Annotated in this window: 257 protein-coding genes, 1 tRNA gene, 3 pseudogenes and 1 riboswitch; of the genes and pseudogenes, 153 read left to right on the top strand and 108 right to left on the bottom strand. The window is 55.5% G+C overall.

Going from position 1 to position 368,482, the window contains the following annotated elements; genetic code table 11:
• Nucleotides 1–168 precede the first annotated feature (168 nt).
• Nucleotides 169–1,473: a hypothetical protein gene (locus CA54_RS18165; protein WP_146372218.1), complete on the bottom strand. Its 1,305-nt coding sequence runs from the start codon at nt 1,471–1,473 to the stop codon at nt 169–171.
• 345 nt (nt 1,474–1,818) lie between these two features.
• Between CA54_RS18165 and CA54_RS18160 the strand changes: the two genes are divergently transcribed.
• The 6 genes from CA54_RS18160 (at nt 1,819) to CA54_RS18135 (ending at nt 9,514) form a co-directional block, all read left to right on the top strand.
• The gene (locus CA54_RS18160) at nt 1,819–2,904 is read left to right on the top strand and encodes a sialidase family protein (protein WP_146372217.1); all 1,086 of its coding nucleotides are present in this window, start codon (nt 1,819–1,821) and stop codon (nt 2,902–2,904) included.
• A 115-nt stretch (nt 2,905–3,019) separates the two neighbouring features.
• Nucleotides 3,020–4,267 (top strand): Tm-1-like ATP-binding domain-containing protein, encoded by a 1,248-nt coding sequence (locus CA54_RS18155; RefSeq protein ID WP_146372216.1) that lies wholly within the window; start codon nt 3,020–3,022, stop codon nt 4,265–4,267.
• Nucleotides 4,268–4,349: 82 nt separating this feature from the next.
• Entirely contained in the window at nt 4,350–5,183 is an 834-nt protein-coding gene (locus CA54_RS18150) for a phosphoenolpyruvate hydrolase family protein (protein WP_146372215.1), read from the top strand.
• A 167-nt stretch (nt 5,184–5,350) separates the two neighbouring features.
• The gene (locus CA54_RS18145) at nt 5,351–6,154 is read left to right on the top strand and encodes a type III pantothenate kinase (protein WP_146372214.1); all 804 of its coding nucleotides are present in this window, start codon (nt 5,351–5,353) and stop codon (nt 6,152–6,154) included.
• A 371-nt stretch (nt 6,155–6,525) separates the two neighbouring features.
• A complete protein-coding gene (locus CA54_RS18140; protein ID WP_146372213.1) occupies nt 6,526–7,920 on the top strand; it encodes an MFS transporter in 1,395 nt (464 codons plus the stop codon).
• Between the two features lie 67 nt (nt 7,921–7,987).
• Nucleotides 7,988–9,514: a hypothetical protein gene (locus tag CA54_RS18135; RefSeq protein WP_146372212.1), complete on the top strand. Its 1,527-nt coding sequence runs from the start codon at nt 7,988–7,990 to the stop codon at nt 9,512–9,514.
• A gap of 7 nt (nt 9,515–9,521) precedes the next feature.
• On the opposite strand, the gene CA54_RS18130 is transcribed toward CA54_RS18135, so the two are convergent.
• Nucleotides 9,522–10,307, bottom strand: coding sequence for an SDR family NAD(P)-dependent oxidoreductase (locus tag CA54_RS18130; protein WP_197532544.1), 786 nt, complete (start codon nt 10,305–10,307; stop codon nt 9,522–9,524).
• A gap of 229 nt (nt 10,308–10,536) precedes the next feature.
• Between CA54_RS18130 and CA54_RS18125 the strand changes: the two genes are divergently transcribed.
• From CA54_RS18125 to CA54_RS18100, 6 genes are all read left to right on the top strand, one after another.
• Nucleotides 10,537–11,940: a c-type cytochrome gene (locus CA54_RS18125; protein WP_146372210.1), complete on the top strand. Its 1,404-nt coding sequence runs from the start codon at nt 10,537–10,539 to the stop codon at nt 11,938–11,940.
• A gap of 13 nt (nt 11,941–11,953) precedes the next feature.
• On the top strand, nt 11,954–13,042 hold the full coding sequence (locus tag CA54_RS18120; protein WP_146372209.1) for a hypothetical protein: 1,089 nt from the start codon (nt 11,954–11,956) through the stop codon (nt 13,040–13,042).
• A 180-nt stretch (nt 13,043–13,222) separates the two neighbouring features.
• Nucleotides 13,223–14,521 (top strand): MFS transporter, encoded by a 1,299-nt coding sequence (locus CA54_RS18115; RefSeq protein WP_146372208.1) that lies wholly within the window; start codon nt 13,223–13,225, stop codon nt 14,519–14,521.
• Between the two features lie 30 nt (nt 14,522–14,551).
• Nucleotides 14,552–15,301, top strand: a complete 750-nt coding sequence (locus tag CA54_RS18110; RefSeq protein WP_315851723.1) for a phosphocholine cytidylyltransferase family protein — start codon at nt 14,552–14,554, stop codon at nt 15,299–15,301.
• Between the two features lie 48 nt (nt 15,302–15,349).
• Nucleotides 15,350–16,420 carry a cobalamin-independent methionine synthase II family protein gene (locus CA54_RS18105; protein WP_146372206.1) on the top strand — a complete coding sequence of 357 codons (1,071 nt, stop codon included), beginning with the start codon at nt 15,350–15,352 and terminating at the stop codon, nt 16,418–16,420.
• A 140-nt stretch (nt 16,421–16,560) separates the two neighbouring features.
• Complete coding sequence (locus CA54_RS18100; protein WP_146372205.1) at nt 16,561–16,977, top strand: PH domain-containing protein; 417 nt, start codon at nt 16,561–16,563, stop codon at nt 16,975–16,977.
• On the opposite strand, the gene CA54_RS18095 is transcribed toward CA54_RS18100, so the two are convergent.
• Nucleotides 16,978–18,540 carry an outer membrane protein assembly factor BamB family protein gene (locus CA54_RS18095; RefSeq protein ID WP_146372204.1) on the bottom strand — a complete coding sequence of 521 codons (1,563 nt, stop codon included), beginning with the start codon at nt 18,538–18,540 and terminating at the stop codon, nt 16,978–16,980.
• 750 nt (nt 18,541–19,290) lie between these two features.
• Between CA54_RS18095 and CA54_RS18090 the strand changes: the two genes are divergently transcribed.
• Nucleotides 19,291–20,700 (top strand): HD-GYP domain-containing protein, encoded by a 1,410-nt coding sequence (locus CA54_RS18090; RefSeq protein ID WP_146372203.1) that lies wholly within the window; start codon nt 19,291–19,293, stop codon nt 20,698–20,700.
• A 35-nt stretch (nt 20,701–20,735) separates the two neighbouring features.
• Nucleotides 20,736–21,710, top strand: a complete 975-nt coding sequence (locus tag CA54_RS18085; protein WP_146372202.1) for an HD domain-containing phosphohydrolase — start codon at nt 20,736–20,738, stop codon at nt 21,708–21,710.
• 31 nt (nt 21,711–21,741) lie between these two features.
• Here CA54_RS18085 and CA54_RS18080 read toward each other — a convergent pair whose 3' ends face one another.
• Nucleotides 21,742–22,500, bottom strand: coding sequence for an SDR family NAD(P)-dependent oxidoreductase (locus CA54_RS18080; RefSeq protein ID WP_146372201.1), 759 nt, complete (start codon nt 22,498–22,500; stop codon nt 21,742–21,744).
• A gap of 116 nt (nt 22,501–22,616) precedes the next feature.
• Entirely contained in the window at nt 22,617–23,786 is a 1,170-nt protein-coding gene (locus CA54_RS18075; protein ID WP_146372200.1) for a CmcI family methyltransferase, read from the bottom strand.
• Nucleotides 23,787–24,214: 428 nt separating this feature from the next.
• Here CA54_RS18075 and CA54_RS18070 point away from each other — a divergent pair, with 428 nt between their 5' ends.
• Nucleotides 24,215–25,738, top strand: a complete 1,524-nt coding sequence (locus tag CA54_RS18070; protein ID WP_146372199.1) for an APC family permease — start codon at nt 24,215–24,217, stop codon at nt 25,736–25,738.
• Nucleotides 25,739–25,880: 142 nt separating this feature from the next.
• On the opposite strand, the gene CA54_RS18065 is transcribed toward CA54_RS18070, so the two are convergent.
• Together CA54_RS18065 and CA54_RS18055 are read right to left on the bottom strand one after the other, a co-directional pair.
• Nucleotides 25,881–26,444, bottom strand: a complete 564-nt coding sequence (locus CA54_RS18065) for an RNA polymerase sigma factor (protein WP_231961923.1) — start codon at nt 26,442–26,444, stop codon at nt 25,881–25,883.
• A gap of 1,398 nt (nt 26,445–27,842) precedes the next feature.
• A complete protein-coding gene (locus CA54_RS18055; protein WP_146372198.1) occupies nt 27,843–28,778 on the bottom strand; it encodes a hypothetical protein in 936 nt (311 codons plus the stop codon).
• A 119-nt stretch (nt 28,779–28,897) separates the two neighbouring features.
• On the opposite strand from CA54_RS18055, the gene CA54_RS18050 reads away from it, so the two are divergent.
• Together CA54_RS18050 and CA54_RS18045 are read left to right on the top strand one after the other, a co-directional pair.
• Nucleotides 28,898–29,611 (top strand): hypothetical protein, encoded by a 714-nt coding sequence (locus CA54_RS18050; protein WP_146372197.1) that lies wholly within the window; start codon nt 28,898–28,900, stop codon nt 29,609–29,611.
• Nucleotides 29,608–30,450, top strand: a complete 843-nt coding sequence (locus CA54_RS18045; protein WP_146372196.1) for a sugar phosphate isomerase/epimerase family protein — start codon at nt 29,608–29,610, stop codon at nt 30,448–30,450. The genes CA54_RS18050 and CA54_RS18045 overlap by 4 nt, the downstream gene beginning before the upstream one ends.
• Before the next feature lie 83 nt (nt 30,451–30,533).
• Here the strand turns inward: CA54_RS18045 and CA54_RS18040 are convergent, their stop codons facing one another.
• Complete coding sequence (locus CA54_RS18040) at nt 30,534–31,535, bottom strand: site-2 protease family protein (RefSeq protein ID WP_146372195.1); 1,002 nt, start codon at nt 31,533–31,535, stop codon at nt 30,534–30,536.
• A gap of 310 nt (nt 31,536–31,845) precedes the next feature.
• Here CA54_RS18040 and CA54_RS18035 point away from each other — a divergent pair, with 310 nt between their 5' ends.
• Nucleotides 31,846–33,579 carry an IlvD/Edd family dehydratase gene (locus CA54_RS18035; RefSeq protein WP_146372194.1) on the top strand — a complete coding sequence of 578 codons (1,734 nt, stop codon included), beginning with the start codon at nt 31,846–31,848 and terminating at the stop codon, nt 33,577–33,579.
• A 95-nt stretch (nt 33,580–33,674) separates the two neighbouring features.
• Here the strand turns inward: CA54_RS18035 and CA54_RS18030 are convergent, their stop codons facing one another.
• From CA54_RS18030 to CA54_RS18020, 3 genes are all read right to left on the bottom strand, one after another.
• Nucleotides 33,675–35,114: a sigma-54 interaction domain-containing protein gene (locus tag CA54_RS18030; protein ID WP_231963101.1), complete on the bottom strand. Its 1,440-nt coding sequence runs from the start codon at nt 35,112–35,114 to the stop codon at nt 33,675–33,677.
• Nucleotides 35,115–35,412: 298 nt separating this feature from the next.
• Nucleotides 35,413–36,306 carry a hypothetical protein gene (locus CA54_RS18025; RefSeq protein WP_146372192.1) on the bottom strand — a complete coding sequence of 298 codons (894 nt, stop codon included), beginning with the start codon at nt 36,304–36,306 and terminating at the stop codon, nt 35,413–35,415.
• 127 nt (nt 36,307–36,433) lie between these two features.
• A complete protein-coding gene (locus CA54_RS18020) occupies nt 36,434–37,687 on the bottom strand; it encodes an ornithine cyclodeaminase (RefSeq protein WP_146372191.1) in 1,254 nt (417 codons plus the stop codon).
• Nucleotides 37,688–37,968: 281 nt separating this feature from the next.
• Here CA54_RS18020 and proS point away from each other — a divergent pair, with 281 nt between their 5' ends.
• The gene (gene proS, locus CA54_RS18015) at nt 37,969–39,486 is read left to right on the top strand and encodes a proline--tRNA ligase (protein WP_146372190.1); all 1,518 of its coding nucleotides are present in this window, start codon (nt 37,969–37,971) and stop codon (nt 39,484–39,486) included.
• A 75-nt stretch (nt 39,487–39,561) separates the two neighbouring features.
• Complete coding sequence (locus CA54_RS18010) at nt 39,562–40,446, top strand: hypothetical protein (RefSeq protein WP_146372189.1); 885 nt, start codon at nt 39,562–39,564, stop codon at nt 40,444–40,446.
• Nucleotides 40,447–40,619: 173 nt separating this feature from the next.
• Here the strand turns inward: CA54_RS18010 and CA54_RS18005 are convergent, their stop codons facing one another.
• On the bottom strand, nt 40,620–41,045 hold the full coding sequence (locus CA54_RS18005) for a secondary thiamine-phosphate synthase enzyme YjbQ (RefSeq protein WP_146372188.1): 426 nt from the start codon (nt 41,043–41,045) through the stop codon (nt 40,620–40,622).
• A gap of 336 nt (nt 41,046–41,381) precedes the next feature.
• Nucleotides 41,382–42,902 carry a hypothetical protein gene (locus tag CA54_RS18000; protein ID WP_146372187.1) on the bottom strand — a complete coding sequence of 507 codons (1,521 nt, stop codon included), beginning with the start codon at nt 42,900–42,902 and terminating at the stop codon, nt 41,382–41,384.
• 251 nt (nt 42,903–43,153) lie between these two features.
• On the opposite strand from CA54_RS18000, the gene CA54_RS17995 reads away from it, so the two are divergent.
• The 3 genes from CA54_RS17995 to CA54_RS17985 all read left to right on the top strand — a co-directional run bounded on the left by CA54_RS17995 (nt 43,154) and on the right by CA54_RS17985 (nt 46,630).
• Nucleotides 43,154–44,020: an NAD(P)H-hydrate dehydratase gene (locus CA54_RS17995; protein ID WP_146372186.1), complete on the top strand. Its 867-nt coding sequence runs from the start codon at nt 43,154–43,156 to the stop codon at nt 44,018–44,020.
• Between the two features lie 186 nt (nt 44,021–44,206).
• The gene (locus CA54_RS17990; RefSeq protein ID WP_146372185.1) at nt 44,207–44,554 is read left to right on the top strand and encodes a hypothetical protein; all 348 of its coding nucleotides are present in this window, start codon (nt 44,207–44,209) and stop codon (nt 44,552–44,554) included.
• A gap of 108 nt (nt 44,555–44,662) precedes the next feature.
• The gene (locus CA54_RS17985) at nt 44,663–46,630 is read left to right on the top strand and encodes a hypothetical protein (RefSeq protein WP_146372184.1); all 1,968 of its coding nucleotides are present in this window, start codon (nt 44,663–44,665) and stop codon (nt 46,628–46,630) included.
• 173 nt (nt 46,631–46,803) lie between these two features.
• Here CA54_RS17985 and CA54_RS17980 read toward each other — a convergent pair.
• From CA54_RS17980 to CA54_RS17960, 4 genes and pseudogenes are all read right to left on the bottom strand, one after another.
• A pseudogene (locus CA54_RS17980) lies at nt 46,804–47,244 on the bottom strand (calcium-binding protein); the annotation flags it as partial.
• A gap of 15 nt (nt 47,245–47,259) precedes the next feature.
• Nucleotides 47,260–47,529 (bottom strand): calcium-binding protein, encoded by a 270-nt coding sequence (locus CA54_RS17970; protein WP_197532543.1) that lies wholly within the window; start codon nt 47,527–47,529, stop codon nt 47,260–47,262.
• A gap of 60 nt (nt 47,530–47,589) precedes the next feature.
• The gene (locus CA54_RS17965) at nt 47,590–47,751 is read right to left on the bottom strand and encodes a hypothetical protein (RefSeq protein WP_231963100.1); all 162 of its coding nucleotides are present in this window, start codon (nt 47,749–47,751) and stop codon (nt 47,590–47,592) included.
• A gap of 75 nt (nt 47,752–47,826) precedes the next feature.
• A complete protein-coding gene (locus CA54_RS17960) occupies nt 47,827–48,771 on the bottom strand; it encodes a calcium-binding protein (RefSeq protein WP_197532542.1) in 945 nt (314 codons plus the stop codon).
• Nucleotides 48,772–49,254: 483 nt separating this feature from the next.
• Here CA54_RS17960 and recJ point away from each other — a divergent pair, with 483 nt between their 5' ends.
• Nucleotides 49,255–51,054: a single-stranded-DNA-specific exonuclease RecJ gene (gene recJ / locus CA54_RS17955; RefSeq protein ID WP_146372179.1), complete on the top strand. Its 1,800-nt coding sequence runs from the start codon at nt 49,255–49,257 to the stop codon at nt 51,052–51,054.
• Between the two features lie 109 nt (nt 51,055–51,163).
• On the top strand, nt 51,164–51,841 hold the full coding sequence (locus tag CA54_RS17950; RefSeq protein WP_146372178.1) for a protein-L-isoaspartate(D-aspartate) O-methyltransferase: 678 nt from the start codon (nt 51,164–51,166) through the stop codon (nt 51,839–51,841).
• A 29-nt stretch (nt 51,842–51,870) separates the two neighbouring features.
• Here the strand turns inward: CA54_RS17950 and CA54_RS17945 are convergent, their stop codons facing one another.
• The 5 genes from CA54_RS17945 to CA54_RS17925 all read right to left on the bottom strand — a co-directional run bounded on the left by CA54_RS17945 (nt 51,871) and on the right by CA54_RS17925 (nt 58,722).
• Complete coding sequence (locus CA54_RS17945; RefSeq protein ID WP_146372433.1) at nt 51,871–52,974, bottom strand: HD domain-containing protein; 1,104 nt, start codon at nt 52,972–52,974, stop codon at nt 51,871–51,873.
• Nucleotides 52,975–53,162: 188 nt separating this feature from the next.
• Nucleotides 53,163–53,660: a hypothetical protein gene (locus tag CA54_RS17940; protein ID WP_146372177.1), complete on the bottom strand. Its 498-nt coding sequence runs from the start codon at nt 53,658–53,660 to the stop codon at nt 53,163–53,165.
• 38 nt (nt 53,661–53,698) lie between these two features.
• Nucleotides 53,699–55,216 (bottom strand): SpoVR family protein, encoded by a 1,518-nt coding sequence (locus CA54_RS17935; protein WP_146372176.1) that lies wholly within the window; start codon nt 55,214–55,216, stop codon nt 53,699–53,701.
• A gap of 84 nt (nt 55,217–55,300) precedes the next feature.
• Nucleotides 55,301–56,410 (bottom strand): DUF444 family protein, encoded by a 1,110-nt coding sequence (locus CA54_RS17930; protein WP_146372175.1) that lies wholly within the window; start codon nt 56,408–56,410, stop codon nt 55,301–55,303.
• A gap of 260 nt (nt 56,411–56,670) precedes the next feature.
• The gene (locus CA54_RS17925) at nt 56,671–58,722 is read right to left on the bottom strand and encodes a PrkA family serine protein kinase (RefSeq protein ID WP_146372174.1); all 2,052 of its coding nucleotides are present in this window, start codon (nt 58,720–58,722) and stop codon (nt 56,671–56,673) included.
• A 738-nt stretch (nt 58,723–59,460) separates the two neighbouring features.
• Here CA54_RS17925 and CA54_RS30195 point away from each other — a divergent pair.
• The 3 genes from CA54_RS30195 to CA54_RS17910 all read left to right on the top strand — a co-directional run bounded on the left by CA54_RS30195 (nt 59,461) and on the right by CA54_RS17910 (nt 66,458).
• Complete coding sequence (locus tag CA54_RS30195; protein WP_146372173.1) at nt 59,461–59,727, top strand: carbon storage regulator; 267 nt, start codon at nt 59,461–59,463, stop codon at nt 59,725–59,727.
• Nucleotides 59,728–60,425: 698 nt separating this feature from the next.
• Entirely contained in the window at nt 60,426–64,988 is a 4,563-nt protein-coding gene (locus CA54_RS17915) for an outer membrane protein assembly factor BamB family protein (RefSeq protein WP_197532541.1), read from the top strand.
• A 240-nt stretch (nt 64,989–65,228) separates the two neighbouring features.
• The gene (locus tag CA54_RS17910; protein WP_146372171.1) at nt 65,229–66,458 is read left to right on the top strand and encodes a protein-L-isoaspartate(D-aspartate) O-methyltransferase; all 1,230 of its coding nucleotides are present in this window, start codon (nt 65,229–65,231) and stop codon (nt 66,456–66,458) included.
• A gap of 57 nt (nt 66,459–66,515) precedes the next feature.
• Here the strand turns inward: CA54_RS17910 and CA54_RS17905 are convergent, their stop codons facing one another.
• Nucleotides 66,516–69,845: a hypothetical protein gene (locus tag CA54_RS17905; protein ID WP_146372170.1), complete on the bottom strand. Its 3,330-nt coding sequence runs from the start codon at nt 69,843–69,845 to the stop codon at nt 66,516–66,518.
• A gap of 29 nt (nt 69,846–69,874) precedes the next feature.
• A complete protein-coding gene (locus CA54_RS17900) occupies nt 69,875–71,179 on the bottom strand; it encodes an ArnT family glycosyltransferase (RefSeq protein ID WP_146372169.1) in 1,305 nt (434 codons plus the stop codon).
• 402 nt (nt 71,180–71,581) lie between these two features.
• Between CA54_RS17900 and CA54_RS17895 the strand changes: the two genes are divergently transcribed.
• Nucleotides 71,582–73,204 carry an MFS transporter gene (locus CA54_RS17895; protein ID WP_146372168.1) on the top strand — a complete coding sequence of 541 codons (1,623 nt, stop codon included), beginning with the start codon at nt 71,582–71,584 and terminating at the stop codon, nt 73,202–73,204.
• 115 nt (nt 73,205–73,319) lie between these two features.
• Here CA54_RS17895 and cheB read toward each other — a convergent pair whose 3' ends face one another.
• The 3 genes from cheB to CA54_RS17880 form a co-directional block, all read right to left on the bottom strand.
• Nucleotides 73,320–74,378 (bottom strand): chemotaxis-specific protein-glutamate methyltransferase CheB, encoded by a 1,059-nt coding sequence (cheB, locus tag CA54_RS17890; RefSeq protein ID WP_146372167.1) that lies wholly within the window; start codon nt 74,376–74,378, stop codon nt 73,320–73,322.
• A gap of 68 nt (nt 74,379–74,446) precedes the next feature.
• The gene (locus CA54_RS17885; RefSeq protein WP_146372166.1) at nt 74,447–74,932 is read right to left on the bottom strand and encodes a chemotaxis protein CheW; all 486 of its coding nucleotides are present in this window, start codon (nt 74,930–74,932) and stop codon (nt 74,447–74,449) included.
• Nucleotides 74,929–77,514, bottom strand: coding sequence for a hybrid sensor histidine kinase/response regulator (locus CA54_RS17880; protein ID WP_146372165.1), 2,586 nt, complete (start codon nt 77,512–77,514; stop codon nt 74,929–74,931). The genes CA54_RS17885 and CA54_RS17880 overlap by 4 nt, the downstream gene beginning before the upstream one ends.
• Nucleotides 77,515–78,099: 585 nt before the next feature.
• Between CA54_RS17880 and CA54_RS17875 the strand changes: the two genes are divergently transcribed.
• Complete coding sequence (locus tag CA54_RS17875; protein WP_197532540.1) at nt 78,100–80,826, top strand: M16 family metallopeptidase; 2,727 nt, start codon at nt 78,100–78,102, stop codon at nt 80,824–80,826.
• Between the two features lie 313 nt (nt 80,827–81,139).
• On the opposite strand, the gene CA54_RS17870 is transcribed toward CA54_RS17875, so the two are convergent.
• Both CA54_RS17870 and CA54_RS17865 read right to left on the bottom strand, forming a co-directional pair.
• Nucleotides 81,140–82,615 carry a DUF1501 domain-containing protein gene (locus CA54_RS17870; RefSeq protein ID WP_146372163.1) on the bottom strand — a complete coding sequence of 492 codons (1,476 nt, stop codon included), beginning with the start codon at nt 82,613–82,615 and terminating at the stop codon, nt 81,140–81,142.
• 99 nt (nt 82,616–82,714) lie between these two features.
• On the bottom strand, nt 82,715–87,832 hold the full coding sequence (locus tag CA54_RS17865; RefSeq protein ID WP_146372162.1) for a DUF1549 domain-containing protein: 5,118 nt from the start codon (nt 87,830–87,832) through the stop codon (nt 82,715–82,717).
• 609 nt (nt 87,833–88,441) lie between these two features.
• Here CA54_RS17865 and CA54_RS17860 point away from each other — a divergent pair.
• Together CA54_RS17860 and CA54_RS17855 are read left to right on the top strand one after the other, a co-directional pair.
• Complete coding sequence (locus tag CA54_RS17860; RefSeq protein WP_146372161.1) at nt 88,442–89,899, top strand: DUF4339 domain-containing protein; 1,458 nt, start codon at nt 88,442–88,444, stop codon at nt 89,897–89,899.
• Between the two features lie 7 nt (nt 89,900–89,906).
• Nucleotides 89,907–91,010, top strand: coding sequence for a Gfo/Idh/MocA family protein (locus CA54_RS17855; protein ID WP_146372160.1), 1,104 nt, complete (start codon nt 89,907–89,909; stop codon nt 91,008–91,010).
• A gap of 413 nt (nt 91,011–91,423) precedes the next feature.
• Here CA54_RS17855 and CA54_RS17850 read toward each other — a convergent pair whose 3' ends face one another.
• Nucleotides 91,424–93,079: an NAD+ synthase gene (locus tag CA54_RS17850; RefSeq protein ID WP_146372159.1), complete on the bottom strand. Its 1,656-nt coding sequence runs from the start codon at nt 93,077–93,079 to the stop codon at nt 91,424–91,426.
• A gap of 486 nt (nt 93,080–93,565) precedes the next feature.
• On the opposite strand from CA54_RS17850, the gene CA54_RS17845 reads away from it, so the two are divergent.
• Nucleotides 93,566–93,820, top strand: a complete 255-nt coding sequence (locus CA54_RS17845; protein WP_146372158.1) for a hypothetical protein — start codon at nt 93,566–93,568, stop codon at nt 93,818–93,820.
• Between the two features lie 184 nt (nt 93,821–94,004).
• Here the strand turns inward: CA54_RS17845 and CA54_RS17840 are convergent, their stop codons facing one another.
• Nucleotides 94,005–94,409 carry a hypothetical protein gene (locus CA54_RS17840; protein ID WP_146372157.1) on the bottom strand — a complete coding sequence of 135 codons (405 nt, stop codon included), beginning with the start codon at nt 94,407–94,409 and terminating at the stop codon, nt 94,005–94,007.
• 276 nt (nt 94,410–94,685) lie between these two features.
• Here CA54_RS17840 and CA54_RS17835 point away from each other — a divergent pair, with 276 nt between their 5' ends.
• The gene (locus tag CA54_RS17835; protein ID WP_146372156.1) at nt 94,686–95,627 is read left to right on the top strand and encodes a DUF1559 domain-containing protein; all 942 of its coding nucleotides are present in this window, start codon (nt 94,686–94,688) and stop codon (nt 95,625–95,627) included.
• A gap of 162 nt (nt 95,628–95,789) precedes the next feature.
• Nucleotides 95,790–97,271 carry an outer membrane protein assembly factor BamB family protein gene (locus CA54_RS17830; RefSeq protein WP_146372155.1) on the top strand — a complete coding sequence of 494 codons (1,482 nt, stop codon included), beginning with the start codon at nt 95,790–95,792 and terminating at the stop codon, nt 97,269–97,271.
• 16 nt (nt 97,272–97,287) lie between these two features.
• Here the strand turns inward: CA54_RS17830 and CA54_RS17825 are convergent, their stop codons facing one another.
• Entirely contained in the window at nt 97,288–98,136 is an 849-nt protein-coding gene (locus CA54_RS17825; RefSeq protein WP_146372154.1) for a hypothetical protein, read from the bottom strand.
• A gap of 190 nt (nt 98,137–98,326) precedes the next feature.
• On the opposite strand from CA54_RS17825, the gene CA54_RS17820 reads away from it, so the two are divergent.
• Complete coding sequence (locus tag CA54_RS17820) at nt 98,327–99,334, top strand: OmpA/MotB family protein (protein WP_146372153.1); 1,008 nt, start codon at nt 98,327–98,329, stop codon at nt 99,332–99,334.
• 196 nt (nt 99,335–99,530) lie between these two features.
• Here CA54_RS17820 and CA54_RS17815 read toward each other — a convergent pair whose 3' ends face one another.
• Nucleotides 99,531–100,001 (bottom strand): hypothetical protein, encoded by a 471-nt coding sequence (locus CA54_RS17815; protein WP_197532539.1) that lies wholly within the window; start codon nt 99,999–100,001, stop codon nt 99,531–99,533.
• A gap of 312 nt (nt 100,002–100,313) precedes the next feature.
• Here CA54_RS17815 and CA54_RS17810 point away from each other — a divergent pair, with 312 nt between their 5' ends.
• The 5 genes from CA54_RS17810 to CA54_RS17790 all read left to right on the top strand — a co-directional run bounded on the left by CA54_RS17810 (nt 100,314) and on the right by CA54_RS17790 (nt 106,008).
• Nucleotides 100,314–101,117 (top strand): hypothetical protein, encoded by an 804-nt coding sequence (locus CA54_RS17810; protein WP_146372152.1) that lies wholly within the window; start codon nt 100,314–100,316, stop codon nt 101,115–101,117.
• 367 nt (nt 101,118–101,484) lie between these two features.
• Complete coding sequence (locus CA54_RS17805) at nt 101,485–102,150, top strand: FHA domain-containing protein (RefSeq protein WP_146372151.1); 666 nt, start codon at nt 101,485–101,487, stop codon at nt 102,148–102,150.
• A gap of 86 nt (nt 102,151–102,236) precedes the next feature.
• The gene (locus tag CA54_RS17800) at nt 102,237–102,512 is read left to right on the top strand and encodes a DUF2570 domain-containing protein (protein WP_146372150.1); all 276 of its coding nucleotides are present in this window, start codon (nt 102,237–102,239) and stop codon (nt 102,510–102,512) included.
• Nucleotides 102,513–102,632: 120 nt separating this feature from the next.
• Nucleotides 102,633–104,690 (top strand): serine/threonine protein kinase, encoded by a 2,058-nt coding sequence (locus CA54_RS17795; RefSeq protein ID WP_146372149.1) that lies wholly within the window; start codon nt 102,633–102,635, stop codon nt 104,688–104,690.
• A 1-nt stretch (nt 104,691) separates the two neighbouring features.
• Nucleotides 104,692–106,008: a hypothetical protein gene (locus CA54_RS17790; protein ID WP_146372148.1), complete on the top strand. Its 1,317-nt coding sequence runs from the start codon at nt 104,692–104,694 to the stop codon at nt 106,006–106,008.
• Between the two features lie 58 nt (nt 106,009–106,066).
• Here the strand turns inward: CA54_RS17790 and CA54_RS17785 are convergent, their stop codons facing one another.
• Both CA54_RS17785 and CA54_RS17780 read right to left on the bottom strand, forming a co-directional pair.
• Nucleotides 106,067–106,810, bottom strand: coding sequence for a hypothetical protein (locus CA54_RS17785; RefSeq protein ID WP_146372147.1), 744 nt, complete (start codon nt 106,808–106,810; stop codon nt 106,067–106,069).
• A gap of 188 nt (nt 106,811–106,998) precedes the next feature.
• Nucleotides 106,999–107,814, bottom strand: coding sequence for a TIGR04283 family arsenosugar biosynthesis glycosyltransferase (locus CA54_RS17780; RefSeq protein WP_197532538.1), 816 nt, complete (start codon nt 107,812–107,814; stop codon nt 106,999–107,001).
• A 202-nt stretch (nt 107,815–108,016) separates the two neighbouring features.
• Between CA54_RS17780 and larC the strand changes: the two genes are divergently transcribed.
• From larC to CA54_RS17760, 4 genes are all read left to right on the top strand, one after another.
• Nucleotides 108,017–109,294: a nickel pincer cofactor biosynthesis protein LarC gene (gene larC / locus CA54_RS17775; RefSeq protein WP_146372146.1), complete on the top strand. Its 1,278-nt coding sequence runs from the start codon at nt 108,017–108,019 to the stop codon at nt 109,292–109,294.
• A gap of 103 nt (nt 109,295–109,397) precedes the next feature.
• Nucleotides 109,398–109,766: a hypothetical protein gene (locus CA54_RS17770; RefSeq protein WP_146372145.1), complete on the top strand. Its 369-nt coding sequence runs from the start codon at nt 109,398–109,400 to the stop codon at nt 109,764–109,766.
• 177 nt (nt 109,767–109,943) lie between these two features.
• On the top strand, nt 109,944–112,115 hold the full coding sequence (locus CA54_RS17765) for a Tex family protein (RefSeq protein WP_146372144.1): 2,172 nt from the start codon (nt 109,944–109,946) through the stop codon (nt 112,113–112,115).
• A gap of 220 nt (nt 112,116–112,335) precedes the next feature.
• Entirely contained in the window at nt 112,336–112,851 is a 516-nt protein-coding gene (locus CA54_RS17760) for a hypothetical protein (protein WP_146372143.1), read from the top strand.
• A gap of 182 nt (nt 112,852–113,033) precedes the next feature.
• Here the strand turns inward: CA54_RS17760 and CA54_RS17755 are convergent, their stop codons facing one another.
• Together CA54_RS17755 and CA54_RS17750 are read right to left on the bottom strand one after the other, a co-directional pair.
• Nucleotides 113,034–113,618 (bottom strand): ANTAR domain-containing response regulator, encoded by a 585-nt coding sequence (locus CA54_RS17755; protein WP_146372142.1) that lies wholly within the window; start codon nt 113,616–113,618, stop codon nt 113,034–113,036.
• On the bottom strand, nt 113,615–115,066 hold the full coding sequence (locus CA54_RS17750) for a hybrid sensor histidine kinase/response regulator (protein ID WP_146372141.1): 1,452 nt from the start codon (nt 115,064–115,066) through the stop codon (nt 113,615–113,617). The genes CA54_RS17755 and CA54_RS17750 overlap by 4 nt, the downstream gene beginning before the upstream one ends.
• A 546-nt stretch (nt 115,067–115,612) precedes the next feature.
• Between CA54_RS17750 and CA54_RS17745 the strand changes: the two genes are divergently transcribed.
• The 5 genes from CA54_RS17745 to CA54_RS17725 all read left to right on the top strand — a co-directional run bounded on the left by CA54_RS17745 (nt 115,613) and on the right by CA54_RS17725 (nt 119,046).
• Nucleotides 115,613–115,915 carry a BON domain-containing protein gene (locus CA54_RS17745; RefSeq protein ID WP_146372140.1) on the top strand — a complete coding sequence of 101 codons (303 nt, stop codon included), beginning with the start codon at nt 115,613–115,615 and terminating at the stop codon, nt 115,913–115,915.
• 51 nt (nt 115,916–115,966) lie between these two features.
• On the top strand, nt 115,967–116,524 hold the full coding sequence (locus tag CA54_RS17740; RefSeq protein WP_146372139.1) for a hypothetical protein: 558 nt from the start codon (nt 115,967–115,969) through the stop codon (nt 116,522–116,524).
• A 33-nt stretch (nt 116,525–116,557) separates the two neighbouring features.
• Nucleotides 116,558–116,830, top strand: coding sequence for a hypothetical protein (locus tag CA54_RS17735; protein ID WP_146372138.1), 273 nt, complete (start codon nt 116,558–116,560; stop codon nt 116,828–116,830).
• Nucleotides 116,831–116,998: 168 nt separating this feature from the next.
• A complete protein-coding gene (locus CA54_RS17730) occupies nt 116,999–117,757 on the top strand; it encodes a hypothetical protein (RefSeq protein ID WP_197532537.1) in 759 nt (252 codons plus the stop codon).
• A 74-nt stretch (nt 117,758–117,831) separates the two neighbouring features.
• Nucleotides 117,832–119,046: a DUF6807 domain-containing protein gene (locus CA54_RS17725; RefSeq protein ID WP_146372136.1), complete on the top strand. Its 1,215-nt coding sequence runs from the start codon at nt 117,832–117,834 to the stop codon at nt 119,044–119,046.
• A gap of 6 nt (nt 119,047–119,052) precedes the next feature.
• Here CA54_RS17725 and CA54_RS17720 read toward each other — a convergent pair whose 3' ends face one another.
• From CA54_RS17720 to CA54_RS17700, 5 genes are all read right to left on the bottom strand, one after another.
• Entirely contained in the window at nt 119,053–120,249 is a 1,197-nt protein-coding gene (locus tag CA54_RS17720) for a hypothetical protein (protein WP_146372135.1), read from the bottom strand.
• Between the two features lie 55 nt (nt 120,250–120,304).
• On the bottom strand, nt 120,305–121,180 hold the full coding sequence (locus CA54_RS17715; protein ID WP_146372134.1) for a hypothetical protein: 876 nt from the start codon (nt 121,178–121,180) through the stop codon (nt 120,305–120,307).
• Nucleotides 121,181–121,241: 61 nt separating this feature from the next.
• The gene (locus CA54_RS17710) at nt 121,242–122,975 is read right to left on the bottom strand and encodes a serine/threonine-protein kinase (protein ID WP_197532536.1); all 1,734 of its coding nucleotides are present in this window, start codon (nt 122,973–122,975) and stop codon (nt 121,242–121,244) included.
• Between the two features lie 96 nt (nt 122,976–123,071).
• Nucleotides 123,072–123,761, bottom strand: coding sequence for a dual specificity protein phosphatase family protein (locus tag CA54_RS17705; protein ID WP_197532535.1), 690 nt, complete (start codon nt 123,759–123,761; stop codon nt 123,072–123,074).
• A 129-nt stretch (nt 123,762–123,890) separates the two neighbouring features.
• Nucleotides 123,891–125,222, bottom strand: coding sequence for a hypothetical protein (locus CA54_RS17700; protein ID WP_146372131.1), 1,332 nt, complete (start codon nt 125,220–125,222; stop codon nt 123,891–123,893).
• A gap of 283 nt (nt 125,223–125,505) precedes the next feature.
• On the opposite strand from CA54_RS17700, the gene CA54_RS17695 reads away from it, so the two are divergent.
• The 3 genes from CA54_RS17695 to CA54_RS17685 all read left to right on the top strand — a co-directional run bounded on the left by CA54_RS17695 (nt 125,506) and on the right by CA54_RS17685 (nt 130,148).
• On the top strand, nt 125,506–127,959 hold the full coding sequence (locus CA54_RS17695) for a PSD1 and planctomycete cytochrome C domain-containing protein (RefSeq protein WP_231963098.1): 2,454 nt from the start codon (nt 125,506–125,508) through the stop codon (nt 127,957–127,959).
• 250 nt (nt 127,960–128,209) lie between these two features.
• Nucleotides 128,210–129,658 (top strand): DUF1501 domain-containing protein, encoded by a 1,449-nt coding sequence (locus tag CA54_RS17690; RefSeq protein WP_146372130.1) that lies wholly within the window; start codon nt 128,210–128,212, stop codon nt 129,656–129,658.
• A gap of 70 nt (nt 129,659–129,728) precedes the next feature.
• Complete coding sequence (locus CA54_RS17685) at nt 129,729–130,148, top strand: hypothetical protein (RefSeq protein WP_146372129.1); 420 nt, start codon at nt 129,729–129,731, stop codon at nt 130,146–130,148.
• A 179-nt stretch (nt 130,149–130,327) separates the two neighbouring features.
• On the opposite strand, the gene CA54_RS17680 is transcribed toward CA54_RS17685, so the two are convergent.
• Complete coding sequence (locus tag CA54_RS17680; RefSeq protein WP_146372128.1) at nt 130,328–131,425, bottom strand: twin-arginine translocation signal domain-containing protein; 1,098 nt, start codon at nt 131,423–131,425, stop codon at nt 130,328–130,330.
• A gap of 346 nt (nt 131,426–131,771) precedes the next feature.
• Here CA54_RS17680 and CA54_RS17675 point away from each other — a divergent pair, with 346 nt between their 5' ends.
• Entirely contained in the window at nt 131,772–132,548 is a 777-nt protein-coding gene (locus CA54_RS17675; protein WP_146372127.1) for an HpcH/HpaI aldolase family protein, read from the top strand.
• Nucleotides 132,549–132,632: 84 nt separating this feature from the next.
• On the top strand, nt 132,633–133,784 hold the full coding sequence (locus tag CA54_RS17670) for a serine hydrolase domain-containing protein (protein ID WP_146372126.1): 1,152 nt from the start codon (nt 132,633–132,635) through the stop codon (nt 133,782–133,784).
• Between the two features lie 351 nt (nt 133,785–134,135).
• On the opposite strand, the gene CA54_RS17665 is transcribed toward CA54_RS17670, so the two are convergent.
• From CA54_RS17665 to CA54_RS17645, 5 genes are all read right to left on the bottom strand, one after another.
• The gene (locus CA54_RS17665) at nt 134,136–136,079 is read right to left on the bottom strand and encodes a hypothetical protein (RefSeq protein WP_146372125.1); all 1,944 of its coding nucleotides are present in this window, start codon (nt 136,077–136,079) and stop codon (nt 134,136–134,138) included.
• Nucleotides 136,080–136,225: 146 nt separating this feature from the next.
• Nucleotides 136,226–137,929 carry a PQQ-binding-like beta-propeller repeat protein gene (locus tag CA54_RS17660; protein ID WP_146372124.1) on the bottom strand — a complete coding sequence of 568 codons (1,704 nt, stop codon included), beginning with the start codon at nt 137,927–137,929 and terminating at the stop codon, nt 136,226–136,228.
• Nucleotides 137,930–138,286: 357 nt separating this feature from the next.
• A complete protein-coding gene (locus tag CA54_RS17655; RefSeq protein ID WP_197532534.1) occupies nt 138,287–139,075 on the bottom strand; it encodes a TlpA family protein disulfide reductase in 789 nt (262 codons plus the stop codon).
• Nucleotides 139,076–139,504: 429 nt separating this feature from the next.
• Nucleotides 139,505–140,302, bottom strand: coding sequence for an indole-3-glycerol phosphate synthase TrpC (gene trpC / locus CA54_RS17650; protein ID WP_197532582.1), 798 nt, complete (start codon nt 140,300–140,302; stop codon nt 139,505–139,507).
• A 55-nt stretch (nt 140,303–140,357) separates the two neighbouring features.
• The gene (locus CA54_RS17645) at nt 140,358–141,410 is read right to left on the bottom strand and encodes an esterase/lipase family protein (protein ID WP_146372122.1); all 1,053 of its coding nucleotides are present in this window, start codon (nt 141,408–141,410) and stop codon (nt 140,358–140,360) included.
• A 250-nt stretch (nt 141,411–141,660) separates the two neighbouring features.
• On the opposite strand from CA54_RS17645, the gene CA54_RS17640 reads away from it, so the two are divergent.
• The 22 genes from CA54_RS17640 to CA54_RS17535 all read left to right on the top strand — a co-directional run bounded on the left by CA54_RS17640 (nt 141,661) and on the right by CA54_RS17535 (nt 177,665).
• On the top strand, nt 141,661–142,689 hold the full coding sequence (locus CA54_RS17640; RefSeq protein ID WP_146372121.1) for a hypothetical protein: 1,029 nt from the start codon (nt 141,661–141,663) through the stop codon (nt 142,687–142,689).
• Nucleotides 142,690–143,120: 431 nt separating this feature from the next.
• On the top strand, nt 143,121–144,959 hold the full coding sequence (locus tag CA54_RS17635; RefSeq protein WP_146372120.1) for an HTTM domain-containing protein: 1,839 nt from the start codon (nt 143,121–143,123) through the stop codon (nt 144,957–144,959).
• Between the two features lie 372 nt (nt 144,960–145,331).
• A complete protein-coding gene (locus CA54_RS17630) occupies nt 145,332–146,867 on the top strand; it encodes a DUF1549 and DUF1553 domain-containing protein (protein ID WP_146372119.1) in 1,536 nt (511 codons plus the stop codon).
• 22 nt (nt 146,868–146,889) lie between these two features.
• The gene (locus CA54_RS17625; RefSeq protein WP_146372118.1) at nt 146,890–148,218 is read left to right on the top strand and encodes a DUF1501 domain-containing protein; all 1,329 of its coding nucleotides are present in this window, start codon (nt 146,890–146,892) and stop codon (nt 148,216–148,218) included.
• On the top strand, nt 148,215–149,858 hold the full coding sequence (locus CA54_RS17620; RefSeq protein ID WP_146372428.1) for a hypothetical protein: 1,644 nt from the start codon (nt 148,215–148,217) through the stop codon (nt 149,856–149,858). The genes CA54_RS17625 and CA54_RS17620 overlap by 4 nt, the downstream gene beginning before the upstream one ends.
• A gap of 78 nt (nt 149,859–149,936) precedes the next feature.
• Complete coding sequence (locus CA54_RS17615; protein WP_146372117.1) at nt 149,937–151,541, top strand: hypothetical protein; 1,605 nt, start codon at nt 149,937–149,939, stop codon at nt 151,539–151,541.
• A gap of 8 nt (nt 151,542–151,549) precedes the next feature.
• A complete protein-coding gene (locus CA54_RS17610) occupies nt 151,550–152,566 on the top strand; it encodes an extracellular solute-binding protein (protein ID WP_146372116.1) in 1,017 nt (338 codons plus the stop codon).
• Nucleotides 152,563–154,032: a hypothetical protein gene (locus CA54_RS17605; RefSeq protein WP_146372115.1), complete on the top strand. Its 1,470-nt coding sequence runs from the start codon at nt 152,563–152,565 to the stop codon at nt 154,030–154,032. Before CA54_RS17610 ends, CA54_RS17605 begins: the two co-directional genes overlap by 4 nt.
• Complete coding sequence (locus CA54_RS17600; protein ID WP_146372114.1) at nt 154,029–155,864, top strand: ATP-binding cassette domain-containing protein; 1,836 nt, start codon at nt 154,029–154,031, stop codon at nt 155,862–155,864. The genes CA54_RS17605 and CA54_RS17600 overlap by 4 nt, the downstream gene beginning before the upstream one ends.
• The gene (locus CA54_RS17595) at nt 155,861–158,869 is read left to right on the top strand and encodes a VWA domain-containing protein (RefSeq protein ID WP_146372113.1); all 3,009 of its coding nucleotides are present in this window, start codon (nt 155,861–155,863) and stop codon (nt 158,867–158,869) included. Before CA54_RS17600 ends, CA54_RS17595 begins: the two co-directional genes overlap by 4 nt.
• A 150-nt stretch (nt 158,870–159,019) precedes the next feature.
• Nucleotides 159,020–160,036 (top strand): AAA family ATPase, encoded by a 1,017-nt coding sequence (locus tag CA54_RS17590; RefSeq protein ID WP_146372112.1) that lies wholly within the window; start codon nt 159,020–159,022, stop codon nt 160,034–160,036.
• An 88-nt stretch (nt 160,037–160,124) separates the two neighbouring features.
• Entirely contained in the window at nt 160,125–161,036 is a 912-nt protein-coding gene (locus CA54_RS17585; protein ID WP_146372111.1) for a DUF58 domain-containing protein, read from the top strand.
• Complete coding sequence (locus tag CA54_RS17580) at nt 161,033–162,916, top strand: vWA domain-containing protein (protein ID WP_146372110.1); 1,884 nt, start codon at nt 161,033–161,035, stop codon at nt 162,914–162,916. Before CA54_RS17585 ends, CA54_RS17580 begins: the two co-directional genes overlap by 4 nt.
• Nucleotides 162,913–165,102 (top strand): hypothetical protein, encoded by a 2,190-nt coding sequence (locus CA54_RS17575; RefSeq protein ID WP_146372109.1) that lies wholly within the window; start codon nt 162,913–162,915, stop codon nt 165,100–165,102. The genes CA54_RS17580 and CA54_RS17575 overlap by 4 nt, the downstream gene beginning before the upstream one ends.
• A 39-nt stretch (nt 165,103–165,141) precedes the next feature.
• On the top strand, nt 165,142–166,074 hold the full coding sequence (locus tag CA54_RS17570) for an ABC transporter ATP-binding protein (protein ID WP_146372108.1): 933 nt from the start codon (nt 165,142–165,144) through the stop codon (nt 166,072–166,074).
• A gap of 60 nt (nt 166,075–166,134) precedes the next feature.
• Nucleotides 166,135–167,964, top strand: coding sequence for an ABC transporter permease (locus tag CA54_RS17565; protein WP_146372107.1), 1,830 nt, complete (start codon nt 166,135–166,137; stop codon nt 167,962–167,964).
• Nucleotides 167,965–168,010: 46 nt separating this feature from the next.
• Nucleotides 168,011–169,831: an ABC transporter permease subunit gene (locus CA54_RS17560; RefSeq protein ID WP_197532533.1), complete on the top strand. Its 1,821-nt coding sequence runs from the start codon at nt 168,011–168,013 to the stop codon at nt 169,829–169,831.
• Between the two features lie 141 nt (nt 169,832–169,972).
• Nucleotides 169,973–171,811, top strand: a complete 1,839-nt coding sequence (locus tag CA54_RS17555; protein WP_146372105.1) for a hypothetical protein — start codon at nt 169,973–169,975, stop codon at nt 171,809–171,811.
• Nucleotides 171,812–171,878: 67 nt separating this feature from the next.
• Entirely contained in the window at nt 171,879–172,838 is a 960-nt protein-coding gene (locus tag CA54_RS17550; RefSeq protein ID WP_146372104.1) for an ABC transporter ATP-binding protein, read from the top strand.
• Entirely contained in the window at nt 172,835–174,400 is a 1,566-nt protein-coding gene (locus CA54_RS17545; protein WP_146372103.1) for a hypothetical protein, read from the top strand. Before CA54_RS17550 ends, CA54_RS17545 begins: the two co-directional genes overlap by 4 nt.
• 104 nt (nt 174,401–174,504) lie before the next feature.
• Nucleotides 174,505–176,058, top strand: coding sequence for an ABC transporter permease (locus tag CA54_RS17540; protein WP_146372102.1), 1,554 nt, complete (start codon nt 174,505–174,507; stop codon nt 176,056–176,058).
• Between the two features lie 32 nt (nt 176,059–176,090).
• A complete protein-coding gene (locus CA54_RS17535) occupies nt 176,091–177,665 on the top strand; it encodes an ABC transporter permease (protein ID WP_146372101.1) in 1,575 nt (524 codons plus the stop codon).
• A gap of 39 nt (nt 177,666–177,704) precedes the next feature.
• On the opposite strand, the gene CA54_RS17530 is transcribed toward CA54_RS17535, so the two are convergent.
• Nucleotides 177,705–178,382: a hypothetical protein gene (locus CA54_RS17530; protein ID WP_146372100.1), complete on the bottom strand. Its 678-nt coding sequence runs from the start codon at nt 178,380–178,382 to the stop codon at nt 177,705–177,707.
• Between the two features lie 368 nt (nt 178,383–178,750).
• Between CA54_RS17530 and CA54_RS17525 the strand changes: the two genes are divergently transcribed.
• From CA54_RS17525 to CA54_RS17500, 6 genes are all read left to right on the top strand, one after another.
• Nucleotides 178,751–179,017 carry a FeoA family protein gene (locus tag CA54_RS17525; RefSeq protein ID WP_197532532.1) on the top strand — a complete coding sequence of 89 codons (267 nt, stop codon included), beginning with the start codon at nt 178,751–178,753 and terminating at the stop codon, nt 179,015–179,017.
• 7 nt (nt 179,018–179,024) lie between these two features.
• Complete coding sequence (locus CA54_RS17520) at nt 179,025–179,261, top strand: FeoA family protein (RefSeq protein WP_146372099.1); 237 nt, start codon at nt 179,025–179,027, stop codon at nt 179,259–179,261.
• A gap of 83 nt (nt 179,262–179,344) precedes the next feature.
• Nucleotides 179,345–181,612 carry a ferrous iron transport protein B gene (feoB, locus tag CA54_RS17515; RefSeq protein WP_146372098.1) on the top strand — a complete coding sequence of 756 codons (2,268 nt, stop codon included), beginning with the start codon at nt 179,345–179,347 and terminating at the stop codon, nt 181,610–181,612.
• A gap of 104 nt (nt 181,613–181,716) precedes the next feature.
• Nucleotides 181,717–183,345 carry an NADH-ubiquinone oxidoreductase-F iron-sulfur binding region domain-containing protein gene (locus tag CA54_RS17510; RefSeq protein ID WP_146372097.1) on the top strand — a complete coding sequence of 543 codons (1,629 nt, stop codon included), beginning with the start codon at nt 181,717–181,719 and terminating at the stop codon, nt 183,343–183,345.
• Nucleotides 183,342–186,167: a formate dehydrogenase subunit alpha gene (gene fdhF / locus CA54_RS17505; protein ID WP_146372096.1), complete on the top strand. Its 2,826-nt coding sequence runs from the start codon at nt 183,342–183,344 to the stop codon at nt 186,165–186,167. The genes CA54_RS17510 and fdhF overlap by 4 nt, the downstream gene beginning before the upstream one ends.
• Before the next feature lie 291 nt (nt 186,168–186,458).
• Complete coding sequence (locus tag CA54_RS17500) at nt 186,459–187,400, top strand: ATP-binding response regulator (RefSeq protein WP_146372095.1); 942 nt, start codon at nt 186,459–186,461, stop codon at nt 187,398–187,400.
• A gap of 43 nt (nt 187,401–187,443) precedes the next feature.
• On the opposite strand, the gene CA54_RS17495 is transcribed toward CA54_RS17500, so the two are convergent.
• From CA54_RS17495 to CA54_RS17485, 4 genes are all read right to left on the bottom strand, one after another.
• Nucleotides 187,444–188,787, bottom strand: coding sequence for a glycosyltransferase family 87 protein (locus CA54_RS17495; protein WP_146372094.1), 1,344 nt, complete (start codon nt 188,785–188,787; stop codon nt 187,444–187,446).
• 376 nt (nt 188,788–189,163) lie between these two features.
• The gene (locus CA54_RS17490) at nt 189,164–189,526 is read right to left on the bottom strand and encodes a hypothetical protein (RefSeq protein WP_146372093.1); all 363 of its coding nucleotides are present in this window, start codon (nt 189,524–189,526) and stop codon (nt 189,164–189,166) included.
• A gap of 49 nt (nt 189,527–189,575) precedes the next feature.
• On the bottom strand, nt 189,576–189,740 hold the full coding sequence (locus CA54_RS29440) for a DUF6800 family protein (RefSeq protein ID WP_197532531.1): 165 nt from the start codon (nt 189,738–189,740) through the stop codon (nt 189,576–189,578).
• A gap of 268 nt (nt 189,741–190,008) precedes the next feature.
• Nucleotides 190,009–190,080 (bottom strand) — tRNA-Gln (locus tag CA54_RS17485).
• 254 nt (nt 190,081–190,334) lie between these two features.
• Here CA54_RS17485 and mfd point away from each other — a divergent pair.
• A complete protein-coding gene (gene mfd, locus CA54_RS17480) occupies nt 190,335–193,613 on the top strand; it encodes a transcription-repair coupling factor (RefSeq protein WP_146372092.1) in 3,279 nt (1,092 codons plus the stop codon).
• Between the two features lie 189 nt (nt 193,614–193,802).
• Here mfd and CA54_RS17475 read toward each other — a convergent pair whose 3' ends face one another.
• Nucleotides 193,803–194,795 (bottom strand): zinc-dependent alcohol dehydrogenase family protein, encoded by a 993-nt coding sequence (locus CA54_RS17475; protein WP_146372091.1) that lies wholly within the window; start codon nt 194,793–194,795, stop codon nt 193,803–193,805.
• A 96-nt stretch (nt 194,796–194,891) separates the two neighbouring features.
• Nucleotides 194,892–195,752 carry a fumarylacetoacetate hydrolase family protein gene (locus tag CA54_RS17470; protein ID WP_146372090.1) on the bottom strand — a complete coding sequence of 287 codons (861 nt, stop codon included), beginning with the start codon at nt 195,750–195,752 and terminating at the stop codon, nt 194,892–194,894.
• Between the two features lie 387 nt (nt 195,753–196,139).
• Between CA54_RS17470 and CA54_RS17465 the strand changes: the two genes are divergently transcribed.
• Nucleotides 196,140–196,649, top strand: coding sequence for an FHA domain-containing protein (locus tag CA54_RS17465; RefSeq protein ID WP_197532530.1), 510 nt, complete (start codon nt 196,140–196,142; stop codon nt 196,647–196,649).
• 35 nt (nt 196,650–196,684) lie between these two features.
• On the opposite strand, the gene CA54_RS17460 is transcribed toward CA54_RS17465, so the two are convergent.
• Nucleotides 196,685–198,100, bottom strand: a complete 1,416-nt coding sequence (locus CA54_RS17460; RefSeq protein ID WP_146372088.1) for a DUF1501 domain-containing protein — start codon at nt 198,098–198,100, stop codon at nt 196,685–196,687.
• Nucleotides 198,101–198,536: 436 nt separating this feature from the next.
• On the opposite strand from CA54_RS17460, the gene CA54_RS17455 reads away from it, so the two are divergent.
• From CA54_RS17455 to CA54_RS17430, 6 genes are all read left to right on the top strand, one after another.
• Nucleotides 198,537–200,765, top strand: a complete 2,229-nt coding sequence (locus tag CA54_RS17455) for a serine/threonine protein kinase (protein ID WP_146372087.1) — start codon at nt 198,537–198,539, stop codon at nt 200,763–200,765.
• Entirely contained in the window at nt 200,758–202,536 is a 1,779-nt protein-coding gene (locus CA54_RS17450) for an adenylate/guanylate cyclase domain-containing protein (RefSeq protein WP_231963096.1), read from the top strand. The genes CA54_RS17455 and CA54_RS17450 overlap by 8 nt, the downstream gene beginning before the upstream one ends.
• A 254-nt stretch (nt 202,537–202,790) precedes the next feature.
• Nucleotides 202,791–203,021, top strand: a complete 231-nt coding sequence (locus CA54_RS17445; protein ID WP_146372086.1) for a hypothetical protein — start codon at nt 202,791–202,793, stop codon at nt 203,019–203,021.
• A gap of 71 nt (nt 203,022–203,092) precedes the next feature.
• On the top strand, nt 203,093–203,674 hold the full coding sequence (locus CA54_RS17440) for a response regulator (protein ID WP_146372085.1): 582 nt from the start codon (nt 203,093–203,095) through the stop codon (nt 203,672–203,674).
• A 184-nt stretch (nt 203,675–203,858) separates the two neighbouring features.
• Nucleotides 203,859–204,647 carry an alpha/beta fold hydrolase gene (locus tag CA54_RS17435; protein WP_146372084.1) on the top strand — a complete coding sequence of 263 codons (789 nt, stop codon included), beginning with the start codon at nt 203,859–203,861 and terminating at the stop codon, nt 204,645–204,647.
• Nucleotides 204,648–205,141: 494 nt separating this feature from the next.
• Nucleotides 205,142–205,450, top strand: coding sequence for a BON domain-containing protein (locus tag CA54_RS17430; RefSeq protein WP_146372083.1), 309 nt, complete (start codon nt 205,142–205,144; stop codon nt 205,448–205,450).
• 19 nt (nt 205,451–205,469) lie between these two features.
• Here CA54_RS17430 and CA54_RS17425 read toward each other — a convergent pair whose 3' ends face one another.
• Nucleotides 205,470–206,945: a hypothetical protein gene (locus CA54_RS17425; protein WP_146372082.1), complete on the bottom strand. Its 1,476-nt coding sequence runs from the start codon at nt 206,943–206,945 to the stop codon at nt 205,470–205,472.
• A 159-nt stretch (nt 206,946–207,104) separates the two neighbouring features.
• On the opposite strand from CA54_RS17425, the gene CA54_RS17420 reads away from it, so the two are divergent.
• The 3 genes from CA54_RS17420 (at nt 207,105) to CA54_RS17410 (ending at nt 212,339) form a co-directional block, all read left to right on the top strand.
• Nucleotides 207,105–207,917 carry a sugar phosphate isomerase/epimerase family protein gene (locus tag CA54_RS17420; RefSeq protein ID WP_146372081.1) on the top strand — a complete coding sequence of 271 codons (813 nt, stop codon included), beginning with the start codon at nt 207,105–207,107 and terminating at the stop codon, nt 207,915–207,917.
• Between the two features lie 279 nt (nt 207,918–208,196).
• Nucleotides 208,197–210,800, top strand: a complete 2,604-nt coding sequence (locus CA54_RS17415; protein ID WP_197532529.1) for a PSD1 and planctomycete cytochrome C domain-containing protein — start codon at nt 208,197–208,199, stop codon at nt 210,798–210,800.
• Between the two features lie 69 nt (nt 210,801–210,869).
• Entirely contained in the window at nt 210,870–212,339 is a 1,470-nt protein-coding gene (locus CA54_RS17410; protein ID WP_146372080.1) for a DUF1501 domain-containing protein, read from the top strand.
• Between the two features lie 31 nt (nt 212,340–212,370).
• On the opposite strand, the gene CA54_RS17405 is transcribed toward CA54_RS17410, so the two are convergent.
• Entirely contained in the window at nt 212,371–213,594 is a 1,224-nt protein-coding gene (locus tag CA54_RS17405; protein WP_146372079.1) for a hypothetical protein, read from the bottom strand.
• Between the two features lie 275 nt (nt 213,595–213,869).
• Between CA54_RS17405 and CA54_RS17400 the strand changes: the two genes are divergently transcribed.
• Nucleotides 213,870–215,054, top strand: coding sequence for an acetyl-CoA C-acetyltransferase (locus CA54_RS17400; RefSeq protein WP_146372078.1), 1,185 nt, complete (start codon nt 213,870–213,872; stop codon nt 215,052–215,054).
• Nucleotides 215,055–215,065: 11 nt separating this feature from the next.
• On the opposite strand, the gene CA54_RS17395 is transcribed toward CA54_RS17400, so the two are convergent.
• Nucleotides 215,066–216,586 (bottom strand): hypothetical protein, encoded by a 1,521-nt coding sequence (locus CA54_RS17395; RefSeq protein ID WP_146372077.1) that lies wholly within the window; start codon nt 216,584–216,586, stop codon nt 215,066–215,068.
• Between the two features lie 258 nt (nt 216,587–216,844).
• Here CA54_RS17395 and CA54_RS17390 point away from each other — a divergent pair, with 258 nt between their 5' ends.
• Nucleotides 216,845–218,299, top strand: a complete 1,455-nt coding sequence (locus CA54_RS17390; protein WP_146372076.1) for an enolase C-terminal domain-like protein — start codon at nt 216,845–216,847, stop codon at nt 218,297–218,299.
• Nucleotides 218,300–218,301: 2 nt separating this feature from the next.
• Here CA54_RS17390 and CA54_RS17385 read toward each other — a convergent pair whose 3' ends face one another.
• A complete protein-coding gene (locus CA54_RS17385) occupies nt 218,302–219,642 on the bottom strand; it encodes an amidase (protein ID WP_146372075.1) in 1,341 nt (446 codons plus the stop codon).
• A 303-nt stretch (nt 219,643–219,945) separates the two neighbouring features.
• Here CA54_RS17385 and CA54_RS17380 point away from each other — a divergent pair, with 303 nt between their 5' ends.
• Both CA54_RS17380 and glmM read left to right on the top strand, forming a co-directional pair.
• The gene (locus tag CA54_RS17380) at nt 219,946–220,671 is read left to right on the top strand and encodes a lysophospholipid acyltransferase family protein (RefSeq protein WP_146372074.1); all 726 of its coding nucleotides are present in this window, start codon (nt 219,946–219,948) and stop codon (nt 220,669–220,671) included.
• Between the two features lie 18 nt (nt 220,672–220,689).
• A complete protein-coding gene (gene glmM / locus CA54_RS17375; RefSeq protein ID WP_146372073.1) occupies nt 220,690–222,042 on the top strand; it encodes a phosphoglucosamine mutase in 1,353 nt (450 codons plus the stop codon).
• A 72-nt stretch (nt 222,043–222,114) separates the two neighbouring features.
• On the opposite strand, the gene CA54_RS17370 is transcribed toward glmM, so the two are convergent.
• On the bottom strand, nt 222,115–223,278 hold the full coding sequence (locus CA54_RS17370) for a phosphotriesterase family protein (protein WP_146372072.1): 1,164 nt from the start codon (nt 223,276–223,278) through the stop codon (nt 222,115–222,117).
• Nucleotides 223,279–223,479: 201 nt separating this feature from the next.
• Between CA54_RS17370 and CA54_RS29435 the strand changes: the two genes are divergently transcribed.
• The 13 genes from CA54_RS29435 to CA54_RS17305 all read left to right on the top strand — a co-directional run bounded on the left by CA54_RS29435 (nt 223,480) and on the right by CA54_RS17305 (nt 240,310).
• Entirely contained in the window at nt 223,480–223,698 is a 219-nt protein-coding gene (locus CA54_RS29435) for a hypothetical protein (protein ID WP_197532528.1), read from the top strand.
• 683 nt (nt 223,699–224,381) lie between these two features.
• On the top strand, nt 224,382–225,521 hold the full coding sequence (locus CA54_RS17360; protein WP_146372071.1) for a hypothetical protein: 1,140 nt from the start codon (nt 224,382–224,384) through the stop codon (nt 225,519–225,521).
• A gap of 124 nt (nt 225,522–225,645) precedes the next feature.
• Nucleotides 225,646–226,134: a thiamine pyrophosphate-binding protein gene (locus tag CA54_RS17355; protein WP_146372070.1), complete on the top strand. Its 489-nt coding sequence runs from the start codon at nt 225,646–225,648 to the stop codon at nt 226,132–226,134.
• Between the two features lie 849 nt (nt 226,135–226,983).
• Entirely contained in the window at nt 226,984–228,294 is a 1,311-nt protein-coding gene (nuoH, locus tag CA54_RS17350) for an NADH-quinone oxidoreductase subunit NuoH (RefSeq protein WP_146372069.1), read from the top strand.
• Nucleotides 228,294–228,914, top strand: a complete 621-nt coding sequence (locus tag CA54_RS17345) for an NADH-quinone oxidoreductase subunit J family protein (RefSeq protein ID WP_146372068.1) — start codon at nt 228,294–228,296, stop codon at nt 228,912–228,914. Before nuoH ends, CA54_RS17345 begins: the two co-directional genes overlap by 1 nt.
• Before the next feature lie 44 nt (nt 228,915–228,958).
• Complete coding sequence (gene nuoK, locus CA54_RS17340) at nt 228,959–229,267, top strand: NADH-quinone oxidoreductase subunit NuoK (protein WP_145427141.1); 309 nt, start codon at nt 228,959–228,961, stop codon at nt 229,265–229,267.
• An 83-nt stretch (nt 229,268–229,350) separates the two neighbouring features.
• Entirely contained in the window at nt 229,351–231,780 is a 2,430-nt protein-coding gene (nuoL, locus tag CA54_RS17335; protein ID WP_146372067.1) for an NADH-quinone oxidoreductase subunit L, read from the top strand.
• A gap of 73 nt (nt 231,781–231,853) precedes the next feature.
• On the top strand, nt 231,854–233,440 hold the full coding sequence (locus tag CA54_RS17330) for a complex I subunit 4 family protein (RefSeq protein WP_146372066.1): 1,587 nt from the start codon (nt 231,854–231,856) through the stop codon (nt 233,438–233,440).
• A gap of 56 nt (nt 233,441–233,496) precedes the next feature.
• Nucleotides 233,497–235,149 carry an NADH-quinone oxidoreductase subunit N gene (locus tag CA54_RS17325; protein ID WP_146372065.1) on the top strand — a complete coding sequence of 551 codons (1,653 nt, stop codon included), beginning with the start codon at nt 233,497–233,499 and terminating at the stop codon, nt 235,147–235,149.
• A 56-nt stretch (nt 235,150–235,205) separates the two neighbouring features.
• Nucleotides 235,206–235,646: a hypothetical protein gene (locus CA54_RS17320; protein ID WP_146372064.1), complete on the top strand. Its 441-nt coding sequence runs from the start codon at nt 235,206–235,208 to the stop codon at nt 235,644–235,646.
• Complete coding sequence (locus CA54_RS17315; RefSeq protein ID WP_231963095.1) at nt 235,646–236,431, top strand: TatD family hydrolase; 786 nt, start codon at nt 235,646–235,648, stop codon at nt 236,429–236,431. The genes CA54_RS17320 and CA54_RS17315 overlap by 1 nt, the downstream gene beginning before the upstream one ends.
• Nucleotides 236,432–236,626: 195 nt before the next feature.
• A complete protein-coding gene (leuS, locus tag CA54_RS17310; protein WP_146372063.1) occupies nt 236,627–239,488 on the top strand; it encodes a leucine--tRNA ligase in 2,862 nt (953 codons plus the stop codon).
• A gap of 402 nt (nt 239,489–239,890) precedes the next feature.
• Nucleotides 239,891–240,310 (top strand): hypothetical protein, encoded by a 420-nt coding sequence (locus tag CA54_RS17305; RefSeq protein ID WP_146372062.1) that lies wholly within the window; start codon nt 239,891–239,893, stop codon nt 240,308–240,310.
• Between the two features lie 114 nt (nt 240,311–240,424).
• Here CA54_RS17305 and CA54_RS17300 read toward each other — a convergent pair whose 3' ends face one another.
• A complete protein-coding gene (locus tag CA54_RS17300) occupies nt 240,425–241,108 on the bottom strand; it encodes a potassium channel family protein (protein WP_146372061.1) in 684 nt (227 codons plus the stop codon).
• 220 nt (nt 241,109–241,328) lie between these two features.
• Here CA54_RS17300 and CA54_RS17295 point away from each other — a divergent pair, with 220 nt between their 5' ends.
• From CA54_RS17295 to CA54_RS17275, 5 genes are all read left to right on the top strand, one after another.
• Entirely contained in the window at nt 241,329–242,504 is a 1,176-nt protein-coding gene (locus tag CA54_RS17295; RefSeq protein WP_231963094.1) for an iron-containing alcohol dehydrogenase, read from the top strand.
• Nucleotides 242,501–243,424: a 1-phosphofructokinase family hexose kinase gene (locus tag CA54_RS17290; protein WP_146372059.1), complete on the top strand. Its 924-nt coding sequence runs from the start codon at nt 242,501–242,503 to the stop codon at nt 243,422–243,424. Before CA54_RS17295 ends, CA54_RS17290 begins: the two co-directional genes overlap by 4 nt.
• A 96-nt stretch (nt 243,425–243,520) precedes the next feature.
• A complete protein-coding gene (locus tag CA54_RS17285; RefSeq protein WP_146372058.1) occupies nt 243,521–244,762 on the top strand; it encodes a lactate racemase domain-containing protein in 1,242 nt (413 codons plus the stop codon).
• 71 nt (nt 244,763–244,833) lie between these two features.
• Nucleotides 244,834–245,625 (top strand): histidinol-phosphatase, encoded by a 792-nt coding sequence (gene hisN / locus CA54_RS17280; RefSeq protein WP_146372057.1) that lies wholly within the window; start codon nt 244,834–244,836, stop codon nt 245,623–245,625.
• 109 nt (nt 245,626–245,734) lie between these two features.
• Nucleotides 245,735–247,432, top strand: a complete 1,698-nt coding sequence (locus CA54_RS17275; RefSeq protein ID WP_146372056.1) for a sodium:solute symporter family transporter — start codon at nt 245,735–245,737, stop codon at nt 247,430–247,432.
• A gap of 88 nt (nt 247,433–247,520) precedes the next feature.
• Here CA54_RS17275 and CA54_RS17270 read toward each other — a convergent pair whose 3' ends face one another.
• Entirely contained in the window at nt 247,521–251,180 is a 3,660-nt protein-coding gene (locus tag CA54_RS17270) for an outer membrane protein assembly factor BamB family protein (RefSeq protein WP_146372055.1), read from the bottom strand.
• Nucleotides 251,181–251,403: 223 nt separating this feature from the next.
• Complete coding sequence (locus CA54_RS17265; RefSeq protein WP_146372054.1) at nt 251,404–251,586, bottom strand: hypothetical protein; 183 nt, start codon at nt 251,584–251,586, stop codon at nt 251,404–251,406.
• A 209-nt stretch (nt 251,587–251,795) separates the two neighbouring features.
• Here CA54_RS17265 and CA54_RS17260 point away from each other — a divergent pair, with 209 nt between their 5' ends.
• Complete coding sequence (locus CA54_RS17260) at nt 251,796–254,837, top strand: serine/threonine-protein kinase (protein ID WP_146372053.1); 3,042 nt, start codon at nt 251,796–251,798, stop codon at nt 254,835–254,837.
• A 128-nt stretch (nt 254,838–254,965) separates the two neighbouring features.
• Entirely contained in the window at nt 254,966–255,901 is a 936-nt protein-coding gene (locus tag CA54_RS17255; RefSeq protein ID WP_146372052.1) for a GNAT family N-acetyltransferase, read from the top strand.
• 131 nt (nt 255,902–256,032) lie between these two features.
• Here CA54_RS17255 and CA54_RS17250 read toward each other — a convergent pair whose 3' ends face one another.
• On the bottom strand, nt 256,033–257,076 hold the full coding sequence (locus CA54_RS17250; protein WP_146372051.1) for a tRNA dihydrouridine synthase: 1,044 nt from the start codon (nt 257,074–257,076) through the stop codon (nt 256,033–256,035).
• Nucleotides 257,077–257,770: 694 nt separating this feature from the next.
• Here CA54_RS17250 and CA54_RS17245 point away from each other — a divergent pair.
• The 3 genes from CA54_RS17245 to CA54_RS17235 all read left to right on the top strand — a co-directional run bounded on the left by CA54_RS17245 (nt 257,771) and on the right by CA54_RS17235 (nt 262,689).
• Nucleotides 257,771–259,960, top strand: coding sequence for a redoxin domain-containing protein (locus CA54_RS17245; protein ID WP_146372050.1), 2,190 nt, complete (start codon nt 257,771–257,773; stop codon nt 259,958–259,960).
• A gap of 222 nt (nt 259,961–260,182) precedes the next feature.
• A complete protein-coding gene (locus CA54_RS17240; RefSeq protein WP_146372049.1) occupies nt 260,183–261,067 on the top strand; it encodes a UbiA-like polyprenyltransferase in 885 nt (294 codons plus the stop codon).
• 38 nt (nt 261,068–261,105) lie between these two features.
• Nucleotides 261,106–262,689: a hypothetical protein gene (locus tag CA54_RS17235; RefSeq protein ID WP_146372048.1), complete on the top strand. Its 1,584-nt coding sequence runs from the start codon at nt 261,106–261,108 to the stop codon at nt 262,687–262,689.
• An 855-nt stretch (nt 262,690–263,544) separates the two neighbouring features.
• On the opposite strand, the gene CA54_RS17230 is transcribed toward CA54_RS17235, so the two are convergent.
• Together CA54_RS17230 and CA54_RS17225 are read right to left on the bottom strand one after the other, a co-directional pair.
• Nucleotides 263,545–264,300, bottom strand: coding sequence for a hypothetical protein (locus CA54_RS17230; RefSeq protein ID WP_146372047.1), 756 nt, complete (start codon nt 264,298–264,300; stop codon nt 263,545–263,547).
• A gap of 16 nt (nt 264,301–264,316) precedes the next feature.
• Entirely contained in the window at nt 264,317–264,928 is a 612-nt protein-coding gene (locus tag CA54_RS17225) for a DUF6882 domain-containing protein (protein ID WP_146372046.1), read from the bottom strand.
• Nucleotides 264,929–265,218: 290 nt separating this feature from the next.
• Between CA54_RS17225 and CA54_RS17220 the strand changes: the two genes are divergently transcribed.
• From CA54_RS17220 to CA54_RS17205, 4 genes are all read left to right on the top strand, one after another.
• Complete coding sequence (locus CA54_RS17220; protein WP_146372045.1) at nt 265,219–266,763, top strand: sulfatase family protein; 1,545 nt, start codon at nt 265,219–265,221, stop codon at nt 266,761–266,763.
• Between the two features lie 247 nt (nt 266,764–267,010).
• Nucleotides 267,011–270,142 (top strand): PSD1 and planctomycete cytochrome C domain-containing protein, encoded by a 3,132-nt coding sequence (locus CA54_RS17215; protein WP_146372044.1) that lies wholly within the window; start codon nt 267,011–267,013, stop codon nt 270,140–270,142.
• Nucleotides 270,120–271,628 carry a DUF1501 domain-containing protein gene (locus tag CA54_RS17210; protein ID WP_231963093.1) on the top strand — a complete coding sequence of 503 codons (1,509 nt, stop codon included), beginning with the start codon at nt 270,120–270,122 and terminating at the stop codon, nt 271,626–271,628. The genes CA54_RS17215 and CA54_RS17210 overlap by 23 nt, the downstream gene beginning before the upstream one ends.
• Before the next feature lie 52 nt (nt 271,629–271,680).
• Nucleotides 271,681–272,238 (top strand): DinB family protein, encoded by a 558-nt coding sequence (locus tag CA54_RS17205; protein WP_197532527.1) that lies wholly within the window; start codon nt 271,681–271,683, stop codon nt 272,236–272,238.
• A gap of 5 nt (nt 272,239–272,243) precedes the next feature.
• Here CA54_RS17205 and CA54_RS17200 read toward each other — a convergent pair whose 3' ends face one another.
• The 3 genes from CA54_RS17200 to CA54_RS17190 all read right to left on the bottom strand — a co-directional run bounded on the left by CA54_RS17200 (nt 272,244) and on the right by CA54_RS17190 (nt 275,693).
• Nucleotides 272,244–273,071, bottom strand: a complete 828-nt coding sequence (locus tag CA54_RS17200; RefSeq protein ID WP_146372042.1) for an endonuclease/exonuclease/phosphatase family protein — start codon at nt 273,069–273,071, stop codon at nt 272,244–272,246.
• Nucleotides 273,072–273,147: 76 nt separating this feature from the next.
• Nucleotides 273,148–274,836: a thiamine pyrophosphate-binding protein gene (locus CA54_RS17195; protein WP_146372041.1), complete on the bottom strand. Its 1,689-nt coding sequence runs from the start codon at nt 274,834–274,836 to the stop codon at nt 273,148–273,150.
• A gap of 62 nt (nt 274,837–274,898) precedes the next feature.
• Nucleotides 274,899–275,693: an HpcH/HpaI aldolase family protein gene (locus CA54_RS17190; RefSeq protein WP_146372040.1), complete on the bottom strand. Its 795-nt coding sequence runs from the start codon at nt 275,691–275,693 to the stop codon at nt 274,899–274,901.
• A gap of 321 nt (nt 275,694–276,014) precedes the next feature.
• On the opposite strand from CA54_RS17190, the gene gntH reads away from it, so the two are divergent.
• Nucleotides 276,015–277,163, top strand: coding sequence for a guanitoxin biosynthesis MBL fold metallo-hydrolase GntH (gene gntH, locus CA54_RS17185; protein WP_146372039.1), 1,149 nt, complete (start codon nt 276,015–276,017; stop codon nt 277,161–277,163).
• 185 nt (nt 277,164–277,348) lie between these two features.
• Here gntH and CA54_RS17180 read toward each other — a convergent pair whose 3' ends face one another.
• The 9 genes from CA54_RS17180 to CA54_RS17140 all read right to left on the bottom strand — a co-directional run bounded on the left by CA54_RS17180 (nt 277,349) and on the right by CA54_RS17140 (nt 288,019).
• The gene (locus CA54_RS17180; protein WP_146372038.1) at nt 277,349–277,780 is read right to left on the bottom strand and encodes an arsenate reductase ArsC; all 432 of its coding nucleotides are present in this window, start codon (nt 277,778–277,780) and stop codon (nt 277,349–277,351) included.
• A 30-nt stretch (nt 277,781–277,810) separates the two neighbouring features.
• Entirely contained in the window at nt 277,811–281,035 is a 3,225-nt protein-coding gene (locus CA54_RS17175; protein WP_146372037.1) for an efflux RND transporter permease subunit, read from the bottom strand.
• A gap of 38 nt (nt 281,036–281,073) precedes the next feature.
• Entirely contained in the window at nt 281,074–282,396 is a 1,323-nt protein-coding gene (locus tag CA54_RS17170) for an efflux RND transporter periplasmic adaptor subunit (RefSeq protein WP_197532525.1), read from the bottom strand.
• 248 nt (nt 282,397–282,644) lie between these two features.
• Complete coding sequence (locus CA54_RS17165) at nt 282,645–283,196, bottom strand: gamma-glutamylcyclotransferase family protein (RefSeq protein ID WP_146372035.1); 552 nt, start codon at nt 283,194–283,196, stop codon at nt 282,645–282,647.
• A 27-nt stretch (nt 283,197–283,223) separates the two neighbouring features.
• Nucleotides 283,224–284,033 carry a TPM domain-containing protein gene (locus tag CA54_RS17160; RefSeq protein WP_146372034.1) on the bottom strand — a complete coding sequence of 270 codons (810 nt, stop codon included), beginning with the start codon at nt 284,031–284,033 and terminating at the stop codon, nt 283,224–283,226.
• Nucleotides 284,034–284,225: 192 nt separating this feature from the next.
• On the bottom strand, nt 284,226–285,224 hold the full coding sequence (locus tag CA54_RS17155; RefSeq protein WP_146372033.1) for a serine hydrolase: 999 nt from the start codon (nt 285,222–285,224) through the stop codon (nt 284,226–284,228).
• A 139-nt stretch (nt 285,225–285,363) separates the two neighbouring features.
• On the bottom strand, nt 285,364–285,852 hold the full coding sequence (locus CA54_RS17150; protein WP_146372032.1) for a hypothetical protein: 489 nt from the start codon (nt 285,850–285,852) through the stop codon (nt 285,364–285,366).
• A gap of 70 nt (nt 285,853–285,922) precedes the next feature.
• Nucleotides 285,923–286,591, bottom strand: a complete 669-nt coding sequence (locus CA54_RS17145) for a hypothetical protein (RefSeq protein WP_146372031.1) — start codon at nt 286,589–286,591, stop codon at nt 285,923–285,925.
• 30 nt (nt 286,592–286,621) lie between these two features.
• Nucleotides 286,622–288,019 carry a DUF1501 domain-containing protein gene (locus CA54_RS17140; protein WP_146372030.1) on the bottom strand — a complete coding sequence of 466 codons (1,398 nt, stop codon included), beginning with the start codon at nt 288,017–288,019 and terminating at the stop codon, nt 286,622–286,624.
• 254 nt (nt 288,020–288,273) lie between these two features.
• Here CA54_RS17140 and hslV point away from each other — a divergent pair, with 254 nt between their 5' ends.
• The 6 genes from hslV (at nt 288,274) to CA54_RS17110 (ending at nt 295,304) form a co-directional block, all read left to right on the top strand.
• On the top strand, nt 288,274–288,831 hold the full coding sequence (hslV, locus tag CA54_RS17135; protein WP_146372029.1) for an ATP-dependent protease subunit HslV: 558 nt from the start codon (nt 288,274–288,276) through the stop codon (nt 288,829–288,831).
• The gene (gene hslU, locus CA54_RS17130; protein WP_146372028.1) at nt 288,819–290,174 is read left to right on the top strand and encodes an ATP-dependent protease ATPase subunit HslU; all 1,356 of its coding nucleotides are present in this window, start codon (nt 288,819–288,821) and stop codon (nt 290,172–290,174) included. Before hslV ends, hslU begins: the two co-directional genes overlap by 13 nt.
• Before the next feature lie 73 nt (nt 290,175–290,247).
• Nucleotides 290,248–291,243, top strand: a complete 996-nt coding sequence (locus tag CA54_RS17125; protein ID WP_146372027.1) for a CNNM domain-containing protein — start codon at nt 290,248–290,250, stop codon at nt 291,241–291,243.
• 127 nt (nt 291,244–291,370) lie between these two features.
• On the top strand, nt 291,371–292,669 hold the full coding sequence (locus CA54_RS17120) for a DUF1559 family PulG-like putative transporter (protein ID WP_197532524.1): 1,299 nt from the start codon (nt 291,371–291,373) through the stop codon (nt 292,667–292,669).
• A gap of 355 nt (nt 292,670–293,024) precedes the next feature.
• Complete coding sequence (locus tag CA54_RS17115) at nt 293,025–293,966, top strand: sugar nucleotide-binding protein (protein ID WP_197532523.1); 942 nt, start codon at nt 293,025–293,027, stop codon at nt 293,964–293,966.
• A 174-nt stretch (nt 293,967–294,140) separates the two neighbouring features.
• Nucleotides 294,141–295,304 carry a prenyltransferase/squalene oxidase repeat-containing protein gene (locus CA54_RS17110; RefSeq protein WP_146372024.1) on the top strand — a complete coding sequence of 388 codons (1,164 nt, stop codon included), beginning with the start codon at nt 294,141–294,143 and terminating at the stop codon, nt 295,302–295,304.
• On the opposite strand, the gene nadD is transcribed toward CA54_RS17110, so the two are convergent.
• Complete coding sequence (nadD, locus tag CA54_RS17105) at nt 295,295–295,894, bottom strand: nicotinate-nucleotide adenylyltransferase (RefSeq protein ID WP_146372023.1); 600 nt, start codon at nt 295,892–295,894, stop codon at nt 295,295–295,297. The two genes, CA54_RS17110 and nadD, sit on opposite strands and share 10 nt — an antisense overlap.
• A 200-nt stretch (nt 295,895–296,094) precedes the next feature.
• Between nadD and priA the strand changes: the two genes are divergently transcribed.
• The gene (gene priA, locus CA54_RS17100) at nt 296,095–298,377 is read left to right on the top strand and encodes a replication restart helicase PriA (RefSeq protein ID WP_146372022.1); all 2,283 of its coding nucleotides are present in this window, start codon (nt 296,095–296,097) and stop codon (nt 298,375–298,377) included.
• A gap of 636 nt (nt 298,378–299,013) precedes the next feature.
• Here priA and CA54_RS17095 read toward each other — a convergent pair.
• Nucleotides 299,014–299,982, bottom strand: a pseudogene (locus tag CA54_RS17095) (IS630 family transposase); the annotation flags it as partial.
• Nucleotides 299,983–300,869: 887 nt separating this feature from the next.
• On the opposite strand from CA54_RS17095, the gene CA54_RS17090 reads away from it, so the two are divergent.
• The 4 genes from CA54_RS17090 to CA54_RS17075 all read left to right on the top strand — a co-directional run bounded on the left by CA54_RS17090 (nt 300,870) and on the right by CA54_RS17075 (nt 305,067).
• On the top strand, nt 300,870–301,418 hold the full coding sequence (locus CA54_RS17090; RefSeq protein ID WP_146372020.1) for a hypothetical protein: 549 nt from the start codon (nt 300,870–300,872) through the stop codon (nt 301,416–301,418).
• Entirely contained in the window at nt 301,415–303,265 is a 1,851-nt protein-coding gene (locus tag CA54_RS17085; RefSeq protein WP_197532522.1) for a phage major capsid protein, read from the top strand. The genes CA54_RS17090 and CA54_RS17085 overlap by 4 nt, the downstream gene beginning before the upstream one ends.
• Nucleotides 303,266–303,495: 230 nt before the next feature.
• Nucleotides 303,496–303,906, top strand: coding sequence for a hypothetical protein (locus tag CA54_RS17080; RefSeq protein WP_146372018.1), 411 nt, complete (start codon nt 303,496–303,498; stop codon nt 303,904–303,906).
• Between the two features lie 174 nt (nt 303,907–304,080).
• Nucleotides 304,081–305,067: an AAA family ATPase gene (locus CA54_RS17075; protein WP_197532521.1), complete on the top strand. Its 987-nt coding sequence runs from the start codon at nt 304,081–304,083 to the stop codon at nt 305,065–305,067.
• Between the two features lie 98 nt (nt 305,068–305,165).
• Here the strand turns inward: CA54_RS17075 and CA54_RS17070 are convergent, their stop codons facing one another.
• Nucleotides 305,166–306,269 carry a DUF4365 domain-containing protein gene (locus CA54_RS17070; RefSeq protein ID WP_197532520.1) on the bottom strand — a complete coding sequence of 368 codons (1,104 nt, stop codon included), beginning with the start codon at nt 306,267–306,269 and terminating at the stop codon, nt 305,166–305,168.
• A gap of 105 nt (nt 306,270–306,374) precedes the next feature.
• Between CA54_RS17070 and CA54_RS29430 the strand changes: the two genes are divergently transcribed.
• The 3 genes and pseudogenes from CA54_RS29430 to CA54_RS29865 form a co-directional block, all read left to right on the top strand.
• Nucleotides 306,375–306,638, top strand: coding sequence for a hypothetical protein (locus CA54_RS29430; protein ID WP_197532519.1), 264 nt, complete (start codon nt 306,375–306,377; stop codon nt 306,636–306,638).
• Between the two features lie 70 nt (nt 306,639–306,708).
• Nucleotides 306,709–306,984, top strand: coding sequence for a winged helix-turn-helix domain-containing protein (locus CA54_RS17065; protein ID WP_197532518.1), 276 nt, complete (start codon nt 306,709–306,711; stop codon nt 306,982–306,984).
• Nucleotides 306,985–307,138: 154 nt separating this feature from the next.
• Nucleotides 307,139–308,392: pseudogene (locus CA54_RS29865) on the top strand (recombinase family protein); the annotation flags it as partial.
• A 543-nt stretch (nt 308,393–308,935) separates the two neighbouring features.
• Here CA54_RS29865 and CA54_RS29860 read toward each other — a convergent pair.
• Entirely contained in the window at nt 308,936–310,054 is a 1,119-nt protein-coding gene (locus CA54_RS29860) for a mandelate racemase/muconate lactonizing enzyme family protein (protein ID WP_146372013.1), read from the bottom strand.
• A 412-nt stretch (nt 310,055–310,466) separates the two neighbouring features.
• On the opposite strand from CA54_RS29860, the gene ftsH reads away from it, so the two are divergent.
• The 3 genes from ftsH (at nt 310,467) to CA54_RS17040 (ending at nt 318,441) form a co-directional block, all read left to right on the top strand.
• On the top strand, nt 310,467–312,485 hold the full coding sequence (gene ftsH / locus CA54_RS17050) for an ATP-dependent zinc metalloprotease FtsH (protein WP_146372012.1): 2,019 nt from the start codon (nt 310,467–310,469) through the stop codon (nt 312,483–312,485).
• An 82-nt stretch (nt 312,486–312,567) separates the two neighbouring features.
• Complete coding sequence (locus tag CA54_RS17045) at nt 312,568–313,917, top strand: aspartate aminotransferase family protein (RefSeq protein ID WP_146372011.1); 1,350 nt, start codon at nt 312,568–312,570, stop codon at nt 313,915–313,917.
• 473 nt (nt 313,918–314,390) lie between these two features.
• A riboswitch (cyclic di-GMP riboswitch) is annotated at nt 314,391–314,468 on the top strand.
• Nucleotides 314,469–314,679: 211 nt separating this feature from the next.
• Nucleotides 314,680–318,441, top strand: a complete 3,762-nt coding sequence (locus CA54_RS17040; RefSeq protein ID WP_146372010.1) for an Ig-like domain-containing protein — start codon at nt 314,680–314,682, stop codon at nt 318,439–318,441.
• Nucleotides 318,442–318,569: 128 nt separating this feature from the next.
• Here CA54_RS17040 and CA54_RS17035 read toward each other — a convergent pair whose 3' ends face one another.
• From CA54_RS17035 to CA54_RS17025, 3 genes are all read right to left on the bottom strand, one after another.
• Nucleotides 318,570–319,364: a PEP-CTERM sorting domain-containing protein gene (locus CA54_RS17035; RefSeq protein WP_146372009.1), complete on the bottom strand. Its 795-nt coding sequence runs from the start codon at nt 319,362–319,364 to the stop codon at nt 318,570–318,572.
• 314 nt (nt 319,365–319,678) lie between these two features.
• Nucleotides 319,679–320,458: a PEP-CTERM sorting domain-containing protein gene (locus tag CA54_RS17030; protein WP_146372008.1), complete on the bottom strand. Its 780-nt coding sequence runs from the start codon at nt 320,456–320,458 to the stop codon at nt 319,679–319,681.
• A gap of 324 nt (nt 320,459–320,782) precedes the next feature.
• Complete coding sequence (locus CA54_RS17025) at nt 320,783–321,538, bottom strand: XDD4 family exosortase-dependent surface protein (protein WP_146372007.1); 756 nt, start codon at nt 321,536–321,538, stop codon at nt 320,783–320,785.
• A 407-nt stretch (nt 321,539–321,945) separates the two neighbouring features.
• Here CA54_RS17025 and CA54_RS17020 point away from each other — a divergent pair, with 407 nt between their 5' ends.
• Together CA54_RS17020 and CA54_RS17015 are read left to right on the top strand one after the other, a co-directional pair.
• Nucleotides 321,946–322,653 (top strand): metal-dependent hydrolase, encoded by a 708-nt coding sequence (locus CA54_RS17020; protein WP_146372006.1) that lies wholly within the window; start codon nt 321,946–321,948, stop codon nt 322,651–322,653.
• A gap of 183 nt (nt 322,654–322,836) precedes the next feature.
• Entirely contained in the window at nt 322,837–323,931 is a 1,095-nt protein-coding gene (locus CA54_RS17015) for a hypothetical protein (protein WP_146372005.1), read from the top strand.
• A gap of 47 nt (nt 323,932–323,978) precedes the next feature.
• Here the strand turns inward: CA54_RS17015 and CA54_RS17010 are convergent, their stop codons facing one another.
• From CA54_RS17010 to CA54_RS16995, 4 genes are all read right to left on the bottom strand, one after another.
• Complete coding sequence (locus tag CA54_RS17010; protein ID WP_146372004.1) at nt 323,979–324,620, bottom strand: RNA polymerase sigma factor; 642 nt, start codon at nt 324,618–324,620, stop codon at nt 323,979–323,981.
• Between the two features lie 216 nt (nt 324,621–324,836).
• Nucleotides 324,837–326,219, bottom strand: a complete 1,383-nt coding sequence (locus CA54_RS17005; protein ID WP_146372003.1) for a DUF1552 domain-containing protein — start codon at nt 326,217–326,219, stop codon at nt 324,837–324,839.
• Entirely contained in the window at nt 326,216–328,567 is a 2,352-nt protein-coding gene (locus CA54_RS17000; protein WP_146372002.1) for a DUF1592 domain-containing protein, read from the bottom strand. The genes CA54_RS17005 and CA54_RS17000 overlap by 4 nt, the downstream gene beginning before the upstream one ends.
• 232 nt (nt 328,568–328,799) lie before the next feature.
• Nucleotides 328,800–329,762, bottom strand: coding sequence for an MBL fold metallo-hydrolase (locus CA54_RS16995; protein WP_197532517.1), 963 nt, complete (start codon nt 329,760–329,762; stop codon nt 328,800–328,802).
• Between the two features lie 299 nt (nt 329,763–330,061).
• On the opposite strand from CA54_RS16995, the gene CA54_RS16990 reads away from it, so the two are divergent.
• On the top strand, nt 330,062–331,207 hold the full coding sequence (locus CA54_RS16990) for an ACP S-malonyltransferase (RefSeq protein WP_146372000.1): 1,146 nt from the start codon (nt 330,062–330,064) through the stop codon (nt 331,205–331,207).
• 39 nt (nt 331,208–331,246) lie between these two features.
• Here CA54_RS16990 and CA54_RS16985 read toward each other — a convergent pair whose 3' ends face one another.
• On the bottom strand, nt 331,247–332,875 hold the full coding sequence (locus tag CA54_RS16985) for a hypothetical protein (protein ID WP_146371999.1): 1,629 nt from the start codon (nt 332,873–332,875) through the stop codon (nt 331,247–331,249).
• A gap of 727 nt (nt 332,876–333,602) precedes the next feature.
• Between CA54_RS16985 and CA54_RS16980 the strand changes: the two genes are divergently transcribed.
• Both CA54_RS16980 and CA54_RS16975 read left to right on the top strand, forming a co-directional pair.
• Nucleotides 333,603–334,502: a CAP domain-containing protein gene (locus CA54_RS16980; protein WP_146371998.1), complete on the top strand. Its 900-nt coding sequence runs from the start codon at nt 333,603–333,605 to the stop codon at nt 334,500–334,502.
• A 40-nt stretch (nt 334,503–334,542) separates the two neighbouring features.
• A complete protein-coding gene (locus tag CA54_RS16975; RefSeq protein ID WP_146371997.1) occupies nt 334,543–334,953 on the top strand; it encodes an Imm7 family immunity protein in 411 nt (136 codons plus the stop codon).
• A 32-nt stretch (nt 334,954–334,985) separates the two neighbouring features.
• Here CA54_RS16975 and CA54_RS16970 read toward each other — a convergent pair whose 3' ends face one another.
• The 12 genes from CA54_RS16970 to CA54_RS16915 all read right to left on the bottom strand — a co-directional run bounded on the left by CA54_RS16970 (nt 334,986) and on the right by CA54_RS16915 (nt 352,760).
• Complete coding sequence (locus CA54_RS16970; protein ID WP_146371996.1) at nt 334,986–335,423, bottom strand: hypothetical protein; 438 nt, start codon at nt 335,421–335,423, stop codon at nt 334,986–334,988.
• A gap of 149 nt (nt 335,424–335,572) precedes the next feature.
• Nucleotides 335,573–336,283 (bottom strand): hypothetical protein, encoded by a 711-nt coding sequence (locus CA54_RS16965; RefSeq protein WP_146371995.1) that lies wholly within the window; start codon nt 336,281–336,283, stop codon nt 335,573–335,575.
• A 97-nt stretch (nt 336,284–336,380) separates the two neighbouring features.
• Nucleotides 336,381–337,778, bottom strand: coding sequence for a DUF1501 domain-containing protein (locus CA54_RS16960; RefSeq protein WP_146371994.1), 1,398 nt, complete (start codon nt 337,776–337,778; stop codon nt 336,381–336,383).
• Between the two features lie 229 nt (nt 337,779–338,007).
• Complete coding sequence (locus tag CA54_RS16955) at nt 338,008–338,214, bottom strand: 2-oxoisovalerate dehydrogenase (RefSeq protein WP_146371993.1); 207 nt, start codon at nt 338,212–338,214, stop codon at nt 338,008–338,010.
• A 635-nt stretch (nt 338,215–338,849) separates the two neighbouring features.
• Nucleotides 338,850–339,668 carry a GNAT family N-acetyltransferase gene (locus CA54_RS16950; protein WP_146371992.1) on the bottom strand — a complete coding sequence of 273 codons (819 nt, stop codon included), beginning with the start codon at nt 339,666–339,668 and terminating at the stop codon, nt 338,850–338,852.
• 243 nt (nt 339,669–339,911) lie between these two features.
• Nucleotides 339,912–341,177: an outer membrane protein assembly factor BamB family protein gene (locus tag CA54_RS16945; protein ID WP_146371991.1), complete on the bottom strand. Its 1,266-nt coding sequence runs from the start codon at nt 341,175–341,177 to the stop codon at nt 339,912–339,914.
• Entirely contained in the window at nt 341,177–342,505 is a 1,329-nt protein-coding gene (locus tag CA54_RS16940) for a Gfo/Idh/MocA family protein (RefSeq protein ID WP_146371990.1), read from the bottom strand. Before CA54_RS16940 ends, CA54_RS16945 begins: the two co-directional genes overlap by 1 nt.
• A 199-nt stretch (nt 342,506–342,704) precedes the next feature.
• Complete coding sequence (locus CA54_RS16935) at nt 342,705–345,440, bottom strand: c-type cytochrome domain-containing protein (protein WP_146371989.1); 2,736 nt, start codon at nt 345,438–345,440, stop codon at nt 342,705–342,707.
• 30 nt (nt 345,441–345,470) lie between these two features.
• Nucleotides 345,471–347,912 carry a DUF1549 and DUF1553 domain-containing protein gene (locus tag CA54_RS16930; RefSeq protein WP_146371988.1) on the bottom strand — a complete coding sequence of 814 codons (2,442 nt, stop codon included), beginning with the start codon at nt 347,910–347,912 and terminating at the stop codon, nt 345,471–345,473.
• Between the two features lie 117 nt (nt 347,913–348,029).
• Nucleotides 348,030–350,498: a PPC domain-containing protein gene (locus tag CA54_RS16925; protein ID WP_146371987.1), complete on the bottom strand. Its 2,469-nt coding sequence runs from the start codon at nt 350,496–350,498 to the stop codon at nt 348,030–348,032.
• A gap of 115 nt (nt 350,499–350,613) precedes the next feature.
• Nucleotides 350,614–351,912, bottom strand: a complete 1,299-nt coding sequence (locus CA54_RS16920) for a DUF1501 domain-containing protein (protein WP_146371986.1) — start codon at nt 351,910–351,912, stop codon at nt 350,614–350,616.
• A 464-nt stretch (nt 351,913–352,376) separates the two neighbouring features.
• A complete protein-coding gene (locus tag CA54_RS16915; protein WP_146371985.1) occupies nt 352,377–352,760 on the bottom strand; it encodes a LuxR C-terminal-related transcriptional regulator in 384 nt (127 codons plus the stop codon).
• Nucleotides 352,761–352,994: 234 nt separating this feature from the next.
• Here CA54_RS16915 and CA54_RS16910 point away from each other — a divergent pair, with 234 nt between their 5' ends.
• Complete coding sequence (locus CA54_RS16910; protein WP_146371984.1) at nt 352,995–355,643, top strand: family 20 glycosylhydrolase; 2,649 nt, start codon at nt 352,995–352,997, stop codon at nt 355,641–355,643.
• A 136-nt stretch (nt 355,644–355,779) separates the two neighbouring features.
• On the opposite strand, the gene CA54_RS16905 is transcribed toward CA54_RS16910, so the two are convergent.
• A complete protein-coding gene (locus CA54_RS16905) occupies nt 355,780–357,285 on the bottom strand; it encodes a hypothetical protein (RefSeq protein ID WP_146371983.1) in 1,506 nt (501 codons plus the stop codon).
• A gap of 476 nt (nt 357,286–357,761) precedes the next feature.
• Nucleotides 357,762–359,315, bottom strand: a complete 1,554-nt coding sequence (locus CA54_RS16900) for a UxaA family hydrolase (protein WP_146371982.1) — start codon at nt 359,313–359,315, stop codon at nt 357,762–357,764.
• A 230-nt stretch (nt 359,316–359,545) separates the two neighbouring features.
• Between CA54_RS16900 and CA54_RS16895 the strand changes: the two genes are divergently transcribed.
• From CA54_RS16895 to CA54_RS16880, 4 genes are all read left to right on the top strand, one after another.
• Complete coding sequence (locus CA54_RS16895; RefSeq protein WP_146371981.1) at nt 359,546–361,165, top strand: family 16 glycoside hydrolase; 1,620 nt, start codon at nt 359,546–359,548, stop codon at nt 361,163–361,165.
• A 163-nt stretch (nt 361,166–361,328) separates the two neighbouring features.
• Complete coding sequence (locus CA54_RS16890) at nt 361,329–361,580, top strand: hypothetical protein (protein WP_146371980.1); 252 nt, start codon at nt 361,329–361,331, stop codon at nt 361,578–361,580.
• A gap of 197 nt (nt 361,581–361,777) precedes the next feature.
• Nucleotides 361,778–362,695, top strand: a complete 918-nt coding sequence (locus CA54_RS16885) for a YndJ family transporter (protein ID WP_197532516.1) — start codon at nt 361,778–361,780, stop codon at nt 362,693–362,695.
• Between the two features lie 23 nt (nt 362,696–362,718).
• The gene (locus tag CA54_RS16880; protein WP_146371978.1) at nt 362,719–363,354 is read left to right on the top strand and encodes a DUF1990 family protein; all 636 of its coding nucleotides are present in this window, start codon (nt 362,719–362,721) and stop codon (nt 363,352–363,354) included.
• A gap of 94 nt (nt 363,355–363,448) precedes the next feature.
• On the opposite strand, the gene CA54_RS16875 is transcribed toward CA54_RS16880, so the two are convergent.
• From CA54_RS16875 to CA54_RS16865, 3 genes are all read right to left on the bottom strand, one after another.
• Nucleotides 363,449–365,161 (bottom strand): outer membrane protein assembly factor BamB family protein, encoded by a 1,713-nt coding sequence (locus CA54_RS16875; protein ID WP_146371977.1) that lies wholly within the window; start codon nt 365,159–365,161, stop codon nt 363,449–363,451.
• A 208-nt stretch (nt 365,162–365,369) separates the two neighbouring features.
• Complete coding sequence (locus CA54_RS16870; protein ID WP_146371976.1) at nt 365,370–367,910, bottom strand: outer membrane protein assembly factor BamB family protein; 2,541 nt, start codon at nt 367,908–367,910, stop codon at nt 365,370–365,372.
• A 258-nt stretch (nt 367,911–368,168) separates the two neighbouring features.
• Nucleotides 368,169–368,384 (bottom strand): hypothetical protein, encoded by a 216-nt coding sequence (locus CA54_RS16865; RefSeq protein ID WP_146371975.1) that lies wholly within the window; start codon nt 368,382–368,384, stop codon nt 368,169–368,171.
• Nucleotides 368,385–368,482 lie beyond the last annotated feature (98 nt).

Here is a 368,482-nt window from a genome sequence, read left to right as displayed (position 1 = left end):
GGTAAAAGCAACACCGAGAGCGACCCGCCCGCGTGGGCAGTGAGAGATATATTAGGCGCGACCCCGCAAAGAGTCAACGGACTGAACGAAGAAATTTTGGTCTTTTGTTGAATACATCCCGAGCCCGCCGGCAGAACCTAAAATCTGCCAGTTGACTGGCGGGAAAGATTACTTTTGCTGTGACTGACTCGGGCTCTTGTCTTCTCGATAAAAAACGAGGGCGGCAGCTAGGCAGATCAACGGTTCGATTGGCGCTCGGTAGCGTCCGTGGCCATGAACCGTGAGATAGTACGGCAGTGGAAACAGCAAGAACACAGCGAGTAACAATTCGATGTGCAGCTTGCGTCCACGATAAACCCCCGCTATCGCAAGCAGTGTAAAAATGCCCAGTCCGGCCGAGTAAACCCAGTGGATATGTGCGAAACCGTTCCACCATTCGCCGAACCAAAACCCCGTGGTCCGTTTCAACGAATCGACCAGGAACCGGCCGGGATGCGAACTGACCCGAGTGATCACCCGCTCGCGACAAAGTTGGGAATACCCCTTTTCACCGAGTGAGACGAACGTCTGGAATTCCTCTTGATTGTGCCAAGGGCTTTGACTGAGTCCGTGATAGGACTCGTCACGATTTTCCGGATGATTGCCCACCCATAGATTCGTACTCACGCTGCCCCGCAGCGGGTTGAAGGCTCCAAACGCTTCATAATTCCGCCAAGCCCAAGGTGTCATCAGTAGCGCGCCGGATAGCAACGCAGTTCCACCGACTAGAATCCGCTTGCCCCCTATTTTTTTACGGATCACGTAAAATACGGTAATTGGCACGAGCATGATCGCCGCTCCGTCGGTCAACAGCGCCAAAGCCAAGGTGATTCCCAGCAGACAGCCTTGCCAGACCGGCGAACGCGCGGGCCGCAGCAGTACATAAATATGACACAGCAAGAACAGGCTATAAAGCTGTGTATGCCACACCCAGCCTAAAAACTGCCACGCGTTGGGATCCACTAAAAACAAGCCGACTGCTGCAAATCCGACCCGTCTTTGCCCCAGATGAAATCCGAGCAAGTAGAGCAGCGAAACGATGATCCCCTGTGCAACACAATTGATGGCGATCACAACAGACGCGGCGGCGGGGGTGAAGATTCCGCAGTAGCGGAAAATCTCGGAAAGCAGCAGCGGATAAAGCGGAGAAACCCACGCGGTCGGCAGAAAATTCGCCGAAGAGGTTGTCGGAAGAGTGCTCCCCCACGCCGCTGGCAGATTCCCGGCAGCCGAGGTAATGCTAAACCCATGCCCGGCAATGACGTTTGCGGCGATATGCCCCTCCTCGTAGCCGAACCCCCAAGGGGCGACGCGGACCAAGTCCTCTGGATAAGAGCCCTGCACACACACAGCCCACTTGATTGCAACGGTCAGCAACCCCAGGACAACAGCGGTCGAAACGGGGCCTACGCGATGACGGTTGACTGCAGACATTTCTTCCCTTGTAACTCCGGCCAAGGTACTCGTCAGCTGAGATATGCTGAATCGATGTCAGTAGAGGCCCTTTGAAAAGATACTACACCATTGGCGATCCCCCCTTCAACGATGCCAGTGGACATGCGAGAATCTTTGCCGGTTGTGCGAATTGGCCAGCCCCCCAATTCCCTAACTGAACCTTGTACAAACACCGAGGCAAGGCCTTCGCCTAAGGAATTGGTCGTGGATATTGATGACGGGGTTGTCATTGAATCCTCGATTGGTGTTTCTGGCTTTGTTTTCGGTTATGCTCAACGGCTGAACTCACCATCCTCAACTGCTACCGAACTCGAGGTGACTCATATGAAAACCTTTATATCTGCCCTAGTGTTGCTCGCATTCACGCCCGCCCTCCACGCTGCGGATGACATCACGGTTCAACGCGTGCATGGGCCGGAGATTCCCGGCAAGTACAAACACCCCGCAACAATCACCGAGTTGGACAATGGCGACCTGTATATCGCCTACTATGGAGGCGCAGGCGAGTACGAAGGGGACACGGCTGTCTACGGCACGCGTCTGGTGAAGGGGGCGACGGAGTGGACCAAACCGGTGGTCATCGCCGACACGCCGGATCGCTCGGACGGAAACGGCGCCATCTGGCAGGCGCCGGACGGGACGGTCTGGTTATTCTACGTGACGAATTACGGCCCCACGTGGTCCTCCGCGCGGGTTAAATACAAAATTTCCAAAGATGGGGCAAAGACCTGGTCCGACTCGCATCTGCTGTCCTTCGAAGAAGGAACGATGGCACGCAGCGCCCCGATTGTGCTCAATGACGGCGACTACTTTTTGCCGCTGTATCACGAGACGGGCGAAGACCGTGAAGGAACGGCTGCGGATACCTGTAGTTATTTCTTGCGATACAACCCTAAGAAAAAAACGTGGACGCCGACGAATCGCATCTATTCCCAAATCGGCAATCTACAAGCCTCGCCAGTGCAGATCGATGATGACTATTTGATCACCTACATCCGTCGCGGCGGACGGTTTGGACCGCTCAAAGAGGGGGGCGTCGCCTATCGTAGCGAGTCGCACGATGGGGGGCGGACCTGGAGCAAAGGGGAACCGACGGAGTTTAAGAATCCCAACTCGGCGCTGGACTTCATCAAACTCAAAAACGGCCACCTGCTGATGGTGTGGAACGACAATAACGAGGGAGAACGGATGCCGCTCACCGTGGCGATCTCGACCGACAACGATAAGTCTTGGCCACACCGGCGAAACATCGTGAACATCCCGGGAGACACGACCGCCTATCCGGTGGCGATTCAAACTCGCGACGGCAAGATTCATATCGTGTACACGTCAGGGGTGCGGACGATCATTAACCATGCGGTTTTTGATGAAGCGGCGATTTTGGGACACAAGGATGGGGTTGCGGAGTGATTGGGGTTTGAAGAGGTGTCTGCTGTTGGTTGTTTGCCCCTCACCCCGGCCCTCTCCCAGGGGGAGAGGGAGATTTTTAGGTGTGCACTCACTGTGTCGCGGGGATAATTCTTCGATGGCGGTTTATCTGATTGGTACGTTGGATACCAAAGGGACGGAGACGGATTTCGTTCGGGAGCAGTTGCGCGCTTACGGCGTGGCGGAGATTGTGGTTGTCGATGCGGGCTGTCTCGGCGAACCGCAGATTGCCGCCGACATTTCGCGTGAAACGGTTTTTGAACTTGCCGGGACTTCGTTGGCTAAGGTACGTGCTGCGGGTGACCGGGGGGCGGCGATCACGTTGGCGGCGCAAGGGGTGGCGGAGTTGATCGCGCAGCGGCACGCCACCGGCGCGGTCGATGCGGTGCTGGGGCTGGGGGGATCGGCGGGGACCACGATTGCGACTTCCGCCATGCGGCGACTGCCGGTGGGAATCCCCAAATTGATGGTCAGTACGCTGGCCTCGGGGCAGGTCCGGCCGTATGTGGGGGACAAGGATATTTTGATGCTCAATGCGGTGGTTGACATCGCGGGGATCAATCGTATCAGTCGCGCCGTGTTGGGAAACGCCGCGCGGGCCATGGCGGGTATGGTGACGTTGAATACCGTTTCCGATCAGCGGACCGACGACAAACCGCTGATTGCCGCCACGATGTTCGGCGTCACGACGCCCTGTATTGAACAGGCCCGCAGCGTGTTGGAAGAGGCGGGCTATGAAGTGCTTGTGTTTCACGCCACCGGCAATGGCGGTGAGGCGATGGAGTCGCTCATTTCTGAGGGGCTGCTTGCCGGCGTGTTGGACATCACCACGACCGAGTTGGCCGATGAGTTGGTGGGGGGCGTCCTCTCCGCCGGTCCCGACCGCCTGACGGCTGCCGGACGTGCAGGCATCCCGCAAGTCATCTCGGTGGGAGCGACCGACATGGTCAATTTTGGCCCGGCCGAGAGCATTCCCGACGAATTCTCGGACCGCAAGTTGTATACACATAACCCCACCGTGACGCTGATGCGGACCACGCCGGAAGAAAATCGCCGACTGGGCGAGGAAATCGCCCGTAAGGCGGCTGCGGCGACTGGGCCGGTGAAGATTCTGCTGCCGCTGCAAGGGGTCTCGGCGATTGATGCGGAGGGACAACCGTTTGACGATCCGGCGGCGAGGGCGGCGTTGTTTGAGAGCATTCACGCGCATTGCGGCGCTGTTGATGTTTTGGAGATTGACAGGCATATTAACGATGCCGAATTCGCCACAGCTGCGGCGACGGTGTTGTTGGACATTTTGCGATCCCGCAAAACATCCGAACCCCCCGGCGGAGCCGGGGGCTGATGGAAATTGCGAATCATTCCCCACCCGTTATCAGCCCCCGACTTTGCCGGGGGGCATTCAATCACCACAACCCCCAAATCCCATGACCCAACACACACGTGAAAACATTCTGGAAACCCTCCGCGCAAAGGTCGCTGCCGGGAAACCGATCATTGGTGGTGGCGCCGGCACCGGGATCAGTGCTAAATTGGAGGCGGCCGGTGGGATTGATTTGATCATCATTTACAATTCCGGCCGGTTTCGCATGGCGGGCCGCGGGTCGTTAGCGGGGTTGATGCCGTATGGTGATGCCAATGGGATCGTGATGGAGATGGTTCGCGAGGTGTTGCCGGTCGTGCCTGACACACCGGTTTTGGCCGGGGTATGTGGGACGGATCCGTTTCGGGTGATGTCGTCCTTTCTGCAGGACGTGCAGCGGGCCGGTTTTGCGGGAGTGCAGAATTTCCCCACTGTGGGACTGATCGACGGCACATTCCGGGCGAATCTGGAAGAGACCGGGATGAGTTACGGGTTGGAAGTCGACATGATTCGACAGGCGCACGAATTGGGGCTACTGACCTCGCCGTATGCCTTCAATCCCGACGAAGCAACCGCGATGGCTGAGGCGGGGGCGGATATTCTGATTCCGCATATGGGGCTGACGACCAAAGGCAGCATCGGAGCCGAAACGGCGATCACTCTGGAGGAAGCGGCTCGCCGGGTGCAGGAGATGCACGATGCGGCAAAGCGAATCAATCCCGAGATTATGGTGCTGTGCCACGGCGGGCCGATCGCCGAACCGGCTGATGCGCAGTATATTTTGGACAACACCGAAGGGATTGTAGGCTTTTATGGGGCCAGCAGCATGGAACGCCTGCCGGTGGAAACGGCGATTACGGAGCGGATCCAAGAATTCACGAATATCGGCATCGATTGATGGGTTATTGCGGCAATTCTGAGCCGATCCGGCCCTTGCTGGGATTGTTATTCATGTGGTTTTTCGCCAATAATGAGGAACTCACTCATATCGCGAAACCGATTCTCAAATTGCGAAACGGGTTTCGCTTCATTTTTCATCTCCCTACCACGTAGCCGGCTGTTCCGTTGAATCATCCTTCCCGAGAATTGTTGGTCGCGATCGATGTTGGCAACAGCCGCATTAAGTTGGGACTCTTTGAGAAAAATGGCCGCGCGCGGAGCGAACGGCGCTTGCCGGAGTATTTGCGATCGATGGCAGTCGAGGTGGATGCTTCGGTCCCCTGGAATGAATTGGCACGCTGGACTCAGAAAATCCATGGCGAAGTGGTGGCGGTGATCCTAGGGGGCGTGAACCCCCGGGGGCGCGATAAGGTCCTCGATGGTTGGCCGGCGACCGGTTGGCCCAATCCGCAGGTGATCGATAATCCGTTCGTGTTGCCGATTGAACTCCATGTGGATTCACCGCGGACTGTCGGTGTCGATCGCCTGCTCAATGCAGTGGCTGCCAATGTGATTCGGCCGCCTGAATCACCAATGATCATCGTCGATTCCGGGACAGCGACAACGGTGGATGTCATATCCACAACCGGCGCCTTCGAGGGCGGGGCGATTTTGCCGGGATTTCAACTTTGTTCGCAGGCACTCCATCAATACACAGCTTTGTTGCCTCGTATCTCGAACGACGAAATCGTTGGCGAGCCTCCCGCAGCACTGGGCAAAAACACGCGTGATGCCCTGCGGAGCGGATTGTTTTGGGGGCAATTGGGCGCCATACGTGAATTGATCCAACATCTGCGCGAAACGCTCCCTGCAGAAGCCACGATTGTCGTCACCGGTGGTGCGGGACGGCTCATTGCACCGCAATTACCCGGAGCGCTGCATTACCCTTATTTAGCGCTGCAGGGTCTAGTGATCGTCGGCAATGACTGACGCCCTTTAGCCGGGCTCCGAAAAGCCACACCGCTGAAGCTTCACTTCTGCGGCTAATGGAGAATATGTTGGCAGGCATTGCAGTCTAGATTTCAACCTGTCAGCTAACTTTCGTTCGGTTAGCAAACACTGTGAATACGCTTGCCTTAGCGGTATTTGGACTTTTGTTTTGTTCATCAATGCGTTAATACCTGCTTAATAAGTCGCCGTTAGACTCACCCGCGCCCAAAGTCGGCAGCGACCTGTTCCATGCTGCAGTTATCGAATAAACTGAACCTGCGGCAGCAATCGGCTGTCCTGATCGGCAAGTCGATTGAATTTATCGCTCAGTGCACCTCCGCACCGCGCTTCCCTCCAATAGTCATTCCGCAATGTCCCGCCTGAGAACGAAACCGATTCGGTCACGATTGGCCAATCCGGTACAAATCCAACCGAGCCTGACTCCCGTTGCGCCGCAGCGGAAACCGTTCTTTTTGGGTTGGACGGTGCTGTTTATCGCCGCGCTGGGCATGTTTGCGTCGGCACCGGGTCAATCGTTTTCCGTGGCGACCTTTAAAGAGCCGATGGAAGCGTCGTTGAAGGTCACCGATACTGCGTTTTCGGCGGCCTATCTCGTTGCAACGTTGGTCTCGGGCGCCTGTTTGCCCTTTGTCGGACGATTGACGGACCGCTACGGCGCGCGACTGTTACTACCGATCATCGCGCTCGCCCTCGGGGGCGCTTGTCTGTGGATGTCGTCGGTCGAAAGCTTTATGGGGCTCTTCATCGGCTTTTGCTTGATCCGCCCGCTGGGGCAAGGCTCGCTGACTTTGGTGAGTTCCTGGTTAGTCGGGCATTGGTTCGAGAAACGCCGTGGGATGGCCATGGGGTTGTTGGGGCTGGGTGGAACGCTGTCGGTGATGTGCATTCCGCAGATCAATCAGTACGTCACGACCGAATTCGGTTGGCGATCGGGATGGGTTTGCTTGGCGGTCATTGTCTGGGCGATTCTGATATTGCCCGCAATTGTGTTCGTCCGGAATCGCCCTGAGGATGTCGGGTTATTGCCAGATGGCCAGTTGTCCAAAGACACGAAAACAACTCGCCCCCGTCAGGATCAAGAGGAGACCGACACAGCTGAAATGGCCGGTGTGGAATCCGCCGTTGGTCACGATCAGACTGTCGAAGAGGCGTGGAAGCATTTGACGTTTTGGAAGCTGTTAATGCCGTTGTGCACCGGCGCATTAGTAGGCACCGGTTTGGTGTTTCATCAGGTCTCGATCTTTGCTGAAGCGGGGTTGTCGGTCACGACGGCGGTCACCACGTTGAGCATTCAGGCAGCGGCAGCCAGCTTGGGCGCTTTGTTGTTTGGCTACCTCAGCGACCGTTTTCCGGAACGGAAATTGATGGCGATGTCGATGGTCTGTTTAGCGACGGCGCAGTTGTTGTTGACATCGCTGAACCATGTAGGACTGGCGGCAATCTACGGCATGCTGCTGGGCACGCACGGTGCGATTCTGCGAACAGCCGGTAGCGCCGTGTGGGTCAATCAATACGGACGATTGCACCAAGGAGCGATCCGTGGAATCGTACTTACCTTTCAAATCGTAGCCAGCGCCCTGGGCCCGTTGCCATTTGCTCTTGCCAAAGATTATTGGGGAGGTTATTCCATGGCGAACTGGATGATGCTGGTGCTGCCGATTGGCTCAGCGATCGCTGTCTGGACCGCCTATCCCCCCCAGCGGATCCCGCCAGCTATCCAAACTCCGGTCTCCACCGACGCCTAACCGCGTTGGTGAAGCCGTCGGAGTTCCAGATCCTCGCAAGCGGTCAAAACGGCAAGGAGGCTGTGAGATGGTTTTTTGTGGATTGCGTCAACTGAGCTGGGTTGCCCTCTGGGCGTTAGCTCTCGGCTTGTCCCCACTCTCCGCAGCGGCGGCCGATTTCTCGGCAATACCCCGCCCGGCCGAAAATGATCAAACAGCGGCATCCTTGCGGAGCTATCAAGCGGCTCTACTAGCGCCCTATGGCGGCGATTACCGCAAAATGCCGTTGGCAGACAAGGCTGCGCATTTCGAGTGGGAAATCCAGAATTACTTCACCTCCCCCTGGCAGCAGGTGCATTACAAGATCACGCTGCGGGACAAAGTCGGCCGCCCGCCCAAAATGGGTTTGGGAGCGGATACCTCGACGTGGAATGGCGCGTTGTTGGCGGCGTTGAGTTACAAGTACGCCGTCACTAAAGACCGTCAGACACTGCAACACATTTCGAGCCTCTTGCGCGGTCTGCACTTTTTTCAACAGGTGACCGAATATCCCGGACTTGTCGCTCGGTCAGTTCTGCAATCCGAGGAGCCGATTCACAAAAATGTACACAAATACACAGACGAGGACGGCACGGTTTATCATTTCCGTAGTGATCCCGCGAAGGGCACCTATAACCAACTCGTCGGCGGCTATGCCACGTTGATGCTGTTGGTCTATCACGATTTGCCGGCGGCCGATCAAAAACTGGCACTCGACGATCTAACGGCCGCCGTTGTGCATTTGTTGGAACACGATTATCGCCTCACCGACAAGGACGGCAAACCGACTCCCTATGGCGATATGACTCCCGTGATTGGCCCGCAAGGTGTGCCGTTCAATGCGCAGGTCGCTTACATGATCGTGGCGACTGGCATGCATTTTGTGCCGCAGGATCACCCGCGGCGTCAAAAGATCGAGCGCGCCTTCAAACGCCTCCGCAGCAAACATCACGTCTACTACTCGGCGCCGCTGAAGAGTTTTATCCTGCCGCAAAAAATCGGCGGCAGTGTGTTGGTCAAAGGGATGAACGACCGGAATCATGTCACCAACGCAGCCTATGTGAGTTTGATGCTTGATCTGCATCAATCAGCCCGCGATCAGACCGAAATGGACGGCACGTTTTTATTCCGCATGGGCCGAACGATGTTTCACAGTTTGCGACGGATCGAAAACGAGCACAATAGCCTGTGCAACTTTATGTGGTGCGGACTGCTGAGCCATCCGGTCGTTTTTCAGAAAATCATTCAGCCTGAGGAACAACAGCGAACTGGAGCGCAACTAAATTATTTGCTGTACACCGGTATCGAACAATTACGACGGTTCCGCCTCGACCGTTTCAGCACCCCAGGTGAGGTCGAGACGGTCGATTACCCGGTCTGGGTCGACGAGTCCAAGCCGAATAGCGGATATGCCTGGAAGAACAATCCTCACTCCGCATGGCGCAGCAATGGCCCTGCGATTAACCAAGCAACGTGTAGTATCGATTACCTGCATGCCTATTGGCTGATGCGGTACTACCGCTTAGATGAACTCGTCCAGGCCCGACAGTGGCATGGCGAGGTGCTGGGGAAATAACGGCCATTCAGAGTTCCATCGGCCACGAGATCCCAGCCGAGATACCGCCGTCGACGTAGAGTGTTTGGCCCGTCATAAAGGCTGAGGCTTGGGAGGCCAGGAAGATGGCGGTCCCGACCATATCCTCGACTTCGGCCATGCGCTCCAGCGGCGTGTTCTCCTTGCCCCACTTGAGCATTTTGGGGTCGGACCACAGTTTGCGGGTCAGGTCGGTGAGCGTGAAGCCCGGCGCGAGGGAATTGACGCGGATGCCGTAGCGGCCCCATTCCAGCGCCAAGCCCCGTGTCATCATTTTCATTCCCGCTTTACTCATCGCATAAGGCAGCACGCCTTTGAGCGGGGCATACGTGTTGAGCGAATCGATATTGATCTGCGTGCCGCTGCGCTGTTCGATCATCCGTTTGCCGACCTCCTGCGACATCAAAAATGCCCCTTTGAGGTTCACGTCGATAATCGTGTCGTATTCCTCAACGGTGAATTGTTCAGCCGCCTGTCGCTTGTTCACGCCGGCAACATTGATCAGCGTATCGATTCGGCCAAACTCAGCCAGGATTGTGTCGACACAACACCGAATTTCGTCGACCTTGACGACATCGCAAACGATCGGTGTCACCAAGTTGCCATCTTGGGAAAGTTCTTCGGCGGCCGTCGCCAAAGTTGCTTCATCGCGGCCGGTGATGATCACCTGAGCGCCACGCGTGGCGAATCCGCGGGCCAATTCAAATCCAATCCCCCGGCTGCCACCAGAGACGAGTGCGACTTGTCCCGCCACAGAAAATAGTTTGTCTGTCATGATGTCGTTGAACTCTGAGCAATTTATTGAATGGGAAACGATTGTTGAGCGTTTGGTCAGGATAGCACACATCGTCGTTGAGCGCTAGAGTCGTGCGACGCAAACACGGGAAAATCGTCCGCACGAATTCCTGATTTCGATAATCTGGCTGCGGAACGAAAACCGCTAGTGTATTCACGCGACCAGCTGGCCTAGAATGACCCGCAACGCCAACACTCGGAGCACTGCCATGGACTTCACTTACTATCCCATCAACGATTTTGGTCCCGCCATGAAGGGATTGGTGATAGGTTCGTTGGGGATTTTCCATGTCTTCCTCGCGCAGTTTGCTATCGGCGGTGGAATGTTGATGTGCTATTTCCAATGGCTGTCGCAAACCGGCCGCTGTGCTCCGGCGCGGCAATTTGTCGACGGTTTTTTTCGTTTTCTGGTCTTGGTCAGCTTCATCATGGGAGCTGTCACCGGGGTGGGGATGTGGTTTACCTCGATCCAAATCAGTCCTCGCACGATTGGCATGATGGTGGATGAATTCCACTGGATCTGGGCGGTGGAATGGACATTCTTCTGTCTCGAAATCGTCGCCGGTTATTGCTTTTATCGCTACGGAACCCGTTTGGATGATTCCGCAAGGATGACGTTGCTGGTGCTGTATGCCGTTGCCGCCTGGGGCAGTCTGTTTTGGATCAACGGGATATTGTCGTGGCAATTGACGCCCGGAATCTGGCTGGAAACGCATTCGATCCAGGACGGATTTTTTAATCCCAGTTTTTGGCCGTCGCTGCTGTACCGCACGCTGGTTGCCATGGCCATTGCCGCGCTCGTGGCTTGCGTTGTGATCAATGTGATGCCGGGATTGGACCGGCCGACGCGGAGCGTGTTGATCAATCGTGCGGCGCATTTTCTGCTACCGATGATCGTTATGCCCGTGCTGGGTGTGTGGTATTTGATGAGTTGGCCGGAGGACAGCCGCGCTTGGGTAACGGGAGGAAGTCCCGCGATGTCGATGTTTTTGGCGATCGGCGTCGGGTCGTCGCTGTTGGTCGGGGCCTATGCGACGATTGGAATTTGGTGGGGCAAACTGTATATCAACGGCGCGACGGCCACCTTGTTGTGCGCCTTAGCCATGGCGGCCACGGCGGGGGGAGAGTTTGTTCGCGAAGGAGCGCGCAAACCGTATACCGTGCGTGAGGTGTTGTATTCCAACTCGATTCTACCGGCGGAAGTCGCTCGATTACGGCAGAGCGGTTCGGTGACCGATGATCCCTTTCCGCTTCAGAATGCCGCCGACTATCCGACACAACAATTGCAATTGGGGGCGAAGGTGTTTCGGTTTCAATGCAGCATCTGCCATACGATGCGGGGCGTGAATGGGTTGGTGGAATTGACGGGGCATTGGTCCGATGATCAGCGACGGTTGATGATCGCACAACTGCAACACACCAAACCCTTCATGCCCCCCTTCTCCGGGTCCGCAGTGGAATTGGAATCGCTGGTGCAATTGATCGGTTGGGAAACAGCCGGACGACCGGAGGGAGTGAAGGAAGCGTCGCTGGATCCGGAGATTTTGGCGCGGATTCAAACGTGGCTGGATGAAGCGGGCACCGCGCAAGGTTCTAGGCATCCCCAGAAATAAAAAAGAGACCCCCATGCAGTCCGTGTTTCCGATCGGTTTACCGTGGCCCACGTTGATGTACCTGTTTTTGTACATCGTCACGCTGATGATCCATGTCGTATTCATGAACTACGTGCTGGCCGGGTCGTGGTATTTGGTTTCGATGAGTCTGTTTGAACGCCGGAAACCCGATCAAACCCCCTCGCTGGTGGCGGGCACATTGCGGGAATGGCTGCCGTTTATGTTGAGTGCGGCAATCACAGCCGGCATCGCACCGCTGTTGTTTGTGCAGATTCTGTATAAACGCAATTTCTATACTGCCAACCTGCTGCTGTTTCATCGTTGGATGGCGATTCTGCCGGTGCTGATTGCCGCGTTCTATCTGCTGTATATCTGGAAAGCCAAACGTGTGCAGGCGTGGCCGCGATATTTCACGTTTCCGCTCGGATTATTAACCTTCGCCGGATTTGCGTTTATCGCTTGGTCCTGGACGGAAAACCATTTGCTCAGTATCAATGCCGGTTCCTGGGCAGGGCATTATGCTGCTGGGAATTGGATGTACAAATCCCGTGAGGTCTTGCCGCGATTGGCCGTCTGGTTTGCCGGTAGTTTTCCCACGTTGGCGCTCGTGTTGGGTTGGCAGCTTTGGTATTTGCAGCGTGATGTTCCGGACCACGAAACGGTCGGCCGTCACCGGATGTCGATGTTGGCCTTGGCGGGGTTGGTGACCTCGGCAATCGCCGCCGCTCTCTATGCAGTGGCGATTCCTCCGGAGGTTCGCGAGGCAATCACCGGGTATATGGGGTGGCCTTATGTGTTTCTCGCCGGCAGCGGCTGGGGCGTGCAATTCGCTTCTTGGTTACAAGTCCGCCGTTCAGCGCGGTTGGAAAAAATCTGGCTGATGACCGCTTCGGTGGGACTGCTGATGACACTTTCGGGCGCCGCCATGATTCGCGAAATCATTCGCTGGTTCCGCATGGATGAGAAAGTCCTGCTTCCGCTGCACAAGCAGGCAGCCGAAGTGGGGGGACTCACGATCTTCCTGCTGTTCTTTGTGGTCAATGCTACCTTGTGTGCGTATTGTATTCTCCGCGTGCGACGGGGATTGGCAGCGGCAAATTAGAAGCGAATCGCTGAGGACTCAACCAAAAATCTCTTAGGAATCGACGGATGTAGTTGATTCCCAGGAGGACATTCGCCATGCTACGACTATTGATTCCGCAAATCTTGCTAGCCGTTTCGAGGAGGTCGTGTGTCGTCGCGCCAGGACAACAATCCACAACCAAGATCTGCAAGATCCGTCATGGCGAAACGGTCGGGTGAGGATTCCGTCGTCTGGCTGATCTGGTTGACGTACGGCGTCTTTTATTTTTGTCGCACGAATCTGTCCGTTGCCTTGCCGGGTATGCAAATGCCGGTGGAGGATGGAGGACTGGGGCTAAGCAAGGATCAGATCGGGTACATTCTCGGCGGGCTTAAACTGGCCTATGCGTTCGGACAATTGCTCAACGGCCAATTGTCGGAAAAGATTTCGCCGCGGGTCTTGTTGGCTTTGGGCATGTTCGGTTCCGCCGGTCTGAATGTTCTGTTCGGATTTGGCACTGGATTGTATTTTTTGATATTCGTGTGGGCCTGCAACGGATACTGCCAATCGCTGGGGTGGACCCCCTGTGTGCGGGTCCTCGGCAACTGGGTTCCCGTGCTCAGGCGCGGCAAAGCCATCGGTATTGTGGGGACCGGATATCAAATCACACTCGGACTGACGTATGTGATCGCCGGCGCGGCCGTCACCTGGTACGGCAATTGGCGAGGCGCCTTATTTCTGCCGGCAGCCATTCTTGCCGGGACAGCCGTCATCATGTTGCTGTTTTTGCGGGAGTCGCCCACTGATGACGATGACGACTTGTCTGTCGGTACACATGTGCGAACAGACCAGTCCTTCGTGGAAAATTTACAGCTGACAGTAAGCAATTTCGCCTTGTGGCGTTTGGGGTTGGCACTAGGGTTGTTGAACGCTTGTCGTTATGGGTTTCTTGACTGGGGCATCACGCATCTCCTGGAAATGCAGGAAGCGGCGGGCGGATCCGACGGGCTGTCGAAGGTGACATTGAAATACGGGGTAATCGCAATTGGAGCAGCGGCCGGTTCGTATCTGGCGGGTTGGGCCACAGATCGTTTCTTCGGTGGTCGACGTGCGCCAGTAATTTCCTTCTTGTTGCTAATGCTGGCCGGATTGACAGTCCTCTACGAATTTATCACTCGCGTGCAATCCGCATATACCGTGGAATGTACGATGGGCTTGCTGGTCGTGATTGGATTTTGCATTTATGGCCCGCAAGTGCTGCTGGTGGGTACGGCGCCAGCCGATCTGGCAAAACGGGGCACGGCGGCCGCAGCAGCTGGGTTTGTAAATTTCATGGGTTATCTGGGGGCGTTCGGTGGAGACACCGTGACCGGGTGGGTTGCAGAACATTTCAATTGGCAGGTGGCCCTGTATACCTGGGCTGGTTGGGCGTTGCTAGCGGCGGTCGTCTCGGCAACATTGTGGAATGCCGGCGGGAATTCGCACGCCAAGGCAAACGTCGTCGAAACGGAAAATTAACTTTTCAATAAAATAAGAGGTTAATGTAGCGTGCAGGTGATTATTATCGGTGCCGGACGCGGAGCGCGGCTGATGCCCACGACGGCTGAAACGCCCAAATGCTTCGCCGAAATCGGTGGCAAACGAATTCTGGATTGGTCGTTGGATGCATTCCGGCAGAACGGCATCGATGATTTTTGCTTCATCGGCGGATACAAAATTGAAAAAGTCCAGGCCGACTATCCGGAATTTGAATTCCGGCATAATGCCGATTGGCCGAACAACAATATCTTGCTGTCTTTGTTCCATGCCGAGGACCTGATGGACCAGCCGTTCATCTGTTGCTATTCCGATATTCTGTTCACACCGGATGTCGTCGCGCGGGTTGCTGCCAACGCTGAAGACATTTCGCTGGCCGTCGATACCGATTGGCTCAGCCGCTACGAGCATCGCACCGAACATCCGAGTGACGATGCCGAAAAAGTGACCGTTAAGAACGGGGCCGTGACGAGAATTCATCGCGAAATCCAAGAATCCGACGCCCACGGCGAATACATCGGTGTCGCCAAATTTTCAGCGGCGGGAGCCGGTCGGTTGCGGGACTATTATCACCAGGTTCGTGAAAAAAATGCCGGCCAGCCGTATCGGGAAGCGGCGGTCTTCGAAAAAGCATATTTGATTCACATGTTACAGGACATGCTCGAAACGGGCGAGCGGATGGTTCATGTTGACACGCCAGGCGGTTATATTGAAATCGATACGCAACAAGATTTTGAATACGCTCGCCAGCATTGGTCCTGAAATTCAACACAGCGACCGGGCACACTAAATTAAACTGGAAATGAACTCATGAGCGATGCACTTCTGTTCCCTACGTCGATCGTCGGTTCGATGCCGCGGCCGACGTATGTGAAAGAATTGATCAGCGACAACTGCCCCGTCCCGACGGCGGATTATAACCGCACCATGCGGGGTGCGATTCATGCATTGGCCGCCTTGCAGGAATGCGCCGGTTTGGATGTGATTAGCGACGGCGAATGGTGGCGAAAGTCCTATATTGGTGTGATCGCCGAATTGGCTCACGGGTTTGAATTGAGCCTCAATCCGGCGGACGGACGGCCTTGGACAGTCGTTGTCGATAAACTATCCCCCAAGCAACCGGGATTCATCGCGCGGGAAATCTCGTATCTCAAACAGATCACTAATCGCAAGGTCAAGGCTACCCTCCCTGCTCCGTCGCTGCTGGGAGAACGGATGTGGGATACCGTAAAATCGTCGACCGCCTATCCCACCCGCGAAGAATTCGTGCAGGATTGCGTACCCATTTTGCGACGTGAAGTGGAGTTGCTCAAAGAGGAAGGGGTCGACATTGTACAGATTGACGACCCGCATTTGTGCCTGTTCGTCGATCAGGACGTCCGCAGCCGCTACGCAGACCCCGATCAGTCGGCCGATTTCGCCGTGGATATGACGAATCAGATTGTCGAAGGGATCGAGGGGATCAAGTTAGCGGTTCACTTATGCCGACGTGCAGGAGCCCGCGTCCGAGGCGAGGCGCAGTTCAGTGGCGGATACGATCCGATCATCAAACAACTCAACCGGCTTAATGTGAACCACCTGACAATGGAATTCACGACGCCGGTCGCTGGCGACATGGCGGTTTTTTCCAAATTGCGCGACGATTTCGAAATCGGCCTAGGATGCGTCAATTGCGAGCCAGGAGAAGTGGATTCCGCCGCGTCCATCGTCGCCCGTGTCGAACAGGCGCTCAAATACCTTGCACCCGAGCGAATCACTCTCAATCCCGACTGCGGCTTTGCCCCCGGCTCAGCGGCGGTAGTCAGCTTGGATGAAGTGTACGAAAAACTAAAGAACGAAGCGGACGCTGCGCGACAGTTGCGTGAAAAATATATGGGATGAAGCTCCGGCACATCTTGCGTCACTCAATCATCGCCATTCCCATTATACCCTAATCTTTTGGCTATGACTCCCAAGCTCAGAAGTTTCCCGACTCCGTGACCTCCGATTCTCAGTGGTAAACTGAAAAAGCAACAACAACGATGACCACCAACGACAACGTGGAAGACATCCTATACGAAGAACACCCGGCGATGTTTCGGAATCGGCCGGTCTATTTTGTACTCTGCTGCCTACTGATCGCCGCATTCGGCATCGGATTGGTGATGCTGCTGATCTGGTATTTCCAGTCGATTGGCACGACTTTGATCATCACCGAGGAACGCACGACCCTGCGGCGGGGTGTCTTCTCGAAGTACACCAATGAAGTCACGCACGATAACGTCCGCAACGTGCAGATCGCGCAGACGTTTTTACAGCGAATTTTGGGTGTGGGAAACGTGGGCATTTCCAGTGCGGGGCAAGCGGGCGTAGAAATTTTCGTACGCGGCATCCCCGACCCGGAGCGCGTGCGGGAGATCATCCACAACGGCTCCCGCGGCGAGTACGAACCGGCCTGATTACGACCCCGCGCTGCCGGTCAGGTCCACGCACAACAAGTAATACTCACCACCATGCGCTTTGTCTTCACAGCGAATGTACAACCGTTTGCGGGAGAGCACCGGGCCGGTCCAACTGGGGTATTTCATTTCTGGGTACTTCACGCGGCTGATCTGCGAGAACTTCTCCGGATCGACCGGAACAAGTGCCAAAGCACCCCGTTCGCCCAGCACGATCAGATTCCCCTCTGCCATGATGGCCGAACCGCGGCCGTACCATTTCGGCTCGATGGAACTGGCTCCATCGCGGGGATTGACCAGTTCGGCCCCTTCCTCTTCGTCGGTCATCCACTTGACTTCGCCGGTGGCCCAGTCGATGCAGCGCATCGACGAGGGAACTTCATGCCGACCGCTGAAGCCGTATAAATAGCCATCGTGATAGACCGGTGTCGTCCAGTGTGCCCGCATGCTATCTTTGTTTTTCCACACTTCTTCGACCGATTGGCCATCAGCACCGACTTGTAAAAGGACCGAGCCAACGCCATAAGCGGCGGACAGAAAAATTTGATCGTCAACGACAATCGGCATGGCGGCGTTCACTGAGTCGTGGATTCGCGAACGGAAATAATAGGCGAAGTTGATCTTCCCGGTCTGCGGATCCAGCGAAACCAAGCCGGGCCGCATCAAGGCCAGCAGGTGGCGTTTACCCTGGATTTCGCGGACCACCAATGAGGAGTAGCTGGCGAGTTTGGGATCGTCCGCTCCCGGCTTGCCCTTCATATCCCAGGCATCGGTTCCCACGTTTTCCCAGACGATATCGCCGGTGATGGCATCGAAGGCGACAACTCCGGCATTGGGCTGTCCGCCGACCATAACGATCAGCAGATTATCTTCCAGAATGGGGGTACTCCCGACTCCGAAAAAGGCTTGGGGAATATCGAAGTCTTCATTCGTATCCCGCGTCCATAAGATTTCGCCATTTTCAAGTTTCAAGCAACTCAACCGACCGTTGGACCCGAACGTAAAGACCCTGTCCTGGGTGACCAAGGGCGTGCAGCGCGGGCCGTTGCTGTAGCCGTACGGATCGCGAAAATCGGTGGGAAAGGTTTCCCGCCATAACCATTCGCCCGTATCGGCGGTATAACATTCGATGACATCTTCGTTTCCCTGACGGTGGAAGAGGACGAGGTGGTTGCCCATGATCGAGGGGGCGGCATAGCCGCTGCCGACGCGCATCTTCCAGAGAACCGGCGGACCGTCGGCGGGCCATTCGTTGAGCAGTCCGGTCTCTTGGGAGATCGAATCGGAGTGCAAACCGAGAAATTGCGGCCAATCCTCTCCGCTTCGCTCCGTTTCGGGCGAACTCCCGGCGAAGTACGGCTCTCGCGGCCCCAAAACGATGGACTCGCGCTTTTGGGGTTTCTTAATATCAGTTTTTGCCTTGGCCGCCTTGTCAGCTGCGGTTTTCTCGATGGTCGCCACTTCCTCGTCTCCGTCATCGCCTCCACAACCGACGAGGGATGTGGCGAGAAACAAGCCCAGGAGGGCAACGGTCAAGGCATTCTGATACGTTTTTGCAGTCATGTTGTCTTCCTGTGGTTGCCGGCGATATTCGTCCTTGGCTATTACGAAATTATTGGCTGGCCTGCCTGAAATATTTTCCGGTCGACCATCCATCGGCCCCATTCGCCCCGCGATCCGTGCAAAAGCCCCCGGCGCACCTCGCAGCAGACCAATCGGCTTTCATTCTATGAATTTGAACCTGAACGCTCTGATTGAAGCCAGTCATAGCCCGATTTGCAAGGGGACGGCGCAACCTGTTTAGGGTGGCTGGGGATTGCGATATGCCATACGTCTCGGACAGTATTGGAGAACACTATACACAATGAACGTGTTGCGACTAAGAGCACGCAATTCCACTCGCGGACGGTTTCTCCCCATGGGTCCACTGTGTGACGAAACTCCCCGAATGACTAGGAGCCTCAGCATGGCATTCATGATAATCGTTCCAACCCACGTAGTCGTGCCTCCGGGATTCATACCAAGTCCGGTGGACCCGGAACACGGCTAGGGTCATCCGGTGTTCTGGAATCGCCACACAATCCGCGAATCCTGCATGAATGGGCTTAGGGGTTCTCCTTGACCAGGCTGGTCAACTACGAATCTGACACCAGCGCCCTATCGAATGTCGAAAACTACTAATGGATTCATTGGTGACAGTTTTCAAGGGACCAAGGAGTTCTTTTTGACAGCGTGGGAAATAACAGGTCAATAAACACCGTCATTGCCCCCTCGAATTATTCGGCTGTCATCATCATTTGCAGGTTTCTCACAATGGGCACTCAGCTTAAACGTCTTAGTTGGATATTCGCGATACAAGTCGCATGTGTCGGGCTAGGGTTCTGGGTCCAATACCAGTTTTTGCGATCATTCTCCCAGCGATCCGCCAGCCAAGTTGCCTGGAATGAGATTGCATCCGCCAGTTCTGAAATTGTCTCTGCAAGCCGCGCTTCTCAAGCCGAGGTCATTGACGTTTCGCACTTATTGAGCCAGATTCGTGCGGCGGCTCCGGAACAAACTTGGCAAGCCACGTTGGTGGACGCCGATTGGCAAATTGTTGATCGCGCATCAAAGCAGAATGACTCGCTCGGGCCGGGAACAACGATTACTTGGCAGCCTGCTGGGCTGCCCCAACCGGAAACGAATGTCGGTCCAGTTCCTGGAATCGCAGCTTTTCCGGACGGTCTGCACGCCGCATCGGTATTCAATTTTTCAGATTCCCCGGAGGCAGTCCTGATCCATGTCCCGTTGACGGCCGTCAACATGACAACCTCCGAGGCCTTCAAGGCCACTCCCATGGCAATGTCGCTGGCGCTGTTGTGGACGTGTACTTCGTTGGGAATTTGCACCTACATGATTGGCTCGCGCATCGGCGATGCATTTGAGAAGTCACAACTGAACGCCGAGACCGATACCTTGCAAAAAGCGCAGTCGTTATTGCGCACGCAGGATGCGGTGATCTTTGGATTAGCAAATTTGGCCGAATCACGAGATCCGGAAACAGGCGAACACCTACAGCGTATTGCGTTGTATGCAACGGCGTTGGCCCAATCCCTGCGCAACAAGCCAAAATTCCGCGATGTTGTCGACGAAGAATTTGTTCGCCTGATTGGAACAGGGTCGGCGTTGCATGACATTGGGAAGGTGGGCATTGAAGATGCGATCCTTCGCAAACCGGGGCGTCTGAGCAACGATGAACGAAAAGAGATCCAAAGGCATCCCCTCATTGGTTCGGAATGTTTGCTCAAAATCGAACGGCGGTTGGGTGCATCGAATTTTCTACAAATGGCCCGTGAAATCGCTCATTCGCATCACGAGTGGTGGAACGGCAGTGGATATCCCGACAATCTCATCGGAAACGAAATTCCAATTGCCGCCAGAATTGTCGCCATTGCCGATGTTTATGATGCATTGGCCACCCGCCGGGTCTATAAGCCCGACCTGCCGCACATCGCATGTGTGGGATTCATAGAGCGAGGACGCGGAACGCAATTCGATCCCGATTTAGTTGATGCATTCTTGGAAGTCGAACAACAATTCCGCCGCATCGCCGAACAGTATTCCGACTTCATCCGCCCCGGTGCGGAGAGCAATGCCTCCTCTACCACGTACAGAGAGCATGTCGATACCGACTTGGGTTCATCGCTCGAAGCCGCCATGGCTACGCTCAAGATCCGTAATTAGCAGAAACCCCTTTCGTTCAAAACTACAGGGTTGTCATGAATACTCCACACAAACCAACCGAACGCACGAAAGAGCAGTTGATACTAGAGATCTCGATCATCGTGGTAACGATGGGGCTGACTTGCCTGCTCTACCAGATGCAAGCCTATAAAATGGTGATTCTCAATCTGTTCTTTCTGCCGGTCGTATTGAGCGGATTTTTTCTCGGGCGATATCTGGCCGGCATTACGGCATTGTTTTGTTTCATGTCAGCTTCGATTGTGATTGCTTTGAACCTTTCCACCATCGAAATCTATGCCTCGGCCTCGATCACAGCATTAGCGATCACCGCCTGGGGAGCCGTTTTAGGGCTGACTTCCTTATTGATTGGCACGCTGAGTGACGAGCGGCGCACTCAAATGGGCGAACTGCATGACGCCTATGTCGGCGTGGTGGAAGTCCTCTCACGCTATCTGCAAAGTGCCCATCCGCGATTGAAGGACCGTTCGGTGCGGATTGCGGAATTGAGCCAGAAGGTTGCTGCTGAAATGCGGCTGACTGCTCGGGAGACGGATGATATTCGTGTGGCAGCACTGTTGTACGACGTGGGAAACATCGAAATCACCACCTCAGTTATCCGCAAAGCAGTCGGCGCGCTGGAGCATGACAACGACGACAACTTTAAGCAAACCATACAAGGGATGGATTTGGTGATGTCGCTGGGATCGATTCTCAACGGCGCTGTGCCGTTGCTACTCAACCAAGACCAACAAATCGAGGCAGCCCGCGAGGCATTGGGAACCGGGACGACGGGGCCGGTGCCGCTGGGCGCAAAAATTATTCGAGCAGTGCGGGCCTACGACAACTTACTGCTACACAAACGCGGCAATGCGGATCCATCGCCCGTGGATCCGTTCACGGAACTTCAGCAGGATAGCTCACTCGACAGAGGCGTACTGGAGGCGCTGAAATCAGTGACGGCAGAGCATAGCCCCGCAGGTGCGTCACCATGGGTCGAAGCGACAGTCTAACGCTTCTGACGTATGCATCTGGCAGCGCGACTTAAAGGTGATCGGTGCCCAAAAAACGGCCGCCGTCCACGCGGAAAACTTCGCCGGTGACAAAATCAGTACCTTCCAGCAGATACATCACCAGATTGTTGGCGTCGGAAGGGATGCCGATTCGTTTCAGCGGTGATGCTTGACGGATGGACTCAATTTGTTCAGGAGTCAGATGCGGCGGCGGATCAATCATGGCCGGGGCGACGGCGTTGACGGTAATCGTCGGCGACAATTCCAAAGCCAATGCGGTGGTCATCGTGACCACTCCCCCTTTGGCGATCAAGTAGGGCAGAAAGTCCTTGTAGGGGCGAAAGACGGCCCAATCCGCGAAATTGACGATTTTGCCCTGCAGTCCGTCGATAGTGGGATTTTGCTGCATGGCCCGCGCTACAGCGATAGAAGTCAAGTAAGGCGCTTTGAGATTTGAAGCAATATTGTCGTCAAAGTCCTCTGGAGCGAGTTGGTCCAGCGGTGATGCATTAAAGGTACTCGCCATGTTGATCAGACAATCGATCGAGCCAAGTTCGTCGACCGTTTGGGCAACCAACGCATCGACGTCCGCCGGTTTCCGCAAATCCGCTTGAACCGCAAGCCCCCGCACGCCGAGTTCCCGCACATCATCTACGACCGCCTCGATCGTCTCGCGACTCTGGAAGTAACTCAGCGCGATATTCGCCCCACGTCCCGCTAAGTCGACCGCCAATTTAGCGCCGACGCGGCGTCCCCCGGTGATCAGGATATTGCGTCCGTTGAGTTGCATGGGAGGATAGGCTTTAAGCTATAGACTTTGGGCTGTAGGGTTGGGCATCGTACGCTGGGGGATGCCTCAATTATTCTACAGTCTGTGGCCTAATGTCTAAAGCCTAGCGTCAGCAATCAGCATTGGATCACGCCGATGCCGCCCCATTGGGCATCGGATTGGATTTGCATCTTATCGCCGCTCAGTTCGCCCCACAGCCGGGCGACGTGGCAGTTTTGATCACGATGCAATTGCGTATCCTTGATGTCGTGAAAGGCGATGAGGCCTCCCTCGCGGACCAAATTTTTATACATGAAGAAGTCGAGCTTCACCCCTTCATACGTATGGTCGCCATCAATGAACAGGAAATCCAGCTGCTCTCCGTCGAGCGTTTCGCGGACTGTTTCATAGGTTGAGACCGCGTGTGAGTCGGCATTGATTGCCGAGAAGTTTTCGGACCAGCCCGACATCATGGCGTTGCGGCTTTCGATGTCTTCAACTGCTAGCCCGCCAAAATCGCCACCGGGCAGATCAACGGTGATCCGGTGGCCGCTGTTTTCAAGCAGCTTGCACCACAGATACATCGTGCCACCGCGATGCGAACCGATCTCGAGAATGTTCCGCGGGGCGGTAATCAGCACTGTGCGGACCAAGGCTTCGATTTCGCTGCGGATCTGCAACATGCCGATTTCAAAGGCGGCGTCAATCAGCTCTTTGAGGCGGGCTTCCTGGTAGCAAACCAGGGCCTGATCGATATTGCCCTGCTGTTCCAAGGTGCTGCCGAGTTGATGAAACGCGCCGCCGTGGTTTTGATCCAATCGCAGCGTTTGTTGAAAACTGGCGGTCGCCTCGCCAAGTTTATTTTGCTGCCGCAAGCTGACACCCAGATCAAAATGCGCTGCCGCCATTTGCGGATCCAACTCAAGGGCCCGACGTTGTGCGGCTTCGGCACTGGATGTATCCCCTTGCGCTGCGTACGCCTGCCCCAGACGATGTAAACACTCAGCATCAGCCATGGGGGTTCCCATGACCTGCGACAGCCGTTCGATGGCTTGTGGGAAGTCGCCTTCTTCGAAATCCATCTGCCCCAATTCTTTGAGCGACTCTAGATGGTCCGGCTGCGTAGAGAGAATATGTTCGTAGATCTCGCGTGCCAAATGCATATGTCCCGGTACTGCAGTCGCAGTTGGATTGATCTCGCAACCCGAATCAATCCGCGACCCATGGACCATTCCGCTCGTTTCCGACTTCGGAGTTCGGCTGCGTTGTAAGGCGGTTCGATCAGCCGTTATTTTTGGGGACACCATCGCATCAAGTCCTTAATCCCACTCGGCGAGGCCCGTTCATGAGCAACCGCCATAGTCTGTGTTTTGAGTCGGTCCAGGAGCGGCCAAATCGAGATACAACCTCGTCGGTCCCCGCCTACGGTTTATATCGGCAACTCGGCCAACCCTCTGGATCTTCAGCGGCAGTTTGCACAAGATTCGAGTTATCTTCCGGGTTGTATCGATTGGCGATTTGACCATCGGCTATCGCGGTCCTGGCGGTTTTAACGGCTTAAACCTCTCAATGCCTAATTCCAGATCCCTCTTGAATCGAGGGGCGAATGCCCTTTAATGGGGACTATGTCATCATGCACCGCGCGTCTCCCCCAACGCAGCCTGCGCCAGGGGAAATCGCAGATCCATGAGCTTGATCACGATTTGAGAATGCACCTAGACCTTGAGGGCTCCGCGTGAATCGGTTGCACAATCCACCTCCGAGTCCCCTGGATCCCCATTTCGAAAGCCGGGCGGGGCTGCTGCGTGTGCTGGGATTAGGTACCGCCGTGGCGGTTGTGGTCGGGAATGTGATTGGCTCGGGAATCTTCTACAAACCCGGCGCCATTGCTGCCGCAGCGGGGTCTTTTCCGCTGATCATTTCGACTTGGATCGTGGGAGGCGTGCTTTGTATTTTGGGAGCGCTCTGCTTTGCAGAATTGGCTGCCATGCTGCCACAGGCCGGAGGTCCCTATGTTTATCTCCGGGAAGCATACGGCCGACCCGCGGCGTTTTTGTTCGGTTTCAATGATTTCCTGTTCGCCCGCCCCGCCGCCATCGGTGCTTTGTCGGTCGCGTTTATCGAAGCCTTGGCAAGCGCATTTGACTGGCAGGCTCCCGTTGTTCTCAAAGTCGCCATGTCAATCAGCCTCATTGCGCTCGTGGCATGGGTGAATGTGGTGGGAGTCATCTGGGGTGGGCGGCTGCAAGGTTTGACCACGATCATCAAAGGTGGTTTTTTGTTGCTGGTGGGCTTGGCGCCGTTCCTGTTCGTGGCTGCTGGGTGGGGTGGTTTTGAGGTAGCGAACTACGCGACCTCGACTCCAGTGGAAGATCTGAGTTTGTCGACACGCTTCGGCATCGTGTTGCTGGCGGTGATGTGGGCCTATGACGGATGGCACGGAGTCGCCCCCGTCGCTGAGGAAATCCGTGCACCACAAAAGAACATTCCCCGCGCCCTCATCTGGGGAGTGGGGATACTCATTTTCCTATATGTATTGGCCAACATCGCCTACCACGGCGTGCTCTCCCTACAGGAAGTCGAAGCCGCCGGCACAAAGGCTGCTCAGGCAATGATCAAAAAACTGCTCGTTCCGTTGGGCGATACGACCGCCCAACTGGGAGTGGCCGCTATGGGGGCGGTGATCATGTGCAGTACTTTTGGCGGCATCAACAGTAACCTGCTCCTGGCGCCGCGGATTGTGTTTGCGATGGGGCGCGATGACGTTTTTTTTCGCGCGCTGGGGCGGGTACACGCCAATTACCGCACACCGGCAACAGCCATCATGATTCAAGCGGCGATGGCCATGCTTTTGATCGTGGCGACGGCCGTACTGATTGAGTCCGCCGATTCGCTGAAAACAATTGGCATCGTTCAACAATTGACCGGTGAACAAGACCTGAAACAATCGACGATCTTCGACATTTTGACCAACCTCGTCGTGTTTTCGGCCAGCATTTTTTACATGCTGTGCGTGTTTTCAGTGTTTGTCCTGCGAAAAATGCATCCCGACTGGGAACGCCCCTACCGTACTTGGGGCTACCCGTTTGTGCCGGCGGCGTTTGTGCTGTTTTATCTCTGGTTTCTCTCGCAGATTTACTTGGGACAACCGTGGGAATCCCGGCTGGGCCTACTCTTTATCGCCTTAGGCCTGCCGGTCTATTTCGCCTATCAATATTGGGCCAAACGGCATCCCGAAGATCCGCACGACGGGCAATAACTGTTCACCCAGGGCGGCGCGGCGTTGCCGTTTGCCCTGGGCTGACATGTATTACCCCTTCAGGGTAGAACTCTAAATAAAAAACGCGGCCGAATCGTGGGATTCGACCGCGCTGGGTTCTTATTGAGCGATTGCTCGCTCTTCAGACTGGTGCCGGGGCGGCGACCAGTTCTTCTTTCAAGCGGTTCCGTGCGGTGTGCAGTCGCCGCTTGATCGTTCCGATCGGGCTTTCGAAGTGGTCGCTCATCTCCTTGAGCGATTGGCCCTCGAAGTAGAACGCCATCAGCGTTTGCCGATCCAGCTCACGCAGACGCGACAAACCACCCCGGACCCGGCCGGCATCTTCTTTTTGCATCAGGCTTTCCAAAGGGTTGGCCCGATCCATTTTCAATGCCGACACCGTATCCGTACCGGTCACGACCTCGTGCGGCCGTCGGACCGCTCGGTTGATCGCCATCCGCACGGCGACTTGCTTCATCCAGCCTACGAACCGCTCTGGGTCACGCAACTGGTCCAGCTTCCGCATCATTTGCAAGAAGACGTCCTGCGTGACTTCCTTCGCTTCGGACCGGTTGCGCAGTCGTCGCAGCACAATAGCGAACACGATCGGCTCGAACCGCACCGCCAATCGACCGAACGCCTCACGGTTTCCCGCTTGAGCTGCCCGCACCAATTGCAAGACCTCGTTATCTGCCAATTGCATCATGACTTTATCTCTCCTTCCCAATCACAGTTTCTTCAGATTGGGTGTCGGCCGCAGCCAAGTCGTGGTTCCGCTCTCTTGAAACAGCCGGAAACCATCGAACTTGCGTCTGCCAACCTATCGTTGGGTTTTGTTCACGAAATCGCCGGAATCAATGCGTTCCGGACGTTTTGCTTTGGGGGAAATCGCTGGAAACCGTGGCGTGCTAATTCCAGCGGATCCAAATACGGCAACGGGCGACCGGGACGATACGGCGAAGCTTGGTGGGCTTCGCGGCACAGCCGGCTCGCTTGCTCGGATTCAGTGAGTGACAGTCGTGTTGGCTGAATTAGCCTCGTGATGTCGAACTGAAGACGAGTGGCGCCGCCTGGGACGCCGCAAGCCGCCGGAGTTTTACGCCCGGTAGCGACGGTACCTGTTTCACACTCGATACGTGTGATTGGGTTCCGTCGGAGCTGTCGCACATGGAACAACTCGCAAAGCGCGTATTGCTGCCATGGGTGCGGACTCTGCTCTCGACTACCGGGTACCCCGGTTCCGTCGGCCACGTTATTCCGCGTAAGGCGGACGTGGCGGGCCGTTTCCCAAAAGCGCGACCCTCGGAGGGCGTGCATCGATGGAGACAGCCATTTTCGACGTCCGAACCGGCATAAATACCAGCGTTGGCGATCATCGTCGAAATCGTGATTTGGCGGTTGCTCTTCATCGAAACTACCTCCTGCGAAAAGGGGTCGCAGTGAACAAAAAGAGAGTTAAATCTCCACCCCGTCGGGTCGATGCTGACCCAAAAGCGGCGAGCGCTCAATATCGGGGTATAGCCTCCGTGCGAAGACCGGCTACACCGATCTCCTGCGTATCTGACGCAGGAATCTTCGACAAGGTTCGCGCAATTCTTGGAAATATTGGAAAAGTTTTCCCAGGAAATCGCGAAAACAGTCGAAATCCCTGCAATACGGGCAGAAAACGAAGCGAATCTCCGTTTTCTACCAACAAAAATTTACCCGCGCCGCGAGGAAATGTCCAGAGGATTTTCGCCAATTGGGGTGGCGACCGATGCAGGTTGGGAGACAAGCCCCCCGGCAAAGCCGGGGGCTGATGGAAAAATTGCCCACTCCGCCTGCTGTCAGCCCCCGGCTCCGCCGCGGGTTACGCGGATAGCGGGTTAACGTTCCAGCGCCAGTGGGTTGACGTTCGAGACAATGCGGCAATAATACCCGTTCACCCCGCTATTTTGCGCGGGCGGCGAATGATTGCCTCCGAGTGCAGTGGAGACGTGCCAACCGGGTCAGGTCTTAACCGAAGCAGCCCTAAGTACTCACCTTCAGGTGTGTGAGGAGGCAATCATTGGCTGCCTGCGTTTTTTTGCGCGCTGGGTGCTACCAGTCCTGAGTGATCGCGTTATCAGTCTTGGTGGACAATGCGTTCAACCCGCGTCGATTCTGGCAAACTGTCTATCAAACGTGTGTACCCTTCATCTGTAATCGATGTACCGCTTATTGATAAAGACTTCAGCTGCGGCATTTTCTCCAAGTATTGAACGGCGTTATCATCAATCGCCGTTCCGTCAATAGATAAACCACGCAATCCCGACAATGCTGAAATCTCCTTGATTGCTGCGTTGCTGATCTTCGTATTGTTCAGCTGTAAAAATTGGATGTTGGGTAACAGTTTGGCGATATGTCGTATTCCCGCATCAGTGACAAGGGTGTTGTTCGCATACAAAACGAGGATGCCGGAATTTCCAGCCAAGCCCTTGATACCGTCATCTCCAATACTTGTGTAACTCACATAGACGCTATTCAAGCGTGGCAGATTGTTGAGGTTCGCAAATCCTTGGTCCGAGATTAATGTTTCGCTTAGATTCAATATTTCGAGACGACTCAGCGAGTTTAATGAACGAACCACATCATCATCGATTGCATTGGCCACGATCGATAAATCCTTTAAATGCGATAGTCTGCACAATTGCTCGACTCCGCGATTCCCAATATTTGTATTAGCGAGGTCCAACCACTCGACATACGGCATTTTGAGAATAAGTGGAACGTGCTCATCGCCAAACCTTGGGCCCGAACCAATCACCTTAAAAGCCCGATTGGTGAGCGACGCCTTGAAATATTCATTCTCCCAGTCCGTATCCGGATCGTAAGCTTTGAATACATTGCGTGTTTTGACTGTCACATTGATTCGTTCTAAAGCCGCAATCGCCTCCTGTTCACGCCAAACCGGCCGAAAGACACCAACCCCCACCGCCACAATAACCGCTGCGAACGCCAGCGCAAACAACCACCGGTTCCCCGGTAGTTTGCGGTTTGTTTGAGTGTCATTTCCCGACATACGAGCTCCTTCGCGAGCGCTGGGTTGGTCCCCTCTCCTTGCTCTTAAATACACTCAACGCGAATCCCCGTCAAATTTCACCTGCGGCTGTTCACCATTGCGCCCACCTGCGAAAATACATGCGTTCCTATTTCCCCACAGAGGCCTACAGCAGCGTGAATTATTTTGCCCACGGCATTCGATACACCGACCGGCCCTACTTTCTGGCTGGGACGGCGACGCCTGATTGGTTGTCGATGGCGGATCGCCGGGTGCGGTTGCGGCCGCAGCATGTGCAGCCGTTTGCGGATGGATCGGGGCAGCCTCAAGCGGAGTTTGCTGCTGGGGTGTTGCAGCACATGGAAGATGACGACCGTTTTCATCGCTCAGCTGCGTTTTTTGAAGTGAGCGGCGCGTTGTTGCCGCTGTTTCGCAAGTTGCTGGAGCCACACGACGGGTTTCGGCCCGGGTTTTTGGCGCACATTGTCACTGAGTTGCTGATGGATGCGGTGTTGATCGAACGGCATCCGGAAATGCTGCGGGCCTATTATGCGGCGATCGATGCTGTGGATGCGGATTCGATTCAGCGGTGTGTGAATGCAATGGCCAAAAAACCGACCGAGCGGCTTGCCGCTGTGTTGCCGTTATTCACGCGGGAAGGGTTTCTGTGGGATTATTTGGATTCGGAGCGGTTGTTGTATCGCTTGAATCAAGTGATGCGGCGTGTCAAACTACAGCCACTCCCGCCGGAGACCACGACGGTCCTGGACGAATCGCGGCTGCTTGTTCGCGCGCGAATTGACGATTTGATTTTGATACCGGTAAAGCCCCCCACAAAGGATGCTCCCCCATGAAGTATGGCATGAATATGCTGCTCTGGACGACCAACGTTGGCGAAGAACATTTTCCGATTTTGGAGCGTCTTAAGTCGATGGGCTACGACGGCGTCGAGATCCCGATTTTTGATTTGGAGTTGGAGCCGTATCGAAAACTGGCGGAAAAATGCGACGAATTGGGCCTGGAGCGAACGGCGGTGACGGTTTGTTCCAGCGAAGCCAACCCAGCATCCCCGGATGCCGCACTGCGCAAAGCGGGGCTTGAACATATCAATCAGGTGGTTGACGCGTGCGCGGTGTTGGGGGCGAGTCTATTGTGCGGGCCGTACCATTCGGCGATCGGCGAATTCAGCGGCGACGGTCCCACGGAGGACGAACGCAAATGGTCTCAAGAAACGCTCGGTCACGCCGCCGACCATGCCCAAGCAGCTGATGTGATGCTGGGGTTGGAATACCTCAATCGCTTTGAATGCTACCTGCTGAACAGCGCCGCCGACTGTGCAGAATTCGTGCGTGCCGTCGATCACCCGAACTTGCGCATGATTTACGACACATTCCATGCCAACATCGAGGAAAAGCATGTCGACGAAGCAATCCGAACCTGCGCCGACGTCACCTGTCACGTACACATCTCCGAAAACGACCGCTCCACGCCGGGCGCAGGGCATGTGGAATGGGACAAAACTTTCCACACATTAAAAGAAACCGAATACGACGGCTGGATGACCGTCGAAGCCTTCGGTTTGGCGCTGCCGGAGTTGGCAGCAGCGACGAAGATCTGGCGGAAAATGTACACGTCCGAGGATCAGTTGGCCGAAGCGGCGCTGAAGTTCATGAAGTCGAACTGGAACGCGTGAGGCAGTCCCGACACTGGTTCCCAAACCGGAGCTTGGGAACTAGAGAAATTTGGGAACGAGAAACGACCTGTTACAGAAGCCTCTTACCCCGGTTGCGTGGGATTCGCGCCGTGCTGTGGTGGCGTGATGAGTTCGATGGCCGCTGGTTTTCTCACTGGCCGTTGTTCGCCCGGGTCGTAATAGCGGATGGGGTCGGGGGTGATGCCGATGATCAAAAAGGCCAGCGTCAGCCAGCCGAGAATTTTACGGCCCCAGCCTAGCGGGACGTTGTCGTTGGCAGTCGGCGGATGCTTGGGGCCCATAAAGGTCACCAGCGCGACCATCAGCAACCACTGATACCGTCCGGTCCAGGCCATATAGCCGACGACCAGCAACAGAAAACCGATGGCGACGATGTGTGCTTTTTTGCGGAGCAAGGCATACATAATATGACCGCCATCGAGTTGGCTCACCGGGACCAAGTTTAGCGCGGTGATAAAAATCCCCACCCAGCCGGCATGGGCGAATGGATGCATGAACAGGTCATAACCTTGGGGGATCGGTCCGTGGACGTAGTTGATCAGCCATTGGAAAATCAACGGTTCTCCGAATTGGAAACCTGCACCGTTGGTTGGCACCAACTGAACAGTGCTCCACTGGATCCCCAAATAGGTCATTGGCAGAGCAATGAGAAGTCCGGCCAAAGGGCCAGAGATGGCGATGTCGAACAGTGCTTTGCGATCGCCCGCGCCGCGCCTCTGAATGATCACCGCCCCCATGGTACCAATCGGCGGAAGCGGCATCGGAATGAAATAGGGAAAACTGGCTGGAACGTGGTACCGAATTGATTGCAGGAAATGTCCCATTTCATGAAATAGCAATATCGCCATCAACGCCATGCTGTATTCAGGACCACCCACGTACCAAGTGCTCAAACAAGTCGCCGCAAACAACATCAGCGGCCGGAACCAACGTTTTGGGGGGGCTGCGGGTCTGCGTGAGCCTTCCGGGACGTTGCCTAGTTGAATCTCTCGTTCGTGTTGCGCGAGGAGTTCATCGAACTGCTCGGGCGTCAAATTGTCTATGTTCAGTCCTTGATTCGCCATGCTGATCCGGTCCGAGTGATTGGAAGTCCTGCCTGACGTATTCTACCATGCGAGTGGGATGACGAACACCGGTGGTTTTGGCCCGAAACGTAATCCCGCCTGCCGGTTACAGCAATTAGCGGGGTTTTTCGACGCGACATTTGGGATTCTTACCCCCAAGGCAGCAATCAGCCGCAGCGCAGGCTCCCGCCTGCCGTGATTGAACAGGCACGAACAACATGACTCGCGGCAGGCGGGAGCCTGCCCTACGATGAATTCATCGCCTTCGAGCCTCTCCCCACAAGCCACAAGCCTACCACGGAAAACGACGATGACAACTCGACCGCTACGCAGTTCCGAATGGTTCGCCGGACGTGATGAATTGGCGCTGCAAAACCGTTCCGCGTTGCGGTCCATGGGATTCGATGCCGATTTTTATGCCGGCAAACCGGTGATCGGAATCGCCAACAGTTGGAGCGAATTGAACAACTGCAATCTCAACCTGCGCGATTTGGCCGAAGCGGTCAAACGGGGCGTGATCGCCGCCGGGGGATTGCCATTGGAATTCCCCACGATTTCGCTCGGCGAGGAATTTATGAAACCCTCGGCGATGCTGTATCGCAATCTGATGGCGATGGACATTGAGGAAACGATCCGCTCGAACCCGATCGACGGCGTGGTGCTGTTATGCAATTGCGACAAGACTACGCCCGCGCAATTGATGGGCGCCGCCAGCGCCGATTTGCCGACGATTCAACTCAACGGCGGACCGCGGACAGTCGGCAATTGGCGGGGACAGCCGGTTGGGTCGGGGACCGACATGTGGAAACACTGGGACGACGTCCGCTCCGGCAAGATGTCACGCGAAGAATGGAACGAACTGGAACGCTGCATCTCTTGCGGCGTGGGTGCGTGCAACGTGATGGGCACGGCCTCGACAATGACCTCGCTGTCCGAAGCGTTGGGCGTGATGCTGCCGGGTGTCTCCAGCCTCGAAGCGAATGATGCGCGGCGGTTGGCAGCGGCTGAGGCAACGGGGCGGCGGATTGTGGAAATGGTTCACGAAGACCTCCGCCTTTCAAAAATCTTCACTCCCGCGGCTTTTGACAATGCGATTCGTACATTGTCGGCGTTGGGGGGATCCACGAACGCCGTTGTGCATTTGATTGCCATGGCGGGACGGCGGAACATTAAACTACCGCTGAACCGCTTTGACGAACTCGCGCAGGAGACGCCGTTTCTGGTCAATTGCAGCCCGTCGGGGAAATACCTGATGGATGCGTTCCATGCCGCCGGCGGTGTGCCGGCGGTGTTGTCGGAATTGAAGAGCTTGCTGAAATTGGATTGTCTGACCGTGACCGGGCGCACCTTAGGCGAAAACATCGCTGCCGCGCGCAGCCACGACTCGGATGTGATCAAGACCCTGGCCGATCCTATGGCGGCCGATGGCGCGTTGGCGGTCGTGACGGGAAACCTCGCGCCCAGCGGGGCGGTGATCAAAACATCGGCGGCTTCGTCGCACCTCATGCAACATCGCGGCCGCGCAGTTGTGTTCAACGACTACGACGATATGCTGGCTCGCGTGAACGATCCCGACTTGCCGGTCGATGCGGACAGTGTGCTGGTGTTGCGGAATGCCGGTCCCAAAGGCGTACCGGGGTTTCCGGAATGGGGGATGATTCCGGTGCCGCAAAAATTGCTTGAGCAGGGAGTCACCGACATCGTTCGCATCAGCGACTCACGGATGAGCGGTACGAGTTACGGGACGGTGGTGCTGCACATCGCCCCCGAAGCGGCCGCGTGTGGGTTGTTGGGCTGCGTGCGCGATGGTGATGAGATTGAGCTGGACGTGGAGGGGCGTCGATTGCATCTGCATCTCGACGATGCGGAAATCCAAAAACGCCGCGCCGAGTGGCAACCGCCGCCGACCCAACATTTGCGAGGATATCCGCGGCTATACATCGACCACGTATTGCAGGCCGATGAAGGCTGCGACTTTGATTTCCTCAGGCCCCAGTCGGACGCCGCCGTGGAGTTTGTGCCACCGACGGTGGGTCGGTCTTGAGGATGCGTCGGGGACGTTATAGGCATTGGGGCTGCATGCTGGTTGGCGGCCCTCACCCCCGGCCCCTTTCCAGGGGGGAGAGGGGGGAATGTTGTTTACATTGTGATGCCGTATTTTTTCATTTTGTTGTACAGCGTCACACGGCTGATGCCGAGGTCTTTGGCGGTTTGTGTGCGGCTGTGGCTGTTGCGTAACAGGGCGTGCTCGATGACTTCCTGTTCGGTAGATGCCACTTGACGTTCCAACGATTCGGCGGGCGGCAGGTTGAGCTGCGGCGACCGGGTTGCTCCGTTGGTTTTCGCCGGCTCATTACTGGGACCGGCGATTCCGGCTGTGATGTGCGACGGCAAATGCTCCGTGCGCAGGTGCCCGTCGCGACAGTAGATTACCGCTCGTTGGATCACATGCTCTAACTCGCGCACGTTCCCTGGCCAAGGATAGGCCAACAACGATTCGTATAACCGATCGTCCGTTGATTCAATTTTCACGCCATGTTTTTCCGTGAACCTTTTCACAAAGCGTTCGGCCAACGGTAGGACGTCGGACGTCCGTTGACGCAGCGGTAGAATATCGAACTTCAACATATTCAAACGGTAATACAGGTCAGGGCGAAATCGTCCCTGCTCGACGAGGGGTTGAAGCTCTAAATTGCTGGCAACAATAATACGGGCTTGTGACTGCAAAGTTTGATTGCTACCGACCGGTTCGAATTGCCCGGATTCGATCACCCGTAACAACTTGACTTGCTGTTCCAACCCCAACACGTCGATTTCGTCCAATAGAATCGTTCCGTTGCCGGCGGCGAGGAACTTGCCGTCTTTGTTCGCGTGCGCACTCGTAAAGGCGCCTTTGACGTGGCCGAACAATTCGCTCTCGATGAGATCATTCGGCAGCGCTCCACAAGCGACAGTCATTAACGGTTCATCACGACGGGGAGAGGCTTCGTGAATCAACTTGGACAAGTGCGTTTTGCCTGCGCCGGTCTCACCGATCAGCATCACGGTGACGTCGTATTCAGCGGCGATTTGGAGATCGACCAACATGCGACGCATGGCCGGGGTCTTTGTTTCGAATTGCCGCGACAAGCAGTCCGAAGCTTGGGGCGGCTTTGGAAGTTCTTCAGCCGCAGGTGATTCTTCAGCCGGCGACGGCGATGGCTCTGCATCGCCTTGATGGCCGAAATGCTCCGCCAATTGCGAGATTTTGTCGTACGCCACCAAACGCACCGAAGGTCCGCAGGCGACCAAGCGTTGAATTGGTTCTGGAACATTTTGGTCGGTGAGCAAAACAGTATTCAACTGTCCGTAATTCCCTAGCAACTCTTCCAGAAATGCGGCTTGGGCATGCCCGCCACCTTCGACCAAACGGAGATCGGCAATAAGTCCCTCTGGATCTGCTTCGGCCAAATAGGCCAACACTGCTGAGGAGCTATCGCACACTTCGACGTTAAAAATGTCGCCAAATTCTTGAACGACATCCGCTACGAAACTACTGTCAGGGGTCAATAATAGGATTTGGGGTCGACGTGTGATCATGAACTGGCCCGACGAAAAAGGAGGTGAATCTAGTCCCATTCTTCCATGATGGCCTTCCAACGAATGTGGGGGCAACCTCTTCTGTACAAATACAGTGCCAAAGTGTAAAGAAATTTAAACTGGCCTGCATAACTGTCATAGCAGAAATAGATTACGGCTTTTCCGCAGCCGAAAAACACGCGCGCGCTATGTTGCAGAATCACCCGAGGCAAGTGATAAAGTGTTGCCGAAACTCAACAGGCGTCGCAATCCGCAAACTTCGTTCCATCAAGTCAACTGAAGTGTGCAATCATGCGCGCTAAGCAGATGAATCGTTGCCTAGACGTAGCTGCCGATCGATCCATGCCTCATCCACAAATCGTCGCAGCAGCCATCGCAAAGATCGCTCCATAGCAGCCAACTCAGACGTCGTGGGCGGTGCATCGGAATTGTCGACTGACGTGACGCCGATGAGACTCATGCGCAGTGAGAGTTGATCGCCCTGAGCCATGAGGTTGAGTCGATCAAGCACGCGCTTGCTCCAGACGATGCCGAATTGATCGCGAAATTCAATCCACACACGGTCCAGCGGTACGCGGACGGCATAGGTCGGCCGCGCCACATACGTCGCCCACCAAATCGCCGCAATTAGGATCAGCGTTGCCAGGAGACGACATAGATCCGTCTCGGGTAACCAGGAAAACTCAGCGGACGCCGTCGGTGCGACCACCAACAGCAATGCCCCGGCTGTGAGTGCTGCCGCGATCGTGAATCTTGTTCCCAAATAATTTCCCAGCCCCATCACAACAACGAAGGCATACCCCACGACCATCGGTGTTTGCAGTAAGAATTCACCGTTGGCGAGAGTTTGAGAACCGGTGGCAGCCGCAGGCCAGCCGAACACGAGCAGGAAGGGCAACACGATAAACCAACTCCAAACGCGCGTGACCGGTCGCTGCGCGCCGAGTACGGCAATCGCCGGGCAGAGCATCAACAGTGCTGCGGCATACCAGACAAGTTGCACGATGCCGCGGTGCGTTTCAGCGGCTAATATTTGACCCGCTGCGGCAACCATCCAGACCGTTAAACCGACTCCCCCCCACCGCCAGGCGGAGATCAAAGTCGTGCGTTGCACAGCTGTGCGAGCCCGCCAATAGGGAATGCAAGTCGACGCGATCGCAATGAGGCTGAGGTATTCGATGAGGCGTTCCACGTGGTTGTGTCTCTAATAGCCTGCTCAATAAGCGAGTGCTTGGATACCACTTAACTTGGGGGTTGTGTGCCACTGGCAAAGCCAGTGGCACACCGAATTTGTGGCTGCCCTCAAAAATAGCCGCCGCTTACTTGTTGTGCAATTCATTCACCAGCACGCGTAAAAACGGCTCGACGTCGGTTACCAAGCCGACCGTTTGGAATGAGCCGCGATCCGAGAGTTTCGTAACCGTGGCTGGGTTAATATCGACGCAGACGACTTTCACCCGTGCGGGAAGTAGATTGCCGACAGCGATCGAGTGCAATGTCGTGGCGATCATCAAACAAAATGTCACATCATGTATCAGTTCCCGCATCCGTTGCTGAGCGACGAGTGTATCGGTGATCACCTCCGGCAATGGACCGTCATCACGAATACTGCCGGCTAAGACATAGGGGATGTCGTGTTGCACGCATTCGTACATGATGCCGCTTTTCAGACTGCCATTCTCAACAGCCGCCTTGATTCCCCCCGCACGACGAATGGCGTTGATCGAGCGGAGGTGATGTTCGTGTCCTTCGTCCATCACGTTGCCTTGCTCCATCGAAATTCCCAAACTGGTGCCGAAAAGCGACTGCTCGATATCGTGCGTTGCCAACGCATTGCCGGCGAACAGCAGGTCGACATAGCCTTCGCGAATGAGCGTGCTGAAATGGTCGCTGCTACCGGTATGCACAATCGCCGGTCCGCCCACGACGAGAATTTTTCCCTCACCGCGTTGGGCTTTACGCATTTCAGCAGCGACGTCGCGAACGAGAATCCCCTTTGGTTTTTCGCTGGAGACGGCGCTGTTCATGAAAGCAAAGGCCCCATTCGCCGACAATTCCCGCTTGAGTGGTTTCACACGGACCCCCAAACGGCCTACGACGATCCGGTCTCCCTTGGCCACTTGGCACATCGGCAGACAGTCGGCTGCGTCGCCAGCGGCGTTGATGCGGAGACCGCAGTCCATTTCTTGTGGGGAGACGTCAATCCAAGTGCCGTCGAGGCGCACTTGAGTGTCTTGATTGGTCGTGCAATAAAACCCGCTCGGGAACGCTCCGTCGATGTCGGCTTCGACGATCGTGCAGTCCTGTTGGTGCACCGGAACGGCACCGTGTTGACCGATGGAGGTGAGAATCGTTTCCAACAATTCGGCCGTTTCGGCACTGACCTTTAAGGTTGCCGAACTCGGATCGGCGCGCCGCTGTCCTATATCAATCTGCTTGATTTCAAACGTACCGCCCAACGTGGTGATTTCGTCAAGAATCTTCGGCAAGATCAGACTGTCCACGATGTGCCCTTCGAGCAACACGTCCTCGACAAACGTGGCTGCGGAGTCGCTCGCTGATTCGTCACTCATGATGTCGTCCGATTCGATTATTTTTACCAGTGTGGGAAAAACTACAGTGTGAGAAAACCGGTCCTCAACGCGACGCTTTCACGTCGTCGCCAATGCCGCTAACATACTGAACCATGTTCAGTAAAGTTCCGCCGTCTCGCGCGACCCGAATTGTACGTTTCGCACGGAATGGGATCAACGTGGATGATTCTCGGTCGCAAACTCGGTCTAAGAACCAGAGAGACTGTGCGAGCGAGTCGTGAACCGGTTTTTAGCGATCATTAACAAGACAGTGACGGACCATGGCCAAACAGAAAAAGACAGCGATTACTCCGACGCGGGAAGCGGATTATCCGGAGTGGTACCAGCAGGTGATCAAAGCGGCCGATTTGGCGGAACTCTCGCCGGTCCGCGGATGCATGGTGGTCAAACCATGGGGTTGGGGCATCTGGGAGAACATGCAACGTGTACTGGACGGCAAGTTCAAGGAGACGGGGCACGAGAACGCTTATTTCCCGCTGTTCATTCCGATGAGCTACCTCGAAAAAGAAGCTGAGCACGTTGAAGGCTTTGCCAAAGAATGTGCCGTCGTTACGCACCACCGCTTGGAACCGGATCCCGAGGGCGGTCTGCGTCCGGCGGGGAAGCTCGACGAACCGTTGATCGTACGTCCCACCAGCGAGACGATCATTGGCGAAATGTATGCCCGCTGGGTCCAGTCGTATCGCGACTTACCGATCTTGATCAATCAATGGGCCAATGTCGTCCGTTGGGAATTGCGGCCACGGATGTTTCTGCGAACGGCCGAATTTCTGTGGCAGGAAGGACACACAGCGCACGCCACCGAGGCTGAAGCTCGTGAGGAAACCGAGCAAATGCTGCATGTGTACGCCGACTTTGCTGAAAACTATATGGCGATGCCGGTTATCCGCGGTGAAAAAACCGCAGCGGAACGTTTCCCCGGAGCTGTCTCGACGCTCACCATCGAAGCCATGATGCAGGACCGCAAAGCGCTGCAATCGGGGACGTCGCACTTTTTGGGACAGAACTTCTCAAAAGCGCAAGGCATCAAATTCCAAAATCAAACCGGCGACGAGGAATTCGCTTGGACGACCTCCTGGGGAGTCTCGACGCGTTTGATCGGTGCTTTGATCATGACTCATAGCGACGACGACGGACTGGTACTGCCGCCGCGATTGGCACCGGCGCATGTCGTTGTGCTGCCGATTTATCGTAGCGACGAGGAACGCCAAAAGGTGCTCGCCTATTGCGAGAAACTCAAACAGGAGTTGGAAGCTCAGTCCTATGGCGGTGAGCCGGTTCGTGTGCGGATGGACGACCGGGATCTTCGTGGCGGCGAAAAGAACTGGCAGCACATCAAAAAAGGAGTTCCGCTGCGAGCCGAAGTCGGTCCACGTGATATCGAAAACAACTCGGTCTTTCTCGCCCGGCGCGATACAGGCGAGAAAGTCGGTATACCGCGGAACGAACTCCTGGGAACTGTCGGCGATATTCTGGGAGAAATCCAAGACGGCCTGTTTCAACGGGCGTTGGAATTGCGCGAACAGAATACACGGACGATCGACAATTTGGACGAATTCCGCGAATACTTCACGCCCAAGAAGGCCAACAAGCCGGAAATCCATGGTGGATTTGCGTTGTGCTACTTCGTCGATGAAGACCCTGCTGTGGAAGCGGAGTTGAAAAAGTTGAAAGTGACCGCCCGTTGTATTCCCTTGGATCAAGACGGCGAATCAGGGCAATGTCTGTTCACCGGAAAACCAACCACGACTCGCGCAGTGTTTGCTAAGGCATACTAAATTTCCCCGAGTCTTACGGCACCTTTCGGAAATTCGACCAACCCATCCTGTTGTTCTCGAGCGAAAAAACAGACAATGCTCGACGTGGCGATCATCGGCCTCGACTCGGCCTGGGAAACGACGTATCAACCGGCTTTGCAAGTGCTGCGCGACCGGATGCGAATCCGCGTCGTCTGGGATGCTGTCGCCACGCGCGCCGAACAAGCTGCTTCGGAATTCCAAGCAATCCCCTGCGCGGGAATTCACCGCGCCGTCGCCCTGCCCTCCGTCCGGGCGGTGTTGGTACTGGGGGATGCGTGGTGCCATGACGCGTTGCTGTCATTTCTGATGCAAAACGACAAACCCAGTTTTGTCGCAGATGGCACGCCCCTGCTGCGGGCAAGGGCGATCAACGATTTTACCAACAAAGACGTCCGCACGCCCATGATCGTGCCAGAACTTTCGTTGCGATATACACCGGCAACCAGTCGTTTGCGAGAATTGATGGCGACACGACTGGGCGCCGCCCGGGAGATCAACGTCCAAGTCGAATGCCCTGCCAACAGCGACCTGATGCAATCACGGTTACCGTTGATTGATTGGTGCCGGTATCTAGTAGGCAAGCAGGCCGTCACCCAAAGCGCCACGAACGAAACCTTACAGCTGGAATTCCCCCCGTCCCGTTCCCAGTCCGAGACGGCACTGGCCCGCATCACGCTGGTCGAGACTTCGACCGTTGCTCAGAACGTTTCCCAGTTCACAGCCACGATTCAATGTGAACGGGGGACCGCCAAGCTGCGCGGCACGCAGGAAATCACGTGGACGGACACCGAGGATCGACGCACCGAGATCCTGGAGGGTGAACGCGACGGCATGGTCGTGCTCCTCGACCTCTTCTGTCGCCGCGTAATGGGCGGACTAGTCCCCATCCCCACCATCGACGACCTCATCACGTCTGCTAATCTGGCGAAAGAAGCTTGATGGTGCGCAAGCTTATTTAGCCACAGATGAAACACAGATTGAACACAGATAAAAATAGAATGAAAACAGTTTACCGTTGATTGTTAGGGCGACGGTAATCAACGCTGTTTTCTAATTTCAATCTGTGTTTGATCTGTGTTCAATCCGTGGCTACGAAAACCTAACGCGTCGATTCAGTCCCATTCGCCTTGCAGCGTGAGCACCAGTCGACGTGAAGTGGCGTGGTCGCGGTGTTCACACAGGTAGATGCCTTGCCAAGTGCCCAGGCAAAGCTGGCCGCTGCTGACAGGGATTGTCAATGTGTTGCCCAGTAACGAGGCTTTGATGTGGGCCGGCATGTCGTCGGGGCCTTCGCAGGTGTGCACATACGGCCACGATTCGGGGGCGATTTTATTGAACGCCATTTCCAAATCGACCGGCACATCGGGATCGGCGTTTTCGTTGATCGATATCGAGGCGGACGTGTGCTGAATAAATACGTTCAGCAATCCGGCACGGACGTCCGCCAAATCAGGAATCGCCGCCACGACCTGCCGCGTCACCAAATGAAACCCCCGCGGCGCGGCCGGGAGCGTGAGCTGGTATTGTCGTATTTCCATAATGCACTCGTTGATAATTAAAAAACGCTAGCTTAATTTCAAATCTAACCAACCAGAACACATCGCTGCAACACGTTTAACCTGAAGGGGTTTGACATCATAGCCCAGGATAAGCGGCAACGCCGCGCCACCCTGGGAAACAGTCCGTTTTAAACGCCCGAACCCTGAAGGGGTTCGACATCTCGAACGCCGCCGTTTATTTGGCAATCCCACGGTTGAGCAACCCCTTCAGGGTTGTGTTTGGTTTCTCTCCGTGACCCAGGGTGCGCTCACTACGTTCGCGACCCTGGGCTATGATGTATCACGCCTTCGGCGTTTCTTTTGCGAGTCGCCCCACTACTCCCGAAATGCGAAGCTAAACAACTCCGCGTCCCGCAAATGAAATCGTAGGCAAATCGGTTCTCCCGTCAGTGAGGCGAGCGTTTCTTTGGAAAAACCGACGTCGGCTCGCAGTTCATCTCCTTGAAATGGTTTGGGGCGGGAATAGTCCGACAGCGGGCGGCCGTGCACGTCGCACAACTCGACGATCACCATCCCTTTGCCGCGTGTGCGGGCGTTGATCTCTAATTTCGATCCGGTGAATTGGATCGGCACCGTCGTCAGCACCCCACCAGCAGCGGGACCATCGGCCGAGACAAAGCGGTCCAGCTTCCAGGTGGCCAGTCCGATACTGCCGGTGAACTCACTCATCCTCCCGGTCCCCTCCGCACGATACAAACAGGGCGTCCCGTGCGTATAGTTCGCGCCGCCATAATACAGTCGGATTTCGTCGCCAACACGTATCGCTTCGGATGGCGTGGTGAAGAATCCGCTGTCCCACTCCCCCACCCTGCCCCGTGGAACGCATGGGGTGCGAAAGGGGCGTTCCCAATTCACCAAGTCCCGCGTGACCGCCAGTTGTAACTCGCCCGGTCCTTCGTGATTGCCATAACGCGCATTGTTGTTCACGGTGAAGACCCACGGAAAACCGAGCGTGCAACTCTCCGCTTGATACACGCCGACACCGTAGAATTCCGTCCGCATCAATTCAGGATCGTCTGGCTGGTCCAAGATGGGACGCACTTCTTCAATCCGAGCTAATGATCCCGCGTCGTCGCGCAGATCGGGTTTCAATATGTAATACGGCACGGTCCATTTCAAAAAATCGTCGCTGGTACTCAGGGCAAAACAGCGGCGGACCTGCGTGCCGACCTTGGTGCTATGTTTGGGAAGGGCGACATATTTTTTGCGGACATGATCGTAATAAGCGGTCAGCACGTCGCTCGACCGACAAATCGGCTCTTGGCTCTGGCGGGTCCAGTTCAAGCCGTCGGGCGAAGTGTAGGTGTGCGGGCCGCCGGCCGGTTTGGGTTCGTTGATCCAACAGACCATTTTGTAGCGTCGCGCGGGATCGGGATCGTTGTTGTCCTTCATCACGCTGGCCAACAGGGCGTTGGAGACGACGTTGGTCTTGCGGCCATCCTTGGCGGGGAGCGTGCCGACCAGCGGTTTTTCCCAGGTGATGCCATCTTTGCTGGTCGCGTAGCAAGTCACGTAATGGTCATAACTTTCCGTCGGCATCCCCAGATACCACATCTTGAAGAGCTGTTCCTCGTTGTCGAATAATACGTTTCCATAGATCTCAATCCGCCATCCTTCCCAAGGCTGATCGGCGCGAATCAGAGGATTCTGGGAATGTTTCTCCCCAGGATGCAGCGTGAACGCCACGTTTTTCGCATCGCGGACCAGGACTTGATCCACGAACAATTGTGCGCGATTTCCAACGTCAAACGGCGAGTCAGCTGCGCGGGCTACAAGTGCCGGCGCAGCGAGAGTATTGAGCAAAACGGCAGCGAACAACAGCGGGCGAATCGGCACGACGGCACTCCAGTGGAATCCAGGTGAATCAACAGCAACGGCCAATCGATTGTCAGGCCCCTTTGGCCGGTTGTCAACGCGACCGCACGTTCGCCGCTTTCCACAATTCCAGTGCGCATGTTAGGATGAACACCAAAGCCGTAGGGCAGGCTCCCGCCTGCCAGGATTCAAGCGGTGCGTACCTCTCCAAAAACGGCAGGCGGGAGCCTGCCCTACCAATTGACAGAACACCATCCAACCGGGACAGACCGATGGCTCTTGAGCGTGTAACTGAATTACCGGAACTTCCTGCACGCAAGACCGACTCACACAAAGGGTCCTTCGGCCGCGTGTTGTTGATCGCCGGCAGTCGGGGGATGAGTGGAGCGGCGTGTTTGAGTGGAATGGGTGCGCTGCGCGGCGGCGCGGGGCTGGTGTTTGTGGCAGTCCCCAGCGGGATTGTGTCGATTGTGGCCGGCAGGGAACCGTCGTATTTGAACATCCCGCTTCCCGAAGATGAAGCGGGGCGTTTGCATGCATCCGCGACCGAAACACTTCAGGACGAAGTGACCAAACCGGATGTGATCGCTATCGGCCCTGGCTGCGGTCAGTCCCAGGCAGTCACTGATATTGTGACGTGGCTGTATCGCGACATCGACAAACCGCTGGTCGTTGACGCCGACGGGTTAAATGCCCTATCGACGCTGGATACCTTGCCGCCCGCTGCAGGGCCACGAATCTTGACGCCGCACCCTGGGGAATTCGCCAGGCTGACAAGAACGGACATCAAAACCGTGCAACAGGCGCGGGAAGAAATGGCGACCGAATTCGCAGCAGCGCATGGCTGTGTGGTGCTATTAAAAGGAGCCGGAACGATCATCACCGATGGCCACCGCGTTGCCGTGAACAGCACAGGCAACAGCGGCATGGCCACCGGCGGTTCGGGAGACGTTTTGACCGGCCTGATCGCGGCGTTGTTAGCGCAAGGCCTGCCGGTCTTTGAAGCGGCACAACTCGCCGCGCATCTGCATGGACTGGCGGGTGATTTGGCTGCCGCTGAGTTGAGTGAGCCGGGGTTAATTGCTTCGGATTTACCGCGGTATTTGCCAGCGGCGTGGTTGCGGGTGTTGGCTAAGTGAATCGTTCATAACGACTGCCAGTCTGCTGTGGACATATTGGAGGCACCCATGAAGAGCGTCGTTGTGACGATAATGATTGCCCTACCTGCAATCATCGTAATCCTCCCCTTGGCGATTTATGTCTATTCTGTGTGGATCCAAAAGCAAACGGACGCCCGAATTCGACGCGCAGGAGGACCTCGCACGTTGAGCGAAATCAAAGCGGCGATTGGCCAGAGGCCGTATTCGCTGGTGAGTATCCCGAATGAGTCGGGCAAACCTGAAGTTTGGATCTGCCTGTGTGACGTTGGACCGTGTGACATACTAGAGGTCGCAGATCAGACGAGATCGCAAAGAGATGACGTCCGCAAAGCCGTTGAGGGTCTATTCAATGAGTTTCAGAAGAAACTTGAAACGGTGGAAAGCAAAATGAACTTAGACTTCAAGGGAGACAGGTTACACCCTGTGCCGTTTTCTGGCGGTACGCTGGACTACCTGGAGGATCACATTGGCTTTCCTGCCATTCGAAAAATCGACTTGTGCCTGATCAATTAAAGCGAGCGGTTCAAATTCCAGCCCGCCAATGGTAATGTCGAACTTAGTTTGGCAATTGCTACAGGGGCTTGCCTGTCCTCCGTTAGTAAACAATCCAGGACACTCGCAATGACGCTCGAAACAATTCGCTTCACTCTCCTCAGTTGGCCGTTGTCCGTGTTTTGCGTAGGCATGATTGGGTCCGCCATTCTAGCGGACGAGCCGCGTAACTCATCACACAAAATGCCGCCCATTCGCTTAAGCGCGCGGCACGTCGGGGAATATGCGGCTGTCCCCTGGTCAGAACCGGGAGCGCCGATCGCGCCGGGATCGCGCGAGGATCGTGTGCGCGATCTCAATCTCGGCGTTTCCTCAGTGAACCTCACCGATGATATGTCGGACGCCTTTCTCAGCTCGTGGGCGACGCGTGCGCGTTGGGCGAGGGAACAAGACAAAGCATTCCTGCCCCGCATCTATTTTTGGGACGGGACCGACCGCTTCAAGGGTCCGCTACGAGATATCGAGGTGTATTGGAAGCGGTTGGACACGTTTCTGGCCGCCATGAATTTGCAGGACTTTGCGGGGATCGTGCTGGCGGAGGAGAACATTCACTACGCGGGACGCCCGGAGGTCCTCAGAGAATTGTATCGACGCGTCAAAGAGAAATACGACGTCGCCGTTTGGCAATGGTGGTCGCCCATGAGCTCAGTTCCTTCGTCGGGCGGCTGGATTCCAGCCGATGGATGGGTCATCGATCTCTATTTCCTGTCGCAACCCACGTTTCGCCGGATGGTACGCAAGTACCTGATCGCCGGCGTCCCCTTGGTCGTCATGCCCTGGGCTGCGCAAATGGACCTCAACAAGGAAATGACCGAAGGCGAGTGGGCCGTCAATACGGCGCAGTTGGACACGGCGGTGGAGTTCAATTTGCCGGTGGCGTTTTTCTGGATATATGGCACGAGCGCCAATTTCGGCGGCAATCGCGGAGAACCGCAAACGGAGATGGATCGGATTAACCACTGGGTGTGGGATCACATTGAGCGCGTCCACAAACTGCCGTACGATTTCATGGGATTCGACTCGGCCGATTTGGGAACAGGTGATCTGCTGGAGATCGGACCGACGGTAGGAGATCGACTGGTGTTTGGTGATGGGTTTGCCAACGAGAAGTGCATTGATACCGCGTCGATGACCGGATTTCGAAACTTCGTCATGGATGGGGAGACATTGGCCGTTCGCGGATTCCGCGGCCGCGATATCAACAGTACGCTGGAGTACCGTTTCCAAGGCGATCTCCTGGCGCAGCAACCCACAGTAAGTCTCGACGTGATTGCCAAGCCTGAATTGAATGGGAAAGTCGAACTGGCATTATCCGCGGATGGGAACAATTGGATAACCGCCACTTCCGAATTCAAGGATGGGGTGCAACAACTCAAGCTGGCATCCTCCGCAGAGAGTGAATTCGCACACCTCCGCGATTTTCGCGTGCGGGTCCGCATCACGGGAAAGTCGTCGCCCGATGAATCGCCCTCGGTGCGGATCGATAATTTACGAATCGAAGCGGGCTTGACTGCACCGGAGGAAAAGCTGGTTCGCCTAAAGCCCACCGACAACGCCGGCAGCCACCTGGAATATGACGAACAGTTTCTCTCACAAAAATACCGCTGGCTCGCCAACTTGACCAACGAATCGCACATCGAATGGTCGAATGGACAAATCGGCGTCCGCATGCGTCCGGGCGGATCAGCAGGGATACTGGTCTGGAAAGTCACTAACGCCGATCCGTTGCGGAATATTAGAGTGCAAGTCGAGGGGCACGCCAATCCGATTCACCTGGGGACGAATCACTACGTCGATATATCGACCGATGGCGAGCATTGGAGCCACGAAGTGAATACGACCGGAAAACCGGGCGACGTGAACGGCTGGGTCAAGGAACACCTGACGATCGATGCCAGCGGTGATCCCGAGTTCCAAGGCGTGCGCGAATTCTACGTGCGCATCCGCATGAACGCCCAGAGCTACTCGAAGGAACACCCGAACCTATCCAGCGTCATCCGTCGTCTGCTCATCAGCGCCGAAACGACCGAGGAATAGTGGCTGCGATCGACCACAAGTGCTTTCGTCTCAAGGACTCGAAGAAGGTTGCGTGGACAATCGGGCTCTTTGATTCAACCAGTGAGCGAGCAAGCTGCGCAGGCCCCGTTTCGCGTTGGCAATTTTGGCCCTGGATCAGCAAATGCGACCGGCGGGACGCTGATCGACATTGTTTACGTATAACGGTCACCGGCGAGACCGTTGAAGTCGTAGATCGTTTCTTCTTGGTAGCCGATCATGAACGGGCGATAGCCGTAGGAGGCGCCGAAGTGCCAATACTGCTTAAACGTGTCAGCTCCGGTGCCGCCCCACATATGGTCGCGGGAGCCGTCGGCACCACCGTTGAGGTAATCATTGCCGTCTTGCCCCTTGATGTAGTCCGTGCCCTGTTCGCCGTATAGGTGATCGACACCCAAGTTGCCCAGTAAGGTGTCGTTGCCATATCCACCCTTCAAGAGGTCGTTGCCTTGGCCACCCGCCAACCAATCGTTACCCTCCAAGCCTATGATGAGGTCGTCACCGTTTTCCCCAAACAACTTGTCATTGCCCTCTTGGCCGGAAATCGCATCGTTGCCGGCGCGGCCCCAAATTCGATCGATGCCGGCACCGCCAAAGAAATAATCGTCGTCTTAGCCGCCATAAATGCGATCGTCACCCGTCCCCCCTTTCACAAGGTCTGCGCCACGATTGCCGCGGATCGAGTCATTGCCCGCGTCGCCGACGCGATAGTCGTCGCCGCGATTACCGTAGATCGTGTCGTCGCCATCCTTGCCGAAGATACTGTCGTTGCCGTCGCCGCCGAAGATTTCGGAGATCTTTTCGGTACTGTTGTAAATCACTTCGTCGCTGCCGGCACCGCGAATACGGATGAAGTGGATATCATCAGAATTGAACCTCACATGCCGCGACTCGACCCAGCCGGTCCCTTCGACGAATTCATACGCCTTGACGTGGATTGTCTACCTGCTGTCGTCATAATAAACACTCAGCTTGTCGCGATCGGCAGAGCCGATGACCTCCAAATTGGAACCGTCCTGATAAATGTCGACACTACCCGCCATCAGCCTGCGTTCTTCGACCTGCTCCAGTGACAATGTCCGCAGTTGCCACTTTGTCGCCAACGGTAGATTCGACGAAAATTGCTCATATCGTTCCATTGTTATTGATTGAATTCAAGTATGCAGATTGAAAAAATCTCACGCGTACCGGTCGCCGGCGAAGCCGTTGAAGTCGTAGATCGTCTCTTCCGAATAACCGATCACAAACGGGCGGTTGCTGTTGGCGGAACCAAAGTGCCAGTATTGTTCGAACGTATCGGCTCCCGTGCCACCCCACAGGTAGTCACGTTTGCCGTCGGCACCACCGTCTAGGTAGTCATTGCCGTCTTGACCTTTGAGGTAATCGGTGCCTGCTTCGCCCTTCAAGCGGTCGTCGCCCGAGTTCCCCAACAAAGTGTCATTGCCGTTGCCGCCTTTCAAAAGGTCGTCACCGTGGTCGCCCGCCAACCAGTCGTTGCCGCCCATACCGAACAGACTGTCGTTACCGGCTTCGCCGTAGAGCTTGTCGTTCCCATCGTGGCCGATCAGTGCGTCGTTGCCGTCGCGACCTTTGATCGTGTCATTCCCGGCGGCACCCATCAAAATGTCGTCACCCCGGCCACCGACCACATAGTCATTACCCGTACCGGCATCAACAACATCGTTACCCTTGTTACCTTTGATGTAGTCATTGCCGTCGTCACCGCGGAGATAGTCGTCACCGCTGTTGCCATAGATCGTGTCGTCGCCATCTTTACCGTAGATCGAGTCTTTGCCGCCGCCGCCGTAGATCCAATCATCGCCTGCACCGCCAAAAATCTCCGATTGTTTTTCCGTGCTGTTGTAAATCACATCGTCACTGCCGGCACCGCGGATGCGGATGAAAGAGATATCATCTGCGTCAAATTCCCGATGCTGCGACTCAACCCAATTGCCGCCGACATACTCATAGGCCCTGACGTGGATAGTCTGCCCGCTGTCGTCGTAGTGCACGCTCAATTTATCGCGGTCCGCGGTACCGATGACTTCCAGGTTCGCGCCGTCGAGATGAATGTCGACACTGCCCGCCATCAGTCGGCGGTCTTCCAAGTTTTCAAAATTCATGGAACGTATGTTGTTACGGTGCGTGCGGTGAGACATAGAACGTCCTTTGGTGGGAAGAATAGTTGGAGCGTCTACTGCGGAAAACCACCGGCAATTGCCAAGCGTTTGCGTATCGCGTGAGAACCGTGGGATTGAGAAAGCCACCGTGAGAGAGCATGTGGCCAAACTGCGTTCACCTGGAGGATCACAACTCCTCCAGAAAACCGGGCACGTTTTCTTCCGTTTTCCATAAAACAACCACAAGCTGTTACCTGCATGACACTTAAGACGTCTCAGAAATTGTATGATTCTCTCCCGCGAGCCTCGGAGGTCCCCGCGAATCAATTTCACCCCCCTTTGACTCTCAACCCCCGCTTTGTTGTAATAACCCCATAATCAACAACAAAGAGAAGGCACAGCGACCAACGAGAGCGGCAGAGGGTTCTCGAGCGGAAGCTCGCACAAAGCGGCTGTGCCGCCGCATGGATGAAATGAGGGCGTGGGATGGGACGGGTTTGGCGTTTTGCGCCCTATGATCAAGCAGCGGCGCGGCAATTGAGCGGCACCACACAACTTTCGCCGTTGGCCGCTCAGGTGCTATACGGGCGCGGCTACGAAACCGCTGAAGCGGCCCGCGGTTTCTTGGATGCGAAGTTGTCGGATCTGCATCCCCCCGAAGCGCTTCCGGGTGTTCCAGAAGCGACTGATCGAATTCTCAAAGCCATCAGCGAGAACCGTCGCATCACGATTTACGGTGATTACGACGTCGACGGCGTGACGGCGACCAGCTTGTTGTGGCATTGTCTAAAACTGGCCGGCGCGGATGTGCATTATTATGTGCCGCATCGCCTGGAAGAGGGATACGGCCTGAATTGCGAAGCGCTCAAATCGATTCATGACGATGCACCCCATTCGCTCGTCGTGACGGTCGATTGCGGCATTGCCAGCGTTGAAGAGGCGGCCTATGCCCGTGAGTTGGGACTGGAATTGATCGTCACCGACCACCATCAATTCGCCAATTCACTGCCCGAGGCCGCTTGCCTGGTCCATCCTCGTCTGCCGGAAACTGATTATCCGTTTGGTGATCTGTGCGGCGCGGGTGTTGCGTTCAAATTGGCTTGGGCGATTTGCAAACGGCTGGGGGATGGCAAAAATGCTTCGCCGCGAATGCGGGAATTCCTGCTGGATGCCGTGGGGTTGACCGCTATCGGGACCATCGCCGACGTTGTCCCACTGGTGGGCGAAAATCGTGTGATCGTAAGGTATGGATTAAACAGCCTACTGGATCGCGCCAATATCGGTCTCAAGGCGCTGATGCATATTAGCGAACTGAATAACAATCGTCTGCTCGATGCCGAGGATATCGGCTTTGGTCTCGCCCCCCGTATCAATGCCGCTGGAAGGCTGGGGCAAGCGCGGTTAGCGGTCGAATTGCTCACGACTGATAAGACAGATCGCGCGGTCGCTTTGGCGGATTACTTGAATCAACAAAACGAAATGCGAAAAACCGTCGAACGGCGGATGCTCAAGCAGGCCAAGGAACAGGTCACGGCAAATCCTGACTGGGATAATGCCCCCGCACTCGTTCTGGCCGATCCCGATTGGCATGCGGGTGTAATTGGCATTGTCGCCGGGCGGGTTGCCAGCCACTTTGCGCGGCCGGCAATTATGATTTCAATCAACAAACAGGACCAAACCGGCCAAGGCTCCGCCCGCACGTTTGCCGGATTCGATCTGCATGCAGGATTGAGTTCCGCATCGGAGCATCTGATCAAATTTGGAGGGCATCAGGCTGCCGCTGGATTACGGATTCATGCCGATAACCTCGACGATTTCCGCGCTGCCTTTTGCAATTACGTTTCCGGGAACCACGAAGTCACCGAGCGGGATTTGGAAATCGACATCGACGCCGAAGTCCGTTTAGCAGACCTCACGCACCGCGCGGTGACCGAACTTGATAAGCTCGGCCCGTTCGGACAAGGCAATCCGCGTCCCGTGCTGGCCTGCACCAAAGTTGAACTGACCGAACCGCCGCGAAAAATGGGAGGCGGAGATCGCCATCTCTCGCTGCGCGTCCGACAATATGGCCGCGTTATGCGGGGGGTCTCGTTCGGCAACGGAGAGTGGGCCGATGAAATGGCCAAAGTCAACGGGCCAATTTCGATCTGCTTCAAACCCACCATCAACCGTTTTCGCGGCCAAGAAAATGTCGAGTTCCATTTAGTCGACTGGCGCGCAGAAGCAGAAGAGGCCGCTGCAGCGCCGACCACAGAGGCGGTCGCACAGAAGTCCGCCAGTAGATGAAAATGCCCCCAGGGTGGCGAGGCTTTGCCGCTTCCCTTGGGCTATGATGTTCAACCCCTTCGGGGTATTTTTTTCGACACTCAGGCGTCTTTGATTGAGCTGTGAACTGATGAATCTGGAATCCAGTCGGCAAGCATTGATCACCACGCTCAAGCGAGATGGGATTTCTAGCCAAGCCGTTTTGGAGGCAATCGCCGAGACACCGCGTGAGCGGTTTATGCCTGAAACCGTTCGCAACAAAGCGTACGAGAATATCGCTCTGCCCATCGGCGACGGGCAAACCATCAGTCAGCCCTATATTGTGGCCTTGATGACACAGGCGTTAGAATTAACCGGCCGCGAAAAAGTGCTGGAGATCGGCACCGGTAGCGGATATCAGGCGGCGATCCTTGCTCAATTGTGCCGCGAGGTGGTCACTATCGAACGCATCGCCAACCTCTCCCGCCATGCGCAGGTCGTGCTCGATTCATTGGGCTACGACAACATCGAGTACCACGTCGCCGACGGCACATTGGGGTATCCCGACGCAGGCCCCTACGACGGCATCCTGGTCACTGCCACCGCCCCCAAACTCCCGCAAGCGTTGTGCGAACAACTCACCCTCGGCGGCCGCATGGTCATCCCGCTGGGTGAAGAGAAGGTGCAGGAACTGAAACTCATCACCCGCGGCACCGAAGGTTTGCGGGTGAAGAAACTGTGCAACGTGCGGTTTGTACCGTTGATCGGCGAACAGGGTTGGGACGACGGTGAATCCCCCGGTGAATCCCCCGGTGAATCCGAGGACTGATGAGACATGCATTGCACGCCGTTTGATGGCTACCCGCACATCGCCGACAGCTCGCGCAAATAATCCAGTGCTTCGTCGACATCCGGAGCATCGTAGGCCGGTTCGCGGCCGGCATCGTCGCACTCCTCCAATAGCATCAGTTCTTCGAAATCCTCCGAGGCTTCTAAGCGGCGACGGGCGCGGGCGCCGATGCTGCCGTCAGCGACCGCATGCGCTTCCATGTGATGCTCGATCAGCCAAGCGGTCCGCGGCGTGATGTAATCGGCCAGTGCTTCCAGCCCTGCGGACACATGGTCGTCAGGATCGATCCCCTTACCCACGTCATGCAACAGTGCCGCCAGCAGAAACTCTTCGTCGTAGGGACGTTCTTCGCGGGCGATATCGAAGACCTGCAAGCTGTGGTATAGCACGTCCCCCTCGGGATGGTATTTTTTGGACTGCTTCACCTGCTCCAACGGGACGAGCAGCATCTCGTAAATCTGAAAGCGATCGACCCGTTCCTCCACCTCGGCCACCGCTTCGTCGAGATCCAAACTGGGATACTCCACAGCAAGAAACAGTTCCAACTCCGCAATACTGGCCCGCTCGATGGCTTTGCCGGTCACGGAACTTTTGAAGACGTAATGCGCCTGCTTCGACGCATAGATCGTTAGTTCAAAGTGAAACTGGTCGTGGAAATGCAGGTGATTGAAGACCCGCTCCTCGCCATGCTTGCGGACCTGCTTGCGCTCCAGGTCGTGTGGAATACCTTCTTCGCGCAGCACCGCTACGACCGCCTCGACGCTGTCGGAAAAGATATGGATGTCGATATCCGACCCGCGCCGCACATGACCGGTCATTACGCTGCCGATGAGCCGAGGGCGGAACCGCTCCAACAGCCGCATGACTCTCAAGGCGGCGACGCGCATCTCGCGGAGGTTGGCGGTCCGCTGGTCCCCCTCATGCATACGGGCGAAGCTTTGAATGGCTTCGCGGATTTCGGCATTGCTGGGCAAGTCGCGGGGCTTAACCCAGCCGCGACACAACTTGCGACCCGCCTTCATTTTGGCGGTGTAATATTCGGATTCTTGCCGGGAATACATCAGACGGGCCGCTTCATAAGCGATTTCCCGTCGCAGCTTGTCGCTGGGCATTGGTGCAGGCGCGACCATGTTTTCGCGCCGGGGATCTGGGGATGAGTAGGCAGTAGACAGAGGGCAGTAAAAAAAGTGGCCGGTGGCCAGTGGTCAGTGGCCAGAGGTTGGCTCATTGTGGCCAAACGGCGTAGGTGCGCCAACCCTACAGCCTTTGGTCTATAGCCTAATCCCTCAAGCCTCACGTCTCACGCCTGTTGCCCGGGAACTGAATCGACTAGGTCTTGGACTAGTTTGACCAGTACCTCGTGCGTGCAGTGCATGTCGATTTGTTCGCGGCCGGATTGGCCGGCTTGGGAGCGGAAGCGTTGTAGGCTGACGCCGCTGGGGGCGTGGAGGACTGCTTCGTAAAAGACCGTGTCGCCATCCTGCTTGCCGGGCGGCGTGGAACGGACGAGGACTTTTTTCTGCTTTTCGTCCTTTTCGAGAGCGCCCATGTTTTCCAGCAGATAGGTGAGTCGATTGCAGATATCGTCAGCCCATTCTTGAACCTTATCGAAGGCGACGTTTTCCAGGCGATCGGCCTGCAGCCGCAATTCGCGAATCGAGCAACTCATGCGGTCCACGACCGTAAAGTCGACTTCCACGCGAACATCTTGGGAGGTCCAGATGGCGCAAGTCGGCTGTTCGGAGGAATATCCGTGCAAGCTTGTCAGCGATTTTAAGACTTTAGTGGAGAGGGTCATGATGACACCATTGGATAACGAATATGAACAGCAGGTTGTCAAGACTTGGGATTGCTCTCGTGTTCCGAACCGTCGAAGGAAAGGACGGTTGGTGTCTCGTCCACAACCGTTTCGATATGCACCGGTCGGGACCAAAGTTTTTCTAAGTTGACGAGCGTGTCTTCCGCATAGTCTTGTTTTAATTCCGTCCCTTGAAACCTGTGAAATAAGTAGAGTTCTCCTCGATTGCGATAGTTACCGTCGAGGACATGGATAAACGGACGACCGTGATTAGTCAGGTTGTTTAACAGTTGTTGTTTGATGGTATTGAATTCGCGGTCAGCAATTTCGTAGTAATTCGTATCTTCATTGTACCGATATTGAAAGAAATTCTGTTCGATACAAAATTCAGGTGTGAGAAAATTGTCGATAAACGTGACATCGTTGTGAACCCGGCGCACCTCGAAGATCTTTTCGCGGCCCTTGCCCAACTTCTGGTCCCACTTGGCCTTGTCGTGCATGTCGTCGCACGCTTCGTATTCCGGACCGAATTTTCCTTGGTCCCAGCGGCGTTCAATATCCTTGAACAGCTCGATGCCCAACTTATAAGGGTTGAGCCGATTGCGGCTGGTGGCCATGGTTCCGCTGTGGTGATCCGCGTACTCAATTACCTCGGCGTCGGTCAAACCGTGTGAGGTCATGATTTTGCTGTGCCAATAGCTGGCCCAGCCTTCGTTCATGATCTTGGTTTGTCCTTGCGGTAGAAAATAATACGCCTCGTTACGGATGATTGACAAGACGTCATGTTGCCAACTTTTTAGTGGGGCGTGTTCGAGCAAAAACAGCAGTACGTCGCGCTGGGGAGTATCGGGAAAAGAGCGGCTTTTCTCCTTGTTTTCCTGTGTTTTACGTTCTTCATCCGCTTCGGCTTGCAACACATCCGGCGGATTGATGTAGGGGTCCATGTACCCTTTTGAGGGGAATTTCCGGGTCGACTCTTGCGAATCCTCATCTTCGTTGTCCGGTTTCGGCGGAGCCTCTTCTTGTTGTTTTTTGACGTGCGGTAAATGCGAGTCGATCAAATCTTCTAACGACAAGCAGGCGTCGATAAATTGTTCGACCGTTTCACTTCCGTAGCGATCGACGTAGCGTTTCACGCGACTGGCGTGGTTGGCCATTTGGTCGAGCATCTTGCGATTCGTTGGCGAAAACCACGCATTGTTTTTGAAGAAATCGCAGTGGCCATACACGTGGGCGATGACCAGTTTTTGATCCGTGATTGAATTGCAAGAGAGCAGATAGGCGTAACAGGGATCGGTGTTGATCACCATTTCGTAAATTTTCTGCAGACCGTACGTATAGCCTTTCATCAATTCGTCGTATTGCGCGCCGAATCGCCAATGCGGATAGCGCGTGGGGAATCCGCCATAGGCGGCGATCATGCTCAGTTCTTCATAGCTCACGAACTCGAAGATCGTGTCATAAAAGTCCAAACCATAATTCGCCGCATGCGCCTCCATCTCGCACTGGATGGCGGCGATATTCGAGGGCAATGGTCGATGTGTGGAGACGGGCATGGATGATTTGGCTTTAGGCTGTTGTCCGTAGATTTATGAAAAACGTTCGTCGAGCAGGCTCCCGCCTGCCGGCACAACTCCTAGTCACTTCCCTTTTCCCAAAAACGACTTAATGGATTCGTAAATCGCTTCTTTATTTTCTATTTCCGAAAGAACCACGTTGTCGTGCTGTTCGCGCACGTCTTGAAGTTCACGAATGAACTCGCCCGAACCGTAGGGGCTTTCGACTTGGCCGTAACAGAACAAATTGCAGTGGGGGACGATGTTCTCGGTGAGGATCTCTAGGCAATCGCGGTTGTCTTCGCCCCAGTTGTCTCCATCGGAGAACTGAAAGACGTAAATATTCCAATCCGTGGGATTGAAGTCGCGTTGAATCAAACTCTGCACCACGTTGTAGGCTGAGGAAATTCTGGTCCCGCCGCTTTCACGCGTGTGATAAAACGTGTCTTCGTCGACTTCGCGAGCGACCGCATCATGGATTACATAACGCGTTTCGATGCCGTCGTATTGGTTTTGCAACCAAGTGTCGATCCAAAACGCTTCGATGCGGACGATTTCCTTTTGGTCGTCGGTCATCGATCCGGAGACGTCCATGACATAGATGACCGCTGCGTTGGTTTCTGGTTCATCGGTTGTCTTCCAACTGCGATACAACTGGTCGTCGCGCGTGGGGATGATGACTGGACGCTGCGGGTCGTAGTCATCCGACGCAATCAGCCGTCGCAGCGCTTTTTTATAGGTCCGTTTCAAATGCCGCAGGGAGTTGGGACCGGTCGTGCGAATGCTCGTGTAGCGGTCCTTCTTGGTGGTAATGTTGTTTTTGCCTTTGGGTTCGATACGGGGTAGTTCCAGTTCCTGCCCCAACATTTCCGCCAGCTCGTCCAAGGTGACTTCGACCTCGCGGATATGACCGCTGCCCGGTTGATCGCCGGCTTGGCCTTGTCCGTCCCCGTCGTCCTGCCCCCGTCCGATCGGTTGCCCGACGTCGCCGTCTCCTTGTCCCACTCCGCCGGCTCCTTTTTGGCCATGTTGAAAATGCGGGATTTCGATATTCGGGACGGGAATGCTGACATAGTCTCGACCTTTGCGGCCGATCATCTCTCCGTGTGTGATATATTTTCGCAACTGCCGACGGACTTTACCGCGCACAATATCCTTAAATCGCGATAAGTCTTGATCGATGTTGCGGGACATGAGTCGGCCTTGCGCGAAACTGCCTAGAACCAGTTTTAAAACCCGGTTGCGCTTGTTCTCGAAACGTTCAGATTAGTGTCAGTGAGACGCGACAGAGGGTTTTGAAACGACTTGTAGAGAAGATTGCCGCCGGTGAGGAGTCGTCTGACGACAATGGATTGGAGCGACCGGCGACGTGACCGAACGAGTCCGCCGCGAATACCGTAGGAGGACGGAACGGATATTCGCGGGAACTCATGAAAACTTATTGACTCGTACGGCTATTCGCTCTTGGCGTCGCCCCGAGCGAAAATACTCGCCACATACTGCAATACGTCGGTGGCCGATTCTTCGTTGTATCCAAAGTCACGGATCAGTCGGCCTTTGACGATGTCAATTTTGACCTGCGTGTCGGCATCGACCACATTGGACACCAAACTGGTGAGTTTGATCGTATCCTTCTGATCCTCGAATAGTTTCAGTTCCAACGCCTTTTGCAAACGTTCATTCGTTTTGTAATCAAACTGCTTGCCGTCCAACGACAGAGCGCCGATGTAGTTCATAATTTCCCGGCGGAAGTCGTCTTTGCGAGTGTCGGGAATATCGATCCGTTCTTCGATGGATCGCATCAGACGTTCGTCCGGTTCTTCGGACTGGCCGGTGAACTTGTTTTTGACGGTCTCTTTTTGGGTATAAGCTTTGACATTGTCGATATAGTTCGAGCACAGCCGCCCCAATGACTCTTCGTCAGCGGCGATGGCGCGTTGAACTTCATTTTTGACGATGTCGGTATATTCTTCCTTAACGACGGCTATCAAATGCCGATAATTTTCACGAATCTCCTCGTTGGGGATCAGCGAATGATGCTTCAACCCCGCTTCGAGTTCGTTGAGAATCATGAACGGATTCAGACTCGTGGCCGCGCCGTTGGCGACCAAGGCATTTGAGACCTTATCCTGAACATAACGCGGGGAGATCCCGTTTAGTCCTTCGGACTTGGCCTCGTTCCGCAGGTGTTCGATGTTGTCGAGCGTGAAGCCCGGTAGCGACTTGCCGTTGTACAACTTCAATTTCTGCATCAACGTCAGGCCGGCGTTTTTCGGTTCTTCTAAGCGGGACAACACCGCCCACATCGCTGCGATTTCTAATGTGTGCGGCGCAATGTGTTTGCCGCGAACACGTTTGGTATTGTAGTCCTTCTCGTAGATGCGGATTTCTTCGGAGAGTTTGGTCACGTACGGAATATCGATTTTCACCGTCCGGTCGCGCAGGGCTTCCATGAACTCGTTGGACTGCAATTTGCGATATTCCGGTTCGTTGGTATGCCCAATGATCACCGTGTCGATGTCGGTCTGAGCGAACTTCTTCGGCTTGATCTTGTGTTCTTGGGACGCACCTAACAGGTCGTATAAGAAGGCAACGTCCAGTTTCAGGACTTCGATAAACTCGATTAAGCCACGATTGGCGACGTTGAACTCGCCGTCGAAATTGAAGGCGCGGGGATCGCTTTCGCTGCCGTATTCGGCAATTTTGCGATAGTTGATGTCACCGGTCAGTTCCGTCGAGTCTTGATTCTTCTCATCCTTGGGCTGGAACGTTCCAATTCCGATACGGTCTTGTTCTGAAAGAATCACGCGGCGAATCGTTATGTCTTTAACAACCCGCGTCCAATCGCCGTCGTATTTCTCAAGACGTTGATTGAACATAAACCTGCACAACGGACAGAGATCGCCGTTGATCTCCACTGTGTGGCGATCCCCCTCGCCATCATTCTCGGCGTTGAGGAATTCCAGCAATTCGCCGCGGTCACTGTTGGGAATCAGGTGCAACGGTTCTTCCCGCATAGGACACCACGTAATGTCCTCGCCCTCTTCGCCTTTCCAACCAAACGAATAGAGCGCTCCCTCATCGGATTCGCTATAACGTTCGACGCCCCGTTTAAGCAAACGAGCGATGGTACTTTTGGAACTTCCCACAGGGCCGTGCAACAAGAGCACACGGCGTTCGCTGCCGTATTTCTTGGCGGCGCTTTGAAAGACGTTCACCAGTTCCATCAGCGGCTTGGTGAGCCCAAAGATGGCATCGCGGCCGTCGTTCTCGGGGTCGTCAAAGAACTTGTAGCGGATGCGGCCTTCTTTGCTGCCTTCAACCGGATAGGTTCCGTAGGAAAGCACCAAATCGTAGAGTCGCTGCCAACCGGTGCGTGTGACGTACGGTTTTTCGCGGACGATGTCGAGGTACTCTTGAAAAGAGCCTTGCCAGTGTTCCTGGCGGTAGACCTCGGGATTTTGTCGCTGTGATATGCGATCCAGGATCGAGTCGCTGTGTACCATAGTGGACCTCCTTCCGTAGCAGCAGTTCACTGAAATGTGAATCGCTTGTGGCCCCGTGGAGTCTTCCGTGTACGTGCGTGTCCAAAATATCTTAGCGCAGCAAGAACGACCTCACTCGCAAATGAAATGCGTGATTGCGGTGAAGAAGTTGCTGACCGTCCATGGTCGACTACCAAATTTTAAATACTGGGGATACGGGACCTAAGGTGAAACCGGTGACAGGCATAGCGTCGAGGATTTCCACCGCCAAGCGGCGGGTGTGTAAACAGTAATCTAATTATCAATCAACACTCGCATCCTTGCAATACCTGTTTTGAGCTAAGACAACGAATGTGGACCTGTCCGCCATCACACAAAAACGCGCAACAACCTTGCTGGGTGCAACTTAAGGAGCCTCCTCTTGTTGCAATTCATGCACTGGCTAAAAATGTAACTGTCGAAGTGGCCCGGATTGGACATTCACACCTGACGGCGGAAATGAGGCGTACGAAGACGAATTTGGCCATGTCGCACTTTAGTGCGACACAGTGGAGTGCGTCGCAGGAAGATGCATTGTTTGATTTGCATTTTTCGAGAAAATCCCCATCGTCGTAATTTTGACTAATACGTCGTTTAGAAAACGACACTGACCCAGCTATCACCGACCGGCCCAAACGGAATGCAATCGTCGACCTCCCGTAATCGGCGAAAACCTAGAGGGGCAACGGCTGGCTGTGATTATCCTCAGGAGGGAACGTTATGTTGGTTCTTGGACGCAAAGTAGGCGAAAAAATCTTCATTGGCGAAAACGTTTGTGTGACCGTCTTAGAAGTCAAAGGGGATCGCATTCGACTTGGGTTTGAAGCGGGCAAAGAGATCCCGATTCATCGCGCTGAGGTGGTTCAGCAACAACAGGAATTTGAGTTGGATCCCCCCTGTGCTGATGGCAAACATCGCGGTCGTGTCGATGCTCGCAACAGTGATTGCCGCAAAAATGTGCACGGAGCGACTTGCACGGCGTCATAATCGAGACGTCTTAAAACAGTCGTCGCGTTGTGAATAAATTTTTCTAAAACGAAAGGGATTGGAGTCCGCACCAGCTGCAGGGGCTTGTTTACTAAAGGAATTAATTTTGATTAACCCCCCGGTTCATTCGGGGGGTTTTTTGTTTGATGAGGAGATTTGTTGATCGGCAAACACCGTAAATTGGCGCAACTGACTTGTGAGATAAATAGAGGGGCGAAGTGAATTTCCTCGACAAAAGCCGTGAATAATGGGGGTTCGCAGAACTCCCCTTCGAGAAAATCGTGGTTTCGCGTATACTTCTGGCCTATACTTGTCATAGCCATTTCAAACACACACATCGTCCCGTTGTTGAAACGTTCGGCAATCCGGTCCTTACTGAATCCATCAAGTCACACCTACGAAACTGATTACGGAGCGATCGGCGATGACTGTTGCCGCAGGCTCCGTTCCGCCTTGCGCTTGCCCTTACATTTGGAACTATGCCGTTAAAAGGCACAGTTGTTGCTCATCAACAAAGCACACCAGCACATTGATTTCACTATGCGACAAAATTGTTATGCCGGCGTTTAATTTGCACCTAGGATTATAATGAAACTGACTCGCTGGATTTTTGGGTTTCTGCGCACGAAGCGTTGAAAACCTCTCTAGAGAGATGCGTCTCTTGTCTTCGCCTCCTGAAAGGGGAAGCCATGCATCGCATGCGTGTCAAATCTGTTCCGCTTGTGGCGACATGCTTCGCCGCCGGCGCGGTCTTATTTTTCTCGTCAGCCGAAATGGGCATGATGCTCTCGGCCGAGGACGGAGTCCAGGTTCAGCGGGTGGCGCGACTACCTGCGAATGCCGCCGACATACCGCGCGAGATCTCTCCAGCCGAAGCGCAACAACAGCGCGCGGCACTGCGGCAATTTGTGTTTCGCAACCGCGAATTGCGATTGTGGATCGATACCGCTCAGCAGCTAATGACCGCCGGACGAAACGACGAAGCGCTGGCGCAACTGCAACGCGTGTGGGAACACAACGAGGACAGTTTCCTCTACGACCCCAGCCAAGCAGATCCCCGCAGTGCACGCAGGGAGGCGGAACAGTCGTTTGAACGGCTCGCTGTCTCCATTTGGCGGCGCTACGAAATTCTGTTCGGTCCGGTCGCTCAACATCACTTGCAAAAAGCAGTTCAAGACGGCAACGTGCAGTCGGTCCAAAAAGTGAGTCGCGACTACTTCTATACCGATGCCGGATTTCAGGCAACGAATCGCTTAGCCACCTGGTGGGCGGATCACGGTAACTATGACGCAGCGGCGCGGTGTTGGGACCGCGTGTTCGAAAGTCGCGTGCACGCACGGCGGATTGGACAAGTCCATCGCGTCAAGGCGGCCATCGCGTTTCGCCGCAGCGGGCACCTCCAACGCGCTGAGGAAATCCTGGAAGGAGCTGGAATCGTCGCTGCCAGCGGGATGGATTCCCAGAGCCTTGTTGATAATATGCTGACGCACGCCGCATACGACGGCGAAACCACTCCGCAGGTCTCCCTGTGGCCGATGGTCATGGGCACTCCCAGTCGTATTGCCAACCACGACGGCAGTTCGCCCTACTTACGACCGCTGTGGCAACATGCATTTTTCAATCGCAAAACGGCAACGACGGTCGAAGTCGATGTCAACGAGAAGATCTCCAAGTGGTCCAAAAATCAACGCGAAAACGGACAGCCGATCGCGATTGCGCATTACCCAATCGCCGTCGGAAACCAAGTCGTGCTGCGGGATCGCCAAGGCATTCAGTCGCTCGATTCGCAAACGGGAGCCACGCGCTGGCATTTCGCCTGCGAATCGTCGCTCACGAAGATCAAACATGCCAAGAGTCGCGGAAAACGGTCGGACTGGAACTGGCTGTTGGCCGGCAATGCCAGTTGGGGCATGCTGTCCAGCGACGGGCAACACGTTTTTGCTATCGACGAATTAGAATTGAGCTGGAATCCACCACGAGTGATCGGTGGAAAAGTTGTCGAGGATCCAAGTGGGGATCGAAGAAAGTCGAACCGTTTGATTGCGCTGCCCGTGCAGTCGGACGGCTTGGTGAAGTCGCCGACATGGTCGGTTGGCGGAGTGGAATCGGAAGCAAAAACCACAACCACGGATCGCTTGGCAGGACATTTTTTCCTAGGCGCGCCGCTCCCTTTACACGGGCGGTTGTTCGTGGTTTCCGAATACCGGCATCAAGTCAAATTGACCGCCTTGGATCCAAGCAGCGGTGAGGTGGATTGGTCGCAGGGAATCGCCCTGGTGGATATGTCGATTGACCAGGATCGCCACCGTTACGCGCTCCCCTGCACACCCTCCTATGCGCAAGGCGTTCTCGTCTGTCCGACGCAGCTGGGCGTCGTCGTCGGCGTGGATGAAACGACCGGATCGCTACTCTGGGTTTATTACTACGGCGACCTGCTGCCGAAAAAACAATTCGGCAGCATGCCGTTTCGGCGGCATACTCCGCACGGGTACGTCGGATATCCCGATTTGCCGTTGATCGCCGATGGCAATGTGATCACCATGCCGCGGCAGTCGAATTTTATTCATTGCATCGATTTAGCAAACGGCGAACGGAACTGGCGTGTGCCTCGGGATGACAGTGAATACGTTGCCACCATTGATCGGGAAACGATCCTGGTCGTGGGACGCCACAAATGCCGCGGCCTGGATCTTGCAACCGGCGAAGTCCGCTGGGAAGTCAGGACCGGCATGTGCTCCGGACGCGGGGTGCAACTGGGCGACGAATACATTTTGCCGCTCGCGAACGGGACGGTCGCCAATCTGAACATTGCTACCGGCCAAAAAACGGGACTATCGACCATTTTGGCCAAGGATGCGATCGGCAATCTCGCCGTTCATGATGACATTATCTATTCCCTGGTGCATGATCGGTTGACGGCGTTTCCCCAGACGGAACCGCATCTTCGCGAATTGACCGCGCGCATCGGTCGGCAGGAAGCGTCCGCTACGGATTTGTTGCAAGCGGGTGAGTTGGAATTGATTCTCGGACGATTGGAATCTTCGAAGCGGCACCTACGGTCGGCGCTGCGTGAGGAAATGCCGGTCGATCGGGTTGAGGATGCGGAATCGTTGTTGTGGGAAGCATTGTACTTGCAGTTGCATTCGCCTTCGACCGAAGAACCGGTGCTGTTGGCGGAGTTGAGCGAAGTGACGCACTCTCCCATGCAGCGCGCCCGCTATTTGGTGCACAAAGGGGAATATGAACTTCGCGAACAGCATTTTGAAGAGGCAGTCGATGCGGCACTGCAATTTGCGGATTTGGGTTTGAACGAACCGGTTCCTTTGGGCACGGACAAAACCCATCTCGTCACACAAGCCTCGTGGGTTCCCTATTTCTTTAGCCGCATGTGGAGCCAAGCCGATCCTGAAACTGCGGGGTGGATCGGATCTCAGATCGCCCAACGTTTAGATACCGCGCTGTCACAGCGACGTATTAAACCGCTACGGCGATTCTTGGCGAATTTTGCGAACTTTGAAGAAGCCGATCGCGCACGTTTGTTATTGGCGGAATTGGAGTTGGCTGAAGGACGATTCCAGACCGCTGAGTTACTACTCAACAAATGCCGTCGTGACGGCGACTATTCCATTGCCGCGACTGCCACGTGGGCGCTGGCCCAACTGTATGCCGATCGTCACCTGTACACCAAGTCGGCGGAAATGGCGCGGGACTTGGGGGAACATTTTGCCCGTGAAGAGGTCGCACCGGGATTAACCGGTGCACAAGCCATTCGGCAACTTGGCGGCCGTGACCGCACATTCCAAGCTGCGCTTTCACCACGACGAGCGACTGCGGAAATTACGGGAGTCGGGATCAGCGAAGACCGTTCCCCACAATTTGAACTGGAAAACGTCTATTCCAATTTCTGGCGTCCGCTCAACGTACCGTATGATTGCGGTTTTGATTTACGCCCCACGGGCAAACGACGTCCAAGTACGGATTTGTGGCAGGTGCATCGCGAACTGGGAATGGCCGTGGGCGTTCTGCGGTTACCGAAGGGAGCGGTTGCTCCGTCTGCCGGTGCGGTGAATCAAGCCTTCTCCGGACATTTCTTCGCGGCGGGAAGCCACGAAGGGGGAGCGATGCATGGTGTGTCGCTGTTGAATCCAGCACAGCCGATCGGGAAAGATCCATTGCAACCTGCTGAGAAAACCGTTTCGTGGACAACAGTAGCGGCCGGCGCCTCGGAAAACGTGGGGACCATCCTGCCCGGTCCGGCTGGGTTTTCTTTCGTTGCCTTTCAATCGCCGCAAAAGTTGCTGGTCCTCGATCCGGCCACGGGCAAGGTCCGTTGGCAGCGGAATGATATTCAACCTAGCGGAGGTTTGATGGCCGATCGGGAGCATGGGCTCTTCGGCGACGAAGATGTGCTGGTGATGATGGGCCGCGACAAAAAATCATTCACCGTCTATGAGACGGCCACCGGACGAGAACTGCGCCAAGGGACGCTTGAGATCGAGCTAACCCAACAGCGAAAACTGTTTGGACGCAATTTTCTGCATGTCGCCCAAGAAGGAGAGATCCGTTACCTGCGGTTGTGGGATCCGTTGACCGACGAATTCCTTTGTAATGAACCGATTCTGTCTACGACAGCGACGCGATCAAATCGTAATCCGCTCATCGTCCCGGTCTCCTATTCAACCAGCTTTGCCTTTCTCTGCCAGCAGACGGGGGGACTGCGCATTATCGACGGCATGACCGGCCGCGTCGAATTGGATGTTCCGCTTACGGCGGAAGAAGCGAGCGGAATTCGGCATCTCTCGATTTTCCAGGACGAACACCGCATCTACGTGAATATGCAACGGCATGTTCGCGGGGCATGGCAGGCGAATTCCTTCGCAGGAGAGACCTACCTACCCCACACACGGATCAACGGCGAGTTACAAGTCTATCGGCGTAGGGATGGAGAGTTGTTGTGGACGCGAGGGATTCCGCAATGCGTGATTCCCCGCATCGACGACTTCCAGGAACCGGTGCTCGTGACGTTAAGCCGCGTCAACTGGCGGGGCCAGTTCTTCCTGCAAGTGGCCGCCTATCACGCCGATACGGGGAAACTGCTCGGCCGTCGCCGCGATATTCTTTCGCATCGCATCGTCCAGGCTACCTTTGATCCCCATAACCGGCGGTTGGAGCTGCGAAGCCTCAAAAACCGGATAACCCTGCAACTCCGCAACCAGCCGGCGCTGGATAGCGACGCGTTGCAGATCGCCGAGCGACCGTAATACACGTCTCGTTCGGGGGGAATACTGCGGATGAGGGACACAATACAAGCCCCTGGAATGCGTGCCACAAAAATAGGCAGAATTGCCGTCCGGAGGGAAACTCGCGGTTCCCGCCGCCCGCTTTGCGCCGTAAAATGAGGGTTGGGCCATCTTGATGCGCATCGAAGTCCTTGACGCGGGCGTTCCGCGGCTTAAGTCCTTCTCAACGATGAGAGTTACGATTCTCGGGGAACCCAAACCATGCTCGTCCTGACTGATTTTGGGAAACGATTTGGAATCACCTTGGCTGTCTGCTTAATCGCGACCCTGCCCTTGCGGGGCGTGGCGAAAGACACACCCGCATTTCGTCAACTCCGATTGAAGATGGTGAAAAACGTCGTTGCACGCGACGGGATCACCGACGAAGCAGTCTTGTCGGCGATTAAGGCCGTACCGCGGCACGAGTTTGTGCGAACGTCGCTACAGAAACTCGCCTACTACGATCAGGCATTGCCGATCGGATTTAAACAAACGATTTCGCCGCCGTTTGTCGTCTCTTACATGACGCAGACTATCGAGCCTAAACCGTCGGATCGCGTGTTAGAAATCGGCACCGGCAGCGGGTACCAAGCGGCGGTGTTAGCGGAAATTGTGGAGCATGTGTATACGATCGAAATCGTTGAGTCGCTGGGGAAATCTGCCGCGCGGCGATTGAAACGATTGGGTTACGACAATGTGACCGCCAAAGTGGGCGACGGATACCGAGGCTGGGAGGGGCATGCCCCGTTTGACAAGATCATCGTCACCTGTTCGCCGGAAGACGTTCCTCAAAAACTGATTGATCAACTGCGAGACGGCGGCAAGATGATCATTCCCCTGGGCGAGCGACATCAACAGGTGTTCTATCTCTTCGAAAAACAAGAGGGTAAGTTGGTCAAGCAACAGTTGATCCCCACGTTATTCGTTCCCATGACGGGCAAAGCGGAGGATGAGCGCCAGGTCCAACCTGATCCGTTGCGTCCTCGAATCGTCAACGGGGGTTTCGAGGCGGCTGGAAACGAAGAGGATCGCGCCGAGGGTTGGCATTATCAACGGCAAAACCAACGGATTTCGGTCCAAGCGCCTGAGGGGAAGGCGTATATGCAATTCCAGAACGATACGCCGGGACGCGGGTCGCAAATTCTACAAGGCTTCGCCATCGACGGCAGCGAGATCTCGCACCTGGACATCAGTTTGTTCGTACAACTCGACGCGGGACGCAAAGGGCCGTTGCAGTACGAATTGCCGGCGATTTATGTTTACTTCTACGATCAATCGCGCCAGGTGGTCGGCGACGCCGTTGTTGGACCTTGGACCGGCACGTTTCCGTGGAAGGAAGTCCGCGAAACCGTCAAAGTACCCCGGCATGCTACAGAAGCCATTCTTCGTGTTGGCCTGAATGGCGGGCTCGGCACACTGTGTGTGGATGATATCCGGATCGCCCCCCGATAAGCTTAGGCAGCGATACCGCACTGGGTTGCCGCTGTTGGCTCCGCTTTGAGGACCGACTTAACGGCGTGGTTGAATGCGGCTGCGGTTGGCGTTGGTCGGACGCTGCGTCGGTTGCTGCGGTCCGAGAATCCCCAGCAGGCTCCGTCCCAGACCGTCCAATCGGGGGATGACGGATTGATTAATCTTCGGGTCTGAGGTCGTGCCGGTTACCTTGACGTAGACCCAATTTTCAGTCAGGCCGGCGGCAAGATTCCCCACGATTGGCACGGGTAGCTTGTTCCGCGGCTGGGTGGAGTAGAAGTCGAGATCGAGCGCGCCATCAGACTGCCGCATCCGCCCACGTCCTCGCAAACTGATGGCGTCCCCGGCTAAATCGATCTGTTGGAAGAAGTATTCATGCTTCGTGGATTCGAATTTGACAAACGCACGATCGAATGCCGTCTTGTCCGGCGGCAGAAAACTTAAAGCCTTGGTCATCTGTAGAATCACTGGCAATTCATAGAGCGCCGCCGGATTGATACTGATGTTTCCCCGACCACGAAAGCTATTGGGATCAGACCCACGTCCCTCAAATACGACGTTGCCGTTGATCACGCCGCGCAACTGCTTTTGTTTGGGGGCGTACCGTTCGGTATACCGTTCCACGCGGCCTTCTTTGATATGGATTTTAATTTTATACGCATTGTTTTCGTCCAAGGTGGCGATGCCATCGAGGACTAATTTGCCGCCGATGAACTTAGCTGTAACGCGGTCCTGGTCGTCGGGCGCCGTCGGTCCCACGGCGGCCTTTTCGTCGCTGGCGACGGCCCGCGAACCGATGATAAATTGTTCGTTTTGGAAATACATCGGACCGGCGATATCTGTTAATTGATAACCATCGATCGTCACCGAATCTAAATCGAGCCAACCTGTCCCCATAATCGCTTCGCCGTTCCATTCCCCATTCAGATTGACGCGGCCGAACAGGTCATCCAGGCCGACCCCTGCGGTGATCGAAGTACCTGAATGGTAAATGTCGATGTCCCATTTGGCTGTGACCATCATTTCACGCGGCCCGGGGGTGCCTCGTAGAGCAAGACGCCCGTTGGCCGAGATATTATGTCCTCGCGGGTCGGTCGCCTCAAAGAATGCCCTCAAGGTGTTCGGCAAGGCTTTGCGGAATCGATTTCCCGTGTCGAGATCGTCAATCGTCAATTTGTCTAAGCTGACATGCCATTCGCCGTGCGGATAGTATTCGCCGCTCCCCCGCAATTCGATGGTTTTGTCGTCACCATGCTTGGCGGTGAGTCCGGTGATGATGATGTCCCGTTGATTCAAATTCGGATCTGGGTTGTTTATGACGGAGACACGGCCGGTTACGTCGTGGAACGGAAAGGGGAAAGAACGGAGTTTGATGGAATCATTTTTGAGATCCAACTGGTGGATGTCCACAACAGGAATCGTGCCGGGCGTCCAGCGGATATGGGAGTCGATGTCGAATCGGCCTTGCGGTTCGAATTCTCTTGTCAACTGTTGCATTGCCTCCGGCAGAGCGTAGTACAACTCTTCGGATTCAAACGACGCATTTTTAGCGACGAGTCGCATGTCCAACAGACCGCCGTCTCGCTTGATGAAACTGCCCCCTCCCCAAACTTGGGTGGTGCCGTGCGTGGCAGTCATGCGCTCGAATGTCCAATCCTCAGCATCCCATTCCATCAGTCCGTTGACGTCTCTCAGTTCATAGGGGAATTGGACGCAGGTCACCGCGCCGTCGAGCAACTTTCCTTTTAGATGCGGCTGGTGTTTGTGTCCCGGTCCCGGCGGACGGTATAACGTCACGTCGGCGTCGATGGTGCCGCGAAGGTTCAATTGGTGAATCGCCTTCTGGGCGGGCGGACTACAGGCGTTGATGAGTTTGCCATCAATGGGCAAACCCGTGACGTGAATATCGATCGTCGATTCCGCCAACGGGCCGGGGTGCCGTACGTCAGCGGCAATGGTGATCGGCCGGTCTCCTGCCATGCCATTCACATTGGCTGTCAGCAACGGCCCATCTTGAATCACCCAACCGTTCATGTCTGTCACGGGATAGGGGAATTTGACATGCTGCATCGTACCGTCTTTGATCGTCACCCGCGAACTGTGCTTCCAACTATTGACGCGGTCGTATTCCAATTGGGCAGCCACATCAATTCGGCCGCCGGGACGAGTGTCGTCGTAATACTTTTTCCATGAGGTGGGCAGCCGGCTCCGCAGGCGGGTGTCGACTGGCAGGTCATTGATGGCGATGTCGATTTTCACCGGGGCATCTGCTTCTTGAAACGCCCAGTTGCCATCGACGGTGAGGTTGGTACTCCCGTTGCGGGCGGTTAGTGCTTGGGCATTGATCCGCGTATTATTGACGAAGATGTTTCCTCCCAGGTCGAGCAATTCAAACGGCAAAAACACGCTTTGCAGCCGGCCTTCGGAAATGGCGATCTTTGCGCCGTATTGCACCGGTGCGCCCTGTTCCCATTGTTTGACCTGAAACGTGATTTCGGTTTTTGCGTTCAACCGCGCGGCGAGCAAGATCCGATCCGCCATCGCATCAAACCCGTCAGTCGCCTTGCGATCGTCGAGTTGCGCCACCTGGTCCGCATCCGGAGCGGCGAGCGAGTCGCGCTTGGAGGCCAACAATTGGCTTGTCTGTTCGTCTAGCTTGCGAACTTGTTTCGGAAAAAATCCCGCGAGTTCTTTGGCCAAATCGGCATCGAGTTGCAACTCTTGGATCGCGCCGTTCGCCTCCCAGGTTTTGGCGACCAGGTCGAACTCGCCGTTCAATTGCATTGCCCCGGCTTTATCCAATTGGAAATCGGATTTGATGCGATAACGTTTTTTGCCGGTCGGTGTCAGTTCCAGATTCACGTCGCGCAGCGTCATTGCTGGAGAGAGCTGTCCGTCTTCATGCGTGACGCGGAGGGTGATTGCCCCCTGCTCTACGAAGATCTCAGGTTGCGATTTTGACTCGGGCGGCGGTTGGATTCCCTCAAGGTTCCAACGTCCTGCACGATCGCGGACTAATTCCAACTCAGGTCGCAGCAAGCGGACCTGTTGAATCACGACTTCTTGGTCGGCCAGACGGCTCCGGTCCAAAACCACGATAGTTTCGGGGAGCAGCACGGCGGGCCGACGGTTTTCCGGGTTCTTGAGCGTCAGGTCGTAGACTCGTACCCGTCCCCACAGGTCGATGCGGGCTTCGGGGATTTCGGCCTGCCAATCGGGCGCTGCGGCGGCCAGTTTTTCTAGCAGCGTCGCGCGCACGAGCTCATCGCTTTGCGATAAAAACCAATAGGCGTACCCGCCCCCGCCCGCAACGACGAATACGAGCAGTACGAAAATCCACGTACAGGTTTTGCGAATGGCTGCCATCCTTGACTCGCTTTCGCTGAAAACAGACTTTATGAGTGTGACGATGATTCGCCGCCAAGTGGCTCGGCGGAATCTTGAGTGCCGTGGAGATTGGTTTTGTTGAAAGTCGGCAGGAACGAGCGGATGCCGATCGCGGTGAGCACCAGCATCGGATACTCCGCTGGGAGGCGATAACGAATGGAACCAATGAACAGGGCATGGATACAGGCGAAATAAACGATCGGTCCGGCGGTGAGCAAGCAAAGCCAAAACCGATCCCACGACAGCCAACCGCCACGAATCGCGGCCAGCATGATGACTGTGAAAAATAGGGTGAGCGGAATCATCAAGTACCAATTGCGGAATTGTGCGGCATTGGGCCAGGGACTCCAGTAGCGAGCCAGTTTGATACCGGCCAACTGCACAATGCGGCCGGGATGGGCAGCGGCGTATTTCCAGGCGGCGTCACGGTAGTATCGATCCGCATCGAATTCCGACATCCGCTGGTAGACACCGTCCCGTTCCACAAAGGCCATGTCGCTATCGCCGGTGGCCTGCGGGCTCATGCCGTCATAGAGGCTCGGCCCGACCCACAACGTGGTTGGTACGATATGACCGGTCAGGCGATAATTGCGAATCGTCCAAGGGGTCAGCGAAACCGCTAAACCGAAGCAGAGTATCGCCGCTAGACACAATCCGTGTCGATTACGCTGCGTGACAGCCCAATACAAAAATGCGCATCCAGGCCCCACAAGCAGCCAACTGGGGCGGACCAGCGTGGCGATGCCCACCAAGACGCCGGCCAAAAAAGCCCAAATGTACCGTTGCCGACTGGCCTGTTGATTCTGTTGATTGAGATTGAGAAGTTTCGCAACCGCGATCAGGCTCAACAGCATGGTGGCGGCGAATAACGTTTCACTGAGGACTAGCGGTGTGAATCCCACAAATGCGGGTGAAACGGCGGCGACTCCCGCAGCAATGACACCTGTCTCTGGGTCGACCAATTCTTTGCCCAACCAAAAAACCAATCCGCAGGCAGCTGTGCCGACGAGGGCTAACATCAGCCGGATGTAGATGATGTCGTCACCGAACATGCGCATGCCGAGCGACAGCACCCAAGGAAATCCGGGAGTGCGCATGATACGTCGCGGTGGGACATAGAGTTCAAATGGTTTGCCGTTGGCCAATTGTTCTCCCAACGTCCAATACCCGGTTGCATCCCCTGCGATGAGAAATTGACGGCCCGGTTGCTTGTCGAGTTGAAATTGCAGTACAGCGGCGGCGCCCACGCGCAAAAACAACGCGACCGTCATGACGATCAACAACCATCTCTTCCAACAGTTGAAATCTGGCATGGTGGCTCAATACCGGGTCCTAAGAAATCGGCGGATGGTATCGGCAGCGGGAAGTGAGGGTCAAGGGCAATGTCGCGCTGCACAATGCGTCCACAACGGCGTAACTAGTTTTGAGTTCCAAAGATGTGTCATGACGGCTGAATGTAGAGGCAGGTCTCGATTTGACGGTCGCCTGCTATCTCAAAAGTGTATGCGGGAATTGCGTTGATTTTGAGAGAGCACGTCGCAGGGCATTGGCCCTGCAGACAAAAATGGCTCGCTAGAGTTGCGTTCACCTGTGTGAGCGGTTCCAATGGTGACTCTCTTAAGATTCCCGATAACAGGTCCACACCTGGTTTTCATGTTATTGATGCCATTCGGTGCCGCGTTGAGCTTCGCGGCCACGATTAGACGGAGACACCCATGAGTGATGCTGCACCTGCAACCCAGTCCAGTCACGGCGAAAAGTATTTGTTTTGGGCCTGCTTTATCGCACTGATCGCCACCGCCTTTGGCTTCATGGTTCGCGGTGTGTTGATCGACGAATGGGGCACACAGTTTGGTCTGGACGATGTTGAAAAAGGACAAATTGCCGGCGTCGGCGTGTGGCCCATGGGGGTCAGCATTATTTTGTTCAGCTTGGTGATCGACAAAATCGGCTATGGACGAGCGATGGCATTCGCCTTTTTTGCTCACATTGCCTACGCGGTGGTCGTAATCTGTGCTCCGATGGTCTTAGCACCTGAGGGAGCATCTGCCGCTGAAATCGCGGCGGGCAAATCCGCCGGTTACTGGATGCTGTATATCGGAAACCTGATTTTTGCACTTGGGAACGGCACGGTCGAAGCGGTGATCAATCCGGTTGTGGCGACTTTGTTTAGCCGCGAAAAAACCAAATGGCTCAACATTTTGCATGCGGGTTGGCCGGGTGGACTTGTGTTAGCGGGACTGTTGACGATCGCGATGGGCGACATTGACTGGCGGTTGAAAGTCGGTTTGATTTTCTTGCCCGTATTGACCTACGGGATCATGATGCTGCAGTGCAAATTCCCTCTCTCAGAACGCGTAGCTGCGGGAAGTGGTTATCGCGAGATGCTCCAAGAATTCGGTATCTTGGGGGCATTGATCGTCACCATGTTGATTGTGCGTGAAGTTCTGGGAAGCGTGTTTGGCTTTTCTCCAACCATCCAATGGGCGGTTGTCGCAGCAGTGGTTGTGCCGTTTGGACTCTATGTCCGAGCACTGGGCCGGCCGATGTTTATCTTCTTGCTGTTGATCATGATTCCGTTGGCTACGACTGAGATCGGTACGGATAGCTGGATCACCAGTTTGATGGAACCGGAAATGGCGACGCTGGGGATGAATGCCGCTTGGGTGTTGGTCTATACGTCGTTCATCATGATGGTCTTGCGGTTTTTCGCCGGACCGATCGTGCACAAGATCTCTCCGCTGGGACTATTGGCGCTCAGTTGCGTGATTGCGGCTGTCGGTCTTTTGGCTCTCTCCAAGGCGGCGGGGATCATGATTCTGGCGGCGGCGACTCTCTATGGATTCGGGAAAACGTTCTTCTGGCCGACCATGTTGGGCGTGGTTTCGGAACGGTTCCCGAAAGGGGGCGCGTTGACGCTCAATGCGACGGGTGGTGTGGGTATGCTGGGCGTGGGCGTGCTGGGGGCACCGTTTTTCGGCCTGCTCCAGGAAGAAAACGTGACCGATCACCTCAAGCAAGAGCAACCTGCGATCTACGAACAGATCACCACCGAAAAGAATAGCGTCTTCGGTCCCTACACGGCGGTCGATCCCGAAAAGAAGGAAGAACTCCCCGCTGCGGAGAAGACGACTGTTGATGAATACGTCTTGCTCTCGAAGAAAGCGACGCTAGCAACCGTCGCGATCTTCCCCTGTATCATGCTGGTCTGCTACTTAGCGTTGATCGCCTACTTCAAGTCGAAGGGGGGCTATACGGCAGAGATTCTGGCCGGGCATCCCGATGCGGAGGAGGCGGCAAAATTCACCAGCGGCTCCGAGGGGCCAGGCGAGGCGTGATGCCCCGCTCCAGGAATTAAAAATCTACCGGTTGCCGGCGACGAGGTTGCCCGCAACCGGTTTTTTGTTGCGCAAGCGCCACAATGCCGGCACCGTTGACGAAAAACTGGCCCAGCTATTTCACAGCCATTGCTTGGCGGCAGATGCGTTGGATGGCGTTGGGGATGAGATCCAACGGGAGGGTCTGGTCGGCCAAACCGGCGTTGGCAATGGCGGCTGGCATGCCCCAGACGACGCTCGTGGCCTTGTCTTGCACGATGATGGGGGCTCTGACGGCGGACAGCTCGCGGGCGCCTTCGATCCCGTCTTCTCCCATGCCGGTTAACATCACCGCCAATGTGGATTGGCCGTACCATTGAGCGGCGGATCGGTACAAGAAATTGACCGAGGGCCGACAAAAATGTTCCGGTGGTTCTTCATTGAGCACGGTCACCATACGTTTTTCTTGGCGATCAATGGCCATATGAAATCCGCCCGGCGCCACGTAGGTGTGGCCTCGTTCGATGAGCATGCCGTTCGTCGCTTCGCAGCAGGGACGTCCACCATCCTTCTCCAGATGCTTGGCGAGCATGGGTGTAAACATGGGCGGCATGTGCTGGGTGATGAGGATCGGGAGATCAAAGTCGACCGGCAGTCCCGCCACCAACGATGAAAGTGCCTTAGGGCCGCCGGTACTGGCGCCTACGACCAAGACTTTTGGTATGGCTACGGTCGATGTGGAGGTGAAAAGAACTGGTTTTCCAGGAGTTGCCGCCTGTGTATTGCGTTGCCCGAGTGCCTTGACCAACGGCAGCAATTGTTGCGAGAGTTGGGCGATGCTGTCGGCGGCATTTTTGGCAACCGGTTTGGCGATACATTCAGCTGCGCCGATGGTGAGCGCTTGGATGGTCGTCTCGGCGCCCGCATAGGTCATGGAACTGGCCATGATCACCTGCGTATCGTGAAATTCCTTGAGAATGGCTCGTAGCGCGGTAACGCCGTCCATCACAGGCATTTCCACATCAAGGACGACAACATCTACGGGAGTTTTTCGCAGAAACTCTAATGCGGCCAACCCGTGCATGGCAGTGCCAGCAACCGTAATATAGGGATCGGTGTCCAATGCCCGGACCAATAGTCCGCGCACGACAGCCGAATCGTCCACAACCAATACTCTCACGGATGTTTGTGTCAAGACACACCTAATTCTAAGATTACGTTTGGGAATTGTCCGTCAAGGTGACAAACTCAATGACGATCAACCTAGAAGTCCAACAGATTCGTAACGTTGATGATCACGATCAATCGGTGCTGTAATCGATAGACTCCAGACGTGATTGGTTTCCAATGCGCGTCCAAGTTTCGGGGTGGCGGCTGCAGGGTTTCTCCCGAGACATTGATGACCTCCCCCACTTCATCAACCAACAGGCTATAGGACTCGTCGTTGAAGCGAACCACGACGTTCATGCTTTGCTGGTCGCCTTTTAACGCCGGTAATTTTAGCCGTTTTCGTAGGTCAATCGCTGTGACGATCTGCCCGCGCAGGTTCAACAGGCCCGCGATTTCCGGCTTCGCTTTGGGCGTGCGGGTGATCGACTGCGGGTTCAAGACTTCTTGTACGGAGTTGACCGGTACGCCCAGCAATTGGCCGTCGACCGAAAATGACACAAATTGGTTGAGGTAATCGAGTTGGTCGTTGATCGAGTCGGCGCGTCCCGAGGGCGCGGTGAGGGTTGCTGATTGGCTCATGCACTTGCTCCTTGTCGTCCTCGTTGGTGGCACAATTCCTGGACGCAACTGAGGAACTGCTGCGTGTTCAGCTTCGTGAGACATCGCGCGAAGCCTGCCTGCTGTGCGCGTGATTCCAAATCGGCACCGCTGAGTGACGTCAATGCAATCAGGGGCGCCCGCGTATCATCACAGCGCTGCTCATACCATTGAGCAAATTCGTACCCGTCCATCATGGGCATTTCGATGTCCGAGATAATGAGATCGAAATGTTCTCCGTTTTCGATCGCCTCGACGGCATCGACCGCTGAGTTACAGACGCGCACCTGGTAGCCCGCGGTTTCCAACGTCGTGGTCACCAACTGCCGGAAAAATACAGAGTCATCGATAACCAGCACGCGTTCGTCTGCGGACTGGGACTTTTTCTGGAACCAATCCGGGTCGGCCATTTCGACATAGTACTGAGCGTCGATCACATCGGTCGCCTTGTTGTTGATGATCGCCGTCCCCAGGACACCGGGCCGCGAACTTGGCATGCGGATGACCAACGGTTCTTCGCGAATGTCCAAGATTTCCTTGACGACAAGCCCCATTGACCGGTCTCCTTCGGAGAACACGACCACAGGTTGAATCTGATCATTCGCATCGGTGGATGATGTGGGATCGATTGGCAACAACGGCAACAGGTTGTCGCGGTATTGCACAACCATGCGTTCGCCTGTCCGCTCGATCGTCTCTGTGGGGAATTCTTCAAGGCGTGAAACGAGTGACAACGGAACGGCCATCGTCGACTCTCCGCCGGCGTCGAACACCAACATGGTTGTAGTATTCCCGGCGAGTTCATGGTCCGCGTCGCCGCGTTGACACTCCGTTTCGGTCGCAATCGCCCCGCCATCGAACTGAGCGGCAATGCCTGCCACGTCGAGAATCATGATCACACGCCCGTCCCCGAGGATGGTCGTGCCCTGATAGATGGCAATGTCCTTGAGCAGGTGTCCCACCGGCTTAACGACGATTTCTTCAGTATCGAACACTTCGGAAACGATTAAGCCGAATTGCTCGTCGCCGGCTTGGACGACAACAATATTCACATCCCGTTCTTCGCCTGCATGCTCATCATCCAGTTCCAATTCGCGATCCAGGTGGATCAATGGCAACAACCGATCGCGCAGCCGATAAACTTCGTTGCGATTGATGGTTTCAATTTTGTGGCGATCCTCAGCGGCCACACGAACCAGTTCGACGATCGTCAGTTGCGGAATGGCGAAGGAATACCCGCCGCTCTCGACGACCAACGCCGAAATGATTGCCAACGTCAGTGGGATTTTGATTCGCACTTCGGTGCCAATCCCGCGGCGCGACGTCAAGTCGACCGTTCCACCAATCCGCTCGATTTGAGTTTTGACCACGTCCATACCAACTCCGCGTCCCGATACGGAACTGATTTCTTTAGCTGTTGAGAAACCAGGAGCGAACACCAGGTTGACCAGATCTTTTTCAGACATTCCAGCCGCGGTTGCGTCGGTCAGGATGCCATTTTCCACAGCTTTTTGTCGCACACGCTCGGCATTAATCCCCGCTCCGTCATCATCGACGCAGATGATCACATGCCCTCCTTCATGGAACGCATTGAGCCGGACGAGGCCGGTTTCGGGCTTGCCCGCCGCGCGACGATCCGCCGTCGATTCGAGACCATGATCGGCTGAATTGCGCACCATGTGTGTGAGCGGATCTTTGATGGCGTCCAGCACGGTACGGTCCAACTCCGTTTCAGCGCCCCGCATGTCCAATTCAATGAGTTTCCCGGTTTGCTGAGCCAGATCACGCACGAGTCGCGGCAATTTGCCCCAGGCGTTTCCAATCGGCTGCATGCGGGTTTTCATAACCCCTTCCTGCAGGTCGGTCGTCACGCGATTGAGGTGCAGAATGGGAGCGGCAAAGATGGATTCGTCGTCGCCGCGAACCATTTGCACAAGTTGGTTTCGAGTCAGAACCAACTCGCCAACAAGATTCATCAAGCTGTCCAGGACATCCACGTTCACACGAATCGACAGGTCGCTGATGCTTTTTTTGGAAGGGTCCGCAGCCTCTTCCGGCATATTTGTCGGTGCGGCTACCGGTTTGCTGTCCTCAACGGCTGGTGATGTTATCAATTCGGCCACGGGCGTTGCTTCGACGGGAGCCTCGCTGATCTCAGCAGGCACATCACCCGCATCTCCATCGGCCGACTGCATCAATTCGTCGAGACGGGCGATCAATTGGGAGTTGTCGTGGACCGGTTCCTGACCCGTCGTTTCCAGGCCGTGCAGGAGTTCCTTGATTTCGTCGACTCCCTCAAGGATGAGTGAGATCGACGTGGGTGTGACGCGCAGCTCATGATCGCGCATCCGGCCCAGTACGTTTTCCGTCGCATGCGCCACGGACCCCAAGCCGGTCAATCCAATGAAACCACAGGTCCCTTTGATCGTATGAATCGTACGAAAAATACTGGCAATCAGATCGTCGTCGTCCGGTCGCTTTTCCAGGATGACGATTTCGTTATCGAGTTGCGACAAATTTTCCATGCTCTCGGCAAGGAATTCCTGGAGGATTTCTTCATCCATGCTGATGGCAGTCTTTGCTAATTGGATGCGGAAGGCCGGACGAACAGTTCAGAAACAATCGTTCCTGGTCCACAGCTTTGAATTGAGATAGGAGCGCGTTTTCTCGATGCTGAGGACGCAATTTCCGCAGGGATGCATGCCTTGGTACTTTTCCTTAGCGCCTATCGACTTGGATACAGGTTTGGCTTGAGACAGACATCTTGGTGAACAATTCAAATCGGCAGAACTGCGGAAAGTGTTAAGACGCGGTGAGTTTTCCGCCAGCATTTGCTCGGGGGCATCACCTTGGCTGTTGACTATCAAATTACGATGGGATAGGAATCACTACGAAGTCAATCGTGTGAAAATTCTCTGACCAGGACTTCAGGCCGTTCAACAAACCCAATTTGACGGGGAGGGGGACGGCTGTGGCATCCCTAATTTGAGCCGGGAGTACCGGGGAAGAGCGATACGCGGTTTACGGCTGCTCAGTTTCTGGCCTACAATGCGGCCCACAGTGATCGGGTTGGTATGTTTGGTGATTCGGTAATTGGGCGCGCTGCCGCGCCTGCGGACAACAGCAACGGAATGACAAAAGGAATGGCCATGATGTTTCGAATCGCGTGCGTCTTTGGATTGGTGGGAGTTGCGGTGGCGACATCTCACGCTCAGGATACTTCCCCGCAGAGAGGACTTGCCCCAGTGAATGGACCACAGCACCGAGCCAATATCGATATTCATTATGCCTCGCGACAGGCTTTGGGTAAGGGTGTGACGCTCGCCAAGTTGTCCAGCGGCTTAACCGTGATCGTGCAGGAGAATCATGCGGCACCAGTCGCCACCGTCCGCAGCTATGTTGTGAATACCGGCAGCGCCTATGAAGGCAAAGACATGGGAGCCGGTTTGAGTCACATGTTAGAGCACTTGGTCGCCGGCGGCACGACGACCATCCGGCCCGAAAAAGAAGTCCGGGCGCTCGTCGATTCGATGGGGGGACGCACCAATGCCTACACGTCGAATGACATCACCGCGTTTTATATCGATTGCCCGGCCGACAAGACGGCGCTGGCCCTGGAATTAATCGCACAGAACATGCAGTTCTCTACGATTCCCGAAGACGAATACATCCGAGAAATGGGGGTCGTGCAGCGGGAATTGGAGAAGGGGGAACAAGAACGCCGCCGGGTCCGCTACAACCGCATGAAGCAACTCATCTATCAAGTTCACCCCATGCGGCACCCCACCATTGGCTATCTGCCGGTCGTGCAACAGGTCAAACGCCAGGATGTGATTGATTTTTATCACAATCGCTATGTACCGCAAAACATGATCATTATCGTGGTGGGGGACGTGAACACCGACGACGTTCTGGACGAAGTGCTCAAGGACTTCAAGGACTTCCATCGCACAACCGAACGCGCGCCGATCTTACCGGTCGAACCCGATCAAGCCTCACCGCGGACGATTCGTGTGGAGATGGAAGGGCCCACGGCGCAGATCAGTCTCGCGTGGCCGACAGTGCCGCTGCAAGACCCGGACCTGTATCCGCTGGATGTCGCGGCATTTGTATTGACGCATGGAGACAGTTCACGGTTGGCAAAGCGATTGAAAATCGATCAGCCGTTGGCGACATCGGTCTCCAGTTCTTCGTTTACACCCGGTTTTGTCAAAGGCTGGTTCCAGATTTCAGCGGAGTGTGCTCCTGAAAATATTGATGAGGTCCGCCGGATTATTCTCGAAGAAGTCGACAAACTCAAAACCACGGAAGTCAGCGAAGCAGAGTTGGCTAAGGTGAAACGCCAAAAGGCGGCCGAGCACGTTTTTGGACAACAAACCGTACAAAACCAAGCCGAGATGCTCGCCAGCAGTTATCGCTCGACAGGGGATCCGCTGTTTGACGACCAATACGTTGCCGGCATACAGACAGTGACCGCTGAGCAAATTCGCAACGTTGCCCGGAAATATTTTCTTTCTCAACGCATGAACACGGTGATCATCGAACCGTTGGGCAGCGGCGCCAAACGGCAGGCGACCTCGGACAGCTCGCCGGCCGAATCTGAGATTATTCGCAAGCAGTTTCCCAACGGGTTGACCGTATTGCTCAAACGGCACAGCGTGGTGCCGTTGGTGTCGGTTCAAGCGTTCGTCAAAGGTGGTGCGACGAGTGATACGAACGCCGAAAGCGGCTTGGCGTCGCTCGCTTGCCAGTTGATGACCCGCGGAACGAAGAAATACACCGGGGAACAAATCGACGAATACTTCGATTCCATCGGCGGTTCGCTTTCCGTCAGTAGCCAGCGCAATTCGAGTTACCTGCAATCATCGGTGCTGGCGAGCGATTTTGATGCGAGCATGGATTACGTCCACCAAGTGCTGGTCGAACCGACGTTTCCTGAAGAAGAGTTCGAACGCATTAAAGGGCTGCATCTGCGGCGGATTGCCGCCCGGGCTGCCAATCCCCAAACCGAAATCTTAGATTTTTGGGCGTCCGAGATCCCCGCCTCTTCGCCTTACCACCGCACAGTGAGCGGGACGGTCGAGACGGTTTCGAAGTTGACAGTGGAGGATTGTCGTAAATTCCGAGCCGATTACTTTGTGCCCAACAATATGGTCATTGCCATTTTCGGCGACATCGAGGTCGACGCCACATTGGCCAAGTTGGAGACCATGTTTGGTTCGCTCCCGCGTTCAGAATCATTCCATTGGCCTGAGTTCCCTGAGAACCAAACGCTTGCCAAGTCGCGATCGGAACATCTGCAAAACCAAAAGCAGGACACGGGCATGATCATGCTCAGTTATCCGATCTGCAGCATTTACGACCAGAAATCGCGGGATTCACTGGAGGTGCTTTCCGGGATTTTGACCGGCGGCAGCGGCGCGGGCGGGCGGTTGCACGAGGAGTTGCGCGGCGCACGATTGGTCTACTATGTGTTCGGTTTTCAGATCAATGGATTCGCACCAGGCTATTACAATGTGCTCACGCAAACGCGGCCGGAATCGATCAATGATGTGATCGGGCGAATCGAAGCAGCGATCGAGAAAATTAAAAATGAAGGCGTACCCGCTGAGGAATTCGAGGGGGTCAAAGGAAAACTGATCGCAGCTCACGCGATGAAAAACACCACCCCCAGTGCACAGGCGTTCCAAGCAGCCATTGATGAGTTGTACGGCTTGGGCTACGACCACGACCGTGGGTATGACAAACGGATCGCGGACGTGACGGTCGACGATGTTGTCAAAGCTGTGCAAACGTATTTCCAGCACGGCTTGGTTGTCACGACATCGCCGAATGCCTCTCCGGACGAGGCAGCGATAACGGATGAGAAGAAGTAAGCCATAGCAATGAGCATTCCGGGGACGCGCGGTTCGGATTGAGCCGCGCGTTATCCTGGGCGTTGTCAGGCCCAGCTGTGCACACCTATGCCAATCGTGCGGTACGGCTCGGGAAGTCAGGTGGAAATCGAGGGGCCACTGGCGGCTTGTTCGGCAGTACAAAGTGCGAGGCTGAAAACACTGCTGGACAAGCCAGCAGTGGCACCCGTTTGGGTTACCCTGGGCGTTGTTATGCTCAGCTGTGAATAGCTACGCTAAACTTGGTGCCAGGCTCAGCGGGAGCTTCGCCCTCCCAGATGTGTTTGTGTGCCGGTTAGGCTTGGTAGAGGCCGGGGATGGTTTCTGCTTTGACCAATTCTCGCGGCTGGTTGAGGTGGTTGTAGACGATCGTATCGGGGGCGATCCCGAACGAATGGTAGATTGAGGCCAAGAGTTGTCCCGGGTGCACCGGGTCGTTCAATGGTCCCGATCCGGTTTTGTCCGAAGCCCCGTGGATCCGGCCTTGGTGGACGCCCGCCCCGGCGACACATGCGGTGTAGCAATAGGGCCAGTGGTCGCGGCCGTCGGACGTGTTGCTGTTGCCGGAAGTACTTACCCCCCGTTGCGGCGAGCGGCCGAATTCGCCGATGGCGACGACCATGGTTTCGTCCAACAGGCCCCGTTCGTCTAAGTCGGAGAACAGCGCCGAGAGGCCCGCGTCGAGCATCGGTGCGGATTGGGTTTTCATGCGTTTGGTCAAGCCGGAGTGCACGTCCCAAGAGTGGTTGTCCGAGTTGGCCACCTTGGGCCAGACAACCTCGACAACGCGGGTTCCGGCTTCGACCAGTCGTCGGGCGAGCAATAAGCTTTGGCCGAACGTGTTGCGGCCGTATCGATCGCGCATCGCCGTTGATTCTTGATCGAGGGTGAACGCCTCGCGGGCGCGGCCGGAGATGACCAAATCCAGCGCCCGGCTGTAGGACTGGTTCAAATTGTAATGCTTGACCGCTTTTTCAATTTGCGGCATGCCTTTGTTGATCGAATCCCGCAAACGGGCGCGACGCTGCAAGCGAGTGGCATAGACCTCGGGACGGAGTTTTAAGTCGTCGACCCGAATGTTGTCCATCTTGTTCATATTCATATCATCTCCTTCGGGATAGAGATAATACGGGTCGTACGCGCGGCCCAAAAAGCCCGCTGTGCCAGCCTTGCCGACGACGTTGCTTTCCTGCAGCGGTCGGGGCATCATCACCAGCGGCAACATCGGTTCGGTGGGTGGTTTGAGACGAATGATGTTGGAGCCGAAGTTCGGAAAGTCCTTCGGTGTCGGGGGTTCCAACTGACCGGAGGCGCTGACCTTGTCGGTGGTGTAGCCGGTCATCATTTGATAAATGGCAGCGGTGTGGTTGAACAACCCCTTGGGCGTATAGCTCATGGAGCGGATCATAGTGATTTTGTCGTTGACCTGCGCCAATTTGGGCAGCATTTCCGTGAACTGCACGCCCGGCAGCTTGGTGGAAATCGGTTGAAACGGGCTGCGGATATTGGCAGGGACGTTTTCCTTGGGATCCCACAAGTCGAGGTGGCTGGGGCCCCCTTGCAGGAAAATCATGATCACGCTTTTGGCTTGGCCCCACCCCGGTCCGCCGACGGCTTCCGGTCCTTTGGCCGCGGCGTTTTGGAGATTAAACATCGTGCCCAGTCCCATGCCCAGCATGGCCGAACCGCCGACCCGCAATAAATCGCGACGCGTAGGGCCGACGTTTTTATCGCATACGTCTTTTCCAAGTTGTCCGGGAATCACGAGCATGACAGGTTCTCCGTAATCTTGTGAACAGATGATTTCTGTGAATGGTTAGTAGCGTCGGCGATTGGTTCGTTCATGTTTGCCTGAGCGTCGCGCTGGACGTTATCGATTGAACATGAATGAAGGACTATTGATCAATGCCCACGCAATGTCTTGTGCCGCGGTGAGTCGATTTTGGACCAGTTGCTCGGTGCTCAGTTTGACATCCCCGCGCAGGCGACGCAATCCCGGTTCGATCGGTACCGGGCGACTGACGACTTCTAAGTTGGCCTGCATGGCTTTGAGTACGGGATCTTCGGGTCGGGGTTGGCGACTTTCAGCGAGTGCCTGTTCGTGTTTTCGCAACTCCTTGTCGAAGCCGCGGAGGTATTTGGCCACGGCCGTTTTTTGTTCGGCGGTACGTTTGTCAGCGGGGACTTCCAGGATTTTGGCAATTTCAGCATCCACCCCGTTGAGTAGGATTGGATCGGCGGAATTTGTGACTGAGAGCCGAAACTTGCCGATGGAGTGTGTCTTGGAATTGAATTCTTGTTTGAGTAGGAATGTCAAAATCGTTCCGCCCGGCAGTCCAACCGGTTCGGCTAGTGAGAAACTGGCATAGTGGTTCTCGCCGGTCTTACCGGAGATGGCCCAGCCGTTACCGGCAGCGGCCGAGACACCGTCGATCGCTGTGACCACTGGATATCCCTTTTGGTCGTAATCGGACCGTGCGTCGACCAACTTCAATTTTGTCTTTTGATCCGGGTTTCCCTTAGGAGCGGCCCAAACCTCGAATTCGGTCAGGACGAAGTTTCCATCGCCCGAACGTCCGGGGCCTTTCTTGGGGCTGCCCTCATGGGCCAAAACTTCCAATCGAATGCTACGTATTCCCCTGAGCGGCGTTTCGGCCACCACATTGTACGCACCGACGCCGTTGGTCCCGGTCGCTACCACCGACAGGTCCTCTTGCTTGGTCAACGTTGCGGTGTTGGTTGTGGAAAGTTGTGCGGGATCGAGGGCGACCCAGGGGGTGTTGCGATCTTCACGTGCTTCCCAAGCCGCAAACTTGGCCGGCAGCGTTGCTTCGTAGTCTTTGAGCGCCGCTGCGAGCATTTCGGTCCGCTGTTTCTGTTGTTTGTCTAACTCAGCGATTTTCGGTGCGACGGCTTTTTCATAGGCTGCGATTGCCGCCTGAGCGGCTGCAATGGAGGCTTTGCGTTGTGCTGCTTGGGCGGTCATCAGCGGTTTGAGGCTTTCTTCCTGCACGTGCAAACGATGGGAGAGCTTGTCATGTTCCCGCGGGATCTCCTTGAAGACTTCCAAGCTGGACGCGATTTCTTGTTCCGTTGCGGGGCGGTTGAGAATATGCATGAACAAATCGTTGATGAGTTGCGCATCATCCGAGGTGCGCTGAACCAAACGAGCGATGTCGTTCTTGGGGTCGGCAATGGCGTCGCCCACGGTTGGGCCGGTGACCATGGCCATCACAGGGCCGAATTGCACGCCGCTGGAACGTTCGCATTCACAGGCGCTCTCACGGGGAGGACGACCGAACTGGGCCAGAAATCCGCTGGGCTCCTTCACGCCGGCATCGGGCAATTGGGCGGCGCGCGTTCCCGGGGGGAGGTTGGGGAAATGCGACATCGAACCGGTCGCACGATGCAGAGCGTCGTATAAAACCTCAGCGGGAAGTCGCCGTGCCATAGCGTGCGAATAGTTAATGTTGTCGTCTTCGTTCCAACGATTAGAATTGATGGACAACTGATACGCACGCGATTTACAAATCAGCCGTACCAATTGTCGCGTGTTGAATCCGCTTTGCACGAAGTCATTCGTCAGCCGCTCCAGCAATTCGGGATTGGTGGCCGGGTTGCCCGCGCGGATGTCATCGATCGGCTCAATAAACCCAGTGCCGAGCAGATAAGCCCACAAGCGGTTCACATAGCTGCGGGCGAAGTACGGGTTCTCGGGCGAGGTGATCCAAGCCGCCAATTTCTCTCGTCGTGAGGCGGACTCGTTAGCTGCATGCTCTGCTGGGAACGGAAACGTCGGGGGCATGACGGTTCCGGTGGTGACGTGTTTGACCTCACCCTCGTTTTTATCGTACACGATTTCAAATAACGGTTTGGCCCCTTCGACAGCTGTGCCTTTGGTCTTTTTGTCGCCCGAGGCGGGATCCTTTTTCAGTCCCACTTGTGCGAAAAATGCGGCCGTCTCGTAATACTGGTCTTGCTTCCAACGCTCGAAGGGGTGGTCGTGGCATTTGTTGCAATTGAACCGGATGCCTAAAAACAGATGCGTCGTGTTCTCCATCGTCTCTTCGGGAGTCCGCAGGATTTTATAATACGACGCGGGCGGGTTCTCCATGTTGGAGCCGCTGGCTGTCAGAATACGGTGCACGAGGCGGTCGTAGGGCGTATTGTCCGCCACCTGCATGCGAATCCAATCGTGGAACGCTTTGGCCCCTTCGGCGCCTAAGTATTTGCGATTGACCTGCAACAGGTCCGCCCACTTGTTGGTCCAATGATCGATGTAATCATTGCTCCCCACCAATTGGTCAATCAATTCATCGCGTTTCAGACGGGCATCGCGGCTGTCGGCGAGGAAACTGCTGACTTGCTCGACTGTGGGAGGCAATCCGGTCAGGTCCAGATAGACGCGGCGAACGAATTCCGCGTCAGTGCATAGACCGGACTGCACGGTTTTGGTGCGCTGCAGTTTTTTAACGATCATTTCATCGATGTAATTATTTACCGGTTGGTCTTGCCAGACGAAACCTGAACGGTCTCCCATGACGGTCATGGTCGTGGCCGCATAGGCGCCTTGATAGCGGGTGAGGATCGGTGTTTCGCCGCGGCGGAGGACGGTGATCAAGCCAGTGCCGTCGGTCGAGCCGACTTCGATGTCGCCAACTTCGACAAAGGCTTCGGCGGTGGCATCACGTGTGGTGCCGTCGGAATACGTTGCCACCACGCGCATCTGCTGTTTGGAACCGGCCAACTGCACGATGGGGTTTTGAGGTGTGACGTCGATTTTAATAACATGGGGAACCGCTTGGTCCAACTTTGCGCCGTCGGAAATCCATTTGCGAATGATTTCATAATAAGGCGTTCCGGGTTTGGCCAATTGTCCGCCTCCGTGGGGGACCGCCGCAGCCGCTTTGAGCAACATTAGGCTATTGTCGGGCGAAGCACGATTGACGCGACGCGACGCCAAGTCATCGGTAAAGGCCCGCAGATCGAATTCGGGATCATTGCCGCGGAGCGACAACTTGAATCCGGCTTTGCCCTTGTTCGCCCCGTGGCAAGTGCCGGCATTACAACCGAGCTTCGTTAGCGTGGGAACCACGTCACGTTTCATGTCAACCGGAAAGTCGTCTTCGACAGCGGTGATATGCACGACGGCCTTTGCGGCCTTATCGGCTAAGGTAAACGTAATTTCGGTTGTGCCGTTGGCATTGGCTCGTAACAGACCGGTTGGTGAAATGCTCGCGATTGGCTCGGTGGCAACGAACTGCGCCATGCGAGTCACATCGACCCGTTCGCCCGATTGCAGGACGGCTGTCAAAAGAAACTGCACCGAATCGTAACGGTGATCGATGGTGATTTCCTGCGGCTGAACTTCGAGGGCAGCTACCTGTTGACCTTCCGGCATTGATTCCGGAGCCGATGCGTCGTTGGAGGCGGTCGTTATGGAGTCTTCGATTTCGCGTTGGACGATTTCGTCGCTGACTGGCACCGAGAGAAATTCTTTTACTAGTTTCGCGTTCTCTGTGGAGTAGAGGCGAATTTTGCCATCGCCACCGGCAACTGCGATCGTTTTTCCGTTGGGATGAAAGACGACGGCGTATAAGCCGGTGTTGTCCACAGTAGTTTGGGCCACAGCTTGGACGCCCTGTGTGCGGTATTCCTCCAACCGTTTTCGTTCCGCTGCGGAACGTTGGCTGGAGCGCTTGAGCGAAATTTTCTTGATGTCTTCTGGCATTTCAACGTCGAACTCATATTTGGCGATCAAGACTTCGCCAGATGTGTTGTCACTGCTGACGGCGGCGACGTGGCTGCCATCTTTGCTGATGGCGACACCAAACAAGCGGCCTTTGAGTGGGGGGAATTGGCGGATCAAATTGGCATCGTCGCCAATGACGCGTTTGGATTCACGAAAGATGCGATACAACTTGGGCACGCCGTCAGCACCGCCGACAAAAATTACGTCGGATGTGGGATGCCGCGTGACGGTGGCAATGCCGCCCTTTAGCGCGCCGGGAGTGATTGAGGTGATGTTGTCGATAAAGCGTTGCGTTTCGATCTCGGTCAGTTTGGCTGTCCGGTCGCGGCCCACGGAAACGAGGTTTGTGCCCTTAACCGAGAAGACCGTATCCAACACCCAGTCGCTGTGCGAGCCTTGATAAAGGACTTGTTCGCCCGTAGTGGAATCGATAGCCCGCACTGTATTGTCGGAGCATCCAAACGCGATCAGTTTCCCATCGGGCGACCAGCTTGCGCCGTAGATCGTGTCGTAAGTGACCGGAACGGAGAGCGTCAATTTGCGTTCTTGCACATCCCAGACTTGGACCTCTCCCATCCGCGCCGGCAATCCGCCGGTTACGGCCAAGCGTTTTCCGTCGGGGGAAAACCGCACCGATTCGATGCGCTCCGACATTCCGACCAAACGTCCAGCCAATCCCGATCCATCCGCCTTGTGCAACAAGACTTCATGAAATCCAGCGACGGCAAGCAGTGTTCCGTCGGGAGAATAATCTAACGAAGTGACAACCGGCGGCGCTGTGTAGATCGGCGGGTGCTCGTTGTCATAATGCCGTTTGGCCGATTCGGGCGTATCGTTCACGCCCCCTTGTGCAATCCATTGACGGATCAATTCTATTTCGAAATCCGTGAGCGGTTTTCGGCCGCGGGGCATTTGCGCTTCGCCATCGACCGGAACGATCAATTCTAACAGGTGGCTTTCGTCGGGCATGTTGGCCACAACAGCCGGGATTTCCGATTCGCCACCGCCGAGCAGTTTGTCGAACGACGTCATATCGTAGCCGCCGCCCGACTTGGCCGGTTGATGGCAGCCGTGACAATTCGCCTGAAAGATCGGGCGAATCTGCTTGTAAAAGCTGACTTGCGGGGCAGCCGGTTCTTTGGCAGCAGGCTGTTCGTCCGCCGCGCTGACCGGAGCAAGGCCGATAGCGAACAACATCAAAGATACGGCAAGTGGTCGGAACGTCATTGAGAGCATGACCCGCTACCTTTGTCGGATATAGGATGCGACCTAGGCGAAGAGAGACGACGACCGGTCGCTGATTTGAACACGTGTGTGCTTTTATGAACTGCGGCGCCGCATCACCGACCTGCTTGGCAACGTTTGTAACGCTGCACAAGGCGGACTCATTGACAAAACGGCATATGTTGATTGTACTTCCTGAATCAAGCCGATTGCAAGCATCAATTCGACAGAGCTAAGGACTGCGAAGTACTATTTTTATGCAACTTGCATGGCAATCAGCGGCCGCGAAGCGTATTGAATGACACAGCTCTCATTTTCAATCTATTGATCACCGCGGCATTGCGCTTGACCCCTCTACCCAGTCCACCGAAGATAGTTGATATTGCGTTGCTATCGACACATTTTAGCGATTTTAGTGGCAGTGATCAGCTTACTTCGGTAGATAATAGGATAGCTTTGCCCTCCGCTACCTACCGGCATTGAGAACCGAAGTTGTGTCATCGTTTTAAACTGCAAGTCGCCTCAGCGTATCCGGCGTCTTATTCAAACAGCAAACGCACACTAGCCTTCGAAATTGCCCGATGGTGAATCGTCGCCTTATGAACGGGCCTGGGATTCAATATGTCCGAGAAATGGTTTTTCAATCGTCAGGACGGTTGTGGGGTTCAAGGTCCGTTTCAATTGGACCACATCACGAACCTATTTCATCAAGGTGAATTGGAACCGAACCATCTTGTGCGGTGTGGTGCGATTGGACAATGGGCGTCCCTTGATGATTGGAAGTGGTTCTACAATCCCAAAGATGGCAGCGGTGTGCACGGACCGGTCACGCGCATTCAACTCGCAGAGTTTCTGGAAGCGGAAGAGATTACCGATAAGACCGAGGCACGAGACGGAGGGCTGGGCGAGTGGCAACCGTTGTCCGTAATTTTGGGAGATGCTGCGGCACTGTCTGGTGAGTTAGCGACAGGTGAGACAGCGACCTTGGCGACGTCGACCAACCTCGAAGATGATGACTTTGAATTGAGCATGAAAACCACCGCTCACGACAATCCCGAACCGTCGCCGGAATTGGAAGCGATCCCGGATGAAGGTGTCGGACCGGACGATGACCTTTGGTATTGTGATCTCTCCGGGCAGTTAGATGGTCCCCTGCCCTGGTCGCGCGTGCACAGTTTGGCCTCGATGGGACGGATCAAACGGTCGGACAAAATTCGCCATGCCTCGGACGTCTATTGGAAAATTGCCGAAGAGTTTGAGGGGCTGTTCCCAAAATCGGAACCATCCGTGACGCAAGTCCCCGCCGCTGATTCACCGCTCCTCGAGCCAGACCCATTGGCCGCCGAGGGCGACACAGAAACACCCGCGGATTCGCGTTTCGAGAATCCCAACCTCGATGAGGCTCCGAACGCGCCATTAGACGCTAAAATGACGGATTGGCTCGACCAGGAAACGGCCGAGCCCGAACCATCGACCGATCCCATTGTGGAGCCCGCCATAGAGGCTGCGATCGCGAGTGCAGCTGGTGAGAATCGTCGCAGAAACAAAGCCAAGGCTCGCCGCGCCGCATCGACCAAGCCACAAAAACCGTCCACACCCAAGCCTCGCCGCTCCTGGTCTCCGCGCTTTGACTTTGCTGCACTGTTCACTGCAGCACGCATGAAGACAATCGTTACTGTACTCGGCGTCGCGGCGTTGGTTGGTGGCGGTTACTTCTTGTTTGGCATGAGCCGGGCGCAAGACCTTAGTGCTTATGCCGCCTATCAGTCGTTTTGGAAAGACTATAAAGACCTGCGCGCTCAGAATGCATCTAGTTTGGAATGGGCCCAACTCAATGCGCGCGTGAGACAAGGGATTGGCCCGTTGGTGGAACAATTGGAGGGGACGGCATCGTCTAGTCGGACTGCGGAACAAGCGCTGCTGTATGTTGGACGCGACTGCATCCCCAAAATGATGGCCGAAGGCCGTAGCCAACCTTGTGAAGCCGAGAAGTATTTTATCCAGCATTTGGAAACCGTCCGTAAGAAGATGCCGGAGGCCGACCTCCAAGTGATCAGTCCCGACCCTAATTTTGAATAGGCCCCTGATGGAATTGCAGCCTGAGTTGGAATATGAAATTCCTCTCGATGACGGACTTGATCAATGGGGCATTGGTGTCGTGGGGTCGGGGTTTATCATCAGCGACTGTCATTTGCCCGCTTATCGGGATGCGGGTTTTCGCGTGCTGGGAATCAGTTCACTCCGCGAAGCCCGCGCGCGGGAGGTCGCGGCACAGCGCACTATCCCGCGAGTGTTCGCCAACTTGCGGGCTATGCTCGATGATAGTGATATCCGGGTGATCGACATCGGCGTCCCCCCGCAGCATCAACCGGACATCATCCGCGAGATCGTAGAGCACGGCCGACATGTACGGGGAATCTTGGCGCAAAAGCCGCTGGCGATGAGCTATGCCGCTGCCCGTGAGATGGTGCAAATGTGCGCCGACGCAGGAATCACCTTGGCGGTCAATCAAAACATGCGGCACGACCAATCGGTGCGGGCGTGTCAGGATTTGCTTGATCGAAAACTGCTGGGCGATCCCGTATTGGGCACGATCAACATGCGGGCGATTCCGCATTGGATGCCTTGGAGCGAACAGTTGGATTCGCTGTCGACGTACGTGATGTCGATACATCACCTCGACACGTTTCGCTATTGGTTCGGTGATCCGACGCGCGTCATGGCTAGCACGCGGACCGATCCCCGTACCCAGTTTTCGCACACGGACGGCATCAATCTGTATATTCTCGAATTCCCCTCAGGCTGCCGCGCGAGCAGTTGGGATGACGTTTGGACCGGCCCCGCCCGCGAAGGGAGCGCCGCTGACATTGGGATTTCCTGGCGCGTCGAAGGGACCAAGGGGCTGGCCCGCGGCACGATCGGCTGGCCCAGTTATCCCGAACGTACCCCCAGTACATTGGATTACACCACCACGGCGGCCGAGGAATGGATCTGCCCCCGTTGGGACAAAGTCTGGTTTCCCGATGCCTTCCGCGGCACGATGGGCGAATTGTTGATGGCCTTAACTCACGATATAGAGCCGAGCATCTCCGGCCAAGACAACTTGAAGACGATGGCACTCGTTGAAGCAACATTCGCAGCAGCTCGCGACCATCGCGTGGTTGAACTGGCGGAAATTCTGGAGACGTAATCCGGCAGTCTGTTGTGCTACGGGTGTTACTAGATCATTGAATAAGGGTGCCACTGGCGGCTAGTCCGCTAGTGCAAACCGGATGACTTGCAAAACACTGCTGGACAAGCCAGCAGTGGCACCCGGCGGGAGAAACGCCAACAGTTGTGGAAACACCATCTGACCTTCGAACATTACGCGGCTCCTTTTTGCCAGAGAGAACAAAAAGGATGGCGACATCACCCCCGTGAGTTGAAGTCGTGCGCGCCTGAAAATTGCCGAAAGTGTTGAATTTCATAGAGAGTTACGACAAGAACCAAAGAATTAAACCGGACAGTTGTGGGCTTGCCCGCCAGTGTAAACCGGATGACCTGCTAAACACTGCTGGACAAGCCAGCAGTGGCACCCGGGTTCGGAGTTGATGCAATGAGCTGCTAGGGGAACTTGGCGGCCATGGGCATGCGGCGGCCGCTGCCGAAGGCTCTTTGGGACAGTTTGATGCCCGGCGGCATTTGGCGGCGTTTGAATTCGTTGCGGTCCAAACGGCTCGCGACCCACTGCACAGTCTCGGGCGGAAACTCTCTGCTGAGGCTGGCGACCGAGCGTTCCTGCTCGATCAGGCCTTCCAAAATCGCATCCAGCACGGGGTATTCGGGGAGTACATCTTGATCGAATTGATCGGGGGCCAATTCGGCGCTGGGTGGCTTGGTGATGATGTTTTCCGGGATCACTTCGCGGCCTTCGACGACGTCGTTGATATACCGCGAAACTCCATACACATCGCGTTTGAACACGTCGCACAATACGGCGAACCCGCCGGCCATGTCGCCGTACAGCGTGCAATAGCCGACTGCCAATTCGCTCTTGTTTCCGGTCGCCAAGGGTAACCAGCCGTAACGATTGCTGCGGATCATCACCATCGCACCGCGAATCCGCGCCTGTAGGTTTTGATCGGGCAAGCCACCGGGATCAGAGGTCAAGTCGTCTCCCACAACCGGCGTCCCTTCATACGCGCGATGCACGTCATCAATCGGGATAATCTCGTAATTGATCCCCAGCAACTCGGCCATCTTCTTTGCATCATCCACACTATGATCACTGCTATGCCGGCTGGGCATCAGCAGCGCGTGAACATGTTGTGGCCCCACGGCTGCAGCGGCGATGTAGCAGGCCAGCGCGCTGTCGATGCCTCCCGATAGCCCTAACACGCATTCCCGGAATCCGCATTTTCGGGCATAGTCGCGCAGGCCCATGACCAGGGCGTCCAATAACCGTTTCTCGCGGGGCGGATTGATCAACTCCATTTTTGCGGGAAGCTGCTCCGAATCGAGCAGCAAGCGATCGGTTTCGAATCCGTCGAGGTGCGCCACCATCTCGCCGGCGGCGTTCATCACGAAACTGTTGCCATCGAAAACCAAATCGTCATTGCCGCCAACTTGATTGACAAACAGATACGGCCGCTCGTGCCGTTGAACGTGTTCGCGGACCAACTGCAGCCGGCGATTTGGTTTGTCAATTTCAAACGGACTGGCCGAGAGATTGATAAACAGATCCACCCCAGCAGCGGCCAGAGAGGCGACCGGATCATGTTGATGCGCCAACTCGTGTCGATACGTCGGTTCGGTCGCATGCCACCAAGCATCTTCGCAGATATGTACACCCAGTTTTAGCCCGGCAAACTCGATCGGCGCTGTCCCGGGGGCAGGAAAGAAATAACGTCGTTCATCAAAGACGTCATAATTCGGCAGCAAGATTTTTTGCGCCGTGCCTACAATCGTCCCGCCATGCAGCAGGCTCACGCAGTTAGCAACACGGCCTTCGGGGACCCCCTGGGGATCAGGATGCCCGACTAGTACGCCCAGGTTGAGATCGAGTTCCTGCGCCAGTTGTTCGACCGTACGGCGGCAAACGGCGGCGAAACCTTCGCGGAGCAGCAGGTCCTTGGGGGGATAGCCGGAGATGATCAATTCCGACGTGACCAACAAGTCAGCACCGTCAGCAACAGCGCGCTGGGCCGCCTCTTTAACCAGAGCCGCATTTCCGGCCAGATCGCCGACCGTGGGATTGAGTTGTGCAATCGCAATTTTCATCGCTGTATCTATCGCCGCAGGTGAGAAGAGTTGTCGCAATACCGGACGATGCGAGTATAATCATTGGCAGAAGTCGGCGACAGCGACTCAGGCCGCATCGAAACCAGAGGACGAATCATGACGGAACCGGAAAAACGTCGCAGCTTTGCTTGGGTCTGGTGGACGATCGGGCTGCTGCTATTTTACGTCCTGTCTATCGGACCCGTTGCTCGAATCGAAATGGAGCTATTTGTTGCAGGGCACGATACCGCTTGGATGGAATCGATCGGAAGAAATTTTTATTGGCCAATCGGATACTGCGCGATGCATAACGACACGGCGCTACGAATACTCCTTAGATATTACGATTTGTGGGGCGTTGAAATAGTTAGATGAGCGGAAGGATTGAAGGCACGCAATTGAACAGTTTTCACGAAATTACAGTTCAGTCGCTACCCTCCGTTCGACCGAACCAGCTTGACCGTGCTCAACAGGAAGGAACTGCTCATGAACGACGAAAAACAAAAACGCCGCAGTGGTTGGTATAGGTGGGCGCTTCTACTGCCGGTGATTTATGTGTTGTCGGTTGGGCCGGTCACTAAGATTTGCGTTGAAATGGAGCAGGCGCATCTAAATACCGAATGGATAATACCAATTTACAACTTATTCTATGCGCCGCTACTTTGGGGCAACAGAAATAGCAGTTGGGTGGATCAGTTTTTCGATTGGTATATCGACGATTTGTGGCAGGTCTATTCATAGTCGCGTTCGGCTTTGGAATTTACCAAGAATGGGAAACCCGCCGCGATCTGTTGGAAAACCCTTGCGACGCCCTCGGACAGCGGTAGACTGAATGGTGGACATAAAATCCACACAAACCTTACAGCCCCGCCTAAACCATGCTCTCTCGGCCTCGCAAACACCAACGACCACGCCTCTCGCCGCGCTACAATTTCGCGCGGTGCTTGGTTGTCGTCGTGACGCTGTCGGTGGTTTTGGCTAACTGGCTGGGTATTGATCGGATAGAATTGGCAACGGCGGCGGACGGGAATTCGCTGCTTGGTGTCGCCTCCTCCTGTTGTTGTGCGAAACGGGGCAACGTCTGTCGTTGTGGGACCGGGTGTTGTGGACGCGCGGCCAAACCATTGGCAAAGTCAACGACGACGAAATCACAACTGGCGATCCGCTTGTGGCTCAGTTGTCCCCGACAAGGAACCGATGGCCTGAGGTCACCCCAGTCCCCCGACTGGATCGTGGAGACAGGTTTGCCCGTGCCGGCAAACATCGAGTGGGCTGAGACGGCATTACCGTCAGTACACGGGCCATCGCTGCGAGCGATCGAGCCGCCCACGCCCCCGCCGCGCGACTGCTAACGCGCCCATTCCCATGGGGAACGCTCTCACTCAACGGGTGCCACTGTTGGCTTGTCCAACAGTGCTTCTCGCTGCACGATCTGTCGCACACTTCAAACGAAGTACGACAATCGAAGCACGACATTCCCCGTTTGACTTCGAGCCCACCGTTACTACGACCGTTCGTCGGTCCGCCGTGCGCACTGAACAGAAGCGCTACGCACCCCACAAAGACACGCGGACCTGCTCCGCACTGCATACAGAGGAAAGAATTCATGTCTACACACAAACGACTGCGCCACAAGCGCGGATTTACATTGATCGAACTTCTGGTGGTGATCGCCATCATTGCCATTCTTATCGCACTGCTCTTACCGGCCGTTCAACAAGCGCGCGAAGCGGCGCGGCGGACCTCGTGCCGGAACAACCTGAAGCAAATCGGGATCGCCCTGCACAACTACCACGATGTGTTCAGCACATTTCCCCCGGGATACATTGCTGAAGGGGTCACCGCTGACGACGGTGTGGGAGCCGAAACGGGATCGGGATTTGCCTGGTCGGCGCTGTTGTTGCCCTATCTAGAACAACCCGCTGTTTTTCAGGGATTGGATTTTAATGAGAACTCCACTGAACCTGACAACGTCCTCATGGGACTGACACCGTTGTCGGTTTTCATTTGTGCTTCGGACGATGTTCAACCACAGTTCGACGTCAACGATTCAACAGGCACCTTGATTGCTCGGGTTGCTTCTTCGAATTATGTCGGCGTCTTCGGCTATGGCAGCGTCACGATGAATCCCGGCAAGGGCACCGGCATTTTGTTTCGCAATAGCAGCGTTAAAATCCGGGACATCACGGATGGGACGTCCAATACGCTGGCTGTGGGAGAACGGACGCACGATCTGACTGAATCGACATGGTACGCCGCACTCCCCGGCGCAACGGTGAACGCCGGCATGGCGATGATGCCGATGATGACCGAAGGCTCCTCGCATTTGGTGTTGGGACACGTCGGGCAACCTTCAATGGGCATGATGCCGGCAATGGAACATACGCCGAATCAATCGGGCCACATCGTCAATTTCTGGAGCCGCCATACTGGGGGAACGCATTTTCTTTTCTGTGACGGTTCCGTTCGATTTTTGGGAGAGAACATGGACTATCCCACCTACAAGCATTCCGGCATCAAGAATGACGGCGAGGTCGTCTCGTTCTAACACCGGTCCCTAACCGTTGATAAAAACCTAAAAACGGCCTCGTGAATCGGTACTGCCCGGTTCACGAGGCCGTTCGCGTTTTATGCCTGGCGATGCTTCACCATTGTGTTGACGACGATGGCGGCTTAGGATCGATAGCGAACATCACACAAGGAGTCATCCATGCATCGAGTTTTTCGCTCTATTTGTCTCGCGGTTGCCGTACTTTCCACATGCGCACTTCATGCGGAGGACTGGCCGCAATTTCGCGGGCCGAATTGTAGTGGGATTTCGACAACCACCGCGACGTTGCCCGTCGAATTTTCAGAGACGGAGCATGTCCTTTGGTCAGACGAAATTGGCGAAGGGGTCGGGTCGCCGGTGATCGCCGCCGGACGATTGTTTGTGACAGCCATGGTCGACAAAGAAACCGTGGGCCTGCTCGCCTTTGATGCGAAAACCGGCAAACCGATTTGGAAGCAGACTTGGAAGACCGGTCCGCTGGCTGAAGTGCATGAAACCAACAGTCATGCCAGCACGACCCCCGCCGCCGATGCCGACCATGTGTATGTCTATTTTCCCACGATGGGCATGCTGGCATTCGACGCAGCCACCGGCGCGCAATTGTGGGAAAAGAAACTGCCGGTGCCGTTCTTTGTCTTCAAATGGGGACCGGCGATGTCGCCCGTGCTGTATAAGGATCTGGTCATTTTCTGTCAGGACGACGACCTGGCCCCGGCGATTTATGCTCTGAATAAAGAGACAGGCGAAATCGTTTGGATGGACGATCGCAGTGACATGGCGGTCAATTATTCACACCCTGTCATCTGCGAAACCGACCAGGGTGACGAATTGGTCGTTGCCGGGACCGGGAAGTTGATCGGCTACGATCCCAACAACGGCGAACGGTTGTGGTATGCCAAGGTGTTGTTGCGCAATATCAAAACCACACCGGTCTGCCAAAACGGCACGATTTATATCTCACTGCAAAGCGGCGGGATCGCCAATCAATGGTTGGCAACGGCCGATCAGGCAGAGACCGGTAACAGTGACGGCAAACTGACCCGCGAGGAGATGCAAGGGTTTGTCGGCGAGACAAAGATTCCCGAGTCGTTCTTCAAAAAGACTTTCGAACGCGGCGACAAGAACAAGGATGGTTTTCTTGAGGGGGAGGAACTCGACTATGCCTTCTTGCATCCCGACAACTTCGCCGGTGCCCGCTTTGATGCCGAAGAAGCCGGGGACCAATTTGTCCTGGCGGTTCGCGGCGGCGGACGGGGAGACGTGACCGATTCGCACGTGCTGTGGAAGCACAAAACCAAATACACCGACCACATCGTCTCGCCGTTCGTCCATGACGGCCGCATGTTTTTGATCAAAGGGGGCGGCATCACCACCGTATTCGATACGGAAGAGGGCAAGGTGCTCCGCCGCGCCAAACGGATCAGCAACACGAGCGAATACTTCGCATCGCCCATCTATGGCGACGGCAAAATCTATCTGGCAGGCGAAAACGGTTTTGTGGTGGTGCTAGCCGACGGTCCGGACTACGAGATCCTGGCCAAAAACGACATGGGCGACAGCATCGTCGGGACCCCCGCAATCGCCGAAGGACGACTGTATATCCGCACCCGCACGAAACTGATTTGCGTCGGCGACGAGTGAGCGAGTCTCGCCGTTGCTATTCCGTTCCCGGATTGCCGACTAATTTGTAGCCGCTCAACTTCGGCCGCCAATCGCCGATCTGCGCCGGGTCAGTTTTCATGTCTTTGATTACGCTAACCGTTTGGGCTCGTCCCCCTGTGTGTTCGATCCGGGTAGCGTAAGTCTGTAGTGACTCTTCGTCGATCAGGAGGTCGATTTGCTTGAACTCCTGTCGCAACCCCTCTTTTTTGGGGCGAGCAACTAGGCGGAACCCATTGGAATTCTTCTTACCCCGAAACCAATCATAATTTTTGAGCAGTTGCTCAGCTTTGATATGAGCGACCATATGAAACAGATAATGCGGTTTACTATTTATCTGCAAGTGATCTGTCCAGCTGGCAAAACCGGTCCTGAGTTCATCCGATGTCGCGGGATTTGTTTCCGGAATTGCAATGCGTTTATAGCTTTTCTCCTTCGTGTCAATTTGATTCAAATGCTTCCCATCCCAGTACCACAGCATTGGACTGGTCGGCCGCAGATCATACGGCAGTCCGTTGGGATCCTTCCCCGTGCTCGTTTCCTCGCTCTGGATGGGCATCGGTTTCAGTTCTAACAAGCCTTGATTCGGCTGCTGCACGACAAGCCTGCCGATGCCGCGTCGTTCGGTGAAAAACGTGTGATCGTAGACGTACCGCTCAAACTGAATCTCGACGACCTCCCCCTGGTGCGAAGCGGCTTCCCATTTTTGGAGCAGGTCAAGCAGTTCTGGCGATGTCGCGGCTGGTTTTTCTGCCGGCGGTTTTGCTGTTGGTTCTTCAGCGGCGGCGAGACTGGCGGCTGCCATAGAGAAGACGGCATAGTAGGAAACAATCCCTCGTAAGCGCATCGGGGCGTCCTCCGAATGATGACTTGTGCTAAATGCGGGGAAAGTCTATCTCCATGCGGTCAGACCACCAAGGCGAGATTACCAGCCTCTCAAAACCGACTGTCCGGGTGTGCACCTCGCCGCTCTGAGGTTGCAGCAAATTTGATCCGGCGATACACTCCCGCCCCGCACAGCGGCCCGGAAAAACGGATTGCCCTCTCATAATCTCGCCGATGCCGACAGCGGACTCTCATCTCAGATTCACCCCCTGCTCTCCATTCTATGGTTGTCGTGCCTGCTGCCGCGATTGGCAGTGGATTATGACGCGCGCGGCCTGGCTGTTTGCCGGCTGCGGAATTTTGTTTGTCCAAGACTTTTCATTGGTGCGGCGATGATCTCCCTCTCCAAAACTCAACTCAGCACGTTGTTCATGGCTTTAATCCCGCTGTATGTTGTGGGCTGTACTGTCGCCCCGCCACGCATCTCGGGATATCCCACAGGCGTTCCGCCGGCGACGCATCAAGCCCTGCAACAACAACAGGCCAACTTGATGGCCCGCTATGAAGAATTGAACGCGCGCACCGCTAGTTTGGACGCTGATAACCAGCGACTGCAAGCGCATCTTGCCCAGCAGCAACAACAGACGTCAAAGATGCAAGCCTCGTTGCAACAGAGTCGAGACACGGTCGCGGATCTACGGGATGAACTGACCATCGAACGTCGCAACCAAGGCTCGTATGCCGGCCAAGGTGCGCTGCCTTCGACCGAAGTCGGTTATACCCCCGCCGGGAATCTGCCGTTGGCCAACATTCCTGGTGCGGATGTCAATCAAGATGGCGGCGACGTACGGATTCGTCTCGACGGCGCCCAATTGTTTGCCTCAGGAAAGGCGTCGATCAAAAACACTTCGCAAAACTCGAAACTGATCGACGATGTCGTCTCGACGATTCAGTCCCAATACCCACAACAGCGCGTGACCGTCGAAGGACATACCGACTCCGACCCGATTCGCCGTAGCAGTTGGAAAAACAACGAAGAACTCTCTCTCGGTCGCGCACGGGCGGTCTATTATGCCCTACGAAAACGGGGGCTCTCGGAAGCGCAGTTGTCGGTCGCCGGATACGGTTCCTCGCGTCCATTGGCGGACAACAATAGCCCAGCGGGAAAAGCCCGCAACCGCCGTGTGGAAATCGTCATCCACGCCCAACAGCCTCGTTAAAAACGGTGCAGCGCAAATCTGATAATGCAGTTGCCAGACTGAAGTAGCGGGCTGTTACTGGATCTACCCGTGCTTTATTAGTCGTTCCCTGATTCTGATTTGCACTGGCAAAGCCAGTGGCACCCCATTTCAATCTGCAGTTGGCCCCAACGACGCGCTTCGCCATTGGGGCGACCAACACCTTTGGGCGCTGTTGCTATTTCGCTTCGGGCGATTTGACGACGCCCCACATGTTGCCGATCACTTCACCGTGACGCCAGGTCCCCGCGTATTGGCCTTCGTGGAAGAGAACGCGGCAGCTAAACGTTCCCAGTCCCGGAATGGCGACTTTGGTGAGCGAAATCATGGGCGTATCATCGGCCCATTTCACCGGTAGCGGCATGGGGATCGCCGGCTTATCGCCATACTGAAACGTGAACAGCCAAAATCCGTTGGGCATTTTCTTTAAGTCCACGATTTTATAGGTGTCCTTCTTCGGTTCGGACTCCTGGCCATCTTTGATCACGGAGAAATTCCCGATCAACTCCGCTCCCTTGAGCATCTTCTGAAATTGAGCCTCGTGTGGATTCAGTTCTTCCCCGGTCGGCGCCTCGTCGGCGGCTTGCAGCGCGAAACTGGCGAAAATGACGCCGGACAACACCGAGAGGCAGGCGATTTTAGGAATCATGATTTCTTTCTCCGTGAGATAAGTGGTCAGTATTCGTCGGGAATATTGGTAGGGGTCCCAGCAGGGCAGACACCGTAAGCTGTTTGGAGTCAATCAGTTGAGCGAATTTACCTGCAGTTAAAAGTGGTCGTGGCGGCGTCGAAACCTGTTGGGAACTTCAATTATTTTCCGGTCATCCCAAAATTATGGCCAATCGGGCTAAGAATCCAAACCAACCGGCGAATTACCTGTTGTCTGCTGGTCAATATCATAGCGGCTCAACGGAGCCGGGCCACTAGGACAAATGTTCCGCATATCAGAGGGAGAACAGAAATGATTAAGAAAGCAATTTTGAGTACAGCCGCTTTGGCGCTGGTCGGAACATTCGTCTTCGGCCGGGACGCTGCCAGTTACGTAAAGACCTCGGCCACGATGGTCAAAGATTCGATCCGATCGGAAGTTCCGCCGGAATTGGAAATCGAACGGGCACGGGATCTGGTGAACAATCTGCTTCCGGACATTCGTGACACGATGCGGCAAATCGCCGAAGCGGAAGTCGATGTCGAACATCGCACGGCTCAGATCATGCGAGATGAAGACCAATTGGCCAAGCAAAAGCAAGAAATGTTGGCACTGAAGAGTTATGTGCAAAACGGCGAAGAAGTACGCTACGTTGGCCGCACCTACTCGGAAGCGGAAATGAAGCAGGACTTGGCGCGACGTTTTGAGCGGTTCCAATTGGCCGAACAGACGTTGGAAAGTCATCGCAAGATTTTGAAGGCACGTGAGCAAGTCGTGATCTCGGCTCGCAGCAAATTGGAAAACATGATGGCTTCCAAACGCGATCTGCAAGTCAAGATCGAGAACTTGGATGCCCGCTTGCAAGCCCTGCAGGCTGCCGAAGCTGCTAGCGACTGCAACATCGACGACTCCCGCTTGTCGCGAGCCAAGCAATTGATTGCCGACTTGAACAAGCAACTGGATGTCAAAGGCAAGATGTTGGATGCCGAAGAACGGTTGACACCGATGATTCCGGTGCACACCGGTCCGATGGTTCCGGAAGACTTGAACGAACAGATCGATCAATACTTCCACCTGAATGAATCAGGCGACGCGACGGCTAAGACGGATGCCTAAATCTAAACTGGCTCTCGCCCCCCGGCAATTTGCTGGGGGGTTGGGGCCGTTCGGAGTTTGCTGAACGATTTTGCCACGCGCGGCGCTCGCCGGGTTTGCGGAAATGAGAAACATCCTCGGGTGGCCGGCTGCCCGGTTGCCCTTTTTTTGATGTGGCGGAAATTTTAGTCTGCTTGGAGCGTCAAGCCCCTGCTGAGCAGTGAGCCTCGCAAGAATACACGGCTCAGCAGGAGCTTCGCCCTCCCAGTGGCAGTTCTGGACGGGAACTTGCTGAACGGTTCTTGGGAATGTGGCGAATTTCCTTTGATGAAAATGATCCCCTGACCGGGGAAATGCGTTAAAATCAAGCGGAGTAGGACCGGTGGTCATGCAAGGAAACTTCGGTTTAGGAAACTCCGCGACGCCCGCAACAGCGGCGTTGGCTTTGGGTGGTGCCGATATGGATGGTGAGCGCTATATACTGTGGATTGACCGCGTCGGCGCGTTTATGTTGTGCCTGGGCGAGCGGGTTTCGTTGGGAGGACCGGTGTCTGGACCTCCCGCGGCCGATGTGGCCTTGTTGGCGAATTTGTCGCGGCGACATGCCGAAATCGTTCGCAGCGGCGAAGGGTATTACCTGCAGGCTGCCGCAGCAGTATCGGTTGCCGGGCGGACGGTGCACGAACAAACAAATTTAGCGGATGGGAATGAAATTCAATTGGGAGAGAGCGTCAAACTACGATTCCGATTGCCGACGATTATCAGTGGAACGGCGCGGCTCGATTTTGTCAGCGATCACCGCCCCTCGCGCGCTGTCGATGCGGTTGTGCTCATGGAGGACACGTGCATATTAGGCCCGGGAGCGGATAGCCATATACGTTGCTCGGGTTGGAATCAAACCATCCTGTTGCATCGCAGTAGCGGTCAACTGTGTTGTAAATCGCGATCAGACATTTATGTAGATAACCAACACGCCAAATCGAGCATGCCGCTTACAGACGGATCGATCGTCACCAGCATCGATGGACGGCTTCGGTTGGAAGCGGTGCAGTGAAGAGTTAGTGGACGACAACCGGATTGTGAGCAAGATCAAAGTTGATTAGCTGGATACATTGATAGTGGAGAACTGAGGAGAACAACATGGCGGATGACCGCCGTTCCGGGCCGGTGAGTCTGGGTTGCGGAACATTGATTGTGATTGGGCTGATTGTGCTCATCTTTAGCGGCGGCGGCAGAATTCAACAAATGAACGATGACCTTAGCAACATGCGAACGGACATCAATAACCTTCGGGCGGTCATCGAAAAGCAAAATCAAACCAGCGAAGACCAAACACGGGCCATCGAAAAACAAACACAGGAAATACGGGAATTCAAAAACGCAATGAGTCAGGAACAGAAAGTTCCGCAGCCGTGAATCATGCAACCAACCCGATGTGAATTCCGAACAACACCCCGATTTCTATAAAATAGGGACGACGACGTGCCCGGTACCCTAGCCAAAACATTACCCCACCAACCACAGGGCGGCAGAACCATGAAATTCACCTTTCAGCCGGAATCGAAGCCGCTGGACGGTTACACGATCAAACGCGCTATTGATCGTGGCGGCTTCGGCGAGGTCTACTACGCCCTGAGCGACTCCGGGAAGGAGGTCGCTTTGAAGCTGCTCCAGCGGAACATGGATGTTGAATTGCGGGGGATTCGCCAATGCATGAATCTCAAGCATACAAATCTGATGACGATCTTTGACATCAAAACCGACGCTGACGGCGACCATTGGGTCATCCTGGAATTCATGTCGGGGCAGACGTTGGAACAGGTGCTGGACAACCATCCGCAAGGCATGCCGATGCAGGAAGTCCTGCATTGGCTGGATGGGATTTCGGCCGGTGCGGCCTATTTGCACGACCGCGGCGTTGTGCATCGCGACCTCAAGCCGGCGAACCTGTTTATCGACGCGGGCGTGATTAAAATTGGCGACATCGGGCTCTCCAAATACATTACTCCCAGCCGGCGGAGCGGACATACCGAAAGCGTGGGAACGGTGCACTATATGGCGCCGGAAGTCGCCCACGGACGTTACGGCAATGAGTTGGATGTCTACAGCACAGCTGTGATGGTCTATGAGATGATCACCGGCACAGTCCCCTTCGACGGGGAGAGCACCGGCGAGATCATCATGAAGCATCTCACGGAAAAACCGGACCTCAGCAAATTGCCGGAAAAACTACGGCCGATTCTGGGGCGGGCTTTGGAGAAAGATCCCAAACAACGAACGCACAGCATCGCGCAATTCGCGCGGCTGGTTAAAGAAGCGGTCCTGGGGAACAACGGCGCCACGGTCAAACAGGCAACGGAAATTCCTGAGGATTCCTTCGTAGCCGCGGCGCCGGTGGAGCAAGCGGCTCCGCCCCAAAACGGTTCCCCAAATTCTGACCCCAAACGTCCCAGCCACGAACGGCATACGCAGGCATATCGCGGTGAAAAACAGCCGCATCGCAGTGATAAAGATGGTGGAGAATCGAACCACCGCATGTTTTGGATCCTGCTCGCCGTCGTCGCCGTGGTGGCCGCATTGGGTCCGGGCGTCATGTTTCGGTCATCGTTGGTGGTCGGGATCGTCGGCGGTATCGGTTATTTTCTGTATTGGTTGTTTTTCATTCCCTACAAGCCGGCGAAACTATCTCCTGAGAGCCAGGAGAAGTTACGAAAAGAAGCGGACAGCCTGTTCGACGACCTAGCTGAACAGCAACGGCCAGCTGTCGCGGACGTGCCGCCAGTCATCCAGCCAGCCGCACATCGGCAGCCGGCACCACAAGTGGTTCCGGTGAAAAAAGGCAAGACGTGGCTGCGTCACAAATCGTCGGCGCTCACACCGCTCACGATTCGTCCGGTGAATATGCGAGACCGCTTGGCCTCCGCAGCGCAATCGATGACCATGGCGGTGATTTTCTCGCTGCCGATCGTTGGTGTGATTACCTTTCTGTTGCCGGACCTGCAGGATCCGGCACGGGCAGGGCTATTTGGGTTCATGACCATTATCGCCTCGTGGTTGGTGTTGTTGCCGTCGAAGATGTGGGAAGGGACCGCCACCGAACCGACGATCCGCCGGTTGGTCTTGCTCAGTGCGGGGGTTGTCGTCGGGGTGTTGGCCTATGGTCTCGATCAGACCTTGATGGTTGATGTGCCCAATATCACGCATGAAGTTGACGCCGACGATGCCATGTTCACCAAAGTGGGCGATCAGCCGTTACTGACCAAGAATGAAGCGATTCTTCAGTCGCAACCGGGGATTGCTTACTCCAACCCACGCTGGGTCAAGTTCCAGCCGACGTTGGCGGGATATGTGGTCTTTTTCGCCGCCCTGTTCGGCATCCGTCGTTGGTGGTGGCATGCCGATGCATTTCGGCCGAAACGGTTTCGCGTTAGCTCGCTGTTGCTGACAGGATTGGTGGGATTTCTGATTACAACCATCTTCGCATTCCCGCACGGTTGGGCAGCTTTGTGGGCGGTGGCGATCTCAGCCGTCGTGCAGCTCGCCGCGACCTGGGCGCCACCGAATGTTCGTCCGGCAATGATGGAGGACAACTAAGATGAGCCCTAAAACAACAATATTATTTCCCGGTGCATTATTGGTGCTGTTGGTCATCGGCGGGATCTGCCTCTGGGGTCTTAGCGCATTGTTTCGCAGGTTTGGGATCGGCAAAACGCTGCTTGCGGCGGTGTTGTTACTTCCAGCGATTGCGGTGGGAACTATCCTCTTGTCGCTGGTCTCTTACCGAAGTCAGGGTGTGAATGTGCAGATGGCACACGAATCGCAGCAGCGCGCCATTTTGCAACAACACGAAGCAATCCAAGCACAGCACCGGGCGATCCAGGAACATGCTGAGCAATTGCGATACACAGCGGACGCGAGCATTGAGCATACCCATCGCATGGTCGAGAGACATGCCGAATCATTGGCTAGTCCTCCATCGGAACAGGTTCAGCCTCTGCTCGAACCACAACCGAACACTGCTGCACAAAATCACTCGGCATCAACATCGGTTCATGTAGGCACGAATCACATACAAAGGAATCACGACTGGATGTTTCTAGCAACCTTAGCTGTGGTAGCCATGCTGGTCTTGTCGGGGATGATTGGGACGTCTGTGTACCTAGCGGCACAGGGAGGGACGTTGCAATGGGGGGCAGTCGGTTCGAAGTTACTATCGATCGCGTGGGTAGTTCCCATCCTGGTGATAGCGGCGATTCCAATGTATATGATTGCGAATAAGCTTGTGGGCTGGACGTTTCCGGATTTCGCATCGCAAACCGTCACGGTGGGCATTTTGACTTTGGAGGACGTCGATCACCATGCGACAACCGGAGACTTGCCCGATTGGGTACAGGCTCCGCAGCAGAATGATGGCCAAACCCGCGTGGTGGTCGTGAGCAGCAATTTCAGTCCGGCGGTCGATGCTTCGGATACAGACCGTGCCATTAGCATTGCCCAAAACGAGGTCTACGAAGAAGCGGCTCAGCAGATACGCGCTTACTTTGGTGAGACTTACCCGGTGCAAAACAATTGGCCGATCCCCGATGAAATCGTTCGCCGCGCCATGGGCAAAGTCCATCTGCTAGAGAAAGACGTTGATGGTGGCGGCAAAGTCTATCGGCGGTTCGCTCAGGTGAATTTGACACCCGGCATTCGCCAACGACTGCTACCGCAATGGAAAACGGCGACCACGCAGAACCGTCTCTGGACGCTCTGCGCCGGCTTGGGACTCTTAACGTTATTGCTGGGAACAACCGCCGGCTATCTGCGATTAGATCGCATGACCGACGGGGCCTACCGCGGCCGTTTGAAACTGGCATCACTTTCAGTGATTACCGCTGTCGCATTGGTCACTGGCATGTTTGTCAGCTAAACATCAGCATGGCAACATCCGCATCAAAAGCTCCCATTCAGTGTGCCTCGTCCAACCGCTACGGCGTCTGCTCAGTGGGCGGTTGACGCAAGTGAAGTGCGTGCTTGTCGAGGTAATTGCAGACCGCATCCAATGCTCCTTTAGCCAAGCTGGCTTCGGCTTCGGTGCAGGAGTATTGTTTTTTTAGCTCCACATCGGAATGGATGATATTGCGGTATTCACGCAGCGTGACATCAATGGCATTGGCACGGTCCCTGGGCAGAATATCGACGTCCGCAGCAACATTGATCAGCTGATACATCGTCCATTGCCCTTTTTCGATCCGTTTGGTCTTGGGGGCTTTGGAGCTGGCTTTTGCCAATTCGATCACTTCATCCGATGCCGTCAATTGGTCCACCAGAATCGCTTCCAAAATACTACCGGCCAAAACGACGGTGCTTTTCCAAGCTCCAGCCGGAAATAAGATCAGCGAAAGTTCGCGATAGTCGCGTTTAATGATCCGTCGCAGTTCGCTGGATTCGATAAAGTCAAACGCCCGCACCTGAGCGCTACTGCCGATTCCGGCATAGTGATCCAGTACGTGCAAGAGGTCATCCATGTTTGGCAAACCGGACTGGTGCAGATGATTGTCATCGTAGCCACGGATATTCATCCGTAAGATGATAAAGTCATACTGCACATCGGGAAGAAAATCCCGCGGATCGAGGCGATCCAATTCCTCGGCAAGGACTTTGACCAGGGCTGTTCGATTGGCGCGTGCGGAACTCACTGCGACGGCTAGTTTCCGAATGTATCCGACCATGAGCGACTTTCTGAGGAGGGGAGTGCGGCGCAGATCCATCTCGCAAAGAGCGGATTGTCGAGCCAAACAATCTGGCCGTGTTTTTAGGGATCACCGGCCATCGACACAATAGCAATTGACACGAACAGTAGAAAAAAAAGTTCCTACGCTTTTGTCAATCTCGAAGTTAATGTCGATCGATCTGGAAATCAACGCTGGTTGTCGTAAAATGCCACAAGGCGTTCGGGGGCGACGCCGCATTGCGCCAAAGTGACCAGCATCCAATTTGTCAAAGTCTGCCGCACCACGCCACGTTGTTGCCAACGCCGCGCGGACACATGGACTTTTTCTTCAAGCAGCACAAACCGGCCTTCGAGTCGTAATTGTTTCATCAAAAACAAATCCTCCATCAGCTTCAATGGGGGAAACCCTCCCAACCGCCGAAACACGTCGGCCTTGACGAAAATTCCTTGGTCGCCGTAAGCCAACCGCAGGAAGCGAACCCGCAGCGCATTCCCCCACTCCAACGCACGATACTGCCCTCCGACGGCATCGACGTGCTGGCGGAAACATCCCCCCACGCAATCCGGCGCCGCACACGCGGCACGGGCCGCATCGAGGCATCCCGGTTCCAAGCGGCAATCGGCATGCAAAAATAACAAGATTTCCCCCGTTGCCACAGCAGCGCCGGCATTTTGCTGCCCCCCCCGCCCCGGATCGACACTGAGTACAATATCCGCGGCCGCCGACTTCGCTAACGTGTCGTCACTGCTGCCCCCATCGACAACGATCGTCTGCACCTCCCCGACATCCTGCGTCGATTGCAACGCCGCCTCAATATTGGCAGCTTCGTTGAGCGTGGGGATAATGACAGAAATTTGCACGGGATACGCGGGCTTTAAGCTTAGAGGGTTTTGCTGGCAATCATGCGCAACGTGCCGACCATTGTTGCCGCCCACGACATACGTCGTCAATTCAGCGCGCAGCTTAGCAACGGCGGTCTTACCTAAATAGAGGGAGCCCAAAATCCCCTCAAGCCTGTCCCTTCACGCCTCAAACCATCGGTCAAATTATGCATCTCAGAACGAACCGACCGGGCCGTTGCTAGCACAATGGTATGTGGTTGCGTTAGGATGCGTTGTTGCTACGGCGCCGGGGAGTTCCTGGTAGTATTTAGGTCCGCAGTTCCTAAGTAACGGATGCGGTGCATTAGAGAAAGATATCAACGTGCGTGTTGCGTATTTGGATTGCTCGACTGGGATTAGCGGCGATATGACGCTCGGTGCGTTGTTGGATGCTGGTGTGGATGAAGCGGCGATTCGCGCGGGAATCGCCTCGTTGGACTTGCCCGATGTGCGACTGGAAATCAACGAGGTGATGAAGGGCGACTTTCGCGCCAAGCATGTCCGCGTCGTGCATCCCGAACAACACGCGCATCGTCATCTGTCGGACATTGTGACGTTGATCGATAACGCATCGGCCCTCACCGAGCCGCAACGAGCGTTGGCGAAACGTATTTTTCACGATGTGGCGGCTGCGGAGGCCAAAGTGCATGGCGCAACGGTCGAACAAGTCCACTTTCACGAAGTGGGCGCGATTGATTCGATCGTCGACATCGTCGGCGCCGCGATTGGGTTCGATCTGCTCGGTGCGGATCGCGTGGTCAGCAGTCCGCTGCCGACCGGACGCGGACAAATTCGCATTGCCCACGGAATCTGTACGGTCCCCGCGCCGGGGACGGCGGAGTTGCTCAAAGGGATTCCGCTGGTGGATGTGCCGATCGAAGCGGAATTGACCACCCCCACCGGGGCGGCGATTGTCGCGAATGTCGTTGATCATTTCGGTGCGTTGCCGGAGATGCAAATCGAAAGCGTGGGCTACGGAGCCGGCACCAAGGATTTTCCCGAGCGGGCCAATCTGTTGCGGCTCTTTGTCGGCATGGCAACCGCTACGCCGGATGTGGATTACGTTTCGATTTTGGAAACGAACCTGGACGACGTCTCCGGTGAGGTGATTGGTTATACCAAGCAAAAATTATTCGATGCCGGCGCGTTGGATGTCTATTCTACGCCGGTGCAAATGAAAAAAGACCGCCCCGCAGTCGTGTTGAGCGTGATTTGCCGCCCGGCGGACCGCGACGCACTGGAATCGATCCTCTTCGCTGAAACCGGGACGTTTGGCATCCGGCATCATGTACTGGAACGTTCCAAGCGTGCCCGCGAGCTGCATGAAGTCACCACGATTTGGGGAACGGTCCGGGGAAAGATAGGCTGGCGGCATGGCGAACCGGCGATCTTTACGCCGGAATTTGATTCGTGTGCCAAAATCGCGGAACAGAATGGGGTGGCACTGCGGGATGTGTATCGCGCAGCTGAAAGCGCGTATCAACCACAGACGCCCGCTTCGCCGGCGACGGGCAAACAAGATCACGCGCATGACCATTCGCATAGTCACGACCACAGTCATGATCACGACCACGGACATGATCATGGGCACGACCACTAACGAGCATCCGGCCTGCGGCTAGTTCGCAGGCGGAAGACGAACCGATCATGTGTGGTTCACGGAAAACAATCGGCCGACATTGCTGCCAACAGGAGGTTTGGTGATGCTTAGTAGCGGAGAAATGATTTTGGGCGGACTGATGCTGCTCGTCATGGCGTTTCTGCTGCGGCGAAGTTTTACACAGTCCAAGGCCAGTCGGGACCGCGACCCTCAGAAAGAGGCCCATGCGGATATCCACGCCGCCGAGTCGAGCTATGCAGCGGCGATCAATAAAATGGAATTGCGGGTGAATGACTATGCCCGCGAGGTGGAAGGTCGTATCGGCACACGGATTGCCGTACTCGACCGGTTGCTCGCCGAAGCGGAGACATCGATCAAACGATTGGAAGAACTCTCGCAGCAACGACCGACGGGTGAAGGGACCACCGGGCCGGAAGCGGCGGGGGGCGGGAGTGGTGCAGAGGAATCGTAAGTAACTCACCACGCGCGGTGGTGAATAGACGATTGCGCCGACACGGAGTTGTCGGGGGGACGAATTTGCCGATCGGATCAACAAAGCCGCAACACACAGGCGGTTGATTCGCAAGATGCGTCACGATTTAAGAGAATTGCGACGCCGGATAAACCAGTCGGAGTGGATGAACAGCCCATGTTAGAACTCGAAACTTCGGTTTTGGACAGGATCGCCCAGGAAGTGGGCGTGAAATCATCACAGGTGGCCGGCACCATCGAGTTGTTGGATGACGGAAATACCGTGCCGTTTATCACGCGTTATCGCAAAGAAAAGACGGGAAACCTGGATGAAGTGCAGATTCGCGACATCCAACAGCGCGTGAAGTCCCACCGACAATTGCGGGAACGGGCTGCGACGATTCTCAAGTCGATCGAATCGCAAGACAAACTCACGCCGCAATTGCAACAACAAATCGAAGCAGCTCAAACACTGGCCGAGTTGGAAGATTTGTACTTGCCCTACCGCCCCAAGAAACGAACCCGTGCCCAGATTGCCCGCGAACGTGGGTTGGAGCCGTTTGCCGAGCAACTGTGGAATGCGGACCCGGCGGTTGATTCGCCGCGTGCGGCCGCGGCTCAGCATGTGAACCCCGAACAGGAACTGGCCACAGTCGACAACGTCCTGCAGGGTGCATCCGACATTCTCGCGGAACGGATTGCCGAAGACGGGAGCGTCCGCGAATCCGCGCGCCGCGTCGCCTTGAAGACTGGCCGGTTAAAAATCGCAGCGGCCGGCAAAGAAGCGGACGATTCGTTTCGCGACTATTTTGACTACTCCGAAGCGGTCAGTAAGATTCCTCCGCACCGCGTGTTGGCAATCAACCGCGGCGAATCCGAATCGGCACTGCGTGTGAAATTTGTCTGGGACGGCGACGCGGCCCAGGCGAAAACAGTCCGTCTGCTGAAATTGAACGAACATCGTTTCGCGCTGTTTATGATGGACGTGTCGGCCGATGCGCTATCGCGATTGATTCTGCCATCGTTGGAACGGGAGCTTCGTCGCGATTTGACGCAGCGCGCCGAGCAACATGCCATTGATGTCTTCGCCCGAAATCTGCGAAACCTGTTGCTGCAGCCGCCGGTTCGCGGCCAACGGGTCCTGGCGATTGATCCTGGATTTCGTACCGGCTGCAAAATCGCGGTCTTGGATGAAACCGGCAACTGTGTGGCGACAGACGTGGTGTACATCACCGGATCACAGTCAAAGAAGTCCGCCGCCCGCGAAAAGTTAGCACAGTTGGTCGCAGAGCACAGTTGTCATCTGATTGCCATCGGCAACGGCACTGCTTGCCGCGAAACCGAAGAGATCGCCGCGGAATTGATTGCCGAATCGCATGCGGATTTGCGGTATGTGATTGTGAATGAAGCGGGCGCTAGTATTTATTCGGCCAGCGACGCCGGTCGCGAAGAATTTCCCGACTACGACGCAACGACACGCGGCACCATCTCCATCGGACGCCGCTTGCAGGACCCGTTGAGCGAATTGGTAAAGATCGAACCACAGCATATCGGTGTGGGCATGTATCAACACGACGTCAGTCCCAAATCGCTCAAAGAATCGTTGGACGATGTCATCGAGTCCTGCGTGAATTATGTCGGCGTGGATCTCAACACATCTGGCACGGCGCTGTTGAGCCATGTTTCGGGACTCAATCGACGGACGGCGGCCAATATCGTCAGTTGGCGGAACGAACATGGGTCGTTTCGCACGCGGCAGCAACTGCTGGAGGTCGCCGGTTTGGGACAGGCGACCTATACGCAAGCGGCGGGCTTTTTGAAAATCACCAGTGGTGATGAACCGTTGGATGCGACTTGGATTCATCCGGAAAGTTATCCGACAACGCGGCGCTTATTGGAACGCTTTGAACTGCCCTCGGAAAAGGTGACGCGCGATGAAACCGTTCGAGAGACATTGCAGCAGCGGGTTGCCGAATTAGACCGCCCGTCATTAGCCCAGGAATTCGAAATCGGCTTGCCGACATTGACCGATATTCTAGACGCGCTGGTCCGCCCCGGACGGGATCCCCGGGCCGATTTGCCCGCGCCGGTTTTCAAAAGCGATATCCTCAAGCTCGAAGACCTGCAACCGGGAATGACGCTGCAAGGAACGGTGCTGAACGTGGTGGACTTTGGGGCGTTTGTCGACATTGGCCTGAAGGACAGCGGCCTGGTCCACATCAGCAAACTGGCCGATCAATACGTCAAAAACCCGCACGATATCGTCGCTGTGGGGGACGTGGTCACGGTCCGCGTTGAGGATATCGACCCAGTTCGTCGTCGTGTTTCGCTCACCATGCGCAGCGCGTGAATTCTCAGTCCTCTCCAAACTCGCCGCAAATGTTTGTGCCCATGGGGTGCGTTGCGCGACAGCGGTGACTAAAATGTCCCACCGAGCGACTGGAGAATTCCCCTGGTGCCCAAACAAGGCCGGGAATGACCGGCAGACGGCAGTTCGCATTGGAACGGTCAAACGACTGGGATCAAACAAAACTTTTTGAATCGTAAGCAGCAGGAAAAGAGGCACGACCATGAAATGGCCCGTATTTTTCGCATTGGCAACTGCGGTCTGTTGGGGGATGTATGGCCCCGCATTGGGGAAATCGCGAGCGGCACTGCACAGCCCGTTTACACCGTACGTGGCGATTGGCCTAGCCTATTTATTCTGGGGCGTCGGCGGGGGCGTGCTGGGAATGATGTATAACGGGGACACCTTTTCATTGTCCGGTCCCGGTGGCATGTGGGGCTTAATCGCCGGAACACTGGGAGCCTGGGGCGCCTTTACGTTGACGTTGGCGATGTATAGCGGTGGTATGGCAATGCCCAATATCGTGATGCCGGTCGTATTTGGCGGAGCAGTGACCGTCTCGGCCTTGGTATCGCTCTATAGTGTGGGGGACAAAATCCCTATTAATCCAATGCTGTACGTCGGGGTCGTGGGGATGTTCATCTGCATCGTAATCGTGGCCTACTTCACCCCCCATGCCGCTCCGCATGGCAAACCCCCAGTCTCAGATTCAGTCGAAGTGTCGGCGGAAAGCGAATAATCGCCCCGTCTCATCGGTTAAGAATAAAACAGCCACGGATGAAACACGGAAACTCATTGTGAGTCTCCGGCTGATCCGACATATAAGCGCTCTGAGTTCCCTCCGACGTTCAGCATGGCAACGGATCTCTTTTATCCGTGTCTGTTCCGTGTGAATCCGTGGCTAATTGTCTTTTGAAACCCTCAACTCATCGCTTCCTCAGCAGTGACGATCATTTGAGCGATGTCGATCAGTTTTTGGTTTTTATCGTTCGACAGTTTCTGCAACCGCCGAAACGCGTCCGGTTCGTCGAGGCCGGCGCGTTTCATCAATACGCCTTTGGCGCGTTCGATCACTTTGCGGTCCTCCAAGGCTTGTCGCAAGTCCGCCGCTTGTTGATGCAAGGCTTGGAATTCTTGAAATCGGCGCATGGCCAGCGCAATGGCCGTTTCTAGGTCCGCTTGTTTGATCGGTTTGACCAAATAGGCCAACACGTGATCCTGCAATGCCCGCTGAATCAATTCGGGTTCATGAAACGCTGAGACCAAAATCACCGGCACGGGAAAATGTTCGCGAATCCGCGTGGCCGCCTCAATCCCATCCATGTCCGGCATTTTGATGTCAGTGATCGCCAAGTCGGGGCTGGTGGATTTGCAGAGTTCCACCAGTTCTAAGCCGTTTTGGGCGGTCCCCACCACTTCGTGGCCCAGTGCGGAGAGCGTGTCTTGGAAATATTCTCGCATTTCCGGTTCATCATCGGCGACGGCTATTTTCAACATGCGTGTCATGATTGACTCCTAGGTAATATGATCGTGATACACGCCCCGTTCGGCGGTCGGTTTTCGGCTTCAATCAATCCGCCATGTGCGACAATGATGCGCTTGCAGATCGCCATCCCCAAACCGGTGCCGCGTGTTTTGGTTGTGTAAAATTCATGAAAAATCTGCTGTTGTGTATCGGCCGTCAGTCCCGGGCCGTTGTCGCAGATACAGATTCGCACCGCGGGTTGGCCGACAAAGTCGGTCTCCCCATATTCTACCTTGATCCGGGGTGCTTCGGTGGTAGCGGCGATGGCATTTTCGAGGATGTTGCGAAAAACCAGCCGTAGTCCGAATTTATCCCCCTGGCAATACGGATCATCGCCGGTTTCAGTCAATGAGGCATTGCGACCTTCGCGGGCCAATGCCAAATCGTGCCAGGCGTGTCGTACGATATCAGAAATCGCCGTATGTTCTGGATTCACGCGAATCGGAGCGGCGTATTCCCGTACATCCTCATACAACTGGTGCAGGTCGTCTTGTGCGCGTTGAATGCGTTTGATGAGCATGGTCGCTTCGGGTTGCTTTTTGATGCGCCGCGCCAACATTTCCAGTCCGGCTTGGCTGCGCTGCAGCGCGTTACGGCTTTCATGGGCCAGCGCAGCCATCGCCTGGCCGATCCCTGCCAACCGCTCGGATTGCAGCAACCTTTCTTCGGCCTGTTTGATCGCAGTGATGTCGCGGACCATGCCGGTGAATAGGCGCCGATCCTCTAGTTGAACTTCGCTGACCGACAGATGGATGGGAAATGTGGTGCCGTCTCGGCGTTGAGCGACCACCTCGCGTCCCGTACCGATGATCTTGCGAATTCCTGTACGCCGGAAGTTGCTGAGGTAGAGATGGTGCTCCGATGAATAAGGATCGGGCATCATTTCGCTGATATTCATGCCTGATGCTTCGTCGGCCGTATAGCCAAACATGTTTTCAGCGGCGGGATTAAACGACTCGATCACACCTGTCTCGTCGATCGTAATAATGCCTTCGATGGCCGAATTGACAACGGCCTGCATACGGACATATTGATCGCGAAGCTCCGACTTGGCGCGTTGGTGTTCAACGATACTCACAAGATCGGCGAGTAGAACGCCGGGGTTAATCGGCTTGAGGAGATAATTGGCCGCCCCTAAACGCATAGCGACGACGGCACCATCAACGGAGTCGGTTACGTAAATTATGGCAGCCTCTGGCGCCAATCGTTGAATGCCAGGGATCAGTTGTTCGACGGAACAGTCCGGGACTCCCTGGTCGAGAATCACGACCGAAATTTTTTCACGTCGTGTTTTCTCAAGTGCTTCAGTTGCCGTTGCGGCGGTGTCGATGAAATAGTGATCCTGCTCCAAAATCTCGCGCACATGTTCCCGTGCATTGGCATCGCCGTCGACGATCAAAATGCGGGATGGTTGCGGAGTATGCATCATCTCACTGTATCCCCAAAGGTAAACCTGCACAGGTCAAGTCCACCCTCGCGCCGATCCTGAGCGCAGTCCCCGGCTGCGACCAAGGACGTTTGTTTGAACCACGAAAAAAGCCCAAACGTCGCAAATATCTACGCGACGTCTAGGCTGTCATTGCCCGACCATCCGGTCAACCACGCCATGGGCCAACGGACGAAATAAAAAGTCGTGAAATGCTACGGCTGCGAAAGGTCGATTGCCCGCTCCGTTGGTCGCATCATTCCTCAGCGCATCATAACCTGACGGTACTTACGAGGAAAGTGGGGTGGCCGATTTCCCATGCACTTGCTGTGAGGGACAATAGAATAACGCTTGTGCAGTGATTGAAATCTTGACGAACTGCGCGGCATTGTATACATTAGCTCTGCCTCGACCTCCCATGACTGGGTGGCCGAGTTTGGTAGTGATTGCCTTTTCGCAGGGTCCAAGGACTGGCGGAAAGGTTTTTTTATGGACTGATCCGAATGTAAGCGGATCTTCAATATCGCTCAAAAAAGGGGAAATTGCGAGATGCCTGGTTTGGTACGGGAGGACAGGAACCAAAATCGATTGTCCCATCGGGATGCGGAAATTGAGGAGTCCGTGCTGGAGACTTTACGGACAACGTCTGTCTCATTTGGCGAATCCATCGCCTGCCGATGCCGAGATGGCAGGCTTGTCATGACAGGCACGCTCCCTTTGTATTATCTTAAGCAATTGGCCCAAGAGAGCGCGGGACAAGTCGAGGGAGTGCACGTCGTCATCAATCAAATCCAAGTCGATTTCGCCAAAAATTCCGGCCCTAGTAAACAATCAGAAGCTCGCCCCAAGTGAGGCGGATAATCAATTTTTAAACCACCATTCGCAAACAAGGAGTACAACACGATGACCGACTACTTCCGGAGACTGAATACCCCACGCCTCCTCACAGTCGCATTGACGCTGTCCGCAGTGTTCGGGACGGCTTGGGTGCTCAGTAGTCAACCGGATCAGGTCTCACACGCTGCCGAACCGGCTGTGCAGAAGGACGCAGGCAAAAAAGCCGCCAAGCCCAACATCCGGAAAATGACCCCGGTTCAGGTATTCATGCGGGCGAAGCTTGAGGACAACACAAAAATCCTCGAAGGGCTGATGACCAACCAATTTGACCAGATTGTCGAGGCAGCGGATCATCTGCTTTTGATGAGTACGGCGACTGAGTGGCACGTCATTCAAGGCCCAATTTATAAGCAACATAGCACAGAATTTCGCCGCGCCGTCGAGCGTCTCAAAATCGATGCGCAAAAGAAAAACTTGGATGCAGCAACTTTGGCCTATATGCACATGACTATGACCTGTGTGAGTTGTCATAAATTTGTCCGTGGCACACAACTTGCTGGTAAGGTTGAGATGCCGCCCCATTCACTTGTCTCAATGACCTCAAATCAAACCCAAAGTCCCTGACAATCCAATCAGCCGCTAGCACGAGGAAGGCCGATGATGCTGTTACTCCCTGCCGAAAAAATCGCCAAACGACTCCAAAGTCCACAGCCCAACCGGAGCCAGTCTTCCACCAAGGAAGAGATTGCTGAGTATCGCGACGAAGAGATCTCCAACTTGTCGGACAACAAATTGATCGCCGCCATTCGTGCCGCGCAGCTCCCGTACCTGAGTCAGCGATTCGAAGACCGCCTGGAGTACTGCGACCGGGACATCCTGGTGCGGCTCGTGCATTTGGCCCGCCACTGTTGTCGCAACCAAGGGCATTAGTCGCCAATTTGCCTCTGAGGCAACTTGTCCCTGTGGCATCTTGGCGGCCGGATGACTCGGTTGTCAGCGGCTGAGAATTGATGACGGCTCTGTGATAGAAGCGTTTGTTGTGTTAGCCTATGGGAACAACATCGCTTTATAATTTATAGTTCACAGGGCCGCCCAGTGATGCGATTACACATCATTTCTTGCGCATTCGCGATAATCACTGTCGCGACCTTTGGACGCACTTTGCATTGCGCCGAGTCGCAACGGAAAGCGCCACCGCAGTTCAAGACGCTGGTGAACGCGAGTGAAATCAATTTCGATTTCTACGATCCGTCGATTGAACCAGATCGGTTTCCCGGACGCGCTCTGTTTTCGATCGAAGTGCGGACTCGGTTTCTCTATGAGTACCAAGTTGTGAATCGCCGCACTCGACGCTACGTGATCATCCGGCCCAAAATTCAGCGAATCCACTGGAAGCTGAAGCACACGATCCGACTCCCCGAGTCCTACGATGCTCCGACGATGTGGGATTCGGTGTTGCTGTTGCACGAGTTGGATCACGTTGCCATTAGTAGCGACCCCCGCATGCGGATGTTGCTGGAACGGGCGTTCTTCTCGGTGAAACGGATCGAACACCCCATTACACAAGTGGGCGCTCTGGATGATGCGGCCATTCAGAAAATCATCAACGATGAGTTCATCAAACGCCGCGATGCCGTCATTGAATTAGCGACCAATAATTACAAACTGTTGGACAAAGTCTCAGCGCACGGTGCCCGGGATATTCCCGACCGCGATGCGTTTTTTCGTAAGCTCTATACCAAAGAGTCGCTGGATGAAGCGGGGTTTCCGTATTTGGGAGACGTCGTGGATTTGTTGAATGACGCGAAGTATGAAAAAGCCAAACTGCTGCATCATTCCAGCGCCGGAAAGCAGTGATTGCGTGTAAATGCGTGCGAATCGGCGTTTTATGGCGAGCAACGATAGGCTTCTGAAAACCGAAGGACCACTGCATGAACACCGTGCGAGTCTGTTTGCTTGCGGGCGTCTTGGTATGCGTTCCGCTGTTGGCCGTCGCTGAACCGGTTACGCTCAAGCTCCATGCGGGGAAACTGGACCGCGTGTCGACGCCGGTTTTTTGGGAATTGCCGGCAGCACTCCGCAAGGCGACTGGTTTCACGCTCTCTCGGGTAGAGGACGGGAAAAAAGTTCCAGTCCAAATCACACAGGATGATCCACCGCGAATCATGTGGATCCTCGGCGAAGAGTTGAAAGCCAGCCAGTCGCGACGCTATCGGCTGTCGCCTACGGCTGAGTCCCCCCCAGCACCTGCGGTGACGTGTCGGGACAACGGACGGCAATTGGTCGTGTCTGTCGGCGACAAACCGGTGCTGCACTACAACCATGCCGTCGTCCCCGCTCCCAATGCAAATGAAGCGTATTATGCCCGCAGCGGATACTTACACCCGCTGTATGCGCCGGACGGACAGATTCTCACTGATGACTTTGCCCCCGATCATCCGCATCAACATGGCGTGATGTTTGCCTGGACGAATACCACATTCGAGGGTCGCGACATCAACTTTTGGGACCAAAAATCCCAAGCGGCAAAAATCGAACACGCTGCAATCGGGGAGACCTTTGAAGGTCAGGTGGCCGGTGGATTTCGTGTGTTGCTCCTACATACCGATTTGACGGCTCCGGATGGCCAGAAACCGGTATTGGATGAGACGTGGGACGTTCGGATCTACAATGTGAGCGACGGTTTTCTCTTCGACGTCCATTCCACGCAACGCTGTGCCGGAGACAGCCCGCTGACGATCAATCAATATCACTACGGCGGAATGGCGATCCGCGGGCGTCGTGAATGGCTGAAGGCCGATGGCGCAGAATTTCTCACCAGCGCAGGCGAAACGCGGGCCAACGGCAATCATAGCCGGCCGGACTGGGTCACGATGTCCGGACAACTCGACGGGCGGTCGTATGACGTGACGATGTTCGCTAGCCCTAGCAATTTCCGCGCGCCGCAACCGGTGCGACTGCATCCTTCGAAACCTTATTTCGTCTTCGCCCCGTTGGTTTTGGGCGAGTTTCAAATTCGCCCCGGCAAGCCGTACGAATCGCGATTTCGTTTTCACATCGGTCAAGGAGCACTGAACGTGAAACGGACGCAACAACTTTGGCAGGATTATGCCGATCCGCCGCAAGTCACGCTCATAAATGACTAAGCTGTGTCAGCGCTGAAAAATCGGCAGTAGTTGATACGGCGGCGTGAGTGCCAGCACGGTCATTGCTGTGGTGTAAGCCTCACCGTAACGCCGATCCAGTCCACCGGCGGGCCGCCAAGCGCCGTCGCGCGATTGGTGAGCGGTCACCGTGTCGACGAATGTGGGGTAATAATTTTCCCAATACTCTCCCCCCAATTGGAACATAGCTTGGCTGCAATAAAACGCCGAATAGACATGCCAGTTTTCACCACGGATGGGACGGTCATATTGCGTAAACGGCCGCTGCAATAGCCAGGCGCCCGTTTTCTGAGCCATCTCCGTATGATGTTGTCCCGCCAGCGAGAGTGCCAAGATCCCCGCACCGGCCATCGCTCGTGGTCGGTTGAATTCTGGTTCTTCCTCGACGATTTCATAGACAAACGTTGTGTTCTTTGCGTCGTAACAACTTTTGATATATTTGACCGCTTGCTCAATATCCCGCGCTGGAATATCAAATCCGGCGTTGCGCGCCGAACGCAAAAACATGACCTGCCACGATGTGATCGACAGGTCGGCGTCATTCAAGCCGTACCGCCGCAAATACCGCCAGGAGCCTCGTTCATTGGGAAATCGTTTGGGCTGCGGGTGACACAACATGCTGAATTGGATGGCCCGTTCGATGGTCACGCGTAAATCGGTCGGACCTGCGGCAGCGGGAAACCGGCCTTGGAATGCGGGGGCCTGTTGGGGCTGGTCGTTCGGCAGCATGCCATAGACTTCCGTGAGCATCAATCCAGTGATGGCATGATTATAAGTCGCCGCGTGGGAAGCGAGGAGATAGCGGTGCCTGGACTCCGGCTTGTTTTGGCTGAATAGCCCGTCGGGGCGTTGTGCTGAACGACAAAACGTGATGGCGCGTTCTATGGTCTCGCCATAAGGGCCCTGCCCCGGCAAATGTCCCCGCGATAGGAAGGCCAACACACACAGACTGGTGACCCCTGGTTGACCGGCTGCCGGCGCACGGAACGACCCGTCACGCTGCTGTTGCGACGCCAAAAACTTCAAGCCTTTATCGACTGACGCCTCCACGCGGTTTCGTTGCCGCGGAGTGAGCACACTAAACCCACCAGATTCCGCCGCCAACGTTGAAGCTGGCGATCCACAGCTGAGAACAACCGTGATGCCACACATAGTAGACGTCAACAACAAGCGAGCACGATTCATCAGGGACGTCCTTTCTTACGAGGTTTCTTGATTATTCGAACGTCGGCCGAAAATCTTAGTCGCGTTGGCGATTGATCAGGTCGTGGGCACCACCAATCGCTCGGCTCAGCCACATCCCGTCAATCACCACTGCCAACCCGATAGCGGCGCTGGCTAGAATTGCCACGGAGTCGAAAATATGTGGCCCCACGGTGATCACCGCTTCAGTGGCATGATCCCGCAAGAAATAATCAATACCCAGCACGATCGCGCTGGCGAATAGATGATACACCAGAAACCGCAGCGTGTATTTCCCAGTGGCTGAATCATGAAACCGCCGTGCAATTTGTTGGAGCGAGAGGGCGTGGAACAAGATACCCAGGCATCCCAAACCGACAGCAAACATCTGTGGGAACTTGTACAACGGCGAATCCCGCAAAATTGCCGGCACAGGAATCTCACCGCCGATTTTTGTGATTTCCAACATCAACACGATCGCACCGAACAATGCCGCCAATGCCGCAGCGGAAAACAGCCAGCGGAGGATGTTTCCCACCGGCGTGATGCTCAAGATGCTTCCCACAAAAAATAGCCCGCAGCAGGCCAACAGCAACGGCGGTGTAATGCGTCCCAGAGCGGTGAGTATACGCTCTAACGTAGCGGGATGGGCATAGACCAACTGGCAGACGACGATGGATAGAATCACGAAAACCACCAACTGCATTTTTTCGTTGGCATCGATGATGAACGCAAAACGGATAATACCCAGATAGATGGCAGCGATCAGGATGCCCAATCCGAACCCGACCAGTCCATTCACTTCACGACCGACAATCCAGGGCGCCAACGCCAGGCTGATCGCCGTATGCAGCAAAAATACAATTGCGATGACTTGGGAACTGATGCGATTCAGCGTGAGTCCGAAACGGACGCCGTGCCAACCGATATTCATGAGAAGTGCCAATCTGCGTCAATGGTCGAAGGATCAACCTTCTGACCGGAGAATAACAATTTCAGGTTGCTGTATCCGATTCGACGTGTTCCATATAGACCGTCTCACTAAAGGGAGAATTTGCTGTGGAAGACACAGTCTGCGGGGAGACTTCGCTCCACCACTGCGCCGCTTGTTTCGCATTCCAATCTCCGGTCGCGTCACAGTCTTTCAAGGCTTGTTCCAACGCCGACATATCGTCGTAGCGGTCCGCCGGTTTCTTGGCAAGGCATTTGAGCACGACGGCTTGAAGGTCCGCGGGAATTTTGTCGCTGTGCGTTGAAGGCGGCTCGACCTCCTTGGTGGCGTGCGCCATCATGACTGCGACCGGTGTCGCCCCTTCAAACGGCGGCCGACCCGTTAGCATGTAATAGGCGACGGCACCAAGGGCGTACATATCGGTTCGCCCGTCCAGCGCAGGATCGCCAATCGCTTGTTCGGGCGACATATACAACGGCGTCCCGCTGATCACCTGATCGGATGTGATTTGTGGTGCCTCTGGTTCATTGGTGAGCTTCACGAGGCCAAAATCCAGCACCTTAATGAAGTCGCACATGCCGCCCCGTTCCGAGACGAACAAGTTGGCCGGTTTGAGGTCGCGGTGAATCAAGCCCGCTGCATGCGCATCGGACACTGCGCTGCACGCCTGCCGCAGCAAATAAATCACACGCCCGGCCGGCAACGGTCCATACTGTTCGACCATCTCGTCGAGACTCATGCCGGGCAGATATTCCATGATATAATAAAATGTGCCGTCGTCACAATGACCGTAGTCGTAGATGGCAATCGTGTTAGGATGCGTGAGCGCAGCTGTCGACTGCACTTCTCGTTCAAACCGGGCCAGTGCGGTGGGATTCCCGGCGGCTTCGGGGCGGATCAATTTCATGGCGCAGGGCCTCTTGAGAAGGTCATGTTCCACCAAGTGGACCTGCCCCATACCGCCACTGCCGATCAGCTTTACTAAATGATATTGTCCGAATTTTTTGGCCTGATGAACTTCCAGACGCATGGCACTGAGAACGGCAGCACCGTAGGTGGCGAGCAGTGCCGCTACGAACACAATCAGCAATTCGGTGCTGATATTTTCCAGGCTGGTCAATCCGTCCAATTCAGCCACCAAGTCGGCATGCCTGATGGCGAACAATCCCAGCGTCATCAACGGTGCCATCGCCATTGTGAACACCACGCGCGCCGTTCCGATCCACCGGTGCGGAATCAACAGCCCGTGAACAATGATCAACAGAAAGATTCCGAACATTTGCGTGCGTGCGGCGAGCACCATTTCGGCCGTATTTCCGGAGAGCGCTCCATTAAGGGCGATTTCGTATCGCACATAAATCCACATCAACGTCAATGCGCCGAACAACGTATATTCAATGCTGCGTAACACCGTTTGTGACAGTTGCAACTTGACGAACAGATACGCCACAATGCCGCTCACCAGCACCAGTCGCACCAAATCGACATGTTCAATCACCGCCATGTCGTTGAGAAAGTCACTTCCCCCGTTGCCGTTGCGATTGATCATCGCCCAGAGAAAGATCAAGCCGTAGACCACCAACAGCAACAACGCGACCGCGCGCAACCGCGTGTGCAACAGCGAGGTTGTTTCCGTACCGAGCGTCTGTCCGCGGCCCATGACCAATTCGATCGGCCGGACGCTGAACTTTTTTTTACCGTCGGCGGAATCGACAGTCTGTGCAAGTTCAGCGGCCACTTTATCAGGGGTCCGATCCGGCCGCTGCGGTGGTGCCATGCGTCTACCTTTAGCTAAGATTTTTATCGAGTTGACCCGACTGAGTGTTCCAAGATCTGCGGTCAACCGATCCATCGTACGGCGGGACAGTGCTGGTTACAACTGCGGTTTGTCGGCATCAATTTGTGCTTTCAGAACTGATAACATCGCCATTTGCCCGCCATTGCAAGCCAAGGCGGGGCGTACTGCTTGAAGTTGACGCAACGCATCGTGCGGTGATAGGTCGGGATCGCGGTGCATCAATAACGCGGCCGCCACCAAACCGGTCCGACCATGTCCCTGCGCACAATGAATATAGGTCGTACCGGCGCACTCGTTGATCTCGTCGATCAACCGCCGCAATTGGGGCCACGTCGGAATGGAACCATCCAAGATCGGGCACGAAACATAATTGACCGCTGAGCAAATGGCAGTTGGCTCTGCAAATTCACACGTCAGATCAATCACATTGTCGATGCCGTCTATCATTTCCTGGGCCAACAATCTGCGACCGATGTCCAATTGATCAGTTACAATGTCATACGGATGCTCGCGTCTCACAAAGTAGGTGAGACGCCAAATCGTCCACGCGTAAAGCAGATAGGGAAGAAACACAACAACCGGCACAAAGGAAAGACGGCCGTTAGGACGTTTGCCGAAAATCCACGGCCAATTCCCAAGGTAGGCTATCCCGAGCACCGTGAGATTCATAGCCGGCCACAGGCAAACAAGCCACCATCCGGACGAGACAATCGCCCGCACGCCCAGCAGCAGACCCATCGTTAACCACAACAAACCGTATTTCATGGCGATGGGACTTGGGGTGCTGAAAGGATGGAGGACAAGAGCATTGTTGACGAAATGATTGATTACGCCAAAGGCGTTACACAGCATAGCCTAGGGTCGCGAACACAGTGAACGCACCCTAGGTCCAATTTAATAATGAATCTCACAACCCGGCAATTCACGACGCAGTGTTTCAATCCCCGCCGCGGAGATCTGCGTCTCTCGCAGATGCAAAGCTGCCAACGACCGCATTCGCGAAAAATACGGCACGGCGGCATCGGTGATGGGAGAATCCTCAAGATATAAAACCTGCAACTTGGGTAGAGTTGCCAAATGTTCTACGCCATCATCAGTGACGAGCGATTTTTTCAAGTTAACCCACGTCAGTGTGGTTTCGGAGGCGAGCACCTTCATGCCGGCATCGGTTACGCTGGTGTTGTTTAATACGAGAAGTTTTAGGCTAGGCAATGAGTCGAGTGTCTCCAGTGCGGCATCGGTGAATTGCGGTCCATGCAAGTAGAGGCCATTGAGGCTGTTAATTTCCGCCAAATTCGTCAGCCCCTGCTCGGTGATTAGGTCGCCCCCCAATTCCACATGCGCTAATTTGGGAAACGCGGACAGATGTTGTAGCCCGGCATCGGTCACCCGAGAATGCTGGAGTTTTAGATGTACGAGGTTCGGCAGAGCGGTGAGTTTTTGCAAACCGTCGTCCGTCATGTTCCGGCCCAGTCCTAATGTATGCAAATCCTTGTGCTTCAAGATGTCAGCAATCGCCGCATCGCCAACCTCCGTTTCGTTGAGCATCAAGGCCATCATTTGTGGCAAATTCGCTAGATGTTTCATCCCCGCGTCGGTCACAGCGGTCCGCTGTAAATCGAGTATGCCCATATAGGGAATCGTCCCCAGGTGGACCAATCCCGCATCGGTCACACGCGTGTCATCCAACCACAGCCATTGCAAACGCGGGGCTCCGGACAGATGCGCCAGACCGGCATCAGTAACCCCAGTTTTGCTTAATGCGAGTCTGTTCAGTCGAGGCATGGTACGCAGATGGACGAGCCCCGCATCAGTGACTGCGGTCTCGACGAGCATGACGTCATCGACATTCTCCGCTCCCGCCAGCGCCGCCAGACCGACATCGGTCACGTTCGTCTTTTTCAGGTCAAAGGTCACATTCAGCAACTTGCGGAAACCCTGGTTTCGCCGCAACCAGTTGTCATCGACTTGACTGCCGCTCAAATCGATGGTCGTAAAGACTGAGTTCTCTCTGTTCACAAACGCGCGAGCCCACAGCGGGACCGTGGTGTTGAATTCTTGAAATTGAACCGTGCCACCGGCCTGTTCCACCGCTGCAATAAATCGACGCGGCCCCGTGATCCATATCCAACCCCAGGCGACGAGGACAAACAGCAACACAATCGTAGCGGTAATTAAATACGGATGCCGCCGAAGCCAGCTATGGCGTGGGGTCTTGTCTTGCATGAGCGCACCTCGTTTTTCAGCAATCGTCAAAGTACAGCGACAACAACGACGGTACCCGCAGCTGCGCACCCACGCAAACGGTTTTGACCGCTGTCAATCACGCCTGCAAGTCAACGGCAGCGTGCGGGTTGTTCTAAAAGTCCGGCGAAAATCGCTGCCCACAATCGCGAAAACTGTCTGTTTGTGTTGTGCTGGATTGGGGGGATCGCGACAATGGAAGCCGGCGCTACGATGTTACGCGCAATCACCTGAGCGCGCACGCAACAGTGGGAGATCAGTATCGATGGTTCGGGGTTTTTCGGAGAAGTTAAAGTCGTCCGCACTGCTCATCGGCGCATGCGTTGTGTCGTTGCTCATGGCCATGCCGCTCTTGGCGGCGGACGAAAAGGAAGTTGCCCCCACCCCCGTCGACTTCGGCCGCCAAATCCGTCCCATCCTGGCCAAACGCTGTTTCGCCTGCCACGGCCCCGACGTGGCGGAATCGGGACTGCGGTTGAATGATCCCGAATCGGTGTTTGCCGAATTGGACTCCGGTGAATTGGGCATCGTGCCCGGTAAACCGGAAGAAAGCGAATTGCTGCGACGGATCGCCACCGACGATGAAATCGAACGGATGCCCCCCGAAGAGAAGCCGCTGCCAGCAGAAGAGATCGCATTGATTCGCCGTTGGATTTCCGAAGGGGCCGCGTGGGACAAACATTGGGCGTTTCAACCCATCCAACATCCCCAGCCACCGGCTGTGAAAAACAGCGCGTGGGTCCGCAATCCAATCGATGCCTTTATCTTGGCGAGACTGGAAAAGAACGGCCTCAGCCCCGCGCCGCAAGCTGACAAACTCGCGTTGTTGCGTCGAGCCTACTACGACCTGACCGGACTGCCACCCACCCCCGATGAAGTCACAGCGTTTCTCGCGGATACCGCGCCCGATGCCTATGAAAAAGTGGTCGACCGGCTGTTGGCCTCACCTCGTTACGGCGAACGCTGGGCGCGACATTGGCTCGATCTGGTGCGCTATGCGGAAACCAACAGCTACGAACGCGACGGCGATAAGCCCAACGCTTGGCGGTACCGCGACTACGTCATCCGCAGCCTGAATGACGATAAACCATATGACCGGTTTTTGACTGAGCAACTTGCCGGCGACGAATTGCCCGACGCATCCGCTGAGACGATCATCGCCACCGGCTATTACCGTTTGGGCTTGTGGGATGATGAGCCGGTCGACCGCGAACAAGCGTACTACGACGAGTTGGATGACATCCTCACCACGACCAGCCAAGTCATGCTAGGCCTGACGATTAATTGCGCGCGGTGTCACGATCATAAAATCGACCCGATTCCACAAACCGATTATTACAGCCTGTTGTCGTTCTTCGAAGGCGTCCCCTCCTACGGCATCCGCAGCGATCAACTCTCGTACAATCAAACCGACATCTCCTCTCCCGAATTGGCGACGCAACATGCGGAGTTGGACCGGCAGAAAAAAGCGGTCCGCGAAAAGATGCAACCGATCGAGCAAGCCGGCATCGTCAAAATGTCCGCCCCCGATCAGCGCCAATCCGAAGGCCGCGGCCGCCAGAAATTACTCAACGAAAAACTCAAGGATTATCTCGACGAATCCGCCTGGGCCGAATATTCGTCGCTCAAAAGCGAACTCGAGAAACTCAATGCGATCAAGTTGCCTCCCCGTGAATCGGCCCTGTCGGTCACCCGTTGCAATCCGCGGCCCCCGCAATCCCACGTGTTGATGCGAGGCAACGTACATGCCAAAGGGGAAGAAGTTGCGCCGGGTTTTCCGACGATTCTCAATGCACCCGTTCCGGAGATCCCCGTCGCTCCCGAAGGGGCCAAGACCTCCGGCCGTCGCACTGTATTGGCTCAGTGGATCACTTCGCCGGACAACATCATGACCTCCCGCGTGATCGCCAATCGCATCTGGCAACATCATTTCGGCCGCGGCATCGTGCGCAGCACCAACAACTTTGGCCTGCTGGGCGATGCCCCCACGCATCCGTTGCTGCTGGACTGGTTGGCCACAGAGTTGGTTGCCGGGGAATGGCGACTGAAGCAGTTACACAAGACCATCATGATGTCGGCCGCCTATCAAATGTCGTCGCAAGGCAATCCACAAGGCTTGTCTCGCGACCCGCGTAACGATCTATTCTGGCGGTTTGATATGCGGCGGATGAGCGCCGAGGAATTACGTGATTCGATCCATGCTGTCAACGGCCGTTTGAATTTGCAAATGTATGGCCACGGTGTCTATCCAGAAATCTCCGCGGAGGTCCTCGCCGGGCAATCACAGCCTGGATTGGGCTGGGGCAAATCGACGCCGGAGGAACAGGCGCGGCGAAGCATTTACATCCATGTGAAACGCTCGTTGATCACGCCGATGTTGGCCAGTTTCGATTTCCCTGAAACCGATTCCAGTTGCGAAGCCCGTTTTGCCACCACGCAACCCACGCAGGCGCTGGGGATGATCAACGGCGACTTCATCCACAAGCAAGCCATCGAGTTCGCGAAACGGCTCCGCAAGGAGTGCGGTGACGACACACAAGCACAGATCCGCCGCGCCCTGGAATTGGCCCTCGCCCATCCCGCCGACCCACAAGAGATCGCCCGCGGCGCCGCCTTGATTGAGAAGCTGCAAAAACAACACAAGCTAACGGCCGACCAAGCCTTGGAATACTTCTGTTTATACATCTACAACCTCAACGAGTTCACCTACCTGGACTGATCTCATGTCGTGCAGGCTCCCGCCTGTCGCATTCCAACAAAGCCCCCAAACCGACGGCACCGTCGTCGCAATCGACATTCAACAACAATAACGGAAACAAACGGCCCCCCGTTTGACATCAGCCGAAAGTCAATCGAACAAACGAACGTCCTGAGTCGACGGCAAAGCCATCGGTTTGGGATATCAAATACAAGTCATCTGTCATTCATGGCAGGCAGGAGCCTGCCCTACGGACTTGGAGAATTCAGCGATGAGCACACAAAATAATTTCTGCGGCCGCACCCGCCGCGAATTTCTCTGGCAAGCCGGCGGCGGATTCGGCTCCGTGGCGCTGACGGGACTTTTGTCGGGCGATGGGTTCTTTTCCAAATCCGCACAAGCAGCGGACTCGACGAATCCGTTGGCCGTCATACCGCCGCACTTTGCTCCCAAAGCTAAGAGCATCATCTTTCTGTTCATGTACGGCGGGCCGAGTCATATCGATACGTTCGACCACAAGCCGGACATGATCGGCATGGACGGCAAAACGGTCGACGTGAAAACCTTCGGCCGTGGCGGACACAAAACCGGTGGTCGGATTGTCGAGCCGCGCTGGAAATTCAAACAATACGGCGAGTCAGGCCAATGGGTCTCGGAACTCTTTCCGCACCTCTCCGGCTGCGTCGATGACATTGCCTTCCTCAAATCGATGACCGCCGATTCGCCGATTCACGGTTCGGCGATGTTGATGATGAACTCCGGCAAGATTCTCAGCGGCAGCCCCGCTCTCGGCTCCTGGGTGAATTACGGTCTCGGCACTGAGAACGAAAACCTGCCCGGCTTCGTCGTCATGCTCGACCCCACCGGCGGTCCGATCAGTGGCGCCAAAAACTGGTCCAGCGGTTATATGCCGGCGACTTATCAAGCGACGCAAATGCGGTCCAAGGGCGCTCCGATCATCGATCTCGCGCCCCCCGAAGGGATGTCCCGCGCGGCGCAGCGGACCTTGTTGGATTCACTCAACGCCGCCAACACCGATCACCTCGCCCTCCGCAGCGACAACAGCGATCTGGCCGCGCGCATCGCCAGTTACGAACTCGCCTTCAAAATGCAAAAGCACGCCCCCGAAGCGGTCGATATTTCGCAGGAGACCGCTGAGACGCAAAAAATGTACGGCCTGGATAACAAGCGGACCGAAGATTTCGGCAAGCGCTGCCTCTACGCCCGGCGACTGGTCGAGCGCGGTGTGCGGTTCATTCAGCTTTACTCCGGCGGTAACCACAACGACAACAACTGGGACGCCCATGGCGACCTGGAAAAGAACCACAACTACCACGCCGGCAACACCGATCAGCCGATCGCCGCATTGCTGAAAGACCTCAAGCAGCGGGCCTTGTTGGATGAAACGCTGGTCGTCTGGGGCGGCGAATTCGGCCGGCAACCGACAGCCGAGTACGCCAAAGGCTCCGGCCGCGACCACAACGCCTTCGGCTTCACGATGTGGATGGCCGGCGGCGGAATCAAGGGAGGCCAAAGCGTCGGCACAACGGACGAACTCGGCTCCCGCGCCGTCGAAAACCCACTCCACGTCAAACGCCTACACGCCACCATCCTGAACCAACTCGGCCTAGACCCCAACCGGTTGAGTTACTTCTACGGTGGGCTGGATCAGAAGCTGGTCGGCGTGGAGCCGGTGGAGCCGATTGCGGAGGTGATTTGAGGGGTGAGTGGCGAGCGGCCGGTGGCGAGAAGCTAGCCGGTGCCTTTATATGTCATTCCGGAGCGGGGCGATGATTGCAACATTGCACGAGCTGATTCCGGCTTCAATAAAGGCGATTCCATCACTATTCTGGCTGAACCCAGACGCTCTTTTTGCTTGTCTAACAGCGCAAGGAATTGAATTTGAAGTTCACCAGATCGTCGATGGCGAGTGGGACCTCGTAAGTAGCAGCCTCAGCGATGATGAAATATTCGAGTTGGTGCATCTCGAAGATGCCCAGCACCGTGGGGAATGTTTCTTGGTTCCAGAAGCGTGCACTCGACACAACCTGAGCGAATTCAAATGCCATTCCTCAGATTTGAAACGCTTTATACACGATTTCGACATCAGCTGCTTTTTTGATGGTGACACCATCATCGTATGCTTCGAGAGTCGTACACTAACGATCGTGCATCACGAAGGCGTCTACGTCCACGTGAAGATTCCCTAAAACCCGGCAGGATGCCAAAATGTTCTTCCCCTCGTTCCCAAGCTCCGCTTGGGAACGCCCTTTCGCGAAGCTCTGCTTCGCTAGGGATTGCGTTTGATAATCTATGCCAAGTCACTCGAAGCGGAGCTTCGAGAAATTGCGTTCCGAAACGGAGTTTCGGAACGAGGGTTGATGCCGCCCTACCCCACATGCCGCAAAAACGAGACCCGCCCCGTCGGCACCCACTCCGCCACGTAGATGTTCCCGTCGTGATCAAACGCTGCATCATGCGGGTGGATGAACTTTCCGTCCTGCCACGTTTCCGGTTGCTTGCGGACATTGAAGCCGTCCAGGACTTTTTTGCGCCAAGCAGCATCGTCTCCCAGGTGGGTGATCAGCGTGTTGTTCTTGTCGAATAGCGAAATCCGTGCGTGCAGGTCGGGGACCATTAAGATCTCGCCGCGAATGTCGACATCGGCCGGGAACAGCACGTCGTACATGAATTCGATGTGCTCGCCATCGAGCGTGAAGTATTGCATGCGGCCGTTGGCACGGTCGGCGACGACCAGGCTTGGCTCGCGGCCGGCGCGGTTATCGAGCCATTGGCCGTGCGGCGTCGACATTTCACCCGCTTCGCGCCCCTTGCCTCCCCAGGTGCGAACGTAATTGTCGTTCTTGTCGTATTGATGCAAATACGAGGAACCGTAACCGTCGCCGATATAAAACCCGCCGTCGGGCCCGAAGCAGATGTTTGTCGGGCTATATTTTTCGCCGTTGTCATATTTGCCCGATTCCTGGGGCACTTCCTTGACCCACACCTGCTCGCCGGTCAGCGTCGTCTTGGCGGTCGTGCCGCGACCGGTATTCGAGAGATACAAAAACTCCTCGCCCCCCTCCTTGCGGACATCGATCCCATGCCCGCCGCCATGGTATTCCTTGCCAAATGAGCGGACGAATTTGCCGTCGGCGTCGAACACCACGATCGCATCCATCGGCTCATCGGTTTTTTGGCGATGCTTGACATAAATCAGCCCCGCTTCGTCCACGCACACGCCGTGCGTGTCCCCCCAACGAACATGGTCGGGCACCTCGCCGAAATGGTGATCGCACTCGTAAACAAATTCCCCCTGCCCCACCCGCGCCCGCTTACTGCCCGCCTTATCACTGGCATTGAGAATCAACGGCCCACTCCCGGTCGTCACGGCAGCCGCAGCGGCTCCGGCAATCGTGGCGGACTTCAAAAAGTCGCGACGGGACGAGTCGGTCGAGGACTGTAGCGGCGATTGCGATGAGGACATATCGGGCACCTGTGTCTGCTGGTTATTAGAAGGAGCGGAGGTGAATTTCACGTTGCCGCTATTGTAGCGGGTTGAGCGGCGGGGGTACAAATGGGGAAGGGTTTTACAGGGCCGGATTTACCGACCATTGTTTTGATGCCGTGCTACTAACACCCAACTTCTTCTCGTTTCGTTTTCGTGACTTTCGTTTTTTTCGTGGTTCGTACTTCTGTTGCCGACAAAGCCACCATCAAGCCTCACCCCTTCACCGAAAAATCTGCACACCCCATCGGTTGACGCGACGTCCTGGGAATCCGACACTGAGCACTGCGAAGATAACCCACCCTTGACCAGGATACTGAAGATTATGCGACCGAGCAAAACATTGGCCAAATTGCGGGCCGGCAAACCGGTGCGGATGTGTGCGTTGGGGCATTTTATCCCCGCTTACATCCGGCATGCGGCCCATTTCAAGTATGACTGCATCTGGCTGGACCTGGAACATCGGGAGATGAGCCAGCGCGAAGTGCAGTCGCTGTTGGCCTATTTTCATCTGTGCGACATCGATTGCATGCTCCGCGCTCCGACGTTGGAGAAGATTCGGCTGTACCGTTATTTTGAGGACGGGGCCGCCGGGTTGATGATTCCGCACGTCTCGACAGCGGAACGGGCACAAGAGTTGGTCCGCGCGGTCAAGTTTCCGCCGCTCGGCGACCGCGGCATCGACGGCGCAGGCCTGGACAGCGATTTTTACCTGCAAGGGGGGGAGGACTACACCGACGCGGCCAATCGCGAAACGTTCCTGGTGGTCCAAATCGAAACGCCCGAAGCAGTGGACAACGCCGATGAAATCGCTGCTGTGCCGGGCGTCGACGGCCTGTTCGTCGGGCCGGGAGATTTGTCGTTGCGATTGAGAAACGCCCCTGAGGGAAGCCGCACGCTGGAGGAATCGACCGAGCATGTCGCCGCCGCCGCCAAACGACACGGCAAGGCCTGGGGCCAACCCGGGTTTTCGGCCGACCATGTCAAACAGCTGCATCAACAAGGCGCCCAACTGGTCAATTACGGCGGCGATTTTGGCGCGTTTATGAAAATGCTGGAAGCCAATTCCCGCGATCTGGATGCGGCGTACGGCGAGGAATAAACACATTGCCCCAAACCGTGTCGTGAATTGCGGTAGGCGGGAGCCTGCCCTACACGGCTGTATCTTAGGGAAACTCGTTGATTTATGTTCTCGATCGATACGCCGCAGAATATCGGATTGGACTCCGCGCGTTGGCAACACGCGTTGGGGCTAGTGCGGTCGTGGACTGAGACCGATCATGTTCCCGCTGCCGGGGTGATGCTTCTCCGCAACGGCAAGACGACTGGTCCCCATCTGTTCGGCCGACAAACGTGCGCCGCTGATGCCCCATCGATTCGTGACGACGCGATCTTTTTAATCGCATCGATCACCAAACCGATCGTGGGCATGGCAGCGCTGTTGCTCGTGGAGCGGGGAGAGTTTGTGCTCGATGACCGCGTGAAAAACATCGTGCCGGAATTTGGGAACAACGGCAAGCACGGCGTGACGATCCGGCATCTGCTCACGCACACATCGGGCTTGCCGGACATGCTGCCCAACAACACCGAACTTCGCAGCGCGCAGGCACCGTTGTCGGCGTTTGTGGAAGAGACCTGTCGGCAACCACTCGCCTTTCGTCCCGGCCGCGGCGTGCAGTACCAAAGCATGGGGTTTTGCATGCTGGGAGAAATCATCCGCCGCGTGACCGGTCAGTCCTGTGCAGAATTTTTACAGAACGAACTCTTCGCGCCGTTGGGAATGCACGATACCGCACTGGGCGCGCCAGACAACTGGTACACGGGAGAGAATCCCACCGTCGACCGCATCGCGGAATTACGGATCCCCGAAGCGCAGGTTGGCAGCAATTGGCATTGGAACACGCGCTATTGGCGGCAACTTGGCGCCCCGTGGGGCGGATTGTTGACGACGCCGGCCGACCTGGCATGCTTGGCACAATTTCTGCTGAATCGTGGTCGTGGGGAGGACCAGCCGCTCCTCAGCCCCGCCACCCTTGCCGCTGCCACACGCAATCAATTTCTCGCCATGCGCGATGTCCCCGAATTGGAACGTCGCTCGCGGCCGTGGGGACTGGGCTGGCGACTGCATTGGCCGGGGGACAGCCGCAATTTTGGTGATTTCCTAGGGCCGCACAATTATGGCCATTGGGGGGCGACCGGCTCGCTGTTATGGATTGACCCCACTTGGCAAACGGCTGCCATCATGCTCACGACGCAGCCGCAGGAGCCGCGCGGCGAATATCTCGCCCGGTTTTCTAATGCCGCGGTCGCTTCGCTGACAGCACCACTTGGTGACTGAGACGCATTTCGATCCTCACACGGATCGAACCCCCGCGGCTTAGGCCCCCCAAAACACCTGGAAAAATGGGGATTTGCACGCGACGAGCGGTCCCTGAGAGGCATTTTCAAGTTTTTCTCAAAAAACTCTGAAACGGGTGTCCGGTTTTGTCAAAGAGATGTGATCCGTTTGGTAGCGAAGGGACAACGGTTTCTCCAACCACAATAAACAACCACACAAAAATCGAACATGAGCGATCTCTGTTTAGGGGCAGGGAGAAAGAGTGTTGGAATTGATGGACTTTTTTTAATGGACACCATTCCGACACGGGGCAGATCCCGTCCCCGCCTTCGGGCGGTGGACGGGATTCTTTTATGCGCCGGATGGTTGGGCGCGTTCCAGGATCAGAAAACCCTGATTCTGGAGCCGAGGGGGCCAAGCAATGTACAGGCGTTGTTTTTGAAACTGCAACGGGATTTCAGCCGCTTGTTCGTGACCGTTTGCCTTGCTAACCCATTGCAACCAGATGAATTGGTCCTTGAGAAACCAACGATGCTCGTCGATGGTCTCGCCAGTAGAAGTCACAGCGTTAACGTGACGGTTCGCATCGAAGATCAGGCGGCTCAGCGGTAAATTGTCGGTCTGGAGATCCGAGCTGTCGAGCGCCGCGGCGATGCCAACGACGTTCCATGTTCCCTGCAACCGTTCGGTTTGCCGCCAATACGCCTTCGGCCCAAATCGTAAACGACCTCGCTCGCCGGCGGACTTTTCTTGAAGAAAGACGCTGGTGCCGGCCACAGCGAGAATCACGCCCGGCATGAGGGCACAACAGACGATAAATGGCCAACCGACGCGCCATCGTGAATCGTTTGATGAGGTCATTGCCCCCATCGGTTCTGTAGCACATGGAGCGGTAGGTACGAAACTCACCAATAGACATGTCGCCAGCGCCGCAGGCAGCCACAACAACAAATGTCCCAGAATCGCTTGTCGCGTGGGATAACCGTCGAACAACTGCGCTGCTGCGGTCCCCCACAACAAAAACAGTACGACAGCCGCCCCTTTTCCAAAGGCCGTTGGTGGTGCCCAACTCCGATCCCCGCGACGGTACCGCCACAACAGATACACAGCGGGTACGGTCAGCAGAATGCCCAGCAAAACTATCCACCCACCTGTGGATAGTCCCAGCCATTGGTTGGCCTCTGTTGGGGGCGCGCTGCGGAGCAGCCGGGCAAAGTGCCGGCGAAAATTGATCCAGGGCAAGACAATCATCATCACTAAGACTGCACATGCATCCAACGGCGCGCGCGGACAATCTTCGACCGGCGGTTGGATGCCATCGCGCAGCAACCGCAGTACGCCTCCGGCCATAATTAGTCCCATGAAAAAACCAAACGTCACCTCAGCGGTCCGCCAAGCTGGAATCACCAACTGCATGTCGGCAACCGGGCCCCAACGCAACATCAAAGCGTTGTGAATATACACAGCCAACACAAACGCCAGTCCGCCGCCGACGCATCCATACAAAGACAACATTAAAGCAGCGCGGTTTTTTTTGCGGATGAGATAGATGAGAAAGACCACGAGAATCCCCACCACACCGCCCCAGCTTTCGCTGCGGTGCAAGGGCCCCAATCGCAGGCCGCCAAGTTGTGTCAGCACGCCGTACCCGACCCACCACGCCACTGCTCCCCAAAGGAACAAAGCTGAGGCATTGCGATCCTGAGGCCGCGCGATCCAATACAACGCACTCGCCACCAAGGTCAGCGTGGCGGACAACCAGTCCCCGTTGTGCATGTGTTTGACGGTGAATGTGATGTACGCATCACGGTGTGCGGGAACCAGAAGTAAGTCAAGAAACGCTGCGAAATAGAGCAAACAAACCACGATAAACACCCGCGTCAAGCTGGCCAGTTCCGATCGCGATTCGGTCAATCCCAACCCCAACAACGCACCGCCACAACCAGCCCATAAACCGCCGATAAAAAACAGCACGGCAAAGCCATACAGTACATCGGGATAGGAATCGGAGAGGACGTAGAACGTCTGCTCCATGTAGCTCATGGAGCCGCCCCAGGCCCAACCAACAGCCGCGAAAAGCCCCACGACAGCCGCGCGGCGCTGCCAGTCCAATCGCCCCGAACCGAGGCAGAGCATCATCCCCAATAGAGCGCCCGGTACCATGGCCCCGTATTCGTGCCCCACCGTCCCGCGATAACCCCAGCCATATGCCATGGCCAATGCCGCAAGCAATACATAGGCCGCAGACATCAGCGGCCCCATTGGGGCGGCGCGATGTTCAGTCTCGACGGGCATAGCGCACAATCCTTTGCTTAGACGGCAACCAGATGCCGACAACCGCTAACGGTAGCGGACCGGCCGGTTTGTCAAAATTGGAAATTCAATTTAGCAGGCCGGTTGCGGCCCCACAAACCTGGGATGCGATTCCTTGTATCCGTCGCTTACGGCTGGGATGAGGTTGTCGCCGCCACCTCGTTGGTCTGTCGTAGCGGCAACTCAAAGGCGGCCGCTTCGCGGTCGTTGCGGACGATCAGGATATTGCCCGACAGCGTGGGGTGATTCCAAGTCTTGTCGCCCAGCGCCGCCAGCGTGGCCAATTTGTGATGCTCCTCCGGCGTGGCTTCGACCAAGACCACTTTGCCCGATTCGGATTGAACAAGCAAAACGTTGCCCACCAGCAGAATCTGTCCGTGGCCGTAACGGCCTTTCTTCCATTTGCGGTCACCGGTCTTGAGATCCAGACAAGTCATGATTCCGTTGTCCATGCCGTACACGAACCCGTCCTGCACCACGAAATTGGACATCTTCGATTTCAAATTGCGGTTCCGCCAGACTTCGGTCACTTGCCACTGGTCGTTCTCGTGAGTGATCCGCAACAGCGCAGCTCCCGTGCCGTAACCGGACGAGACCAACACGTGGCCGACTTGCGCAGTCTCTTCACCGAGTCCTTCGACGACGACCGGTTGGGCAACGTTGACGCGCTGTGATTCCCCTTGTGTCAACCAAGGGTGCAGCCAAAGCGGTTCTCCTTGTTCATCAAATCCACGTAGTCCCGCGCCGTTAAAGCTAAGGAATTGCGTTTGTCCGGCGAGTTGTACGAGGGCCGGTGAGGCGTAGCCGGCCGGATCGTCGCCACCGTGAAAAAGTTCGTCTCCTTGGGCGGCGTCATAGGCGACGATCGCACGCCCTGCTCCCCCACCGGGTGTGACAATGACCCGATTTTCAACGACCAAGGGAGATCCGGACATTCCCCACAGAATGTTTTGCGATGCCGGGTCGGCGAGTGTATTTTGCGTCCAGATCGAAGCGCCATCAGTTCCGTTAATACAGGACAATTGTCCCAACGCACCCATCGTATAAACGCGGCCGTCGACAATTGTGGGATTCGCCCGCGGACCGTCGCCGTGTGTGTCGACAAAACGCTGCGGGTTGCGCGAAACCCATTCTTCGCGACCCGTTTTCAAATCGTAGCAAACGACCGTTTCCTCCTCGCCGCGTTGTTCTTGCGTGATGGCTGCGTCGCCGGATACAGAAAAACCACCCCAGCCTAATCCGACCGGATGCCGCCACAATTCGCGCGGCGGATAGGCCGACCAATCGGTTTCCAACGCGATGTTGTTGATCACGCCGTCCCGGGCTGTACCCAGAAAAGTTGTGTAATCGTTCGCACGAGCCACGACATCTATGCCGGAGTCAACTTCGGCGGTTTCAGCCGTTTCAGCTGCGTGTTGAGTTTGAAATTTGACGAATTGTTCCTCAGCAGTTGGCGTCCACCGCCAAGCAAAACGGGGGACCATGCCGCCGGAAAAACTTTCGATACGCAGCACAGACTTGAAGCCTAAAAACAAGACGAACATCACTGCAGCAGCGGTCAACACCGTTCGGGATTTGGGACGAATCCAAATCACCGAGGCAATGACGACGACTAGCGCTAGCGCGCCGGCAATCAACGGCGTCCGCATTTGATCGAGGCCCAGATAGAAGGCCTGGAATTCCGGATGTTGCGCCAAACGGGCCAAGGAGACGACGATGGCTATCACCACGCCGATGCCTACTGCTTGCAGCGCCAAAACAATTTTTGCTGCTGTGGTCGTGGGAGGCGTTTCAGCGGAGGGCGTTGTGCCTTGAGTTGTTTGCTCGGACATAGTTTACGTTCCGGTCGTACGGGGTTTGGCAGGTGTGCGGGGGGATTGAGTTGGCCTATGTCACCGCTGTTCGCTGGGCACAGGCATCTCCTGCAGCGCAGCGCGGTGTCCTTCGGAAAACTATAGGTCACGACGTAGCAGGAGCAAATTTTGCCTCTGTCGCAAAGAGCAGTGCCCGCAAAACCGGCGCAATCAGAACCGCTGGGCTGGTTCGCGGCAGGAATTACATGCCGCTGAGGGGGGAAGAGTTCTCAGCGCATGCAGACGCACATCGGTTGTGATGGACAGCTGCACAGCGGAGGGGCCCGCGCATACTAGAATCGCGGGAATGCGTTAGAACGACTCCGTGCCGCCGGGCTATTGATGCTTCACGAGTGAGCGTTGATTCAACATCGAGGGAGCGGGACTTCGCAAGGAGAGTTTTTGACGGCTGAGCCGCTCTTTGGATTTCTCGATAATGCTTTTGCCGGAAACGAGTGATTCCAAGTCTTTGCTGATATCGTCACCCAAGGAATCAATGTATCCCACATGGATGCCTTGCACGATCCCCTCATTGTCGATGATGGCCACAAATGGCAATTGACGCACCAAAAACGCATCGGCAACTTCTTGCTTCATGTCGATGCCGACTTTAAGTTCGAGATTGTTTCTCTCCAGGTATTTTTTAATCGTCACAATACCTTCGCCGTCATTGATAGCGAGGAGTTGCACTTGCTCCTCGGAATAGCGCTCGACTGCTGCTTTCAATGCGGGCAATTCGTCTTGGCAAAGGTGGTTGTAACTCGCCCAGAGCACAATGACGAGAACCTCGGATGATTGGTGGCTCACCAGATTGACTTGCCCGCCTCCCGCGATGGGGACATTGATATTGGGCGCGCTCTCGCCGATGAGCGCCACGATGGGATGTTCCGGTTTGGGCTTCACCCGAGGCAACGATTCGGGATTGGATGTCTTCGAGGACCGCGCTGTATTCCGCTCGCCCACCATACCGTATCCCCGGGTTGGGTTCGCCGGCATCGGTTCGGTATTGCGGCGGTTGGGATTCCTCTTTGTTCGGCGAGTGTCGGATTTTGCCCCTGCCTGCACCGTGACCACTTCGCTGGAATGCACCGTCACATCGTGGTTAGCGAACGGATCGTTATCCATTGATCTGCCAGCAGTCAACGGACTGGATGTCGAGCCGCCGCATCCGCTGGCCGAGATAAGGGCCAGCGACATTGCGACGCAAAAAGTTAGGCGAAACAGCATTGGTTTTGATTCCCGAGCGCCGAAGTTTTGAATGTGTGAGCGAGCCCGCCTTCGCACTTTCAGTAATAGTAATTACAACACGTCCGCAGAACTTTGTCTACAGGATTCGTCGTAGTCTTGATGTAATTCAAACAATCATTCCACAACAAATTTTCTTTTTCTCCATACGGACACTCTAATCCGTCGCTGCCATTGGACGTCATGACGTTGCGGTTAGTTCCCGCAAATAAACCGTTGCACCATCGAATTCGGCCATGGCCACCACTAGGCAGTCGACTCCAGCGACTGGCTGGCAAATGCAGGGACTCCGTACTATACCTCTGCGTTCTACCCCAACAAGTTCTCGAGAGCCTCGCCAATGTCTGTAGAACGCATTAGGGTTTCCCCCACAAGAATCGCGTCCACCCCCGCTTGTTCTAAACGGACCACGTCGTCACGACAGCGAATTCCGCTTTCGCTCACAAAAATAGTCTCGGCATCAACCTGTTGGTGCAGTGCCAACGAATGTCCGAGATCCGTTTGAAAAGTGCGGAGGTCGCGATTGTTGACTCCCACAATTTTGGGTTTGACGGAAAGGACACACTCCAGGTTTTCTGGTTCATAAAGTTCGACCAGGCAATTCATTCCCAATGAATCCGCATAGTGATACAGGTCAGCCAGCGTGGCAGGATCGAGGCATTCGGCAATCAACAAAATGCAATCTGCTCCAGCAACACGGGCTTCCAGCACTTGATAGCGATCTAAAATGAAGTCCTTACGGAGCACCGGAATACCAACCGCCTGCCTGACCGCACGCAAATAGTCCAGGTGTCCTTGGAAAAAATGCTCGTCTGTCAGCACGCTGATGCAGGCGGCACCATGCTGTTCATAAATCCGGGCAATGGCGGCCGCATCGAAATCCTCGCGGATCAAACCGGCCGAGGGGGACGCCTTTTTGACTTCGGCGATAACGTGCATGTTGGCAGCGGTATTCAGTGCCGCATGGAAATCACGGACCGGCGGTGCGTCGGCCAGTTGAGATTGCAATGTGTCCCACGGCGTACTTTGCTGCGCAGCTGCAATTTCGCCGCGTTTGTGGGCCACGATTTCGTCCAGGATGCTCAAGTCGATTCCTCTATGTATCATTCCCCCCATGCCGACAGTCAGATCGCCGTGCAGTGCAATGGTCGGGATATCATCACTATGATTTGGCCGCATCTGCTGCAGCTTGTTTTTGGGGAATGGGGTGCCGCTCCCCTTCAGCGCGCAGTCGGCCTTCGGTCAAAAATCGGAGTGTGTAGTCAAGAACCGCCGAGTCGTACATCAAGAACGAATGCAAACTCTGCACGGCAATGAAATCCGTAGCACCCGGGAGTCTCGTATTTTCTACAGCGACGGTGCCGTCATCATCGCCGGGAAGCAGCGGATTGTAACCATCCAGTGTACCGCGACTTCCCGCGATCACGGCAAACTCAAAATCGGGCGTGGGAAGTCCGGCAATGAACCCGTTGGGATCCTTGGCCAATTGCTGTCCCGCCGGTCCCCAAACCGTTTTGTACAGCCAATTGTGCTTGAGGTCCTTGGCAAGTTTCGCTCCCAGATTCGGCACACCTAACATGACAAGGCGTTTGATGCGTTTATCTCGATGCTTTGACAAATAGGAGCGAACGACCAATCCCCCCATACTGTGAACAACAAAATTGATTTCCTCGACCCCGTCCAACGATTCGACCACCTGTTGCAGGTAGTCGGCGGCGCTGCTGATGTCGATCCTCGTGCTGGCATAGTTAAAACCAATCACTTGAAAGCCGTCCGCCTCCAATCGTTTGCGGATGGCATTCATCGAGCGGGCTGAACGCACGATGCCGTGAACCAAAATGGCAGTCCGGCCCGGCTTGGGCGGGATTTTCTGTTTGTTTTTAATTATTTCCAGTGCGGCAAAGCATTCTTCACGCGATCCCCATGCATGACGCACGTCGTCGGCATCGAGCAATCGACAGTGGCCGGTCGAACTGTGTTGCTGGACGTGCCAGCCGTGGAAGAAGTGGACATCCGACCAGAACTGGACGCCTCCCATCGTTTTGAGTTTCAAATTCGGCCTCCAAGTTTGCTCTGTGGTCGCCGGATTTGTCCGCGGTTCTGCGGCGGCGGCCGATAGCGGTGTCGCGAGGCAGATCAGGGCCAAAAGAGTAGCGCGGCTGGTCTTCATACTAGAAATTGACGCATTCGTGCGGCGGATATCACGCTGAAACATGTGAATCCTCAGAATTTGTAAGACAGGGACGATTCATTCAGAGTTTCGCAGATTGTGCTTTTTGCTGCAATTCCGCGTTGTTGATCCTCCCCCTCCGATCAAATTCACTCCAATTTGGATTCGTCTCGATTGTCTGTTTGTGCCGATGGAATGGAAAGTAACGGGTTTCAGCCGAGCTTCGTGATGGAGCGCTGCCTATGGGGCGTTCGGCGAACCGTAAAACGTGGGGAACGGGGGAGGCGCAGACAACATGACATTGATCGCGAGAAAGCTCCGTCGGGGCCGGTGGACCTGTCCGTTGGCACTTCTACTGATAGGGATGCTGACCGGCGGACTGCAAGCGGAGCCGCCGTTAATGGATCCCTCGGAAGTTCTCTCCGAGGAGTTTCAAGATAACGACATCTTGCAAATTCAATTTCAACAGGCCCGGGAAAATCGCAATAATGCTCGCGCCTGGGCGGTGGGCACCTCATCCGACGAGGCCAAACGGGCTGCCATTCAGGCCTTGCCGCTGAACAAATTGACACCTGCCGACCGCAATCGTGTGGCGGAAGTGGTGAATTCGTCTTCCATGTTTCGTCGCATGCCCACGATCGTCTTCGAAAGCGATCCGGATGCCTACGAGTTCATGGTCTATCACCCCGATGTGACGGCCAGCATTTGGCGAGCGATGAAAATCTCCAAAATGCGCTTGTGGCAGACGGGGCGCTTCGAATTCGAAGGAGACGCCGAAGATGGGACGATCGGCACGATGGACGTCGTGTTCCAAAGTCCCAACCTGAACTTGGTGTTTTGTGAAGGCGAATTTAAGAGTCCACTGATCCCCAAGCCGATCCGAGCGCAGTCGGTAATCCTGTTGCGGACCGGCTACTCCAAGGAAGCCAACGATAAGATTTACGTTACGCATTCGGCCGATTTGTACGTTTCTTTTCCATCGCAAACGGTCGACAACATCGCCAAAATCTTGTCCCCCATCAGTGGCCGGATCGCCGATCGCACATTTAGTGAGATCAGCACGTTTCTAAAAATGATGTCGATGGCCATGACCACTCGCCCGGGCTGGGTGGAAAAACTGTCCGGGAAAATGGGCGGCATCCCTGACCTTCGTCGCACTCAACTGCTCAAACTCACAGCCAAGGTGTACGCTGCGGAATTGAAACGGCAGGACCAATCCGGCGCCACCACCGTTTCCGGCCAAGCCCCGGACAGAGACAGCAACGCAGTTCGCCGCACTACACGCCGCAGCAATCCATTACCCCTCCGCGCCACACGGCGTTAGGCTTCGCTTCTGAGTCCGCACCGGCGACTGCGCGGACCGCTTTGAAGAATTTATTGGGCCCTTTTTTAGCCCATTGTTGAATGGGTTGGCCGAGAACGGGCTAAGTCCCCCGCGGTGCATGGAACCTGAGCGATGCGCAATCGCCCTTTCCCCGGTTACCATCGCACCGTGGAGCCTGTGCGGCAGATTCAACTACGGTCCGGTTGCGACGATTTCGCGGGTTGAACGCTCATCAATCCGATTCCGTGAATCTGCGACGACACGCCTCCCAGTTGTCTGCTATGCTGAACGTACGGCGAATGTACGCTTGCCGGCTTAAAAAATGGATTGCAGCCGCGGTGATTTCGCAGGATGGCATCAAGCCCTTCGCATGAGGAATCTTCCCATGCGTCGACGTTCAACCCTCGAACTTGCAACCAAAGTCACGACCCATGTGGGCAAATTTCTCTGATCAACTCAGCCGTGAAGTCGATGGTGCATCGCTGGCCGTTGTGCGGATGGTGACCGCTGCGGCGTTGTTTGTGCTTGCCGTCGGCGTGCTCATCACCGGGCGCGTTCCCGAACTGTTTATGTCGCTGGGGTTACATTTTCAATACCCTCTGGCGACGTTCGTCAAACCGTTGCCGGGGAATCTTCCCTATGCGCACATGGCAATCATTGCTCTGACCGCCGCCGCAGTCTTCATTGGGTGGCGGACGCGACTTTGTAGCGTGCTGTTGTGTGCGGCAACACTGTATTGGTTTCTGCTCGATCCGTTGTATTACGCCGACGGTTATTACTTGCTGGCGTTGATGTCGATTCTCGTCGCTTGGCTGCCGGTCAATCGCTGGATGTCGGCCGACCGCCAACTCGGTCGCGAAACTCGCGCCACGGTCCTGGGATGGCAACCGTGGTTGGTGCAGATGCAGTTGTTGTTCGTCTATTTCTTCTCCGGTCTCTCAAAACTCAACGGCGATTGGCTGTCCGGGTCGCCGCTGGTCGAACGTTTTGCACTCGCCGACGCACCCGTCGGTGCGCAGGCGGCCATTGGCATGGCCTGGGGCGTGATGCTGCTGCAACTGAGCCTTGGTTTCCTACTGCTGTGGCGACGCAGCCGCAGCGTGGGATTGGTGTTGATGACCGTGTTGCATGTTGCCGACTGGTTGTGGCTGCGCATTGGAGTTGCTCCGGTCTTGTTGTGGGCGCTGAGCTTTGTCTTTTGCTCGCCGGACTGGCCGCGGCGGATTGTCGCGCGCCTTGCCCCAGCGATTGTGCAGTTGCCGTTTTTACAGTCGGGATGGAAGGCCACGCGGCGAATCGGGGGGACCATTGATGCGGCGTTTGCCTGGTTCGATGATAGTCCCGTTTTCAAAAAAAATGTTCCCGCACGCCGTGGTGGTTCTCAGGCCCTGCAACCGAAAACACGCAGTGAAATGGTGATGGGCGAAGCGACAAAATATTGCGTCGTCGCGTGGTTGTTGCTGCAATTTATTTTACCGCTGCGGCACTTCGCCTATCCCGGCAACCCCCGCTGGACCGACGAAGGACGACTCTTTGCATGGTGGGGCGAGACCTACGACAAGCAAGGGGATTTGTCGATGTCGCTCATCCTGCCGGACCGGCAATTGATGTGGACGATCAATCCCCGCAGCGAATTCCCCGTGCCGCTGGACATCATGTTTTCGCAAGCGGAATTGGAAAGTCGTGGTTTGGCCGGCGGCATGTTGCAGGATATCGTGCTAGCAAACGATGATGAGGTTATGCAAGATCTCGTGAAGGTCCGCATTGAATCGGCTGGCCTCAGTCCCGAGGATGTGCGGAGACTCGACGACGCCTCATTTGACATCGCCCGCTTGCAACTTTCCGATTTCGAACATGCTCAAATCATGCACCATCCTGAATTGTTACGGCAATATTGTGTAGTCGTCGCCGACACGGTCGCGAAAATCAGTCCGGAACATACCCGTCCCTTCGTCGAAGCTGAGTTGATGGCCTCATTGAATGGTCGCGAGCTATCAATTTGTATTCCCGACGAAAGCCAACTCTCCGAAGAAGCCTTTACCTTAGGCGCGTTTGATTGGATTGCCCCGCTCAACACGCCGTTACCCGCCGCTGAACAACGGATCGCCTTTGTGCGGACGCAAGGTAGCGACTTCGACCCCGATACCGTCGAATCGGCTCCCTCGAGCGAAAAGACCAAAACAGCCGAACCGGTGCTCGCCCCCGGGATTTCCGAAGCTGACGAGGAATGGTTCCAGGCGTCTTATCCGGCGCACTCCGATGAGGAGTGAGGGGGGAAAGAGTGGCCGGTGGTCAGTGGCCGGTGGCCAGAAAGTTGAGGAGGGCCGCGGTTCGTAGTATCGGAGCGGTGGGTGGTGTAGTTTCCTCGTGCCTGTCGCCTCACGCCTGTTTCCCTGCAGTTTTGTTGACTCCGCTTGTAATGTCGACGCTGCGGGAGGATAATAATGCATGGTTTCCGGCGAATACCGTGTTGTCTCAACTGTTTTGGGTATTCCTGCTGAGATTTTTGCACAAAATTGGCTGCTGCGGGCATCTTAAACGCGGCGGCATGCACGTTGGCATTCGCAGAAGAGCGTGCACCTGTGTATGACGCCCCGTGGAGGTCTGCAAATTAAAACAGTTCGCTATCGAGGGGGCGAACAATGAAGCGCTTGATGGTCTTGGTGCTTGTGCTGACCGGCGTGACAGCCGGAGCAGGGCAACTCCGCGCCGATGATGTGGCTGATTTGGCGGCCACCATCGATCAGAGAATCTCGGCTGGCTGGGAAGCGGGCCATGTCGTTCCCGCACCCGAGACGGATGATGCGGAGTTTTTGCGCCGCGTCTATTTGCATTTGACGGGCAAAATCCCCCGTGTGTCGGAAGTGCGTGCCTTTCTGGACAATCCGTCCTCCAATAAACGTCGCGAACTGGTTGACGAATTATTGGAAAGCCCTGCGTTCATCGTCAACTTCACCAGCGTCTGGCGGTCGTTGATGATTCCTGATGCCGAAGCGGATCCCCAATTCGCCGGTGGCATTCCCGCCTTCGAGGCTTGGTTGCGCAAACAACTCACCAACGACGTGCGGTACGATGTGATGGTCCGTGAATTGCTGACTGCCACCGATACTCAGCCGCGTCTGAATTTCACCCCCGGAATGCCGGTTGAGTCGAGTCCCGCCGCGTACTTTCAATCCAAACAAGACAAGCCGGAAGTCATCGCCGCCGGAGTGTCGCGGCTGTTTTTGGGCGTGCGATTGGAATGTGCCCAATGTCACGATCATCCATTTGCAAAGTGGCAGCAAAAGGACTTTTGGCAATTTGCCGCCTTCTTCGACGGGCCGGGCAGTGGAAAAACAATGATTCCCGAGACGAAACAGATCGTCGAAGCCACGTACCTCAGTGGGGAGAAGGCCGTTCCCATACCGGGTGCTTCCAATTATCGCGACGCCTTCGGCGACTGGCTGACGAGCCGCGAGAATCCTTATTTCGCACGTGCGGCAGTGAATCGAATGTGGTACCACTTATTCGGTACGGGGCTGGTCGACCCGGTCGATGATTTCGATGAGAACAATCCGCCTAGTCATCCCGAGTTGTTGGACGAATTAGCTGAAGAATTTGCCGCACACGACTTCGACATCAAATTTTTGCTGCGGAGCATGGTGGCCAGTCGGGCGTATCAACTGACCAGTCGGCAAACCGATGATAGCCAGTCCGATCCGCGGTTGTATGCGAAAATGGCGATTCAAGGTTTGACCACCGAGCAATTGTTTGACAGTTTGGCCGAAGCGACCGGATTTTTTGAATCCAACGCTGATCGCAACCCGTTGAATATCAACGACAGTTCGGAACGGGCGAAATTTCGGCAACTGTTCGGCAACGAAGCGGGTGGACCGGTCGATGCGGAGACGACCATCCTGCAAGCGCTGGCTTTGATGAACGGCGAATTCGTCGAGACTGCCACGGACGTTGAGCAAAGCACGACGTTGACGGCGGTCGCCGAGTCGCCGTTTTTGGACACACCAGAGCGAATTCGCACGTTGTTTTTGGCAGCGTTGTCCCGTTATCCCTCGGGACCGGAACTTGAGAAAATGGTCGCGTACGTCGATTCAGGCGGCTCGGCGGATGATCCCAAGACGGCATTGGGAGACGTGTTTTGGGCATTGCTCAACAGTAGCGAATTCATTTTGAACCATTAATCGCGATTGGGAGTTTCAGGCCATGTTGAAAGCCACACGACGCGATTGGATGAGCATGACGGCCGGCGGACTGATGGGGGCTTCGATGTCGCGGTGGATGCCGTTACTGGCAGCTGACACGGCTGCGGCCGTCGAACGGAAACGTTCCTGCATCCTGTTGTGGATGCCGGGCGGGCCGAGCCAGATGGATACCTTCGACCTCAAGCCGGAGCACAAAAACGGCGGCGAATTTAGCGAGATCGAAACGTCCGTGCCGGGTATCCGCATCAGCGAACACCTACCGCAATTAGCGAAACAAATGGACGAGTGCGCGATCGTGCGTTCCATGAGCACCAAAGAGGGAGATCATGGGCGAGCGACCTATTTGATGCGGACCGGTTATTTGCCGCAAGGGCCGCTTCGTCACCCGACGATGGGATCGTTGTTTTCTAAGGAACTCGCGCAAACGGAATCCGATTTGCCGAACTTTATCAGCGTGGCTCCGTATCGGTTTCTCAGTCCCGCCGCTTTTGGGCCGGGATATCTGGGCCCGCAATTCGCTCCGCTGGTCGTGGGCTCCGCGCAGCCGGGCCAGAATGATGATGACGAGAATTCCTTACAAGTCGAGAACTTGAAACTCTCCGATGCGGTGAACACGGCGCAAGCCGGTGCGCGATTGCAACTGTTGGAGGAAATCGAAAGCGGCTTTCGCGCTCAACGCCCCGGTGTGGCCGTCAACAGCCATAAAGCTGCCTACGATCAAGCAGTACGGATGATGCAAGCCGGTGGCGCCGCCGCCTTTGATCTGTCCGAAGAATCAGACGAAACACGCGACCAATACGGCCGCAACCACTTCGGCCAAGGCTGTCTGTTGGCGCGGCGATTGGTGCAGCGGGGTGTGCCGTTCGTCGAGGTGTCGCTCAGTAGTGCCGCGGGGAACGCCGCTCTCGGTTGGGATTCGCATCAAAACAATTTCGAAACCGTTAAGGACCTCAGCGAGGTGCTGGATGCCGCCTGGGCCACACTGATGACCGATTTGAAACAGCGGGGCCTATTGGATTCGACATTGATTGTCTGGATGGGCGAGTTCGGTCGCACACCGGTGATCAATCCCAATGCCGGTCGCGATCATTTCCCGGCAGCGTGGTCGACGGTGTTGGCCGGCGGTGGGATCAAAGGGGGACAGGTTTACGGCAAGACGGGCGAGGATGGGATGCAGGTCGCCGAAAAACCGGTCACGACTCCCGACCTTTTAGCAACAATTTGCGAGGCATTGGGAGTCGATCCGCAGAAACAAAATATGTCCAACGTCGGCCGCCCGGTGCGTATAGTCGATCCCGAAGCGAAGCCGATTCAGGAGGTGTTGGCATGAAGCGCGCCGCAACAGTCCTATTGACGGTTGCGTTGCTATGCTGCGCTAACGTTGTGCGCAGCAATGATGCACGCGGCGGCGAACCGCGCGGAGCGGAGTTGTCGGACGTGCGTGATTTCTTGTTTATGGCGCCCGAACGTCCGTTGTTCATCCGAATGCACATTCAAGTCGATGGACGTGGATTTCGAGAACAACCCGACGTTTTGGCCGAGCGATTGTTCGCCACGTTAGACGCCGACGAAAACGGTTCACTCAGCGAAGAGGAAGCGAAACAGATACCGCCCCGCAATCGTTTTCGCGACGCGTCACGTTCGACGCCGATTACGATTGCGGAGCTTGACCGCGACGGTAATAGCCAAATCTCTCCGGACGAGTTGCGGCATTTTGTCCGACAAAACGTGGGAGAACCACTAGAGATCAAACGTCCTCCCGGCAGCCGGAAACTGGATGCTGAACTGTTCAACCAATTGGATGCGGGCAGCGACGGTGTGGTGACGGCGGAGGAGATTCTCAATACACGGATCAACCTTGCCAAGTACGATATCGACGACGACGAAACGCTCAGCAAACTGGAATTCGCCGCATTGCTCCCTCCCGTCAACGCCGACACGGCCAGCGTAGGAACGACGTTGATCGCATTGGACAATAGTCGCTGGCAAAGTGACGTGGCTTTGAAAGTGCTGAAGGTCTACGGAAAGCCATCCGCCAGTCACGGTGACCGGCGACAATTGAGCCGCGAGGAATTGGGCGTCGATGCCGCCACGTTTGCGAAGTTGGATACTGACGGGGACGGGGGTTTGAAATTGGCGGAAATCACCGCGCTCGTGCAGGACCCAACGCCGCAAATTGAGTTGTTGGCCGAACTCGACTCTCGCCGGAAACGGACCACGGTCTCGCCTTTATCGAAGTCGGCCGGCGTGGAATTCCAACCGGGCCGCAATGGACGGCTGACGTTGTTTATTCCGGGCACGGAAATCCTGATCGATTCCGAACGCAGCGGCGTGACCGTGCGTGATGAATCCAAATTGTTCCGCCTGCGATTCTTGCAATCCGACAGGGACAAAAACGGGTATTTGGATGAAAGCGAGTTCACTGGACTGGAACTGACCGGAGCGAATTTTGCCGCCGTGGACCGTGATGGGGATGGGATGGTCATGGTCAAAGAAGTCACCCGCTATGTCGATCAGCGGATGTCATTGGCCCGTAACCAGATCAGCCTGTCGGTCGCTATGGACGGAAAGAGCCTGTTTGACATTTTGGACGTAAATACTGACCGCCGGTTGAGTCCCCGCGAATTTCGCGAAGCGATGTCGCACCTCGAAGAATGGGACATTAACCAGGATGGGCGATTGGTTTTGACAGAGATTCCCAGCAAGTACAAGCTCACATTTTCCCTCGGACAATCATTATTATTTCCCAGTGGAAGCATGGCCGCACAGCCCGAAAACATGGAGGCGCGTCGGCCCGACGCGAACAGGGATGCGCCGGTTTGGTTTCAAAAAATGGACCGCAATCGCGACGGTGATATTTCAATCCGCGAATTTCTGGGACCGCCGACGGCATTTCAGTCGATCGATAGCAACAGCGATGGTTTGATTGACGTCGAGGAAGCGAAAGCGATCGATAAAACGTCGCCATGACAAATCGGCGAGTATCATGCATAATGCGAAGCAGCGAATCAATCTCGCGTTTGTGAAGTGGTTAAAAGGAATCAAGACATGACTGAAACAGCAAAAATGCTCAAGCGGGTGGGATACCGACGGCGGGCTGCGTTGTTTGGACGCAGTTTCTATCGGTCGTTTCTTGTGCTGGCCGGTCTTTACGCGGCTGTCTTGTTGTTCAGTCGTCTGTCAGGCAAAATTCCCGATCGTTTCGAGCCGCTCACGCTATTGGTGATTCCCGCCGGAGCCATCTTGTGGGGCTGCTTATCGCTGCGACGTCCGACGGATCCGGAATTAGCACGGCTGGTCGATCAAACAACCGACACTAAAGATCTCTATTTAACGGCGTCGTTATTAGCACAGTCTCCGGGCGACTATGGGCCGCTCGTCACGCGCGACGCCGAACAGCGGGCAACGAAAATCAAACCCGACGTGGTCGTCCCCTTTCATTGGCATCGACGTCTGGCCCATGTGGTGTTGGCGCTGGTTGTGTTGTTCGTCGCGACACGTGCCTTCCCGCAGTTCGATCCGTTTGGCGACGTGCAAATGGCGCAGGCCGAGGAAAAACGCGAGCAAGATCTGGAAAAAGGGCGTAAAGCCACGAAACTGCGGACTGCGCAACTGAAGAAGAAAAGCGATGGGATGAGCGAGGAGTCCGACGAGGTCGCCAAGGCGGTTGAGAAATTAAAAAACGATTTCAAAAAAACCAAACGCGGTGAGCGGCAAAGCAACTCGAAAATGCTGGGCCAGCAGCAAAAATTTCTCGGCGAGAAATGGCGGAAACTCAACAACGAAAAGCTCAAGGAATTGTTCAGCAAGTCGTCGAATTCGAATCAACAATTCGGCGGCATGAGCAAGGCCAAAATGATGAAATGGAGCCGAGAACTACAAGAAGGCTCCACCGAAAGCTTGCAAAAAGAGATCGACGCGATCAAATCGGAATTGCAAAAACTGGCCAAGACGACCGACCCGGTGAAAAAAGCGGAGTTGCGGGAAAAAATTAAGCAACGGCTTCGTGACCTAGAAGAGTTGGCATCGAACAAACTCGACTCCAAGCCACTCGCTGCCGCCGTCAAGCGGGCGCTGAAAGAATTGGATGCATCGAAACGCGATGGCTTGTCAACCGAGGCTTTGGAGGCACTCACCGAGTCGATGGCACTGGTCAAAATGGAATTGAAGGAAGTCGCGCAGTCCGCCAAAGACCTGCAGGAATTGGAAAAAGCGCTGGCGGCGATTCAGGCGGCGAAAAAACTGAACGTCCAAGGAGAACTCGACGGCGAGGGGATGGAAGATCTCGAATCACTGGAGGACTATCAAGAGTATTACGAACAATTGATGGCCCAAATGGGCCAGGGAGAAGGAGAAGGGACCGGCGGCGAAGGATTTGGCAAGGGAGGCGAGGTCGATGAGAATGATGAGTTAAAGTCGAAATTCGTCAACGAAAAATCCAAAGCGGAAATCCGTCCCGGTAAAGTGTTGCTGACCCTCAAGGACAAAGGGCTGAGCGACCGTGGCGACGCCAAACAGGAATACCGCGAATCCATTCGCAAAGTCAAACAGGGAGTCAGCGAAGCGATCGTCAAGGAACAAGTTCCTCCCGGGTATTTAGAGGGCATCAAAAGCTACTTCGACACGTTAGATGGCAACGAGGACGAACAGTAAGGACCAGGATGCGATCTTTTTGTTTGCTGGCTGCAACCGTCGTTGTGGGCCTGAGCCTGTCGGGTTGTGCGGTGGATTCAGGACCACCGCCGCTGGTGGTATATTGCGCGCACGATTCGCTGTATGCGGATGGGGTCCTCAAAAAATTCACCGAACAAACCGGCATCGAGGTGATCCCCCGCTATGACACTGAAGCGACAAAGTCGTTGGGGTTGGTGCAGCAACTGATTCGCGAAAAAGACCAGCCCCGTTGCGATGTGTTTTGGAATAACCAAGTCCTGGGTACGCTTCAATTGAAGCAAGAGGGCGTGCTCGAGCCGTATCAAGGTCCGGGGTATGAACGGATTCCCACAGCTTTCAAAGATCCCGACGGGGAGTGGACCGGTTTTGCCGCAAGGCTGCGAGTTTATATTATCAACACCGAGGCCATGCCGGCGACACAAGAGGCGCTGCAACAGGCATTGGCGGCCGATGATCTCTCCCAAGCGGCAATTGCCAAGCCGCTGTTCGGCACGACGTTGTCGCACTACAGCGTCTTGTGGGATGTGTGGGGACCTGACAAATTGCAAGCCTGGCATGCCGACCTGCGCGAACGCGGCATTCGCGAGGCGACCGGCAATGCGACAGTCAAAAACCTAGTCGCCGAGGGAGTCTGCCAATGGGGACTGACCGACACCGACGATTTCTACGTGGCGGCTGACGAGGGCAAACCGGTCGAGATGTTGCCCGTGCGCGTTGATGAGCAAGCGACGATTTGCATCCCCAATTCTGTCGCCATCATTAAGGGAACCCAGCAAAAGGCTCGCGCTCAGCAATTGGTGGATTTTCTGCTCTCCGAAGAAACGGAACTAGCAATGGCTGCCTCGAAGTCGCGACAGATTCCTTTGGGACCGGTTGACGAATCGAAACTATCCGCTGAGGTCAAACTACTCAAGGAGTGGGCGGCGCCGGGATATCCCTTGGCCGGGCTGGCCGAAGCGCGGGCTCAATGTTTGGCTTGGCTCAAAGCGGAGTACGCGCCGTGAGTCTGGCTGAGGCCTGCGGCTGGACCTGCTTGCGGAGTCTGCTGATCGCGATCTGTGCGGTTCCAGTCTGTTTCGCGATTCGCCGTCAGTTGCGTGCAGCACGCGGGGGGCAACGGCTGGTTTTATGGACAGCCGTGCTCGCTCCGTTTTTTGCCCCCGATATGCTCGTTGGTTATGGCTACTACAATTTCTCGTTGTCGCTGATTCATCACCCTGTGTGGAATGAATTGTTCTACGCTGTTTTAGTCTTCTTCAAAGTGCTTCCGGCCGGGACGGTGATTGCCCTGTTCACTCCTCGCCCCCCAATCTCGCCGCAGGCGCTCTATTGCCGACGGCTGTCTCTCCCGCCGCTCACCCCGTTATCGACCCGCGTGCGGACACTCGCCGGTTATTATTTGCGGGGACCCTCCCGTGCCGCGCTACCGGCGCTGGTGTTGATGTTTTTGTTGGCGTTTCAGGAATTCGAACTGGTTTCGCTGGTGAATGCGACATCCTGGACGGTGTGGTTATTTGACCAGCAAGCACAAGGCCTGCCTCTGCCAGATGCACTGCGCTATGATCTGTTGCCGACCGGAATTCAAGCCGCGTTGATTGCAGCAATGATTCCGTTGGTGCTGATGAGCAGAAAAACGGCCGGGCAGCGCGATAGCGGTGGTGGGACATCAACGGCAATTGCTGGCATCACATGGGGCCTCGCGATTGTTGGCTGTGTGTTGTTGTGGCTGATTCCGATGGCAATTCTGTGTCGCGGTCTGGGAAGCGGCTTGGTGGTCTTGTGGCGGAATCCACGTCTGTTTTATGAGATTGCAATCGGGTTGGGGATGATGCTTGCCGCGGCGCTGCCAACCTATGCACTAGCTGCGGCCTTGTTACCGGCAACGACGAAACAGCGCGGGCAGCAGTGGCGATTGCCGTTGGCGGTCCTTGTGGGCTTGCCGGGATTATTCGGCGGATTGACGCTCGGCTTGGCGATGTTGGCGCTGTTTCAGACTCCGGCGCTTGGCGGATGGTATGACACGCCGTTGCCGTGGTGGAGCGCATTGGTACTGTGGCTAATGCCGCGGGCCATGTTGCTCCAGATTCTGTTAGCAGCAGTGCGGCGCGGTGAACCGGTGCATCTTACCGCGTTGCTGTTGCGTGATGGTTCGCCTCAACAGCGGCACCGCGCACGGCAATTGATATGGCGACTCCGCTACCAAGGGCATTATTGGGCGATTGTTCTTTTGTGTTGGTGGGCCTACTTGGATCCGACCTTGTCATCGTTGTTACGTCCCTCTGGATTGGACCCGGCGCCGATGCGGATATACAATTTTATGCACTATGGCCAAGCGGGCGGACTTTCAGCCATGTTGGCGGTGACGGTATTGGCGCCGTTGTTGCTGGTGGGGTGTCTGTGCTTGCTGCGTCGATTTTTATTTCCGCTGCTTGAGCGAGGATTCCGACGAATAGGGTACACCGGCCGATGAGTGCTCCACTTTGGCGATTGGACGAGATCACGTTAGCGGGCAATGACCGCCCGCGTTTGGCCGGCGTGTCGTGCGAGATTCCGCCGGGCGTGACGGCAGTGATTGGCTATTCGGGAGCCGGGAAAACGTCGCTGTTGAACCTGCTGGTCGGGTTTGAACGGCCTGAGCGAGGGCAGGTGACGCGGATCTATGACGATCCCGGTGACCGGCTGCCGCTGTTTTGGGTGCCGCAGGAAGATGGGTTGTGGCCGCATGAAAATGCCGCTGAACACCTGCAAATCATGGCTGCCGGAGCTGAGGATGCGGAGGAACGGGTCAAAAACCTGTTGTCGGCGTTCGATTTATTAGACAAATCCGCCGCGTATCCGGATCTGATGTCCCAGGGGGAGCGTGCGCGGCTGTCGGTCGCGCGGGCTTTGGCCAGCCGGGCCGCCGTCCTGGTGATGGACGAACCTCTCGTCCACGTCGATCCGGCACGCGAGGAGAAGTATTGGCGGGCCATTCGAAACCACCTCAGTGATACGAACACATCGTTGGTGATTGCCACGCATTCACCGGAAACCGTCCTGCGAGAAGCACAGCACGCGTTGTGCCTTAAGTCCGGGCGATTATTGCACCAAGGACCGGTCGACAACTTGTATTACGACCCTCAAACCCTGGAAATGGCTGAATTTCTCGGCGCGGCGAATTGGTTGCCGCAGCACGAGGCTCAGCAGTGGTGCATCGAGACTCAGCGGGAATCCCCTTGTTTTCGACCGGAACAAATCAAAATCCGCCCAGCCGAACAAAGTCCGCTGGTCGTGCAGTCGGCACATTTTTCGGGCAGCCTCGAAGAAGTTGAGTTGCTCAACGAAGACTCTCAACAGCGGCGGACTTTTTTTCATCGTCCGGCGGATAATGGGCTTCGCCACGGTATTCGGGTGGCGATTCATGTTTGCCTGTTGCTGTTGGCATGTGGAGTTTCGCTGGGATGCGATCAAGACGATGGGCCGCAGTTGAATGTCAGCGAAGTGAATCATTGGATATCGCCGCCGATGGGAGCGCGAATCCCGCGTCCGCGTGGTTTGGCGATCGGCGACAACGACGAAGTGCTCTGCCTCGACAACGGAGGACGTCTGTTGGTGTTTGATGAACATGGCAAATTGTTGCGACAATGGGAAATGCCCGATCATGCCATCGGCAAGCCAGAAGGGGTTTGCCTGTTGACCGACGGGCGGATTGCCGTTGCCGATACGCATTACCACCGTGTGGTTTTCTTCGATAAAATCGGCAATGTGCTCTCCTATCTCGGGGGCGAAGGTCAGGAGGATGGGCAGTTCTTGTTTCCCGTCGCCCTGTGCCAGGACAAGAGTGAACATATCTACGTCTGTGAATATGGCGGCGACCACCGCGTGCAGAAATTTACTGCCGACGGGAAACATCTGCTGACCTTCGGCACGTTCGGCACCGGTGAAGGCCAATTCCAACGCCCCAGTGGCATCGTCTGGGACGATGACCGCTTATATATCGCCGACGCGATCAATAACCGGGTGCAGGTATTTACCGACACGGGCAAGTTTGTCGAGGTCCTGGGGGAAAAAACGGGGGGATTGGTGCTGGAGTACCCGTATGACATCACTTTAGATCAGGCCACCAAAGACTTGTATATCATCGAATACGGTGCCGGGCGGGTTACGAAAACAAATCTGGCCGGCAAGCTGTTAGGGCGCTTCGGCAAGACGAGCCGCAATAATGACGGATTCCTCAAACCGTGGGGCGTGGCAATCGACACGCATCAGCGGTTACGGGTGGCGGACACGGAAAACCATCGCATCGTGGAGTTGAAACTGTGAAGTGGAAACAGATACTCCAGAGCGTTTTTCCCAAACCCCCTCAGCGGGTGACCTGGACCGCTGCGCTGCCGTTGATACTGTTTCTCGCCGTCTATGCGGTTGTCTGCTTTGTGTTGGAATGGCGGAATGTGTTGCTGTTTGCCAATCCGATCGCATTCTGTCTGATGGGGATTACTGTTTGGGTCTGGTGGATGCACCTCTGCGGTTTGAGCGGGCTGAGTCGCCGACGGCAGATGTTTGCATTCATGACGCGGCTCTGTCTGGTCGGTTTGCTGGTGATGGTGTTGGCCGAACCGCGCTCGGTGCGGCGTCAGGACGGGTTGGCGGTTGTCTATTTGGTCGACATCTCGGATTCGATCGGTGATCGCACAGTCGACGAAGCCTTTCAGTTCATCGCCGAAACCGCCAGCCAAAAGCCGAAGAATGACATGGTGGGGATCATCGTCTTTGGTCGGCACGCGGCTGTTGAATTGCCGACGCATACAACGTTGGCGCTCAACGAAGGCATCACCGTCAATTCGCTGATCGATCGGGATGCGACCAATCTCGAAGAGGCGATTTCGCTCGCCGCGGCCATGATTCCCGAAGACCATCAAGGACGGATTGTGTTGATGAGCGATGGGACGGAAACCGAGGGGAATCTGTCGGACGTCGTTGATCAATTGACCGCGCGGGAAATCGCCATCGATGTGATGCCGATCGAATACAACCACGAAAACGAAGTCTGGCTGGAGCGGTTGGAACTGCCCGAGAATGTCAAAATCGGCGAGAACTATCAGGCAGCCGTGATTCTTTCGTCGCTCAAAAAAGGATCCGGCAAGCTGACCTTGCTGGAAAACGGCAACGCTATCTTTGAGGAGCGTGTTGATTTCGAAGCCGGTAAAAACCGCTACGTGGTGCCGATTTATCTCCGTGAGGCAGGGTACTATGAATACACGGCCCGCATTGATACCGCGACCAATACGGATAATCTGAGCCAGAACAATGAGGCGCTGAATTATCTGTATTTAGCAGGCGAAGGGCGAATCCTGCTGGTGAATGACCCGGAAGGCGATCCCCGCGATTCCGAAACGTTGGCTCGCGCCATTCGCGAATCAAAACGCTCGCTCGATATCGTCACCGCCTACGATGTTCCCCGCGATGCGATGTCGTTGATGCCCTATGACTGTGTGATCTTCAACAACGTTGCCGCGGACATGTTCGACACGGTTCAGATGGAGGCGGTCAAGGATGCGGCTCGCAATTTTGGCATCGGCTTTGTGATGGTCGGCGGGCCGAATAGCTACGGTCCCGGTGGATATCACCGCACGGCGATCGAAGAAGCGCTGCCTGTGACGATGGACATCACCAAAAAGAAAGTGCTGCCGATGGGGGCGCTGGCCATCATTTTGCATACCTGTGAATTCGCCGACGGCAACACGTGGGGCAAGCGGATTACCAAACAGGCGATCAAAGTTCTCGGCGCGCAAGACGAAGCGGGGGTACTGGCCTATACACAAAACGGCGAGGAATGGGTCTTTGAACTGACCCCCGTTGCGGAAATCGACATGATGCTCCGCAAGATCAACGGCGCTCAGATCGGTGACATGCCTAGCTTTGCCAACACAATGCAATTGGGGCTCAAAGGTCTCAAGGCCAGCGACGCCTCGGCGAAGCATATGATCATCATCTCCGATGGCGATCCCGGTCCGCCATCAAAAGCCTTGATCGACGACTACCGCGCAGCCGGAGTGAGCGTCTCTATGGTGGCGATTTTTCCACACGGGGGACAGGACATCTCCAAAATGCGTCGAGTTGCCGCGGTGACGGGCGGCCGGTATTACTTCCCCGCCAGCCCGAATGAATTGCCGTCGATTTTTATTAAGGAATCCAAAACGCTCAAGCGGAGCATGATCCAAAACAAGACGATCACGCCCGAGTTAGAAAACGATCTCGACGGCGTGCTCAAAGGGATCGACACCATGCCGCAACTGCGCGGTTATGTGCTCACCACTGCCAAAAACGATCACAGCGTGCGGACAATTCTCAAAGCTCCCAACGAAGACGATGAACTGGAACCGATCCTTTCGATCTGGCGGTACGGTCTGGGCACCACAGCTGCTTTTACCTCCGACTTGTCTCCCAACTGGGCAGCGGATTGGATGGATTGGGACAAGTACCGCACGTTTGTCGAACAATTGCTGACCCGGGTTTCTCGCGTGGAAAAAACGGGCAACTTGCGGATGCGCAGCTTCGCTTCCGGAAGTCAGGGGGTCCTGCAGGTTGAGGACTTCCACGAAAATGAAACATTTCTGGAAGTGCAAGCGGTGGTTTCCGGTCCGAATGGAATCGAGGAATCATTGTCCCTCAAGCAGGTCGGCCCACGGCGTTATCAGGCCACCATGCCACTGCGAGCCAAGGGCCGTTATCAAGTCCGGGCGGTCGGTGTCGGCGAAGGTCGCAAGGACGAAACGCACGGCGGATTTCTGGTTCCCTATTCACCGGAATACTTACGGTTTCGCTCGAACCCGACTGTCCTGAACAGCCTCAGTCGCAAGACCGCGGGTGAAAGCCTTGCCGACCAAAAAGATCCGGTCAAAACGATCTACGAAACCCGCCGTAAACCACGGATGAGTTCGTTGCCGATTTTCTTCTGGTTTCTCATCGCCCTCGCCTGCTTGATTCCCTTGGATGTTGCCATTCGCCGTATCCAAATCGATAAGCAAGTGATCAAAGGCTTACTGGGATTGAACAAAAAGGCCGGAGCCTCGGGCCAGTTGATGGGCGCATTGTTGGAACGCAAACGGACCGTCGGCAGCGCTCTCGATTCTCAGCGGGCGACCACGTCCAGCAAGCCACGTTCGCAAACTCAAACGCGTCCCACGACCGCAGCGCGGCAAGCGGCCAAGAAACCAGGCTCCGCCGCGAAACCGCCGCAGCAAGAAACATCGCCAGAAAACATGAGCACGACCGAACGATTATTACGAATGAAACGTCAACGGTCGGACGACGAGGAAGAGACATAATGAGCAGTCCGGTATAAGCACTGCTGGGCAAGCCAGCAGTGGCACCCGATGAGTGAGTGCCTTCTGTTATTTCATTGGACTGCTAAATCGATTTTTTGATCTGACACAATACCGCCCCGAATTCTTTATCCCAGCAACGGGAAAACAACTATGAGCCAAGATGTTACTACCGAAACGTCCGACATGCTGCAACACGAAGCGGACCGCTTCAAGGACGACTATGCCGCCGCGCAAGCGGAAGTCGGAAAAATGATCGTCGGCCAGCAGCGCGTCGTCGAAGCGACTTTGACCGCTTTATTTTCCGGTGGCAACGTGCTGTTGGAAGGGGTTCCCGGTTTGGGAAAGACCGAATTGGTCAAGGCGATGTCCCGCGTGCTTGATTTGGAATTTCGCCGCATCCAATTCACCCCCGACCTGATGCCGGCCGACATCATCGGCACCAGCATGATGAGCAGCGACGAAACGGGGCAGTATCGGTTTGAATTTCGGCCCGGCCCGATCTTCACACAACTGTTACTGGCCGACGAAATCAACCGCGCCTCGCCCAAAACACAATCGGCCTTATTAGAAACCATGCAGGAGGCCTCCGTGACCACCGGCGGCACGGTGCATCACTTGGAGCAACCGTTCTTCGTGATGGCGACGCAAAACCCCATCGAGCAGGAAGGGACCTATCCGCTGCCCGAGGCACAATTGGACCGGTTCATGTTCAAGGTCGAAGTGCCGTTTCCCAATCGCAGCGAGATCAACGAAGTTGTCAGTCGTACGATTCTCAAGCGACCGGTCGAATTGCAAAAGCTGCTCGATTCGGCGCAGATCATGGAATTGCGTGGCGTGTTGGACAAAGTCGTCGTCGCTGATCCGATGCGGGACTATGCGGTGCGGCTGATTTTGTCGACACACCCCGATACGGAGTTCGCCTCGGAAGACATCAAACGCTTCATCCGTTGGGGAGCCAGTCCGCGGGCTGCGCAAGGTCTGATTCGCGCAGCACGTGTCCGCGCCCTCAGCCTAGGCCGAGTGCATGTGGCGTTTGAGGACATTCGCTACTTCGCCATCGAAGTGCTGCAACACCGCGTGCTGCTCAATTACGACGGACAAGCGGAGAACATTTTGATCTCAGAACTGATTGCCGATTCCCTACAGCAAGTTGCTGAAGAAATCTAACAGAATGGATCTTCCCGGAGATGGCCCTGTTTGATCCATTCCCCGTCGCCGCCTGGGCGTCGTGACCCGTGAACAAAACGAAAACGCGATGGAATCGACTGAGAAACAACAAAAAACGCAACTGACCAAATTGCTGGCCAACGATGTCCTGGCCCGCGTGGAACGTATGCGGCTGAATCCGACGCGTCGGATGACCAATCGCAGTCGCGGCGAGCATCTCTCCGGCAAAGGAGGGGCGAGCACCGAATTCGTCGACTACCGCGATTACTCACCCGGTGACGATGTGCGATACATCGATTGGAATATCTTTTCGCGCCTCAATCGTCCCTATATGAAACAATTTCGCCACGAGGAAGAATTGCACGTGGTGGTGATCATCGATGCTTCGTCGTCGATGGTTTACGACGGAAAGCTTGAGCGGGCCAAACAACTGGCAGCGGCACTGGCGGTGATGGGGTTGATGAACCTCGAACGGGTCAGTGTGTACGCTTGCCACCGCAAGGGGACCGCGCTGCAATTCGTCTCGGGCATTACCGGTCGCATCAGCATGCGACGGCTGTTCGAGTTTCTTGAAAATATCGAAACCGGCGGGGACTTCGCGATCGATGAAGCGGTCGAGAGCGTGCTGCGGCAGCATACGGGGCGGGGGATCGCCATTTTACTCTCCGACTTTTTCACTTTTGGCGGCATGGAACGGCCGTTGAATTTCCTGTTCAGCGCCGGGTTGGAAGTCTTTGGCATTCAGATTCTGGCGCCAGCGGAAATCTCACCGGAGGTCACTGGCGACTTGCGATTTGTCGATTGCGAAAACGGGATGACGCTCGATGTCTCCTCAGCGGGGGAATTGTTGGGTATCTATCAAGAGCATCGGCTGGCACTCGAAGAGCGGATTGAGTCGTTGTGTCGTAGCCGCAACGGCCGCTTTCTTTCGATCAGCTCGCACGACCCTCTTCCCTGGGTGCTGTTTGACCTGCTGCGCAGGCGGGGGTGGATTCGATGAACCTGCCCGGATTTTATGCGCTTAGCAGCGCGTGGCTGTTTCTGCTGCTGATTCCGCTGATCATCTTCTACTTCCTCAAACTCCGCCGCCCACAGGTGGATGTGACGTCGTTGGTGTTGTGGCAACAAGTCGTCAACGACCAGCGGGTCAATTCCCCTTTTCAAAAATTCAAACGCAACATGCTGTTGTTGTTGCAATTGCTGTTGTTAATCAGCTTGATACTGGCAGCGATGCAGCCCTTTTGGCCGACCGGTGCCGATCGGGCAAAGTACGTTCCCGTACTGATTGATTGCTCCGCGAGTATGGGCGCACGAGACAAACCGGGCGGTCCGACCCGACTGGAAGTCGCCAAAGCGCAGGTGGAGCAGATGATCGAAGACCTGTTGCCGGACCAAAAGCTATCCTTAATCGCATTTCACAAAACGGCTCGTCGCGTTACCGATTTCTCAAATAACAAACGGGTGCTCCGCGACGGTTTGAACGACATCACCGTCACCGACATCCCGAGTAAAATCGAAGAAGCGTTGCGAATGACGCAGGCGATGGCGCGTCGAGTAGATATCGATAATGTGCTGTTATTGAGCGACGGAAACTTTCCCACGGAAGCCAATTTCGAGCTGCCGTTTGAGCTGACCTATCAAAAAATCGATCCCGGTGGAAAGAACATGGGTATCACTGCCTTAAATGCCCGCCGCGCCGGGGCAACCAAATGGGAGATATTTGTCCGCCTGGAAGGGGCGAAAGATCAACAGACCGCTGGCCGCGTGGAGTGGGCACAAGACGGCAATCCCGTGGGTGCGGAAGAGGTGATTCTGGAACAGGGACAATCGGAACGGTTGGTGTTCAGCGTCGACGCCGAACGCGCCGCCATGATCCGTGTCCGGCTGAAACCGGAAGGTTTTGATGCACTCGATTCGGACAACATCGCCTATCTGGACCTCCCAGCGGGCCGCGATTTGACGGTCTATTGCCCCTTGGACATGAAGGCGTATCGACACGCGCTACGCGGCATGGAAAACGTCATCGTCGAACCGGACGCAGAAAGCGGCAACAGCGACTTGAGCGAATACGACTTACTCATCAGCGACCGCTCTGCAGAAGAATCTCCCCCGGCGCAGGTCTCGCTCTTCGTCGGCGTGATCCCCCCCAACCTGCAGGGCTTGATCACCATCGAATCGGGGGGAGCGGAGGTTGTCGATTGGGATAAGACTTCGCCGCTCTTGCAATATGTGCAATTGACCGAAGTTTATTCCAGCGACGAACCGCAATCGCGCGAAGAGGTTCAAGACCGACATTATGAAGAGGCGGGTTATGAAATCTTGGCACATGGCCGAACAGGTCCGTTGATCCTGGCCGATCGTTCCGGGGAACGTCCCAAGTTTTATCTACTGTTTCATACTAACAACTCTACGTTGCCGTATCGTGTGGGATTCCCCATTCTGGTTGCCAATGCCGTACAAATCGCCACACGGCAGTCGTCGCTATCCGACGTGCGGGGGACAATCACCGGCGTGCTCCCGTCGCGACAACTCTTGACCAGCCGCACTTATCAGGTCCAAGGCCCTGGCGGGCTTTCTCGCGAAACTGCCAGCAACGACGAGGGTATGGTTTCAGGGATTTCAGCGCCGTTAGCCGGGGAGTATACACTCAGTGAAGGGGGCAAACTGCAAGCGCGTATCGGCGCGAGTTTGCTCTCAGCTGAGGAAACCTCGTTGGTGGCGACCGAGGCGATTCAATTCAGCGAGTTGTCCATATCGGCGACCGATGAGAAAGTCAAAATGGACCGCCCATTGTGGCCACAATTGACGTTGGCCGCCCTGGTATTTTTATTAGCAGAGTGGTGGTATTTCCTACGCCGCGGTGGAGGATTGATGGCATGAACGAGCACTTAGTTTTCCATCGCAGGCGAAAGTTACGGCACAACTTGATTGCCTTGCTGTTCATCACCGTTGCGGTTTTGATGTCATTGTCGCCGACTGTTGCTAAGGCTGCGCCCCCTCAAGTGAGCACCCGCTTTGTCCCGCTCTCACCGCGGGCGCGCGTGGCGGCTCCGGTTTCCGGAATCTGGGAGATTATTTCCAGTGGTAGCCAATTGCTGGAAGGCGAATTGCGGTTGACCATCAAAGGACTCAACGGCGAGCAAGTGATCGTGTTAACCGATGTCGTCATCACGCCCGGCACGACGACCCGTTTCCGTGGGATGTTACCAGCAATCGACGTCCCGTATTTCGGAAACCGAGAACTCGTGCAGGTCGAAATGTCGGTGCAGTTTGTCGCCAGCGACGGAACAGAGTTTCTGCCGGAACCGGCGCAACTCATGTTTCGAAATCCGAGTATGCAATCGTTTAATATCTGCATCGCCGATCCGCACATGGCAGGCGGAACCGCTATTGAGCGTAACCTGGCCAAGGAATTGGCTTTTGAACGTTTTAATCCAAACCCGGTCGACAACAGTTTGGGGACGGCCCCCGCGCACGTGGCGCCGCGCGATTTGCCGAACGATCCGCTGAGTTACTGCGCGTTCGATATGTTGCTGCTGGCTGATGAAGGTTTTATGGAAACCGATACCGCGCAACGCGCAGCTATCGCCAAATGGGTTGCCGCCGGGGGCAGTTTGTGTGTTGTCCCGAGAACCTCACTCGATGCCCCGCAATTGGAGTTTCTCAATCAGCTCGCCAAATCAGCGGATTCTGAGATCATTTTTGTCACCGATGCCGACGGACGGCTTTCGGCCTCCGGTGCCGGCGGTCAGGCGGAGTTTGCATTGTTACGCGTCGGTCTAGGACGTGTGGCTGTCGGATTGTTGCCGGACAAATCAAATCGCAATCCAGGTTCCACCCAATACCGCGATATGGCAGCCTTCTTGTGGAAAATCAAAGCGGAACAACTGCAATCCATTCGAGAAACCGGAACATTTCAAAAGGGAAAGTTTCCGCAAATCCCCAACATCCCAGGACAGCCCCGCGTGTATGCAGAGGATTTTCAGCAGTCGCTCTCGCTGGCCGAATCACTGGCGACATCACGTGCGTCCGACTGGAGCGAGAGTCTCGTCGGGCAATTGATGCCCAAAACCTTTCGTTTTGTACCGCTGTGGCTGATGTGCGGTTTGTTGTTCGTCTTTCTCTTGGCGATCGGCCCCCTCGACTATTTTCTACTCGGCGCGTTTAAGATGCGCAAAATGACGTGGGTACTTTTTCCCCTCACATCCTTTCTGTTTGCCTACATCACCGTTGCAGCGGCGAATGCCTATATGGGGGTCACCAACGAAACACACGCTTACGAAATCCTCGACATTGGCGACGATAGTAACGTCCTGAGAGCCAACCGTTTGGAGCTGCACTACAACGGGGCAGCTCAACATTCCGAAACAGAACTCACCGACGCCTTGTTCACGCCGCTGGACACGTCCGCCACTGCTTTCTATCAACACCAGGCCATGCAAGAAGAAGAATTGCCGATGCTGATCGGACGCATACCGCAACAGGTGATGGTTGTGCAGGAGATCCCGCAATGGACGCCGCGACTCAGCCGTCGATTCTGGATAGCCCCCAGCGAAAAGGTGGCCCCGTTGCCGAAGTTTGATTTCGCAACCGTGACGGTCGCCGATTTAGAATCGCCGCAAAGCCGCGCACAACTCGCGGTAAATTTACAGGCGACCTTCGGCCATCAATGCTCGATCTTTTGCCTGAATGGCAAGCGTTTGCATACGTTGGTCAGTAACAGTGCGTTGTTCAGCAACCCACTCTCAGGCAGCATGTATGCAGACGACTCATTTCCGAGGAACAACTATGGTCGACAAAACATGCAACGCATGAATGTCGGAAGAGCAAGCGGCGACGAATTCATTCGATTGATCAGCGCTCCGCTTGGCATCAGCGCCTTCAACTACGTGTCACAGGTTTCGCCCGCAGGGGGGTGGAGTTTCGACGATCTGGCCATGCTGGACATCAACGACCCCGACGAATGGCTGCTGATCATTGCTCAGCCTCGCGGTGATGATGTCGTCATCTACCGCAAACTCTATCGGCGCGCGGATGCGTCGCCAAAGACACCAAACCGACCGTAAATTTCTCAAGCACTCAATTTCGCAAGGCGAGTTACCACTATGTCCGTCGTCAAGATTGAAAACCTGTGGGTGAGTTATGGGTCGCTGCATGCCGTGCGGGGAATCTCCATCGATATTCCCCGTGGCGAAGTGTTCGGCTTCATCGGCCCCAACGGCGCCGGCAAGTCGACAACGATCAAAGTCTTGGCGACGCTGCTCAAGCATGATCGCGGAATGGTGTGGGTCAATGGCGTCGACGTCTCCCGCTACCCCCGGGCGATTCGCGACTCCATCGGTTACATGCCCGACTTCTTCGGCGTGTATGACGACCTAACGGCGATGGAGTACCTGCACTTTTTCGCTGCCGCCTATCGGCTGCCGATTTCGAAACGCAAGGGCATCATTCACGACGTGCTAGAGCTGACCGACCTGACGCACAAGATCAACTCACCGGTCGATTCACTGTCACGGGGAATGAAACAACGGCTGGCGCTGGCGCGGGTTCTGCTCCATGATCCCGATCTGCTGCTGTTAGACGAACCGGCTAGCGGTCTGGATCCCAGAGCGCGCATCGAAGTTCGTGAATTGCTCAAGGAACTGAAAAACATGGGCAAAACGATTCTGATTTCTAGCCACATTTTGCACGAACTCGGCCAACTCTGCTCGCAAATCGGGATCATCGAACAAGGCCAGATGGTGGCCCAAGGCTCGCTGGAAGAAATCTATCAACAACTCAGCTTGATGCGCGTGGTGCATGTGCAATTGGCGGGCAAACCCAACGGAGTCCTGGAACAAATCCAAGAAATCCCCGGTGTCGAATCGGTCGAACAACAGGTCGATCGCATTTCGATTCGACTGCACGAAGATCTAACCTCCGTCGAGGACCTGCACGATGAGATTTGCAAACTGGGCGGACGGATTCACATGTTCCAACCCGAAGCCATGGATATGGAAACCGCCTTTATGAAACTGACGCATGGCAAAACCAATTGAAAGGGCGCCAGTGCCTGCCGCTGACCAATACCATAACTCAACAGCGATCATATTAGCTCCATGAAACGCCCCGCATTCGTAATGGGATTTCCGTTATTGGTCAAAGAATTGACCGAATTGGCCGCACGGCGGCGGACGTACATCGTTCGCGTGGCGTATGCGGTGCTGCTGTTTGTCGGCGCCATTCTAATGTTCTCTGACATCGTTTTCTCGCGCTACACCTCTCCGCTGGCTCTGCTCGGCCAGGGCGAGAACATGTTCTTGATGATCGTCGCCCTCCAATTCGGCGGGATCTATCTATTTCTGCCGGCCATGGCTTGCTCGGCGATCACCTCAGAAAAAGAGCGGGATTCGTTTGCGTTACTTTTGCTGACACGGTTGGGGCCATGGACGATCCTGTTCGAAAAACTGGCTGGCCGACTGGTGCCAATGTTCACCTTCATGTTATTGGCGCTGCCGCTGATGGCCTTTGCCTATACCTATGGCGGGGTGCAGTCGGAACAAATCTGGGGTGCGATCTGGCTGCTGGGGCTCACCACCGTGCAGGTGGCAGCCATTTGTCTGATGTTTTCAGCCTACTGCCGCACGACAGTTGGGGCCTATTTAGCGACCAATTTGTTCTATTTCTTTTTCCTGTTCGCAATTCCGGGTCTGGCGGCCGGTATGGCACGCCTTCCTGAACATAAGTTGATGTATCTTGTCGGTCCGGCCATCTACTTCGAAATTTTTGACTGGGGCGGCGGACTCAATCCTTGGGGCGAGTTGGCGCTGCGCAGCGTGCCGTTGGTCCTTTCGACGTTGGTGTTTCTGGGAATCGCCCGACTCTACCTCGTTCGACGTGCCTTCGCACAACCGCGGCATCTGGTGCGTAAAATCTTTAAAGGGCTGGACGGGATCTTTGAAACGATCAATGACAATCCAATAACCAAAGGGGTGGTGCTGGTCAATGAACAGACGCGTCTCCCCACCGACAATCCGGTTGCCTGGCGAGAGACGATGAAAAAGAATCTCAGCCAGTTCCGCTATGTGCTGCGAATTTGTCTGCTCTTTGAAATCCCGATCGTGGTGGTTGCCCTGCTGATGTTAGACGCGGGCATCCATCCCAATCGTGTCGACACGCCGTTATTATTTCTACTCATCATGTTGTGGATACTGACGGCGTTGATACTAACGGTCCAAGCCGCCAACTTGATTGCCAGTGAGCGTTCGCGGCAGACGCTGGACGTCTTGCTCACGACGCCCCTTTCCGGTCGGGAAATCGTCTTGCAAAAAATGCAAGGCATGCGGCGGCTGGTCATTGGCTTATCAGTTTGTTTTATCACGATCTTCGCCTGCGAGGCTTGGATGCGGCGGGGCTTGGACATGGCTTCATACGGCGGTGTTGGTAATTTGCTGGCATACTATTCCACCTGGCGATATCTCGTTGCATCGCTACTATCAATTGCCATCTACTTACCGTTGATTGGCTGGTTGGCAATGTGGATTGGTTTGATCGCAAAAACCCAAACACGGGCAATCCTGGGTTCGTTGGCCGTGTTAATTTTGTGGTGCGTGGTCCCATGGGGCATCGTCTTAACCCTCTCGGATTTGTTCACCGACAGAAAGGATGTTCTTACCGGCTTGTTCAGTCCTGTAACGATAATTCTGTGCAATGAACTCAATGAATTCGGGCCGGATGGCGGACTGTTCCCCGGGACCGTCCGCGGGCATCTGTTTCGTTGGGTGGTGGTACTGCTCAACTTTGCTTTCTATGGGTTGATTCTGTACCTCATCCGCAGTCGCTGTCTGCGATTAGCTGACCGTTACTTGGGACGTCGTGAAGAACAACCTGCAGGTATACTAACATCAGTTCCATCCCCGGCCGACCTGCAGGTGGCGACAACGAATTGAATCTGTGTGTTTGCAATCACCGATCCTCAACCCCATTCAGCCCGCTATGAAAACCAAAAAGCTCGCTCTCGGTTGTCCGCTGTTGGTGAAGGAACTCACCGAGTTGGCGGCGCGGAAACGGACCTATCAACTTCGTGTGCTCTATGCCGTGATCTTGTTCGCCACGGCACTGACCCTGTTTTGGGCGCAGCTGTTTGACGGTTTTGGCAGCAGTGGCAGTCCACTGGCCGTGTTGGGCCGCGGCGACGACATGTTTCAAATGCTGGTCCTGCTGCAATTTGCCGGCGTTTACTTGTTTTTGCCGGCCATGGCCTGTCCGGCCATCACCAGTGAAAAGGAACGCGACGCGCTGCCGTTGCTGTTACTCACGCGGTTGGGGCCATGGACAATCATCCTAGAAAAGCTCGCCAGTCGCCTGATCCCGATGTTCACGTTCTTGTTGTTGGCGCTGCCGTTGATGGCGTTCGCTTATACGTTTGGCGGCATCGAGCAACGACAGATTTGGGGCGCGATTTTGATGTTGGCAGTCGCCAGCATTCAAGTCGCAGCGCTGTGTATGATGTGCTCGGCTTATTTCCGCACCACGGTCGGCGCATTTATCGCCGTTTATTTCATTGGAGCGGCCCTGTTCCCAGGAATTCCAATTCTGATCGATGTATTCATCGTCCGCCTGGATGCTGACATCGCACTGATGCTCGTGGCGCCGTACGTCTACTACGAGACCTTTCAGTCCGGAGTCGGCGGAAACCTGTGGCGAGAGTTATCCCTGCGGTTGATTCCTTTTGTGATATCAACCGCAGTATTTCTCGGACTTGCCCGGTTCTTTTTAATCCGCCGAGCATTCGCCCAACCGCGGCACTTGCTCCGCAATTTTTTCAAATGGCTGGACCGCGTCTTTGTAGCGGCCAACGAGAACCGCATTACGAAGGGGATTGTCGTCGTCAGTGAGGGTTCATCCTTACCCTTGTTCAACCCGGTTGCTTGGCGAGAGGCTGAGAAAAAAAACCTAGGACGATTTCGCTATTTGCTGCGGGTTTTCCTGGGCTTAGAGATTCCGGTGTTCGTCGTCGGCACCACCACCATTATTATCCAAGGCGCAGATGCTCGAATGGAGTATTTATCCATGTTGCTGTTTGCAATCTGGATATTTGTCACGATGATCATTTCCGTCCAATCCGCCAGCTTAGTGAGTGGTGAGCGCTCACGGCAAACGCTCGATGTTCTATTGGTCACGCCGCTCTCGGGACGAGAAATCATCTTGGAAAAAGTCCAAGGGCTGCGACGGTTGATTTGGGTGATCTCAGCCTGTTTTGTGACGGCCTATCTCTTCCAGGTCTGGTGGAACGGATCGGTTGGCCGCAACTCTTGGTTTGGATATTCCGGGTCACGGTATCTGTTTGCGTCGGTATTGTCGCTCGTGATCTATCTTCCGCTTGTCATCTGGTTGTCGATGTGGATCGGTTTGAAAACCAAGTCACAGACGCGGGCAATCTTGCTCTCATTGGCCACCATCACCGCTTGGTGCCTGATCCCATTCGGAGTGTTTATCCTGTTCGCGGAGCTCACTGGTTCCGAATATACTCCTATTTTATTTCTTGCCCCATTTGCGATGATTGTGGTTAATGAATTGAACGATTTCCCCAAGTATTCGAATTCGATGAATTCACAGGCGATGCTTGAGTGGATAGTCGTCTTGGTCAATTATGCCTGGTACGGTGGCTGGGTGCTGGTGTTTCGAGGATTATCGTTACGACACGCGGATCGCTACTTGGGGCGGCGGGACGAACTGTGGGACAAACGATTCCCTGCACTACCGAAAGCATCTCCGAATTCCGAAAACATACTGACCGCTTCCTCCTATCAATAAAGTTTCGACCAACGAATCCGCGTATCAGGAGGGACAAGCTCCTGCAGAGTCGCAATTCTCTATTATCCTCTGCATGAGCGGCTTGACCAAGGTAACGCCCTTCCGATTCAACGGGATCTCCTGAACCACGAGGTATTTACCGTGAGCCGATTCACACTATTCACGCGGACCGCAGCAGTCTGTTTGGTGGCAGGCTTGTGTGTCGACTCGGCGCATGCCTTGGAAATCGAGGAGGTGCAATGGGGGTTCGATGGACAGGTCGTGCAGAATCGTTTCAATGTGTTGTCGGTCTTGGTTTCGAATCCCTCAGCCGAAGCCTTCGACGGCGGCATGTCCCTGGAGAAACCGCAATTCGGCGGCAGCGGTTCGGTCGGCGTCGTACTGCGGCAACCGGTGTTTCTCTCGCCATTTGCCAAAAAATGGGTCCAATTCCATCCCTTTGTCAACTATGGTTTCTCCGACTGGAGACTGAAGTGGGGCGAAGGCAGAAATTCGCGCCGCTGGGGACGCTCAAAAGAAGAACGTTACGATGTCAACAAACCGCGCCTCGGTCCGGCCGCTTATGTGATCCTCAATGCGCCGGGCGAATTGTTGCACCGCGGCAAAGGTTCGGGTCTGAAGGGGATGGCCGAAAACCTGTTTCCGCCCATCGTCACCGCCACGGATGGGCTGAAAGGGATCGTGCTCGATCATAGCCCCCGCTGGCAACGACCGCGCCGCACGGCATTTTTGGATTGGCTGCACCGTGGTGGTGAACTGCATCTGTTAAAAATGGACGACGACACGTATCCCCAGTTTCCCGCTCCGTTGGCCGACCTCAACGCGCCGCTGCCAGTTCAGAATCTTGGCCAAGGACACGTCTATCGTCACGATCGTACCCGTGCGGAAATGACGGCGGAATTCGTCAAGCAAAGCATCACTCATCGCGGCGAACAACCCCGCGATGAGGATCAGAAGATCGAAGTCCGATATGGCGTACAGAATAACAACCTCACGGATGAATTCGGTTCACAATTTGATGCAAGCATGCTGCAATCGCTCAAGGCGATGACACAACCCGATCACAATTGGACGGTGATTTATTTGATGTCGTTTGTGTATCTCCTGTTGATCTTTCCGGGTGGATATTTACTGGGTCGACGGCGAATCGATTACCGGATCATGATCGCTGCGTTGTTGGGCACGATCACGCTCTTCAGCGTGGGCTTCTCCATCGTGGGTGCGCGCGGATACAACGAAGCCACGGCGGTCAACACCGTAGCCATCGCTCACCCATTACCCGGCGGCTTTTACGACATCGCCGCATGGTCCAATGCGTTCGTGACCAGCGGAGACGATTACCTGATCGTGCATCCGGGCCAGGGCCGGTTGTATTCCACCTGCCAATCCCAAGAGGGCGTGGCGGGGTTTGTGAATGAAGATCCGGCCGAGCGATTTTTCGCCGTCGACATTCCTCCTTATTCGTCCCGGACGTTTGCCCATCGCGCCAAAGCCCCAGGCAAGCCGCTCGACTTTCAAGTCGACTCGTTCGTTGGGGGAAATTTGCTGGAGTCCTTCAAGGTCACGATTGGCCCCGAATTGCAAAAGTCCTTCAAGCAAGGCTATGTCGTGTACGGCAATATGATCTATCGACTGCGGGATGAAAAAGGCCAGCTGACCGCAGACCGTCGCGGGCAGAAAGTCAATGCATTCGTCAACTCGAATTATCAAATCGGCTACGGATTCAACGCTGCTCCGTTCAGTCCGCTAGACAGCAAAGATGAAATCGACCTTGAGGAAAAGTACGGGAATACGTTCCTGCCCTTGATCATTCGCAGCTTAAATTTTACGCACACAAAACAGGCACGCAAATTCCAACTGCCGACCGATCGTGCGCGACTCTTTCTGATAACCACGCTTCCGCCGGAATTTCAAATGTCCAGCGAAGTTCTCGGCCAGCAAGACGGTCGCGTGCTTTATAGCTTTGATGTGTTTAAATAACTCCCATTAATTTCCCTTTGAAACTTCTGGCGCGGCCAGAGGACTTCCCGATTGGAAAGTGAACGACATGGCTGACAACTTCGAAACCACACCGGTCCTGGATGTGCAACGGTTGAGTTATGCCTTCAAGAATCATCGCGCGCTGGTGAATGTCAATTTCCAAGTCCAGCCCCAGTCCTTGCATGGATTTGTCGGCCCCAACGGCGCGGGAAAAACAACGACTTTGAAAATCATTTGCACGTTATTGAAACCACAAGCAGGACGCGTGAAAGTCTTCGGCATGGACGTCGTTAACGACGTCAAAGAGGTCCGCCGTCGTATCGGTTTTATGCCGGATCACTTTAGCATGTACCGGCAAATGACGGTTTTTGAATACCTCGATTTCTTTGGCGCTGCTTACGGATTGGACCAAAAGGAACGGGACCGGATTATCGCCGATGTCCTGGCGCTGACCGACATGGATGGTCGCAAAGACAGCCTGATCAATGGACTGTCCCGCGGCATGCAACAACGGGTGAGTTTGGCCCGCGTCTTAGTCAATGATCCCGAACTGTTGTTACTCGACGAACCCGCCTCGGGACTCGATCCTCGCGCACGGATCGAATTGATGGAAATCTTGCAGGAACTGCGGCGGATGGGCAAAACGATTTTCATCAGCTCGCATATTTTGAGCGAGTTGGCCGAACTATGCGACAGCGTGACGATCATCGATCGCGGTTTGGTGAAATACTCCGGAGATATGGATGGGCTGCTGATCGACGCCGCTGCACATCCCACCTATGTGGTCACTTTGCGAGAACGCATGGACGCGGGTGAACAACTTCAGTCTTTACCCGGAGTGCTGTCCGCCACAGCCGTGGAAGGCAAACCGGCTTGGTCGGTCAGTTTTGACCGGGAACTGACCGACACCAACACGCTGTTGCGCGGCGTGTTGGATTTAGGGTTGCCGCTCGCGTCGTTCAGCGAAGACCGCAAACATCTGAATCAAGCCTTCATGGATCTCACCGAACAGGGAGTGCGGACATGATTCGCGGGACCATGGCCTTGATGGACCGCGCATTGCGCGTTGATTCGCGGTCACTCCGTGCGCATCTCGTCCGTTTTTTGTTCGTGGGCATGATCGTGTGGTGTCTGATTCTGTCCGCGATGCAGGCCTGGAGCACCTCCGCACCGGGGTTGGATTTCCTGATTCCAATGCTGATGATCACCTTGCTGTTGATCACTCTCGGTGGAGTCAGCTTGTTTGCGACGGCGATCACTGAAGAAAAAGAAGAAATGACGCTCGGCTTACTGCAGATGGCGGGTGTGGGACCGGCCTCGCTGTTATTGGGTAAAGGGGTCACTCGGATTGTAATTGCCTTGTTGATTCTGGCCGCCCAATTCCCCTTCATGCTGTTGGCCATCACGCTGGGGGGCGTGTTGATCCATCAGGTCTGGGCCGCCTATCTGGCGATCTGTGCTTATTTGTTAATGATCGGAAACGCCGGGCTGTTGATGTCCGTGATCTGCAAAACATCGCGCCTTGCTTGTTTTTCCATGACGGTCCTCCTGTTGATTATGTTCTTCGGACCATGGGTGCTGTCGTCAATTCTTGCAGCGGCGATCAATGTCGGCACCGTTGCCCCCGAGGGTGCGTTTGCCGTGAATGCTGACGTGTTGCTGCAAAAAATCAGTGCGGCCAACATCTTTCTGAGAATCACCGTGATCCTCCACAGCAGTTTCAACGAGCCGTTGATCAGTTTTCAGGTCGTCTTCCACACAATTGCGGCGCTGGTTTTGTTTGTGCTGGCGTGGCTGTTGTTCGATGTTTTTAACCGCGAGGAACGCGCAGCGGCAGCCGAACGCCCGCTGTTCGGGCGCCGCGTGGGGAAAACACGGTGGATCGCCGTTCCGCGAACGTGGCGAAACGCGCTATTGTGGAAAGATTTTTTCTATGCTGCCGGCGGCTGGCAAAGGATGGCCGTCAAGGTTGTTCTCTACGGTGCGATGATCGCCAGCATTGCGATTTTTATTGAAGTTACTGACACCACGCCCTCAATATTTCCGTCAGCAGAAATTCTAGGAAATACGGCGATATGGGTGTCGCTGGTGATGCTGTTTGCGGAATTGTGTTTTTATTGCTCGCGGATTTTTCGTGACGAAATCCGCAATCGCACTTTATCGAGTCTCGTCATGCTACCGATTTCAATTCCTGAAATCGTCTATTCCAAATGGGCCGGGTGCCTGCTAGCGACGGTGCCGGCATTGGGTTATTTCGTCGCTGGAGTCATCTTATACCCCGACGACTTTGCCGACTTTGTACAGGACGCTCTCGAAGAACCTTGGTTTTATTATACGGTCATGCAGTTCGTGGTCGGCTACCACTTGTGCACGCTGTTCTCGATGTTCATCAAATATGGAGCCGTGGCTCTTGCTATAGCTTTGGTATTTGTGGGCAATATCCTAATGATTTCCACAATAGAAGCATTAACGACCGGATTCAGTAACGGAGACGAATTCGCCATCCTGGGGTGTATGGGAAGTATGGTCTTAACAGCCTTTTTACATTTGGCTGTAATCTTCCGCATGCAGGTCATGGCCACGCGTTGACTCGCGGTGATACCGTGAACATTTCAATCGACAACAGTCTCAACAAAAGGTAAGCCGACTTGCAGGGAACACTCGCATTATTAACTCGTGCCTTGCGATACGACATGAGAAACGCACGCACGCACTTGCTCCGTGCTGCGTTTATCATTCCGGTGATCTTGTTCGTTTACTTCGCTGCAACAGTGGGAAATTCAATTGGGGCACCGGGCCTGTTTTTCTTTAGGCCGCTGACCTACCTGAATTTCGTGTTGATCTCTCTGGCCGGAATCAGTCTGTTTTCGTCGGCCATCACCGAAGAAAAAGAGGAGATGACGCTCGGTTTATTACGCATGGCCGGCATCAGTCCGCTGGCGCTACTTCTGGGAAAAGGGACTTCGCGGCTATTCACGGTCGTGCTGATTCTCTCGGTGCAGTTTCCGTTCACATTACTTGCCGAAACGCTCGGGGGAGTGACACGCAACCAAGTGTTCGCCACCTACGTCGCGCTGTTGGCGTATACGCTGCTGATCGCCAATCTCGGCCTGTTCTGTTCGGTCTTCTGCAGACGGTCGAGCCGCGCCGCTTTGCTAACGACCATTTGTCTCGCATTGATGTTCATTGGCCCCTCCCTATTGGATGCGCTGTGGAACGTTGTGCTCGCGCTCGATGTTCTTACTGACAATTCATCGCTCCCCGCTATTGTCGATAATATCTTTCTATGGCTGACTGAAATCTCCGTCTTGAATCGGCTGGGCACGATTTCCATGTCGGGATTCAAGGAGTCCCCCTTCAGCACACAGGTCATCGTTGATAGCGTGGCAGCGGCCTTGTTGTTTTTGGCCTCCTGGGTCTCTTTCGACTGGTTCAATCGAGAGGAAATCTCGGCCGCTCCTCCGCGCGGGCTACTCCCACGTTTATCGCGCAAACCGGGAGGAAAACGGTCCGGTATGCCCCGTCCCTGGAAACACCCGCTGGCCTGGAAGGACTATCACTTCATCGCCGGGGGACGACGGTTGGCGATCGCGAAATTCATCGCCTATATAGCGATTTGCGGGATGATCACCGTTTTTGCTGCCATTTTGGCTCCCAACCCCAGCTTTGAACGCGAGGAGATCGCGGGGTTATTGATGTCCGTCTCCTTATTGGGCATCTGCCTGGAAACCAGTCTGATGGCGTCGCGCGTGTTTCACGATGAGACGAAATGGTACACACTTTCGAATTTGGTCATGTTGCCCATCTCTATCCCCCGCATGGCCTATGAGAAAATTGCCGGCTGCCTGTGGGGTTTGCTTCCAGCGGCGACTTTGCTCTTTGCTGGAGCGGTCTGTGCACCTGGTAATTTCGGTACATTCCTCGCCGATATCATCACGGAACCTTGGTATTGGGTCTGGATTGCCCAATTGATCATGTTCTGGCATCTCATCGCCTGGGGTTCGTTGCAGATCAAATGGGGGGCGCTGCCGCTGGCAATTGCCATCGTGCTGTTCGGAGACTTCATCACCCAAGTCGTAATCATGACCGTGATTTTACTAATTAACTCTCCATCGCGTAACGCATTCGCCAATGGCGAATTTATCGAATACCTACTCCCAGTGGCATTGACCGTCGGACAACTGCTGATCACCGCCATGCTGCATGTGGGGATCGGCACGCAACTCAAAAAACAAGCCGCCGCTTAATTCGCCGTTCCCCAATTCCATCGTTATCGATCATGCTTCGACCCACCTTCGCATTAATGAATCGTTCACTCCGCCTGGATGTCCGGCGGCGGCGGTTTCATCTCTTGCGGTTGATCGTCGTTAGCGTGCTGTTTGTCCTGCTGTTGATGGTACAAGGTCGCAGTTGGTCGTTCGCCGCTCCGGGGCTTTCTTTTTTTCGCACGATTGCCTGGCTGAATATCTCCTTAATCGCAATCTCCGGCATCGGTTTTTTTGCCTCGTCCATCACCGAGGAAAAGGAGGAGATGACTCTAGAGCTATTCATCATCGCCGGCATCGGTCCGCTGGCGATCATGATTGGAAAGGGGGTCAACCGGCTTACCGCTGCGCTATCGGTGTTGGTCGTACAGATTCCATTTACGATGATTGCCGTCACATTGGGTGGCGTGAAGGCACGGCAAATTTTGGCCGCCTATGTCGCGTTGGCGGCCTTTTTGTTTCTCGTGGCCAACATCGGATTGTTCTATTCCGTCATCTGCCGCCGCACCGGGCAGGCCATGGCCTACACGGTCATTACGATCGGCTTGTTGCTCAACGGCTCGGCATTGATCGGCAAATTCATGACCGCACTGATCGCCCGCGGCTATTTGACCAGCAACGGAACGATCGCTCAATCCGCCGCCACGCTGTCGCAAATTTTGCACGATTCATCGATCACCACCCGCATTGATGACATCCTGCAGACCGCATTTAAAAGTCCCGCGATTGGCTTTCAAGTTCAGAGCAACTTGGCTGCCGGGGTTGGGTTGTTTATCGCCGCGTGGCTGCTGTTCGGTTGGTTTAATGCCGGTGTCTCCCACTCCGCGCCGTCGCGGGGTTGGGTGTCACGTCCAGACCGTTGGTTGCGGTTTCTCGTCCCAGGCCGCCCCTGGAAAAACGCTCTGGCTTGGAAGGACTTTCACTTCCTCACCGGCGGCATGACGCTGATTATCGTCCGCCTTCTATTGATCCCGCTACTAACGATGGGGATTTACCTCTCGCAGTTGGTAGCGAATACCTGGGGGAATTGGTGGGATCTCAATATGCAGAATCTCGTAGGCGTTTCCCTGGTCGTATTGGCAGCCGAACTTCTCGTGCAATCATCACGAATATTTCACGAAGAAGTCAAATGGAAAACCTTGGGAAATATCGCCCTGTTACCGCAACCCATCGGAGTATCGGCCCGTGATAAGCTACGCGGCTGTCTACTCGGCTGTATCCCGGCTATTCTCTGGTTGAGCATCGGTATCGCCGGCACTCATGACGAGATTCTGCGGAGTCTCAACGGTCTATCCGAAGGAATGTGGTTCCTCTGTGGTCTGGCGGAATTCGTGTTGTTTATGCACATCACGGCGTATCTGTCGTTGGTCGTGCGTTGGGGCGCATTGCCGTTGGCCTTGGTGGTATTCGCCAGCTATGTCGCCGTCAGCATGTCCTGCTTCGTCGCCATGCTCGCGGGCCTGCTGATCAGTGGCTCGGAAACCGGATCGGTGGCGATGGCGGCGTATAATACGATTGCGGCAACCATCGTGACAGGACTGCTGTACGCTGCCATCGGTCGCCGACTAGAAGCTGCCCAGGGGCTTTAGCACGCCCCTCCATACCACTACCTAAAAAAAGGAAGGGTCCTACAAGACCGGATTCGCGGCGTTTGCCGGAGGGGCCGTAAACGAATTTTTCGCGCCGTCGTTGGTAATCGTCAAACTAAACGTCTGCTCTGTCTGTTTGCCGAGCATTTTTCCGAATTGAGCCAACGCCTGTTGTGGATCGATGCCATAAGCCTGTTGGAATTTCTGTGCCATTTCGGACGCATGCAATTCGCTCGACTTCGTGGCAAGCTTGCGGAACACATCGCTCAGTTCCGGATTGTTCTTCAAAGCCGATTCAATAAACAGTTTGTCTGGATGGTCGTTGCTGACACGAATCTCGCCGTTCGCATCCGCCTGCAAGCTCACTCCCGAGCGTAGATCAAGCCCCTGTGCTGAGATCAACTGTTTAAAGCCCGCTTCGAATTGGGATTGCAACTGTTCCGTCTCAGATCGCAGGCCGGCCAAGTTTTGCAGTGCGGCCAACCCGCTTTGTGCACCGGCACCTCCCATTTGCAGAAGTTGATTTAACGCTTGCATCGGGTTGGTCTTGTCCGCCGGGTCGGCCTCTTTCTTATTCGTCGTCGACTGAGCGAGGAATTTTTCCAGAGTCGCTCCAAAGGCTGTCGGGTTCCCCGTAGCAGCCTGGCCAAGCGAATTCGCACCGAACGGTGAAATTCCAGGAAGCGATGGGCTTTGTAAGTTGACTGCAGCCGCCATCTTGTCCCTATCTCCAAACGTCACAATCCACGGTCCCTCGACGAAATGCCGAGCGCGCCCTATTTTCTTCGACGGGGTCAACGGATTGCCTTAACAGTATTCGTATGGGTTGTAGCTAATTTTCCGATATGCACGACTCCGCAAGCCTGGGCCACCGCCACCACTGTCCGTATGTATACGCATCAATGATGCGGTATCGATCCTACTACCGAACGCACCCTGCAGGTCGAATTTGTGCAGCTGCGAACGCATGGACAATCCCGACGCCGCAATTGACATCGAGTCTCAATCCTTCTAGGCTTATGTTTGATACCGATGCTGTCCCTCTTTCCCTTTGGCGTCTCTCTTCATTCCCAGGCCAATCGCGGATGATTCCACTTCAGTTACTAAACGCTGGGGAAACCGCAGAAATTGCGATGATCGGCGGGGAGACCGCGCTGGTCACCCGACTGAACGAAATGGGCTTTCGCGAAGGCGAAGTGGTCCACATGGTCCGTTCCGGCGAGCCGTGTATCGTGGCTGTTGGCAATCACCGATTGACCTTTCGTGGCAATGAGACAGCGCACATTTTCGTCAACCTGCTCAGCCATCCCCCTCACTCGTCGGCGACCGTGACCGGGGCAAGAGAAGATTGAGTCACGCATGACCACACTCGATGGACTGAAATTGGGCGAGCGGGCGCGGATTGTCGAGATTTCCGGCGATGACGGTATCGCAATTCGTCTCATGGAAATGGGACTGATCGATGGCGAAGAAATCGAGCTATTGGGCTTCGCGCCGCTCGGCGATCCCATCGAGTTTGAGTTGCGGGGTTACCGATTGTCACTCCGAAAAAATGAAGCCCGTCGAGTCTCGATCGAACCGTTGCCTCAAGCCTAAACCCCAGTCGACTCCAGCTGCCCCTCCCTCCCCCGGTCTTGCTGGGGGAACAATCGTGAAATCATCGAAGAATTTGATAGATCATGGCCGCTCCTGTTCCCGCCTCTTCTCCCCCACCCACTCCCGCTAAAGAGACGCGTTCGTTCAACGTCGCCCTGATAGGCAATCCCAATACCGGCAAAAGCACGCTGTTCAATTTGCTGTGCGGCATGCAATCCCGCGTCGGCAATTTTCCGGGTGTGACGGTTGAGAAAAAAATCGGCCACGTCAATTGGCAAGGCCAACAATTCCATATCATCGATTTGCCTGGAACCTACAGTCTCTCCCCGCGCACGTTGGACGAAATGGTTTCCGTCGACGTTCTACTGGGTCGGCAAAAGGACGTGGGCCATCCCGACGCGGTCGTCTGCATCGTGGATGCGTCGAATCTGGAACGGAACCTGTATTTGGTCAGCCAGGTTTTGGACATGCAGTTGCCGGTCGTTGTGGTATTGAACATGTGCGACGTCGCCCTGGCGCGGGGCACAACGATCGATGCGACGGAACTATCGCAACGCTTGGGGGTGCCGGTGGTCAAGGCTGAGGCGCATCGCGCGGTCGGGATCGACGATGTGAGAAATGCCATCGCCGCCGCTGCGAAGTCCTCGCCCGTGGAAGCGCGGAAAAAGGTTTTCCCTGAAGAGTTTTACAGCGAGTGCGATCAATTGGCGACGCACCTCACCGCCGGTGGCGCAGCGGACGTTCCGGAGTTTTTGATTCAGCGGATGATTCTCGATCCAGGTGGCTGCGTCGAAGCCGAATATACGAAGAAGTGCGGTAACAATCTGCCCCAGGCCCTGACCGAATGCCGCGAACGGCTCAAATCCGCCGGGCAAGCCGTGCCAGCCATCGAGGCGCGGCAACGGTATGCCTGGATTCGCGAGGTACTCGCAGGAATTCATACGCGGCCGACCACGCGGTCGGTGACTTTTAGTGACAAACTGGATCGCCTGTTGACGCACAAATTCATCGGCGTGGGAATCTTCATCGCCTTGATGTTCGTCGTCTTCCAAGCAATTTACGCCTGGGCCGGTCCGTTCATGGAGATCATCGAATCGGCGCAAGGTTGGCTTGCCGATCTCGTCGCCTTGACATTAGCTCCCGGGCCGCTGCGGAGTTTGATCAACGATGGCGTGATTGCCGGTGTGGGGGGCGTGATCGTGTTCCTGCCGCAAATCGTGTTTTTGTTCCTATTCATCGCCATCCTGGAAGACTGCGGCTACATGGCGCGCGCCGCGTTTTTGATGGATCGCTTGATGACCAAAGTCGGTCTGAGCGGCAAGTCGTTTGTGCCGTTGATGTCGTCGTTCGCCTGTGCGATTCCGGGTGTCATGGCAACGCGGGTGATTGAGAATCGCCGCGACCGAATGGTGACGATTCTTGTTGCCCCATTGATGAGTTGTTCGGCGCGCTTGCCGGTCTACATCCTATTGATCGCTGCCTTTATTCCCGCTGTCACACTGTTTCAGGTTGGGCCGGAACTTAGCATTGGTGGATTTGTTTTGTGGTCAGGCCAGGTGACGCTGCCCGGTGTGGTTCTGTTGGGAATGTCGTCACTGGGGGCGGTGATCGCCGTGCCGGTGGCGTGGATTTTGAAAAAGACCATGTTTCGTGGAGAAACTCCGCCGTTCATAATGGAGTTGCCGAGTTACAAATGGCCGTCGCCACGCATCGTGTTTTATCGTGTCTACGACCGGGCTAAAGCCTTTGTGATGCGAGCCGGTACGTTGATCTTTGCGACGACCATCATCGTCTGGGCGGCGGGATACTTTCCGGGCGACCATACAGCCCAACACAAACTCGAAACGCAAATTGAGGCACTCGACGACACTCCGGAAAACGAGGCACAACTCGAGCAACTCGTCGACCGCCACAACGCCGTCTCCGCCCAACTAATTGAAACTAGTTTTCTAGGCCGCGTAGGACACGCGATTGAACCAGCGGTCAAGCCGCTTGGCTGGGATTGGCGGATCGGCGTGGGAGCGGTCGCATCGTTTCCCGCACGGGAAGTGATCATCTCGACATTGGGAACAATCTACAGCATGGGCGGCGATGTCGACGAGGAAAGCGAGGGACTGAAGGAATCTCTGCAACAGGCCCGTTGGCCCGACGGAAGAAACGTCTATAACGTCCCGGTCGCTCTATCGATCATGGTCTTCTTCGCCCTGTGTGCTCAGTGCGGAGCGACGTTGATGGTGATTCGCCGTGAAACCAATAGCTGGTTTTGGCCGGTCTTTACCTTTGTCTACATGACGGCATTGGCCTATGTCGCCGCATTGCTGGTGTATCAGGTCGGGATGCGATACTTTTAACGGCGGTCGTTGTCAGTTAATCCATGCACCGCACTATGCTTCCCGCCGTGGGTCGGTAATGACACGGACGAATTCTGCTGTCGTGGGACACGGAGGCAAAGCAATTGAAACTTTTGCGTGAGTTAAGTCGGTTGCAAGCGGAGCGGGGCTATCTCGACGAAGACTGCCTGCGGGACCTCGCACGCCGCAAAAATATACCGCTTTATCGACTGCAAGGTTTGGTCTCGTTTTATCCACACTTTCGTCGAACACCCCCACCCCGCGCCGCTGTGCATGTCTGTCGCGATCTCTCCTGCCGGATCGCTGGAGGCGCTGAGCGATTCGCCCAACTCAAATCCGCCTGCGACGCGCAGAGCGACTTCGAAATCCACGAAGTCTCCTGCCTGGGCCGCTGCGAGCACGCGCCGGCGGCTTCGCTGAATGATGCCCCCATCAGCAATTCCGAACTCGACGCGTTTTTAGAAGACTTTGCCGGCAGTCCCCTGCCCGACCTCTCGCCCGTCACAACAGCAACGCGCGAATGGAAATGCGATCCCTACACCAATGCGGCCGCCCACTATGGCACGGTGCAACGTCTCTTAATCGACGCTGAAGATATTCCGCAGATCTGCATCGAACGCTTGAAACAATCTAAACTCAAAGGCATGGGGGGCGCGGGTTTTCCGACCGGACTTAAGTGGGAACTCGTCTCGCAAGAGACCGAACCGGTCAAATACATCATCTGCAATGCCGATGAAAGCGAACCGGGAACGTTCAAGGATCGCGTGATCTTAGAACATCTGCCGCACTTGATCATCGAAGGCATGTTGCTAGCGGCGCTGACGATTGGTGCGGAGCAAGGCATTGTCTATATCCGGCACGAATACGGCCCAGAGCGCGAAATACTGCAAACGGCCATTAACGATGCCTACAACTGTGGAATACTAGGCGCCAATGTCGCTGGTAGCAGTCGGAAGTTTGACATCGAGATTTTTGTTTCGCCGGGCGGTTATATTCTGGGTGAAGAAACCGCGCTGCTGGAAGCCCTTGAGGACAAACGGGGCGAACCGCGGATCCGCCCCCCCTACCCCGGCACGCACGGCCTATGGGGCAAGCCGACGTTGATCAACAATGTCGAGACCTTCGCACTCTCTACATCGATCATCGCCCAGGGCAACGACTGGTGGCAGGCACAAGGCGTAGGCGACTATCCGGGACTAAAGTTTTTTTCCATCTCCGGCGACGTTAACGAACCGGGGGTTTACGAAGTTCCCCATGGAATCACCATTGCCGAACTGATTGCCCGCGCCGGCGGCTTAAAAGACGACCGTCCCCTCAAAGCTGTTCTGCCGGGTGGAGCGAGTTCGAACTTTCTTCCCGCCGAGCACATCGATACACCGCTCGACTTCGACGCCCTCCGCAACGTCGGCAGCATGTTGGGATCGGGCGCCGTCGTTGTGATTGCCGAGGGTCGCAATTTGTTCGATCTGGGACTAAGCATCACACGGTTTTTTCGCAACGAATCGTGCGGCAAATGCGTCCCCTGTCGCATCGGTAGTGAAAAAGCGGTGCGAATGCTGGAACAGGTGCAGTCCGGAGAACGGGATGCAGCAAGCTTAGATATCATGCCGGAGTTGTCGGAGACGTTGTTGCAAACCTCGATATGCGGGTTGGGGCAAGTCGCCTTGGGACCGATGAACTCCGTCCTGGAACGATTTCCACAAGACGTTCCAGCAGGCAAGGAGACGCCATGAGTCACGCCACCACCGTGGATCAAATTGAACTCACGATCGACGGACAATCCGTATCGGTTCCGCAAGGCACATCCATCTATGAAGCCGCTAGCGGTCTCGGCATCGAGATTCCCGCGCTGTGTCATTCGCCCCGCATGGATCCGGTCGGTGTCTGCCGCATGTGTGTCGTCGACGTCGGCGCCCGCACCTTGACCCCTTCCTGCGCTCGCCCCTGCGAAGCAGGCATGCAGGTCGAGACTTCCAGCGAAAAAGTCGAAAAGCACCGCCGCATGCTCACGCAATTGCTCGCTGAAGAGATTGCCGAAGCGAATCCGGCAGCCTCTTCCCAAAACAATTGCGACGTAACAGTATTGGCGAACAAATACGGTATCTCAATCAATCCGCCGCAAAATGCCCATAGCCACGACAACAGTTTTCAGGACAATTCCTCGCCGGTGATTGCCGTCGACCACCACGCGTGCATACTGTGCGACCGCTGCATTCGCGCCTGCGATGACATACAGTCGAACGAGGTCATTGGCCGGACCGGCAAGGGACACACGGCGCGGATCGCCTTTGATCTCGACGTTCCCATGGGCGAAAGCACCTGTGTTTCTTGCGGCGAATGCGCGGCCGTCTGCCCCACAAATGCCTTGACGCACAAACCCGTCACCTTACCGATTGTCGATGCTGTCAATGTGCGGGATGTCGACTCGGTCTGTCCCTATTGCGGCGTCGGTTGCTCGGTCACTGTTCATGCGACGGACGATACAATCCTGGCCGTGAGCGGACGCGAAAGCCCCGTCAACCACGAACGGTTGTGCGTAAAAGGCCGTTACGGCTGGGACTATGCGCTGCATCCCCAACGTTTGACAAAACCGTTGATCCGCCGTGAAGAGTATTACCCCAAAGCGCCACTTTCGCCGGAGGTACAAGACTCCGATCCCCGCTCTAAGTCGAAATCCAAGCCGGGCGGCATCGTCGATTATGACGTGGTGCTCCCGGCGTTTCGTGAAGCAACATGGGACGAAGCCTTAGATCTGGTTGCCAACCGATTCAAAACCATTCGCGAAGAACGTGGAGGGGACGCCCTAGCTGGATTTGGTTCCGCCAAGTGTTCCAATGAAGAAGCGTACCTGTTTCAGAAACTGATTCGCGCCGTATTCGGCACCAACAACGTCGACCATTGCACGCGGTTGTGCCATGCCTCCTCGGTCGCCGCATTGATGGAGACGATTGGTTCAGGAGCCGTCACAAACGTCTTCGCTGACGTGGCCCGCGCCGACGTCGCTCTGCTAACTGGTTCACATGCGAGCGCCAATCATCCCGTGGCGGCGACCTTCATGAAAGAAGCGGTCAAAAATGGGACCAAGCTGATCGTAGTCGACGTCCGTCGCCATGATCTGGTCGACTTTGCCACGCACTTCGCACAGATCCACCCCGGTTCGGACGTCGCATTTTACAACGCGGTCATGCACGTGTTGATCACCGAAGATTTGGTCGACCACGATTTCATCAATGCCCGCACAGAAGGTTTTCCGGAGCTACGAGAATTGGTCCTCCGTGACTTTTCCCCGGAACAATCTGAGCTGATGTGTGGTATTGCAGCTGAAGAGATTCGCGAGATCGCTCGCACCATCGGACGTGCGGGGAGCATGCTGGTCTTTTGGGGCATGGGGATTTCACAACATACCACCGGCACGAACAATGCCCGCTGCTTGATTTCGCTGTGCCTCATGACCGGTAATATGGGTAGACCGGGCACGGGGCTCCACCCGCTCCGCGGGCAAAACAACGTCCAAGGCGCCAGCGATGCCGGTTTGATCCCGATGGTGTATCCCGATTACCAGCGAGTGGCTTATGAGGAAGTCCGCCACAAATTTGAACAAGCCTGGAGCGTGGATCTGAATCCAAATCCTGGTTTGACAGTTGTGGAAATCACGCATGCGGCGCTGCAGGGCGATGTTGCCGGGATGTATGTCCTGGGTGAAAATCCCTTCGTCTCCGATCCCAATACCAACATAGTCCGCGGCGCACTGGCGAATCTCGACTTTTTGGTGGTGCAGGATATTTTTCTGACAGAAACCGCCGAGTTTGCCGATGTGATTTTGCCAGCTTCGAGTTATTTCGAAAAGACCGGCACGTTCACCAACACCGATCGACGTGTTCAAATCGGGCGGCAAGTCTTGGATCCACCCGGGGAGGCGAGGGCCGACTGGCAGATCACCGCCGAAATCGCCAGCCGCATGGGTTATCCGATGGACTACACATCGCCAGCTGAAATCTTTGAAGAGTTCGCCGGGCTGACGAAAAACTATCAGGGGCTAACGCACGAACTTTTGGGAGCAACTGGCAAACTCCGGCCCTGTCCGCATCCGGAGACCGAAGACGGTGCGCAGATTCTGTTTGGCGACACATTTCCGACGCCCAACGGCCGGGGCAAATTTGTCCCTTGCCCTTTTCTACCGGCGGATGAACTACCCAATGACGAATTCCCGTTAGTACTGACGACGGGACGCGTGCTGGAGCACTGGCATACCGGCACTATGACGCGTCGCAGTCGGGCACTCAACGCACTCCAGCCCGATGCCTTTGTCGCTGTGCATCCAGGTGATTTGTCACGGCTGGGGATCTGCGGTGAGCAACTCGTCCGCGTTTCATCGCGGCGGGGAACGATTGTCCTAACCGCTCGTAGCGACAATTCGGTATCACCGGGGACGATCTTCATCCCCTTCCATTTCCGCGAAGCAGCGGCAAACGTCTTAACGACCGACGCGTTGGATCCCTACGGAAAGATCCCGGAATTCAAGTTCTGCGCGGTCAAAATCGACGCGGCAATCTGACAATCCAGCGGCAAGTCGACTGGACCGGTTTTGCCGTCAAGATTTCCGCCGCACCGGCGAATCCCCCATGTTCACTCCGCATGCCACTGTTGGGTGCAACGGGTGGCTGATCCGCTTGTGAGGAAGGCCCATCAATTGACCGCCAGATGCGGACAAAAGCTGCACAAGAGATAATAGCAAGAATCCCCAATTGGCAGTCTGCGTGTTCCAGGGTATGCTATAGGTCGAACCCAACATCAGCAGCACGTCAGCACGTGTTGCACACACACCTTGGAGTAGGAGGCAAGCGGCATGTCCACGGCTGTCTCAACAAAAGTCCTCGTCGTCGACGACTCGGAAATGGATCGACGGTTAGCGGGGGGACTGTTGGGCAAAATTGAAGGCTGGGATATTCTGTATGCCAAAGATGGCGGTGAAGCTCTCAGTAGCATCGCTGCGGATCTGCCGGACATTGTGGTCACCGACTTGGTCATGCCGGGAATGACCGGTTTGGAACTGATCGCGTCGATCAAAGACGACCACCCGTTGATTCCGGTCGTGCTGATGACCGGCAAAGGGAGCGAACAAATCGCCGCCCAAGTTCTCAAACAGGGCGCTTCGAGCTACGTTCCCAAAAGCCGACTGGCTGAAGACCTCCGCGAAACCGTGCATCATTTATTAACCGCTGCCCGCGAAGACCGTGTGCATTCCCGATTGATGCATTATCTGGCCCAAAGCGATTCCGTGTTCGTATTACGAAACGACCTGGCGCAAATCCGCTTGTTGGCCGGTTACTTCCAACAACTGCTGCGATGTTTACCGTTGGGCGATCAGTCCGAACGACTACGCGTCGGTGTGGCGATCGAAGAGGCGCTCAACAATGCATACTTCCACGGCAATCTAGAAGTTGGTGGCACGGTGACGGAAGTTGACCGGCGAAAATACGCCGAACTCGCGCAGGCCCGTAGTTTTACTCAACCGTATTGTGATCGAAAAATCTACGTCCGTGCGGAGATCTCCCGCGAAAAAGCTACGTTTGTTATCCGCGACGAAGGCCCCGGTTTCGACTTCGCGCAACTGCTTGATGCCGGCGACATCGTCGAACAAGAACAATTCCGCGGCCGCGGCATTGTGTTGATGCGGACAATCATGGACGAAGTCACGTACAACGAATGCGGCAATGAAGTCACGCTCATCAAACACAAAGTCGCCGAGGATTTTGACAACGACGAGGGTGGCGACGACGACGATTGATCCGCATGGCGGACGTGTAGAACAGGCCCCTGCAGGCCAATACCTATGCCGCGCGGCGTTTGGTATTGTTACGAGATCGCGTGGACAATGGAATCGGCCCGTCATCACGGCTACGTTGAAAATTCACGACACGCATCGTCATTGCGTGTAAGGCCGGCACGGCAAACCAGCTGAACAGCAACAACCCTGCCCACAAATTCACTCCGATCGCCCGGCTGAATTTGCTGCCGATCAAACACTCCGCCGCGAACCACGCACCCAAGACAAAAATCGCCATCCGCGGACGATTCGGTCGTTGCCGCACAATGCACGCCAACGGGAAAAATGCCCAAAGCAAATAGTGCGTCCAAACCATGGGACTCGTCAGAAAAAACCAACTGCAGACCATTCCCAATTCCCGGGCATCGCGGGAAAGGCCGACCTCGGTCTCTGCCACAGGCAGCAGGCGCGGCCATTGCCGTCGTCGGTTGAGACGCAAGCCACACAGTGCGGCGATTCCCAGACCGGCAAATAACAGCGTCGCCCCGGTCCGCGTCCGTCGCCACGTTGCCGCATCACACTTCAGAAGGTTCACTTGAAACCGTTCGCCATACCACTTGGCCGGCACATCCATCATCACCCGTGCTAAGACGGCATGCACAGCTTGGTTGTTGTACCGCGCGGTACAGCGCATCGACCGCGGAAACGCCGGATCTTCGAGCCGATCCTGATCCGCACGTGTCACATACCGTCCCCAACTGTGGTACCACCCCACGTTGGTTTCATAGCCCAAAAACAACGTCCCCAGCCCGCCCGTTACCAAGACAATCGTCACGAGAAAACCGGCGCACACCTTCAACCGCAACCGCAATGCAAACGGCACCAAAAACAGGACCGGATACACCTTCACCGCCGTCGCCAACCCGATCAGGCAACCGCCACGAAACTCACGTCCCTGCCGCGCAAACGTATAGGCCCCCAGCACCAAACACATCAAGATCAGGGTGTTTTGACCCAGCGTTAACGTCCCCAGAAAAAACGGCGCAACGCCGACCACCGGGATCCACAGTTGCGCGTATTCCGGCGGCGGGAGATTCAACAACCCGATCGTCAGCCGAAGAATGCCCCAAGCGCAGCCGATATTGATCAAATAAATCACCAGCGCCGCCCCCCACAACGGCAGCGCGCCCAGCGGAGCGAATAGCACGTAGAATGAAGGGGCATAGGGGTCTTCAGGGTCGGGGCGATTCTCCACCGATGGCTGTTGCCAATTCGCTGCCCAGACGGCATGAAATCCCCGCAAGTCGCTGCTAGAACGCTCGCTCCGCACCGTGATCACAATACCGCCGATAATAATTGCAGCGATAAGAATTAGGCGTTGGCGAATTTGAGCAGACGAGGCATCCATGCCGGTTTCTCTATAAGTCGTTTCAATGCAAATACGATAGCACGGGAGGGCGAAGCTCCAGCTGAGCCGCAACGGTACACAGGACAGGATTTGCAGAAGAGTCGAAAAAATACAATTCAGTCGCGCGGCGAGACAGACACCGTCCCCTCAACCGCCCCATGTATTTCAGGGCGGGAGTGTAATCGCTCACTGGAATCCTCGAAAGAGGAACTGCGCGGCTGACAGCTTGTCGTGCCTAAAATTTGGGTGGGACTGGCTTTGCCAGTGTTTTTAGGTAGTTCAGCCAATTGAACTTGCACTGGCAAAGCCAGTGGCACCCAACGCTGTATCCAATGTGTTATGGCCTGACTCAGCACAAAGGGTCGTGGCTTTGGTGCTAATCAGTGTCCGGCAGGGCGAATTGCATCCGCTTTGCCGGTTCTTGTCCGGCAGCGAATCGGACTTCGGTTCCCGGCGGGACGTGCGAGATGCCGATTTTGGGGCCGACCAGCAGACCGTAACGCGGGGTCTCGGGAGGCGGATCGGGCAGTTCGACCGACGGGGGATATTCGGCTCCGAGCACGCGGACAAGGCGATCCGAACCATCAGGGCGAATCAATTCAAGCAGTTGGCCCTTAGCAAAGAGACCATGCTGGTCGGCGGTAAACCCAATCAGGGCGAGGCCGCGACCTTTAATTTTCAGTGCGTGTGCAACGACAAACAGCGGTTGAGAGGGCTCAACCGCTGGAAGAGTATTCATCGCTGTTTGCTCATTATCAATCAAGGACGTCTGCGATGGCGAATCGCGGCTACTCATCAAATGAGAACAACGGGCTGATTTTCCGTGCTTTGGCCAGCAATTCGGCCTTTTCACCATCACTAGCCGCTTTGGCATAGACTTTGCGAAGTTTCTGCAATTTTTCACGACGTTTGCGGCGGCGTTTCATTTCCCGATCACGTTCGACACAACCCATTTTGACGTAACTTTCCTGAGTGTAACAGTTTAATGCATGTAACTGACTGCGGCACCACACCGGCGCAACGTGGGGACACAGTGATTTCCGTGGGTCATTCCCCGCCGACGCTGATATTACAGCGTTTCACAGTCCATTTGGCAAGGGACCCGCGCGTCGCAAGCCGTCTAGTGGTCAAGCCTAGCGAGGATTCCGCAGAAACCAGCGCCAGGCGGAGTTCTTCCACGCCCAAACCGCCTCAACGGTGCTTTCTGAAATCAAAATCGAGTTGGGGACCTGGGACTTGAACCCAGAATAAGTGAGTCAGAGTCACTCGTGTTACCAATTACACTAATCCCCAAGACCTCTCATAGGACACGTCGCCCAACAATCCGTTCGCAAACGGCCACGAGCACGCCCCATTATGAACGCCACCGGCCGTTTGTCAACGAGCGACTAGGAAGGCATGAGGCGTGAAGGAATTCGCGACATAAGTCCATTAGCTGGCCATAACCCAAACTCCGCGGCCCGCCCTACTGCCTACTCTCTACTGCCCACTAAAAAAGTCATTGGCCAAATTTCACTCGCCCGCTACAATTTGCCACTGTTAAAAGTATGCCTAAGAAAACGCGTGCTCCAGTGCGGCATTTGGGTGACTTGGTGCCGCTGTTGTTGTGGTCCGACGGGTTCGGCGAGGTGCTTGCGGCGCTCCAGCGGGGCGATAGCGGGACGATCGACGGAGCCTGGGGCTCAGCCTGCGCGCTGACCACAGCCGCATTGGCCGATAAGGCGCCCGGCACGCTGCTGGTCGTGCTGCCTCGGATTAGTGAGGTCGATGATTTTGCTGACGATGTCGCAGGGCTGTGCGGATTCGACCCCGTTCTGTTTCCCGCGTGGGATTCGCTCCCCAAGGATCACCGCATCACCGACGTAACCTTCGGAGCCCGCCTCCGCGTACTGCGCGCCCTGACATCCTCCGTCCCGCCGAAAATTATTGTCACCAGCATCCCGGCTCTCTTACAGCCGGTCCCCAGTCACGATGAATTAATACGTGGTACACGGACCTTCTCGGCTGGTGACGAAATCGATCCCGAAGAATTGGTGCGGGACCTGGTCGATCTCGGTTTGGAGCATGTCACCGGCATCGAAATGCCGGGGGAATTTAGCATGCATGGGGGGATTGTCGATATCTTCTCTCCTGATGCTGAAAACCCGCTGCGGCTGGAATTTTTTGGCGATGAGCTGGAATCGATCCGTACGTTCGATGTCGAGACGCAGCGCAAATTAGAGGACCTCAGCGAAGCCGCCATTACACTCGTTGCTCCCCCGGGACCCGACGATGACTCAAACGGTGACCGCTTGGCGGGCGAACATTTTCTGGAGTTTATTCCGCCGCAACCTTGGATCGCGCTCGTCGAGCCGGGAGAACTGGTCAGCGAAGGCAAGCACTATTTGGAGCGGCTGGATGACCCGCGCGGCTTTTATCAAGTGGATGCAACGTTAGCCCGCTGCATGCAGCATCCCACGGTAACAATCTCCGCCTTAGCGGGAGACAGCTTCGAGGCGACTTGTCATTTGCGGATCGAGTCGGTGGAACGCTTCAATGGTCGTGCGGGTGAAGCGATTGAGGAATTGGGCACATTGCTCGCCAGCGACGAACAAGCGGTGATCGCTTGCCACAACGAAGGGGAACGCGAACGGCTGAGCGAGTTGATTGCCGAAAGCAAGATACCGGCCGCTTCGCGAATTTCCCTATGTGTGGGGCGGTTGACGGCTGGGTTTCGCATGGTTTCGGAGCGAGTGATTGTTGTCAGCGATCACGAATTGTTCCACCGTAAGGAAGTGCGTCGGGCGGTGAACAAAAAGGCGGCTGTTGAATCCCGGGCGATCGATAGTTTCCTGGAATTGAGCGAAGGGGATTTGGTCGTCCATCTCTCCAAAGGGATCGCCCGGTTTCGCGGGATCAAGTTGTTAGAGAAAGGGGACCAAAAAGAAGAGCATCTGGAATTAGAATTCCACAGCAAGACACGGGTCTACGTGCCGGTCTCGCTGATTCACCTGGTGCAAAAATATGTCGGCGGGGCCAAGGCGGCGCCGGTTCTCTCCCGGTTAGGGTCCAAGAGTTGGGAACGTAAAAAACAGGCGGTCGAAGAAGCGGTCCGTGACTTGGCGGCCGATATGATCCAACTGCAAGCGGCGCGGAAGACAAAATCGGGACACACGTTTCCGGCTGACAGCCAATGGCAGCACGAATTTGAAGCCTCGTTTCCCTATACCGAAACGCCCGATCAGTTGACGACCATGGAGTCGATTCGCGGTGACATGCAAGGCGCGCAGCCGATGGACCGGCTCATTTGTGGCGATGTTGGTTACGGCAAAACGGAGATGGCGATCCGCGCCGCCTTTAAGGCGGTCGACTCCGGAAAACAAGTCGCCGTGCTTGTCCCCACCACGGTGCTGGCCGAACAGCACTTCCGCACCTTCAGCGAACGCATGGCGGAGTATCCGTTTAACGTCGACGTACTTTCGCGTTTCAAAACCAAACGCGAACAACGTGAGACGTTGGCGAAGCTAAAATCGGGCGGGGTCGATTTGGTGATCGGGACGCACCGGCTGGTGCAAAAGGACATCGAGTTCAACGATCTGGGCCTGCTGATCATCGACGAAGAACAACGCTTCGGCGTCGCTGCCAAGGAGATGCTCAAGCGACTGCGTCTGGAAGTCGATGTGCTCACAATGAGTGCGACCCCCATTCCGCGAACGCTCCACATGTCGTTAGTCGGCATTCGGGACATCTCGAACCTCGAGACCCCACCCCGAGACCGCCAAGCGGTGGAAACCCGCATTTGCCGCTTTGACGGCGAACTGATCCGGCAGGCAATCATCCGCGAGATGAACCGCGGCGGGCAAATTTATTTCGTACACAATCGCGTCTACAATATTCAAAGTATCGCCGATCAAATTCAATCGCTGGTCCCCGAAGCGCGCATCGGCATCGTGCATGGGCAGATGAAGGAAGGGGAACTCGAACCGGCGATGCTATCGTTCGTCCGCCGCGACACCGACGTGCTGGTGGCGACGACGATCATCGAAAGCGGATTGGATATTCCCAACGCGAATACGATCTTCATCCATCAAGCGGACAATTATGGTCTCGCCGATTTGCACCAACTGCGCGGTCGCGTCGGCCGTTATAAGAATCGAGCCTATTGTTATTTGGTTCTCGAAGAAGGCCGCTCGCTCTCCAGCACTGCGGCGAAACGCCTCAAGGCGATTGAAGAATTCAGCGAACTCGGAGCCGGCTTCAAAATCGCCATGCGCGATCTAGAGATTCGCGGCTCGGGGAATATCCTGGGCAACGAACAGAGCGGGCACATCGCCAGCGTGGGCTACGAGCTGTATTGCCAACTGCTGGAAAATTGTGTCCGCACAATGACCAATCAACCCTTGCGGCAAATGGCCAACGTGGCGATCGACCTTCCGATCTCAGCTTACCTGCCGGGATCCTACGTACCGCCGGGGCGGGCAAAGATCGAAGTCTATCGCCGGTTGTCACGCACACAAGACTTCCAACAGCTGGCCGAATTCGAGGCGGAAGTGATCGACCGTTTTGGCCCGATGCCAGTGGAGGCCAAACGTCTCCTGGAATTGCGGGGCTTGCAACTGATGGCGCATTTTTGGCAGATCGACGACATTCACCTCGAAGATCGTTATGCCGTGTTCTGCTATCGCGACCCGAAAAAGATCCAACAACTGAAAGCCTTTTCCGGCAATCGCCTCCGCATCGCGGACGGACGGTCGGCGTATCTGCCGCTGGTGAAGACCCTGCCGTTAAATTTCGACACAGTCTTCGAAGACATCGTCGCAGTGCTCCGCCCCGGCGATTCACCATAAGCACGCGTGTGCAATTTTCGTTTCCACGAAAAAAATCCGCAACACGGGAGGGCGAAGCTCCTGCTGAGCCGCGCGCTAAATAAAACTCACCCCACCCACTAAGCTTGATATCTGCAACCCCTGATCGAATGAAGGCGACCACGGAGCATCACAGCGCCCTAATCAATTTGCAGTTGTCCCGATTTGGGGTCATTCACTAATAGACAACAACACTTTTCCCGCGCGCCCCGGTTGTTCGGCGGCCTGCACGGCGTCGCAAACTTTTTCTAATGGAAACGTTTCTCCCACATCAGCTGTGAGCGTTCCGTCGCGGAGCAAGGTTTTCACCATCTTGACCAGCTTCAGTTTGCCGATCAAATTCAGCGAGTTCATGTGATTCGACAGCCAGAACCCGGCGATCTTGGCATCGGGCGTCATGATGTCGCGGGGGGAAAACGAGAGTGGTTCGCCAGACAGCGTGCCAAAGACCAACATGCGTCCCCCTTTGCCCAACGATTGCACCACAGCCGAGCCGAGTGCGCCGCCTACGGGATCGATGGCATAGGGCACGCCCTGTCCGCCCGTGATTTCGGTAACAGCCTCGGGTAACTCTGCAGGACTTGTGGCAATCACGGCATCGCCGCCGAGCGACTTAAGCTCAGCGACTTGTTCTAGACGACGAACGACGTTGAGCGTACGAAAGCCGTACTTGCGTCCCAAACGGATGACCATCTTGCCCAGCGCCGAACCGGCAGCGGTTTGCAGCAGCCATGCTCCGCGCGGCACTTTGAGTACTTGGCGGGTCATGACGTAGGCGGTTGCCGGATTGACGAAAAACATGGCAGCTTGTTCGACGGACAATTCCTTACCCAAGGGCACCGCTTGTTTGGCGGGGACGGTGGTCTGCTGTTGCCAATTGCCGGTTGTGCCGTTGAGCACGGCGACCCGTTTGCCGACCAAGAATTTTCCCAGCAGTCCGCCGCCACTGGCTTCGACGATGCCGACCCCTTCGAATCCGGGAGTCGCCGGGAGTTCGGGCAGAATGCCGTATTGGCCGCGGATCATCATCAAGTCCGACGGATTGATCGGGCTAGCCAGCATCCGCACGCGGACGTGTCCGGAAGCCGGGACCGGTTGGTCGCGCGATTCGATCCGCAAGACGTCGGCCGGTTCGCCGAACTGGTTGAGAACCACTGCTTGCATGTTGGGGGCCTTGGGGTTGGTGACGTTGTTGGGTTTGTGGTGAACTGGGGTTGTGAATTTGGCGCTCGAAACGACGGCGAAGCCGTCGGTTGTGGGTTAATGTTGCTTGACTGAGTTTTTGAGGACGCCGAGGCCTTCGATTTCGACTTCGGTGACATCGCCATCTTTGAGAAACACGGGCGGTTTGCGGGCCATGCCGACTCCTGGGGGAGTGCCGGTGAAGATGATGTCGCCCGGTTCCAAACTGAACAGTTGCGAAATATGAGCAATGATTTCGTCGACGCCGAAGATCAGTTCCTTGGTCGAGGAGTCTTGCATCGTCTCGCCGTTGAGCCGTAGCGAAATCGCCAGTTCGTGCGGGTTCTCGACCTGATCGGCCGTCACGACGTACGGTCCAATTGGGGCAAAGGTGTCGGGAGTTTTTCCCAACAGCCATTGGCCGCCGGGGCGTCCGATTTGCCAGTCGCGGGCCGAAACGTCGTTGCCAACCGTGTATCCGGCAACGTGAGCGAAGGCGTCTGCACGGGAAATGTTCCGTCCCCCGCGGCCGATGACAATGACCAGTTCCGCCTCATAATCCACAGTCTTACAGGCCGCCGGAAGAACAATGGTTTCTTCGGGGCCGATCACGGAACTGGAAAACTTGCTGAAACAAATTGGTTCATCGGGAATCGGCGCGTTGCTCTCCACGGCGTGGTCGCGGTAATTGAGTCCAATGCAAATCACCTTGCCGGGACGGGGGATCGGCGCCAGAAGTTCTCCCGTGACAAACTCACCCGCCGCCGCGGCTCGCTCGACGGCGTCTTCGATTTTTTTCAGGTTCTGGGGAAGTTTGGACAACAGGCTAACCATGTCATTCGCAAGTGTCGGGTCGGCCGCCTGCAAGTCTACGTATTGGTTTTCGATCACGGCGACAGCGCGGTCGCCGGCGTTTGTTCGCAAAGTGGCCAAATGCATCAGTCAGCTCCTGGTTGGTTTCAACGTCGTTTTGTGCCAATTCTGTACGGCAAATTCGGGGCGCGGGTGAAAAACAGTTTTCTCGTACAACACTTCCCCGGCTCATAATCCGGACATCATACGGCTGTTGCGACTGGACTGGCAATCAAGGCGGAGGGATCCGGGACAATTCGGCGATTTCTACTGCGAAACAGCGGTAGGTTGGGGCGAAATCGATACTTTCGTCATGCGGAATTCGACCTCCAGACATCTTAAATCCCGCCGAAACCAGCCAAAATCGTCGTTTGTTCGGGCTTTCCACGCTGCGAATTGCTCGAAAAATGATTCCCTTTGCCTCAAACAGTCGATAAGATGAAAAAGAGCGAATCATTTTGTTGGAGCCGGTCTATGCCAATCTGTCTTACTCCGCATCTCGACGGAGACCCGATCAAACTGGATAAAGCGATCCTGTTAGTCGGTCGGCATCCCAGTTGCGACATTATCCTGGTGTCGAGTCGCAAAGTTTCCCGCATTCACTGTTGCATTGCACAGGCGGGAAACCGTCTGCTGATTCGTGACCTGGGCAGCACCAACGGTGTTACGGTCAACGGCGCAAACGTTGAAGAATCGGAAATCCACCTAGGTGACGACGTTGTGATCGGCGACCTGAAATTCTTTGTCGGAGACGGCTCAGAAAATCGAGCTGAGGGGCGCGACAAATTGAACGGGAATGGAAGCTCCACGCCGGTCAAAAAGATGAAGGGCCTCGATTCGGTGGCAACGCCACTGGTAGCCGAAAGTACCAGCGACCAGGATTATGACATCGTCGAGGATTCGGACGTTGACGTGAATTCACCGGCCGTCGACGGGGAAGGTTCGTTCGCGGAACTGAGCGACTCGCACGTCGAATCCCTTTGATGCGGTCTATTTGACCAGCAACACGTCACAATCTCTCAGCCCAAATCGCTAACCGCGCGACCCACGCACAACTGCTGTTGCCCGCGTTGGAATTCATCGTAATAGGTCAGCGAACTGTCGATGCCGAGATGCTTGAATACTGTGGCGGTCAGGTCGGCGGGGGTAACCGGTTTGTCGGCGACATAGCCGCCATTGGAGGTCGTCGCTCCATAAGCCTGTCCCCCGCGCACTCCGCCACCGGCGACCAATGCGGTAAACGCGTGCGGCCAATGATCGCGCCCCGTTTTTTCCGTCATGCCGTTTTGCGTGACCAGTCCGATCTTGGGCGTGCGGCCGAATTCGCCCAGCGCGACCACCATCGTGGTTTCCAAAAGCCCGCGCTGATCTAGATCCTGCAGGAATCCCGCAAAGGCGTGATCGAACAATGGACAGAGGTCGTTTTTCAACTTGGGGAAATTCTGGTGATGTGTGTCCCAATGCGGTGAGACTTTGTCGTATTTTGTCTCATCATCCCAGTTGACGGTCACCAGCGGGATATCGTTTTCGACCAGTCGACGCGCCAGCAGTAGGCTTTGCCCAAATTTCGTCCGGCCGTACAGGTCGCGAATCGCCGTCGGTTCTTCGGACAATGAAAACGCATTTGTGGCTTGGGATGTTTCGACCAGCCGCAGCGCGCCGGCGTAATTCGTATCGACCAATTCGGCCAATTCCCCGGCATCGGTCCGGCGGTCGGCCAAGTTTGCCAGTTGTTGCCGTAGTTCTCGCCGCCGATCAAAACGCGAACGCGTGACCTCCTGGGGAAAGCGGACACCCTCGACCTGGAAATCTTGTTCTCGGGGATCTCCCCGGATGAGAAACGGGTTCCAATGTTCTCCCATCCGCCCTCCGGTTTGTCCGGCGATCCTTTTGTCTTGTCCCTCAAATTGTGTGTACCAGGGCAGAACCACTGAGGCGGGAAGCCCGGTTGTGGACTGTCCATAGCGGGCGACCATCGACGCAATCGACGGCCAGTCTTCCGGGAGAGCTTGATCGGTGACGGGAGGACCGAAGTAAGGACGGCCGGAATAGATTTCGCTACAGGCCGGGCCGTGCACGCTCATTTTGTGGGTCATCGAGCGGAGCAGACAGAATTTGTCCATCTGTTGCGACAATAGCGGCAGGTGTTCGCCAATGCGGATGTCAGGCACATTCGTGGCGATCGATTGGAATTCCCCACGCACTTCCGTCGGAGCCTCGGGCTTCATGTCCCACATATCGATGTGGCTGGGGCCGCCGAATAGAAAGATGAACACGCAGGATTTGGCCCGCGGTTGTGTGGTCGGCGATTGCGCGAGCGTCGCTGCACGAAGTTGTTGCAGTTGTGGCGCTGTCAAACCAAGCAGGCTCAAGCCGCCGATTTGCAAACACTTCCGCCGTGCCAACGTGGGCTGGTCCGCGAACAAGCTCAACATGGATACAATTGCTCCTCACTTGTGTGCCGCTTCCGGTCCCTCTTAGAAGCCGATAACTGGATACCAGTAGTTTACCCGATTTTCTCAACATGCGACAGTTTTTATGACTGCAAATTAGTCACGCCTCCGAGATCGCAGCATAGCTTGTAATAAAATCCAATCTGTCGTCATCGAAATCCTAGAAGCCCCAACCGGTAAAGACACCCCAGGAGCACCAGAGGGTCGTACGTTGTAAAGAACGACTCTCGTTCACTTGACCATTGTCACAGACGACCGACAATTCACTGAGGACCGCGTGGGAATTCTTTCTGATAACGACAACTTGTATTTCTTTTGGCTAGAATAGCAGGCTGTTGGCTAGAATCCCGGCTGCGCTCGATCTATCCTCAACCAACGCGTTCGATTTTGTGAAACCCACAGTAATGTCAATTTGTTCATGACCGATAGCCCCAGCCGACCGATCTCGACCGCGCCCGATGATACGCTCCGGCAGGATGCTGAGAGTTCCGATCGGTCCGCGCGGCTGAGTCGGCGGAAATTGCGGCCGCCGGGGGACGTGCCGGGTTACAAAATCAACCTCTGCCTGGGCGAAGGGGCCTACGGTTCTGTCTGGTTGGCTTGGGAGCAAAACACCGGCAAGCAGGTCGCCATCAAATTCTACACGCACCGCGGCGGTCTGGATTGGTCGCTGCTGAATCGTGAAGTCGAAAAACTGGCCATGCTCTATACGAGCCGCGATATTGTGCGGCTTTATGAAGTCGGCTGGGATGCGCAACCTCCTTATTACGTCATGGAGTATTTGGAAAACGGATCCTTGGCAGCGCTACTTCGGGAGGGACCGTTGCCTATGACCGAATCGGTCCGTATTGCCGAAGCGGTGTTGCGGGCGCTGGTCCACGCCCATGGCAGCGGGATTTTGCATTGCGACATCAAACCGGCCAATGTGCTGCTCGATGGTGACATGCAACCTCGCTTGGCGGATTTTGGTCAGTCCCGACTGTCCAACTCTCAGGACCCGGCACTGGGGACTTTGTTTTATATGGCGCCCGATCAAGCGGATCTGGCGGCGGTGCCCGATGCACGCTGGGACGTCTACGCGCTCGGTGCGCTGTTGTACCATTGTTTATGCGGACACCCGCCGTTTCGCACCCCCGAAGTCGAACAAAAGATTCTCGCCACCGATAGCCTGCGTGAACGGTTGGCGGTTTACCGGGGAACGCTGCAATCCGCCGAGCGGCCCTCGGCACATCGTCGGGTTGCGGGAGTCGATAAACGCTTGGTGCATATCGTGGATCGCTGCCTGGAAATGAATCCTGCACGGCGTTACCCCAATGCGCAAGCCGCCTTGGAAGCATTCAAAGTTCGTGCCAAACAACGCGCCCGTCGTCCGGCGATCGTAATGGGCATCATAGCCCCCTTGCTGCTGCTGTTGGCGCTGGTCCCCTTGGGATTCCAGGCCGGCGATCAAGCGGTGGCCACCTCCGAATCGGCGGTGGTTTTCCAGGCCTCAGAGAACAACAAACTAGCGGCCAAGGCGACCGCGCGGATGCTGGAAAGCGAACTGGTCGGCTTGATCGGTCAATTGCACAGCGTAGCGAGGAATCCAGAATTGGCAGAGGCCATTTATCGTGAAGGGGAATTGCCCCAGAACAAGCGTTCCCAGCTGGAAGCATTGCTTAAAAATTTCCGCCGCCGCTATAGTGTCCCGCGAACGCTGAAAGCACGGTCGCGGAACACAGTCGCCAATGACAGCGACATCGACTATCTGTTGGATCGCAGTTGGTTTCTCACCGATGCCAAAGGCGTTCAACTGTGGCGTGATCCTTATGGCGATACGATCGACGGTGAATATCATTGGCGCGATTATTTTCATTGGGGCGGCAAACAGCTCCCCAAAACCGTGGACGTCAAAGATGTACAAACGCATTGGGATGAGAAAACATTTCACATCTCCGCCCCCTTCGTCAGCGAAGAGACGAATAGCTACATGGTGGCCATCTCGGTCGTCGTCCGTGATAAAAAAACCTCGCAACCGCTGGGCGTGCTCGCCCGCACCATCGACTTGGGAAAATTGCTCTCCGCGAAAACGTTGGGAGAGTCGCGACGGGTCGCCATGATCGACGGACGCAACGGCAAATTTTTAGATCATCCCTTGATGGCCCCCTCGCGATTTGAAGGTCTTGACAACGACGAGGTTGCAGCCACCATTGAGGATCTGGAACTCAGCCTCGCAATGCGTGAAAAACTCGCACAGTACCCGCATTCGAACCACCCGACGCAAGATGCGGGCGAGATGGATGTGATCATCGAAAACCAACACCACGATCCTGCGGACCGGCTTGATCAAGAAGCCGTAAAACGCGGCGAGGACCAACAGCGCTGGTTAGCCGCCTTTGCCCGGGTCCCCGGAACCGACTGGTGGACCGTTGCTCAGGAGCGCCACACCGAAGCGATTCAACCCGTGCAGAAAGTCCAATCGGAATTGATGTTCTACGGCATGATCGGACTGTCGGCGTTTTTTGCGCTGATCGGCGCTCTGTGGTACTTCTTGTTACGCGGCGTGAGCAATCGCACGGTCCGCATCGGCTCGTCGCAACCTCGACGAGGCCGCAATATCGAAACTGAAGCGTTGTCCGGCAGCGGGAGGAGTTCGTCACTTGGCTGAACTAACGGCCGAATGCGCCGAATCCCAGAACCGCACGACGGTCGTGATCAAACCGGACAAACCGCTCGCGGTCGGTCGCGACGAACAATGCGACTTAGCCGTTCCCTGGGATAAGTCCATTTCGCGGAAACATGTCGAAGTGCACCTCGTCGGCGATTCTCTCCGCGTCCGCAGATTCGCCGTCGCAGCCAATCCACTTTTTCATCGCGGTGCACAGGTCGAGTCCTGCGAGTTGGAACCCGGCGAGCATTTTGTGCTGGGACAGACTGCGTTTCTATTCAGCGATGCGCGGACACCACGACCGTCGACTCCCACCCAGCCGGTGGAAGAAGTCGCCTTTTCTCGCGACGACTTGCGGCGGATTCAATTTCTAGATGCCGACAGACGTATCGAGGTATTAACACACTTGCCCGATGTGATCTGGGGGGCGCGGACTGATGAAGAATTGTTCGTCCGCCTGACAACTACCCTCCTGGCAGGGATTGCCGGGGCCGAAGCGGCTGCGGTCGTATCGATTACGGGCGATGATCCGCCGGTGATTGAACATTGGGAGCGTCGTCTGGAAGTCGCCGGAGAATTCCGCCCTAGCACGCGTCTGATCCGGGCGGCCGTCTTGGAAAAAGAGCAAAGCATCCTACACGTCTGGGAAAGCGAAGAGCATCATCAGGCGGATTACACCATCACGCAAGAATTCGATTGGGCGTTCTGCACGCCGGTCCGCGGCGCTGCTACGCAAGGTTGGGGACTTTATCTGGCCGGTCGTTTTGATCGTGCCGCCAATCCAGCCGGACAAATAGATACCAGCGAACAGCAGTTGCGGGGCGACGTTAAATTTGCCGAGTTGATGGCTGAAATTATTAGCGCCGTGCGGCAGGTCAATCGCCTGGAACGGCAACAAGCGGGTTTGCGACAATTCTTCGCGCCGCGAATTTTATCGTCGTTGGGAGACGGTTTCGACACCAAAAGTCTCGATCCGCGCGAATGCGACGTCACCGTGTTGTTTTGCGACCTCCGCGGTTTTAGCAAACAGGCCGAAGGGGCCCGCGATGAATTGATCCATCTTCTTGATCGCGTCAGCCAAGCCCTGGGCGTGATGACGCACCATATTTCCGAACATGGCGGGGTGATCGGCGATTACCAGGGAGATGCGGCGATGGGTTTTTGGGGCTGGCCAGTCGCCACTGATTCAGCGGCACTGGACGCCTGTCGCGCCGCTTTGGGAATTCGCGCCGCCTTTGCCGCCACGGCTGGGAAAAAAGATCACGCGTTGGCCGATTTCCAGATGGGGATCGGCATTGCACACGGCAGAGCGGTGGCGGGAAAAATCGGCACGACCAACCACGTCAAAGTCACCGTGTTTGGGCCAGTCGTCAACCTCGCCAGCCGGCTGGAGGGCATGACCAAACAACTCCGCGTCCCGATTCTGTTGGACGAAGCTTTGGTTGATCGGATCCAAGACGAGTTGACTCCCGAAGAGGGCCGCATTCGCAAATTAGCCCGTGTCTTACCCTACGGGATGCAGACCCCTGTAACGGTCAGCGAACTGTTACCCCCTGAAGCCGCCTTTCCGGAGCTCACCGCGGCGCATTTGGCATCGTATGAACATGCGGTGACCAATTTTCTCGCCGGGGATTGGGAACAGTCCTATCGAGCGCTGCACGACATCCCGCCCAGCGACCGGGCACAGGACTTTCTCAACGTCCTCATCGCCCAGCACAACCGCCAAGCCCCGGGCGATTGGGACGGAATCGTCAAACTGCCCAGCAAATAGCCGGTTTGTTCGGCACAATGCTCCTGGCTGTAGCAACGATTGTGCGGGTTGCATCGACCGAGTCACCCTGGCTGCAGTATCGAAACTAGGTAAACTCAATCGATTGGGCAATGCTTGCAATTGGCAACCTATACTTGACCACGTTGTCAATCACCGTCTCAGCAAGACGGCGCTGACAATTGTTGATGCAAGTTCTCGTGCCATCGCGCGAAATTCACCATAGATGACTTACAGACTGACGAAGGACTAGCTGCGTGGCCCTTATGAATGGTCCCCGATTTGCGGACACTGATTTCCTTGCGCCTGACGAAACACTGCTCCTTGCGCCCGAAGAGACGACCGAGACTGATCCAGAAACACCGCTGGATATCTCCGAGCGCGGTGTGGAACTTTTACAAAAAATCAATGAGATCATTGATTTAGCGACCGAGAATCAGCCTGAGGGTTCCGACCAGCCCATTATTGTGCAGTTTACTCAAAAGTAGCCGATCGCCGCGCCAGTCGGAGTGCGGGCCGATCTTCCGGGTCCTTTCGGTTGTTTGAGGCTGATCACCTAATGGTTAATGAAATTGGGGCCCGCCGGTCCAAAGTACTCATTATCGACGACGACCCACTCTTCCGCAGCATGCTGGCTTCGGTCATGCGCGAAAAATACATCGTGTTCGTCGCAGCCGACGGAGAAGAAGGATACCGCAAGGCGTTGGCCCATCCCCCCCATGCCATCATTCTCGACATCCGGATGCCGGGGTGGGATGGTTTGAAAACGTTGCGGACCATTCGCCGCAATGAAGTCTTGGCCGAATTGCCGGTGATGATCCTCTCCAGCGACGCCAGCCGTGAAACTGTCATTGCCGCCATTCACTCAGGCGCCACCGACTACCTGATCAAAACCAGCTTTACCAAAAAAGAGTTTCACAGCAAATTGGCGCGGTTGATCGAAATGGCGCGCGACCGCGCCCTGGACCGCCCCTCCCGGCGACGCCTCGAAGAAGCTTGGTCGCGGGTACGGCGCGTCCCCTCCGCTACGCCAATTCCCCGAGAAAATGCCCTGCCCGAGCCCTCCCCATCGCCCGAGACCGCCAACGCACCCGGTGCTGAGAATTCACAACTCCAGGAAATCATGGACGCCTGGGAATAGCGGCGGTTGATTTAGTGTGTTGGATATTTGAGAACCGCTTCACAGTCCGCCATGGCTGGGTCACTCCGGATCGACATTGGTCTTGATCCCATCTCGCCTCTACGACGACAATACAGTCTCTGTATCCGCTGCTGCGCCGTCATGTTGATGATGGCCGTTTCAACCTGTATTTCCTGGCGTGTTCATGCCACACAAAGCACGGCGACAATTTCTTAAAACTTGGCTCCCCCTGCTGATAATGAGCATAGCGGTTGTCGGCATGCCGCTGAGCACTGTGATTGACGTCGACGCTGCCGAAAAAACGACCCTGGACCAGGCGACTCCCGAATTGCTGGTGGTGTTCATCGGGGGTATGGATTCTGACCCGACTCCGGCTGAAATTGCCGGCACGGCACGCGCCAACCAGGGCAACAGCGGTATGTTTCAGCTCTGCAGTCAGTTGGACGATGAGCGGTTGGTATGCGAGTATTTCAACTGGAACGGCACCCGTGCCGGTAAAATCCAAACCAGTCCTCCGCCAATGACCTCGTCGATTGTCGACACGATTCACGAGCACATTCGTCAGTTTCCCCGCAGCCGCATCGTCCTTGTGGGCAACAGTTGGGGAGGTCACACCGCTTGGCAAGTCGCCGACGAAATCGCCCGCAGCGACCATCCCTTAGCGATCAAGCAGGTCATTTTTCTGGATGCCTCATCCACCGGCCGCGCGGTGGACCGGCATCCTAAAAAATTGCCGATCAACATCAACAACGCCCTGCATTACTACACGCACAACGTATTTTGTTGGGGCCAGTGGACGGAGAATCGTCTCCAGGCTATCGACTTGGGCGACCCCCAACTGGGGTACTCCAAAGATGGTACCCCCAATTACGGCTCAGCTTTCGATTTCCAAGCGCATGTCGCCGCCGAGTGGGACCCACGTATCCACGCCGAAATCAAAACGGCTGTCATGCGGCTTCTCACCACCCGCTAAAACGCCTCTCTCCGCCCGTCACGCTTACAATGCACGCAGCCGCGAATTGTAAATCTTACGCTGCCAAAGCGACGGGCTACAGCCTTTCCCAAAGATTTCTAAAAGGTCTCGCCACCGGCTCTCTGTTGATTTTTGGGCGAAAACGACAGAGTTAATCGTCGCGGCGGGGCAAAATCTACTCGCAGGGCCAGCGCACAACAAAGGTTGGCGCGGCAATTGCTTACCCCTCATTTGTCTGCCCACTACATGGTCAGCATTCAAAGCAAATGACTGCGATATGGGCAAAAACCAATTATTGACCTACACAGAATGGTTTGAGATCGTTATCTTTTTTCTTGCCGCCATTTTTCTTAGTGTCGAACGCACGATGGACGGCAAGACCACGGTGAAGACGTGCTCCAGCGATGGTGACCGGAGCTTGCGATTGAGAAGGCGATTAGTCTTTGCCGCGAAATGAAGGATCGTATTTTTCCCGTGGCACAAGGAACCACACAATGAGCAAGCTGGCAGAACGCCTCCCGGGCCAAACGATTGAGGCAACAGCCCCCTCACCGCGACAAGAAGCCGGCACCGCGGTGCCAGAAGAGACTGCCCATCAAGTCGAACAAGAAGTCCGACGTCGACTGATGGCGACCCCCCGCCTGAAAATTGAATCACTCGTCGTGCGACGTGTCGATCAGGGCATTTGTCTGCAAGGGGTCATCGAATCCCAGGAAGCGAATCACGATATCTGTTCGCTCGTGAAAACGGTCGACGGAGTGAATCGCGTCATCAATCGTTTGTTGGTTGCTTCGAAACATTAAGTTGTCGAAACCGGTGAACTCAAGTGTCGCCCGCGCGTCGGGTGACGCGTACGCGATACGTCCCTCGATTGTCGGACAACTCGCCCCACGCATCGTTCACGCGCAAAAACAGTGTACCGGATTCGCTGGGGCGCAACGTTGTAGCTGCGCCCACAGGTTCGATGCCATCCGCTAAGGCAGCGGTCGCATGTTTCGGCACCACAACCGCCAGCAACATTCCCAATGGCTGGCCGTCATGATACCGAATCGTGATTCCCGCCGCTGTCGCTTCCCAGGGCCGCGGGGTTTGCGCTAAGGTTACCTTTCCCTCGGCTGTGATTTCATACGAAGCCCCCGCTTCGACCTCGACACCGCTTGATTGCCACCCGCGATTTGCTTGGATCTCCACAACCGTTTCGCGACCGGTAGCCAAGGATTGCGTTGCAGGAAATTCGATCGCCGCCCGCTCCATGTCGTAATCGTAATTCAGACCGGAGGTGAACAACGCCCATTCGCGGTTCAACTCCGACAGATCCTTTCGGTAGAGTTCTTGAAATTTTCTGCTGAATTGCGTCCCCTGCAGATAGCCTCCCAATTCGCGGAACCGGTCTCGGTATTGCGGGTGTGCATCCATAAACTTACACAGCGCCCACGACCAGGCGTAGGACTCCGTCTTCAGAAACGAGTTGTGTCCGTAGTTGAAAATGTCCATCATGGATTGCGCGCGACCGGCGGCGCATTCCGCGGCGATAATCTGCAGACGCCCCCATCCCCGCACCTCAAGCGATTCAGTGGGCATGACGCGGAACGTTGTGCGTCCTTGCGCATCGGTGCGATGCGTTCCAAACAATTCCGCCATCCCCTCCATATACGAACTCGGCGCCAACACACCCGGCATGGCCGTCATGAAGCAATGCGTCCCTTCATGGATCAACAGATGCCTCCGATAATAATCGTGTTCCTGATCGTTCATCCAAAACTCGATACCGCGATTCCGGCCGTGAGGAAAATCGGGCAAATCCTCGGGGAGTAAACCGGTTTCGATGAACAACCGCTTATCTCCCATGAGATAACCGGTCATCTGAAAATCGCTCCCCGCACGATTCGGCGGCAACGGACCAAAATACTCTTCCCAGGCCCGATACGCTTCATCCATTAAGCCCGGTAGCGGTTTCGCTAATTCCGGATCGATGTCGGTATAGAGAATCAAGCGCTGCGATTCATACCGATGAATCCCCAACTCAGCCAACCGGGCATCATCATGCTGCGGCCGCTGATCATCGGGGCGATAAACGCGTTGTGAACCGGCGGGTTGCTTTGGCGTTTTTTGTTGTGCGCCTTGGGGACGCTTCTCGTTATCCTCCGGCGGACGATTTGGAGACGCGACCGAAGGCGGGCGAGAATCATTCGCCGCATCTTCATCGCCACCACAACCGCCGATCAGTATCGGCAGCAACAGCAAGGCCGCAATTCGTGTTCGCCTCCAGTTCAAACGCCGTAGCATTGATTCATTCATTGACCACTCGCCCATCCTGGAATTGCGCCGCACCTCTGTACAAAACGTCGATCCTCATAGATAGTTTACGCCCGCACGGTGATTTGATTCACCGCCGGTCCCACGATATTCTCAGGGAAGTTCGAAAACAGTTTCTACACCAAATGACGGATGTCGATCATGTCGGATTTCAAATACGCACTCAACAGTAGCACAATTCGGCCGGTGCCGTTATTGGAAAAAATCCGCATTGCTGGGGAGGCGGGTTATGCGGGGATTGAATTGTGGCATGACGATATCGAAGCCCATCTCACCCAAGGGGGCCGACTGCACGACATTGTCGTCGCCCTCGACGAACGAGGCCTCCGTGTGCCGACGACGATTCACATGAAAGGCTGGTTCGAGTCGGCAGGAGACGAACACACAGCGAACATGGACGCCTGTAAATGGAAGATGGAACAAGCCGAAGCGGTCGGCGCGGCTTACATCATTGCCGGACCGCCGCGGGAAACCGCTGATCGTGCGCTGGGGGCGAAGAACTATCGTGAGCTATTAGAAATCGGCCACGAAATCGGCATCAAACCGGCGATGGAATTTTTGGGCTTCGTCGAGGATATCAACAGCATCGAAGACGCGCTGGAAATTATCACCCACGCCGAGCATCCCGACGGCACGATTGTGCTCGACCCCTTTCACATCTTCCGCGGCGGCGGTTCGATGGAAAGCATTGCGCAACTTACCCCCACACAAATCGCCATCTGCCACTTCAACGACGCCCCAGCCCAGCCAGCGCGCGAACAACTAGCCGACCGCGACCGCGTCTATCCAGGCGAAGGGAGCGTAGATCTACAACGATTGATCACGCTGCTCAAACAAATCGGCTATGACAGTTGGTTGTCGTTGGAATTGTTCAACGAGGAACTGTGGCAGCAGGATCCACTGGAAGTGGCAAGAACAGGCTTGGATAAAATGCGGGCCGTTGCGGAAGCGTAATCTTTTAATTGCCTTGCGATGATTAATCGAGGGCGTGCAAGCTCTTGAGAACCCCCCCACCCACCAGCCCCAGCGACCAACGGGAGCGACACCCCGCATCTTGAGCGGAAGCTCGCACAAAGCGGCTGTGCCGCCGCATGCCACCGCTTTTCCCTTGCCATGAACCTCGGGAAACAGGATAATCAGTTATGGGTCTTGGCGGATCGGTTGCGAAGCCGATTTTCGAGGTCCATCCCACCTAAAATTCACTCCCCCACTTTCCTGCCTGTGGAGTTGTCCATGTTTCGCACACTGCCCTGGGGCTGTTTGTGTCTTGTCGCCCTGAGCGGTCTTGCTTCCGCCGATGAATTGGTGCAGCCCGACGCAGCGGTCTCGTTTGAAAAGCAGATACGGCCAATATTCCGTACGTACTGCTACGATTGCCATGGCAGCGGCGAGGAACACGCGGGCGGGTTGGATCTGCGTTTACGGCGGTTTATGATCACCGGTGGCGAAAGCGGATCGGTGCTCGAACCGGGCGAACCGGATAGCAGTTATCTGATGGACCGCCTACGGGACGGCGACATGCCGCCTGGGGAAAAGAAACTCTCTGCTGAAGATATTTCGACGATTGAAAAATGGATTGCGGTCGGAGCGCCGACAATTCGCTCGGAACCGGAAAAATTGGGCCGCGGTTTGGGCATCACTCCCGAAGAACGCGCCTATTGGGCCTTTCAACCGATTGTACGACCCGACGTACCGGTCTTTGCTCCGCAAGATAGTGTGCGGAGTCCGATTGATGCGTTGCTGTTAGCGAAGATGCGTGAAAAAGGATTGTCGTTTTCCAACGATGCTTCACGGCTGACATTGCTGCGACGAGCGCATTTAGATTTGATCGGAATTCCGCCGACGATGGATGAGATCGTGCAATTCCTGGCCGACGATTCCCTCGACGCCTACGAACGGTTGATTGATCGGCTGTTGGATTCACCGCAGTACGGCGAGCGCTGGGGGCGACATTGGTTGGATGTCGCGGGGTATGCCGACTCCGAAGGTTATACTGTGCGCGACAACGTACGAAATTACGCCTATAAGTATCGCGACTACGTAATCCGTTCATTGAACGCCGACAAGCCGTTTGATGAATTTATCGTCGAACAACTTGCCGGCGACGAACTGGTGCCGCAGCCACATGCGAATTTGAGTCCGGAAAATCTCGAAAAACTAGTGGCGACCGGTTTCTTGCGAATGGGAGCTGATGGCACCGACGGAGGCGCCGACGAATTGGATTTGGCCCGCAATCAAGCGTTGGCCGAAACGATCAAGATCGTCTCCACCTCTTTGTTGGGCATGTCGGTCGGTTGCGCGCAATGTCACGACCATCGTTACGATCCGATTTCGCACGACGATTACTATCAACTGCGAGCAATCTTCGAACCGGCCTACGATTGGAAGAACTGGCGAACGCCATCGCAACGCCGACTCTCGCTGTATACCGACGAAGAACGAGCCGCAGCGGCCGCTGTCGAAGCCGAGGTCGCCAAAGTTGCCGCCGAACGGAAAAAACGGCAAGATGAATTGATGGCTCAAGCGCTGGACGCAGAAGTTGCGAAAATCGAAGACAAGGAACTGGGCAAACGTTTGCGAACCATTTATCGCACACCGGCGGCGAAACGCACGCCGGACGATGTTGCCTTGTTCAAAATGCATCCGAATTTCAATATCTCACCGGGCAATCTCTACCAATACATCAGCACCTCGCGCGAGGAGTTGAAAAAATTCGATGACCGGATCGGCGAAATTCGCAAAAAGAAACCGGTTGAAGATTTCGTACGCATCCTGACGGAAGTTCCCGGCCGCGTTCCGGAAACGTTTCTGTTTCATCGCGGTGACCACCAACAGCCGAAACACGAAGTGATTCCCGCTGCTCTGACAGTCGCTGCTCCGGAAGGCAAACCGTTTGAAATCGCCAAGAATGATGAATCGCTACCGACCACGGGGCGTCGCTTGGCATATGCACACTGGCTGACCAATGGACGGCATCCGTTGTTGGCGCGGGTGATCGCCAATCGCGTCTGGCTGCACCATTTTGGCCGCGGCATCGTCCCGACGCCGGCCGATTTTGGAACCGCCGGTCAACCGCCGACGCACCCGAAGTTGCTCGACTGGCTGGCAGACGAATTCATGGCGCAGGGTTGGAGTCTGAAACAACTGCATCGCACAATCCTGTTGTCGACCACTTATCGGCAATCTTCAGAGACGGATGAAAGCAAACATCAGATTGACAGCTCCAACTTTTACTACTGGAAAAAACCGGTCGTCCGGTTGGATGCGGAAGTCATCCGCGATCATGTATTGGCCACAGCCGGCACGTTGAGCGGCGCGATGTATGGTCCACCGGTGCCAGTGAAAGAAGATTTTGTGGGACAAATCGTCGTGGGTGGCGACGATACGCGGCGGAGTGTTTATATCCAACAGCGGCGAAGTCAGCCGATGGCCTTACTCACAGCGTTTGACGCACCGGTCATGGAAACGAATTGTGAACTCCGGCCAATTTCGACAGCGGCCACACAATCGTTGATGCTGATGAACGGCGAATTCATGCTCGCGCATGCCAAGAAATTCGCCCAGCGTCTGCAACGTGAAGCGGGCGAGAACGTGCGACGGCAGGTACAGATTGCCTGGCAACTGGCCTATTCGCGACCCGCCACCCAGGCAGAATTAGACGATTCGGTGCAGTTTCTCGATGAACAGATTGTCTACTTAAAACAAAACCCGCCCCCCGCACCGCCAAAGAAAAAAGGGGAAGCCGATCCGCCCTCCCCGCCGACGCCGCAGTTTGAAGCCTTAACAAATTTGTGTCACGTGTTGTTGAACTCCAACGAATTTCTGTACATGGAATAAGATCCGGTAAGCTCCCCCAGATCGCGATCTCCCCAAATTCACATTCGGCAAGACGGAAAGTCTCACACCATGCACCGATCATCCACCACAGCTCACTCGCAAGCCCCGGATTGGCAGTCGGGCCGCCGCCGTTTTCTATTCAACAGCATCGCCGGCATGGGAAGTTTGGCACTGGCGTCGTTGCTGAAACAGGATGGCCTGTTGGGGAAGGAAGGCATCGCCCCCAAGCCGCGGACCTCGTTCGATCTTGCTGCGCGAAAACCGCATTTCGAACCCAAAGCACAGGCGATGATTTCGCTATTCATGCATGGTGGTCCGAGTCACATCGATCTGACCGACCCCAAACCGGAGTTGACGAAACGCGACGGACAAGATTTTTCCGGCGACATCACGTTCAGCTTTATTAATCGCGCCAGCAAGAAACTGATGGGCAGTCCGTTTAAGTTTCAAAAACATGGTGAGTGCGGCACAGAGTTGTCGGAATTGTTGCCGCACCTGGCGGAAATCGTCGACGACATTACCCTGATCCGCTCGATGCACACCGGGATCAACGGGCATGAATCCTCGATCCGGTATTTGAATACGGGAATTTCGATCCCCGGTCGCCCCGCACTGGGGTCATGGCTGACGTATGGTCTGGGAGCGGAAAGCGACAGCCTGCCGGCGTATGTGGTGATGACTGATCCGGGCGGACATCCGGTCGATGGCGTTCGCAATTGGTCCAACGGTTGGATGCCGTCGATTTACCAAGGAACCGTAATCCGTCCCCGCGAACCACGGATTTTGAATCTCGAGCCCCCTGCCCGTCTGGCCGGGACGCTGCAAGAACAGAATCTGAAATTCCTCGGCAAACTCAACCGGCGACACCTAGAAAACCACCCCGGCGAAAACGATCTCGAGGCGCGGATCAGCAGTTACGAATTGGCAGCACGGATGCAAGGTGCTGCCAAAGAGGCGCTCGACATCAGCCAGGAGTCCAAAGCCACACAAGAAATGTATGGTTTGGATGATCCGGCGACTCAAGAATACGGAACACGGTGTTTGATCGCGCGGCGGTTGGTCGAACGCGGGGTGCGGTTCGTACAACTGTTTCTGGGCGGCCAACCATGGGACATGCACAACAGCATCCGCACGCAATTGCCCAAGGTCTGCAAGCGGACCGATCAACCCACGGCGGCGCTGGTCAAGGACCTCAAAGCGCGAGGCCTGTTGGATACGACGCTCGTGCATTGGGGCGGCGAAATCGGCCGGCTGCCTGTCACCGAAGGGGATCCCAAGACCGGCGGTCGCGATCACAATGGACAAGGCTTTAGTAGTTGGCTGGCCGGCGGCGGCGTCAAAGCGGGATTAGCCTTTGGAGAGACCGACGAATTCGGCCATAGCGCCGTCGTTGATCGTGTCGCTGCCAACGACTACCAAGCGACCTTGATGCACCTGTTCGGATTCGACCACGAAAAATTGACGTTCCAACTCAACGGCCAAGAACGAAGCCTGACCGATGGTCGTCCTTGCCGGGTCGTCAAAGAGATTCTGGCCTAAAAGCGATGCGGAGAAAACGTCAGGTCTGCAGTTAATCCCGCTGGCGAGCGACCCGAAACAGCACGCGATGCACGAGTTTTCCCGCGCGGTTCATCGTGATACCGTCGTGCTTCGCAGTCCTACGTTTCTTGGGCAGCAGACGAACGCTGGGTAGTTTGCCGCGGGCGTTTGTCATCAACACCGGAATCTTCCGCGCCGTGCCGGCGATTACAGATTTTCCGGGAACGACAGCCATCCAGCGTGAAACACGCTCGCGATGATCGCGTAACATCCAGATCAGGCCGATGACAATCAACAAGGCACCAATCACCGGCGTCCAATTGTTCGCCTCTGCGGCGCTGGTCGTTTCAGTGGTCGCCATGTCGGCAGCGGCCGGTGCGGCAATGCTAAGCTCTGGTTCGTTTTCCACTGCCAATTCCACGACAGCGGGTTGTTCATTCATAAGCTGCGCGTCGGCATCTGGCTGCTGATCTAGCGGCGCGACGGGTTCGGCCATTAGCTTTGGACCAGTGATTGACTCGGTGGTTTCCTGCGATGCCAATTGCACACCCGGGTCGGCGGCATCGGGCATTGCGGCGACGGCGGGTATCTTGGGAAGACTTACGAAGTCGATGTTTTGCGGATCGAAGACCAAGACCATTCCGTTCGTCAAGCGGCGCAAGACCTGTCCAATGGGACGTCGCGATCTTTCATCACCACTAGTGATGATGCGGATTTGATTGGCCATCGCGGGGGACTGTCGTAACTCCGCAAGCAACCGGCCGACAGTCACGTCGGACCTGAAAATGGGCAGAATGATCGGTGTTTCTAAAATCCCCACCAGACCAACGTAGTTGGCGTTGGCCGACGATGTTTTTTTCCGCGCCGATGCTGCGGGAATTTGAGATTCTTTTTTGGTGGCGATGACCACGTCGCCCGATTTCAAACGGCAATGCGTCGCGTTTTTTGTGAATTGGTAATCGGCGTGGTGCACAACCCGACCGGCACGGACGATTTGGATCTCGCAACTTGTCGCAGCAGAATCAAGTCCGCCCGCACGTTTTAGCAGAGTGTCGATAACCATCGGTGACGACTGGAATTCAAACGCACCGGGAAACTGGACATCGCCAATCACATAACAGACGGTGGTATTTGGCAGCGGAACATTTTCGGCCGGAATGGGAGTCACATTCGCATCGGCAGCGAGGACCGCATTCACCGGCAGTACCGAGGCTGCTACGATCAAGAGTTTTCCAAGTAGCCGTATGTTCATCATCCGATTCCTCCACGCCAATCCGAGGGCGAACCCGACTGAGACAACATCTGCTCGCGCCGGCGCGATCATCCTGCGGCCCAACGGATATCGCGCTGCACAGCCGCCCCCTACAATTCCTATAATCGGCAGGTTTTCCGGGACTGCTTCACTCGAATTCCGGTCTGCGGGTAAGTCATCATGGGGGCAGAATCGAGATGTGTTTTGTTTTTAGGGTGCGGACGTATCTTGAAATGGAATATAATGGCAACGACTTATTATTCAGGAGCACATAAAACATGACGACAGATGCCTATGTAATCGCCGGTTGCCGGACACCGATTGGGAAATTTTTGGGTGTGTTTCGAGATATTCCCGCTCCGGAGTTGGGAGCGATTTGTATTCGCGAAGCGCTGCGCCGTAGCGAAATAAACCCTGCACAAGTCGATGAAGTGATCATGGGCAACATTCTCTCCGCCGGACTGGGACAGGCCCCCGCGCGGCAAGCGGCACTCAAAGCGGGAATTCCGGCCGGCGTGGCAGCGCTGACCATCAACAAGATGTGCGGCTCGGGCCTCAAAGCGGTGATGCTGGCCGATCAGGCGATTCGTCTGGGGGATGCCAACGTGATTATCGCCGGCGGGATGGAGAACATGACCCGCGCGCCGCATCTCATTCCCGGAATGCGCGAGGGCCTAAAATTCGGCAACGGCCAACATGTCGATTCCATGCTGTATGATGGTTTGTGGTGCACGTTTCATGACTGCGGGATGGGAGAACACGCCGAAGCGACCTCCGCCCAAAACGATGTCAGCCGCGAGGATCAGGATGAATTCTCAGCCGCCAGCCAACAACGCGCCGCTCGAGCGACCGCAGAAGGAGAGTTCGACGAGGAAATCGTCCCGGTCGCAGTGCGCAAGAAACGCGACGAAATTCAAATCACAGCGGACGAAGGGCCACGCCCGGGAACGACGGCGGAGGTGTTGAGCAAATTGCGTCCGGCATTCAGCGCCGAGGGAACGGTCACGGCGGGAAATTCGTCGATGCTCAGTGATGGCGCCTCGGCGGTGGTCGTCGCTAACAAACAAATCGCCGATGCCTCCCCCGCACCGTATAAGGCCCGCATTGTGGCAGCGTTCACCAGCGGTGTGGAACCGCGCGATATTTTCATCGCCCCCGTGGCGGCAGTGCGCGGTGTTTTAAACAAGGCAGGTTTATCGCCGGATGACATCGATCTTTACGAACTCAACGAAGCGTTCGCCGCACAGATGTTGGCCTGCATGAAACAACTGGAGCTTGATCCGCAGCGGGTGAACGTCAACGGCGGAGCAATCGCATTGGGTCATCCCATCGGTGCCAGCGGGGCGCGTATTTTGGTCACGCTGATAGCAGCGCTCAAACGCCGTGGCTTGCGCCGCGGTTTGGCGAGTCTCTGTCTGGGGGGCGGAAATGCGGTGGCGATGATCGTTGAATGTGAAGCATAGCGTTTGCTTGCCTACCGTGCGGCCAAATGTGGTTGCCGTCCGTTTCGATCCAGAGCATCGGACGGTAGTTTGGTCAACGTGATTTGCAACTTGGCCGATGATTGGCTGGAAACGCAGAGCCGAAATGTGCCCGGTGAATCTGCGGCGGAGAATTCCACGAACCGACTGGCTGTGCCGTTGAGCGACAGAGACGGTCCTGCGCCTTTGATGTTCCATTGATCGCGGGCAATGCCATGCAGGTCGTATTCTCCAATGCGGTCGTTGAGCGAAAGGTATTGCAATCCACCGGGCGGTTGAATTGCGGTGGTTGTGTCGTCAAGCGGCGGCCCAGCGAGGGCGATGGTCCAATGGCGGAATAAGTCCTCAAATGTGTTACCGGTCGTCTGCAGGAGATTCATGCGGCCGCGGTGTGGGGAATGGATGAGGCGGCGGATCAGCTCGTCGCCATAGGTATCGGTACACCACCGCAAAAATAAATAAGTCGCGCCGCGACAACCGTGGTCCCGCCACCGGCCCGCTCGGTAATAATCGGCAACGACCAGCGGGCACTCGGCCGGGTTTTGTAGAAATGCTTCGATGCGGTGATCGAGGTTGGACCAATCGCTGCTATGCATATTCTCGGCGACATGCGCGATCGCTTCATTGAGCCAATCCTCCTCATCCGTGTCCAAAGCAATCGAATCGGCCAACCGTCGACGCGCACTGAAGAGCACCGCATGCGTGTATTCGTGTGCCAACAACGTTTTCAGTCGCGGTCCAGCGGCGATGTTGGAGTTGAGATACAACACGTCCGCTTGATTTCCAAATGGCGGGTCGATGGTTTTGCGAAAATCGCTGCCGCGGACAAATCCTCCCACAGAGGTTCCTCCTCCTTGGAGTTTGCCGAGCCAATGCGACAACAGAATCGCGAATTTCCCGTCGCCATCGACATCGCAATAATCGCCACAATTCTGCAGGCTCGTGGGATAGACTTCGTTGTCGAACAGCCGGATCAATTCCGCGGCGATGCCGGGATACAATTCCCGTTCAGTTTGGTCACCATCGAGATAGACTCGTACCTGTCGCCCTTCAGCAATCAATCGTGCTCGGATTCGTTGATAGCTGCGCGGATCATCTAAGGCGCCATCAGTGACGTGGATAGAAAAGTCGCGTGATTCGTGGGTATCCTGTGACGGTGTTGTGTATGTCATTGTCAGTGGCGCTGCCGGTGTCGTAATGGGGCGAACGGTAAGCGGGGCGATGCGCTCGAAGGGTTGGTTGGCGACCGCCGCAATCGGACGAGCGGTGAGCGATAGTGGGAACTCCATGTCGCTCGCGCCTAAGCTACCGATAATCAGCAAATACCGGTCGCTGTTGCCAATTTTGAGATCGAACGTCGCTGCGCCATTTTCGATTGCTACGGCGTAGGGGATTCCCTCGTCGAGCGTTTTGGGCGCTGAAGGCGTTGTCGCTTGAGCGCGATGCAATTGGATCCAACAGATAGCAAACGATCCCAGAATCATCACCGCAATTATGATTCCGCGTTTGTGCATGGTTGATCCCGACTCTGAGATGATGATGCAACCCCGTCAGCAGCGCGCGGAGATGCTCTTGTTCGGCATCGGAATTGAGATGCTTGCCGGTCCAGCAAAACCGATAAACTTGCTCCAGTTTTTGCATGGTGACTGTGATCCGTCATGGAATCTCACAGGTCGGGCGGACTTGCGGTTCCCGATTCCCGACGGTTACAGTGAATCTTCAGCGTCGTTGCTGGCCGTCGTTGTCACCGAAATCGGAACCTATTCCCACCTATGACTTATCGCATCAAAAACATTGAGTTGTACGTCCGAGAAACCCCGCCGGGACGGATGGCGTTTGCCATTGGTAAACAGACGGCAAAGGGTCCGCAGCAACGACTGACCAGTCCGTTGGGGCACGTACGGTTGGTCTTGGAAAATGATCGGGGCGATACGACGTTCGGGTGTGCGGGAGACCGGTTGTCGGTCCGCTGGCTCGATAAACGTCCAGGGCGCGAGCGGGGCCTGAAACTGCGCGAGTTGGTCGATCTGATTGAATTTGCGCGCGAGACCCACTTGCAATCACCGCAGTTCGAGACCCCGTTTGCTCAGTGGCAACAATGCCACAAAACAATCATGCGCGAAGGTCGCCGAAGCAAGCAGGAGGACCTCACCGCGGCGTTTGCCTCAGCGCTGTTCGAACGTGCGCTGCTGGATGGTGTTGCCCGATTAGAGGGCCGTCCGTTGTTTGAAATGATTCATGCGGACCGGTTGGGAATTCGTCCGGCACAGGTGCATCCGGAATTGCACGACCTGCCGCTGCCCAAAATCCTCCCTCCGACTCCGGCGAGCGAATTTTATATCCGCCACACAGTCGGACTGGCCGATCCATTGACGGCCGATGACTTGCCAGAAAAGGACCGCGTGAATGACGGACTGCCCGAGACATTAGCAGAGTACATCCAGACCGATGGTGTGGTGCATTTCAAGGTCAAGATTTCGGGCCAACCGGATCACGATCTCGCGCGGCTGGAACGGTTGTGGGATCTGATCCCCAAGACCGAAGAGACCGTCATCACGCTCGACGCCAACGAAGCCTACACCGACATGGGGCGATTTCGCGATTTTGTGCAGAACTTGGAAACACATAATCCGGGCTGCTTTCAACATATTGCCTACATCGAGCAACCGTTGCTGCGTTCGCTCAAAGTAACGCCCGCCGATGCAAAGATCTTGCGCGAGATCGGCGAAAGCAAACCGGTGATTATCGACGAAGCGGATGGCACGTTGAAATCGTTCAAGAACGCCCACGCGGTCGGCTATTCCGGAACCTCCCACAAGAACTGCAAGGGCTTTTTCAAATCGTTGATGAATTATGCGCTCATTGCGCATTACGGACTGGAAGGGGAGTCGAATTATCTCAGCGGCGAGGACCTGCAAAATCTACCGGTCGTGCCGTTGCACCAAGATTTTGTTTCAGCATCGATCCTGGGATTGAACGATTGCGAACGAAACGGCCATCACTACAACTACGGGCTGTCGTTGTTGTCGGACCAAGACAAAGCCAACGTCACTAAGCACCACGCCGACCTTTACGTAAAGCGGGGGGATGAATGGTTCTTGAACATCGTCGACGGCAAAGTCCGTTGCGCGAGTTTGCAGTGTCCGGGATACGGTGTGAGCAACGAACCCGATTGGTCTTCGATGACCAACATGCGACAGTGGCTACAAACGCGATTTCCGGCTTGAGCTTATTCAGAAATCGCGCGTTCGCACCACCGCGCGACGCGGAACAATTCAGCTTCTTCAAACGGCCGGCCGACAATTTGGATCGCCAGCGGCAGCCCCTCGCTTGAGAGTCCCATCGAAAACGAGACGGTCGGCAGTCCGGTGAAACTCCAGGGAGAATTGAACGCCGGATTTCCGGTCGTTGAGCGGTCCGGAGCAGCGCTGGTCGTGGCGGGGCAAATCAGGGCATCGACCTCCGCAAAGCAATCCCGCATCTGCCGTTTCAAGTGCGCTTGATGATCGCGGGCGCGAATGTAATCGGTCACCGAAGCAGCCAGTCCGTCGGTGATCAATTTGGTGATGCAGGGGTCGTACTCCTGCGGCTCAGCGGTGAATCGCTGCTCATGTACCGCGGCGGCTTCGGCGGCCATGACCAGAGCGTGCGGCGTGAGTACGTCGTTGAAGTCCGCAGGCAACGGAGTGCTGGAAATCGCTGCACCGCCGCCGCTCAGTTTTATGAGAGCCACATTAAATGCCGTCTTCACGGTCTCATCCGCCATATCGGCGAACAGACCTTGCAATTGCCCCAAGCGCGGAGCGGTTGTGTCTTCGGGGTGAAGTTTTATCGCTGTCGTTTCCAGCGGGCGATCAATGCTGTATGCGTCCCCCGCGTCGTAACCGGCAATGACGTCCAACATCACGGCCAAATCGTCGACTGTGCGGGCAATGGGACCGGGGTGATCGAGATTCGGCGCGAGTGGCAGAATTCCGCGCAGGCTAACCCGGCCGTGCGTCGGTTTGCAGCCGGCGACACCGCAAAACGATGCGGGACGGGTGATCGATCCGCCGGTTTGTGAACCAATCGCGCCAAGGCACATTCCGGCAGCAACAGCCGCTGCGGACCCACTGGAGGATCCGCCCGGTGTGTGGTCGACATTCCAAGGATTGCGTGTGGGAGGAGGATCGAACGAGGCGTATTGTGTCGTGACGGTCTTGCCCAACAGAATCGCACCGGCCGCTTTTAGGCGCGCAACGACTTCCGCGTCAGCCCCGGCAATTTTGTTTTTCCATCCCGGCGAACCAGCCGCTGTCGGCCAACCGGCGACGTCGACAATATCTTTGATCCCCACAGGAATTCCATGCAGCGGTCCGCGATCAGTCCCGGCGGCCAACTCCGCATCCAACTCCCGCGCGCGGGCCAAACTGCCCTCGCGATCGACAAGCACCCAGGCATGAATCCGCGACTCCTGTTCGTCGATCCGTTGCAGGCATTGCTCAACAATTCGTACACAAGACGTCTCCCCCCCGCGCAGCCGCCGGGCGGTGCCGAGGATCGTTTGTTCCGGTGCCGGATAGAGTTCCATGATCGGCCTTTGCTTGCTTTGTGCTACGAACGTGCAGAAACTTAATGGTGTTCAGAAAAGGAGGAACCACGAAAGACGCGAAATACACGAAAACGATAAAACTAGGAGAAAATGAAAACCCGCCGTGCTCAGGTTTTTTCGTCTAATCTGGACTCCCAAGAATTATGACGTCTTTTGGTGCAGAAGAAAGCGTGATTGGATTTCCAGACTCTTGTCAAAAATCGATGGCGTGTGTGGATACCGGGCGCAGCATTGGCTATCCTGCCGTTTCAGCGAGACCCGCCCCTCCGAGTGATTCTATTCATGTCTGAAGTTCAATCCCAAACTCAGCAAGATCAGCCTCAACCGGCGCCACCGCCCCATGAGTCGCCGTTGCGGCGCAATTGGGTTTGGTTCAGCTTTCAAATCGTCGCGCAGGTGCTGTTCACCATTTGGTTTCGTGCGCGAACACGGGGCCTTGAAAACCTGCCCAAAGATGGGCCGGGCCTGATTTTGATGAATCATGAAAGTTTTCTCGATCCTTTGGTGGCGGCAGTTTGGATCAAGCGACCTGTCAGTTACCTCGCCCGACACGACCTGTTTGACGTTCCCGTGGTCGGCTGGATATTGCGGCGGACTTACGTGATGCCCATCAATCGTCTGAAAGGGAGTTCCGCTGCCATGCGGGCAACGATCCAGCGTTTGGAACAAGGGTTTCTAGTGGGGATCTTTCCCGAAGGAGCCCGCACCGAGGATGGCGAATTGGGAGAAATTAAGGGGGGATTCATGGCGATTACACGACGTGCTCCCGTGCCGGTAATCCCTGTGGGGATTGCCGGGACGCGTAAAGCGATGGCGTACGGTGATTTTTTCCCCAAGCCGTATCGCGTCCGAGTCGTCATCGGCGAACCGCTCGACGCCGAAGAAGTCGCGCGGCTGAGCACCAAGGAACGACAAGCGGAAATGTTAGAAGTCATCGAACAGCGATTGCGGGATTGCCGCCGCGCTGCTGAGGAATGGCCCCGGATCGAGGATTCCGGCAAACCCTAATGTGGAAGGATCACAGACGTGACACAACGGATTTTGAGCATTTCGGGATTGCGAGGCGTGGTGGGGGACGGACTGGACCCGGAATTCCTCGTCAATTTTGCCGCCGCTTTGGGAACCATGTGTGAAGGGGGCACGATCGTGCTCTCCCGCGATGGGCGAGCGACGGGAGTCATGGTCAAACACGCGGTCATGTCCGCACTGCTGGCTACCGGCTGTGACGTGGTCGATATTGATATTGCCTCGACACCGACGTGCGGCGTGTTGGTCACGGAATTAAAAGCCGCCGGTGGATTGCAAATCACGGCCAGCCACAATCCCGTGCAATGGAACGGTCTGAAACCGTTCCAGCCGACCGGTTCGGTGTTGGACGAAGCGGCCGGCGCGCGGTTGCTGAGCATTCTGGAAAACCGAGATTTAGCCTGGAAGGATCATGCGGGAATCGGAACGGTTCGCCAATTGGAGGATCCGGGCGGAATTCATCTGGGACGGGTTTTCAAGCTGATCGATGTCGAACCGGTGCGGCAACGAAAACTGAAAGTGGTACTCGATTGCAATCATGGCTCGGGTGGCGTGTTGGGACCGCGCTTGTTGGAGGCACTCGGCTGCGAAGTGCATGTGATGGGGGCGACGCCTGACGGTCAATTCGAGCACACGCCCGAACCGTTGGCGCAAAACCTGGGGGGGCTGTGCGACGAAGTCCGTACGCGTGGCGCGGATATTGGATTCGCCCAAGACCCCGACGCCGACCGGTTGGCGATTGTCGACGAAAACGGCCGCTACATCGGTGAGGAATTGACGCTCGCTCTATGTGCCGATTTCATTCTGGCGCGGACGCCCGGCCCGATTGTCGTCAACGGCTCCACCAGCCGCGTGACGGCCGATATTGCGGAAAAATATGGCTGCGCGTTTCATCGTTCTAAAGTCGGTGAAGCGCATGTCGTTGCTAAAATGAATGAGGTGGATGCGATCATCGGTGGTGAGGGGAACGGCGGTGTGATTGAACCGCGAGTCGGTTTCGTCCGCGACAGCTTCGCTGGCATGGCCTATGTCTTGGCCGGTTTGACCGACCGCAAAACCACCCTGTCCGCCTGGGCTGACTCGCTGCCGCAATACACGATCGTCAAAGACAAGATCACCTGCGAACGAGAAATGGTCGACCAGGCCTGCGCAGCTTTGAAGTCCAAATACGCCGATGCCAAAGCCACCGAAGGGGACGGCCTGCGGCTAGATTGGCCCGACCGTTGGGTGCAGGTGCGAGCCAGCAACACCGAACCGATCGTACGCATCATCTCCGAAGCCCCAGAACAATCGACGGGCGAAGCGTTATGCGCCGAAGCGAAAGCGATCGTTGGCGAAGCAGTTGGCGGGTGAGTGAATTCGTGTAGGGCAGGCTCCCCAAACGAAGCACTGCTGGACAAGCCGGCTGTGGCACCCGCGCGCCGATCAAAACGCCAACACCCGGGCCGGGTTGTCAATCGTAATTGCTTGAATATCCTTCGCCGAAACCCCTGCGGCTGCGAGTTGTGGTAGCAGTTGTTTCGTGACGATCGTGTAATCGGAATCCTTGAATGTCCAGGCGTCGATCGTGTTGTTCGGTACGCTGGAATCGAACTGGCCGCGGTAAAAGTACGGGGCCCAGTCGTGGCCCACTAGGACTTGCTGGGCGAATCCCGCGTCGACCAGTTGGCGAATTTGTCGGGCGCACTTTTCAACGGCATAGCTGTCATGCCCCACGCGGTCGAACTGCACGTAGCACCCCAATTCGACCAGTTGCCGTTGGTATTCGTGTGCTTCCTCTTGTTCGCGGTCGTCCTTGTTGCCCATGTGACCGATGATGACCCGTTGCGGTTTCGCGCCGGCGGCTAAGAGCAAGCGGGCTTGTTCCAATCCGCCACCATCAGTGGTGTGTGTGGTGATGGGACAACCGGTTTCGGAACTGGCGATCGCCGCGGCTGTGTTGCAGCGGCGTTCACTGGGGGTCATGTAGGCACTGGTGCCGATTTTGATCACGCCCGCTTTGACGTTCGTAAACTTCTCGCCCCACGGCCCAGTGGGGTCTTCCATTCCTTCACGTATCTCGCGGATGTAAAGCTGTGCGATCTTGTCGATACCCCCCTTCTCCAGCCCCATTTGAATCGCCCAGGGATGTTGCGGAGCGAAGGCCTCGCACCAGAATCCGGTGGCGGCGATCACATGGCATTTAACGCGGCGGGCCAAATCGACCATCAGACTCGGGTCGCGACCTACGCGAATCGGCGTGCACTCGACAATCGCCCCCGGACTTTGCTTGTCGGTGAGCGTCGCCTCGAACGCCTGCAACATGGCCGTCATCTTCTTGAGCATTTCATTGCGCACGGCTGGGACGAGCGGCGCGGGTTTGAACTCGTACAACTCCGACCAATCGACCAACGGCGCATGCTCGTGCATAAGCGTCAGTCCCAGTTTCTCGGGTGGAACCGGCCCGAGCACGGTGTGAATGCGCGGTAGGACCTTATTGGCCGCCACGGCGCTGTTCATGGTTGTGCTGGCAACTACGGCTGATGATGCAGCCGCCGCAGCGGTGAGAATAAAATCGCGGCGGCCGAGCGTTGGTAATTGGGACGACATGGCAGCGATCCATTCCTATGTTGGAAATAGAGTTAATGATTTTTTTGGCGGACATTCAGCATACACAGTCCAATCGTTGGTTTCCAAGATCAGGGTGGGTGGCCGTGTGCCGGAGCAAAGCGATCTCCCATCCGCCTGCATTTTCAGTGCGTCCCAATGAGCGCGTAAAAAACACCCGGTGATGAAAAAATTCATCGCCGGGTGTCTGGTTTTGCTTACGACGCAATGTGTCGCAATTACTTCGTGCTGGCTGTGCTGGGCGCGGGGGCGGGTTCCGGAGCGGGTGCTTCGGTGGGAGCTGCCGCCGGTGCCGAAGGAGCACAGGAGGAGCCGCATGATCCACAGGAAGAACCGCAGGAGGATCCACATGATCCGCAAGAGGAACCACAAGCCGACTGCTGGCAGCTACCGCAGCTTTGAGTCGAGCATTGCGCAACGCAGCAGCTCGGCGCCGGTGTGCAGCAAGCTTGCGTGATCACCGTCGGCTCGCAGCTAGTTTGCGTGCAGCATTCGGTTTGTGTGTAGCAAGCGGTTTGTTCGCAGCAACTGGTTTGCTGACAGCATCGCTTGGATCGACGCTGGGTCTTGCAGCAAGAAGAATACCGCGCCTTCTTGCATTTGACCTTACGACACCGGTTCCTCGCTTCCGCGTCGCTGGACATGAACGCCAACGCCATCACTACCATTACCGAAGTCACAATCATTTTTCGCATCATCGTCAGACACCCTCCATATGAGTCTCAACTGTGTGAATCCATGATCCCGGAACTGTCGTATAGCCGTAAATGCGAATCCTGCAGGCTTAAGCCGGTCTCGTTCGCCGCCACCCAGACGTCCCCTGGGTGAAACCACGGCGATCACTGGCGCTGAGTATAACCGGGGGGAATTTGCGGGCAAGACAACGGCGGCAAATTTATCGCTTTCCGCGCATCTTCGCAAATTCGGACAATCCCCAAGCTGGATCGAGTGAATTGCCGAAAACTCCTACTGACACTTTGCGTACTATGTTACAGAAGACTTAATAGATCCTGCGGTCGACTTGAAAGTACAATCGGTAAGGCGACCTTAGACAGCAATGCCCACCCACGACGGAGATCTTCACTATGCACCGCATTTTATCCAGTCGTTTGGCTTGGGGCCTCATTTTCCTGAATTTCACCACGATTGCAGCAATATACGCCCAGAATTCTCGCCCGCGCAGCACAACACCCCGCACTGGCAAACTGCCTGATACGCATCTGGAGATCCAACTGCTGACCGGCAATGGTGGCGCGAATCGGACGGCGCAGCGCTGGTCGGAGTACTTTCAGAAAATGAATGTTGCTGTTCGCATCCGCCGGGCAACGCCGCGTGATGAGCCGGGCGTGACGGAAAAAAATATTGGAAATTCCGTGCGGCGGGTCATCGTCATCGCCGGAATGGACCGTCAAGGCCGCCTGATTCTTCCCGGGCGGATGTTCTCACTCTCGCAGGGCGGCAGACTCTCGGAATGGTTAGACGAACTGCGGACCTACGGGGCGCAAGGTTCCCCCGATGGGCAGCCGGCTTGGGGTTTGACCAAAAAACAATTGGACCAAGTGCTTCTGCCGCTGAAGCGTCCGCTAACCATCGATCCACTCGGCAAGGATCTGTTGGCGGCAATGGTCTTGTTCGCCCCTGATCAGGAAAAAGGGGACTTGCCGATTCACGTCACTCCTGAAGCCAAAGAAATCATGGCCCAACCGCGCAGCAAAGAATTGTTTCCGCAATCGTTGGCCGGACTGAGTCGCGGTACGGCACTGGCGATCCTGCTGCGGCATTATGGACTTTGCTTTACGCCACAACGGACTCCCACCGGAGATTTGGAACTTTCCGTGCGCGATATCACCAAGACCAAAGAACCTTGGAAAGTCGGCTGGCCTTGGCCGGTCGATACGCCTCGCTCCAGCATTGCGCCGAATCTCTTCAAATACGTCACCGTCGACCTGGAAGATCGACCACTGGCTGACGTTGTGGAAGCCGCCTCGTCGGCCATTGAGATCCCCATCCTGGTGGACCACGCCGGTATGGATGAATGGCATATTGATTACGATAAAATTCAGGTCACGTTTCCGCGCAAAAGAACAACCTGGGGCCTGGCTATTCAGCGCATCGCTTTTCAATCGCGACTGCGACGGGAGTTGTATATCGACGAAGCCGGCAAACCGTTTGTGTGGTTGACTCCGATTGAGTTCAAACGCAAGCCGACAGTTAAGAAGAAGTGAGGCTTGAGGACAGAGGGGGGCATTTGTGGGGTTTGTGCATGGCGACGCTGTGGTCTTGAGGTGATATCGGCTATGCTTTGCGCAGCGTTGTGAATCCGCTGTGTCTTGCTGTTGAGCTCACCGAATGTTTTCTGGTCCACAAATTGTCGCCACCTTGAAATCACTCGGCATCACGCATGTCGTGTGGCTTCCAGACAGCACATTCGGCGCGTGGGAAGCGGCACTCAACGATGCCGAGGGCTTGGAACTCATCCGGGTTTGTCGCGAGGGTGAAGCTTGGTCGATTGCCGCCGGGCTACACATGGGCGGCGCGCAACCGCTTCTGATCATCCAGTGCACGGGGTTGTTTGAATCGGGCGACGCACTCCGCAACGCGATTTACGACTACCAGCTGCCGTTGTTCGCGCTGGTCGGATATCGCAGTTTTCTGAATCAGGACGCGATCCCCAACGACTCAGCCCGTGTCTTTACGGAGCCGATTCTGCAAGCGTGGCAGTTGAAGTATTGCCTGATCGATGCTCCTGAAAAGCTCCCCGAACTGGTAGAGCTCTACGAGGAATGCCAACGCGACGGTGCTCCCGGCGTCGCCCTGATCGCCGAAGGCCGCATGTAGCGGTTGGCTGCGTGGCTATTCGTCGATTCCCAGGTTGCTTCTCGATCACTCTGGCTCCCAAGCGCCGCTGGATTGCGACAATCGTTGTCTAAATGACAACAGTTCACGGAGCTCCTGACTTATCGCACCCGCTCGGTGAATATTCGTATCGTGATACCTTGTATGGTGTTGCGCCTGTTGACATCGGTTTCCACACTCCAGTGGTACGGGAATCGCGGTTATGTTTCATAGCAAGCAGCAAGACGAACAATGGCCAGCAACGGTGTCGATTTCAACCGAACACCATTTCCCAACCAACGTGCTTGCCGTGATGGCGGAGAGACAGACCGACAGATAGCGAAGCGAAATTTGAAAACAACCGACTACCTACCCGGCGGGTTCGCTGCAATCCCCGTTTTTTGACCGCACGCTGGTCAGCTAGCGGGCTCGCCGTTTTTAATAAGTGCAAAAAGCCACCAGCCTGATGGACTGGTGGCTTTTTTGCGCGCTTGTCCCCGCAAGACAGGTTTCCTCGGCGAGTCTCCATAGGCTGAAACCGCGAACAATCTGTATGTAAAGCACAGTACAGAGACAAGCAGACCGTTGGCGCCACGAATCCCAGGATTACACTCGGAAATCCCTAGTTCGAAACGTCCCGTTTCTGATGGATCGAGAGGGCAATCGGGACCGCCGCGTGCTTCTCGATTTTGAGAAATGAAGGGCTTGCGCTGCCGGTCGCTTGAATCGCCTCAACAGTTGTGGCATAGTTCACGCTTCGCTGAATTCGCCGAAAGCGTTATGCGCTGAGGCTTTCAGTTCTGGCGAGCGGCGTGGACGTCGCTTGAGGTTTTGCACAAACCGCTGTCAGTTATGTCCGGTCGAATCGACTTCTGCGAAGTTGGTCCGTTTCCGCCTCCGGTGGGGAGCACTTTTGTGACATTTGCGTTGTTTGGAATTGATAGCATCAGTGATATCTTCACCGATGCCTGGTGGAAATGGGCGATAGTAGCGCTGATTCACGCGGTGATCATCGTCAACTTTTTCGCTGTTGCTCCGCTATTTTATATCTGGTTGGAACGAAAAGTCTCCGGTCGCATCCAAGACCGCCTGGGTCCAACCCGGGTGGGTGGGAAGTTCGGTTGGCTACAGACGTTGGCCGACGGGATCAAGTTGATCCAAAAGGAAGACCTATGCCCGCAAGCTGCCGATGGCATGCTGTTTCGTGTGGCACCGTATATTGTCTTCGTCGCCTCGTTCGCCGCATTCATCGCCTTGCCATTTAGCAACGGCTGGATCGCCCAGAACCTCGACATCGGGCTGTTTTTTGTACTGGCGGTGATGTCGCTCGAAGTGATCGGCATCATTTTGGCCGGGTATGCAAGCGGTTCGAAGTGGGCGCTGTTTGGTGGAATGCGTGAAGCAGCCCAGATGGTCAGCTACGAGATCCCCATGGCGATCTGTGCGTTAATTCCAATCGTGGCCGTCGGATCGCTGAACTTGGTTGAGATTAGCCAAATGCAATCGGGTTGGTTTCTTTCCGATTGGTTGATCTTCCGCAATCCATTTACCTTCATCGGGTTCTTTGTGTATTTCACCGTGGCAACGGCGAGTGTGAAACGGGCTCCCTTTGACTTGGCCGAAGCGGAAAGCGAATTGGTTGCCGGTTTCCATACCGAATACAGTGGAATTCGCTGGTCGTATTTCTTTATGGCGGAATATGCGGGAATGTTTGCGGTCAGTGGAATCGCCGTCTTGCTGTTTTTGGGCGGCTGGTACACCGGGATCGCTCCTTTAGATAATACATTGGTTTCACTGCAATCTGCCGGTCCCTACGGGCTGGCCAGTTATGTCGTGAATCTGTTCTTTATGGTTGTGTTCATCACCAAGGGCAGCTTGCTCGTCTTTTTGCAGATTTGGATTCGCTGGACGTTTCCCCGTTTGCGGATTGACCAAGTGATGATGACTTGCCTGAAGTATCTGCTGCCGATGAGTTGCGCTTTGTTCCTGGGTGCGGTGCTGTGGCCCTTGGCCATGTATCAAATCAAAGGGGGCAACGAGGGCGAAGGGCGGACACAGTTTTTTGGGGAATCGATCGCGGACAAGGTGACGCAATTGGATTCCAACGCCACGAAATCACAGCCTGACACGCCGTTGCCGGCCGTTGAAGAGGAGGGGCGGTAATGTTTCAGGAGTTCCTGTTCTGGGTGTTTGGGATTGCAGTTTGCGGCGGCGCTTTGGGTGTCGTGCTGAGCCAAAACATCGTGCGTATGGCTTTTTGGTTAATTATTTCACTCGGCTCGACGTCGGGACTCTTCTTTCTGCTGCAGGCCGACTTTGTCGGGGCTGTCCAACTGATGGTCTATGTCGGCGGGACGTTGGTGCTGTTGATTTTCGGAATCATGCTGACTGCCAGTGGACCGTATGTGACGATGAAAACCTCGCCGACCGAATGGGTGGTGGCGGCCATTGTCAGTTCAGCGCTGCTGGGTTTGATCACAGTCTCCGCCTTTGGTGTGGATTGGCACGCAGTCGACGGGGTCGTCAGCGGGCATGCAACGGAAAACCGTCCTGAAGGTTACACGACCGCTCAACAAGGTCGCACGATTCGACCGCTTGGTTTTGCGTTGCTGGGAGTAAGGCCTGACAAAGACCTGAATCAACCCGGTGAACCGACAGGCGTCGGGTATTTGCTGCCGTTTGAAATTGTTTCGGTGCATCTGTTGGTCGTGCTTGTGGGCGCAGCGTATTTGGCACGGTCCAAACGACGGATTGACCCTTTGGCGAAAACGACAGCGAGCTAAATTAGACGCCGCTTGTTCGGCGGTGAAACGACGGAAGTGAAAGTATGGGAAGCGAACTCAATTTTTGCATTTTTATCTCAGCCGTGCTGTTCGTGGCGGGCGTGGTCTGCATGGCCACCAAACGCAACGCGATCGGCGTGTTGATGGGCGTGGAGTTGGTGCTCAACGCCGCGAATTTGAATTTTGTGGCATTCGCGAACTATACGGCATTGGGATTAGACGGACAGGTCATTGCTCTGTTCGTGATCGTGTTGGCAGCTGCCGAAGCGGCGGTGGCCTTGGCGATCGCATTGAATTTTTACAACAACCACCTGACGATCGACGTCGACCGCGCCAACGACTTGCAAGGTTGATGTTGCCGGCCGCGCGTACTGGAAATTGTCTCACGGAAATTTTGCCGGCTGAACCCGGGCATCGATAGTAGACCGAGAGTGGTATGGATCCGGAAATCTATAAACAAACGGGCGATTGGCTCAAATGCTTGCTGACAATCGCTTGGCTGCTGCCGTTGGCCGGTTTCGTAGCCGAAATCTTTGCCGGATATTGGAGCACGCGGCTGAAAAAGACCGCCGCCTATCTGGCCGTCGGTTGTATCGGCACAGGATTTGTCTGTAGCCTCCTCGCCTCAATAATTTGGTTGAACGCCACGGACTGGCATCCGCTCACGCCACACCACGCAGCTCACGACGAAGTCGCCCATGGTGACGGTGAAGATGCTGCCGGTGAGCACCACGAGCCGGGTCACGCCGAAGAGGGGCATGCTGAGGAAAAACATGCCGCTGCCGATCATGACCATCCTGTTGCGGCAGATGACACACACTCCGAAGCTGAGCACGACGGACCAACGGCTGTCTCAGGAACGTATTATCAGATCGCCCATTTTGGCAAATTGAAACTCGACATCGGTTATTACATCGACAGCCTAACGCTGGTGATGTTCACGATGGTCACGTTGATTGCAACCTGCATTCATGTGTTCGCCATCGGCTATATGAGTGACGAGCTGACCGAGGATTACGAAGATCACTTCGTACATGTCGGCCAAGGGCATTTGCACCGACCGGGGCGGTTCTATCGTTTCTTCGCCTTTCTGTCGCTGTTCTGCTTTTCCATGCTGGGACTGGTCATCGCGGGCAATGTGTTCATGGTGTTCGTGTTCTGGGAATTGGTCGGTATCTGCAGTTACTTATTGATTGGCTTTTATGTCGAACGCAAATCGGCCTCGACGGCTGCGAACAAAGCATTCATCGTCAACCGCGTGGGCGACTTCGGGTTTTTAATCGGACTGATGATCCTGTGGACGTCCTTCGGCACGTTCACCTTCACACAGCCGGATGAAGCACTGGCCAAGACGGATCCCGGCCTGTTCCAAATGCTGCGTGACGACCAAGGTCAGATCACAACGCAAATGGCGGAGGACGAATCGAAGTTGGTCGTGCTGCACGGTGCGGGTGGAGAAGAGTCGACGATCCCTTATTACCTCATGGTCGCCGCTGGAATCGGGATCTTTTGCGGATGTGTGGGCAAGAGTGCTCAATTTCCGCTACAGACCTGGTTACCCGACGCCATGGAAGGCCCAACGCCCGTTTCGGCACTGGTGCACTCCGCGACGATGGTAGCTGCCGGCGTGTATCTCGTCGGACGTTTCTATCCGATGTTCATGCCGGAAGTTCTACTCACCATCGCCTATATCGGTGGAATTACGCTGTTCATGGCGGCCACGATTGCCATTGTGGCGACCGACATCAAACGGGTCCTGGCTTATTCCACGATCAGCCAGCTGGGCTACATGATGCTTGGTTTGGGCGTGGGCGGCTGGGCGGCGGGTCTGTTGCACTTGATCACGCACGCCTTCTTCAAATCGTTAATGTTCCTCTGCTCAGGCAGCGTGATTCACGGTTGCCATCACGAGCAGGAGATGCCCAAGATGGGCGGACTTCGTAAAAAGATGCCGATCACGGCTTATACGATGCTGATCGGCGTGATTGCGATTACCGGTTTGGCGATTCCTGGCGTGTTGGCCTTCTCCGGTTATCACTCCAAAGATGCAATCTTGGCGACGTCGCTGGCGTACGCACGACTGAATGGTTCGCATCCGCTGTTGTTCTTCCTACCACTGGCTGGTGCGGGGATCACGGCGTTTTATATGTTCCGTCTGTGGTTTTACACCTTTGCTGGTGAACCGCGGGACGAGCATGTTCACGATCATGCCCACGAATCGCCTTGGGTGATGACCGCTCCGTTGTTGATTTTATCGGTGTTTGCCGCATTCGTTGCCGTCGGTGGCGAAGAAGGACCGCTGTGGAGCATGTTGGTGCACAGCGAACCGGTCGGTGTTGCGAATGGTACTGAGGCGATTCCGCCGGGGAACATCAACTTGCCCAGCCATGCCCACGTGGGTGAGGTGCACGCCGAAGCGGGACGCTATGCGTTGTCGATTGCGGTGATGGGTGGAGTCTTAGCGTATCTCTTTTACGGCATCCGGGTGCTGAACCCGAGTGACGTTAAACGGCAGTTGTCCGGCGTGCATGAGTTTTTAGTGGAAAAATGGCGGTTCGACGAACTGTATGACGTGATGTTCGTCCGGCCGGTGCATGTGGTCTCGGGTTGGATCTCCGCTTTTGATCGCGTGGTCATTGACGGTTTTCTGCACGGCACCGCTAAAGTGACCATGGACGTGTCCCAAATTGACCGCCGGTTTGATGAAACGGTGATCGACGGGATCGTCAACTGGATCGGCCAAAAGACGTTTGCTATTGGCCGTTCGCTGAGCGTGGTCCAAACCGGACAGTTGCGACAATATGTGGTATTTATCGCCGGCGGATTGTTCGGCGTGTTGATGCTGGTCTACTTGCTCTCGTTCTAATTCGGACGATATTGGGCATTTTTCAAATACAGAGTGTGACAACCTCTCTTCGACAGTTGAGTTCATTGAAACAATGAGTGATTCATTCCTGCTATCGGCGATCATCTTCGCACCGACTTTGGGCGCGATCCTGTTGAGTTTCTTCCCCAAAGAAGCCGAAGAAGGCATGCGGGTGTTCACGTTGTTTGTGACAGGTGTCACATTCGTGCTCACGTTATTCCTACTCAACGCATTCGACCCGGCCATCGGTGAGATGCAGATGCAGGTCAGCAAGACCTGGATCGGTGCCTGGAATATCAACTATCAGTTGGGGATCGACGGTATCAGTATGCCATTGGTCCTACTGACGAGCTTCATCTCCGTGCTGGCGATGTTGGCCTCCTGGAGCATTAAAAAGCAGGTCAAAGGCTATTTGATTTTGTTCCTGCTGTTGGAAACAGGCATGTTGGGCGTGTTTATGGCGCTCGACTTCTTCCTGTTCTATGTCTTCTGGGAAGTCATGTTGCTGCCGATGTACTTCTTGATCGGTGTGTGGGGCGGGCCACGGCGGGAATATGCGGCCATCAAGTTTTTCCTCTACACACTCTTCGGCGGCGTGTTGATGTTCATCGCCATGTTGATGTTCTACTTCGGCAGTGCGGCTGCTGGAGACGCATCGACGTTCGACATCTTGCGTCTGCATGAAATCGGCCAAGGCAAAATCGCCGGGATTGAATTCGACGGCACAATGCAATTGATTGCATTCTGGCTGCTGTTTGTCGGATTTGCGATCAAAGTTCCCACCATTCCCTTTCACACTTGGTTGCCCGACGCGCACGTCGAAGCTCCGACGCCGATCAGTATGATTTTGGCCGGTGTGTTGTTGAAAATGGGTGGCTACGGCATCTTGCGGATCGCCTTTCCGATTTGTCCCGAAGGGGCGCAGGTCGCCGCTTATGTGCTGGTCTTAATTGGAGCGGGCAGCATCATCTACGGGGCATTTGCCGCGATGGCCCAAACCGACTTCAAACGACTCGTGGCTTACAGTTCGGTCAGCCACATGGGATATGTGATCCTGGGAATCGCCGTGTGGAAAATCACCGACGGCACCACGATCGGCAAGGATTACTGGAACATGGGCATTAACGGTGCGATGTTCCAAATGATCGGACACGGCGTTTCTTCCGCCGGCATGTTCTTTATGGTGGGCGTAATTTACGATCGCGTGCACCATCGGGATCTGAACAAATTCGGCGGACTGATGGCCTTGATGCCGCTGTACGGCGGGTTGGCAGCGGGAATTTTCTTCGCTGGTTTGGGACTTCCCGGACTGTGCGGATTTCCGGGCGAAGTCTTCACCGTGTTGAGCGCCTGGAATTTCAGCCCCTTGATTGCAATCATCGCCGCTGCGGGGGTGATCCTGACGGCCGGCTACATACTGTGGGCCATTCAACGAGTTTATCTTGGCCCGGAATACAAAGGCCCGCATGCCGAAGAGATTACGCCCATGAACGGGCGCGAGATTTCGGTGGCTGTGACGTTGTTAGTGTTCGCCATTGTGTTGGGTGTCTATCCTGAGTCGATTTTCGGTCTCATGCGGTCGTCAACCACGTTGTTGGTCGACAACCTGTCGGCCACCGCGCAATCGTCTGTGGAAGCTGTCACTCAATTGATCAAATAACGTCTGATCGCATGTCACTCTGCCGACAGCCACCGATCGACTTGAGTTTGTGATTCATGAATATCAAAATCGAAGACTTAGTTAACCACATTTACACCGACACGGGGAATTCGCTGTGGGCGTTTTCTCCCGAGTTAGCGGTCTGCGCCACGATTGTGTTGCTGTTGTTCGCCCGACTGTTCAACGTCGACCGCAAGGGGGGGATTGTCTCCCCGGCCGGATTGACGATGATCGGTATCGTTGCCGCCTTTGTTCTTTCGGTCGCGACTCAATCACAGCTAATGAGCGACGCGGACGGTATTTACTCCCGAGAATTGTTCACGGGATTGCTGGTCTTTGACCCTTTCACCGGATTCTTTCGGCTTTTGCTGTTGGCTGCGGTGTTTATTGTCGTCTGGCTGACGCTGCTGAGCGGCATTCCTGATCGCGAAGATGGGCCTGATTTTTACATACTACTCATGGGTGCGACGCTGGGCATGATGATGATGGCTTCGGCGAATCACATGCTGATGCTCTTTCTGGCAATCGAGACGACCAGTGTGCCCAGTTACGTCATGGTCGGATTCCTCAAAGGCCGCAAGACGGCTAGCGAAGCGGCCCTGAAATACGTCGTTTACGGCGGCGGTGCGGCCGGAGTGATGCTCTATGGAATCAGCCTGCTGTCGGGGATGCTGGGGACGGCTTATTTTCCAGATATGGCAATGCAGATGGCAAAAATCGCAGCCGATCCCAACCTGATGACCGGCGCCGCGATCACCACATTGACCTTGGCCGTCGTGATGATCCTGATTGGTTTGGCATTCAAATTGTCGATATTCCCATTCCACTTCTGGTGTCCGGACGCATTTGAAGGGGCCTCAGCTGAAGTCGCTGGGTTTCTTTCCGTAGCGTCCAAGGCAGCTGCCTTCGCTTTATTGGTGCGATTCTGTCTGGCCTTGGTGGGACCGTCCGCCGACAATCCCGAAGCACTTCAACAGTTCAATATGCAGATCGGCGTCGTACTGGGATTCGTGGCGGCAATCACATCCACGTTCGGGAACCTAGCCGCCTACAGTCAAACCAACATGAAACGGTTGCTGGCGTATTCCACAATCGCCCATGCCGGCTACATGCTGATGGCTGTTTCGGCCATGATGATTTTCCTGAATGCCCCCGGTGATGCGGCCACTGCTAACACCAATGCGAGTCTCGCAATCGAAGGACTGTTGTACTATCTGGTTGTGTATGTGTTGATGAATCTCGGGGCATTTGGAATCGTGGCACTGATCCGCAATGAGATCTATAGCGAAGAGATCGCCGATTACGCTGGCATGTCCAAAACTTCTCCGATGTTGGCCGTCGGCATGCTGATCTGCTTGTTCAGCCTGGTCGGCATTCCTCCCACAGGTGGGTTTATTGGGAAATTTGTCATTTTTGCTGCCCTGTTCGATGCCGCTCAGTATCAGCCGATCATGTATGCTGTGTTCTTACTGGGCGTGCTCAACACTGTTTTCAGCCTGTTCTATTATCTGAATGTCCTGAGAGTGATGTGGATTGCCCCCGCCAAGGACTCCGCGCGGATTGCCGAAGTGCCGTTGGTTTCCAAACGAGGAGCATACGTCGCTTTTCTGGCGGTTTGTGTGATGGTCGCCGGAACAATCTTCATTGCTCCGGTTTATGAGGCTGCTGAGCATGTTTCCACGATGTTATTTTCGGGCATCGTCCCTTAAGCTTGCCCCTCCGATGACGGTGTATTTGCAAAACCGATCCTGAAGCCATCTTCCCTATGCCCGAACAACAAAACACCTGCTTGAACGAAGTCTTGATCCGCATTCTCCGCGGCCTGTTGCAGTACGCCGGTGAGTGTTGGCCCTGGAGCAGCGACGAGCATGCGGAAGAGTATCCCACCATCGCCCGATTGGTTGCCGAGCAGCAAGAGCAGGTTCATGAAATCTCAGACCTGTTGACCGAGCGGGGCGTGTTTATTGAATTTGGCACGTACCCCACGGAATACACGGACTTACATTACGTCAGCCTCGACTACTTGCTGGATGAGTTGATTCAAGAACAGCGGGAATTGATTTCCGATCTCGAACAAGCACTCAAGGATTGCGCAAGCGATTCCGAAGCGCAGGCGCTGCTCAATGTGATCGCTCCGCAAGCGAAGCAACATTTGGACACGTTGTCGGAACTCGCAGCTGCGCGGACCGCGGATAGTTCCACGTAATGCCCATGTCGCTCATCGACACGCACGCCCATCTGGACGAAGAGGCCTTTGAGCCGGATCGCGACGAGATCGTGGCCCGCGCGACCGAAGCGGGTTTGCAGGCAATCCTCACCATTGGCCTGACCCTTTCCACCAGCCGCGCTGCTGTCGAATTGGCGGAAAAATACCCCAACGTTTATGCCGTGGTCGGCATTCAGCCCAATTACGTGCACGAAGTCGCACCGGGGGACTGGGAGGCGATCCAAGCATTGGCCGACCACCCCCGCGTGGTCGGGATCGGCGAAACCGGTTTGGACCGCTATTGGGACTATGCTCCACTCGACCTGCAAGTCGAACACTTTCAACAACACATGGCGTTCGCTCGCCAGAAGAACCTGCCGTTCATCGTCCATTGCCGCGACGCGTCCGCCGAGGTCTTGGAACAGCTCAAAATCGCTGCTGCCGAGGGACTCTTGGTCGGGGTGATGCATTCGTTTTGTGATGACCTGGAGACTGCACGAGCCTGCCTGGAAATGGGGATGCACATTTCGTTTTCGGGGATGGTGACTTTTAAGAAAGCCGCCAACCTGCGAGACTTGGCCAAAGAGATTCCCCTCGATCGCATTTTGGTAGAAACCGATGCCCCGTATTTGGCGCCCACGCCAAGACGGGGCAAACGTAACGAACCGAGCTATGTCCGCTACACAGCCGCCTGCCTAGCGGAGGTGCACGGCATGACGCCCGAAGCCTTCGGCGAACTTACCACCCGCAACGCGTGTCAACTCTTCGGGCTGGAGCTTGGTTAGTGGCCAGTGGTCGGTGGCTAGTGGCCAGTAAACGATGTCAGCGTGTCGGTTAGGCTTCCGTTTGACGAATTTACCGATCGATGATCAAATCCACAGAATGTCAGGCAGGAGCCTGACCTACGAATATTTTTCTGGCCACCGGCCACTCGCCACTGGCTACTTTCATCCACCCAATTCACGTTCCAACTAAATACCATGCCTCGTTACGACGCCAAGCGGATTGAGCCCAAGTGGCAAGCTTATTGGGAACAGCACAAGACTTTTGCTGCTCCGAAAATCTCCGATCAGCCCAAATTGTATGTGTTGGACATGTTTCCCTATCCTTCGGGAGACGGTTTACATGTGGGGCATCCGGAAGGTTATACGGCGACTGATATTGTCTGTCGTTATTCCCGCATGCGAGGCAAAGCGGTATTGCATCCCATGGGGTGGGACGCCTTTGGCTTGCCGGCCGAGCAACACGCCATCAAAACCGGTACGCATCCGCGAGAAACGACCTACAAAAACATCGGTACCTTCCGCCGCCAATTAAAAATGTTGGGTTTCAGCTACGACTGGGACCGCGAATTGGCGACGACCGACGAAGACTTTTTTCGTTGGACGCAGTGGATCTTCTTGGAATTGTTCGACACCTGGTTCGACGAAGAACAGCAATGCGGTCGGCCGATCGCTGAGTTGCCGATTCCCGAGGATATCACCGCTGCCGGCGACGAAGCGGTCCGTCGTTATCAAGACAAAAACCGCTTGGCCTATCAAACCGAAGCACCGGTGAATTGGTGTCCCGCCTTGGGAACGGTATTGGCCAACGAAGAGGTCATCGGCGGAGTGAGCGAGCGGGGCGGCCATCCGGTGACGCGGATTCCGTTGCGACAATGGATGTTGCGGATCACCTCGTATGCGGAGCGGTTGTTGAACGAGTTGGAAGAGGTGAATTGGCCCGACTCGATCAAGGCCTTACAGCGAAATTGGATCGGCCGCAGCGAAGGGGCGGAGGTCGATTTTTATATCGGCGACGATATCGAAGCCTGGAAAACGGCGCGCGGCAAATCCGGGTTCCCGACCGAACCGGGGGACGATGTGTTGCGGGTCTATACCACCCGCCCCGATACGTTGTACGGTGCAACGTATATGGTGTTAGCGCCGGAGCATCCTGTTGTCGATCGCTTGGCAACGGATGAACAGCGCGAGGCGGTTGTTGCGTATCGCGACAAATCGGCGACCAAGAGCGATTTGGATCGCACCGATTTGGCCAAAGAGAAATCGGGCGTCTTCACCGGCAGTTATGCGATCAATCCGGTCAACGGCGAACAGATTCCGATTTGGATCGCCGACTATGTTTTGATCAGCTACGGCACCGGGGCGATCATGGCGGTTCCGGCGCATGACTTGCGCGACTGGGAATTCGCCGTCACCTTCGACATCGAAATCCGCCCCGTCGTCCAACCCCCGGAGGGGTATGAGGCGTCGCGCGATGAAGCCGCGTTGGCAACCGAGATCAACGGCGAGAAACGGTTTCCCTTCGCTGGATTGGGAACAGCCGTCAATTCCGCCGCATACGACGGCATGGAGACAGCGGCATTTAAAACAAAAATCACCGAAGAATTGAACACATCCGGCTTGGGCCGAGGAGCGGTGAATTATCGGTTGCGGGACTGGTTGTTCAGCCGGCAGCACTTTTGGGGCGAGCCGTTTCCGATCTGGCATGAGTTGGACGATGCGGGCAACCCGACCGGCTTGATGCGGGCTGTTGAGGACAAAGATTTGCCGGTCACGTTGCCCGATATGTCCGAGTTCAAACCGCACGGACGCCCGGAACCACCGTTGGCCGAAGCGGGTGACGAATGGTTATATTCGACCGCTGAGGACGGCACGAAGTTGGTTCGTGAAACGAATAGCATGCCGCAATGGGCTGGCTCGTGCTGGTATTACTTGCGGTACATCGATCCCAAAAACAGCGAACGATTCGTCGGCGAGGAATTGGAAAAATTCTGGATGCCGGTCGATTTGTATATCGGCGGCGCCGAGCATGCGGTCTTGCACTTATTGTACGCGCGTTTTTGGCACAAAGTGTTGTTCGACCGCGGTTATGTCTCCACCCCTGAACCGTTTGACCGATTGGTCAACCAAGGCATGATTTTGGGCGAGGCGGAATTGACCGCCTATCAGACAGCTGATGGGAGTTGGTTATCGTCCGCGATGGTCCGCGATGCTCCTGAGGGCGTTGAGGGGAAAGTTAGCAAACAAACGGGCGAAACCGTCACCGCCTTCCGCTTGGAAATGGATCAAGTTGATAAGCAGGGGAACGATTTTGTATTGAAGGACGACGCCGACGTTGCCGTGGAAAGCCGGTCGTTCAAGATGTCCAAATCGCGGGGCAACGTCATCAACCCCGATGAAGTCGTCGACGTGTATGGAGCCGATGCGTTGCGGTTGTATGAAATGTTCATGGGCCCGTTGGAACAGACCAAGCCCTGGAACATGAGCGGCGTGGAGGGGGTCAGCCGGTTTTTGGCTCGAGCTTGGCGGATGATCGCCGATGATGTTGCGGAAGATATCAAATTGAATCCCGCGATCCAAGCTGTCGAACCCAACGCCGATCAATTGCGGATCTTGCATAAAACCATTCAAGCAGTCAGTGACGACTGCGAGAAATTGTCATTTAACACGGCGATCAGCCGGTTGATGGAATTCACCAATCATTTCAGCCAACAGGATTCCCGTCCCCAATCGGTGATGGAAGCATTCGTCTTGATGTTAAGCCCGTTCGCGCCGCACTTGGCTGAGGAATTGTGGGAGTTGTTAGGGCATGGCGAAACGTTGGCCTATGCACCGTGGCCGGAATTTGATCCGGCGATGATCGTCGAGTCGGAAATCGAAATCCCGGTGCAGGTCAACGGTAAGAAGCGGGCGATCATCCGGATCCCCGCCGAGGCAGACCCCGCTGCGATGCAAGCCGCCGCCGAAGCCGACGAGACGGTGCAAAAACAAATCAGCGACAAAAAAGTGGTGAAAGTGATCGCTGTGCCGGGGCGGATGGTGAATTTTGTCGTGCGGTGAAGTCGTAAACCAGTTCCCGTACAAAAAATTACTGCGCAGGCTCGGCGGACGCTCTCACGAAAATAGGTAAAACTACTCATAGTAAACGCTTCGTGTCTCCTATTTTGATCAACTTAGGGACCAGCGGAATGGAGCGCGCTAAGGATTCTTTACGCTATTTGTGGGCCTATCCTTCGCGGTCGACCTAATTGATACAATCATGGGGTTTTGGGTGAAATCGGCTATTGAGCGAGTGGCAGGTATCGAAAATGCCTCCGCTTTGGGGCATGATGGGTTTTAGCAATTTGACTCGGCGGTTGAGCGGGCGTGTGAACCGTTTGGGCTTCGGGCGTCGTGACGATTGCAAATTATCTTCATCGATTCTATGGACTTGTGGCCACCAATTTCCAGAAAAACGCACCGATGACTCAACCTCCGCAATGGATTCAAGACCTTACATACGACGCCACGGAAGAGATTCACGCGTTTGATGTACTCGCGCCTGTGGGCTGTCATTACCACCAGATCGACTCGCAATGGGAGGTGACAATCTTCGCTTCCCGGACCGAGGTTGTGGGTGGTCCTAAAGACGGCACGCAGACCTCTTCCAACTTTTCGCTCGACCTCAACGGCGTCTACAAATTGCTAGACGACGTGACCGAGTTTCGCTGGCAAGCACTGCCCGTGGATGAGGCGGACGATTTGGGTCCGCACGTCTCACTGGTCGGCACCCGTAACGGGCACCCGGTTTGGCTACGGATTCTTGCCCAAGCCCCGGTGAACTTCGAACCCGGCCGTATCATCTCCGCTTATGACGGAAACTGGGATGAAGCTTGGACGTGAGTTGAGTAGGCAGTAGGCAGAAAGTAGTGGCCGGTGGTCAGTGGCCGGTGGCCAGTGTTTGTTTATGATCGCTTAGCTGCGCAGTCCTACAGTCTAAGGTCTATAGTCTACCGCCTAACCTCGCGGTAGGCGTTCTAGGCTTTCGTGGGAGCCGACTAATACGAGGACGTCGTCGGGCTGCATGACGTCGTCGGGTTTGGGGACGCTGGTGATGCGTAGGGTTTGAATCAGTTCGCCATCTTTTTGGACCGTCACAGTCCGCTTTAAAGCAACAAGGTTCACCTGATATTCTGTCCGCAGTTGCAGTTGCGACAACGTCTTGCCGCGAAACTCAACCGGACAGCGGATGTCGATCAGGCTGTACCCTTCAGCCAGTTCGATCAGGTCCTGGAACTGCGGATTGGCTAAGCGACGGGCCAGGCTGTTGCCGGTTTCAATTTCGGGTTGCACGATGTCATCGGCCCCGATGCTTTGAAAGATTTCCGCATGCGTCGTTGTTTGCGCACGGCAGATGATCCGCTTGGCACCGATTTTCTTCAGAGTCGCCGTCGTCAGTAGCGCTCCTTCAAAGTTTTCGCCGATAGCAACGACGCAAACATCGCAATTTTGCACGTCCTGGCTGAGCAGGGCTTCTTCGTCGGTGGAATCGAGCCGAACGGCCAAGGCGACGTCGTCTTTTACAGCGGTGACGAGATTCGGATTGCGATCGATCGCAATCACTTCGACATCACTTTTGCCCAAGCTCTTCGCCAGCGTGGTTCCAAAGCGTCCCAAACCTAAAATCGCAATCCGCTGCACTGTTGATTCTCCTGTACGACGACCAAGCTAGACCTGCGTTCCCCGCGTGCAGACATGATAGGGGGTAGCACCGCTGAAACACAATTCCAACTATGGGCTGCTTGTCTCCGGGGTGGAATTGCGTGTATGAAACAACGTACAACCGACGATCAACAGTCGGTGATCTTCGGCTGACCGTACACAGCGTGCCTCAATGCTAAAACAGGAGTCCGCCAAGTTGTTGAATTCCCTCTCGTACAATCTGCTGACACCTGCGCAAATTTGTTTTGGCTGGGGACGTCGCGCCGAAGTCGGCGAATTGGCCCGCGGGCTGGGACAGCGAGCTTTTGTGGTTGTGGGATCACAGACCTTATGCCGCAACGGGATGTTGGCAGAAATTCAGCAGCGACTCGCCGCTCAGGATATCAAATCAATCCACGTGGCGGATATCTCACACGAACCGGAGGTCGCCGACGTCGACCGGTTGGTTGAACAATTGCGCCAACATCAACCTGCAGCGGGCGATTTTGTCATGGCGGTTGGGGGCGGAGCGGCAATCGATCTAGCGAAAGCCGCTGCCGCGATTGTCACCAATGCTGCCGGGGACTCGGTTCAGGATTATTTGGAAGGGGTCGGGCGGGGTCGGGAGATCATAGCCGCTCCGCTCCCCTTGCTGGCCATGCCCACGACCGCGGGCACCGGCAGTGAAGCCACGAAAAACGCGGTGATTTCTTCCTACGATCCCCCCTTCAAAAAAAGCCTGCGGTCCGATGCGATGATGCCCGACATCGTGCTTATCGATCCAGAATTGATGGTCACGGTCCCGGCGACGACAACCGCTTACACCGGGATGGATGCGATTACGCAGTGCATCGAAAGTTACATTTCTCGCCGCCGACAACCGATTCCACAAGCGTTGGCCATTGAGGGATTGAAACGTGCGGTACCAGCGATTACCGCAGCGGTTGCCCACGGCGATTCTCGCCCCGCTCGGGAGGCGATGGCGCATGCGGCGTTGTTATCAGGCATGGCATTGGCGAATTCCGGCCTGGGGATGGCGCACGGTGTGGCAGCGGCGCTGGGGGTGCATTGTCGTGTCCCGCACGGTTTGGCCTGTGCAGTGATGTTGCCCGTGGCGATGCGGACCAACCGCGCTGTCGCCCGCGACGAACTCGAAATCATTGGACGCACGATTGTCGACGATGCACTACGCGGCGCCGCCGCGGTCGATGCGGGGATTGCCAGGATTCAGGAGATCTGCGACGAAGTGAAAATCCCCCAGACTCTGACCGAGATCGGAGTATCGGCGGAGCAAATTCCGGAGATTGTAAAAAGCTCGCGAGGAAATAGCATGAACGGCAATCCGCTTGAATTGAGTGATGCGGAGTTAACGCAGATCTTGGAGGGCATGCTGTGATCATCGCTGCCGGATTGACGCCCGCTTGGCAACAAATTGTGCTGCTCGATCGCTTGCAGCATGGTGAAGTGAATCGCGCACGGGAGGTACATTGGTGTGCCTCGGGCAAAGTGCTGAACGTGGGCATTGCTCTGCATCACTTGGGAGCGGAGGCGGAGACCATTTCGCTGGTCGGCGGTCTGCCCGCGCATTCGATCGATGTCGAGTTTGAAAAATTCGGGATCGCCCGCAAATGGATATCCACCGAATCTGCCACGCGCGTGTGCACGACGTTGCTCGAAGCCGAGACCGGGATCGCCACCGAATTGGTCGAAAACGCCGCCGCTGTCACTGCCGGGGAACTCGCCGATTTTCATTCGGCGTTTTGCGAATCGTCGACGGCAGCCGATGTGATTCTCCTCGCCGGTTCACTTCCAGCGGGGACACCGGAGACGTATTACCGGGATCTCATGACAGGGCTCGACGCGCGTGTGATCATCGACGGACGTGGAGCGGAATTGGCGGCGGCGCTTGAGGCAGCGCCTTTTTTGGTCAAACCCAATCGCGAAGAGTTAGCCCGTACGGTCGGCCGGGAGTTGACCAGCGACGATGACCTAGTCGCGGCGATGCGCGAACTGAATGCCGCCGGCGCTCAATGGGTGCTCGTCACCCAGGGTGCCCATGCCGTTTGGCTGACATCGGCAACCGAGTGTTTGCAGTTTCAGCCACCGGCAATCACGCCGGTCAATCCGATCGGTTCAGGCGATTCACTGGCAGCCGGCATCGGCTGGGGACTGGCGAACGGAGAGGAGATCACGCGGGCAGTGCAACTGGGCATCGCTGCCGGGGTCGAAAACGCGCTGCAATTGCTCCCGGGGCGGGTAGAGGCTGATACGGTTATAGAGCGAGCGGGGACGATTACCGTGGAATCCTATGGCTAACGCAGATTGAATCAGGGCTAGTGGTTGCAGCCAAATGACGATCCGATAGACTGAGGACTGTCCGATTGCCCCGCCATTTGCCCCACCGCAGTTCCCATGAATTCACCGCTGCCGCTATTGTCCGCTGATGATGTTCGTCAGTACATCGCCGAGAACCTCCGTGCGGCTGATTTTGCCGACAAACGGGTGTTATTGATCGTTCCCGATGCAACACGGACCGCGCCGTTGCCGTTGCTTTTCGACGCCGTTCACAGCCAATTGTCGTCAGCTGCGGCAAAAATCGATGTGCTTGTGGCGTTGGGGACGCACCCGGAAATGCCGCAGGCCGATATTCGGCGGCTGTTGGGGATTTCCGATGCGGACAGCAACGGGCGATATGCCGACGTGGAGCTGTTCAATCACGAATGGGACCGGCCGGAATGTCTACTTTCGCTGGGAACATTGAGCGAAGCGGACACTCGCGAGATATCTGGGGGCCTTCTGGAAGAAGCGGTCGATGTCGCCATCAATCGCCGCATTGCCGACTACGACGTGCTGTTGGTGCTGGGACCGGTATTTCCGCATGAGGTCGTCGGGTTTTCGGGAGGGAACAAATACTTCTTTCCCGGGATTGGTGGCGCGGAGATATTGAATTTCTTCCACTGGCTCGGCGCGCTGATTACCAATGCTTCCATCATCGGCGTCAAAGAGACCCCCGTGCGGAAAGTCGTCGACCGGGCCGCGGCGATGATTCCAGTTGAAAGGCGTTGCTTGGCGTTTGTGGTGGCGCCCGATGCGAGTCTGTACGGCATGTTTTATGGGACTCCGGAATCGGCCTGGAACGCTGCGGCTGATTTGTCGGCGCAGGTGCATATGCGCCGCGTGCCGAAACCGTTCCAAACCGTGCTATCCTGCGCGCCGCCGATGTACGACGAATTGTGGGTCGCCGGGAAATGTATGTATAAGCTCGAACCGGTTGTGGCTGATGGCGGAGAGTTGATTATCTACGCGCCGCACATGCACGAGATTTCGATCACGCACGGTCCGTTGATCGAAGAAGTCGGCTACCATGTGCGGGATTATTTCACCGCACAGGCAGAACGATTCTCGCATATCCCCCGCGGCGTCTTGGCGCACTCCACACACGTGCGGGGCGGCGGGACATTTGTAGACGGAGTCGAACATCCGCGCGTACAAGTGACCTTGGCCAGTGGGATCCCACAAGAAACGTGCGAACGGATCAATCTGGGCTATCGCGATCCCAGTACGATCAACGTCGAGGATTTTGCGAATCGTGAACATGAGGGTGTGTTGTTGGTCCGTAAGGCGGGCGAGATGTTGTACCGGCTTGAGGATTAGTTGTTATCCGGGTGCGCGGCGTCGTACCTGTTAGTCATGAACTATCAATAACGAGAAACGAACAAAACGAGATGAGTGAACAACCGGAGATTTCGCGGCGGCTGGAGGTCGCCTTAACGGTGACGCAGGCGGCTGCGGAGTTGATCATGCCGCACTACCAATCAGCCGATTTGGCGGTGGAGAGCAAAGGGGACGAAAGTCCTGTGACCGTGGCGGACAAAGGGGCGGAAAAACTCATTCGCGAACGACTCTTCGACGTCTTTCCTGACGATAGCGTGTTGGGAGAAGAATTTGACGATGTCGAGGGGACCAGCGGATTCCGTTGGGTCCTTGATCCGATCGACGGCACGAAATCGTTCATCCACGGCGTGCCGCTGTTTGGCACGTTGGCTGGTTTGGAATACGACGGCCGCTTAGTAGCGGGTATTTGCCGGTTTCCCGCTCTCAATGAAGTCGTCTACGCCTCGCTCGGAGAAGGTGCCTGGTGGCAACGTCGCGATCAGAAACCGGTCGCCGCCCGCGTCAGCGATATTTCGGATATGTCGCAGGCCCTGTTTTGCACTACGACCATCACACGTTGGGAACAAATCGGCCGCACCGAAGCGTTTCATGATCTCTGCATCAAATCAAAACTGACCCGCGGTTGGGGTGACTGTTACGGACATATTCTGGTCGCAACCGGGCGGGCCGAAGTCATGATTGATCCCGAATTGAGTGCTTGGGATTGCGCCGCCTTGATTCCAATCATGGTCGAAGCGGGGGGCGACTTCGTCGACTGGAAGGGCAAACGGTCAATGCATTCAGGAAATGGGTTGTCGGTGAATGCGGCTTTGAAAGATGAGATTTTGGCAATTTTGAAATAAAGCATCAGCCGCAAAGCGTGCCCCCGGCGGAGTCGGGGGTTGAGGGAAAACGGAATCGTTTCACAGCCTCGACCAGCAGTCCCTGGTTTTACCGGGGGAAGGACAATTGATGTTCGCAGCCCCGGCACCTCCCCACGACGGTTTGAGTTCGTATGACTATATCGCCGTGGCGATGTATTTGCTGGGAACGATCGGCATCGCACTGTATTTTGCGAAACGACAAGGCTCGACGGAGGAGTTTTTCCTCGGCGGCCGGAACATGCCTTGGTTCGCTGTCGGCTTGAGCATCATGGCGACGTTGATGTCGACGATTTCGTACTTGGCGCAACCGGGAGAGCTGATCAAAAACGGCATCACGATGTTAGTCGGCACTCTGGCGGTGCCGCTCAATATCCTGGTGATCTTTATGCTGTTCGTGCCGTTCTTTATGCGATTACGTCTCACCAGTGCGTATGAATTTCTAGAATTGCGATTCAACTATCCCGCGCGTGCAATGGGAGCAGCGCTGTTTGTTTTCATGCGGCTGGGCTGGATGGGGGTGGTCGTTTATACCTCGTCGATGGCGTTGACGGCGATGACGCGGGGTAACATTCCCCAGGAATACCAAAGCGCGCTGATCTATTTTGTGATCGTCGGTGTGGGGGTCTTCGCGACCGTCTATACAGCTGTGGGCGGAATGCGGGCGGTGATTTGGACGGATGTGGTGCAGTTCTTAGTGCTATTTGGCGGCACGCTGATCACATTGGGCTACATCGCCGCGACCACAGGCACCGGGCCGACACATTGGTGGGAAACAGCTTCAACCGTAACGGAATCCCACGCAAGTCCACCGATTTTCAGTTGGGACATTCGAGTACAGCGGACCATGTTCTGGGCGGTTTGCATGGTCTTCTTCTGGACGATCTGTACGCACGTCTCGGACCAAGTTGTGTTACAGCGATATTTTTCAACCAAGTCGTTGAAGGCGGCCCGCAATAGTTATCTCTTGGCGGCGGGGGCGGATTTTGTCGTGTTGGTCCTGCTGGCACTTTGTGGTTTGGCGTTGATGTCGTTCTACTTGGAACACCCCACGTTCTTGCCGCTCGATGCCGATACGGGCGAACACGTTTCAGTGTCTTCAAATTTTGCGGATAAAGTCTTCCCCTACTTTATCGGCCATCAACTTCCTCCCGGCGTCGGCGGCTTGATATTGGCCGCTTTGATTGCCGCAGCTATGTCGAGCATTGATTCGGGAGTGAACTCAGTTTCCGCCGTCATCACCACCGACTTTTTCGCTCGATTGAATCCCGAAGGGGCAAAGAAAATCAGCGAATTGAAGTTGGCGAAAATCCTCACGGTGACCATCGGAATGATCTCGACCGGCGTCGCCTGTTGCGTGGCCTATATCGTGATCTCTCACAAAATTAATATCTTTGAAGTGATGCAACCCGCCTTCAATATGTTTTTGGGGCCGCTGGCGTCACTGTTTGTGATCGGCATGTTCCTGCCGCGGTGCACAGCCCGCACAACGATTCCGGCGGTTATGCTGGGAACCTTGGTCGCGATTATTTGGAGTTACTGGAAACCGATCGCCGGATTGAGTTATTGGAAGCTGATTTACGAGGAATGGGATGCGACCGCGGTCATTAATAATGCGCCGACATTCACATTGTCGACCACGGTTCCCTTTCTAGTCGCAGTGATTTCCGCAGGAATTCTTGGTCTGTTATTCGAATCCGGTTCGCCGCACTCCGGATCTGATTTCACCTGGTTTCAGATCATGAAACGGGATCCGGATGCTCCCCATGTTTCGACGACAGAAACGTAATCGATGCACCGCTAGTGTGCGTGGCGCCTGTCGGTCGTAAAAAAGCCTCACACAAAGCCACCAGCGGCTACTCGCACCGTTTCCTCCGTCAGTTCTCCGCCCCAATCGCGACGCCGCACAAGACTGGTCGTCCCGCTCCGGGGGTGAGTGAGATTTTTAGTTCTTCGGTGATCGCAATCTCTTTGAACTCCTTCACCAAGATCCGCTGCGAGCCGCCCGATTCTTTTACCACGTCCAGGTCGGCGAGGAGTCGCTGATCCTGCAATGACACATTGAATTGGCGATGTCCTGGCGAGATGTCATCCGGTTCGGCGAAATAGAGTCGCACCGTGTAGTTGCGAGGTTGCTTGGCGCGGCCGGGGAGCTTGATGGTGATCTCCTCCGCTCCCTCGACTCCCGACGCGGCGACCCATTTCAGACCGGTGCCGGTAATTTTTGCGGAGTGATTGCGAAAGTAGCTCGGGTTATCACCGGTGACTTTGACCTTAACGTCGGGAGACGTTCCGCCGACGCTGGGATAATCCAACCACATCATCCCGGTCTCATCAACGCGATCTCCAGGGGCGCCGAAGTTGACCGCAAGTTGCCGTGGCTGTACGTCCGGTTTTTTCAATGCGCCGTAGGTCCACAAATCGGCATCGGGAACGTGTACCAGCGCCAGTGAGGTGAAAATGGAATACCCACACACACAACCATGCGCCATGTTGGGAGCATTCAACACACCCCCGGCCGGGATCAGGCTGTTGCGACACCCGGATCGAAACCCGGTCAGCCGCGAGGTCGTGCCAGTCTCCACATCACAAAAACCGGCGTCCCCCGCGCGAAACGTCAACAGATGTTCGTTGGCAATCGCATAATTGCAGTGATGCCCTCTTTTCGTGAACTCCCAATCGATCTCCTCGTCCGTCACCGGATGTTTGCGCTGTATCGACTCGCCGGTGGCGATGTTGTAAGCCAGTCCGGGACCGCGCTGGTCGATCACTTGATCCTTCCATAAAATCACGCGGTCCCACAGGTTTTCCGGATGGCCGGCAAAGCCTTTGCCTTGGGCATATTTCCGCCACAGTTCTTTACCATCCTTGCCACGATAGGCAATCATTCCCTTGTTGTTGGAGACCATCAGCACATCGTTCTCCTGGGAATAACTCAGCCAAGTGGCGATCATGTCGGTCGTGTACCGCCAGATTTCATTGCCGGTGCGAACATCCATGGCGACGACATCCCGGTCGGGGCCAGCTTCGGGGATTTTGCCGCGGCGTTTCCAGTCGAGATACAAATCTTGGATCATGCCATCAAAGCAATACAACTTGCCGCCGTTGATGGCGACGAAGGGGAAACTAAACTTGGCTGTTTTCTTCCAGAACATCTCTCCGCTATTCCGGTCGATGGCTTGCAACTCGACCGGCAACCGCCCTTTGCCGGGGACTTCGCGAAAGACTTCCGCGATCAGCAGATCCTCATAAACGCGAAACCGGCCCCATTGCCCCTCAGCTTTGGGCAATGTGAATTCTGACATCACTTGGCCGGTGGCGGGGTCGTAACGACGGCAGACCTGTTCATTGACGAGATAGATTCCATCCTCCATCGCAACGAAATTGAAACCGGCAATGACTTTCTCGAAATCATTACCGCGACGGCCGGGTTGGATTTCGTCGCTATCTTCGAGCGGCATTTGCCACAACACGCGACCGGTATAGATATCGACGGCCGACAATTTGCTTGGACCTTGTAGAAACATCCGCCCACCGATCACCGTTAGACTCGGCCCCCAATAGTGGCGGTTATAAAACAAATCTCCATCAGCCGCCGGTCCCCCAAACCACAACACACCCAGCGGCGCTTTGACCAGTTTGTCTTTGGACATCAACGTATTGGCGGTGTCGCCATATTCGTGCGTCCAATCTGCTGCCCCGGGCAACGAACCCTCGCGGGAAATTGAGGAGAGATCCCCCACACGACGGACTTCGGCGTTCGCTAATCCTAAAGCGGCGACAAAATGTACGAGCATCTCGTGCTCGACATCTGAGGTCGCCAAGTAAGCCGCGCCGCCGTACGGGCGAAGGATTTGAAACGTCTTTTGAATCACGCTTGCCGCATCAGAAATATCACCCGACTGCGCATCTTCGGACGTGATCAACGACGCCATGTAGGGCGGCAATCCGAACTCCAACGGCCGGCCAACATGCGCCGAGACGCGCGTGCCATAAACACCGGCCGCATCCAATTTGCGACGGACGGCATCGATTTTCGCAGCATCCGAATCAATGGCGATCACCGGCAACTGGGATTGAAGTAGCAACTCGTCGATCAAGCGACCGTCGTCAACCCCCATAACCAAGGCATAGCCCGTATCCGATGGGGACGCTTTGAGTAATGCCGCAACCTTTTCCGCAGTGGCGGCATCCGTTGATGCAAGCTCCACACTCTCTGGTTTGTGGTGTCGCGGTTCGGTTTTTTCCGCACCGAAGCAATAGAATTTCCCCTCCTGCGTCACAACAAACAATTTGTCAGCAGCCGCGATCATCGATGTCGGTGTTCCCTCTATCGCGGCGGACCATGTTTTGTTTGCCGGAGAATTCTCCGTGGGCAAATCGATGGCGAAGACTTGTCCCGCCTGAAATCCATACAAACGATTGCCGGCCTTGAGGTGGATCGTCAGCGGGTTGTCCGCCAACCATTTGGCTGCATCGCCCTCGGCTTTGCCCACAATGTCGGCGTAGGACAATTCCCATTTCTTGGCTAAGGACAACTGTTTGACCAGCTTGCCGCGACGATCCTTGGTCTCAGTGTATTGGGGATCCGCCAAGTCCAGGGCAACCACGTTCCCCCCTTGGACGCCGTAGACCGTATTGTCCGCCACCACCGGTCGCCGTGCTTCGACGGTTGCTAAGAGTTGATCTGGGACGTGAAAAATCTTGTCGCCATGAAACAACCAGTCACCGGCTGCAATCGCATGAAAATCGGTCTTGCCGCGGGAATCGTACTTCATCCCAATTGGTTTTCCCGTGCTGAGCGAACGGGCCAGCACCCTCTCACGGCCACAGGGCAAAAACAGTCGGTCACCGGCGACGACGGCATAGCCTTGCGGTGCGGAATCCGCGAGCACGGTGCTTGTCAGGTGCGGCTTCTCATCCGTGGCGTCTGCGTTTTGCAGATCGAGCGTGTAAAGCATCACTCCTTCAAACGGCCAGACGCCGGCTGTGAATTGGATTTTGCCATCGCTCAAAACCGGTCCGCCCCGCATGGGCCATACCGATGTCAACCGGCCATTGCCAATCACCTTGCGATTTGTGGGAGCCGTATTGTGTTGCCAAACGACGGTACCTGTTTCAGCATCGAGGCAATAAAACACACCGTCATCCGCGCCGAAATACAGGCGGCCTTCGGTGAACACCGGTGCAAATCGAATCGGGCCACCGGCGAAAAACTTCCATTTCTCAGCTCCGGTCGATGCCGCGATTGCCGTCAGCGAATCATTCCGCGCGGAGGCGACATACAACGTGTTGCCAACCACGATCGGTTCATACCCCGCATCGAATTGCAAACGCGGGTCTTCGGGCCATGCGGGTGCCGACGGGGAGCGTTGGAGTGTCCATTGCAGGTGCAACTCTGACGGGATTGTATCAGGCGCAGCAGCGCTCCGCTGACTGTCGTACCGCCATGTTGGCCAATCCCCGGCAACAACCGTTGAGAGGCCAGTCCACAAATATCCCACAAAAAGCAGCCCCGCCAGCATGATCCGCAACATGGTTGTTTCCCCAATCGTTGTATTGCCAACTCTTACCGTTCGGGCGCGAACATAAACGACTTAACCGCCTCTTACAGGAGGCGACTCGGACTCGAATTCTGTATGTACTATCGTACCGGCAAAGGTAGGCGGATGGCACCGAGCTAATGAAAAAAAGTGCCAACCGTCGGCAATGTGAACGATTGATGAACCTCTGTTAAGGCGCGCTGACCCTTCGATCAGTTCACCCCTTTTCTAGATGGTGCTCAATAGATTCCAGCCGCGCTGAAATTTGTTGCAAATAGTCAATGATCACCGCGTGTGTGTATTTTGCATCGATGCCCACGGGAGAATCCGGGCTGCTCAGTTTTTCAATCAGGCTGTCAAAGTCGGACTTTGGTTTGGACAACGGATCGTTTGTATTCATTTTTCTGCCTTGTCGTAAGTACCAGTCGGCTGTGGTAAACCCTAGAAACTTAGGATTTAGGGGATTGCGACACGGAATTCAACGGGGACACCCATCGCCGCCATAATGGCGTTGCCAATCCTTCCGTGAGCAGGTAACGTTAATACTGTGTGGGCTGACACGCCTAGGATTGCTCCTGGTGACCTTGGACTCAAATTAGAGGGGCTTCTGTGAAGGAACCTCACACACACGTTGGCTCAGCAGGCGATTCGTTATTTGATCAGATTGCAGATGAAATTACTGACCGGTTCAGCCGGGGCGAAACGCCGGACGTCGAAGAATTCGTTGCCCGCTATCCGCAATGGGCAGAGGTCATCCGCCAACTGTTTCCGGCATTGGCCGCATTGGCCTCTCCTGCGTCAACCGAATTTTGCGACGTAGCTTATCCCGAATCGACCGAAAAGATCATCGGAGATTTTCGTCTGATCCGCCAAATTGGCCGCGGCGGCATGGGGATCGTTTACGAGGCTCATCAGATCTCTTTGCAGAGACGGGTGGCGCTCAAGATCCTACCATTTGCAGCGGTCCTCGACCCGCGTCAATTGCAACGATTCAAAATCGAAGCGCAGGCTGCCGCTGGATTGCATCATCCGCACATTGTGCCAGTCCATTCCGTAGGGACCGATCGCGGCGTGCACTATTATGCGATGCAATACGTCGACGGACAAGATTTGGCAACGGTCCTCAAGCAGTTGCGACTCTCCTTGGTCGATGGTCAAATCGCCGAGATTCCGGCAGTCACGCGTGTCAAAAATCCTGCTTCAACCCAGGAAGCTGCGAATTGCGAGATGATCCTCGATCCACACGCCAGTGGAACTACATTTAATACCAATGAATATGAAGCGGAGGCGGCATCGGCAGCGCGTGCGGGGGAGACTATGCGCATTCAATGTCATACGACGCAATCGCTGAATGATTGTCACGACCGATTTCGTACAATCGCTGAGTTGGGCATTCAGGCGGCCGAGGCATTAGATTATGCACACCAACGGGGAATCATCCATCGCGACATCAAACCGTCGAATCTGTTGATCGACGGAGAGGGAGTGCTTTGGATTACCGATTTCGGCTTGGCCCAAATGGAATCCGAAGGCAGCCTCACCATGACAGGCGACTTCATCGGGACGCTGCAATATATGAGTCCCGAACAGGCGCTGGGACATCGCGGCTTGGTCGACCAACGAACTGATATCTATGCGCTTGGGGTCACGCTCTATGAATTGCTGACCTGTCAGCCGATGCTTGCCATGGCTGATAAAGCCGTCATGCTCAAAAAAATCTCCGAGGAGGATCCGCCGCTGCCCAGCAGTTTCGATCGCAAGATTCCTGCTGACCTGGAGACGATCGTCCTCAAAGCAACCGCTAAAGAACCCGAGGCTCGGTATGCCTCAGCGGTGGCGTTGGCGGCTGATTTGCGACACTACCTGGAGCTACGACCGATTCTCGCAAAGCGACCGGGGGTTTGGGATCGCTTAGCCAAGTGGTCGCGACGGAATCATACGCTTGTCTCTTCTCTGGCTGCGATCTTGCTGATGGCGGTTGTCGCGCTATCCCTCAGCATATTTTTTGTGGCCCGTGCCTATCAAGCAGAATCAAAACAACGGAAAATCGCCGAGTTGCAAACACGTCGCGGTGACGACAATCTTAAGCATGCCCTACAAGCTGTCAACGAAATGCTGACCGAGGTCGCCTCGGATGAAATTGTTGACGTTCCACAAATGGCAACCGTCCGGCGGGAATTATTGCAAAAGGCTGTCGGTTTTTTGGAGCAATTATTGGCCCACGAGGAAGACGACCCTGCCGTTCAATACGAAACTGCAAGGGCCTATGTGCGAATTACAGATATTCACGAAGCATTGGGTGAATTCGAACTAGCCGAGAACACTGCCAACCGTGCGATTGCGATGCTCAAAGAGTTGATCGACGCAGAGCCGCGAAATGTTGTCTACCGTGACACGCTGACTGAAGTGTATGGATATCTGGGGTTATCCTATTTCCAACGTCGGCCAACATTCATAGACGATGCCCTGGCTACCTGTAAATTGCGGCTGGATGAAACTCAAAGGCTGGTGCAGGATTTCCCAGACGAACTTCGATTGCGTTGCCGTTTCGCGGAAGTTAATACCGACATGGGCAATTTTCACTGGGAAGCCCAGCATCACCATGAAGCAGAAATCTATTTGCGTAAGGCCGTGCGTATTTGGAACGATATAAGCTCTGAGTATCCCGACGCCGCCGATGGGCCGGACGAAGCACATTGTCGGCAATGGTTGGGAACGATGTTGTTGCGCACGTTACGCTTTGACGAAGCTGAACCGGAACTGCTATTTGCGAATCGTGTCTATGAACAATTGGTGCAAGCCCAACCCGATAACACGGAAATCCGCGGGCGACTCGCCCAGAATCGGTCCTATTTGGGGGAGCTCTATTTTCAACAAGGGGACTACAACCGCTCCGGTGAATTTCGGCGTAAAGCTACTCACTTGCGGGAATTGCTCGCCGAAGAATTCCCCAACGTCTACGAGCATAAGCGACGATTGGCGGTTTGCTATCAGAATCTGATCTCAACGCTTGGAAAGGAGCAGCAGTTTGATGAAGCCCGCGTGCAAATGGAAAAACAGCGAGCATTGCGCCAGGATATTTTGACGCGCTTTCCACAACTCCCCGGAAAACCGGGCGGAATCGGTTGGGGAGCGTGTGACCTGGCGACAATGATGTATGAAACAGGCCATGTCGCTCTTGCTCGACAAAATTTTTCTCAAGCCTTGCAAGACTTTGAACTGGAGGTGGAGCATTTTCCACAACATTTCAGAGCACAACATTGGTTATCGTGGTTTCTCGTGAGATGCCCGATCAGCGATCTTCGTAATCCGCATCGAGCGCTACCGCTTGCTAAGCAAGCCACACTGACGCGGCCTGCCAGCAGCGATGCATGGTGCGTATTAGGTGTGGCGGAATATCGCTGTGGCCATTTCGAAGAAGCCATTACCTCCTTGAATCGAGCAGCTGAACTGTCCGACAATGACGTCTCGGCCGTCACCCAATATGTGCTCGCCATGATCGACTGGGAACAAGATCGTCACGACGAAGCTGTTCGCCGGTTCTCTGAGACTGAAGCCCTCAAGTCCGCGGCGCTCATGAACGATCCGACTCTCAAGTGGATCCACGACGAAGCGGCCATGCACTTAGGCTTAACGTCCAACGGTGAATGAACCCAGCAGCCGCACGCGCGGCGTTGCGCCGCAAATTCATCGCTACTATTGTGCGCGAGTGGTTAGAACGTCTATATAAAAACGTGTTCACAACAATTCCCCCTGTTATTCCGCTTTGAATAGGCACTATGACCAACACACTCGACGTCCATCCTGCCTCGCCCGATGAAGTCGTTGTTGCCCATCGCAATGTTTACGATATCTGGAGCAAAGGCCGCACACTCGAAGAACATATTCAATACCGTCTCAACGCCGATCAGCACCGTCGGGCGACATGGTTCGTGGGCTGTACCGGCGGGCATGTTGCGACATCGCTGGGAAGCTATCCCGTCGAGTTTCAAGTGCGCGGCGAATCGATTCCCGGTTTTGCGATCGGGTCGGTCTACACCTGCGCCGAATATCGTGGCAAAGGTTATGCGGCTCAGCTGATTGAAGGAGTAGAGCAACACCTAGCCCAGCGCGGCATGCGGTTGTCAATTCTGTATTCCGACATCACAGCCGAATACTACGCCGCAATGGGATATCGACTCTGTCCCGCTTCGGCCGGTTGGCGTTATCTCTCCACTATCACCAAGTCGAAGACCGACAAGAGTTTGGCTGAATTCCAGGAAGCCGACGACTTCGCTGCAATGTCGGCAATGTATCACGACTACCATGGCGCAACGCCGTTTTCCATTCGTCGCAGCGATGACTATTGGCGGGCAATGTCCAGCAAATTCCCCGAGGACCACTTTTTCTGGCTGAAAGCCGAAGACGGATCGAACCGCGGCTACGCCCGCTTAACCCCGGATCCCCACGGTTGGCGCATCCTGGATTATGCCTGTGCGGACCAAACCGATGAAACGTTGTCGGCGCTGTACAACGCTGTGCTGTCCCTGACTGCCGGGTGGGATGTCGATCGTTGCGGCGGTTGGCTGCCGAACAATTCGATCACAAACGAACTCTTCGAAGTTACGGACCGCAAATCAGAAATCACAATGATCAAATTGCTCGACCCGACACTGGTGATCGACGACGAAATCATCGCCGCAGCCGATCGTTTTTGCGAAATGGATCATGTGTAGCGGGGTGGGATGAGGCGTGAGGGTTGGCCGTTGAGAAGTCGAAGGGAAATTGATCAATAGATGGCAGGCCCACATCGGTCTTACCGATCTGCCTCAGCCTACCCTCAAATCTTTCAACTCAAGCCTCATCCCTATCCCACTTCATCGACTACCGGTAAACAGCCGGGTAAGTTTTCGGCGTACCAAGTCTCGAGGACGTGTTGCCATTGTTCGTCACTGCGCGCCACAGCAAAGGCGTTGCGCACTTGTTCGCCCTGGGGATGCAGCCGGGCGTATTTGATGCCGAATTTTCGCATCACGCCGCACGCACGGTGCGGATCGTAGATTTCGTGCGCTAATGCGAAATGTTCGCGAATCACATCCCGTTGTTCAAACACTGTCGGCGGAGGCAGTTCGCGGCCGGCAAACAGCGCACGGGCCTGAGCGAAGACCCACGGGTTTCCGATTGCCCCCCGCGCGACGGTCACTCCATCAACACCGGTGTACTGCATCATTTCCAAGCAGGCACGGGCGGAGAATAGATCACCGCTCCCCAGCACCACACGCTCGCCGGCATGTGTTTTCAATTCGCGGAGAAACTCCCAACGGCTCGGTCCGTCATAGCGCTGCATCACCGTCCGGCCATGAACCGTGACGGCAGCGACGCCAACCTCATAGGCGGCATCGAAGATCTCGTAGAACTTGTCGCGACTTTCCGCCGAATCATCAATCCCCCGTCGCATCTTGACTGTCACCGGAATCGCATCCGGGACCGCATCGCGCACTCGCTGTATGATTTTAATCGCCGTCGCCGGTTGGCTGAGATGAAAACCGCCGCGACAACGGCCGAGCACTTTTTTCACCGGGCAGCCGAAGTTGATGTCGATCACGTCAAAGCCCGCTTCGACAAGCCGCACCGCCGCCGGACCAAACTGCTCCGGCTCCGCCCCCATCAACTGGCCGCCCACAGGATGTTCCTCCTCGGAAATCATCAAATGATGCCGCGTCTTCTCTCGGTTTTTGAGCGACGTGATGAACCGATCCAACATCACTTCACAAATCGTATACGGTGCCCCACACCGCCGGGCGATCACACGCATTGGCCAATCGCTATACCCCGAAAGCGCCGCCTGCACGACCGGAAAATCGAGCGTCAACGGGCCAATTCGTAATGGTGAAGTCAACGTCTCAGTCATGCAAAAATGTCGCTCACTAATGTTTTCCCAAACCGACAGCTCTGCCGTCGTTCACGGTTCTCCAGTCGCAACGCAAGCTACGCTAGTTGCCCCTGCCCTTCAATCTTCTTCATCGCGCTACCGCTAAACTAGCCAAGACCTCAAATAAAACCTGAAGCAAAAAGTCACCCCACACAACCAGAGCCAATTCATACCACCTAATCACCCCATCTTAGTTAAGTCTGGGCAATCCAGCACTGCCTTGAACGGTGGACAGGTTTGCACCTATTTCGCAGTTTTGGGAAAACGCAAAAACCTTTCCGACAGTTGCTTGACGTTTGGCCCTCGAAACCAAATTATGGACGCCACTAATTACCCCTAGGATGCGGCACAGACCATTCGCGGTATCGCGTCCACTGAAATTCGATCGTTCCCTGACTTAAGCTCGTTATCGACTGGGAACATCTTGGCGTTGCGGTTGTGGCATTTCAAGTTTATGCCGAGCAGCGGACCATTTCTAAGTTTGCTGAATCGAACGCCCCCAAAATGATCGTTGTTGTGCTCAAGTTGTTGCTATTGGCGAACATCAAGACAGAGCGTCACGGCAGACCCACTGAACAGATTTTGTATTCAAGCAAGTTTGTAAACCCTTAGTGTTCACAAGCCGCCAAATGCAGAGTTTGCTCTCAGCACCAGACTAACAAGGAGAGTCTCTTTGTCCAAGACGTCCCCCTACTGCATCGTCAGCCGGTTATTTGTTTATTCCACAATTCTCGCGTATGCAACATCGGCTCACTTCGCCGTTGCCGCTGACAGCCAGCCCGCCGACATGACGGATGACACGGCGCAGGTGGATATTCAAGCCGGCTTGGAATTGGGAAATATTGCTCCCACATTCTCAGCGACGGACTTGGATGGCAAGACCATCGACCTCCAAAAAATCGCCGGCGAATCGAAGTACATTCTGCTCGATTTCTGGGCTTCTTATTGCGGACCGTGCCGGGCGGAATTCCCGCACTTGCGTAAACTCAATGCGGATTACAAAGATCGCGGCTTGCAGATTATCGGAGTCTGTTCCGATACCGACCGGGACACGGCAGCGCGCGCAGCCGAACAAGCTGAGCTGAACTACCCGCACGTGTATCATGCGGATCAGGCCCAACAATCGGTCACTACTCTGTATCAAGTGACGGGCATTCCTCAGACGTATATTTTGGACAGCAACTTGCGCGTCGTCGCCAAGGGTTTGCGGGGATCGTCACTCGAACACCGGATCGCAGAGCTGTTCCTCGTCGCAGATCTGGCACATCTCAAGCCCAACGACCAAGTGGTTGTCGCTAAGGACAAAGCTCCGCTCAAAGTGATCAACGATGTGTTGGCCGAACTCCCCAAAGGGCAACAACTCAAAGTGGTGTCGACCCAAGGCGACTGGATTTGGACGTATGTCGATCGAGATGGCAAACGCACCAAAGGTTGGATCAACGCCAAGTTGATCGCCCTGGCAAATGACTCGGAAGGCCCCGCTCAAGCCAATGAGGAAGCGTTGGACGGCCACATGAGCGGCAGCAAGGCGGATTCTGCTGGCGACAATGTGCTGCTCACCTCTGACGAAGGGTCGAGTGAATTGACGGTGAAACCGGCGAAATCAGAATCCCCCGCGCCGCCCGCGCCGTCGACTCCCGAACCGGCTGATTGGGAACTACAAAATCCGGATGAAATGCCACGGCTGTTTGAATTCGCCGGAACACGTAATTTGAAATCCGATCTGACCGATGAAGCGGTCGGCGAAATCGGCCGCTTCAAACTCACGGGAACCGATATGACCTGTGCGGCGGTTGCTCCCGACGGACGCTTTGTTGTTTCGGGTGGGAATGATTCTGTGATTCGCTTGTGGGATGCGGTCACTGGCCGTGAAATCCGGCAATTTGATGGACACGAAGCCAAGATCTTAACGTTGGCATTCTCAGCCGACGGACAGCACATTCTGTCGGGAAGCACCGATGCAAGCGTGCGGTTGTGGGATGTGGAGTCGGGCACCGAACTGCACACCTATGCCGGCCATGAATCGGATGTGATCAGCGTCGCGTTTGCTCCGGGGGGACGTTTTGCGACGTCGACCGGTCGAGACAATACATTGCGGATGTGGAAGTTACCCGTCGCGACCATGCATACACAGATCGAGGACGTCCCGGCCGATCGTATTGTCCGGCGTCTCATCGTGGATGAACCAAAACAGATTGCCGCGGCCAAAGTCGAACCCAATACACTGGACGGCGAAGTGAAGCTCAACGCGGCCGGACATATCGTGGCAATCGATTTTCGGACCTCGCGTGCCAACAACGCCACGTTGAAACAACTCTGCAAATTGGAGCATTTGGAAACGCTCTATATTTACGGACCGAACATCAATGACGCCGGCTTGGAGTCGCTGCAAGGTCTGACACAACTGAAGCATCTCTGGTTGACGGCCACCAACATCACCGATGCGGGGATGCGTTCCTTGAGCGGTTTAGAACAATTGGAAAGCCTGGTCCTCTCGCATTGCGATGGCGTGAGCGATGCCGGATTGGCTCACATCGAGAAACTGACCACCCTCAAAGACCTGTGGCTCAATGAAACACATGTCACCGACCGCGGCTTAAAGCACCTCGCCGGGATGACGGACCTGGAAATGCTGGTTCTGCCCGGAAATGACGGCATCACTGATGACGGTCTGAAGCACCTCAGCAAATTGACCAACCTGCGGGACTTGTGGCTCAACGGTGCAAACGTCAGCGACAAAGGTTTAACGCTTGTCGCTCAGTTGGACCGGCTTCAATTTGTCGATGCCGGCCAAACACAAATCACAGCCATGGGTGCCCAGCAATTCCATCAACAATTGCCGTATTGCGACTTGGAGTACTAGCTCCCGTCGGTGAGCGATCGCTTACCGGTTGTGCTTTTGTGGGATCAGCAGAGAGCGCTAAACTTGATTGGCGAATCTGTCGTCCTACCTAGAAAGGTACGTCTTGACGCACCCTACGGCACTGTTGCGGGTGAGAATTGCGTGGTGAGTCGACGCGCGGTTAATTGGCACGTTAGAATCACGGTTCCTCTGATAACCAGCCACCGTGTTCGACGTACTGATATGCCCACTCGCATTCGACAACTTCTGGAGATGATCCGTTTCAGCCATACGCTGTTTGCGCTGCCCTTTGCGATGTTGGCGGCGGGGATGGCGTGGTGGAAGAACAGCCAAGAGGGTATTCCCTTCCGCTGGCAGGACCTAGCGGGCATTTTGTTGTGCATGGTATTTGCGCGTTCAGCGGCGATGGCGTTCAATCGGCTGGCGGACCGGAAAATCGATGCGGAGAATCCCCGCACGGCCGGTCGGCACTTACCGGCTGGATTATTGTCGTTGCCAACTGTAGTTGTTTTCACGGTCATTTGCGGCGCGGGGTTTGTGGCTTCGACGCTGCTGTTTTTGCCCAACCGTATGCCGCTATTTCTTTCGCTGCCGGTGTTGGCGTTTTTGTGCGGCTACTCGTATGCGAAACGCTTCACCGCTTGGTGCCACTACTGGTTGTCCGCTGCATTGATGCTTTCGCCGATTGCTGCTTGGATCGCCATTCGCGGCAATGTGGAATGGCCGCCGGTGCTGTTGGGACTGGTCGTGTTTTTCTGGGTCGGCGGATTCGACATTATCTACGCTTGCCAGGATACCGACTTCGATCGCGACCGACGTTTGCACAGCCTTCCCGCACGGTTGGGAATTCCAACGGCACTGCGGCTGGCGATGCTCAGCCATGTGCTGATGGTGGTCTGCCTGTTCGGTCTATGGTACGTTGCCGCATTGGGGCCGGTGTTTTTTCTCGGAGCCTGCCTGGTTGCCGTCTTGTTGGCCTATGAACATTGGCTGGTCCGCCCCGATGATTTGACGCGGGTGAACATCGCTTTTTTCCAAGTCAACATCATCATCAGCATGGGGTTGTTGGTCGTGGGTCTCGCCGATTTGTGGTGGACGGCCCAGTAGCGTTCCGGCGATTCCTTTATCACGGAGCATGACGTACTATGTCACACGGAACTCTCTCAGCCAGTCAGTCGCAATCCCAACTGCCGGCGCCACCCCTCTCAATCCCGGTAGGCCTGCTGGGCGTCCTTTGTACTGCGATGGCGGGGGGGATGGCCTGGGGGATTCGTGGGCAGTACGGACATGAATCGGGAGCAATGATTGCCGGCGCGCTGGTCGGCTTTACGTTGATTCTGTTTTTTGTTCCGCATATCACAAACCTTACCGGTGCACGCGCGGTCGCCATGATGACGGTCGCTGTCGGCATCGGTGGTTCGATGACTTATGGCCAAACTGTGGGACTCACACACGATGGCCCGCTCGTTGGCCATTGGGGGGCACTGCGGTGGGGATTAGTCGGACTATTCATCAAAGGGGGCATTTGGATCGCCTTTGCCGCCACGTTTTTTGGTATGGGACTGGGCGGCAAGCGCTACCGCTGGTGGGAAATCGGTCTACTGATGCCGGCGTTGATCTGCCTGATGTTTTTGGGCATCTGGGTGTTGAATACGCCGTTTGATCCGGCGACGAAACAATTACCTGCGCTCTATTTTTCTGATAGTTGGTTCTTTGAACCGGAACCGGAAGTTCCGCCGGCCGGTTATCAACCGCTCAAGCCCCGCTTTGAAATGTGGGGCGGACTGTTGTTCGCTTGGATCGGGCTGACCGCTTATGTCAGCTTTGTTCGCCACGACAAATTGGCGCGCAATTTGGCGCTGATCGGTTTTGTCGCCGGGGGTCTGGGGTTTTCCGGTGGGCAATGCGTGCAAGCTTACCACGCGTGGAATCCCGAAACCTTCCAAACCGAGTTTTGGAGCACAATGCACGTCAATTGGTGGAACATGATGGAGACCTCGTTCGGGTTGATCTTCAGCACCATCCTAGCGGTCGGCGTCTGGTCGAATCGACATTTGATTTCCTCCGGTCCACAATCTGACGAAGTGACCATCGCGCCGCCGTGGGAAATCACATTGTGTGTGATTCATATCATCCTGCTCGTCGCGGCGGAGTTTTGGCCGCTGCCGAAGCAGATTTTCTGGCTGAGCCAAATCTATATCCAATGGGGATTGGTGATGTCGACGATTCCGCTGATCGGCATTGTCGGCGGACGGTACTGGCCCTACCTGATGACGCTCCCGGTGCTCACAATACCCATCGCCGGTAAAACGATGAGGGGGTTGGCCTATGCGGGAGAGCCAACTATTTCCGTGGGATTCGGGGCGCTGGTGCTGATGGCCATACCGATCGGCATTGCCACGATCGCGGCGGCGTTTTTGATTTGGGGCCAATTACGCCACCAATCGGTGCGAGCGATGGCGGCGTGGGGACTGTTGGTCACTTCGTGGCTGTTTTACGGACTCAACTGTGCGTTCTTTCATTTCGGCTGGCCGTGGAACTATTTGCTCCAATGGCCCCCGCAATTCGCAGCAATGATCGATTTCGTCCGTGACCGCAGCCAATGGGACGGCCGCACGCACAGCGGATTGATCTTTGCCTTGTTCGTGAGTTGTTTGACCGTGGCGTCGCTATGGGGTTTGGTGTCAGCTAGGCGGCAGAAGAACGACCGGATTGTGGAAGAGGCGTGACGGTTCGTGATTGAGTTCGCCACGGATGAACTTAGCGCAGCTGGGCCGCAATCACGACATGAAAACAAATAGCCACAGAGGTCACAGAGGCCACCGAGAAAAACTGAATGAAGCGGTCATCACGGTTTAAAGATTTTCTCTGTGAACTCGGTGGTCTCTGTGGCTATTCTTTTCGTCTACTGTCATTTCTGTTATCGATTTCGTGTGTTTCGTTGCTTTCGTGGTTCCTTTCTGAGGGTGAGGATCTGCACAACCGACGAAACTTTGAGGTGTTAACAGCACGGGTGAAACACGGAAAATGTTGTTGTCTGTCACATGTTCCAACCCGACGGTATGTGGACGTACGTGGCGTGGTTTGGTCTTAAAAATGCGGGGGTTATAATGTGACACTCCGAATTCTTCGAAATGCACCGCAGATTCCAATAGACGACGTCGGTTTTCCCCCGGTCCGATGCACAATCTGTTGGCGGACCCAACTCTCTCGTTATGTACCAACTCCCCCTGATGAATGCGTGGTCTGTGGGCGGATAACAATTATTCCTGATCGATATAGTGTGTTTTTATGTCCAGAATATGAACCCTCGGGGCATAAGCCGATGCGTTACTTGATGTCGGTGTGGGTGCATTGGGAGTGTTTTCATTCTCAGATTGAAACAACGGAACCCGATTGGATTTCCTGGTAGGGGGACCCCGCCGCTACGGCGCGATGACCTCCACTTCACCGAATGTCAGGTACAGGTGAACCTTATCGGTCTCAGCGCGATATCCCCCGGCGGCTTCGCAGTTAGTAGCACGGAAAATGATGTTGTCGGTTGCGCATCTTCAACCGGAATCGTCGCTCTGATTCGGTTTATTTTAACATTTGATTACCATGAGACCCTTTGACTGTTGAACGGCCTCCTTCGCACAATCGGCAAATCGCTCGAATTCTTCCAGTATATCGACGCATTCATCATCCGAGACTTCGTACATTTTTCCTTGTTGAGTGAGCCACTGCTGGAAACCAGTCCGCACCATTTCTAGATCGATTCGCGAGAGTTGCTCGGCAATATCGGCCACTTGATCACTCATAAACGCATAATCTTCGTTCGCGCGCGTTAGATCGATAGCCGAGTGTTTTAGTGCGTCTCCGGACTCGAACCACGTTTGAAATAACGAACCGCCGCCAGTGACAAGTTCATCGGTCCCATTGAGAATCCGATGGAACAGATCGACGTTTCGGTGATTTACGGCGTCCCCAACGGGCACACATTCTACAGTAGGCCAACCCTCAGGCGTTTCAGGCGGTGGTGGCGCTTCCGGCAATCGTCCTGTGAGTTTCTGCCACAAGGTTGGTTTCGGTGGTAAATCCTTAAGGTCAGGCTGTTCGCCATCAAGATACGCTGAGAGCGATTGTGGATGCGCATAGATAAACTTGATGTGCGAGTCTGGGGCAGGCAAGATGCAAAGATAATTTGCCATCGGTCTTATTCTATAGCAGCTAACTTGTTTGTCTCTCAGCAATACACTTTGAGGGTATTTGGCTCGAATGTGGTCGTCAATCTCAAGCAAATGTAGGGCAGGCTCCCGCCTGCCGTGTATTACATTGAACACAACATCAAAAAACGGCAAGGCGAGTACCCAACCGCTACAGTGCGACGACCTCCACTTCACCGAACGTCATATACAGGTGCCCCTTATCGGTCTCAGCACGATATGCACCGGTCGCTCCGCAGTGTTTTGCGGCCAATGCCGCCATCGCCCAGGCGAGTTCGTTGGTTCCTGACCAGACCGGTGCCGTGAGTCGGGGGATTTTGTGAAGTTCCCCATAGCTTTTTAGATCCTCCGCCTGTTGCTTCAAAGGGTCGAGAATCGATGGGTTGGCCCACGCCCACAGCCAACTCTGTTTGTCGGAGTTTAGCGAGCCAATGATTTGCACTGGTGCTACAGCCTTGAATCCATCGGCAAAGTAAAAAACGATTTTGCCGGATTCTTGGTCCAAATCCCAACTAGAAATCGCCCCCAGCCCCCACTGCTGCTGGGCGGTGTTCTTGACGATGAGTTCCTCGAGACCTTGCGCAAGCAGTTTTTGGAATTCACTTCGATGGTCCTCAACGGTATTCGCAGACCAGAGCAGATGGCCGCAATGCGGGCAAGGCGCATCGTCCGTGGGAAACGTTGAAAGATCGATCTGCACTTCATTGCCACAGAGCGGGCAACGGTTGGGCGTGCCTTTGGGCGTGCGCGATGAGGGGATCATTTGCCTAGCCACCTGAACAGAGCGAAAGCGGGGCCAATACGCATGCCGCATGCATTCTGCACTGCCAACGGGTACGTGCATTCAATTCTAACCGGACCCAATCGCCGAACAAGCCCAACACGCCGCTTGCCTGCGCATGACATTCACGTTCGCAGCGCGTTATACTCAACGTTCGGACTGACGGTTTTTTTTTAAGTCAAGTAGGGCCGGCTGTGCCGGCCGATGCTGATTTTGGATGAGGATCATGAATTTCGGCCGGTACAACCGGCCCTACGGGATGGGAGTATTCAATGCGGTATTGCATCGGTGTATTGGCGGTTGTGGCCTTGATCTCAGCAACGACGCTGCAAGCGGCGGACGATTTGCAGTTGGCGAAAGCCGACGGGGCGAAGCCGCTGAATATTGTGTTCATCCTCTCCGACGATCACCGCTACGACGTGATGAGTTTTTTGGGGCACCCGTTTGTCGAGACCCCGGCGATGGATGCGCTCGCGCGGGACGGGGTCTATTTTAAAAACGCGATGGTGACGACGTCGTTGTGCTCCCCCAGTCGGGCGTCGATTTTGACTGGGCAATACATGCACAACCACGGCGTGGTCGATAACAATGTGCTGACCAAGCCAGGAACGATTTTCTTTCCGCAATATTTGCAGGCAGCGGGTTACAACACCGGATACTTCGGCAAATGGCACATGGGCGGACATTCCGATGCGCCGCGACCGGGGTTTGATCGTTGGGTTAGTTTTCGCGGGCAAGGACATTACTATCCGCCAAAACATCTGAAGCAATGGAATTTGAACGTCGACGGCGAATCGGTACTACAAAAAGGCTACATCACCGACGAACTGACCGACTATGCCCTCGATTGGCTCAACGGTATTAAAGGACAGGACAAGCCGTTCTTCATGTATCTGTCGCACAAAGGGGTGCATGGCATGTTTCACCCGGCCGAGCGACATGCGGGGCGCTACAAAGATAAATCGATGCCGGTCCCCGAGACGATGGCCGATACTTCGGAAAACTACGAAGGCAAACCGCTGTGGCTTAAAAACCAACGCAACAGTTGGCACGGCGTCGATTTCGCCTATCATCAGGACACCGATATCGAAGAGCATTACCGGTTGTATTGCGAGGCGCTGCTCAGCGTCGACGATTCGATCGCCCGCGTGCGAAAGTGGCTGGCGGACAACGATCTGGCTGAGAACACGCTCGTGATGTACATGGGAGACAACGGGTTTCAATGGGGCGAACATGGTTTAATCGACAAACGGACCGCCTACGAAGCTTCGATGCGGGTTCCGTTGGTGGGGGTCTGCCCGCCGTTGTGGAAACCGGGCACGGTTGTCAAAGAGGTCGTCGCCAACATCGACATCGGTCCCACCTGCCTGGCCGCTGCGGACTTGAAACCGCCGGCCAATATGGATGGGCAAAGCTTTCTCGATCTGGCAGCCGGTAAAGAGGATGCAGCCCAGTGGCGCAAGAACCTGCTCTACGAATATTATTGGGAGTACAACTTTCCGCAAACGCCCACAACGTTCGCACTGCGGTCACAGCGGTACAAGTTCATCCAATACCATGGCATTTGGGATATTGATGAGTTGTACGACCTGCAAACCGATCCGCTGGAGCAGCACAATTTGATTTTCGATCCGGCCCAGCAAAAACGTATTAAGCAGATGCGTTCCGAACTGCACGAAATCCTTGTCAAAGCCGATGCCAACCGCGTGCCCTTCAGCCACAAACGACGGATGGGACAAAATCTGCGTCGTCGTAGCGGCTCCTCACCGGCGAAGTTTCCGCCGCAGTTGTTGCGAAATTCAAACGCGAAGGATTAAGAAGTTTCGAGGCTGGAGAGGACAGGCTTGAGGCAATTTGTGTTGTCCAAGTCCTGACTGATCCGCTCACCCCTCAAGCCTGTTACCTCACGCCTCAAGCCGACCCAAGAGCCCAGGGCAATCCTTGACATTGGTACAGTCATATGTTTGACTATTGATAGGTTAATTAGACGGTCGTGCTGCGCGCACCACCGAAAATCCCCGCCGATTCTCATGTTTTCTCTGCCCTTTTTCGAGGCTCTCCGCGATGCCGTTCCGCACGCGTCGGTGTTCCTTGTTTTGCCTATTGGCCGTTGTGGCCAGCGGTGCGACTTTGCGTGGCGACGATGATGCTCCGGCGTCACCGGCGATCAAGTTACCGCCCGCCGCCGAGCGGCCGATTGACTTCATCAAGGACATCCAACCGATCTTTGCCGAGTCGTGTTACGACTGCCACGGTGGGGGGGAACACGAAGGAGGGCTGCGTTTAGACGCACGTAAAGATGCGCTGAATGGCGGCGACACGGGGCAAGTGATCCGCAAAGGCAAAAGTGCGGAAAGCTTGCTGATCCAATTTGTCGCCGGTGCGACTCCCGACAAACTCATGCCCCCCGAAGATGTGAGCGATCCGCTGACAGCTGAGCAAGTCGGTTTGCTCAGAGCATGGATCGATCAAGGGGCAAACTGGCCCGATAGTGTGGCCGTTCCCGAAGGGGGGGATCCCCGCACCGAACACTGGTCCTTTCAACCGATCACCCACCCCGATCCGCCACAGGTCAAAAACAATCTGTGGGTGCGTAATGCAATTGACGCGTTCATTTTGCGCAAACTCGAAGCAGAAGACGTCGCACCGTCACCCGAAGCAAGCCGGCCGACATTGATCCGCCGATTGAGTCTCGATTTGCTGGGACTGCCACCCACCCCCGCTGAGGTCGAGGCCTTCGTTTACGATGAACGCCCCGATGCCTATGAACAATTGGTCGAACGGTTACTCGCCTCCAAGCATTTTGGCGAACGTTGGGGCCGACACTGGCTCGATCTGGCGCGCTATGCCGATAGCGATGGGTATGAAAAAGACCGCCCGCGCCCCTGGGCTTGGCGTTACCGCAATTGGGTCATCGATGCCATCAACGCAGACATGCCGTTTGATCAATTCACGACGGAGCAACTCGCAGGTGATTTACTTCCCAATGCTACGCTCGATCAAAGAATCGCGACGGGGTTTCATCGCAACACCCTGACGAATACCGAAGGGGGCACCGATAAAGAAGAGGACCGCGTTAAGCAGGTTACAGACCGCGTCAATACCACCGGAACCGTCTGGTTGGGTATGACCGTCGGTTGCGCGCAGTGCCACTCCCACAAATACGACCCGCTGTTGCAACGCGAGTACTACGGACTGTTCGCGTTTTACAACAGCGACAAAGAAGAGAACATCACCGCGCCGCTCCCGGCGGAATTGACCGCGTATAACGAAGCAAAGGCCAAATTCGATGCGGAAATGGCCCCACTCAGACAGGCGGTTGCGGAATTTAAGAAGCAGCAACTTCCTCAAAACCAAGCGGCGTGGGAACAACAACTCGCCTCCGCAACCGGTCCGCTCGGCTGGACCTTAATCCAGCCCGTTAGCTTCGCATCGGCTGGCGGCGGCACGCTTTCCCCGCAAGCGGACAAGTCGCTCCTCGCTTCGGGTGTGAACTCTGTCAAAGATGTCTACACGGTCGTGCTCAACACCAAACAAAAACGAGTCACCGGCTTGCGTTTAGAAGTCTTTGCCGACGACAGCCTGCCCAAAGCGGGCTTCGGACGTAGTGATGCCGGCACATTTGTGCTCTCGGAGATCACCGCCACGGTTGCCCCCACCGGTGATCCGACACAGGCAAAACCGTTGACGCTTCACAACCCGTCTGCTAGCAACGCTGATAAAAAATCACCGATTGCCGCCGCCATTGACGGCAAGGACGACACCGGTTGGTCCCTGGGTGGGGATCAAAAAACGAAGCGGCACGTTGCCCATTTCGCAGTCAAAGACGCCATCGGATTCGAGGGCGACGTTACCTTAACTGTCACGCTGCGGCAACTGGGTGGCAATAAAGCTACGCTCGGTCGTATCCGTATTGTGGCGACCGATGTCGAACCGGCGCAGGTTGCTCGGTTGATTCCCGACGAAATTCTCGATGTGCTCACCGTTGCCGCTGACCGGCGGACTGTGGAACAGCAAAAAATGATCGACACCTACTACCGTGGAGTCGATCCCGAATTCGTGAAGTTGACCGCTGCCGTCAAAGCACAGGCCGCCCAGGAACCACCCTATCCGCCGACGCTGGCACAAACGATTTCGCTGACCAAAGAACCGCGCAAGAATCACCTATTGATTCGCGGCGATTTCCTACGGAAGGGGGATGAAATTTCGCATCACACCCCTTCGTTCTTGCATGAATTGGAATCGGCCGACGATCAATCCCCCGACCGGCTTGTATTGGCGCGCTGGCTGATGTCGCCGGACAACCCACTCACCGCCCGCGTGACCGTCAACCGCATTTGGAAACACCTGATGGGCCGGGCCATTGTGCCGACCGAAGATGACTTTGGTTTGCGCGGCGATTTGCCGTCTCACCCGCAACTGCTCGATTGGTTGGCGAGCGAAATGATCGCCCAAGGTTGGAGCCGCAAACAAATGATCCGCGCAATCGTCCACTCCGCCACGTATCGGCAGTCGTCGGCTTATCGCCCCGAACTGGTGGGCCGCGATCCGGCCAATTCCTGGTTTGCGAGCCAGAACCGCTATCGCTTAGAAGCCGAAGTGATTCGCGACTCGTTCTTGGCTGCCAGCGGATTGCTCAGTCGCACCATCGGCGGGCCGAGTGTCAAACCTCCGCTGCCGGCCGATGTGGCCGCACTCGGCTATGCGGGGAGCGTGAAATGGAAAGAAAGCAGCGGGCAGGATCGCTACCGTCGCGGACTGTACATCTTCTTTCAGCGGACCGTCCCCTATCCAATGTTGGCCACCTTTGATGCCCCCGATTCCAATTCAACCTGTACGAAACGGGAACGCTCCAACACACCGCTACAATCGCTGACATTATTAAACGACCCCGTCTTTTTCGAAACCGCGCAGAGCATGGGGCAGCGGATGATGTCGATACACCCCGCGGACAAAACCGCCCGTTTGCAATATGCTTTTCAATTGTGCATGGCGCGGCGGCCGACAGCGGATGAGTTTGATCAACTCGAAACGCTGTATGATGAAATGCTGGTTCACGTCAAACAAGACGTTGAGGCGGGGGCGCAGTTGATCGGCAACAGGAAATTACCGGCGGAGCATCGTGCCGATACCGCCGCATCGGTCGCCGTTGCGCGTATTATTATGAATCTCGATGAATTCGTCACACGGGAGTAACCGTATGGACCCGCTTGAGCAACATATTGCAAAGACACGCCGCGATTTCCTCGCCACATCCGCGAGCGGATTGGGGACGTTGGCGCTCACATCGCTGCTGCAGCAAGAAGGGTTGCTCGCCGCGGATTCGACGACGACCGATCCTCTGGCCCCCAAGGCGCCGCATTTTGCCCCCAAAGCGAAGAACTGCATTTTCATCTTCATGGCGGGTGCGCCAAGCCAGTTGGATTTGTTCGATCCCAAGCCCAAGCTCAAGGAATTGCATGGCAAGCCGCTCCCCGAGTCGCTGACCAAAAGCGTCCGCTTCGCCTTCATCAAAAAAGAATCGGCCGTGCTGATCGGCAGTAAACGCAAGTTTACGCCGCATGGGGAATGCGGCATGGAACTCTCGGATGTGCTCCCCAACATCGGCACCTGCGCCGATGACATCGCACTGATTCGCTCCATGCGGTCTACACAGTTCAATCACCACCCCGGCCAACTGCTGATGACCAGCGGCGTGCCGCGGTTTGGCTTTCCCTCGGTCGGTTCCTGGTTAAATTACGGTCTGGGGACCGCATCGCGCGACTTACCCGGATACGTGGTGTTGACCTCCGGGCGTGGAGCCAGCGGCGGCGCAACGAATTGGACGAGCGGTTTTTTGCCTTCGACCTATCAGGGCGTGTTGTTTCGCAACAAGGGCGAACCGGTGTTGAATCTCAACAACCCCGCCGGCGTGAGTACGCAGATGCAGAAAACAGGACTGGAAGCGCTGACCAGCTTGAACCAGTCTCGCTACGAACGGATCCACGATCCCGAAATCGCCAGCCGGATTGCTTCCTACGAATTGGCGTACCGCATGCAGACGGCGGCGCCGGAATTGATCGATCTCTCCGGCGAAACTCAAGCGACACTCGACGCCTATGGCGTGGGCCGCACGGAAGAAGGCATGAAAATGGGTCGCGGCGGCGGAAAAGGAACCTTCAATTCTTTTTCCACAAATTGCCTACTAGCTCGCCGATTGATCGAACGGGGCGTCCGCTTCACAAACATCATCCATGCCTCTTGGGACCATCACAGCAGCCTGGATACGGAAATCGAATTCAACGCCAAAATGGCCGATCAGCCGGTGGCGGCACTGATTAAGGATCTCAAGGAACGGGGCCTGCTCGACGAAACGTTGGTTGTCTGGGGCTGCGAGTTCGGCCGCACGCCGCTGGGCGAAAATCGTGGCGGTTCTCGTGATTCCAATACCGGCCGCGACCACCACCCCTTTGCCTTTAGTATGTTCATGGCCGGCGGCGGCATCAAAGGGGGCCAAGTCATCGGCCGCACCGACGACGTCGGCTGGAACATCGAAGAAGATCCGGTCGAAGTCAACGACCTGCACGCCACATTGCTGCACCTGTTCGGCATCAATCATTTGAAGTTGACCGTAAGATTCGGCGGACGCGACGTCCGCTTGACCGATGTGGCGGGCAACGTGGTGCAGAAGCTGTTGGCGTAAAGGACTCGCCCTCAACACATTCTCCACCGCTTGCTAATGGATGAGCCAACTGATGCCAATCGAATCGACGCCCAATCACAACATCCAACCACAGGGTAATTCCGCGGCGGACGCATTTATTGCAGAGTCACGACAAACGTTGGATTCCGCCCAACAAAAAATCGTGCATTGTCTGAAACAATTACCCGACGACGATCTCAATTGGCGGCCATTCCCCTCGGCCAACAGTGTGCAAACAATTGTGCTGCATCTGTGCGGAAACGTGCGACAGTGGATCATGCACGGTGTGGGGGGACAAGCGGATGTGCGGAATCGCCCGCAGGAATTTGCCGAGCAACAACCGTTGGCCAAAGCGGAGTTGCTTGAGCGGCTCAGCCAGACCGTAGCGGATGCGGATGCGGTGCTGAGCGAATTCGACATACGGCGGCTCACCGAAGCGCGAAAGGTACAAGGGTTCGATACGAATCTGCTGTCGGTGATCTATGATTGCGTCAGCCACTTTGTAGGCCATACCCATCAGATCGTCTACATCACGCGTCTGCGCCTTGGCGACGCATATCGCTTCGCGTGGGTGCCCGAAGGCATCGACCGTGCGCAAGCGGGCGAATGACGCTGCTACTCGGGTTTCGCAAGGGCGACCTTGGCGAAGATCCCCAGATGGTCCGAGACTTGATCGGGCAATGAACGGTATTCCATAATCTCGAATTCCGAAGAAACGAAAATCCAATCAATCCGCCGACGTGGTCGGTGGGCGGGAAAGGTGGCGATTTTCTCCGTCGGGTGGTGCGTGTGCAGTCCCAAATTGTCGGCCAATTGCCGCAATGAACTCCGCTGTCGGCCCCAGCCGCAATTCATGTCGCCCAGGATGATCAACGGATTCCCACGTGCGGAGACGACGTTGATCAACTCTTGAATTTGCCGGGTTCGTTGCCGGAAACTCAAAAAATCGAGATGCACAGAAACAATATCAACGTCGCACCCGAATTCGGGGACGGTGACTGTGGCTACGACGAATCCTTTTTTGGGGGTCGGCGGCGAAGGAGCAAATGCATGGGACTTCGTAGCCGAAAGCGGCCAGCGCGATAACAGTGCCGTGCCGTAGGTCAGATGCGAATTCCGCGCACGGATCGCCAAATGCCCACCGCGGAAGTGGTACTCCAAATCTCCCAGGTGCCCCACGCGAGCCACGTGATTGAAGTTGCCGCTCCAAAACGACGGTCCGTCCGCCTCCTGCAAGGCGACGACATCCACCTCTTCGCGGCGAACCACCGCAGCAATATCGGCCAGATTCTCTTCGATGGTCGCCCGCGACAATAACACCTGATGACGCGCCAATTTCCGCCCATGAGCAATATTCAAACTCATGACATTCAGCGTCGGCCGCTGCGGCGGATCCCCCCCTGCCTCGGCAGATTGCGAAGTACGTCCTGTTTCCTCTGCCACCCCAGTCTCCAACCAAGCGTCTCGTCAACCAGTCTCGTTAGTTTATACAATGACCCGCATTTTAGCGTATGAGAAATCAATAGCCCAGCCGCCCGGGAGTTTGTCGGTCGATCGGCACATCGAATAATCGCGGCACGTCGCCTGCCAGCGATGCGCGGACTTTTTCCGTCAGTTCATCCGGCTCGGTAATCCGCTCCGCCTGGACGCCCAAAGACTGGGCCAATGCCACCATGTCCACTTCCGGACCGGCAATGTCCATCCCTTCAAATCGCCCCGCCTGGGCTTGCGGCAAATCCATTCCCTGGGCACCGATCTTCAGAATCTGATACTGCGCATTATTGCAGATCACAAAGGTCACCGGAATCCGATAGCGTGCCGCCGTCCACAGTCCTTGAATCCCGTACAGCGATGCCCCTTCGCCCAACACCGCCAACACCGGGCGATTGGGCCACGCCAATTTCACGCCGATGCTGCAACCCAAACCCCACCCCAACGCCCAACCGCGATGGCCAAAGTAACCGGTCGGGTCGGCAATGGCTCCCAACCGCTCCAAATGCGTGTTCGTGGTCGTGACCGCTTCTTCAATTACAGCCACATTCGGCGGCAAAGCACGCGCGAGGCTGTGCATGATCACTGCTGAGGTCAACGGGCGCTGGTCTTGCTGCGAGGTGATCGTTGTCTGAAGTTCATTGCGTAGTTGTTGATGCACCTCGCTGTGCAGTGCGGTCCGCCCACGAACGACCGTCTGCTGTTCGTCGCTCTGCCGGCTGCGAACCAGTTTCGCCAATTCAGCTAGACCGACTTTAGGATCACCCGCCAATGCGACTTCAGTGGGATAATTTTTGCCCAATTCCCAATAATTCTGATCGAGATGAATCAGCCGCGTATGCACGGGCAATGCTCGCGCCGGTTCGAAATAGACATATAACCGAAAAACGTCGGTTCCCGCCACGAACAGCACGTCGAATTCACTCAGGCGCTGCTCAATCTCGGGTGCCCACAACGGCAATCCCGGCGCCGAGAGTGGATGCGTACAGGGAAAACTGAGCCGTCCATGCGTCGTACCCGATTCCGAAATGACCGGAGCGCCGAGCGTTTCGGCCAGTTCCACCAATTCGGCAACGCCGTCCGCTTCAACTACGCGGCTGCCGACGAGAATGCCGGGGTTTTTAGCATGGCACAACAATTCCGCGGCGCGCTGCAATTCTGCCGCCGGAGGACGGACTTGCGGGTTGATCGGTTGGGGCGGCGTGAGGTCGAATTCGGCAATTTCGCGCTGCACGTCCACAGGAATCGACAAAAACACCGGTCCGGTCGGGGGCATCAGCGCCGTTTGCACAGCCCGGCGAATCGCGTTGGGTAGGTCGGCGGCGCGTTCGACCTCCACGGCCCATTTCGTCCAAGGTTTGGCGACGCTCACCATATCGGACCAGAGGATCGGTTCCTGGAATTTTAGTCGGCGATCCTGCTGTCCGGCGGTCACGATCAAAGGGGTGCCGGCGCGATAGGCGTTGTATAACATGCCCATCCCGTTTCCCAAACCGCAACTGATATGCAGATTCACCACACCCGGCGATCGGCTGGCTTGCGCATACCCTTCGGCAATCCCCACCACCGGGACTTCCTGTAAGCCCAGGATGTATTTGATCCGCGGGTGATCGACGAGCGCATCGGACAACGGCAATTCCGTTGTGCCCGGATTGCCAAATAAATACTTGACCCCCGCATCGGCCAATAATTCCAAAATCGCTTCCGAGCCATTCATAGTCGTTCGTCCCGTGCCGTATTGCGGTCAGACATTCCGCGGCTACAACGTCTTCCTCAATCCTAGTACCGCGCCAAGTCTGCCGCCTTCTTTAATCCGAGCGCTGATACACAGCGTTGGGCTTCGACCGTCATGAATTTGAGTTCGCTAGCGAGGGCGATGAATTGCCAGCCTTCCTCGATACGGCGCGTGACATCGTCGGTACTCAACACATGCAGGCCGACCGGTGTGCCCACTTTTTTGCCGATGGCCAAAATTCTCTGCAGCATCGCCTCGTGTTGTTCGGGAGTGGGATCGGTGCCGTCGGGAGAGCGCATGTTGAAGGCCAAATCGTGCGGACCGACAAAAATCGCGTCAACGCCCGGTAGACTATAGATTTCCTCGGCGTTCTCCACGCCCTCGGGGGATTCGGTTTGCAGAATGCACAGGACTTCATCGTTGGCGTGTTTGAAGTAATCTCCCGGCGTCGCATCGAAATTCATCGAATGCAATCCGCCGCCAACGGAACGATTGCCGACGGGCGGGTACTTCGTCGCCGCGATGGCGATTTTGGCCTGTTCGACCGTATTGACCATCGGCACCACAATGCCATGCGCACCGCCGTCCAGGACGCGTTTGATTAGGTCATGATCGCCGCGAGGTACGCGGGCCAGCGGGACGCAACCGGCATCAGCGATCGCGCCGAACACGGCCGAGGCTTGGCTCCAGTCGATCGGCGAATGTTCCATGTCCAATGTCAGCCAGGGGAAACCCGCACGGGCCATAATCCGACTGGCGAACAGGTCGCCGAACGACAACCAAGTCCCGACCTGCGGCTTACCGGCGGCCAGAGCTGCTTTGACGGGGTTTTTCTTCATAATGACTGGTCTCAAAGGTGATCAAAAAAACAGGAAAGGCCGCTCCAAAACAACCGCGTACCAACGATTCATTTCGGCTCAATGCAACCCGACTCTGCTTCGGTGTGTTGAAACATCGGAAAAGTGGTCGGGAGAAGAGCTATCAAATACGAAGTGTACAGTATCCTTGCGGCCTGGAGTAGGGAATCGAAACACATCGACCGTCAATTTGAACTTCCCCACGAATATCATAGACTCTTGTCGAAGCTCCCACGAGCTCCTGGGATGTTCAATGGATAGAAACAGCATTTGGAAATTGCGATTTCGAATTGGCTATAGTAAATTTACGAAACGGCATTTCGATCAACACATCTATCATTCGCGCCTGGAATTAAGCGAAGGGGGACGAGGCATGTCAAAAAAAACCTACTCCGGCATCTCAACCGCTGTAATTCTTATTGGGGGACACGCCCTAAACAGGCGGCGGCTTGCTGGCTGGTTGAGCTAGGTAATGGAGACAAATTCATTTTTGACATAGGCAGTGGTTCGGCGGAGCGACTCTCCGCTCAAAAAATCCCCTACGATTATCTCGACAAAGTCTTTATCGGACATTTGCATTCAGATCACTTCGGTGACCTGGGGGATCTCTGGATTGGTGGTGTGATCGGTAACCGACAACGTCCTTTGCGTGTCTGGGGACCAAGTGGCGCCAAGCCTGAGTACGGGACGAAATATGCTTGCGATCACATGCAGAAGATGTTTGCCTGGGATACCGCCTCACGGATGGGAAACGTCAACACCCGCGGGCAAAAATTGGAAGTCAATGAGTTCGACTACAAGGCTGTCAATGAAGTCATTTACAATGAAAACGGAGTAATTGTCCGCAGCATTCCTGCGATTCATGCCATTGATGGTTGTGTGAGTTTCATTTTGGAATGGAATGATTTGAAATTTGCGTTTACGAGTGACACGTTCCCAAACAAATGGTGGATCGAGCATACGAAAGGTTGCGACATTTCGATACACGAGTGTTTTGCCCCTCCCTCAGTCCTCATCGACAAACAAAAATGGCCGGCATCTGATGCGCTGAATGTGGGAACTCAAGTACATACTTCTCCGGCGCAGTTCGGCAAGGTGATGAGCGAGACCAAGCCACGCCTAGCGGTCGGATATCACGTCTTCAACGACTTTGATACGCTTCCAGCCGTGACAAGCATGGTCCGCAAGACTTATGACGGCCCCTTCGTGTTAGCAACCGACTACATGGTCATCAACGTCACAAGTGACGACATCAGAGTCCGGATGGCCGTCATCGATGAAGACATTTGGCCGCAACCATCGGTCACCGAAAAACTCCCTGCGGACCCCAGTCAGAAAATCGGCTTCTCTGACTTTATCAGGGGTGGACGCGTGCCGTATTGCGAAGTTGTGGACAAGATCTATGCCGACATCAACAAAAGGTACGACAGTGATGTGAAACCACCGAAATAACCGGTCGTCGATTCCGTTGTTGCATACATCATCAAATGCCCCCTGACACAGTGGGGTGCCTGACGAAGCCGTCGACTGAATGCGCGTTGCAAACCGCCTGAAAGCCGCGCCGGATCGTTCGGGAGACCTGCGGTTGGGCGGATGCGCGCTCACGAGACCCACGCACAACGAGCGCGCGATGAGGATCAACGTCCCGAATCGCGGTTGTCGCCGGTATGCACCGTCTGCAACAACGTCTTGACCTTCTGTTCAATCAGATCTCGGACTTCACGGAACTCCTCGGGCGGCATCTCGCGGGGGTCGGGGATGTCCCAGTCTTCGCGACGCCCGGCCGCCACATGCGGACAGGCATCGCCGCAGCCCATAGTGACGGCCGCCGCGAAGCGCAGTCCAGCCACCGCATCGAGTGATTCTGAGGCGTGTTTCGACAAATCGTAGCCCGATTCGCGCATCGCTGCGACAGCTTTGGGATTTACTTTTCCCGATGGTCGCGAACCGGCGCTATGCGCCTCGATTTGCGGGCCGCCATGCATGCGAGCGAACGCTTCGGCCATTTGGCTGCGATTGGAATTTTCGACGCATACGAATAAGACCCGCAACGGTTCTGTCTCGCTCATGGATCATCGACCTTCCGATCGCGCGCGGGGCTAAGATGCGGCCGGTTTGGGGGACGTCTCGGCGTTTGCCTCCCCGCCGCTGTCCTGCGTCTTGTTGCGGTCGGTGAATTTCATAATCACCGAATAGAACACGGGGGTGAAGAATAGACCGAAGAACGTGACGCCCAACATGCCCGCGACCACGCCTACGCCCAATGCGATCCGCATTTCCGCTCCGGCGCCCGTCGCCAAGATCAGCGGCAAAAATCCCAGCACAGACGAGAATGCGGTCATCAGAATCGGCCGCAACCGCAACCGGCAAGCTTCGACGACCGCATCGATCCGCGACATTCCCTCGTCTTGTTTGTTACGGGCGAATTCCACAATCAAAATCGCGTTTTTCGCCGACAATCCGACCAACAGTACCTGGCCGATTTGCGTGAAAATATTGCTGTCCATCTTGGCGATCAACACGCCGGCAATAGAACAGAAAAGGCACATCGGCACGATCAGAATCACTGCTAACGGTAACGACCAGCTTTCATATTGTGCTGCCAACACCAGGAAAACGAAAACCACTGCCAACGGGAAGACGAGTTTTGTCATCAGGTCCTTGGAGGCCTCGATTTGCTGATAGGTGAGGTCGGTCCACAAGAAGTCCATCCCTGGCCCCAATTCTTTTGTCTTCAATCCTTCCATAATCATGATCGCATCGCCGGAACTGGTACCGGGCGTGTTGTTGCCGTTGATTTCCGCTGACGGATAGCTCTGGTAGTGGTTGACGATGGCCGGTCCGGTCGTATCGACGATCTTAACCAGGGTCGACAGTGGAACCATGTCCCCTTTGTCGTTACGCACTCTCAGCCGTCCAATATCTTGTGGAGTGAGGCGGTAGGATGCATCAGCCTGGACATTCACCTGCCAGTTGCGATTGTCGCGGGTGAAGTCGTTTGCATAACCAGATCCTAAATAGACCTGCAATGTTTCAAACAAGTCATTTAGGGCAACACCTTGTGTTTTGGCTTTCGTACGATCGATATCCAGATATAGCTGAGGTTGGCTAACGCTGAATGTGGTAGATAGTCCGACTAGGCCGGGCTGTGCATTGCCAGCACTCGCCAGTCGGTCGACTCCCTTTTGCAACTCAAGAAGGCCCAACGAACCGATATCTCGGACCTGCAACTTGAATCCGCCGGTGCTGCCTAAACCGTCGATCGGCGGCGCGCCAAAGGCTGCTACGCTAGCCTCTTGAATCACGTTGAACCGTTTTCGTAAATCTGCGGCAATTGCATCCGCATAGAGGTGATCTACTCCGGCCCGTTTATCAAAGTCGTCCAACACCAAAATTGCCGTACCGGCATTCGACAAGTTGGAACTAATTAACAATGAATAACCGGACACACCAATAACGCTTTTCACACCAGGCGTTTCCTTGGCGATATCGATGATTTTTTGTACCACATCGTCAGTCCGCTCCAAACTGGCGGCGTCGGGAAGTTGTGCGTTGACGACCAAATACCCTTTGTCCTGTTGCGGAATAAATCCTTGCGGTACCGTCATGAAACCGTAATAGGTTAGTCCCAGCAAGCCGCCGTAAAGCAATAGCGTAAATAAGGCCCCGCGGACAATCCAATACACGCTCCGAGCGTATCCGTTTTTAGACTTGTCCATCGCCCAATTAAAACCTTTGAACAACCACCAGCCGAAAGCGACTTCCATAAACAGTTCAGCAGGGTCCTTCTTGGCCGTGGGAGGCTTAAGCAGAAGCGCGCACAATGCCGGGCTAAGCGTGAGCGCGTTAAAGGTCGAAATGGCGACCGCCGCCGCGATCGTCAACGCGAATTGCTTATAGAATTCTCCCGTGATGCCCGCCATGAACCCAGTCGGCACGAAAACCGCCAGCAGTACTAACGACGTAGCGATGACCGGTCCAACGAGTTCCGTCATCGCTTTCCGGGCAGCGTCCCGTTGCGATAACCCAGAGGCGAGATGTGACTCGACTGCTTCAACAATCACGATAGCGTCGTCGACGACAACGCCGATCGCTAACACCAATCCGAATAACGACAAATTGTTCAGCGAAAAACCGAACATCGCCATGCCGCCGAATGCTCCGATCAGTGAAACCGGCACCGCAACCATAGGAATGATCGTTGCCCGCCACGATTGTAAGAAAATCAGGACAACAACAAATACCAGGCCCAATGCCTGCAACAGGGTAACATACACGTCCTTGATCGATTGATCGATGAATACAGTCGTATCGTAATCGATACGGTACTCGACGCCATTCGGGAAACGGCCTGTGTTCTTCAGATCCTCCATTGTCGCTCGGACAGCCTGAGCAGTTTCCAACGCGTTGGAACCAGGCAGTTGAAACACAGCTAGCGTGATCGACGGCAATGTGACCCCCGACTTGCCGTTGTATGAACTTTCCATGTCGTAGGACTTGGCGCCCAACTCGACGCGGCCCACGTCTTTTAAGCGAGTGAGTCGTCCATCTTCGCCAGTGCGAACGATAATGTTGGCGAATTCCTCTTCTTCCACCAACCGGCCTTGGCTGTTCAACGTGTATTGGAAACCAACGTTGTTGTTGCCCACCGGGGGTGAACCAAGACGACCGGCTGCGACTTGTACGTTTTGTTCACGCACTGCGGCCATCACGTCCCCAGCGGTCATGTCGCGGGCGGACAGCTTCTGCGGGTCGAGCCAAAGTCGCATACTGAAGTCGCGGGCACCCCAAATCGCGACATCGCCGACTCCCTTGACACGGGCGATATCGTCCTTGACTTTCGTTGTGACAAAGTTGCTCAAGAACAATGAATCATGCGTGTTCTCCGGCGAGATGATGTTTACCATCATTAGGATACTGGGAGAACGTTTTTTGGTGGTCACGCCTTGCCGGCTGACTTCCTCCGGGAGCTTCGGCATAGCGATTGCGACGCGATTCTGCACAAAGACTTGTGCCATGTCGATGTCGGTGCCTAGTGCAAACGTAACGTCAAGCGTCAATTGCCCGTCGTTGGTTGAGCGGGACGACATGTAAATCATGTTTTCCACGCCGTTGATTTCGTTCTCAATCGGTGTGGCCACCGTCTCGGCAACCGTTTCAGCATTCGCGCCTGGATAACTGGTTGTCACTTGAATTGTCGGCGGCGCGACCTCAGGATATTGCGCAACTGGCAAACTCAGGTAAGACACCCCGCCCACAATGACGATCACAACCGATAACACGGTGGCGAAGATGGGGCGATCAATGAAGAAATGCGAAAACATCGCGGTATCCGAATCAAATAATAATTGTGAGAAATGAACTAGTTCGCAACGTCACTGTTGCTGTTTTCCGAATCCGCTTCATCAACTTTTGGTTCTGCTTTTATTGCCGCATCCGCGGGCTCGCCGTCCGGAGTTACATCACCGGGAACCGACACCGCGGCCGGTTCGGTAACGGCTTTGACCGGAATAATTTCGCCTTCCGTTGCCTTGACGGTATCGCCGTCGCGGACGCGTTGCGCACCGTTGATGATGATCCGATCTTCGGCCGACACACCGGATTCGATGACCTGTAAACCGTCATCGGTCAATGTCCCCAACTCCACAGGTTTTTTAATTACTTTGTTCTTTGCGTCGACTACAAGTACGAATTTCTGATTGAGATCCGTACCAATCGCGGTCTGCGGAACGAGCAATTCCGTTTTGGCTTGGCCAAGCGGTATGCGAACTTTTACAAACAGTCCGGCGGACAAGTATTCGTCGGTATTATCAAACCGACCCCGAACGCGCAACGTGCCTGTCGTAGGATCTACTTGATTGTCAACGAAGTCGATGACCCCCTGATGTGGAAATCCTTTTTCGTTGGCCAAACCGATAAAAACTGGCCGTTTTTGATCACGGACCCGCGAATGACGAGCCTCCGGATTGTTTGTTCGCGAAATCCGTTGTGCTTCCAACATCGTGAATTCGTCGACATCGAAATAGACGTACATCGGATCAACGCTGACTAGTGTTGTCAGGGGAGTGCCGGAGGACTGGTCGGCGGTGACCAAGTTTCCCTTTGTGACTAATGCGCGGCTAACACGGCCCTTCACCGGAGCGATGATGGTCGTGAACTCTAGATCAAGTTTCGCACTATCAACAGCTGCCTGTGAGCCTTTGAGTGCCGCTTGGGATTGGAGAACCAACGCCTCTGCTTGATCAAAGTCCTCTTGTATACCGGCGCCAGATTTCAGCAAACGCGTTTGACGATCCAAGTCCGCTTTGTTCTTGGCAATGGAGGCCTGCCAGCGTTCGATTTCCGATTCGGCCGCGTTGAGCACTTCTTGGAACGGGCGAGGGTCAATTTGGAAGAGCAGCGCTCCCACATCAACGACGTCGCCCTCAACGAAATTCACTTCGGTGATATAGCCGGTGACACGCGCGCGAATTTCGACGTTTTCCACGGCAGCGACCCGACCGGGAAACTGTCGCGAGTCTACAATTTCCCTCTGCAACGCCACCCCTGTCGTCACCTCGGGAGGAGGTGTTTTTTCCAAAGCGACGGTCCGTTCCACGCAACCGCTTAGGCCAACGACAATCAGGCAAAACCCCATCGGCCATGCCCGTACCAGACTTGGCAACGTCGAAAATGAACGTTCCATCACTCGCCTCGGAACCACAGAATGAAAAATAATTGTCAAAACAACATAGATCTCAGCGTCGGCCGATTCGCATTGCATGTGCCGACACCTAGTCAGGTACTCGGAGTGTAACCACTTTTCAATCAGACAACATTACAAAAGACAAAAAATGTGAGCCCCCATCGCGGAATTCCCGATGACCTCGCAGTGCACGCCACCCACGACCGATGCCGAATCGCCTAACAGACAAAACTCCAACGGCGACGCGGCTATCCGCGACCAGCTGTGCGCGATAGACGCCAATTCTTCTCGCGACGAATTGCATCAGCATCGCGGATTGACTCAAATTGGGCCAAATCCACCAGATAGTCAGCGGGTAAACCATGCTGCCGGCCACCTTGGAGCACGAATTCCCGGTACCAACAAAACGGTTTCAGCTGCGCATCCAGCATCTCCGCTCGAGCAGCATAGATCACAGCCTCGGTCGTCGTCCCGCCGGCCAATTCGACTGTGACGGTCAGATCGTCATACCCCACACCGACAGATTCGAATTCATCCAACACCGGTTTGTCGGCAGCGGCAATCTCAAACAGCACGCCCCACACACGGTCCTCAGCAACACCGGTATAAAACGCATCCGCCTTGCCGGACCCATCCAAGCCCCGCTTATGAAACACAAACTGCCGCTGAGCAACAACCCCCAACCCCACCGGCACCGCACTGGCAACCCGCGCGCGGAGACGAGCGGTGTGCATGTTGGAACCGTAGGCGAAGATTTGCATAGCCGTTTGTAGGTCACGCTGTGCGTGACGTTGCTTCATGAAACGTGGAATATAGACATCATAATCCTACCAAGAACCGGTCGCACCGCCACTGTCTGAGCATCCCCTATCGCTTGAAAACCCACCACCTGAGTATCCGCCACCGCCAGAGTAACTCCCAGAATGGTCGTCGGAATCCCAGTTCGGCCCCTCCGAGAAACCATCGATGATAGCTTTCATAGATCGCCAAGCCCAACTATCCAGCCCGCTACGATACAGCGAAATCGAGAACAACAGAAACAGACCGCCGGCGCCGCCAAGAACGACAATCACCCACATCGGCCACGGCGCGGAGGGCAACGTCTTGTTGCGTGCCAGAGAATCCAAACCCGTGGCACCTGCAACGATCCCTTCGCTGAATTGACCGCGTTTGAATTGCCTCACGATGTGCGCATCCATGATTTCCCGCGCGATCCTGTCATCTTTGCGTCCGCGCGGACGGAAGAATTGAATTCTCGCCCGTCGATCCTCTTTCGCCACCAACAACAAAATTGAGTTTGGCCAATTGGCGGCGCGTGGCGATTCAAACTGCCACTGTTCCAGCAACGCCTTGCTGAACGCCTCAATCTGCAGCCCGCCGCCGCCGTGAGCAGCCAGGGAATCGATCGTCACAACAAACAACGGCGTCGAGGTCTCTGCCTGCAAATCCTCAGCGATCTGTTGCAGCGACTGCTCCGCTGCCTCATCCAGCAGATGCGCTGAGTCGACGACGTAGTGCCCCCGCTCTGGCAGCGGCACCATTATTCGCTCTGCATTGCGCTGCGGACCTTGTCCGTATAACGAAGGAGCAAACCCAAGCAAAACACATAGGAGTAGACAGGTCGATCGAGCTACCATTCACACCCTCCTCCGCTAGATGTCAAATTTTAACCGCCGCAATACACTGTGCGGCGTGGGCTAATATTGACAACGCAGAAAAGGGGCGGTCGGATCAAAAAACATGTAGGGCAGGCTCCCGCCTGCCATGCGCTACGCGAGTCGCTGATGCGCATCTTCGGCAGGTGGGAGCCTGCCCTACATGACCGTCGACTATTCAATCGCCGACTGAATAGAACCGAACAATTGTGTGATCGCCTCCAGCATCTTGGCTTGGTCTACCTTTTCTTGCGGACTGTTCCAGAACACGTGGAAGGTGTACCAACGGCCGTTGCGGTTTTTCAGTAGCCAGTTGCCGGCGATCAGTTGATCCTCCGAACCACCCTTGAATCCGACGTACGGCCAGACCTTAGCGTCATGCGGCAACTTGGGAACCACCGTGAGGATCGCACGCAGTGGATGCGCCGCCTGGTCCTTGTCGGTGTGCTGTTTGATCCACGACAATGCCCGGGCCATGTCCATCGGTGTGGCATACCATTCGGCCATATCAAAGGCCGCCGTGTCGAAATCCAACGCATCATAATCCGGAATGCCTACGTCGTGTTTGGCCAAAAATTTCCGCTTCGCGGCTTCGTCCAACTTCTGATACTGTTTGCCGGGTATGCCGGCCTTCTTGTCGCGCAACATGGTCATTTCGCGCGTTGAGAGTAGCGGACGATTCCACTGGGCATGTTTGTGCCCCATCGCCGCCATTTGCTTTTCAATGTTCTCGCGTCCCAACAGGTGCAGCAGATGATCGGTGGCCGTGTTGTCGCTGATCGAGATCATCTTCAACGCAAATGTATTCAGCGTCACTGGAGACCCCATCGGCCACTCAGCCATTTCGCTATGCGGCGGCCCAACCCATTCAGGCCGCAATTTCATCACATTCGCCAATTGCCGCTGATCACCATTAGCCTCCTCGGCCAGCGTCCCCAGGATGAACAGCTTGAACCCAGACCCGATGGCAAACTTTTCATGCTCGTGCAATCCAAACAGCGGCTTCGGTCCTTTGTCCGTCAACTCCGTAAATACAAACCCCGCACTTCCAGGAAGTTGCGTCAACGCCTTGTCATTGACTGTTTTCGCGTCGCCATCTTTCGGAGGAGTAGCAGCAGAATTCGGTTCACTCAACAACACACTGGCACCGAGTAGAGCGACGGTCAGGAGCATAGCAAAACACCTTCTTGGATTTGACGTTGCGGCAAAAACGTTACGGCAAACCCAAGCTTAGCACACGATTAGTGGGGGTGTTGTGGCGTGGTCTCGTGCTGTAATGCAAACCAGCAAGTAGGGCAGGCTCCCGCCTGCCCTACGGGACGACCTTACCATTTGACATCTCTAAATCGCTGCGCCATGAGTTGCTGTATGCCCCCCGACCGAAGACGCCGCGACGCAGACATTCACACCACACATTCACATGCAATTCGTCCGCTTTCTCAAAATTGTTGCCTTTTACATCCAAGAGAATCGTGCCATCAGGGAGCAATGACGCCATCGTCTCGACCGTCTCGATGTGGACGCCATCCTTGAGCAAAAAGGAAACATCACCACTGACCTTTGTAATTTCGTCAAATGGAATCGTCAGGTCGACCGCCTTAAAGCGAATGTGATCGCGCGATTGCTCGACGACTTCCCACGACCACCATTCTTCAAACTCGTGTACTTCGGATGCGCTAAGTTCAATGTAGGAACCCCCACTAAAAATCGCGAACCAGAGACCGGTTACGACCGCCCCCACAGAAACGTAGGCCGCAACCCGATACAATTTGCTTGATCGTAATTGGCGTTGTCTTTTCATGGGAACTTCTGCGAGCTACGTTTGTCACGAATTCGCATACTCGGCAAGCGTGATCTTGCCTCGTATCAACTTACCGCTTCAGTCGGCCAAAGCACAAGACGTCGGGCCACTGCGCTACGATACTCGAAAACGGATGGTTGAAATAATACACGCCACCATGCTCCGAAACCGTTTCTCGAGCAAGATATTGCTGACAGATCTTGCTTAACAGGACAATGAATTCATCGTCCGTGATTTGCTTTGCGCGTTGAGCGAGTCTTTTATTGAAGCGAGTTTGCGAATACCACAGATTCGTGGTTTGCATCGCCGAGAGCAGGAAACCGATTCCGAAAACCACGAACACAATTCCCGTAGCCGTGGAAGACTCGTGTCGGGAAAAACTGATGCCCCATAAATTGCAAAGCCCAGCAGCGATAAAGAAGAAACCACCAAATCCAAGAAACACGAAGCTGCCAAACTCTGCATCGCGCCAACGATAGTCGCGTACTGCCCTCGCAAACCCATTGGGAAACGCGCGTTGAATGGCCGCTCGATATAAGTGCTGGCAATGCGGACACCACACACCGTATTCGGCCTGCCCGTCGTCACTGTTAAGGTAACGTACGCAACCGTCGAACTTGTCGAGCGTCATTTTTCCGGGGTAGGAACGGGGATCGACTTTGACTCGGTACCGGTAATTGCGACCGCACTCCTCGCACACTCGTTCCAAATCGACGTCGCGAATGTCATCAATTCGCATCGGTCTAGAAACGGCGTGCTTCATGGTACATCACCCCAGTTCCGGGATTGCCCGTCCGCCTTCGGTTAGAATCGGCGTCGGACGCCCTTGCGGGCTGGTCCAGTGGGTGCGGGGGTCGATGTCTAAGTGTTTGAACACCGATGCTGCCAGGTCTTGCGGGCGGACGGGGGCGGATTTGATTTCGCCGCCTGTGGAATCGGTGCTGCCGATCGTTTGGCCGTGTCGCAGGCCGCCGCCGGCTGCCACCATCGACATGGTGGGCGTCCAGTGATCGCGGCCCAGATCGGCGTTGATCCGTGGGGAGCGACCGAATTCGCCCAGCATGAGGACTAGCGTTTCGTCCAGTAAACCTCGTTGCTCCAAATCGGTAACCAACGCATACAGCGCGCGGTCGACGCGGGGTAGCAACGGTTTGAGGCCTTTTTCGATACCCTTCCAACGGACGCTGTCGCCGTGGTGGTCGAAGTAACCCCAGGCTCCGCTGACCAACACGAACGTGACGCCCGACTCGACCAACCGCCGCGCGAGCAGTGCTTTTTCGCCGATGCTCTCGCGACCGTACATCTGGCGGGTCTCAGTTTTTTCCTGATCGACGGCAAAGGCTTGTTGCACCTTGCCGGACAGAACCATGTCGTAGGCTTGTTGTGTGTAGCCGTCTTGCCGTTGGAGCGTTTGTTGCAAATCGATATCGCGCCGCAACCGGTCGAATTCGTTGCGCAATTTATTGCGATCGGCCAAGCGGTCGACTTTGACGCCATCGGGCATCGAGAATTTTCCAGCCAGTTCGTGACCTTTGACCGGCTCGAAGTCCGGCCCCATGTGACCCGCACCCCAGACATCAGCCGCCCAGGAATTTGCCAAACCGACAAACGCCGGCATGTCAGGATCGTTTGGTCCACGGAACTTGGCAGCGATGGATCCCATCGAGGGGTAACCAGCGCCGTCTTTACCGTCGTTGGTCCGACGCGCGAGCGGATTGCCCGCTTGCAGAGTGATCGGTGTATGATTGCTGGAACGGCAATCGACGCTGCGGATGAACGACAGCTTGTCGGCGATCGAAGCTTGCAGTGGAAAATGTTCGGTCAGTTGTACGCCGGGGACTTTGGTGTCGATCGTGCCGAACGGACTGCGGATTTCCTGGGGTGCGTACGGTTTGGGGTCCCACATGTCGAGTTGACTTGGCCCACCCGACAGCCAGAACAGAATCACCGACTTTTTCCCAGCGGCTTTCGCTTCGGCAACGGCGCGTTGCTGCAGCAGGCCCGGCAATGTCAACCCACCCAGCCCAGCCATGCCGGTCTGCAAAAACCACCGCCGCGAGCCGACGCGAATCAAATCCTTGGCCGCCGGTTGAAACGGCGACTGCGCCGTCCCTTCAACATGGGCCTGTTGATGCTCGCTGCCTTGTTGTCCATCGAACGTCGTCATGCGGAAGTCTCGTCGTGAGTTGGGTTTCCAATTCTTCAGCCGGAACGCATCAGCGTGCGTTTATCATAATTGATATCGGCAGCCATGGCAAAGCGTATTCGGCAAATTGTGCCAATCCCGAATTACGTAACATCGCGGGTGAACGAGGTGCAACCCTTTACCTTGCCGCTCCCCCATGCAATTGTTACGTTTGACCCCACACCCCGTAAAAACGCGGGATTTGGCCAAAAACCAACAGACTTGAGACAGTAACGATGCCCCAAAACAAACCCAAATGGCGGTCGACGACGATCCTCAGCGTGCGTCGCGGCAACGACGTTGCTCTGGGCGGAGACGGCCAAGTCACGCTCGGCGATACAATTATGAAAGCGGATACCAAGAAAATCCGCTGGATGCTGGAGAATAAAGTGCTCGTCGGATTCGCTGGTTCCACCGCCGATGCCTTTGCGCTAATGGAGCGTTTCGAGGCAAAAGCCAAGGATTTTCCCGGCAATATCCCCCGGGCAGCAACAGAGTTGGCGCGAGATTGGCGGACCGATCGCATTTTACGAAAGTTAGAAGCCTTGATGGTCGTCGTCAGCGCCGAACACAGTCTATTGGTCACCGGACAAGGCGATGTGATTCAGCCTAGCGATGGTATCATCGGGATCGGGTCCGGCGGATCGTACGCAACCGCCGCAGCACGAGCGTTGTTGCGGAATACGGATTTGAAATCCGCGGATATTGTGAAAAAATCGTTGGAAGTTGCTGCTGAGATCGACATTTATACAAACACTGAAATTGTGGTGGAGGAGTTCCCGTGCGCGAAATGACACCCCGCGAAGTCGTTGCGGAATTGGACGCGCATATTATCGGTCAGGATGCCGCCAAACGCGCGGTCGCCATCGCGATCCGCAATCGTTGGCGCTGGCGACAATTGGACGCTGTCATCCGTAAGGAAGTCACGCCCAAGAACATCATCATGATCGGCCCCACCGGTGTCGGAAAAACCGAAATCACGCGTCGATTGGCAACGCTAACAGGTGCCCCGTTCATCAAAATCGAAGCGACAAAATACACCGAGGTTGGTTATTACGGCCGCGATGTCGAAAGTATGGTCCGCGACTTGGTGGAAGCATCGATCAAACTCGTGGAAACGAGCAAACGGATCGAGGTTGAAGAGGAAGCGGCGCGGCGCGTTGAAGACCGTCTCGTCGACCTGATGGCCCCGCTGACACCAGAGTGGGACAGTGCGAGCACCGACGAAGAGAATGCTGACGAATCCGCCGAACGTCATGCGCGCACACAAGAAAAGTTCCGCAAAAAACTGCGGGCCGGTGATCTCGAAGAGCGTGTGGTCGAATTGCAGATCGAATCACGCAATTCACCAGTGCAGATGTTTTCCAACATGGGCATGGAACAAATGGACGTCGATTTTCAATCGATGTTCGAAAAGATCGTCCCCAAGCAAAGCCAAGAACGGACGGTCAAAGTTTGCGACGCCCGCAAGATCCTCTTAGAGCAAGAGATCGAAAACCTACTCGATAAAGATGCGGTCAACGAAGAAGCGATCGCACTGGCCGAAGACACCGGGATTATCTTCGTCGACGAAATCGACAAAATCTGCAGCGGCGAAGGGGGAAGCAGCCAAGCCGATGTCAGTCGGCAGGGGGTACAACGTGATCTGTTGCCCATCGTCGAAGGAACAAACGTGCAGACCCGTTACGGAACGGTGAATACGTCGCACATTTTGTTCATCGCCGCCGGCGCATTTCATCGCAGCAAACCTTCGGACCTGATGCCGGAATTACAAGGCCGGTTTCCGATTCGCGTGGAATTGACCGACCTCACACGGGACGACTTCATTCGCATCCTCACCGAGCCGACGAGTTCGTTGACGAAACAATACGAAGCATTATTGGCAACCGACAACATCAAGCTGCAATTCACCAAGGACGGTCTGGAATCGATGGCCGACATCGCCTATCAGGTGAATCAATCGACGCAAAACATCGGCGCGCGGCGATTGCATACGATCATGGAACGGCTACTGGAAGAAATCAGCTTCGAAGCGCCCGATATGAAAAAGACGACAATCAAAGTCGACGCCACCTACGTTCTGGACAAACTCAAGGAAGTCGTCGAAAACGAAGACCTCAGCCGCTTTATCCTGTAATGTGTCACCCTCTGCTGCCGGATCCGCCGGAAGCAAGGGCATTCATGTTTCACCAAGTAAAAGGCCTCGCTCAATGGACGGTTGGTGGATGTGGGCGACCATCATCGTGTTGTTTGCGCTGGGAGTCCGTTTGTCCGCGTTTTTCAGCGGTTCGGAAATCGGCTTTTATCGCATCAGTCCCTTGCGGCTGAGCATCGAGGCGGATTCAGGGGATCGCGTGGCGCAGTGGCTGTTGCATTTCGTGCATCAGCCCGGTTACTTCGTCGCGACGACACTGGTTGGCAACAACGTGGCCAACTACATCACGACAATTGCCGTCACGTTGGCCACGGCAGCGGTCTTTGGCGCGTCGTCGGGTTATTTGGAGATCCTGGGGACGATCTTAGTCACGCCGCTGATCTTCGTGTTTGGGGAATTGATTCCCAAAAATCTCTTCTACGAAGCGCCTCACAGATTGCTCAGACAATACCGGCCGTGGTTCATGCTGTTTTATTGGCTGTTTTTGCCATTCAGCATTCCACTGGTCTGGTTGTGCAAATTGTTCGAACGGTTCAACCGGCAGGAACAAAATTCGGCAAAAACCACCCTCGGCAGAAAGCGACTGGTGCAGGTTCTTACCGAAGGGCATGAAGAGGGGTTGCTGACACAGGTGCAGAACGAACTGGTGCAAGGCCTGTTGCACAAAGCTCCCCAGCCGGTGACCGATTCGATGACCAAAACCGCGCGTGTCCTCGGCGTGCATGAAGATCTTTCCCCTGCGGCCACTCTCGATTTTGCCCGCCAGCATGGCTGTTCGATGGTCCCGGTTCGCCACTCCAAATCGGGCAACGACTGGTACGGATACGTACGCGTCGCCGATATCGGCTTATACGACCGCCCGATTCGCGACATTACGATCCCGCTACTCAAAGTCGATGCGACGGCCGGAAAACTAGAAGCGATCCTGGCAATGCGCTCCGCCGGCCTGGAATACGCGGCAATTTACAAAAACGACACGGTGCTCGGTTTGGCAACCGAGGGAGATCTTGTCGAAGAATTCTTTATTTCGCAGCAGACAGTTGGCCGCTAGCGGGTTACTATAGTGGAGCGGTCGATTCCGGCCGCGGTTCGCGACGGCACTTTTCCCCACATGACCTATGCCTGATTCGCAACACAACCCGGAGCGCCCACTGCGTCCTAAGAGCCTTTGGGAAGTCATGTCTCATGGCACCGTTCCCGATCCGGCAGTCACACCGCCGGAACCGGCTGAGGAATCCACGGCCGAGCCGAGCACGCCGACCAAGCCGCTTGCCTCGTTGTGGAATCTGATGGGAGCCAAACCAGCGGAGATTCACCCCGACGTAGCCACAAAGGATACAACCGTCACGCCGCTGCGTGATCAGGACACCTCGAAATTCGACAATATCGTCGAAGACGCATTACAGTCCGAAAACGAAAAAGCCCCCGCACTCAATCCCTCGACTGAGACGGCGGCAGCAGCCAAGCCCAAACGATGGCGGCCACCGGCAAACGGTAATGATCTGTTTGGCATCGAGATCCGCAAACCGCAGTCGACAACGTCCGATGTGCGCATCTCGCGCAAGGCCAAGACCAGCCTCTGGTTGGGGGGCTTGGCGATTGGCTTGTCCGCCTTTGCAGTTTACCCAGGAATGTGGACCAAATTACCGGCATTGTCTGCTGGGTTTATCGCCCTATTCAGCGGATTTCTAGCCGCCGATGAAATCCGCACATCACGGGGCCGACTGCTGGGGATGAATCAGGCGCTGCTCGGTATGGCGTTGAGCATCACAGGAATGTTCCTTGGCCCCTTGCTGGCCTGGGCCATCGGCGACTTGGCCGCCTTCCAATCGCACCAACAAGTCACCGAAACGCGGCTGGAGACAATCGGCACCGCCATCGATCGTTTCTATGACAGGCAACGGCAATTTCCCGCCGGGGGAACGTTTTTGGAACAACCCGGCGCAAAAGACCGCCCCATGCACGGCTGGATGACGGCGCTTCTCCCGTACATGGGTTATGAGCAGCTACATAAAAAAATTAACCCGTCGCTCCCCTTTGACGATGCCGTCAATGCGACCGCGCTGCGCACACAGGTTCCTGAATTTTTAGTCGCCGGAGTTGAGCAGACCACATCGATCAATCAATACGCCGCCGCACACTTCGCCGGCGTGGGTGGTCAAGAGAAAGATGCGAATGGCGATACCGTGCACTTCGGCGTGTTCGATAAGAACTCCACCGTGTTTCGCCAGGATGTGAGTGATGGTTTGTCGAATACTTTGATGGCCGGGCAAATCCCCGGCAATTATCCCGCCTGGGGAGAGCCGTCGAATTGGCGGCGGATCTCGCAGGGGCTCAATCGAGACCAACGTGGTTTTGGCAGCCCGGGCGGTGGCGATGTGCTGTTCCTCATGGCCGACGGCAGCGTCCGCAGTCTCGCGGCAGACACTGACCCCCGTGTTCTGCACAGCATGAGCACCCGCGACGGGACGGACTGAAACGCTGCTGCTTGCAGCGATCCGCGGCCGATTTCCGGGCGATTTTCCAGGCGAACATCCCGGGAAAATCGACTGACCGGGGGTGCCAAAATGTCGTCTCGCAATTCGTCAAAAACTGGGGTTGGCGAGTTTTGGCGGGCGGCAGTATACTCCGCCATCGTTTTCGGCAGAAATTGCCGGTTGAGAAAATGGCTTATGATGGCTGTCTCATAATCGCACCAAAAAACAGCACGGAATAGGCAACTGTAGTCACGACAGACACAAGCTTTGGTTAGCGGATGAGACAGTGGTCGAGGGGCTTTTGAGAAAGCCGAGCCGGGATTTAGAGATACACGCAAACGCATGGAGGCACCGCGTGCACAAGCTTTTTGTAGCAGGGATTGACAACGTCTTGGGAGCGAATCTGGCGGCGGAACTGGCCGACCGATTTGATGTTTTCGGACTGTCATTAGGCGATCCTATCTCAATTTCCGGGTGCCGCACGGCCCTTTGTGAAATACAAGATGCCGAATCGATCCGGAAATGGATATCAGTCGAACGGCCGGATTGGCTCGTCGTCTGCGGTCCCGCGGCGAACTCCTCATGGAATTCCGATCACGACGACGACCCCGGCAGTGACGCCATTCACGCCATGCGGCACTGGGCAACCGCTGCTCATGCAGCCGGCTGTGAATTCACCGTCATCTCCTCCGACGGCGTCTTCCGTGGACCATGGATGTTCCATGACGAACAAGCCGACCACTACTGCGATAGTTCCATCGCCCGCACAATTCGCGCCATCGAAACCGAAGCAACCGACAATTGCGAGCGGACTTTGATTGTCCGGACCAATGCCTACGGTTGGTCACCGACAAGCAACACACCCGGTTTTGTGGAATCGATTCTACATGCCATCGAAGAGGGCGATGCCTGCAAACTCGACTGCATTCGCCATGCCACGCCGATCCTTGCCAACGATCTGGCTGAGATTCTCGAACAGGCGTTCGAAAAACGGCTGGACGGTTTGTTTCATATTCCCGGCGCCGAACGGACAAACCCGTTTGCCTTTGCCCGGCGACTGGCCGACCAATTCGGTCACACCGACGTACACATTGCCGCCGACGACTGGCGAACACAAGGCGGCCGGATGTTTGGCCAAGGCGAGACTTCGCTGCGGAGCACGAGTATTCGCGAAGCGTTGGGAGTCGCCCCGCCGATGTTGATCGAAGGTATCCGCCGCTTGCACGCACAACACGAAAACGGATATTGCGAACGATTTGGCGCCGCACAAACATTGGTGCACGAAAAAGTCGCCTGAACCCGCGCCCCCGATTTCACACATAGCCCCCGGTTCCGCCGGGGGCTTTTTTTGTGTCTCCGCCTACAAAGGGATGTCGCAACGCGGTTGGCTGAGTTATACTCGGCGGACAAGCGCCGCTGAGTTGCAGCGGACCACGATTTGGCATTTCCGATCAAGAACGAAGGCGGTTCGGTGAAGCGTTCACATACCCGTCGACCAGTTCAATACGGGCTGGTGTTGAGTTTGATTTTAGCAGCGGCTCAGCCTGCCGGCGCAGAGGAACCAGCGACGCCCCTCACACCCACTGCTCCATCCTCGCCACGCGACGTACTTTCGGCGGCCCAATGGCGCAACGTGGATCGCTCGATCCATCGCGGACTGGATTACTTGGCGGCCCATCAACGCGAAGATGGTTCTTTCGAGGCGCCCCCCACCGGTCAGCCAGGCGTCACGGCGCTGTGTGTGTTGGCCTTTCTGTCTCGCGGACATTTACCCGGCGAGGGCCCGCATGGCGAGCGGATCAATCGCGCGATCGATTTTGTGCTCACCTGCCAGCGCGAGGATGGCATGCTTTCGTTCATCGAACCGGAACCGCATCATGTCCACGACGGCGCTTCGCATGCGGGGAACTACAATCATGCCATTGCCGGTTTGATGTTGGGCGAAGTCTACGGCATGACCAATCCGCAACTGCGCGAACGCACCAAAACGGCCATCCCCGCAGGATTACAATTTCTCCGCCGCGTGCAGGAGAAGGCCAAAACCAGTCCTCTCGATCACGGTGGCTGGCGGTACATTCGTCCCCGGCAAGGCATTGATGCGGATCTATCGGCCACCTCCTGGCAATTGATGTATATGCGCTCGGCACGGAACGCTGAATTTCACGTCCCCAAAGAATGGATTGAAGAGGCGATGGCCTACATCCGGCGATGCTTCAACAATAATCGCCGGACATTCTCATACACGCCGCACCGTTCCTTCAATCTGATTACCCCAGGAATTGTCGGCGGCGGAATCGTTTCGCTCTCGTTGGGAGGAGAGCACAACACCGAAATCGCCCAACTGGCGGGCAATAACGTGCTCCGCTATTCCTTTGCGCGGTACAACACCGCCTCGTTTCCCTACCATTACGGAGCCTATTACTGCAGCCAGGCGATGTATCAACTGGGCGGCGAGTATTGGACGAAGTTTTATCCGCAACTCTCAAAACATCTGCTCGCAAATCAACGAGCCGACGGATCCTGGGAGCGCGAAAACTTCAACAACGGCGACTATTTCGGCCGCAGTTATACGACGTCACTTTCAGTGCTGGCGCTAACACCGGCTTACCAGTTATTGCCGATTTATCAGCGATAAAGCTGTTGGGCTTCAATATAGCATTCGACCGCACGGGGGGTCATGTAGCGAATGCTCTGCCCGGATGCGGCACGCTTGCGAATGTCGGAGGAGGCCAACTCCAGGCCGGGAATTGTCACCAGATGCGTCCGCGTCGCGACCTCTGGCCCCATGAGCGATATCAGCTCATCGAGTTGTGGCATCGGTTCGCCACCACGATTCACGACAGCCAACTGAGCCGCTGCCAGAATCCGCTGCGGATGACGCCAAATCGGAAAATCACGCAACGAATCGGCCCCGATGATCAGGAACAATTCGCACTGCGAATCTTCTTCGCGGAGTTCTTCAAGTGTCTCGTAGGTATAGCTCGGTCCGCTGCGAGACAATTCGCGTTCGTCGACCGTGAACGATTCCTGCCCAGCGATCGCCAATCGCAACATCTCCACCCGGTCTTTGCCGAATGAGATTTTTACATCCGCTTTGTGCGGTGGAATCCCGGCCGGCATGAATCGGACTTCGTCCAATTGGCATTGTTCACGACATTGCTCAGCCAAGAGCAGATGCCCGTAGTGCACCGGATCAAACGTCCCACCAAATATTCCCAGCCGCATCGTCAAGGTTTCCTTACTTCTTTCGCTTTGCGTTTCAGATGTTAGAATCTTAGCGGAGCGGGAATTAAATGCCAAATGACCACGCAGATGGAAAGAGACCGTCGGCTGTAGACCTTAGGCTTTAGGTAAAAGACTTAATCGTCGAACCCTACTGCCTACTGGTCCTCCGTGACGAAAACCCTTCTCAATCACCACAACCAATGACCCCACCGGCGCAACAACAACTCTTCGATGACGATCCGCTGCCGTGGGAATTGGCGGCTGAGGAGGATGTTGAGTGTGCCGAGGTTGTCTTCAATCGACCGATGGAGCAGGCGTTTTCCTATCTCGTTCCCGAAGCGTGGCGGGGCAAACTCCGCGCCGGGCAGCGGGTGCGTTGTCCGTTTGGGCGCGGCAACCGGCCCACGACCGGTTATTGCGTCGGGTTTTCTCGGCCCAAAAATGCGGGCAAACTGAAGTCGCTGTTAGAAGTCATCGACCGCGAACCGTTGCTCAACCAACATATGTTGGATTTGACACAGTGGATCGGCGAACGTTACCTGTGTAGTTGGGGCCAAGCACTCAACACCATCATTCCTGCCGGCGTCAAAAACTATGCCGGCACCCGAATGCGCACCTATTTCAGCATCGACGAAGAGGCCTTAACCCGGCTGGGGGAAACGAATCTCCCCACCAAACAGGCAGCCGTGATCGCCGCCCTCCGCGCTGCCGGTGAACCGTTGCAGTCCAAGGAAATTGAACAGAGCGCCGATTGCGGCAGTGGACCGGTCAATGGCCTGAAAAATAAAGGAATTTTGCGAGTCACGCGTCGTCGCGCCGCTGCTTCCCCCCCCTCGACCGACGCAGTCGAGCGGGAACAAGATCTCACACTCAACCCCGAGCAACGCACCGCACTGGAGCAGATCCTTCAGCCGTTGCGCTCACAAAAACATGAAACCTTGTTGCTGCACGGAGTGACCGGTAGCGGAAAAACCGAGGTTTATATTCAAACGATCCGGGAAGTCGTCAGCTATGGCCGACAAGCGATCGTCCTCGTACCGGAAATCAGCCTCACGCCGCAAACGATCCGCCGGTTCGAGAGCCGTTTCGACAGTGTGGCCGTATTGCATAGTCACCTCACCGATGCGGAGCGTCACCGCCAATGGAAGCTGATATCGTCCGGGAACGTACAGGTGGTCGTTGGCGCCCGCAGCGCTGTTTTTGCCCCGACAACGCATTTGGGTTTGATCGTAATCGACGAGGAACACGAAACCACCTTCAAACAAGAAACCACGCCGCGCTATCACGCTCGCGAAGTCGCACGACAACGCGCTAAGATGGCCGGAATTCCGCTGATACTCGGCTCTGCCACACCGACGTTGGAATCATACGCCCGCGCGCGACGGGGCATTGATCAACTCATTACACTCAAAAAACGAGTCAGCGACCTACCATTGCCGCCGGTCAGTGCCGTGGATGTCCGCAATGACCCCCGGTGTGTCTCCGGCTCCGGTATCGGCCGCGCTATCCAAACCGCGATTCGGACTGCTGTTGAAGACGGCGGACAAGTCATCCTGTTTCTCAACGTCCGTGGACACTCCCCGGTACTGTGGTGTAAGGCGTGTGGCGAAGGGATTAAGTGTCCCAATTGCGACATCACGCTCACCTGGCACAAAGACCGCCACTTGGCGATGTGCCACACCTGTGAATTTGCGATCGATCCCCCCAAGACCTGCCCCCGTTGCGGACATGCGGCCGTGCGGTATTTTGGCATCGGGACACAACGCCTGGAAGAAGAAGTCGCCTCGAAATTTCCACGCTACAAATGCCTACGTATGGACAGCGACACGATGCGCAAACGGGGCAGTTATGAAACCGCACTCGATGCGTTCCGCAAGGGCGAAGTACAGATTCTGCTCGGCACCCAAATGATTGCCAAGGGACTCGATTTTCCGAATGTCACATTGGTCGGCGTGATCGATGCCGATACGATTTTGCATCAACCTGACATCCGCGCCGCGGAGCGCACGTTTCAATTGATCGCCCAAGTCGCCGGCCGCGCCGGGCGAAGCAGCAAAGGGGGCCGCGTGCTTGTGCAAACCTCCTCGCCCGACGAACCGGCGATCCAGTTTGCCACCGCGCACGACTACGTAGGATTCGTCCACGCCGAAATCCAACACCGTCGCGAAATGCAGGCCCCCCCGTTTTGGCATTTGGCCCGCGTGATCCTGCGCGGTTTGTACGACGACGAAGTCGTTGAGTTCGCCAACAGTATGGCCACTGTTCTGCGAAAAGCTGCCGAGGAATCAGACCTCCCCGTCCGCGTACTCGGCCCCGCCCCCGCCCCGATCATGAAACTCAACAAGTTCTACCGCCACCACTTCCAATTAGCAGCCGAACAAGCGGAAACGATCCAAAAGCTCTGGCGCAGCGTCGCCGCTAAGTTGCCCAAATCGAGCAACGTGGAATATGTGGTGGACGTCGATCCGTTGAACATGCGGTGAGCCCAGGCACGCGTGAATAAAATGGCCTTCGAAGAGAAGACTATTAAAATGAGAGCTGTTACTGATTTGTTCTTCTTTTCTCAATAGGTGAGAGGATGGTTAAAAGTGAGTGGAGGATCGTCGAAGGTGGCTTGCCCCTCACCCCAGCCCTCTCCCAGAGGGAGAGGGAGTAAAAAACACTGCCCAGAGCAAAACACTGCCACAAACCACTCCCCCCTCTCCCCCTGGGAGAGGGGAGGGGTAGCCGTGTGGAGCGGATTTGGTTCGCTTGGGAGCGGGGGAGGGTGTGGCTCGATTGATTGCAGTCATCGTTGGTTTTTCGGCCCATTTCGTCAACAAGTCGGTTCGCGGCCGAGTTTTTAGCACCCAAGAACAATGCACAGACGGTTGTCTCTTACTGTTCCGTGAAGCGGTTACACCTAGAACGACGCGAATGGCGATCGGTCGATGTGCCCCAGCGTTTTGCAACGGACGTGATGACCGCCGGAGTTTAGCAAATCACTATTTCCAAAGTCCGGCCAAGGCAGAGCGTCTGATGTGATTTGGCTGGTGGACCAACACGAGTGACTATTAAAAACAAACGTCGTATAGAAGGATCAAATTTGAACAACCAAAAGGCGAGCTAGCTCCGATTTGTTAGGAGGACGGTTTCGACTTTTTAAGTTGCTTAATGTCAAGTCCTGCTCGCCGAATGAATGAATGTAAGAGATCCGTTCGGCTCTTCAACGCGACCAGCTCAGATTTCACGGTGATACGCAAATCGTCAAGTGTCGATGGAGCGTAGTTCGCAAGACATCCATATTTCACATGCGCCCACACTTTATCGGCTGGATTTATTTCAGGTGCATATTTCGGCAGCATTCTCAGTGAGATGCTGCCACAATCGCGTACAACTTGGCGGACGGGTTTTGCGAGATGAATCAGAATGCAGTCCCAAACGACGATAAGAGGTGCGTTTATTTTGACACTGAGGAGCCGCACGAATCTAGCGATTGAGGTTCCAGTATAATTTGTGTTGTTCGCGAGCATCTTGAAGTAGATGTTCGCCCTTTGATTCCTTGGGCTGACTGTCAAAGCACATGCTGTCGAAATTCGCCCGTGCGGATCCGAAATCTTAACTACGGGACGTTGACCGCAGGGTGAAAACGTCCTTCGGAGAACAGGCATTTGCATAAAACCTGCTTCGTCGATAAAGGCAATATAGGCGTTGAATTTGGCCGCCTCGCATAAGATTCGTTTGAACTGCGTATATGGCCATCTCTTAATCTTGGCCTCGTCACGTTCTCGAAAACGTGTCGTCGGCTGTTGCGAGGTCCATCCAAGGTACTGCTTTAGAATTACCCATACATGCGAACGCGAGAATTCCACGCCCAACTCACGGCGAATAAGGTCACGCACACGCGGAGTTGTCCAGAGGTCGTTCGGCCATCCGTGTGCACTTGCGCCTTCCTCAAGTAGTTGTGCGAGATTCTTCAAGTCTTCGTGATTGAGGCGTCTCGGGCGGCCTGAAGATGGCGCCGGATCAATCGATAATCCTGCTTTGGACAGTCGCCACCAGCGCGTCACCGCCGGTGCGCTGACATTCAGAAAGTGACAAATTGACGCAACTGTCTCACCCTATTTCCGTAGTTCAACTGCGCGTCTACGGACAAATTCTCTCGCAGATTCTTTTCGATGCATCATCCCACCGCCTTATTCTTATTGGTAATTCTCGCCTTTCATTTGTAGGCCACCGAATTGTGGCCCATCAGGCTGCCGTTAAGAATTGTTTTAAGTGTGAATATCACTGCGGGTTATTCGCTGGTCACGCCACTTCTTGAGCTCGGCCGTTTCAGCCCAAGCACCCTTGCGTAACTACCTACGTCGGAAGGAGCGGACACTGCCGTCAAAAACGTACAACAATTTTTCTTCCCAATTTACTGTGTCCATAAGGCGTCTCGTCCTGGTTTCACTCAAGGTGCGGTGGTGAACTTGACCGCCGAGTGGAACCTTCATTTTACTAACTTAGACTGCGCGACTTACCGAACACAATTCGCGGACGATCTACATCGCTTCGGTTGCATTCGCCTCTGCAGTCAGCGGTTAAGAAAAAGGCTTGCATTAGTAAATCGCACCTTTGCGCCAAGGTAAATTTGGTTCCCTGGATTTGGGTACCCTGGTCAATAAGGCGAAGCGGCAAGAATTGGCCATCTCAGAAAGGGTTGAATTGCCGCTACAACGTGATCAACTCCATGGTGCGGTAAAAGAAATTTATATCAAGTCCCGTTTTCTTTTAAATGCGTAAATCGCTGTGTGCATCACCGCACGAGTGCGATTGTACCGTCTCCCAGGAGGCACACCATCTGTTGTGGTTTTGGTGCTCGGCAAAAATTATTTACAGAAATTATGCAAAATATCTGGTAATTTGCCGTCAACTCGCGGAGTTTTGCGGTAGGTAAATAATAGAGGGACATTTTTTTTCCTTGTTCACACACCCCAGAAAGGTTGAACGAGTGAACGCAACACTGAATCGGAAAGAGTATGTGGAATTGGTCGGTCGCGGTCAGCCGGACGCGTACCCCAAGAGCACCGAGGATGTCGTATCCGAATTGAGGGAAAGAGGCTTCGACGCACGTGTGCCGGCGCTCGACTATCTGATTCGCAAAAACGTCGTCAGCCCGCCCCGAGAAGGCCGGAATTACCAGTGGCGAACGAAGCATGTTGATCGCGCGGCAGCTGTGCTGGAGGAACAGCAGTGCTTTCTGCCGCGCACGTGGTGCAACATCGAGTTGGGGATTTCTGCGGCGCAGCGGATTCGAGCGCTGCGAATTGCAGTGTGGTCGGCCATCGACGAGTTCGAAGTCGAACTGCGCGAAGACGAGAGTGTTTTTGTTATGCACGTGCATCCGCCTCGCTTGAGCCGCGATGGTCTCGTTGAGTTCACTTTGTGCGAGGACACCCAACGCGACCTCGAAACGCGGCGAGGCGAATTGCAGACGTACGACCGAACCATGATGCCTGACGAAATCGCATGGCGGAAACGGAGGAGCAAGCAGCAATGAGCACGGCAACCATCGACGAAATCCTGTTCACCGCTGGCTCTGTGGACATCCAAGCGGCCGGCCAAACGCATCCCGAAGTTTCCATCCTGGCCTACTCCGGCGGCCTGATGACGGTGCCCGGTTGGGGACCGGTCGTGATCGACTTGCGGGGCATCGACATCCCCGCCGCACAGGTGGGCATATTGGCCGATCACGATTCCTCGTTGAAGGGGATTGTCGGGCACGGCCGGGCCTCGGTTCACGACGGGCGATTGATCGTCGCCGGGGCAATCTCGCCGTCCAGCGAAACGGCCCGCCAGATCATCGAGCTCGCCAAGGGCGGTTTTCGGTTCCAAGCTTCTGTTGGCGTGACCCCCACCGACTACGAGCGGGTTCCGCCCGGCCAATCCATCGAGGCGAACGGCCGCAGCATCAAATCACCGGCGAGCGGCTTTCTCTTTGTGAAATTCTCCACTCTCCGCGAAGCCTCCATTGTCGCCATCGGCGCGGACGCGAGCACGTCGGTCGCGATTGCGGCATCCCAGAAGGAATCTCAAATGCCTGAAGAAACCACCACACCGACCGCTGAACAGATCCGTGAGCAAGCCGCCTCAGAAACCGAACGCATCACCGCGATCCGCCGAGTTTGCGGTGGCCGCTACGTCGACATCGAGGCGACCGCCATCCGTGACGGTTGGGATGTGCAACAAGCCGAGCTCGCCGCGCTGCGCGAATCGCGTCCCAAACCGCCGATCATTCACGCCCGCGACCACGCTCCCACGAACGCCACCATCGAGGCGGCAATTTTGTCACATATGGGCTGCGAGGGGCTGGCGGAAGAGCAGCTCGGACCGCAGGCGATGCAGCAGGCCCGCGATCTGCGGTGTACGAACTTGGTCGACCTCTGCCACTATAGCCTGCAGGCCGATGGCCGTGACACGCCGCAGGGCCGCGAGGCGATGATCCAAGCCGCGCTGACGACCTATTCGCTGCCGGTCGCCTTGGGCAATGCGGCGAACAAAGTGCTGTTCGAGTCGTATAGCGAGACGCCGGCCACCTGGCGGGCGTTCGCGGCGATCAAATCGGCCAAGGACTTTAAGGATCACACCGGCGTTCGTCCCAGCGACACTGGCGATTTGTCGGAAGTGGCCAAAGGCGGCGAATTGAAGCATGGTAGCATCGACGAATCGACCTACACCTATTCAGTCGATACGTTCGGCAAAATGTTGTCCATCGACCGGCGAGATATCATCAACGACGACCTGTCGATGTTCGACGACACAGCCCGTTCGCTCGGCCGGGCGGCGATGCGGTCACTTTCCGATCTGGTCTACAAAGTGTTGTTGGCCAACGCCGGGAGCTTTTTCGCCGGCGGGAATGGCAACTACGATGAGGGCGTGGAGACCGCGCTGGATGCCGCCGCACTGGCCATCGGCCTGGCCCGCATGATGGCGCAGCGCGACGACGAAAACCGCGATCTCGATATCCGTGCCCGCACGCTGCTGGTGCCGTCGGAATTGCAGCAGACGGCCAAGGAGTTGCTGCAGAGCGATTTCATCCAGCGGGCCAACGATGACACGCCGACAGGCAACGCGCTCAAGAACGCCGTTTCGCTTGAGGTGGAACCGCGGTTGTCCAACGCGCAGCGCTTCGCCGGCACGTCGGCCAAGGCCTGGTATCTCTTTGGGTCCCGCCAGGACGCCGCGCTGATCGTGGCCTTCCTGCAGGGCAAGCAGTCGCCCACCGTGGAGTTCTTCGGCTTCGACGCCGATCCGAACCGCCTCGCTGCGACGTGGCGGGTGTACTTCGACTACGGTTGTGCTCTCGGCGACTTCCGTGCGGCCTACAAGGCTAAGGGCGAAGCATGAGCATCGTTGGTCGGGCGGCACGGCCAGTTTCCTCATCGCCGGTCGTGTCGCCCGTTTTTCGTCTCAAGCAAACGGGCATCAAATGGCGGACACTGCATCACCGCAACGCATCGGGAAGTTCGATTTCTCAGTGGCCACTTCCGAATCAGATTCCGGTACGGACCGCCGAGTTGACACGCTCGCTTCCTGGCTGATTGAACGCTGGGAAGCCGAACGCCGAGAGGAGTAGCATGACCGATCTCGCGCTGCCGGCTGATACCGTTCAATTCTACAACGACGGTCCGGAATTCCCGACCACGCCGCTGCTGCTGAAGGCCGAGCAGGCATACCGCGAAGGGTTCGCGACCACGGCATCGGCCGCCGCAAGCTGGAAGCGTGTCGACGAGGACATGATCGAGGAAATGTGGCGCAGCCGGCGTGCCGTGCGTCGAAAGGCTGAGATTCTCGTCCCGTCGGCCGAATTATTCGACCGTCCCGACATGGACAGCGAGCAGATTGTGTATCGCGCCGGTCACGACGTGGAAGCGGCTCGAGCCAGAGGAAAGGTACATGGGCTGGAGTTCGCGCGGCAATGCTGGGACGAACTCGAAGCCGAAGGCGTTTCCAAAGTCTTGATTGGCCCGCTGGTGCTTGCGCCATGAGCGGAGCAAATCCGCGAATGGGCCCATGCCGAAATCAAGCCGGACAAGATCACGTCACCGCCAAGACCGGAGGAATGTATCCCTGAAGACAATCAGGCGATCATCGATGAGGAACGCGAGCGGGGCGTCGAACTCGACCTGCCGTCATCCCTGCCAGCGAGGAGCCTTTCGCAGTTGGTCATTGAACACCCTGAATTGCGGCGTCCGGTGATCCACGGCCTACTGCGGGAAGGCGAGACGATGAACGTTATCGCCAGTCCGAAGGTCGGCAAGTCTTGGCTGGTCAACGACCTGGCATTGGCTGTCGCCACCGGCCGGCAGTGGCTGGAAACGTTTGAGACCGAACAGGGAAACGTGCTGATCATCGACAACGAACTGCATCGCGAGACGTCGGCCCACCGCATACCGAAAGTGATGGACGCGCGCGGCATTCCGTTCGATGACGTTGGAGACCGGATTTGCGTGGCCAACGTGCGCGGCGGCCTGAAGGACATCTACGGGTTGGCCACCTGCTTTCAGGAACTGTCGCCCGACCGGTTTAAGCTGATCGTGCTCGACGCGTTCTACCGCTTCATGCCGCGCGACACCGATGAGAACGACAACGGCACGATGTCGCAGTTGTACAACCACTTGGACAACTTCGCCGCACGGCTTCACTGTTCGTTCGTGCTCGTGCACCACAGCAGCAAGGGGAGTCAGTCGGGGAAGTCGGTGACCGACGTTGGTGCGGGCGCAGGGAGCCAGAGCCGAGCCACCGACACGCACCTGGTCCTGCGCCCGCACGAAGAACCGAATTGCGCCGTGCTCGATGCAGCCGTCCGGTCATGGCCACCGATTGAACCGCGTGTGCTCCGGTGGCAATTCCCGGTGTGGAATCCCGACGACTCGCTCGACCCGGCCGACCTGCAGACTGCTCGTGCGCGCAGGCGCCGCAGCGGTGCGCGAGCGCGCGCACGGACGGACGAACCGGCGTTGAAGGCGCAGATCACAAAAAAGGCCAAAGAACAAGGCCTTTCCGCTCGAAAAGCCAGTCGGTTGCTGCGCGCTGCCGAGGAAGCAGAACTCGTGTTTCGGTGGAAGTTCGGGGTTACCAAATCAGTGCAGTTTGCCACAGAAGCGCAGCCTGCCGGCTCGTCCGTGCGCGCGCGCACTCCCCCCTAGTACCCCCCGGCCGTGCGCGCACGGGCCCGGCTGCGGGCCGTGCCGTGCAAGCGCGACGGCCGACCCGTGGGGTCAAGCGCGAGTGCGCGAGCACGCATTTACTCGAACAACGTCACATAACCCTCCTGATTCACAATCGTGACCGTCTCGCTGAAAAAATCTAATGATTGAAGATCAGGAAAACGTGTAACAAGCTGCTTGAGCTTCTCTCTCGCATTTTGGCCGGCCCAATACACACAGAGATAAAAGGAATACCACGCGGCGTCCTCATTGTTCGATTCGAGAGCTAATTCAATGGCATCCTCAACTTTTGTCCGAAACGCTGGATCTTGAACAATCGTCATATAGACGTGCTCGCCCATTCCTCCTCTAACGAACTCCTCTGGCTCAATGATGCTGAGGAGTTTGAAAATCTCCTGCGGTGTCCAGCGGAAGTGAGCACAGACGGCATCACAAATCTCTTGCGGAATCCAATTGTCCTTCGTCCAGAGAATATCGGGGTGTGGAGTTGTATGCGTGAGCACGACGACTGCCAGGCGAAGACAATCGTCATCGAGTGAATTCAGCAAATATCGCAGCGAAGTCAACACGCGCGGATCGGATCTACCGTGTGCAAAACACTCCGAGATGGCCATCATGCGACGGTCAGGTGAATCAGAACAGATTTCTAAGACACAATTTCCAGCCGCAGTACGCCGTGCTTCACGTTCGAAATGCGGACGGAACTGCGTCTCGAATGATTGAGTAGTGAGAACATTTTCTGCTGGCACTGGAATGCTGGCCGGCCGTTCGCCCTTCAGAGATTCAAGAAATGCGGTAATACTGCACCATCGAATCAACCCGTCGTCAGGGTCGTAGACGAGACCAGTGATTGGCATGCTCGAATTCCGCCACACATCGAAATGCTCGTCGATTGGAATAGCGTAACCATCTGCCCGCCGGTAGGAGACATCCCCTTTGATCTGGGCACCAATGCATGTACCCGTCACTCGATTCTCATGGGTTAAGTCGACGTATGCGTCTTTACCGTAGTCGTTCTCCTGATCGACGTTTTGAAACACGCAATTATGATATTCAAAGAACGATCGCACAGCGTTAACTGCTTCTGTTTCAGTTCGACGATTGCTGCGAATTCGCATGTCAGATTCTCCAATCGCCATAGTATATGACCGTTCTACAGCAAGAGAAAGCGGACATCGCACCGAGGGGTCCTCCGCCGAAATGCTCTTTTCTCCAGATGCCAGCGGGAACAGTCGCGCTATTAAGCAGAGTTTCTTTTTTTGTACTGAACTGAAATTGGTGGGCCAATGCCCTTTGAACGCGTACTCCCCATCAGCCAACTGCGGGAAATCCTCGGTTTCGCGTACAAGGTCGTCGTCGAAACCGATGAGCCGATTATCGTGCAGCGGTATTCGCGGCAGGACGTCGCCCTCGTGCCGCTGTGGGAATGGCGGTTTTTGAAAGAGCTCGAGGAACGGGTGAAAGCCGGCGATTTTTCGGGGCGCGAAGTTTTCGGCGAAGACGCGGATTCCGAGGCCACATGGCTGGATGACGGCCGGGAATCGAGGTAACTGTCCTGTCCTGACGAGCGGCGAACGTCGCCGTGAACCGAAACTAGGGACACCAGAAAGGACATTTATCATGGCCGCGAAGAAAACGACCCGCAAAACGACCACCGCCAAGAAGGAAAAATTGAGCCAGATTCAGACCGCGATCCGCGTGCTCGAAAAATCAAAAGAACCGCTGAACTGCCAGGCGATGGTCGAGCAGATGGCCAAACAGCGTTTGTGGAAATCGCCCGGCGGCAAGACTCCGGCGGCGACGCTTTACGCCGCCATTCTCAGGGACATCCAGAAGCAGGGCAAACATGCCCGCTTCAAGAAGGTGGATCGCGGTTTGTTCACGCTGAACCGCTAGACGCACCCGCTCGCGGAACGCGCCACACGGCCGCACTGGTGGCCCGCTGGCGCGTTTCTCGTGACGGTTCGACCCAAATAACGAACCGCCGGGGTGCGCGAACACCGCCGACGGTTCTCGCCACAACCACCCTTTGCTTGAGAAAGGGACCATCATGGCTAAACGCCATTCTACTCTCATCGTGGCCGTTGGCTATGCCCGCCGCAGCACGGATCTACAGGACCGCTCGATCCCCGACCAAATGGCCTACATTGAAAAGTGGGCCAAGGAACATGGTTACCGCATTCTGCGATGGTATGTCGATGATGCCATTTCCGGCACCAGCACCCGCGGGCGCGACGATTTCGGCCGCATGCTCGACACGGCCGAGGGCCAACGCGATTTTGACACCGTGCTGTGCTACGACATCTCTCGGTTTTCGCGCGGCGGGACCAACGAAACCGGCTATTATCTGCATCGCTTAAAATTGGCGGGCGTCAATGCGCTGTTTCCCGCCGACGGAATTCCCGACGGCGATGACGGGGAACTGATCCAGGGGGTAAAGTCCTGGCAGGCCCGTCAGTATTCGATAAAACTGGCCCGCGATTCGATTCGGGGACAAATCAGCAGTATCCGTGAACGCCGTAGCGCTCCCGGCGGACCACCGCCGTACGGTTACGACAAACAGCACGTTGCATCGGACGGCACAATCTTGCGGACATTGCGTTGGTTGCCTGACGGCAGCAAACAGGAGTTTGGGCCTGACGGTAAGTTGCTGCGGATCATGCAGCCCGGCGTGAACATTAAGAAGGCGAAAAGCGACATTATCCGCTTCGTGCCCAGCCTGTCTGAGCGGGTTGAGGTCGTTCAGCGTATGTTTGACTGGTGTGTAACCGGTTATGGCTACTACTTCATCGCCTCCACTTTGAATGACGAAGGGATTCCTTCACCCGGCGGAATGCCGTGGAAGACGACCCGCATCGCGAAGATTCTCAAGAATCCGGTCTATCGGGGCGCCATCGCCTGGAACCGCCACACCTCGGGAAGCCTCTTCTGTTTGGAAGGCGACGGCACACTGCGGCCCAAGCAGAAGATGGCCAGGCGGATGAACAAGGAAGAGGATTGGATCCTATCTGAAGGGGTGCATGAGCCCCTGGTTTCACCGGATCGGTTCCAGCTGGCTCAAAAGGCCATCGCCAAGCGTCACCGAGCCGGTGGTCGAGCCAGTACGAAAAGACGGGCACTGCTCTCCAGCCTGATGATCTGCACGAACTGCGGCCATAACTTCGTGCACCGTCGGGACCGGCGGTATCGCGGTCGAGACGGCGACGGGTATCGCAGCTATTCCGATGCGGGCTACCATCGCCGTGGTAAGGCGGTCTGTAAACATACAAATATACCGGCCGACGCCTTGGATGACTTCGTCGTTAAAACGATCAAAAGACTGCTGCTGGCCGACCATGGCAAAACGAAGCAGGCGGTCGACGCGTTTGTGAAGGCCGCGATGAAACCGAAAAAGAGGACCCCACGACCCAAACCGGCTAAACGCGAGCTCGATCTCATTAATCGCAAAATCAAAACGGTACTCAACATGTTGGCCGATCCCGTGTTCGACGGTTTGGATGAAATCCAACAGACGTTGGCTGACTTGAAAGCGAAACGTGATAAACTACAGGCCCGGATGAAACCGGATCAGCCACCGGAGCCCAGGCCGGCCGAAAAGGAGCTCCGCGAATGGGCGGAACGACAATTCCGAGACATCGATCGGCTCACTGCCGAACGCACTAGCGAATTGGCCGACCGGCAATTGGTGGAATCGTATGTCGACCGAATTGAAATCAACCCGCACGACAAAACGGGCGTAGTCGTTTTGCGGGCCGACCTGAAACACGTACACGCGTTGGGGTCCACACACGTACCCAACGGAGAGGGGCCGGGGGTGAGGGTTTTCGCACAACACATCGCGATCCAATCACACCGACTCATCAACCAAATGCGCCGCCACAAACTCCTCGTTCAGCGTGATCCCCAATCCCGGCCGGTCGGAGACTTCGATGCTGCCATTGGTCGCTTGAATTCGTTCGTGCGTCAGCTCATGCCGCATGGGGACATCCTCGACGCAATCTTCGAACAAAAAGGCATCGCGGCAGGTGCAGAGCCATTGGACACTGGCGGCAACTGTGATCGGACTGGTGTAGGAATGGTTACAAGGACGTGCGCCGATCTCCTCCACGCGGGCCTTGATGTAGGCGGCATCCGTAAATCCATTGCGGGACAAATCGACTTGATAGACGTCCAATGCCCGGCGATCCAACAGCGGGCGAAACGCTTCGCGTCCACACTCCCCTTCTCCGGATGCGATTGCCACTGGGGAGCGATCGCGCAGCCAGACATAGCCGTCGATATTGTCCTCCCGCAACGGTTCTTCCAGCCACTCGATGTCGAACTCCGCAAATGCGGTCGCTCGCCGTAAAGCGGTCCGCGTATCCCACACGCACCCGGCGTCGATCAACAGCGTGTTCTCGCCGATCCCCTCTCGCGCGCCGCGGACCAGTTCGATGTCCAGCGCTTCGCTTTGACCCATCGGCTCCCAACCGAATTTGACCGCTGTATACCCAGCGGCGATCCACCGTTGGCCAATCTCCGCCGTTTCCTGACCGTCGCGGCCAAACAGAATCGACGCATACGCGCGAATCGAGTCGTGCTGCTTGCCCCCCAAAAGCCGGTGAATCGGCTCGCCAAAATGCTTGCCTTTCAGGTCCCACAGCGCCATATCAAGCGCCGCCATGGCCGATATCGTGACCGAAGTCCGTCCAAAATACATCGTAGCCCGGTACATCTTTTGCCACAGCCGCTCGGTTTCCAGCGGATTCTCACCCAACAAGACTTCGCGCAAGCCGCAGGCGATGTTGTGGCTGAATGGGGCGTCGATAATGGCTTTGACGACCTCCGGCGAGGAATCGGCCTCCCCAATGCCTTCCAATCCCGAATCCGTGCGAATTCGCACTAGGACAACGTCTTGGCAACTGGCGGTCTTGGATTCGACCGAAGCGGACCGCAAAACTTGACAGATGACATTGGTGATTTTCATGGAGGATTCCGATAGGGAGTGGAGAGCCGGCAGTTTTTTCCTGGGCGAAGACTACAATCAACGTGCCAAGGTGGCCAGCATGCCGATTTTGCATAAATCGCCGAGTTTGTCGATGATTGGCATCACGAATCTCAATTCGTGGCTTGAAAGGCCGCAGCGAGCGGTCGCAGCTTGAGTTGACCTGTGATTCGTCACGACATAAAGTTCAGGAACGTTCCCCCCAACCATGGCGCCAAGAATGCCAACAATGAGTCCGGCAATCCTCGCCCAACGACCAGGAACCGCAGGAAACGATCGGCGATGACTTTAGGGGACGCATGACGATGGCTATTTTTCACCGTAGCCGATCTGCATCGCCGCAAAAATTATTAAAGACGATACGGCAAATACTAACAGCCAAAATCGAGATCTCATGACTGATAAACCGACGAAATCGCCGGATAAACGCGGACCAAGCCGCCCCGAACGCCCTCAATCCAGCAATTTGCATTGGTACATTTTGGGTTTCATCGTCGTGATTCTGCTGATGGTTACGATCGTCGAGCGGAATAACAGTAGCCAGGAAATGGACTACAGTGCATTTCTTACCGCGATCAACAAAGGCGAGGATCAAAAAGATCGCCTGGATGCCACAAACATCCACAATCTGACGATCGGCAAAGAATTCATCCGCTTTCAAGATCGTCCTGATCCCAAAGACGGAAAACCTCCGATTCCGAAAAAGTTTTACATCCCCATCAACGCACAGTCGGACATGGCCAGCGACCGTTTAGAAAAGTTGCTGGAATCCAAGGGGATTCCCTTCGCGTATGAGCCTCCGCCGTCGGAATGGCGGGGGATGTTTATGGTCTTCCTCCCCTTGATTATCCTGTTTCTGTTGCTGATGTTCTTCTTCCGCCGCATGGGAGGCGCCGGAACGGCGATGTCGTTCGGTCGCAGCCGCGGACGGTTCTACGCACAGGAAGATCTTGAAGTCACGTTTGAAGATGCCGCCGGGATTGATGAAGCTGCGGATGAACTCCGCGAAGTGGTCGAGTTTTTACGAAACCCCGCCAAATACCAAGCCTTGGGCGGACGGATCCCCCGCGGCGTTTTGCTGGTCGGTCCTCCGGGAACGGGAAAGACCTTGCTGGCCAAAGCCGTAGCGGGCGAAGCGGGTGTGCCGTTCTTTAGTTTGTCCGGCTCGGATTTCGTCGAGATGTTTGTCGGCGTGGGTGCTTCACGGGTGCGGGACATGTTCGCACAAGCGGTCGCCAAGTCGCCATCGATTATTTTCATCGACGAACTCGATGCCTTGGGTAAAGTCCGCGGCAGCGGTGCGCCCGGTGGGCACGATGAACGCGAACAGACACTCAACGCGCTGTTGGTCGAGATGGACGGTTTTCACTCCGACCAAAGCGTGATTGTAATGGCCGCGACCAACATGCCCGAAACGCTGGATCCCGCGTTAATGCGGCCCGGCCGCTTTGACCGCCACGTGCTGGTCGATCGTCCCGACTTTAAGGGCCGCGAAGCGATTCTCAAAGTGCATATCGTGAAAATCAAAGTGGGTGATGACGTCGACTTAGAACGGGTCGCCCGCATGACGCCGGGGTTTGTCGGCGCGGACTTGGCCAATCTTGTCAACGAGGCCGCGTTATTGGCCGCTCGCAAAAACAAAACTTCCGTAGGGATGGCCGAGTTCGAAGAGGGCATTGAACGGGTGATCGCCGGACTGGAAAAACAGACGCGGATCATCACCCCGGAAGAAAAACAGCGTGTCGCCTACCACGAATGCGGTCACGCACTCGTCGCCTGCTGCCTGCCGCATACCGATCCGGTTCACAAGATTTCCATCATCCCCCGTGGCATGTCGGCACTGGGATACACGCTGCAGCATCCGGATGAAGAACGGCATTTGGTCACGCAGTCCGAATTATTCAACCGGATCTGTGTGTTCCTTGGCGGAATCGCCACCGAAGAAACGATCTTCCAAGAAACGTCGACCGGTGCTCAAAACGATCTGGAACGTGCCACTGACTTAGCTCGACGGATGGTTACCGAATTCGGTATGAGTCCCAAATTGGGGCGTGTGAATTATCACGTGAGCAACCGCTCCCCGTTTCTGGCTTCGGGATTTGGAGCCTCGACCGAGCGTGCCCACAGTGAGGAGACGATTCGCGAAATTGATTTGGAGATCAAACGCATCGTCGATGAGGCAAATCGGACGGCGCATGACATCATCAAAGAACGCCGCGAAGTCTTGGAACACATGACTCGTGAGCTGCTCGAAAATGAAATCATGAACACCGATCAATTGCAGGCCATTCTGGATGAACACAAAATCGGCCCGCAAATCAAACCGGGAACCCACGCCCGCAACCCCGTCCCCAAGGTGACCGAGTCGGAACAGGACAACGACCTACCGTCTCAACCAGCCGAAGGGGGTTGAAGGCGGGGGCGGACATCACATCCAGAAGCACTTGCCCTGCCTGCTTGTCGCTCAAACACGGGTATAAAATTAAGGAATCTCGATGTCCGCCATCGACAAAACGGTTTGCCGTGTCCCTCGTTCCATGGAGCTTTACGCCCGCGCCGAAGAATTGATCCCCGGTGCCACACAGTTGGTTAGCCGACGGCCATCACGAGCCGCCATGGGCGTTTCACCCGCCTATGCGACTCGCGCCAAAGGGGCTAGGTTTTGGGATGTCGACGGACATGAGTACATCGATTGGGTCAGCGGGATCGGCGCCATCATCCTCGGCTATTGTGATCCGGTCGTCGATGCGGCCGTCTGCAAACAAATCGAATCCGGTCTGAACTACTCGATTAACCATGAGCTGGAAATCGAACTGGCCGAAGAATTAGTCGCCACGATTCCCTGTGCCGAGATGGTCCGTTATGCCAAAGGCGGAGGCGATGCGTGCGCCATAGCTGTTCGCATTGCGCGGGGAGCAACCGGGCGGGAAAAGATTGTGTTTTGTGGATATCACGGCTGGCACGATTGGTATCTGGCGGCAAATCTTTCGGCCGATGCCACATTGGATGCGCATCTGTTCCCCGGCATCGAGCCGATTGGCGTCCCGCAATCATTGGCCGGAACCGCCATCCCCTTTGAATATGGCAATGCCGAGTCGTTGCAATCGCTCCTGGAGAAACACGCGGGGGAGGTTGCTGCGGTCATCATGGAACCACTTCGCAGCGAGGAACCACTGGCCGGTTATTTGCAACAGGTCCGTTCGCTCACTGAGCAGCACGGTACAGTGTTGATCTTCGATGAAGTCTCTACCGGCTTTCGTTTAAGCGTCGGCGGTGTGCAACCCTATCTGGGCATCGAACCCGACATGGCCGTTTTTGCCAAATCGATATCCAACGGCTACCCGATGGGAGCCGTCGTTGGCAGCCGCGCTGTAATGGAACCGGCAGCGCAAATGTTCATTTCCAGCACCTATTGGAGCGACCTGATCGGAATTCGTGCTGCTCTGACTACCTTGCGAGAGATCCGCCGCCGGGGCGTCCCTGAGTACCTCCAGGATCTCGGCCGCTCGATTATCTCGCGGATGAACGAGGTCGCTGACGAGACCGGTTTGTCGGTCCGTTGCGGCGGAATTTCGGTCCATCCCTACCTGCAGTTCGAAGTCGATGATCCCACCATTTCTCGACAACTCTCCACGCTCTATGTGCAGGAAATGGCCAAACGGGGCTGCTACGGTTTCCCTTCTTTTTATCTCAATGCCGCCCAAGGGGATCCGGAACTCGACCAAACTACGGCGGCCGCCCGCGAAACGTTTTCGCTCCTCAAGCAGGGGCTGGATGCGGGCCAACTCGATGGACTCCTCGAAGCCGATCTGACGCAGGATGTCTTTCGCCGCATCGTCCGCTGACGGCCCGTCAATCATGAAAATCCCGCCCAGCGGTGACTGATGGTCATCACGACCGCCGTGTCATCGATGCTTTGCTGCGGTCGATGGTATCGATTGCCACGCCTACGGGAGTCATGTCCGCAATTTGCAACATGGCTTGTCATGTTGCCCTCACGCATCATCACTGTTCGAGAAACACTGCACCACGTTGCCAATGCACATCGTTGTCTTGCATGCCGTGTTGCGTCGCAACAGCGCTGCTTGGGGTACTTTGCACGCAAGACAAGTCTTATGGCAAAAGTAGCCGGCGCCGGCAGCTTCTCTTTGACACGCTGCGATTTGTGACACAAGTTTTCAATGGCGGTTAGCTTTCTCGAATGCCATTTGACGCAGAGTTGGTCGAACATAAAACGTCGACCTTCTGGCGGTGGCTACGAGAATTGCTGACCGTTGAAACCACAGATTTGCCGCGGGCTGCTGCACTCCTCCAGGGCCTTCGACAAAGGCAAACTCGTCGCGAGACGGGGACGCAAAGCCATGGGTCTCGTTCGAGAGATTGCCAGGCTACCGAAGAGGTCAATTCATTTCTGAATAGCGTTTTACGTTTCTGGGATTGCAGCCATGCTGTTTCGAGATCGTTCGAAGTCGAACACAAACCTTGCCACCGAAGCCTCTTCACTTCTCGCGCGGCTTGTGGGTCACTCCATTCCCAAAACTTCGCGCCGCCTCCCCACGCTTAACAAGCTTCAACTGGGGTTTCAAACTTTAGAACCCCGTCTCGTCATGTCCAGCAGCCTCGATTTGAATGGCGGCATGCACACCGATGATGACGAAACAAACCATTCCCACGGATGCGGCTGTGGTTGTTGCGTCGGTGGCCATCTGCATGGACTCGACCCCATCGAAACGACCACAACCCCCGACGAATCAGGGGATGGTGAACAATATCCCTTGGCCAGTTTGCCGTTGCTCTCCAGCAACCCCACGGCGTCGGTGAAATTGTACTTGGATTTTGACGGGCATTTTGAATCCCAGTGGGGCGCTTACAGCAACATCACTTCGCCGGCATTCAGCATCGATGGCGATTACAGCAGTTTTAGCACGGCTGAAATCGATGCGATTACCGAAATCTGGCAGAGAGTCTCTGAAGACTTCGCACCGTTTAACATTGATGTGACGACCATCGAACCTGGCAGCTTCGCAAACGGAGAAGCGATGCGTGTCGTAATCGGTGGTAACAGCAGTTGGTATGGCGGCACCGTTGGCGGATTGGGTTACATCAACTCCTTTACCGATTCGGTCGTGAATACCGTATATGTCTTTCCGGACCACCTTGCCAAAAACGCCCGGTACATCGGCGAAGCAGCCTCCCACGAAGCCGGGCATGGTTTTGGTCTCAGGCATCAAAGCAGGTACGTCGACGGCTCCAAAACCCATGAATACAATCCCGGCGGCAACGGCTGGGCGCCGATCATGGGATCGTCGTACTACCAAACGCGCAGCACGTGGAGCGACGGCACGACATATTCCTCGAACGCTTATCAAGACGACATGGAAGTCATCGCCCGCGCCGCCAACGGGTTTGGCTACCGCACGGACGACCATGGCGGGTTGGGCTCCGCAACGACGCTTTCCTTCACCGGCAACAATGCGTCGGCGTCGGGTATCCTCGAGAAAATGAGCGATCAAGACGCCTTCTCGTTCACGGCGGCCGCGGGGCAGTTGACACTACAATTGAACGTCGCCGAAGTTGGGGCCAACCTCGACAGTGTTCTCGAATTGCGAACGCAAGCGGGAGACTTGATTGCGACCGCCGACCCGTCCAATAACTTTGGCGCGACCATTTCGACGACTGTCGATGGTGGGAATTACGTGCTGGTCGTGCGTAGCACCGGGGAATACGGCTCGGTAGGACAATACACGATATCCGCCTCGCGCGCTGAGGTGGCTACAGAGATTGCCATTTCCGGTGAGTCCTCTGTCGCCGAAGATCAGACCTATACTCTGCAACTCGATGAAGTTGTCGAAGGCGGGTCCCCGATTCAAAGTTGGACGATCAATTGGGGCGACGGAACAATTCAAGTCGTCGCTGGGAATCCTAACTCCGTCACGCACACTTATGCCGATGGTACGGGTGAATTCACGATTCAAGCGACTGCGACCGACGGAGATGAGACCTTTGCGGCCGACAACCATGTAGTCAACGTGTTCGATCCCGTCCCGGATCTAGCGACATCCGGAGCGACGTATGTCGTCGAGGGAAACTCCTTCCAACTGGGGCTCTCGGCCGCGGGTGATGGAGCAGCATCCATCACACACTGGACCATCAATTGGGGCGACGGCACGGTCCAGGTTGTTTCCGGAAACCCGAACAGCGTCTCCCACGTTTACACCGACGGCACAACAGTCGTGACAATTCAAGCTGCTGCGACGAATTCCTTCGGAACCTATACCGCCGCTTCTAAAAATGTCACCGTACAAAACGCAGCGGCCACGCTGGAGATTTCAGGAAGCGGCACAACGCAAGGCGGCAGCACGTACACACTCGGACTGTTGTCGACAGATTCCGGGAACGACACAATTTCGCATTGGACGATCAACTGGGGGGACGGCACGATCGAGCAGATCAACGGCGACCCCTCGACGGCCACTCACTCCTATGCCAACAGCGACGGACAATTTACAATTTCAGCCACGGCGACGGACGAGGACGGGACCTATGCAGCCAATAACTTGATCGTGCAGGTCGTCGAAGAGACCAACCCCCCATTGAATTTCAATAGTTTCAGCGTCAATAGTTATAGCCAAGGGCAAGACAAAGCAGGAAACGCAGCAGTCTACGACGGCGGCTCAACACTGCAGTTGACAGGTAACGTTTGGAAACGCATTAACTACGACTATACGATCACCGTCGACACGGTACTGGAATTGGAATTCAGCAGTCTCAGAGCGGCGGAACTGTCAGCAATTGGTTTTGACACAGACCTGCACCACGACCAACACCGCGCATTTCAACTCGCCGGGACCGACTCATGGGGATTGCAGGATTTTCGCGTTCCCAACACCAACGACTCCGAATTGGTGCGGATTGTTATTCCCATCGGCCAGTTTTATACCGGAGAGGTTCGATACCTCTTCTTCATCAATGACGAGGACGTTTCGAATCCGAATTCGGTCAGTACGTTTGCTAACGTGCAGGTCTATGAGTCGATGACGGCTCACGATGACGTGTTTGCGGCCGATGAAGCGGATGGTTCGGTCACTCTCGACGTCCTCGCCAACGACAGCAAAACTACGGGAGTCTCAGACCCCTTAGAAATTATCGCTGTCAGCCAAGGCTCGGCGGGCGGGACCATCTTCATTGCCAATGGCGGGACAAATCTCGTCTATACCCCGGCCACAGGATTTTACGGCACGGAGACGTTCACCTACACAATGACCGACGGAATACCCAATAATGAGTCTACGGGTAAGGTCACGGTAGCGGTTGAGGCAGCCACTTCGCTCAGTGGCGAGAGTGAAGCTTCGGTCGGCGAAAATTACGTGTTACGACTCGACACCCGCGACGGATTGGCCGTGTCCAATTGGACGGTCGATTGGGGTGACGGTACGGTTCAGAATGTCGCCGGCAATCCCACTTACCTGACGCACATCTACCAGAACAGCGGCCGGCAACATACGATCACAGCAACGGCGGCGAACGGCGGCTCACAATATGGCTCGGTGTCACACGGCGTTGATGTCGATGTCGTGGAGGTCAACTTCGACCAACGTCCGATTCGTTCGTACGCTGGGAATCAAGACGCCAATGGCGATGCATCGGTGGAAAAAGACGGAAACGCAGTCCGTCTGGACGGGAACGTCTGGAAACGTATCAGCATGCCGATGACGATTACCAGCGAAACGGTGTTGGAATTCGACCTGCGGATCCTGCGTGAAGGAGAAATTCACGGCATCGGATTTGACAATGATTGGTACCATAGCTCTTCACGCACGTTCCAACTACGCGGTAGCGATACCTGGGGACGACAAGATTTTCGCACTTCCTCGAATACCAATGGCACAGTGCACTACGTCATTCCCATCGGGGAATTCTACCAGGGATACGTGAAGTATCTGTTCTTCGTCAATGATGAAGATGTTTACAGGCCCCGCTCAGAAGTCGTTTTTTCCAACATCCGCGTTTACGAACATGGCCCTGCCCCGCAGGAACCTGTCGAGAGCGCTGCGCCGGTAGCGAGCCCCGAATTGGTCGCCGCTGATCCTCACGTTTCCTCGTCAAATGGACTCACTGCAATCCTCGCAGAAGTCGACAAGCAATTGCTACTGGCAGAGAACCATGCGTATCCGACCGCTGCGGAATCCACACAACCCGTCCCAGTCTCCACTCCAACACATCCGATGAATCAGCAGTCATTTTCGACGTTCGAATCATGGCCCGTTACACAGAGATCTCACGGCGACTCTTTCCTCTCAAATTCCATCGCAGATGAGTTGGCGGCGAACGAGCTGTTTTTCGCTCTCTACGACGGTATGCTGGACTGAGGGGAGTACTGGAAGAAACCGGTCGCGGGTGAGACGCGTAGGCATAGCACCGCTCAATTCATCAAAGACGAAAAAAGGCCACCCGGTCGAATGCACGGGCGGCCTTTTTCATTTTTTTGTCGTGTGAGCTACGCAACCTTGCGAGTCTTCCGGCGACGCCAGCTGTAGCCAACAAGCCCCATGGCTCCGATTCCCAGCAAGACAAAGCTGGAAGGTTCGGGAACCACCCCGGGCGCTCCGGACGGCTTTTCGGTGCCGTAGATCGTGACCCAATCCCAGCCCCGACCATCTGAGGGTTTGGTATAGTTGTCGTATTGCTGCAGACGAAACGTCACGGTTGACAGCGAGCCGTTGCCACCAGCAAGGTTTAAAGCTTGGGCGATCGCGGCGTCTACGGAATTGAGCTGAACGTTGTACCAATTAGAGTTACTTTCCCCGGCACTCGGCGTCCAAATCGGCACAAAGTTCTCACCATCAACACTCACGGCCACGCCGTCCGCATTAGAGTGATCGACAAACGGGTTCAGTTGCCCGGCATCTTGGTCGCCACTCCCACCCACTCGAGATTCGTCTGTTGCAAATCCGTGAACTTCGTCATCATAGGATCGGTGGTTAAACGTCACACGAATACCTTCCCAATCTTCCAAGTTTAAGACGAGATTCGCTTCATTGAGGTTGTAGCTGCCACTGGTATTCACATCCATCAACAACCCGCCACCATAGAGTGTGACTCGGCCGTTATTTGTACTGGATTCGGTTGTGAACGGGGCGATCGAGTTTCCGCTCGTCGGACCGGTGTACAACTCCCCCATTCCGTGTCCGATAAAGTTATCCATGAATAACATGGACTCCGCTTGAGCAACGGATGAACTGGCGACTAATGCCAAAGCCCCGACTGCCAGTACTCTTGTGAACGCGTTCATTCGTGTTTCTCCCCCGGCCCGTCTACTTTTCGTTTACAAATGGTGTCAATAAAAAACTGCTTGGTGTTGCTAGATGAGCGGCCCATCCGTCCATTGGTGGTATATCTCGCACATCCTGTAGAACTGCCCCGTTCCAGATAATCAGCATAAACGTAATGCTTAGCTATGACCAGAAAAAAAGGGCAATTTTTTCATAAAGTTGGAAAATTAGGGCAAACCCGGGTGTGTGGAGAACCTCGAATGCGCACGAAAAACCGCCTCGGCAAATTACCGGGCGGCTTAGAAATTCGTGATTTATCCAACCGATTCTTGGATCAGTTGATTCGAGTCTTCAATTTCTGGTTACGACGGCGAACAAAAGCCCCGAGACCAATTGCCCCGAGACCAAACAGAACAAAACTGCTGGGCTCGGGAACCACACCAGGACCGGGATCAGGGCCGTCATTGGGAGTGCCAAAAAGCTTCAAACTACCGCCATTTCCAACGACCTGGTACCGCAAAAAAGGCGAGCTGTTTAAATCCAAGACGGGCAAGGGCGGGACATCGAATTGAATTCTCAGTATGGCTTCTGAGAAATAGTGCGGAGAACCACCGAAACCACTCGTCGCATCTGGATTATAAATTCCGCCCTTGGATGTTGAGCCGGGGGACGTGCTGGGGTAATAGTCGAAATTCAGGTTTCCAGTCCCTGCATCAAGATCTAACGCCCATGGGTTGGTCGATGGGGCACCCGAGGATCCGCCGATGACTGTCGAGGTGCCATTCAAAACTCCATTGGAATTTTTTTCAAACGCTGTCAGCGTCCACGAAAAAACTCCCGGCTCGGGGTCCAATAAGTTGAAGCCAAACCCTGTGATGGCTGACGCATTCACGCCGGTTCCATTGATAAGCGTCGTTGGGGATGTGTTTTGAATTTTCACGACAACTGTGTCATTGGCGACTGTAGTCGTGCCAATTCCAATGTCCATGACTCCCGTCGCCATCCCCCCGTTGTCTGACCCAGAAAACAAAAACGAGTTGGCAGATACTGAAGAAGGTGATGAGAGCAAGCAGATCACGCCGCAAACGCCCAATAACCTTGTGAAAAAACTCATCGATAAATACTCCTCTGCCCGTTTAATTATCTCAATCAAATGGTGCCAATGAAAATTTTACGGAAACAGCAGCGTTGTGGCCCATGCCTCAACTGAAGGTAAATCTTGCAAATCTTGTAAGATTGGGTTGTTCCGCACAATTAGAATAATCCTATCGCTGAGCAATGACCAGAATAAAATTGCAGAAATCTCGTGAAAATAGGAAGTTAGGGCAAACCCTGATGAGACGAGACCTTTCGAGAAGCCCAAAAAATAACGCCCAGCAGATTGCATGGGCGTTATAGGCGTTCATGTTTGTATTCAACGGCTCTTATATCAGCTGTTCTAGGGCTTCAGCTGTCTTCTCCGGCGGCACACAAAGGCCCCGAGGCCTACAGCACCAATGCCGAATAAGACGAAACTGCTGGGTTCAGGGACGGCTGGCAAGTTTTCCGGCGGAATCCCGGGTAAAAAACTCGGTTCCAGCAAGTTCGTGCCGTATTGAAAGCGGACATTGCCAATACGATCGAGGGAAAAGGCGGGCGGAAGCGATGAGAGCGTGAATACTGCGGAATTCTTGATCAATCCGCCAGTATTTCGAATCCCACCATTACCGGTGGAGGGGTTGTCACCTGCTGAGACAATGCCGTATTGCAATCCACCGGGGCTGACTGGCCCAGATAGATTCGGGCCGCCAATGATGTTCGGGGGGCCAAAGACTCCCAGTCCCGTGCTACTGATGCCATACGCTTGGTTGTCCGGTAATGCTCCGCTACCGATGCCTTGACGATAGGCCCACTCTCCGCCGACATCGCTGGTAGCCGAGTCGTAAATGATGCTGCTGCCAGCGCCCACACGTGCGGAATCCGCCGAGAGCGAAGGATTTCCCAGAATATCGAAGTACAAGGCAGTCAGGACATCCACAGGCACAAGCGTGTCGAATGACGAGGTGTTGGTTAATGTCACTTGGAGGTTGCCGCCCACGACGTCGAAATCCGCCTGCGCAGCCCGAGTTCCTTGCGAAAACATGAACGATTCCGCTTGGGCGCTCGAGCCCATCAATCCAAGTGCAACGACTGCAATCAGGAATCTACTCAACACCGACTTCTCCTTTTGTGATCACCGCAATTGCTGAATCAAGTTGTGACTTCGCTACCGGAGGAATTGCAAAAACGGACGACCTACTTTCAAATTCGCATTCCACGCAACTGTGGTCAATCAAAAAGAATTCGACTCTCGTGCTTCTTCGAAATGTGTTGCTGCGAAGGACAGGTTTTGCGGGTCCTATCAAAAACAATGATCCGCGCGATCTTACGTCCCATAGCGGTCGCATGAATTATCAAGCCTCGATCCCTCTCCCCCCAAGCGAGACGATGTGATAGCGTTGACCACGGCAGACATTCCTAAATTCTGGCACTCGGATGCTCCCAAGTCCTGGGGTATCTCAAAACCCATCCATCGCCCACGCACCTCCACCTAGCCGTCCATTGAATCAAGGATGACACACAATGGCCAATTTTCGCGGACACGTCACGACCAGCGGTGTTTTGGGTGTTGGTTACGGAGTGGGCGCTACAATGCTCGGTGGATTCACGCCCATGCAAGGCGCCTTGGCCGGTTGCCTGACCGCTGTCGGCGGCATGTTGCCCGACTTGGACTTGGAAAATAGCACGCCTTCCCGCGAGCTGTTCGCCTTGACCGCCGCCGTCGCCCCCTTGGTCTTGATGCCACGGTTGGTGCTCTGGGGAGGCGGATACGAAGGGGCGATGTTTCTAGCGGTCGTGATCTACCTCGTCGTCCGCTATCTGGGCGCAACCATCGTCGGCAAACTAACAGTCCACCGCGGCATGTTCCACAGTATTCCCGCGTTGTTCATCGTCGCAGAACTCGTCTTTTTGGGATACCGCAGCGACCAAGCTAGCACGCGATTCTTGATGGCCGGAGCCGTGGCCGTCGGGTTTTTGTCACACTTAATTCTCGATGAGATCTTTAGCGTTCAATTTACGGGAATTCGCTTCAAACTCGCCAAATCAGCCGGCAGCGCACTCAAATTCATGGGCTCAAACGTCTTGGCAAACTTGTTCTCCTACGCGATGTTGTGCGCATTGACCTATGGCGTGTTGATCGAAGGGGGCTGGATGAGGTCTCCCGTGGTAGACGAGGGACGCGGACTGTTTCAACAAGTCCAGCGAGCCGCCGAATCGTTGAGACGTTGAACAGCCAAACCGCCGGTGTAGCAATTCCAATTGACCCATCACCGATGGCCGGGTATCCTCCCGCTCCTCTCACCCCCCAATCACAGGCCATCTCAATTCGCGGTCAGTCTGCCGCTCTCATTTCGGCGACCGGGAATGTGCGCAACTGCGGAATATCCGCCGTTCGGAAGGGAATCCGTCACCGTGACCGATCACACATCAATCCAACGAAAATTTTCACTGCGACTCGACGATCCGCGCATCTGGGCCATGCTCTTCAGTGCCATCATCGCCATGTCCCACATCGCGTTTGCCAGCGAACCGGCGCCGAAATCACCGACGCCCCATGTGGTGGAATCGGGACTGTTGCTGTTGGACAACGGCAAAATCATCAAAGGGCGCATCTCGCATGGCGGCGGTGAATATCGCGTCCAGAAATCTCGCGGCGAAATGTTTGTGCCCGATAATATGGTCCGGCATGTTTGCACGGATCTGCATGATGCCTACAACAAAAAGCGGGCGGATTTTGATAAGCCGACGGCCTCGGATCATGTCGTCTTGGCACGGTGGTGTATTGGTTTCAACCTGCTGAAAGAAGCGCAACGAGAACTCAACGATGCCGTGGCCCTGGAACCGGGACGTATCCAATCACGGCGGATGCTCCGACGGCTTGACGCCATGTTAGGAGAATCGCCGGACGCATTAGAAAACGGCAAAACGACCAGTCGCCAAAAGTTCGCGGGACTGGACTACGAAGCCGAATCCTTGGGAGGATTATCCCGTGACAACGCACAAAACTTCACGGCGAGAATTCAACCGATTTTAATGAACACCTGTGCCAACGCGCATTGCCATGCCGAGTCGTCATCGGACAACGATTTCAGTTTGCTCCGCATTAAAGTCGGGCAATATTCGTCGCGCGTCGGCACACAACGCAACTTGGCCGCCGTGCTCAAACAGGTCGACTTTAAAAATCCCCAAAGTAGCCCCCTATTGACGAAACTGGACGACAATCATCACGGCTCCCGACTCCTGTTCCGAGGTCGCAGCGGACACCTGCAGCAGCAGGAAATCCGCAAATGGGTGGCGAGCGTTGCCGCCGGCAAAGGGGGCCGCGCGTTGGCCAAACAGGATTTGCAGCAACAAATCAAAAAGACCTTAACGGGGGAATCGCTTGCATCTCCCCGTGCGGAAGTCGCCACGCGTATGGAACGTGAAAAGGCAAAGATTCGCAAACAAATCAGCGATACGACCGACGCGTTTGATCCCGCCCAATTCAATCAAACGACTCGTCGTTAAAAGCCTTCGGCTTAGTTGCATAGGCGAAGTAACGCCGAGCGGACCTGCTACGACAAACCCAGACTCTCGAAGTTCAGGTCGCGTAGCAACGATGCTTCGGCCGCTTGCTTGAGTTTGCTCACCACAAAATGTTTGTGATTGGCGACCGCTTGCTCGGAAATTCTCAGCCGTTGTGCCGCTTCTTTATTCTGCAAACCGAGCACGAATAACAGCTCCATACACATCATTCGTTCGTATTCGCCTTTTTCCTTCCAAGAGGCGATCATCGATTCCAGCGTTTCTCTCAGGAACGCCTCTTCGACCGAACGCCGTTCGCCACTGCGAGCGATGCTGGATGCCATGCGGACATTGGCTCGCGGCTCGGCAGCCGGCACGCTGGTCTCAGTAGCAGCCATGAGCGGGATGGTCGGACGTCGCCCTTCGCGACGTAGCGTGTCGGTCAGCTTATGTGCGGCAATCGCGAACAGATAGCTTTCCAGCGGCGTCTTGTCGTTGTAGTTGGGCAGGCTGACCACGAACCCCAAGAACGCCTCCTGCACGACATCTTCACTCACGGCCCGTTTGCCGAGACGGCTCATCACAAATGCCAACAACCGTCCTTCGTAACGAGCGATCAACTCTTCCCACGCCTGGGAGTCTCCCTGGCGAATGCGTTGAACAAGCAATCGATCCGTTTCGTCAACCGGCATGGGGCCTAGAAGTCCGCAAGAGATGTCACGTAAAGGGGGAAGTCGCGATGAGGACCAGTTTCAATACCCAGTTGCACCCGTTTTAGAAACTGACACCATCGTGTCCGCAGCAGGCGCCTCGAGGAATTGAAACAATGTATCGTCGCTCAGTTTTCATCCCCATAATAACGGACCGGCAGACCTTGTTGAATAAACGGGGTTGCCCCGCTTGCAAAATCAGCCTTCCAGTCCCTTCAAACGTCCGGAGCTGTCTCCCAAGGATTCCACTTCGACTCCTTGGCGATCCAGCAATGATAAAAACAAATTATTCATGGGCGTATCGTCTTCGTAAACAATGTGCCGTCCGGTTTGAATCGTACCGCCCGCCTTGCCGGCCAAGACCACAGGCAAGTCGTTGTGATTGTGACGATTTCCATCGCCGATGGCCGATCCGTAAACGATCGCACAGTTGTCCAACAAAGTTCCTTCACCCTCTTCGATCGATTTCAACCGCTTAAGGAAATATGCAAACTGCTGCATATGGAACAAGTTAATCTTTTTGATCTTTTCCAGTGTCTCAGGTTTGTTCTGGTGATGCGACAGGCTGTGATGCCCTTCCGGCACATCAATGAAGGGAAAACTGCGGTTGCTACCCGCGTTGCCCACCATGAATGTCGAAATCCGTGTCAAATCTCCCTGAAGCGCTAAGACCAGCATGTCACACATCAGGCGATAGTGTTCCCCTAAATCCTTGGGAATCCCCGCCGGAGCGGTCACGCCGGCAACGGTAATGGTCTCTCGCGTCTCGCTTTTAGCGATCCGTTGTTCGATTTCGCGGACGCCGGAGAGGTATTCGCTCAACTTCCGTTTATCTTTGCGTCCTAATTTTTTTCTCAGAGATTTTGCGTCATCCGAGACAAAGTCGAGGATGCTTTTGCGCTCCCGGTTGCGACGCGCGACGCTGCCGGCGACCTCTTGGGTCGATCCGACCGAAAACAGCCGTTCAAAGACCAATCGTGGATCAATCTCCTTGGCCATCGGCGTCGATTCACTGCGCCATGAGACGTTGGATGAATACGCGCAGCTATAGCCTGAGTCGCAATTTCCTGCCTGGCGTCCTCGTTCCAGTCCTAATTCCAGCGAGGCAAACTTCGTATGCTTGCCAACGTGCTGGGCGGCGAACTGGTCGACGGAAATGCCGGCTTTGATGTCGGCGCCATCTGTCTTGCGTGGTTGGCAACCGGTTAGGAACGCAGCCCCGGACCGTGCGTGGTCGCCGGCACCGTCGCCATTGGCTTTTGCCTTGTCGTGCGCCAAACCGGTGAGGATGTTGATGTCGCCTCGCACTTCCTCCAAAGGAGCTAAGATTTCCGGCAATTCAAAGTCGGTCCCGTCCGTCTTCGGCTTCCAATGCTCCATGTGCACGCCGTTGGGAACATAGAAGTAGGCCGTCCGCATTGGCGCCGCAGCGGTGGTGGCAGATGCAGTCGTGGCGGCGGCTGTTTCTGCTTCTGCAGCGCGGCTAACGGCCGGCAACATGGCATCGAACATAGGCAAAGCGATCGCCGTTCCCATGCCACGTAAAAACGTACGACGCGGGATATGCCAGTTCTTGCTCATTTTTTATCTCCTGGAGAGTTCCGTCGATTGCGAAACGGATCGCTTTTTGCGATTTCAAAAAACATGGTCGTGAATTTGTAGTCGTCTTTGTCCAGGGCATCACAGATTGAGTCTACTGCACACTTGTCGTAGTACTCAAGGCCCCGCCCCAGCGCGTAGGTCAACATCTTCTCAGTTAAACATCGGCTAAATTCGCCTCGGCTCGCCTTAAGAATTGTCAGCAGTTCTGTGGGACCATTAAACGTCTGTCCATCAGGTAACGTGCCAGAGGCGTCGACGTCAAAGCCGGAGTCTTTGGTCCGCCAGCGGCCGATCGCGTCGAAATTCTCAAAACCAAAACCAAGAGGGTCCATTTTCTCATGGCAGGAAATGCAGGCGGGATTGGAACGATGAATCTCAAATCGTTGCCGCAACGTACCCGATGCAACCGCGTCGGCGTCCTCTGACAGCAGGGGAACGTCCGGCGGCGGTGGGAGGGGCGGACTGGCTAAAATATTGTCCAAAATCCATTTCCCCCGCTTCACGGGCGAGGTCCGCGTGGGATCCGAGGTAATCGTCAAAATACTGGCCTGCGTCAATACGCCGGCCCGTTGGGTTCCTTCTAAAGAGACGCGACGAAACTCCGGACCGCTGACTCCTTCAAGTCCATAATGCTTGGCCAATCGCTCGTTGACGTAAGTGAACTTGCCGTCGAGAAAATCTAAGATGCTCAGGTTTTCACGAATCGCAGCCGCGAAAAACATTTCGGTCTCGCGCCGCATCGCCATCCGCAATTCATCGTCGAATTCGCTGAAGACATCTTTGTTCGGTGCCGCCTCCGTCAAACTGCGCAGTTGCAGCCATTGCCCGGCAAAGTTTTCCACCAGTGCTGACGATTTGGGATCAGCCAGCATCCGGCGAATTTGTGCTTCCAATACGAGCGGCTTGCTCAACTCTCCTTTACCGGCCAGTTCGAACAATTCGTCATCCGGCATGCTGCTCCACAGCCAATAGGACAACCGCGATGCCAACTCATAATCGTTCAGAGCACGGTCCTGCTCACCCTTTTCGGAGGCTTCATTCAATTCGATGCGGAACAAAAACTGTGGTGAAATCAGGATGGCTTTGAAGACCACCTGCAATGCCTGTTCGGAGGTGCCGCCGTCCTCGATAATCTTGTATCCCAGCCGCATGAAATTTTGGATCTCATCTTCAGTGGCCGGGCGGCGAAACGCGCGGGTGATGAATTTTTCAAGAATCGCATGTGCGCACTTAAGTGGGTCTTCCCCTTCCGAGAGGTCGCAAAACACGAGCCGCTTGTGTGTCTCCGGTAATTCCTGGGGTGTTATTTCAATCGGTCCTTGGATGGCCACGTTGCAAATATACAGGTTGCGATCGCCGCGCAGTTTGGGGTCTTCATGTTTTGGTTGGTAGTAGTCGTTTATGAAGGCGACTCCCACGCGATGTTTGCCGGCGGTGATCGGTATGCGGATTTCGTAGTAACCCGGCGACTCCGAGACAGCAGTCACATTCACCGTCTCGACCGCTTTGCCGTCGATCCGGAATTCCATTTTCGCCGGATCCGGTCCCGCCTGCTTGCCGTACGCCTCACAAATCACCAAGTAGTCGCCGTCGGCTGAAAATTCATGCTCCGTAAAAACTTCACCCATCGACGCCAATGAGCGGAATTTGCCAAAAACGTTGCCGCCACGATCTTGCTGCATCTCTGCGCCCTCAAAGCTCTTACGCGGAGCCTTGTAGGGATCTTCGGCCCAAAGAGCGGTTTCCACAATTTTTTCCGCAGCGGAGAGATATTTCTCCATCAGCAGCGGCGACATCGATAGCACGTCACCGATGTTGTCGAATCCATAACCGACGTCGTCCGAGGGAAAATCGTCCGCGGGTTGAAAATCGCCACCCATCAAATCGCGGATCGTGTTGTTGTACTCCACGCGATTGAGCCGGCGGATAGTCACGCGGCCAGGGTTGCCAACTTTTGTGCAATCAAAACTTTTCAACTCCAGGTCGATCCATTTCGTGATCGCCTTTCGTTGTTCCTCACTGGGCTGCGCTTCGTCCTCAGGAGGCATTTCCTTGGTGTTTAAGGCGTGAAGAATCTTCTGCCAAGTCGCGCGCTCGGTCGTGACCGATTCGATCGATTGATACTGCTCGAGATCCAATCCGCCGATTTGGTCGTCGGGATTGTGACAAGCGCCGCAGTAGTCATTGAAAAAGGGCTGAACGTCTTTTGGGAAATCGATCTGCGCCTCCGAGGCATCCTCGGCGTGGAGAGTGCCTTCGCAGTTGGCGACACAAAATATGACGCAAACGATCACGATTCCGAACTGGAAAACAGGACGCAAGCTCATGGATGCTCCGGCTGGAACGCGGTGCTCAATGGCGAGGTAGAAACGTCGGCTAACGTTTGGTCCAACGCAACTTATTTGCACCGGCACAACTTAGGTGGGACTTCACAAAGTTAAGGAGGGACGTTCTAGGAGGGTTAGTAGATATGTTAGCAGGGTAACGACCGCCTTTCAAGACAGGTCACGTGATTTACAACGCAAGCCTTTTCCAGCAAACAGGTTGCAACACTGGCAACTAGGCCGAATAATAGCGCCCCGCTTCGTGCACCACCTGGTTCTTATCGAGCAGCAATTCCAGGTGTGTGTGCACCTCGCCGGTTCCCAGCACCAAATGAAAGTCGTGCATCGTGCCGAACATTTTGATGGCGATTTCGTACACGCTGAGCCCTACTCCGCCGGTGAGTAAATCTACGATCTGCGACTCGCGCTGTGCATGATGCGCAACCGTTTTTTGCACATGCGCTGTCAAATCCGTGACCGGATCGTGGTGGCCGGGTAAGACCGTCAACCCCGGACGATCGAATCCGGCAATTCGCTCCAAAGACTTCAGATACATCCCCAACAGCCCGTTGTACTCAATATCAGCGCCGCCGATATTGGGCGTGTATCCCGGCAGCACGTGGTCGCCGGTGAACAGATAGTTCTCCAGCTGCAAACAGATGCTGCCCACGGTATGCCCCGGAGTATGGATGACCTCCATCTCTGTTTCGCCACATTTGAGACGCTGTCCGTCGCTCAACGACTGTGCTGCGGTGGAACCGCACAATTTGTCGAGTCGATACGGCATACTGGAGACGTGTTCGATATCCGCAGTCGGCACGCCCCAACCGGTCAGCCGCTCCTGGATGATGCCAACATACTCGTCTAGCCGCTCGCTCACATGCGTGACGTCGCGCAGATCGTCCTCGTGGATAAAGACTTCGCAGCCGGTCAAATCTTGCAGTCGCCGCGACAAGCCAAAATGATCTTGGTGTTTGTGCGTCAATATGAGCCGCTCTAACGACTCGATGCGGTGGCCGGCGGCTTGAAAACCTGCGGAAAGCGACTTGAATGCCGCTTCGGTCCCAATCCCCGTATCTATCAATGTCAGCGGCTCGGTGTCCAACAAGTAGACGTTGGTGTCGCCTTCAAAAAAAGGATTCGGGATCTGAATCCTATGAACGGAAACAGTTTGCGACGGATCAGTGGGGATATTCACGACGTTTTGACGTCTTTCACAGTACGCCGACCTGTGGCCGGGGCGGACCTCGTTGACTGAATCCCTGGAGACACCTATGCCAAGCTGCCCCAAAGCGATATAAAACTGCGTTTCATCAAAACAAGCAACATCGCCGAAGAAATGAACCGGCACCGTCGGTTTGTGACCACTTGCACAGTTGAATCAGTGGTCAGATGTACAATGGGCCAGCCACGTCTCGGTTTTAGAACACAGGCAATACAGTAGCCCACCTTGAGACGGTTTTCATCCCAGAACTCACTTGAATCGCGAGATTTTCGATGGACGACCCCTTTGAAGGCGGAATTCAATCCGCTGCACTTGCGTTCCGGGGATACAACGTCACCAACATGGGCCGCAGTCGCGAACTGCTGATGCACCCCGCCTATGGAGAGATCGTTCGAGAGGAACTGAAACGGTCTTCAGAAATCTGCGCCGCTGCGATTGGCCGACCGGTCGACCTTGTCAGTGACGTCGAGACCAATCGGGAAACCTCCCTCACCACGTTTCCCGATGACACCGCGTTGATCGTGGGCATGGAATTGGCCCAATTGCGTTTGCTCAAGGAATTCTACGGCACCGATATTCAGAACGTCCAACTCACGATGGGCTATAGCGTCGGCGAATTGGCCTCGCTGGTCGTCGGGGGCGTCTATGAGCTCGATCAACTATTGTCTGTGCCACTCAGCCTGTGCGACGACTGCGCACTGTTGGCACACGACGTAACCATGGGTGTTGTCTTCACGCGCGGCATCGCCCTGGATTTTGCAAAACTCAAACATCTGTGCATGGTCATCAGCTGCGAAGGGAAAGGACTAATCGGCCCCTCCGCACAATTGGCTCCCAATGCCGCCTTAGTGCTTGGGCAAGCCAAGACCATCTCCAGGTTCAATCAACTCAAGAAAGAATTCTTTGAGGGACGGGTTGTCGTTCACAAGAACCCACATCAATGGCCGCCGCTGCACACCCCCTTGGTTTGGGAAAAAAGTGTCGCAAATCGCGCCGGCATGAAGGTCTATCACATTCAAGGGGGCCATGTCGCTCCCCACCCCAAAATCCTTTCCTGCGTCACCGGCGGCGCGGACTATACGGAGTCCAACAGCCGCGACATCCTCGTCCGCTGGACCGATCACCCGCAGATGTTGTGGGACGTGATCTACACCACTTTGGCCTCGGGCGTGAAAACCATCCTCCATGTCGGACCCGAACCGAATATCATTCCCAATACATTTGAACGTTTAAGCACCAACGTCACGCAGCAAATGGGAAGTAATTACATCAAAGCGATCAGCAGTGGAGTCGTGTCGGGCCTGAATCGCTTCGCTTGGTTGAGAAACATTCTCCCCGCGAAGTCGGCCCTCTTGCGCGCACCACACATCCGGCATGTGATTCTGGAAGACTGGCTACTGGAACATACCCCGGAGTAGGTGCCGGGGTAGGCAGCCCAATAGTCACTCAGACGACGCTTACTGACGTTGCCCACTGCTATCCGGTTCGATGTCAACAATCCTGGCACGCGGCCGGGATAGGTCGACGAGGACGGGATAATCGGTGGCGGCCGTTTGCGTGTTGCCGGCGGCGTCCTGAGCTTGGATGCGGATGTAGAGTTTCGATGGCACTCCTTGTCCGACCTTCCACAAATAACGGCCCGTATTGCGATGGGCGCCGGCAATTGGATGCCACGGTCCAGCGGCCGATCCGCCGTAAAACAACGTGATCGGTTCCTCAGCTAGGTTCTGATCTTCCATATCCCACTGAATGAGAATTTGGTTGTTGGCGACTCCTTGTCCTTGCTCCAACGGCAGCAATCGCAATTCCGGCGGAGTGACATCGACAACAATCACCATGTCGGGACGATCGCCCGCTTGCGGAGGATCGGACGTCAATCCCACGCCACTGCGGACACGCATCGCTAATCCGTAACGACCTTCCTTGGGCACTTTCACACGTGCCGGACTTTTGCGGTCGTCATCCACACCAAACTTCCACCACGAGTCGCCATTGTCTTGCGAAACGAAGACCTCAACAGCACTCACACCTGACGGCCCGACGTCATCGATTTTGTAACCGATATTAAATTCACGAGAATTGACGAACCGAAACGGCACAGCCGGCAAATCGCGTTGCGTGTTATTGGGCGGCGTTGTCTCATCGTCGTTCCATCGCGAGCCAATCGGCTTAGTGTTGGCGACAAACCCTTCCTGTTGGGAGGGCGACTGCTCGAACGGATCGGGAGTTGATCCCTGTCGCACCGGTTTGAATTGTGCGCTCTCCTCTTCGGTCTCGGAGAAGCGTTTGGGAATGTACAATCCGGTGTTGCTCTGCGGACCACGCGATTTGTTCGCTACTGGCTTGGGCAATCCGGGGACGTTGGTCCGGGGAACAATGTCCGTTGCCGGAGCGATTGATGTTTGCATATCGGCCTTGCCGGTATTGGCCGCTAGATCTTGAACCGTCCCTTTAACGACGATATTGCCGCCTGAGGGAATCTGCCATTGCTTCTGCCCCTCTGTGTTCGGGACGATTGACAACGGTTTCCACTTGGTGCTGCTGCCTTGTTTGTAATGTAGGGTCAGCGTCGACGGCTTGAGATGAGCGTCCACTGCTTTCCAAGTCAGTTGCGCCCAGCCCGGCTGCGCTTGCCGCACCGTCAAGTACAGTTGCGGTGCTGAGGTATCCACGATGACCTTCAGGCCCGGTTCAATCGATTCTTGTGCAGGCGTCAAACTGCCGTCGGCACTCTGAGTGCGTACGACAAACCAGTACTCGCCGTCGCCCGGTGCGTTGAACGTGAATCGTCCATCGGTCGGCGCCACTGCCTGGCTTTTGCGCCACTTGATTCCTTCGTCGTCCGAAACATACAACAAAATCTGCGTCGCCGACATCCGCTCTAGTTCCGCCGGATCGTAACGAAACGGAATGCGAAACCGCGGTTGGTTGGTATAGATCGGTCGCGTAGGAATCGGCACAGCGGCCGGAGCTAATCGCGCCTCCCAGCCCAGGCACAATAGTGCCAAGACGACAGCGGCCCACCGGTGCAGGCGCGGAGCGTGAAGGAATGCAATTTTGCTGGCAAAGAATATGGGCGATGTCATGGGATTCCGCCGGAATGGTCAGGACAGTGCCAAGACGTGTATATCTCGAAACAGGCGCGTAGTCATCCACCGCAATCGGAGGACCGCACCATCGATTGTATCGACTGGTCGGCTTGCGCAACTTGAAGCGATTTCAACGAGGCTTGGGCGAGCGTTGGGAGCAAGAGGACTGTCATCACAATGAACTCGTTTCAAAACCCGGTTGCGTTTGTTCTCGAAACTGGCGGCTCAGTGTCAGTGGGAGACGACAGAGGGGTTTGAATTGACTTTGAGAGAGCCGGGCCAATACCAATCGCGAGCAACTCAGCGAAGTGGAAACAATGGCCGAATGGGAGACATCCCTTGAGAGAAAATGGGGACAACTGACGAGCCACAGAGGGGGCTCACAGAGAAAAATGTTCCTACGGAATTGAACCGCTGAACCTGCGAGATAAGGGTCGCAAGGCTTGGCCCAGCCGAACATTTTATTTCTGTGTGTCACACATCAACGCGACATCCGGCAGCAGACACGGCAAGAATAATGTGGCCGATTGCGAAATTTTTCAAAAAGAGCCAGAACGGCCCACACTGCAGTGAACCAACGAGAGGAGCTCCCCATCCGCAAACCACTTTTCAAAGGCCACCGGGGTAACTTCTGTTCACTTGTCGCCGTAAAATCGCCTGTTATTTATGGCCCTGACGTTTCTAATCGCTCGGACAATTGCCTTCAAATTTGAGAGAATTTCGCATGCTCCCGCTACGCTGGATACTCAATAACCACCAATGGTATACCCTGGCAACATTGCTGTTTTTGATCGGCGGACAACAAGTCTGCGCGGCGGAACAAATCGGCCGTCATGCGTGGCAGACCGACTATTACGACGCATATCGCCAAGCGCAACAGGAACAGAAACTGTTGTTGATCTTTTTCCGAGCTGCCCAAGAAACTCCCGCCGCGACAGCATATACAGAGACCGTCCTTCCGCAAGCGGAGTTACACGAGACGCTGGACGAATACGTGCGGGTCGTGCTGCCGACGGACGTTGAGGTCCCAGGCGATGACGATCAGCCGGCGACCAGGCTTCTTGATCACGAAGCGTTTAAGCACATGGAGCAGCAACAGGGGATCGCTGTGATGGACCTGATCGATGACGAAACGGGGCAATACGGCAAACTGATCTCCGCACATCCCTTTTCGCCCGGCCGATTTTATTCGCTGCGGGCGACACAGACCGTGCTCGGTTTGCCGCGTGCAAGTATCACGCAACGCGCACTGATTTATGCCATTCGCATTCACCCCGAATCCCCAAAGAGCACCGAGAGCGACGTCGATGCGCACCTGCTCTCCGAAACACACAAGCATTCGAAATTGATGGCACGCATCGAACAGGTCGGCCACCACAATTGGGACCGCCGGTTTCACGAACTGAACGCCCACTTCGACAACCTCATCGTCGGCGAAGTCGCCGCCGTCAGTTGGGGCGGCGAAACATTGATCGAAGGCGCCAAAGACTGCGTCCACGCCTGGCGCCAATCCCCCGGCCACTGGGCCGGCGTGTCAGGCAAACATGTGTTCTACGGTTACGATTTGGTGTTGGGTGCGAGTGGGAAGTGGTATGCGACGGGGTTGTTTGCTTCGGCGGAGTGAGGAGACATATTGTCCAGTTTTTCAACGAGGGTGAATCGGAATGTTTGAGTTCCACGGTTGGGCTAGGGTTCAGTATCACACCCACAATACCGATTCGATTCTTCAGGATCGCTGTTGGGACAATCTCGTTGAATATGTCAAAACAATCCCCAATGAACTCGTGAGTTTGAATCGCTATAACATGTGTGATTCGGTATTCGTCAACGGACAACACAATCATCGCTCTGAATACGTGATTGAGCTATTCCAATGGATTGCCGATAATTCGCTTGGCTCTTATGGAATCCTCTATATTCGCGATGATGAGGACCATTCCCGATTGTCTGATTTCGAAAACTGTTTTCGCGTGTGGCGCCTCTGCCGAGGAACGCTCTCCGAACATGACGATCCATTCTTGTCGCCTGCGATTCCAACCGTTGAGGACCCGTACGATCCTTCACGCGGCGATTGAGGCAGCACTTCATTCGGACCGTGTTCTCCCGTTTATTCGGCCACACCGTAAAGTTCCAGATCACGGGGAATGAGTCTCAGCCCGTAGCCCTTTTGCGACAACAGTTCCACAGGTTCTTCGGACGTCGACGCAATCTTGGTGTGGGTAACGCCATCGAACGTCATCGTGAATTTGTAGAAGTCTCGCTGGAAAATACCGCCCAGGTAAACCCATTTGACGGCGAGTTCATGCCCAGGTTCACGAAAAGTAAAGTTATCCAGATTGATCGTGATGTTTAAGCCCAGACCGATCGGTTCCTTAATAGGCACGATTCCACTCATAGCAGCCGTCTTCGAACTGGGAGCCGAGACAACCACTGCAGCATAGGGATAGGCGCGGGGACGCACGTATCGCCCGTAGGCAAAGACGCCGACAAGAATCAGAGCGACGAGCAAAACGGCCGAGGCACACGACCGTTTATTGATTTTCATAGCGATTACTTCCAGTTCTCAGGTTTCACCCAAACAACCCCACCAACGGCTCCCCATCGGTAATCCGATGCGGGCGTTTTTGGGTATCGTGAATCACCCCGTCGTTCGGGATGCTTAGTGCTCGGAAACCCTGCGGCAGGCCAATGGGCTCATCGAGATTGCCGTTGAAATTCAGACACAACTGCTTGAAAATCCTCGTCTGATAATTGCAGCTTCAAATCAACCGCCAACTCCTTCGCTAACTGGTCATATGGCGTGTTGCCATCGAGGATATCGCTAGATTGATCCCGGTTCTGTTTAAACAATCGATAATGCTTGACGCTGAGATTCCACATCTTATTCGCAGCAGACTTCTGTGCGATGTTGAAAATCAATTGAGCGTCGGTGTGGTATTGGAAGCCTACGACGTCCAGACCTTGGGGTTGACGATTATTCCAGTATTCAGCACGTGACAATAAAAATGCAGCACCTTCGATGTTGTCATTGTCGATGAGCATACATGCGTATTTGTGATATGCTCCTGGATCATCATAGGCGTAACCCATAGCCCGGTCAAAAATCTCCGTGGCTCCTTTCATATCACCAGCATCGCTAAGTTCTATTGCCTGAGTGATCAACGCATAGGACAGGAGATATCGATTTTGCTTTGAAGGAAATTCATGGGCCAGGGCTTCCAGATAGGTCAATTCGCCTGCAAGATCGCCATGCTCTGATCGGTCCGCAGCTTGTTGAACTAGGTAATACTCCCTCAAAGGTGGATACGCAAACCACGCCAACACCGTCGCGCAAGCTATAAACGCAACCGACAAGCCGATCGCCAAGTATACCTTGGTCTGTGAATTGCCGTCCGGAGTGCGCATCGTTACTCCAAGACTTGTGAAAATGCCATTGCGGTCCAATCTGAGTCATGCCCAGCTTGGTGTATGATCCACACGCTCGGCATGAAAACGCAACACATTACCCAAACAATCCCACCAACGGCTCGCCATCGGTAATCCGATGCGGGCGTTTTTGGGTATCGTGGATCAACCCGTCGTTGGGGATGCCCAGGGCGTGGTACATCGTCGCAATCATGTCTTCGGGCTTCACCGGGTCCTTGGTGACGTAGGCGGCTTGTTTGTCGGTTTCGCCGTAGATTTGCCCGCCGCGAATTCCGCCGCCGGCCAGTAGCACCGATTGGCAGGCGCCCCAGTGGTCGCGGCCCATGTCCTTGTTGATCTTGGGCGTGCGTCCGAATTCGCCCAGGGCGACGACCAACGTTTCGTCTAGCAGGCCGCGTTGGTCGAGATCATCCAACAGTGCTGAGTAGGCCAAGTCGAGCGGCGGGAGGCAGTACTTTTCCTTGAGCATGGCGTAGCCGCTGATCTTGCCCAGCGAGCCGGTCCCGCCGTGGTTGTCCCACACGTTGAGTACGTTGCCGTCGGGGGCAATATAAACCCAGACGACGGTCACCAACCGCACGCCCGCTTCGACGAGTCGGCGGGCCAACAAGAAACTTTCGCCGTATTCGTTGCGGCCGTAGCGGTCGCGCATGGTGTCGGGTTCTTTAGTGATGTCGAAAGCACCGTGCGCTTCCGGCGAGGTGAGCATGCCGAACGCTTGTTGCCGGTAATGACCAATGCCAAATTTGTCGGATGCCAACTTATGACCGTGCTTTTGCATCATGCGGTCTTCTTGCTCCAACAGATTGAGCAGTCCGAACCGCGCTTGCAGACGTGTCGTCGTCAGGCCGTCGGGAAGTTCGATGCTGTGCGGCGCGGGGCCGGTCACTTCGCCGGGGGTTTTGAGTTCCATCGGATCGTAGCGCGGACCAAGGAATCCGCTGTAGGTTCCGGTGTAAGTCACGCCATCGTGCCCGATCGGCCGCGGAATCGTCACGCTGCCCGGCATCACGTTGGGCGGCGCAAATTTGGAAACGACCGAAGCTACGTTGGGAAAGTCATTGCGATTGCGTTGGTTGCGGGGAACGGCGAGCGTGTCGTTGATTTTTCCGGTGAGCGAATAATAGACGCCCACCTCGTGTATGTTGCTGTGATGCGTGTAGGAGCGGACGACGGCCATCTTGTCGGTATGTTTGGCCATCAGCGGCAATTGGTCGCTGAGTTGGATGCCCGGCACAACGGTCTCGACCGGATCAAACAGACTGCGAATGCCGGCCGGTGCCTGCGGCTTGAGGTCGAACATATCCTGCTGCGGAGGTCCGCCCCACAGATAAAGCAAGATGCACGATTTGGCTTTTCCGCCGGTAGCGGTCTCGGCCGCAGAAGCCTGTTCGGCCTGCAACAACCCCGGCAGCGCCAGCCCGCCCAGTCCCGCTTGCCCCAACCGAATCATCGCATCGCGCCGGTGTAGCATGTTTTTGCCCTGTGAGTTGCTTGGGTCAGGTGGCCGCCTGACGCGGATTCATTCTGTAAATCGCAATCCTATGATAAACGGGCGCTGATGGGTTTGGGAAGTGGAAGAGAACACAAGCTAAATACTTCGGCCAAAGAGTTCCTCTGCCAATTCGTCGCGAGAGATATCAAAATGAGCTGCAATATCCCGCAAGATAGCCGAGAGGGTGCCGACACGGAGCGGGGCAAATTCATGCCGAAATCACCTTGTCGCCGACGAAATGCAGGCGAATAATTTTGGGCCCAGTACCGTCATCAAAGTGGCATTCAACCGCATCGCGTACGTTCTGACGAATCCCGTCCAGGTCATCGGCGGCGGTGAAAATCGACTCAGCCAGCGCGCGGGCGGTATAGCCACCTTCGTCCGCCTCTTCCACTAGAAAAATGATCTCGTTCATCAGCAATGTCTCATGAGTTCGATGCAAACGACGACACTGCCAGTTTGTATTTTTTGAGCGAAAATACCAAGGTGCATTACATTGATGATAAACCGCCCAGGGCGGGTTTGGGAAGGGGGAACCAGTGGTTGAGGGCTGCGAGCGGCCGACTCAATACGATTTAAAAGTACCGAAGTTCAAAGTGGGGCGATTAGTAATTGATTCCACTGCCCTGTCACATCATGCCACAAACGGAAAAATCCTCGCGCGGCTCTGCGGCGAAACGGATCATGTCGCCGTCGGGGTCCTCGATCCGCATTTCCCAGGGCCAATGGAAATTGGTTGGTTCCATCACAAGAAAAAAGACTCACGCAAAGCCGCAAAGGCCGCCAAAGGGTTACCAGGATCAATGTATTCATGATTGACGGCAGCCGGGCGGGGATATCTTTTTTAGAAAGAAAATCGTTTTAGCAAAGTCGACGTGATCGACGAAAACCGATGCTCAACGAATTGACGCCGCAAAACTCTTTGCGAGCTTCGCGGCTTTGCGTGAGGCTTTTTACAACTCACGGTTGTTTAGAATCCGCGCGTTGCGGGAAACCTGCGAGCGGTTCGGTGGGTTCGACGACAACCGGTCCATGCTACTGCGAAATATCCTACGGCGAAACAGCAAGTCCCTCTCCGGGCATGGCCATGATCAGCTTGGTGTAGGCCATTTCAAAGCCCAAGCGGCGGGCGTTGCGTTCGGTGGCGATGCCCGGCCGGGTGTGAATTGTGACCAACGGGCAACCCAATTCCCGCGCGCGTTCTAACCGCCGGGCAATGAGCGCTGCCTGAATTCCTCGCCGCTGAAATTCGGGCAACACACTTGTTCCGAAAAGGCATGCGACCGCTGCGGTCGTCTCCATGCCCCCGCCGCCGGCCGGTATGCCGTCAATCAGTGCCAGGTAATGGCTGGAGCGGGGATGAGCGACCGTGTTGCGGGAGACTTGAAAAAAGATGTCACTCACCGGTTCACCAGGGGGGCGAAAACCTGAAGTGGCGACGTCGATGTACGTGCGGGTTTGTTCATCGTCGTTCACATCGACAGGAACCAGCTCCAGTCCCGGCGGCCAACCATGCGCGAGCAGCGACCGCACATCGTCATCGGCAGCGACAGTGCGGAACATCACGTTTTCAAACTCACGGACTTCAAAGCCCCGTTTGGCTAACCCGGTGATCAAGGTTTCATCAACAAACGGACAGACTTCAAGTCGCGGTTCCACGCCGCGCTGCACGTAGAAATCGACTAGCCGATCCAAATCGTCATCGCTCACCGGGCCGGCCATACCAATCCCGCACGCCTGATTCGCCCAGGACCCCATGCCGGCAAATGCCATCCATCCCCCGGCGATCTCCTCGCTCTCACTCGCAATCTCAGCTGTCCCCACCGCCTGCCGTGTTTCTTCGAGAATCGCGATCTGTCGATAATTCATGTTTGTCGCCCTAGCATTCGTTGTTGCGTGCCAAACAGGTTTCAGAGGCGCGGCCTTAAAAAAGGTTCGCGCCAAAAACCTGTAAGGTGCAAAGCGGGGCTTTTGGCGCGCGGCAGGCGGGAGCTTGCCCTACATTTTTTCTCTTGGCGACTTTGCGTCTTTGCGCGAGGCTTTCTGTAGCGCGCGGCTCAGCAGGAGCTTCGCCCTCCCGGGACGTGGGATTTGGCATGCGGTGAGACGTTGTCAGTCGGTTAGGCGGACGCAGAGGATTTCTGTGTCGTTGCGGACATACGCGTGCTGGCCGGCAAAGGCGGGATGGGCCCAGGTGCGATCGATGATGTTGGTGCGCGACTGTTCGTCATAACCTTCCGGCGTCAACCGCGCTAGAATCAAATCCCCTTCGGCGTTGAGGATGATCACGCGATTTGTGTCTCCCAGCCAGACCAGGTTGGCTTGCGGGTTACGGCCGCGGGGGGTCATGCGATGCTTGTCGTCCGTCCACATTTTTTCGCACTCGCGAAACTGAAAACAGACCAACCCACGGTTTTTATCCAAGCTGTAAAGATATCCGTCACGATACAGCGGCTGGCACATCAACCCTCGCAAATGACGGTTTTCCTCCCACAGTAACTTGGCTTCATCAGGTTTGTCGCCCAATTCGATGGCCTTGGCGCCGTGCCAGTAACCGGTCACGAAGACGATGCCATCGCGAAAAATCGGCGTCGCGATCGAGACATCGTACTGGACTTCGTAGGGGATCGACCACTGAATCGTTCCGTCCGCCGGTTTTAGTCCCAGGATATGTCGCGGTGACCAACAGACGAGCTGCTCATTTCCGTTGTGCGAAATGATAATCGGCGTGCCATAGCCGGCTGGGTCGTCGCTGCTGCGCCAGACTTCCGCCCCGGTTTTTCGATCCAAGGCAACGTAACAACCGCCGTTGGCACCGGGATGCACAATGACTAGGTTTTTCCAAATCACTGGTGAGCCGGAAAGTCCCCATTCGGGAACGGTGGCATCGTCGTTGCCTAAAAAATCGTGCGACCAAACCACAGTCCCGTCATTGGCGTCGAAACAATGCGTATGCCCCAGTGTGCCGAAGGTATAGACGCGGTTTTCGAAAACCGTTGGCGTGGCTCGCGGGCCGTTGCCGTATTCGAGTTTTCCGTAATCGGCGGCGTAGACGTGTTCCCACACCTTTTCGCCCGTGGTGCAATCCAAACACAACACGCGTTCGACCTGCTCAGGCTCGGTGGGCCGATCCATGACATATAGGCGGTCCCCCACGACGGAGATCCCGCCATATCCACCGCCGATCGGTTGTTTCCAGACTGGCTGCAGACCAGTCTCGGGCCAGTGCTCAGGAAGCTCAGGCGCTTGCCAAGTCCCATCGCCGCGCGGTCCCCGCCAGCGCGGCCAGTCTTCTGCTTGCGCAGTGAGAACGCCCCAGCCCATCACCAGCGTGGCGGCAATTGTGAAATGCTTGAAAAACTTGACATACATCGACATCAAACCCCTGCCGGAATGGCCCAGTGGCCGCCGTCGCGATAGGTGCGCGACAACATCGCCTGGGCTTCGGCGTCGCCCACGACTTTTTCGGCAGCGGGATCAAAATTGACTGTCCGCTGCAAACGGTTGGCGATGGTGGCCAAATGACATAAGGCGGCGGAGCGAAAGCCGATTTCGATATCCGCATTGGGGCGCCGTGATGTCTTGATCGCATCCACAAAATCTTGTTGGTGGTTTGAGATTTTCAGCGGCACAGGATTTTTTGCGACCGGTTTGTCGATGCGGCGATTCCGTTCGTCCCAGACCAGCAGCTTGCCCCGTTTACTGAGCAGCATCTGCCCTGCCGTACCATAGAATTCCGCGCCGCTGTCAGCGTTGTAGGGATAGTTCTTGTCCCACAATCGCATTTCGAAGGTCAATTGCCGACGACTGCCGATCGAACCGTCGCCTTCGTATTCGAATAGCGCGGTCTGCGTGTCGGGGTACTGTTGGTCGTCGTCGAAATACGATTTGCCTCCTAACGACACCACGCGGGAAGGATGCGTGTCGACGCCCAGTCCCCAGACTGCATAATCGAGATCATGCACCCCGTCGTTCCCCATATCACCCGTGCCAAAATCGTACCACCAATGCCAGTTGTAATGGCTGCGGTTTTCCTGGAACGGAACCATCGCTGCGGGGCCGATCCAAGTATCGTAATCAAGACCGGCCGGCGGGTCGCTCGGGTTGGCATGACCGATGTTTGAGCGGCGTTGCACGTTCCACGCTTTGGCGGCCAAAACATCGCCGATCATTCCTTCGCGGAGCATCTGAATGGCGGTGGCTGTGAAAGGATTGCTGCGTTGTTGTGTGCCGTGTTGTACGACACGATCGTTGCGCCGCGCCGCTGCGACCAACAGTTGTCCTTCGCGAAAATTATGCGCACAAGGCTTTTCAACATAGACGTGTTTGCCGGCATCGCAGGCCAGAATCGAAGCGGGTGCGTGCCAATGGTCGGGAGTGGCGACGATGACGGCGTCGACCGATTTGTCGTCGAGAATCTTGCGCAAATCCCCGACGGCGTGTTCGCTTTTTACACCGAACTGCGCGGCGGCTTTGTTTCGCCGTTGTTCGTCCGGATCGCACACATAGGCGATTTCGACTCCGGGCTGACCAGTAAAACCTTGCGCGACGCCCGGGCCGCGCCCGCCGCAACCGATCAAACCGACGACGAGTTTATCATTGACCCCTTTGGCCAAAACCGCAGGCGCGCCGGCAAATACAGCAGTTGCAGTCGCAGAGGCTGCTGAAGCGGTCTTTAGAAAGTTGCGACGATCGGTATCGGCCATCCTTCAGGTCCTGCAAAAAGGTGAGATGTCACGAATTGCAATTCACGATCAGCTACGCACAACGTACGCCGGGCTGTACTCTATGAACCACTTTGCAGGATACCGTTGCCGCGATCCGCATTCAACCAGCACGAGTGCACGGCGAAGGGCCATGCCACACAGTGCCGGTTTTCAGGATCCATAGAACCAAATTTAAAGATTAAGCTTTTCCGGCCAGTTGCGGATGGCCTTTAACTTCGTCTTGGGTCTTTTGCACCAACTGCTCTGCGGCATCGGCAGCTTGTTTGGCGGCGGCGAATTTCTCTTTCACCACTTGTACAGCAGCGGTTTGTTCAACAACGACTTTCTTGGCGGCTTCCAAAGCGGCCACCATGGCCACAGCATTTTTTTCCGCAGCCGTCAAATCGGTCTTGGCCTTTGCCAACGCGGCTTTAGTCTCTTCTAGAGATTTCTTGGCGGCGGCCAAAGCGGCGTTCTTTTTGTCAACCACTACCTTAACCTGCGCGGCGATCGCAGCCACATCCGCGTCTCCGCCCGATTTCTCGACAGCTTGCGCCGCCTTAGCTGCGGTTTCGTTCAATGAGGCCACCGTGGCATCCAACGTGACGATCGTCGTGGTGGTGGTTGCCTCTTGAGCGGTTGCCGCAGCGATGGCGTCTTTGGTTTGTTGGACCGTGGTGTTGGCGGCTTGTACGTTGGCCTCAGCGGTTGCGACACCCGTATTTGCCTGCGCCAATTGTTCTTCGGAGCTCTTCAACTCCGCGGCTGCTTCGGCAGCAACGCCGGCCAACTGTGCGTGATTGGCTTTGACTTCAGCCAAGACGGTTAGTTTCTTAGTGAATTCGATTTCGTTTTGCCAACGGGCGACAGCAGTTTGGGAAGTGGCTACTTGCGCTGTGACGGCGTTTAATGCTTGTTGAGTCGCAGCGGCTTCGTCGACCGCTGGTTTCAATAAGGGTTCAACGGTCGCCACCTGTTTGCCGGCCGCATCGAACGCGGCTTTGGTATCGACGACTTGTTTATCGGCGGCGACGAGTGCCTGTTTTGATTTTTCGAGCACGGCTGCTTTTTCCGGCAATGCCTTCGTGGCGGATTCCAATGCGGCGGAATTTTTGGTCATTTGCTCAGCCAGTTGTGCCACAGCCGCGGCCAGTTCTTTGTCCTCAGGATTTTTCGCAGCTGCTTCCTGAGCCTTCGTGGCGGATTCTTTCAGCAAGGGAACCAACGGTTCAAGCGTTGCCTTGGTTTTGGCAACCGCTTGATGCTCAGCCGTTGCTGCATCCACCGCTGCCTTCGCGACCTTAGCGGCCTCGACGGCTTGATTGTGTTGAGCTTGCGTGTCGGCGACTGCTTTTTTGGCCGCTTCGACATCGGCGGTGGCCTTGGTTGCGGCCGCTTGTGCGGCTGTGTTGGCGTCAGTCTGTTTTTTCAGTTCGGCTTGTTGGGCAGCGAGTTGTTGCTCGGCCGAGGTGAGCCGCTCGGTCAATGTGGCGGGGTTCATGGTCAAATCGCCGACCGGTTTTCCGTCCGCCGCGTTCCAGGCGTGAATGGCCCCACTCCAGTCGCCGGCGATCACGTGATTGGTTTCGTCACAATGAGTGATCCGCAGGGCGATGTCTGGAAATGAAGGGAAGGCCAGCAATTGTTTGCCCGCTTGGTCCCACAGTTTCGCCGTACGATCTCGACCGCAGGAGACGAGGCGGCCGTCGCGAGTGAATTCCACCGCAGCTGCGCCACCACCGTGTGCCGACCAGGTTTTGACGTTGCCGCCGTTTTCCATTTCCCAAAGTCGGATGCCGCCATCTTCGCTGCTGGAGGCCAGGATGTTGGAATCGCTGCGCCATGACAGCCCGGTAATTGCTGCGGAATGTCCGCGGAGTGACGCATATTCGCGGGCGGTGTAACCTTCCCAGACAAACATGCCGCCGTTGCGGTCACCCGTCGCCAACAGCACACCGTCGGGGCTGAACGCGATTGAATAAATCCAGTCTGTGTGTTTTTTCAATTCATGCAGTAACGACCCATCCGCAGTGGAATAGATCCGCACGACCCGTGCCGGACCGCCCAATGCGACCATGGTTTGATCGGCGCTGATGTCAGCGGCGAGAACTGCGTCGAGTTCGTCACCGACTTCGATCACCCGTTCGCCGTTTTTGATATTCCAAACCACCACGCGGCCGCTGGCACCGCCACGTCCGCCGGCCGCTAACAACAAATCGCCGGTGCTACTAAATTTGAGCACGTGTGGCACGCCTTCGGGAAACGGTAGCGTGCCGAGGAATTCCAATGTCTGGGAGTGATAAAGCAACACTTGCTGTTGCCCGCTCACGGCTACGAGTGGCGCCCAAGGACTGGTGGCCAGCGCCGTGACAGCGGTTGTCCGTTCGGTATGCACGACCGGTTCGAGATTCAGTCGTCCCGGCATAGGTGGCGGACCTTCGGGCTTGCCGTTTGGTGCGCCTTTTAATGAAAAATCGAACTTCGGTTTTTTGGGCGCCATCGCCTTACTGCCGGCCGTTTCCAATGCTCCGCCGTCGATCCATTTTTCGATAACCGCCAGCATCTCGGCCGGCATCTTTTCGGAATCGGGCGGCATTTTCGGTTCGGCTTGATGCGTGATCAACTCGAACAAATAGCTATCCGAAGCAGCGCCTGGTTCAATGACCGGCCCCGAGCCGCCTCCTTGCATCGTGCCGATGTAAGAGGTCAGATCCAGGTCCGCCGTCTTCTTGTCCGTGTTGTGGCAAGAACCACATTTTTGACGCAGAATAGGCAGGACGTGATCAATGAAATTGATTTTCGGTGCTTTATCACCCGCCGGTTTCTTGTCGGCAGCTCGCGCAGCGGTTGCCAAGGTGGTGGCTACCACAGACATAGCAACGACAAGGCGGATCATGGACCGATTAACGGTTTGATGTTTGCAAAGGTTCGACATTTTATAATCTCCGAATCACTGGGACTCGACCTAGTGATTGAATAAAAACTCACGTGAATTCATCAGTGCCCAAAACACGTCTTCCAGAACCGCTTTCTGATCCTTCTCTGCGACGAGAATTGATTCCAGAGCCGCTTTCTCTTTATCCGTTGGATGCCGAGTCAAGCAGCGAATGTAGATCTCATCGATAATCTCTTGAGGCGACTTCTTTTCATTGAGCCGCTGTTCGACCAGTTTGCCTTGCTGGATTTTTTTGTTCACCGTATCGCCGTTGAGCAGATGCAAGGCCTGAGACAAGTTCGGCTCCATCTTCACCTCACAGGCACAAACGGTACCACGAGATGCGCGACCGAAGGTTTTCAAAAAGTAGGTCGACGTATTCCCGTCGGAGATTTGCACAGCCCGTGCTCCGCTGGGTAAGCCGCGAAACTTGTTCTTCGTGTCAGTCACCTGTGTAACGGCATCCAGCAAGACCTCAGCTCGCACACGTCGCAGCGCCATGTGCGAGAAGTTGCTGTTGTCGGTGGCATTGGTCTCGTTGGTTTGCGTTGCCAATTGATACGTGCGTGACGTGCAGATGTCGCGGACCAATTTTTTGAAATCGTAGTTGTATTCGGTGAATCGCCGAGCCAATTCCGCCAACAACTCCGCATTGACCGGCGGATTGCTGATCCGAACGTCATCGACCTCGTTGATGATGCCTTTCCCGAAAAAGTGCGCCCAAACAATATTGGCTAAATTCGGTGCGAAATAAGGATTCTCGGCCGATGCCAACCATTTGGCCATCACCTCACGGCGATCCTTTCCGGCCACGTCGGGAACGACTCCTCCCAAAAATTTGGGGGGCATAACGGCGCCGGTGACGGGATGTTTCACCTCTCCACGGCCGCTGTTGAAGATGATCTTCTCACGAGGATCCTCACCCTGTTTGCGGCCAATCTGTGAGAAGAAGGCGGCGAACGAATAATAATCGCCCATCGTCCAGCGGTCGAAGGGATGATTGTGACATTGCGCACATTGAATCCGCATGCCCATAAATACCTGCGCGACATTTTCCGAAACCTTCAACGTTTCCGTTTCGGTCTGATAGTAATTCGTTGCCGCATTGGAGAATGTCCCTCCATTGGAGGCCAAGAGTTCTTGAACCATTTTGTCCATGGGAACATTGCTGGCAACTTGCCCCTGCAGCCAGTTGTAATAGCGGAGCATTGATTTGTAGGTCACGGTCCGGGTGGTGCGAATTTGCAGTAACTCCGCCCACTTCATCACCCAGATCTCGACGAATTCCTTCCGGTCAAGCAGTTCGTCCACCAGACGGTCTCGCTTGTCGGGAGCTTGGTCCTGCGTAAAGCGGCTGTACTCGTCGATAGTCGGCAAGACGCCGACAATATCGAGATGTGCGCGACGCAAAAACTCTTCATCACTGCACAATTCTGACGGTTGGATTCGCAGTTTCTTGAGTTTGTCGTAGATCAACTCATCGATATAGTTGTTCGCCGGCGTTTCCGCCCAAGTGAATTGCAGTCCCTTGGGCAACACGATGAATTGGCTTCCCACAGTGTGCGTGTCGTAGCGGGCCATGATGAAGGCTTCGCCGCGATTCTGCGCTTCGACAATTCCCTCCGGCGAAGTGGTCGCCGAGTTGTCGTTGTTGCTAATAAACTGCGCCAGCGAAGTGACGTCGCGATCCGTACCGTCGGAGTACTTGGCGCGTACAGTTAATTTTTGCGTCGTTCCCTGTCCGTCGAGCACAGACCCTTTGGGGTAGAGTTCCAACTCAACGACCTGCGGAACTTCGCCGGCATCCAGCGGTGCTCCGGCTTTCAGCCAGCGGACGATCGTCGCATTGATTTCACCATCTTCAGTAAAACGTTTACCACCGCCATGCGCGACTTTTCCGGTCGATTTTTCCAATAAGAGACTCGCCTCGGGCAGTGCGAGATTGATCCGTCGTCCACTGATTTCCCGCGTCAGTCGATGGTGATCGCCGACCGGATCAAATCCGAACAACGAGAGGCGAAACCCGTCTTTGCCCCGTGCTGCACCGTGGCAGCTTCCCATGTTACATCCCGAACGCATGAAGGTGGGCATGACGTCTAAGTGAAAACTGATCGGGCGGTCCGCGGTGGCCGCAGCCACTTCGACGGGAATCTTTGCCGTCAGACCAGCGTATTCAACGATCAGCTCCGTCGCACCATCGGCTGTGGGATGGAGCGAGCTGTTTTCGAGTTTCGCAAACGCCGGGTCGGCCAGTTTCATTGTGGCTTGTTTGGTGACGTCGCGCGTAATGCCGTCGGAATAGCGGGCTTGCACGATCAATGACTGCCGATCGCGCGCCGTATTCAACTTTACGTCGGGGGGATAAACCAGAATTTCAATTGGTTGCGGCTCGTCCGCGCGCGTCATGCCGGCGGTGAGTAGCACGACTGTCAACGCCAACACAATCCGTCGCCATTGGGATACGAAATGCATGATGATTCGTGTTCCTTAAAAACTCGTTCATTCCCCGGTGCGTCCGGGGTCATGAGAAATATATATCGTTGTCGTCGACCCGCGCCTTCTCCAGCATGGGTCACGCGTACTGCGGAATTATTTCGACGCTGCCGTTCCTTCGGCGCGTTCTTTGGCTTCGAGTCGCAATTTCTCCAAACGCGTCAGGCGTTTTTCGGGCGCTGGCTTCGGTTCGGCAGGTTTTGCTGCCTTAGGTTTTGCCGCCGGTTTCGGTGCGGGTGCATCGGGTTTGGGGGGCAGCGGTTCGTCGATACGTAATTCAGTGGCCCCGACATTACTGTGCACAACCGGCTCGGCGTTCTCGGTAATGATCACTTGGCAGATCACATTTTTGTGAGTCCCCACCGGACTGGCCTTATCAGAAGTTACGGCAAAGGTCACTTCGGCGGTCTCTTTAGTGATTTCTAATTCCGGGGCAGCGACCATATGCGGTAGTCCGACCAAGCGTACGGTCGCGTTGCCTTCGAAGGGGTGACTGTGCGTCAGTTTCCCGAAGATTTCCGTCTTCTGCCCTTTTTCGACAGCCGAGCGTTCCAAGGCGATGGTCACATACGGTTCGGCGACTTCCAAGGTCGCCAATTGCGACGCCACCCAACCCGCTCCCCCGACATCCGCCGAGCCGAGAGCATAGATCTTCCATTTTTTAATCCCCGCGCCGCTATTGGCGTTTAAGGGATACAAAACTTCGTTTTGACCTTCAGGGATGGTGACCGAACTGGACGCACCCACTCCGGGGGGACGGAAAGGCAACTGGACGTTGATCGCTGCTTTGAAACCCTCTTTGCGATGCGCCACAATTTTCAGTTGCATCGATCCGTTGCGCACCAACGGGACTTTGGGCTCCACGATTTCCAAGTGAAACGGAAGTTCATCCACGACTGCGATTGCCAATTTGTCCACGTCGCGCCAGGAGTACAACGATTGTCCCGGTGCAGCGATCACGAAGTCGGCGCGGTTGCTATACCCGCCGCTGATGTCTTTCTTTTCATCCGCATGACGTGCGCGGAAATCGACGAGCATCCCACCCAATGGTGCATCGGCGGCAGCTTCGAAGACCACCGGCATGGTGTTTAGATTGCCAGCCATCGGCTCGCAAACCATCGTGATGCCAGGGGGCAATTCCTTGGGATCCAGAATCAGTTCGCCACTAAAATTGGCACGACTGGCTGAAATCAATGAACCAAAGCGGTTTCCCCGAGCGACGAAAATCGACTGGCGGTATTGCGAATAGCGTGCCGTCCGAGGGATCCCCAGCTTCAATGACGGGGTGACCCCGGAGAACTCAATACGGTACACGTAGTCGGCTCCCCCTTTGCCAAGGTGGTCGGTCACGCGAACGATGTACTCGCCATCTTCGGGCACTTTAAATCGAATATAACTGTCGGGGCCGCGCGAATCATCGTTGCCGGCAATACTGCTACCGTCTGCCTTATACAAGTTGAGGACCGGATCCAACGGAGTCCGTAAGCGACGAGCGTAGCATTCGACTTCGAAGACTTGCCCCTTTTTCGCGGCGAACCTAAAGCAGTCGACATCGCCCGGTTCAGAAATAATTCCGTTGAAGGCCAGCGGCAATTCTGTGGGGGTCGCTTGAGCGAATTCGTTGTTCGGTTCGACTTCCAAAGCATTCCCATGCTCTGACAACCGAAATGGATTTCCCGAGGGGGCGATGCTGCCCTCTGCTGTGGCGAACACTGAGTAGTTCGGAATGATCTCCGCCGGTAGCGGTAGTTTCGCGGCGATTTCTCCGCCTGCGTCTCCCAGAAACCGCACCTCAGCTTCTTCCCCGATTTTTCCTCCGGCCGGATAAACTCCGGTGGGGCGGGGGAACGTGCCAATGTGCACGCAGTAACGGCAAGCTGCGCTGCCGCCGTATGCACTTTCGCGGACCTCGATAAAGTATTGTCCATCTTCCGGAGCGATCACCGAAACGGCCGCATCCTGTTTGACCAACGGTGTGTCATCGGCCGAAGCCAGTTCAAAGCGTTTGGAATCCAGGATCGCCAAATAGGGGTCGAACATGGTTTCGCCCAACCGCATGCCTTCAATTTCCGCAGCAATGCGTTGTCCCTTTTTGGCTTCGACCATGTAGTAGTCGACGTCTTCGTTGGTGACCAAGCCATGCACGGTGACGTTCAAGTCAATTTTTTGAGGTTCCGCAAAATCGTTGTTCGGCTCAGCTTCGTTGACGATGGGCAAAGCACCGACGTAAAACACGCGGAATTCTGAAATCCCGGATTTTGTACGAACCTGGGCCACATGTTCGCCGAGTCGGCAGTCGGATGCGATTTTGACGGTGGCTTTTGCAACGTTGGCTCCGTCGGCTTCGATTTTGGTCACCTCAAAGCCGGGAGAATAAAAGAAGATCTCCTCGGCATCGGCCATGCGGGCTCCACTGAAGGAGATGACGCTTTCCGTCCCCCGCTGCACGCCGCGCGGCAGGATGATCTTCAGCGAAGGGGAAGCAGCAATCGCCGTGGCCGCCCCTAACGTGATGGCAGCCAACACCACACAAGCACAAACACCCAATGAAAATCGTCGCAACATGACAAACCTCTATGTTTCCATCACGAAAATCGGCAGGGCCGTTTCGAAAAACATTGATTTCACCAAAACAGGGAGTGAGCGCATACTTCAGCAAGTGCGCTCTGTGCCGCTCAGCCTAGCCCAATAGATCCTTGCGGACCTTACCGCCGTTGACGATTTCGATGGGACGATCGCCGGGAGCCATCAACTCTTTGTCAGCCACGATTCCCAAACACTTGTAAATCGTAGTGGCCCAATCTTCGACGGTCAGCGGATCCTGGTCCGGTTCGCTCGCAGTGGCATCGGACGTTCCATAGGTAATGCCGCCTTTGATCCCGCCTCCAGCCATGACGACGCTGAAAACCTTGGGCCAGTGGTCGCGACCGGCCGTGCCGTTGATTTTCGGCGTGCGGCCGAATTCACTGGCAATGCAGACCAAAGTATCCTTGAGGGTGCCACGACGATCCAAATCGCGGATCAGTGCCGCATAGGCCTGGTCGAACGCCGGCAGCTGCCTGCGAATTCCGCCATTGATGTTGTCGTGCATGTCCCAACTGCCGTAAGTCAGCGTGACAAACCGCGACCCCGCTTCACACAGCCGGCGAGCCAACAACATACGGGCACCGGCGGTATTGCGACCATACTCATCACGAATCGCATCCGGTTCGGCATTGATGTTGAACGCTTCCCGCGCTTTTTCGGAACTGACGAGCGAATACGCCCGTTGGTAGAAACTATCAACCGCATCCAAGGAGTCTGCTTTTTCCTTGGAGACAAAATGATCATTCACGGCCGAGAGCACCGTGCGTCGACGCGTGAATCGTGTGTCATCGACCCCACCCGGTAGTTTGAGGTCTTTGACCGTAAAGTTTTTGGCTGCGGGATCCGAGCCGAGACTGAAAGCGGCATACGAAGAACTCAGGTAGCCGGTGCCGGCGAATTCGTTCGGCTGATTCGGAATGCAGACGTATTGCGGCAGATTGTTCTTCGAAGGAAACTCGTGCGTCACCACGCTTCCCATGCTGGGAAAGGACAACGCCGGGCTGGGACGGTATCCGGTATACATGTTGTGCGTGCCCCGCTCGTGGGCCGCTTCGCCGTGAGTCATCGACCGACAAATTGCCAGTTTGTCGGTGACCTGCGCCGTATTTTTCAGCAGTTCGTTCAAACGGGTTCCCGGAACATTCGTTTCGATCGAATTCATCGGCCCACGATATTCGATCGGAGCGTAGGGCTTGGGATCAAATGTCTCTTGGTGAGCCATGCCGCCGGGCGCGAAAATGAAGATCACAGATTTCGCTGTGCCTTCGGTGCTTTCATAGGCTTTCAGATCAGCGCGAGCTTGCTGCATCTGCAAAAATTGAGGCAACGTCAGCCCCAATCCGCCTAGAAATCCAACATGCAAAAAATCACGGCGCGAGGGTTGAAAGTGCATGAGTGTGCCTCCTTGGTAGGATCTTCCCGTAAAAACTCATCCTACGGCTCCGGTGTCTCCGGGGGTGTCGCCGTCAAGACGATGATTTTGGCAAATAGTACAAGCGCTGTGAACATTCCAACGGAATGAAATTCACTTCGATGATTGCAACAGGAAATCGAATCGTGTTGTTCACAATTCAGTGGGTGGGGCCATGGGTAGGCGCTTAGGTAGGATATTTTTTGGTGCGGCCCGCGAGGAGGGTTGTCAATCGGGAGCAACGTCCGCTCCCATCAACAAAGGTTCTTCTAACTGTGTAATATGACAACACCGCATGCTCAATGTCAAGCAGATCTTCTCCCAATTCCCCTTCGCCGCCAAAATACGGTTTCTTAAATCAGCACATCAGAACCGCCTAAGCAGACTTGACGGTCGCCCACGAGAGGCACCTCCAGAAATTCCACAAAACCGCTACAATTGTTCGATCAGCTTGCGGTGGACAATCTCAAATGGACCCGCATGATTCGCTGCACAAAACCGACCCGGTCATTGACGCGTAATTTCTGAAAAAGACGGTCGATGTAGACGCGAATGGTCCCCGGACTGACCGGTTGACCATCCTTCTTGTGCAGTTGGCGGGCAATGTTGGCGCGCGTCTGTCCTTCGAAGATGAGGATCGCCACGCAGAGTTCGCGGGTGGAAAGATCGAGCGCGATACCGATCGAAATCCACTCCTCGGAAGTCAGCAAATCCTCTGCCGGATCCGCCGGAGAAAGCAGATCCTCTTTGGACCACAGCGCCGCCCGTCGCTGCAGGCGTTCGGAGTCCTCGCCCGCGCTGGGGGACTTTGGTTTGCGTTTCTTCGCCATCCCGTCCGTTCCTCGCTCGATCGTGTTGCATAAAAAACATCCCGTGCGATTCTACCCAGTCACGGCAGTCATCGCCAAGAATAAAGTGGTCCAAGACCGCTGGACCGCGCCGCACCCTTGACCATCGTCCCCGAACCGCTCACCATGATCATTCCTGCCGTTTGGTTACGAACGACCAATCGCGCGGCCACCTTCCCCCAATCGTCCATTATTTTCGCGTGAGGTTCGACCACCATGTCGACAAAAACACTCCCCTTTTGCATTTTGCTGTTGTTAGTTTGCGGCGCACTTTTCCCCATCGGCTGTACTGTCTCCAGCGATGACGACCCAGCTCCGGAGGCAGAAGTCGCCGCTCCCGAAGAATTCTTGGAAACCGAAGAAATCACGGACGATGTCCCCGCAGACAATGAGACCTCAGTCAGCAACCAAGAGGAATTAGCCAAAGTCCTGGATGAAGCGGAAACCATATTGGCTGACGAAGCGGAGGCGGATGCGGAGGCGGTCGACTCAACGGAAATCCCCGAGACCAGCCACCTCCACTTAAAATGGATTCACGATGCCAACGTCGACGGACCGGAGACGTACGAGCACCACCACGAGTACTTGGCAAAGTCCAAAAACAAAGCGCGGTTGATTCTGACCAACAACGGACAAACGGCTTTGCCGGCAAATGGTTGGGCGCTCTACTTCCGCATCGGACCGTTTATGTATCTGGACGAAGAAGCTTTCGCCGAAGCCAATGAAACCGTCAAAGCCAGCTTCACCGGGATCCAGGGCCGGTATAAAATCGAACCGACCGACGGCTTTAAGCCACTGAAAACCGACGAGTCGTTAACGATCCCGATTGTTGGCATGCGGCAAATCATGCTCAACAGCGATCCGCCGGTCGGGTTCTATTTGGTCAGCATCGACGAAGACGGAAACGAGGCCTTGGTCGGCGACATCGCCATTGAATACGGTCCGATCAAAGGGTTCACTCCCTCACCGGAACCGATTGGAGCTCGCGCGGATGCCAAATCGCGGTACAACCGCCATGCCCAATACAACGGCGAAAGCGAACCCCAAGTCGCGCTGCCGGCGCCGCGGAACGTTGACCTCGATGATTCGAAAAAAATCGACCTCGCCCAACTGGCAGCGGTCAAATCGTCGGACGATTTAAAATTCGAAAGCGACGCACTGACCACCCTGCTCGACAAACATCGCCAAGCCAACGAATCGGACGATGCGGTTGCCGTGAGCCTGACCATCGATCCCGAGCTCGCCAAAGAACAGTACAAATTAACCGTCAACGACGAGGGTGTCAGTCTCAGCGGCGGATCGGCCGCCGGGGTGTTTTACGGAATTCAAACGGTCGACCAATTACTCGACCGTTTCGGCGACCACCTGCCTTACATCACGATCGATGATCAACCGCAATTTTCCTACCGCGGATTGATGGTCGACATCTGTCGCCATTTCTTTGGGCCGAAGACGTTGAAAAAAGTCATCGATCAAATGGCGCATTACAAAATGAATGTGCTGCAATTACGCCTCAACGAAGACGAAGCCTGGCGTATCGAAATCCCCAGCTTGCCGGAACTGACCGACATCGGTTCCAAGCGGGGCCACGTGACCCATGACGCGGACGGAAAAGTCGTGCAGTTGCCCGTCGTTTTAAACGACGGCGGCACTGGTCCTTCGGGCTATCTGACTCGCGAAGACTACATCGACCTTTTGAAATACGCCAAAGCACGGCATATCGAAGTCATTCCCGAAATCGCCGTCCCGGGACACGCGCGATCCGCTATCCAGGCGCTGCTCGACAAGCCGGGATATTTAATGATCGATCCGGAAGACAAATCCGAGCATCTCAGTCCGCAAGGATTTGACGACAACATTCTCAATCCGGCAATGGAAGGCGTGTACCCCTTCTTGGAAGAGGTCTTCACCGCCGTTAACGAGATGCACGATGCGGCCGGCGTTCCGTTGGCTCACGTACATATCGGCGGCGACGAAGCACCGGAAGAAGCCTGGACACTATCGCCGGCCATAGCGGCTATGGGCTATGAAAACGTTGATCCCAAAGTCGATCCGGAAAAATCGATCGCCGTTCATCGAAAAATTCGCGACGACTTCTCGCAAAAACTGTACGAGATCATCGACAAAACTTCGTCGGGAACCGTGCACGTTGGATCTTGGCATGAAAACGCACCGTTTGTCACCGCACGGATGGCCGACGGGAAAGCCTATATCACCGAATGGGACTTCGACGGTGACGCGACTTACGCGCGGCTCAAAACCGGACAGCCCACGGTACTCTGCAATCCCCGTACAAGCTATTTTGACATGGCCTACGAAAACAATCCCACCGAGCGGGGGCATTTCTGGTCCGGCTTTACGGATACCAAGGATGTCTACGAATACCGCCCCTTGGCGCTCACCGATGAGCCATTGCCGCAAAAAGAGCGCGACCTGATTCAAGGGATTCAGTCTCAACTTTGGACCGAGACGATCAATACCCCCGAGATGCTCGAGTGGTACATGCTCCCCCGCCTGCTACCCTTTGCCGAGCGCGCTTGGAATCCGGATGTCAGCGACGAAGACATTGCCGCCCAATGGTCGGCGTTTGCATCATTTGTGGGTAACTATGCATTGCCGCGTTTAGAACGCGAGGGGGTCCATTTCCGGATTCCCAAACCGGGAGCAATCGAAGAGGATGGAAAACTCAAAGCCATCGTCCCTTATCCGGGACTGGAGATTCGCTACACGACCGATGGGAGTGAGCCAGTCGTCGAGTCACCGCTCTTCGATCCACAAGATCCTCCGGCATACGACACGAAGATAAAACTCCGTGCATTCACTACCGAGGGTCGCGGCAGTTCGAGCGTACCGGTTGAGGAGTGATCTCGGTCGAGACAGGTGATGGACGCGCGCGTAAAAAAACAGAGAGCAACTGACATGGGCAGTTGCTCTCTGTTCGTATTCGACAGATCTTTTCAGGACGAGTCACGGAACTGATGCGGAAAGTTCCGTGCCGTTCTTAGAAATTCCAATTGAAACCGGCAGTCCAACCTCCGACATGCCAATTTTCGCGATCCTCGTTCAAGATGGGGAACGGGGCGTTGTAATTAACGGCTTGAGCCGCCCGCCGAATCCGCCATGCTTGTGTATAAGCGTATCCGAATCGAAACTTGGAGTCTCCGAATCCCGGTAGTTTATTTAGCACGGGAACATATTGCATGAATCCGAATTCCGCCATAACGGAAACCTCGAAAATCGGTGCATAGTCCACATTCACCTCGTTCTCCCGTCCTGCACGAGGATCGCCAGGACGCAAGTTGGAGTTGGGGAATCCGTTCAGCGGATTGTCAGCAGCGATCAAGTCATTGTTGGGCTGCAATCCATAGCCGGTGTACCGCAACTCATTTTCTTCAAAGTTGGCAGCGATGGAGCCTTTGGCTTCGGTCGTCAACTTAAACGAGTCGCCACCCAGTGCCCATTTGAGGCCGAGCTGCGGTCCCACAAGGTTACTTTTAAGCTTGCTTTGGACTTCGGTTGTGAAAGGACTGATTTGGTAGACGCGTCCATCCGGAACCCAGATGAGTCGCTCATTGAATCCGGAGTCGCTTCCTTGAAATCCGAAGTCTTCCCAAATCCCTAAGTAGCGGATACCCATCGAGGCGTGGAAATCGCTATTGCCGTGTCCGTTGCCGATGGGAGTCGTGTAATAATTGATGTCGCCGCCCCAAGCCTTGCTATCAAAGTGCATGATAACGCCCTGGTCGAAGGACAGACTGCCCAGATCGGGGAAGACTTCTGTCACCACAAAACCACCGTTAAACGTCGCAAGTCCTTCGCCGACACTGGCGCCGAAGTCGGGAGTTCGGTTCAGTCCCGTTGGTCCTACAGTGACATTTTGGTCTTTATCGCTGTCACTCGGAGCAAAAAAAGCGGAGATTTCCCACCCGCTATCGTCCGCATTGACCGCACCAAATTGCGTCCGGAACGAGGCTCGTGTTGCATCCGCACCAAACTCTTGGGTGTAGAAGTTGTTGGAGAAGTCTTTTTCAGGGACAAATTGCGGCTGGCCTAGAACCTCGCGAATCGTCCACTCATAGACGTTATCCTGATTGACGATCGTCGAGCCAACCAGCCCATCTGGCTGTCCGCTCTTGGGCCGTTTTAATTTTGCAGCCCAGAAGTCCATGTTGAAATAGTGCCTAGTCTGACGACGATTCGTGCGGCGGTACCACAAACCTTCGTCGTAATAGGTTTGATCAAACGAGTTGTCAAACGGTGAGACTTCGGGCCAGGGTTGGACCGGGTCTGAGCCGTACTCGCCAGAGTAGCCGGTGAATTGCCCAGCACCCATTGGCGTTCCCATTTGGGTCGCGTCAACGGTACCGGTGCCGGTCCCGGCTTGTGGTTGATTGACGCCGGATTGATCCGTGACGTCGACGGGGTAGTCTTGAGCGTGGACTGTGGCAACGCACGCCGCGTTTACCAATAACGCCATCACCCATTTTGACCAGTGTTGCATCCGCATCAGATTTATCCTTACTTAAACGCATGGTCTGCATTCAAGAACAACGCCAGCCCCCCCCATGATTTGGCGACAAGCGTACGACAATTTCGTCCTGCGAGTTGTATCGGTCAGGGAAGTTGGCATTCTGTAGCGATTGTCCGGGAATTATCCATTCTCGGTCTTGTCGCGGATGTAATGATGCTGGCGGTCAAAACAAACATCACGGATGAAGCGGCAAAAACGCCGGTCCATCTCAGAGAGTCGTCGCCCGCGCTAAGTCGAATAAGGGGTTTGAGTTGCGCGTAGAGTTCCTGCTGATTTCCACAAGCAAAATGAAGCGAGCAACAACTCCCCCGCACGGTGTTCGGGCACGATCCACAAATTGAGATGAGCGCGAAACACCTCCCGGCTTTTTGCAAAACCCGAGCTAATTTGCCGTCAAAGGCCCCAAACCACCATCGCCTCAACAACAGCAACGCCCCCATTAGCCTACTGCCTCACAAGACGGGACCAATACTCCAAGGGCAAAACTCTTCGTCGCCAATGCCCTGTGCTTCGCTTTTGGTCTGCTCGCCGCTAGCGGTCGCCACGATCATCTCAAAGATCTCCGCCCCGACGTCTTCAACAGTGCTGCCGTCTAAAACCTTGCCGGCGTTGATGTCCATGTCGTCGACCATCCGTTCATACATGGGCGTATTCGTTGCGACTTTGATGGAGGGAACCGGTTTGCAGCCGAAGCAGCTTCCACGGCCGGTCGTAAACACCACAACATTGGCGCCGCCGGCCACCATGCCGGTCACCGAAGCGGGGTCGTAGCCGGGCGAATCCATGAACACAAAGCCCTTTTCCGTCACCGGTTCGGCATACTGATAAACCGCTTTGAGAGCAGTACCGCCCCCTTTAGCGATCGCTCCCAACGATTTCTCATAAATCGTGGTCAGCCCCCCCTTTTTGTTGCCGGGCGATGGGTTGTTGTTAATCTCCACACCGAATTTGGCCGTGTATTCCTCCCACCACCGAACCCGCTCAATCAATTTCTCGCCGACTTCCTTCGTCGCCGCCCGACGCGTGAGGGTGTGTTCTCCACCACAGATTTCCGGCGTTTCCGCCAAAATCGACGTGCCGCCATTCGCAATCAACAAGTCGCTGGCAATCCCCAATGCCGGATTGGCGGTCACACCACTATTGCCGTCGCTGCCGCCGCACTCACAGCCCAAAATCAATTCCGAGACCGGAATCGGCTCGCGGCGGACTTTGTTTGCTTCGGGGAGTAACTCTTTTAAGACCTCAACGGTCCGCTGCACTGTTTTGCGGACGCCGCCGACATCTTGAATGTTCAAGATCAACGGCAACTCTTCCGGTTGTTGGCCGGGAACCTGCAATTGTACTAATCCGGTTTTTTCCGCCAGAAATGAACCCGGTCCCGTTTCGCAACCGAGTCCCACGATGACATAGGCACCAATGTTGGGATGCTTGGCGAAACCAGACAAAACGCGGTTTAGCTGATAGTGATCGTCCCCACCATACTGCATCGCGCAGCCCGCCTTGTGGACCAGCGGAATGATGCCGTCAATGTTTTCGTATTGCTCAAGCAACTCATGGTCAAATTGGGCAGCGGCATATTTCGAGGTACTGGCCGAACAGTTCACCGTGGAGATGATTCCCACATAGTTCCGCGTCGCAGCACGGCCATCGGGGCGGCGGTAGCCCATAAATGCACGTCCGGTAATCGGCGCCGGATCGGGCGGAATATCGCTGGCACAGGCGTAATCTAATTCTAGTTCGCCGATGACCACGTTGTGGGTATGCACCCAAGTCCCTGCTGGGATATCGCGGGAAGCGAAACCGATTGTCTGCCCGAATTTCTTGACCGGCTGCCCTTTCGCGATGGCAATGACAGCCACTTTGTGCCCCAAATCGATCGCGTCATTCGTGGTCAAGCCGTTACCCGCAATTTCCAATGTTGTCCCTGCAGGGACATGTCGCGCCGCAACGGCAATATTATCGTCGGCATGCAGCGAAATAAACGGGTTGGTCGTTACGGCGGACATCGGTCATGGCTCCCGGGGAATCTATAGTATGGAAGTCGCCAGTATAACGCCGCGTTGATTCTCTCGTCCACGCAGTAAAAACTCCGCATTGAATTCTTCCCCGCCACTTGCATCCACAGGGCAGGACAGTTTCAATGGAAGGCAACTTGTTTGGAGCATTCGCCACACTTTCCTCCCAGAAAAAACTTCTCACTCGCACACCCCATATTCCTCCGCGGAGCAAGAACCCCATGACACGACGTTTGTTGATCCTCTTAACGGCAGCCATTGCCCTGTTACCCGCCACACTAACATTTGCCGCTGACAAAGAGTTGCGGGTGGGAATCATCGGTCTCGACACGTCCCACGTGCTGGCCTTTGCTGGAATGCTCAACTCCAAAGATCCCGGACCGGAATTCGCCAATTGCCGCGTTGAGGCGGCCTACCCCAAGGGGAGCCCCGACATCGAGAGCAGCACGAGTCGCGTTCCGGGATACACTGAAAAAATCAAAGCGATGGACGTAGAGATCGTCGATTCCATCGATGCCTTGCTGGAAAAAGTCGACGTCGTATTGCTGGAAACCAACGATGGACGTCCGCACTACGAACAAGTCCTGCCGGTACTCAAAGCAGGCAAACCGGTTTTTATTGACAAGCCGATTGCCGGCTCCTTGACCGATGCCGTGGCGATTTTTAATGCTGCGCAGTTTTACGACGTCCCTGTTTTTTCTTCGTCGTCGTTACGCTACTCCTCCGGCGCCCAGGCAATTCGCAACGGTGCAATCGGCGAGGTCGTCGGTTGCGATGCCTATAGCCCGTGTTCACTCGAAGCGACGCATCCCGACTTTTACTGGTATGGTATTCACGGCGTGGAAACCCTGTTCACCTGTATGGGCACCGGCTGCAAATCGGTCGTCCGCGTGGGCGCCCCCGACATGGACGTTGCCGTAGGGACTTGGGACGGAGGACGAATTGGCACGTTTCGCGGAATTCGTGGCAAAGGAGGATACGGTGGCACGGCGTTCGGCAGCAAAGAAATTCGACCGATCGGAAAATACGATGGCTACAAGCCGTTGCTCGTCGAAATCGTGAAATTCTTTCGCACCGGTAAGGCGCCGGTGAGTGCAGCGGAAACGCTACAGATCTATGCCTTTATGGAAGCAGCCGATGAAAGCAAACGCCAAGGAGGCGTGCCTGTCACTCTGGCCAGCGTAATGAAAACCGCCCGCGCCGCAGCCGCTGAAAAAAGCTTGGCGACCCCCAATCAACTGACCGAAGCTGAAAAGGCCGACGGTTGGCGGTTGTTGTTCAATGGCAAGGATCACACCGGCTGGCACTGCAACAACGGCAAAGAAATCGCCACACCGGTCGAAGAGGGAAGTTTGGTCCCGTTCAAATCGGGCGGCTATTTGATTATCCATGAAGATCAATTCGGCGACTTCGTACTCAAGTGCGACGTCAAAATGAGCAGCGATGATTGCAACTCCGGAATCTTCTTCCGCGTCGCCGACCCCAAAAATCCGGTGATGACCGGGTTCGAAGCCCAGGTGTATAGCGGCGGAACGGGGATTCACGATTTCGGCGCGATTTATGACCTCGTGCCAGCAACCCGCGATGTTGTTGCTGAGCCGGGCGATTGGAATTCTCTGCAAATCACCTGCAAAGGCCCACACATTCAAATCGTTACCAATGGCGAAGTCGTTTCGGAAATGAACTGCGACGATTTCACCGAAAAAGGCCTACGGCCCGACGGCACTGAGCACAAGTTCGGCTCGGTGATTAAAGATGCCGCCCGCAAAGGCTATCTTGGTTTCCAAGACCACGGCCAAAAAGTGTGGGTGCGGAATGTGAAAATCAAAGAGCTCGACTAACACGACCGTTGCGGTCGCGTCTCGTGCATAGGCCCTCTCCCGACTTATCCGGGGGAGGGCTCATTTTGTCCGGGCTTGGAGCACCGACCGACCATCTGCTATAACGCCACCATTAGATCGGACGCTTTTTCGAGACCCGCATCACACAGGGCACGGATGAACTATGGCAATTCTTGAAGCGGCACGCAAAGTTGGCTTACTCACCACTGACAGCACGCTCTACATCGGCGAAGTCGCTGCGACCGACGAGGCACTCGGTGTTCGCATTACGTTGCTCGACGAATCGACCGGGCTGTTTAATGGGCACGACTTATTCGTCACCTGGACGCAAGTCCGACGGGTCTGGATTTGCAACAACGAACACGAGGTCGGCCGCTTTGTCCACGAAATGGAACAAATGGTCGGTGCCACCTAAGCGTTCTCAAAACAGCGGTTAATTTCGACGATTCACTGCGGTTCTTTTCTGAAGATCGGGGCGTTCCCGATAACCTTTAGAATTGAGAAACCGCGATGGAAAATGTTTTTGCCAGACCAACAACAGCGTCGTTGTCATCTTGCAACGCAGCACTCCATACCGGGCAACGCACTGCTCGGCGGGGGAGCCTGATTTGGTTGCTCGCCGTTGTCGCCCTATCGATGACGCCCGAGCCGTTTGAGATGCGTTGGGCGGCCGGGCTTTTCTTGTTGGCCCCCTTGGTGCTCATGCCGCTCGCGTTGCCACTGACCACAGTGACAATGTCGTCGAAGCTCATCTCTCCATTGTGGATCACCCTGTGGCGGATCCAATTCCCCGCAGCCACCCTGGTCGCAATCTCTTTTACACTACCCACCGGCACGTGGGCGGGCCTGATGGCGGTACCGTGGCTACTGACGACCGGGCTGATCGCCCTCATCGGCCTGTTGGATTTCGATGCGGATCAAAATCGTTCGCTAGAACGTCTCTGCTCCCAGGTGGCGATGCTCTACCTGCCGATTGGCGGTGTCGCAACCGTGATGACGCGCTCGGAACTGACGGTCTTTGGTTTCAGTGACATCATCATTCTGGCGACAGCCGTCCACTTTCATTATGCGGGGTTCATCTTGTTAATACTGGCGGGTCAAGTCATCCGTCACCGCCCCGGAAAAATTGTCCGCGTTGCCACAGCTTTGGCGCTTTTCGGAATCCCGGCGCTGGCAACGGGGATCACCTTGTCACGGTTCAATTATCTGTATCCGGAATGGCTGGCCGCTGTTGGGTTGTCCGTGGTGGCGATGATCATTGCCTGGGGCCAATGCCGCGTGGCGGTGCGGAAATTCTGCGGGGTACGCCGATCCCTACTACTTATTTCCGGGCTGTCGTTGATTGCAGGAATGTGTATGTCCATTCTTTTTGCGGCCGGCGTATTTCGTGGCGTGCATCTACTGGGGATCGACATACCATGGATGTTGCGTTATCACGCGGTGATCAATGCGTTCGGGTTCGCGCTGTGTGGCGTGTGCGGTTGGCATTTCGTTGAGCAGCAAACCATGACTGAGCATCGGCCAAACTAAATTCTGTGTAGAAGGCATTCACAATGCAAATCCTATTTCGCCCACTGAGTGGCAAGCCTGACTTAGCCCCCTGGCTGAAACGGGAAACCTGGGAAGCGACGCGTCCGCGCGAAGAGCGGTTGGTGCGGGAGAATGCCTTCACCGGCAGCGTAGGCCGCGAGCCGTCCGGCGAGCCGATTCCAGCGGGACTGCATCGGGCCTTAGCAGAAGTGGTGTTCTCCTATCGCGCCTTTCCGGAGTCGCTGGTCACGCCGAATTTATTGCGGTCGCCCCTCGATTCGGGCGACACGGTTGGCACGCAATACCATTTGTTCCCCGGGATCGATCTGTTTTTTGCATCACGCGTATTGGAAACGTTTGATGCTCCCCAAGACGGTATCTGGCGGACCGGTTTCACCTACACCACGATCGTCGAACATCCTGTGATGGGCAGCGAAACCTTCAGCGTCGAAAAAAATCTAGCCACCGGCGATATCACTGTCGCCCTGCGGTCCTGGTCGCAACCGATCACGCGGTTGGCCCGCTGTTTCGCGATCCCCTGCCGCATTCTCCAAGCCCGCGCCGGACGCGCCGCTGTCGAGCGGCTTCGTAAATTGGCGGAGGAGTTTCGCGGCTCCCCGAACGACGCCTCGACAATTCGTTTGGGTACGCAGTCCTGAACAGCGAAGCGTTAGGGGGGAACAAATAAAGCGACGCACCCCACGATCAGAGGGTACGTCGCTTATTGATTCGCTATGACAAGCGCTCTACGAATTAGTCCTTCGGGGAAATTGCGTACAGCTTGCTCTTGTTGCTGATGAACAACACATTGTTAGCGACGATCGGCGTACTGTACACCGACTCTTCCATGTTGATCACGCCCAATTTGGGGAGCAATTCGCCGTCGACTTCATGGAATGCTTCTTCAGGATCGGTGGTCAGCGGAAAGATCGAAATGTCACCATCTTCATCGCCGATGTAGACGCGACCTTCTACGATCAAGGGCGAACCCCAAGCGGGTGAAAGCATGTCGTACGTCCAATGCACTTTGCCGGTTTTGGCATCCAGGCAATGAAACAGGCCGCTGAAGTCGGCGATAAACAAGATGTCGTCCTTGATCGCCACTGTCCCACAGGATCGATGCATCTCTTCCATGAAGTCGGCAATCTCTCCGTCGCCATCCCAGTCGAACTGACTGTAATGCCAGACGGCAGCCGAGTTGGGATTGGGAGTCGTTTTTTCACCATTGGCTTCGTTGACCGCTTGAATGCGTTGATGCGGAATCGGTTCTCCGTTGGCGTCGACGGCGAGTTCTTCACTCACGTCGCCGCGTTTCGTGGGATCAATGCACCAGAGATGGCCCAGGCCCTCTTCGTGTTCGGGATCTTGCCCCACGGCGACGTAAACCAGTCCGTCATAAACCACGGGCGTGGCAATGATGTTATTACGGGTTCCGCGACCTCCCAGTTTCCATTCCGATGTCTTGGGATTGCAGTCGAACTTCCACAGCATCTTGGAGTTGCCTTGCCCGTCCCCTTTGGGATCGAAGCTATAGATCCATCCGTCGCCACCGGCGAACAATGCCTGCGGCTGCCCGCCCAGGACCGCATAGGTTGGCGAGGACCATTGGCCGTGCAGGATGTTTGTCCCGGGTGACTTGTCGGTCCAAATCACTTTGCCGGTGTTGCGATCCAACGCAATAAAACTGGGCGCATCCGGTGAGGGCAAGTTGATGTGTGATTCGTCGAGGCCGTTGGAGGTATTGACCAGCAGGACATCGCCGGCACAGGTGACCGAACAGCTGCACATGTTGTGCTGCGAAACCTGCAGGTCGTCCATCATGTTGAACTTCCAAATCACATCGGCTTCGTCTTTGTTTTCGTTCGGCTCTTCGGTGTACGGCCCGTTGTTTTTTCCATCGTGAAAACCGGCCGTATCCAAGCAGACAACTTCACCACGGCTGGAGACGTACCACAAGCGTTCGCCATCGGCGTAGGGAGCACAACAAATGCCTTGCAGCGGCCAGTCGTGCACGCGGCCGGTGGGGAGTTTTTCGCTGGAGTGTTGCCACAAAAACTCTCCGGTTTGTTCATCGAAACAAAGCAGGCATCCCAGATCGACCCGTGCCGGATAACGCTTGACGTGACCGGCGCCGTTGTTCGTTCCGACATAGACTTTTCCGTTGGCGACCACCGCGTTGCCGTAGGTCTGCGAGCCGAGATCGGCTGACCATTTGATGTTTTCTCCCTCAGCCACATCCCACTTTGTGGGGATATTTTTACCGGCTGGAGTGTTGTTGCGTGCCGGACTACCGCCCCATTGCGGCCAGTCGAGCGGCTGGACGTCCATTTTAGAAATCGCTTCGAGAGCCAGTTCCGTTGGACCGACCTTGGGTTCCGACTCGGCCGAAGGGAGGACCGCAGTCACGACGCCGACGAGAGTCAACACCGAACAGCCGACGAGTACCTGTGACAACTTGCGTTTCATGGTCAAACACCTTGTTGGATTTTGTATGAGATCAATGAGCACTACGTTATTTTGAGGCTCGTTGATTGACGATTGTTATTTTTGTATACAGCCGCAGTCTGGAATTGGGCGGGTTTTTAGGTGGGATAGGCCCAACTTTGTGTGGCCCTCTCACCCCCGCCCTCTCCCGGCGGGAAAGGGAGGAAAAGGGCCACCGGCAATTCACTAGTTACTTGTTGCCGATGACTTGGACGTTGTCGATGAATAACTCCGCCTCCTTGGCGTTTCCAAACAGGCCGGGGCTTCCGGTCAGATTGGGGACCGTGTCGACCGCTTCGACCAGCCATTGCTCCGGTTCCGCCTCGTCCCGCTTCCAGACCTTGCCGCGTAGAACCGCTTTGCCGTCTTCAATCGCGGATTGCAGTTTCATTGTGTACCACACGTCCGGTTCCCACGTGAACGGAACCGTTTGGGCCATCCGCAATTGCGGCGGCCATGTGCGGATCTGCAATTGCTGGCTATTCCCCATCAAGTCCAGCGTGTACCGCTGACCGATCAAACCGATGTCGGGCATTTTTCCATTTTTACTCGCACCGAGCACGTCGGCTTGAATCGTATAGTCATGCAATCCGACATGTCCCATCCAAGATTGGCTGCGCGCCCCTTTGGGAATGGTTTTGATCTTGGTCATCACACCATTGCCATCCACCGGTCGAGTCCCTTGTTTGACAGTCAATTGAATGACGTCCGGTGTCGGCGTCGCCCAATCCCATTCGGCGACCACTTTTTCATCCGCCAATAACTGCAGCGCCGGATCGAGTGCCGCTTTCGCTTCGTCTAAGGTACGAATCGAATCCGAGCCATCCAGCCGTTCTAAAAACCGCAACAAGGCGCTCCAAGTCATCCGCGGAGAATCGTCGGCGAATTTCGCAACCGGTCGGCCGCTGTTGATGTAACTGGTCATCAAGTAGATATACAACTGCGAGGCCAATGGGCTTTGCTGTTCCAGTTTTTTGAGCAAATCAAAGTCCAGAGCAATGTGCCGATAGCGCGCCCCCACCCAGGTCACCGGGACTTGGCCGTCGTCGAATTCGAACTTCCACGGCAGCGGGGGGACGATGCGAATTCGAGCCGTGCCGGACAGATCGCCGACGTTGGCTGTGACTTTGACTTCGGAATGCGCGGGATCGTTGGAGGCTTCGTACTTCCCATCTCCGCTGATTGTGCCAATGCCCTCGATGCTAAATTTCGCATCGTCGGCCACTTTGAGGAATTGTCCCCGGGCGTTGTAAAGCCGCGCTTGATACTTCAGCTTTTGTCCCGGCTTGAGCAAGGCTTCGACCGGCACAACTTGCACCTGCGTTGCGACATCATCTGCGGATACGGGAGTCACTTCCGCGGGAGCGGGACGCGGATCGGCGGTCGGCTGTTGATCTTTTTTGCCAATGCAATACATGCCTTCGATGAACGGAATATAAATCCGACCATGCGAAATGACCGGTGAACCGTGTGAGCTTCTGTCTTTCAACATCAGCTTATGCACGATCTTGATCCGATCGTCTTCGAGTTTGAGGATGTGCCAGCGTCCGCCTGTGCTACAGACGTAAATTTTTCCATCGGCATACACCGGGCTGCTCCGCATCATGCGGCCGATTTTCTTTTTAGCGATCGTGTTGCCCGTCTCAGGGTCCAGCACAATCACGCCGCCACGGTCGTCGACGGTGAACAACTTGCCGTCCACCATAATGGGCGAACTCTTGCCGACCATCATCCGTTCGTTGCGCCAAAGTTCTTTGGATTTTGTCACGTCTCCTTCACCGATACCGTCAATCGCGAACACAGCGCCCATTTTGGTACCGACTAGATTTTCTTCGCTATGCCCGGCATAAACCCGGTCTCCCACAACCAACGGTGTCACATTGATGCCCCGCCGCGAAACGTCGTAGGACCAAATCGGCTTGCCGGTTTGTGGTTGAAAGGCGTGTACGCCGCCATCTCCCGAGCCGAAGACTAAAACTTCTTGACCATCAATCGTCGCCAACACTGGACTACTGTAATTCGTGTCATACGGCAGCAAACGCGTGCCGTTGAACCACACAGGCTGCCCGTTGCGTTTATCGAATGCGATGAAGCGATGCGCCGGTTTGGCCATGTCGCCCCAATCGATCACAATCGCACTGATGATCACCAAGTTTCCATGGATGACCGGAACGTTGGTCCGTCCGCCGTACGTGGTTAGCGCGCCGTACTCTTCGGACAAAGAATGTTCCCAAATCGTCTCGCCGGTCTCCCCATCGATGCACTGAAACAGCCCGCAGACACCCATCGCATAGACCCGACCGGTTGTCGGATCGCCAACCACCGAAGACCATCCGACCCGCTCCGCTGGGACGTCCGAGAGATAAACATTGAATTTGTTTTCCCAAATCTTTTCGCCCGTCACAGCATCGGCGCAGACGACTTTTTCGCCTTCGCGGGGACTCGCTACATCGTCCCGTGTGATGGTATACAACTTGCCCCGCATGATGATCGGAGTCGAACGGGAGCCGAGATACTCTTTGAACCACAAGACATTCTCACCGTCCGGCGACCATGAATCCACCAGTCCCGTCTCGCGAGAAATCCCGTTGTATTCCGGGCCGCGCCAATGCGGCCAGTCGAGCGGATCGACTTCGAAAGTCTCCTCCGCAGGCAGGGAACCGGGAACGCTGACCACGATGGTGGCCAACGCTACGACGGCCAGACAGCGAACTAGGCAAGTGAATCTCATGGCGGCCTCGCGAGTTGACTTGGTGGTAGGGGCCTCTGGGCAGAAGGCAACGTATCGAAGGAGGGACCGTTGGGCAACGATCGCTTTGCCCTGGTTTGTTATCGTTAAAAATAACTGAACGGTGGCTGACCGGCAACCGGGTGGGCGGGGAATTGCGGGCACAATCTCTTAAACATCAGCACAAATTTAACGAAAACAGCCCGCGGAGCGATGGGCTCCGCGGGCTGGACATTTGTGGAATAAAACACGGAAACGCGTTTATTCAGTCTTCTCTTCAGTATCGGCTGCGGCTTCAGGCGCGGGAACATCGACACCCGTGTCCCCTTCAGCAGCTTCTTCGACCGGTGCATCGGTCGTGCCGGTCGTGCTTCCGGGAGCCGGAGTCCCTTCCGGTTTCACACATCCGCCGATGCACGAAACCACAAACGCCAGCGACAACGCACCAGCCAACCATTTTCCTTGCAACAATTTCATCAGTCACTTGCCTTTACGAAGTTTTTTGAAAGTCGCGAGCCATCAAATCAGCCCGGTCCCGGGACCGCAATTCACGCCGACATCTGGTGAATGGGTTT

Source organism: Symmachiella macrocystis (genome assembly GCF_007860075.1).
GTDB lineage: Bacteria > Planctomycetota > Planctomycetia > Planctomycetales > Planctomycetaceae > Symmachiella > Symmachiella macrocystis.
The sequence above is the reverse complement of the archived record's forward strand: the minus strand, read 5'-3'. Positions and strand labels throughout refer to the sequence as shown.

Bases quoted from the DNA above. Each gene is read 5' to 3' on its own strand.
- CA54_RS17680 (WP_146372128.1), bottom strand. From the start codon at position 131,425: ATGTCCTCATCGCAATCGCCGCTACAGTCCTCGACCGACTCGTCCCGT.
- CA54_RS17010 (WP_146372004.1), bottom strand. From the start codon at position 324,620: ATGCCGGTTGACGAAACGGATCGATTGCTTGTTCAACGCATTCGCCAG.
- CA54_RS17440 (WP_146372085.1), top strand. From the start codon at position 203,093: ATGGTTAATGAAATTGGGGCCCGCCGGTCCAAAGTACTCATTATCGAC.
- CA54_RS16945 (WP_146371991.1), bottom strand. From the start codon at position 341,177: ATGTCGATGTATGTCAAGTTTTTCAAGCATTTCACAATTGCCGCCACG.
- CA54_RS17175 (WP_146372037.1), bottom strand. From the start codon at position 281,035: ATGTTTTCGCATTTCTTCATTGATCGCCCCATCTTCGCCACCGTGTTA.
- CA54_RS17545 (WP_146372103.1), top strand. From the start codon at position 172,835: ATGATTCGCGGGACCATGGCCTTGATGGACCGCGCATTGCGCGTTGAT.
- CA54_RS17725 (WP_146372136.1), top strand. From the start codon at position 117,832: ATGAACACCGTGCGAGTCTGTTTGCTTGCGGGCGTCTTGGTATGCGTT.
- CA54_RS16895 (WP_146371981.1), top strand. From the start codon at position 359,546: ATGACACGACGTTTGTTGATCCTCTTAACGGCAGCCATTGCCCTGTTA.
- CA54_RS17630 (WP_146372119.1), top strand. From the start codon at position 145,332: ATGAAGCGCTTGATGGTCTTGGTGCTTGTGCTGACCGGCGTGACAGCC.
- CA54_RS17155 (WP_146372033.1), bottom strand. From the start codon at position 285,224: ATGCTCCTGACCGTCGCTCTACTCGGTGCCAGTGTGTTGTTGAGTGAA.
- CA54_RS17535 (WP_146372101.1), top strand. From the start codon at position 176,091: ATGCTTCGACCCACCTTCGCATTAATGAATCGTTCACTCCGCCTGGAT.
- CA54_RS17625 (WP_146372118.1), top strand. From the start codon at position 146,890: ATGTTGAAAGCCACACGACGCGATTGGATGAGCATGACGGCCGGCGGA.
- CA54_RS16940 (WP_146371990.1), bottom strand. From the start codon at position 342,505: ATGGCCGATACCGATCGTCGCAACTTTCTAAAGACCGCTTCAGCAGCC.
- leuS (WP_146372063.1), top strand. From the start codon at position 236,627: ATGCCTCGTTACGACGCCAAGCGGATTGAGCCCAAGTGGCAAGCTTAT.
- CA54_RS17945 (WP_146372433.1), bottom strand. From the start codon at position 52,974: ATGCCCAGCGACAAGCTGCGACGGGAAATCGCTTATGAAGCGGCCCGT.
- CA54_RS17190 (WP_146372040.1), bottom strand. From the start codon at position 275,693: ATGAAGAAAAACCCCGTCAAAGCAGCTCTGGCCGCCGGTAAGCCGCAG.
- fdhF (WP_146372096.1), top strand. From the start codon at position 183,342: ATGAGTCACGCCACCACCGTGGATCAAATTGAACTCACGATCGACGGA.
- CA54_RS17425 (WP_146372082.1), bottom strand. From the start codon at position 206,945: ATGAATGAATCAATGCTACGGCGTTTGAACTGGAGGCGAACACGAATT.
- CA54_RS17880 (WP_146372165.1), bottom strand. From the start codon at position 77,514: ATGGATGAAGAAATCCTCCAGGAATTCCTTGCCGAGAGCATGGAAAAT.
- CA54_RS18080 (WP_146372201.1), bottom strand. From the start codon at position 22,500: ATGCAACTCAACGGACGCAATATCCTGATCACCGGGGGACGCCGCGTC.
- CA54_RS17435 (WP_146372084.1), top strand. From the start codon at position 203,859: ATGCCACACAAAGCACGGCGACAATTTCTTAAAACTTGGCTCCCCCTG.
- CA54_RS17940 (WP_146372177.1), bottom strand. From the start codon at position 53,660: ATGACCCTCTCCACTAAAGTCTTAAAATCGCTGACAAGCTTGCACGGA.
- CA54_RS17470 (WP_146372090.1), bottom strand. From the start codon at position 195,752: ATGCATTTGGCCACTTTGCGAACAAACGCCGGCGACCGCGCTGTCGCC.
- CA54_RS18075 (WP_146372200.1), bottom strand. From the start codon at position 23,786: ATGGTGTCCCCAAAAATAACGGCTGATCGAACCGCCTTACAACGCAGC.
- CA54_RS17805 (WP_146372151.1), top strand. From the start codon at position 101,485: ATGCAAGGAAACTTCGGTTTAGGAAACTCCGCGACGCCCGCAACAGCG.
- CA54_RS17760 (WP_146372143.1), top strand. From the start codon at position 112,336: ATGAAATGGCCCGTATTTTTCGCATTGGCAACTGCGGTCTGTTGGGGG.
- CA54_RS17795 (WP_146372149.1), top strand. From the start codon at position 102,633: ATGAAATTCACCTTTCAGCCGGAATCGAAGCCGCTGGACGGTTACACG.
- CA54_RS16925 (WP_146371987.1), bottom strand. From the start codon at position 350,498: ATGTTGCGACGATTTTCATTGGGTGTTTGTGCTTGTGTGGTGTTGGCT.
- CA54_RS17385 (WP_146372075.1), bottom strand. From the start codon at position 219,642: ATGGAACTCTATCCGGCACCGGAACAAACGATCCTCGGCACCGCCCGG.
- CA54_RS16970 (WP_146371996.1), bottom strand. From the start codon at position 335,423: ATGAAAATCAATAAACGGTCGTGTGCCTCGGCCGTTTTGCTCGTCGCT.
- CA54_RS17720 (WP_146372135.1), bottom strand. From the start codon at position 120,249: ATGAATCGTGCTCGCTTGTTGTTGACGTCTACTATGTGTGGCATCACG.
- CA54_RS17785 (WP_146372147.1), bottom strand. From the start codon at position 106,810: ATGGTCGGATACATTCGGAAACTAGCCGTCGCAGTGAGTTCCGCACGC.
- CA54_RS17265 (WP_146372054.1), bottom strand. From the start codon at position 251,586: ATGAATACAAACGATCCGTTGTCCAAACCAAAGTCCGACTTTGACAGC.
- CA54_RS17390 (WP_146372076.1), top strand. From the start codon at position 216,845: ATGACTTATCGCATCAAAAACATTGAGTTGTACGTCCGAGAAACCCCG.
- CA54_RS17675 (WP_146372127.1), top strand. From the start codon at position 131,772: ATGCGACCGAGCAAAACATTGGCCAAATTGCGGGCCGGCAAACCGGTG.
- CA54_RS17830 (WP_146372155.1), top strand. From the start codon at position 95,790: ATGCATCGAGTTTTTCGCTCTATTTGTCTCGCGGTTGCCGTACTTTCC.
- CA54_RS17915 (WP_197532541.1), top strand. From the start codon at position 60,426: ATGCGTGTCAAATCTGTTCCGCTTGTGGCGACATGCTTCGCCGCCGGC.
- CA54_RS16920 (WP_146371986.1), bottom strand. From the start codon at position 351,912: ATGCACTTTCAACCCTCGCGCCGTGATTTTTTGCATGTTGGATTTCTA.
- feoB (WP_146372098.1), top strand. From the start codon at position 179,345: ATGGCCGCTCCTGTTCCCGCCTCTTCTCCCCCACCCACTCCCGCTAAA.
- CA54_RS16880 (WP_146371978.1), top strand. From the start codon at position 362,719: ATGCAAATCCTATTTCGCCCACTGAGTGGCAAGCCTGACTTAGCCCCC.
- CA54_RS17140 (WP_146372030.1), bottom strand. From the start codon at position 288,019: ATGACGACGTTCGATGGACAACAAGGCAGCGAGCATCAACAGGCCCAT.
- CA54_RS17120 (WP_197532524.1), top strand. From the start codon at position 291,371: ATGTCTCATGGCACCGTTCCCGATCCGGCAGTCACACCGCCGGAACCG.
- CA54_RS17460 (WP_146372088.1), bottom strand. From the start codon at position 198,100: ATGTTGAGCTTGTTCGCGGACCAGCCCACGTTGGCACGGCGGAAGTGT.
- CA54_RS18095 (WP_146372204.1), bottom strand. From the start codon at position 18,540: ATGACTGCAAAAACGTATCAGAATGCCTTGACCGTTGCCCTCCTGGGC.
- CA54_RS17730 (WP_197532537.1), top strand. From the start codon at position 116,999: ATGCGATTACACATCATTTCTTGCGCATTCGCGATAATCACTGTCGCG.
- CA54_RS17330 (WP_146372066.1), top strand. From the start codon at position 231,854: ATGAGTGATTCATTCCTGCTATCGGCGATCATCTTCGCACCGACTTTG.
- CA54_RS17195 (WP_146372041.1), bottom strand. From the start codon at position 274,836: ATGAATGGCTCGGAAGCGATTTTGGAATTATTGGCCGATGCGGGGGTC.
- CA54_RS17790 (WP_146372148.1), top strand. From the start codon at position 104,692: ATGAGCCCTAAAACAACAATATTATTTCCCGGTGCATTATTGGTGCTG.
- CA54_RS17995 (WP_146372186.1), top strand. From the start codon at position 43,154: ATGGCTCTTGAGCGTGTAACTGAATTACCGGAACTTCCTGCACGCAAG.
- CA54_RS17370 (WP_146372072.1), bottom strand. From the start codon at position 223,278: ATGTCGTCCCAATTACCAACGCTCGGCCGCCGCGATTTTATTCTCACC.
- CA54_RS17085 (WP_197532522.1), top strand. From the start codon at position 301,415: ATGAGCACGGCAACCATCGACGAAATCCTGTTCACCGCTGGCTCTGTG.
- CA54_RS17665 (WP_146372125.1), bottom strand. From the start codon at position 136,079: ATGCCCGTCGAGACTGAACATCGCGCCGCCCCAATGGGGCCGCTGATG.
- CA54_RS17520 (WP_146372099.1), top strand. From the start codon at position 179,025: ATGACCACACTCGATGGACTGAAATTGGGCGAGCGGGCGCGGATTGTC.
- CA54_RS17325 (WP_146372065.1), top strand. From the start codon at position 233,497: ATGAATATCAAAATCGAAGACTTAGTTAACCACATTTACACCGACACG.
- proS (WP_146372190.1), top strand. From the start codon at position 37,969: ATGGCCAAACAGAAAAAGACAGCGATTACTCCGACGCGGGAAGCGGAT.
- CA54_RS18040 (WP_146372195.1), bottom strand. From the start codon at position 31,535: ATGGCGAATCAAGGACTGAACATAGACAATTTGACGCCCGAGCAGTTC.
- CA54_RS18005 (WP_146372188.1), bottom strand. From the start codon at position 41,045: ATGGAAATACGACAATACCAGCTCACGCTCCCGGCCGCGCCGCGGGGG.
- trpC (WP_197532582.1), bottom strand. From the start codon at position 140,302: ATGATACATAGAGGAATCGACTTGAGCATCCTGGACGAAATCGTGGCC.
- CA54_RS16955 (WP_146371993.1), bottom strand. From the start codon at position 338,214: ATGAACGAGATCATTTTTCTAGTGGAAGAGGCGGACGAAGGTGGCTAT.
- CA54_RS17045 (WP_146372011.1), top strand. From the start codon at position 312,568: ATGTCCGCCATCGACAAAACGGTTTGCCGTGTCCCTCGTTCCATGGAG.
- CA54_RS17800 (WP_146372150.1), top strand. From the start codon at position 102,237: ATGGCGGATGACCGCCGTTCCGGGCCGGTGAGTCTGGGTTGCGGAACA.
- CA54_RS16915 (WP_146371985.1), bottom strand. From the start codon at position 352,760: ATGGCGAAGAAACGCAAACCAAAGTCCCCCAGCGCGGGCGAGGACTCC.
- CA54_RS16980 (WP_146371998.1), top strand. From the start codon at position 333,603: ATGCTCCCGCTACGCTGGATACTCAATAACCACCAATGGTATACCCTG.
- CA54_RS17985 (WP_146372184.1), top strand. From the start codon at position 44,663: ATGACGCTCGAAACAATTCGCTTCACTCTCCTCAGTTGGCCGTTGTCC.
- CA54_RS17205 (WP_197532527.1), top strand. From the start codon at position 271,681: ATGCCAATCGAATCGACGCCCAATCACAACATCCAACCACAGGGTAAT.
- CA54_RS17735 (WP_146372138.1), top strand. From the start codon at position 116,558: ATGATGCTGTTACTCCCTGCCGAAAAAATCGCCAAACGACTCCAAAGT.
- CA54_RS17885 (WP_146372166.1), bottom strand. From the start codon at position 74,932: ATGAGCCAATCAGCAACCCTCACCGCGCCCTCGGGACGCGCCGACTCG.
- CA54_RS16960 (WP_146371994.1), bottom strand. From the start codon at position 337,778: ATGCTACACCGGCGCGATGCGATGATTCGGTTGGGGCAAGCGGGACTG.
- hslV (WP_146372029.1), top strand. From the start codon at position 288,274: ATGCCCCAAAACAAACCCAAATGGCGGTCGACGACGATCCTCAGCGTG.
- CA54_RS17540 (WP_146372102.1), top strand. From the start codon at position 174,505: ATGAGAAACGCACGCACGCACTTGCTCCGTGCTGCGTTTATCATTCCG.
- priA (WP_146372022.1), top strand. From the start codon at position 296,095: ATGACCCCACCGGCGCAACAACAACTCTTCGATGACGATCCGCTGCCG.
- CA54_RS17905 (WP_146372170.1), bottom strand. From the start codon at position 69,845: ATGGCAGCCATTCGCAAAACCTGTACGTGGATTTTCGTACTGCTCGTA.
- CA54_RS18055 (WP_146372198.1), bottom strand. From the start codon at position 28,778: ATGTCGGGAAATGACACTCAAACAAACCGCAAACTACCGGGGAACCGG.
- CA54_RS17065 (WP_197532518.1), top strand. From the start codon at position 306,709: ATGGCCGCGAAGAAAACGACCCGCAAAACGACCACCGCCAAGAAGGAA.
- CA54_RS17455 (WP_146372087.1), top strand. From the start codon at position 198,537: ATGACCGATAGCCCCAGCCGACCGATCTCGACCGCGCCCGATGATACG.
- recJ (WP_146372179.1), top strand. From the start codon at position 49,255: ATGGGACGGGTTTGGCGTTTTGCGCCCTATGATCAAGCAGCGGCGCGG.
- CA54_RS29430 (WP_197532519.1), top strand. From the start codon at position 306,375: ATGCCCTTTGAACGCGTACTCCCCATCAGCCAACTGCGGGAAATCCTC.
- CA54_RS17825 (WP_146372154.1), bottom strand. From the start codon at position 98,136: ATGCGCTTACGAGGGATTGTTTCCTACTATGCCGTCTTCTCTATGGCA.
- CA54_RS17035 (WP_146372009.1), bottom strand. From the start codon at position 319,364: ATGAACGCGTTCACAAGAGTACTGGCAGTCGGGGCTTTGGCATTAGTC.
- CA54_RS17600 (WP_146372114.1), top strand. From the start codon at position 154,029: ATGAGTGCTCCACTTTGGCGATTGGACGAGATCACGTTAGCGGGCAAT.
- CA54_RS17145 (WP_146372031.1), bottom strand. From the start codon at position 286,591: ATGCGAATTGATGACATTCGCGACGTCGATTTGGAACGAGTGTGCGAG.
- CA54_RS17150 (WP_146372032.1), bottom strand. From the start codon at position 285,852: ATGAAAAGACAACGCCAATTACGATCAAGCAAATTGTATCGGGTTGCG.
- ftsH (WP_146372012.1), top strand. From the start codon at position 310,467: ATGACTGATAAACCGACGAAATCGCCGGATAAACGCGGACCAAGCCGC.
- CA54_RS17875 (WP_197532540.1), top strand. From the start codon at position 78,100: ATGATGTTTCGAATCGCGTGCGTCTTTGGATTGGTGGGAGTTGCGGTG.
- CA54_RS18050 (WP_146372197.1), top strand. From the start codon at position 28,898: ATGCGTTCCTATTTCCCCACAGAGGCCTACAGCAGCGTGAATTATTTT.
- CA54_RS17475 (WP_146372091.1), bottom strand. From the start codon at position 194,795: ATGCAAGCAGTGGTTCTCAACCAGTTCGGCGAACCGGCCGACGTCTTG.
- CA54_RS16950 (WP_146371992.1), bottom strand. From the start codon at position 339,668: ATGAATTATCGACAGATCGCGATTCTCGAAGAAACACGGCAGGCGGTG.
- CA54_RS17395 (WP_146372077.1), bottom strand. From the start codon at position 216,586: ATGCACAAACGCGGAATCATAATTGCGGTGATGATTCTGGGATCGTTT.
- CA54_RS16870 (WP_146371976.1), bottom strand. From the start codon at position 367,910: ATGAGATTCACTTGCCTAGTTCGCTGTCTGGCCGTCGTAGCGTTGGCC.
- CA54_RS17620 (WP_146372428.1), top strand. From the start codon at position 148,215: ATGAAGCGCGCCGCAACAGTCCTATTGACGGTTGCGTTGCTATGCTGC.
- CA54_RS18065 (WP_231961923.1), bottom strand. From the start codon at position 26,444: ATGATGCAATTGGCAGATAACGAGGTCTTGCAATTGGTGCGGGCAGCT.
- CA54_RS17315 (WP_231963095.1), top strand. From the start codon at position 235,646: ATGCCCATGTCGCTCATCGACACGCACGCCCATCTGGACGAAGAGGCC.
- CA54_RS17635 (WP_146372120.1), top strand. From the start codon at position 143,121: ATGTGGGCAAATTTCTCTGATCAACTCAGCCGTGAAGTCGATGGTGCA.
- CA54_RS17645 (WP_146372122.1), bottom strand. From the start codon at position 141,410: ATGTTTCAGCGTGATATCCGCCGCACGAATGCGTCAATTTCTAGTATG.
- CA54_RS17590 (WP_146372112.1), top strand. From the start codon at position 159,020: ATGAGCCAAGATGTTACTACCGAAACGTCCGACATGCTGCAACACGAA.
- CA54_RS17430 (WP_146372083.1), top strand. From the start codon at position 205,142: ATGAGCAAGCTGGCAGAACGCCTCCCGGGCCAAACGATTGAGGCAACA.
- CA54_RS17525 (WP_197532532.1), top strand. From the start codon at position 178,751: ATGATTCCACTTCAGTTACTAAACGCTGGGGAAACCGCAGAAATTGCG.
- CA54_RS17530 (WP_146372100.1), bottom strand. From the start codon at position 178,382: ATGGCGGCTGCAGTCAACTTACAAAGCCCATCGCTTCCTGGAATTTCA.
- CA54_RS16910 (WP_146371984.1), top strand. From the start codon at position 352,995: ATGTCGACAAAAACACTCCCCTTTTGCATTTTGCTGTTGTTAGTTTGC.
- CA54_RS17500 (WP_146372095.1), top strand. From the start codon at position 186,459: ATGTCCACGGCTGTCTCAACAAAAGTCCTCGTCGTCGACGACTCGGAA.
- CA54_RS16985 (WP_146371999.1), bottom strand. From the start codon at position 332,875: ATGACATCGCCCATATTCTTTGCCAGCAAAATTGCATTCCTTCACGCT.
- CA54_RS17250 (WP_146372051.1), bottom strand. From the start codon at position 257,076: ATGACTGAGACGTTGACTTCACCATTACGAATTGGCCCGTTGACGCTC.
- CA54_RS17575 (WP_146372109.1), top strand. From the start codon at position 162,913: ATGAACGAGCACTTAGTTTTCCATCGCAGGCGAAAGTTACGGCACAAC.
- CA54_RS18035 (WP_146372194.1), top strand. From the start codon at position 31,846: ATGACAACTCGACCGCTACGCAGTTCCGAATGGTTCGCCGGACGTGAT.
- CA54_RS18150 (WP_146372215.1), top strand. From the start codon at position 4,350: ATGACCCAACACACACGTGAAAACATTCTGGAAACCCTCCGCGCAAAG.
- CA54_RS29860 (WP_146372013.1), bottom strand. From the start codon at position 310,054: ATGAAAATCACCAATGTCATCTGTCAAGTTTTGCGGTCCGCTTCGGTC.
- CA54_RS17770 (WP_146372145.1), top strand. From the start codon at position 109,398: ATGCTTAGTAGCGGAGAAATGATTTTGGGCGGACTGATGCTGCTCGTC.
- CA54_RS17685 (WP_146372129.1), top strand. From the start codon at position 129,729: ATGATTGCAACATTGCACGAGCTGATTCCGGCTTCAATAAAGGCGATT.
- CA54_RS17855 (WP_146372160.1), top strand. From the start codon at position 89,907: ATGGAATTGCAGCCTGAGTTGGAATATGAAATTCCTCTCGATGACGGA.
- CA54_RS17160 (WP_146372034.1), bottom strand. From the start codon at position 284,033: ATGGTAGCTCGATCGACCTGTCTACTCCTATGTGTTTTGCTTGGGTTT.
- CA54_RS17320 (WP_146372064.1), top strand. From the start codon at position 235,206: ATGCCCGAACAACAAAACACCTGCTTGAACGAAGTCTTGATCCGCATT.
- CA54_RS17275 (WP_146372056.1), top strand. From the start codon at position 245,735: ATGTTCGCAGCCCCGGCACCTCCCCACGACGGTTTGAGTTCGTATGAC.
- CA54_RS17865 (WP_146372162.1), bottom strand. From the start codon at position 87,832: ATGCTCTCAATGACGTTCCGACCACTTGCCGTATCTTTGATGTTGTTC.
- CA54_RS16935 (WP_146371989.1), bottom strand. From the start codon at position 345,440: ATGTCGAACCTTTGCAAACATCAAACCGTTAATCGGTCCATGATCCGC.
- CA54_RS17750 (WP_146372141.1), bottom strand. From the start codon at position 115,066: ATGATGCATACTCCGCAACCATCCCGCATTTTGATCGTCGACGGCGAT.
- CA54_RS29440 (WP_197532531.1), bottom strand. From the start codon at position 189,740: ATGGGTTGTGTCGAACGTGATCGGGAAATGAAACGCCGCCGCAAACGT.
- CA54_RS17165 (WP_146372035.1), bottom strand. From the start codon at position 283,196: ATGAAGCAACGTCACGCACAGCGTGACCTACAAACGGCTATGCAAATC.
- CA54_RS17860 (WP_146372161.1), top strand. From the start codon at position 88,442: ATGTCCGAGAAATGGTTTTTCAATCGTCAGGACGGTTGTGGGGTTCAA.
- CA54_RS17640 (WP_146372121.1), top strand. From the start codon at position 141,661: ATGACATTGATCGCGAGAAAGCTCCGTCGGGGCCGGTGGACCTGTCCG.
- CA54_RS18165 (WP_146372218.1), bottom strand. From the start codon at position 1,473: ATGTCTGCAGTCAACCGTCATCGCGTAGGCCCCGTTTCGACCGCTGTT.
- CA54_RS17765 (WP_146372144.1), top strand. From the start codon at position 109,944: ATGTTAGAACTCGAAACTTCGGTTTTGGACAGGATCGCCCAGGAAGTG.
- CA54_RS17125 (WP_146372027.1), top strand. From the start codon at position 290,248: ATGGACGGTTGGTGGATGTGGGCGACCATCATCGTGTTGTTTGCGCTG.
- CA54_RS17170 (WP_197532525.1), bottom strand. From the start codon at position 282,396: ATGGAACGTTCATTTTCGACGTTGCCAAGTCTGGTACGGGCATGGCCG.
- CA54_RS17715 (WP_146372134.1), bottom strand. From the start codon at position 121,180: ATGAATATCGGTTGGCACGGCGTCCGTTTCGGACTCACGCTGAATCGC.
- CA54_RS18045 (WP_146372196.1), top strand. From the start codon at position 29,608: ATGAAGTATGGCATGAATATGCTGCTCTGGACGACCAACGTTGGCGAA.
- CA54_RS16975 (WP_146371997.1), top strand. From the start codon at position 334,543: ATGTTTGAGTTCCACGGTTGGGCTAGGGTTCAGTATCACACCCACAAT.
- CA54_RS17405 (WP_146372079.1), bottom strand. From the start codon at position 213,594: ATGATGAACATACGGCTACTTGGAAAACTCTTGATCGTAGCAGCCTCG.
- CA54_RS17040 (WP_146372010.1), top strand. From the start codon at position 314,680: ATGTCCAGCAGCCTCGATTTGAATGGCGGCATGCACACCGATGATGAC.
- CA54_RS17705 (WP_197532535.1), bottom strand. From the start codon at position 123,761: ATGAAATACGGTTTGTTGTGGTTAACGATGGGTCTGCTGCTGGGCGTG.
- CA54_RS17585 (WP_146372111.1), top strand. From the start codon at position 160,125: ATGGAATCGACTGAGAAACAACAAAAAACGCAACTGACCAAATTGCTG.
- CA54_RS16890 (WP_146371980.1), top strand. From the start codon at position 361,329: ATGGCAATTCTTGAAGCGGCACGCAAAGTTGGCTTACTCACCACTGAC.
- CA54_RS17710 (WP_197532536.1), bottom strand. From the start codon at position 122,975: ATGGCACCACCGCAGCGGCCGGATCGGACCCCTGATAAAGTGGCCGCT.
- CA54_RS17380 (WP_146372074.1), top strand. From the start codon at position 219,946: ATGTCTGAAGTTCAATCCCAAACTCAGCAAGATCAGCCTCAACCGGCG.
- CA54_RS17235 (WP_146372048.1), top strand. From the start codon at position 261,106: ATGTCACACGGAACTCTCTCAGCCAGTCAGTCGCAATCCCAACTGCCG.
- CA54_RS17740 (WP_146372139.1), top strand. From the start codon at position 115,967: ATGACCGACTACTTCCGGAGACTGAATACCCCACGCCTCCTCACAGTC.
- CA54_RS16875 (WP_146371977.1), bottom strand. From the start codon at position 365,161: ATGAAACGCAAGTTGTCACAGGTACTCGTCGGCTGTTCGGTGTTGACT.
- CA54_RS17900 (WP_146372169.1), bottom strand. From the start codon at position 71,179: ATGCCAGATTTCAACTGTTGGAAGAGATGGTTGTTGATCGTCATGACG.
- CA54_RS17935 (WP_146372176.1), bottom strand. From the start codon at position 55,216: ATGCCCGTCTCCACACATCGACCATTGCCCTCGAATATCGCCGCCATC.
- CA54_RS17925 (WP_146372174.1), bottom strand. From the start codon at position 58,722: ATGGTACACAGCGACTCGATCCTGGATCGCATATCACAGCGACAAAAT.
- CA54_RS18135 (WP_146372212.1), top strand. From the start codon at position 7,988: ATGGTTTTTTGTGGATTGCGTCAACTGAGCTGGGTTGCCCTCTGGGCG.
- CA54_RS17495 (WP_146372094.1), bottom strand. From the start codon at position 188,787: ATGGATGCCTCGTCTGCTCAAATTCGCCAACGCCTAATTCTTATCGCT.
- CA54_RS18010 (WP_146372189.1), top strand. From the start codon at position 39,562: ATGCTCGACGTGGCGATCATCGGCCTCGACTCGGCCTGGGAAACGACG.
- CA54_RS18100 (WP_146372205.1), top strand. From the start codon at position 16,561: ATGACCACCAACGACAACGTGGAAGACATCCTATACGAAGAACACCCG.
- CA54_RS18140 (WP_146372213.1), top strand. From the start codon at position 6,526: ATGTCCCGCCTGAGAACGAAACCGATTCGGTCACGATTGGCCAATCCG.
- CA54_RS17255 (WP_146372052.1), top strand. From the start codon at position 254,966: ATGACCAACACACTCGACGTCCATCCTGCCTCGCCCGATGAAGTCGTT.
- CA54_RS17835 (WP_146372156.1), top strand. From the start codon at position 94,686: ATGTCTACACACAAACGACTGCGCCACAAGCGCGGATTTACATTGATC.
- CA54_RS18120 (WP_146372209.1), top strand. From the start codon at position 11,954: ATGCAGTCCGTGTTTCCGATCGGTTTACCGTGGCCCACGTTGATGTAC.
- CA54_RS17565 (WP_146372107.1), top strand. From the start codon at position 166,135: ATGAAACGCCCCGCATTCGTAATGGGATTTCCGTTATTGGTCAAAGAA.
- CA54_RS17420 (WP_146372081.1), top strand. From the start codon at position 207,105: ATGTCGGATTTCAAATACGCACTCAACAGTAGCACAATTCGGCCGGTG.
- CA54_RS17225 (WP_146372046.1), bottom strand. From the start codon at position 264,928: ATGATCCCCTCATCGCGCACGCCCAAAGGCACGCCCAACCGTTGCCCG.
- CA54_RS17415 (WP_197532529.1), top strand. From the start codon at position 208,197: ATGTTTCGCACACTGCCCTGGGGCTGTTTGTGTCTTGTCGCCCTGAGC.
- CA54_RS17030 (WP_146372008.1), bottom strand. From the start codon at position 320,458: ATGAGTTTTTTCACAAGGTTATTGGGCGTTTGCGGCGTGATCTGCTTG.
- CA54_RS17305 (WP_146372062.1), top strand. From the start codon at position 239,891: ATGACTCAACCTCCGCAATGGATTCAAGACCTTACATACGACGCCACG.
- CA54_RS17220 (WP_146372045.1), top strand. From the start codon at position 265,219: ATGCGGTATTGCATCGGTGTATTGGCGGTTGTGGCCTTGATCTCAGCA.
- hisN (WP_146372057.1), top strand. From the start codon at position 244,834: ATGAGTGAACAACCGGAGATTTCGCGGCGGCTGGAGGTCGCCTTAACG.
- CA54_RS16865 (WP_146371975.1), bottom strand. From the start codon at position 368,384: ATGAAATTGTTGCAAGGAAAATGGTTGGCTGGTGCGTTGTCGCTGGCG.
- CA54_RS17755 (WP_146372142.1), bottom strand. From the start codon at position 113,618: ATGACACGCATGTTGAAAATAGCCGTCGCCGATGATGAACCGGAAATG.
- CA54_RS17400 (WP_146372078.1), top strand. From the start codon at position 213,870: ATGACGACAGATGCCTATGTAATCGCCGGTTGCCGGACACCGATTGGG.
- CA54_RS17810 (WP_146372152.1), top strand. From the start codon at position 100,314: ATGATTAAGAAAGCAATTTTGAGTACAGCCGCTTTGGCGCTGGTCGGA.
- CA54_RS17845 (WP_146372158.1), top strand. From the start codon at position 93,566: ATGAACGACGAAAAACAAAAACGCCGCAGTGGTTGGTATAGGTGGGCG.
- CA54_RS17215 (WP_146372044.1), top strand. From the start codon at position 267,011: ATGCCGTTCCGCACGCGTCGGTGTTCCTTGTTTTGCCTATTGGCCGTT.
- CA54_RS17745 (WP_146372140.1), top strand. From the start codon at position 115,613: ATGCCTGGTTTGGTACGGGAGGACAGGAACCAAAATCGATTGTCCCAT.
- CA54_RS17000 (WP_146372002.1), bottom strand. From the start codon at position 328,567: ATGAGCTTGCGTCCTGTTTTCCAGTTCGGAATCGTGATCGTTTGCGTC.
- CA54_RS18085 (WP_146372202.1), top strand. From the start codon at position 20,736: ATGAATACTCCACACAAACCAACCGAACGCACGAAAGAGCAGTTGATA.
- CA54_RS17615 (WP_146372117.1), top strand. From the start codon at position 149,937: ATGACTGAAACAGCAAAAATGCTCAAGCGGGTGGGATACCGACGGCGG.
- CA54_RS18155 (WP_146372216.1), top strand. From the start codon at position 3,020: ATGGCGGTTTATCTGATTGGTACGTTGGATACCAAAGGGACGGAGACG.
- CA54_RS17580 (WP_146372110.1), top strand. From the start codon at position 161,033: ATGAACCTGCCCGGATTTTATGCGCTTAGCAGCGCGTGGCTGTTTCTG.
- CA54_RS16990 (WP_146372000.1), top strand. From the start codon at position 330,062: ATGGACGACCCCTTTGAAGGCGGAATTCAATCCGCTGCACTTGCGTTC.
- CA54_RS17270 (WP_146372055.1), bottom strand. From the start codon at position 251,180: ATGTTGCGGATCATGCTGGCGGGGCTGCTTTTTGTGGGATATTTGTGG.
- CA54_RS17080 (WP_146372018.1), top strand. From the start codon at position 303,496: ATGACCGATCTCGCGCTGCCGGCTGATACCGTTCAATTCTACAACGAC.
- CA54_RS17895 (WP_146372168.1), top strand. From the start codon at position 71,582: ATGAGTGATGCTGCACCTGCAACCCAGTCCAGTCACGGCGAAAAGTAT.
- CA54_RS17660 (WP_146372124.1), bottom strand. From the start codon at position 137,929: ATGTCCGAGCAAACAACTCAAGGCACAACGCCCTCCGCTGAAACGCCT.
- CA54_RS18030 (WP_231963101.1), bottom strand. From the start codon at position 35,114: ATGATCACACGTCGACCCCAAATCCTATTATTGACCCCTGACAGTAGT.
- CA54_RS17550 (WP_146372104.1), top strand. From the start codon at position 171,879: ATGGCTGACAACTTCGAAACCACACCGGTCCTGGATGTGCAACGGTTG.
- CA54_RS16900 (WP_146371982.1), bottom strand. From the start codon at position 359,315: ATGTCCGCCGTAACGACCAACCCGTTTATTTCGCTGCATGCCGACGAT.
- CA54_RS16930 (WP_146371988.1), bottom strand. From the start codon at position 347,912: ATGCATTTCGTATCCCAATGGCGACGGATTGTGTTGGCGTTGACAGTC.
- CA54_RS17670 (WP_146372126.1), top strand. From the start codon at position 132,633: ATGTTCTCGATCGATACGCCGCAGAATATCGGATTGGACTCCGCGCGT.
- CA54_RS18105 (WP_146372206.1), top strand. From the start codon at position 15,350: ATGAGCGATGCACTTCTGTTCCCTACGTCGATCGTCGGTTCGATGCCG.
- CA54_RS17930 (WP_146372175.1), bottom strand. From the start codon at position 56,410: ATGTCCCGCAACATCGATCAAGACTTATCGCGATTTAAGGATATTGTG.
- CA54_RS17560 (WP_197532533.1), top strand. From the start codon at position 168,011: ATGAAAACCAAAAAGCTCGCTCTCGGTTGTCCGCTGTTGGTGAAGGAA.
- CA54_RS17690 (WP_146372130.1), top strand. From the start codon at position 128,210: ATGAGCACACAAAATAATTTCTGCGGCCGCACCCGCCGCGAATTTCTC.
- CA54_RS17815 (WP_197532539.1), bottom strand. From the start codon at position 100,001: ATGATTCCTAAAATCGCCTGCCTCTCGGTGTTGTCCGGCGTCATTTTC.
- CA54_RS17210 (WP_231963093.1), top strand. From the start codon at position 270,120: ATGAATTCGTCACACGGGAGTAACCGTATGGACCCGCTTGAGCAACAT.
- CA54_RS16905 (WP_146371983.1), bottom strand. From the start codon at position 357,285: ATGCGGATGCAACACTGGTCAAAATGGGTGATGGCGTTATTGGTAAAC.
- CA54_RS17570 (WP_146372108.1), top strand. From the start codon at position 165,142: ATGTCCGTCGTCAAGATTGAAAACCTGTGGGTGAGTTATGGGTCGCTG.
- CA54_RS17285 (WP_146372058.1), top strand. From the start codon at position 243,521: ATGAATTCACCGCTGCCGCTATTGTCCGCTGATGATGTTCGTCAGTAC.
- CA54_RS17950 (WP_146372178.1), top strand. From the start codon at position 51,164: ATGAATCTGGAATCCAGTCGGCAAGCATTGATCACCACGCTCAAGCGA.
- CA54_RS18020 (WP_146372191.1), bottom strand. From the start codon at position 37,687: ATGAGTGACGAATCAGCGAGCGACTCCGCAGCCACGTTTGTCGAGGAC.
- CA54_RS18090 (WP_146372203.1), top strand. From the start codon at position 19,291: ATGGGCACTCAGCTTAAACGTCTTAGTTGGATATTCGCGATACAAGTC.
- CA54_RS17960 (WP_197532542.1), bottom strand. From the start codon at position 48,771: ATGAATTTTGAAAACTTGGAAGACCGCCGACTGATGGCGGGCAGTGTC.
- CA54_RS17655 (WP_197532534.1), bottom strand. From the start codon at position 139,075: ATGGATAACGATCCGTTCGCTAACCACGATGTGACGGTGCATTCCAGC.
- CA54_RS17020 (WP_146372006.1), top strand. From the start codon at position 321,946: ATGGCCAATTTTCGCGGACACGTCACGACCAGCGGTGTTTTGGGTGTT.
- CA54_RS17695 (WP_231963098.1), top strand. From the start codon at position 125,506: ATGGTTCGGGGTTTTTCGGAGAAGTTAAAGTCGTCCGCACTGCTCATC.
- CA54_RS17410 (WP_146372080.1), top strand. From the start codon at position 210,870: ATGCACCGATCATCCACCACAGCTCACTCGCAAGCCCCGGATTGGCAG.
- CA54_RS17870 (WP_146372163.1), bottom strand. From the start codon at position 82,615: ATGCTCGTGATTCCCGGACAACTTGGAAAAGACGTATGCGATAAAAAC.
- CA54_RS17355 (WP_146372070.1), top strand. From the start codon at position 225,646: ATGTTTTCTGGTCCACAAATTGTCGCCACCTTGAAATCACTCGGCATC.
- CA54_RS18130 (WP_197532544.1), bottom strand. From the start codon at position 10,307: ATGACAGACAAACTATTTTCTGTGGCGGGACAAGTCGCACTCGTCTCT.
- CA54_RS17850 (WP_146372159.1), bottom strand. From the start codon at position 93,079: ATGAAAATTGCGATTGCACAACTCAATCCCACGGTCGGCGATCTGGCC.
- CA54_RS17005 (WP_146372003.1), bottom strand. From the start codon at position 326,219: ATGAGCAAGAACTGGCATATCCCGCGTCGTACGTTTTTACGTGGCATG.
- CA54_RS18160 (WP_146372217.1), top strand. From the start codon at position 1,819: ATGAAAACCTTTATATCTGCCCTAGTGTTGCTCGCATTCACGCCCGCC.
- CA54_RS17910 (WP_146372171.1), top strand. From the start codon at position 65,229: ATGCTCGTCCTGACTGATTTTGGGAAACGATTTGGAATCACCTTGGCT.
- nuoH (WP_146372069.1), top strand. From the start codon at position 226,984: ATGTCCGGTCGAATCGACTTCTGCGAAGTTGGTCCGTTTCCGCCTCCG.
- CA54_RS17180 (WP_146372038.1), bottom strand. From the start codon at position 277,780: ATGAGCGAGACAGAACCGTTGCGGGTCTTATTCGTATGCGTCGAAAAT.
- CA54_RS17610 (WP_146372116.1), top strand. From the start codon at position 151,550: ATGCGATCTTTTTGTTTGCTGGCTGCAACCGTCGTTGTGGGCCTGAGC.
- CA54_RS18115 (WP_146372208.1), top strand. From the start codon at position 13,223: ATGGCGAAACGGTCGGGTGAGGATTCCGTCGTCTGGCTGATCTGGTTG.
- CA54_RS17490 (WP_146372093.1), bottom strand. From the start codon at position 189,526: ATGAATACTCTTCCAGCGGTTGAGCCCTCTCAACCGCTGTTTGTCGTT.
- CA54_RS17700 (WP_146372131.1), bottom strand. From the start codon at position 125,222: ATGCAAGACAAGACCCCACGCCATAGCTGGCTTCGGCGGCATCCGTAT.
- CA54_RS17345 (WP_146372068.1), top strand. From the start codon at position 228,294: ATGTTTCAGGAGTTCCTGTTCTGGGTGTTTGGGATTGCAGTTTGCGGC.
- nuoK (WP_145427141.1), top strand. From the start codon at position 228,959: ATGGGAAGCGAACTCAATTTTTGCATTTTTATCTCAGCCGTGCTGTTC.
- CA54_RS17360 (WP_146372071.1), top strand. From the start codon at position 224,382: ATGCACCGCATTTTATCCAGTCGTTTGGCTTGGGGCCTCATTTTCCTG.
- nuoL (WP_146372067.1), top strand. From the start codon at position 229,351: ATGGATCCGGAAATCTATAAACAAACGGGCGATTGGCTCAAATGCTTG.
- CA54_RS17240 (WP_146372049.1), top strand. From the start codon at position 260,183: ATGCCCACTCGCATTCGACAACTTCTGGAGATGATCCGTTTCAGCCAT.
- nadD (WP_146372023.1), bottom strand. From the start codon at position 295,894: ATGCGGCTGGGAATATTTGGTGGGACGTTTGATCCGGTGCACTACGGG.
- mfd (WP_146372092.1), top strand. From the start codon at position 190,335: ATGCCTAAGAAAACGCGTGCTCCAGTGCGGCATTTGGGTGACTTGGTG.
- CA54_RS16965 (WP_146371995.1), bottom strand. From the start codon at position 336,283: ATGCGCACTCCGGACGGCAATTCACAGACCAAGGTATACTTGGCGATC.
- CA54_RS30195 (WP_146372173.1), top strand. From the start codon at position 59,461: ATGTTGGTTCTTGGACGCAAAGTAGGCGAAAAAATCTTCATTGGCGAA.
- CA54_RS17465 (WP_197532530.1), top strand. From the start codon at position 196,140: ATGCCAATCTGTCTTACTCCGCATCTCGACGGAGACCCGATCAAACTG.
- CA54_RS18125 (WP_146372210.1), top strand. From the start codon at position 10,537: ATGGACTTCACTTACTATCCCATCAACGATTTTGGTCCCGCCATGAAG.